General features: G+C 51.6%; 439 protein-coding genes, 2 tRNA genes, 1 other RNA gene, 5 pseudogenes and 1 other annotated feature (1 of these 448 cut by a window edge). Of the genes and pseudogenes, 219 read left to right on the top strand and 228 right to left on the bottom strand.

What is annotated here, in order from left to right; translation table 11 throughout:
* Positions 1 to 216 precede the first annotated feature (216 nt).
* Positions 217 to 405, top strand: a complete 189-nt coding sequence (locus HVZ39_RS15115; RefSeq protein ID WP_071600303.1) for a cold-shock protein — start codon at positions 217 to 219, stop codon at positions 403 to 405.
* 342 nt (positions 406 to 747) lie between these two features.
* Entirely contained in the window at positions 748 to 918 is a 171-nt protein-coding gene (locus HVZ39_RS15110; protein WP_223307937.1) for a hypothetical protein, read from the top strand.
* Between the two features lie 203 nt (positions 919 to 1,121).
* Here HVZ39_RS15110 and HVZ39_RS15105 read toward each other — a convergent pair whose 3' ends face one another.
* Complete coding sequence (locus HVZ39_RS15105) at positions 1,122 to 2,207, bottom strand: FUSC family protein (RefSeq protein WP_181632630.1); 1,086 nt, start codon at positions 2,205 to 2,207, stop codon at positions 1,122 to 1,124.
* A 777-nt stretch (positions 2,208 to 2,984) separates the two neighbouring features.
* Here HVZ39_RS15105 and HVZ39_RS26840 point away from each other — a divergent pair.
* The 7 genes from HVZ39_RS26840 (at position 2,985) to HVZ39_RS15080 (ending at position 14,242) form a co-directional block, all read left to right on the top strand.
* Positions 2,985 to 3,263 carry a DUF2514 family protein gene (locus HVZ39_RS26840; protein ID WP_220137874.1) on the top strand — a complete coding sequence of 93 codons (279 nt, stop codon included), beginning with the start codon at positions 2,985 to 2,987 and terminating at the stop codon, positions 3,261 to 3,263.
* A 283-nt stretch (positions 3,264 to 3,546) separates the two neighbouring features.
* Positions 3,547 to 3,759, top strand: coding sequence for a cold shock protein CspG (gene cspG / locus HVZ39_RS15100; protein ID WP_003841958.1), 213 nt, complete (start codon positions 3,547 to 3,549; stop codon positions 3,757 to 3,759).
* A gap of 10 nt (positions 3,760 to 3,769) precedes the next feature.
* Complete coding sequence (locus HVZ39_RS15095; protein ID WP_103766489.1) at positions 3,770 to 3,958, top strand: cold-shock protein; 189 nt, start codon at positions 3,770 to 3,772, stop codon at positions 3,956 to 3,958.
* Between the two features lie 73 nt (positions 3,959 to 4,031).
* On the top strand, positions 4,032 to 4,262 hold the full coding sequence (locus tag HVZ39_RS15090; protein WP_019076503.1) for a hypothetical protein: 231 nt from the start codon (positions 4,032 to 4,034) through the stop codon (positions 4,260 to 4,262).
* 206 nt (positions 4,263 to 4,468) lie between these two features.
* Positions 4,469 to 4,642 (top strand): addiction module toxin, GnsA/GnsB family, encoded by a 174-nt coding sequence (locus HVZ39_RS15085; protein WP_016152691.1) that lies wholly within the window; start codon positions 4,469 to 4,471, stop codon positions 4,640 to 4,642.
* Positions 4,643 to 5,338: 696 nt separating this feature from the next.
* Entirely contained in the window at positions 5,339 to 5,503 is a 165-nt protein-coding gene (locus tag HVZ39_RS26450; RefSeq protein ID WP_220137857.1) for a YnfU family zinc-binding protein, read from the top strand.
* A gap of 156 nt (positions 5,504 to 5,659) precedes the next feature.
* On the top strand, positions 5,660 to 14,242 hold the full coding sequence (locus tag HVZ39_RS15080) for a glucoamylase family protein (RefSeq protein WP_181632629.1): 8,583 nt from the start codon (positions 5,660 to 5,662) through the stop codon (positions 14,240 to 14,242).
* A 19-nt stretch (positions 14,243 to 14,261) separates the two neighbouring features.
* Here the strand turns inward: HVZ39_RS15080 and HVZ39_RS15075 are convergent, their stop codons facing one another.
* From HVZ39_RS15075 to potA, 3 genes are all read right to left on the bottom strand, one after another.
* Positions 14,262 to 14,495, bottom strand: coding sequence for a hypothetical protein (locus tag HVZ39_RS15075; RefSeq protein ID WP_029139493.1), 234 nt, complete (start codon positions 14,493 to 14,495; stop codon positions 14,262 to 14,264).
* Positions 14,496 to 15,327: 832 nt separating this feature from the next.
* Positions 15,328 to 16,191 carry a spermidine/putrescine ABC transporter permease PotB gene (gene potB, locus HVZ39_RS15070; protein ID WP_016150058.1) on the bottom strand — a complete coding sequence of 288 codons (864 nt, stop codon included), beginning with the start codon at positions 16,189 to 16,191 and terminating at the stop codon, positions 15,328 to 15,330.
* The gene (gene potA / locus HVZ39_RS15065; protein WP_016152695.1) at positions 16,175 to 17,311 is read right to left on the bottom strand and encodes a spermidine/putrescine ABC transporter ATP-binding protein PotA; all 1,137 of its coding nucleotides are present in this window, start codon (positions 17,309 to 17,311) and stop codon (positions 16,175 to 16,177) included. Before potA ends, potB begins: the two co-directional genes overlap by 17 nt.
* Before the next feature lie 250 nt (positions 17,312 to 17,561).
* Here potA and pepT point away from each other — a divergent pair, with 250 nt between their 5' ends.
* On the top strand, positions 17,562 to 18,788 hold the full coding sequence (gene pepT, locus HVZ39_RS15060) for a peptidase T (protein ID WP_019076507.1): 1,227 nt from the start codon (positions 17,562 to 17,564) through the stop codon (positions 18,786 to 18,788).
* A gap of 104 nt (positions 18,789 to 18,892) precedes the next feature.
* On the opposite strand, the gene roxA is transcribed toward pepT, so the two are convergent.
* The 5 genes from roxA to znuC form a co-directional block, all read right to left on the bottom strand.
* Positions 18,893 to 20,014 (bottom strand): [50S ribosomal protein L16]-arginine 3-hydroxylase, encoded by a 1,122-nt coding sequence (roxA, locus tag HVZ39_RS15055; RefSeq protein ID WP_016152697.1) that lies wholly within the window; start codon positions 20,012 to 20,014, stop codon positions 18,893 to 18,895.
* Between the two features lie 92 nt (positions 20,015 to 20,106).
* On the bottom strand, positions 20,107 to 21,570 hold the full coding sequence (gene phoQ, locus HVZ39_RS15050; RefSeq protein WP_101699933.1) for a two-component system sensor histidine kinase PhoQ: 1,464 nt from the start codon (positions 21,568 to 21,570) through the stop codon (positions 20,107 to 20,109).
* Positions 21,570 to 22,241: a two-component system response regulator PhoP gene (phoP, locus tag HVZ39_RS15045; protein WP_046274776.1), complete on the bottom strand. Its 672-nt coding sequence runs from the start codon at positions 22,239 to 22,241 to the stop codon at positions 21,570 to 21,572. The genes phoQ and phoP overlap by 1 nt, the downstream gene beginning before the upstream one ends.
* A 153-nt stretch (positions 22,242 to 22,394) precedes the next feature.
* Positions 22,395 to 23,180: a zinc ABC transporter permease subunit ZnuB gene (znuB, locus tag HVZ39_RS15040; protein WP_181632628.1), complete on the bottom strand. Its 786-nt coding sequence runs from the start codon at positions 23,178 to 23,180 to the stop codon at positions 22,395 to 22,397.
* On the bottom strand, positions 23,177 to 23,932 hold the full coding sequence (gene znuC / locus HVZ39_RS15035) for a zinc ABC transporter ATP-binding protein ZnuC (RefSeq protein ID WP_016152761.1): 756 nt from the start codon (positions 23,930 to 23,932) through the stop codon (positions 23,177 to 23,179). Before znuC ends, znuB begins: the two co-directional genes overlap by 4 nt.
* 78 nt (positions 23,933 to 24,010) lie before the next feature.
* Here znuC and znuA point away from each other — a divergent pair, with 78 nt between their 5' ends.
* The 3 genes from znuA to lpxM all read left to right on the top strand — a co-directional run bounded on the left by znuA (position 24,011) and on the right by lpxM (position 27,381).
* Positions 24,011 to 24,955, top strand: a complete 945-nt coding sequence (znuA, locus tag HVZ39_RS15030) for a zinc ABC transporter substrate-binding protein ZnuA (RefSeq protein ID WP_019076521.1) — start codon at positions 24,011 to 24,013, stop codon at positions 24,953 to 24,955.
* 15 nt (positions 24,956 to 24,970) lie between these two features.
* Positions 24,971 to 26,290, top strand: a complete 1,320-nt coding sequence (mepM, locus tag HVZ39_RS15025) for a murein DD-endopeptidase MepM (protein WP_047359311.1) — start codon at positions 24,971 to 24,973, stop codon at positions 26,288 to 26,290.
* A gap of 119 nt (positions 26,291 to 26,409) precedes the next feature.
* The gene (gene lpxM, locus HVZ39_RS15020) at positions 26,410 to 27,381 is read left to right on the top strand and encodes a lauroyl-Kdo(2)-lipid IV(A) myristoyltransferase (protein ID WP_181632627.1); all 972 of its coding nucleotides are present in this window, start codon (positions 26,410 to 26,412) and stop codon (positions 27,379 to 27,381) included.
* A 45-nt stretch (positions 27,382 to 27,426) separates the two neighbouring features.
* Here lpxM and pyk read toward each other — a convergent pair whose 3' ends face one another.
* Both pyk and HVZ39_RS15010 read right to left on the bottom strand, forming a co-directional pair.
* Positions 27,427 to 28,869 carry a pyruvate kinase gene (gene pyk, locus HVZ39_RS15015; protein WP_016152765.1) on the bottom strand — a complete coding sequence of 481 codons (1,443 nt, stop codon included), beginning with the start codon at positions 28,867 to 28,869 and terminating at the stop codon, positions 27,427 to 27,429.
* A gap of 118 nt (positions 28,870 to 28,987) precedes the next feature.
* Entirely contained in the window at positions 28,988 to 29,857 is an 870-nt protein-coding gene (locus tag HVZ39_RS15010; protein ID WP_019076523.1) for a MurR/RpiR family transcriptional regulator, read from the bottom strand.
* A 368-nt stretch (positions 29,858 to 30,225) separates the two neighbouring features.
* On the opposite strand from HVZ39_RS15010, the gene zwf reads away from it, so the two are divergent.
* The 3 genes from zwf to kdgA all read left to right on the top strand — a co-directional run bounded on the left by zwf (position 30,226) and on the right by kdgA (position 34,421).
* A complete protein-coding gene (gene zwf / locus HVZ39_RS15005; RefSeq protein WP_003034896.1) occupies positions 30,226 to 31,701 on the top strand; it encodes a glucose-6-phosphate dehydrogenase in 1,476 nt (491 codons plus the stop codon).
* Positions 31,702 to 31,933: 232 nt separating this feature from the next.
* Entirely contained in the window at positions 31,934 to 33,745 is a 1,812-nt protein-coding gene (edd, locus tag HVZ39_RS15000; protein WP_181632626.1) for a phosphogluconate dehydratase, read from the top strand.
* A gap of 34 nt (positions 33,746 to 33,779) precedes the next feature.
* Complete coding sequence (kdgA, locus tag HVZ39_RS14995; protein ID WP_016152768.1) at positions 33,780 to 34,421, top strand: bifunctional 4-hydroxy-2-oxoglutarate aldolase/2-dehydro-3-deoxy-phosphogluconate aldolase; 642 nt, start codon at positions 33,780 to 33,782, stop codon at positions 34,419 to 34,421.
* Between the two features lie 66 nt (positions 34,422 to 34,487).
* On the opposite strand, the gene purT is transcribed toward kdgA, so the two are convergent.
* Complete coding sequence (purT, locus tag HVZ39_RS14990; RefSeq protein ID WP_047501996.1) at positions 34,488 to 35,666, bottom strand: formate-dependent phosphoribosylglycinamide formyltransferase; 1,179 nt, start codon at positions 35,664 to 35,666, stop codon at positions 34,488 to 34,490.
* 132 nt (positions 35,667 to 35,798) lie between these two features.
* On the opposite strand from purT, the gene yebG reads away from it, so the two are divergent.
* The 4 genes from yebG to ptrB all read left to right on the top strand — a co-directional run bounded on the left by yebG (position 35,799) and on the right by ptrB (position 39,487).
* The gene (gene yebG / locus HVZ39_RS14985; protein ID WP_003833810.1) at positions 35,799 to 36,089 is read left to right on the top strand and encodes a DNA damage-inducible protein YebG; all 291 of its coding nucleotides are present in this window, start codon (positions 35,799 to 35,801) and stop codon (positions 36,087 to 36,089) included.
* Positions 36,090 to 36,210: 121 nt separating this feature from the next.
* Positions 36,211 to 36,564, top strand: a complete 354-nt coding sequence (gene yebF, locus HVZ39_RS14980) for a protein YebF (protein WP_181632625.1) — start codon at positions 36,211 to 36,213, stop codon at positions 36,562 to 36,564.
* Between the two features lie 101 nt (positions 36,565 to 36,665).
* On the top strand, positions 36,666 to 37,325 hold the full coding sequence (locus HVZ39_RS14975; RefSeq protein WP_016156220.1) for a tellurite resistance TerB family protein: 660 nt from the start codon (positions 36,666 to 36,668) through the stop codon (positions 37,323 to 37,325).
* An 86-nt stretch (positions 37,326 to 37,411) separates the two neighbouring features.
* Positions 37,412 to 39,487, top strand: coding sequence for an oligopeptidase B (ptrB, locus tag HVZ39_RS14970; RefSeq protein WP_181012487.1), 2,076 nt, complete (start codon positions 37,412 to 37,414; stop codon positions 39,485 to 39,487).
* Here ptrB and exoX read toward each other — a convergent pair.
* The 3 genes from exoX to HVZ39_RS14955 form a co-directional block, all read right to left on the bottom strand.
* Entirely contained in the window at positions 39,469 to 40,131 is a 663-nt protein-coding gene (exoX, locus tag HVZ39_RS14965) for an exodeoxyribonuclease X (RefSeq protein WP_016152773.1), read from the bottom strand. The two genes, ptrB and exoX, sit on opposite strands and share 19 nt — an antisense overlap.
* A gap of 23 nt (positions 40,132 to 40,154) precedes the next feature.
* Positions 40,155 to 40,811, bottom strand: a complete 657-nt coding sequence (locus HVZ39_RS14960; protein WP_047415371.1) for a carbon-nitrogen hydrolase family protein — start codon at positions 40,809 to 40,811, stop codon at positions 40,155 to 40,157.
* Positions 40,812 to 40,917: 106 nt separating this feature from the next.
* On the bottom strand, positions 40,918 to 41,148 hold the full coding sequence (locus tag HVZ39_RS14955; RefSeq protein ID WP_003034925.1) for a DNA polymerase III subunit theta: 231 nt from the start codon (positions 41,146 to 41,148) through the stop codon (positions 40,918 to 40,920).
* Positions 41,149 to 41,291: 143 nt separating this feature from the next.
* On the opposite strand from HVZ39_RS14955, the gene yobA reads away from it, so the two are divergent.
* The 5 genes from yobA (at position 41,292) to pphA (ending at position 45,482) form a co-directional block, all read left to right on the top strand.
* A complete protein-coding gene (gene yobA, locus HVZ39_RS14950; RefSeq protein WP_181632624.1) occupies positions 41,292 to 41,666 on the top strand; it encodes a CopC domain-containing protein YobA in 375 nt (124 codons plus the stop codon).
* 3 nt (positions 41,667 to 41,669) lie between these two features.
* Complete coding sequence (gene copD, locus HVZ39_RS14945) at positions 41,670 to 42,542, top strand: copper homeostasis membrane protein CopD (RefSeq protein ID WP_049271209.1); 873 nt, start codon at positions 41,670 to 41,672, stop codon at positions 42,540 to 42,542.
* A 20-nt stretch (positions 42,543 to 42,562) separates the two neighbouring features.
* The gene (locus HVZ39_RS14940) at positions 42,563 to 42,901 is read left to right on the top strand and encodes a YebY family protein (RefSeq protein ID WP_181632623.1); all 339 of its coding nucleotides are present in this window, start codon (positions 42,563 to 42,565) and stop codon (positions 42,899 to 42,901) included.
* Positions 42,902 to 43,482: 581 nt separating this feature from the next.
* The gene (locus tag HVZ39_RS14935) at positions 43,483 to 44,763 is read left to right on the top strand and encodes a hypothetical protein (RefSeq protein ID WP_181632622.1); all 1,281 of its coding nucleotides are present in this window, start codon (positions 43,483 to 43,485) and stop codon (positions 44,761 to 44,763) included.
* A 77-nt stretch (positions 44,764 to 44,840) separates the two neighbouring features.
* Positions 44,841 to 45,482, top strand: coding sequence for a protein-serine/threonine phosphatase (gene pphA / locus HVZ39_RS14930; protein ID WP_181632621.1), 642 nt, complete (start codon positions 44,841 to 44,843; stop codon positions 45,480 to 45,482).
* On the opposite strand, the gene HVZ39_RS14925 is transcribed toward pphA, so the two are convergent.
* The 5 genes from HVZ39_RS14925 to yebS all read right to left on the bottom strand — a co-directional run bounded on the left by HVZ39_RS14925 (position 45,483) and on the right by yebS (position 51,504).
* Complete coding sequence (locus tag HVZ39_RS14925; protein ID WP_016152779.1) at positions 45,483 to 45,674, bottom strand: YebW family protein; 192 nt, start codon at positions 45,672 to 45,674, stop codon at positions 45,483 to 45,485.
* Between the two features lie 102 nt (positions 45,675 to 45,776).
* A complete protein-coding gene (locus HVZ39_RS14920; RefSeq protein WP_029139506.1) occupies positions 45,777 to 46,013 on the bottom strand; it encodes a YebV family protein in 237 nt (78 codons plus the stop codon).
* Positions 46,014 to 46,113: 100 nt separating this feature from the next.
* Positions 46,114 to 47,502 (bottom strand): 16S rRNA (cytosine(1407)-C(5))-methyltransferase RsmF, encoded by a 1,389-nt coding sequence (gene rsmF, locus HVZ39_RS14915; protein ID WP_249419355.1) that lies wholly within the window; start codon positions 47,500 to 47,502, stop codon positions 46,114 to 46,116.
* Positions 47,503 to 47,618: 116 nt separating this feature from the next.
* Positions 47,619 to 50,252 carry a PqiB family protein gene (locus tag HVZ39_RS14910; RefSeq protein ID WP_019076590.1) on the bottom strand — a complete coding sequence of 878 codons (2,634 nt, stop codon included), beginning with the start codon at positions 50,250 to 50,252 and terminating at the stop codon, positions 47,619 to 47,621.
* On the bottom strand, positions 50,221 to 51,504 hold the full coding sequence (gene yebS, locus HVZ39_RS14905; RefSeq protein WP_181632620.1) for a membrane integrity lipid transport subunit YebS: 1,284 nt from the start codon (positions 51,502 to 51,504) through the stop codon (positions 50,221 to 50,223). The genes HVZ39_RS14910 and yebS overlap by 32 nt, the downstream gene beginning before the upstream one ends.
* A 128-nt stretch (positions 51,505 to 51,632) precedes the next feature.
* Between yebS and HVZ39_RS14900 the strand changes: the two genes are divergently transcribed.
* The 4 genes from HVZ39_RS14900 to htpX all read left to right on the top strand — a co-directional run bounded on the left by HVZ39_RS14900 (position 51,633) and on the right by htpX (position 56,055).
* Positions 51,633 to 52,130: a GAF domain-containing protein gene (locus HVZ39_RS14900; protein ID WP_016152783.1), complete on the top strand. Its 498-nt coding sequence runs from the start codon at positions 51,633 to 51,635 to the stop codon at positions 52,128 to 52,130.
* Between the two features lie 96 nt (positions 52,131 to 52,226).
* Complete coding sequence (gene proQ, locus HVZ39_RS14895) at positions 52,227 to 52,913, top strand: RNA chaperone ProQ (RefSeq protein ID WP_003833781.1); 687 nt, start codon at positions 52,227 to 52,229, stop codon at positions 52,911 to 52,913.
* A 19-nt stretch (positions 52,914 to 52,932) separates the two neighbouring features.
* Positions 52,933 to 54,981, top strand: a complete 2,049-nt coding sequence (prc, locus tag HVZ39_RS14890) for a carboxy terminal-processing peptidase (protein WP_046276431.1) — start codon at positions 52,933 to 52,935, stop codon at positions 54,979 to 54,981.
* A gap of 192 nt (positions 54,982 to 55,173) precedes the next feature.
* Positions 55,174 to 56,055 (top strand): protease HtpX, encoded by an 882-nt coding sequence (gene htpX / locus HVZ39_RS14885; protein WP_003034964.1) that lies wholly within the window; start codon positions 55,174 to 55,176, stop codon positions 56,053 to 56,055.
* Positions 56,056 to 56,339: 284 nt separating this feature from the next.
* On the opposite strand, the gene HVZ39_RS14880 is transcribed toward htpX, so the two are convergent.
* Positions 56,340 to 58,427 (bottom strand): TonB-dependent receptor, encoded by a 2,088-nt coding sequence (locus tag HVZ39_RS14880; protein ID WP_181632619.1) that lies wholly within the window; start codon positions 58,425 to 58,427, stop codon positions 56,340 to 56,342.
* A gap of 432 nt (positions 58,428 to 58,859) precedes the next feature.
* Here HVZ39_RS14880 and HVZ39_RS14875 point away from each other — a divergent pair, with 432 nt between their 5' ends.
* The 10 genes from HVZ39_RS14875 to HVZ39_RS14830 all read left to right on the top strand — a co-directional run bounded on the left by HVZ39_RS14875 (position 58,860) and on the right by HVZ39_RS14830 (position 66,684).
* Entirely contained in the window at positions 58,860 to 60,446 is a 1,587-nt protein-coding gene (locus tag HVZ39_RS14875; RefSeq protein WP_181632618.1) for an ABC transporter substrate-binding protein, read from the top strand.
* A complete protein-coding gene (locus HVZ39_RS14870; protein ID WP_016156289.1) occupies positions 60,446 to 61,420 on the top strand; it encodes an ABC transporter permease in 975 nt (324 codons plus the stop codon). The genes HVZ39_RS14875 and HVZ39_RS14870 overlap by 1 nt, the downstream gene beginning before the upstream one ends.
* Positions 61,410 to 62,222 (top strand): ABC transporter permease, encoded by an 813-nt coding sequence (locus HVZ39_RS14865; RefSeq protein WP_181632617.1) that lies wholly within the window; start codon positions 61,410 to 61,412, stop codon positions 62,220 to 62,222. The genes HVZ39_RS14870 and HVZ39_RS14865 overlap by 11 nt, the downstream gene beginning before the upstream one ends.
* A complete protein-coding gene (locus HVZ39_RS14860; RefSeq protein WP_131348377.1) occupies positions 62,216 to 63,010 on the top strand; it encodes an ATP-binding cassette domain-containing protein in 795 nt (264 codons plus the stop codon). Before HVZ39_RS14865 ends, HVZ39_RS14860 begins: the two co-directional genes overlap by 7 nt.
* Positions 62,994 to 63,584, top strand: a complete 591-nt coding sequence (locus HVZ39_RS14855; RefSeq protein WP_029139511.1) for an ATP-binding cassette domain-containing protein — start codon at positions 62,994 to 62,996, stop codon at positions 63,582 to 63,584. Before HVZ39_RS14860 ends, HVZ39_RS14855 begins: the two co-directional genes overlap by 17 nt.
* Positions 63,585 to 63,708: 124 nt before the next feature.
* Positions 63,709 to 64,320 (top strand): metal-binding protein ZinT, encoded by a 612-nt coding sequence (gene zinT / locus HVZ39_RS14850; RefSeq protein WP_230330239.1) that lies wholly within the window; start codon positions 63,709 to 63,711, stop codon positions 64,318 to 64,320.
* Positions 64,321 to 64,460: 140 nt separating this feature from the next.
* A complete protein-coding gene (gene leuE, locus HVZ39_RS14845) occupies positions 64,461 to 65,099 on the top strand; it encodes a leucine efflux protein LeuE (protein WP_016152793.1) in 639 nt (212 codons plus the stop codon).
* A gap of 173 nt (positions 65,100 to 65,272) precedes the next feature.
* Positions 65,273 to 65,635, top strand: a complete 363-nt coding sequence (gene yeaR, locus HVZ39_RS14840) for a DUF1971 domain-containing protein YeaR (protein WP_005120376.1) — start codon at positions 65,273 to 65,275, stop codon at positions 65,633 to 65,635.
* Positions 65,636 to 65,638: 3 nt separating this feature from the next.
* Positions 65,639 to 65,821: a DUF1869 domain-containing protein gene (locus HVZ39_RS14835; RefSeq protein WP_003832433.1), complete on the top strand. Its 183-nt coding sequence runs from the start codon at positions 65,639 to 65,641 to the stop codon at positions 65,819 to 65,821.
* 215 nt (positions 65,822 to 66,036) lie between these two features.
* Positions 66,037 to 66,684, top strand: a complete 648-nt coding sequence (locus HVZ39_RS14830; protein WP_016156293.1) for a hypothetical protein — start codon at positions 66,037 to 66,039, stop codon at positions 66,682 to 66,684.
* A gap of 49 nt (positions 66,685 to 66,733) precedes the next feature.
* Here HVZ39_RS14830 and fdhF read toward each other — a convergent pair whose 3' ends face one another.
* A complete protein-coding gene (gene fdhF / locus HVZ39_RS14825; protein ID WP_075847295.1) occupies positions 66,734 to 68,881 on the bottom strand; it encodes a formate dehydrogenase subunit alpha in 2,148 nt (715 codons plus the stop codon).
* Between the two features lie 359 nt (positions 68,882 to 69,240).
* Between fdhF and HVZ39_RS14820 the strand changes: the two genes are divergently transcribed.
* The gene (locus tag HVZ39_RS14820) at positions 69,241 to 69,489 is read left to right on the top strand and encodes a GlsB/YeaQ/YmgE family stress response membrane protein (RefSeq protein WP_047498947.1); all 249 of its coding nucleotides are present in this window, start codon (positions 69,241 to 69,243) and stop codon (positions 69,487 to 69,489) included.
* A 49-nt stretch (positions 69,490 to 69,538) separates the two neighbouring features.
* Here HVZ39_RS14820 and yoaJ read toward each other — a convergent pair whose 3' ends face one another.
* Genes yoaJ through HVZ39_RS14805 form a run of 3 tightly spaced genes read right to left on the bottom strand, consistent with a single transcriptional unit; the run spans position 69,539 to position 70,787 of the window.
* The gene (gene yoaJ, locus HVZ39_RS14815; protein ID WP_101700011.1) at positions 69,539 to 69,613 is read right to left on the bottom strand and encodes a protein YoaJ; all 75 of its coding nucleotides are present in this window, start codon (positions 69,611 to 69,613) and stop codon (positions 69,539 to 69,541) included.
* 2 nt (positions 69,614 to 69,615) lie between these two features.
* Positions 69,616 to 69,714, bottom strand: coding sequence for a YoaK family small membrane protein (locus tag HVZ39_RS14810; protein ID WP_032941789.1), 99 nt, complete (start codon positions 69,712 to 69,714; stop codon positions 69,616 to 69,618).
* Between the two features lie 47 nt (positions 69,715 to 69,761).
* Positions 69,762 to 70,787, bottom strand: a complete 1,026-nt coding sequence (locus HVZ39_RS14805) for a sensor domain-containing diguanylate cyclase (protein WP_131381123.1) — start codon at positions 70,785 to 70,787, stop codon at positions 69,762 to 69,764.
* 186 nt (positions 70,788 to 70,973) lie between these two features.
* Between HVZ39_RS14805 and HVZ39_RS14800 the strand changes: the two genes are divergently transcribed.
* Complete coding sequence (locus HVZ39_RS14800) at positions 70,974 to 71,222, top strand: DUF333 domain-containing protein (protein ID WP_016152798.1); 249 nt, start codon at positions 70,974 to 70,976, stop codon at positions 71,220 to 71,222.
* 7 nt (positions 71,223 to 71,229) lie between these two features.
* Here HVZ39_RS14800 and HVZ39_RS14795 read toward each other — a convergent pair whose 3' ends face one another.
* Positions 71,230 to 71,577, bottom strand: coding sequence for a DUF488 domain-containing protein (locus HVZ39_RS14795; protein WP_016152799.1), 348 nt, complete (start codon positions 71,575 to 71,577; stop codon positions 71,230 to 71,232).
* A gap of 198 nt (positions 71,578 to 71,775) precedes the next feature.
* Between HVZ39_RS14795 and HVZ39_RS14790 the strand changes: the two genes are divergently transcribed.
* Positions 71,776 to 72,483, top strand: a complete 708-nt coding sequence (locus HVZ39_RS14790) for a CTP synthase (RefSeq protein WP_103766196.1) — start codon at positions 71,776 to 71,778, stop codon at positions 72,481 to 72,483.
* A 37-nt stretch (positions 72,484 to 72,520) separates the two neighbouring features.
* Here HVZ39_RS14790 and HVZ39_RS14785 read toward each other — a convergent pair whose 3' ends face one another.
* Positions 72,521 to 73,708, bottom strand: a complete 1,188-nt coding sequence (locus HVZ39_RS14785) for a CynX/NimT family MFS transporter (protein WP_046275925.1) — start codon at positions 73,706 to 73,708, stop codon at positions 72,521 to 72,523.
* A 99-nt stretch (positions 73,709 to 73,807) separates the two neighbouring features.
* Between HVZ39_RS14785 and HVZ39_RS14780 the strand changes: the two genes are divergently transcribed.
* Complete coding sequence (locus HVZ39_RS14780) at positions 73,808 to 74,626, top strand: helix-turn-helix transcriptional regulator (protein WP_181632616.1); 819 nt, start codon at positions 73,808 to 73,810, stop codon at positions 74,624 to 74,626.
* Here the strand turns inward: HVZ39_RS14780 and HVZ39_RS14775 are convergent.
* The 3 genes from HVZ39_RS14775 to dgcJ form a co-directional block, all read right to left on the bottom strand.
* Entirely contained in the window at positions 74,583 to 75,029 is a 447-nt protein-coding gene (locus HVZ39_RS14775) for a DUF441 domain-containing protein (protein WP_016152803.1), read from the bottom strand. The two genes, HVZ39_RS14780 and HVZ39_RS14775, sit on opposite strands and share 44 nt — an antisense overlap.
* A 138-nt stretch (positions 75,030 to 75,167) precedes the next feature.
* The gene (locus HVZ39_RS14770; protein WP_016152804.1) at positions 75,168 to 75,671 is read right to left on the bottom strand and encodes a YbaK/prolyl-tRNA synthetase associated domain-containing protein; all 504 of its coding nucleotides are present in this window, start codon (positions 75,669 to 75,671) and stop codon (positions 75,168 to 75,170) included.
* A 44-nt stretch (positions 75,672 to 75,715) separates the two neighbouring features.
* Positions 75,716 to 77,206 carry a diguanylate cyclase DgcJ gene (gene dgcJ, locus HVZ39_RS14765; RefSeq protein WP_181632615.1) on the bottom strand — a complete coding sequence of 497 codons (1,491 nt, stop codon included), beginning with the start codon at positions 77,204 to 77,206 and terminating at the stop codon, positions 75,716 to 75,718.
* A gap of 165 nt (positions 77,207 to 77,371) precedes the next feature.
* Here dgcJ and HVZ39_RS14760 point away from each other — a divergent pair, with 165 nt between their 5' ends.
* Genes HVZ39_RS14760 through HVZ39_RS14750 form a run of 3 tightly spaced genes read left to right on the top strand, consistent with a single transcriptional unit; the run spans position 77,372 to position 79,240 of the window.
* Complete coding sequence (locus HVZ39_RS14760) at positions 77,372 to 78,142, top strand: class I SAM-dependent methyltransferase (RefSeq protein WP_016156303.1); 771 nt, start codon at positions 77,372 to 77,374, stop codon at positions 78,140 to 78,142.
* Between the two features lie 13 nt (positions 78,143 to 78,155).
* Positions 78,156 to 78,566 carry a hemerythrin domain-containing protein gene (locus HVZ39_RS14755; protein ID WP_104652121.1) on the top strand — a complete coding sequence of 137 codons (411 nt, stop codon included), beginning with the start codon at positions 78,156 to 78,158 and terminating at the stop codon, positions 78,564 to 78,566.
* Between the two features lie 35 nt (positions 78,567 to 78,601).
* The gene (locus HVZ39_RS14750; RefSeq protein WP_181632614.1) at positions 78,602 to 79,240 is read left to right on the top strand and encodes a CatB-related O-acetyltransferase; all 639 of its coding nucleotides are present in this window, start codon (positions 78,602 to 78,604) and stop codon (positions 79,238 to 79,240) included.
* 75 nt (positions 79,241 to 79,315) lie between these two features.
* Here HVZ39_RS14750 and HVZ39_RS14745 read toward each other — a convergent pair whose 3' ends face one another.
* Positions 79,316 to 80,599 (bottom strand): YeaH/YhbH family protein, encoded by a 1,284-nt coding sequence (locus HVZ39_RS14745; protein ID WP_016152809.1) that lies wholly within the window; start codon positions 80,597 to 80,599, stop codon positions 79,316 to 79,318.
* Positions 80,600 to 80,722: 123 nt separating this feature from the next.
* A complete protein-coding gene (gene yeaG / locus HVZ39_RS14740) occupies positions 80,723 to 82,657 on the bottom strand; it encodes a protein kinase YeaG (RefSeq protein ID WP_016152810.1) in 1,935 nt (644 codons plus the stop codon).
* A gap of 434 nt (positions 82,658 to 83,091) precedes the next feature.
* Here yeaG and HVZ39_RS14735 point away from each other — a divergent pair, with 434 nt between their 5' ends.
* The 4 genes from HVZ39_RS14735 to HVZ39_RS14720 all read left to right on the top strand — a co-directional run bounded on the left by HVZ39_RS14735 (position 83,092) and on the right by HVZ39_RS14720 (position 86,056).
* Entirely contained in the window at positions 83,092 to 83,838 is a 747-nt protein-coding gene (locus HVZ39_RS14735) for a MipA/OmpV family protein (protein ID WP_016152811.1), read from the top strand.
* A gap of 578 nt (positions 83,839 to 84,416) precedes the next feature.
* The gene (locus HVZ39_RS14730; RefSeq protein ID WP_181633724.1) at positions 84,417 to 84,659 is read left to right on the top strand and encodes a hypothetical protein; all 243 of its coding nucleotides are present in this window, start codon (positions 84,417 to 84,419) and stop codon (positions 84,657 to 84,659) included.
* A gap of 10 nt (positions 84,660 to 84,669) precedes the next feature.
* Positions 84,670 to 85,023, top strand: a complete 354-nt coding sequence (locus HVZ39_RS14725) for a hypothetical protein (RefSeq protein WP_181632613.1) — start codon at positions 84,670 to 84,672, stop codon at positions 85,021 to 85,023.
* 178 nt (positions 85,024 to 85,201) lie between these two features.
* Complete coding sequence (locus tag HVZ39_RS14720) at positions 85,202 to 86,056, top strand: aldo/keto reductase (RefSeq protein WP_047498916.1); 855 nt, start codon at positions 85,202 to 85,204, stop codon at positions 86,054 to 86,056.
* A gap of 95 nt (positions 86,057 to 86,151) precedes the next feature.
* On the opposite strand, the gene HVZ39_RS14715 is transcribed toward HVZ39_RS14720, so the two are convergent.
* Together HVZ39_RS14715 and gapA are read right to left on the bottom strand one after the other, a co-directional pair.
* Complete coding sequence (locus HVZ39_RS14715; protein ID WP_181632612.1) at positions 86,152 to 87,036, bottom strand: D-hexose-6-phosphate mutarotase; 885 nt, start codon at positions 87,034 to 87,036, stop codon at positions 86,152 to 86,154.
* Between the two features lie 199 nt (positions 87,037 to 87,235).
* A complete protein-coding gene (gene gapA, locus HVZ39_RS14710; protein ID WP_003030697.1) occupies positions 87,236 to 88,231 on the bottom strand; it encodes a glyceraldehyde-3-phosphate dehydrogenase in 996 nt (331 codons plus the stop codon).
* A gap of 341 nt (positions 88,232 to 88,572) precedes the next feature.
* Between gapA and msrB the strand changes: the two genes are divergently transcribed.
* Both msrB and HVZ39_RS14700 read left to right on the top strand, forming a co-directional pair.
* Complete coding sequence (msrB, locus tag HVZ39_RS14705) at positions 88,573 to 88,986, top strand: peptide-methionine (R)-S-oxide reductase MsrB (RefSeq protein WP_016152816.1); 414 nt, start codon at positions 88,573 to 88,575, stop codon at positions 88,984 to 88,986.
* Positions 88,987 to 89,028: 42 nt separating this feature from the next.
* On the top strand, positions 89,029 to 89,304 hold the full coding sequence (locus tag HVZ39_RS14700) for a YeaC family protein (protein WP_016152817.1): 276 nt from the start codon (positions 89,029 to 89,031) through the stop codon (positions 89,302 to 89,304).
* A 44-nt stretch (positions 89,305 to 89,348) separates the two neighbouring features.
* Here the strand turns inward: HVZ39_RS14700 and yajD are convergent, their stop codons facing one another.
* The 5 genes from yajD to sppA all read right to left on the bottom strand — a co-directional run bounded on the left by yajD (position 89,349) and on the right by sppA (position 94,882).
* Positions 89,349 to 89,693, bottom strand: coding sequence for an HNH nuclease YajD (gene yajD, locus HVZ39_RS14695; RefSeq protein ID WP_003832478.1), 345 nt, complete (start codon positions 89,691 to 89,693; stop codon positions 89,349 to 89,351).
* Between the two features lie 93 nt (positions 89,694 to 89,786).
* A complete protein-coding gene (locus tag HVZ39_RS14690) occupies positions 89,787 to 91,040 on the bottom strand; it encodes a glycoside hydrolase family 18 protein (RefSeq protein ID WP_149380975.1) in 1,254 nt (417 codons plus the stop codon).
* Between the two features lie 260 nt (positions 91,041 to 91,300).
* Positions 91,301 to 91,945 (bottom strand): bifunctional nicotinamidase/pyrazinamidase, encoded by a 645-nt coding sequence (pncA, locus tag HVZ39_RS14685; RefSeq protein ID WP_094761837.1) that lies wholly within the window; start codon positions 91,943 to 91,945, stop codon positions 91,301 to 91,303.
* Positions 91,946 to 91,953: 8 nt separating this feature from the next.
* The gene (gene ansA, locus HVZ39_RS14680; RefSeq protein WP_016156311.1) at positions 91,954 to 92,970 is read right to left on the bottom strand and encodes an asparaginase; all 1,017 of its coding nucleotides are present in this window, start codon (positions 92,968 to 92,970) and stop codon (positions 91,954 to 91,956) included.
* Between the two features lie 55 nt (positions 92,971 to 93,025).
* Positions 93,026 to 94,882 carry a signal peptide peptidase SppA gene (gene sppA, locus HVZ39_RS14675; RefSeq protein WP_016156312.1) on the bottom strand — a complete coding sequence of 619 codons (1,857 nt, stop codon included), beginning with the start codon at positions 94,880 to 94,882 and terminating at the stop codon, positions 93,026 to 93,028.
* Between the two features lie 175 nt (positions 94,883 to 95,057).
* On the opposite strand from sppA, the gene HVZ39_RS14670 reads away from it, so the two are divergent.
* The 3 genes from HVZ39_RS14670 (at position 95,058) to topB (ending at position 98,720) form a co-directional block, all read left to right on the top strand.
* Positions 95,058 to 95,609: an NAD(P)H nitroreductase gene (locus tag HVZ39_RS14670; protein WP_181632611.1), complete on the top strand. Its 552-nt coding sequence runs from the start codon at positions 95,058 to 95,060 to the stop codon at positions 95,607 to 95,609.
* 116 nt (positions 95,610 to 95,725) lie between these two features.
* On the top strand, positions 95,726 to 96,769 hold the full coding sequence (gene selD, locus HVZ39_RS14665; protein ID WP_016152831.1) for a selenide, water dikinase SelD: 1,044 nt from the start codon (positions 95,726 to 95,728) through the stop codon (positions 96,767 to 96,769).
* 4 nt (positions 96,770 to 96,773) lie between these two features.
* On the top strand, positions 96,774 to 98,720 hold the full coding sequence (gene topB / locus HVZ39_RS14660; protein ID WP_181633700.1) for a DNA topoisomerase III: 1,947 nt from the start codon (positions 96,774 to 96,776) through the stop codon (positions 98,718 to 98,720).
* 63 nt (positions 98,721 to 98,783) lie between these two features.
* Here topB and gdhA read toward each other — a convergent pair whose 3' ends face one another.
* A complete protein-coding gene (gene gdhA, locus HVZ39_RS14655; RefSeq protein ID WP_016152833.1) occupies positions 98,784 to 100,127 on the bottom strand; it encodes an NADP-specific glutamate dehydrogenase in 1,344 nt (447 codons plus the stop codon).
* Positions 100,128 to 100,379: 252 nt separating this feature from the next.
* On the opposite strand from gdhA, the gene HVZ39_RS14650 reads away from it, so the two are divergent.
* Positions 100,380 to 100,640, top strand: coding sequence for a YnjH family protein (locus HVZ39_RS14650; protein WP_170973731.1), 261 nt, complete (start codon positions 100,380 to 100,382; stop codon positions 100,638 to 100,640).
* Here HVZ39_RS14650 and HVZ39_RS14645 read toward each other — a convergent pair.
* Positions 100,600 to 101,013, bottom strand: a complete 414-nt coding sequence (locus HVZ39_RS14645) for a pyrimidine (deoxy)nucleoside triphosphate diphosphatase (RefSeq protein WP_032947020.1) — start codon at positions 101,011 to 101,013, stop codon at positions 100,600 to 100,602. The two genes, HVZ39_RS14650 and HVZ39_RS14645, sit on opposite strands and share 41 nt — an antisense overlap.
* Positions 101,014 to 101,092: 79 nt before the next feature.
* Here HVZ39_RS14645 and HVZ39_RS14640 point away from each other — a divergent pair, with 79 nt between their 5' ends.
* Both HVZ39_RS14640 and HVZ39_RS14635 read left to right on the top strand, forming a co-directional pair.
* A complete protein-coding gene (locus HVZ39_RS14640; protein WP_047417903.1) occupies positions 101,093 to 101,662 on the top strand; it encodes a carboxymuconolactone decarboxylase family protein in 570 nt (189 codons plus the stop codon).
* A complete protein-coding gene (locus HVZ39_RS14635; protein WP_047358607.1) occupies positions 101,655 to 102,278 on the top strand; it encodes a CDP-alcohol phosphatidyltransferase family protein in 624 nt (207 codons plus the stop codon). Before HVZ39_RS14640 ends, HVZ39_RS14635 begins: the two co-directional genes overlap by 8 nt.
* 100 nt (positions 102,279 to 102,378) lie before the next feature.
* Here HVZ39_RS14635 and HVZ39_RS14630 read toward each other — a convergent pair whose 3' ends face one another.
* From HVZ39_RS14630 to xthA, 7 genes are all read right to left on the bottom strand, one after another.
* The gene (locus HVZ39_RS14630) at positions 102,379 to 103,686 is read right to left on the bottom strand and encodes a sulfurtransferase (protein WP_181632610.1); all 1,308 of its coding nucleotides are present in this window, start codon (positions 103,684 to 103,686) and stop codon (positions 102,379 to 102,381) included.
* Between the two features lie 86 nt (positions 103,687 to 103,772).
* Positions 103,773 to 104,405 (bottom strand): ATP-binding cassette domain-containing protein, encoded by a 633-nt coding sequence (locus tag HVZ39_RS14625; protein WP_047498882.1) that lies wholly within the window; start codon positions 104,403 to 104,405, stop codon positions 103,773 to 103,775.
* Positions 104,405 to 105,940, bottom strand: a complete 1,536-nt coding sequence (locus HVZ39_RS14620; RefSeq protein WP_181632609.1) for a thiamine ABC transporter permease — start codon at positions 105,938 to 105,940, stop codon at positions 104,405 to 104,407. The genes HVZ39_RS14625 and HVZ39_RS14620 overlap by 1 nt, the downstream gene beginning before the upstream one ends.
* Positions 105,913 to 107,082, bottom strand: a complete 1,170-nt coding sequence (locus HVZ39_RS14615) for an ABC transporter substrate-binding protein (RefSeq protein WP_181632608.1) — start codon at positions 107,080 to 107,082, stop codon at positions 105,913 to 105,915. The genes HVZ39_RS14620 and HVZ39_RS14615 overlap by 28 nt, the downstream gene beginning before the upstream one ends.
* 33 nt (positions 107,083 to 107,115) lie before the next feature.
* Entirely contained in the window at positions 107,116 to 107,826 is a 711-nt protein-coding gene (locus HVZ39_RS14610) for a TVP38/TMEM64 family protein (RefSeq protein WP_181632607.1), read from the bottom strand.
* Positions 107,823 to 108,479 (bottom strand): TVP38/TMEM64 family protein, encoded by a 657-nt coding sequence (locus tag HVZ39_RS14605; RefSeq protein WP_181632606.1) that lies wholly within the window; start codon positions 108,477 to 108,479, stop codon positions 107,823 to 107,825. Before HVZ39_RS14605 ends, HVZ39_RS14610 begins: the two co-directional genes overlap by 4 nt.
* A gap of 223 nt (positions 108,480 to 108,702) precedes the next feature.
* Complete coding sequence (xthA, locus tag HVZ39_RS14600; RefSeq protein WP_016156323.1) at positions 108,703 to 109,509, bottom strand: exodeoxyribonuclease III; 807 nt, start codon at positions 109,507 to 109,509, stop codon at positions 108,703 to 108,705.
* A 444-nt stretch (positions 109,510 to 109,953) separates the two neighbouring features.
* Here xthA and HVZ39_RS14595 point away from each other — a divergent pair, with 444 nt between their 5' ends.
* The 7 genes from HVZ39_RS14595 to ves all read left to right on the top strand — a co-directional run bounded on the left by HVZ39_RS14595 (position 109,954) and on the right by ves (position 117,740).
* Positions 109,954 to 111,174 carry an aspartate aminotransferase family protein gene (locus HVZ39_RS14595; RefSeq protein WP_181632605.1) on the top strand — a complete coding sequence of 407 codons (1,221 nt, stop codon included), beginning with the start codon at positions 109,954 to 109,956 and terminating at the stop codon, positions 111,172 to 111,174.
* Positions 111,171 to 112,205 (top strand): arginine N-succinyltransferase, encoded by a 1,035-nt coding sequence (astA, locus tag HVZ39_RS14590; RefSeq protein ID WP_016152846.1) that lies wholly within the window; start codon positions 111,171 to 111,173, stop codon positions 112,203 to 112,205. The genes HVZ39_RS14595 and astA overlap by 4 nt, the downstream gene beginning before the upstream one ends.
* Positions 112,202 to 113,680 (top strand): succinylglutamate-semialdehyde dehydrogenase, encoded by a 1,479-nt coding sequence (gene astD / locus HVZ39_RS14585; protein ID WP_181632604.1) that lies wholly within the window; start codon positions 112,202 to 112,204, stop codon positions 113,678 to 113,680. Before astA ends, astD begins: the two co-directional genes overlap by 4 nt.
* Positions 113,677 to 115,020: an N-succinylarginine dihydrolase gene (gene astB, locus HVZ39_RS14580; RefSeq protein ID WP_181632603.1), complete on the top strand. Its 1,344-nt coding sequence runs from the start codon at positions 113,677 to 113,679 to the stop codon at positions 115,018 to 115,020. Before astD ends, astB begins: the two co-directional genes overlap by 4 nt.
* Positions 115,013 to 115,978 (top strand): succinylglutamate desuccinylase, encoded by a 966-nt coding sequence (gene astE / locus HVZ39_RS14575; RefSeq protein WP_049040430.1) that lies wholly within the window; start codon positions 115,013 to 115,015, stop codon positions 115,976 to 115,978. The genes astB and astE overlap by 8 nt, the downstream gene beginning before the upstream one ends.
* A 349-nt stretch (positions 115,979 to 116,327) precedes the next feature.
* On the top strand, positions 116,328 to 116,813 hold the full coding sequence (gene spy / locus HVZ39_RS14570) for an ATP-independent periplasmic protein-refolding chaperone Spy (RefSeq protein ID WP_181632602.1): 486 nt from the start codon (positions 116,328 to 116,330) through the stop codon (positions 116,811 to 116,813).
* Positions 116,814 to 117,164: 351 nt separating this feature from the next.
* Complete coding sequence (gene ves, locus HVZ39_RS14565) at positions 117,165 to 117,740, top strand: environmental stress-induced protein Ves (RefSeq protein ID WP_016152850.1); 576 nt, start codon at positions 117,165 to 117,167, stop codon at positions 117,738 to 117,740.
* Here ves and cho read toward each other — a convergent pair.
* Positions 117,700 to 118,587, bottom strand: a complete 888-nt coding sequence (gene cho / locus HVZ39_RS14560) for an excinuclease Cho (protein WP_016152851.1) — start codon at positions 118,585 to 118,587, stop codon at positions 117,700 to 117,702. The genes ves and cho overlap by 41 nt on opposite strands.
* Before the next feature lie 133 nt (positions 118,588 to 118,720).
* Positions 118,721 to 119,551: an ammonia-dependent NAD(+) synthetase gene (gene nadE / locus HVZ39_RS14555; protein WP_181632601.1), complete on the bottom strand. Its 831-nt coding sequence runs from the start codon at positions 119,549 to 119,551 to the stop codon at positions 118,721 to 118,723.
* A 210-nt stretch (positions 119,552 to 119,761) separates the two neighbouring features.
* Between nadE and osmE the strand changes: the two genes are divergently transcribed.
* The 7 genes from osmE to chbG all read left to right on the top strand — a co-directional run bounded on the left by osmE (position 119,762) and on the right by chbG (position 125,673).
* Positions 119,762 to 120,103 carry an osmotically-inducible lipoprotein OsmE gene (gene osmE / locus HVZ39_RS14550; RefSeq protein ID WP_003030621.1) on the top strand — a complete coding sequence of 114 codons (342 nt, stop codon included), beginning with the start codon at positions 119,762 to 119,764 and terminating at the stop codon, positions 120,101 to 120,103.
* A gap of 297 nt (positions 120,104 to 120,400) precedes the next feature.
* Positions 120,401 to 120,721 carry a PTS N,N'-diacetylchitobiose transporter subunit IIB gene (gene chbB / locus HVZ39_RS14545; protein WP_003832547.1) on the top strand — a complete coding sequence of 107 codons (321 nt, stop codon included), beginning with the start codon at positions 120,401 to 120,403 and terminating at the stop codon, positions 120,719 to 120,721.
* An 87-nt stretch (positions 120,722 to 120,808) separates the two neighbouring features.
* Complete coding sequence (gene chbC / locus HVZ39_RS14540; RefSeq protein WP_003030619.1) at positions 120,809 to 122,167, top strand: PTS N,N'-diacetylchitobiose transporter subunit IIC; 1,359 nt, start codon at positions 120,809 to 120,811, stop codon at positions 122,165 to 122,167.
* Between the two features lie 54 nt (positions 122,168 to 122,221).
* Entirely contained in the window at positions 122,222 to 122,569 is a 348-nt protein-coding gene (gene chbA, locus HVZ39_RS14535) for a PTS N,N'-diacetylchitobiose transporter subunit IIA (RefSeq protein WP_003030618.1), read from the top strand.
* Positions 122,570 to 122,579: 10 nt separating this feature from the next.
* Positions 122,580 to 123,422, top strand: coding sequence for a transcriptional regulator ChbR (gene chbR / locus HVZ39_RS14530; protein WP_085951046.1), 843 nt, complete (start codon positions 122,580 to 122,582; stop codon positions 123,420 to 123,422).
* Between the two features lie 124 nt (positions 123,423 to 123,546).
* The gene (locus tag HVZ39_RS14525; protein WP_016152854.1) at positions 123,547 to 124,902 is read left to right on the top strand and encodes a 6-phospho-beta-glucosidase; all 1,356 of its coding nucleotides are present in this window, start codon (positions 123,547 to 123,549) and stop codon (positions 124,900 to 124,902) included.
* Between the two features lie 12 nt (positions 124,903 to 124,914).
* Positions 124,915 to 125,673: a chitin disaccharide deacetylase gene (gene chbG, locus HVZ39_RS14520; protein WP_065554665.1), complete on the top strand. Its 759-nt coding sequence runs from the start codon at positions 124,915 to 124,917 to the stop codon at positions 125,671 to 125,673.
* A 36-nt stretch (positions 125,674 to 125,709) separates the two neighbouring features.
* Here the strand turns inward: chbG and katE are convergent, their stop codons facing one another.
* Complete coding sequence (katE, locus tag HVZ39_RS14515; protein ID WP_181632600.1) at positions 125,710 to 127,968, bottom strand: catalase HPII; 2,259 nt, start codon at positions 127,966 to 127,968, stop codon at positions 125,710 to 125,712.
* A 212-nt stretch (positions 127,969 to 128,180) separates the two neighbouring features.
* Here katE and cedA point away from each other — a divergent pair, with 212 nt between their 5' ends.
* A complete protein-coding gene (gene cedA / locus HVZ39_RS14510) occupies positions 128,181 to 128,423 on the top strand; it encodes a cell division activator CedA (protein WP_029139771.1) in 243 nt (80 codons plus the stop codon).
* Between the two features lie 66 nt (positions 128,424 to 128,489).
* On the opposite strand, the gene tcyP is transcribed toward cedA, so the two are convergent.
* From tcyP to hxpB, 4 genes and pseudogenes are all read right to left on the bottom strand, one after another.
* Entirely contained in the window at positions 128,490 to 129,881 is a 1,392-nt protein-coding gene (gene tcyP, locus HVZ39_RS14505) for a cystine/sulfocysteine:cation symporter (protein ID WP_019078417.1), read from the bottom strand.
* 135 nt (positions 129,882 to 130,016) lie between these two features.
* A complete protein-coding gene (locus tag HVZ39_RS14500) occupies positions 130,017 to 130,616 on the bottom strand; it encodes a metal-dependent hydrolase (protein WP_087121839.1) in 600 nt (199 codons plus the stop codon).
* Between the two features lie 83 nt (positions 130,617 to 130,699).
* Positions 130,700 to 130,822, bottom strand: a pseudogene (locus HVZ39_RS14495) (SDR family oxidoreductase); the annotation flags it as partial.
* A 30-nt stretch (positions 130,823 to 130,852) separates the two neighbouring features.
* Positions 130,853 to 131,521 carry a hexitol phosphatase HxpB gene (gene hxpB / locus HVZ39_RS14490; protein WP_181632599.1) on the bottom strand — a complete coding sequence of 223 codons (669 nt, stop codon included), beginning with the start codon at positions 131,519 to 131,521 and terminating at the stop codon, positions 130,853 to 130,855.
* A 168-nt stretch (positions 131,522 to 131,689) separates the two neighbouring features.
* Between hxpB and HVZ39_RS14485 the strand changes: the two genes are divergently transcribed.
* On the top strand, positions 131,690 to 132,226 hold the full coding sequence (locus tag HVZ39_RS14485) for a YniB family protein (RefSeq protein ID WP_019076635.1): 537 nt from the start codon (positions 131,690 to 131,692) through the stop codon (positions 132,224 to 132,226).
* 64 nt (positions 132,227 to 132,290) lie between these two features.
* Here HVZ39_RS14485 and HVZ39_RS14480 read toward each other — a convergent pair whose 3' ends face one another.
* Together HVZ39_RS14480 and pfkB are read right to left on the bottom strand one after the other, a co-directional pair.
* Complete coding sequence (locus tag HVZ39_RS14480; protein WP_016152861.1) at positions 132,291 to 133,151, bottom strand: fructosamine kinase family protein; 861 nt, start codon at positions 133,149 to 133,151, stop codon at positions 132,291 to 132,293.
* Between the two features lie 269 nt (positions 133,152 to 133,420).
* Positions 133,421 to 134,350 carry a 6-phosphofructokinase II gene (gene pfkB / locus HVZ39_RS14475; protein WP_016156336.1) on the bottom strand — a complete coding sequence of 310 codons (930 nt, stop codon included), beginning with the start codon at positions 134,348 to 134,350 and terminating at the stop codon, positions 133,421 to 133,423.
* Between the two features lie 287 nt (positions 134,351 to 134,637).
* Between pfkB and HVZ39_RS14470 the strand changes: the two genes are divergently transcribed.
* Positions 134,638 to 135,396 (top strand): YdiY family protein, encoded by a 759-nt coding sequence (locus HVZ39_RS14470; protein WP_016152863.1) that lies wholly within the window; start codon positions 134,638 to 134,640, stop codon positions 135,394 to 135,396.
* Positions 135,397 to 135,563: 167 nt separating this feature from the next.
* On the opposite strand, the gene yniD is transcribed toward HVZ39_RS14470, so the two are convergent.
* Positions 135,564 to 135,671: a small membrane protein YniD gene (gene yniD, locus HVZ39_RS14465; RefSeq protein ID WP_003030590.1), complete on the bottom strand. Its 108-nt coding sequence runs from the start codon at positions 135,669 to 135,671 to the stop codon at positions 135,564 to 135,566.
* A 304-nt stretch (positions 135,672 to 135,975) separates the two neighbouring features.
* Between yniD and thrS the strand changes: the two genes are divergently transcribed.
* From thrS to ihfA, 8 genes are all read left to right on the top strand, one after another.
* Complete coding sequence (gene thrS, locus HVZ39_RS14460; RefSeq protein ID WP_016152864.1) at positions 135,976 to 137,904, top strand: threonine--tRNA ligase; 1,929 nt, start codon at positions 135,976 to 135,978, stop codon at positions 137,902 to 137,904.
* A 3-nt stretch (positions 137,905 to 137,907) separates the two neighbouring features.
* The gene (infC, locus tag HVZ39_RS14455; protein WP_048997935.1) at positions 137,908 to 138,450 is read left to right on the top strand and encodes a translation initiation factor IF-3; all 543 of its coding nucleotides are present in this window, start codon (positions 137,908 to 137,910) and stop codon (positions 138,448 to 138,450) included.
* A 96-nt stretch (positions 138,451 to 138,546) separates the two neighbouring features.
* Entirely contained in the window at positions 138,547 to 138,744 is a 198-nt protein-coding gene (gene rpmI, locus HVZ39_RS14450; RefSeq protein ID WP_003030583.1) for a 50S ribosomal protein L35, read from the top strand.
* Positions 138,745 to 138,799: 55 nt separating this feature from the next.
* The gene (gene rplT / locus HVZ39_RS14445) at positions 138,800 to 139,156 is read left to right on the top strand and encodes a 50S ribosomal protein L20 (protein ID WP_003030578.1); all 357 of its coding nucleotides are present in this window, start codon (positions 138,800 to 138,802) and stop codon (positions 139,154 to 139,156) included.
* A gap of 120 nt (positions 139,157 to 139,276) precedes the next feature.
* Positions 139,277 to 139,401: a sequence feature (Phe leader region), on the top strand.
* Positions 139,282 to 139,326: a pheST operon leader peptide PheM gene (pheM, locus tag HVZ39_RS26440; RefSeq protein WP_001386830.1), complete on the top strand. Its 45-nt coding sequence runs from the start codon at positions 139,282 to 139,284 to the stop codon at positions 139,324 to 139,326. Its footprint overlaps the feature before it by 45 nt.
* Positions 139,402 to 139,560: 159 nt before the next feature.
* Positions 139,561 to 140,544: a phenylalanine--tRNA ligase subunit alpha gene (gene pheS / locus HVZ39_RS14435; RefSeq protein ID WP_016152865.1), complete on the top strand. Its 984-nt coding sequence runs from the start codon at positions 139,561 to 139,563 to the stop codon at positions 140,542 to 140,544.
* 15 nt (positions 140,545 to 140,559) lie between these two features.
* On the top strand, positions 140,560 to 142,947 hold the full coding sequence (pheT, locus tag HVZ39_RS14430) for a phenylalanine--tRNA ligase subunit beta (protein WP_181632598.1): 2,388 nt from the start codon (positions 140,560 to 140,562) through the stop codon (positions 142,945 to 142,947).
* Positions 142,948 to 142,951: 4 nt separating this feature from the next.
* Positions 142,952 to 143,251 carry an integration host factor subunit alpha gene (gene ihfA, locus HVZ39_RS14425; protein WP_003030571.1) on the top strand — a complete coding sequence of 100 codons (300 nt, stop codon included), beginning with the start codon at positions 142,952 to 142,954 and terminating at the stop codon, positions 143,249 to 143,251.
* A 40-nt stretch (positions 143,252 to 143,291) separates the two neighbouring features.
* Here ihfA and HVZ39_RS14420 read toward each other — a convergent pair whose 3' ends face one another.
* The 5 genes from HVZ39_RS14420 to HVZ39_RS14400 all read right to left on the bottom strand — a co-directional run bounded on the left by HVZ39_RS14420 (position 143,292) and on the right by HVZ39_RS14400 (position 147,725).
* Positions 143,292 to 144,521 carry a NupC/NupG family nucleoside CNT transporter gene (locus tag HVZ39_RS14420; protein ID WP_047358884.1) on the bottom strand — a complete coding sequence of 410 codons (1,230 nt, stop codon included), beginning with the start codon at positions 144,519 to 144,521 and terminating at the stop codon, positions 143,292 to 143,294.
* Between the two features lie 3 nt (positions 144,522 to 144,524).
* Positions 144,525 to 145,487 carry a nucleoside hydrolase gene (locus HVZ39_RS14415; RefSeq protein ID WP_181632597.1) on the bottom strand — a complete coding sequence of 321 codons (963 nt, stop codon included), beginning with the start codon at positions 145,485 to 145,487 and terminating at the stop codon, positions 144,525 to 144,527.
* 17 nt (positions 145,488 to 145,504) lie between these two features.
* Positions 145,505 to 146,239 (bottom strand): outer membrane protein OmpK, encoded by a 735-nt coding sequence (locus tag HVZ39_RS14410; RefSeq protein WP_016152869.1) that lies wholly within the window; start codon positions 146,237 to 146,239, stop codon positions 145,505 to 145,507.
* Positions 146,240 to 146,270: 31 nt separating this feature from the next.
* Complete coding sequence (locus HVZ39_RS14405) at positions 146,271 to 147,485, bottom strand: PfkB family carbohydrate kinase (protein WP_181632596.1); 1,215 nt, start codon at positions 147,483 to 147,485, stop codon at positions 146,271 to 146,273.
* 81 nt (positions 147,486 to 147,566) lie between these two features.
* On the bottom strand, positions 147,567 to 147,725 hold the full coding sequence (locus HVZ39_RS14400; protein WP_181632595.1) for a DUF1427 family protein: 159 nt from the start codon (positions 147,723 to 147,725) through the stop codon (positions 147,567 to 147,569).
* Positions 147,726 to 148,029: 304 nt separating this feature from the next.
* Between HVZ39_RS14400 and btuC the strand changes: the two genes are divergently transcribed.
* The 6 genes from btuC to selO all read left to right on the top strand — a co-directional run bounded on the left by btuC (position 148,030) and on the right by selO (position 153,449).
* Positions 148,030 to 149,010 (top strand): vitamin B12 ABC transporter permease BtuC, encoded by a 981-nt coding sequence (gene btuC, locus HVZ39_RS14395; protein ID WP_032931198.1) that lies wholly within the window; start codon positions 148,030 to 148,032, stop codon positions 149,008 to 149,010.
* Between the two features lie 60 nt (positions 149,011 to 149,070).
* Positions 149,071 to 149,622 (top strand): glutathione peroxidase, encoded by a 552-nt coding sequence (locus tag HVZ39_RS14390; protein ID WP_016156341.1) that lies wholly within the window; start codon positions 149,071 to 149,073, stop codon positions 149,620 to 149,622.
* Positions 149,622 to 150,371: a vitamin B12 ABC transporter ATP-binding protein BtuD gene (gene btuD, locus HVZ39_RS14385; protein ID WP_181632594.1), complete on the top strand. Its 750-nt coding sequence runs from the start codon at positions 149,622 to 149,624 to the stop codon at positions 150,369 to 150,371. The genes HVZ39_RS14390 and btuD overlap by 1 nt, the downstream gene beginning before the upstream one ends.
* Positions 150,372 to 150,448: 77 nt before the next feature.
* Positions 150,449 to 150,913: an NlpC/P60 family protein gene (locus HVZ39_RS14380; protein WP_003832591.1), complete on the top strand. Its 465-nt coding sequence runs from the start codon at positions 150,449 to 150,451 to the stop codon at positions 150,911 to 150,913.
* A 318-nt stretch (positions 150,914 to 151,231) separates the two neighbouring features.
* Positions 151,232 to 151,945, top strand: a complete 714-nt coding sequence (locus HVZ39_RS14375; protein WP_016152875.1) for an EAL domain-containing protein — start codon at positions 151,232 to 151,234, stop codon at positions 151,943 to 151,945.
* A 61-nt stretch (positions 151,946 to 152,006) separates the two neighbouring features.
* On the top strand, positions 152,007 to 153,449 hold the full coding sequence (gene selO / locus HVZ39_RS14370) for a protein adenylyltransferase SelO (RefSeq protein ID WP_181632593.1): 1,443 nt from the start codon (positions 152,007 to 152,009) through the stop codon (positions 153,447 to 153,449).
* On the opposite strand, the gene HVZ39_RS14365 is transcribed toward selO, so the two are convergent.
* The 8 genes from HVZ39_RS14365 to ppsR form a co-directional block, all read right to left on the bottom strand.
* Complete coding sequence (locus tag HVZ39_RS14365; protein ID WP_181220500.1) at positions 153,446 to 154,225, bottom strand: heme ABC transporter ATP-binding protein; 780 nt, start codon at positions 154,223 to 154,225, stop codon at positions 153,446 to 153,448. The genes selO and HVZ39_RS14365 overlap by 4 nt on opposite strands.
* Positions 154,218 to 155,210, bottom strand: coding sequence for an iron ABC transporter permease (locus HVZ39_RS14360; protein WP_032947022.1), 993 nt, complete (start codon positions 155,208 to 155,210; stop codon positions 154,218 to 154,220). Before HVZ39_RS14360 ends, HVZ39_RS14365 begins: the two co-directional genes overlap by 8 nt.
* Positions 155,210 to 156,031 (bottom strand): hemin ABC transporter substrate-binding protein, encoded by an 822-nt coding sequence (locus HVZ39_RS14355; RefSeq protein WP_181632592.1) that lies wholly within the window; start codon positions 156,029 to 156,031, stop codon positions 155,210 to 155,212. The genes HVZ39_RS14360 and HVZ39_RS14355 overlap by 1 nt, the downstream gene beginning before the upstream one ends.
* A complete protein-coding gene (chuS, locus tag HVZ39_RS14350; protein WP_181632591.1) occupies positions 156,028 to 157,059 on the bottom strand; it encodes a hematinate-forming heme oxygenase ChuS in 1,032 nt (343 codons plus the stop codon). Before chuS ends, HVZ39_RS14355 begins: the two co-directional genes overlap by 4 nt.
* 47 nt (positions 157,060 to 157,106) lie before the next feature.
* On the bottom strand, positions 157,107 to 159,092 hold the full coding sequence (locus HVZ39_RS14345) for a TonB-dependent hemoglobin/transferrin/lactoferrin family receptor (protein WP_181632590.1): 1,986 nt from the start codon (positions 159,090 to 159,092) through the stop codon (positions 157,107 to 157,109).
* 74 nt (positions 159,093 to 159,166) lie between these two features.
* On the bottom strand, positions 159,167 to 159,343 hold the full coding sequence (hemP, locus tag HVZ39_RS14340; protein WP_137367684.1) for a hemin uptake protein HemP: 177 nt from the start codon (positions 159,341 to 159,343) through the stop codon (positions 159,167 to 159,169).
* Between the two features lie 177 nt (positions 159,344 to 159,520).
* On the bottom strand, positions 159,521 to 160,567 hold the full coding sequence (aroH, locus tag HVZ39_RS14335) for a 3-deoxy-7-phosphoheptulonate synthase AroH (RefSeq protein ID WP_016152883.1): 1,047 nt from the start codon (positions 160,565 to 160,567) through the stop codon (positions 159,521 to 159,523).
* A gap of 126 nt (positions 160,568 to 160,693) precedes the next feature.
* The gene (ppsR, locus tag HVZ39_RS14330) at positions 160,694 to 161,527 is read right to left on the bottom strand and encodes a posphoenolpyruvate synthetase regulatory kinase/phosphorylase PpsR (protein ID WP_016152884.1); all 834 of its coding nucleotides are present in this window, start codon (positions 161,525 to 161,527) and stop codon (positions 160,694 to 160,696) included.
* A 327-nt stretch (positions 161,528 to 161,854) separates the two neighbouring features.
* On the opposite strand from ppsR, the gene ppsA reads away from it, so the two are divergent.
* On the top strand, positions 161,855 to 164,233 hold the full coding sequence (gene ppsA, locus HVZ39_RS14325) for a phosphoenolpyruvate synthase (protein WP_019076667.1): 2,379 nt from the start codon (positions 161,855 to 161,857) through the stop codon (positions 164,231 to 164,233).
* Positions 164,234 to 164,328: 95 nt separating this feature from the next.
* Here the strand turns inward: ppsA and fadK are convergent, their stop codons facing one another.
* The 5 genes from fadK to HVZ39_RS14300 all read right to left on the bottom strand — a co-directional run bounded on the left by fadK (position 164,329) and on the right by HVZ39_RS14300 (position 169,412).
* Complete coding sequence (gene fadK, locus HVZ39_RS14320; RefSeq protein ID WP_181632589.1) at positions 164,329 to 165,975, bottom strand: medium-chain fatty-acid--CoA ligase; 1,647 nt, start codon at positions 165,973 to 165,975, stop codon at positions 164,329 to 164,331.
* Between the two features lie 82 nt (positions 165,976 to 166,057).
* Positions 166,058 to 166,351: a ferredoxin gene (locus HVZ39_RS14315; RefSeq protein ID WP_016152887.1), complete on the bottom strand. Its 294-nt coding sequence runs from the start codon at positions 166,349 to 166,351 to the stop codon at positions 166,058 to 166,060.
* The gene (locus HVZ39_RS14310; RefSeq protein ID WP_181632588.1) at positions 166,348 to 167,637 is read right to left on the bottom strand and encodes an FAD-dependent oxidoreductase; all 1,290 of its coding nucleotides are present in this window, start codon (positions 167,635 to 167,637) and stop codon (positions 166,348 to 166,350) included. The genes HVZ39_RS14315 and HVZ39_RS14310 overlap by 4 nt, the downstream gene beginning before the upstream one ends.
* 53 nt (positions 167,638 to 167,690) lie before the next feature.
* On the bottom strand, positions 167,691 to 168,626 hold the full coding sequence (locus HVZ39_RS14305) for an electron transfer flavoprotein subunit alpha (protein WP_181632587.1): 936 nt from the start codon (positions 168,624 to 168,626) through the stop codon (positions 167,691 to 167,693).
* 21 nt (positions 168,627 to 168,647) lie between these two features.
* Positions 168,648 to 169,412, bottom strand: coding sequence for an electron transfer flavoprotein (locus HVZ39_RS14300; protein WP_016152890.1), 765 nt, complete (start codon positions 169,410 to 169,412; stop codon positions 168,648 to 168,650).
* A 505-nt stretch (positions 169,413 to 169,917) separates the two neighbouring features.
* On the opposite strand from HVZ39_RS14300, the gene HVZ39_RS14295 reads away from it, so the two are divergent.
* Entirely contained in the window at positions 169,918 to 170,808 is an 891-nt protein-coding gene (locus tag HVZ39_RS14295) for an AraC family transcriptional regulator (protein WP_016152891.1), read from the top strand.
* Between the two features lie 54 nt (positions 170,809 to 170,862).
* On the opposite strand, the gene HVZ39_RS14290 is transcribed toward HVZ39_RS14295, so the two are convergent.
* From HVZ39_RS14290 to ydiK, 9 genes are all read right to left on the bottom strand, one after another.
* Positions 170,863 to 172,014: an acyl-CoA dehydrogenase gene (locus HVZ39_RS14290; RefSeq protein WP_003836610.1), complete on the bottom strand. Its 1,152-nt coding sequence runs from the start codon at positions 172,012 to 172,014 to the stop codon at positions 170,863 to 170,865.
* A gap of 13 nt (positions 172,015 to 172,027) precedes the next feature.
* A complete protein-coding gene (locus HVZ39_RS14285; protein ID WP_181632586.1) occupies positions 172,028 to 173,623 on the bottom strand; it encodes an acyl CoA:acetate/3-ketoacid CoA transferase in 1,596 nt (531 codons plus the stop codon).
* A 156-nt stretch (positions 173,624 to 173,779) separates the two neighbouring features.
* The gene (gene aroD / locus HVZ39_RS14280) at positions 173,780 to 174,538 is read right to left on the bottom strand and encodes a type I 3-dehydroquinate dehydratase (RefSeq protein ID WP_065554677.1); all 759 of its coding nucleotides are present in this window, start codon (positions 174,536 to 174,538) and stop codon (positions 173,780 to 173,782) included.
* A 36-nt stretch (positions 174,539 to 174,574) separates the two neighbouring features.
* Positions 174,575 to 175,441 carry a quinate/shikimate dehydrogenase gene (gene ydiB / locus HVZ39_RS14275; protein WP_016156358.1) on the bottom strand — a complete coding sequence of 289 codons (867 nt, stop codon included), beginning with the start codon at positions 175,439 to 175,441 and terminating at the stop codon, positions 174,575 to 174,577.
* A 21-nt stretch (positions 175,442 to 175,462) separates the two neighbouring features.
* Positions 175,463 to 176,698, bottom strand: a complete 1,236-nt coding sequence (locus tag HVZ39_RS14270) for an MFS transporter (RefSeq protein ID WP_181632585.1) — start codon at positions 176,696 to 176,698, stop codon at positions 175,463 to 175,465.
* A gap of 240 nt (positions 176,699 to 176,938) precedes the next feature.
* Positions 176,939 to 178,159: an MFS transporter gene (locus tag HVZ39_RS14265; protein ID WP_049040475.1), complete on the bottom strand. Its 1,221-nt coding sequence runs from the start codon at positions 178,157 to 178,159 to the stop codon at positions 176,939 to 176,941.
* A gap of 48 nt (positions 178,160 to 178,207) precedes the next feature.
* Positions 178,208 to 178,564, bottom strand: a complete 357-nt coding sequence (locus HVZ39_RS14260) for a YdiL family protein (protein WP_181632584.1) — start codon at positions 178,562 to 178,564, stop codon at positions 178,208 to 178,210.
* Positions 178,565 to 178,722: 158 nt separating this feature from the next.
* An RNA gene (rprA, locus tag HVZ39_RS14255) (antisense sRNA RprA) lies at positions 178,723 to 178,830 on the bottom strand.
* Between the two features lie 184 nt (positions 178,831 to 179,014).
* The gene (gene ydiK, locus HVZ39_RS14250) at positions 179,015 to 180,124 is read right to left on the bottom strand and encodes an AI-2E family transporter YdiK (protein ID WP_016156362.1); all 1,110 of its coding nucleotides are present in this window, start codon (positions 180,122 to 180,124) and stop codon (positions 179,015 to 179,017) included.
* Between the two features lie 213 nt (positions 180,125 to 180,337).
* On the opposite strand from ydiK, the gene HVZ39_RS14245 reads away from it, so the two are divergent.
* The 3 genes from HVZ39_RS14245 to HVZ39_RS14235 all read left to right on the top strand — a co-directional run bounded on the left by HVZ39_RS14245 (position 180,338) and on the right by HVZ39_RS14235 (position 184,067).
* Positions 180,338 to 183,394: an FAD-binding and (Fe-S)-binding domain-containing protein gene (locus HVZ39_RS14245; RefSeq protein ID WP_181632583.1), complete on the top strand. Its 3,057-nt coding sequence runs from the start codon at positions 180,338 to 180,340 to the stop codon at positions 183,392 to 183,394.
* On the top strand, positions 183,391 to 183,801 hold the full coding sequence (gene menI / locus HVZ39_RS14240; RefSeq protein WP_016152900.1) for a 1,4-dihydroxy-2-naphthoyl-CoA hydrolase: 411 nt from the start codon (positions 183,391 to 183,393) through the stop codon (positions 183,799 to 183,801). Before HVZ39_RS14245 ends, menI begins: the two co-directional genes overlap by 4 nt.
* Positions 183,802 to 183,878: 77 nt before the next feature.
* A complete protein-coding gene (locus HVZ39_RS14235; RefSeq protein WP_029139522.1) occupies positions 183,879 to 184,067 on the top strand; it encodes a YdiH family protein in 189 nt (62 codons plus the stop codon).
* 67 nt (positions 184,068 to 184,134) lie between these two features.
* Here HVZ39_RS14235 and HVZ39_RS14230 read toward each other — a convergent pair whose 3' ends face one another.
* Positions 184,135 to 184,986: a Vmh family MBL fold metallo-hydrolase gene (locus tag HVZ39_RS14230; protein ID WP_101700835.1), complete on the bottom strand. Its 852-nt coding sequence runs from the start codon at positions 184,984 to 184,986 to the stop codon at positions 184,135 to 184,137.
* A gap of 122 nt (positions 184,987 to 185,108) precedes the next feature.
* On the opposite strand from HVZ39_RS14230, the gene HVZ39_RS14225 reads away from it, so the two are divergent.
* From HVZ39_RS14225 to HVZ39_RS14190, 8 genes are all read left to right on the top strand, one after another.
* Positions 185,109 to 185,996, top strand: a complete 888-nt coding sequence (locus HVZ39_RS14225) for a LysR family transcriptional regulator (protein WP_181632582.1) — start codon at positions 185,109 to 185,111, stop codon at positions 185,994 to 185,996.
* A 769-nt stretch (positions 185,997 to 186,765) separates the two neighbouring features.
* The gene (sufA, locus tag HVZ39_RS14220; protein ID WP_016152905.1) at positions 186,766 to 187,134 is read left to right on the top strand and encodes a Fe-S cluster assembly scaffold SufA; all 369 of its coding nucleotides are present in this window, start codon (positions 186,766 to 186,768) and stop codon (positions 187,132 to 187,134) included.
* An 8-nt stretch (positions 187,135 to 187,142) separates the two neighbouring features.
* Entirely contained in the window at positions 187,143 to 188,630 is a 1,488-nt protein-coding gene (gene sufB / locus HVZ39_RS14215) for a Fe-S cluster assembly protein SufB (RefSeq protein ID WP_016152906.1), read from the top strand.
* Between the two features lie 16 nt (positions 188,631 to 188,646).
* A complete protein-coding gene (gene sufC / locus HVZ39_RS14210) occupies positions 188,647 to 189,393 on the top strand; it encodes a Fe-S cluster assembly ATPase SufC (RefSeq protein WP_016152907.1) in 747 nt (248 codons plus the stop codon).
* Positions 189,368 to 190,639: a Fe-S cluster assembly protein SufD gene (gene sufD / locus HVZ39_RS14205; RefSeq protein ID WP_181632581.1), complete on the top strand. Its 1,272-nt coding sequence runs from the start codon at positions 189,368 to 189,370 to the stop codon at positions 190,637 to 190,639. The genes sufC and sufD overlap by 26 nt, the downstream gene beginning before the upstream one ends.
* Complete coding sequence (sufS, locus tag HVZ39_RS14200) at positions 190,636 to 191,856, top strand: cysteine desulfurase SufS (protein WP_181632580.1); 1,221 nt, start codon at positions 190,636 to 190,638, stop codon at positions 191,854 to 191,856. Before sufD ends, sufS begins: the two co-directional genes overlap by 4 nt.
* A 12-nt stretch (positions 191,857 to 191,868) precedes the next feature.
* Entirely contained in the window at positions 191,869 to 192,285 is a 417-nt protein-coding gene (gene sufE, locus HVZ39_RS14195; protein WP_016152910.1) for a cysteine desulfuration protein SufE, read from the top strand.
* A 117-nt stretch (positions 192,286 to 192,402) separates the two neighbouring features.
* The gene (locus HVZ39_RS14190; RefSeq protein ID WP_016152911.1) at positions 192,403 to 193,407 is read left to right on the top strand and encodes a L,D-transpeptidase family protein; all 1,005 of its coding nucleotides are present in this window, start codon (positions 192,403 to 192,405) and stop codon (positions 193,405 to 193,407) included.
* A gap of 68 nt (positions 193,408 to 193,475) precedes the next feature.
* Here HVZ39_RS14190 and lpp read toward each other — a convergent pair whose 3' ends face one another.
* The 3 genes from lpp to HVZ39_RS26640 form a co-directional block, all read right to left on the bottom strand.
* On the bottom strand, positions 193,476 to 193,712 hold the full coding sequence (gene lpp, locus HVZ39_RS14185; RefSeq protein ID WP_003029373.1) for a murein lipoprotein Lpp: 237 nt from the start codon (positions 193,710 to 193,712) through the stop codon (positions 193,476 to 193,478).
* 309 nt (positions 193,713 to 194,021) lie between these two features.
* Positions 194,022 to 195,434 carry a pyruvate kinase PykF gene (gene pykF / locus HVZ39_RS14180; protein ID WP_016152912.1) on the bottom strand — a complete coding sequence of 471 codons (1,413 nt, stop codon included), beginning with the start codon at positions 195,432 to 195,434 and terminating at the stop codon, positions 194,022 to 194,024.
* A 7-nt stretch (positions 195,435 to 195,441) separates the two neighbouring features.
* Positions 195,442 to 195,636 carry a hypothetical protein gene (locus HVZ39_RS26640; protein ID WP_242637968.1) on the bottom strand — a complete coding sequence of 65 codons (195 nt, stop codon included), beginning with the start codon at positions 195,634 to 195,636 and terminating at the stop codon, positions 195,442 to 195,444.
* Positions 195,637 to 196,010: 374 nt separating this feature from the next.
* On the opposite strand from HVZ39_RS26640, the gene HVZ39_RS14175 reads away from it, so the two are divergent.
* From HVZ39_RS14175 to HVZ39_RS14165, 3 genes are read left to right on the top strand one after another with little or no spacing between them, the layout of a single operon-like run.
* Entirely contained in the window at positions 196,011 to 197,033 is a 1,023-nt protein-coding gene (locus tag HVZ39_RS14175) for an ATP-binding cassette domain-containing protein (RefSeq protein ID WP_181632579.1), read from the top strand.
* Entirely contained in the window at positions 197,026 to 197,694 is a 669-nt protein-coding gene (locus tag HVZ39_RS14170) for a methionine ABC transporter permease (RefSeq protein WP_016152914.1), read from the top strand. Before HVZ39_RS14175 ends, HVZ39_RS14170 begins: the two co-directional genes overlap by 8 nt.
* Before the next feature lie 21 nt (positions 197,695 to 197,715).
* On the top strand, positions 197,716 to 198,528 hold the full coding sequence (locus tag HVZ39_RS14165; protein WP_003029358.1) for a MetQ/NlpA family ABC transporter substrate-binding protein: 813 nt from the start codon (positions 197,716 to 197,718) through the stop codon (positions 198,526 to 198,528).
* Positions 198,529 to 198,602: 74 nt separating this feature from the next.
* Here the strand turns inward: HVZ39_RS14165 and ttrA are convergent, their stop codons facing one another.
* Genes ttrA through ttrB form a run of 3 tightly spaced genes read right to left on the bottom strand, consistent with a single transcriptional unit; the run spans position 198,603 to position 203,424 of the window.
* The gene (ttrA, locus tag HVZ39_RS14160; RefSeq protein WP_181632578.1) at positions 198,603 to 201,674 is read right to left on the bottom strand and encodes a tetrathionate reductase subunit TtrA; all 3,072 of its coding nucleotides are present in this window, start codon (positions 201,672 to 201,674) and stop codon (positions 198,603 to 198,605) included.
* Positions 201,667 to 202,689, bottom strand: coding sequence for a tetrathionate reductase subunit TtrC (gene ttrC, locus HVZ39_RS14155; protein ID WP_047417786.1), 1,023 nt, complete (start codon positions 202,687 to 202,689; stop codon positions 201,667 to 201,669). The genes ttrA and ttrC overlap by 8 nt, the downstream gene beginning before the upstream one ends.
* A complete protein-coding gene (gene ttrB / locus HVZ39_RS14150; RefSeq protein ID WP_019076686.1) occupies positions 202,690 to 203,424 on the bottom strand; it encodes a tetrathionate reductase subunit TtrB in 735 nt (244 codons plus the stop codon).
* A gap of 227 nt (positions 203,425 to 203,651) precedes the next feature.
* Between ttrB and ttrS the strand changes: the two genes are divergently transcribed.
* From ttrS to ydhT, 9 genes are all read left to right on the top strand, one after another.
* Positions 203,652 to 205,385 carry a tetrathionate respiration histidine kinase TtrS gene (ttrS, locus tag HVZ39_RS14145; protein WP_249419353.1) on the top strand — a complete coding sequence of 578 codons (1,734 nt, stop codon included), beginning with the start codon at positions 203,652 to 203,654 and terminating at the stop codon, positions 205,383 to 205,385.
* Entirely contained in the window at positions 205,360 to 205,944 is a 585-nt protein-coding gene (ttrR, locus tag HVZ39_RS14140; RefSeq protein ID WP_181632577.1) for a tetrathionate respiration response regulator TtrR, read from the top strand. The genes ttrS and ttrR overlap by 26 nt, the downstream gene beginning before the upstream one ends.
* A 92-nt stretch (positions 205,945 to 206,036) precedes the next feature.
* Positions 206,037 to 206,246, top strand: coding sequence for a fumarate hydratase FumD (gene fumD / locus HVZ39_RS14135; RefSeq protein WP_003029345.1), 210 nt, complete (start codon positions 206,037 to 206,039; stop codon positions 206,244 to 206,246).
* 482 nt (positions 206,247 to 206,728) lie between these two features.
* Positions 206,729 to 207,355, top strand: a complete 627-nt coding sequence (locus HVZ39_RS14130) for a ferredoxin-like protein (RefSeq protein WP_016152920.1) — start codon at positions 206,729 to 206,731, stop codon at positions 207,353 to 207,355.
* 118 nt (positions 207,356 to 207,473) lie between these two features.
* On the top strand, positions 207,474 to 209,576 hold the full coding sequence (locus HVZ39_RS14125) for an aldehyde ferredoxin oxidoreductase (protein WP_046274686.1): 2,103 nt from the start codon (positions 207,474 to 207,476) through the stop codon (positions 209,574 to 209,576).
* 10 nt (positions 209,577 to 209,586) lie between these two features.
* Entirely contained in the window at positions 209,587 to 210,252 is a 666-nt protein-coding gene (locus HVZ39_RS14120; protein ID WP_181632576.1) for a YdhW family putative oxidoreductase system protein, read from the top strand.
* A gap of 64 nt (positions 210,253 to 210,316) precedes the next feature.
* Positions 210,317 to 210,985, top strand: coding sequence for a 4Fe-4S dicluster domain-containing protein (locus tag HVZ39_RS14115; protein WP_016152923.1), 669 nt, complete (start codon positions 210,317 to 210,319; stop codon positions 210,983 to 210,985).
* The gene (phsC, locus tag HVZ39_RS14110) at positions 210,982 to 211,767 is read left to right on the top strand and encodes a thiosulfate reductase cytochrome B subunit (protein ID WP_103766243.1); all 786 of its coding nucleotides are present in this window, start codon (positions 210,982 to 210,984) and stop codon (positions 211,765 to 211,767) included. Before HVZ39_RS14115 ends, phsC begins: the two co-directional genes overlap by 4 nt.
* Before the next feature lie 3 nt (positions 211,768 to 211,770).
* Complete coding sequence (gene ydhT / locus HVZ39_RS14105) at positions 211,771 to 212,583, top strand: protein YdhT (RefSeq protein ID WP_181632575.1); 813 nt, start codon at positions 211,771 to 211,773, stop codon at positions 212,581 to 212,583.
* A 9-nt stretch (positions 212,584 to 212,592) separates the two neighbouring features.
* Here ydhT and HVZ39_RS14100 read toward each other — a convergent pair whose 3' ends face one another.
* The 5 genes from HVZ39_RS14100 to HVZ39_RS14080 form a co-directional block, all read right to left on the bottom strand.
* Positions 212,593 to 213,270, bottom strand: coding sequence for an ABC transporter permease subunit (locus HVZ39_RS14100; RefSeq protein ID WP_019076692.1), 678 nt, complete (start codon positions 213,268 to 213,270; stop codon positions 212,593 to 212,595).
* Positions 213,260 to 214,045, bottom strand: coding sequence for an amino acid ABC transporter permease (locus HVZ39_RS14095; RefSeq protein ID WP_181632574.1), 786 nt, complete (start codon positions 214,043 to 214,045; stop codon positions 213,260 to 213,262). The genes HVZ39_RS14100 and HVZ39_RS14095 overlap by 11 nt, the downstream gene beginning before the upstream one ends.
* Positions 214,045 to 214,863: an amino acid ABC transporter ATP-binding protein gene (locus HVZ39_RS14090; RefSeq protein ID WP_016156382.1), complete on the bottom strand. Its 819-nt coding sequence runs from the start codon at positions 214,861 to 214,863 to the stop codon at positions 214,045 to 214,047. The genes HVZ39_RS14095 and HVZ39_RS14090 overlap by 1 nt, the downstream gene beginning before the upstream one ends.
* 1 nt (position 214,864) lies before the next feature.
* On the bottom strand, positions 214,865 to 215,695 hold the full coding sequence (locus HVZ39_RS14085) for an ABC transporter substrate-binding protein (protein WP_181632573.1): 831 nt from the start codon (positions 215,693 to 215,695) through the stop codon (positions 214,865 to 214,867).
* Between the two features lie 207 nt (positions 215,696 to 215,902).
* On the bottom strand, positions 215,903 to 216,043 hold the full coding sequence (locus tag HVZ39_RS14080) for a hypothetical protein (protein ID WP_016152930.1): 141 nt from the start codon (positions 216,041 to 216,043) through the stop codon (positions 215,903 to 215,905).
* 331 nt (positions 216,044 to 216,374) lie between these two features.
* On the opposite strand from HVZ39_RS14080, the gene HVZ39_RS14075 reads away from it, so the two are divergent.
* Positions 216,375 to 217,856 (top strand): APC family permease, encoded by a 1,482-nt coding sequence (locus HVZ39_RS14075; protein ID WP_016152931.1) that lies wholly within the window; start codon positions 216,375 to 216,377, stop codon positions 217,854 to 217,856.
* A gap of 21 nt (positions 217,857 to 217,877) precedes the next feature.
* Here HVZ39_RS14075 and HVZ39_RS14070 read toward each other — a convergent pair whose 3' ends face one another.
* Together HVZ39_RS14070 and HVZ39_RS14065 are read right to left on the bottom strand one after the other, a co-directional pair.
* On the bottom strand, positions 217,878 to 218,576 hold the full coding sequence (locus tag HVZ39_RS14070) for a cache domain-containing protein (protein ID WP_049040490.1): 699 nt from the start codon (positions 218,574 to 218,576) through the stop codon (positions 217,878 to 217,880).
* Positions 218,577 to 218,600: 24 nt separating this feature from the next.
* Positions 218,601 to 219,326: a GntR family transcriptional regulator gene (locus tag HVZ39_RS14065; RefSeq protein ID WP_016156385.1), complete on the bottom strand. Its 726-nt coding sequence runs from the start codon at positions 219,324 to 219,326 to the stop codon at positions 218,601 to 218,603.
* Between the two features lie 314 nt (positions 219,327 to 219,640).
* On the opposite strand from HVZ39_RS14065, the gene HVZ39_RS14060 reads away from it, so the two are divergent.
* The 4 genes from HVZ39_RS14060 to HVZ39_RS14045 all read left to right on the top strand — a co-directional run bounded on the left by HVZ39_RS14060 (position 219,641) and on the right by HVZ39_RS14045 (position 224,746).
* The gene (locus HVZ39_RS14060) at positions 219,641 to 221,068 is read left to right on the top strand and encodes an aminobutyraldehyde dehydrogenase (protein ID WP_101700846.1); all 1,428 of its coding nucleotides are present in this window, start codon (positions 219,641 to 219,643) and stop codon (positions 221,066 to 221,068) included.
* Positions 221,069 to 221,079: 11 nt separating this feature from the next.
* Positions 221,080 to 221,553 carry an ester cyclase gene (locus HVZ39_RS14055; RefSeq protein WP_016152935.1) on the top strand — a complete coding sequence of 158 codons (474 nt, stop codon included), beginning with the start codon at positions 221,080 to 221,082 and terminating at the stop codon, positions 221,551 to 221,553.
* Positions 221,554 to 221,641: 88 nt separating this feature from the next.
* Positions 221,642 to 223,534, top strand: coding sequence for an NAD(P)/FAD-dependent oxidoreductase (locus HVZ39_RS14050; RefSeq protein WP_016156387.1), 1,893 nt, complete (start codon positions 221,642 to 221,644; stop codon positions 223,532 to 223,534).
* Between the two features lie 3 nt (positions 223,535 to 223,537).
* Entirely contained in the window at positions 223,538 to 224,746 is a 1,209-nt protein-coding gene (locus HVZ39_RS14045) for a cytochrome c (RefSeq protein ID WP_181632572.1), read from the top strand.
* A gap of 47 nt (positions 224,747 to 224,793) precedes the next feature.
* On the opposite strand, the gene HVZ39_RS14040 is transcribed toward HVZ39_RS14045, so the two are convergent.
* Positions 224,794 to 226,269, bottom strand: a complete 1,476-nt coding sequence (locus HVZ39_RS14040) for a PLP-dependent aminotransferase family protein (protein ID WP_181632571.1) — start codon at positions 226,267 to 226,269, stop codon at positions 224,794 to 224,796.
* 106 nt (positions 226,270 to 226,375) lie between these two features.
* Here HVZ39_RS14040 and puuE point away from each other — a divergent pair, with 106 nt between their 5' ends.
* From puuE to HVZ39_RS14020, 4 genes are all read left to right on the top strand, one after another.
* Complete coding sequence (gene puuE, locus HVZ39_RS14035) at positions 226,376 to 227,638, top strand: 4-aminobutyrate transaminase (RefSeq protein ID WP_016152939.1); 1,263 nt, start codon at positions 226,376 to 226,378, stop codon at positions 227,636 to 227,638.
* Between the two features lie 175 nt (positions 227,639 to 227,813).
* Entirely contained in the window at positions 227,814 to 228,869 is a 1,056-nt protein-coding gene (locus HVZ39_RS14030; RefSeq protein WP_181632570.1) for an ABC transporter substrate-binding protein, read from the top strand.
* Positions 228,856 to 229,860: an iron ABC transporter permease gene (locus tag HVZ39_RS14025; RefSeq protein ID WP_181632569.1), complete on the top strand. Its 1,005-nt coding sequence runs from the start codon at positions 228,856 to 228,858 to the stop codon at positions 229,858 to 229,860. Before HVZ39_RS14030 ends, HVZ39_RS14025 begins: the two co-directional genes overlap by 14 nt.
* Entirely contained in the window at positions 229,857 to 230,609 is a 753-nt protein-coding gene (locus HVZ39_RS14020; RefSeq protein ID WP_181632568.1) for an ABC transporter ATP-binding protein, read from the top strand. The genes HVZ39_RS14025 and HVZ39_RS14020 overlap by 4 nt, the downstream gene beginning before the upstream one ends.
* Here HVZ39_RS14020 and HVZ39_RS14015 read toward each other — a convergent pair.
* The 6 genes from HVZ39_RS14015 to HVZ39_RS13990 all read right to left on the bottom strand — a co-directional run bounded on the left by HVZ39_RS14015 (position 230,578) and on the right by HVZ39_RS13990 (position 234,693).
* The gene (locus tag HVZ39_RS14015; protein ID WP_181633699.1) at positions 230,578 to 231,318 is read right to left on the bottom strand and encodes a substrate-binding domain-containing protein; all 741 of its coding nucleotides are present in this window, start codon (positions 231,316 to 231,318) and stop codon (positions 230,578 to 230,580) included. The genes HVZ39_RS14020 and HVZ39_RS14015 overlap by 32 nt on opposite strands.
* Before the next feature lie 198 nt (positions 231,319 to 231,516).
* Positions 231,517 to 231,593 (bottom strand) — tRNA-Val (locus HVZ39_RS14010).
* 4 nt (positions 231,594 to 231,597) lie between these two features.
* A tRNA-Val gene (locus HVZ39_RS14005) sits at positions 231,598 to 231,674 on the bottom strand.
* A 199-nt stretch (positions 231,675 to 231,873) separates the two neighbouring features.
* Positions 231,874 to 232,356, bottom strand: a complete 483-nt coding sequence (locus HVZ39_RS14000; protein WP_181632567.1) for a glutathione peroxidase — start codon at positions 232,354 to 232,356, stop codon at positions 231,874 to 231,876.
* 267 nt (positions 232,357 to 232,623) lie between these two features.
* Positions 232,624 to 233,634, bottom strand: a complete 1,011-nt coding sequence (gene gap / locus HVZ39_RS13995; protein WP_181632566.1) for a type I glyceraldehyde-3-phosphate dehydrogenase — start codon at positions 233,632 to 233,634, stop codon at positions 232,624 to 232,626.
* Positions 233,635 to 233,712: 78 nt separating this feature from the next.
* Entirely contained in the window at positions 233,713 to 234,693 is a 981-nt protein-coding gene (locus HVZ39_RS13990; RefSeq protein WP_049281863.1) for a helix-turn-helix domain-containing protein, read from the bottom strand.
* Between the two features lie 248 nt (positions 234,694 to 234,941).
* Between HVZ39_RS13990 and HVZ39_RS13985 the strand changes: the two genes are divergently transcribed.
* Positions 234,942 to 235,412: a GNAT family N-acetyltransferase gene (locus HVZ39_RS13985; RefSeq protein ID WP_181632565.1), complete on the top strand. Its 471-nt coding sequence runs from the start codon at positions 234,942 to 234,944 to the stop codon at positions 235,410 to 235,412.
* A gap of 98 nt (positions 235,413 to 235,510) precedes the next feature.
* Here HVZ39_RS13985 and HVZ39_RS13980 read toward each other — a convergent pair whose 3' ends face one another.
* Positions 235,511 to 236,704: an MFS transporter gene (locus HVZ39_RS13980; protein WP_047358850.1), complete on the bottom strand. Its 1,194-nt coding sequence runs from the start codon at positions 236,702 to 236,704 to the stop codon at positions 235,511 to 235,513.
* A gap of 141 nt (positions 236,705 to 236,845) precedes the next feature.
* Entirely contained in the window at positions 236,846 to 237,982 is a 1,137-nt protein-coding gene (locus HVZ39_RS13975) for an alpha/beta hydrolase (protein ID WP_053389358.1), read from the bottom strand.
* A gap of 172 nt (positions 237,983 to 238,154) precedes the next feature.
* Between HVZ39_RS13975 and HVZ39_RS13970 the strand changes: the two genes are divergently transcribed.
* A complete protein-coding gene (locus HVZ39_RS13970; protein ID WP_181632564.1) occupies positions 238,155 to 239,045 on the top strand; it encodes a LysR family transcriptional regulator in 891 nt (296 codons plus the stop codon).
* 51 nt (positions 239,046 to 239,096) lie between these two features.
* Here HVZ39_RS13970 and HVZ39_RS13965 read toward each other — a convergent pair whose 3' ends face one another.
* The 6 genes from HVZ39_RS13965 to HVZ39_RS13940 all read right to left on the bottom strand — a co-directional run bounded on the left by HVZ39_RS13965 (position 239,097) and on the right by HVZ39_RS13940 (position 244,155).
* Positions 239,097 to 239,609 carry a GNAT family N-acetyltransferase gene (locus HVZ39_RS13965; protein ID WP_047358847.1) on the bottom strand — a complete coding sequence of 171 codons (513 nt, stop codon included), beginning with the start codon at positions 239,607 to 239,609 and terminating at the stop codon, positions 239,097 to 239,099.
* A gap of 258 nt (positions 239,610 to 239,867) precedes the next feature.
* On the bottom strand, positions 239,868 to 241,037 hold the full coding sequence (gene brnQ / locus HVZ39_RS13960) for a branched-chain amino acid transport system II carrier protein (RefSeq protein ID WP_181632563.1): 1,170 nt from the start codon (positions 241,035 to 241,037) through the stop codon (positions 239,868 to 239,870).
* Positions 241,038 to 241,122: 85 nt separating this feature from the next.
* Positions 241,123 to 241,929, bottom strand: coding sequence for a PhzF family phenazine biosynthesis protein (locus tag HVZ39_RS13955; protein WP_049268686.1), 807 nt, complete (start codon positions 241,927 to 241,929; stop codon positions 241,123 to 241,125).
* The gene (locus HVZ39_RS13950) at positions 241,916 to 242,572 is read right to left on the bottom strand and encodes a PAS domain-containing protein (RefSeq protein WP_181632562.1); all 657 of its coding nucleotides are present in this window, start codon (positions 242,570 to 242,572) and stop codon (positions 241,916 to 241,918) included. Before HVZ39_RS13950 ends, HVZ39_RS13955 begins: the two co-directional genes overlap by 14 nt.
* A gap of 13 nt (positions 242,573 to 242,585) precedes the next feature.
* A complete protein-coding gene (locus HVZ39_RS13945; protein WP_032947028.1) occupies positions 242,586 to 242,948 on the bottom strand; it encodes a RidA family protein in 363 nt (120 codons plus the stop codon).
* Positions 242,949 to 243,237: 289 nt separating this feature from the next.
* The gene (locus HVZ39_RS13940) at positions 243,238 to 244,155 is read right to left on the bottom strand and encodes a LysR family transcriptional regulator (RefSeq protein ID WP_181632561.1); all 918 of its coding nucleotides are present in this window, start codon (positions 244,153 to 244,155) and stop codon (positions 243,238 to 243,240) included.
* 104 nt (positions 244,156 to 244,259) lie between these two features.
* On the opposite strand from HVZ39_RS13940, the gene HVZ39_RS13935 reads away from it, so the two are divergent.
* Entirely contained in the window at positions 244,260 to 245,468 is a 1,209-nt protein-coding gene (locus tag HVZ39_RS13935) for an MFS transporter (RefSeq protein WP_181632560.1), read from the top strand.
* Positions 245,469 to 245,607: 139 nt separating this feature from the next.
* Here HVZ39_RS13935 and panB read toward each other — a convergent pair whose 3' ends face one another.
* Genes panB through HVZ39_RS13920 form a run of 3 tightly spaced genes read right to left on the bottom strand, consistent with a single transcriptional unit; the run spans position 245,608 to position 247,419 of the window.
* The gene (gene panB, locus HVZ39_RS13930; protein WP_181632559.1) at positions 245,608 to 246,408 is read right to left on the bottom strand and encodes a 3-methyl-2-oxobutanoate hydroxymethyltransferase; all 801 of its coding nucleotides are present in this window, start codon (positions 246,406 to 246,408) and stop codon (positions 245,608 to 245,610) included.
* An 11-nt stretch (positions 246,409 to 246,419) separates the two neighbouring features.
* Positions 246,420 to 246,755, bottom strand: coding sequence for a branched-chain amino acid transport system II carrier protein (locus tag HVZ39_RS13925; RefSeq protein ID WP_131345568.1), 336 nt, complete (start codon positions 246,753 to 246,755; stop codon positions 246,420 to 246,422).
* Between the two features lie 49 nt (positions 246,756 to 246,804).
* On the bottom strand, positions 246,805 to 247,419 hold the full coding sequence (locus HVZ39_RS13920; protein ID WP_131345571.1) for a LysE family translocator: 615 nt from the start codon (positions 247,417 to 247,419) through the stop codon (positions 246,805 to 246,807).
* Positions 247,420 to 247,599: 180 nt separating this feature from the next.
* On the opposite strand from HVZ39_RS13920, the gene HVZ39_RS13915 reads away from it, so the two are divergent.
* Positions 247,600 to 248,052 (top strand): Lrp/AsnC family transcriptional regulator, encoded by a 453-nt coding sequence (locus HVZ39_RS13915; RefSeq protein ID WP_181632558.1) that lies wholly within the window; start codon positions 247,600 to 247,602, stop codon positions 248,050 to 248,052.
* 134 nt (positions 248,053 to 248,186) lie between these two features.
* On the opposite strand, the pseudogene HVZ39_RS13910 reads toward HVZ39_RS13915, so the two are convergent.
* The 8 genes and pseudogenes from HVZ39_RS13910 to HVZ39_RS13875 all read right to left on the bottom strand — a co-directional run bounded on the left by HVZ39_RS13910 (position 248,187) and on the right by HVZ39_RS13875 (position 257,154).
* Positions 248,187 to 248,674, bottom strand: a pseudogene (locus tag HVZ39_RS13910) (integrase).
* Positions 248,675 to 249,448: 774 nt separating this feature from the next.
* Positions 249,449 to 250,504, bottom strand: coding sequence for an AbrB family transcriptional regulator (locus tag HVZ39_RS13905; RefSeq protein ID WP_016152957.1), 1,056 nt, complete (start codon positions 250,502 to 250,504; stop codon positions 249,449 to 249,451).
* 35 nt (positions 250,505 to 250,539) lie between these two features.
* Positions 250,540 to 251,772, bottom strand: coding sequence for an ATP-grasp domain-containing protein (locus HVZ39_RS13900; protein ID WP_016156403.1), 1,233 nt, complete (start codon positions 251,770 to 251,772; stop codon positions 250,540 to 250,542).
* A gap of 8 nt (positions 251,773 to 251,780) precedes the next feature.
* On the bottom strand, positions 251,781 to 252,410 hold the full coding sequence (locus tag HVZ39_RS13895) for a 2OG-Fe dioxygenase family protein (protein WP_016156404.1): 630 nt from the start codon (positions 252,408 to 252,410) through the stop codon (positions 251,781 to 251,783).
* A gap of 146 nt (positions 252,411 to 252,556) precedes the next feature.
* Positions 252,557 to 252,760: a 4-oxalocrotonate tautomerase family protein gene (locus HVZ39_RS13890; RefSeq protein WP_016152960.1), complete on the bottom strand. Its 204-nt coding sequence runs from the start codon at positions 252,758 to 252,760 to the stop codon at positions 252,557 to 252,559.
* Between the two features lie 14 nt (positions 252,761 to 252,774).
* A complete protein-coding gene (locus HVZ39_RS13885; RefSeq protein WP_047417697.1) occupies positions 252,775 to 254,115 on the bottom strand; it encodes a hypothetical protein in 1,341 nt (446 codons plus the stop codon).
* Complete coding sequence (locus HVZ39_RS13880; protein WP_049040505.1) at positions 254,105 to 255,967, bottom strand: FAD/NAD(P)-binding domain-containing protein; 1,863 nt, start codon at positions 255,965 to 255,967, stop codon at positions 254,105 to 254,107. Before HVZ39_RS13880 ends, HVZ39_RS13885 begins: the two co-directional genes overlap by 11 nt.
* Entirely contained in the window at positions 255,964 to 257,154 is a 1,191-nt protein-coding gene (locus HVZ39_RS13875; protein WP_181632557.1) for an MFS transporter, read from the bottom strand. Before HVZ39_RS13875 ends, HVZ39_RS13880 begins: the two co-directional genes overlap by 4 nt.
* A gap of 108 nt (positions 257,155 to 257,262) precedes the next feature.
* Here HVZ39_RS13875 and HVZ39_RS13870 point away from each other — a divergent pair, with 108 nt between their 5' ends.
* On the top strand, positions 257,263 to 258,135 hold the full coding sequence (locus HVZ39_RS13870; RefSeq protein ID WP_016152964.1) for a LysR family transcriptional regulator: 873 nt from the start codon (positions 257,263 to 257,265) through the stop codon (positions 258,133 to 258,135).
* 249 nt (positions 258,136 to 258,384) lie between these two features.
* Here the strand turns inward: HVZ39_RS13870 and HVZ39_RS13865 are convergent, their stop codons facing one another.
* The gene (locus HVZ39_RS13865; RefSeq protein ID WP_079497767.1) at positions 258,385 to 258,987 is read right to left on the bottom strand and encodes a site-specific integrase; all 603 of its coding nucleotides are present in this window, start codon (positions 258,985 to 258,987) and stop codon (positions 258,385 to 258,387) included.
* Positions 258,988 to 259,333: 346 nt separating this feature from the next.
* Between HVZ39_RS13865 and HVZ39_RS13860 the strand changes: the two genes are divergently transcribed.
* Positions 259,334 to 260,104 carry a DUF5677 domain-containing protein gene (locus tag HVZ39_RS13860; RefSeq protein WP_181632556.1) on the top strand — a complete coding sequence of 257 codons (771 nt, stop codon included), beginning with the start codon at positions 259,334 to 259,336 and terminating at the stop codon, positions 260,102 to 260,104.
* Between the two features lie 279 nt (positions 260,105 to 260,383).
* Here the strand turns inward: HVZ39_RS13860 and HVZ39_RS13855 are convergent, their stop codons facing one another.
* From HVZ39_RS13855 to HVZ39_RS13830, 6 genes are all read right to left on the bottom strand, one after another.
* Positions 260,384 to 260,944: a hypothetical protein gene (locus HVZ39_RS13855; protein ID WP_181632555.1), complete on the bottom strand. Its 561-nt coding sequence runs from the start codon at positions 260,942 to 260,944 to the stop codon at positions 260,384 to 260,386.
* A gap of 287 nt (positions 260,945 to 261,231) precedes the next feature.
* Complete coding sequence (locus HVZ39_RS13850) at positions 261,232 to 261,975, bottom strand: SDR family oxidoreductase (RefSeq protein WP_181632554.1); 744 nt, start codon at positions 261,973 to 261,975, stop codon at positions 261,232 to 261,234.
* 289 nt (positions 261,976 to 262,264) lie between these two features.
* Entirely contained in the window at positions 262,265 to 262,426 is a 162-nt protein-coding gene (locus tag HVZ39_RS13845) for a hypothetical protein (RefSeq protein WP_016152967.1), read from the bottom strand.
* A 349-nt stretch (positions 262,427 to 262,775) separates the two neighbouring features.
* Positions 262,776 to 263,780: a tryptophan--tRNA ligase gene (gene trpS, locus HVZ39_RS13840; RefSeq protein WP_016156413.1), complete on the bottom strand. Its 1,005-nt coding sequence runs from the start codon at positions 263,778 to 263,780 to the stop codon at positions 262,776 to 262,778.
* Between the two features lie 218 nt (positions 263,781 to 263,998).
* On the bottom strand, positions 263,999 to 265,783 hold the full coding sequence (locus HVZ39_RS13835; RefSeq protein WP_181632553.1) for a diguanylate cyclase: 1,785 nt from the start codon (positions 265,781 to 265,783) through the stop codon (positions 263,999 to 264,001).
* A gap of 119 nt (positions 265,784 to 265,902) precedes the next feature.
* Complete coding sequence (locus tag HVZ39_RS13830) at positions 265,903 to 267,012, bottom strand: AI-2E family transporter (protein WP_016156415.1); 1,110 nt, start codon at positions 267,010 to 267,012, stop codon at positions 265,903 to 265,905.
* 203 nt (positions 267,013 to 267,215) lie between these two features.
* Between HVZ39_RS13830 and HVZ39_RS13825 the strand changes: the two genes are divergently transcribed.
* Positions 267,216 to 268,175 carry a DUF523 and DUF1722 domain-containing protein gene (locus tag HVZ39_RS13825; protein WP_046276352.1) on the top strand — a complete coding sequence of 320 codons (960 nt, stop codon included), beginning with the start codon at positions 267,216 to 267,218 and terminating at the stop codon, positions 268,173 to 268,175.
* A gap of 155 nt (positions 268,176 to 268,330) precedes the next feature.
* On the opposite strand, the gene HVZ39_RS13820 is transcribed toward HVZ39_RS13825, so the two are convergent.
* The 7 genes from HVZ39_RS13820 to HVZ39_RS13790 form a co-directional block, all read right to left on the bottom strand.
* Positions 268,331 to 270,259, bottom strand: coding sequence for a bifunctional diguanylate cyclase/phosphodiesterase (locus tag HVZ39_RS13820; protein ID WP_181632552.1), 1,929 nt, complete (start codon positions 270,257 to 270,259; stop codon positions 268,331 to 268,333).
* A gap of 17 nt (positions 270,260 to 270,276) precedes the next feature.
* Positions 270,277 to 270,771: a molybdopterin-dependent oxidoreductase gene (locus HVZ39_RS13815; protein ID WP_016152974.1), complete on the bottom strand. Its 495-nt coding sequence runs from the start codon at positions 270,769 to 270,771 to the stop codon at positions 270,277 to 270,279.
* Between the two features lie 541 nt (positions 270,772 to 271,312).
* The gene (locus tag HVZ39_RS13810; protein WP_016152975.1) at positions 271,313 to 271,954 is read right to left on the bottom strand and encodes a PAS domain-containing protein; all 642 of its coding nucleotides are present in this window, start codon (positions 271,952 to 271,954) and stop codon (positions 271,313 to 271,315) included.
* 124 nt (positions 271,955 to 272,078) lie between these two features.
* Positions 272,079 to 273,047, bottom strand: coding sequence for a threo-3-hydroxy-L-aspartate ammonia-lyase (locus tag HVZ39_RS13805; protein WP_181632551.1), 969 nt, complete (start codon positions 273,045 to 273,047; stop codon positions 272,079 to 272,081).
* 27 nt (positions 273,048 to 273,074) lie between these two features.
* Positions 273,075 to 273,470 carry a RidA family protein gene (locus tag HVZ39_RS13800; RefSeq protein WP_181632550.1) on the bottom strand — a complete coding sequence of 132 codons (396 nt, stop codon included), beginning with the start codon at positions 273,468 to 273,470 and terminating at the stop codon, positions 273,075 to 273,077.
* A gap of 245 nt (positions 273,471 to 273,715) precedes the next feature.
* Positions 273,716 to 274,024, bottom strand: a complete 309-nt coding sequence (locus HVZ39_RS13795) for a monooxygenase (RefSeq protein ID WP_016152978.1) — start codon at positions 274,022 to 274,024, stop codon at positions 273,716 to 273,718.
* A 36-nt stretch (positions 274,025 to 274,060) separates the two neighbouring features.
* A complete protein-coding gene (locus tag HVZ39_RS13790; RefSeq protein ID WP_080858748.1) occupies positions 274,061 to 274,852 on the bottom strand; it encodes a PhzF family phenazine biosynthesis protein in 792 nt (263 codons plus the stop codon).
* Positions 274,853 to 274,985: 133 nt separating this feature from the next.
* Between HVZ39_RS13790 and HVZ39_RS13785 the strand changes: the two genes are divergently transcribed.
* Entirely contained in the window at positions 274,986 to 275,684 is a 699-nt protein-coding gene (locus tag HVZ39_RS13785) for an RluA family pseudouridine synthase (protein ID WP_103928182.1), read from the top strand.
* A 38-nt stretch (positions 275,685 to 275,722) separates the two neighbouring features.
* Here HVZ39_RS13785 and mdtK read toward each other — a convergent pair whose 3' ends face one another.
* Positions 275,723 to 277,096 carry a multidrug efflux MATE transporter MdtK gene (gene mdtK / locus HVZ39_RS13780; protein WP_181632549.1) on the bottom strand — a complete coding sequence of 458 codons (1,374 nt, stop codon included), beginning with the start codon at positions 277,094 to 277,096 and terminating at the stop codon, positions 275,723 to 275,725.
* A gap of 217 nt (positions 277,097 to 277,313) precedes the next feature.
* Between mdtK and HVZ39_RS13775 the strand changes: the two genes are divergently transcribed.
* Positions 277,314 to 277,961 carry a riboflavin synthase gene (locus tag HVZ39_RS13775; protein WP_016152982.1) on the top strand — a complete coding sequence of 216 codons (648 nt, stop codon included), beginning with the start codon at positions 277,314 to 277,316 and terminating at the stop codon, positions 277,959 to 277,961.
* A 41-nt stretch (positions 277,962 to 278,002) separates the two neighbouring features.
* Here the strand turns inward: HVZ39_RS13775 and cfa are convergent, their stop codons facing one another.
* Complete coding sequence (gene cfa, locus HVZ39_RS13770; protein WP_016152983.1) at positions 278,003 to 279,151, bottom strand: cyclopropane fatty acyl phospholipid synthase; 1,149 nt, start codon at positions 279,149 to 279,151, stop codon at positions 278,003 to 278,005.
* A 290-nt stretch (positions 279,152 to 279,441) separates the two neighbouring features.
* Entirely contained in the window at positions 279,442 to 280,647 is a 1,206-nt protein-coding gene (punC, locus tag HVZ39_RS13765; protein ID WP_016156423.1) for a purine nucleoside transporter PunC, read from the bottom strand.
* A gap of 113 nt (positions 280,648 to 280,760) precedes the next feature.
* Between punC and punR the strand changes: the two genes are divergently transcribed.
* Complete coding sequence (gene punR / locus HVZ39_RS13760) at positions 280,761 to 281,693, top strand: DNA-binding transcriptional activator PunR (protein WP_181632548.1); 933 nt, start codon at positions 280,761 to 280,763, stop codon at positions 281,691 to 281,693.
* Here punR and purR read toward each other — a convergent pair.
* Complete coding sequence (gene purR, locus HVZ39_RS13755; protein ID WP_003832757.1) at positions 281,690 to 282,715, bottom strand: HTH-type transcriptional repressor PurR; 1,026 nt, start codon at positions 282,713 to 282,715, stop codon at positions 281,690 to 281,692. The two genes, punR and purR, sit on opposite strands and share 4 nt — an antisense overlap.
* A gap of 297 nt (positions 282,716 to 283,012) precedes the next feature.
* Between purR and cydH the strand changes: the two genes are divergently transcribed.
* Both cydH and HVZ39_RS13745 read left to right on the top strand, forming a co-directional pair.
* On the top strand, positions 283,013 to 283,102 hold the full coding sequence (cydH, locus tag HVZ39_RS13750; RefSeq protein WP_003029209.1) for a cytochrome bd-I accessory subunit CydH: 90 nt from the start codon (positions 283,013 to 283,015) through the stop codon (positions 283,100 to 283,102).
* 176 nt (positions 283,103 to 283,278) lie between these two features.
* Positions 283,279 to 284,448 carry an MFS transporter gene (locus tag HVZ39_RS13745; RefSeq protein ID WP_046276347.1) on the top strand — a complete coding sequence of 390 codons (1,170 nt, stop codon included), beginning with the start codon at positions 283,279 to 283,281 and terminating at the stop codon, positions 284,446 to 284,448.
* Positions 284,449 to 284,488: 40 nt separating this feature from the next.
* On the opposite strand, the gene sodB is transcribed toward HVZ39_RS13745, so the two are convergent.
* Both sodB and HVZ39_RS13735 read right to left on the bottom strand, forming a co-directional pair.
* Positions 284,489 to 285,070 (bottom strand): superoxide dismutase [Fe], encoded by a 582-nt coding sequence (gene sodB / locus HVZ39_RS13740; protein ID WP_016152988.1) that lies wholly within the window; start codon positions 285,068 to 285,070, stop codon positions 284,489 to 284,491.
* A 127-nt stretch (positions 285,071 to 285,197) separates the two neighbouring features.
* A complete protein-coding gene (locus HVZ39_RS13735; protein ID WP_019076728.1) occupies positions 285,198 to 286,028 on the bottom strand; it encodes a C40 family peptidase in 831 nt (276 codons plus the stop codon).
* 333 nt (positions 286,029 to 286,361) lie between these two features.
* On the opposite strand from HVZ39_RS13735, the gene grxD reads away from it, so the two are divergent.
* The gene (grxD, locus tag HVZ39_RS13730) at positions 286,362 to 286,709 is read left to right on the top strand and encodes a monothiol glutaredoxin 4 (protein WP_003832760.1); all 348 of its coding nucleotides are present in this window, start codon (positions 286,362 to 286,364) and stop codon (positions 286,707 to 286,709) included.
* Between the two features lie 54 nt (positions 286,710 to 286,763).
* On the opposite strand, the gene rnt is transcribed toward grxD, so the two are convergent.
* From rnt to HVZ39_RS13710, 4 genes are all read right to left on the bottom strand, one after another.
* Positions 286,764 to 287,411, bottom strand: a complete 648-nt coding sequence (gene rnt, locus HVZ39_RS13725) for a ribonuclease T (RefSeq protein ID WP_016152990.1) — start codon at positions 287,409 to 287,411, stop codon at positions 286,764 to 286,766.
* 94 nt (positions 287,412 to 287,505) lie between these two features.
* Complete coding sequence (gene gloA / locus HVZ39_RS13720; protein WP_003029198.1) at positions 287,506 to 287,913, bottom strand: lactoylglutathione lyase; 408 nt, start codon at positions 287,911 to 287,913, stop codon at positions 287,506 to 287,508.
* A 97-nt stretch (positions 287,914 to 288,010) separates the two neighbouring features.
* Positions 288,011 to 289,108 (bottom strand): alkene reductase, encoded by a 1,098-nt coding sequence (locus tag HVZ39_RS13715; RefSeq protein WP_003029197.1) that lies wholly within the window; start codon positions 289,106 to 289,108, stop codon positions 288,011 to 288,013.
* 54 nt (positions 289,109 to 289,162) lie between these two features.
* Complete coding sequence (locus tag HVZ39_RS13710) at positions 289,163 to 289,762, bottom strand: TetR/AcrR family transcriptional regulator (protein ID WP_016152991.1); 600 nt, start codon at positions 289,760 to 289,762, stop codon at positions 289,163 to 289,165.
* Between the two features lie 101 nt (positions 289,763 to 289,863).
* Between HVZ39_RS13710 and HVZ39_RS13705 the strand changes: the two genes are divergently transcribed.
* The 3 genes from HVZ39_RS13705 to sodC all read left to right on the top strand — a co-directional run bounded on the left by HVZ39_RS13705 (position 289,864) and on the right by sodC (position 291,655).
* Complete coding sequence (locus HVZ39_RS13705; protein WP_016156428.1) at positions 289,864 to 290,103, top strand: DUF1289 domain-containing protein; 240 nt, start codon at positions 289,864 to 289,866, stop codon at positions 290,101 to 290,103.
* A 49-nt stretch (positions 290,104 to 290,152) separates the two neighbouring features.
* Positions 290,153 to 291,049, top strand: coding sequence for an aldo/keto reductase family oxidoreductase (locus HVZ39_RS13700; RefSeq protein ID WP_181632547.1), 897 nt, complete (start codon positions 290,153 to 290,155; stop codon positions 291,047 to 291,049).
* An 81-nt stretch (positions 291,050 to 291,130) separates the two neighbouring features.
* Entirely contained in the window at positions 291,131 to 291,655 is a 525-nt protein-coding gene (gene sodC, locus HVZ39_RS13695) for a superoxide dismutase [Cu-Zn] SodC (RefSeq protein ID WP_181632546.1), read from the top strand.
* Here sodC and HVZ39_RS13690 read toward each other — a convergent pair.
* From HVZ39_RS13690 to HVZ39_RS13680, 3 genes and pseudogenes are all read right to left on the bottom strand, one after another.
* Positions 291,631 to 293,671 (bottom strand): annotated as a pseudogene (locus tag HVZ39_RS13690) (FUSC family protein). The gene sodC and the pseudogene HVZ39_RS13690 sit on opposite strands and share 25 nt — an antisense overlap.
* Positions 293,668 to 294,531: an HlyD family secretion protein gene (locus HVZ39_RS13685; protein ID WP_016152996.1), complete on the bottom strand. Its 864-nt coding sequence runs from the start codon at positions 294,529 to 294,531 to the stop codon at positions 293,668 to 293,670. Before HVZ39_RS13685 ends, HVZ39_RS13690 begins: the two are co-directional and overlap by 4 nt.
* 2 nt (positions 294,532 to 294,533) lie before the next feature.
* The gene (locus HVZ39_RS13680; protein WP_016156432.1) at positions 294,534 to 294,770 is read right to left on the bottom strand and encodes a DUF1656 domain-containing protein; all 237 of its coding nucleotides are present in this window, start codon (positions 294,768 to 294,770) and stop codon (positions 294,534 to 294,536) included.
* A 192-nt stretch (positions 294,771 to 294,962) separates the two neighbouring features.
* On the opposite strand from HVZ39_RS13680, the gene slyA reads away from it, so the two are divergent.
* Positions 294,963 to 295,403 (top strand): transcriptional regulator SlyA, encoded by a 441-nt coding sequence (slyA, locus tag HVZ39_RS13675; RefSeq protein ID WP_019076732.1) that lies wholly within the window; start codon positions 294,963 to 294,965, stop codon positions 295,401 to 295,403.
* A gap of 47 nt (positions 295,404 to 295,450) precedes the next feature.
* Here the strand turns inward: slyA and slyB are convergent, their stop codons facing one another.
* On the bottom strand, positions 295,451 to 295,918 hold the full coding sequence (gene slyB / locus HVZ39_RS13670) for an outer membrane lipoprotein SlyB (RefSeq protein ID WP_016152998.1): 468 nt from the start codon (positions 295,916 to 295,918) through the stop codon (positions 295,451 to 295,453).
* A gap of 274 nt (positions 295,919 to 296,192) precedes the next feature.
* Here slyB and anmK point away from each other — a divergent pair, with 274 nt between their 5' ends.
* The 5 genes from anmK (at position 296,193) to pdxY (ending at position 300,772) form a co-directional block, all read left to right on the top strand.
* Positions 296,193 to 297,314, top strand: a complete 1,122-nt coding sequence (gene anmK, locus HVZ39_RS13665) for an anhydro-N-acetylmuramic acid kinase (RefSeq protein ID WP_016156434.1) — start codon at positions 296,193 to 296,195, stop codon at positions 297,312 to 297,314.
* A gap of 87 nt (positions 297,315 to 297,401) precedes the next feature.
* Positions 297,402 to 297,731: a C-type lysozyme inhibitor gene (mliC, locus tag HVZ39_RS13660; RefSeq protein WP_153647258.1), complete on the top strand. Its 330-nt coding sequence runs from the start codon at positions 297,402 to 297,404 to the stop codon at positions 297,729 to 297,731.
* Between the two features lie 58 nt (positions 297,732 to 297,789).
* The gene (gene pdxH / locus HVZ39_RS13655; protein WP_003029169.1) at positions 297,790 to 298,446 is read left to right on the top strand and encodes a pyridoxamine 5'-phosphate oxidase; all 657 of its coding nucleotides are present in this window, start codon (positions 297,790 to 297,792) and stop codon (positions 298,444 to 298,446) included.
* Between the two features lie 126 nt (positions 298,447 to 298,572).
* The gene (tyrS, locus tag HVZ39_RS13650) at positions 298,573 to 299,847 is read left to right on the top strand and encodes a tyrosine--tRNA ligase (protein WP_047500530.1); all 1,275 of its coding nucleotides are present in this window, start codon (positions 298,573 to 298,575) and stop codon (positions 299,845 to 299,847) included.
* A 64-nt stretch (positions 299,848 to 299,911) separates the two neighbouring features.
* Positions 299,912 to 300,772, top strand: a complete 861-nt coding sequence (pdxY, locus tag HVZ39_RS13645; protein ID WP_181632545.1) for a pyridoxal kinase PdxY — start codon at positions 299,912 to 299,914, stop codon at positions 300,770 to 300,772.
* A gap of 83 nt (positions 300,773 to 300,855) precedes the next feature.
* Here pdxY and gstA read toward each other — a convergent pair whose 3' ends face one another.
* From gstA to blr, 12 genes are all read right to left on the bottom strand, one after another.
* Complete coding sequence (gstA, locus tag HVZ39_RS13640) at positions 300,856 to 301,461, bottom strand: glutathione transferase GstA (RefSeq protein WP_016153002.1); 606 nt, start codon at positions 301,459 to 301,461, stop codon at positions 300,856 to 300,858.
* Between the two features lie 104 nt (positions 301,462 to 301,565).
* Positions 301,566 to 303,071 (bottom strand): dipeptide/tripeptide permease DtpA, encoded by a 1,506-nt coding sequence (dtpA, locus tag HVZ39_RS13635; protein ID WP_181632544.1) that lies wholly within the window; start codon positions 303,069 to 303,071, stop codon positions 301,566 to 301,568.
* Between the two features lie 613 nt (positions 303,072 to 303,684).
* Positions 303,685 to 304,320: an endonuclease III gene (nth, locus tag HVZ39_RS13630; protein ID WP_016153004.1), complete on the bottom strand. Its 636-nt coding sequence runs from the start codon at positions 304,318 to 304,320 to the stop codon at positions 303,685 to 303,687.
* Entirely contained in the window at positions 304,320 to 305,012 is a 693-nt protein-coding gene (locus tag HVZ39_RS13625; RefSeq protein WP_016153005.1) for an electron transport complex subunit E, read from the bottom strand. The genes nth and HVZ39_RS13625 overlap by 1 nt, the downstream gene beginning before the upstream one ends.
* A gap of 3 nt (positions 305,013 to 305,015) precedes the next feature.
* The gene (gene rsxG, locus HVZ39_RS13620) at positions 305,016 to 305,636 is read right to left on the bottom strand and encodes an electron transport complex subunit RsxG (protein ID WP_016153006.1); all 621 of its coding nucleotides are present in this window, start codon (positions 305,634 to 305,636) and stop codon (positions 305,016 to 305,018) included.
* A gap of 9 nt (positions 305,637 to 305,645) precedes the next feature.
* Positions 305,646 to 306,698 carry an electron transport complex subunit RsxD gene (gene rsxD / locus HVZ39_RS13615; RefSeq protein ID WP_016156437.1) on the bottom strand — a complete coding sequence of 351 codons (1,053 nt, stop codon included), beginning with the start codon at positions 306,696 to 306,698 and terminating at the stop codon, positions 305,646 to 305,648.
* On the bottom strand, positions 306,699 to 308,816 hold the full coding sequence (rsxC, locus tag HVZ39_RS13610) for an electron transport complex subunit RsxC (RefSeq protein ID WP_181632543.1): 2,118 nt from the start codon (positions 308,814 to 308,816) through the stop codon (positions 306,699 to 306,701).
* Positions 308,809 to 309,387, bottom strand: a complete 579-nt coding sequence (rsxB, locus tag HVZ39_RS13605; RefSeq protein WP_006684670.1) for an electron transport complex subunit RsxB — start codon at positions 309,385 to 309,387, stop codon at positions 308,809 to 308,811. Before rsxB ends, rsxC begins: the two co-directional genes overlap by 8 nt.
* Positions 309,387 to 309,968 carry an electron transport complex subunit RsxA gene (gene rsxA, locus HVZ39_RS13600; RefSeq protein WP_003029144.1) on the bottom strand — a complete coding sequence of 194 codons (582 nt, stop codon included), beginning with the start codon at positions 309,966 to 309,968 and terminating at the stop codon, positions 309,387 to 309,389. The genes rsxB and rsxA overlap by 1 nt, the downstream gene beginning before the upstream one ends.
* Before the next feature lie 76 nt (positions 309,969 to 310,044).
* Entirely contained in the window at positions 310,045 to 310,485 is a 441-nt protein-coding gene (locus HVZ39_RS13595; RefSeq protein ID WP_016153009.1) for a DUF2569 domain-containing protein, read from the bottom strand.
* Between the two features lie 91 nt (positions 310,486 to 310,576).
* The gene (gene ydgT, locus HVZ39_RS13590) at positions 310,577 to 310,792 is read right to left on the bottom strand and encodes a transcription modulator YdgT (protein WP_003832804.1); all 216 of its coding nucleotides are present in this window, start codon (positions 310,790 to 310,792) and stop codon (positions 310,577 to 310,579) included.
* 293 nt (positions 310,793 to 311,085) lie between these two features.
* Positions 311,086 to 311,211, bottom strand: a complete 126-nt coding sequence (blr, locus tag HVZ39_RS13585) for a division septum protein Blr (protein ID WP_019076739.1) — start codon at positions 311,209 to 311,211, stop codon at positions 311,086 to 311,088.
* 241 nt (positions 311,212 to 311,452) lie between these two features.
* Between blr and HVZ39_RS13580 the strand changes: the two genes are divergently transcribed.
* On the top strand, positions 311,453 to 312,493 hold the full coding sequence (locus tag HVZ39_RS13580) for an oxidoreductase (protein WP_016153010.1): 1,041 nt from the start codon (positions 311,453 to 311,455) through the stop codon (positions 312,491 to 312,493).
* 52 nt (positions 312,494 to 312,545) lie between these two features.
* Here the strand turns inward: HVZ39_RS13580 and add are convergent, their stop codons facing one another.
* From add to malX, 3 genes are all read right to left on the bottom strand, one after another.
* Positions 312,546 to 313,547 (bottom strand): adenosine deaminase, encoded by a 1,002-nt coding sequence (gene add, locus HVZ39_RS13575; protein WP_181632542.1) that lies wholly within the window; start codon positions 313,545 to 313,547, stop codon positions 312,546 to 312,548.
* A 100-nt stretch (positions 313,548 to 313,647) separates the two neighbouring features.
* On the bottom strand, positions 313,648 to 314,820 hold the full coding sequence (locus HVZ39_RS13570) for a MalY/PatB family protein (protein WP_047358427.1): 1,173 nt from the start codon (positions 314,818 to 314,820) through the stop codon (positions 313,648 to 313,650).
* 10 nt (positions 314,821 to 314,830) lie between these two features.
* Positions 314,831 to 316,423, bottom strand: coding sequence for a maltose/glucose-specific PTS transporter subunit IIBC (gene malX / locus HVZ39_RS13565; RefSeq protein ID WP_075848264.1), 1,593 nt, complete (start codon positions 316,421 to 316,423; stop codon positions 314,831 to 314,833).
* 169 nt (positions 316,424 to 316,592) lie between these two features.
* Here malX and HVZ39_RS13560 point away from each other — a divergent pair, with 169 nt between their 5' ends.
* Complete coding sequence (locus HVZ39_RS13560) at positions 316,593 to 317,621, top strand: Mal regulon transcriptional regulator MalI (RefSeq protein WP_016153014.1); 1,029 nt, start codon at positions 316,593 to 316,595, stop codon at positions 317,619 to 317,621.
* A gap of 45 nt (positions 317,622 to 317,666) precedes the next feature.
* On the opposite strand, the gene HVZ39_RS13555 is transcribed toward HVZ39_RS13560, so the two are convergent.
* Together HVZ39_RS13555 and manA are read right to left on the bottom strand one after the other, a co-directional pair.
* Entirely contained in the window at positions 317,667 to 319,175 is a 1,509-nt protein-coding gene (locus tag HVZ39_RS13555; protein WP_181632541.1) for a YdgA family protein, read from the bottom strand.
* A gap of 106 nt (positions 319,176 to 319,281) precedes the next feature.
* The gene (manA, locus tag HVZ39_RS13550; protein ID WP_019076743.1) at positions 319,282 to 320,457 is read right to left on the bottom strand and encodes a mannose-6-phosphate isomerase; all 1,176 of its coding nucleotides are present in this window, start codon (positions 320,455 to 320,457) and stop codon (positions 319,282 to 319,284) included.
* A gap of 262 nt (positions 320,458 to 320,719) precedes the next feature.
* Between manA and fumB the strand changes: the two genes are divergently transcribed.
* Both fumB and fumC read left to right on the top strand, forming a co-directional pair.
* Entirely contained in the window at positions 320,720 to 322,366 is a 1,647-nt protein-coding gene (gene fumB / locus HVZ39_RS13545) for a class I fumarate hydratase (protein WP_181632540.1), read from the top strand.
* Positions 322,367 to 322,507: 141 nt separating this feature from the next.
* Entirely contained in the window at positions 322,508 to 323,911 is a 1,404-nt protein-coding gene (fumC, locus tag HVZ39_RS13540) for a class II fumarate hydratase (RefSeq protein ID WP_181220461.1), read from the top strand.
* On the opposite strand, the gene tus is transcribed toward fumC, so the two are convergent.
* Both tus and rstB read right to left on the bottom strand, forming a co-directional pair.
* On the bottom strand, positions 323,908 to 324,840 hold the full coding sequence (gene tus / locus HVZ39_RS13535) for a DNA replication terminus site-binding protein (protein WP_181632539.1): 933 nt from the start codon (positions 324,838 to 324,840) through the stop codon (positions 323,908 to 323,910). The genes fumC and tus overlap by 4 nt on opposite strands.
* A gap of 73 nt (positions 324,841 to 324,913) precedes the next feature.
* Entirely contained in the window at positions 324,914 to 326,215 is a 1,302-nt protein-coding gene (gene rstB, locus HVZ39_RS13530; RefSeq protein ID WP_131405897.1) for a two-component system sensor histidine kinase RstB, read from the bottom strand.
* 65 nt (positions 326,216 to 326,280) lie between these two features.
* Here rstB and HVZ39_RS13525 point away from each other — a divergent pair, with 65 nt between their 5' ends.
* Entirely contained in the window at positions 326,281 to 326,625 is a 345-nt protein-coding gene (locus HVZ39_RS13525; RefSeq protein ID WP_049041453.1) for a DUF1294 domain-containing protein, read from the top strand.
* Positions 326,626 to 326,647: 22 nt separating this feature from the next.
* On the opposite strand, the gene HVZ39_RS13520 is transcribed toward HVZ39_RS13525, so the two are convergent.
* Positions 326,648 to 327,439 (bottom strand): MBL fold hydrolase, encoded by a 792-nt coding sequence (locus tag HVZ39_RS13520; RefSeq protein ID WP_019076747.1) that lies wholly within the window; start codon positions 327,437 to 327,439, stop codon positions 326,648 to 326,650.
* A gap of 192 nt (positions 327,440 to 327,631) precedes the next feature.
* Here HVZ39_RS13520 and HVZ39_RS13515 point away from each other — a divergent pair, with 192 nt between their 5' ends.
* Both HVZ39_RS13515 and HVZ39_RS13510 read left to right on the top strand, forming a co-directional pair.
* On the top strand, positions 327,632 to 328,471 hold the full coding sequence (locus tag HVZ39_RS13515) for an aminoglycoside phosphotransferase family protein (RefSeq protein ID WP_181632538.1): 840 nt from the start codon (positions 327,632 to 327,634) through the stop codon (positions 328,469 to 328,471).
* A gap of 119 nt (positions 328,472 to 328,590) precedes the next feature.
* Positions 328,591 to 329,619, top strand: a complete 1,029-nt coding sequence (locus HVZ39_RS13510) for a HoxN/HupN/NixA family nickel/cobalt transporter (RefSeq protein ID WP_181632537.1) — start codon at positions 328,591 to 328,593, stop codon at positions 329,617 to 329,619.
* 148 nt (positions 329,620 to 329,767) lie between these two features.
* Here the strand turns inward: HVZ39_RS13510 and rstA are convergent, their stop codons facing one another.
* Entirely contained in the window at positions 329,768 to 330,511 is a 744-nt protein-coding gene (gene rstA, locus HVZ39_RS13505) for a two-component system response regulator RstA (protein ID WP_016153025.1), read from the bottom strand.
* 117 nt (positions 330,512 to 330,628) lie between these two features.
* On the opposite strand from rstA, the gene HVZ39_RS13500 reads away from it, so the two are divergent.
* Positions 330,629 to 330,964, top strand: a complete 336-nt coding sequence (locus HVZ39_RS13500) for a GlpM family protein (protein WP_016153026.1) — start codon at positions 330,629 to 330,631, stop codon at positions 330,962 to 330,964.
* On the opposite strand, the gene folM is transcribed toward HVZ39_RS13500, so the two are convergent.
* The 3 genes from folM to ydgH all read right to left on the bottom strand — a co-directional run bounded on the left by folM (position 330,961) and on the right by ydgH (position 334,291).
* Complete coding sequence (folM, locus tag HVZ39_RS13495) at positions 330,961 to 331,683, bottom strand: dihydromonapterin reductase (RefSeq protein WP_181632536.1); 723 nt, start codon at positions 331,681 to 331,683, stop codon at positions 330,961 to 330,963. The genes HVZ39_RS13500 and folM overlap by 4 nt on opposite strands.
* 36 nt (positions 331,684 to 331,719) lie before the next feature.
* Positions 331,720 to 333,102: an amino acid permease gene (locus HVZ39_RS13490; RefSeq protein WP_016153028.1), complete on the bottom strand. Its 1,383-nt coding sequence runs from the start codon at positions 333,100 to 333,102 to the stop codon at positions 331,720 to 331,722.
* 244 nt (positions 333,103 to 333,346) lie between these two features.
* Positions 333,347 to 334,291 carry a DUF1471 family protein YdgH gene (ydgH, locus tag HVZ39_RS13485; protein ID WP_016156455.1) on the bottom strand — a complete coding sequence of 315 codons (945 nt, stop codon included), beginning with the start codon at positions 334,289 to 334,291 and terminating at the stop codon, positions 333,347 to 333,349.
* Positions 334,292 to 334,816: 525 nt separating this feature from the next.
* Here ydgH and pntA point away from each other — a divergent pair.
* The 3 genes from pntA to HVZ39_RS13470 all read left to right on the top strand — a co-directional run bounded on the left by pntA (position 334,817) and on the right by HVZ39_RS13470 (position 339,101).
* On the top strand, positions 334,817 to 336,346 hold the full coding sequence (gene pntA / locus HVZ39_RS13480; protein WP_029139532.1) for a Re/Si-specific NAD(P)(+) transhydrogenase subunit alpha: 1,530 nt from the start codon (positions 334,817 to 334,819) through the stop codon (positions 336,344 to 336,346).
* Positions 336,347 to 336,356: 10 nt separating this feature from the next.
* The gene (pntB, locus tag HVZ39_RS13475) at positions 336,357 to 337,745 is read left to right on the top strand and encodes a Re/Si-specific NAD(P)(+) transhydrogenase subunit beta (RefSeq protein ID WP_016153031.1); all 1,389 of its coding nucleotides are present in this window, start codon (positions 336,357 to 336,359) and stop codon (positions 337,743 to 337,745) included.
* Positions 337,746 to 337,904: 159 nt separating this feature from the next.
* On the top strand, positions 337,905 to 339,101 hold the full coding sequence (locus tag HVZ39_RS13470) for a multidrug effflux MFS transporter (RefSeq protein WP_181632535.1): 1,197 nt from the start codon (positions 337,905 to 337,907) through the stop codon (positions 339,099 to 339,101).
* 25 nt (positions 339,102 to 339,126) lie between these two features.
* On the opposite strand, the gene HVZ39_RS13465 is transcribed toward HVZ39_RS13470, so the two are convergent.
* Positions 339,127 to 340,161 (bottom strand): AI-2E family transporter, encoded by a 1,035-nt coding sequence (locus HVZ39_RS13465; RefSeq protein ID WP_181632534.1) that lies wholly within the window; start codon positions 340,159 to 340,161, stop codon positions 339,127 to 339,129.
* A 416-nt stretch (positions 340,162 to 340,577) separates the two neighbouring features.
* On the opposite strand from HVZ39_RS13465, the gene mdtJ reads away from it, so the two are divergent.
* The gene (gene mdtJ, locus HVZ39_RS13460; protein WP_161623250.1) at positions 340,578 to 340,943 is read left to right on the top strand and encodes a multidrug/spermidine efflux SMR transporter subunit MdtJ; all 366 of its coding nucleotides are present in this window, start codon (positions 340,578 to 340,580) and stop codon (positions 340,941 to 340,943) included.
* The gene (gene mdtI / locus HVZ39_RS13455) at positions 340,930 to 341,259 is read left to right on the top strand and encodes a multidrug/spermidine efflux SMR transporter subunit MdtI (protein ID WP_065554463.1); all 330 of its coding nucleotides are present in this window, start codon (positions 340,930 to 340,932) and stop codon (positions 341,257 to 341,259) included. Before mdtJ ends, mdtI begins: the two co-directional genes overlap by 14 nt.
* A 34-nt stretch (positions 341,260 to 341,293) precedes the next feature.
* Here the strand turns inward: mdtI and HVZ39_RS13450 are convergent, their stop codons facing one another.
* The 5 genes from HVZ39_RS13450 to msrP all read right to left on the bottom strand — a co-directional run bounded on the left by HVZ39_RS13450 (position 341,294) and on the right by msrP (position 346,084).
* A complete protein-coding gene (locus HVZ39_RS13450; RefSeq protein ID WP_016153036.1) occupies positions 341,294 to 342,115 on the bottom strand; it encodes a serine protease in 822 nt (273 codons plus the stop codon).
* 270 nt (positions 342,116 to 342,385) lie between these two features.
* Entirely contained in the window at positions 342,386 to 342,781 is a 396-nt protein-coding gene (asr, locus tag HVZ39_RS13445) for an acid resistance repetitive basic protein Asr (RefSeq protein WP_003028934.1), read from the bottom strand.
* 137 nt (positions 342,782 to 342,918) lie between these two features.
* Entirely contained in the window at positions 342,919 to 344,406 is a 1,488-nt protein-coding gene (locus HVZ39_RS13440; protein WP_181632533.1) for a carboxypeptidase M32, read from the bottom strand.
* 46 nt (positions 344,407 to 344,452) lie between these two features.
* Positions 344,453 to 345,079 (bottom strand): protein-methionine-sulfoxide reductase heme-binding subunit MsrQ, encoded by a 627-nt coding sequence (gene msrQ, locus HVZ39_RS13435; RefSeq protein WP_181632532.1) that lies wholly within the window; start codon positions 345,077 to 345,079, stop codon positions 344,453 to 344,455.
* Positions 345,080 to 346,084 carry a protein-methionine-sulfoxide reductase catalytic subunit MsrP gene (gene msrP / locus HVZ39_RS13430; protein ID WP_016156462.1) on the bottom strand — a complete coding sequence of 335 codons (1,005 nt, stop codon included), beginning with the start codon at positions 346,082 to 346,084 and terminating at the stop codon, positions 345,080 to 345,082.
* Positions 346,085 to 346,273: 189 nt separating this feature from the next.
* Here msrP and HVZ39_RS13425 point away from each other — a divergent pair, with 189 nt between their 5' ends.
* From HVZ39_RS13425 to HVZ39_RS13415, 3 genes are all read left to right on the top strand, one after another.
* Positions 346,274 to 346,996 (top strand): response regulator transcription factor, encoded by a 723-nt coding sequence (locus HVZ39_RS13425; RefSeq protein WP_016153040.1) that lies wholly within the window; start codon positions 346,274 to 346,276, stop codon positions 346,994 to 346,996.
* A complete protein-coding gene (locus HVZ39_RS13420) occupies positions 346,993 to 348,483 on the top strand; it encodes an ATP-binding protein (protein ID WP_181632531.1) in 1,491 nt (496 codons plus the stop codon). The genes HVZ39_RS13425 and HVZ39_RS13420 overlap by 4 nt, the downstream gene beginning before the upstream one ends.
* A 152-nt stretch (positions 348,484 to 348,635) precedes the next feature.
* Positions 348,636 to 349,322, top strand: coding sequence for a CPBP family intramembrane glutamic endopeptidase (locus HVZ39_RS13415; RefSeq protein ID WP_181632530.1), 687 nt, complete (start codon positions 348,636 to 348,638; stop codon positions 349,320 to 349,322).
* A gap of 33 nt (positions 349,323 to 349,355) precedes the next feature.
* On the opposite strand, the gene HVZ39_RS13410 is transcribed toward HVZ39_RS13415, so the two are convergent.
* Entirely contained in the window at positions 349,356 to 350,609 is a 1,254-nt protein-coding gene (locus tag HVZ39_RS13410) for an MFS transporter (RefSeq protein WP_181632529.1), read from the bottom strand.
* A gap of 107 nt (positions 350,610 to 350,716) precedes the next feature.
* Between HVZ39_RS13410 and HVZ39_RS13405 the strand changes: the two genes are divergently transcribed.
* From HVZ39_RS13405 to bioD, 3 genes are all read left to right on the top strand, one after another.
* On the top strand, positions 350,717 to 351,625 hold the full coding sequence (locus HVZ39_RS13405; protein WP_047358410.1) for a LysR family transcriptional regulator: 909 nt from the start codon (positions 350,717 to 350,719) through the stop codon (positions 351,623 to 351,625).
* Positions 351,626 to 351,743: 118 nt separating this feature from the next.
* Positions 351,744 to 352,964, top strand: a complete 1,221-nt coding sequence (gene mlc, locus HVZ39_RS13400) for a sugar metabolism global transcriptional regulator Mlc (RefSeq protein WP_181632528.1) — start codon at positions 351,744 to 351,746, stop codon at positions 352,962 to 352,964.
* Between the two features lie 125 nt (positions 352,965 to 353,089).
* A complete protein-coding gene (bioD, locus tag HVZ39_RS13395) occupies positions 353,090 to 353,785 on the top strand; it encodes a dethiobiotin synthase (protein WP_016153046.1) in 696 nt (231 codons plus the stop codon).
* Here bioD and clcB read toward each other — a convergent pair.
* From clcB to HVZ39_RS13365, 6 genes are all read right to left on the bottom strand, one after another.
* Entirely contained in the window at positions 353,741 to 355,030 is a 1,290-nt protein-coding gene (gene clcB / locus HVZ39_RS13390; protein ID WP_181632527.1) for a voltage-gated ClC-type chloride channel ClcB, read from the bottom strand. The genes bioD and clcB overlap by 45 nt on opposite strands.
* 119 nt (positions 355,031 to 355,149) lie before the next feature.
* Positions 355,150 to 355,764 (bottom strand): Tat proofreading chaperone DmsD, encoded by a 615-nt coding sequence (gene dmsD / locus HVZ39_RS13385; RefSeq protein ID WP_016153048.1) that lies wholly within the window; start codon positions 355,762 to 355,764, stop codon positions 355,150 to 355,152.
* A 42-nt stretch (positions 355,765 to 355,806) separates the two neighbouring features.
* Positions 355,807 to 356,661: a dimethyl sulfoxide reductase anchor subunit family protein gene (locus HVZ39_RS13380; RefSeq protein ID WP_181632526.1), complete on the bottom strand. Its 855-nt coding sequence runs from the start codon at positions 356,659 to 356,661 to the stop codon at positions 355,807 to 355,809.
* A 1-nt stretch (position 356,662) separates the two neighbouring features.
* Positions 356,663 to 357,280, bottom strand: a complete 618-nt coding sequence (locus HVZ39_RS13375) for a DMSO/selenate family reductase complex B subunit (protein WP_049281795.1) — start codon at positions 357,278 to 357,280, stop codon at positions 356,663 to 356,665.
* A 10-nt stretch (positions 357,281 to 357,290) separates the two neighbouring features.
* Positions 357,291 to 359,717: a selenate/tellurate reductase subunit YnfF gene (gene ynfF / locus HVZ39_RS13370; RefSeq protein ID WP_181628648.1), complete on the bottom strand. Its 2,427-nt coding sequence runs from the start codon at positions 359,715 to 359,717 to the stop codon at positions 357,291 to 357,293.
* Between the two features lie 148 nt (positions 359,718 to 359,865).
* On the bottom strand, positions 359,866 to 360,174 hold the full coding sequence (locus HVZ39_RS13365) for a DUF1161 domain-containing protein (RefSeq protein ID WP_085951053.1): 309 nt from the start codon (positions 360,172 to 360,174) through the stop codon (positions 359,866 to 359,868).
* Positions 360,175 to 360,276: 102 nt separating this feature from the next.
* Here HVZ39_RS13365 and HVZ39_RS13360 point away from each other — a divergent pair, with 102 nt between their 5' ends.
* Positions 360,277 to 360,987: a YnfC family lipoprotein gene (locus HVZ39_RS13360; protein ID WP_181628646.1), complete on the top strand. Its 711-nt coding sequence runs from the start codon at positions 360,277 to 360,279 to the stop codon at positions 360,985 to 360,987.
* A 7-nt stretch (positions 360,988 to 360,994) separates the two neighbouring features.
* Here the strand turns inward: HVZ39_RS13360 and speG are convergent, their stop codons facing one another.
* Both speG and HVZ39_RS13350 read right to left on the bottom strand, forming a co-directional pair.
* Entirely contained in the window at positions 360,995 to 361,555 is a 561-nt protein-coding gene (gene speG / locus HVZ39_RS13355; protein WP_006684613.1) for a spermidine N1-acetyltransferase, read from the bottom strand.
* A 35-nt stretch (positions 361,556 to 361,590) separates the two neighbouring features.
* Positions 361,591 to 361,932 carry a DUF1283 family protein gene (locus HVZ39_RS13350; protein WP_016153054.1) on the bottom strand — a complete coding sequence of 114 codons (342 nt, stop codon included), beginning with the start codon at positions 361,930 to 361,932 and terminating at the stop codon, positions 361,591 to 361,593.
* Between the two features lie 153 nt (positions 361,933 to 362,085).
* Between HVZ39_RS13350 and HVZ39_RS13345 the strand changes: the two genes are divergently transcribed.
* The 5 genes from HVZ39_RS13345 (at position 362,086) to HVZ39_RS13325 (ending at position 367,832) form a co-directional block, all read left to right on the top strand.
* Positions 362,086 to 362,412, top strand: coding sequence for a YnfA family protein (locus HVZ39_RS13345; RefSeq protein WP_016153055.1), 327 nt, complete (start codon positions 362,086 to 362,088; stop codon positions 362,410 to 362,412).
* Positions 362,413 to 362,519: 107 nt separating this feature from the next.
* Positions 362,520 to 363,734: a starvation-sensing protein RspA gene (gene rspA / locus HVZ39_RS13340; protein ID WP_016153056.1), complete on the top strand. Its 1,215-nt coding sequence runs from the start codon at positions 362,520 to 362,522 to the stop codon at positions 363,732 to 363,734.
* A gap of 13 nt (positions 363,735 to 363,747) precedes the next feature.
* Positions 363,748 to 364,767, top strand: coding sequence for a Zn-dependent oxidoreductase (locus HVZ39_RS13335; RefSeq protein WP_181632525.1), 1,020 nt, complete (start codon positions 363,748 to 363,750; stop codon positions 364,765 to 364,767).
* A 53-nt stretch (positions 364,768 to 364,820) separates the two neighbouring features.
* Complete coding sequence (locus tag HVZ39_RS13330; protein WP_181632524.1) at positions 364,821 to 366,200, top strand: MFS transporter; 1,380 nt, start codon at positions 364,821 to 364,823, stop codon at positions 366,198 to 366,200.
* Positions 366,201 to 366,365: 165 nt separating this feature from the next.
* Entirely contained in the window at positions 366,366 to 367,832 is a 1,467-nt protein-coding gene (locus tag HVZ39_RS13325; protein WP_016156476.1) for a mannitol dehydrogenase family protein, read from the top strand.
* Between the two features lie 74 nt (positions 367,833 to 367,906).
* On the opposite strand, the gene ydfZ is transcribed toward HVZ39_RS13325, so the two are convergent.
* From ydfZ to ydfG, 3 genes are all read right to left on the bottom strand, one after another.
* Positions 367,907 to 368,110 carry a putative selenium delivery protein YdfZ gene (gene ydfZ, locus HVZ39_RS13320; protein ID WP_003032393.1) on the bottom strand — a complete coding sequence of 68 codons (204 nt, stop codon included), beginning with the start codon at positions 368,108 to 368,110 and terminating at the stop codon, positions 367,907 to 367,909.
* Between the two features lie 178 nt (positions 368,111 to 368,288).
* Positions 368,289 to 368,975, bottom strand: coding sequence for a GntR family transcriptional regulator (locus HVZ39_RS13315; RefSeq protein ID WP_016153060.1), 687 nt, complete (start codon positions 368,973 to 368,975; stop codon positions 368,289 to 368,291).
* Positions 368,976 to 369,061: 86 nt separating this feature from the next.
* Positions 369,062 to 369,808, bottom strand: coding sequence for a bifunctional NADP-dependent 3-hydroxy acid dehydrogenase/3-hydroxypropionate dehydrogenase YdfG (gene ydfG, locus HVZ39_RS13310; protein ID WP_016153061.1), 747 nt, complete (start codon positions 369,806 to 369,808; stop codon positions 369,062 to 369,064).
* 137 nt (positions 369,809 to 369,945) lie between these two features.
* Here ydfG and dcp point away from each other — a divergent pair, with 137 nt between their 5' ends.
* Positions 369,946 to 371,991 carry a peptidyl-dipeptidase Dcp gene (dcp, locus tag HVZ39_RS13305; RefSeq protein ID WP_181632523.1) on the top strand — a complete coding sequence of 682 codons (2,046 nt, stop codon included), beginning with the start codon at positions 369,946 to 369,948 and terminating at the stop codon, positions 371,989 to 371,991.
* A 739-nt stretch (positions 371,992 to 372,730) separates the two neighbouring features.
* On the opposite strand, the gene mgtS is transcribed toward dcp, so the two are convergent.
* A complete protein-coding gene (gene mgtS / locus HVZ39_RS13300; RefSeq protein WP_003032406.1) occupies positions 372,731 to 372,826 on the bottom strand; it encodes a protein MgtS in 96 nt (31 codons plus the stop codon).
* A 486-nt stretch (positions 372,827 to 373,312) separates the two neighbouring features.
* Between mgtS and urtA the strand changes: the two genes are divergently transcribed.
* From urtA to urtE, 5 genes are read left to right on the top strand one after another with little or no spacing between them, the layout of a single operon-like run.
* On the top strand, positions 373,313 to 374,584 hold the full coding sequence (urtA, locus tag HVZ39_RS13295) for an urea ABC transporter substrate-binding protein (protein WP_016156478.1): 1,272 nt from the start codon (positions 373,313 to 373,315) through the stop codon (positions 374,582 to 374,584).
* Between the two features lie 43 nt (positions 374,585 to 374,627).
* Positions 374,628 to 376,202, top strand: coding sequence for an urea ABC transporter permease subunit UrtB (urtB, locus tag HVZ39_RS13290; protein ID WP_181632522.1), 1,575 nt, complete (start codon positions 374,628 to 374,630; stop codon positions 376,200 to 376,202).
* Positions 376,202 to 377,275 (top strand): urea ABC transporter permease subunit UrtC, encoded by a 1,074-nt coding sequence (gene urtC, locus HVZ39_RS13285; protein WP_046276388.1) that lies wholly within the window; start codon positions 376,202 to 376,204, stop codon positions 377,273 to 377,275. Before urtB ends, urtC begins: the two co-directional genes overlap by 1 nt.
* Positions 377,275 to 378,072, top strand: a complete 798-nt coding sequence (gene urtD, locus HVZ39_RS13280; RefSeq protein WP_016153067.1) for an urea ABC transporter ATP-binding protein UrtD — start codon at positions 377,275 to 377,277, stop codon at positions 378,070 to 378,072. The genes urtC and urtD overlap by 1 nt, the downstream gene beginning before the upstream one ends.
* A 9-nt stretch (positions 378,073 to 378,081) precedes the next feature.
* A complete protein-coding gene (gene urtE / locus HVZ39_RS13275) occupies positions 378,082 to 378,780 on the top strand; it encodes an urea ABC transporter ATP-binding subunit UrtE (protein WP_181632521.1) in 699 nt (232 codons plus the stop codon).
* A 40-nt stretch (positions 378,781 to 378,820) separates the two neighbouring features.
* On the opposite strand, the gene ydeE is transcribed toward urtE, so the two are convergent.
* The gene (ydeE, locus tag HVZ39_RS13270; protein WP_047359042.1) at positions 378,821 to 380,008 is read right to left on the bottom strand and encodes an efflux MFS transporter YdeE; all 1,188 of its coding nucleotides are present in this window, start codon (positions 380,006 to 380,008) and stop codon (positions 378,821 to 378,823) included.
* Between the two features lie 198 nt (positions 380,009 to 380,206).
* Between ydeE and eamA the strand changes: the two genes are divergently transcribed.
* Positions 380,207 to 381,106, top strand: coding sequence for an O-acetylserine/cysteine exporter (gene eamA, locus HVZ39_RS13265; RefSeq protein WP_131350748.1), 900 nt, complete (start codon positions 380,207 to 380,209; stop codon positions 381,104 to 381,106).
* 31 nt (positions 381,107 to 381,137) lie between these two features.
* Here eamA and marB read toward each other — a convergent pair whose 3' ends face one another.
* The 3 genes from marB to marR are packed head-to-tail and all read right to left on the bottom strand — an operon-like array spanning position 381,138 to position 382,223.
* Positions 381,138 to 381,356, bottom strand: coding sequence for a multiple antibiotic resistance protein MarB (gene marB, locus HVZ39_RS13260; protein ID WP_016153071.1), 219 nt, complete (start codon positions 381,354 to 381,356; stop codon positions 381,138 to 381,140).
* Between the two features lie 30 nt (positions 381,357 to 381,386).
* Positions 381,387 to 381,770: an MDR efflux pump AcrAB transcriptional activator MarA gene (marA, locus tag HVZ39_RS13255; protein WP_003032424.1), complete on the bottom strand. Its 384-nt coding sequence runs from the start codon at positions 381,768 to 381,770 to the stop codon at positions 381,387 to 381,389.
* An 18-nt stretch (positions 381,771 to 381,788) separates the two neighbouring features.
* Positions 381,789 to 382,223 carry a multiple antibiotic resistance transcriptional regulator MarR gene (gene marR / locus HVZ39_RS13250; RefSeq protein WP_016156485.1) on the bottom strand — a complete coding sequence of 145 codons (435 nt, stop codon included), beginning with the start codon at positions 382,221 to 382,223 and terminating at the stop codon, positions 381,789 to 381,791.
* Positions 382,224 to 382,480: 257 nt separating this feature from the next.
* Between marR and HVZ39_RS13245 the strand changes: the two genes are divergently transcribed.
* Complete coding sequence (locus tag HVZ39_RS13245) at positions 382,481 to 383,146, top strand: MarC family NAAT transporter (protein WP_016153073.1); 666 nt, start codon at positions 382,481 to 382,483, stop codon at positions 383,144 to 383,146.
* Between the two features lie 35 nt (positions 383,147 to 383,181).
* Here HVZ39_RS13245 and HVZ39_RS13240 read toward each other — a convergent pair whose 3' ends face one another.
* Both HVZ39_RS13240 and HVZ39_RS13235 read right to left on the bottom strand, forming a co-directional pair.
* Positions 383,182 to 384,378: a sugar transporter gene (locus HVZ39_RS13240; RefSeq protein WP_019076778.1), complete on the bottom strand. Its 1,197-nt coding sequence runs from the start codon at positions 384,376 to 384,378 to the stop codon at positions 383,182 to 383,184.
* 221 nt (positions 384,379 to 384,599) lie between these two features.
* Positions 384,600 to 385,475, bottom strand: a complete 876-nt coding sequence (locus HVZ39_RS13235) for a LysR family transcriptional regulator (RefSeq protein ID WP_065554453.1) — start codon at positions 385,473 to 385,475, stop codon at positions 384,600 to 384,602.
* Positions 385,476 to 385,577: 102 nt separating this feature from the next.
* Here HVZ39_RS13235 and sad point away from each other — a divergent pair, with 102 nt between their 5' ends.
* From sad to HVZ39_RS13205, 6 genes are all read left to right on the top strand, one after another.
* The gene (sad, locus tag HVZ39_RS13230) at positions 385,578 to 386,966 is read left to right on the top strand and encodes a succinate-semialdehyde dehydrogenase (protein ID WP_181632520.1); all 1,389 of its coding nucleotides are present in this window, start codon (positions 385,578 to 385,580) and stop codon (positions 386,964 to 386,966) included.
* A 175-nt stretch (positions 386,967 to 387,141) separates the two neighbouring features.
* A complete protein-coding gene (gene glsB, locus HVZ39_RS13225) occupies positions 387,142 to 388,068 on the top strand; it encodes a glutaminase B (protein ID WP_016153077.1) in 927 nt (308 codons plus the stop codon).
* Complete coding sequence (locus HVZ39_RS13220) at positions 388,068 to 388,427, top strand: DUF4186 domain-containing protein (protein WP_016153078.1); 360 nt, start codon at positions 388,068 to 388,070, stop codon at positions 388,425 to 388,427. The genes glsB and HVZ39_RS13220 overlap by 1 nt, the downstream gene beginning before the upstream one ends.
* Positions 388,428 to 388,508: 81 nt before the next feature.
* Positions 388,509 to 389,036: a GNAT family N-acetyltransferase gene (locus HVZ39_RS13215; RefSeq protein ID WP_181632519.1), complete on the top strand. Its 528-nt coding sequence runs from the start codon at positions 388,509 to 388,511 to the stop codon at positions 389,034 to 389,036.
* Positions 389,037 to 389,142: 106 nt separating this feature from the next.
* A complete protein-coding gene (locus HVZ39_RS13210) occupies positions 389,143 to 390,594 on the top strand; it encodes a tagaturonate reductase (protein WP_046276380.1) in 1,452 nt (483 codons plus the stop codon).
* A 208-nt stretch (positions 390,595 to 390,802) separates the two neighbouring features.
* Positions 390,803 to 391,717 carry a bestrophin family protein gene (locus HVZ39_RS13205; RefSeq protein ID WP_181632518.1) on the top strand — a complete coding sequence of 305 codons (915 nt, stop codon included), beginning with the start codon at positions 390,803 to 390,805 and terminating at the stop codon, positions 391,715 to 391,717.
* On the opposite strand, the gene HVZ39_RS13200 is transcribed toward HVZ39_RS13205, so the two are convergent.
* From HVZ39_RS13200 to HVZ39_RS13190, 3 genes are all read right to left on the bottom strand, one after another.
* Positions 391,714 to 392,091, bottom strand: a complete 378-nt coding sequence (locus tag HVZ39_RS13200) for a GFA family protein (protein WP_016153082.1) — start codon at positions 392,089 to 392,091, stop codon at positions 391,714 to 391,716. The genes HVZ39_RS13205 and HVZ39_RS13200 overlap by 4 nt on opposite strands.
* 131 nt (positions 392,092 to 392,222) lie before the next feature.
* Positions 392,223 to 392,981, bottom strand: a complete 759-nt coding sequence (gene tam / locus HVZ39_RS13195) for a trans-aconitate 2-methyltransferase (RefSeq protein WP_016157955.1) — start codon at positions 392,979 to 392,981, stop codon at positions 392,223 to 392,225.
* Positions 392,982 to 393,748: 767 nt separating this feature from the next.
* Positions 393,749 to 394,465 (bottom strand): YebC/PmpR family DNA-binding transcriptional regulator, encoded by a 717-nt coding sequence (locus tag HVZ39_RS13190; protein ID WP_016156532.1) that lies wholly within the window; start codon positions 394,463 to 394,465, stop codon positions 393,749 to 393,751.
* Positions 394,466 to 394,920: 455 nt separating this feature from the next.
* Between HVZ39_RS13190 and HVZ39_RS13185 the strand changes: the two genes are divergently transcribed.
* Both HVZ39_RS13185 and HVZ39_RS13180 read left to right on the top strand, forming a co-directional pair.
* Positions 394,921 to 395,208, top strand: a complete 288-nt coding sequence (locus HVZ39_RS13185) for a VF530 family protein (protein WP_016153085.1) — start codon at positions 394,921 to 394,923, stop codon at positions 395,206 to 395,208.
* 12 nt (positions 395,209 to 395,220) lie between these two features.
* Positions 395,221 to 396,588, top strand: coding sequence for a glycoside hydrolase family 10 protein (locus HVZ39_RS13180; protein ID WP_075848218.1), 1,368 nt, complete (start codon positions 395,221 to 395,223; stop codon positions 396,586 to 396,588).
* 65 nt (positions 396,589 to 396,653) lie between these two features.
* Here HVZ39_RS13180 and HVZ39_RS13175 read toward each other — a convergent pair whose 3' ends face one another.
* Both HVZ39_RS13175 and hdeB read right to left on the bottom strand, forming a co-directional pair.
* A complete protein-coding gene (locus HVZ39_RS13175) occupies positions 396,654 to 398,597 on the bottom strand; it encodes a methyl-accepting chemotaxis protein (protein ID WP_181632517.1) in 1,944 nt (647 codons plus the stop codon).
* Between the two features lie 155 nt (positions 398,598 to 398,752).
* Positions 398,753 to 399,082 (bottom strand): acid-activated periplasmic chaperone HdeB, encoded by a 330-nt coding sequence (hdeB, locus tag HVZ39_RS13170; RefSeq protein ID WP_003019999.1) that lies wholly within the window; start codon positions 399,080 to 399,082, stop codon positions 398,753 to 398,755.
* 400 nt (positions 399,083 to 399,482) lie between these two features.
* On the opposite strand from hdeB, the gene HVZ39_RS13165 reads away from it, so the two are divergent.
* The 7 genes from HVZ39_RS13165 to HVZ39_RS13135 are packed head-to-tail and all read left to right on the top strand — an operon-like array spanning position 399,483 to position 406,400.
* Entirely contained in the window at positions 399,483 to 400,349 is an 867-nt protein-coding gene (locus HVZ39_RS13165) for a MurR/RpiR family transcriptional regulator (RefSeq protein WP_016156533.1), read from the top strand.
* A gap of 14 nt (positions 400,350 to 400,363) precedes the next feature.
* Entirely contained in the window at positions 400,364 to 400,951 is a 588-nt protein-coding gene (gene ddpX / locus HVZ39_RS13160; protein WP_181632516.1) for a D-alanyl-D-alanine dipeptidase, read from the top strand.
* A 15-nt stretch (positions 400,952 to 400,966) separates the two neighbouring features.
* Positions 400,967 to 402,529 carry an ABC transporter substrate-binding protein gene (locus HVZ39_RS13155; protein ID WP_181632515.1) on the top strand — a complete coding sequence of 521 codons (1,563 nt, stop codon included), beginning with the start codon at positions 400,967 to 400,969 and terminating at the stop codon, positions 402,527 to 402,529.
* Positions 402,530 to 402,573: 44 nt separating this feature from the next.
* Positions 402,574 to 403,596: an ABC transporter permease gene (locus HVZ39_RS13150; RefSeq protein WP_181632514.1), complete on the top strand. Its 1,023-nt coding sequence runs from the start codon at positions 402,574 to 402,576 to the stop codon at positions 403,594 to 403,596.
* Positions 403,593 to 404,489 (top strand): D,D-dipeptide ABC transporter permease, encoded by an 897-nt coding sequence (gene ddpC / locus HVZ39_RS13145; protein ID WP_049281776.1) that lies wholly within the window; start codon positions 403,593 to 403,595, stop codon positions 404,487 to 404,489. The genes HVZ39_RS13150 and ddpC overlap by 4 nt, the downstream gene beginning before the upstream one ends.
* Entirely contained in the window at positions 404,486 to 405,472 is a 987-nt protein-coding gene (locus HVZ39_RS13140) for an ABC transporter ATP-binding protein (RefSeq protein ID WP_016156537.1), read from the top strand. Before ddpC ends, HVZ39_RS13140 begins: the two co-directional genes overlap by 4 nt.
* Positions 405,465 to 406,400 carry an ABC transporter ATP-binding protein gene (locus HVZ39_RS13135; protein WP_049271546.1) on the top strand — a complete coding sequence of 312 codons (936 nt, stop codon included), beginning with the start codon at positions 405,465 to 405,467 and terminating at the stop codon, positions 406,398 to 406,400. Before HVZ39_RS13140 ends, HVZ39_RS13135 begins: the two co-directional genes overlap by 8 nt.
* Positions 406,401 to 406,428: 28 nt before the next feature.
* Here the strand turns inward: HVZ39_RS13135 and HVZ39_RS13130 are convergent, their stop codons facing one another.
* Positions 406,429 to 407,319 carry a LysR family transcriptional regulator gene (locus HVZ39_RS13130; protein ID WP_016153095.1) on the bottom strand — a complete coding sequence of 297 codons (891 nt, stop codon included), beginning with the start codon at positions 407,317 to 407,319 and terminating at the stop codon, positions 406,429 to 406,431.
* 142 nt (positions 407,320 to 407,461) lie between these two features.
* Between HVZ39_RS13130 and HVZ39_RS13125 the strand changes: the two genes are divergently transcribed.
* The 6 genes from HVZ39_RS13125 to HVZ39_RS13100 are packed head-to-tail and all read left to right on the top strand — an operon-like array spanning position 407,462 to position 413,177.
* Positions 407,462 to 408,169: a CoA transferase subunit A gene (locus HVZ39_RS13125; protein WP_016153096.1), complete on the top strand. Its 708-nt coding sequence runs from the start codon at positions 407,462 to 407,464 to the stop codon at positions 408,167 to 408,169.
* Positions 408,170 to 408,171: 2 nt separating this feature from the next.
* Complete coding sequence (locus HVZ39_RS13120; RefSeq protein WP_103847926.1) at positions 408,172 to 408,828, top strand: CoA transferase subunit B; 657 nt, start codon at positions 408,172 to 408,174, stop codon at positions 408,826 to 408,828.
* A gap of 10 nt (positions 408,829 to 408,838) precedes the next feature.
* Positions 408,839 to 410,044, top strand: a complete 1,206-nt coding sequence (locus HVZ39_RS13115; protein WP_181632513.1) for an acetyl-CoA C-acetyltransferase — start codon at positions 408,839 to 408,841, stop codon at positions 410,042 to 410,044.
* Positions 410,034 to 410,957, top strand: coding sequence for a 3-hydroxyacyl-CoA dehydrogenase family protein (locus tag HVZ39_RS13110; protein ID WP_181632512.1), 924 nt, complete (start codon positions 410,034 to 410,036; stop codon positions 410,955 to 410,957). Before HVZ39_RS13115 ends, HVZ39_RS13110 begins: the two co-directional genes overlap by 11 nt.
* A gap of 43 nt (positions 410,958 to 411,000) precedes the next feature.
* Entirely contained in the window at positions 411,001 to 412,395 is a 1,395-nt protein-coding gene (locus tag HVZ39_RS13105; protein WP_200012206.1) for a GntP family permease, read from the top strand.
* 11 nt (positions 412,396 to 412,406) lie between these two features.
* A complete protein-coding gene (locus HVZ39_RS13100; protein WP_181632511.1) occupies positions 412,407 to 413,177 on the top strand; it encodes a 3-hydroxybutyrate dehydrogenase in 771 nt (256 codons plus the stop codon).
* Between the two features lie 47 nt (positions 413,178 to 413,224).
* Here HVZ39_RS13100 and HVZ39_RS13095 read toward each other — a convergent pair whose 3' ends face one another.
* Complete coding sequence (locus tag HVZ39_RS13095; RefSeq protein ID WP_047359112.1) at positions 413,225 to 413,656, bottom strand: OsmC family protein; 432 nt, start codon at positions 413,654 to 413,656, stop codon at positions 413,225 to 413,227.
* A 227-nt stretch (positions 413,657 to 413,883) separates the two neighbouring features.
* On the opposite strand from HVZ39_RS13095, the gene sra reads away from it, so the two are divergent.
* From sra to HVZ39_RS13080, 3 genes are all read left to right on the top strand, one after another.
* Positions 413,884 to 414,024 carry a stationary-phase-induced ribosome-associated protein gene (gene sra, locus HVZ39_RS13090; protein WP_006684530.1) on the top strand — a complete coding sequence of 47 codons (141 nt, stop codon included), beginning with the start codon at positions 413,884 to 413,886 and terminating at the stop codon, positions 414,022 to 414,024.
* Positions 414,025 to 414,203: 179 nt separating this feature from the next.
* Complete coding sequence (gene maeA / locus HVZ39_RS13085; protein WP_181632510.1) at positions 414,204 to 415,901, top strand: malate dehydrogenase; 1,698 nt, start codon at positions 414,204 to 414,206, stop codon at positions 415,899 to 415,901.
* Positions 415,902 to 416,210: 309 nt separating this feature from the next.
* Positions 416,211 to 417,926: an ABC-F family ATP-binding cassette domain-containing protein gene (locus HVZ39_RS13080; protein WP_181632509.1), complete on the top strand. Its 1,716-nt coding sequence runs from the start codon at positions 416,211 to 416,213 to the stop codon at positions 417,924 to 417,926.
* A 418-nt stretch (positions 417,927 to 418,344) separates the two neighbouring features.
* Here the strand turns inward: HVZ39_RS13080 and fdnI are convergent, their stop codons facing one another.
* Genes fdnI through fdnG form a run of 3 tightly spaced genes read right to left on the bottom strand, consistent with a single transcriptional unit; the run spans position 418,345 to position 422,939 of the window.
* The gene (gene fdnI, locus HVZ39_RS13075; protein WP_016153106.1) at positions 418,345 to 419,001 is read right to left on the bottom strand and encodes a formate dehydrogenase-N subunit gamma; all 657 of its coding nucleotides are present in this window, start codon (positions 418,999 to 419,001) and stop codon (positions 418,345 to 418,347) included.
* Positions 418,994 to 419,878: a formate dehydrogenase N subunit beta gene (gene fdnH / locus HVZ39_RS13070; RefSeq protein ID WP_181632508.1), complete on the bottom strand. Its 885-nt coding sequence runs from the start codon at positions 419,876 to 419,878 to the stop codon at positions 418,994 to 418,996. Before fdnH ends, fdnI begins: the two co-directional genes overlap by 8 nt.
* Positions 419,879 to 419,891: 13 nt before the next feature.
* The gene (gene fdnG, locus HVZ39_RS13065; RefSeq protein WP_181632507.1) at positions 419,892 to 422,939 is read right to left on the bottom strand and encodes a formate dehydrogenase-N subunit alpha; all 3,048 of its coding nucleotides are present in this window, start codon (positions 422,937 to 422,939) and stop codon (positions 419,892 to 419,894) included.
* Positions 422,940 to 423,226: 287 nt separating this feature from the next.
* Here fdnG and yddG point away from each other — a divergent pair, with 287 nt between their 5' ends.
* The 3 genes from yddG to HVZ39_RS13050 all read left to right on the top strand — a co-directional run bounded on the left by yddG (position 423,227) and on the right by HVZ39_RS13050 (position 426,186).
* Complete coding sequence (gene yddG, locus HVZ39_RS13060) at positions 423,227 to 424,108, top strand: aromatic amino acid efflux DMT transporter YddG (protein ID WP_016156546.1); 882 nt, start codon at positions 423,227 to 423,229, stop codon at positions 424,106 to 424,108.
* A 459-nt stretch (positions 424,109 to 424,567) separates the two neighbouring features.
* The gene (gene ompD, locus HVZ39_RS13055) at positions 424,568 to 425,662 is read left to right on the top strand and encodes a porin OmpD (RefSeq protein WP_131345781.1); all 1,095 of its coding nucleotides are present in this window, start codon (positions 424,568 to 424,570) and stop codon (positions 425,660 to 425,662) included.
* Positions 425,663 to 425,805: 143 nt separating this feature from the next.
* A complete protein-coding gene (locus HVZ39_RS13050; protein ID WP_087121860.1) occupies positions 425,806 to 426,186 on the top strand; it encodes a GFA family protein in 381 nt (126 codons plus the stop codon).
* Here HVZ39_RS13050 and HVZ39_RS13045 read toward each other — a convergent pair whose 3' ends face one another.
* Positions 426,187 to 427,674, bottom strand: coding sequence for an MFS transporter (locus HVZ39_RS13045; protein WP_047417428.1), 1,488 nt, complete (start codon positions 427,672 to 427,674; stop codon positions 426,187 to 426,189).
* Positions 427,675 to 427,791: 117 nt separating this feature from the next.
* Here HVZ39_RS13045 and HVZ39_RS13040 point away from each other — a divergent pair, with 117 nt between their 5' ends.
* The 7 genes from HVZ39_RS13040 (at position 427,792) to HVZ39_RS13010 (ending at position 437,764) form a co-directional block, all read left to right on the top strand.
* Positions 427,792 to 428,370 (top strand): TetR family transcriptional regulator, encoded by a 579-nt coding sequence (locus HVZ39_RS13040; protein WP_016153113.1) that lies wholly within the window; start codon positions 427,792 to 427,794, stop codon positions 428,368 to 428,370.
* A gap of 212 nt (positions 428,371 to 428,582) precedes the next feature.
* Complete coding sequence (locus HVZ39_RS13035; RefSeq protein WP_047358146.1) at positions 428,583 to 429,968, top strand: NarK family nitrate/nitrite MFS transporter; 1,386 nt, start codon at positions 428,583 to 428,585, stop codon at positions 429,966 to 429,968.
* Between the two features lie 113 nt (positions 429,969 to 430,081).
* Positions 430,082 to 433,822 (top strand): nitrate reductase subunit alpha, encoded by a 3,741-nt coding sequence (locus tag HVZ39_RS13030; protein ID WP_095715979.1) that lies wholly within the window; start codon positions 430,082 to 430,084, stop codon positions 433,820 to 433,822.
* Positions 433,819 to 435,363, top strand: coding sequence for a nitrate reductase subunit beta (gene narH, locus HVZ39_RS13025; RefSeq protein WP_016156550.1), 1,545 nt, complete (start codon positions 433,819 to 433,821; stop codon positions 435,361 to 435,363). Before HVZ39_RS13030 ends, narH begins: the two co-directional genes overlap by 4 nt.
* Positions 435,363 to 436,058, top strand: coding sequence for a nitrate reductase molybdenum cofactor assembly chaperone (gene narW / locus HVZ39_RS13020; protein ID WP_016153117.1), 696 nt, complete (start codon positions 435,363 to 435,365; stop codon positions 436,056 to 436,058). Before narH ends, narW begins: the two co-directional genes overlap by 1 nt.
* Positions 436,055 to 436,735 (top strand): respiratory nitrate reductase subunit gamma, encoded by a 681-nt coding sequence (narI, locus tag HVZ39_RS13015; protein ID WP_003833047.1) that lies wholly within the window; start codon positions 436,055 to 436,057, stop codon positions 436,733 to 436,735. The genes narW and narI overlap by 4 nt, the downstream gene beginning before the upstream one ends.
* Before the next feature lie 135 nt (positions 436,736 to 436,870).
* Positions 436,871 to 437,764 carry a PhzF family isomerase gene (locus HVZ39_RS13010; RefSeq protein WP_016156551.1) on the top strand — a complete coding sequence of 298 codons (894 nt, stop codon included), beginning with the start codon at positions 436,871 to 436,873 and terminating at the stop codon, positions 437,762 to 437,764.
* A 57-nt stretch (positions 437,765 to 437,821) separates the two neighbouring features.
* On the opposite strand, the gene nhoA is transcribed toward HVZ39_RS13010, so the two are convergent.
* A complete protein-coding gene (nhoA, locus tag HVZ39_RS13005) occupies positions 437,822 to 438,667 on the bottom strand; it encodes an N-hydroxyarylamine O-acetyltransferase (RefSeq protein WP_016156552.1) in 846 nt (281 codons plus the stop codon).
* Between the two features lie 157 nt (positions 438,668 to 438,824).
* Here nhoA and HVZ39_RS13000 point away from each other — a divergent pair, with 157 nt between their 5' ends.
* Entirely contained in the window at positions 438,825 to 439,397 is a 573-nt protein-coding gene (locus HVZ39_RS13000; protein ID WP_016156553.1) for a flavin reductase family protein, read from the top strand.
* A gap of 39 nt (positions 439,398 to 439,436) precedes the next feature.
* Here HVZ39_RS13000 and pptA read toward each other — a convergent pair whose 3' ends face one another.
* On the bottom strand, positions 439,437 to 439,664 hold the full coding sequence (pptA, locus tag HVZ39_RS12995) for a tautomerase PptA (RefSeq protein ID WP_016156554.1): 228 nt from the start codon (positions 439,662 to 439,664) through the stop codon (positions 439,437 to 439,439).
* 34 nt (positions 439,665 to 439,698) lie between these two features.
* The gene (locus HVZ39_RS12990; protein ID WP_032931559.1) at positions 439,699 to 440,703 is read right to left on the bottom strand and encodes a LacI family DNA-binding transcriptional regulator; all 1,005 of its coding nucleotides are present in this window, start codon (positions 440,701 to 440,703) and stop codon (positions 439,699 to 439,701) included.
* Positions 440,704 to 441,022: 319 nt separating this feature from the next.
* On the opposite strand from HVZ39_RS12990, the gene HVZ39_RS12985 reads away from it, so the two are divergent.
* Positions 441,023 to 442,219, top strand: a complete 1,197-nt coding sequence (locus HVZ39_RS12985; RefSeq protein ID WP_016156556.1) for an L-talarate/galactarate dehydratase — start codon at positions 441,023 to 441,025, stop codon at positions 442,217 to 442,219.
* 73 nt (positions 442,220 to 442,292) lie between these two features.
* Positions 442,293 to 443,603 carry an MFS transporter gene (locus HVZ39_RS12980; RefSeq protein WP_016156557.1) on the top strand — a complete coding sequence of 437 codons (1,311 nt, stop codon included), beginning with the start codon at positions 442,293 to 442,295 and terminating at the stop codon, positions 443,601 to 443,603.
* 69 nt (positions 443,604 to 443,672) lie between these two features.
* Here the strand turns inward: HVZ39_RS12980 and HVZ39_RS12975 are convergent, their stop codons facing one another.
* The 7 genes and pseudogenes from HVZ39_RS12975 to HVZ39_RS12940 form a co-directional block, all read right to left on the bottom strand.
* Complete coding sequence (locus HVZ39_RS12975) at positions 443,673 to 444,290, bottom strand: glutathione S-transferase family protein (protein WP_016153128.1); 618 nt, start codon at positions 444,288 to 444,290, stop codon at positions 443,673 to 443,675.
* 82 nt (positions 444,291 to 444,372) lie between these two features.
* Complete coding sequence (locus HVZ39_RS12970) at positions 444,373 to 445,146, bottom strand: amino acid ABC transporter ATP-binding protein (RefSeq protein ID WP_016153129.1); 774 nt, start codon at positions 445,144 to 445,146, stop codon at positions 444,373 to 444,375.
* Positions 445,130 to 446,056, bottom strand: coding sequence for an amino acid ABC transporter permease (locus HVZ39_RS12965; RefSeq protein WP_016153130.1), 927 nt, complete (start codon positions 446,054 to 446,056; stop codon positions 445,130 to 445,132). Before HVZ39_RS12965 ends, HVZ39_RS12970 begins: the two co-directional genes overlap by 17 nt.
* A 9-nt stretch (positions 446,057 to 446,065) precedes the next feature.
* Positions 446,066 to 446,575, bottom strand: a complete 510-nt coding sequence (locus tag HVZ39_RS12960) for a GNAT family N-acetyltransferase (protein WP_016153131.1) — start codon at positions 446,573 to 446,575, stop codon at positions 446,066 to 446,068.
* Between the two features lie 10 nt (positions 446,576 to 446,585).
* Positions 446,586 to 448,844 (bottom strand): annotated as a pseudogene (locus HVZ39_RS26635) (NtaA/DmoA family FMN-dependent monooxygenase).
* A 25-nt stretch (positions 448,845 to 448,869) separates the two neighbouring features.
* Positions 448,870 to 449,991, bottom strand: a complete 1,122-nt coding sequence (locus HVZ39_RS12945; RefSeq protein WP_016153134.1) for an amidohydrolase — start codon at positions 449,989 to 449,991, stop codon at positions 448,870 to 448,872.
* Entirely contained in the window at positions 449,991 to 450,989 is a 999-nt protein-coding gene (locus tag HVZ39_RS12940) for an MsnO8 family LLM class oxidoreductase (protein WP_181632506.1), read from the bottom strand. Before HVZ39_RS12940 ends, HVZ39_RS12945 begins: the two co-directional genes overlap by 1 nt.
* Positions 450,990 to 451,505: 516 nt before the next feature.
* On the opposite strand from HVZ39_RS12940, the gene HVZ39_RS12935 reads away from it, so the two are divergent.
* Entirely contained in the window at positions 451,506 to 453,047 is a 1,542-nt protein-coding gene (locus tag HVZ39_RS12935; protein WP_181632505.1) for a PAS domain-containing methyl-accepting chemotaxis protein, read from the top strand.
* 93 nt (positions 453,048 to 453,140) lie between these two features.
* Here the strand turns inward: HVZ39_RS12935 and HVZ39_RS12930 are convergent, their stop codons facing one another.
* From HVZ39_RS12930 to HVZ39_RS12920, 3 genes are all read right to left on the bottom strand, one after another.
* Entirely contained in the window at positions 453,141 to 453,374 is a 234-nt protein-coding gene (locus HVZ39_RS12930; RefSeq protein WP_016156562.1) for a hypothetical protein, read from the bottom strand.
* A 29-nt stretch (positions 453,375 to 453,403) separates the two neighbouring features.
* Positions 453,404 to 453,883 (bottom strand): type VI secretion system tube protein TssD, encoded by a 480-nt coding sequence (gene tssD / locus HVZ39_RS12925; protein ID WP_016156563.1) that lies wholly within the window; start codon positions 453,881 to 453,883, stop codon positions 453,404 to 453,406.
* A 239-nt stretch (positions 453,884 to 454,122) separates the two neighbouring features.
* Positions 454,123 to 454,815, bottom strand: coding sequence for a hypothetical protein (locus HVZ39_RS12920; protein WP_019076815.1), 693 nt, complete (start codon positions 454,813 to 454,815; stop codon positions 454,123 to 454,125).
* Between the two features lie 69 nt (positions 454,816 to 454,884).
* Between HVZ39_RS12920 and HVZ39_RS12915 the strand changes: the two are divergent.
* Both HVZ39_RS12915 and ansP read left to right on the top strand, forming a co-directional pair.
* Positions 454,885 to 455,506 (top strand): annotated as a pseudogene (locus HVZ39_RS12915) (Tn3 family transposase); the annotation flags it as partial.
* Between the two features lie 224 nt (positions 455,507 to 455,730).
* A complete protein-coding gene (ansP, locus tag HVZ39_RS12910) occupies positions 455,731 to 457,173 on the top strand; it encodes an L-asparagine permease (protein WP_003833088.1) in 1,443 nt (480 codons plus the stop codon).
* Between the two features lie 41 nt (positions 457,174 to 457,214).
* Here the strand turns inward: ansP and HVZ39_RS12905 are convergent, their stop codons facing one another.
* Both HVZ39_RS12905 and HVZ39_RS12900 read right to left on the bottom strand, forming a co-directional pair.
* Positions 457,215 to 457,436, bottom strand: coding sequence for a YgdI/YgdR family lipoprotein (locus tag HVZ39_RS12905; RefSeq protein WP_003020157.1), 222 nt, complete (start codon positions 457,434 to 457,436; stop codon positions 457,215 to 457,217).
* A 136-nt stretch (positions 457,437 to 457,572) separates the two neighbouring features.
* Positions 457,573 to 458,634 (bottom strand): YncE family protein, encoded by a 1,062-nt coding sequence (locus tag HVZ39_RS12900; RefSeq protein WP_181632504.1) that lies wholly within the window; start codon positions 458,632 to 458,634, stop codon positions 457,573 to 457,575.
* A 260-nt stretch (positions 458,635 to 458,894) separates the two neighbouring features.
* Here HVZ39_RS12900 and pqqU point away from each other — a divergent pair, with 260 nt between their 5' ends.
* Positions 458,895 to 459,686 carry the start of a TonB-dependent receptor PqqU gene (gene pqqU / locus HVZ39_RS12895; RefSeq protein WP_181632503.1) on the top strand. 1,329 nt of this gene lie beyond the right edge of the window, so only the first 792 of its 2,121 coding nucleotides appear in the window; the start codon lies at positions 458,895 to 458,897; its stop codon lies off the right edge, out of view.

Genomic DNA, 459,686 nt, shown 5'->3' with positions numbered 1-459,686 from the left:
AAAGCTAACAACATCCCAAAAATCGCTGGTGCTATAATATAAAGAAAATTATATTATTTTAGATTCCTCATGTGAACTGATAAGAAATATTTATTTTTTATTGCTTTTAATAGTGAGTTGTAACCTGATACTGAAAACCAAGAGAAACTATTAGTTAAATAGATCTTTTGGATATCACTGCGGTAGTGAGTGTTGTAGCAAATAAAGGCTAACATCATGACCGACCATATTTATTTTAAGTGCCCTTGTTGTCATGGGTCACAGTACAGAACTTCCCATTTTGATGTGACTGAGAAAAATCCCTTTGGTGCAAAGTGTATTTTTTGTAAATCATCAATGATCACACCTGATAACTATGCGCCATATACTTCCAGTAAATCAAATGAACAGGTGTTGCGAAAGTAACATTTGGCTCTGACCTTCCAGTTAAGGCGGCAAGGTTCATTATCATTGCCAGGCACTGGTTTAAGTCCAACAAGGGCCGTCAGTCTGCTACTACCTCATCGAATTGAGCGGGCGACTTTTGAATTTGCAGGAGACGAGGGTTTGATCCTCTATGGTTCCACCATGAATAAAAACCTCGTTCTAACGGGGTTTTGTCATTTCAGGGTTATCTGTGCAACATACAAGTAAGTTGGGCAAAGAATTGTATTTTTTGTTTTGCTATTAACATCATGTCTGATGTGTAACGGTATTACTAATAACCATATAAAGGGCAACGCATTGAGAATCATACAAAACCATATTATGGCCCAGGAAATTGGTGAAACAGTTATCCAGCTACTTGAAAATGGCAAAAGGGTTACGACAGGGAATATCATTGATTTGATCGAACGGAAAAGTCATGCCTTGCACGGTCAAAAGGCCGATGAGATAAGAGAAATATTGATATTTATCAGGAAAAAATCTGTTCTGTAAACGAGTTATAAATCACCTACGGTGCTCACGGATTATGGTTTCTCAATCAAAGACCTACTGAGAGGCATCCAGCCTGGTAGTGCAAAACTCTTCTTTTCTGGCCCACACAATAGAATGGGCCTTTTTCATTACTAAAAGATAGGTTGTGATATCTGGACGGTGTGAGGCAATAATAATTACATATTTGTCGGTTGACATTGAAATCAATTATTTTCTGTAAGCGCTTTTGTGATTAGGGTTGATAGTGCTTCAAGTTGAATAGCAAGCTGAATGCTCAACCAGACATATCCGTGAACGGCGCTTTCAATGATTTCCTCGCCCTCATTGGCGAGTAAAAGACAATGCAACTCTTTAGTAATTTCGAGAAGATGCTCGCTATTTGATGCTATCGGCGTTGGATTTCCTTCATGCAAGGCATGTGCGAGGTTGTTGAGGGTGCTACGGGTCATTTGTTCCATATCTGACAGCGTATGAGTATTCAATATGAGAAATCGACTGCCACGAGATGCCCAGTGGGCATTTATCTGAAATTTTTGCGCCGCTATCATATCGCGGGTTATCGATTGAATATCTTCAAGTAGACTCTTCGCAATCTTTGTTTCTTTATTTACTGGTGTAATAAGGCTGCGCATTTTTACTACATTATTCAGCGCTCGCGTTTGAAGTTTGGCCATTCTCGGGGGCGCAAGAACGTTTCGGGAGACTCCCGCAGTTGTTATTTTTAGATAATCAGAAAGAAAGTCAGCAAGTTGTATACGCCAGTTAATGAATGCTCTTTGGGGAAAAATGCTGGTAAACAACATCGCCAGAATGCATCCTATAATAATGTTGGTGCTTCGCCACAATGCTGTTTGTAAGTCTCCTGCAGGAGCGCTGCTGACAACCGCCAGCGTGATACCAATCAATAATGCGGCATAGGGACGTTTACTCATGGCCAGAAAACCACAAAGGAAAGCTGCGCATCCACACCACAGCATCATCATAGTGAGAGAGTACATTTCAATGTGTAATGCGATGATCCCCAAAATCGCACCCCCTACAGTTCCCGCCATACGTTCAAGTGCCCTGGGTATCACATTGCCCATGTAACTAATTGGTCCCATGACCACAACCAGTGTAATCAGGGGCCAGGAGTGGTCTGGTAAATTCAACATTCTTATCAGTAAGAAAGTTATAACAAATGCTAAAGCAATACGGATCCCATGAACTACACGATAGTTGCGGTAAATCTTAAGTTCTAAAGGACTTATCGGTTTATTCCGTTCAATGGAAAAAATATTGTTTTTCATTGGTTAAAATCTTTAACATAGACAGAATTATAGAGGATGTTCAGATATACACTGAAAAAATAATCTCGTCTTACTTTTTTAACTTATAAAAAAGGAGGGCGATACCTGATATAGGTTATTGTTAATCAATTGCTAATGCAGTAGCGAAAGAAGACGTAATTTTTAATACCCACATTATCTTTGGATTTGCCATTATGGTGGTAAGCGGTTCTACTCATATTGAGTGGCCCCCTGACTTAAATTCAATATGTTGACTTTGACAGATATTAAAACGTTGTGGACTTCCAAAATACTGGTTAGCATGTTTAAAACATTTTTTTTACAGGTTGTTATAAGGCTAAGCAAAACAGGTTAGATGGTGTCTGTGCACGGCTTTATATCAGCAACGGTATCATTATATTTATAACATATGCACTTTGATGAGCTAAGGCCCGGACCAAAGCTCATGAGATATAAGTTCTGGCTACATTAGATGGAAGCAGTACACAACCTATTCATGTGTTATCGAAAAGCAACTACGTAAACAGAAAGTGCAAGTGCGAGAAATATCCAGTATTGAGAATGGTAATGGAAAAGTTTGAGCATAAATATCCTCCACAGATTCGTTTCCTAATTAATGGCAGATTTAAATGTCAACAACAAACAAAAAAGCATGGGCATTGATTGTTTGATTGTTTCATATTGTTTCAGTGATGCGCTATGACGGTGCGTTTGCACCAACAATAGGATTTTTGCATTGTTATGGTGAGCTTAGTGTCAGCCGGGCATTAAGACGCGATCAATCTACTGATAAATATAACCAGGCAGCCATATGCGGCTTTTTCTATCCTGTCTGTTACTCTTTGCCAGCCGCACACCGATACCACAAATCTTGCCCGCCGCCTGAATGCCGCAAAGCACACCGGAAATCTTGCCGTTCCTGCCAAAAGCAAAACAGCCGGAGCTGACGTTGTAATCCTCTCTGACATGCTCGGAAATTTCGTAGTAGAAGCTAAATATTATGCTGAGATGGAGGAAATACGACTCTTCCGTGAGTCAAAATCCCTGAAAACTTAGGGTGATAGATAAAGGTCTTAAGCAGCATGACATAATTTTCGATTTAAGCTATTTAAATTCATTTTTATGATAAGAATCATGTGCGATTTCCCTATAAAACTAAATCTTGCTATGTTTGGTTAATCATGCGTTAATGAATTCTTGGTTTGTAACGAATTTATCTAAAGCAAGTGCTGTAATAATTTTATTTCTTGTTCCTGTTGAGACTTCCTTGCTGGCTTTTCTCTCTGATGATTTTTTCGGACCATTCTGCCCAAGGGCTTACTCAAGAAAGGTAATAATTATGTCTAATAAAATGACTGGCTTAGTTAAATGGTTCAATCCTGAAAAAGGTTTTGGGTTTATCACCCCTAAAGATGGCAGTAAAGATGTGTTTGTACACTTTTCTGCTATCCAGAGTAATGATTTCAAGACGCTGAATGAGAATCAGGAAGTTGAGTTTAGTGTTGAACAGGGACCTAAAGGCCCCTCAGCAGTTAATGTCGTGGCTGTATAAGGTAACTGTTATTACACATCATATTCACTTCAGATGCCCGTGTTGCCACGGATCTCAGTACAGAACGTCGAGCTTTGATGTTACTGAAAAAAATCCTTTCGGAGCAAAATGTATTTTTTGCAAATCGGTAATGATTACATTTGACAATGTTGCGCTATACATTCGTTCTGGTCAGACTTCGTTAGATTTTAGAAAATAAAGTTCAGGTTCCTTATGGAGCCTTTTTTGTATGCTAAACCGTTCATCTTTGTACGAACAATCACGGTATCATTATGAAAAAAGTAATCGTTTTTTTTAACTCAGAACCGGCAGTTGTTGTATCCGTAATGAAGGGAATTACTTCGATAATGCGTGAGTTTCCCAATGGGGAAAAAGCACATCTGTCCGTGATGTCAGCAGGATTTCCATCTCTGACAGGAGACCATAAAATAGTTTATGTTGCCTCTGATCGCGATGTCAGTTCCGAAGAGATTCTCGAGGCAGCATCGAAGCTTTTGAAGTGACATCTGATTGTTTCTTTACCGACCGAGATAGTAGTCCAGTGGTTTGCAGATATTTTGCGCTTTTCTTGTATGAAGATTGTACTGCAACCTCTTGATTATTGAGTCTTTCCATTCTATCTTTTAAACATGTCAGCGCTGTTATAAGTGCTCCACGGGGAATGTTACATACTTGGCGTTGATACGTTAGAGATCAAGAGAGGTAAATAATGAACGTCGAAGAGTTAAAAACAAAAACTGAAGCGGATATTTCTGAATTCATTACAAAAAAAATTGTTGAACTCAAAAAAAAGACAGGCAAAGAAGTTTCCGACATCCAGTTTACTGCTCGTGAAAAAATGACTGGGCTTGAAAGCTATGATATTAAAATTACATTGATCTAATTGTTAAAAGACCCAGCTTGAATGAAAAGCATTATCTTAAAAGGTAATGCTTTTTATTACTGTCAAAAAATTTTGATGTTGTCAAAACCTTCATTTTTAACCATAGAGACAAGGCCTGACTTTTTAATGGGGCCTTTCCGATGCCAGCCCGCGCTATCGGGCTACTGCTGGCTGAGGGCAGGGAATGCACTTGTCGAATATTTCGTGGTCAGTGGGTATCACATCGAGGGGAGTGGGATGACGTAGTAGCCTGCGAATGGGTTAATTATCATTTCGGTCGGGATTGTTAGATAACCCAACTCCTACTTTTACCGCAGCAAACAACATAATGCACAGAGCGGTAATGACGGTAAATACCAATGAAAGGCTGGTAATCATAAATTTTCTTCATTTCAGATGGATTTGATTATTAGACTAAGGCATAAAGGAAAAGTTCAGGGTAAATATCATAGTATTTCCCGGAAAAAATATCGAAGCGGGTGATTGTATACCAGAGCGGGCTGCAGGGAGCCATATCCAAGAGTGGCGGATCAACGGTCTCAACGGCCCCTGTGGCTGCAAATATCTATCTTGGCAAACGTCGTCATCTACCCTGTGATATCCCCCTTTTGGATAAAAAATAGGAAGATAAATTAAATGGTTAAATTTTATCCAAACGTGGTACAGTGAATCTCATTCATCGAAAGGGTAATCATCATGTCTCTCATCGATTACGCAATGAAGTACCTCGGTGGCGTATCGACGACTACTGTCATCTGCCCGGCCTGCGGCTTACGTTCATCCCAATCTGTTTCTAAAATTCGCCTTAAGCAGACAATGCTGTGCCCTGGCTGTAAAACACTGTTTGTTTCACCACGATAACCCTGACACTTAGTTGCACCTAAACCCGGTGTTCTATACTTAAGTCAAATCCCGGCAGCTGTTAAATCCCTGATGCCTTACGCCCATCCTGAGAGAACGTTTCTGAACTGATTTCGCAACTGCTCCTGCATGCTAACTCTGCATCAGAGCAATGCTATGAAAATGAATCCCAGGGCGTGGTTTAACCGCTCCCATATTCCGATGAATGCTACCGAAAGCGTAACGTTTTCGGCGAACGATCCTGCCGGTGAAAGCACTCTGCAGTCAGAACTCTTTTCGACCGCCCAGATGGAACGCTACGGTCAGAAGCTCGCACGGACCCATAAATTATCGCCGGATAAACATCCTTATTATCTTCTAAAAAGACTCGGCGAGAATGAGGCCATCATTACCCAAAGCTGTTATGAGCTTAACGCGGGTAAAAAGACCAGCATCATGCCTGCCGGGGAGTGGTTGCTGGACAATTATTATCTGATTGAGGAACAAATCCGCACTGTCCGCCAGCACTTGCCGAAAAGCTTTGGTAAAGGTCTCCCGTCGCTGATGTCGCCGCTGAATTGCCCACGAATTTACAATATTGCATCAGAGGCCATTGCTCACGGTGACGGGCGCTGGGATGCTGCCAGCCTGACCAGCTATCTCACCGCCTATCAACAGGTGACCCCGCTGACATTAGGTGAAGTCTGGGCGTTACCGGGAATGCTGCGCCTGGCGCTGATTGAAAATCTTCGTCGTATCAGTATCGAAGTGATCAAAGCGCAGCAGGACAGAACGCTGGCTGATATGTGGATAACAAAGATTTTCGGATGTGCAGAGAATGCCCCTGGCGATTTAATCATGGTTGTTGCCGATATGGCACGCTCCCGACCTACGTTAACCAGTGCGTTTGTCGCAGAGCTGGTGCGGCGCCTGCAGGGGCATGGCAATGCGCTGTCGTTACCTCTGACCTGGGTTGATCAGTGCCTTCGGGAACAGGGGATCACCACCGACGTTCTCATACATAATTTCAATCAACAGCTTGCCGCCAGCCAGCTATCTGTCAGTAACAGCATCGCGGGTCTGCGATTACTGAGTGAAACGGATTGGGCTGATTTTGCCGAAACGATAAGTGTCGTCGAACAAGCATTACGCAATGATCCTGCCGGTATCTATCCTCGGATGCACTTCAATACCCGGGATCATTATCGGCACGTTGTTGAGGTCCTGGCCAGAGACAGTGGTCTCAGCGAGCCTGAAGTTGCTGGCAGGGTGCTGACGCTTTCAGGAAACAGTGCTCCCGATACACTGGAATATCATGTTGGTTATTATCTCGCAGGCGAAGGTCGGCAGGCGCTGGAAATTCATCTGTTAGCAGACACCTCAAGGCTCATGCGCTTGCGGCACAGTTTCAACAGAATAACCCTGCTGTCATGGCTTGGAAGCCTGGCGTTGTTGACAACCGCAACGACCGCAGCGATTTTGCACGAAACAGCCATGCAGGGCGCAGGCTGGCTGTTGATCGCGGTGATATTCCCTCTGATTATCGCTGTAACTCAGTTGATGAGCGATTTACTCAGTGACGCCACCACCCGTTTTCGCGTTCCTCGCCCCTTGCCGCGGATGGATTTCTCAACCGGCATTCCCCCTGACAGCGCCACTCTGTTAGTCATCCCCTGCATGCTGACCAGCCACGAAAGTTTCAGCCAACTCCTCACCAGTCTTGAAGTCTGCTGGCTGGGGAATGAAAACGAAAATCTCAGGTTTGCGCTGCTCACTGATTTCGCTGATTCTGCAAATGAACCCTCGCCGGAAAGCCAGATGCTGCTCAGACAGGCGATCGCTGATACGCAGGCGCTGAATCGCCGCTATCCCTCCAGTCGCCCACGTTTTTACCTGCTACACCGCCAGCCTGAATGGAACCCCGCTGAAGGAACGTGGATGGGCTATGAACGCAAGCGGGGAAAGCTGGCGTTACTGAACAGTTGGTTGCGCCATCCAGGGACACAATTCGTCAGCGTTGCAGACATGCCTGCTAACCTTTTACCGGGCCAAATTAAATACGTCATTACCCTGGACAGTGATACGGTGCTGCCGCGCGATACGGCGCACAAACTGGTCGCGACAATGGCGCATCCGCTGAATACGCCAGAGTATGATCCGGTACGCCAGAGGGTTATCAAAGGATTTGGCATTTTACAACCCGGCCTTGCGGAGGAGATACCACGCAACGGTCAGGGACGTTACGCCGCCATGCGCAGCAGCATACCGGGCAATAATCCCTATTCGATGATGTCTTCGGATATCTATCAGGACCTTTTTGGGGAAGGATCGTTCGTGGGCAAAGGGATTTACGATGTTGACATTTTTATGCAGGCCACTGCCAACACCTGCCCGGAAAACCTGGTTCTCAGCCATGATCTACTCGAAGGATGCTATGCACGTTCGGGTCTGCTCAGTGAGGTGTTACTCTATGAACAGTACCCGAATAATTATCTGTCGGATGTTGCACGTCGTTCACGCTGGATCCGGGGTGACTGGCAACTGCTTAACTGGCTGAAACCACGTGTCAGAAGAGCCGATGGAACCCGGGCCAGGAATCCGCTGACCGCGCTTTCTTACTGGAAATTACTCGATAATCTGCGTCGCAGTCTGGTCGCCCCCTCATTACTGGTATTGCTGTTCTTCACCCTGCTAGGGGTACCTAATCCGGTTTACTGGCTGGGCGTACTGTCGCTGATATGGCTGTTGCCAACCATCCTCTGCATCACCCATGACTTTCTGCATAAACCTCTGCGTCGCCGCCTGAAGCCGCATCTGTTACTGGTAGGGGCGGGCGCGCTGAAGCGTTTGTCAGGTATCGGCCTTAATTTTGCGATACTGCCGCACGAAGCCGGATATTCGCTAAAAGCGATCGCCGTGACGTTATGGCGATTGGGGTTCAGCAGGCGTCACCTCAGCCAGTGGGTCAGCCACAGCCAGGACAGCAATCAGGCCGGACCCACTGTCGCGCGTTTTTATCAGGCGATGTGGCTGAATGTTGCATGTGGTGTGATGCTGATAATTCTGACCGGACAATTTGCTCCACAACTGCTGGGGATTGCGTTGCCGATCGGTTTGTTATGGTGTGTGGCACCGCTGCTGATGAGCTGGCTGAGTCGCCAGCCTGCGCGTAAGGTGTTTTCGCCCAATCCGGAACAAAAACAGCTGTTGCGCCAGACAAGCCGTGAAATCTGGGCGTTTTTTGAAACCTTTGCCACAGAAAAGGAGAACTGGCTTCCGCCTGATAATTACCAGGAAATACCGCAGCCGACGGTGGCCCATCGAACTTCTCCTACCAATATTGGCCTTTCCCTCATGGCTAACCTGACGGCATGGGACTTTGGCTACCTGCCCGGCGGGGAAGTGCTCCGGCGCGTATCGCTCACGCTCGACATAATGGATAAAATGGAGCACTACCGGGGCCATCTCTACAACTGGTATGACACTCGTACGCTGGCCCCCCTCAGCCCACGCTATATCTCAAGCGTTGACAGCGGCAACATGGCAGGGCATTTGTTGACACTGCGTGCAGGGCTGTCCGCCATGCGTCATCAGCCAGTTTTAAACCGCCAACAGATACTGGCAGGGCTGAACGATACGCTGGATATTCTGGAAAAACAGTGGGGTCAGAACCCGCCTGACAGCTTGCGGTTGTTGCGAAAACACTGCCTGAGCGCGGTGTCGCTCTCTCCGCAGACATTTTTCAGCGAGCTGAAAAATATGCGCACCCAGTGCAATCACCTGAACACGCTATGCCATCAGGGATCTCCTCTTCAGATGCGTTGGGCAGGACATCTGGAGCATCAACTGGTTCAGCTTTGCCATGAGTGGTCGCTGCTGCTTGGTTGGTTACCTGCATCCTGGAACGAACAGACGCTGCCGACTTTGTGCGAGCTTGCCCGCGCAACATTTACTGGTGTAGGAACCCCCCCGGCGTCAGCGACGGAGCAGGCCCGGATGCGACTCAATATTATCACTGAACTTGAACAACGGCTGGATGAGCATGCCCGGATGGATTTCGCCTTTCTGTACAGCGAAGCAACCAGTCTGCTCAGTGTTGGCTATAACTGTGACACGAATATGCCTGACAAGAGCCACTACGATCTTCTGCCGTCTGAAATCCGCCTGACCAGCTTTCTTGCCATTGCCACTAATCAACTGCCTCTTAAAAGCTGGTACGCGCTGGGGCGACTGTTCACCACCATTGACAATGAAACCGCCCTGATGTCATGGAGCGGGTCAATGTTTGAATACCTGATGCCGAATCTGGTAATGCCCACCTGGCCTGGCAGCCTGCTTGATGAAATGAGTCAGTCGGCGGTTATGCGCCAGATTCATTGGGGGAAAGAACGCGGAGTACCGTGGGGCGTTTCAGAGTCTGGTTATCATGCTTTTGATGTTCAGCATAATTATCAATATCAGGCATTTGGTGTGCCGGGTCTCGGCCTGCGCAGGGGGCTTGCTGATGACATGGTTGTCGCCCCTTACGCCACACTGCTGGCGTTAATGGTCTCGCCACAGAAAGCCTGTGAGAACCTGATCAGGCTGCAAAAAAATGGCGCACATGGTGAATACGGTTTTTATGAAGCGCTGGACTATACTCCCTCACGCCTCGCAACCGGTCAGCTCTATGCGGTGGTTCAGTCCTGGATGGCGCATCACCAGGGCATGGCATTTCAGGCGCTGGCTCATGTGCTACTTGACGCCCCGATGACTGAACGCTTCATGTCCAGTACGGTCTTCCGCTCAGCGAGCCTGCTGTTACAGGAACGCGTGCCGGATGCGGTCGATCTGTACAGTCCGCGCCGTCATTTTGAATCTCATGAGGGCAGGGTCAAACCCGTTCGCTATGAACCCCGTATTTTCTATGGCGTGGACACGCCGGCCCCGGATATTCAACTGCTGTCCAACAACCATTATCATCTGATGTTGACCACGGGCGGCGGCGGCTATAGTCGCTGGAATAATATTGCGCTCACGCGCTGGCGCAGTGATACCACCCGCGATAACTGGGGAGCATTCTGCTATATCCGCGATATACAGACGGGGAATGTGTCGAGCAATACCTGGCAACCGACAGCCCACACCAGCGGGCATGACGAGGAAGTGATATTCACCGATGCGAGTGCTGAATTCAGACGCACTTTCGATGGGCTCAGCGTCAAAACTCAGGTTGTGATCTCCCCGGAGGATGATATTGAGTTGCGACGGCTCACACTGATTCATCGTGGTCGCCAGCCTCGCTCTCTGGAACTGACAACCTATGCCGAAGTAGTACTGGCGCCTGAAGCCAGCGATCTGGCACACCCGGCATTTAGCAATCTGTTTATTCAGACGGAACTGGATCCTGAGCGTGACGCTATTCTTTGCCACCGGCGCCCGCGTTCTCCGGGTGAAGCGAGTCCCTGCCTGTTTCACATGATGGTGGTGCATGGCGATAACCGTCATAACGTTTCGTTTGAAACAGACAGGGCAAAATTTCTTGGTCGTGGCAGAAACCCTGCGGATGCCCAGGCAATAAAGGCAGGCGGGGCGCTCAGCAACACGTCGGGGTCAGTGCTGGATCCGATCCTGGCAATACGCCACACCATCACTCTGCAGCCGGGGCAGCCGGTCACGATTGATATCATTTATGGCATCAGCGAGACCCGCCAGCAGAGCCTGGCGTTGCTGGAAAAATACCGCGATTACCCTATCGCTGATCGCGTCTTTGAACTGGCCTGGTCTCACAGTCTGGTGGTATTACGCCAGATGAACGCCAGTGAAGATGATGCCACTTTGTTTAATCGTCTTGCCAGCGCGGTGCTTTACCCTGTCCAGGAGCTGCGCGCCGAAGGCCAGGCGATCAGCCGCAACCGGCGTGGTCAGTCCGGTCTGTGGGGCTGGGCAATTTCAGGCGATCTGCCGATAGTGTTGCTCAGTATTACCAGCGAGGAAAGTATTGCCTCAGTGACCACACTGATTCAGGCACACCGTTACTGGAGACAGAAAGGACTGGATGTTGATTTGGTTATCCTGAATAACAGTCCCGGCGGCTACCAGCAGGGCTTACAAAATCAGATTATGGACTTAATTTATGCCGGGTCTGAAGCCAGTCTGCTGGACAAAACGGGCGGTATTTTTGTTCGTAATGGCGAGCATCTCTCTGCTGAGGATAAGTTGCTTTTGATGAGCGTGGCCTGTCTTTATCTTGATGACCGCACAGGCAGTATCAATGAGCAGCTTAATCAGCGTACTCACACCCTTAAACCTCAGGCCAGAGCACTCATTCCACGAGCTGTACGCGAGCGTAATCAACATACGGACTGGAGTCCCGATATCAGTCAGTTATGCCATTTCAATGGGTACGGTGGATTTTCTCAGGATGGTCGGGAATATCAGATTGTTCTGCGGGAAGATGCGCAGACACCGGCACCCTGGTCAAATGTACTGGCAAATGCCCGTTTTGGCACTGTGATTTCAGAGGCGGGACAGGCCTACTCCTGGTACGAGAATGCACATGAATACCGGTTGACACCGTGGGAGAACGATCCGGTGAGCGATCGCAGCGGCGAGGCGTTTTATCTGCGCGATGAAGAGAGCGGTGAGTGTTGGTCACCGACGGCTTTACCTGTTCGCGGACATGGTGATTACCTGACCCGCCATGGTTTCGGTTACAGCGTGTTTGCCCATCGAGAGAATGGTATAGACAGCGAGCTGACGGTCCTGGTTGCCGAAGAGGCACCAGTTAAGCTAGCGCTCCTGACGCTCAGTAACTCTTCGGGGCGGACACGCAAACTTTCCGTCACCGGCTATGTGGAGTGGACGCTCGGAGGAACACGAACTCGCTCAGCCCCTCACATTGTGACACATGCGGCCAGACCGCCTGGCGGCTGCGGAGTGCTGGCGAACAACTTTTATGGTGATAACGGTAGCGGTCGTACTGCCTTTTTTGCCGTCAGCGGTAATGACTGTTCGTTGACCGGGGACCGCCGGGAATTTATCGGTCGTAATGGTTCTCTGCACGCCCCGTCGGTCATGAAGCTACGCAGGCTTTCAGGTAAAACGGGCGCCGGTCTGGATCCCTGCGGGGCAGTACAATCGGCGGTTACATTAATTGATGGCGATCAGAGGACGTTTATTTTTATCCTCGGCGCAGAGGAGAATCATATTCGAGCTCAGGAGACGCTTGCCCGTTATATGAATGAGGAGACGGTCCGCCAGGAGCTGAACCGGGTTCACAACCACTGGCACAATGTGCTCGATAAAATCGTGGTTAACACCCCCGACATATCGGTAAATTTACTGGTGAATGGCTGGCTATTGTACCAGACGGTAGCCTGCCGCCTGATGGCTCGCAGCGGTTACTACCAGTCCGGCGGCGCATTTGGTTTTCGCGATCAACTGCAGGATACGCTGGCGCTGAGTCATGCTGATCCGAACCGGATGCGAGAACAGATAATCCTGTGTGCATCACGGCAATTTATTGAGGGTGATGTACAGCACTGGTGGCACCCGCCACACGGCAACGGGGTGCGCACGCGCTGTTCCGATGACTATCTGTGGCTTCCGCTTGCCGTTTGCCACTATGTTGAAACGACGGGGGATATGGATGTACTGGAAACACGTATTCCTTATCTGGAGGGACGTCCGCTTCAGCCTGGTGAAGAGTCTGCCTATGATACGCCGGTGATCAGCGGTACCGAAGAGACACTCTGGTTACACTGCGTCAAAGCCATTAAGTATGGACAACAGTTCGGGGAGCATGGTCTGCCGCTGATGGGAGCGGGTGACTGGAATGACGGCATGAACCGGGTGGGGATCGAAGGCAAGGGTGAAAGCGTCTGGCTGGGCTTCTTTCTGTTCGACATTTTGCAGCGGTTTGCGGCGCTGGCTGATCGCAGGCTGGATGAAAGTGTCGCCTCAATGTGCCGTTCACAGGCTGTGCGCCTGCAAAGTAATCTCGAAGCCCACGCCTGGGATGGTGAATGGTACCGGCGTGGATATTTTGACGATGGTACTCCCCTGGGGTCGAAAGCCTCACAGGACTGCCGGATTGATGCGATTGCCCAGAGCTGGTCAGTATTGTCCGGGGCCGCTAGCCCGGGACGGTGCGCAAAGGCCATGCAGGCGCTGGATAAGCACCTTGTGGATAGCGAGGGGGGACTGATAAAACTATTAACGCCGCCTTTCGATGGGCACGGTCCAAATCCGGGTTACATACAGGGCTACCTGCCTGGTGTGCGGGAAAACGGAGGGCAGTATACACATGGCGCTATCTGGGCTGTAATGGCATTTGCCCGAATGGGGAATGCCGAACGTGCCTGGCAACTCTGGTCCATGCTCAGCCCGATAAATCATACTCTGAATGCGAACTCAGTCGGGATTTATAAAGCCGAGCCTTATGTCATGAGCGCTGATGTTTACAGCGTCGCTCCCCATATCGGACGTGCCGGATGGAGCTGGTATACCGGTTCATCAGGCTGGGCCTGGCGTTTACTTACCGAGGAATTACTGGGGATAAAACGTTCCGGTGCTGACCTGACGGTTCATGCCCGGTTGCCGGATGGGTGGCCGTCTTTTTCTATGACTTATCAATATGGCGAAAGCCATTATCAGATTAGTGTCTCACGCGGCGATGCAGAATATCGCGTTACACTGGATGGTGTTCTCCTCCCTGATGACAGAATACCGCTGCGGGATGATGGACAAAACCATACGGTTGAGATTATTCAGAACTGACACTGAGTCCGGACGCGCATTAACGTCTGCCGTTAATGCGCTGATTATCCCTGAGAACCTCAATCGCTGTCTGCATGGCGATTTTGTCATCTCGTTTTTTTTGCTTGTCCTGCATGACCTGAAGGTATTCCAGCAAAGTTCGGGTATTAATAGGTCGGCCCTGTTTGCCCACTGCCAGCACGGCTTCGCCAAGAATAATTTTCACTGGTGGCAACTGGGCCGGGTACCAGTCAAGGGTGTCTTCTGATTTCATGATAAATTTCTCACGGAAGGGTATTATATCATAAATCAGACGTTTAATTTTCAATATCTGATATCCTGATTTAATCATAAATTAACATAACTTAAGCCAGTTATTTTTATATTAAGGCGTATAATAATTACTGTGTTCCTCAGAGAATTATTTATGTCTTATACAAAAGGACTCAGGCACTTTAAAGAAAGACCGGTGCATGTTGCCTGCCCGGTATGCGCATACAGAGCCGATCAGAAAGCAGGTAAACTAAGAAAGGATGCGGTTCTGGAGTGCCCTGCCTGCGGGCTGTTGTTCAGACCATCAGAATGCTGGTGTATCGGCGGCTGATCGGCTTCTGCCACCTAACGTGAGTGATGTTGGGAAATGACAATATTGCTCCTGTACTGCAGTTTGAGAGGATATGATGATGAAATCTAAAAAATCTATTTTTATTGAAGGACATATCCTTTCGAACAGCTGTCATGGGCAGGTTGGTCAATCTTTCTGTATCCACAGGGCCAGGTTTAATAATGGTAAATATGCGATTATCCGGGAAGCATCCGGAATATGTTTCAAGCCTGGCGAAATTATTCAACGAAACGATTGCGAGTGGTTTTATAACCTTACCAAAATTCGCCTTCTCTCATTTGAGTACCTTGAAGATGATGAATCCAGAAGACAATTTCTTGAATATCGATAATAAATTCATGCGTATCATGACGGCATAATTTTGCGGGTTTACAATTCCTTTCTGATTTTACAAATCTTATCCCCGTCCATGACCTGGCATGCAGTTTACTTGAGGGTAAAAAGCATGCCATGATCATTTTAACTTATTGAGTAATAGCGGTTAACTATCAATGTCGCTAACTTTCTTGTTCAGCAAGCGGGAGGCGCGCCAGTAGATCAGCAGCATCAGACCCATGACGATGGTCAGCGTAATGCTGGTGGCAGCACCGAACGGCCAGTCGCGGATGTTCAGGAACTGAACTTTAATCACGTTGCCAATCAGCAGGTTTTTCGCCCCGCCCATTAAGTCGGAAACGTAAAACAGCCCCATTGCGGGCAGCATAACCAGCAGGCATCCGGCGATAATTCCCGGCATCGTTAACGGAATAATGATGCGGGTGAAGGTCTGAAGTTTACTGGCGCCCAAATCGCGCGCGGCTTCCAGCAGCGGTTTATCGAGCTTTTCAATGCTGGAATAGAGCGGCATCACCATAAACGGCAGCAGGATGTACACCAGGCCGATAATCACCGCGCTGGGGGTAAACATGATGCGAATGGGGGTATCGATAACGCCGAGCCACAACAGAAATTCGTTGAGGTAGCCCTTGGTACTGAGGAATATTTTGAGTCCGTAGATGCGAATAAGCGAGTTGGTCCAGAACGGAACAATCAGCAGGAACAGCAGCAATGGACGCACTTTTTCCGGCAGTTTCACCAAAAACCAGGCAAACGGATAGCCGAGCACCAGACAGGCGAGCGTGGCAATCAGCGCCATATTGAGGGAGTGAACCAATACCTCAAAATAGAGCGGATCGAGCAGGCGTGTATAGTTTTCCAGCGTAAAGACCATTTTGACGAAATTGGCGTCGTCGCGGGTCAAAAAGCTGGTGCCGATGATCATCAGGTTGGGCAGAAAGACAAATAACACAAGCCAACCGACAATGGTGACGATCACCACACTCTGGAATTTACTTGTGTTCTTCATCAGCCAGTACGACCTCCCAGCTTTCTACCCAGTTAATCGCCATTTTCTGGTCGAGAGAGTGGTCAAAGTCAGGATCGTCTTCGTTGAAGAATTCACTGACCATCACCATCTTGCCATTTTCCAGTTCCACAACCGACTCCAGCGTCATGCCCTTGTAGTTGCGTTCACGCACGTAGCCGATCAGGCCTTCGATATGATTGTCGTCGTTGATTTCATCAACGCGCAGATCTTCAGGGCGTAACAGGACGTGCAGCTTCTGCCCGGGAATCACCGCGAAGTTGACATAAATATTGCACTCGCGACCTTCAACGTTAGCACGAACGCGCTGTTCGTCCAGGCGTTCTATCACCGTCGCGTTAAACATGTTGATCTCACCGATAAACCCGGCGACGAACAGATTTTTCGGCTCTTCGTAGATTTCGCGCGGCGTACCGTCCTGCTCAATCTTGCCATCGCGCATCACCACGATACGGTCTGACATGGTCAGCGCCTCTTCCTGATCGTGAGTGACAAAGACAAAGGTGATACCAAGCTTACGTTGCAGCGCTTTCAGTTCGTTCTGCATCTGCTTGCGTAGTTTGTAGTCCAGCGCAGAGAGAGATTCGTCTAACAGGAGTAAACGGGGTTTATTGACCACCGCTCGGGCAATCGCTACGCGCTGCTGCTGTCCACCGGAGAGTTGATGCGGTTTTCGCTGGGCGAACTCTTCCAGTTGCACCATGCGCAGAGCTTCGGTAACGCGGGGAGGAATGTCGGCTGCGGGCGTTTTTTGCATGCGTAAGCCAAAGGCCACATTCTCAAAAACGGTCATGTGGGGAAATAACGCATAGCTTTGGAAGACGGTGTTCACGTAGCGGTTTTCCGCAGGAACGTGAGTGATGTCCTGGTTGTCCAACATGATATGACCGGAATCAACCGTTTCCAGACCGGCAATCAGGCGAAGAACGGTTGTTTTACCGCAGCCAGAGGGGCCAAGCAGCGTGAGAAACTCGCCATTATTGATGGTCAAATCCAGGCTGGAAATCACCTCTTTGCCATCGAAACTTTTGCGAATTCCCGCTAATTGCACCAGTGGAGAAAGCGAACGCGGTTGTTTATTCAATTTTTTACTCTGTCCCATGTAAACGCAACGGATGGCTGACCGCTGCGGGGTTCGTGGTTAACCACCTTGATGACTCTTAATGAGGGCCGTTATTCTACGGCAAACCATGGTAATCGCCAATCCTTGTTGCGAATTACTGACTTAGCCCTATAGTCAGAGGGGATGTCAGGGCGAAATATTCTCACTTGCGGGGATAAAAGTGACCTGACGCAATATTTGTCTTTTGTTGCTTATTGATAATGTTGTCACAAAAAGTGAGGGTGACTGCATGGATAAACTACTTGAGCGTTTTTTACACTACGTGTCGCTGGACACCCAATCAAAATCGGGCGTGCGGCAGGTACCCAGCACCGAAGGACAGTGGAAGTTATTACAACTGCTCAAACAACAGCTCGAAGAGATGGGGCTGGTTAACATTTCACTGAGCGAAAAGGGGACGCTGATGGCCACGTTGCCCGCTAACGTTGCTGGCAATATTCCCGCGATCGGCTTTATTTCCCATGTGGATACCTCACCGGATTTCAGCGGTAAAAACGTTAATCCGCAAATCGTTGAAAACTATCGCGGCGGCGATATTGCGTTAGGCATTGGTGATGAAGTTCTGTCGCCGGTGATGTTCCCGGTGCTGCATCAACTTCTGGGTCAGACGCTGATCACCACAGACGGTAAAACGCTGCTGGGCGCGGATGATAAAGCTGGCGTGGCGGAAATCATGACCGCGCTGGCGGTGCTCATCCAAAAAGATATTCCGCACGGTGATATCCGCGTGGCCTTTACGCCGGACGAAGAGGTTGGTAAAGGGGCGAAGCATTTTGACGTTGCGGCATTTGATGCGCAGTGGGCCTATACCGTTGACGGCGGTGGCGTGGGAGAGCTGGAATTTGAAAACTTCAACGCCGCGTCGGTTAATATCAAAATTGTCGGCAACAATGTCCATCCCGGTACCGCAAAAGGGGTGATGGTGAATGCGCTGTCGCTGGCTGCTCGTATTCATGCTGAGGTTCCGGCAGACGAAAGCCCGGAAACGACGGAAGGCTACGAAGGCTTTTATCATCTGGCGAGCATGAAAGGGACGGTCGATCGGGCGGATATGCACTACATCATCCGTGATTTTGACCGCAAGCAGTTTGAAGCGCGCAAACGCAAGATCATGGAGATCGCCAAAAAGGTCGGCAAAGGGTTACACCCGGATTGCTATATCGAACTGGTGATTGAAGACAGCTACTACAATATGCGCGAAAAAGTGATTGAGCATCCGCACGTGCTGGATATCGCTCAGAAGGCGATGCGCGATTGCGATATTGAGCCGGTGCTGAAACCTATTCGTGGCGGCACCGACGGCGCGCAGCTGTCGTTTATGGGGTTACCGTGTCCGAATCTGTTTACCGGAGGCTACAACTATCATGGTAAACATGAGTTTGTAACTCTGGAAGGAATGGAAAAAGCGGTGCGGGTGATTGTACGTATTGCGGAATTAACCGCAAAGCAGCTGTAAATTTATCGATAGATGCCGGATAGCGCGTTGCTTATCCGGCCTACAGTATTTCACTCCAAAAGGCCTGATAGGACGCGCTAGCGTCGCATCAGGCACCGTTCGTATTATCCTTCGAAGAACCAGTATCCGCTGTTAACCAGTGCGGCAAGCATGGCAAGGAAAGACGGATCTTCCAGCGCATCCTCAAAGTTCTCGGCCGTAAGAACAATATGGCTGGCAAGCGCTTCCAGGGCAGGGCGATGCGGGGAATCAATTTTCTCACCGTTGGCGTAGACGTCATCGCCGATGCGCAATACGCGCAATCCGCCCAGACGCACTAACACATCCCCTTGCTTCAGGGCATCGTAAATTTCGTCTGGCTGATACGGCGGCTCCGGTGGAGCAATATCCAGCTCATGACGAGACTGAGATATAAACTCGCCAAACCACTGCTGGAAATGTTCCGGCTGATTAATCAGTCCGAGCATCATTTCACGCAGCTTGTCCATTTCCTGCGGCAGAACGTCAGCCGGATGATCGCGCGGCGGCAGGTCAGGATCGCTGTAATACGTGCTGCCCAGCTCACGTTGCAAAACGTAATCGGCGAAGCCACTGATCAGTTCGCGAGTATTCGGCGCGCGGAAACCGACCGAATAGTTCATGGCGTTTTCCAGCGCATAGCCTTCGTGCGGGAATCCTGGTGGGATGTACAGGATATCGCCGGGTTCCAGCTCTTCATCGATGATGGCTTCAAACGGGGCGACCTGCAGCAGGTCCGGGTGAGGGCAGTGCTGCTTCAACTGCAGTTTTTCGCCCACGCGCCAGCGACGTCGCCCGGTTCCCTGAATGATAAACACATCGTACTGATCAAGATGTGGGCCAACGCCGCCGCCGGGGACAGAGAAGGAGATCATCAGATCGTCAATCCGCCAGTCCGGCAGTTCGCGAAACGGGCGCATCAGCGCGGCGGTTGGCTCATGCCAGTGATTGACCGCCTGTACCAGCAGCGACCAGTTGTTCTCGCCGAGATGATCATAGCTTTCGAACGGACCGTGGCTAACCTGCCATTTACCGTCCTGGTGGCTGACGAGTCGGCTGTCGACTTCGCTTTCCATTGCCAGTCCAGCCAGTTCGTCAGGAGAGAGTGGATCAATAAAGTTGTTAAACCCGCGTTTTAAGACCACCGGGCGTTTCTGCCAGTGGCGTTCAAGAAAATCGGGCCAGTTAAGTGTGAGTTGGTATTCCATAATGAGCATCCCGCAGGCTGGTATCTGCAACCGATTATAACGGATACTTAACCGCAAGCGGGAAATCAGTACATATTTATTACATGCGGCGATTACTCGTCTTTTTGCCCCGGCTGCTGGCGGCCAAAAATAACTTCCATGCGCGCGCCACCCAGCAGGCTATCGCCTGCAATAATCTGCCCGTCATACTGTTCGGTGATTTCTCGCGCCACCGCCAGTCCAACGCCTTGCCCTGGTCGTAACGTATCGACACGTTGTCCACGGTCAAACACCACTTCCCGTTTGCTTTGCGGAATACCTGGACCATCATCTTCAACCAGAATGTGTAGCTGATCTTCGGACAGATGCGCTGAAATCTCGACAAACTCCAGACAATATTTACATGCGTTATCCAGCACGTTGCCCATCACTTCAACAAAATCGTTCTGTTCGCCCACAAAACTGATTTCGGGTGAGATATCGAGATTTATGTTCACGCCTTTACGCTGATACACCTTATTTAGCGCCGAGGTGAGTTTATCCAGCAACGGCGCGACCGGATGCAGTTCGCGGCTAAGCAGCACGCTGCTGCCACGCATGCTGGCGCGATGCAGGTAATAGCCAATCTGCTGGGAAATACGGCTGATTTGTTCCAGCATGATGGGTTCCGCGTCGCTTACGTTCATTTTTTCATTACGCATCGAGCGGAGCGTACTCTGTAATACCGCCAGCGGTGTTTTCAGGCTATGGGTGAGGTCTGTTAACGTCGTACGGTATTTGTCGTAGCGCTCGCGTTCGCTTTTTAAAAGTCGATTAAGATTGCGGACCAGGCTGGTCAGTTCGCGCGTGGTGGCGGGGTTTAGCATCTCTCGATGATGTTCCTCAAGCTCACGGACTTCACGCGCCAGCGATTCGATAGGCCGCAGACTCCACCAGGCGGCTACCCATAACAGCGGAATGACCAGCAACAGATTGGCGACCAGCACATAAATAAACCAACTCCAGACCATATACGAGCGCTTTAGCTCAATAGGAATGGTATCGACAACCACTATGGTCAACAGTGGCATTCTGGCAGTGGCGGGGTAGACGTTCACGGCGACCGAGTGGGTCATTTCGGCATCGTCGTCATCTTCTCTGACTTCTTTTAGCTGCTGCTGAGCGGAATGATCTTCGCCCAGTAAGGTGCTGGTGGCATCTACATTGGCTTCAATCTCATGAAAACCGTTCGCTTTTAGCCATTCCGGTTGGATACTGTGCGTCAGCCAGGGAACATTGCGCTGCGCCCACAACAACTCACCGTCTTCGTTATAGATCAGCGACATTGTTGGGCTTTGCATATCGAGATTCTCGGGCAGCTCGACGTTTATCTTACCGTTCTCCCATTTTGCCAGGGTATAGAACAGGTTACTTTCACCCCGCAGCAGGCGGAACGTTGTTTTATCAAAGCTGACGCTGTAACCCACCAGGGCAACCATGCCGTAGGCCAGCGAAAGCACCAATACCACGCCCGCGGTTGCCAGTAAAAAGCGCAACCGCAGTGATAACGGGAAAAAATGACGCAATAATTTATTCATTAGCGCAGTTCAAAAAGATATCCCTGGCCACGCACGGTGGTGATGACATCATTCGGGTATTGCGCCTGTATTTTTTTACGCAGACGCCCCATCAGAACATCAATGGTGTGGCTTTCACGCAGCTCGGCATCCGGGTAAAGCTGTAACATGAGCGAATCTTTACTGACCACTTTGCCGTTATTACGGATAAGTGTTTCCATAATGGTGTATTCGAACGCCGTGAGCTTGATAACTTCATCATTGACGGATAACTCGCGTCGAGAGAGGTCCACCTGGAAAGGAGGAAGAGAGATAATCTGCGATGCCAGACCGCTGTTGCGACGCATAAGTGCCTGCATGCGCGCTGCCACCTCTTCGATATGAAACGGTTTTGTGACGTAATCGTCGGCTCCGGCGCTGAGTACTTCCACCTTGTCCTGCCAGCCTTCACGCGCGGTTAACACCAGAATCGGCAACGAAACCTCATTGCTGCGCCAACGGCGGATCAATGACAAACCGTCTTCATCGGGGAGTCCTAAATCAACGATCGCGATATCCGGCAGATGTTCATTCAGATAATAGTCCGCTTCCTTCGCATCTTCTGCATCATCCACCTGATGCCCTAAATCCTGTAACTGAACCTTGAGGTGGTGGCGTAATAAAGCATTATCCTCGACAACCAGTACGCGCATCATCGTTTCTCCCTAAAATAACGGTATAAATAGTTTAACGCTGATTATGTGGCTGTGGGGATAAACATTTAATAAACCGCGGGAAGGGAAGCATTTCGCTCATGAAATAAAAAGCCGGATAAGGCGATAGCCTCCATCCGGCTAAAATACGCATTAGCTCGCCTGTTTTTTCATCATGCTGAAGATAAACAGCAGCGCAGCACACAGCACCACGGAAGGACCTGCCGGGGTGTCATAGAAGGCCGAGAAGGTCAGCCCGCCTGTAACCGCTATCATTCCCACACCAACGGCAACCCCTGCCATCTGTTCTGGCGTACGGGCAAAGCGACGGGCGGTTGCCGCAGGGATAATAAGCAGCGAGGTGATAATTAACGCCCCGACAAATTTCATCGCCACGCCAATAGTTAATGCTGTGACCAGCATCAGCAGAAGCTTAACGCGTTGCAGTTTCACGCCATCCACAAATGCCAGATCCGGACTGATGGTCATCGACAGCAGGTTGCGCCACTGCCAGAACAAAATCGCCAGAACGATAACCACCCCAATGGCGATGGAAATAAGATCTTCCGGCGTCACGGCGAGCAAATCACCAAACAGGTAGGCCATCAGATCCACACGGATGTTAGACATCAGGCTGACGACAACCAGCCCTAATGACAGTGCACTGTGGGCCATAATGCCCAATAAAGTATCGATCGCGAGGTGGGGGCGTTTTTCCAGCCATACCAGACCGCCTGCCAGCATCAAGGTGACGACGATGACCGCATAGAAAGGGTTTACATCCAGCAGCAGGCCAAAGGCGACCCCCAGTAGCGAAACGTGGGCCAGCGTATCACCGAAATAAGACATTCGACGCCAGACCACAAACGAGCCGAGTGGGCCAGCGGCACAGGCCAGCATGATCCCGGCTAACCAACCGGGTAATAACAATTCAATCATGAGTGACCATTTCCCCGGCGTAAGACGATACGACCCTGTAAATCGTGGCGGTGATTATGATTATGACGGTAAATTCCGAGTTGTTCGGCACCGCGTTGTCCGAACATTGAGATGAATTCCGGGTGCATGGAAACCACTTCCGGCGCACCAGAACAACAAATATGATGGTTCAGGCACAGTACCTCATCGGTTTTTGCCATCACCAGATGCAGGTCATGAGAAACCATCAGTACGGCGCAATCCAGTTCACGTCGCAACTGATCGATAAGATCGTACAGCGCGACTTGCCCATTGACATCCACGCCCTGGGTTGGCTCATCAAGCACCAGTAGCTGAGGTTTATTCAATAAAGCACGGGCCAACAGGACGCGTTGTGTCTCCCCGCCAGAGAGTTTTTGCATCGGCGCATTCATCAGATGTCCGGCCTGAACACGCTTCAGTGCCGGAAGGATATCTTCTTTTTTGGTGCCGGGACGCAGGCGCATAAACCGACTTACCGTCAGCGGAAGCGTCGTATCGAGGTACAGTTTTTGCGGCACATAGCCAATCCGCAATCGACCATTACGCTTGATAACTCCCTCATCAGCCTCTACCAGCCCTAATACAACGCGCACCAGCGTAGATTTCCCGGCACCATTTGGGCCGAGAAGCGTCAATATTTTACCGGGTCGAAGTTCAAGCGATACGTCAGAGAGGACGCGGCGTTGACCATAAGAGACCGAGACATTTTCCAGTGAAACCAAAGTCGTCATATCAATTTTAGTCTTGCAGAAGTTATAGAATGTTATAATATCACAATTCTCACATTCATTACGATGATTGGTCGCATTATGTTACATAAAAATACGCTTCTTTTCGCAGCATTATCCGCTGCTCTTTGGGGTAGTGCAACACAGTCGGCAAATGCCGCTGTCGTGGCTTCTCTTAAGCCGCTGGGGTTTATCGCTTCAGCCATAGCTGACGGGGTTACTGACACCCAAGTTCTGTTGCCTGACGGGGCTTCCGAACACGATTACTCATTGCGTCCTTCAGACGTAAAACGCTTACAGGGCGCGGACTTAGTCGTTTGGATTGGACCTGAGATGGAAGCGTTTATGGAAAAATCAGTCAAGAATATTCCTAACGCAAAACAGGTAACGATTGCGCAGCTCAATGACGTGAAGCCGTTACTCATGAAAGGTGCTGACGACGATGATGACGATCATGGACATAATGATGCCGGCAGTGAAAAAAGTGACGAGCATCACCATCACGGCGATTACAACATGCATCTTTGGCTTTCCCCAGAGATAGCACGGGCCTCAGCGGTTGCAATCCATGAAAAATTAGTGGAACTTATGCCGCAAAGTCGAGCCAAACTTGACGCCAACCTGAAGGATTTTGAGGCACAATTAGCCGCAACCGATAAGCAGGTAGGTAACGAGCTCGCGCCGCTCAAGGGAAAAGGTTACTTCGTTTTTCATGACGCCTATGGCTACTACGAAAAACACTACGGACTAACACCGCTTGGTCACTTTACCGTGAACCCTGAGATTCAACCTGGTGCGCAGCGTTTACATGAAATAAGAACACAGTTGGTTGAGCAAAAAGCAACCTGCGTTTTTGCTGAGCCACAGTTCAGGCCAGCGGTCGTTGAAGCCGTCGCGAGAGGGACATCCGTTCGAATGGGAACGTTGGATCCGCTCGGAACGAATATCAAACTGGGTAAAACAAGCTATTCAGCGTTTTTGAACCAATTAGCCAACCAGTATGCGAGCTGCCTGAAAGGAGATTAATGAGGAAGTGATTACGTGCAACAGATAGCCCGCTCTGTCGCTCTGGCATTTAATAATCTGCCGCGGCCCCATCGCGTTATGCTGGGGTCGCTTACCGTACTGACATTGGCCGTCGCTGTCTGGCGGCCCTATGTTTACCATCCTGATTCTGCACCCATCGTCAAAACTATCGAGCTGGAAAAAAGCGAGATTCGTTCACTATTGCCTGAGGCCAGTGAACCTATCGATCAGGCCGCTCAGGAAGACGAAGCCATCCCACAGGACGAACTGGATGACAAAACGTCTGGTGAAGCCGGCGTGCATGAGTATGTTGTCTCCACGGGCGATACGCTGAGCAGTATTCTGAATCAGTACGGCATCGATATGGGTGACATCAGCCAGCTCGCTGCTTCCGACAAACAACTGCGTAACCTGAAAATTGGTCAGCAACTTTCCTGGACGCTAGGCGCGGAAGGTGACTTGCAGCGCCTGACCTGGGAAGTCTCCCGTCGTGAAACCCGTACTTACGATCGCACCGCGACGGGTTTTAAAATGAGCAGCGAAATGCAGCAGGGCGATTGGATTAACAGCCGAATCAAAGGCACCGTGGGCGGAAGTTTTGTCGCCAGTGCCAAAGATGCCGGACTGACCAGCTCTGAAATCAGCGCAGTGATTAAGGCCATGCAGTGGCAGATGGATTTCCGCAAACTGAAAAAAGGCGATGAGTTCTCGGTACTGATGTCTCGCGAAATGCTGGACGGTAAACGTGAGCAAAGCCAACTGCTGGGCGTACGCTTGCGTTCTGAAGGCAAAGATTATTACGCAATCCGTGCTGAAGACGGTAAGTTCTATGACCGCAACGGTACCGGACTGGCGAAAGGCTTTATGCGTTTCCCGACGGCTAAGCAGTTCCGCATCTCTTCCAACTTTAACCCGCGTCGTCTGAACCCGGTGACCGGACGCGTTGCGCCGCACAAAGGTGTCGACTTTGCGATGCCGCAGGGGACGCCGGTGCTGTCGGTGGGTGATGGCGAAGTGGTTGTAGCCAAGCGCAGCGGCGCAGCCGGATACTATGTTGCGGTTCGTCATGGTCGCACCTATACCACGCGTTATATGCACCTGCGTAAGTTGTTGGTCAAACCAGGACAAAAAGTGAAACGTGGCGATCGTATCGCGCTGTCTGGCAATACCGGGCGTTCAACGGGTCCGCATCTGCACTACGAAGTCTGGATCAACCAGCAGGCAGTGAATCCTCTGACGGCGAAACTGCCGCGCACAGAAGGTCTGACCGGGTCGGATCGCACCGATTACCTGGCACAGGTGAAAGAGGTTGTTCCTCAGTTGCGTTTCGATTAATTAACACGCTGACAGAGCCGGTACGCTATGCGTGCCGGCTTTTTTATTTTGTACGGCGCATCGCGCGCCGCTACACTATCAGCAGATCTACTTTTCGCCGCACCAGACACTGGAAGAGCATGGAAACGAAAAAAAAGAATATTGAATATATCCCTGAGTTTCACAAATCATTTCGCCATCCGCGCTACTGGGGGGCATGGCTTGGTGTGGCGGCGATAGCAGGTATTTCGTTAACGCCAGCATCATTTCGCGATCCAATTCTGGCAAAGCTCGGAAGAATGGCCGGGCGGCTGGGAAAAAGCTCGCGTCGCAGAGCACTGATCAATTTATCCCTCTGCTTTCCTGAGCGCAGCGAAGCTGAGCGTGAAGCTATTGTCGATGAGATGTTTGCGATTGCGCCTCAGGCGATGGTTATGATGTCGGAACTCGCCATACGCGGCCCGGAAAAAATTCAGCATCGGGTTGACTGGCAGGGGCTGGAAATCATCGAAGAGATGCGTCGCAACGATGAAAAAGTGATTTTTCTGGTTCCTCATGGTTGGGGCGTAGATATCCCAGCGATGCTGATGGCTTCCCAGGGACAGAAAATGGCTGCGATGTTCCACAATCAGGGAAACCCGGTATTCGATTATGTCTGGAACACGGTACGCCGTCGTTTCGGTGGTCGTTTGCATGCGCGTAATGATGGCATCAAACCGTTTATTCAGTCTGTACGTCAGGGATATTGGGGATACTACCTGCCGGATCAGGACCATGGCCCTGAGCACAGCGAGTTTGTGGATTTTTTTGCTACCTATAAAGCCACGTTACCGGCGATTGGCCGCCTGATGAAGGTGTGTCACGCCCGTGTGGTGCCGCTGTTCCCGGTATACAATGGGAAAACGCATCGCTTAACGATTCAGGTTCGTCCTCCGATGGATGACATCCTGACGGCGGATGACCACACCATTGCCAGACGAATGAACGAAGAAGTGGAAATCTTTGTGGCGCCGCATCTCGAGCAATACACCTGGATTCTAAAACTGCTTAAGACGCGTAAACCGGGTGAAATTGAGCCTTATAAACGTAAAGATCTTTATCCGAAGAAATAAAAAAAAGCCTCTCAAACGAGAGGCTTTTTTACGTCAAACGGGGCGTTACTCGACGGTCAGAATACGCGTGGTATTCGTTGAGCCAATGGTGCTCATGACATCGCCTTGCGTCACAATGACCAGATCGCCGGAAACCAGATAGCCTTTATCGCGCAGCAGGTTCACTGCTTCACTGGCGGCAACGACGCCGTCTGTTTCGCTGTCAAAGTGAACCGGGGTGACGCCGCGATACAGGGAAGTCAGATTCAGCGTACGTTCATGACGAGACATGGCGAAAATCGGCAGACCAGAACTGATACGTGAAGTCATCAGCGCAGTACGACCGGATTCCGTCATTGTGATGATAGCGGTGACCCCTTTCAGGTGGTTAGCGGCATACATCGCTGACATGGCAATCGCTTCTTCAACGTTATCAAACTGGACGTCAAGGCGGTGTTTAGAGACGTTGATGCTCGGGATCTTCTCAGCACCCAAACAGACGCGTGCCATAGCCGCGACGGTTTCAGCCGGGTACTGACCTGCTGCAGTTTCTGCAGAGAGCATAACGGCATCGGTACCGTCGAGGACGGCGTTAGCCACGTCCATCACTTCCGCACGGGTCGGCATTGGGTTGGTGATCATCGACTCCATCATCTGCGTGGCGGTAATGACCGCACGGTTCAGCTGACGTGCGCGGCGAATCAACGCTTTCTGAATACCTACCAGCTCAGGATCGCCAATTTCAACGCCCAGGTCGCCACGCGCCACCATCACCACGTCGGAGGCAAGGATGATGTCATCCATCGCATTCTGGTCGCAGACGGCTTCTGCACGTTCTACCTTGGCGACAATTTTCGCATCGCAGCCAGCGTCGCGCGCCAGACGGCGGGCATAGTTCAGATCTTCGCCGCAGCGTGGGAAGGAGACGGCCAGATAGTCAACGCTGATTTGCGCGGCGGTGACGATGTCGGCTTTGTCTTTTTCGGTCAGGGCTTCAGCAGAGAGACCGCCGCCCAGTTTGTTAATGCCCTTGTTGTTGGACAGCGGGCCACCGACGGTAACTTCGGTGAAGACTTTCATGCCCTGAACTTCCAGCACTTTAAGCTGCACGCGACCGTCGTCGAGCAGCAGGATATCGCCCGGGACGACGTCAGCAGGTAGTCCTTTATAATCAATACCGACTTTTTCTTTGTCGCCTTCGCCTTTGCCGAGGTTGGCGTCTAACAGGAACTTGTCGCCAACGTTAAGAAATACTTTACCTTCTTTAAAGGTTGATACGCGGATTTTAGGTCCCTGCAGGTCACCCAAAATAGCTACATGACGTCCCAGTTTTGCGGCAATTTCACGGACTTTATCCGCCCGCAGTTTGTGATCTTCTGGAGAGCCGTGAGAAAAGTTCATACGTACGACGTTCGCACCTGCGGCGATAATCTTTTCAAGGTTATTATCGCGGTCAGTTGCCGGGCCTAACGTGGTAACGATTTTGGTTCTGCGAAGCCTTCTGGACATGTAATACTCCGTTGACTGAAACAACTTGGTGTTGCGTGAACATTAATCCGGTCGTTCTCAAATATTAACGGTAAATGAACGACCCGGATGATAAAAGGGTAGAACATTGTTATTGCTTTTAGCGGTCATCACTCTTGATGAGTAATTCTTTATCAAAACGCGATTCCTTGAGCGCTTCCTTGACACGCTTCAAGTTATCTCTAAATTTTGCCCCACGGCGCAAAGTAAATCCTGTAGCCAGCACATCTATCACGGTCAGTTGAGCAAGTCGAGAGACCATGGGCATATAAATGTCAGTATCTTCCGGTACATCGAGAGTAATTGCCAGCGTTGCTTCACGCGCCAGTGGCGTGCCGGGAGAGGTGAGGGCGATAACCATGGCGTCATTTTCCCGCGCCAACTGCGCCAGTTCCACCAGACTTTTGGTTCTTCCGGTATGAGAAATAAGCACAATGACGTCATCGTCGCTACAATTCATGCAACTCATGCGTTGCAGAACAATATCGTCGGAATAGATTACCGGTACGTTAAACCGGAAAAATTTATTCATTGCGTCATGCGCCACTGCGGCAGAAGAACCGAGGCCAAAGAAGGCAATTTTTTTCGCCTGAGTTAATAAATCTACTGCCCGGTTTACCGCTGCGTTATCCAGAGACTGGCGGACGTGGTCGAGGCTTGCCATCGCTGACTCGAAGATTTTCCCCGTGTAAGATTCTACGCTGTCATCCTCATCCACATTACGATTAACATATGGGGTGCCATTTGCCAGACTTTGCGCCAGATGCAGTTTAAAATCAGGGAAGCCGCGGGTATCCATGCTGCGACAGAAACGGTTCACCGTCGGTTCGCTGACATTGGCTTCCACAGCAAGTGTGGCGATGCTTGAATGGATTGCCCGCTCGGGAGAGGCAAGAATAATGTCGGCGACTTTACGCTCTGACTTGCTCAACTGTTCCAGTTTTAACTGGATTTTTTCCAGCATATTCATGATGTAGGTAGACTCATGGGTCATGGGCAAAAACGATTTCAATGATACGGAGAAATCGGGGCATAATTTCGTGTATAGATATTACCCCTGCTAATGCAGCAACGGGGCAAAATGGACAGAATAGTTGTTGTTTTTTTTCATTACATGATCGGAGTCGGGTTTTCTTACGTCTTCAGGGGTACGAAAAAAGACGACTTTTTTGTCCAATTTGCGACGGCAAACGCCCATAAAGCGACTGTTCGCGGTAACAGCACGGCTGGATAAGCGTTTACGGTTTCCGGATTCACGTAAAAGCAGTACAGTGCACTGTAATAAAATTACAACCAGTGTCTGGCAAAAGCACCAGGCACTTAATTGAGGAGAATGACATGGCGGTAACGCAAACAGCCCAGGCATGTGATCTGGTCATTTTCGGCGCGAAGGGCGACCTGGCGCGGCGGAAATTGCTGCCTTCCCTGTATCAACTGGAAAAGGCCGGCCAGATTAACCCGGAAACCCGTATCATTGGGGTAGGGCGTGCCGACTGGGACAAAGCAGCCTATACCAAGGTTGTGCGTGAAGCGCTCGAAACCTTCATGAAAGAAAAAATCGACGAAGGTTTGTGGGAGACTCTCAGCGGTCGTCTGGAGTTTTGTAATCTGGACGTCAATGACACCGCCGCGTTTAGCCGTCTGGGCGAAATGCTGGATCAAAAATCACGTACCACCATTAACTATTTCGCGATGCCGCCGAGCACCTTTGGCGCGATCTGCAAAGGCCTGGGTGAAGCAAAGCTGAATGCTAAACCAGCCCGTGTTGTGATGGAAAAACCGCTGGGTACGTCGCTGGCAACATCCCGTGAAATCAACGATCAGGTCGGCGAGTATTTCGAAGAGTGTCAGGTTTATCGTATCGACCACTATCTTGGCAAAGAGACGGTCCTGAATCTGCTGGCACTGCGTTTTGCCAACTCCCTGTTTGTGAACAACTGGGATAACCGCACTATCGATCACGTAGAAATTACCGTGGCGGAAGAAGTGGGTATTGAAGGCCGCTGGGGCTATTTTGACCAGGCAGGTCAAATGCGCGACATGATTCAGAACCACCTGCTGCAGATCCTGTGCATGATTGCGATGTCTCCGCCGTCCGATCTGAGCGCCGACAGCATTCGTGATGAAAAAGTGAAGGTACTGAAATCGCTGCGTCGTATCGATCGTTCGAACGTACGTGAAAAAACGGTTCGCGGTCAGTACACCGCGGGTTTTGCCCAGGGCAAAAAAGTGCCGGGGTATCTGGAAGAAGAAGGCGCGAACAAGAGCAGCAACACGGAAACGTTTGTGGCGATCCGTGTGGATATCGATAACTGGCGCTGGGCAGGAGTTCCGTTCTACCTGCGTACCGGTAAACGTTTACCGACGAAGTGCTCTGAAGTGGTGGTTTACTTCAAAACGCCTGAGCTGAATCTGTTCAGAGAATCCTGGCAGGATCTGCCACAGAACAAGTTGACCATCCGTTTGCAGCCTGATGAAGGTGTCGATATCCAGGTACTGAACAAAGTGCCGGGTCTGGATCACAAGCATAATCTGCAAATTACCAAGCTTGATCTGAGCTATTCCGAAACCTTCAACCAGACGCACCTTGCCGACGCCTATGAGCGCCTGCTGCTCGAAACAATGCGCGGAATTCAGGCGCTGTTCGTGCGTCGTGATGAAGTTGAAGAAGCATGGAAGTGGGTCGACTCAATTACCGAAGCCTGGGCGATGGACAACGACGCGCCGAAGCCGTATCAGGCAGGGACCTGGGGCCCGGTTGCTTCTGTGGCGATGATTACCCGAGATGGTCGTTCCTGGAACGAATTCGAGTAAAATATCATCTAGCCCATAGGTGTTATTTTACCGGTAACATGATCTAACACAGATTGTAGAATAATTTTTGCACTTTTAAGCTCCGCGTGGATTCACCCGCGGGGCTTTTTTTATTACACTGCCTGAAACGATTTTGCCCCTGAGCTACGGCCAGCAAGCGATTCAGCTATTTTTACCCAACTGAAACACATTGTTGATCCAACGCTCTGACAGATAAATTTTAGGAGCCTCTATGAATCCGAATTTGTTACGCGTAACACAACGTATCGTCGAACGTTCTCGTGACACACGTTCCGCCTACCTCGCCCGTATTGAACAAGCGAAATCAACTACCGTTCATCGCTCGCAACTGGCATGCGGTAACCTGGCGCATGGTTTTGCTGCGTGTCAGCCGGACGATAAGGCCTCGCTGAAAAGCATGCTGCGTAACAATATCGCGATCATTACCTCCTATAACGACATGCTTTCCGCGCATCAGCCGTATGAACACTATCCGGCCATCATTCGTAAAGCACTCCATGAAGCCAATGCAGTAGGCCAGGTTGCTGGCGGTGTACCTGCAATGTGCGACGGTGTGACCCAGGGGCAGGATGGGATGGAGCTTTCGCTGCTCAGTCGTGAAGTGATTGCGATGTCTGCTGCAGTGGGCCTTTCCCACAACATGTTCGACGGCGCGTTGTTCCTCGGCGTGTGCGACAAAATTGTCCCGGGCCTGGTAATGGCTGCGCTGTCATTTGGTCATCTGCCGTCAATCTTTATTCCTTCCGGTCCGATGGCGAGCGGTCTGGCGAACAAAGAAAAAGTGCGTATCCGTCAGCTGTATGCTGAAGGTAAAGTCGATCGCATGGCGCTTCTTGAATCCGAAGCGGCGTCTTATCACGCTCCGGGTACCTGTACGTTCTACGGCACGGCGAACACTAACCAGATGGTGGTGGAGTTTATGGGTATGCAACTGCCTGGCTCCTCATTTGTACATCCTGATGCGCCGCTGCGTGAAGCGCTGACCGCGGCTGCAGCCCGTCAGGTAACACGCCTGACCGGCAACGGCAATGAATGGATGCCGATCGGTAAAATGATCGATGAAAAAGTGGTTGTGAACGGTATTGTGGCGCTGCTGGCGACCGGGGGCTCTACCAACCATACGATGCACCTGGTGGCTATGGCGCGTGCGGCCGGGATTCTGATTAACTGGGATGATTTCTCCGATCTGTCCGATATCGTGCCGCTGATTGCGCGTCTGTACCCGAATGGTCCGGCAGATATTAACCACTTCCAGGCGGCGGGTGGCGTGCCGGTGTTAATGCGTGAACTGCTCAATGCGGGTCTGCTACATGAAGATGTGAACACCGTTGCCGGATTCGGTTTATCCCGCTACACCATGGAACCGTGGCTTAACGAGGGTGAACTGGACTGGCGCGAAGGGGCAGCGAAGTCTCTGGACAGCAACGTGATCGCCACCTTTGACCAACCATTCTCCCACCACGGCGGCACCAAAGTGCTGAGCGGTAACCTCGGGCGTGCGGTGATGAAAACGTCGGCGGTACCGGTAGAAAACCAGATTATTGAAGCACCGGCAGTCGTCTTTGAAAGTCAGCATGATGTCTTACCCGCGTTCGATGCGGGTCTGCTTGACCGGGATTGCGTGGTGGTTGTGCGCCATCAGGGACCAAAAGCGAACGGAATGCCAGAATTACATAAACTCATGCCGCCACTTGGTGTATTATTGGACCGTTGTTTCAAAATTGCGTTAGTTACCGATGGACGACTTTCAGGTGCTTCAGGTAAAGTGCCTTCAGCAATCCATGTAACCCCGGAAGCCTATGATGGCGGGCTGCTGGCAAAAGTACGCGATGGCGACATCATTCGTGTGAATGGACAGACAGGTGAATTGACGCTGCTGGTGGATGAAGAGGAACTTGCCTCCCGTCAGCCACACATTCCTGATCTCAGCGCATCGCGCGTGGGTACGGGACGTGAAATGTTCAGCGCGTTGCGTGAAAAGCTGTCCGGTGCGGAGCAGGGCGCAACCTGTATCACTTTTTAAGACTTATTTTGTAATCAGGCGAGAGAAAACTCTGATGAAAAACTGGAAGACAAGTGCAGAAGCAATCCTGACCACTGGCCCGGTTGTACCGGTTATCGTGGTTAATAAACTGGAACACGCGGTGCCAATGGCAAAAGCGCTGGTTGCAGGGGGCGTGCGCGTTCTGGAAGTGACCTTACGTACCGCATGTGCGATGGATGCCATTCGCGCGATCGCAAAAGAAGTTCCCGACGCTATCGTGGGTGCGGGTACCGTACTGAATCCACAGCAGCTGGCTGAAGTCACTGAAGCGGGTGCGCAGTTTGCTATCAGCCCGGGCCTGACCGAGCCGCTGCTGAAAGCTGCAACTGAAGGCACTATTCCGCTGATCCCAGGCATCAGCACCGTTTCTGAACTGATGCTGGGTATGGACTACGGTTTGAAAGAGTTCAAATTCTTCCCGGCGGAAGCAAACGGCGGTACTAAAGCGCTGCAGGCAATTGCGGGTCCGTTCTCTCAGGTCCGTTTCTGCCCAACCGGCGGTATCTCTCCGGCGAACTACCGTGATTACCTGGCACTGAAAAGCGTGCTGTGCATCGGTGGTTCCTGGCTGGTTCCGGCAGATGCCCTGGAAGCTGGCGATTACGCACGCATTACCAAGCTGGCTCGTGAAGCAGTCGAAGGCGCGAAGCTGTAATTGCGTAAAATGCCCGGTAATCATTACCGGGCCTGCGAGTCTGAAACGGGCCATCTGGCCCGTTTTTTATCCTGCGACTTTCACCTGTGCCGCCGCGTCTTTCGCGCGTGTCACCGCGTCTTCAATACTCTGCGCTGTGGCCAGCACAACGCCCATACGACGGCTTCCGTCGATGTCCGGCTTGCCGAAGAATCTGACTTGCATACCTGTGCCCACAGCGGCCTGTACGTTATCAAACGTGACATTCTGGCTGGTAAGCTGCGGCAGAATAACGGCGGAAGCAGAAGGCCCATACTGACGGATTGCGCCAACCGGCAGACCGAGAAATGCGCGTACATGCAGGGCAAACTCAGACAGATCCTGCGAAATCAAGGTCACCATACCCGTGTCGTGAGGGCGAGGGGAAACTTCGCTGAAAATGACCTCATCACCGCAGACAAATAGCTCTACCCCAAACAGACCGTGGCCGCCCAGCGCCAGCACCACCTTACGGGCAATCTCCTGCGCTCGAGCCAGCGCCAGTTCACTCATCTGCTGCGGCTGCCAGGATTCGCGATAATCGCCATCTTCCTGACGATGTCCTACCGGTGCGCAGAAATGCACGCCATCAACGGCGCTGACGGTAAGCAGGGTGATTTCAAAATCAAAATTCACTACGCCTTCGACGATAACGCGTCCGGCACCTGCTCGGCCGCCTTGTTGAGCATAATTCCAGGCTTCAGTGAGTCGATCGGCGGAACGAATAAAGCTCTGTCCCTTACCGGAGGAACTCATTACCGGCTTCACGATGCAGGGATAGCCGATTTCGGCGACGGCCTCGCGAAAGCGGGCTTCGCTGTCAGCAAAGCGGTAAGAAGAGGTCGGTAGAGATAATTCTTCGGCGGCGAGACGACGGATTCCTTCGCGGTTCATGGTCAACTGCGTCGCCCGGGCGCACGGCACGATGTTTTGACCGTCTTGTTCCAGTTTTACCAGCATATCCGTGGCAATCGCCTCTATTTCCGGCACGATATAATGTGGTTTTTCACGCTCGACGAGCTGGCGTAAAGCGTCGCCATCCAGCATGTTGATTACGTAGGAGCGATGGGCAACGTGCATGGCTGGCGCGTCGGGGTAACGATCCACGGCAATGACTTCCACACCCAGGCGTTGGCATTCAATCGCTACCTCTTTACCCAGTTCACCTGAACCTAATAACATCACTCGCGTTGCTGCGGGACGCAGCGCTGTGCCTAATAACGTCATAAATTAATCCCCTGTTTTATCTGGGCGCAGTATATACGAAAACGTTTGCGTCTGTCTTTATTACCAGGTTGATTTCAAGGCGCAAAAAGAATATACTGTACATAAATACAGGTAATTTAAGAGGCTGCAAAAATGGCGGTTGAAGTTAAATACGTAGTCATTCGGGAAGGTGAGGAAAAAATGTCGTTTACCAGCAAAAAGGAAGCCGATGCGTATGACAAAATGCTTGATACAGCAGATTTGCTCGACACATGGCTGGAGCAATCGCCGGTAGCGCTGGAAGACGAGCAGCGCGAAGCGCTTTCCCTGTGGCTGGCTGAGCAGAAAGATGTGCTGAGCGCCATTCTGAAAAACGGCAAGCTGCCCTCTCCGCAGGCGGTCGAAAACGATGCGCACGCTGAGGATGATACTCAGGCTGCCTGAAACGACTTGCGCTCCTGACGTTTTGTACCATGCTTTTCCCTGAATCATTGTGCAATCCCTGACGTCTTTTCACGTTGCAACAGGCAACCTGAAGGACGAAGGGGAGATTAAGGAGAAAAGAATGTATAAAAAAAGAGCGTTGTTGAGCCTGCTGTTGTTATCTGCCAGCGTATCTGTATTTGCGGCAAATATGGAAAGCAAGAATGTTCAGTTCCCCAAGTGCGAAGGACTGAATACTGACGGTATCGCGGCGAGCGTGAAACGTGATTATCAGCAAAATCGCATCGCGCGCTGGGCTGACGATCAAAAACGCGTCGGGCAAGCCGATCCTGTCGCCTGGGTCAACACGCCCGATATTACGGGCAAAGATGGGAAATGGTCAGTTCCCCTCACGGTTCGCGGTAAAAGCGCGGATATTCACTACCAGGTAAAAGTCGACTGCAAAGCCGGAACGGCGGAGTATCAGTCGCAGTAACGAAGGTAGAATGTATTTGCACTTCTTTTGATGACCTGAACACTTCCTGACATCCCCTCGGGTACGCTTTGATGATTATTCGTCTGTACTTGAGGGGCAACATGGCTAACTGGCTGAATCAACTTCAATCTCTTCTTGGGCAAAAAGGATCTTCCGCGTCATCTTCTGGTGAGCAAGGGCTGAGTAAACTTCTGGTTCCCGGCGCGTTAGGCGGTCTGGCAGGATTACTGGTTGCCAACAAATCTTCACGTAAATTACTGAGTAAATATGGCACCAGCGCGCTTCTGGTGGGCGGCGGTGCGGTTGCCGGTACCGTGTTATGGAACAAATACAAGGATAAGGTTCGCGCGGCGCATCAGGGTGAGCCGCAGTTCGGTGCACAAAGCTCGCCGCTGGATGAGCGAACCGAACGACTGATCCTGGCGCTGGTTTTTGCGGCGAAAAGCGATGGTCATATTGATGCCAAAGAACGTACCGCCATTGAGCAGCAGCTCCGTGAAGCAGGCGTGGAAGAGCAGGGCCGTGTTCTGATCGAACGCGCCATTGAACAACCGTTAGATCCTCAGCGCCTGGCACAAGGGATCCGCAACGAAGAAGAGGCGCTGGAAATTTACTTCCTGAGCTGTGCGGCGATTGATATCGACCACTTTATGGAGCGTAGCTATCTGAACGCGCTGGGCGATGCGTTGAAGATCCCGCAGGATGTTCGTGAAGGCATTGAACAGGATCTCAAGGAACAAAAACAGGCTTTACCAGGTTAATTACTTGCCGTTAAGGCGCATGTTTCGCTTGCATCATTGCTGTCTTTTGCCACCCTTATAGGATGTTTAAGCAAAAGAACAATGACATGCTACCAAAAGCTTCTCGTATTCCCCACGCCATGACGAATCATGGCGATACCCGCGTTGATAATTATTACTGGCTGCGAGATGACACCCGCTCGCAGCCAGAAGTGCTGGATTATCTGCAACAAGAAAATGCGTATGGCCGCCAGATTATGGCCTCGCAGCAGGCATTGCAGGATCGCGTCCTGAAAGAGATTATCGACCGTATCCCGCCTCAGGATGCTTCCGCCCCCTATGTGAAGAATGGTTATCGCTACCGGCATATTTATGAACCGGGATGCGAATATGCCATTTATCAGCGTCAGTCTGCCTTCAGTGAAGAGTGGGATGAATGGGACACCTTGCTGGATGGTAACCAGCGCGCGGCCCACAGTGAGTTTTATACGCTGGGGGGACTGGCGATATCTCCGGATAACACCATCATGGCGTTGGCCGAAGATTATCTCTCTCGTCGGCAATATGGCGTGCGTTTTCGCAATCTGCAAAGTGGCAACTGGTATCCGGAAGTGCTGGAAAACGTTGAAGCGGATCTGGTCTGGGCGAATGACTCGCAAACCTTCTATTACGTGCGCAAACACGCAACGACGCTGCTCCCGTATCAAGTGTGGCGGCATACCGTCGGCTCGCCGTCATCACTGGATGAGCTGGTGTATGAAGAAGCCGATGACATGTTTTATGTCAGTCTGCATAAAACGACCTCGTTACATTATGTGGTTATTCATATCGCCAGCGCGACCACCAGTGAGGTTTTGCTGCTTGACGCAGAACTGGCGGATGCCGAGCCGTTAGTCTTTTTAGCGCGACGCAAAGATCACGAGTACAGTCTCGATCACTATCAGCATACGTTTTATCTGCGTTCCAACCGTCAGGGTAAAAATTTCGGCCTGTACCGTACCCGTGTGCGTGATGAACAAGCCTGGGAGACGCTGATCCCGCCGCGCGACAGCGTCATGTTGGAGGGCTTTACGCTGTTCACAGACTGGCTGGTGGTGGAAGAGCGTCAGCGGGGCTTAACCAGCCTGCGACAGATTAACCGTAAAACGCGCGAAGTGGTCGGTATCGCTTTTGATGATCCGGCGTATGTGACATGGCTTGCCTATAATCCAGAACCTGAGACATCGCGCCTGCGTTATGGCTATTCCTCCATGACCACACCGGACACGCTGTTTGAACTGGATATGGACACCGGAGAGCGTCGCGTACTCAAACAGACGGAGGTCCCAGGATTTGATGCGGCGAACTACCGTAGCGAACACGTCTGGATCACCGCGCGTGATGGCACCGAGGTTCCGGTTTCGCTGGTTTACCATCAAAAGTATTTCCTGAAAGGGAAAAACCCTTTACTGGTCTACGGCTATGGTTCGTATGGCGCCAGCATGGACGCCGATTTCAGCAGCAGCCGCTTGAGCTTACTGGATCGCGGCTTTGTTTATGCCATTGCTCATGTGCGTGGCGGCGGCGAGTTAGGACAGCAGTGGTACGAAGACGGTAAGTTTCTGCTCAAGAAAAATACCTTCAATGACTACCTTGACGTCTGCGACGCGCTGCTAAAAATGGGTTATGGCGCGCCTTCGCTGTGTTACGGCATGGGGGGAAGCGCCGGAGGAATGTTAATGGGTGTTGCCATTAATGAGCGCCCGGAACTCTTCCATGGCGTCATTGCGCAAGTGCCTTTTGTCGATGTGGTGACCACGATGCTGGATGAGTCCATTCCCCTGACGACCGGTGAGTTTGAAGAGTGGGGGAATCCGCAGGACGAAGAGTATTACACCTACATGAAAAGCTACAGCCCGTATGACAATGTTACAGCGCAAGATTATCCTCATCTGCTGGTTACGACGGGATTACACGACTCCCAGGTGCAATACTGGGAACCGGCAAAATGGGTGGCAAAACTGCGCGAGCTGAAAACGGACGATCGTCTGCTGTTACTCTGCACGGATATGGATTCCGGGCATGGCGGAAAATCCGGGCGTTTTAAATCATACGAAGGCGTGGCCCTGGAATACGCGTTTTTGATCGGACTGGCGCAGGGGACTCTGCCTGGGCAGGCGTCTGCTCAGGCGTTATCCAGATAGTGCTTTAGCGTTAAGCGCAGCTCCGGGCTCATACTGTCGAGGTTATTAAACAACCAGCGCAGATAGCCCGGATCGCGTTCAGCCACTTCTGATACAGGTTTTCCGCGGTACTTGCCGAAAGTGAAAGTAGTGAGTAACGCAGGACGGCCAGTAATATCGACCATCTGTTCTGCTGACCAGCCTGACGTTTGTATGATGTCGATCAGCAGTGCCGCGGTGATGTAGCAGTCGTACAGGGCACGGTGATGATGCAGGCCAGCTGGCGTCTGCACGCTCAGTTTGCGCGATTTATACAGCGCCATGTTGCTGTATTTGATTCCTGGCCACAAACGACGGGAGAGTTTCATGGTGCAAATCCACTCCCCGGGCATGTCGGGTAATACGCGGCGATCAAAACTTGCATTGTGCGCCACGTACCATTCGCTGCCGTAATATTGGGGGATGACATCTTCAATCCACGGCTTATCGGCCACCATCGCTTCCGTAATGCGATGAATTGCCATCGCCTGAGGGCTGATGGGGCGGTCAGGACGCACCAGGTGGCTCATGGGATTGACTATTTTTCCGTCAACCACATCGACAGAAGCAATCTCAACAATGCCTCCCTGCAGACCACAGGTTTCTGTATCTATTATGCGCAACATGCCATGCTCCTGACCCAAAACGATTAGCGTAAAGGAATGATATCACCTTGCCAACCCCGTGGCGTGCGTTGACCGGTTAAGAGTAAGGAACCGCTGTCTGCGCGAACAATCAATCGACCTTGCTCATCCCATAACGCGCTGCTGCCACGCGCATTGGCCATTAATACCGCGATGGCAAATTTATGCGAGAAACTCTGTAGACGAGATGTGGAGGAGAGCAATTCGGGCTCACTGACAGACTGACTGCTGGTGAATAGCGAGTACGCCGGGTCGATATCGATACCTTCCGGCTGGCTATCCACAACGCTGATGGCATTTTGCTGTCTGGCGATACAGGCCCCGTGGCTCTGATGAAACATTAAGGGGGAGGTCATCCAGGGAGAGAAAAGCGCGATACCTTTTACGAACCGATTGTTATGTTCTACCGATAGCCCCGCAATAATCGTCATGCGATAAGTCACGGCTGCATGCGCGAGAGGTTCTAACAACGCTTCATCGGGTGGGGCAGGGAGCGCGTCATTCTCATCAACACAACCCAACAGGGAAAGGGAGGGGAAAACCAGCAATTCACATTGGCATTGAGCGGCTGCCTGAATGAATTGCAGGTGATGCGCGACATGTTCGGTAACTGAGGTTTGAAGAGGTTCGTACTGTGCTGCTGCGATTTTCCAGTGTGACATAATGATTTCCTTTTCATAGTGTCTACAACCATCTTTAAAGTATAGATTAAGAATATACTTATACTGTAGCAGGCATCATGTAAGGAATCGTAACGTAATATAAGTTTTATTTAACTTTAGGCTCGTAGGGTAAACGTGAAAGGGAAACGGATGCCAGACGGTGCGCGATCAGTCTTTCCCGAAACCAGTCGCGTAAATGTTCGGGCTGTTCACGCTCAACGACTTCGGCAACAACCGGCATGTTGTATCGCTCCTTAAATGCGACACCCGCCGCGGCCAGGTCAACATTGACCTTATCCATTTCAGCTTGCTCAAGTTTGGCCAGATTGATGTTCATGGGCTTCTCCTTTTCTCTGTCTTTCGGCGCGCAAAGTTACTAAGAGTGTGCATTAATGGCAAGACCGAAATGATGATTCTCGACTCGATCATTGTAGAAGGTTATTCTCTATAGATTAGACATAACAAAAAGGAATAGTTGAAATGGCTTCATCTGCATCTATGCTTCGCAACGCTCTCATCGTACTCGCCAGCTTTTTGGCAACTCCCGCCGCCCTGGCTCATGCTCACCTGACAAAACAAAGCCCGGCGGCTAATGCCGATGTTGCGGTATCTCCTCAGGCGTTGACGCTGAATTTCTCAGAAGGTGTCGAGCCGGGATTCAGCGGCGCAACGCTGACAGGCCCAAACAAAGAACAGATCAAAACGGGCAAGGCTTCACGCAGTGAACAGGACAAAACACAACTGATTATTCCGCTTGCTCAAACGCTTGAGGCCGGAAAATATACTGTCGACTGGCACGTCGTCTCCGTGGATGGCCATAAGACAAAGGGGCAATATACCTTTAGCGTGAAATAACCGATGCTGGAATTTACCTGGGTTGCACTACGGTTTATCCATTTTACCACGTTGATGCTGGTGTTTGGCTGTGCGCTCTACGGCGCATGGCTGGCTCCCGTTTCGGTTCGTCGTTTAATGATGCGTCGTTTTTTGCGTCTGCAACGACATGCCGCAGCGTGGAGCTTTATTAGCGCGACGCTGATGCTGGCGATCCAGGGTGGTTTAATGGGCTCAGGCTGGCGGGATGTTATTTCTAGTGACATATGGGGCGCCGTGTTGCAAACGCAGTTTGGCGGCGTGTGGTTATGGCAGATTATCCTCGCACTGGTCACGCTGGTGGTGGTAATTATAGTACCGCGCAGCATGCCGCGACGGCTGTTAATGCTGACGATTGCGCAGTTTATTTTGCTGGCTGGCGTCGGACACGCGACGCTGCATAGCGGTATCGCAGGGGCAATCCAGCAAGTTAACCACGCCTTGCATTTGGTATGCGCTGCCGCCTGGTTCGGCGGTTTGCTGCCCGTACTTTACTGTATGCAAATGGCGCAAGGCCGCTGGCGGGAACAGGCCATCAATACTATGATGCGTTTCTCCCGCTACGGGCATCTTTTCGTTATCGGAGTTTTACTTACCGGTATCATGAATGCGCTGTTTATTGTTGGTTTTTCTGTTCCCTGGCACATGGCTTACGGGCAACTGCTTTTGTTAAAAGGTGCTCTGGTGATGCTAATGGTGGCGATTGCGCTGGTGAATCGGTATGTTCTGGTACCACGTATGCGGCAGGATAACCGCAGTATGACACTCTATTTTGTTTGGATGACTAAGCTGGAATGGGGAATTGGGGCCGTTGTGCTGGCGATTGTCAGCCTGTTTGCAACCCTCGAACCTTTCTGATTGATGGATTGGCGAAACGCATGAAAAAAATCATTATCTCGTTATTACTACTGGCAAGTTCAGGGGCCGCGCTGGCTGCGCCACAGGTCATCACCGTCAGCCGTTTTGAGGTTGGCAAGGATAAGTGGGCGTTTAATCGGGAAGAGGTGATGCTGACCTGCCGTCCTGGTAACGCGCTGTATGTCATCAATCCCAGTACGCTGGTGCAATACCCATTGAATGATGTTGCCAGACAGCAGGTAGAGAGTGGGAAAACTACGGCGAATCCGATCGAGATTATCCAGATTGACGATCCGGCGAAACCGGGCGAAAAAATGAGCCTCGCACCGTTTGTGGAGCGTGCAGAAAAGCTCTGCTAATTGTCAGATGTAGCGTTCTGATTTCCAATAAAAAACCGCAAGGCTCGCTCAGGAGAACTTGCGGTTTTTACGTTTGGATGTGTGACAATCGTCCTTTTTTTCAGGCCACTTTAGTCGCGGACTGGAAAACCTGGCGCTGTCATCTATTCTTAAATGGCAGGGTAACTTAGCCTGCATTAATGCCAACTTTTAGCGCACGGCTCTCTCCCAAGAGCCATTTCCCTGGACCGAATACAGGAATCGTATTCGGTCTCTTTTTATGTGGATTTTATTTCAATCACTTAGGACATCATGTCCGAAAGTTTCCGAAATTTGTCCGCATATCACAATTCGGGATTTCTTCGTTATACCACACTGCTTTTAACATTTACACTTCATTTGCGCAGAACAAGATCAGATCGTGATGCCCATTTTTTCCTGTTCTCCAGGCGTATGGTCGGCTTATGCGCCAGCATTTCAGTTGTCACTAGTGCCGAGAGGTTTAGACTCACTTGTATCAATAGCGGTATAATTATCCATCAATTGATGCCGTTCTGGCCACTGATACATGGACTTAGTTTCTCAATAACGAGATATAAGAAATGGAAAAGTTAAAAGAAAGACTCGTGATGGAGATTGGTAATGCTGAAGATCTCTCTGCAGCATTAAAACTATACACCAGTTTCTATCTATTAATCCCAGAGTATAAATTTGTCTTTTCATCGCCTAAAGGGCCATATCCGGGGTTTCAAACTAACAAGAAATTCAAGCATGGGGCGTCTATACGCTCTTTATTCAATGATGAAAATGTTTTCGTTATGGATCCTCAAACCATAGAGGAAATGTTCAGTGATAAAGGGCACTCCATATTTAAAATAGATTACTCAATATCTCTTGATAGCCAGGCATTAAGTTATCTCAGACCATATATCAATGGTAAAGGTTCTGGTCTGGATGATGACATCGAAGAAATATTTAAATTTATTTCTCATCAGAATACACAAGTAGACTCTGTGTTATATGAGCTGGAGAACCTTAAAAATCTGGATGAGAAAGAGAATCACCATAAAATATTCGATAAGTTGATGGGTTACGAATTTATAAAAGATGTTGATCTCGTTAAGTCAGGAACCAGCGGGATATTGACCTCAAAAATATCGCAAGGTGAGCTTTTTCTTAATACCGACAGACATTTTAGCTCACTGCTCACTAAAAACAAAGACTCTGAGTTCAGGCGTGCGTTAAGAGACAGGCACGATAGTATTTACGCTTATGTTCTTATGATGAGTATCATCCAAATCAAATCGCCTGCCAGATCGCTCAAAAATAAATTGATCGATCTATTAAGTTTTGCTCACACCAAAGTATGCTTTTTGGCGGCAAGAGAGTTAACTCTAGCGAGTGAGTTTTTTATACGAGGGACAGAATTTAGGTTTTTTAACAAAATACATAAAAAGTCGAAAAATATGTGGTCGGCATTACATGGTATGGCCTGGGATCTGACTCATTGTCGATATTTAGAGCAAGCACTTACCTTCAATACAGGAAATGATGAGCGATATTTTTTCCCTGGAATATTGACTTGTGACAAAGGTTTTATTGAGGCGATGGAGCTCACGCCGCTTAAGGCCGTTGCATTTGATACCAAAGGTGGGCCGCCGTTGCTGTTTTATCATGAACATGATGTGATAAAAATTACCGGGGATATCCCTGCGGTTAATGATTTCTATCAGGAATTGTGTTGTAAACAGAAAAGAGAAGAAAGAGCTCGTGCGCGTAATGCACCCACTTATGACCTGCAATCTATAGTAGCTGAACTGGAAGCAGAACTGGAAGCTGTTGCGTTAGTACCTCGTCGACGCGCGGATAGCGTAGGACCGTGATGTATGATTCGGTCGCTCTGTTTTTTACTGCTATGGTTTAATTTAGAACAGGGCAATATTTGTGTACAGGAGGTCAAATGGGACTGCCTGACAATGCTTATCAAAGAGTGGAAGCGACGCGCTGGCGACATGTTTGGGTGGTCGGGGATATCCACGGTTGCTTCTCATTATTGATGGCGAAATTGCGCCAGTGTCGTTTTGATCCGTGGCAGGACCTGCTGGTTTCAGTGGGGGATGTTATCGACCGCGGACCAGACAGTCTGCGTTGCCTGAAACTACTGCGTAAACGCTGGATTATCGCGGTCAGAGGGAATCATGAACAGATGGGGCTGGACGCGCTGGCAACCGGGGAGCAATTCCTGTGGTTTATGAATGGCGGTTCGTGGTTTGCGCAGGCGGAGCAGCCAGCGGCGACAGCCGCTCTTGAAACGTGTCGGCAATTACCCTGGATTCTGGAGCTGCGTTGCCAGAACGGCATACACGTTATTGCTCACGCAGATTACCCTGATGATAATTATCAGTGGCAAAAAGAGGTCGATTTACAGCGGGTACTGTGGGATCGCACAAGGCTGATGAATAAAGGCAACGGCATTCGCGGCGCGGATCACTTTTGGTTTGGCCATACGCCTCTGCGTCAGCGGCTGGATCACGAGAATCTGCACTATATTGATACCGGTGCGGTGTTTGGTGGCGAGTTGACGCTGGTGCAACTGCAATAATCAAAAATCGCTGTATTCCTGGGCCGGACGCCAGAAGCTGTCGATGTAGTCATCCGCGGGTAAACATCCGCCGTTACGAATACGCTGATCGTCCATCGATATCAGGCACTGCTGCTCAGTTTTGTAGACATCAACAACGATATCTTCACAACCGCCACCCAGGTAGCACACAAAAAGAACCAGCGTGAACATTCCATCCTCAAATGGTAAAGCCATACCTGTAGTGTAGAAGATGTTGATAGATGAGGGAAATTAACCAAGAAATAACCCGTCTGGCGACGGGTTCTTTTTGAATCAGGCAAGGCGCATGATCCAGGCATCTGACTTACGATCGTAGTGCTCGCGAAATAGAACTGAATGTTCTCCGTTAAGAAGAGCCGGGACGCTGGTGTCGGCATCCCAGGCATCAAGTTGCATGCATAAATCCGGATCGGATTTACACGGAATGGTTAACGTTCGGTCCCCTGGCGATTCGCCATGTAACTCGGCGTCGTCGATTTCAAAAGCGCCAATGCGCACACTGGTTTTCATCATCGTGCTCTCCGTTTATTTGCTGGTTGTGGTACGACCAGTTAGGCCGTCCATTTTTCAGCGTAGTCAACGTTAGCAAAAGCGCCAGTAAAAACGTGCGTTATCCTGTAAAGAGTTTGCCATCCCGGACAAGATCGCGCGGGTAGCTATTCTTTAATCGCGATCCAATACGTTTCGCCAGGCCAATCGGCTGATGCTGGAACGTAACCAGCACATCGTCTGTGGTCGGTGCGGTCTGCGGGTAGACATCTCGTCCGCGGTACCACTCTTCGGCTTCGGCAAGGGTCAGTTCAAACGCATGGCTGTGATTTGTGCTGGCGAGAGCAATGACGGCTTCATGCTGCCAGCGGTACCCTTTATTGTGCGTTTCAGCGAGTTTGATGCCGAGTCGGGAAAAGCGGACTTTGCCGATCAGGGGTTCAATCTCGGTTGGGAATAGCCAAATCTCTTTATCACGCTGCCACAGGCGCAGAGTGTCTTCCCACTGCAATCCACAGGCGTTAGCGGCCTGAGTGACAAGCGCGGATTCACGTCCTTTAAGCGGGCTGAACGGGAAGTTACCGACTTTGTATTTTGGCGTCGGTAGTGCAGGGATCGCGGCAGTTTTGCGCAGACGCGCGACGAAAAAACCTTCACAATCGTAGATCTGCGGGAACACATGCAGGAATCCTTCCGGGGTCAGGGCGCGTTCAGCCTGCGGGAATAAATCGCCCAGTGGTAAAAACTCGACGGCGTCCGGGTAGGTCTCAATCAACCACTGCATAATGTCTTCATTTTCGTCACGGTTCAACGTGCAGGTCGAGTAAACCAACGTGCCGCCGGGACGCAAGGCATGAAAGGCGCTGTCGAGAAGTTCGCGCTGGGTTGCGGCAATTTCCAGATTACTTTCTGGCGACCAGTTTTTTAGTGCATCGGGATCTTTACGCACCACGCCTTCACCGGAACACGGTGCGTCCAGCAAAATGGCATCGAATGCTTCTGGCAACGCTGCGCCAAATACCCGCCCGTCAAAATGGGTTAGCGCGACATTGGCTATCCCGCATCGGCTGATATTGGCATGCAGGACTTTGACGCGACTGGCGGAAAACTCATTTGCCAGAATCGCGCCCTGATTTTTCATTTTTGCGGCAATTTGCGTGGTTTTGGAGCCGGGGGCTGCCGCGACATCCATCACGCGATCCGGAGTGTTACCATCGGCAAACAGCGCGGCGACCGGCAGCATTGAGCTGGCTTCCTGAATATAAAACAGGCCGCTTAAATGTTCCGCGGTACTGCCGAGCGGTACTGACTTTTCATCATCGCGTTCGATCCAGAAACCTTCAGCGCACCAGGGTATCGGAATGAGCGACCAGTTGTAAGGTGCTGTCAGAGTGAGGAAGTCGGCAACGGAGATTTTCAGCGTATTGACGCGGATGCTGCGACGCAGCGGACGCTGGCAGGCAGCGAGAAAATCATCAAATGAGAGCGTGGAAGGCATTGCTTCACGCATTTGGTTTAGAAAGGCGTCGGGAAAATAAGCCACTTGGTACCACCGGCAAAAAAACAGGTGCGCAGTGTAGCATAAGTGCTCCGGCGCGAGTATGTACGCCGGAGCAAGGGGAGAGATTAACGTGGCAGGGCGGTTCCCCATTCACGCCACTCTTTTGGTTCGCTTTCGAGCAGCAGGAAGTGTTTACCTGCCTGCGCTTTCGGGGCCAGCGGCGTACCCGGTGGCGTAGCGAAGGCGATTCCGCCGCGAATGAACTGATTGAAGGTACCGGTCTTCACGACGCCGCCGGTCAAACCAAAGTCGAGATTGTATCCGGATGCCAGCCAGAACACGGAGTTGTTCCGCACCAGATGCTGATAGCGCTGGCTAATGCGCATCGCCACCATCACGCGGTCAGAAAGCGAGCCCAGCGTCAGCCCGGTGACGGTCCCCACTTCAATGCCTCTGAACAGGACTGGCGTACCGATATTCAGCGAACCTGCTTCCGGCGCTTCTACCACAATACTCAGACCATCAAGGTAACGAGAGTCGGTAATGGTGGCTTCCTGCAGTTCAAAATCACGGCGCGGGTTACCGCGTCCTGGTTCAACGTTAATATACGGCTGTAAGATCGTATCCAGATGCTCGACGCCTGCCGCTGAAATTTGCGGTGTGATCACGGAGAAGCGGGTACCGCTACGGGCAAAAGTTTGCACGTATTCCGGATACAGAACCGCTTTTGCCTGAACTTCGTTACGGGCGGTGATCAGCTCAAGCGTCTGGATCTGGCCGATATCGATCCCCAGGTAGCGAATTGGCATGCCGGCCGCGAGTTTACCGGCATCGAACGCGTGCAGGGTTATCTGGCCACCCACCGCACGTGCAGCGGTTTCGGAAGCATACAGAATACGCTTGTCGCCTTTGCGTTGGCTGGCGCTGGCGCCGCTTAGGTTATCGAAGCTAATCGCCCCTTTGAGCGCTCGCGACAGGGGAGATGCCTGTACGGTCAATCCGCTACCGTTAAGCTGAACCTTTGCCCCGCCTTCGGCCCAGAATACGCTGTTGCTGGTCAGCAGGTTGCGATATTCCGGTTTGATATGCAGATCGATATCAAACGCATCGGCGCGTGGGCGAACGCTAATCACTTCACCGACCTCGAATTTGCGGTATAAGACCACCGAACCGGCCTGCACATCAGGCAGCGTTTCGGCGCTCAGGCTGAGCGTGGTAGTTGGCAGATCGCTCAGGCTGTTTTCAATCGCTTTTTCCAGGTTGGCATACAGCGGGTAGCTTTTTTTCATTTCACCCTTGGTACCGGGCAAAATACGAATGCCGCCGCTGAGCCATTCGCTGGCGCTGGCGCCAAGGAATTCCACGCCATCAAGCCCGACCTTGACGTCAACGCGGCTGTTGACCACAAACTTACTGTCACCTTGCACCAGGGCGCGATGCTGTGGTTCGATGGCAACGGTAAATGAAACACCTTTGCCAGAGAGCGTGCGATCAATCACCTGACCGACCTGTACGCCGTGAAGAATCAGTGGCTGACCGGCATCAATACCGTAACTCTCCGGCGCGGTCAGCGTAAGCGTCATGACGCCCGGATCGTGTAACAACGACTTCTCAGCAGGAATAACCGCAAACTGGTTACGCGGCTCGCCCTCGCCAGGTACCAGCTCGAAAGTTTTGCCCGTCAGTAGCGAACTGATATTGGCATCGTTTAACGATAATTTAGGGCTGTGTAATTCAATCCGCGTATTGTCGCGCAGCAGCGTTACGACGCTGGGATCGACCGTCATTTCGCCGGTCACTTTACCGCCTGGATTTAAATCCAGTTTGGTCAGTTGCCCGACTTCTAATCCTTGATACATCAGCGACGTTGAGCCGGCCTTGAGTCCATCGCCGCTGGGTAAATCAAGCTTGACGATCACTCCCCGCTGGCTGTGCGCGAGATCCTGATACAAACCAAACGTGTCATCGGCCACCGCGGGTTTAGAGTCTTCGGGCGAATCAAAAGCAATGGCGCCATTGACTAGCGCCGCCAGACTCTCCAGCTTGATCTTCGCTCCGCTGAGGCTGACATCCGCATTCACACCGGACACGTTCCAGAAACGGCTGCCTTTTTTCACCAGGTTGGTAAAGCGACGTTCGATCAGCACGTCGATGGTTACGCCCTGATGATTTGGGTTGATGGTGTAGTCATATACCCGGCCCACCGGAATCTTGCGGAAATAAACCAGCGAACCGCTATTGAGCGACCCGAGGTCAGGGGCGCGCAGGTGCAGCATCAAATCACCATTATCCAGACGATATTTTGGCTGCGTATCGAGGGCGACGAAATGATCTTCCGGCTCGCCGGTTCCGGGCATCATGCCGATATAGTTGCCGCCAACCAACGCATCCAGGCCAGAAACCCCCGCCAGCGACGCTTTCGGCGTGACCAACCAGAACTGGGTATCTTTGCGCAGAGCATCTTTCATGGTCGATTTGATGCTGACGCGTACTTCAATTTTGCGTAGATCTTCGCTGAGGTTGATATCCTGCACGGTGCCCACTTCAACGCCCTGATAGCGAACGGGAGTACGGCCCGGCACAATGCCGTCAGCAGACATAAAGTCAATGGTTACGGTATTGCCGCGATCTTCATAGCTTCCCCAGATAAGCCATCCTGCAATCATCAGCGCGATGAAAGGCAGCAGCCAGAACGGAGAGATACGGCGTTTAGTTTTAATCTGCGCTTCAGTCTGCGAAGCGGGCGTTTCCTGACTCATGTGCATCCCAAAGTAAGCGGCTGTCCAGCCATTCCACAGCAAGAATAGTCAATATTACCGCTGCGCCGAAATAAAACGCAGCTGGCCCCATAGTAAAAGCAAGTATCTGATCGCGATTAATCAGCGACATGGTTAAAGCGATAACAAAGAGATCCAGCATCGACCAGCGACCAATCCAGGTCACCATACGCAGCAGTTTGATGCGGGTACGCAATCCTTGCTCACATCTAAAATGGATGCTGATGAGCAACGTAAACATCACAATCACTTTGGTGAATGGCACCAGAATACTGGCGATAAAAACAATCGCCGCCACGCCGACGTTGCTGTTCGCCAGGGACATTATGCCTGACAGGATCGTGTCTTCCTGGCGGCCGCCATTGACATAAATTACCGAGATGGGCAGCAGATTAGCAGGCAAAAGCAGGACGATCGAGGCCAGCAGAGCAGCCCAACACTTTTGGATACTTTGATTCCTGCGCCAGCGTAACGGGATATGACAGCGAGGGCAGCGACCTCGGGCGTCCGGATAACCTGTAAAGTGGCAGCCGAGGCAGATGCGGAGTTTTTCATCGGGCCGACGGGCTGGTCTTTGCGGGTAGAAACGGTCCCAAAGCTGCTCAACGTTAAGGTGCGACAGCGTCAAAACACTGAGGATCACCAGCGCAATAAAAGCAAACAGACCTACACCGGGTTGCAAAAAAGCATAGTCCTGAACTTTGATTGATGCGACGCCAATGCCCACCAGATAGATATCAAGCATCACCCACTCTTTGAGCCTTTCCAGCATCAGCAGCACTGGGCGCAGGTTCATCCCAAGAATATTGCCAAACCACAGATAAGCGATTGAGGTCACGAGAATGATGGGCGCGCCGGCAACGCAAAAGAGTACAAAGGATGCGGTGAGTGGGTCGCCTTGTCGGGTCATTTGCCAGATGCCTTGCAGCACATTGGCGTCAATGCGCACACCTAATAAATAGATGTGCAGGAGCGGTTCTCCCCAGGCAAAGGGCATCAGCAGCAGCATGGTGAAAGCCATAGCCGCCAGTCGTGTTAATGACCAGTCGCGTCCGTCACGAATTTTTGCCTGACAGCGTGGGCAAAATGCACTTTGGTGCGAACGCATTTTAGGCAAGCTAAAGATCAGGTCACATTCAGGGCAACGATGGTAATGCGCACGAGGGAGGGCATCACCAATGGACCTGATGGCTATTTTTTTAGTCGGCGTGATGCGTGGTGTCGTTAAGGCCATGTATCGCGAATCAAATTGTTGAAGTAATGTTATCTTAACTCATGACGGGAATGATCTTGAGCATTAACGCATTTAATGTTTATTTTAGTAGGCTGCAGCTTTAAGTAAGACAACTAAGTGATTACATAATGAACAAAACAGAGCTATACACGGATCTGAACCGTGACTTTCAGGCATTAATGGCAGGTGAAACCAGTTTTCTGGCAACGCTGGCAAATACCAGCGCGTTGTTGTACGAACGTCTTGCAGAAGTAAACTGGGCCGGTTTTTATCTGCTCGAAAACGATACGCTGGTGCTGGGACCTTTCCAGGGAAAAATCGCCTGCGTGCGGATCCCGGTAGGACGCGGGGTGTGTGGGACCGCAGTAGCGCAGAACCAGGTTCAGCGCATTGAGGACGTTCATGCTTTTGACGGACACATCGCATGTGATGCCGCCAGCAACGCTGAAATCGTCCTGCCAATCACCGTCGAAAATCAGATAATCGGCGTGCTGGATATCGATAGCACGGCGTTTGGCCGCTTTACTGACGAGGATGAACAGGGGCTGCGAACGCTGGTGGCACAGCTTGAAACCGTGCTTGCAACGACGGATTACAAAAAATTCTTTGCGCGCGTCGCAGGATAATCAACGGATAACGTAGCAATTACTGATGACGTCATTATAATGTCGCCTGTTCATGCCTGCGCTTGTTGGCTACGTCCGTTGTAATCAGGAAATTTCATGGAAAATCAACCTAAGTTGAATAGCAGTAAAGAAGTCATCGCGTTTCTGGCCGAACGCTTCCCGCAGTGTTTTAGTGCGGAAGGCGAAGCGCGCCCACTGAAAATTGGCATTTTTCAGGATCTGGTAGAGCGTGTTGAGGGCGAAATGAACCTCAGCAAGACGCAGCTCCGCTCTGCCTTACGTCTCTATACTTCAAGCTGGCGCTATCTGTATGGCGTTAAATTGGGCGCAACGCGTGTTGATCTCGACGGCAACCCTTGTGGTGAGCTGGATGAGCAGCATGTTGAACATGCTCGCAAACAGCTGGAAGAAGCTAAAGCCCGCGTTCAGGCGCAACGTGCAGAGCAACAGGCGAAAAAACGCGAAGCAGCCGCTGCTGCCGGTGAAAAAGAAGACGCACCGCGTCGCGAGCGTAAGCCGCGTCCTGCACCGCGTCGTAAAGAAGGCGCTGAGCGTAAACCTCGCGCTGAGAAACCAGCAGCAAAAGCACCGCGTGCTCCTCGTGAAGAACAGCATACCCCGGTATCTGATATTTCAGTACTGACGGTAGGGCAGTCTCTGAAGGTGAAAGCAGGTAATAATGCGATGGATGCCACCGTATTAGAAATCACCAAAGATGGCGTCCGTGTACAGCTGAATTCGGGTATGTCTTTGATTGTACGCGCAGAACACCTGGTGTTCTGAAACGGAGGCCAGGCCTGGCATGAACACTTTTTTTAGGCTTACTGCGTTAGCTGGTCTGCTTGCATTAGCAGGCCAGGCACTTGCTGTGGAAGATATCACGCGTGCCGATCAAATCCCCGTTTTAAAGGAAGAAACCCAGCATGCGACGGTAAGTGAACGTGTGACATCGCGTTTTACGCGTTCGCACTATCGCCAGTTCGATCTGGATCAGGCGTTTTCGGCAAAAATTTTTGACCGCTATTTGAATCTGCTCGACTACAGCCACAACGTGCTGTTGGCGAGCGATATCGAACAGTATGCAAAAAAGAAAACGGTCCTTGGCGATGAACTGCGTACCGGCAAGCTGGATGTCTTTTACGATCTCTATAATCTGGCGCAAAAACGCCGATTTGAACGTTATCAGTACGCTTTAAGCGTACTGGCACGTCCAATGGATTTCACCGGTACCGACACCTTTAACCTCGACCGGAGCAAAGCGCCATGGCCGAAGAGCGAAGCAGAGCTTAACGCGCTGTGGGACGGCAAGGTTAAATTTGACGAACTCAGCCTGAAGCTGACCGGCAAAACCGATGCGGAAATTCGTGAAACGCTGACGCGTCGCTACAAGTTTGCGATTCGCCGTCTGGCGCAGACCAACAGCGAAGATGTGTTCTCTCTGGCGATGACGGCTTTCGCCCGTGAGATCGACCCGCATACTAACTATCTCTCTCCACGCAATACCGAACAGTTCAATACTGAAATGAGCCTGTCTCTGGAAGGTATTGGCGCGGTTTTGCAAATGGATGATGACTACACCGTCATTAACTCCATGGTGGCGGGCGGCCCGGCAGCCAAGAGCAAAGCAATAAGCGTTGGCGACCGTATTGTCGGCGTGGGTCAGACCGGTAAGGGAATGGTCGACGTGATTGGCTGGCGTCTGGATGACGTTGTTGCGCTGATCAAAGGACCCAAAGGCAGCAAAGTTCGCCTTGAAATCCTGCCTGCCGGTAAAGGTACTAAGACGCGTACCGTCACGTTAACGCGTGAACGTATTCGTCTCGAAGACCGCGCCGTGAAAATGTCCGTGAAAACCGTTGGTAAAGAAAAAGTCGGCGTACTGGATATCCCTGGCTTCTATGTTGGCCTGACGGATGATGTCAAAGTTCAGTTGCAGAAGCTGGAAAAACAGAACGTCAGCAGCGTCATTATCGATCTGCGCACTAACGGTGGCGGCGCGTTGACCGAAGCCGTTTCGCTCTCCGGTCTGTTCATTCCTTCCGGCCCGGTGGTTCAGGTTCGTGACAATAACGGTAAAGTGCGTGAAGACAGCGATACCGACGGCGTTGTGTACTACAAAGGCCCGCTGGTAGTGTTAGTCGATCGCTTCAGTGCTTCGGCATCAGAGATTTTTGCTGCGGCAATGCAGGATTATGGTCGTGCGCTGATCGTTGGTGAACCGACTTTCGGGAAAGGCACTGTACAGCAGTATCGCTCTCTGAACCGTATTTATGATCAGATGCTGCGTCCGGAATGGCCGGCGCTGGGTTCTGTTCAGTATACGATCCAGAAATTCTACCGTGTAAACGGTGGCAGTACACAGCGTAAGGGCGTTACGCCGGACATCATCATGCCGACAGGTAATGAAGAAACGGAAACCGGTGAGAAGTTTGAAGATAACGCGCTGCCATGGGATAGCATTGATGCTGCGACTTACACCAAATCAGAGAATCTGACGCCGTTCGGACCTGAATTGTTAAAAGAGCACAATGCACGTATTGCCAACGATCCTGAGTTCCAGTACATCATGAAGGATATTGCGCGTTTCAATGCGATGAAGGATAAACGTAACATCGCTTCTCTCAATTACGCTCAGCGTGAGAAAGAGAATAACGAAGATGACGCAATGCGTCTGGCGCGTATCAACGATCGGTTTAAGCGAGAAGGTAAGCCGCCGCTGAAAAAACTGGACGATTTACCGAAGGATTACCAGGAACCAGATCCCTACCTGGATGAAACGGTAAAAATTGCGCTTGACCTGGCGCATCTTGAAAAAGAAAAGCCAGCGGAACAGCCAGCAACCAGTAAATAACCTCCAACAGGCACAAGAAATTGTGCCTGTTTTTTTAACAAACGCATGAAGACGTCAGTGTGATACGATAAAATGTAAAGTTGTGTCTTTCTGGTGACTTAGCACCTATGGATGCTTGAAAATAGCCATAAGACCCATACGATATGGGTAATCGCATAGTGCGTTTTGTTAAATTGAGGTTAAAAGAAAATTATGATGCGAATCGCGCTCTTCCTGCTGACGAACCTGGCTGTGATGGTCGTTTTCGGGCTGGTATTGAGCCTGACAGGGATTCAGTCAAGCAGCGTTCAAGGCTTGTTGATCATGGCACTGCTGTTTGGTTTTGGTGGTTCCTTCATTTCGCTGCTGATGTCCAAATGGATGGCGTTAAAATCCGTTGGTGGGGAAGTGATCGAACAGCCTCGCAATGAAAGAGAACGCTGGCTGATGAATACGGTAGCGAATCAGGCTCGCCAGGCTGGGATCGCTATGCCGCAGGTTGCAATCTACCATGCGCCAGATATTAACGCGTTTGCTACCGGTGCGCGCCGGGATGCTTCGCTGGTGGCTGTGAGTACAGGCCTGTTGCAAAACATGAGCCCGGACGAAGCCGAAGCCGTTATCGCGCATGAAATCAGCCACATTGCTAATGGCGATATGGTTACCATGACGCTCATTCAGGGTGTGGTGAACACCTTCGTTATCTTTATCTCACGTATTCTGGCGCAAATTGCCGCTGGCTTTATGGGCGGAAACCGCGATGAGGGTGAGGGCAGTAACGGCAACCCATTGATCTACTTCGCAGTGGCGACGGTGCTGGAACTGGTGTTTGGTATTCTGGCGAGCATTATTACCATGTGGTTCTCACGTCATCGTGAATTCCATGCGGATGCCGGTTCAGCAAAACTGGTGGGGCGTGAGAAAATGATCGCCGCGCTGCAACGTCTGAAAACCAGCTATGAGCCGCAGGAAGCGACCAGCATGATGGCGTTCTGCATCAACGGTAAATCCAAGTCGTTGAGTGAGCTGTTTATGACTCACCCGCCGTTGGATAAACGTATTGAAGCGCTGCGCAGCGGAGAGTATTTGAAGTAAGTTAATGACTGTCACGGGGCACTCGTTGCTCCGTGACTCATAAAACATAATGGCTATTTAAAGCTATCGATTAAAGCCTCGCCCAGACTATTCTGTCCCAGTTCAGCTTTACCTCTCATTCCGTCATTTTTCTCTGCCGGGAACGAAAATATTCCTTGTCGCTTTATCTCTGGTAAAAACATTGGAGCCCCGCTGGCTGGCAAAAAGAACAGTGCCGGGCATTTGGTGAAACCCAGTGGTCGACGGGCTATCATTGACAGCCCGTCTGGTAGGAAAAAACTAAATCAGAACTGGTAGTTTAACGATACCCAATAGTTACGGCCCGGGTTTACATATCCGGTAGTGGATTGTGCAGTCTGATAGTAATCTCCTGCGTAGGTGCTATTACGGCCCACCTGGTAAAGTTTAACCTCGCTAAAGTCTTTATCCAGCACGTTATTGACCGCCGTATTCAGCGTCAGATCTTTGGTCAGCTTATAAGACATCCCCATGTCGAGAACGGTCCAGGCTTTTAAATCAGCGCCTTTATCGTCATAGACGGCCTTTTGTACTGCGCTGAGGTTGTTGTAATTTTCGGTAAAGCGTGGGGCTTTACCGCGATAACGTGCGCTCAGCCAGGCATTCATATCTTCCGTTGCCTGCCAGTTCAGGCGAGCGTTAGCCATATGTTTTGGCGTGTAGCTTAACGGCGCGCCTTTATTGTCACCATCTTTTTGCTTGCTCTGGGTGTAGGTGTAGTTGAGGGATAAAGTCAGCACATCCGACCACAGAGGGAAGGTGCTGGCAAATTCAACGCCATCGGTCCTTGCCTTGCCGCTGTTGGTATAGCTGTTGGTATTATCATCGATAGAATACGAGACAATTTTATTTTTGTATTCGGTATAGAAGCCGGTAATGTTGGCGTTCAGCCCGGTGTCGTTCTCGTAATACAGCCCGGTTTCGTAGCTGATACTTTCCTCAGGTTTTAGGTCCGGATTACCGACCGTATTCACGGTTCCTTGCGCGGTTACGCCGCTGATCCCGTTATGTAACTGGCTCAGTGATGGCGCTTTATAACCTGTCGTCACGCCACCTTTGAGCGTCCATTCGTCGGATACGTCCCAAACCATATACGCTCGTGGGCTGAGATGGCCGCCAAAGACATCGTTATGCTCGTAGCGTGTCCCTGCGGTTAAGGCCAACGAGTCGAGAATATGCCATTCATCTTCTACATAGGCTGCCCACGTTTTTTGATGGAACGTTTCGCCGGTATTGGCCAGCACCACACCGTCTTTCATGCGCGCATCCCAATATTCCCCGCCGAGGGTTAAGAGGTGCGAATCACCTAATGGTGTCAGCAGTACTGAGTCCAGAATGACGTTGGTGTTCTTCAGTTCACGTGCGTCACCGGCCCGGCCTGCGTTCTCTGGCGTGAGTGCGGAGGAGACCAGTTGTCGTCCTTTGTTCTCAGTTTCATTCCAGCCGAGGGAGGATTTCCATGTGCCGAACGTTAAGGCGGTATCGTGGCCGAGGGTGACTTTGTTACGCTCATAGCGCAGCGTTTTATCGTAACCCCCCGTCAGGTTACCCAACTGACCGTCATCGTTATCATAGCGCTGTCTGGCGGAGTCGAGATCTAACCATAGCGTATTGCTTTCATTCGTCTTCCAGTCGAGTCGCGTGCCGATGTTATAGTTTTCTGACTCGGTAGGATAAGGTACGCGAGTGGAGGAGGTATCGCTCAGGGAGGTAACGCTGGAACCCTGACGTTGGGTGGTGCTACCCCGAACCTGCATATCCAGTACGCCAGCGATTAACGGGCCGCTTGACCAGAAGTTGGCGACCGTGCTGTTACCCCATTTATTACTCTCTTGCAGGTTAACGCCGGTATTGATGGAGGTGCTCCATTTATCGGTGCTTTTTTTGGTGATGATATTCACCACGCCACCGATTGCGTCGGAGCCATAAAGCGTCGACATCGGGCCGCGGATCACCTCAATATGATCGATTGCCGCCAGTGGAGGCATAAAGCTGGTATTCATAGCTGAGAAGCCGTTTGGCGTCACATCGCTGCTGCCGTTTTGACGAATACCGTCAATCAGGATCAGGGTATAACTGGCGGGCATGCCACGGATGCTGATCTCCAGGCCACCGGTTTTACCAGTGCTGCTTTCAACATCCACCCCTTCAACAGAACGCAGGGCTTCGCCTAAATCATTATATTTATTGGTTTGTAACTCTTGCTGTGAAATAACGGAGATGCTGGCGGCAGCGTTGGTGATTTTCTTTTCGTAACCGGAAGCGGTTACCACCATAACATCTTCAGCGAAGGCCAGGGGACTGGAAAATCCTAAACAGGACAGAACAACAGAAGCAACAGGTTTTAAGCGCATAGTCAAACTTCCTTTGTTAAAAATTCAAAGGAAGTAAGATAATTGATGGGAATGATAATAAAAATAATTATCATTATATGTTTACATAACTTATCACTTCTGGTGTTTTTCTTGAATAAATATACATAAATTGTCATTAGTTTTAGCTAAGTAAATAGCGGAAATGACCAATAATTAGTATTTGTAATCATTAGGTTGTAATTAATTTGCCATTAATTGAATGGCTAACATTTAATCTATTTTCTGTGATTCAGAGGGTACTCAATTAGGAGTATCAGAAAAAAGTATGATAATTTTAGAGAATCGTCATACTTTTCTGCGCCGCATCATTTTTTTCGTCATTTCAGTCCGCCATAATCCCTTCCCCAGGAGACCGTTTAACGGCAATGAATCGTTGAGCGGCATAAAAATAACGCAAATCTGGATAACATAATGATTAAAGGCAAGCTGGCACTGCTTACGTGCGCATTGACTCTCGCATTAACCTCACTACTTCTCGCCGCGCAAAATGTGAGCGAGGGGCAGACGTTGAAGCTGGCAATTGGACCTGAGCCAACGGAAGGGTTTGACCCGATGCTGGGCTGGAGTCATGGCAGCTATTTGCTTTTGCATGCACCATTATTAAAACAAAACGCAGATATGAGCTGGGGTAACCTGCTGACGGAAAAAGTTGAAACCAGTGCTGACGGCAAAACCTGGACGTTGACGTTAAAACCCGACCTTAAATTCTCCGATGGTTCCCCGCTAACCGCTGAAGATGTGGTGTTCACCTATAATAAAGCTGCAAAGAGCGGCGGCAAAATCGACATGGGAAACTTTACTCATGCCAGCCTGAAAGATAACCGCACGGTAGAAATCACGCTGCGCAGCCCGCAGAGCACCTTTGTGAACGTGCTGGGCTCTTTGGGTATTGTTCCCGAAAAACGGTATGACGAAAAAACATTCGCCAAAAATCCGATTGGCGCGGGCCCTTATCGGTTGGTGAGTTTTCAGCCGGGGCAGCAGCTGATCGTGGAGGCGAACCCCTGGTATGCCGGTAAGAAAAATGATTTCAGTAAGCTGGTGTTTGTCTTCCTTGATGAAGATAACGCTTATGCCGCAGCGCGCAGTGGTCAACTGGGACTCGTGCGTATTGCGCCTTCGATGGCGGTCGCCCCTCAACAGCAGAATTTGAAGCTTTGGGTACGCGACAGCGTGGAAAACCGTGGCATTGTGTTCCCGATGGTTCCTGCGGGTAAAAAAGACGCCAATGGTTATCCGATCGGTAACGATATCACGGCTGATATCGCCATCAGACGCGCCATCAACTACGCCATCGATCGTAAACAACTTGCCGATCAGGTCATGGAAGGTCATGCGATTCCGGCGTATAGCGCGGTTCAGGGCCTGCCATGGCAGGGACAGTCAGTTGCGTTCAAAGATGGCGACAGCGAAAAAGCACGGACGATTCTGGAAGAAGCCGGCTGGAAGGTGGGGAAAGATGGCGTACGTGTGAAAGACGGTAAAGAGGCTCGCCTGACTCTGTGGTACGCCAGCGGTGATAGTACGCGCCGGGATTTAGCCGAGGCCGTACGTGCGATGCTGGAGCCCGTGGGTATTCAGGTCTCGCTGCAATCCGGAAGCTGGGAAACCGTTCAGCGGCATATGCATTCGAATCCGACGCTGTTTGGCTGGGGAAGCCTGGATCCGATGGAGCTTTTCCATCACTACAGCAATCAGGCCGCGGGCGTGGAATACTACAATCCAGGCTATTACAGCAATCCCGTCGTTGAACAACATCTTAAACAGGCCATTGATGCTCCGGACTGGCAAAAAGCGTTGCCTTTCTGGCAACAGGTGGAGTGGGATGGAAAGCAAGGGGCTGGGGTGCAGGGCGATGCCGCCTGGGCATGGCTGCTGAACATTCAGCACACTTATCTGGCAAATCCGTGTATTGACTTAGGCAAAGGCGCGCCGGAGATCCACGGTAGCTGGTCCCTGCTCAATAATCTGGATGAATGGACCTGGACCTGCCGTTGATGAAGTCTGTTGTAGGCCATTTTCTACGGCTGATAGTGTTATTAGTGCTGGTTGCGGCTGGCACTTTTATGCTGCTCAGCTTTTCTCCTGTCGATCCGATTCGCGCCTATATCGGAAACGATCTCCTGCACGTGCCGCCGGAACAATATGCGCGTATCGCTGCTCGCTGGGGATTAGACCAGCCGTTATGGGAGCGTTTTGGTCACTGGTTTATACGTGTATTGCAGGGCGATCTCGGCTACTCAATGTTGTTTAATGCACCGGTTGCCAGCGTAATCAAGGAGCGCTTTGCGACTTCGTTTGCCTTGCTTGGCGGCGCGTGGCTGCTCTCCGGCATACTGGGAACGGCAATGGGGTTTGTCGCGGGTCGTTATCTGAATCGCTGGCCGGATAAAGCAATCTGTCGACTCAGCTATCTGCTTTCGTCGTTGCCGACCTTCTGGATTGGCATGCTGCTGCTGGCGTTATTTGCCGTGCGCTGGCCGGTATTTCCGGTCTGCTGCGCGTGGGAGCCGGGCAACAGTGGTGATATGGCCACGCTGGCTGAGCGTCTGCGCCATTTAGTGCTGCCCGTTTGCGCGCTAAGTTTATTGGGACTTGGCCAAATTACACTTCATACGCGGGAAAGTATCGCCAGCGTGATGAAAAGCGATTTTGTCCGTTTTGCGCGTTCTCAGGGAGATAAAGGCTGGTCGCTGTTGCGTCATCAGGTTCTGCGCCACGCTATCACGCCCGCGCTGTGCCTGCAGTTCGCCTCGCTGGGAGAACTGCTGGGCGGCGCACTGCTAGCGGAAAAAGTTTTTGCTTATCCGGGACTGGGACAGGCCACTATTGATGCCGGATTACGCGGCGATCTGCCGTTACTGATGGGAATTGTGTTGTTCAGTACCGTGTTAGTGTTCATTGGCAACTCGCTGTCTACCTGGCTTGTCCATGTGTTGAACCGTGCTCTGGAGCGACCTGATGCTCTATAATCCGACGCCGACGCTGATTCGTCTTCTGCTCTCTTTTAGCTGCCTGCTAGGCATTGCGGTGTATGGCGCAGCGACGCTAGATAACCCATTGAGCGTTAATCTGCTTGTCCGTCATTTACCGCCTGATGCGCTGTATTGGTTTGGCACCGATAACCTCGGTCGCGATCTGTGGATTCGTTGCTTTCAGGGCGCGTTAACCAGTCTGCAAATTGGTATTGGCGCGGCGTTGTGCAGCGGCTTCATCGCATTAATGATGGCGGCGGTTTCACGTATACATCCGCGTCTGGATGTACTAATGCGTCTGATTACCGATGCCCTGCTGTCAATGCCGCATCTGCTGTTGCTCATATTGATCTGTTTCACGCTGGGCGGCGGAAAAAATGGGGTGATTATGGCGGTTGCGTTGACCCACTGGCCGCGTCTGGCGTTAATCCTGCGTGCCGAAGCACAGCGCGTGGCCCACAGTGACTATCTGACGTTAACCTGGCGTCTGGGACACGGACATTTTTACTGCTGGCGGCATCACTATCTCCCGGCATTGTTACCCCAGTGGTTAACGGGAACCTTGCTGATGTTTCCCCACGCGGTGTTGCACAGCGCGGCGTTGAGCTTCCTCGGTTTTGGGCTGGCGCCGCATGAACCATCGCTGGGCCTGTTGCTGGCTGATGCGCTGAGGTTTATCAGTCATGGCGACTGGTGGTTAGTGCTGTTTCCCGGGCTGATGCTATTCAGTCTGGTTATGTTATTCGATCAGCTCGCAAGGGCAGTGCATCGTTTATGGTTACGAGGTGACGCATGTTGAGTTTAAGACAGGTCTCGCTGGACGTGGCGCGTTATCGCTGGTACGGCGCGAGAAACTGGTCTTCGCTGTTGCAGGATATCTCTTTCGACGTAGCGCCTGGTCAGATGGTGGCGTTAGTCGGGGGAAGTGGGGAAGGTAAAAGCCTGTTGCTGCAATGTCTGCTTGATCTCTTACCGGACAATTTGCGCTTCAACGGCTCCATCACCCTGGAGGGGAAAACGCTGGACAGTGATGATATTCGCAAATGTCGTGGTAATGCTTTCAGCTATGTCCCGCAAGGCGTTCAGGCGCTTAACCCGCTGCTCTCGATTGAAAAGCATCTGCGCAGGGCAAGTCAGCTCTCCGGCCAGGCCTGGAATGCCGGAAAAATTGAACGATTGCTCCAGCGTAGCCAACTGGAAAGTCGCGTATTAGATGCCTTCCCACGCCAGCTGTCAGGGGGGATGGCGAAACGTGTTCTGGCCTGTCACGCGTCGCTGAGTCAGGCCCGCTATATTCTGGCGGATGAAATTACCGCCTGGCTTGATGCACCGCTGGCTAATCAACTGCTTGAACAGCTACGTGAGCAATGTGAGCAAGGGGCTGGCGTTTTATGGGTAACGCACGACCTTACGCTGGCCGCTCGCCATGCGGACCGCATTGTCGCGCTGCACCAGGGAAGGGTGTCGGATAACGTCAGCCGGGAACAGCTGTTACGCGGAGAGATCAGCGAGCATCTGCAACGCCAATGGCGTGCGCTGCCTGAAAGAAATCAACTTTTTGGAGAGCGCGATGCTGTGCTGTCGTGAGGTGACGATTTGTCAGGGAGGAAAGGTGCTATGGCAAAATCTGACCTTCTCTCTGCGCCCCGGAGAACGCATTGGGGTTTGCGCACCCAGCGGAACCGGCAAAACAACGTTGGGGCGCGTACTGGCGGGCTGGCAAAAACCGACCTCGGGTGACATTCTGGTTGATGACCAACCGCTGCCAATGCACCAGTATTGCCCGGTGCAACTGGTGCCACAGCATCCGGAATTAACCTTTAACCCGCGGCGTAGCACCGGCGATGCGGTTCATGATGCCTGGCGACCTGATGCTGAACTGCTTACCCGTCTTCACATCAACCCTGAGTGGTTAACTCGCCGTCCCGGACAGCTTTCTGGCGGTGAACTGGCGCGAATTGCTTTACTTCGCGCGCTGGATCCGCGGACACGTTTTCTTATTGCCGATGAAATTACCGCCCAGCTCGATCCTTCCATTCAAAAAGATATCTGGGTATTGCTGCTTGAAGAGTGCCAGCGTCGGCCATTAGGTATGCTCATTATCAGCCATCAGCAGGCTCTGCTTGAGCAGATTTGCTCCAGAAAACTCATTGAAGCGTGAGGCAATAACGTGCAGTAATGTCTATTGATTAAATTGTTACGTTATATTATAACAATTCACTCGCAAACGATTTGAGGGTGAAATTTTGGCTATTCGTTTTAACAAACTGACAATCGCTCTGGGGATGCTTTTAGTCAGTGGGCAGGTGTTGGCGCATGGTCATCATTCCCATGGTGCGCCGATGAGTGAAGCAGAACAAAAGGCGTCGGAAGGGGTATTTGATGATAACCAGGTGCAGAACCGGGCGCTGTCCGACTGGGATGGCATGTGGCAATCTGTCTATCCGTATCTGGTCAGTGGCGAACTTGATCCGGTTTTCAAAAAGAAAGCGGAGAAAGATAAAAGCAAAACGGCAGAACAAATTAAAGCTTATTACCGTACAGGCTATGCAACCAATGTAGACACCATCGGCATCGAAGATGGCGTGATGGAATTTCACACCGGTAATCAGGTCGCATCGTGCAAATACGATTATGCCGGGTATAAAATCTTGCACTATAAATCAGGCAAGAAAGGTGTACGGTATCTGTTTGAGTGTAAAGCCGCTGACAGCAAAGCGCCTAAATACGTGCAATTCAGCGATCATATTATCGCGCCGCGTAAATCGAGCCACTTCCATATCTTTATGGGAAATACCTCGCAGGCTGCCTTGCTTGAGGAGATGGAAAACTGGCCTACCTACTACCCTTATCAGTTGAAGGGCGAAGAAGTAGTGGATGAGATGCTGCACCATTAATCTGGGCTAACCTTATCTGTACACACCCGCCACCAGTGGCGGGTTTTTTTAATTAATAACCTGCTCTTTCCATCACCTGTCGCATTCGTTAGCATATTGTATCGCAGCAAGTGCATGTGTTTTTTCAGGAAGAGGTTAACGTGTTCGCAGAGTATGGAGTTCTGAATTACTGGACGTATCTGGTGGGGGCTATTTTTATCGTGCTGGTACCGGGGCCAAATACGATATTTGTGCTGAAAAACAGCGTCGGTAGGGGAGTAAAGGGGGGGTATCTCGCCGCCAGCGGTGTGTTTATTGGTGATGCCGTGTTGATGTTTTTGGCCTATGCCGGTGTTGCCGCATTGATTAAAACAACGCCCGTTTTGTTCAATATCGTTCGTTATCTTGGCGCTTTCTATTTACTGTATCTTGGCGCGAAGATCCTGTATGCAACACTGAAATCGAAAGCAAGCGACGCCGCGCCCGAGGAAGTCCCATTTGGCGCTATTTTTAAGCGCGCATTAATCCTGAGCCTGACCAATCCCAAAGCTATTCTGTTTTATGTGTCGTTCTTCGTGCAGTTTATTGATGTCAATGCGCCGCATTCAGGGCTGTCATTCTTTATTCTGGCTATTACGCTTGAGATAGTGAGCTTTTTCTATTTGAGCTTCCTTATTTTCTCCGGCGCGTTTGTGACGCAATATATCCGTACGAAGAAGAAACTGGCCAAAGTGGGGAATTCCCTTATCGGCCTGATTTTCGTTGGTTTTGCCGCCCGTCTGGCCACGCTTCAATCGTGATGCCATCGGCCCGCTGATTGCGGCGGGCCTTTAATATTGCGCTCTGCTTTTCATTTATAATCGTACGGTTATAACCAATAAATGGTATTTTAAATATATATTTTGAGGCGTACCCTGTGTACAGCAGCGGTTCAATATGACTCGCTGGTTGTCGACTGGAAAAGGGAAGAAAAATGCTTCAAATTCCACAGAATCATATCCATACACGCTCTACGCCATTCTGGAACAAAGAAACGGCGCCTGCCGGAATTTTCGAACGCCACCTTGATAAAGGGACCCGAGCCGGGGTTTATCCTCGACTTTCGGTTATGCAGGGGGCGGTCAAATATCTCGGATACGCAGACGAACACAGTCCGGAGCCAGTAGAGGTAATGATTATTGAAGCCGGTCAGTTTGGCGTTTTTCCACCGGAAAAATGGCATAACATCGAAGTGATGACCGACGATACTTACTTTAATATCGATTTTTTCGTCGCCCCGGAAGTTCTGATGGAGAGTGCAAATCAACGAAAAGTCGTGCGCACCGGCAAGGAGTAAATCATGGGTAAAGCAACCTATACCGTAACCGTGACCAATAACAGCAACGGTGTTTCTGTTGATTATGAAACAGAGGCGCCAATGACATTACTGGTGCCGGATGTGGCAGCTGAAGTGGTCAAAGATCTGGTCAATACCGTGCGTTCGTACGATACCGAAAATGAGCACGAAGTCTGCGGGTGGTAGGCATTAGTCACTGCTACTGATTGAATATATTAATTTTTAATCTAAAAACCGCACTGCGCTTTGACGGCGCAGTGCGTTTTTTTTGTGGGCGAAACAGGGAAATATCCAGAAAGGATTCCTTAAGAATACCTTAAGAGATTCGCATTGATTGCTAATAGTTGATCATTCACAGGGGTTATGATCGCGAAACAGATATAAAACAGAACATCGCGCTTATGAAACTCAATACCCGACTTACATTACCCACAATCATTCTCGGATTAGCCATCGTGGCGATCCCGTTCGCCGCGAACTGGCATCTCCCGCTACTCAACGGTACTGTCGTCAGCTGGATTGAAAATGGCCAGGCGCTATGGCTGCTGTTTGGTGCCATATTTACACTCAGCTACATCAGGCCCTTATCACGTCCCGAAGGCGAGAAGCAATTTTGGCTTTGGGCGGCAGCGTGGTGGCTGGTATTACTGGGCCGAAGCACAAGTTGGGGCCGTGATTATTTTCCTGAGCATCCTAAACTCCTGTTCCGGGCTATCTCAGTGGTATTGATTGCCATGATTATTCTGCCAGTGCTGATTTCGAAGCGCTTACGCCAGGATATTGCCCGTCGCTTTCGCAATGAACCGCTACCTCTGTGGCTGTTAGCGATCACCACCTGTGCATTTTTGATCTCCGATACGGTAGAGCATCATCGTCTGCTGGCTCCCATCTTTCTGCACAATGCTCAGTATGGCGATCTGATTGAAGAACTGTACGAACTACCGTTTATGGCGGGATTGTTTCTGATGAACCTCGGCTTTATGCGGCGGGATAAGCAGGAGGAAGCTGCATCCATCCGCTTCAGTGAACCACAGCTGGCGAAGTCATGAGATAAGGCCTGAGTCTGGAAAGCCAGACTCAGGCGATGATGGCGGTGACTTACGCAATAGCCTCACATAGACGTGACTTCATATCGCTATACGTTTGTGCGGCATATTTTTCTGCCCACCCCTGATCGGTAATGTGTTCAATATTTACGGCGCAATATTTGGTTTCCGGCGTTTTCGAAATAGGATCGAGATTGTCCTGGGTTAACTCGTTACACGCGCCAATCCACCATTGATAGGTCATATAGACTGTTCCGACATTGATGCGCTCGGAGACATCCGCGCGGCTGATAACCTTACCGCGGCGCGAGCTGACCCATACCAGATCGCGATGACGAATACCCATTTTTTCAGCATCATGGGTATTGATTTGCACATACCCAGGCTCGTCTGCCAGTGCTTGCAACGCTGCGCAGTTGCCGGTCATCGAACGGCAGGAGTAGTGCCCAACCTCACGCACGGTACACAGCACCAGCGGATATTGTTCATCAGGAACTTCTGCAGGCGCTCGCCACGGTGCGGCAAACAGTTTGCCTTTGCCATTGGCGGTATCAAACTGGCTGTGCGCGTAAAGGTAGGGTGTACCAGGACTATCGAGATCGGGACATGGCCACTGAACATGACCCATCTCACCCATTTTCTCATAGGTCACGCCGTAGAACAGTGGACACAGCTCGCGCATCTCATCCCAGATTTGCTGGTTATTTTGATACTGCATTGGATAGCCCATTTCGCTGGCCAGCAGGCTGATAATCTCCCAGTCACGCTTTACATCACCGGTGGGTTCAATCGCTTTCTCAAAACGCTGGAAACCGCGATCGGCGCAGGTAAAGACGCCACCGTGTTCACCCCATGAGGTGGCAGGCAGGAGGACATCGGCCATTTCCGCCGTCTTGGTCATGAAGATATCCTGCACGACGATAAAATCGAGCGCGTTAAATCCTTCGCGGACCAGACCCAAATCGGCCTCGGTTTGCAGCGGATCTTCTCCCATGATGTAGTAGGCTTTGATTTTGCCTTCGATAGCCAGATGCGGAACTTCGGTGATGCGGGTCCCAACCTTGTCATCCATCTGATTAACGTCAATGCCCCATGCGGTGGCAAATTTCTCCCTGACGGCGAAATCGGTTACGTCCTGATACCCTGGAAACTGGTTAGGCAGCACCCCCATATCGCACGCGCCCTGCACGTTATTTTGCCCGCGCACCGGGCCAACACCGACGTTAGGGCGTCCCAGATTTCCGGTCAGCAAGGCCAGGCTCGACAAACCACGAACCACGTCAACGGCCTGACCAAACTGGGTGACGCCCATCCCCCACATCACGGTGGCCGATGGCGCCGCAGCAAATGTACGCATCGCCTGACGAACCTGCTGTGCAGGAACACCGGTTAAATGTTCAACGTCTTCAGGCGCATACTCCTTAACGGTTTCCCAGTATGTTTCCAGTCCTTCCGCATGCTTTTGTACATACTCGCGATCGTAGAGTTGCTCCTCGATGAGAACATGGCCAAACGCGTTGACCAGCGCCATATTGCAACCGTTTTTCAACTGCAAATGTTGGTCAGCGATACGGGCAGTTTCAATACGGCGTGGGTCGCAAACAATGATTTTTGCGCCGTTCTGGCGAGCTTTAATTACCCGGCGGGCCACAATTGGGTGTGAATCGGCACAGTTATAACCAAAGATCAGCAGGCATTTTGAGTTTTCAATGTCGCTGATGGAATTGCTCATGGCGCCATTGCCTAACGTTTCCTGTAACCCGGCCACGGAAGGGCCGTGACAGACGCGGGCACAGCAATCGACATTGTTGGTATGGAGCACGCCACGTGCGAATTTTTGCATCACGTAGTTGGTCTCATTCCCAGTTCCACGGGAAGATCCGGTGGTCATGATGGCACGAGGGCCATAGGTATTTTTGATTTCAGTTAAGCGTTTTGCGGTGTAACGAATGGCTTCATCCCAGCTAACGGGAGTGAATTTTCCACCTTTTTCATAACGGATCATCGGGCGAGTCAGACGGGGAGTCAGAAGGCGTGTGTCGTTAAGAAAGTCCCAACCATAATAGCCTTTCAGGCATAACTGATTCTGGTTCGTTACACCCTCTGCGGCCTCAGCGCGGATGATTTTGTTATTCTCAACAACAAGCTTGAGCTTGCACCCGGCCCCACAGTATGGGCATACACTGGTGATTTTTTTCATCAATAACAGACCTGTTAAATGCTGAAATAGCGCGAATTGTAGACGCAGTCACGCGATACGCATCGCGGACTACGATGTGTCGTAGTGACGGGCTGTTTAAGCATAAAGTGTGCCAGAAGTGAAAACCCAGCAATAGCAGGGGCTGACGGCCAAAGCGTTAAGCAGAATGACTGACGATTCGACATTAATGACGAGGCGCGACAAAATTAGTCTGCCGGTCAGCGGTGTAACCTTATGAAACATCGGAAAAAGATGAAAAACAGAAGTGATAGCGATCACAAATTTTAATTTTTCAGCGCTATGCTATGCTTTTATACGACGAGTGAATCGTTAATTTAAAAACATAAGTGAGGGAAATTATGGGCATTATTTCATGGGTGGTTTTCGGTCTTATTGCTGGGATTTTGGCAAAATGGATTATGCCGGGTAAAGATGGCGGCGGATTCTTTATGACCATTATCTTAGGGGTTGTCGGTGCAGTAGTGGGTGGCTGGATCAGCACCTTATTTGGTTTTGGTAAAGTCGATGGTTTCAACTTCGGTAGTTTCGCCGTGGCGGTGATCGGTGCGATTGTAGTGTTGTTTATCTACAGAAAAATCAAAAGCTAAGTAAACATACAGACAATAGAGGCCACTAATATGTGGCCTTTTTCTTAGGTCACCACCAGCCGAATTCTGTTCCCAGAACGACGATGATAGCCACGCCAATCATAATAAGCGTTGTTTTTTTCATCGTTATGCTCCCGGCGCAGCGTAGCCGCCAATAAAAAACCAGGATAAGAAAACGACAGCGGAAATGAAAATGATGACGGGGAAAATAATACCGAGTCGCATACGATTATCTGCCAGAGTTATTTAAAGACGGGTTAGCATAGCAGGGCTTAATGTACGACAAAAGTGGTTTTATCCTGACGCTTTTTATCCTTGTACATTGCGCTGTCTGCGAGGTGAAGCGCGCAGTTTACATCAGTCTCCAACGGATTAATTTCCACCACGCCCAGACTGGCGCCAGGATAAAATAGATGAATGTCACCCAGGTGGTAGTCACCACAAATTTGCTGTTGTAGCTGATTTTTCACCTGCTGCAGGCGGTCCCGCGGATCCCTGTCATCTTCCGGTGACAGGCTCACGACTAAAAATTCGTCACCACCCAGTCGGCCAAGGATATCGTTGTCACCGCATTCGCGAAGCAGACGCTGACCAATCTGGATCAGAAACTGGTCGCCAACCTCGTGGCCAAAGCGGTCATTGATCAATTTGAAATCATCCAAATCAATATAGGCAAAAATAATCTTCTGCCTGAGATGTCGGGCAAGGGAAAAAAGAGTCTCAACATTTTCAAAAATGGCGCGCCGATTCGGTAATCCGGTCAGGGCATCGGTGTAAGAGTGCGCAATCAGCGCGGCATTCGCTTCGCGTAACTGAGCAACCAGCGACTCTTTTTGAATTGACTGGGCGATCAGGCCCGCAAACAGATGTAACACCTGTTCGCCACGTTGGCTTAATGCGTGCTGGTGGCGACTGGTGGCGCAGAGCGTACCGTAAAACGTTCCGTCGGGAAGATGAACCGGCGTGCTCAGGAAAGTGGTTATCTCCAGCGCGCGGGCGGCGGTACACTCCGGCCAGCGAGCGGGGACGTTGTCGCTGTACAGACAGTTTTCGTCTATGGCGCGTTTGCATAGCGTCTCATCCCAGGGTACGGACAGCCCTTCAGGGATCTGCATCTGCTTGCTATTGCGCGCATACAAAATATGCTGCAGGCGGGCATCTAAATCGACCTTGGTTAAATAGGTGGATTCCATCTCAGTCACAACTTCCAGCATCTCCAGAAGTTGCCGAACCAGGCTCTCAACTGACTGCTCCGTGGCTAAGGATTGTGAGACTCTGGCAAGGATCATGTCCGACATGAGGTGTAAATGCTCCTGAGTAATGACTGGGCTGACGTGGCCCGCATGATAGAACATCAAGATGAAAGATGAAACACGCCATCCCGCTCAAAACTTAAACATTAAATTGAAAGCTGGCAGTAAAACATGGAGATAGATGGAAAGTCGGGGTAACCTGCCGGGATAAGGTTTTTAACAGGAGTCGATATGAAACTGGCCTCTATAATTTTGCCCGGCTTGTTGGTGCTAGCGGGATGTACCACTCAGCCCGAAGCCCCCAAACCGCCGAAGATTGGTCTGGCGAATCCGGCATCGGTATATTGCGAACAAAAGGGCGGCTCGCTGATTGCGGTGCAGACCCCGCAAGGCGTAAGGTCGGACTGCAAATTACCGGGCGGGGAAGTGATTGATGAATGGGCGCTCTGGCGCAGAGATCATCCGACAACGGGCAAATGAAATCCGGTTAGCATTGACGTATCCATTCAGCCAGCACCAGCGCGTGGTTTTGCTGGGTGTTTTTCGCCGCATACAGTAGCGTTAAGGTTTGCTGTCGGGCAATCTCTGCGAGACGCTTTCCTTCCTGCTGCTGTAGGGCGAGTTCAGCGCGATATTGCTCGGAAAAGTGTGTGAAATCAATCAATTCTGCGTGGAACGCCTTGCGTAAATCAGATGACGGCGTAAGCGCTTTATTCCATTCGTTAAAAATAAGGTCGGTCTTTTTTACCCCGCGAGGCCACAACCTGTCGACCAGTACGCGATAACCATCATTTTTTTCTGCTGGGTCATATACGCGTTTACATTGAATTTTCATCTTTTCATCCGCTCCATTAATCCACTGCTTTGATATATTTCGACACCTTTATTACGGTTAAATAAGATCGTAAAACGTGACAATTGTAACATTCTGCCCGTCCTGACTCCCAATTTAAGGGATTGTGATACCAACAAAAAATCGGTAGGCTGAGGCTCCTTATATTGTCCCTCATTGTCTGGACATAAGGAAAGCTTAATGGAAATTTCCCCGTTTAAAGATACGCTTCGCATTGCGCTGGTGGGTGATTACAGCCCTGATATTGTGGCGCATCAGGCCATTCCTCTTGCTATCGATGATGCCGCTGCCGTTCTGGAATTAGTGGCTGATTATGACTGGCTAACCACCTCTGATATTAGCAGCAGTGAAGATCTGATTGGCTATGATGCTATTTGGGTCGTTCCTGGCAGTCCATATCGGCACCTGGAAGGCGCACTGATCGCGATACGCTACGCGCGTGAAAACAGCATCCCATTCCTCGGGACCTGTGGCGGTTTTCAACATGCGATTCTGGAGTATGCCCGCAACGTGCTGGGCTGGAGTGATGCTGCCCATGCGGAAACGGATACCACGGGGCGGATGGTCATCGCACCGTTGACCTGCTCGCTGGTAGAAAAAACGGATGATATTGAACTGAGGGCCAATACGCTGATTGCCAAAGCCTACGGACGGGGTGTTATCTCCGAGGGGTATCACTGCAACTATGGCGTATCGGAAGATTTTGCCGCCGAGCTTGAGAGCGGTGATCTTCGTGTGACTGGCTGGGATGAGGCTGGTGATATCCGTGCCGTTGAGCTGGTGACGCATCCTTTTTTTGTCGGCACACTCTTTCAGCATGAACGTGGAGCGCTGGCGGGAAAACCCGTGCCGTTAGTTCAGGCAATGCTGCGCGCTGCGCGAGGATAAAAAAACGGGCAGGTTGTATCCAAACCTGCCCGCTGCATTATGCGCTTGCGATCTCCCGATTACGCCCTGCGCACAGACCAAACACTGCCATCAGTATCGCTAACACGGCGACCCCAGCTAATGGAATCAGCCAGCTACCATTGAGGTCGTGAATCTTACCCATCAGCGGTGGCCCACAGGCAGCCAGTAAATACCCGACGGATTGTGCCATGCCGGACAGGGCCGCGGCCTGATGCGCTGAGCTTGCGCGCAGGCCAATAAAGGTCAAACCAAGGATCATTGTGGCGCCTGAGCCAAAGCCAAACAGTATGGTCCACAGCAAAGCCTGCCCGGGCATTACCGCGAATCCCGCTGCGCCGACGGCGCACATTAACGAAACCAGTGCGGCGATGGCGCGCTGATCCTTAAATCTGTTCAGGACGAGAGGGATCAATAACCCCGGCGCGGCGGTTGCCAGTTGCAGTAAACCATGCAACGAACCGGCCTGCGCTTCGCTGTAGCCGTGGCTGATTAAAATGGCGGGTAGCCAGCCAATGATCACGTAGTAGATAAGTGAATTGATCCCGAGAAACAGCGTCACCTGCCAGGCAAGGCTCGAACGCCAGATCGCGCGGGAATGCAACGCGCGCGAGTTGCTCAAACTGGCATTGGCTGTCTGGCGACATTGGGGTAACCAGATAATCAGCGCCAGCAGCGGAAAGACCATCAGTACCATCAGCGCACCGCGCCAGCCAAACCCGTTCAGCGCCAGCGGAACCACAATAGCTGAACCCAGTGCCGCCGCTGCGCCCATAGTCAGCGAGTATGCGCCAGTGAGTTTTGCCACATGCTGAGCAAAATCACGCTTAATCAGCCCAGGTAACAGCACATTTCCCAGCGCGATTCCGCAACCAATGATAGCGGTACCGCTAAACAGGAAACCTGGCGTGGGCAGCGAACGTATCGCAATACCTACGCAAATCAGTAGCATTGCGGCAAACAGGCTGCGTTCGATACCCCAACGGCGTGCAACGGCGGCGGCCAGAGGCGATACCAGTGCGAAGGCCAGCAGCGGCAGGGTGGTCAGAAGTCCCGTCTGGGCGGTACTCAGGCCGTAGTCGGTGCGAATTGCATCCAGCAGCGGGGCGGCTCCGGTAAAGGTGACGCGCAGCGTGGTGGCAATCATCAGGATCCCCGCGATCAGCCAGGCTGCGTTTTTGCCGCGGGAGGAAGGCATATTTGTCATTTTTTTCTCATATCGTCAGGCGAGGCGATACTTTAGCGTTTTTACTCAATGGATGAATCAAGCTAAAATGACAGTTTATCGCTAAAAACGGACATTTTTATGTTAGGACTGAGGCTGGATGGGTATGAGCCCGACCTTTACCACGATGCGGCGGTGGCGTTTTGTATACAGGCCCGGGAAGATGAACTCTTCAGTCCGCTGCATCAGCACCGTAAGGGGCAGTTGATTCTGGCCTTGCATGGCGCGATCACCTGTGAGGTTGAAAATGCTATGTGGATGGTGCCTCCACAATATGCGGTATGGATCCCCGGTGCAATTCCACACAGCAACCACGTTACCGTTGGGGCGCAACTGTGCTTTTTGTTTATTGAGCCGCAGGCAGTCGTGATGCCTGAACGCTGCTGCACCCTGAAAATCGCCCCATTATGTCGGGAGCTCATTCTGGCGCTGGCGTCCAAAACGGATGATCAACGGCTGGAGCCGTCTACCCAGCGGCTGACGCAAGTGCTATTTGATGAACTCCCGCAGCAGCCGCAGGAGCAAATGCAGTTGCCGGTTTCCGATCACCCGAAAATCCGCAGAATGGTCGCGACGATGGCGCGGGAGCCCGCGCAGTGGCAGACGCTGGGACAGTGGGCCAGCGTATTTGCGATGAGTGAGCGGAACCTCGCCCGTCTGGTCGTTAAAGAAACGGGGTTGAGTTTTCGCCGCTGGCGTCACCAGCTTCAATTAATTCTGGCGCTGCAGGCGCTGATAGATGGCCATAACGTGCAACAGGTTGCGCAAATGCTCGGTTACGATTCGACCACGGCATTTATCACCATGTTCAAAAAAGGCCTGGGACAGACGCCAGGCCGTTATCTGGCTGGACTGGCTACTGCTTCCCAACAATCAATGACACCAGACCTGCCGCAATGAGCGGTCCCACCGGCACACCGCGAAATAGCGCCACGCCCAGTACCGTACCCACCAGTAAACCGGCCACAAGCTGAGGCTGGCTACCCATGAGCGTGACACCGCGCCCGCCAAGCCAGGAGACGAATACCCCGATGGCAATAGCGACCAGTGATTTCCAGTTCACAAAGGAGTGGATGAGCGTGGAGGGGGGGAGCGTTCCGCTGGCGATCGGCGCCATGACGCCAATGGTTAGAATTATAATCCCGACGGTCAGGCCCTGTTTTTCTATCCATGGAAAGAAAGTATTCAGAGGGGTAACACGAACAATGATCAGCACCAGAATTGAAACAGCGACAGTGGTGTTGTGGCTGACAAAGCCCAGAGCTGCCAGTCCGAGCAGGATCAGCAGAGTGACATCAAACATCGTAGTTTCCTTGCCAAAAGAAAAAATAAGCCTGCTTACTGTACGCGTAAATGCGTGACGGAACAGGCTTTTTTTAATGATTATGATTTTTTTTGGGCTAATGCACGATGCTACGTTTTTTACACCTGACTCGGGCGGCTATTGTACGCGGCGGAACGGGAGTAATTCCGGTTGCGCGATACGCAGGTAATCTGCGGTATCCATGATCACGGATTTTTCCAGCACTCCGGCATTGAACGCAATTTCGTTAAAACGCTCAAACAATAGCGGATCGGCGACCAGCTTAAGATTTGGATGGAAGCTAAACGGTGGAATAGCGCCGAATACGCAGCCTGTCAGCGCATCGACTTCCGCCGGGCTGGCAAGTGATGCTCTTAACCCGCCGATATGACTGGCTAACAGGCTCAGGTCGGCCTGCTGGTCGGCAGAAAGAATCGCCAGGACATGCTGATTAACGCCGTTGCCTTTGACCTTACAAACCAGCGCTTTTGCTCCCTGGCCCAGTGCGGTACCGCGAATTTCAGAAACCGCTTCACATTTGCCGACCGCTTCATGGCTTACCACGCGATACGTCGCGCCTTGTTCTGACAACAGCGAAATTAAACGCTGATGCGTTGCGTTACCTTTGTTCACTTCCGTCATGACTTACTCCTGGTACAACAATGAAAATCCTGTCAGAAAAATGATTACGCATCCGCGCGTTTTTTCTGTTTGTTCAGGTAGAGCTGTGCATCGGATGCTTTGTAGGCATCATCAATGGTGTCGTTTGGCTGCATATTATAAATCCCTGCGGAGAAGCTGATTGCTCTATCTTGCGCAATAATTTGTAAGTTATAGCGAATCCTCTCCAGCAGACGTGGCGTTAATTCAGCGGGGTAATCGATGAGGATAATGCAAAACTCATCCCCACCGAGGCGGATGGCATAGTCGTTTTTGCGAATCGAGGTTTGAATGGCTCTAGCCAGAATGGTGATAATGCGATCGCCTTCCTTATGCCCCAGCGTATCATTAATGACTTTTAGTTTATCGCAATCAATGGCGATAAAGGTCACGAGGGTGCCCGCGTTTACTAACTGCTGTAAACGCTGTTCGAGCGTCGGCGTTAAAATTTTGCGGTTGTAGAGCCCGGTCATCGCGTCACTGATATTTTCACGCGTGACGTTGTGATACAGCCGAAAATGCGTTCTGACCATATTCAGCAACAGTATTGTCGCTAGCAGATAGAAGGCGAATACTTTCCAGGAGGAGACAATAAAGTACATAAAATCAAGCGATAAGGTGATGCGTATACCGCCGGGCATGTCCTCCTGGTAGTGAACATAGCTAAACAGATTGTTCTCACTTTGGTGAACGAGTATCTCTTTACCTGAGTTGATGTCCGAAAGCGTCACGTTAAGATAGCGCCAGACGAGAGGGCGGTCGCTGGTATAGAAAATATTCTTTAAATTCTCTTTGTTAATATCCACCATCACCACGCCTTTTAACTTACCGGCATAGTAGACCGGTGTTAAAAAGCTCATCACTTTTTTCTCGGTCAGGTTATCTTCATAAATACGGGAGATTACCGTGCGGCCAGTGAAAATACCGTCAATATCATTCTGGTTGATACCCAGGTTTCCTTTTTGCAAAAACGACCAGTTGTGTATCGCAAATTTCCGCGAATCGACCAGATCAAAGAAATAGACGTAGTTATTTTTGAGATCGACGTAATATCGAAATTTATACTCCTGCATACCTAAACCATGACCGTAATCTTTCTGCTCACGATTAACGTTTACCGCCCGGTCAAAAGAGGGCAGTAGAAATACGTCTTCAAGTTTCTCGCTACATTTTGTGGTGGGGGTTTGCAACGTACCGTGTAATGGTAGGTAGTTATGCTGGGTGAGGTTGAGCCCATGAGTGCCGTTAACGCTGTTGAAAGCGTTGCAAAGTGCTTTTTGTTGCTCGATAGAAGCGGGTACCTGGGGGGATGAAAATGTGCGCATCAGATGGGCTGCAATACTTTGATTAGTATACTTATCATAGAGAAACGATGAGTCGGCTTTCTCATTGATATAGCGCATGTACGCATTCATTGCTTTATCGCTGGCAATGAGCTCATAAACCAAAAAAGAAAATGTCAAAACAACTACGCTGACGGAGATAAAGAGCCTGAGCGCTTTATGATGCAATTGCATAATGATGTACAGCCCTGTAAGTCTGATACTTCAGTCTATCACACGGCATACATCCGCTCTAACGCTACTGGGAAGGGCATTTTGTAATAAAAATCATTCGCGTGCTTCACCTTTAACTCTTATTGTTGTATTTATAATGCAACTTATAAGAAAGGAGACAAGCAGATGAGCGCGACTGATAAAGCGGGCCATACGTTCTTAGCCAGCCTGGGCAAAACCCGTCTGCGTCCGGGGGGCGTTGAAGCAACAGAGTGGTTGTTCAGCCAGTCACAGCTGACGCCCGACAGCCAGGTGCTGGAAGTGGCGTGTAACATGGCCACGACGGCGATAGAGTTAGTTCAACGTTTTGGTTGTACGGTATACGCCATTGATATGGATAAAACCGCACTGGCAAATGCCAGAAATAACGTGGCGGCAAATGGTCTGGAAAATCACATTCACGTTATGGCAGCTAACGCTAACACCCTTCCATTTGCGGATAACAGTTTCGACGTTGTGATCAACGAAGCCATGCTGACAATGTATGCCGATAAAGCGAAGGCGAAGTTAATTGCCGAGTATTATCGCGTATTGAAGCCCGGCGGGCGTCTGTTAACTCACGACATTATGTTCACCGCACAAAAACTGGGCGCGGGCGAGCAGGGCCAGCTTGTAGAGGTAGTGAAATCAAACGTTAGCCCGATGACCAGACAAGGCTGGCGCGATTTATTTCTGAACGGTGGGTTTGCACAGGTCTTGCAGCAGAATGGCGATATGTCGCTGATGTCGCCGCGAGGATTAATTCGTGATGAAGGGCTGACTGGGGCGGTTAAAATTGTGTTTAACGGCTTACGCACACGCGAAAATCGTCGCCGGTTCCTGAAAATGTTTCGCTTCTTCCGTTCGCAACGTCACCAGCTAAACTACATTGCCTGCTGCTCCGTAAAGGGAAAATAAAAAGGATAAACGGATGAATATTGATAAAATGAAAAATCAGCATGTTGAAATTCTGGAAAAAATATCATTTCTACGTACGTTGAGCCATGCAGGCGTATCATCCAATGCCCAGGAAATTGCAACTGCGATCGTTAGCATGAGTGCCATTATAAAAACACATTTGTCTGCTGAAGATCAGTTCCTTTATCCACATATTGAGCAGGATGGAAATAGTACGCTCAGACAGGTTAGCTCAAAATTTCAACGTGAAATGACGGATATCGTCAGCGAATATGAAGTTTTCTCTCGGCGCTGGAATATTGCCAGTAAATTAAAAGGTAATGATGAGGCATTCAGACGTGATGCCAACAATGTTCTACGCAAAGTGTATGTGCGTATGCAAAAAGAAAATAAAGACTTCTATCCGCTGGTGGAAAGGATGTAGGGTGTTTTAAAACACAATGATAAAAGGATGGCGAAGTGTCAGAAAAACACTGGTCGAGAATGGAGTACCTTCATCAGACAGTGACCAACCCTAATATAGTTATTAAGGGTACGCATAGCTATTACAGTGACTGCTGGGATCATGGATTCGAACGTTCGGTGGTGCGGTATTTACTCGGTGATGAGATCAGCCGGGACTGGGAACCGCTTGGGCATTTGGATAAGTTGATTATTGGGAATTTCGTCTGCATTGGCGCTGAGAGCGTTATTCTGATGGGGGGAAATAGTACGCACCGGCTTGACTGGATCAGTCTTTATCCCTTTATGGCGTCGATCAAAGATGCCTACGAGTTTCGGGGTGACACGGTGTTGCATGATGGTTGCTGGTTAGGCATGCGCGCCATGATCATGCCAGGCGTTACGCTCGGGGAAGGCGCTGTTGTCGCAGCAGGTGCGGTGGTGACTAAAGATGTGCCACCGTATGCGGTAGTCGGCGGCAATCCGGCAAAAATAATAAAATATCGCCTGCCGGTGAGGGATATTGAACGAATACTGGCCCTTAATTTGTATCAACTTCCGGAAGAGTCGCTCGTGAAAATGCAACCGCTGTTGTCTTCTGGCGATATTTCCTCGCTCGAAGTGGAAGTGGCTAGCCTGAGACAAAATGCTAAATGACATAACATGTAGTCGAAACGCGAAGTCATAAAAATCAACCAGAGGAGATAACCTCTGGCTGATTTATGTATGTGGTTAGCTATTGCTGGTTGTACTTTGCTTATGAAACAGTTCGCGAAAGACCGGATAAATATCATCCTGGTCGCGGATATGCTGCATCGCAAAGTTTTCAAACGTTGATTGCAGATGTTCGTATTCACGCCACAAGGTCTGGTGCGCGCGGCGGGTGATTTCGATATAGCTATAATATCGCACCATCGGCAGCAGTTTTTTCGCCAGAATCTCATGACACAACGGGGAATCATCCGCCCAGTTATCACCGTCCGAGGCCTGTGCGGCATAGATGTTCCACTGAGCCGGGTCGTAACGGTCTTTTACCACTTCATCCATTAACTTCAGCGCGCTGGAGACAATGGTTCCCCCGGTTTCCTGAGAGTAGAAGAACTCGTGCTCATCCACCTCTTTCGCCTGGGTATGGTGGCGAATATAAACCACTTCCACGTTTTTGTAGGTCCGACTCAAGAACAGATACAGCAAGATATAAAAACGCTTGGCCATATCTTTGGTCGACTGATCCATTGAACCGGAGACGTCCATCAGGCAGAACATCACTGCCTGGCTGGAAGGATCGGGCCGTTTTTCATAATTCTTGTAGCGTAAATCAAAGGTGTCGATAAACGGCACGCGTTCGATTTTTGCCCGTAGTTCGGCAATCTCTTTGCGTAACCGTTCCTCTTCCAGCAACTGCGCTGGTTCACTTTTTGCGATGGTCTCCAGATCCGCTTCGAGCGCGTGCAATTCGCGACGCTTACCAGCCGTCATCGCTGTGCGGCGCGCCAGTGAGTTTTGCAGGGAGCGCACCACGCTGATGTTGGCAGGCACGCCGTTAGAGGTGAAACCTGCCCGGTGCGTTTTGTACTCCGTTAACTGACGCTGCTGATTCTGCTTCAGGTTAGGAAGTGCTAAATCTTCGAACAACAGATCGAGATATTCATCTTTAGAGATCTGGAAGACGAATTCATCCTGACCCTCGCCATCCTGGCTGGCCTGGCCTTGTCCGCTTCCTGAACCACCGCCGCCGCCCTGCGGGCGTTCAATGCGGTCGTTCTGCACAAAATGGTCGTTACCAGGATGCACGCGATGGCGCAAGCCGCCACGCCCCTGATGGAACATCGGTTCGCTAATATCATCAGTTGGAATAGAGACAGATTCGCCGCTATCCACATCAGTCACCGAACGCTTGTTAATGGCCTCGGAGATCGACTGTTTAATTTGCGATTTATAACGGCGTAAGAAGCGCTGGCGGTTTACCGTGCTCTTGTTTTTGCCGTTAAGACGCCGGTCAATAAACCAGGTCATAAGCCCCCCGTACTGCATTTGCCAACTTTATGCTACATCAGTAACGCCGGATGCGCTGAGCATATCCGGCCTACGGATGTGTATTGTAGGCCCGGCAAGCGTACGCGCCTCCGGGCACTTTTTTTAAGACGATTTACGTACGCGCAAATACCATTCGCACAGTAAACGTACCTGCTTACGCGTGTAGCCTTTTTCCATCATCCGGTCGACAAAATCGTCGTGTTTTTTCTGCTCGTCAGTTGAGGTTTTGGCGTTGAACGAAATGACCGGCAGCAGCTCCTCGGTATTGGAGAACATTTTCTTCTCAATGACCGTGCGCAGTTTTTCGTAACTGGTCCAGTTTGGATTGCGACCGCTGTTATTCGCTCTGGCACGCAGAACAAAGTTGACGATCTCGTTACGGAAATCTTTGGGGTTACTGATACCCGCCGGTTTCTCAATTTTCTCCAGTTCTGAGTTCAACGACTCGCGGTCAAACAGCTGACCGGTATCCGGGTCGCGATACTCCTGATCCTGAATCCAGAAATCCGCATAAGTGACATAACGGTCGAAAATGTTTTGTCCATATTCGGAATAGGATTCGAGATAAGCCGTCTGGATCTCTTTGCCGATGAACTCAGCATATTTCGGGATCAGATAGCCTTTCAGGAACTCAAGGTAACGTTCTGCCAGCTCCTGCGGGAACTGTTCGCGCTCGATTTGCTGCTCCAGTACGTAGAACAGATGCACCGGGTTAGCTGCCACTTCGGCGTGGTCAAAGTTAAAGACGCGTGAGAGGATCTTAAACGCGAAACGCGTGGAAAGACCGTTCATTCCCTCATCGACCCCGGCGTAATCCCGATACTCTTGATAGGACTTCGCTTTTGGATCGGTATCTTTCAGGCTTTCCCCATCGTAAACGCGCATCTTCGAGTAAATGCTCGAGTTCTCAGGCTCTTTCAGGCGAGAAAGAATGGTAAAGCGAGAGAGCGTTTCCAGCGTGCCCGGTGCGCAAGGCGCATGGGTCAGCTCACTGTGGTTAAGCAGTTTTTCGTAAATTTTGATCTCTTCGGAGATCCGCAGGCAATAAGGCACTTTGACGATGTAAACACGGTCAAGGAACGCCTCATTGTTTTTATTATTACGGAACGTCACCCATTCGGACTCGTTCGAGTGGGCAAGAATAATTCCGTTAAACGGCAGGGCAGAGATACCTTCTGTCCCGTTGTAGTTTCCTTCCTGGGTTGCGGTCAGCAGAGGATGCAGCACTTTAATTGGTGCTTTAAACATCTCAACGAACTCCATAATCCCCTGGTTTGAGCGGCACAGTGCGCCCGAATAACCGTAGGCATCAGGATCGTTCTGGGCGTGGTGTTCGAGTTTACGAATATCCACTTTCCCGACCAGCGCAGAGATATCCTGGTTGTTTTCATCACCAGGCTCCGTTTTGGCAATAGCGATCTGCTCCAGAATAGACGGCCAGACTTTGACAACGCGGAATTTTGTAATGTCCCCGCCAAAATCATGCAGACGTTTTGCAGCCCAGGGCGACATGATCGTACCGAGATAACGACGTGGGATCCCATACTCTTTTTCCAGGATCTGGGCGTCTTCCTGCGGGTTAAACAGGCATAACGGATGATCGTTTACCGGGCTACGCTCGCCGTTGGCGCTCAGGACATAAATCGGTACTCGCTGCATCAGCGACTTCAGCCGCTCAGCAAGAGATGATTTCCCCCCTCCCACAGGCCCCAGCAGATACAGAATCTGCTTCTTCTCTTCCAGACCCTGAGCCGCATGCTTCAAATAAGAAACAATCTGCTCAATGGCCTCTTCCATGCCATAAAACTCTTCAAAAGCAGGGTATCGTGCAATCACCCGATTCGAAAAGAGTCGAGAAAGACGAGGTTCGTGGGCAGTGTCGACCATGACAGGCTCACCAATAGCCATTAATAGCCGCTCTGCCGCATTGGCATAAGCGCTGCGATCTTGCCGACAAGTGGTAAGAAACTCCTGCAGCGTGAACTCTTCGTCCTTGGCAGCTTCATAACGCTGGCGATAGTGATCGAATATATTCATGGTATGCCGTCCTTTCGTTTTTTTAGCACATGTTAAGAGCCGTTCATATGAATAGTAGAGGCCCCTGAAGAGGTAAACTGAACGACGTCGCTGCTGAAGAAATAAGCAACTCTCATGCCATTGTGGTGGTCAGGAGATCAACGTATTCGGTGATACACCTTCTAAAATTAAGCGTAGATGGCATTTGCAAAACTTGCCTGTGTGCGCAAATGAATTTCAATGGCATATCAATAACTCATCAGCAAAAAAAGCATATCTTTTGTAAATATATGGGGCAGGATTCATGCGGTGTTCACTGTCCTGCAAGCAAAATGTCATCACTCGCTGAGAAATTAGGGGGTTACATTCTGGGGCGAATCCGTAAAATAGTTGGGCTGAAGCGTATTGACGGTTAAACTTTGACCGCTACACATTTAAATAAGGAATTATTGACTGTGACCAAACTCAAACTTCTGGCACTTAGCGTGCTTATTGCCACTTCCGCTAACGTCGCACAGGCAGAGAGCAACCTGACGCTGGGCGCAGGCGTTGGTGTGGTTGAGCACCCTTACAAAGATTACGATAGTGACGTTTACCCGGTCCCGGTTGTGACTTATGAAAGCGATAACTTCTGGTTCCGTGGTCTGGGCGGTGGTTACTACCTGTGGAATGACGATACCGATAAGCTGTCGGTGATGGCCTATTGGTCGCCAATGTACTTCAAACCGGGTGACAGCGACGACAACCGTCTGCGTAGTCTGGATAAACGTAAGAGCACCATGATGGCTGGCCTTTCTTACATTCACAACACGCAATACGGTTTCCTGCGTACCAGCCTTGCAGGCGATACGCTGGATAACAGCAATGGTATTGTATGGGATCTGGCGTGGTTATACCGCTATACCAATGGCGGTCTGACGTTGACTCCGGGGATTGGTGTCGAGTGGAACAGTGAAAACCAGAATGAATACTATTATGGTGTTTCACGCCATGAATCTGCCCGTAGCGGCTTGCGTAGCTACGATCCTGAAAGCTCCTGGAACCCGTATCTGGAGCTCAGCGCAAACTATAACTTCCTGGGCAACTGGAGCGTATACGGTACTGCGCGTTATACCCGCCTGTCTGATGAAGTGACAGACAGCCCGATGGTGGACAAATCCTGGACGGGTCTGATTTCAACGGGTGTTACCTACAAGTTCTGATACCACTGTGTGTCAAACAGTCGCCCGCAGAGATGCGGGCTTTTTGTGCATATCAGAGATGAATATTGATCCAAAACATGTGATTTGATTTTTTGTGCTGTTTTGGCATTACATCGGCCGCAACAAATAGTTAACGTATTTTTCCTGCCGCAATTACCAAAATTAAACCTGTTGTTTGATGAGACTGAAATCTATTCGTTTGTGAATGGAGGAGTATCTGTACAGTTTCACGAATCATTGTTCTGGGAGAGTGATTTCTGGTTTCGCAATATATTGATAATATTCTATTTTATAATCACGGTATAATTTTATCGTGAAACTCTCGCCACTAAAAATAGCAAGATAACTATTTTATTATTTTTGTGTGACGATGAAAGTTAACTTTCATTTGAAAAAAATAAAATCATTAAGTTAATTTTTATTTTACATCTTTTAGGTATTTATCTGAAAAAATTAAAATTGACATTAAATAAGCGATTGCAGATATTACTCCAACTTAATAAGTAAAGACAGTAACGCTGCATGGCTCAGATATTAAATGTCATGTGGTTTTCTTGCGAATAAACTTGGTAGAGATAATGAAAAAGTTAATCATGATAGCAGTGATGGGTGGGATTCTGACGGGATGTTCCACCGAGGCTTCACGCATGAGTGCTTGCGAAAGCAAGGGCGTGAGCCGCGATGCCTGCTATATCGCTGAGCAAAACCGTCAGGCGACAATCAATGCCGTAGCTGAAAAACAAGCTATGGAGAACGCGCAAAACGTATATAACTTAAATGATACTAATTCCAGTCATCACCACAAACACAATAATTATTAAGGTGTAACTTATGAAGAAATTAATAATTATCGCTGTACTGGTCGCAACATCTGCGGCTGCACCAGCCTATGCCATCAGCGAGGCTTACCGTCAGCAGTTACAGCATGAACATAAAACGATGGTCAGCGATGTTAATGCTCCGGTGCACGCCAGTAAAATCACACCCGTGCATGTGAATAAACTGGGCGTAGACTTTAAACGTGGCGCTGATGGTATTGCTTATATTAATGGCAAAGCGGCGGCAAATGATGAGAACAATGCAGACGCTCAGTCTTATAGCGCGGGCTTGATTTCCGTCATTGTCTATAAAAACGGGAAAATTAACGCGATGAAAGAGGGGAAATATTTAGGTCGCTTAAAATAACCGCAGTGCAGTTAAGATGTTCTGTCATTCGGCCCGGGAGCATTGTTTGTTCCCGGGTTTTTTATTGCCGTTGCCATAGCGGTCAACTTCCAATCTTAGAGGGTGCAATTTGTGCACCCTAACAGGACACATGCCAGTTGTTTTGCTTTACTGTGGTGCATTAACACAGGAGGGTGCGATGACAGCGAAACAGGTGATGTTTACAAAGCAGGTATCGCTGCCTGCTATTGGGCAGGGAACATGGTACATGGGCGAGGATCCTGGCCGACGTCGGGAAGAGGTTTCAGCGCTGCGGGCTGGTCTGGATCTCGGTCTGCGGTTGATCGATACCGCCGAAATGTATGCAGATGGTGCAGCGGAAGAGGTAGTGGGTGAAGCATTAACCGGGCGTCGTGATAGCGCTTTTTTAGTCTCGAAAGTATATCCCTGGAATGCCGGTGGTCAGAAAGCCATTGCCGCCTGTGAAGCGAGCCTGCGTCGACTAAAAACCGATTATCTGGATCTCTATTTGCTCCACTGGACGGGCAGTTTTTCATTTGCTGAGACCGTTGATGCCATGGAAGCACTCATTGCGCAGGGGAAAATCCGCCGCTGGGGCGTCTCTAATCTCGATTACGATGACATGCAGGCGTTATGGCAAGTCACGGGTGGGCGGGAATGTGCCACTAACCAGGTGCTTTATCATTTAGCATCGCGCGGTATTGAATATGATTTACTGCCGTGGTGCCAGCAGCAGCAGATGCCGGTCATGGCTTACAGTCCGCTGGCTCAGGCGGGGCGATTGCGCGGTGACTTGCTTTCTCACTCTGTGGTGAACGACATCGCGCACGCGCACAATGTTAGTGCTGCGCAGATTTTGCTGGCATGGGTGATCCGTCTGCCGGGCGTGATGGCGATTCCGAAAGCGGCAAGCGTAGCGCATGTCGAACAAAATGCCGCCGCGCTGGAGATAACGCTCTCTGTTGATGAGCTGAAGCAGTTAGATAAGGCATATCCAGCGCCAAAGGGTAAAACGGCGCTGGATATGGCCTGATTTGCCGAATGGCGATGCTCACGCTTCTTATCCGGCCAGCGCAATGTTTGGTAGGCCGGATAAGGCGTAAGCTCCGTCAGGCTACAGACACAATTTTAGCGTTTAGCAACGCGGATAGTTTGTGCCAGGCGTGATGGTTTTTCTTCGCGGGTTTTCTGCGGCGCGGTTGCGTAAGCCGTCTCTACGCAAACAAAGGTTTTATAGCCGTCATCCGGCATGTCGCCCATGCTAACGGACAGCGCCGGACCCGGGTTCCAGCCCACGACATTCAGATGGTGATGATGGACGACGTCGATATTGCGGTTGAGCGCATCATCATGGATAACGCTGCACGCTTGCGGATTCAGATAGACACGATCGGTGCGGTCCGGGAAGGTCTGGATACCATCAGCCAGCACATCTTCTTTAGCATCATTCACTTTGTCGATCAGGCGATCGCCAAGTCCACTGACTTTTACTGCCGCAATGTCACCGACGTTGAAATAGGTATGCAGCGCAGAGGTGGTTTCAAATTCACCGTGGGCTTCCAGTTCCATTTCACAGGTGGCACCTACTTTGAAACGGGCCAGCAGGCAGAACTCGTGCGGCCATAGCTGACGCGTTTCAGCGCTGCTTTGCAATTCAAACGTTAGCGCCACGCCATTGTCGTCTTCATTGTGCGCTTTCAGCGTCCATGGCAGGTTGCGGGCAAAACCATGAGAAGGCAGGCCCTGCTGAGCAGCCGGACCAAACCACGGCCAGCAAATTGGTACGCCGCCACGCAGCGCTACGCCGGTTTTAAACGGGGTATTGTTACTTAGCCACAGGACTTCCTCTTCGCCGTTGGGTTTCCAGGAAAGAAGATGTGCGCCCTGCAGTGCGAAAGATGCTTTAACCTGTGGATGATCGACCACAAGAATCTCAAGTTCATCAAGCTGGCGGCGGGAGAGGACCGGGGTAATTTGTTCGATTACCGGAAGTGCAAAAATTTTATTAATCATTATGCAATCCTTTTTTTTACCCTAAATAATTCGAGTTGCAGGACGGCGGCAAGTGAACGATCCCGATGAGCTTACAGAAGTAAGTGATTCGGGTGAGAGAGCATTGCCAACACACCGGTAACTTGAAGTAAGACGGGTATCTTCAGGCAAAAAAAAGAGCGACCTGAGTCGCTCTTACAGATTACTGTTTCATCTCAACTTATTTGGAGATGTGAGCAATCAGATCCAGAACTTTGTTGGAGTAGCCGGTTTCGTTGTCGTACCAGGATACCAGTTTCACGAAGTTGTCGTTCAGTGCGATACCAGCTTTAGCATCGAACACGGAAGTGCAAACTTCACCGTTGAAATCGGTAGATACTACGTCGTCTTCGGTGTAACCCAGAACGCCTTTCATCGGGCCTTCGGAAGCAGCTTTGATTGCTTTCTTAATTTCTTCGTAAGAAGCAGCTTTTTCCAGACGAACGGTCAGGTCAACAACAGATACGTTCGGGGTAGGAACGCGGAACGCCATACCAGTCAGTTTGCCGTTCAGTTCTGGCAGTACTTTACCTACAGCTTTAGCAGCACCGGTAGAGGACGGGATGATGTTCTGGGATGCGCCGCGGCCGCCGCGCCAGTCTTTGTGAGACGGGCCATCAACGGTTTTCTGAGTAGCGGTGGTCGCGTGAACAGTAGTCATCAGACCTTCGATGATGCCGAAGTTGTCGTTGATAACTTTAGCCAGCGGAGCCAGGCAGTTAGTGGTGCAGGAAGCGTTAGAAACGATGTCCTGACCTTCGTATTTGTCAAAGTTAGCGCCTTTAACAAACATCGGAGTGTTATCTTTGGACGGACCAGTCAGAACCACTTTTTTCGCGCCAGCAGTGATGTGCTTACGAGCGGTTTCATCTGTCAGGAACAGGCCAGTAGCTTCAGCTACTACGTCAACACCAACTTCGTCCCATTTCAGGTTAGCCGGATCACGTTCAGCGGTAACACGGATTTTTTTACCGTTTACGATCAGATGACCGTCTTTCACTTCAACGGTACCGTTGAAACGGCCGTGAGTGGAGTCATATTTCAGCATGTAAGCCATGTAGTCAGCGTCTAACAGGTCGTTGATTGCAACGATCTCGATGTCAGAGCGTTCTTGAGCAGCACGGAAAACAATGCGACCGATACGGCCAAAACCGTTGATACCTACTTTGATAGTCATATATTCCACCAGCTATTTGTTAGTGAATAAAAGGTTGCCTGTAAAATTACAAAAACCTTACGCAGCGTCAAGCGGAATCGTGTCAATCATTGCGACAAATCAATCTGCTGCTTAAGCTTTGCGCAACTGACTCGCCTCACTCTTCCTTTGGGCTTGAAACCACATGGGGTCGGCGGCCCGAATTTTAAAGGGCAATCAAGATAAAAACGTGATTGTGATCACGAATTGCAGGCTGCCATTTCGCACGGATCAAGTTTAGAACAAAAGTTCGCACTCTGGTGTTAATGTTTTGTTAGAATCTGTCTCGCGATGTGAGTTTAGATAAAGCGAGATGTGAGCAAATGGCTAATCAACCTTCTCCAGAAGAACTAAAAAAAAATTTAACCGAAATGCAGTTCTACGTGACGCAGAATCACGGGACAGAACCGCCATTTACCGGGCGTTTGCTGCACAACAAGCGTGACGGCATCTACCACTGTTTGGTCTGCGACAAACCGCTATTTCGTTCCGAGACAAAATATGACTCTGGCTGCGGCTGGCCCAGCTTTTACGAGCCTGTCAGCGCAGAGGCTATCCGTTACATTAAAGATACTTCACACGGTATGCAGCGCATTGAAATCCGCTGTGGTAACTGTGATGCGCACCTGGGGCATGTCTTCCCGGATGGTCCGCAACCTACCGGTGAACGTTACTGCGTTAACTCAGCCTCTTTGAACTTCACCGATGGTGAAAACGGTGAGCAGACCAAAGGCTGAAGAAACGATTCAGCAAATTATTCTACGGAGAGTGGATTTAACATGAATCTTGATGAGATGATCAACAGCATGACGCCGGAAGTTTATCAGCGCTTATCAACTGCCGTTGAACTCGGAAAATGGCCGGATGGCGTGGCGCTAACGGCAGAACAAAAAGAGAACTGCTTACAGCTGGTGATGTTATGGCAGGCGCGAAACAATATTGACGCGCAGCATATGACGATTGATACCAACGGTGAGATGGTGATGAAGAGTAAGCAGCAGTTGAAAGTGGAGTTTGGTATTACTCCCGAACCCATTGCGACGTTTAAATCCTGATTACTCAGGCCCGGCAAACATCTATGTCGGGCCCGCAGTTGAAGTTATTTCTTGTTCATCATCGCCTTCAGATCGGCGAACGGATTATATTTCGCTTCGCCCACCGCTTTCTGCGCATCTTCGCCTGCAACCACCGTTGAACCATACTGGTCCGCTTCCGTATATTTGGAATGTTCGTGATCGTGGCAGTACAGGCACAACATTTCCCAGTTGCTACCATCTTCCGGGTTATTGGAGTGATCGTGATCGATATGGTGTACCGTCAATTCGCGCAAATTTGAGTACACGAACTCACGGGAACAACGTCCGCAGACCCAGGGGAAGAGTTTAAGCGCCTTTTCCCGGTAACCGACTTCCAGACGGGCGTAATTTTTAGGGATAAAAGCCATAAAGCTCATGCCTCCAGTAGAAAATGAAAAGCTGCGCCAAAAGCTGGCGCAGCAGAATGCGATAATCATAACCTATTGTGTCAGGCGTTGGGATCAGTGTTTGATGCCTAACGAATCGGCTAACTGCTTCGCCAATTGGTTTTGGTCATCCGCACCGTATTCCCAGAACATGGCGCCTCCCAGCCCCTTGCTCTTGATGTAGTCAGCCTTGATCGCTACCGAGCGCGGGTTTTCATAGGAGAGGGCAAAGAGCGCTTTTCCCTCCACAGACTGCACTGACAGCCACGGCACTTTTGCTTCATCATCCCAATGCTGGCTAAAGCGCTTTTGCGGATCGTTGATCAATTTCGCCACGATATCGTTGTACTTCACATAGGTATCTTTGCTCAGATCGACGCCCAGTGATTTGAACAATTCAATTTGCGCGGGCTCGAAATAGGGCTGGGTAACAGGATTTTTCTGTGCGTCAGGTTTGCTCCAGTCAATGCCAGGCTCAACAGCGCGTTTCGGTACGCGACCATAAAAACCAATGCCCAGGTTCATCTGACTCGCTTTTAGACCGGCAGCAAGATAGTTGTTGACCACAAAATCAGCGCTGTACTTATCCGCCGCGGCGACTGTCGGCCATTGTGTCGAATCGTACAGGTTCGAGTTGAAATACTGCGTACCGTAAGCCATGTCATAGGTCATCAGGTTTATGTAGTCGAGCGACGGCGCAATGGCTTTCACATCCACCCAGCTTTTCGGGCTTTCCGCATTTGCGCCCACGGCGATAGTCAGTAGTTTTTTATGCCCCAATGCGGCGCGGAGCTCTTTTAACAGCGCGGTAAAGTTAGCTCGGTCGGCCGGTTGACTTTCGACCAGTCCCCAGGCGCCGTTGACCGGGTATTCCCAGTCGAGGTCGATGCCATCCAGTCCATATTTCGCAATTATCTCCTGAGCAGACTGAATAAACACCGCGCGCGATTCTTTCGTTGCTGCCGCGCCGGAGAATCCACGAGCCCCCCAACCACCGACGGAAAGCAATACTTTCAGGTTCGGATTCTGTTTACGCAGCTGTGGAATTTTCAGTAAATCATCCTGCACTTTCGGTGAAAGCCAAATCTGATGCAGCTTGCCGGCGTCTTTTAAGGCGTCATTGGTCTCGTCTTTTTCGTTGTTGTAGACAAGGCCAAACGAATAGTTGAGATGGGTTATCTGACGAACATCCAGTTTATTGATGTCACCACCAGGACCGGCAGTGACGTCGCCGCCACCATTGAAGTAGCCAACTGACATCAGTGAACTGGCGGAAACAACGCTGGCGCAAAGCAGGGGTAATGCTGCCAACAAAGGCAATAGTTTCATCGGTGTTCCTCTTTGACATTTAAACAAGCAAACACGCCACGGAAATGGCGTGGCGAAAAAAACAGCATCTGCAGGTTAACAGTTTCATAACAGGAAAAATGCGAAGAGGTTCACGTCATGTCGGCGAAGCGGCAAACCATTTCTGGTAGGTTGTATCGGTTGGGGCAAACATTACTGAGTGTTGACGCAAGTCCCTTTTCTGGCCTACAGATTTGCATACATGCGCAAATTCAATAGGCCGGATAAGGCGTTTTAAAGTATTAGCGCTGGGTTTCCAGCCAGTCATCAAGCGTATACAGCGTTGCGCCCGCCGCCGCCATTTCCATAAACGCCTCTGCACTGTCCTGGGGTTGAATATTGACGCCACGGCAGCCGTCGGTAATAACGCTGACGGTATAACCAAGATCGAGCGCATCCAGAACGGTGAATTTAACGCAATAGTCGCTAGCCAGACCCATGATAATAAGCTCAGCAATACGGTGTTCGAGCAGCCAGGCGTTCAGCGCGGTTGCCTGACGACGACCGTTATCAAAAAACGCACTGTAACTGTCGACCAGCGGGTTCTCGCCCTTGGTGAAGGTTTTCGCTATCGCACGCTGGTTCAGCAGCGGATGCAGGGCCGCCCCTTCGCTGTTTTGCACGCAATGATCGGGCCAGAACGTTTGCGCCAGACCATCCAGTTGTCCCTGACTGTAGGGGGCGACCTGATGCTGGCTGGCAAAACTACCGTGATTAGCCGGATGCCAGTCCAGACTGGCAACAACCGTGTCGCCGCGTAGGGCGCACCAGTCAATCAGACGGTTGGCAATCTCGATTGTGCTATCGCCTTGCGGAACAGCGAGAGCGCCGCCGGCACAAAAGTCATTTTGTAAATCGACCAACAGTAAGGCTCGGGCCATGGGCATAGACTCCTTTATTCGTCGGGGGTGAGCTCGCCGCGCAGATTTTGCGTCATTGCTTCACGAATGCTCTGCACATCCAGTCCCTGACTGAGTAAATAATGCAATTTGGTGAGCGTGGCTTCGACGGTCATATCCGCGCCGCCAATCACGCCAGCGTGGGCGAGGGCATTACCCGTCGCGTAGCCACCCATGTTTACCTTGCCGGACATACACTGGGTCAGGTTCACCACCACAATGCCACGTGAGCTCGCATCTTCAAGTTCTTGCAGAAACTCTTTATTTTGCGGTGCATTGCCCACGCCGTAGGAGCGCAAAATTAACGCTTTCACCGGCTGGCGCAGGAAGTTACGCACCACATCAGCGGAGATACCTGGATAAATGGTGACCACGCCAATCGGTTGTGGAGTAATAGGATGAACAATCAGTTCTCCTGCGCCGTGCGGTGCTGGCGGTGTTCCCAGTCGACGGATGTGGATCCCAGCTTCCAGTAGCGGCGCAAGGTTGGGTGAGGCAAAGGCGTCAAAGCCATCGGCGTGCGCTTTAGTGGTACGGTTGCCGCGAAACAGTCGATTGTTGAAAAACAGGGTGACTTCATTGATCGGGTAATTTGCCGCAACGTACAGCGCATTGAGCAGATTGATTTGCCCGTCTGAACGTAGCTCTGCCAGCGGAATTTGTGACCCTGTCACAATTACCGGTTTACCCAGGTTCTCCAACATAAAAGAGAGCGCTGAAGCCGTAAACGCCATGGTGTCGGTGCCGTGCAGAATGACAAAACCATCGTAATCGTCGTAGTGTGCTTTAATGTCTTCCGCAATATGCTGCCAGTCTTCCGGCGTCATGTCGGAGGAATCCATCAACGGGACGTATTCGTGGATGGTGAAGTCTGGCATCTCCGGGCGGTGGAATTCAGGCATCAATGCCAGTTGACGCTGGAGATGACCAGAAACAGGAATATAACCCTGTTCTGAGCGCTGCATACCGATGGTACCGCCGGTATAGGCAACGTAAATCGATTTCTTTTGCATGACTTTTCTTCTGTCTCAATGAAAACCCCTCTTCATCCCGAAGAGGGGGCAATTGTTAGCGAACGTTGGCGCAGGTCAGGCAAAACGCATATCGGTTTTGCGGATCGTTAAACGCGGCCAGCTTATCGCTTTCCGCTTTAACTGCACTGGCCGCAGAAGCAAGCGGTGCCGGGAGCATGGCCTGAATAGCTTCGGGCAGCATGGCGCGAACGGAGCCTGACATGCTGTCCATTACCATATCGACGAATGTCGGTTCATCCTGATAATACGCAATGTGCCACTGTTTCAGCTTGGCAAGCTCAGCCGCTTTCGCGATGGCGTCGTCAAAATCACCGAGGCTGTCTACCAGTCCGTTGGCTTTCGCATCCTGACCGGTCCAGACGTGACCCTGCGCGATTTTGTCAATCTGCTCAGGGGTTGTCTTACGTGCATCCGCGACCAGCGTGATAAAGCGCTTATAGCCATTTTCAATGCTCAATTGCATCATTTGCTGCACTTCAGGCGGTAACGCTTTGGTGATGGAGATATCCGCTAGCGGGGAAGTGGCCACGCCATCGGTATGTACACCAATGGAATCCAGGCTGTTTTCTACGGTGTTGATCACACCAAAGATCCCGATTGAACCGGTTAACGTGCTGGGGTTTGCCACAATGTAACTGGCTGGGGTGGAGATCCAGTAGCCACCGGAGGCCGCCATGCCGCCCATAGACACGACAACCGGTTTACCCGCCGCTTTTGCCGCAGCCAGCTCAGCACGAATGACTTCCGAGGCGCTGACGCTGCCGCCAGGACTGTTCACGCGCAGAACAATAGCTTTCACTTTCGGATCGAGACGCGCTTCGCGGATTTGTGCGGCAGTGGTGTCGCCCCCCACATTTCCTGGGGTTTCTTCACCGTCCATAATCGCGCCGTTTGCGAAGATAACGCCAATGCTGTCTCCGGTATCCGCCGGCGTTTTCAGCGAATAATCGTAATAGCTGACGGCGCGATAGTTTTTATCCGCTTTGCTCCAGCCAAACTGTTTGGTCAGCATTTTTTCGACTTCGGCGCTGGAGGCGAGTGCATCCACCAGTTTGTTGTCGAGCGCATATTTCGCCGTATCTCCATCGACCTTCGTCAAACCGTCCAGCATCGCCTGTGCGCCAGGGAACACCTGCTGAGCTGGGATCTGGCGGTTGGCGGCGACCGTGTCGAGATAGTTCTGCCACAGCTCGCCGATCCAGCGACTGTCGGCTTCACGCGCGGCAGGAGACATATCATCGCGGATAAACGGTTCTACGGCAGACTTATAGGTCCCGACGCGGAACACGTGCGTGGAAACTTTCAGCTTATCGAGCAGGGACTTGTAGTACAGACCGTTGGTGGCAAAGCCGTGCAGATCAACGGAACCCTGCGGAGAGAGGTAAATTTTGTTAGCAAAACTGGCGAGGTAATACTGCCCCTGGCTGAAGTTATCGCCCACGGCAAAGACCGGTTTACCGCTGTCGCGGAATTCCCGCAGTGCTTTGCCGATATACTGCATGGAAGGCTGGTCTGCCCCGGCAAAATTTTTCAGATCCATCACGATGCCGGTGATGTTGCGATCATCTTTTGCCTGGCGAATAGTATTCACGATATCGAACAGGGAGTTTTCCTGCAGACGATCGGAACTGGCGCCAAACAGCTGACGGCCAATAACGCTTAAACGACTGGTGCTCGAAGGCTTATCGACAATCACCCCAGAGATATCGAGCAGCAACGCGCCTCGCTCAGCGTGTTCGCTGGTGTTGCTGCTGCTGACCTGCATCCAGATGCCCACGCCAACCAGCACCAAAAAGATGAAGAACAGGTTAAGCACAAATTCACGGACGAAATTGAGTAATCGCCATGTCCATTTAAAAAATCCGGCAATAAATCGCCACAGGGTTCGCATGTATTCTCCCTACCAATTAACAACACGCCACCCCGAAATCCCGGAGAAAGGCGATAAGATGAGGCTATCGTAATGACCCGACAGGCACTTGTCAGCAGGAATCACCGCCTGTGCTGTAACAAAATCCGCTCACGTGTTAATTTTGTGAACAAATTTCATTGTTGGAGTTAAGCAAATGGATGCACTCGAATTACTTATGACCCGTCGTAGCGCCTCTCGTCTCGTCGAACCGGCCCCGGCAGGAGAACAACTGCAAAATATTCTGCGTGCGGGAATGCGCGCGCCGGACCACAAAACGCTGCAACCGTGGCAATTCTTTGTCATTGAGGGCGAAGGGCGTGAACGCTTTGCCGCCGTGCTTGAAAAAGGCGCTATTGCATCTGGCAGCGATGAGAAGGCCCAGGAAAAAGCGCGCAGCGCGCCGTTTCGCGCACCGCTGATTATTACCGTGGTGGCGAAATGTGAAGCAAACGACAAGGTTCCGCTATGGGAACAGGAAATGTCTGCCGGTTGTGCGGTGATGGTCATGCAGATGGCTGCCATTGCCCAGGGCTTTGGCGGTATCTGGCGCAGTGGCGCATTAACCGAAAGTGAGGTCGTCCGCGAAGCGTTTGACTGTCGCCCACAAGATAAAATCGTCGGTTTTCTCTATCTGGGCACACCACAGTTGAAAGCATCCACGACGATTACCCTTGCCGATCCGAGCGCATTCGTCCGTTATTTCTGATATCAACGGCAAAACTGTCTGGATTATGAGCAAAGGCACCCGAATTCAGACAGTCACTCTTACCACATCATGGAATGAGCGCTACCATATCCGGATTGCAATGACAGGAGATGTCCATGAGCGAGCAAGCTATTCGTTTAACGCAATACAGCCACGGAGCCGGTTGCGGTTGTAAAATTTCCCCAAAAGTGCTGGAAACCATCCTGCACAGCGAGCAGGCGAAGTTTGTTGATCCAAACTTACTGGTGGGTAATGAAACCCGCGACGACGCGGCTGTATACGATCTGGGAAACGGCACCAGCGTAATCAGCACCACCGATTTCTTTATGCCGATTGTCGATAATCCGTTTGATTTTGGCCGCATCGCCGCAACCAACGCCATCAGCGATATTTTCGCCATGGGCGGCAAACCGATTATGGCAATTGCTATCCTGGGCTGGCCGCTTGATAAGCTGGCGCCGGAAATCGCCCGCGAAGTAACCGAAGGCGGACGCTTTGCCTGCCGTCAGGCGGGTATCGCGCTGGCGGGGGGGCACTCTATTGATGCCCCTGAGCCTATCTTTGGTCTTGCGGTAACCGGCGTTGTTCCAACTGAACGCGTGAAGAAAAACAGCACCGCCGAGGCGGGATGCAAGCTGTTTTTGACCAAGCCTCTGGGTATTGGTGTCCTGACCACCGCAGAAAAAAAATCGCTGCTGAAGGACGAGCACAAAGGGCTGGCGACGGAAGTGATGTGCCGGATGAACATTGCCGGGGCGGCATTTGCCGATATCGACGGCGTGAAAGCCATGACCGACGTTACCGGTTTTGGGCTGCTGGGGCATCTGAGCGAGATGTGTCAGGGGGCCGGCGTTCAGGCGCAGATCGTCTACCAGGCAATTCCTAAGCTGCCAGGTGTTGAAGAATACATCGCGCAGGGCGCGGTGCCGGGCGGTACCCAGCGTAACTTTGCCAGCTACGGACACCTGATGGGTGAAATGCCGCAGTCGGTTCGCGATTTGCTCTGCGATCCGCAAACTTCCGGTGGTCTGCTGTTAGCGGTAACGCCGGAAGCTGAAGCTGAAGTTAAAGCGGCAGCGGCGCAGTTTGGCATCGACCTCACTGCGATTGGTGAGTTAGTGGAAGCTCGTGGCGGTCGCGCCATGGTTGAGATCCGTTAACTCGATGCGGTTGTTTATTGCCGAAAAACCGAGTCTGGCGCGCGCTATCGCCGATGTGCTGCCGAAGCCGCATCGCAAAGGTGACGGTTTTATCGAGTGCGGAAACGGGCAAGTGGTGACCTGGTGTATTGGTCACCTGCTTGAGCAGGCGCAGCCAGATGCCTACGACAGTCGTTATGCTCGCTGGAGTCTGGTTGATCTGCCGATTGTCCCGGAAAAGTGGCAACTGCAGCCGCGTCCCTCGGTGACCAAACAGCTCAACGTTATTAAGCGATTTTTGCATGAGGCCAGTGAAGTCATTCACGCAGGTGACCCCGATCGTGAAGGACAGCTGCTGGTGGATGAAGTGCTGGATTACCTGCAACTGGCCCCTGAAAAGCGCCAGCAGGTGCAACGCTGCCTGATTAACGACCTCAACCCGCAGGCCGTCGAGCGGGCGATTGAGCGTCTGCGCGCCAACAGTGAGTTCATCCCCCTGTGCGTGTCGGCACTGGCGCGAGCGCGGGCGGACTGGCTGTACGGTATCAACATGACGCGCGCTTATACCATTCTGGGGCGTAACGCGGGCTATCAGGGCGTACTTTCGGTCGGGCGCGTGCAGACGCCGGTGCTCGGACTGGTTGTGCGTCGCGATGAAGAGATTGAAAACTTCGTTGCCAAAGACTTCTTCGAGGTAAAGGCGCATATCGTGACGCCCGCCGATGAGCGGTTTACCGCTATCTGGCAGCCGAGCGAAGCGTGTGAGCCGTATCAGGATGAAGAAGGGCGCTTGCTAAACCGCACGCTGGCTGAACACGTGGTAAACCGCATTAACGGTCAACCGGCGATCGTCACCAGCTATAACGATAAACGGGAATCAGAATCCGCGCCGCTGCCGTTTTCGCTGTCGGCGTTGCAGATTGAAGCGGCGAAACGCTTTGGCTTAAGTGCGCAAAACGTTCTGGATATCTGCCAGAAGCTGTATGAAACCCATAAACTGATCACCTATCCGCGTTCGGATAGCCGCTATCTGCCGGAAGAACACTTTGCCGGACGTCACGCGGTGCTGAACGCGATTAGCGTCCATGCGCCGGATCTGCTTCCGCAACCGGCGGTCAATCCCGATACGCGAAACCGCTGTTGGGATGATAAAAAAGTGGATGCCCACCACGCCATCATTCCAACCGCGCGCAGTTCGTCCATCAACCTGAACGATAATGAAGCGAAGATATACAATCTGATTGCCCGTCAATATCTGATGCAGTTTTGCGCGGATGCGTTATTCAGGAAGTGCGTTATTGAGCTGGACATCGCGAAAGGTAAGTTTGTCGCCAAAGCCCGTTTTCTGGCAGAGGCCGGATGGCGTACGCTGCTTGGCAACAAAGAGCGCGACGAAGATAACGACGGGACGCCGCTGCCGGTGGTGGCAAAAGACGACGAACTGCTGTGCGAAAAAGGCGAAGTGGTTGAACGACAGACCCAGCCTCCGCGGCACTTTACCGATGCCACGCTACTGTCAGCGATGACCGGAATCGCGCGCTTTGTGCAGGATAAAGATCTGAAAAAGATCCTGCGCGCAACGGACGGACTGGGAACGGAAGCGACGCGCGCCGGGATTATCGAGCTGCTGTTTAAGCGTGGTTTCCTGGTGAAGAAGGGGCGCTATATCCATTCTACCGATGCCGGAAAAGCGCTGTTTCATTCGCTGCCTGAAATGGCGACGCGCCCGGATATGACCGCGCACTGGGAATCTATCCTGACCCAAATCAGCGAAAAACAGTGTCGATATCAGGATTTCATGCAGCCGCTGGTGGGGACGCTGTATCAGCTAATCGATCAGGCGCGCAGCACGCCGGTACGACGCTTCCGTGGTATTGCCGCACCGGGTAGTAGTGGTGGTGACAAGAAAAAGAGCGCGCCGCGGAAACGCACGGCGAAAAAAAGCCCGCCATCTGAAGAGGCGGGCCTGTAATGCGCTCTTAGGCTGGATAAGGCATGTGTGCCGCATCAAGCCTACGGGAACAACAGATCTGAATTAAATCACACCCTGGCCCAACATCGCGTCGGCAACTTTCACGAATCCCGCGATGTTGGCGCCACGTACGTAGTTGGTTTGCTTGCTTTCGCCGCCGTACTCGACGCAGGCATGGTGAATATCCAGCATGATGTGGTGCAGGCGCGCATCCACTTTCTCCGCTTTCCAGCCCAGACGTGCGGCGTTCTGCGCCATTTCCAGACCGGATGTCGCTACGCCTCCCGCGTTGGCCGCTTTACCCGGCGCGAACAATACACCGGCTTCCAGGAACAGATCGGTGGCCTCGATGGTGGTAGGCATGTTTGCCCCTTCGGCGACAGCCTTCACGCCGTTGGCGATCAGCACGCGTGCCGCATCGACATCAAGTTCGTTCTGGGTGGCGCACGGCAGGGCGATATCAACCGGAACCGACCACGGCTGTTGGCCTTCCAGATAGGTCAGGCCAAATTCGCGGGCGTAATCCGCCACGCGGCCGTCGCGGCTGTCTTTGATCGCGCACAGACGCGCCAGTTTTTCTTTGGTAAATCCGCTTTCGTCGACCACGGTACCGCTGGAATCGGAGGCGGTGACTACTCGCGCGCCAAACTCCATGGCTTTCTCAATGGCGAATTGCGCCACGTTACCGGAACCAGAGACGGCCACGCGCATGCCTTCAAAGCCCAGGCCATGGCGTTTGAGCATCGCTTCGGTAAAGTACACCAGACCGTAGCCAGTAGCTTCCGGGCGAATCAGGCTGCCGCCGAAAGAGAGACCTTTACCGGTAAAGACGCAGGCGCTGTTGTTGGACAGTTTTTTCATCATCCCGGCCATAAAGCCGACTTCACGACCGCCCACGCCGATATCGCCCGCCGGAACATCGGTATCGGGCCCTAAATGGCGGAACAGTTCGGTCATCAGCGCCTGGCAGAAACGCATGATTTCGCCTTCGCTTTTACCTTTCGGATCGAAATCGCTCCCGCCTTTACCCCCGCCCATTGGCAGCGTGGTGAGGGCGTTTTTAAATGTTTGCTCGAAGCCAAGGAATTTCAGGATCGACAGGTTCACGGAAGGGTGGAAACGCATCCCGCCTTTGTATGGGCCAATGGCGGAGCTAAACTGCACGCGCCACGCGCGGTTGACCTGCACCTGATTGCGATCGTCCAGCCAGACGACGCGGAACTGGATCACGCGCTCCGGTTCAACCAGACGTTCCAGCAACGACATCTGACGATAACGCGGGTTTTGCTCGAGGAAGGGCCACAGTGTCGTCATTACCTCACGAACGGCTTGCGCGAACTCGGTCTGATTCGGGTCGCGCTTTTGCACATGGTTAAGGAATGACTCCAGAGAACGTGTCTGATCCATAGATATAAGTACCTCTTATGTATTGATATGGTTATATTTTTGATTTTTGTGTTAAGTGTTTTGCAGTTTTTGACTATAACATCAGCAGTGTGACGGGACGCAAGAAAAAATTAACCGCGCTAAGTAAATTAATATTGCGGCGTGGGTCATAACCAAAAGCGATGATGGCAAGGGCTAAAGTTTCTGCCGGTTTATACCGTTATACTGAGCATAACTGTCAGTCAAAAAGGAAAGAATATGCGCCGTATAATCATGGCAGGAGCGTTGGCACTGGTGTCCAGCGCGACGCTGGCAAATCAGCTCTATCGCCCGGACGTGCAGGTGAATGTCCCGCCGGAAGTGTTCAGTTCCAGCGGTCAGCGGGCGCAACCCTGTAGTCAGTGCTGTATTTATCAGGATCAAAACTACTCAGAAGGGGCGGTGATTAAAGCGGATGGCGTTTTGCTTCAGTGCCAGCGCGATGATAAAACGATCAGCACGAATCCGCTGGTCTGGCGTCGCGTAAAAGGATAAACGCTTCTAATAGCGGGATATCGGCAGGCGCCAGCGGATAACGCAGCGCCTCTTCGGGTGAACACCAGACGATATCCTGATGTTCATACACTTTCAGCTCCCCCTGATATGACGGTACATGCCAGGCATGTAAGTGAATGAGTCGGCCTGAAACCTCGCGTTGATGGCTGGCAATGTAGCGCCCAACGACCGCCTCGATGCCCAACTCTTCACGCAGTTCACGGACCAGCGCCTCTGGCTGACTTTCCCCCGGCTCAACCTTACCGCCAGCAAACTCCCACATACCTGACTGATCCGCATGCTGCGGGCGTTGAGCCAGTAAAATTTTGCCATCACGTTCAATGATAGCGGCGACCACGTCGAGGGTTTTCATTATATTCATCAAGATCTAACGGCAGAAAATGACATACTATCGTTATCTTTGTTTTATCTAAAGTATTCAGGAGCCACCGTTGAACGATCCTCAGTCGTGGGTAAAACCGTTAACGCGTATCCCTTCCAGTTTGCAACCGCTCGTTGCTACGCAGAAAAAACATTATGGTGATGTGCTGCATCCCACGCGCTGGTGGGGGCGGATGCCGTTCCTGTTCTGGCTGGTGGCGCTGTTTGTCGGGTATCTGGAGCGTAAAAAGGCGCGCCTGTCGCCGGTGATGCGCGCGCTGTTGATGACCCGCGTTTCTCAGGTGTGCCACTGCGCTTTCTGCGTTGACGCCAACAGTTTACGGCTGGCTGAACGCTGCGGCGCGCTGGATAAAGTCTTACAGGTTGCCAACTGGCAAGAATCAACGCTATTTAGCGCAGAAGAACGTGTAGGGCTGGCCTATGCTGATGCGGTCACCGCAACGCCACCACAGGTTGACGATGCGCTGAAAGCGCAGATGAAGCAGTATTTTACCGATGACGCCATTACTGAAATGACCGCGCTGATTGCGTTTCAAAATCTCTCGGCGCGTTTTAATGCCGCTCTCGATATTCCCTCCCAGGGACTGTGCGACAGTTTTAAAGGACGCCCGCATGCTTGACCGCCATCTTCATCCGCGATTAAAACCGCTTTTGCATCGCTGCGTGGGCATCATTGATCAACCGGCGATTACCCCGGACGGACTTACGCTGGTCGGTTTTGCTATTGGCGTGCTGGCGTTGCCATTTCTGGCGTTAGGCTGGTATATGGCGGCGCTGGTGGCTATTGTGCTCAATCGGCTGTTTGACGGGCTGGATGGGGCGCTGGCACGGCGCAGAGGGCTAACGGACGCGGGAGGATTTCTCGATATCTCGCTCGATTTTCTGTTTTACGCCTTAGTGCCGTTTGGTTTTATTCTTGCTGCGCCGGCGCAAAATGCGCTGGCAGGCGGTTGGCTGTTGTTCGCGTTTATTGGCACCGGCAGCAGCTTTCTGGCCTTCGCCGCGCTGGCGGCAAAGCATCAGATTGATAACCCCGGTTATGCGCATAAATCGTTTTATTATCTGGGCGGACTGACTGAAGGAACCGAGACGATTTTGCTGTTTGTGTTGGGATGTCTGTTCCCGGAATATTTTGCCGTAATGGCGTGGGTCTTTGGCGCGCTGTGCTGGATGACGACGTTCACCCGGATCTGGAGCGGATATCTGACGCTGAAAGCGGTCCAGCGTCAGGCGTAACGTAGTGCGTTGCCGGATGCGCTTCGCTTATTCGGCCTACAACGATGGTTTATGTAGGCTGGGTAAAGCGTTCTCGCTGCATCCGGCAACAATGACAATCTTACTTGCTGGCGTCCGGACCCCGTTCACCGCTGGTGACCGGGTTTTTCGGAGAGCTGCTCCACTCATACCAGCCGCCGTCGTAGACGGAGACGTTTTTCCAGCCCATTGCGCGGGCATACATAAACGTTTCCGAAGCACGCCAGCCGGTACCACAATAGAATGAGACCTGCTGCTGTGGCAGGATATTCCATTGCTTCCACATGGCGGCGATGTCATCGGCGCTGCGCATGGTGCCATCCGGATTATGGAAATCTTCCATGTGGGTGGAGTCGCTGCCTGCATGGCCCCAACGCGCCCCTGCGATCTCACCTTTTGGCTTAATGTAGCTATAGCCGCTGGTCGTACCGATAAATTCCGGCCATGAACGAATGCTCACCAAAGACGCATCCTGGCGATGCAGCAGACCGCGAGCCTGTTCCATATCCAGCATCAGTTGCGGTTGGGCAGGGATCGTCACGCCGAAATCAGGTTCAGGCTTCACCGTTGGTGCCGTACCGCGTTCGACCGGTAAACCTGAATCAGACCAGGTCTGCCAGCCGCCGTCGAGCAGACGAACATCTTTCACACCTGCATACAGCATAATTTGTGCCACGCGCGCGGCGGCGTAGACATCGCGGCCGTATAAAATCACCGTGGTGTCGTGGCGGATGCCGTGTTTCGCCAGCATCGCTTTGAGCTGCGCGTCGGACACTTTATTCCACAGCGGTTCGCTTTCGACTTCGTTGGTATCAATGTAGCCCGCGCCAGGGATATGGCTGAGCAGATACAACTTCGGCGCGCCCCAGGCGGCTTCAATCACTTTCCAGTCACCGGCCGGTTTGGCGGTCACCTCTTTACCCTGCTGAAGGTCGTGCAGCCACTGCGGGTAAACCAACTGTTCGAAGTGCGGCAGACGTTGCAGGCGGGCAGGGTCCGTAAGCGCATCGCTGAGGGTTGAGATAGCGTTAAAGCCGACTTTCTGCAGGCGGGATTTGACGGCCTGCATGTCAGTATCGCTGCCATACAATGCCACCGGCGCGTCGGTTTTCAGGTGATGTGCCTTAACCCAGGCGCTGAGTTGTTCATCATTCATCTTGTCGAGCCAGGCGGCAGACAGGTTCAGTGCGGAAGGCTCGTGTCCTGAAGGACCATTAAGCGATTGCGGCCAGCCGTTATAAAAAGCGCTCTGACGGGTATCGATCGCCGCGCCTTGCTTTTGCTGTAACTGGTTGAGGGTGAGCGTCTGTGCTGTTTCAGCAGCCCAGGAAAAAGCGCAAGCGAGCCCTAAAGCCAGTGCCAGCGCGGTCATTTGAGAAACACGTTTCATCGAATAGCCCGACGTTGAAAAAGAGGACGACATTCTGTGCCGCCAGTTAAGTAAAAACCTTGCGTTAACGCAGCATATCGCCACATTCACGCCCAGTTTTCCATCTGTAATACGCGACCTGCTGGCGGAACGTCCTGCGCATCGTGGGTAACCTGGACCACCGGAATACCCAGTTTACGTACTTCGGTGAAGACCCACTGGCGAAAGGTATCGCGCAGCGACGCATCCAGCCTGCTAAAGGGTTCATCGAGTAACAGCGCCTGAGGTTGCGCCAGCAGCGCGCGAAGCAGGGCGACACGTGAGCGTTGCCCGCCGGAGAGCGAAGCCGGATCGCGTGAATAAAATCCTGCCAAGCCCGCGCGTGCGAGGGCGCTTTCCACCTCATGGCGTCTGGCGGGACCTTGCACGCTGGCGGGTAAGGCCAGCAGTAAATTCTGCCCAACGCTGAAATGGTCAAACAGCAGCGCATCCTGAAACAGAATGCCAATCTGGCGCTGCGCGGTAGGCAGTGTGTCTACGCGCTGTTCGTTGAGCCACAGTTCGCCTGACGCCTGAAACTGAGGAGACAACGCCCCGATCATCCACGAAAATAGCGAAGACTTACCGCTGCCGGAAGGTCCCATAATGGTGACAATGTCACTTTTATTCACCTGGAAATTAACGTCCTTCAGTAGCGCTGTCGTACCCTGGTACAACGAAACGCCTTGTACAGTGAGCATTAGCGGAGTCCTTGTCGAAAGCGGCCAATCCACGCAGCGAGAAACGCCGCCAGTGCGAAAATTATAAGCGGTAACAGAAGCTGCCATAGCGCCTGGGTTGCCAGAATGGCGGTGCTACCGCCGCTGCTTAATGCCACCGCTTCGGTGGTCAGCGTGGGATAGCGCCCGGCGCCTAACCACTGCGTCGGCATATACTGGGCGATACTGACTGAGAACCCTACCGCGAAGGCAACCAGCGCCGGGCGCGCCAGCTGCGGACATTTTACTTGCCAGAATATGCGCCCCCGGGTCCAACCCAGCGTTTGCGCAATCAAAATCAATCGTGGGTCAATGCGTTGCCACGCCGGTTTGAGCACAAACAGCATCCATGGCATCACCCACAGCAGGTGTCCCCAGACAATGGTTATCATCAGCCCATCCTGTCCGGCATATAACGCCAACAGATACTGTCCAGTCACCAGCGGCAGCGCAGGCAAAATGAGCGGTAGCCAGACCCAACGGTGTCCGGTTTGTGGACCCCATTCCAGCCAGGCAAAAAGTATCAGCAGCGCCAGCACGCTGGAGAGAAGCCCCAGTTGCAGGCTAGTGCTGAGCGCCTCGCTATTTAGCGACGAATAGCTGGCGATCAGCGCCAGAACCAGCGCGCACACCACACCGCCAAAGGGCAAAAGTTGTACCAGCGAACGTCCGATTGTACAGGATGAAAAACGCAGGCGTTCCCCGTTTACTGCGGGAATAGTGCGTTGCCAGGCGCGCCAGAGCAGATACCCCGCCAGCGCGATGATGAGTAGCAGCAGTACCAGCAGCAGGCTGGCGAGTGCTCCTTTAGCCTGTTGCTCGGCATCGCCCTGACTGAGCCATTGCCAGCTCAACACGGCAAGCGTTGGTGGGTTTCCTGGACCAAGGACGATTGCTACATCCACTACCGAGAGCGACCAGGCGACAATCGCCAGCATGGCTTTGCCTAACGCGGGGGCGAGAGAGGGCAGAACCAGCCAGTTCAGGCATTGCAGTCGGCTGTAACCCAGCGAATCCAGGACGATAACCTGCTGCGAAAGCTGTTTTTCACTCAGCAGAGCTGAGAGGATCCATAACAAAAAGGCACTCTCTTTTACCGCCAGCGTCACGCCAAGCCCAATGCCGTAGCGGTCAGGCTGGGGGCTGAGGAACGGGAGCCATTGCCAGAGCATGCCGCCTTCGGCAAAAACCAACAGCACGCTGGTGGCGAAGGCAACGTGCGGAATCGCCAGCAGCCACGGAAGACGCGTGCACAGACGCGCCCAGCCTGCGCCGGGCCATAAGGCGAGGATCGCCAGCAGGGCGATGATCAGCGCGCCACCAGCCGCGAGGCTTACGGAAACCAGCGTTGCCAGTAACGCCTGCGGGAGTTGAGGATCGCTAAATAGCGCCAGCCAGTGTCTGGTGCTCAGCGCCGGCGTTATCAGAGAAAAAGCCGCTGGCGCCAGCGGCAGATAAACGCCCGCCATGATGGCCCAGAGTAGCAGAATTAATGTGTACCGTAGCGGCGTAGCCATTCTTGTTCCAGAGCGTTTACCCATGCAGCATGCGGTTCTGGCAGTACGGCAGGGAGCCCTTGTGGGATCCGCGCCAGCAGCGCATTACGCTGGTCGACAGGCAATTTTTGTGGATCAAGCACCGAAGGATCTCCCCAGACTGACGGGTCGGCTTTACGCAGTTGCGCTTCGGGTGAAAGCAGGAAATTTGCCACGACTTTCGCTCCGGCGCTGGCCCGCGCATTCGCTGGAATGGTGACAAAATGCACGTTGCCGAGCATGCCCTGTGAGAAACCAAAACTATAGCTGCTTTTGGGTAATTCACCGCTGGCCACTTTTTGCTGCGCGTGGGCAGGATTAAAGGTCATTGATAAACGCAGGGTGCCACCGTTGAGCAGCGCATCCATTCGTGCGGGCGTGGGCGGAAAATCTTTACCTTCGCGCCACAGGGCAGGATGCAAAGCATCAAGGTAATGCCACAATGGAGCGGTAACGTCGGCGAATGTGGACGCATCTGGCGCTATTTTCAGCGCCTGCGGCTTGTTGGTGAGCGAAATTAACAACTGCTCAAGAAAAGCCGTTCCGGTAAAGTCTGGCGGACGCGGATAGGTCACCGTGCCAGGGTGCGCCTGGGCAAACTCAAGCAGTGCCTGCGGGGATTGCGGCGGCTGCGCGGTGAGATCGTGCCTGGCAATAAATGTAAGCTGTGCGCCGCCCCACGGTGATTCAGCCCCCTCCGTTGGAATGGAAAAGTCTTCATTCACCGGTTTTTGGGTATCAACATAGCGCCAGTTAGGCAGCGTTTGCGCCCACTGGGTCTGTAGCAGCCCGGCTTCTTTCAGCGTGCGGAAATTTTCGCCGTTCACCCACAGTAAATCGACCGAGCCACCGGTTTTTCGCCCGGATGCCGCTTCCGTCTGGATACGTTTTACGGCGTCGGCGGCATCCGCCAGGCGTACGATTTTCAGGTTAATGGCATAGTGCGTTTTCATCTCGCCGCTAACCCAGTCGAGATACTGGTTAACTGCGTTGTCGCCACCCCAGGCGTTGAACCACACCGTCTGACCGCGGGCGTCATTTTTGATTTGCTGCCAACTGGTGTCCTCGGCGAAAGCCGCCAGCGGAGAGAGCAGCAAACTCAGGCACAATAAGCAGTAACGCATAATATCTCCATTGCTAAAAATGGGGGGAAAGACTCAGGTCTTTTTCCGTTGATGCTCAAGATAAAGGCTTCTGGCCACGGCAATCACCACGCTCAGAGCGAACAGGATGAACAGGCCGGTAACAAACCAAAATGTGCCGCCGGTTAACAGGCTACCAGCCCATGAATAAACGATAGTGGCCGGTAACTGACCGATGCCGGTGGCGATGAAGAAATGGCGAAAACGAATAGAGGTCAGGCCTGCTGCGTAGCTTACCGGGTCGAACGGCACAAAAGGTAACAGGCGACAGACAAGAATTGTGTGCTTGCCATAGCGCTCGAAAAAAGTGTCCATGTTGTTCAGCACCGTTTTTCCGGTCAGTTTTTCCACCGCGCTGCGACCTAAAACGCGGGCAATAAAAAAGCACAGCGCCGCACCTGCCATCGCGCTGCTCCAGGACAGTACGCCGCCCCAAAATGCGCCAAACAGCGAGGCGTTGGCAAAGGTGATCACAAAGGCGGGAAGCGGCGCGACGATGGCCTGTAAGATCATCAGGAAGAACGACACGACCGCCGCCTGGGTTCCGTAAGAACGAATGAAGTTCTCAAGAGTATGCTGATCGAGCGTGGTAAATGCCGCCAGGCTGGCGTGAAGAAAATCACTCACGCCAGGTATCCACGCCCACGCCATCAGTGCGAGCAGCAGCAGGGCAAGCAAGCTTATACGGTAATAGCGTGTCCGCCGCGCTTTATTCATCTTGATCATTTACCCGCGTACTCGTGACCGGGCGCCGGATCGACATGTTTATGTCGCGCCCAGGCTTTGGCTGCCTGAACGAAGACGAATAGCGCCAGCCCCGCAACGCTGAGCTTACCGATAAATGCCCAGCTAATCCCTTCGCTGGCCAGTTCGTGCGACATCAGCGTATAGATAAAGATGCCGGGCAAGGTGGTTAGCGCAGATATCACGGTAAATGACCAGAACGGAATGGCCGTCAGCCCATAGGCATAGTTTTGAATGTTATAGGGGAACAGTGGCACGAGCCGGGTCAGGATCAGAAAGTCTACTCCACTATGGGCAATGCCTGTTTCGATAGCCTGAAACGTTGCCGTATGGCCAACGTATTTCAGCAGCAATTCCCGGCCAAGCCAGCGAGCCAACATAAATGACAGCGCCGAAGCCATGGTTGCCGCCACTAACGAGATAAGCGTCCCTGTCACCGGGCCAAACAGCACACCGCCGACGATCACCAGAATGCTGCCAGGGATCAGACACAGCGCGGCAACTATAAACAGCAGGATATAAAGGGTATAGCCGAACAGGCCGCTTTGGCGGATGACATCTTGTAAATGATGGAAATTGGTGATCAGATCGGTCAGACCGTAATGATTGAAAACTCCCGCCAGAACGCAGAACAATACCGCAACAATTAGCAGCCGGTATTCTGCGTTATGCGAACTTCTTTTTCATGGGGGTTCTCCTGTAAAACCGAATGAAATGTAGCGTTTTCGTCAGCGAAAAGTGCGCGCGAAGATATAATAAATTTCCGGCCGCAACAATGTATTACCGTGGCTTTATTGATTTTGCACAGAATAAACAGACTCTCCAGGCCAGGCCCGGAGAGTGAAAATACGCAGACGATCAGACGCGGAATTTAGCCCATACAGGCGCATGGTCGGACGGCTTTTCCATGCTGCGGATTTCATAGTCGATGCCGGTTTCTTCGCAGCGCTCCGCCAGCGGTTTGCTCGCCAGCAGCAAATCGATACGCAGGCCACGGTTATCGTCAAAGCCTTTTGAGCGGTAATCAAACCACGAGAACTGGTCGTTCTTTTCAGGCCAGGCGTGACGGTAGGTATCTACCAGGCCCCAGCCCAGCAGACGCTCCATCCACTCGCGCTCTTCTGGCAGGAAGGAACATTTGCCGGTACGCAGCCAGCGTTTACGGTTCTCTTCGCCAATACCGATATCGAGGTCGGTTGGGCTGATATTCATATCACCCATGATCAATACCGGATTGTCGCGCTTCAGTTCAGTCTCCAGGTAGTTTTGTAGGTTCTGATAAAATGCGGCTTTGGCCGGGAACTTGGTTTCATGGTCACGGCTTTCGCCCTGCGGGAAATAGCCGTTGATCACCGTGATGCTGCCCAGAGGCGACGGAATTTCCGCCATGATGATACGACGCTGCGCTTCTTCGCCATCACCCGGGAAGCCACGACGCACCGCAATCGGCGTTTCTTTCGTTAATAGTGCTACGCCGTAGTGGCCTTTCTGACCGTGATAAAAGACGTTATAACCCAGCTTTGCTACCTCTTCGAGAGGGAACATATCGTCGTGGACTTTTGTCTCCTGTAAGCCAATAACATCCGGTTGGTGTTTTTCGACAATGGCTGCCAGTTGATGGGGACGGGCACGCAGGCCGTTGATATTAAAAGAGACAAATTTCATAGTCGCTGCCACTTTGCAAGATGAATAGTGCAAGGATGGTAGCAGAATTTCTGCAGGCTGACTGCTTCTTGTCACCTGATTCCAACAATGATTGCTAATGGTGTTAACGATGGAGCAAAAACTGCACCGTTTTGGCGCGTAGCGCGTCGGAATAGAGCAATAATTTCCGATAAATTTCGTATACGATCACAATTCCAGAATTATATTTGGCGACTGAATAAAATTGCGTTTTTTCCTCTGTTTAGTCATCTGGTACGCAAACATATTCACTTTATATGCACATACAGTGAATATCGTCAGGTTGTAACTCGTTGATATTCCGTCACCGCCCTCCGTTTATGCACTTTTTTCGCTGGCTGGCACGAAGCCTGCAATCTACATTTACACCGCAAACACTATATTTGTTAACATATAAATAACCTTTTATTTACCGTTGAGGTCGCTATGTCTCTGTCAATTACGCGTGAAAATTTTGATGAATGGATGATGCCCGTATACGCTCCGGCCCCTTTTATTCCGGTGCGTGGCGAAGGTTCACGTCTGTGGGATCAGCAGGGTAAAGAGTATATCGATTTCGCGGGAGGCATTGCGGTTAACGCGCTGGGTCATGCACATCCGGCATTGCGCGAGGCATTAAACGACCAGGCGAGCAAATTCTGGCATACGGGAAATGGCTACACCAACGAGCCGGTGCTGCGCCTGGCGAAAAAGCTGATTGATGCCACTTTTGCCGAGCGTATTTTCTTCTGTAACTCTGGCGCAGAAGCTAACGAAGCGGCATTAAAACTGGCACGTAAATATGCCCACGATCGTTTTGGTAGCCAGAAGAGCGGCATTGTGGCGTTTAAAAATGCTTTCCATGGTCGCACGCTGTTTACCGTCAGCGCCGGAGGACAGCCCGCCTATTCACAGGACTTCGCGCCGCTGCCGCCGGATATCCGCCATGCCGTGTATAACGATCTCGACTCTGCCGGTCAACTGATTGATGACAACACCTGTGCAGTTATTGTGGAGCCGGTGCAGGGGGAAGGCGGCGTAGTGCCGGCAACAAACGCCTTTTTGCAGGGGCTGCGTGAATTATGCGATCGCCATAATGCGCTGTTGATTTTTGATGAAGTTCAGACCGGGGTTGGCCGTACCGGCGAACTGTATGCCTACATGCACTACGGCGTTACGCCGGACCTGCTGACGACAGCAAAAGCGCTGGGCGGCGGTTTCCCCATCGGCGCACTGCTGGCGACAGAGCGTTGCGCCAGTGTGATGACGGTCGGTACGCACGGTACAACCTATGGCGGAAACCCGCTGGCCACTGCGGTGGCGGGAAAACTGCTGGAAATTGTTAACACGCCGGAAGTGCTTAACGGAGTGAAACAGCGCCACGACTGGTTTGTGGAGCGTATTAACGCCATTAACGAACGTTTTGGGCTGTTTAGTGAAATTCGTGGACTCGGACTGCTGATTGGCTGTGTGCTGAACACGGAATTTGCCGGGAAAGCAAAACTCATCTCGCAAGAAGCGGCGGTTGCCGGAGTGATGGTGCTGATTGCTGGCGCTAATGTGGTGCGGTTTGCGCCAGCGTTAAACGTCAGCGAAGAAGAAATCGCCACCGGACTGGATCGCTTTGCGCTGGCCTGCGAACGCATTAAAGCAGGAGGTTCATCATGATGGTGATTCGTCCCATTGAACGCGCTGATATCACGGCGCTGATGCAGCTTGCCAGTAAGACCGGCGGTGGGTTGACCTCGCTACCGGCGAATGAAGCTACGCTGATGGCGCGTATCGAACGTTCGCTACAAACCTGGCGCGGTGAGTTGCCCAAAAGTGAGCAGGGATATGTGTTTGTGCTTGAAGACAGCGCCAGCGGAACCGTGGCAGGGATTTGCGCCATTGAGGTGGCGGTGGGGCTTAACGATCCCTGGTACAACTACCGGGTCGGTACTCTGGTGCACGCCTCGAAAGAGCTGAACGTGTATAACGCGCTGCCGACGCTGTTTCTGAGTAACGATCACACGGGCAGTAGCGAACTTTGTTCTCTGTTTCTCGATCCGGACTGGCGTAAAGAAGGCAACGGCTATTTGTTGTCGAAGTCGCGCTTTATGTTTATGGCGGCCTTTCGTGATCGATTCAATGAGAAGGTCGTGGCCGAGATGCGCGGCGTGATCGATGAACACGGCTACTCTCCGTTTTGGCAAAGCCTCGGCAAACGTTTTTTCTCAATGGAGTTTAGCCGGGCGGATTTTCTCTGCGGAACCGGGCAAAAAGCCTTTATTGCTGAACTGATGCCTAAGCATCCGATTTATACCCATTTCCTGTCTGACGAAGCGCAGAGCGTGATTGGTCAGGTGCATCCGCAAACGGCTCCTGCGCGGGCTGTGCTGGAGAAAGAAGGATTTCGCTACCGCAACTACGTCGATATTTTCGACGGCGGACCGACCCTGGAATGCGATATTGACCGGGTACGGGCTATCCGTAAAAGCAGGCTGGTGGAGGTGGCTGAAGGGCAGCCTGCGCCGGGCGACTATCCTGCTTGTCTGGTTGCCAATGAAAATTATCAAAATTTCCGCGTCATGTTGGTTCGTGCCGACCCGGATACTCAGCGTCTGGTGCTGACGGCGGCGCAACTGGACGCCCTGAAATGTCACGCGGGCGACCATGTACGTTTTGTGCGTCTTTGTGCAGAGGAGAAAACAGCATGACATTATGGATAAACGGCGACTGGGTGACGGGGCTGGGCGAGCGTCGGGTGAAAACCAATCCCGTAAGCGGTGATGTACTGTGGCAGGGCAATGATGCCGATGCAACCCAGGTAGCGCAGGCGTGCAGGGCCGCGCGCGCAGCCTTTGCCAGTTGGGCTAAACAGCCCTTTGGCGCACGCCAGGCCATTGTTGAAAAATTTGCCTCATTGCTGGAAAGCAATAAAGCCGAACTCACACAGATTATCGCCCGGGAAACCGGCAAACCCCGTTGGGAAGCCGCTACAGAACTGACGGCGATGATCAATAAAATTGCCATCTCAGTGAAAGCCTGGCATGCGCGTACCGGAGAGCAGCACAGCGAATTACCGGATGGCGCAGCGACGTTGCGCCATCGCCCGCACGGCGTGCTGGCGGTTTTTGGCCCGTATAACTTCCCTGGCCATTTACCCAATGGTCATATTGTTCCGGCACTGCTGGCAGGCAACACATTGATTTTCAAACCCAGCGAGCTGACGCCGTGGACCGGTGAAGCCGTGACAAAGCTGTGGGAGCAGGCGGGATTGCCGCCGGGCGTGCTGAACCTGGTGCAGGGCGGTCGCGATACGGGACAGGCGCTGAGCGCGCAGGACGATCTCGATGGCCTGCTGTTTACCGGCAGTGCCAATACTGGTTATCAACTGCATCGACAGCTATCCGGCCAGCCGGAAAAAATCCTCGCTCTGGAGATGGGGGGCAACAACCCGCTGATTATTGAGAACCCGGAAGATATTGATGCCGCAGTGCATCTGACTATTCAATCCGCGTTTGTCACCGCCGGACAGCGTTGTACCTGCGCCCGTCGCCTGTTAGTTAAAAAAGGCGCGCAGGGGGATGCGTTCCTGACGCGCCTGGTGGACGTCAGCCAGCGTTTAATGCCCGGCAACTGGGACGCAGAACCGCAGCCATTTATTGGCGGGCTGATTTCCGAACAGGCCGCGCGGCATGTCTATGATGCCTGGCAGCGTCTGGAATCGTTAGGGGGCCGGACGCTGTTAGCGCCACGTCTGGTGCAAGCCGGAACGTCACTGCTCACCCCAGGGATCATCGAACTGACCGGGGCAGCGAACGTACCCGATGAAGAGGTCTTTGGACCGCTGCTTGGCGTCTGGCGTTATGACAGCTTTGATGACGCAATTCGTATGGCGAACAACACCCGCTTTGGATTGTCGTGTGGGTTGGTTTCCCCCGAACGCAGCCAGTTTGATCAACTGCTGCTCGAGGCGCGGGCCGGGATCGTCAACTGGAATAAGCCGTTAACCGGCGCGGCGAGTACAGCGCCGTTTGGCGGCGTTGGCGCTTCCGGGAACCATCGCGCCAGCGCGTGGTATGCCGCAGATTATTGCGCCTGGCCGATGGCAAGTCTGGAATCACCGGCCTTAACGCTGCCAACGACGCTTAGCCCCGGCCTGGATTTTTCTCGCGAGGATAAGCTATGAAAGCCCGTGAGGTAAATTTTGATGGTCTGGTGGGGCTGACCCACCACTATGCGGGGCTGTCATTTGGTAATGAGGCCTCAACCAAACATCGTTTTCAGCTATCGAACCCGCGTCTGGCGGCGAAGCAGGGTCTGCTAAAGATGAAATCGCTGGCGGATGCGGGATTTCCCCAGGCGGTGATCCCGCCTCATGAGCGGCCGTATATTCCGGTGCTGCGTCAGTTGGGCTTTACCGGCCGCGACGAACAGATACTGGAGAACGTGGCGCGTCAGGCGCCTCACTGGCTCTCCAGCGCCAGCTCCGCATCGTCTATGTGGGTGGCGAATGCGGCAACGGTCTGCCCTTCAGCCGATGCGCTGGACGGGAAAGTGCATCTGACGGTGGCGAATCTGAATAATAAGTTTCACCGTTCGCTGGAAGCGCCGACCACCGAAGCGTTGCTACGGGCGATTTTCCGTGATGAGAATAGTTTTACGGTCCACGGCGCGTTACCCCAGGTTGCGCTATTCGGTGATGAAGGTGCGGCAAACCATAACCGCCTCAGCGGGGATTACGGCGACCCTGGCGTACAGCTGTTTGTTTACGGTCGTGAAGAAGGGAATGTGTCCCATCCGAAGCGCTATCCGGCGAGGCAATCCCGTGAGGCCAGCGAGGCGGTCGCCCGACTGAATCAGGTTAACCCGCATCAGCGCATTTTTGCCCAGCAAAACCCGGACGTTATCGATCTTGGCGTGTTTCATAACGATGTGATTGCGGTGTCGAATCGCCAGGTACTGTTTTGTCATCAGCTGGCGTTTGTCAGACAGCAGGCGTTGTTCGAGCAGTTACGCAGTCAGGTGGCAGGTTTTACCCCGCTGGAAGTCCCGGCTGCGGAAGTGTCGGTGCAGGATGCGGTGACTACCTATCTGTTTAACAGCCAGTTACTGAGCCGTGATGACGGTTCGATGATGCTGGTCCTGCCGCAGGAGTGTCGGGAGCATGCGGGCGTGTGGCGGTATTTGAACCGTCTGCTCGAGGAAGACAATCCGATCGATGACCTGCAGGTATTCGATCTGCGTGAAAGTATGTCCAACGGCGGCGGTCCGGCATGTCTGCGCCTGAGAGTGGTGCTTACGCCACAGGAGCTGCAGGCCGTAAATCCGGCGGTTATCATGAACGATACGCTGTTTAACACGCTGAATAATTGGGTCGACCGTTACTATCGCGATCGTCTTACTGCCGCCGACCTTGCCGACCCGCAGCTGTTACGTGAGGGGCGTGAAGCGCTGGATACGTTGACGCAATTGCTCAACCTCGGCTCTGTGTATCCCTTCCAGCAGGAGAGGACCCGCCATGGATAATTTTCTGGCCCAGACGCTGGCAGGGATAACCCCCGAGACAACCGAGGGCACAGCTCGCGGCTTTTCCTGGCAGTGGATTGGTCACGGAATTCTGGAGCTGACGCCGGACACTCCGGCGGAATATTCGCTGGTGCTGTCTGCGGGGATCCACGGTAATGAAACGGCCCCGGTAGAGATACTTGATTCAATTCTCTCCAGGCTGTTTAGCGGTGAACTAACGCTGACATGGCGGCTGCTGGTGATTCTGGGGAACCCGCAGGCGCTGGCGGCGGGACAACGTTATTGTCATAGCGACCTGAACCGTATGTTTGGCGGCCGTTGGCAGATTTTTGCCGCGAGTGAAGAAACGCACCGAGCCCATCAGCTTGAGCTGTGTCTGGAGGATTTTTATTCTCGGGCGAAAGAGCCAGTACGCTGGCATCTGGATCTGCACACCGCGATTCGCGGCTCGCAGCATCTGCGCTTTGGCGTGTTGCCACAACGCAACGTTGCCTGGGACGAAGATTTTTTGGGATGGCTGGGAGAGGCAGGGCTGGAGGCGCTGGTTTTCCATCAGACACCTGGCGGCACGTTCACCCATTTTAGCGCTGAACATTTTGGCGCGCTGGCCTGCACGCTGGAACTGGGTAAAGCGCTGCCGTTTGGACAAAACGATCTGACTCAGTTTGCGCAGACGGCAGATGCGCTGGCGAAGCTGCTAAAGGGCGAGCGAATGTCACCGGGAGAAACATCTCCGCTGCGTTACCGCGTGGTGTCGCAAATCACGCGGCGTAGCGACGATTTCATTCTTCACATGGATAACCAGACGCTCAACTTTACCCCTTTTACAGAGGGCACCTTGCTGGCGCAGGACGGTGATGAACGTTTTACCGTCACCCATGATGTTGAATACGTTCTCTTTCCAAATCCAAACGTGGCCTGTGGTTTACGTGCCGGATTGATGCTCGAAAAATTGTGACAAATATATATGCCCTTTTGGTTTATCCCTAAGGGCTTATTTTTACGTGCTGTTTTTATTTATTACGGATTATTCCTGGTGAATTGCTTTCTTAATAATCAGGGATGAGGTATAGTTCTTCATAATCCCTTTAAAATCATCCTGTTGTAATTTTTTATTGCAACTCTGCGCAATTTATTCTTTTTTTCTCCATAATTGATGAAAGTTTGTTTTTTACACTTTCATTGTTTTACCGTTGCTCTGATTAATTGACGCTTAAGCCGGTAAAGTTAATCTCGTCAACACGACATCACATTGCATAAGAGTCGCATGAGTGTCGTAAAAATAACTGAAAGAAAGGATAGAAATTATGCGTAAACTGACTGCTCTGTTTGTTGCCTCTACCCTGGCGCTGGGCGCTGCTAACCTGGCCCACGCCGCTGACACGACAACAGCTGCGCCAGCTGATGCCAAACCAATGATGCACCACAACGGTAAGTTTGCCCCGCATCATGACATGATGCTTAAAGACCTGAACCTGACCGATGCGCAGAAACAGCAGATTCGCGAGATCATGAAAGGTCAGCGTGATCAGATGAAACGTCCGCCGCTGGAAGAGCGCCGCGCAATGCACGACATCATCGCCAGCGATAGCTTTGATAAAGCGAAAGCGGAAGCGCAGATTGCGAAGATGGAAGAACAGCGCAAAGCCAACATGCTGGCGCATATGGAAACCCAGAACAAGATTTACAACATTCTGACCCCGGAACAGAAAAAGCAGTTTAATGCCAATTTTGAGAAGCGTCTGACAGAACGTGCCGCGCAGAAGGGTAAAATGCCGCAAGCTGCTGAGTAATCGTTCAGCGTCTACACTATATCATTCACGCTGTGTGTGCTGATTGCCGCACAGTGTGAAACCAAACTCAAGACCGCCGCTCTTGTCCACAACACGTTTAACGAGGTGGGCAGGATCGGCGGTTTTTTCTTTGCTGCCTCTTGCACCGCGCTTGTGACACGTTATTCTCCTGAAGCCCGCGAAAATTCCATCTGGAGGGCGCGTTGTTCTTTTTTGCAAAACACCGGGTTCATCGCTAAGGCAAATCAACTCTGCTGCCGATAACAATAATCTGCAGGGTGAACATAACAATGATGATTTATGGCTGCCTGTTTACGGTGGGCTGCCGTGCTGCGCCTTTCTGGAGGGATGATGGAATACTTTGATATCCGCAAAATGCCGGTCAATCTGTGGCGAAATGGTGCGGGAGAAACGCGTGAGATTTGCTGTTTTCCGCCAGCAACACGAGATTTTCACTGGCGGGCGAGTATCGCCTCCATCGCAGCGAATGGGGAGTTTTCTCTTTTTCCCGGCGTAGAACGCGTGATTACCCTGCTGGAAGGCGGAGAAGTGACGCTGGAAGAGCCGAACACCTTCACGCATACCCTGAAACAGCATCAGCCTTTTACCTTTGCCGGTGACAAGGTGGTAAAAGCGAAGCTGACGGAAGGGCAGATGTCGATGGATTTTAATATCATGACCCGACGGGATGTCTGCCAGGCAAAAGTCAGAGTTGCCGATCGCACCTTTACGACCTTTGGTTCGCGCGGCGGCGTGGTGTTTGTTATCAGCGGAGCCTGGCAACTGGGTGATAAGTTGTTGACCGTCGATCAGGGTGCAAGCTGGCACGACGGTAAACACACGTTACGACTGCTGGAGCGCGAGGGGAAACTGCTGTTCAGCGAGATTAACTGGATGCCGGGGCATTCTCCGGACTCAGTTCAATAATGTCATATTGACCAGACAGAATAGGCCGGCAGAGAATTTTGTAGCCATCTTGATCAAAGCCGGCCGGCATTCGCGCCAGTGTAGCTGCCTCATCCAGCGTTGAAACGGCTCCCAGCCACAGCCAGTTATTGATGATATGGTACTGCGTCATTTCAGCGCGGGTTTCCTGCAGCGCAATGGCATTGCTCCACGGCCAGCAGATTACGCGCACTCTTTCCAGGGCTTCTACCAGACGCAAATAATGTGCTTCAGGGCTTTCTTTCCCACAGCAGGCTCCGGCGCAGCGTTTAAGCGCGGAGCGAAAACAGGCGCGCCCGTGGCTGAGGGGTTCCAGCCCCAACAGGCCGTAGCACAGCTGTTGTTCATCGGCGAGGCTTTGCAGCGTCTGTAGCGCTGCGCGGCGGTTGGCAAACAGGCCAAACAGATTGGGGGCGTGGGAGAAATCAATATCTCGTGCGTAAACCACCTGAACCGTTCGATCGGTAAGCTGCAAGGCACACAGCTGGCGATTGCGTCGCAGCCGTTTGTTAAACAGGGGCTGCTGTTCTTTGATAAGCCGCGCTTCCAGCAGCAGGGCGCCAATTTCTCCGGCCGTACAAATCCAGCTAATGCGCCTGGCCTGACGCAGCATACTCGCTTCGTCTGCGGTACGCAGATGCGCCAGCACACGGCTGCGAATATTGACACTTTTACCAATATAAAGCGGCATGGTGTCGCTATCACTGTGAAACAGATAGACGCCTGGCGCGGTGGGAAGCGCACTCAAAAACGGGCGCAGGTGCTCGGGATATTCATAGATTGCCGCTGCCTCAAATGTCAGACGAGGGGCTGATTGACGCTGTACCACTGTTGACTCCAGATGCTGGTTATTCATCCAGTGTAGCAGTTTGAGGGCGATTAAAAAAGCGGCATGAGATTCAGCAGGCTAATGCCAGATAGTGCCAATCCTGGCGCTACCCGGCATTTTGAAGGGAAAAGGATTACTCTTTTTTCCAGAAATCATCAAACACGGTGATTGGTGTGCGACGTTTATGCTCAGTTTTCACGTACCAGCCTTCAATTTTTTTTGCGACGTCGGCATCCAGCGTTTTTCCTTCCAGATAGTCGTCGATGTTGTCGTAAGTGACGCCGAGTGCGGCTTCATCCGGCAGAGAAGGGCGATCGTCCTCGAGGTCGGCAGTTGGTGCTTTCTTATATAAGTGCTCCGGGCACCCCAGCGCGGCGAGCAGTTGTTTGCCCTGGCGCTTGTTCAGACGAAATAGTGGGTTAATGTCGGTACCGCCATCGCCGTACTTAGTGAAAAATCCGGTGATGGCTTCTGCAGCATGATCGGTACCCACGACAACGCCGCTGGTCATGCCGGCGATACTGTATTGTGCCTTCATACGTTCACGGGCTTTTTCATTGCCACGCACAAAATCGCTCAGTTCGATACCCGCTTCACGCAGGGCCTGCTCGCTGGCCAGCACCGCGCCCTTAATATTGACGGTCAGTACGCGGTCCGGTTGAATAAAGGCGATGGCATCCTGGCAGTCTTGCTCATCGGCCTGAACGCCATACGGTAGGCGTACGGCAATAAACTGCAGTGCGTCATTACCCGTTTCTTTTCGCAGCTCGGTGATCGCCATCTGGCACAGTTTTCCCGCGAGCGTTGAGTCTTGTCCGCCGCTAATTCCCAACACCAGTGATTTCAGAAAGGGGTAGGTCTGCAGATACGATTTCAGGAAATCCACGCTGCGGCGAATTTCTTCTTCTGCATCGATGTGCGGTTTTGCGCCAAGCGCCTGGATTATCTCTTGCTGCAGAGTCATTTAACCCCCTCCGAAAAATAAAATGATCAAAAAAATGATGTGTTAAAGCTAACGCGTTGAGGCCCAAACGACAAGGGATGCGAGCCTGATATAGCATCATTTTGTTTTAATAGAATTTTCCGAAACCACCTAAGTATCCTCTGATTGCTTGAAAAATGCGTTGTTGTGCTCCAGGCTTATATAACACGCTGAAATACAAGAGGACGGAATATGAACAAGAATCTAACAGGAATTCTGAGCGCAGCGGCTGTTTTGACTATGCTGGCAGGGTGTACGGCCTACGATCGTACGAAAGACCAATTTGTTCAGCCCGTGGTGAAAGATGTGAAGAAAGGGATGAGCCGGGCGCAGGTAGCGCAGATTGCCGGTAAACCGTCTTCCGAAGTCAGTATGATCCATGCGCGTGGGACGTGTCAGACCTACATCCTGGGTCAACGAGATGGTAAAGCTGAGACCTATTTTGTTGCTTTAGATGACACCGGACACGTGATTAACTCTGGCTACCAGACCTGCGCAGAGTACGACACCGACCCGCAGGCAGCGAAGAAGTAACAACTGTTTATTGCCTGAGCACTCGGGAAAACCGGCCACTGCGCCGGTTTTTTTATGTCACACGATCTTAATTATTGACGCGAATTATTTGCCTGAAGTGTGAGGGTGGTCATAACGCCAGGTCAAGGAGAGACAATTTAGTTGGTCAAGGAAATACCATCCGCCGGTGCAATCCCGTATACTCATTTCAGCCACCTAAAAAAGTAATTTAGCTGACGCAAGTTACCCAGAGCATGGATGCAGGTTAGGGCTTGCGGAGTGTCTGGTGACAGATAATCGCACATGAGGATCGTTTTAATGGAAAAGAAACACATTTATCTGTTTTGTTCTGCGGGCATGTCGACTTCATTGTTGGTTTCGAAGATGCGTGCTCAGGCCGAAAAATACGAAGTACCGGTTATTATTGAAGCGTTTCCTGAAACGCTGGCCGGAGAAAAAGGTCCAGTGGCCGATGTTGTATTATTAGGTCCACAAATTGCTTATATGTTGCCCGAAATTCAACGTTTGTTACCTAACAAGCCTGTGGAAGTGATTGACTCGCTGCTGTATGGCAAAGTCGATGGTTTAGGCGTGCTTAAGGCTGCGGTTGCAGCAATTAAAAAAGCCGCAGCAAATTAATTATTTTATTTTAATTTTTCCCGTCAAAGAGTTATTTCATTAACATTCACCGCAATTATTAATTGCGGTATTTAAGGGTATTTTTCTATGAGTAACGCTATTGCTTCACTTGAAAAGGTACTCCTTCCTTTTGCTGTAAAAATTGGAAAGCAGCCACACGTTAATGCAATCAAAAACGGTTTTATTCGTTTAATGCCGTTAACCCTCGCAGGGGCCATGTTTGTATTAATCAATAACGTTTTCCTGAGCTTTGGGGAGGGGTCGTTTTTTTATTCAATGGGCATTCGACTTGATGCTTCAACTATTGAAACGCTGAATAGTTTGAAAGGCATTGGTGGAAACGTCTATAACGGTACGCTGGGTATCATGTCATTGATGGCGCCGTTCTTTATCGGTATGGCGCTGGCAGAAGAACGCAAAGTCGACTCTCTGGCTGCCGGGCTGTTATCCGTCGCCGCGTTTATGACCGTAACGCCATATAGCGTGGGTGAAGCCTATGCCGTTGGCGCGAACTGGCTCGGCGGTGCCAATATTATTTCCGGTATTATTATCGGCCTCGCGGTCGCGGAAATGTTCACCTTTGTGGTCCGTCGCAATTGGGTAATTAAATTACCTGATAGCGTACCGACATCCGTGTCGCGCTCTTTCTCTGCGCTGATTCCTGGCTTCCTTATCCTCTCCATTATGGGGATCATCGCCTGGGCATTGAACACCTGGGGTACGAACTTCCACCAGATCATCATGGATTCCATTTCAACTCCGCTGGCATCGCTGGGCAGCGTGGTGGGCTGGGCCTACGTGATTTTTGTTCCGCTGCTGTGGTTCTTCGGTATTCACGGTTCACTGGCGCTGACCGCGCTGGACAGCGGTATCATGACGCCATGGGCGCTGGAAAACATCTCCATTTACCAACAGTTTGGTTCCGTAGACGCCGCGCTGGAAGCCGGAAAGACCTTCCACGTCTGGGCGAAACCGATGCTCGACTCCTATATTTTCCTCGGGGGTAGCGGGGCTACGCTGGGTCTGATTATCGCTATCTTCCTGGCATCGCGTCGTCCGGATTATCGTCAGGTTGCTAAACTGGCACTGCCGTCAGGCCTGTTCCAGATTAACGAACCTATCCTGTTCGGTCTGCCGATCATCATGAACCCGGTGATGTTTATCCCGTTCATTCTGGTGCAGCCGATTCTGGCGGCGATTACGCTGGCGGCTTATTACTCCGGCATTATTCCACCGATTACCAACATCGCACCGTGGACCATGCCAACCGGTTTGGGCGCGTTCTTTAATACCAACGGTAGCGTCGCTGCTCTGCTGGTCGCGCTGTTCAACCTCGGTATCGCCACGCTGGTTTACCTGCCGTTCGTGGTGGTAGCCAACAAAGCGCAGAACGTTATTGATCAAGAAGAAAGCGAAGAAGATATCGCTAACGCATTGAAATTCTAAATTTAATCCGGCATGGCTTCACGGTCATGCCGGACTGAACCAGAGGAAAAAAGTATGTTGGATATCGAGAATATCGTCGACACGCAGTCAGAAGCAGAAGAACTTGAAGAAGTGGTGATGGGTCTGATCATCAACTCCGGTCAGGCGCGTAGCCTGGCGTACGGCGCGCTCAAAATGGCCAAGCAAGGCGATTTCGAGTCAGCTAAGGCTATGATGGACCAGTCTCGCCTGGCGCTGAACGAAGCGCACCTCGTGCAAACGAAACTGATTGAAGGCGATCAGGGCGAAGGTAAAATGAAAGTTAGCCTGGTGCTGGTTCATGCTCAGGACCACCTGATGACATCAATGCTGGCGCGTGAGCTGGTGACTGAACTGATTGAGCTTCACGAAAAGCTGAAATAGCGAGGAGTGCATAATGCAGCTACAGATTAACGCACCGGAAATCAAAACCGTCTATGAACAGCAGCTGTTTAATGGCAAAAATTTCCATGTGTTCATCTACAACAAAACTGAGAGCATCAGCGGGCTGCATCAGCATGACTACTACGAATTTACCCTGGTTTTAACCGGGCGCTATTATCAGGAAATCAACGGTAAACGCGTATTGCTCGAACGCGGGGACTTTGTTTTTATTCCATTGGGATCGCACCACCAGAGTTTTTATGATTTTGGGGCGACAAGGATCCTGAACGTCGGTATCAGTAAACGCTTTTTTGAACAGCACTACCACCCGCTGCTGCCATTTTGTTTCGTTGCATCGCAGGTCTATCGGGCGAATAATTCGTTTCTCACTTACATTGAAACGGTTATTGCATCATTGAACTTTCGCGAGAGTGGACTGGATGAATTTGTAGAAGTGGTCACCTTCTATATTATTAACCGGTTGCGCCATCATCGCGAAGAGCAGGTGCTGGATGATATTCCGCAGTGGCTTAAAACCACCGTGGAGACCATGCATGACAAACGGCAGTTTAGCGAGAATGCGCTGGAAAACATGGTACACCTGTCCGCGAAATCCCAGGAGTATCTGACCCGCGCAACCCAGCGTTATTACAGCAAAACGCCGATGCAGATCATTAATGAAATCCGCATTAACTTTGCTAAAAAACAGCTGGAAATGACTAACTATTCTGTAACGGATATTGCTTACGAGTCTGGTTACAGTAGTCCAAGTCTGTTTATTAAAACGTTTAAAAAGCTGACGTCATTTACACCTAATAGCTATCGTAAGAAATTAACTGAATTTAATCAGTAGATATTATTAGCCAATAACCCATTTTTTATAGCTTGCCCAAAATAGCGTCGGGACAGCCACGCTATACCTGACAAACGGGTTGAGCATAATACACGTCAGTGTTTTGACACTGAAGGGAGAAAGTATGAGCCAGAAATTAAAAGTCGTCACTATCGGTGGCGGGAGCAGCTACACCCCTGAGTTACTTGAAGGCTTTATTAAGCGCTATCATGAATTACCGGTTTCTGAATTGTGGCTGGTTGATGTCGACGATGGAAAAGAGAAGCTGGACATTATTTTTGACCTTTGCCAGCGCATGATCGATAAAGCTGGCGTGCCGATGAAGTTGTTTAAAACGCTGGACCGCCGTGAAGCGCTGAAAGATGCTGATTTCGTTACCACCCAGCTGCGCGTAGGGCAACTGAAAGCCCGCGAAAAGGATGAACGCATTCCGCTGAGCCACGGGTATCTGGGGCAGGAAACTAACGGCGCTGGTGGGCTGTTCAAAGGTCTGCGTACTATTCCGGTTATCTTTGATATTGTCAAAGATGTGGAAGAACTGTGCCCGAATGCGTGGGTGATTAACTTTACTAACCCGGCCGGGATGGTGACGGAAGCGGTCTATCGCCATACGAATTTTAAGAAATTCATCGGTGTATGTAATATCCCCGTCGGCATGAAAATGTTCATTAGCGATGTGCTGGCGCTGAAAGAGAGCGATGACTTATCCATCGATCTGTTCGGTCTGAACCATATGGTCTTTATTAAAGACGTACTGGTGAATGGTAAATCACGCTTTGATGAACTGTTGGATGGCGTGGCTTCAGGTCAACTGAAAGCCTCCACCGTGAAGAACATCTTCGATCTGCCGTTCAGTGAAGGGTTGATTCGCTCGCTGAAGCTGCTGCCGTGCTCATATTTGCTCTATTACTTCAAGCCAAAAGAGATGCTGGCGATTGAAATGGGTGAATACTATAAGGGCGGCGCTCGCGCTCAGGTGGTACAGAAAGTGGAGAAACAACTGTTTGATCTCTACAAAAACCCGGATTTGAACGTGAAACCGAAAGAGCTGGAACAGCGCGGTGGAGCCTATTACTCCGATGCGGCCTGTGAAGTGATCAACGCCATCTACAACGACAAACAGACCGAGCACTATGTCAACGTTCCACATCATGGGCATGTTGACAATATCCCGGCGGACTGGGCGGTTGAGATGACCTGTACACTGGGACGCAACGGCGCCACGCCGCACCCACGTATTACCCATTTTGATGAGAAAGTGCTGGGCCTTATCTATACCATAAAAGGCTTTGAAGTCGCGGCGAGCAATGCGGCACTGAGCGGTGAGCTGAATGATGTGCTGCTGGCGTTGAACCTGAGTCCGCTGGTGCATTCTGACAGCGATGCCGAGATTCTGGCGCGTGAGCTGATTCTGGCGCATGAAAAATGGCTGCCAAACTTCGCCGGGTGTATCGAGAAACTCAAAAGCGAACAACACTAACTGAGGTCAGCTATGGAACGCGTACTGATTGTAAATGCGGATGATTTTGGCCTGAGTAAAGGACAAAACTACGGCATTGTTGAAGCCTGTCGCAATGGCGTGGTCACCTCGACAACCGCACTGGTTAATGGCGCAGCCATTGACCATGCGGTACAGCTGAGTCGCGACATTCCTGAACTTGCCGTTGGGATGCATTTTGTTCTGACGCTGGGCAGGCCGTTGACGGCAATGCCAGGCCTTACTCGTGACGGGTTACTGGGAAAATGGATCTGGCAGATGGCTGAAGAAGACACCTTGCCGTTGGATGAAATTTCTCAGGAACTGGCCGCGCAGTATCAGCGTTTTATTGACCTGTTCGGGCGGGAGCCAACGCATCTGGATAGCCATCACCATGTGCATATGTTCCCGCAGATTTTCCCTATCGTGGCCGGGTTTGCTGCCCAACGGGGGATTGCGTTACGGATCGATCGTCAGGCGGTATTCCAGGCGTCTGACTTTCCGCAGACGTTACGGACTTCCCAGGGATTCAGCAGCGAGTTTTATGGCGAAGCGATTTCTGAAGCCCTGTTTTTGCAAACGCTTGACGCGTCAGCAGACCGGGGAGAGTCCTCGCTGGAAGTGATGTGTCATCCGGCCTTTATCGATGACATTATTCGTCAAAGTGCCTACTGTTACCCCCGCTTAACTGAGCTCGACGTGCTGACGTCTCCGTCACTGAAATATGCTATTGCGGAACGCGGTTATCGTCTTGGCAGTTTTCTGAACATCTAACTCCTGAGTTTGCGGCGCATAATGCGCCGCATTTTTTTAGGCAGGGATCGTGTCGATTTTTCCGGCGCGTGACCAGACGCGGTGCGCAGTCATTAGCGTCAGCAGGGTATCCATAAACTGTGCGTCTGCACTGTCTGCCTCCACCACGCCTTCTTCTCCTTCAGTTTTGATATCCAACGTTGCTTTAAACTGACGCGCATCGCCAGCCAGTGCGATAGGTTTTAAGTGCTTATACGCTTCGAGTAAGTAATATCGGGCATCACCGTTCATAGCGATATCTGCGATATTGCCACACGGAACGATAACCGCATCGACGGTCAGCGATGGTGAACCCGCAAAGGTACCGGCGATTGTCAGGACAGAACCATCATCGGCAACCACATTACCCATTCGGGAATAGAGCAGTTTGGCGTGAACGCCTTTGGCTTGTAAGGCTTGCATGATGGCAAGCAGGTCGCCCGATTTCACCTGGTCATTAAGTAGAATGGCGACCACGCGGCCCTTAATCTCACCTTGCGCACCCGCATATAAACTGAGTGACGGCGCACTTTTCAAACCATTCACGTTAGCCGGTGGGGCGATTTTGGCCTGTTCCTCGGTTAGCTCAAAACCGAGATTATCGGCAACCGCCTCGGCGAGGGCTGTATCAATATGGGCTAACTGTTCAACCACTCTTTCCCGAATATAGGGGCGCGTAACTTTGCTGAGTTCGAAGCTGAATCCGCCGATAATATGCTGCTGTTCAATTGGCGTCTGACTTAGCCAGAACAGGCGAGGGTGCGCATAGTATTCGCCAAAAGAGGGGCTACGTTCGCGGATTTTGTTTCCTTCAATCCGTTCCTGATACGACTCAAATCCACCGCGTTTTGGCCCCGGCGGCGTTTCACGCGGCCAGTTATCATTGATGGAATTAGGTTCATAGTTGGCAGGGTTGGTATCGATGTCCATACGATGCATGCCATCACGCTGGAAATTATGGTACGGGCAGGTCGGGCGATTAATCGGGATTTCATGGAAGTTGGGCCCGCCCAGGCGGCTGATTTGGGTATCGGTATACGAAAACAAGCGGCCTTGCAGCAAGGGATCGTTGGTAAAATCGATTCCAGGGACGATGTGTCCGGGATGAAAAGCGACTTGTTCATTTTCGGCGAAGAAATTATCCGGATTACGATTCAGCACCATTTTACCGACGCGTTGCACCGGAACCAGCTCTTCTGGGATCAGCTTGGTCGGGTCGAGCAGGTCAAAATCGAACTTGAATTCGTCTTCTTCAGGAATGAGCTGCAGCCCCAGTTCGTATTCCGGATAATCGCCTGCTTCAATAGCTTCCCACAGATCGCGGCGATGAAAATCGGGATCACGACCGGTAAGTTTTTGCGCTTCATCCCATACCAGCGAAGCTTTGCCCGCCAGCGGTTTCCAGTGAAAACGGACAAAGGTGGCTTTCCCTTGCGCATTTATCAACCGGAACGTGTGAATGCCAAAGCCTTCCATCGTGCGATAGCTGCGTGGAATACCCCGGTCGGACATCGCCCATATAACGTTGTGCAACGTTTCTGGCTGTAACGAGACATAATCCCAAAAGGTATCGTGGGCGCTTTGACCCTGTGGGATAGCCCAATGCGGCTCCGGTTTTACCGCATGGACGAAATCCGGGAATTTATGGGCATCCTGAATGAAGAAGACTGGTGTGTTGTTTCCCACCAGATCGAAAATGCCCTCCTCAGTATAAAATTTGGTCGCAAATCCTCGAATATCTCTGACTGTATCCGCTGAGCCTGCGCCGCCCTGAACCGTAGAGAAACGGACAAAAACCGGGGTGATTTTATTTTCATCACTCAGAAAGTCCGCTTTCGTTGTCGCGCTGAGACTGGCATAGGGCTGAAAGTAACCATGAGCGGCCGAACCTCGGGCATGTACGATCCGCTCCGGGATGCGTTCGTGATCAAAATGGGTGATTTTTTCCCGCAGGATAAAGTCTTCCAGCAGCGTTGGCCCACGGTTTCCTGCGCGCAGAGAGTTTTGATCGTCCGCGATGCGCACTCCCTGATTGGTTGTCAGAGCAAAATCTTCGCTGCCTTTACGAAAACCTTCCAGCGCGTTGAGTTTGTCACTTTTGGTGTCAGGCGCTTTTAAGCTGCCGGACGTAGTGGGCTGCATGCCAGGTGGTGTGGGTTCAGGTGTTGGCCGATGTGAACCGTCTGCTGGCGCCAGTGAGTCAAGTCCTGGCTGGGATTCGCTGGCATCATGAACCGGCGCTGAGTGATGGAGTGGGTGCTTATCATTCTGTGACATTAAACTCGTCTCCTGTTTTCATCGCTTAAAGGTCGTTGTTGCCGTCAAAAGCTTTAACTATAGACCACTTGCTCAGTGGTGCAGGAACTGACCGAGGGCGTAAAGCGCGATGAACCAGGCAAACAGCGCACGCAAGGCAGGACGTCAGGAGGCAAAATCGGCTAAGATAGCCGTTTTCTGATTTTTAGAATTAGTCTTTAGTGAAGCAACTGATTATGAAACCTCTTCGCCAACAGAATCGTCCGGTAATTAGCTATGTTCCTCGCGTGGAGCCAGCCCCACCAGAGCATGCAGTTAAAATGGATGCGTTTCGTGACGTATGGATACTGCGCGGAAAATATGTCGCTTTTGTCTTAATAGGGGAGGCGTTTCAGCGTTCACCTGCATTTACGGTCCCGGAATCAGCGCAACGCTGGGCTAATCAGGTTCGCCAGGAAAATGAACTGAGCGATTAATGGATATAAAAAAACCGCCGGAGCATGACACTCCGGCGGTTTTTTTTGTTTTTCAGTCTAACAGACTTAGCGATGCGCCAGTTCGGCGTTATCGTCGCTGTCCAGAATTGTTTTATCGGTCTGTTTCAGCCATTGGCTGGTCAGCGTACCGGCTGTCATAGAACCGCTCACGTTCAGCGCGGTACGACCCATATCGATCAGCGGCTCAACGGAAATCAGCAGCGCAACCAGCGTGACCGGCAGACCCATAGCTGGCAGGACGATCAGCGCGGCAAACGTTGCACCGCCACCCACACCCGCAACCCCTGCGGAACTGACGGTTACGATACCAACCAGCGTGGCAATCCACATCGGGTCCAGCGGGTTGATCCCGACGGTCGGGGCGACCATTACTGCCAGCATTGCCGGGTACAGCCCTGCACAACCGTTCTGGCCAATGGTGGCGCCAAAGGAGGCGGCAAAAGAGGCGATGGATTCAGGCACGCCCAGACGACGGGTTTGCGCTTCAACGTTCAGCGGAATTGAGGCTGCGCTGGAACGGCTGGTGAAGGCGAAAGTCAGCACCGGCCACACCTTGCGGAAGTATTTCAGCGGGCTAACGCCGTTAACACCCAACAGGATCCCGTGTACCACAAACATAATGCCCAGACCGAGATAAGAGGCCACGACGAAGCTACCCAGCTTGATGATGTCCTGCAGGTTGGAGCCCGCAACCACTTTGGTCATCAGCGCCAGAACACCGTACGGTGTCAACTGCATCACCAAACGAACCAGCTTCATCACCCAGCTTTGCAGGGTATCGATAGCGACCAGCACGCGCTCGCCTTTCGGCGCATCATCTTTCAGCAGCTTCAGTGCGGCAACACCGAGGAATGCCGCGAAGATAACCACGCTGATAATCGACGTCGGGTTAGCTCCGGTCAGATCGGCAAACGGGTTTTTCGGGATAAACGACAACACCAGCTGTGGAACGCTGAGGTCAGCTACTTTGCCAACATAGTTGGTTTCAATCGCGTTCAGACGAGCGGTTTCAGCCCCACCTTGCACCAGACCTTCTGCGGTCAGGCCGAACAGGTTGGTCACCAGAACCCCTACCAGCGCGGCAATCAGCGTAGTAAACAGCAGCGTGCCGATGGTCAGAAAGCTGATCTTACCTAACTGAGAGGCGTTGTGCAGACGCGCAACGGCGCTGAGAATAGACGCAAACACCAGCGGCATGACAATCATCTGCAGCAGTTGGACGTAACCGTTGCCGACAATGTTGAACCACTGTACGGAATCTTTAAGAACCTGGCTGTCGGAACCATAAATGGTGTGCAGGGCGAGGCCAAACACCACACCCATGACCAGACCGACCAGTACTTTTTTTGCCAGACTCCACTGCTTGTGACGGGCTTGCGCCAGCACGAACAGCAGCACTACGAACACGATAATGTTCGCGATTAATGGATAGTTCATCCCCGTTCTCCTGATCTTATTATGCGTATCACCGTGTGACGGTGATTCTGTTGGCGCAAGATTAGCAGAACTGTGACTTGCCTCTTATATTCAAATGGAATTGTTTATGCCAAAAATAACTTTTTGGCTGATTTATTAGTCAACCTGGTGCGTTATAAAACGATTAAACTGCATTTGCAGCGTATTTATCATTTGTGATGACCAGCGCACCGCACTGTTCTCTTGTACGGTCTGCGGCATCCAGATTGCCCACGCGAACAGCGCCATGCATAGAAACCGCTCCAGTTGGTTGCCTTTTTGCGGCACGAGGATAGGCAGACGAAAACGCCAGCGGCAGGGCCAAAGCAGGGGGACGCCCGCCGGTGTCAACATGTCGGCCAGAATGTGGCTGAGATAACCGAGAACCATACCTTGTAAGGCATCAGCCGGAATTATCCAGGTATCAGGGACTTTCAGGTAAAACGTGGCCAGCAGGGCAAAAACCGCCAGCAGGCTATGCGTAAACCCGCGATGACCAAATGCCCTGGCAATGGGCTTTGATACCCACTTCAGACGCTGCCCCAGCAGGGATTTGGGATGATCGATATCCGGCAGTAAGCACGTCAAAATGGCTGAAGGAACAATATGCCACCAGTCACCCTGCGCAAGAACGGGCGTTAGCTCGGCATTCTTGGCAAATACCGCACAGGCAATAGAAAAAAGAAGGTGACCTTCCGCCGTCATGATAAAACCCAATAAACTGTCGATTCATACAGTATAGGGGTTTTATACAGTAGGCGGAAGAGGTGACGTTGTAACCCTTTGTCACAAGTACGCCTTTACCGCGCCAGCCAACCGCCATCCACGACCAGCGTATAGCCATGTATATAGTCCGAGGCAGCACTTGCGAGGAACACGACCGGGCCTTTCAGATCATCAGGCGTGCCCCAGCGTCCGGCAGGCGGGCAATGCGATCATTGCCCGTCGCAGGATTAGCCGCGCAGGTGAGCGGCAGTGAGTTCAGTGAGCGAGGCCAGTTTGACGTCGGCCAGAACGAAGCGAGGATCGTCCTGATTTTCATGCGCAGGTACTACGATGGAACGCATACGGGCGGCTTTCGAAGCAATCATGCCGTTCACCGAGTCTTCCAGTGCTACGCAGTTTATAGGGTCAATGCCCAGTTTTGCCGCGCAATCGAGATAAACCTGCGGATGCGGTTTGCTGTAGGGCAGTTTTTCCGCAGAAGCCAGTGCATCGAAGCTGCTGCGCAGATCAAACATGGTTAGCACTTTTTCCAGCATATGCAGCGGCGAGGCGGATGCCAGTCCTACTTTCAACCCCTGAGATTTGCACAATGCCACGGCCTCACGCACGCCCGGCAGCAGTGGTTTTGTTTCTTCAACTAACGCAATTGCCCGGTTAATGATGCGCTCGGTTACTTCCTGACGTGAGGGACCGTTCCACGGTTGCTGTGCAAACCACAAATCAACCACCATGTCGATGCGTAAGCCAAGTGTATCGGGAAGTTCATGGCGGCGGGAGATATCAACGCCTAAACTTGCTATCACATCCAGTTCGGCCTGATCCCAAAGCGGTTCAGAATCGACCAGTAATCCATCCATATCGAAAATTGCAGCAAGAATTTGACGCGGGGTTGACATCACAACCTCTCCTTTACGGGTGATAAAAGGGATTAAGAGCCAGCCTGGACGGGCTCTGAGCGTTCATTATGGCTAATTCAGCAGTATACCGCCTTTAAAGATCAGGCGAAAACGATAATCAACGGGTAAACTTAGGCCAAAATGACACGTCTTAATCAAGGGGAACTCATGACGTATCAACAAGCTGGACGCATTGCCATCTTGAAAAGGCTGGTGGGATGGGTGATTTTCATTCCCGCGCTGATTTCAACCCTGGTTTCAGTACTGAAGTTTATGTATGCGCACAGCGAAAAGCAGGAAGGGATTAACGCGGTCATGCTCGATTTTGCACACGTGATGATCGACATGATGCGCGTGAACACACCTTTTCTTAACGTGTTTTGGTATAACTCGCCGACGCCCGATTTTCAAAGTGGACTGAATCTCGTTTTTTGGCTGATTTTCATTCTGATTTTTATCGGTCTGGCGTTGCAGGATTCAGGCGCCAGAATGAGCCGTCAGGCGCGTTATTTACGCGAGGGCGTTGAGGATCAGTTGATTCTGGAACAGGCAAAGGGCAGTGAAGGGTTATCACGCGAGCAACTTGAGTCGCGTATTGTGGTACCGCACCATACGATCTTTTTACAAATTTTCCCGCTTTATATTTTGCCGGTGATCGTTATCGTGATTGGCTACTTCTTCTTTTCATTACTGGGCTTTTTGTAACTGCTGCACTATCAGGCCTGACGCGTTGCGAAACGCCAGGCCAGATAAGCAACGTGCGACTTTGCTAAGCCGCCAGTAACCTGTCCAGCGCTTTCTGCGCCACGACCAGATGCTGTCCCCCGAACAGAATAGCCCTGTTCAGCAGCGTATAGAGCTGGTAGACAGGCTGTCTGTCGAGAAAATCCAATGGGAGCGGAGAAACAGACTGATAACCGTCATAGAGTTGCGGCGGCTGATCGGTATGTAACGGCAGCATTGCCAGGTCACACTCTCTGTCCCCCCAGTAGCAGGCAGGATCAAAGATGTACGGGCCGTTCGGGCCGAGGGCGCAGTTCCCGGACCACAAATCACCATGCAGAAGAGATGGCTGCGGCTGATGAGAAGAGAGACGCTGCTGAACATGCTCGACAATGGCGTCGATATTGCCAAACGCGATGCCTTTTTCAGCGGCGAGTTCCAGCTGCCAGCCAATACGCTGCTCGGCAAAAAAGGTTGACCAGCGACGTTGCCAGGTGTTGGGCTGCGGCGTGGTAGAGAGCGCATTATCGAAGTCGAGCCCAAACTGCGGCTGATCGCTCCATTCATGCAAATGCGCCAACTGCTGGCCGAGGATAAACGCGTTGTGCGCATCAAGCGGACGGGGAGGGAGGAAATCCATCACCAGAAAGCTGTAATCTCTGTCTGCGCCTACCGCCCAGACTTTCGGTACAGATACGGTTTGACTGCGAGAAAGTAGCTCCAGCTGATCGGCTTCCGCCGTAAAGCCGGTTAACAGCTCTCTTTCATCGCATTTGACGAAAAAATCGCGCCCCGCATAGCGTAAATGCCATGCGGCGTGGATCTCTCCGCCGGGCAGTTCGTTACGCAGTTCGATTTCGCCTTCACCTAATTGCTCGCTTAAAAGACGACTGATAGCCTGCCACATGATGTCTCTCCCCATGTTGTCTGCCAGATCATAAGGTTAGCGCAAGAATGCGGTTAAAAAACACGAACTGACGCACACCACGGACGCGTCATCGCTGGAAAGGCACTTAATGTGTGTCGTTCTTCTTCACCTCGCATAGTTGTGAAGACGCCCGGTTGCACATGATTCACTTCTTTGTAATCACGTGATTTTTTATCATAGACGTATAACACCCATGCCGACAGTTTTACGGGGAAATCCCCTTGTATCTAGACAAGGGGAAGCCGTCATTACTGAGCCAGATACGCGTATATTTTTTGCGTATCGTCTAAAGCGCACAGACGCGTACCCTGATTCAGGGTGGCGGCGCTACCTGCGGCGACACCGTAACGAACAATATCTGCAAAAGGTGCGCTCTCCGCCAGTTTAAGCGTCATGGCCCCGACCATACTGTCGCCCGCGCCTACGGTACTTTGACTCTTCACCGGTGGCGGAACCACCTGGACACAAGTTTCACGATCAACGCCCAGCGCTCCTTGTGGTCCAAGCGAGACTACTACGCGATGCGCTTTTCCGCTTTGCACGATTTCTTGTGCGGCGTTGCGCACATCATCGGGCTGCGTGAGTTCGCGATTCACCAGCGCGCTCAGTTCTTTGAGGTTGGGTTTGACCAGTTCGATATTGCCGATGGTTAATGCTGCCGCCAGCGCTTCGCCAGAACTATCGACGATACAGCGAATCCCTTGTTTTTGTGCTGTGGTAATGAGCCGGGTCAGCTTCTCAAGCTGTACGCCAGGCGGCAAACTGCCGCTGATAACCAGCAGTGCGCCAGACTCAATTTCCAGCACCTGATCCTGAAGTTGGTAGAACTCATCATCGGTGAGCGCAGCGCCTGGCATGACGAAGCGATACTGTTCGCCGCTGGACTCAACGTGCACATGGAGATTTTGTCGGGTCCAGTCTTTAGCTTCGACGGTGGATACGGGAACATTTTCGTCGGCGAGCAAAGCAACAAGATGCTCTCCAGTGGCGCCACCCGCAGGGAAGATGGCCGTAGCGGTGCCGCCAAGATGGGCAATTGCGCGAGCGACGTTGATACCGCCGCCGCCGGGTTCAAAAACCGGCGAGGTACAGCGAAGCTTACCTTCCGGGTAGATTTGCGGCGTGATTGTTGCGCTATCGAGAGAGGGCGCAAGTGTTAACGTATAGATACGTACCATCTTTACCTCCTGTTAGGCTGTCCTCAGTCTGGCACTTAACCCCCCGAAAGTGAAGTAATTAACAACATGATTTTTCATATCTTTATTTAAAATAATCGCGTTAAAGATATATAAATAAAAAAACGGTTTAGGAACGCTCTTATTCAAAAAATGAAATAAGAATTTATTGCTATGTTATTCGAGTCTTTTTATAATTTGTTACCTTTCAAGGGTCTTTTGTCATTGATCCATATGAAAGTTTCCGAGACCGTTATGGTCTCTTTTTTTGTTGTACGGACTCTTAATAAATGAAGCTTTTGAAGACAGTGCCCGCAGCGTTACTGCTGACGGGTGGCCTGCTTGCGTCAATGCAGGCTGCCGCCGATGATTCCGTTTTTACTGTCATGGATGACCCTTCCAGCGCGAAAAAACCCTTTGAAGGTAACCTGAACGCGGGATATCTCGCCCAGTCAGGCAACACAAAAAGTTCTTCTTTAACTGCAGACACCACCATGACCTGGTACGGTCAAACTACGGCGTGGTCTTTGTGGGGAAATGCCAGCAATACCTCCTCAAATGATGAGCGTTCATCAGAGAAATATGCCGTAGGTGGCCGTAGTCGTTACAACATGACCGACTATGATTATCTTTTTGGGCAGGCAAGCTGGCTGACCGACCGTTACAACGGCTATCGCGAGCGTGACGTGCTGACCGCAGGTTATGGTCGTCAGTTCCTCAACGGACCGGTGCACAGCTTCCGTTTTGAATTCGGTCCTGGTGTGCGCTATGACGAGCACACGGATGGCACCACAGAAACACAGCCGCTGGGCTATGCGTCCGGGGCCTATGCGTGGCAGATGACGGACAATACTAAGTTTACGCAAGGTGTGTCGGTATTTGGTGCTGACGATACAACGCTCAATTCTGAAACGGCCTTGAACGTTGCTATCAACGAACACTTTGGGTTAAAGGTGGCTTACAACGTTACCTGGAACTCTGAACCACCGGCAACAGCGCCGGAGCATACCGATCGTCGTACTACTGTGTCACTCGGCTATCGTATGTAATGACAAGCCGGGTCAAATAATTGGCCCGGCTTTTCTCAATTAACGTTAAATTTATTTAATATTAAATCTGTGTTTTATTTTTAATACTTATCAATAACGCGCTATTTTCAGACGAATTCGATTTAATTGATAAATACAACGGAACCGGAACAGCGTGTGCCAGTATTTTAACCCCAGATCATCGCAGCCCAACGTAGCATCAGCATTGCCGCACAAATAACGAGCAGTATCACAACCATCTTCCAGTGTTTCTTCGCAAAGCGATTTGTTGGCATTGTCCTTTTCCTGCTCAGGTTAGATGACTTTATACAAGTGTAACAAAAACGTCAGGGTGTCAGTGAATTGATTTACATCATAGAGTGCGCGTTGATTGTTGCTTTGATCGGCTCGTAATGCCGTGTACACTGTCAAACGGTGTTATCAAAAAGCGGGTGTAGGTCCAGTGTAGCCATTAAGGCGACCAGTGACATATTTCGCAGAGTGAAGCGGGAATCAGCCCACACCTTTTTGATGATTTTAAATATTGAATCTTTGTATGTGATCTTACGTGTGGGTCACCACTGCAAATAAGGATATAACATGCCTGTTATTACTCTTCCTGATGGCAGCCAACGCCATTACGACCACGCTGTAAGCCCCATGGATGTTGCGCTGGACATCGGTCCAGGTCTTGCGAAAGCCACTATTGCTGGCCGTGTTGACGGTGAGCTGGTAGATGCTTCCGATCTGATTGAGCATGATGCGAAGCTCTCCATCATCACCGCGAAGGATGAAGAAGGTCTGGAGATCATTCGTCACTCCTGTGCGCACCTGTTAGGGCACGCGATCAAACAACTCTGGCCGCACACCAAAATGGCGATCGGACCGGTTGTTGATAACGGTTTTTACTACGATATCGATCTTGACCGTACGCTAACCCAGGAAGATGTCGACGCGCTCGAGAAGCGGATGCACGAGCTCGCTGAGAAAAACTACGATGTCATTAAGAAGAAAGTCAGCTGGTACGAAGCGCGTGAAACCTTCGTGAAGCGTGGCGAGACCTATAAAGTCTCCATTCTTGATGAAAACATTGCCCATGATGACAAGCCTGGCTTGTACCATCATGAAGAATATGTCGATATGTGCCGTGGCCCGCACGTGCCGAACATGCGTTTCTGTCATCACTTCAAACTGATGAAGACCGCAGGGGCATACTGGCGTGGCGACAGCAATAACAAGATGCTGCAGCGTATTTATGGTACTGCATGGGCCGATAAAAAAGCCCTGAGTGCCTACCTGCAACGTCTGGAAGAAGCGGCCAAACGCGACCACCGTAAAATCGGTAAGCAGCTTGACCTGTATCATATGCAGGAAGAAGCGCCGGGTATGGTGTTCTGGCACAATGATGGCTGGACAATCTTCCGTGAACTGGAAGTCTTTGTTCGCTCAAAACTGAAAGAATACCAGTATCAGGAAGTTAAAGGTCCGTTCATGATGGACCGCGTGCTGTGGGAAAAAACAGGTCACTGGGATAACTACAAAGATGCGATGTTCACGACCTCCTCTGAGAACCGTGAATACTGCATTAAGCCCATGAACTGCCCGGGCCACGTGCAGATCTTCAATCAGGGTCTGAAATCCTATCGTGATCTGCCGTTGCGTATGGCCGAGTTTGGTAGCTGCCACCGTAATGAGCCGTCAGGCGCGCTGCATGGCCTGATGCGTGTTCGTGGCTTCACTCAGGATGATGCACATATCTTCTGTACAGAAGAGCAGATCCGTGATGAAGTTAACGCTTGCATTCGTATGGTCTACGATATGTATAGCACCTTTGGCTTCGAGAAAATCGTCGTCAAACTGTCCACTCGCCCCGAAAAACGTATCGGTAGCGATGAAATGTGGGACCGTGCTGAAGCTGACCTGGCCGTTGCGCTGGAAGAAAACAACATCCCGTTTGAGTACCAACTGGGTGAGGGCGCATTCTACGGTCCGAAAATTGAATTTACCCTGTATGACTGCCTCGATCGTGCATGGCAGTGCGGTACTGTACAGCTGGACTTCTCTCTGCCGTCCCGTTTAAGCGCCTCTTATGTTGGCGAAAACAACGAGCGTCAGGTGCCGGTTATGATTCACCGCGCAATTCTTGGGTCGATGGAACGTTTCATCGGTATCCTGACCGAAGAGTTCGCTGGCTTCTTCCCGACCTGGCTTGCGCCAGTTCAGGTTGTCGTCATGAACATCACCGATTCACAGTCTGAATACGTCAACGAATTAACGCAGAAACTACAAAATGCGGGTATTCGTGTAAAAGCAGACTTGAGAAATGAGAAGATTGGCTTTAAAATCCGCGAGCACACTTTACGTCGTGTCCCTTACATGTTGGTCTGTGGCGACAAAGAGGTAGAAGCAGGCAAAGTTGCCGTGCGCACCCGTCGTGGCAAAGACTTGGGCAGCCTGGACGTAAATGAAGTGATTGAGAAGCTGCAACAAGAGATTCGCAGCCGCAGTCTTCAACAACTGGAGGAATAAGGTATTAAAGGCGGAAAACGAGTTCAAACGGCACGTCCGAATCGTATCAATGGCGAGATTCGCGCCCTGGAAGTTCGCTTAACAGGTCTGGAAGGCGAAGCTTTGGGTATTGTGAGTCTGAGAGAAGCGATCGAAAAAGCTGAAGAAGCTGGAGTAGATTTAGTTGAAATCAGCCCTAACGCCGAACCGCCAGTTTGTCGTATTATGGACTACGGCAAGTTCCTTTATGAAAAGAGTAAGTCTTCTAAGGAACAGAAGAAAAAGCAAAAAGTTATCCAGGTTAAGGAAATTAAATTCCGTCCTGGCACCGACGATGGCGATTACCAGGTAAAACTCCGCAGCCTGGTACGCTTTCTGGAAGATGGCGATAAGGCTAAGATCACGCTGCGTTTTCGCGGTCGTGAGATGGCCCACCAACAGATCGGTATGGAAGTGCTCAACCGCGTCCGTGACGATCTGAGTGAACTGGCAGTAGTCGAATCCTTCCCTACGAAGATCGAAGGCCGCCAGATGATCATGGTGCTCGCTCCTAAGAAGAAACAGTAAGGCCTTCAAGTAGCAATGTCTGTGGAGCCTGCGGGTTCCACAGCCGTTGTTCGCCTACGTTTCGTTTATTAACAATGCGAAGTGGAAGTTATTAAAATGCCAAAAATTAAGACCGTACGCGGTGCTGCTAAGCGCTTCAAAAAAACCGGTGGTGGTGGATTTAAGCGTAAGCACGCAAACCTGCGTCATATTCTGACCAAAAAATCTACTAAGCGTAAACGTCACCTGCGTCCAAAAGGCCTGGTTTCTAAAGGCGATCTGGGTCTGGTTATCGCGTGCCTGCCGTACGCATAAGCCGTTAACGTTTAATTAATTTTTTTACTAAGAATATAGATACAGGAGAGCACATATGGCTCGCGTAAAACGTGGTGTAGTTGCCCGTGCACGTCACAAGAAAATTTTGAAACAAGCTAAAGGCTACTACGGTGCGCGTTCTCGCGTATACCGCGTTGCCTTCCAGGCTGTTATCAAAGCTGGTCAGTACGCTTATCGTGACCGTCGTCAGAAAAAGCGTCAGTTCCGTCAACTGTGGATTGCGCGTATCAACGCAGCAGCACGTCAGAACGGTATTTCTTACAGCAAATTCATCAACGGCCTGAAAAAAGCCTCTGTTGAAATCGACCGTAAGATCCTGGCTGACATCGCAGTATTCGACAAAGTAGCGTTCACCGCTCTGGTCGAAAAAGCGAAAGCAGCTCTGGCATAAGCCGGTGAAAAGAGGGAGCCTGGCTCCCTCTCTTTTATTTGTAGTGCAATCAATTGGTTGACAATTTATCCGTAAGCCTTTTCAATAAAGGTTGTCCGGTTTTTACCACACAAGGTAACGCAAGCATGAATGCTGCTATTTTCCGCTTCTTCTTTTACTTTAGCACCTGAACTCAGGAGGCTTGCGCGTGAAAGAAGAAACGGAAAACAGCGCCTAAAAGCCTCCCTGGTGGAGGCTTTTTTTATACACGTTATCCTTCAGGCTGCCTCTGCGTTGGCTGCAGTCGCTTACCCCAGTCACATATTTGTCTGAGGATTAGCGCTCTACTGCTGTCTTGACTCAGCCAGAATGATTTTGTGTATATACGAGCGACTAGTGAATATCGCAACATAACGAGGAAAACCATGTCACATCTCGCAGAGCTGGTTGCCAGTGCAACGGCCGCCATTAACCAGGCTTCAGATGTTGCCGCGTTAGACAATGTCCGCGTCGAATATTTGGGCAAGAAAGGGCACCTGACCCTTCAGATGACTACCCTGCGTGAACTGCCGGCAGAAGAGCGCCCGGCAGCAGGTGCGGTGATAAACGAAGCCAAAGAGCAGGTTCAGCAAGCGCTGAACGCGCGTAAAGCCGAATTAGAAAATGCCGCGCTGAATGCTCGTCTGGCTGAAGAAACGATCGATATCTCCTTGCCTGGGCGTCGTATCGAAAACGGCGGTTTGCATCCGGTAACGCGGACTATCGATCGCATTGAAAGTTTCTTTGGTGAGCTGGGCTTTACCGTGGCAACCGGTCCGGAAATCGAAGATGACTATCATAACTTCGATGCGCTGAACATTCCTGGCCATCACCCGGCGCGCGCTGACCACGACACTTTCTGGTTTGATGCGACGCGTCTGCTGCGTACGCAGACTTCCGGCGTGCAGATCCGCACTATGAAAGAAAAACAGCCGCCGATCCGTATTATCGCTCCGGGCCGCGTATATCGTAACGACTACGATCAGACGCACACCCCAATGTTCCATCAGATGGAAGGGCTGATTGTTGATACCAACATCAACTTCACCAACCTGAAAGGCACGCTGCATGATTTCCTGCGCAACTTCTTTGAAGAAGACCTGCAGGTTCGTTTCCGTCCTTCCTACTTCCCGTTCACCGAACCTTCTGCGGAAGTCGATGTGATGGGTAAAAATGGCAAATGGCTGGAAGTATTGGGATGCGGAATGGTTCACCCGAACGTGCTGCGTAACGTCGGTATCGATCCGGAAATCTACTCTGGCTTTGCATTCGGTATGGGTATGGAGCGTCTGACCATGCTGCGTTACGGCGTAACCGATCTGCGTTCTTTCTTCGAAAACGATCTGCGTTTCCTCAAACAGTTTAAATAAAGGCAGGATAAAACAATGAAATTCAGTGAACTGTGGTTACGCGAATGGGTAAACCCGGCGATTGATAGCGATGCGTTGTCAAACCAAATCACGATGGCGGGTCTGGAAGTTGACGGTGTGGATCCTGTTTCTGGCGCGTTCAACGGCGTTGTAGTGGGCGAAGTGGTTGAGTGCGCTCAGCATCCTAACGCTGACAAACTGCGCGTCACCAAGGTGAATGTCGGCGGCGACCGCCTGCTGGATATCGTCTGTGGTGCGCCAAACTGCCGTCAAGGGCTGAAAGTGGCTGTAGCAACCGTTGGAGCCGTTCTGCCGGGCGATTTCAAAATCAAAGCCGCGAAACTGCGCGGTGAGCCGTCTGAAGGCATGCTGTGCTCGTTCTCCGAGCTGGGCATTTCCGACGATCACAACGGTATTATCGAACTGCCTGTCGATGCACCAATTGGTACCGATATCCGTGAATACCTGAAGCTTGACGATAATACTATCGAAATCAGCGTCACTCCGAACCGCGCCGACTGCTTAGGCATTATCGGTGTGGCACGTGACGTTGCTGTACTGAACAAAGCCCCTCTGGTTGAGCCGGAAATAACGCCAGTAGCTGCAACTATTAGCGACGTCCTGCCGATTCAGGTCGACGCGGTGGAAGCCTGCCCACGCTATCTGGGCCGCGTGGTGAAAGGCATTAACGTTAAAGCGCCAACCCCGCTGTGGATGAAAGAAAAACTGCGTCGTTGCGGCATCCGCTCGATCGATGCCGTGGTTGACGTGACTAACTATGTGCTGCTCGAATTAGGCCAGCCGATGCACGCATTCGACAAAGACCGCATTGAAGGCGGGATTGTTGTCCGCATGGCAAAAGAAGGTGAAACCCTGGTATTGCTGGACGGCAGTGAAGCGAAGCTGAATGCGGATACGCTGGTGATTGCGGACCATAACAAAGCGCTGGCAATGGGCGGCATCTTTGGTGGCGAGCACTCCGGTGTGAATGATGAAACGCAAAACGTCCTGCTGGAATGCGCGTTCTTCAGCCCGCTGTCTATTACCGGTCGCGCACGTCGTCACGGTCTGCACACCGATGCCTCTCACCGCTATGAGCGTGGTGTCGATCCGGCGCTGCAACATAAAGCCATGGAACGTGCTACGCGCCTGCTGATCGATATCTGCGGCGGCGAAGCGGGTCCAATCATTGACGTGACGAACGAAGCCTCGCTGCCAAAACGCGCAACCATTACGCTGCGCCGTAGCAAACTGGATCGTCTGATCGGACACCATATTGCAGATGAGCAGGTGAGCGATATTCTGCGCCGTCTGGGTTGTGATGTCACGGAAGGGCAAGATGAGTGGAAAGCGGTAGCACCGAGCTGGCGTTTCGATATGGAGATCGAAGAAGACCTGGTCGAAGAAGTCGCCCGCGTATACGGTTATGACAATATCCCGAATACGCCAATTCAGGCGGGTCTTATCATGGGTACGCATCGTGAAGCGGATTTGTCGCTAAAACGCGTAAAAACCATGCTGAATGACAAAGGCTACCAGGAAGTTATTACCTACAGCTTTGTCGACCCGAAAGTCCAGTCGCTGCTGCACCCGGGTGAAGAATCGCTGCTACTGCCAAGCCCAATCTCTATTGATATGTCGGCAATGCGTTTATCCCTGTGGACCGGCTTGCTGTCTACGGTAGTGTACAACCAGAATCGTCAGCAAAACCGCGTGCGTATTTTCGAAACGGGTTTACGTTTCGTACCGGACACGCAGGCCAATCTCGGGATCCGTCAGGATCTGATGCTGGCGGGCGCGATCTGCGGTAACCGTCATGATGAACACTGGAATCTGGCAAAAGAGACTGTTGATTTCTATGATCTGAAAGGCGATCTGGAAGCGGTTCTCGACCTGACCGGCAAGCTGGCGGATATTCAGTTCAAAGCTGAAGCGAATCCAGCACTGCATCCGGGGCAGTCTGCGGCGATTTATCTGAAAGGTGAACGCATTGGTTTCATTGGGGTTGTTCATCCTGAACTGGAACGTAAACTGGATCTGAACGGTCGCACTCTGGTGTTTGAACTGGAGTGGAACAAGCTCGCAGACCGCGTGGTGCCTCAGGCGCGTGAAGTTTCTCGCTTCCCGGCGAACCGTCGTGACATCGCGGTCGTTGTGGCTGAAAACGTTCCCGCTGCGGATATTTTATCCGAATGTAAGAAAGTTGGCGTAAATCAGGTAGTTGGCGTAAACTTGTTTGACGTGTACCGCGGTAAGGGTGTTGCGGAGGGTTATAAGAGCCTCGCTATCAGCCTGATCCTTCAGGATACCAGCCGTACACTTGAAGAAGAGGAGATTGCCGCTACCGTCGCCAAATGTGTAGAGGCATTAAAAGAGCGATTCCAGGCATCATTGAGGGATTGAACCTATGGCGCTTACAAAAGCTGAAATGTCAGAATATCTGTTTGATAAGCTTGGGCTTAGCAAGCGGGATGCCAAAGAACTGGTCGAGCTGTTTTTCGAAGAGATCCGTCGTGCTCTGGAAAATGGTGAGCAGGTAAAACTCTCTGGTTTTGGTAACTTCGATCTGCGTGATAAGAATCAACGTCCGGGCCGTAATCCGAAAACGGGCGAAGATATTCCCATTACAGCACGGCGCGTGGTGACCTTCAGACCCGGACAGAAGTTAAAAAGCCGGGTTGAAAACGCAACGCCGAAAGAAGAGTAATCTGAACTAACTAAAAAGGCCGCGAATGCGGCCTTTTTTCTTAGTGGGCCAGAAGGAAAAACAGCCCGGTCAGTGCTGCGCTCAGCAGGTTAGACAACGTGCCCGCCAGGATCACTTTAAGCCCCATTTTAGCAATGAAACTTTTTTTCCCCGGCACAATCCCCCCCAGTACGCCAATCAATGCAGCAGGAGAGGACAAATTGGCAAACCCAGCCAGCGCCATGATCGTTATTATCTGCGAATATTCCGACAGTTGGTCTTTCATTGGAATAAAGCTGGTATACGCGACGAACTCATTCAACACCAATTTTTGACCTAACAGGCTACCAATTTGCAAGACTTCGTTAGCGGGAATGCCCAACAGCCAGGCAACCGGAGCAAAGAGGTAACTAAAGATAAATTGTAGCGTGACGTTACCATAGCCGAAAAAGCCACAAAACCAGCCCAACAAGCCGTTCACCATAGCAATTAATGCAATCAGTGCCAGAAGCATTGCCCCCACGTTAGCGGCGAGCTTCAGCCCGATAGTCGCGCCATTTGTAGCCGCTTCAACGATGTTGATAGGCTTTTCATCTTGACCAAGCATATCGCCTGACACGTCGGCAGTGTTTTCGGGTTCCGTTTCTGGAAACAGCATTTTCGCCATTAACAGACCGCCTGGCGCTGACATAAAAGAGGCGGCTACCAGATAGCGAATTTCGATCCCCATACTGGCATAGCCAACCAGCACTGAGCCTGCGATAGAGGCCACACCACCTGTCATGAGGGCAAACAGTTCTGAGCGCGTCATGCGTGGCGCATAAGGCTTCATCAGGACGAAGACGTCAGTATTGCCCGCAAAAATATTGGCCGTTGCAGCCATGGATTCTGCCGGGCTGGTGCGCAGCAGTTTATGGATACCCGTACCGATGAGGCGGATAATCCACTGCATGATGCCCAGGTAGTACAGCACGGAGAACAATGCTGACATAAAAATGATAATCGGCAGAACATGCACGGCAAATACAAACCCCATTTTGAACTGTCCGAGATTACCGAAGAGAAAGTTAATCCCTTCCGACGAATAGTTCAGCATGCCTGACAGACTGTTTGATATGGCGAGTAAGATTTTTTCCCCTAAGGGGACATACAGGATAAATGCAGCAAAAAGAGCCTGGATTGCAAAGGCGCCGCCAACAGTGCGAAACCGGATAGCTTTGCGATTTTCTGAACATAGCCAGGCAACGAGTAACAGGACAACAATGCCAAGTATGACGATGAGTATCTGCATGGTTTATCCCTCATCGGCATCAATGATGCTACGGAAAAGATCTTTAAAGAGAGCATCCCGCTCAATAAATTTTGCGACCTGAATGACGTGACGGCGGTTATCAAAACTCCAGCTCAGATTGTCATTGATCAAAGGGGATGTACGGTATTCACAGGTGAACCAGTCAGGATTCAGGACATAGCCAACCGTAGTGATATCCCAAATGACTTTGCGGGATGCAAAACCAATCCAGGGGCATCGCGGGGCAATTTCAGCAAAGTAGCTACCAATGCGGCTGGTCTCTGCAAAATAGTACTGCATCTCTGGGACCGATGAGGCCATAGTGTTAGCCACGCCAAAGCAGGGGATTTGGGTGAGCGCTACGCCACTATCAAAAAGTACCCGACTCGCCGCAATGTCCTGCATCAGGTTGAATTCATGATTATCTTTCCAGGCATAACTGTTACCCCCAAGCCAGATGACATGAATCTTTGTGACGATGTCCGGCGCGAGGAGCAGTGCGTTAGCGATATTGGTCGGCGCGGCGATTGCGAGTACATGTAATGTTTGCTCAGCCGTTCTTGCCCGGTTAATCAAATCCTGTACTGCTGCTGACATCTCCGGCTGGTTGCTATCTTTCAGATAGCGTGTTGAACCCTGGAATATTTGCGGTATGTTTTCGCGGCGGGGGAGTTTGTTAAATACGCGATAGATCTCATCGACGCTCAGTTGCATTCCTACTGCGGGATCGTCAACATATGTGTGCGAGCCCTCTTTACCAAAATAGTGGTTGGTAAACGGAGCGGCGTAAACAGCTTGCAGATCGAGGCGCTCCGGGTGTAAGAATGCCCAGGCAATGGCCATCTGATCGTCAATTTCATTGTAGGTATCGCTGTCAATAACGATAGGCACTTTGCCATACTTAGGTGGCGTAATTAAGGTAATACGCTGCGCTGAAGTTAATTCAGGCCAGTGGATACTTAACATCGTTAATGTTCCTTAAGTTAGAAGTCGTAGGCCAGTCGATAAATGAGAATATCGCCATATCCATCCGCACCAAGTTTGTTATAAAAGTACCGATACATTAATGTGGTGGATATATGAGGCATGATTTTCCAGGTAATATTCAGGCCGCCGTTTAAACCATTGCTACCATGATTGTTAGCGGTATAGTCATCATTACGGTCAAGTTCTATTTCATTCCAATTGGACAGTAAGAAGTCCTGGTTGAGAAGATTGAAAGCATAACCAGCGTTCCATCCAATTGAGAAACCATTGAGTCCATTAATATCATAAGCTGGGCCAAAATTACTGTGCGCGGTAATGTACTGACGAGCAATCCAGGGTTTAAACCACCATCCATCGCCTTTCAGGTCGGTATAGCCAAGCCCAATAAATTGATTCGTCTCTTTAAAATTGGGGCTTTGCGAATTATAGACTTTTGTAAATAAGCTGGCACCTGTTTTCCAGAGGTAGGTATGGATTTCACCATTCGCAGTCTGCCCCTGATTTCCCTCGTCATCTAGAATATTTTCAAAATCATAAAAACCGTACATTTCACCCCAATCAAAACCAATACCTCCCTCAATACCAATTAAGGCTTGTTCATATTCGAGGTCTTTAACACCGGCATCCCAGGATTGATAGTCAAAATGTATATTCCCCCAACCGTATTGTTGTTCAGCTAATGAGGAAAAAGCTACGCACGATAATAAAGCCCCGAAGGCGATTTTTTTCATTTTATATCCCTATTTTGGTGGTGGGTAAATATCAGTATTTAGTACAAGATAATCGTTTTAATACGAGTTCATGGGATGGCATATTGGCTGCGCCTTCACGCTCTACGGCCAGTGCTGCAAATACACAGGCGTAATGAATTGCGTTGGCAATATTTTCTCCACAGGCAAGTCGAGCAGCGAGTGCACCATTAAATGCATCACCGGCGCCGGATGTATCAATATTAACTGCGGGATATGCCGGGAACTGTTGGTGAGTAGAACCATCAAATAACCAGCACCCATCTTTGCCTAACGTAATTAGAATATATTGTGGTCCCATTTGGTGCATGGTTTCGGCGGCCTGACGAATATCGTCTGGCGTACGAATAGCCTTGCCAATTATCGCCTCTGCTTCTGTGAGGTTTGGGGTCAGGATGTGTGTCCAGCGGAGAAGGTCTGTCACCTCCTTGCGCCATGGCGCTGGATTCAGGATTGTCATCACCCTGGCGGCATGTGCGAACTTAATAGCTTGAGCTGTAGCGTCAGGATTGTTTTCCATCTGCGTCAAAAAAACATTGGCGGTGCCTATCTCGTCATAACAGGATATAATTTCTTCACTCGTTATTTCCTGATTAGCCCCTGGATTAATAACGATTACATTATCGCCAGCCTCTTCGGATATCATCACTACGGCACTGCCGGTTGGTGCATCATTTTTGGTAAAGATGGTTAGTTTTTCTAATCCTACGCCATTTAAAAAATGCTGGGCTTTGGTTGAAAACTCATCTTCACCTAATTTGACTGTAAAATAAGTGCGAGCATTGGCTTGTGCGGATGCTATCGCCTGGTTGCTGCCTTTCCCTCCGGGTAAACAACAGGAAAAAAGCGCGCGCGTGGTTTCTCCTGAAATAGGAAAGCGGTGAAGCCGATATACTAAGTCGGTATTAAATGAACCCAGAATGTAAACTTTCCCATTGTTTTCGTTCATTGATATTTCTCGTTCGAACTTTGATTGGTTAATGATGATGTTTTGGTGCAAATAAAGAGAGTTGTTCTCATATAATGGGAATGCATTGTCGTGATTATATACAGCACCTCCATAGCATGAGCGGACATGTCCTGTTTTTACAAGGTCATTGATGTCGCGGCGGAGTGTTCTTTCCGTAACATCAAGTACCTTAACAAGAGATGATATTTTTACACTTCCTTGTTTTTTGAGTAGTGTTAAAATATAGCGAAGACGCTGTTTTTTGTAACGACAGGGCATCTAATCCTCACTTTTCATGAATGTGATGAGAGGTCCATGTAATAAGTTTATTTTGTCTATGTGTTAATTTTTTTGGTGAATTTATTTATTGAATAAATAGTTAAAGATCTGATTACCACTAAGTACACCGATGATACCAAATACACCAGGCCAGACAGTAGGGGCTGGAATGGGTAGTTTTATTAATGTAAATATGAAACCAATAATTGCACAGGCAATAAGTGAAAGAATTATATCCATAAGATAATTCCTGAGGGTGTTATGATGATACGAAGACTACACAATATATTTACGTATTGATGAGAAGACAATCACACAAAACTTCTGCAACCGGACATCTTGTCCGGTTGTGGTTATTTATTTAATCTCAGAAACGATATTAATAATGACAGCTACTACCTGGTATTGCTGCCAGCATTGCATTAGGCAAAAGTCTAAGGTTCATGCTGTTTTGGGCCATTGCCTCATTTGCGGTAGAGCTTCCTTCCATGTTTTTTGCTTTCATCGTAAAATTAATGAGATAACCCATAAAAAAAGTATAAACATGCAACCTTTTGCACAATTACAACGTCGGCGAGACCGATACTGGTTAGGCACTTTATCGCTGTTGCTATTGGTCATGCTCGTGATTAGCTTATGCGCAGGAGAACAGTGGATCGCCCCCGGCGACTGGTTCAGCGCCCGCGGCGATCTGTTCGTCTGGCAAATCCGATTTCCCCGTACCCTCGCCGTTTTGCTGGTTGGTGCTGCGTTGGCCTTATCTGGCGCAGTGATGCAAGCTCTCTTTGAAAACCCGCTCGCAGAGCCTGGATTACTGGGCGTGTCGAATGGCGCGGGAGTCGGGCTCATCGCGGCGGTGCTGCTGGGGCAGGGGCAGCTCCCTGGCTGGGCGTTGGGTTTATGCGCCATCGCAGGGGCGCTGATTATCACGCTTATTCTGCTCCGTTTTGCCCGCCGTCATTTGTCTACCAGCCGTCTGCTGTTGGCGGGGGTGGCGCTGGGCATTATCTGTAGCGCGCTGATGACATGGGCCATCTACTTCTCCACTTCTTTTGATTTGCGACAGCTAATGTACTGGATGATGGGGGGCTTTGGCGGCGTTGACTGGCATCAGGCCTGGCTCATGGTGGCGTTGATTCCGGTGCTGGTGTGGATCTGCTGTCAGTCGCAGCCGATGAATATGCTGGCGCTGGGGGAGACTTCTGCACGTCAGTTGGGATTGCCGTTATGGTTCTGGCGCAACCTGCTGGTGGTCGCCACGGGCTGGATGGTTGGCGTAAGCGTGGCTCTGGCGGGAGCGATTGGCTTTATTGGGCTTGTGATCCCACATATTCTGCGGCTGTGCGGCTTAACCGATCATCGCGTGTTACTGCCGGGCTGCGCGTTGGCTGGCGCTATCGTGTTACTGTTGGCTGATGTTGTCGCGCGTCTGGTGCTGGCCTCGGCTGAGCTGCCAATTGGCGTGGTGACGGCCACCATGGGCGCACCGGTATTTATCTGGCTATTGTTAAAAGCCGCGCGCTAGAACGCGTTGATTCGGTCTATGATTAAAAACTGAAAATCCACCTGTTGTTCTGGAGATGCTATGCAAAACACTATCCTCGATACAGACGTGACGACCATCGACGGCGAGGTGACCTCACTGCAGCCATATGCTGGAAATGTGCTGTTAATCGTTAATGTTGCTTCAAAATGCGGGCTAACGCCGCAATATGAGCAACTGGAGAATCTGCAGAAAGCCTGGCATCAGCAGGGCTTTACCGTTCTTGGGTTCCCCTGCAACCAGTTTCTGGGCCAGGAGCCGGGCAGTGAAGAGGAAATAAAAACGTACTGCAGTACCACCTGGGGCGTTACCTTCCCGATGTTCAGCAAAATTGAGGTCAACGGCGAGGGACGCCATCCGCTGTATCAGAAACTGATTGATGCCGCGCCAACCGCCGTTGCGCCTGCGGATAGTGGATTCTATGAGCGTATGGCGAGTAAAGGTCGGGCGCCGCTCTACCCGGACGATATTCTGTGGAATTTCGAGAAGTTTTTAGTGGGTCGGGATGGTCAGGTACTGCAACGATTTTCACCCGATATGACGCCTGAGGATCCTGTTCTGGTGCAATCCATCAAGACGGCGCTGGCAAACTAATGTCACGATTGATGCAGCTACAGGACGTAGCAGAATCGACCCGACTCGGCCCGCTTTCTGGTGAGATAAAAGCAGGGGAGATCCTGCATTTAGTGGGACCTAACGGCGCAGGAAAGAGCACGCTGTTGGCGCGAATGGCGGGGCTGACGACCGGCAAGGGCAGCATCACCTTTGGTGATGTGTCATTGGATGAATGGCCGGCAGCAAAGCTGGCGCAATATCGCGCTTATCTTGCGCAACAGCAAAACCCACCGTTTGCGATGCCGGTCTGGCATTTTCTGACGCTGCATCAACCCGATAAAGCACGCACCGATCTGTTACAGGAAGTCGCCGATGCGCTTGGGCTTGGGGATAAGCTGGGACGCAGCGTGAATCAGCTCTCTGGCGGTGAGTGGCAGCGCGTGCGCCTGGCTGCGGTTATCCTGCAGATTTGCCCACAAGCGAATCCATTCGGCCAGCTTTTGCTGCTGGATGAGCCGATGAACAGCCTGGACGTGGCGCAACAAAATGCACTGGACCGGATGCTGGGTCAGTTGTGTTTGCAGGGCATCGCGATTGTAATGAGCAGCCATGACCTTAATCACACCTTACGTCATGCGCACAAGGCCTGGCTCCTCAAACGCGGGAAGCTGCTTGCCAGTGGTGCTCGTGATGCGGTACTAACGCCGGCCAATCTGTCTGCGGCTTATGGTGTGAACTTCCGTCGTTTGGATATTGAAGGCCACAGAATGCTCATATCAACCACTTAAGTTAAATGGGTTCTTGAAAATCATATAATTTCCACGCTAAATTGACATAAAAATATAATTCAGAGGATTCGTCCTGAATGCGCTTTTGGCTTCTTTTCATCACAGCATTGTTTTTGGCGGGCTGCAGCAGCCATCGTGCTCCTGCGCCAAATGCCCGCTTGTCGGATTCTATCGCCGTTATCGCCGGGCTTAATGACCAGCTACAAACCTGGCATGGCACACCCTATCGTTATGGCGGCATGAGCCGTAGCGGAGTGGATTGTTCTGGATTTGTATTGATGACAATGCGCGATAAATTCGATCTGCAACTCCCGCGTGATACGCGCACGCAATCAAAGATTGGTACCGAAATTGATAAAGATGATTTGCTGCCCGGCGATCTGGTGTTCTTTAAAACCGGGTCTGGGGAAAGCGGTCTGCATGTCGGAATTTACGATACCAATAATCAATTTATTCATGCCTCAACCAGCCGTGGTGTGATGCGCTCGTCACTGGACAACGTTTACTGGCGCAAAAACTTTTGGCAGGCGCGACGTATTTAATCCTCATCAGTCACGAGGCTGCCTACGGCTGAGCAGCCTCGACATTTCCATTTGTTAGTAACTTCTTATTTCTGCCGCCAGCCGGACAATACCCCTGAACATTAAGAGCGTATCTTGCTAAAAATATGATTTATTCCGAGATATTAAAAAGTGCAAAGCTGGATATTCGCTTATAATCAGGATAAGCTAAAAAAAAGGATTCGATTTACTGGCTATAAAGGGAAAAATGAAAGGGCCTCTACTTGCATCAGCAATAACGTATTTCTCCATCCTTTGCTACAGGATGCCGGATAACACCTATGCAGAGGGGCTGGCACGATGATTGTTTCAATGGATACTCTTTACCATTCAGAGTTCTCTTTTCTCCCTGCGAGAAACGAAAAAGGCGATCTTGAATACGTAGATATCATTACCAGTTTTGCCAGTGCGCAGGGGGATGTGCGTATACCCACCGAGCTGGTCCTACCTCGGATGTCGGACGAAGAGCAATGTCGCTTATTTACCGAAAAGCTTGAATTAATCGAAACGTGCCAACATTTTTTTATTCAACGAAAGGTTTCTGCCTGGATTAATTTAACGCCGGCAATTGCTAATACTTTATTATCAGATACTAAATTTGCTTCACAAGTTGAACGATTGTCATTTCTGGAACTGGCTATTAATGAAAACTATCCAGAGTTAAATAATGGAAAAGCGAATCCAACGCTGGCAGCACTGGCGGCGCGATTTCCATTAGTACTGACAAACTATGGTGCTGGCGGCATATCAAATCGGGCAATTTTTGATGGGCTGTTCAAACGCGTCGTGCTCGATAAAAACTTTGTTCAACAAAGGATTACACATATTTCGTTTGAGCCATTTATGCGGGCTATCCTGGCACAGCTATTTCCCAGCAGTGAGTCAATTATCATTAGCGGTATTGATACACCCGAGATGTTAGCGCGCGTACTGCCTCTGGGATTCAGCGCCATGCAGGGCGCGCTGTGGCCTGCTGTGCCCCCCGCGCAGATAATTTCGCTCGCGAAGATATAACCCTCATATTTGCTGGTGTTTAACAGGCTTTTAACAGTCTACACTAGAGACAGGAGGCCCTATGACCCTGTCTTTTACCACCCGCTGGCGTGATGAATTACCAGCAACCTATACAGCACTTTCACCCACTCCCCTGAAAAACGCGCGCCTGATCTGGCATAACGATGCGCTGGCGGAGCAATTAGCTATTCCAGAGACGCTATTTGATATTCCGACCGGAGCCGGTGTTTGGGGCGGTGAATCGTTTCTTCCCGGGATGTCGCCTTTAGCGCAAGTTTATAGCGGACATCAGTTTGGCGTCTGGGCGGGCCAGCTTGGCGATGGACGCGGGATCCTGTTGGGCGAACAACAGCTCGCTGACGGCTCAACGTGTGACTGGCACCTGAAAGGCGCCGGACTTACGCCTTATTCCCGTATGGGGGATGGTCGCGCCGTACTGCGCTCGACAATTCGCGAAAGCCTGGCCAGCGAAGCGATGCATTACCTGGGAATACCGACCACGCGGGCATTGTCGATTGTTACCAGCGACACGCCGGTGTATCGCGAAACGGTAGAATCAGGGGCGATGCTCATTCGCGTGGCGCAAAGCCATATGCGCTTTGGCCATTTTGAGCATTTTTACTATCGCCGCGAGCCGGAAAAAGTGCGCCAGTTGGCTAACTTTGCGATTCGCTATTATTGGCCGCAATGGCAGGAAGAAGCCGATAAGTATCAGCTGTGGTTTAACGATGTTGTCACGCGTACTGCGACGTTAATCGCGGACTGGCAGGCGGTAGGATTTGCGCATGGTGTCATGAACACCGACAACATGTCGATTCTGGGACTGACGATGGATTACGGCCCATTCGGTTTCCTTGATGACTACGTGCCCGATTTTATCTGCAACCACTCAGACAACCAGGGGCGATACAGTTTCGATAATCAACCGGCTGCGGCGCTTTGGAACCTGCAACGTCTGGCGCAAACTCTGTCGCCATTTATCCCGGTCGAGGCGCTTAATGATGCGCTGGACAGTTATCAACTGGCGCTGTTAACACGCTACGGTCAGCGGATGCGACAAAAGCTTGGCTTCTTTAGCGAGCAAAAAAACGATAACGAACTGCTTAGTGAACTGTTTAACCTGATGGCGCGGGAAAGAAGCGACTATACCCGAACGTTTCGCATGCTCAGTCAGACGGAACAACACAGCGCGCAATCCCCGCTGCGCTATGAGTTTATCGACCGCGCAGCGTTTGACGACTGGTTCACGCGGTATCGCTCACGCCTGCAGCAAGACAACATTGCCGACGCAGACAGACAAACGCAGATGAAGGCGGCTAATCCGGCGATGGTATTGCGTAACTGGTTGGCGCAACGGGCGATTAATCAGGCAGAGCAGGGGGATTACGCCGAGCTGCATCGGTTACACGAGGCGTTGCGTACCCCATTTGTCGATCGTGATGATGACTATGTCAGCCGTCCACCTGACTGGGGCAAACGGCTGGAAGTGAGCTGTTCAAGCTAAGGGGCCAGAAACACCTGTGGGGATCCGTTGGCCGGATGCTGGCCAACGTGTACCTGCGCGCCATACCAGCGTTTCAGGTCATCGGCCTGTAACACGGCCTCAGGCGTTCCCTGCGACACCAGCCTGCCGTTGTGCAGCAACACTATTCTGTCTGCCCACAGTGCGGCGAGATTCAGATCGTGAAGCACAATGCACACATGCAGCTCTTGTGAAGCGGTAAGCGTCTTCAGCAAGCGCAACAGATGCTGCTGGTGGTAAAGATCCAGCGCAGAGGTCGGTTCATCAAGGAATAACCAGCCGCGAGGCGCGCCGTCGCACCAAAGTTGCGCCAGTGCACGGGCTAACTGTACTCGCTGTTGTTCGCCGCCGGAAAGCGCGGCGTATTGCCGGCCCGCCAGCGGTGTACATCCGGTCATTTCCATCACCTGAGCGATAAGTCGAGGTTCCGACCGCGAGGTCCAGGGCGCACGCCCCATCGCGATGACGGCCTCTACCGGCCAGTCAAATCCCAGTTGTGTTTGCTGGCGCATCACCGCCCGATGCCGCGACAGTGTCTGGGTATGCCATTCATCCAGCGGTTTACCCGCCAGCACGCAACGCCCTGTAGCCGGTTTCAGAAAACCGGTCAGCAGGCGCAGCAGGGTGGATTTCCCCGCACCGTTTGGGCCGATGAGCGCCACCAGTTCACCTTTTTCGAGAGCAAGAGAGACGTCGTCAATCACCGCTCTGCCCGCGACGCGATAGTGAAGCCCTTCAGCGATGAAATGTTCAGCCATGCGGTCCTCGCTGACGAAAAATAAGCCATAAAAACCACGGTGCGCCCAGAAGACTGGTTAGCAAACCGACCGGCATTTCCGCAGGCGCAACCGCCGTACGGGCCAGCGTGTCGGCTATCAGCAATAAAAATGCGCCCGCCAGCACGGAACCTGGGATAACGGCCCGATGGTCTGAGCCGAGCCACATGCGCATCAGATGCGGGATAACCAGCCCGATAAAGCCAATTACGCCGCTTACCGCCACGGCTGCGGCAACCAGCAATGCGCTACAAAGTAGCAAAACACGCTGAACGGTACGCACATCTACGCCGAGGTAATGCGCCTCTTCCTCACCTAACTGCAGCAGGTTCAGCGCCGGTGCCAGACGCCAAATGATCAGCACCGTCGGGACAGTCAATGAAGTGACAGCCAGCAGCGTGGACCATTGCGCGGCCCCCAGACTGCCCATCCCCCATAGCGACAGCTGGCGCAGTTGCGCGTCATTACTGACCCACGACAGAACGCCAACCGCCGCCCCGCACAGCGCGTTGATGGCAATACCGACCAACAGCAGACGTGAGAGTGAAGCGTCGCGCTGTTGGCTAAGGATAAAAATAACCACCGTAGCTGCCAGCGCACCGAGAAAAGCGGCCAGCATGGGGGCGTACAGCATCAACAGCGCGGGCAAAGAGACCGGCAGCACTACCCACAGGGCGACGGCGCAGGCGGCTCCGCTGCTTATTCCCAGTAATCCCGGATCGGCAAGCGGGTTGCGAAACAGGCCCTGCATCACGCAGCCCGCGAGCGCCAGAGAACCGCCAATCACCAGCGCCAGCAGGACGCGGGGCAGGCGAATGGTGAGCCAGATTTGACGCAGTGCCTCATCGCCATCACGCCACAGCAGACTTACCGGCAGGCGCAACGCGCCAAAACCGGTGGCCATGATTGTCATCACGACCAACATGAGTGCGAGTGTCCATAAAGAACAACGGATACGTCGCGACATCAGGGCAATTGCTCAGCTTTAGCGCGAAGCTGCAAAATGGCCTGCGGGGTGCGTACGCTAAAGCCGAGCAGCGCCATATCGTCAACCTGCAATACCTGTTTATTTCGTCCGGCAGGCGTCTGCGCCAGGCCCGGCAGCGCCCACAGGTTATCTTCGCCCCCCATCGCCTTAACGCCGTCCTGTGAAATCACCACCAGATCGGGCTGGCTGGCAATGACACCTTCCTGCGACAGCGGCTGATAGCGGTTAACACCCTGCATTGCGTTGCGCAAACCGGCGGCACGAATAGCCGCATCGGCTGCGGTTTGCTGGCCCGCCGCCATCGCGGTCATCCCGCCATGATTGAGAATAAACAGCACGCGTTTGTTGAGTTCAGATGACGGCAGCGCCGCCAGTTCCTGACGGAAGCGGGTGCGCAGCGTTTCGCCATCGGCCTCCCTATGGGTGGCTTCGGCGATGACGCGAATTTTTTCATCAATCACGTTAAGCTCGTTGCTTGCCGGGATCGTCACAACCCTGACGTTGCTCTGTTCGAGCTGTTTTAGCGCCAGAGAGGGCTGCGCCTGCGCGCTGGCAAGGACCAGCGTAGGACGGGTGGCAAGGATCCCTTCGGCGTTGAGTTGGCGCAAATAACCGACATCAGGTAGGGCGTTTGCTGCTTCAGGCCACTGGCTGGTGCTGTCTCGCGCCACAAGGGAAGACTGTGCTCCCAGTGCGTATACAATCTCGGTGACATCGCCACCGAGAGCAACAACCCGTTCCCTGGACGCAGCCAGCGCTACGATGGGCAGTAGCGCAATCAGGACCAGCAGTTTTTTCATGCGGCCAGCCCTTTCGGCGTCAGTGCGTCAATTTGCGCGCGCCATTGCGTCTGCTCCGGTTCGCCTTCCGTTCGTTGACCATACAACTGGGCGATTTGCGTGCCGTCGGCAGCAAACAGTTCCAGGCTGGTGACGTGGCCATCGGCGGTCGGTTTGCGCGTTACCCATGTTTCTGCCACGCTCTCTTCCAGCAGGTGTAAGGTAAATGTCGGGTTGAATATGTTCAGCCAGCCTTTCATCGGCACCAGTTTTTCTATCGCACCGGTGAAAATCTGTACGCAGCCACGATTACCCACAAAGACCATAATTTCATTGCCATCCTGGCGCGCGGTGTCGAGTAACTGCGCCAGAGCGCTATTTGCGACTTTACAGGCCAGATCGTCGCCCACCAGGTTAAACGCCTGTTGGCGGGTGAGATCGTGGCGTTTCAGCAGACCGAAGAACTGGTGTACATCGGTCATGGCTCGCCACTCTTGATCAACAGTCTGCGCATCGACCGTGACGGTGGCTGGAGCAGAAGGGGTGGCGGGTTGCAGCGCCAGAGGCGGGTTTTCAGCGAAGATGAAACGGGTCAGCAACGCAGCCCATTCCTCAATGAGGGTATTCTGTGTGGCATAGACCTTCAGCAGCGCATCCCCCTGATGGTCAAAGAACTGAATGCTCTGACGTTCGCCGTGGGCGGTTGTTTCGCTGATATGGAACACGCTTGCCCACTGATTGAGGAACAGGCGCAGGTCGAGAGCGCGCGGATTGAGTACCAGTCCGGCATGACCGTTCAGGTGCTGATTGGTAAACGCACCAACCTGCTCATGCACCGCATATTCGTTGCGGCATATACATTTGGTTTCGCCGACGGCTTCCAGTGCGCCGAGGATTTCACGCACTTCGCCCCGTAAGCGCCAGGCGTCATGACCGACGCGCGCGAAGGTCAGTTCGGCTTCGCTAATATTCATCAATCCCGCAATATCACGTGCGTATTTGCCCGGATTTTCTTTCTTCAGTTCCAGCCAGCGAGTGTAATGATTCATTGTCTCTTCCTTCCAGATTGCTGCCCCGGCGAACCGGGGAAAAGTGATTACCACTGATAACTCACGAAAATTTTGCCATTACGACCATCCTGCGGAATGCCCTGCGGCGACCAGTACTCTTTGTCGAAGGCGTTGCCCAGTACCAGCGTGGTGGTCATGCCTTTCAGCGCTTGTTGGCCCTGATAGCTCACGTAGAAATCGTTTACCGCATAACCGGGCTGTTTCGTGTAGCTGCTGCTGATATGTGTTGAACGGTCAGCAAAGGTACCTATCCAGCCAACGGAGAAACCGCTGTGCGCAACCGGTACGTTCAGTTTGCTGGTGACGGTATCCGGGTTAATGCTGGAAATATATTCGCCGGTGTCTGTATCTTTGCCGCGCGTACGGTTATAGGCCATGTCGAGGCTGAACAGATCGGCGGAATATTTCGCCATCACGTCCCAGCCCCAGATTTTGGCGTTGGGTACGTTATAGGACATGGTTGTCGCGGCGGCGAAGTCGACGCTGGTGGAGATGTAATCTTTCGCTTTGGTGTCGAAATAGCTGGCTTTAAATTCGAGCGCATCGCTCGCCATCAACAGATCGTCAAAGCGCAGGCCAAATCCGTATTCCTGGGTTTCGTTGGTTTCCGGGCGTAGGTTAGGGTTTGGCACCCAGTAGTTGGTGTAAAAACGGCCAATCGAGAAGTGTTTCGCATCGTTATACATCTCGCCCATGGTCGGCGCACGGAAGGCTTGAGCGTATGAACCGAACAGCATCAGCCAGTCGGTTGGCGCAACGGTGAGCCCGGCGCGGGACGACCATTTATCGGCATCGACATCTTCATAGCCGTCGCTGCTGCCGCGATAAGAGTCATAACGGGTACCGCCCAGCAGCGTAACCGGCAGGTCGCGCAGGGTGATTTCATCTTGCAGCCAACCGGAGCTGAAATCGATTTTTGCCTCCGGGAAACCGGTGGTTGCGCCGCCTGGCTGTTGTTCCTGACGATAGTATTCCCCGCCGTAGGTCAGCAAATGAGATGCAAAAGAGTCGGTAAACAGACGGCTGCGGTTGTCGATTTTGCCGCCTTTGGTGGTTTGTTTGCGAAACTCGCCGGTGTTATCCGTGTTTTGCGCATTAATGCGTGCTTCGGACCAGTAGACGCGGGCATCCGCGTTCAACCAGTTATTGTCGGCTGGAGCAATCGAGTAGGTCAGTTGCGCGTCGCGCTGGATGGTTGAGCGATCGGTCATCGGGTTGCTGGTGGCATCCGCCGCGCTGGTTTGCGGGTTTTTAGGTTCACGGGCGTCATTGTTGTAGTAACGCAGCGAGCCGGCCAGCGTCTGGGCGCTGTCAATTTTCCAGCTGCCTTTCGCCAGCATATTGTTAATCGCTTCGTCGTTTGGTGCCGTAGTACCGTTGCTCTGGCGCAAATCACCGCGATCGCGACTGGACCAGGCAAGCAGTCCGTCCAGCGTATCGGTGCGACCAAACGCGCTGGCACCCATACCGAGGCTGTGATCGCCGGTTGCCGCGGTACCGAACACGCGATAACCGCTGTTTTGTCCGGCTTCCAGCAGATCTTTGGCATCCGCTGTGTCATAGGCGATCACACCACCTAACGCGCCGCTACCGTACAGCAGTGCAGAAGGGCCACGGACGACCTCGATGCGTTTGATCAGCGCCGGATCGAGGAAGGTACTGTTCAGGTGTCCGGTGTCGGTTCCCTGACGAACGCCATCAACCAGCACCAGAACGCCACGTCGATCGTAGCCGCGCAGATTCACGTCCTGGCCGTTAGTGCGACCGGTGCCGTCAAGGGTCAGGCCCGGAACCGTACGCAACAGGTCGGCTGCCGAGCTGGCGGTCTGGTTTTCCGGCGCGGTGGCATCAATCACGCTGACCATCATCGGCGCTTCAAAAGCACTACGGGCATTGCCGGTAGCGGTGACGGTCATATCTTCTACCGCCGCATACGCGACGGCGGGCAGGTTACTGATAATCGCCAGCGCCAAGAGCGAAGGGCGCAGGGATGCAGTGTGCAGGTGTGGCATAGCAACTCTCCATTAGGAAATCGAAAAGCGCTGGCTGCCTGGGTACTACCTGGGTGGCTGGCGAAAAGTGGTGTTTATTTGGTCAGAATGAGTTTTCCGGCTTGTGTCTGGCGCAGCAGATAGAGCTGACCATCGTGTTCTATGATCACACGCCCCTCTTTGCCCAGCAGACTTTTACTGTCAATTCGGCGCTCGTTTGGCGCGACGGCAGGCGGTGTTTTTTCTTTTGCGGGCGTTGTTGTGTTATCCATACGTGAATAGTGTTTAAAAATAACAATCAATTTAACAATGATAATCATTATCATCAAACTGCAAAATTGCGGCAAGCCTTTTTGTGAAATAATTGTGACGAGAATAGATTTTGTACAATAAGGAGGGGAAAACAAAGGATTAGCACCGGGCAACGTGATGTTACCCGGCGAACAGCATTAAAAACGGCTATCAACCGCAGAGGCGAGTTTTTCAACCAGTAGTTCAGTATCTTCCCAGTTCAGGCACGGGTCGGTAATGGACTGGCCGTAAACCAGCGGCTGGCCGCTAACGATTTTTTGCGTACCTTCACGCAGGAAACTCTCCGCCATAATCCCGGCAATCGCCGTCGAACCATTGCGAATTTGCTGGCACACATCATCACAAACGTCTAACTGACGACGATGCTGCTTCTGGCAATTGCCATGGCTAAAATCGACCACCAGATGTTCAGGCAGGGAAAATTCGTGCAGGGTATCGCAGGCGGCGGCAATATCTTCAGCATAATAATTCGGCTTTTTACCGCCGCGCATGATGATATGCCCGTAAGGATTACCGCTGGTCTGATAAATGGTCATCTGGCCGGTTTTATCCGGAGAGAGGAACATATGGCTGGCACGGGAGGCGCGAATCGCATCGACGGCAATACGCGTATTGCCATCCGTACCGTTTTTAAAGCCGACCGGGCAGGAAAGCGCAGAGGCCATTTCACGGTGGATCTGGCTTTCGGTGGTGCGTGCGCCAATGGCTCCCCAACTGATTAAATCGGCAATAAACTGACCGGTCACCATGTCGAGGAATTCTGTTGCCGTGGGTACGCCCAGTTCATTGACCTGCAACAGCAGTTTGCGTGCCAGTTCAATGCCGTGGTTCACGCGGTAGCTGCCGTTTAAATCTGGGTCGGAAATTAAGCCTTTCCAGCCCACTACGGTGCGCGGTTTTTCAAAATAAGTGCGCATCACGATTTCCAGACGCGCCTGATGTTTTTCGCGCAGCGCCTGTAAACGCGTCGCGTATTCCATGGCGGCATCAAGATCGTGAATCGAGCAGGGACCTACGATCACCAGTAAACGAGCGTCTTCACCATTTAATATTTTTTCTATCCGGCGTCGGGAGTCCGTAACATGACGGGCGACGGAGGACGAAACAGGATGCCGTTGCGCAAGCTCTGCTGGAGTGACCAGGTTGTCAATACGCGCAGTACGGAGTTCATCGGTTCTGTTCATTACTTGTCTCAGAAATTTGTTGCTTCAACGGCAGGACTACCGGGAAGTGATGTATATCACAATATCATACTCATCCTGCCTGGTGGCGAGCATAATAACAAAAAATCGAACCAATGCACTAGCATTCTAGTACATGCGGCGATTCAGCCCCATGATGTCGAGGATCTTGGTAGCAATCTCTTCTACCGAATAATTGGTACTGTTCAGCCATGGGATCTGGTTTTTCCGGTACAGCGCTTCCACCTCAGCAACCTCCATCCGGCACTGGCGCATTGAGGCGTAACGGCTGTTTTCCCGGCGCTCTTCGCGGATGGCCGCCAGGCGCTCAGGGTCAATGGTCAGGCCGAACAATTTATGCTGTAACGGCTTCAGGGACGCTGGCAGCACCAGATTATCCATATCATCGGCAATAAAGGGGTAGTTGGCCGCGCGAATGCCAAACTGCATGGCCAGATACAAACTGGTCGGGGTTTTACCGCAACGGGAAACGCCAAGCAGGATCACCTGCGCCTGATCGAGGTTGCGCAACGAAATACCGTCGTCATGGGCGAGGGTGTAATCAATGGCGGCAATGCGCGCGTCGTACTTGTTAAGGTTGCCGGGGTTCAGGCCGTGGGTACGATGGGCGATCGGCGTAGGGTCGAGCTTCATCTCTTGCTGCAGTGGGGCAACCAACGCCTGCACGATATCCTGACAAAATCCTTCGCTTTGCAAAATGATCGAGCGAATTTCCGGCAAAACGATTGAGTAAAACACCAGAGGGCGCACGCCAGTTTGTTGATAGATCGCGTCAATCTGGTCTTTAACCGCTCGCGCACGACTCTCATTTTCCACAAACGGCAGCGTAATGCTGCTGATCGTAACCGGAAATTGCGACATTACCGCGTGGCCCAATACCTCGGCGGTGATGGCCGTACCATCAGAAATATAAAATACGTGACGATCAACAGCATTATCCATTTTGCTCATCCTGGGGCTGACATAATTCTCTGAAAGCATAAATTAAAATTCGCCAGAAGCGAATATTGCTGCATCTATTTTGTAAAATGAAACGGTATTTTTATATTTACTGAAAAGTACATTTCATTTTCGGAACAAATGTTTATACCGGTAGTTTTTGTGGTGATCCCCTGTGGCTCGCGGGTTTGCGCAAATGCGGAAACAATCTGAAAAAATAAAAAATAAAGTTGCTTGAACGATTCACCGTTTTTTTCGCTGAAGTAAATATGCAAAGATAATTACGCAAAATTGAGTTTCCTAACCTCGTTCATATATAAGGATTGTTCGATGTCCAACAATGGCTCGTCACCGCTGGTGCTTTGGTATAACCAACTCGGCATGAATGATGTAGACAGAGTTGGGGGCAAAAATGCCTCCCTGGGTGAAATGATTACTAACCTTTCCGGTATGGGTGTTTCCGTACCGAATGGTTTTGCAACGACCGCCGATGCGTTTAACCAGTTTCTGGACCAGAGCGGTGTAAACCAGCGCATTTATGAGCTGCTGGATAAAACGGATATTGACGATGTCACCGAGCTTGCGAAAGCCGGCGCACAGATCCGCCAGTGGATTATCGACACTCCTTTCCAGCCGGAGCTGGAAAATGCCGTCCGCGATGCCTACGCGCAGCTGTCAGCAGACGATGCCCATGCCTCTTTTGCCGTGCGCTCTTCCGCCACCGCAGAAGATATGCCAGATGCGTCATTTGCTGGTCAGCAGGAAACCTTCCTCAACGTCCAGGGATTTGATGCCGTACTGGTTGCTATCAAACACGTCTTTGCCTCGCTGTTTAACGACCGAGCAATCTCTTATCGCGTTCACCAGGGTTATGACCATCGTGGCGTGGCGCTCTCTGCTGGCGTTCAGCGGATGGTGCGCTCAGACCTCGCGTCTTCCGGCGTAATGTTCTCCATCGATACCGAATCCGGTTTCGATCAGGTGGTGTTCATCACTTCCGCATGGGGCCTGGGCGAGATGGTCGTGCAGGGTGCCGTTAACCCGGATGAATTCTACGTGCACAAACCGACTCTGGCGGCAAACCGTCCGGCGATCGTCCGTCGCACAATGGGTTCGAAAAAAATCCGCATGGTCTACGCGCCAACCCAGGAACATGGCAAGCAGGTGACGATTGAAGATGTACCGCAGGAGCAGCGCGACATTTTCTCCCTGACCAACGAAGAAGTGCAGGAGCTGGCGAAGCAGGCGGTACAGATCGAGAAGCACTACGGTCGTCCGATGGACATCGAATGGGCGAAAGACGGTCATACCGGCAAGCTGTTCATTGTGCAGGCGCGTCCGGAAACCGTGCGCTCGCGCGGCCAGGTGATGGAGCGTTATACGCTGCATGCTCAGGGTAAAATTATTGCTGAAGGTCGTGCTATCGGTCACCGCATTGGCGCGGGTCCGGTCAAAGTCATTCAGGACATCAGCGAAATGAACCGTATCGAACCTGGCGACGTCCTGGTTACCGACATGACCGACCCGGACTGGGAACCGATCATGAAGAAAGCGGCGGCGATTGTCACCAACCGTGGCGGTCGTACCTGTCACGCGGCGATCATTGCCCGTGAACTGGGGATCCCGGCCGTGGTTGGCTGTGGTGATGCCACCGAGCGTATGAAGGATGGTGAGAAAGTCACAGTCTCCTGCGCCGAGGGTGATACCGGTTATGTTTATGCTGAGATGCTCGACTTCAGCGTGAAGAGTTCCAGCGTGGAAACCATGCCGGATCTGCCGTTGAAGGTGATGATGAACGTGGGTAACCCGGACCGGGCTTTCGACTTCGCCTGTCTGCCAAACGAAGGTGTCGGCCTGGCGCGTCTGGAATTTATCATCAACCGCATGATTGGCGTACACCCGCGTGCGTTGCTGGAGTTCGATGACCAGACGCCTGAGCTGCAAAACGAAATCCGCGGCATGATGAAAGGTTTTGATTCCCCGCGTGAATTCTACGTTGGTCGTCTGACGGAAGGGATCGCCACGCTGGGCGCGGCGTTCTATCCAAAACGCGTTATCGTGCGTATGTCAGACTTTAAGTCCAACGAATATGCCAACCTCGTCGGCGGTGAGCGTTATGAGCCGCATGAAGAGAACCCGATGCTGGGCTTCCGCGGGGCGGGCCGTTACATTGCTGATAGCTTCCGCGACTGTTTCGCGCTGGAATGTGACGCAGTGAAACGTGTCCGTAACGATATGGGCCTGACTAACGTTGAAGTGATGGTACCGTTTGTACGTACCGTTGCCCAGGCGAAAGCGGTAGTGGAAGAGCTGGCGCGTCAGGGGCTGAAACGCGGTGAGAACGGACTGAAGATCATCATGATGTGCGAGATCCCGTCTAACGCCTTGCTGGCCGAACAGTTCCTTGAGTACTTTGACGGTTTCTCCATCGGTTCAAACGACATGACGCAGCTGGCGTTGGGACTGGACCGTGACTCTGGTGTGGTTTCTGAACTGTTTGACGAGCGTAACGACGCGGTGAAAGCGCTGCTGTCGATGGCGATTCGTGCAGCCAAGAAACAGGGCAAATACGTGGGTATTTGCGGTCAGGGTCCATCCGATCACGAAGACTTCGCTGCCTGGCTGATGGAAGAGGGGATCGACAGTCTGTCGCTGAACCCGGACACCGTCGTGCAGACCTGGCTGAGCCTGGCTGAACTGAAGAAGTAACATCATGCCGGATGGTGGCGTAAATGCCTTATCCGGCCTACGGTTAGTATGCAACGTAGGCCGGATTAGAGGTGTTAGCATCGCCATCCGGTACTTTACCCTTCAACGCTTTCCACACTCTCCACGCTCAAACGCTGAATGATATCCTGACGCAACTGGTATTTTTGTACCTTGCCGGACGCCGTGCGCGGTAACGTTTCGACAATGACGATGTGTTCCGGATATTTATACTTTGCCACCCGTTTGCGACTAAAAAAGGCCACCACTGATTCCAGCGACAGCGAATGATGCGGCGGTTTCAGCACCACATAAGCGCACGATCGTTCACCTAACCGATCGTCTGGCATCGCGACAACGCAGGCATCATGAATGCGCGGATGCTGTAATAAAATATCTTCCACTTCGCGGCTGCTGATGTTTTCCCCACCGCGCACAATAATATCTTTTTTACGCCCGGTAATTTTGATGTATCCCGCTTCGTCCATGCGGCATAAGTCGCCACTGTAATACCAGCCATCTTTATCCAGCGCGCGGGCGGTTAGTTCAGGCTCATCGAGGTAGCCCATAAAAACATTGGGACCACGCGAGGCCTCTTCACCTTCGATCCCTGCAGGCAACGTATTGCGCGCTTCATCGACGACTTTAATTTCCACGCCTGCGGCGGCATATCCATCGGTGTTCATCATGCGTGAAAGTGAATCGTCGAGATTGACCAGCGCATGCGGCGAGCTCTCCGTCGAACCATAGATGCTTAACAATTTAATGCCGCGCTGTTGGCAGTCACGGGCAATCTTTTGCGGAATGGTGGTGCCACCGCATAAGAAAAAACGTAGTGATGTGAGATCACAGGGCCGTTTTTCCAGACTACACAACATGTCGTAGACGAAGGGGGTTGCACCGAGCACGCAGGTACAGCGTTGTTGCTCGAGCAGTTCAAGACAGGCGGTTGGGGTGAATATATCCAACAATACGCTGCGTGCGCCGATTAAAAACGGCGCGGTAACGCCATGCAAAAAACCGGTAGCGTGTCCCAGTGGGGCGGGCATCAAAAACACATCCTGCCAGGTGAGATTGAGACGGGCACAGTAGGCGCGTTCGCTGGCAAGGATATTGTTGTGGGTTAACATTACGCCTTTCGGCATTCCCTCGGTCCCGGAGGTAAACAGCACGGCAGCCAGTTCATCGGCGTGAACGTTAATAACCTGGGTTAATGGCGGAGCCTGAAGCAGTTGGCTGAACGCCAGCGAGGCGGTGGCCGGTGCCAGTTTATCTACGGCGACAATCTGTTGCAGATGCGGCAACTGGTTTTGCAAGGGGAGGATCAGATCAACCGGTCGGGTCTGTTTAAACAACGTCGGTGCGAAAAAAATCTTCGCTTTGCATTTGTTCAGTACCCACACCAGTTCCGCTTCGCGCCAGGCAGGCAGCAGTGGTACGGAAACGGCCCCGGTTTTCAGGCAGGCCAGGTAGATAATGGTGAACTCGCACCAGCCAGGCAACTGAAAGGCAATGCGATCGCCGGGTTGGATCCCGCAGGCTACAAACCAGGTTGCCAGACTGCTGGCAGCATCGTCGAGTGCAGCGTAGGTATATGAAGCGCCATGATTATCAACCACGGCGATTTTATCCGGCATGGCTCTGGCGGTTTGGTGCCAGTAATCGCCAAGCGAAGCATCTCCCCATAAACCCAGTTGTCGCCAGGCCTGGCGACGTTCGGCGTTAAACGTAAGTGTGATACTCATGAAGTTATTCCCAGGATTATTTCGGCATACATCTGACCGGATGGCCGGCGCGGCCAATCCGGCGTACAACATGCAAAATCCATTAGCCGTAGCGGAAATCAACGCCAAATGTTCCGAGCGGGTATTCCCATTGTGTGAGGATCGTGTCACCGCACAGCACCCGGCAGGTGCCGCACTCCAGGCAGCCTGCGGAATCAAAATGAATATTTCCACTCTCATCCTGTTTATACAGTCCGGCGGGGCAGGCTTTCAGCAACTTGCGAAATTCATTAAGGTCGGGATGTTCAGCCAGAATGATGTGCGGGTGGCCTTCATCAACATTAAATTTATTGACGCCCAGTTTGACGTCGACGTTAACGTTAGTGTCCTGATTCATAGTGCGGTGGCCCCCTTGATGCCGTCTTTCAGTAAGTTCATCAGCCCAATTTGCCTGGCATGGGACATGATCATCTTGCGAACGGGCTGATTTGGGCTTCCGTCAACGGTAAACATATCGTTCATGATATCGGCCACCATGCGGGGATACTGGGTGAACAGGCGCGGGTTTTCCATCAGCGCCGGGATCTTGCGAAAATGCTGTAAATCACGCATCACACAGCCCTGTTCGAGGGCGCGTTTGTAATCTATCAGGCTACTGGCCGAGTAATCCTGGCGCTCTTTTGCTGCAATGGCTGTTTGGGCGGCGGCTTCTGCGGAAGCTATCGCCAAATCCATGCCGCGCACGGTATAACCCAGATTCAGACAGAAACCAGCGGCATCGCCGACGATCATTACCCCGTCATCAACCAGTTTCGGAACCATTGCCAGACCGCCTTCCGGTACCATATGTGCGGAATACTCCAGCAGTTCACCGCCGGCAATCAGCGGACGAATAGTCGGGTGTCGCTTAAAGTCTTCCAGCATTTGCGGAATGCTTTTCGTGGCATGGGCAATATCCCCCAGACCACACACCAGGCCCAGAGAGATGGAATCCTGGTTGGTATACAGAAATCCGCCTCCCATCAGTCCATCAGACGGTGAGCCTGCGAACAGCCAGGCTGCACCTTCGTTGCCTGACAGATTGAACCGATCCGCAATCACCGCCGACGGTAAGCCGATCAGCTCTTTTACGCCAACGGCATAGTGCTGCGCAGAAGAGGGGGGAACCATCCCCAGCGACCGTCCCAGCATAGAATTAACGCCATCGGCAAGGATGACAATATTGGCTTCGAGGATATCGTCCCCGGCTTGCACTCCGGTGACCTTATTGCCTTCGCGAATTAGCGCGTCGACGCGCACGCCGGGGATGAACTGCACGCCAGCCTGTTCCGCTTTTTCCATTAGCCATGGGTCAAGCCGGTTGCGCAAAACGGTGTAAGAGTCCTGCGCTGGCGCGTTGTCTTTTTCACGATGGAAGTCGAGGGTAACGGCGCTCTCTTCGGTCAGGAAGGAGATTTTTTCGCGGGTGACTTTACGTTCGAGAGGCGCTTCCTGCGCGAATCCGGGCATGATGCGCTCAAGGCTATGCGCGTAGAGTCTCCCGCCGGTCATATTTTTACTGCCCGCACTGTTGCCGCGCTCAATGACCAGTACGTCCAGTCCGGCCCGGGCCATAACGTAACCTGCCATTGTACCCGCTACACCAGCACCGACCACAATGGCATCAAATTTTTCATCTGACATGCTTTATGCTCCTTTCCCGCCGCGAGGGCAGCGGGAGATGTGCGTTAACGGGATTAGCGGCTGAGATGGTCGATTAGGGCCGGAACCACTTTGTAGATGTCGCCCACCAGACCGTAATCGGCGTAATTGAAAATAGGGGCTTTTTTATCTTTGTTGATGGCGACAATGACTTTCGCGCCGTTACCGCCGACCATATGCTGAATTTGTCCTGAGATGCCCAGCGTGAGATACAGGTCTGATTTCAATAACACGCCAGAAACGCCAATGTAGCGTTCGCGTTCCATCCAGTTTTCGCCTTCGGCAATCGGTCGTGAACAACCCACTTCAGCACCCAGCACCGATGCCAGTTGGCGCACCATTTCCAGATCGTTTTGCGCCACCAGGCCGCGACCCACACCCACCACGCGCTTGGCTTTGCTGAGATCCACGCTGCTCACGGATTTGGCGCGACGCTCCAGGCACATCACTTCATAGTGCGGCGCGATGTACGTTGCTGAGACAACCGGGCAGTTGTGTGAGGCGTTTTCCGCGACCGGTTCAAGCTGGCCTGGGGCAAGCGTGATAATCGCCAGCGTACTTTTGATTTTTTCTTTGCCAAATGCCAGACCACCATACATCCGGTGTTCGGCGAACAGTGTGCCTGCATCCAGCGTTACCGATGTGGCGTCGTTCACCATCGCTGCGTTGAGCTGAATGCTTAAGCGTGCGCCAAGAGATTTGGCTCGTTTAGTCGCGGACATCAGCAGCAGCCCGGCGTGTTCCTGCATCAGGGCGGCGATGGTCTCAGCGTAATTTTCAACACGCTGTAAACCGGAGGTTGCGTCGAGCACGACTATCTTATCGGCGCCCAGGGCTTGCAACTGATTGGCCTGGTCGCTGCCTTGTACGATAAGGTGTACCTGCTCACCCCACAGGCGAGCGCCGGCCATTAATTCTGCATAGCGTTCTACGTTATCGCTGAACACCCAGACGTTGGCTAATTTACTCATGATGATTTCTCTCCGTTGGGCTTAGTTCAGGGCTTTTTTCAGGTGTTCAGCCAGTTCGGCAATGGCTTCTGCTGAGTCATTTTCCAGAATGATGTGCTGACGTTCTGTTTGCGGCGGCACGGTAAGGCTCACCAGTTCCGCTAACGGTGACGCAGGTATCCAACCAATATCGCTGGCTTGCCACGGGGTGACCGGTTTTTTACCCGCGCCCAGAATCGCCTTCATCGAGGGAATACGCGGTGTGTTGATATCCGACGTCACGCACAGTACAGCGGGGAGCGGCAGATCAATTACTTCGACTTCATCTTCAAGCGTGCGCTCAACCACAAGGCGATCGCCGTTACGTTGGATGCTGCTGACGGCATTAATCACCGGGAGCTGTAATAGTTCGCCAACCAGTAAGCCGACCTGCTGCGCGTAGATATCCCCCGATCCTTCACCGAACAGCATCAGGTCGAAATCCATATTTTTGGCCGCACAAGCCAGCGCCTGAGCGGTATCCCGGGGTAATGAATGCTCCAGTTGTGGATCCTGCACCATATACAAACTGTCCGGCCCGCGGGACAGCACGTCTTTACGCACTTTGGAGTTTTGTAGTAGCGACCCGCCCACCGTTAAGGCGACGATTTCATCACCCTCTGCGCTAAGCTGCGCTGCGGCCTCTATCGCATTTAAGTCAAACTGGCTGATTTTGGCATCGGCCCGGTCAAAGTTAAGCGAGCGCTGTGGGGTAACAACAATGTCCTGTTCTTCAGGCACCAACTTAAAGCAGGTTATTATTTTCATGGCATCTCCAGTGATTCTCGTGTGGATGATGACGTGGTGCGTCATTATCGACAGTAGGGAAAATTGACTGAAAATAGTGTGCGACAGAGGGAGGGCTGTTTTCGACGGGGAAATCTGTTTTCATTGCCAACAATCTTGCAAAAAAAATGTCCCGGGAATGCCTGGTTTATCAGCAATAATCAGACGGTGCGTCCCAGAGGAAAAAACGGGAACACAAGGACAGTGAAAATAATTGCGAAATGCATCATGTTTTTAATCGCCTCTGCGCTGAATTTGTTTCTTATATGTAAATTATTAATGCAGACTTAATAACATTTATTCTTTTTGATTATTATAAAACGCAAATAATCAATGGCAGCAATGTACCAAAGCAAAAGGTGTCATCTTGCAGACGGCGCAAATAATTTTGTTTCGCCGGGAAGGAATAACGTTGTATAACGTCATTATCATTTTTATTTTCCGATATTAATAATCCCAAAATTGCTGCCTTTAGGTGGAGGTTGTCATGTATCAACGCTGCTTTGATAATGCCGTGGAGACCCTTTTTGAACAGGGGAAAACCCCGAGATTCTCGCGATTCGTCATCAGTGATGACCCTAACTGGGAGTCGGGTCATCACGTTCACGATAATGAAACAGAGCTTATTTATGTCAAAAAAGGGGTCGCAAGATTAATTATCGATTCGTCGCTGTATGTCGCGCATGCCGGGGATATCGTGGTGATAGAGCAAGGGCGACTCCATGCGGTTGCTTCGGATAGTAGCGCGCCTGCAACGACTTACACCTGCGCGCTCTACGGTTTTCGTTTCAACGGCTGGCAGGATAATCAGCTATTGCAGATGCACTCGTGTCCGGTGATTAGCGTTACTCAGGGGAAGGAGGTTATTAAGAGTATCTTTAATGAGTTGGGAGTTATGCTCCCCCAGAGCAAAAATAACCTGACATCTTCAGCCTACGACGCTTTTGCTTATGCTTTAACCGTTTTATTTTACGAAAACTTTAAAAATGCCTATCGTTCTGAGCAAGGTTATATTAAAAAAGATGTCTTAATTAAAGATGTGCTGGTTTATTTAAATAATAACTTCCGTGAAAAAATTACTCTCGATCAGTTATCCAAAAAATTCCGGGCCAGCGTGAGTTATATCTGCCATGAATTTACTAAGGAGTATCGAATTTCGCCGATCAATTATGTGATTCAGCGACGAATGACCGAGGCGAAATTTGCCCTGACTAATACGGAAGCTTCGTTAGCGGAAATCTCCTGGCGGGTAGGGTATGAAAATGTCGATCACTTTGCCAAACTCTTTCAGCGGCATGTGGGTTGTACCCCCAGTGATTACCGCAAGCAGTTTAAAAATAATCTGGTTGAGCAGGAATGCTTGATGCCAGAGGTCTGATTATCCTGGCTCGTGCCGGAAAACGCTTGTGCGCTATCCGGCACGAATTACCGCTTACTTATTCTGGTAATCTTTCAGGATTTGGCGTCCGGCGACGTAAATCATAATTTCGTCGGTGCCGCCGCCAATGCGCTCGCAGCGAACATCGCGCCAGAATCGGGAAACGCGCGCTTCATCGGTGTAACCCAGCCCGCCCATGATCTGAATGGCGTCATCAATCACTTCCATTGCCGTGCGGGCGCAATACAGTTTTGCCAACGCCGCGCTGGTCCGCAGCGACTGTTCCTGATCGGCCTGCCAGGCCACTTTCAACACCATATTGCGCATGTTTTCAATTTTAATCGCCATCAGCGCCAGTTTTTCCTGGATCATCTGGTTATGGCCAATCGGTTTACCAAATGCGATGCGCTGGTTAGCGTAACGGGCGGCATCTTCGAAGGCGCACTCGGCGAAACCGGTACTACGCGCGGCGTTGATCAACCGTTCCATCTCAAAGTTGTACATGACGTTGAGGAAGCCCATGCCTTCTTCGCCGACCATATCGCTTTCGTCTACTTCAACATCATCAAGATAGACTTCGCAGGTGCTGAGCATGTGCCAGCCGATTTTATGCAGAGGATTAACCTTAATGCCGGGTTTCTTCGAATCCACCCACCACAGCGTAAAGGCTTTCTTCGGATCTTTCGGCTCCGGATCGCGAGCCAGTACCAGCATATAAGGATACTCTTTAGCGCCGGTGATAAAGGTTTTTTGCCCGTTGAGATATACCTTGCCGTTTTTGCGGGTGTAGCTGGTGGTGGCGCTGTTATTGTCTGAACCTGCTCCCGGTTCGGTTAATGCCAGCGCATAAGCCGGATCGCCCGTTTCCATGGTGCTTTCTGCTGTTTTACGTAACTGCTCGGCGGAGCCAAAACGACGCATACTGTGAATACACTGACCGTTCGTGATTAAAAAAGCGGGTGCGCCGCATTTGGAAACTTCCATCAGTGCCAGCATCTGCGTGACGTAATCTGCCGGGATACCGCCGAATTCTTCCGGAACGCCCAGCATTGAAATACCGTTGTCCGCAAGGGCGCGCATAAACTCTTTCGGATAGGTAGCCGTCTGATCGCAGGTACGGAAATATTCCTCCGGGAAATTGCTGGTAATCAGTTCGCGAATGCTGGCAAGCAGCAGTTCTTGTTCTTCAGTTAATGAAAAATCCATCAGGGTACTCCTTTTAATTGGCGGCATCGGGCAATATAAAACCCATCGAAGCATCGATAAATAATCTTTCGTCCATCAGTTTCAGTTCCGGAGAAATAACCGGAGGGAAATCCATTTTGTCCAGAATGTCTTCCTGCAAAGAGACTCCTGGCGCAATTTCGACTAAATGAAGGCCATCTTCTTTTAACGTAAATACAGCACGCTCGGTGATGTAACGCACATCCAGTCCGCGCTCGAGTGCAATTTTTCCGCTGAAAGTGACTTCAGGTAATTCGTTGACGAATTTTTTCACCCGGCCTTCCTGCACGATATTTAATTTGCCATTGGCAACTTCCGTTTTCAGGCTTCCGGCAGTTAACGTGCCGCAAAATATTATTTTCTTCGAGGTGGCGCTAATATCGATAAAACCGCCGGTTCCCATAATTTTGCCATTGAATTTATGTACGCCGACGTTGCCGTGGCGATCCACTTCGGCGAAGCTTAAATAGCATACATCCAGCCCACCGCCGTGGTAGAAGTCAAACTGGGAGGTCATATCCAGAATCGCGCGGGTGTTGACGTTGGCGCCAAAAGCGATGCCCTGGGAGGTAATTCCGCCAATCGGGCCGGTCTCGACCGTCAGAATAAAGTCGTCAGCGCAGCCTTCTTCGCGTGCAACGAGACCAATACCATCGGCGATACCCACGCCAACGTTGCCGACCGCGCCTTTACGCATTTCGAACAGGGCGCGTCGGGCCACCAGTTTACGCTGATTGAGCTGCAGGGCAGTCTGCTGGCTGTCATCAAGGACAAAATCGCCCGAGATAAAGCGGTTAACCGGCGCACCGCCGTACAATTGAGTTTGATCGGGATCGATGACCACAATATCGACCAGATAGCCCGGAATACGCACGGCTTTTGGGTGCAGTGTGGCTTTCTTCACCATTTTTTGCACCTGCATCATGACGATACCGCCGTTGTTGTGAACGGCCTGAGCAATCACCAGCGCGTCGAGATACATAACTTCATCTTCAAACGTGGCGTAACCTTCGCTGTCGCAGGTGGTGGCGCGAATAAAGGCGATGTTTGGCGCAATGGCTTTGTAGTAGAGGTACTCTTTGTTATCAATTTCCACCAGCTTGATCAGATCTTCGGTGGTCACTTCATTCAGCTTTCCGCCCTGTTGGCGGGGATCGACAAATGTTCCGATACCGATCTCACTCAGAATACCCGGCTGGTGGGCTGCCGAGGCACGCAGGGTCTGGGTTAATACGCCCTGAGGATAGTTATAGGCGGCAATTTTATTCTGCTCAGCGAGGTCAGAAATTCGTGGTGATTGTCCCCAGTGGCCGCATAATGCCCATTTGACTAAACCTTCCTGTGCTAACGGGCTAATTCCACGGTCAGCACGGTCACCTAATCCCGTTGGGCTAATCAATGATAAGTTTCGGGGTGAGTGTGCATTTTTATATTTTTCAGCCAGCGCGTTAATTAATGTTGTTGCTTCGAGAATACCGCCGCCTGCGCCTAATACACAGAGCGTTGCCTCATCAGGAATATAATTAATGGCATCCGCTGCGGATAATACGGGGACCCGACCATCAATGCGTTTTGGTCTTGATAATTTCATGTGAACTCCAGATTATATGCGTGCGACTACCTGTCGCTATATTCGACAATAATAATGTGAGTTATTTAATAATGTCCGGCCATCTGCCCGATATTCGGGATTAAGCGAATATCTGGGGCAGGGCATTACTGATATTAATATGGATAAACAGTACTATTACGCCTGATGCAATATGGTCAAAACGGTACGTAGGTCGGTGACCGAAATTTGCCCAGGGGCAGAGGCTTTTTTCACCGCGCCAAAGGTTGCCGCTGAACCGAAAACCTCACCGGACAGACGTGAAATCACCCCTGTTTTAGCCATCGACATGGTAATGATCGGGCGATCGGCATAGCGTTCCTGCATTTCCAGCGTGGCGCCAAGCAGGGTCAATACATCCGTCTTGTTTTGCGGCATCAGGGCGATTTTCGGGATATCAGCGCCAAGCTCCTGCATTTTACGCAGGCGCAGGACAATCTCTTGTGCCGCTGGCGTCTTATGGAAATCATGATTCGACATAATGACGGCGATATTTTTTGCATGTGCATATTCGACGGTGGCTTTAATCAATTCGTCACCGGTGAAAAGCTCCAGGTCAATCATATCGACCAGACCGCTATCTACCGCCGCACGGTTTAGCGCAATATAGTTTTCGACAGCCAGCGCCTGTTCACCACCTTCTTTGGCACTACGGAAGGTGAACAGCAGCGGTTTGTCAGCCATCACCTCGCGGATGACGCGTGCAGCTTCCAGTACGGCATCAACGGAGGACACCTCGGTGAAATGGTCAACGCGCCATTCCAGAATGTCGAAATCCGCCTCGCGATAGGCCAGCGCTTCGCTTTTTACCGTTGCGATGTCTTTACCCATCAGTGAGACAATGATCTTCGGCGCACCCTCGCCAATGACGAGGTTTTTTACGGTTACGGTTTTCATCGATTACCCTTTAAATATTTTACAAATGCTTGCCCATCAGGCTGCAAAACCCATAACCTGTTTCACATACTCAAGAGGGAAATCTTTCCCGGTCCAGAGTTTAAACTGTTCAGCCCCTTGCCATAACAACATGCCGTAACCATCAATCGTTTTGCAACCGGCAAGTTGTGCCTGTTGCAATAATTTGGTCATATGCGGGTTGTAGACGCATTCAGTCACCAGCAGATCCGGGCGTAGCAGGGAAACGTCGGTCACCAGAGATTCGTTCTCCAGCGGCTTCATTCCCACTTTCGTACCGTTGGTCAGAATATCCGCGCTTGCCAGTGCGTCCGCAAAAGCCTGTCGATCGTCGAGATCGATAACGGTGACCACGCAATCGGTATTTTCATTAACACGTTTGGCGAATTCCTGCGCTTTGGCAAAGAACTCATCTTGACGGTTAAAGAGTTTGATTTCTTTGATGCCTTCAATCGCCGCCTGGGCGCCAATGGCCGTTGACGCGCCGCCTGCGCCCAACAGTACCATGGTTTTACCCCTGATATCGAAACCGCTTTCCTTGATGGCGCGAATATGCCCCGTGCCATCAGTATTGTAGCCGCGCAGGTAACCATCATCATTGACGATAGTATTAATCGCGCCGACCAGTTTGGCTGCAGGCGTTAATTCATCAACATATTCACATGCCAGTTGCTTGTTGGGCATTGAGACTCCGGTACCGCGCATTTTTAAGGCCTTCAGCCCGGCAATCGCATTAGCAAACGTGGAGTTATCGACTTCAAATGCCATGTAGGTAAAAGGTAATCCCGCTTTTTCTAATGCCTTATTTTGCATTTCAGGCGACAAGCTGTGTCTGATAGGGTAGGCCATCAGACCAATCAGTTCATATTTTGCAGTTACGTCCATTTGATACTCCTTCTAAGCAATTTATTGAAAATAACGTTCGCCCAACCGCACATCATTTTTGGGAATATCAAATACGCGGTAGTAACGAATAAAGACGATGATGGCGGTGATGAAGGCCAGCAAAGCAAATGCGAGGTCCAGCAAAATGATGTACTGCAGGCCAATGTTTGAAAGGTATCCGGTGATTAATGGGATAATAAAGTTGGCTACGCCCCCCATCATCATATAAATACTGGTGACCTTGGCTTTGCTCCTGGGGAAAAACTCTGACATCACCGAAACGCCGAGCTGTAAAATACCGCCTGCGGCAGAAAACCCGATAAGAAATGAACCGGCGTTACACACCAATGGGGATGGATATAAATAGATAACCGCTGCGGTGAGGGTTGCCAGCCCGGCGTTAAACACATTCGCCCAAATGGGTCGAACCATTTTCTTGAGCAGTGCAGCAAAAATAAACACGCAGACCAGCGAACCCATACTGTAGTAAGAGATGGTTTTCAGCGCGTCGGCTTCTGCCATGCCGGCAAATGCCATCGCGTATTTCGGCATCCAGACTACGATGACGTAAAAGGTCGAGAATGCGGCCACCCCAAACATAACGGAGGCTACGCCTTCCAGCCAGACCAGCGGTTTACTGTTCATCTGCGGTAGCTCTTTTGCAATGCCCGCATCCACCATCTGGCTAGGGAAGCGGCTTTTGAGCAGCATCAACGTTATGACGACGAACAGTGCCCCCGGGATAATGACCGCATAGCCGTACCAGATATGGTTGAGCAGCATGGTGCTGACGACGATGGGGTAGATCATCTGCCCGAATGAGACCATCGCTTTAACCAGGATAACCGCTGACCCAGACGCCTTAGGGAAGCATTCCATCAAAGCCGGATAGCCACCTGTATCCAGGGCCGAGTTAGCGACGCCGACACAAACAGCGAGAATAAAAGCAATCATCAGATTCGGGCTGGCGGGAATGCCGAAGAAAAACAGCATGTATAGAATTGCCCCTAACAGAATGATAGCCCGTCTACCAAATTTATCTGAGAGCACGCCAAAGAATAAAATACTCACCAGGCGACCAAGACCAATGCCGGAAATTAAATAGGCTATCCCAGCATTGTCGGTGGAGAATTTTTCTGCAAGAGAACTCATGTTTTGCGCCAGTGTAATGACGCTAATGCCGTGTAAAAAATAACTTAAATAAATACAGATTATCGCCAAAAGAAATGGCGTATTAAAGGTCTTATTTTGAGACATGTTCACAACTCCTTGCGGATTTTAAAATTGTTCTGTGCTCGTCGATTTTGTTTAAATTGCGGCGACCTTGTGATTAATATACCGAGGCGCTGATATTGTGCCTACATAGCATGGCGTTTAAGTTACCAGGTATGTTGCATGCTCAACTGTGAAACTTAATTCTTTCAACCAACATTTTGCTGAAGTTTTAAAACCGCGACCAATTATTTTGCAACGGGGGAGAACAATATTGCATCCGCGTTATTTTACGACCGTCGCCATGTTTAGTTGCTGCTTTGTCGCGATACGGCTGCGATAGCCAATAAACAATGCTAACAGGAAGCCTACCGCGGCTATGCCGGTATCAAACCACATGATGTGAGCAATGCTGGTCTGCGAGAGTCTTGCCGTTATCAGTGGGATGGTGAAGGTCGCAATGCTGCCCGCACTGTAGTAAATCCCGGTGGCTTTGCCCTTCGCATCGGGAAAGCGTGCGGCCATCAGCGTTAAACCGATTTGTACAACGCCTCCGGCTGAAGAGAAACCGATGACAAACGCGAAGACGATCACCATGTAGATCGACGGATGCAGGCAGACCATCAGCAATGCGATAAATGAGATAAAGGTGTACAGCATTAACAGAGAGGTTGCGCGCCCCGTCTTTCGTGCCAGTGGCGCGGTGATCAACACACACAGTAGAGAACCGCAGGTGTAAATGCTTAACAGCTTGATCGATAAGGTGTAGGACATCCCGGCGACAAACTGTCCGTACTGTGCCAACCACTGGCTTATCAGATAAAATGTCGCCATGGCGATGTAGCCGTACAGAGTGTAACTGGCGAGATCGAGAAGAGAACAACGATGTTCAGATTGTATGCTTTTCTGTTCAACAGGTAATGCCTTGAGGGGGGCTTGATGCCCAGGATGGGCCGGGAATCGACAGCGAAACAAAAATACGCCATTGATTAGCATCACCGCGGCCGCCACAAGGAAGGACCAGCCAAACCAAAGTTCTGCCCACACCAGCAGACTGATAATCATCGGCAGCAGAAACTGACCGATGGAAACAAACGCTTTAATTAAGATATTAGCCGTGCCGGGAGAGCGGGGAAACGCCTCCATCAGGCTGGGGTAGGTTCCGGCGTCAAGAAAACTGTTTGCCATTCCGGCTAAAAATCCAAAAGCATAGGCAATATAAATGCTGTGAGTATTGATGATGCCTACAAAGAACAGCAGGTAGCAGACCATACCGAAAATAATAAACGGTCTGCGGCCATAGCGATCGGAAAGCATGCCCGCCACCAATAACACGCTTAAACGGCCAATGCCGAGTGAGGAAATAACAATTGAGACGCCTGCGGCATCGGTGTGCCACTGTTGTTCCAGTGAAGACATATTGAGGCTCATCAGAATGACCCCCATGCCGTGTACCAGGTAATTAAAGTACAGCCCTATCGCAGTGGAGAAATAGGTGTTTTTCATAATATGTTACTCAGCGAAGAGGCTAAATGAGTGTGGCGCTGCGGTCTCTTAACACAAACGCTCAAGGTCGTGGGCATACAGTTCAACAGCGGCCGATTGATAGATTTTCCAGTCGAGAAAATCATCGTGCTGATAAACCGCCTGAAAAGAGATCAGATCGGGAAAGAAACGCATGGTGTTATTACCGATACGGTTATTTATTTTTTCGATAATTGCGTTAATTCTTAACTTTCGTCTGGCTTTCATTTCTGCACAAATGCGCGTGATGTCTTCCGGGATTTCCTTTTCGCCATTCTCCCATTGTTGCCAGGCGGCAACATTGTGATCCCGCGAGATATACATAGCGCTTTCTTCTACCGTCATAGCAAAAATATGGCGGATAGCCTGGAGTTCTAATGCGTTCATTATTTGATCACCTCATAAAAGACGGTGGAATAGTAATAACATTGCTGTGGATATTTCGGCTTGAAGAGAGTCACAGTATCTTGTGCAATATTATTTGTTTATCAACGGGGAAGAGCGGAGCTGTGGTGCGGTAAGGCTGGTGGCGAGGCGCGCGAAGGACAAAAAAAAGCCCATCGTGGGAGATGGGCAAAGACTACACACAGCAATTCGTTGTTTCACTCAGGGGATTTCCATGCTTATAAATCAATGTGTTGATCTAAAGCCATGGGCTAATAGTAGGCATACTGATTTTTTACGTCGATCAGATTCATCTCAATAGTTTAAAAACTGTAAATAATTTGCGAAGCAAATGAGTATTTAAAGAAGGATAACGTTGGGTCTTATTCAGTAAGTGGGTGGAATTGATTAGTAATGTTAAACAATCAGGCGGCGGTGCCGCCTGACGTGGGATTACTTATTGCGTTCGATTTCAGCAATTTCTTCGAGGATTTCGTCGGGATCGCTACCTGGCGCAGGGGCTTCGTTTACCCAGGCGGAGAACAGACGCCAGGACACGGCCAGTACCACCGGGCCGATAAACAGACCAATCATGCCGAAGGCAATCAGTCCGCCGATGACCCCTGAGAGAATCAGGATCAGCGGCAAATCGGCCCCCATGCGAATCAGCATCGGGCGAATAACGTTATCCAGCGTTCCGACCACGCCGCTCCACACCAGCAGCACCGTGCCCCAGGTTGAATCGCCCGTCCAGTACAGCCAGATAATGGCCGGGACCAGCACCGGCAATGGTCCCAGTTGCACCAGACAAGACAGGATCATCAATACCGCCAGCAGCGTGGCGTACGGCACGCCGGTTACCGCCAGACCAATACCACCGAGCACTGCCTGCACCAGCGCGGTGACCACAACGCCTAATGCGACGGCGCGAATGGCTTGTGCTGCCAGCAGAATGGCGGCATCGCCACGTTTGGATGCCAGGCGACAAGCGAAGTGGCGAATACCTAACGCCACCTGTTCACCGCGCCAGTACAACAGGGCGCTGAACAGCAGCATCAGACCACAGTGCATCATAAAGCGGCCAAGATGTGCAGCCTGGCCAACAAACCAGGTCGTCGTCGTGCCGATATAAGGACGAACCTTGGCCATGATGGCCGCGCCGCCCATATCCAGCAGACTGTGCCACGCGGCATACAATTTTGCGCCGACCAACGGAATACTGTTCAGCCACGCCAGATCCGGCAGGGTCATATCGCCTGCGGTTACGGCATGGATCAATGGCCCGCTGCCATCAACAATGCTATTGACCAGTAGCGCGATAGGAATGATGAACAACAGCACCAGCAGCAGGGTCATCACCAGCACGGCCAGCGAGCGACGGCCCCAGAGCAATTTTTGTAAGCGTAGCAGGATCGGCCAGGTCGCAATGACCACCGTCCCCGCCCATGCAAAACCGAGGATAAAGGGCTGAACAATCCAAAGACAGGCCACAATCATGACGGCTAAAAACAGCGCCGATAGCAGCACTTGTGCAATATCCTTGGGCTGGCGGAAATTTACCATAAATACTTTTCACCTTTGTCTTTGCGCCAGAACGTTGACGCGACGTGAACACTTAAATGACACCCTGTAATGATGAGCAATTTCAGCGGTTTTTAACAGGCGGATTCTGCCTGTAAATCTGCTGAGCGTATTAGAAAAAAATGTGATACAACAAACAAAGCAACACGCAAACGATTAAATTCACAACACAGACCGCAGGAAAGGGTCACTATAATGATTCCACAAATTTCTCAGGCGCCAGGTGTCGTTCAACTGGTGCTCAATTTTTTGCAGGCACTGGAGCAGCAAGGATTTACGGGCGATACGGCAACGAGCTATGCCGATCGTCTGACAATGTCGACGGATAACAGTATTTATCAGCTGCTTCCTGATGCTGTCGTATTCCCTCGTTCAACCGCAGATGTGGCGCTTATCGCTCGTCTGGCGGCGGAACCTCTTTTCTCTTCGTTGATTTTTACCCCACGCGGCGGCGGCACCGGGACCAACGGTCAGGCGCTGAATCAGGGCATTATTGTTGATATGTCCCGCTATATGAGCCGCATCATTGAAATCAATGCGCAGGAAGGTTGGGTGCGGGTCGAAGCCGGGGTGATAAAAGACCAGCTCAACCAGTTTCTGAAGCCTTACGGCTATTTCTTTGCCCCCGAGTTATCCACCAGTAACCGGGCAACGCTGGGTGGGATGATCAATACCGACGCATCCGGACAAGGCTCGTTGGTTTACGGTAAAACCTCCGATCACGTGCTGGGTATCCGCGCGGTGTTAATGGGCGGCGATATTCTTGATACCCAGCCAATGCCGGTCGAACTTGCCCAAACGCTGGGTAATAGCAACACCACTATTGGCCGCATCTACAAGACGGTTTATGAGCGTTGCCGCGACAACCGACAGCTGATCATTGATAAATTCCCGAAACTTAATCGCTTCCTGACCGGTTACGATCTGCGGCACGTCTTTAACGATGAGATGACCGAATTTGATTTAACCCGCATTCTTACTGGCTCTGAAGGTACGCTGGCGTTTATCACCGAAGCCCGTCTGGATATCACGCCACTACCCAAAGTCAGACAACTGGTTAACGTTAAGTACGACTCTTTCGACTCGGCATTGCGAAATGCCCCGGTGATGGTGGAAGCGCGCGCGCTGTCGGTAGAAACCGTCGACTCCAAAGTGCTTAACCTGGCACGGGAAGATATTGTCTGGCACTCGGTAAGTGAATTGATTACCGATGTGGCGGATAAAGAGATGCTGGGTCTGAATATTGTGGAGTTTGCCGGTGACGATGAAGCATTGATTGATTCGCAAGTCAGCGCACTGTGCGAACGGCTGGATGGCTTAATCGCGCGTCAGGAAGCGGGCGTTATAGGCTGGCAGCTATGTACCGAGCTGGCAGGCGTCGAACGCATTTACGCGATGCGTAAAAAAGCCGTCGGTCTGCTGGGGAATGCGAAAGGGGCCGCGAAGCCGATTCCGTTTGCTGAAGATACCTGCGTTCCACCGGAACATCTGGCTGACTATATTGCCGAGTTCCGTGCGCTGCTCGATAGCCACGGCCTGAGTTACGGCATGTTTGGTCACGTGGATGCAGGTGTGCTGCACGTCAGACCGGCGCTGGATATGTGCGACCCGCGGCAGGAAGTGCTGATGAAACGCATTTCTGACGATGTTGTCGCGCTGACGGCAAAATATGGCGGTCTGCTGTGGGGCGAGCACGGGAAAGGTTTTCGTGCAGAATATAGCCCAGCGTTCTTCGGTGAGGAACTGTATCGCGAACTGCGTAAAGTGAAATCGGTGTTTGATCCGCAAAACCGGCTCAATCCTGGCAAAATCTGTCCACCGGAAGATGTTGATGCGCCGATGATGAAAGTGGACGCGGTGAAGCGCGGAACGTATGACCGTCAGATCCCGCTGGCCGTCCGCCAGGAGTGGCGTGGGGCGATGGAGTGTAACGGCAACGGGTTATGCTTTAACTTTGATGCGAAAAGCCCGATGTGTCCGTCGATGAAAATCAGCCTCAACCGCATCCATTCACCGAAAGGGCGAGCTACGCTGGTGCGTGAATGGCTGCGTCTGTTGGCAGATCGCGGGATTGACCCGCTACAGCTGGAAAAAGAGCTACCGGAAAAACGTGCCAGTTTACGTACACTGATTGCCCGTACCCGCAACAGCTGGCATGCGCGCAAAGGCGAATACGATTTCTCGCACGAAGTGAAAGAGGCAATGTCGGGTTGTCTGGCGTGTAAAGCCTGTTCCACACAGTGTCCGATTAAAATCGATGTGCCGGAGTTCCGCTCACGCTTCCTGCAGTTGTATCACACGCGTTATCTGCGGCCGTTGCGCGATCACATGGTGGCGACCGTTGAGAGCTATGCGCCGTTAATGGCGCGGGCGCCCAACACGTTTAACTTCTTCATCAACCAGCCGCTGGTGCGTAATCTGGCTAAAAAGCACATCGGCATGGTCGACTTACCGCTGCTGTCTGCGCCGTCGCTTCAACGTCAGTTAGTTGGCCATCGTTCCGCCAATATGACACTGGAACAGCTCGAATTACTCAGCCTTGAGCAAAAAGCCCGTACGGTGCTGGTGGTGCAGGATCCGTTCACCAGCTATTACGATGCACAGGTGGTGGCTGATTTTATACGTCTGGTTGAAAAGCTGGGTTTGCAGCCGGTACTGTTGCCGTTCTCGCCAAACGGCAAGGCCCAGCATATTAAGGGCTTTTTAAACCGTTTTGCTAAAACCGCAAAGAAAACATCTGAGTTTCTTAATCGGGTGGCGAAGCTGAATATTCCGATGGTGGGTGTCGATCCGGCGCTGGTGCTTTGCTATCGCGATGAATACAAACTGGCGCTCGGGGAACAGCGGGGCGATTTCCATGTGTTACTCGCCAACGAATGGTTATCGACAGTTGTGGAGTCACAGCCGCCAGTCGCTGTGGGCGGTGAACCGTGGTACTTCTTTGGACACTGTACCGAAGTGACGGCCCTGCCGGGCGCGCCTGCTCAGTGGGCGGCTATTTTTGCCCGCTTTGGCGCAAAGCTGGAGAACATCAGCGTAGGGTGCTGTGGCATGGCGGGCACCTATGGCCACGAAGTGAAGAATCATCAGAACTCACTGGGGATCTATGAGCTGTCATGGCACCAGGCAATGCAACGATTGCCGCGTAACCGTTGTCTGGCTACCGGATACTCCTGTCGCAGTCAGGTTAAACGCGTTGAAGGCACGGGCGTTCGCCATCCATTACAGGCACTGCTGGAGATTATAGGATGATCTGGAAACGTGAAGTCACACTCGAAGCGCTCAACGCCATGGGTGAAGGAAATATGGTTGGGCTGCTCGATATTCGTTTTGTGCACATTGGCGATGACACGCTGGAAGCCACAATGCCGGTAGACCACCGTACTAAACAACCTTTTGGTTTGCTGCACGGCGGCGCGTCCGTAGTGCTGGCTGAGAGCATTGGTTCGGTGGCTGGCTACCTGTGTACGCAGGGTGAGCAGAAAGTGGTGGGCCTGGAGGTCAACGCCAACCATATTCGCTCGGCGCGGGAAGGGCGCGTCAGAGGGGTATGTCGCGCGGTGCATACCGGCTCTCGTCATCAGGTATGGCAAATCGAAATCTTCGATGAGCAGGGACGATTGTGCTGCACGTCGCGTCTGACGACAGCAATTTTGTGATGCATATTGCTTTTGGTTATTATCTGCACAGGGAATGGTGTTATACTGTGCAGGTTTTGAACACAAGCGAGGATGATATGTCTACCCAATTAGACCCGGCCCAACTGGCAATAGAGTTTTTACGTCGTGATAAAACCGATCTTTCACCAGCTCAGTACCTGAAAAGACTGAAACAGTTAGAGCTAGAGTTCGCGGATTTATTGACGCTTTCTTCGACTGAACTAAAAGAAGAGATCTATTTTGCCTGGCGCATGGGCGTTCATTGATTCCGGTATGCTTATCGTAATGAAACCCCGACACGCGTTCGGGGTTATTTTTTGCGTTAAATCTCAATCACCACTTCATCTCACCAGTATTAACCTTTGCACTTAGCTCCAGAGAACTTGCGTCTGCAAGACCTGGCCATGCCGCGGTGATGGTTTTAATCACATAATCCGAACCTTTCTTCGCCCCTAACGCCTGCTCAAACGATTGCAGATAGTCCTGTGTGAAGCGAATCGCTTTATCGCCCGCAGGGCGTTCGCCGATGTAATGCCCCGGGACCACCTGGGTGGGTTGTAACTTCTGCATTTCGCTCAGTACGCTACGCCACGCGCTACGCTGTTCTGCAGATTGCGTATCCGCCGTCCAGACGTGTATACCAGACGCCACTCCGGTACCGCCAATAATGGCACGGTTCGCCGGGATCCAGACGTAGGCTGCATAATCATTAGGGTGGCGCAGTTCCAGCGTTTCACCATCAACTGTGAAATGCGTTTGCGTTGTCGCTTGCGGAACGGTGAGCGATGTTGGTGCGCCGTCCTTCATTTGCGGACCCCAGAATTGCAGTTTGGCCTCTTTGGTGGCACGGATATGGTCTACTACGTGCGGTGTTGCCAGGACTTTTACCTGTGGGAAGGCTTTGACGATAGGCTGCAGTCCGAAATAGAAATCCGGATCGCCGGAGGTGATCACGATGGCCTTTAGCGTTTTACCGCTGGCGCGAATCATCTGCACCAGCTGTTCACCATCTTTAGTACTGAACTGTGCGTCAAACAATATTGCTTCTTTCGGTCCTGAAACCAGCGTTGAAGAGACCGGGAAAATAGCCTTGTCCTGTGGATTGTAGACGTCCAGCTGTAGCGTCGCGGCAAAGGCTGAAGAGGCGAACAGAGGTAACAGCAGGGCCAGCGTTTTAACTTTCATGTCAGGTATCCTTGTGCAGGAAATTGTCTTTTGATAGTTCCTGTATTTTAAGGAAATTCGGATCTGTTAGAATTCCCTTATTAGGACATGCTGAGTTTCATAAAACGATCGGATGGGATGCAATGGACAGAGTGATGGCGGCAACGGTATTCAACCATATCTGTGATTTGGGCAGTCTGAGCGCCGCCGCGCGTGCGCTGGGGCTTTCCCGTCCGATGGTCAGTCGTTACCTCGACGAGATGGAGAAATGGGCGGGTGCAAGGCTTATCCATCGCTCGTCGCGCCGTCTGACAATCACGCCAGCGGGTGAAGATGCATTGGTGAAAACGCGTTCTCTGGCGCAGCTTTCGCTGGATATTGGTGCCGCCAGCGCCGCGCAAACTCCCTCTGGCACGCTACGTGTGGCCTGTGCGCATTTTACAGCTATGCATATTTTAGCGCCGGTACTGCCCGCGTTTCTGACGAAGTATCCGCAACTGCGTATTGAGGTGGAGATCAATAATCAACCGGTAAGCCTCGTGGGAGAACGCATTGATGTGGCGATCCGTATAACGGAAAACCCTGAACCTGGAACTATCGCCCGTCGCCTTGGCGACTGTAAATCGGTACTGTGCGCGTCTGTAGAGTACCTGCATCAACATGGCACTCCTGAGACTATCGACGACCTTACGCAGCATAATTGTCTCTACTACAGCGGGTTTGCCGGAAAATCCTGGCACTTTCTGGATGCCCAGGGGCGGGCTGCCGCTGTTGCGATTAAAGGCAATTTGAGCGCCGGGATCTCTTCGTTGCTTTGTGAGTCGGCGTTGGCGGGAACGGGCATTGCGCTGGTGCCGGAACTGGAGGCGCGGGAAGGGCTGGCACAGGGAAAGCTGGTTAGACTCTTGCCCGAGCTTCAACCAAAAAGCCTGCCAATTTATGGTTTATATCTTTCGCGGGAGCATCAGCCTGCAGGACTGCGCCTGTTGCTGGACGCGCTCAGTGAAAAACAGCGCCTAATAATTGATTGAATACGCTTATAAAATAGTCAAATCGCAATTTGTGTTAAACAAAACATATCCGGAAGTGAGATTATTCTTATCGCCCCTTCAAGAGCTAAGCCATCGTGAGTGCCGGAGATAAGCGCCGGATGGGGCCGGAACCCTTAAGCCTGCCAGCAAGCAGCCTTAAGGGTTTTTTGTTGTCTTCACGTAGTGCCCGAACGGGATTGTACCTACTTGCCGTGAGTCTGCAGACCGGTGTTGTCAAAAAATAGCCGTGGTGACATTTAAGTTTAAAGAATCAAAACCGCTTTATATCGCACAGAGAATGCAGAACAGACCCTTTGGTAAATCATTACTGTGTGCGCTGTTCTGGTCACCGTATCAGCTTGAAAATAATATAACCCCTGCCTACGGGCGAGTGAAAAATGGCAATGGGTGGTTAGCCAGCCGTTAACTTTTGTCCGTTCACCGCTCTGCGAATCTCATCTCTGATAACTCCCTGGTTAGGTATAGCCTGACAGAGGAAGTTACCCCTTCTATCACAGAAATAGTCATTTTCTATACATCTTTTGATTATCGACCTGTCTCGCCGATTGAAATTACTTAATCCATTATTAATCAATGCATTGAACAAAAAAATCCATCCCTGTTAACCCACGCAGCAGGGTCTATGCTTAATAAAAGGGGGCAAAAAGGGCGATTAACCCGAATGCCCCTGCTGTTGAGGGGTTGAAGTGATAATCATTATCACTAACATGTTGTTATAGCTTGAAAGCTAGTGACTCGAGGTAACCCTATGGAATTGCATTCAGGAACATTTAACCCGGACGATTTTGCCTGGCGTGGTCTGACGTTAACGCCAGCGGCTGCGGCGCACATCCGCGAGCTGGTGGCAAAGCAACCCGACATGTTAGGCGTGCGTTTAGGCGTGAAGCAAACGGGATGCGCGGGATTTGGCTACGTGCTGGACACCGTTCGCCAGGCGGAAAAAGACGATCTGCTGTTTGAAACGGAGGGGGCCAGACTTTATGTACCGTTACAGGCGATGCCGTTTATCGACGGCACAGAAGTTGATTTCGTGCGCGAAGGATTAAATCAGCTATTTAAATTTCATAACCCGAAAGCCCAGAACGAATGCGGCTGTGGCGAAAGTTTTGGGGTATAGGCGGTACTATGTCTCGTAATACTGAAGCAACTGACGATGTCAACACCTGGGCTGGCGGGCACCTTAATTACAAAGAGGGCTTCTTCACCCATCTACAAACCGATGAGCTGGCGAAAGGGATCAACGAAGATGTCGTGCGCGCGATTTCGGCAAAACGTAATGAACCCGACTGGATGCTGGAATTTCGCCTGAATGCCTTTAAAGCGTGGCTGACCATGGAAGAGCCGCACTGGCTAAAAGCGCATTACGATAAGCTGAACTACCAGGAGTACAGTTATTACTCCGCGCCGTCCTGCGGTAATTGCGATGAAACCTGCGCGTCTGAGCCGGGCGCGGTGCAGCAAACGGGGGCGAATGCGTTTTTAAGTAAAGAAGTTGAGGACGCATTCGAGCAGCTTGGCGTGCCGGTCCGCGAAGGCAAAGAGGTGGCGGTTGATGCCATTTTTGACTCGGTGTCGGTGGCGACAACTTATCGCGATAAACTGGCGGAACAGGGCATTATTTTCTGTTCGTTTGGTGAGGCGATTCACGATCACCCTGAGCTGGTAAAACAATATCTGGGTACGGTTGTCCCGGGTAATGACAATTTCTTTGCGGCGCTAAATGCGGCGGTGGCCTCCGACGGCACGTTTATTTATGTCCCGAAAGGTGTACGTTGCCCAATGGAACTGTCGACCTATTTCCGTATAAATGCGGAAAAAACCGGTCAGTTTGAACGCACCATTCTGGTTGCGGATGAGGGCAGTTACGTCAGCTATATCGAAGGCTGTTCAGCCCCGGTACGCGATAGCTACCAACTGCATGCCGCAGTGGTGGAAGTCATCATCCACAAAGATGCCGAAGTGAAATACTCGACGGTACAAAACTGGTTCCCTGGTGATGGTAACACCGGCGGCATTTTGAACTTCGTCACCAAGCGCGCTCTGTGCGAAGGCGAAAACAGCAAAATGTCGTGGACGCAGTCGGAAACCGGCTCGGCCATTACCTGGAAATACCCAAGCTGTATTCTGCGCGGCGACAACTCTATCGGCGAATTCTACTCCGTCGCGCTGACCAGTGGTTATCAGCAGGCCGATACCGGCACCAAGATGATCCACATCGGCAAGAACACCAAATCGACCATTATCTCGAAAGGGATCTCCGCGGGACACAGTCAAAACAGCTATCGCGGCTTAGTGAAGATCATGCCGACCGCAACCAACGCCCGCAACTATACCCAATGCGACTCGATGCTGATTGGCGCGGATTGTGGAGCGCACACCTTCCCGTATGTGGAGTGTCGTAACAACAGCGCCCAGCTTGAGCATGAAGCCACGACCTCGCGCATTGGTGAAGACCAACTGTTTTACTGTTTGCAGCGCGGCATCAGCGAAGAGGATGCCATTTCGATGATCGTTAATGGTTTCTGTAAAGACGTGTTCTCTGAACTGCCGCTGGAATTTGCCGTTGAAGCGCAAAAACTTCTCGCCATAAGTCTTGAACACAGCGTCGGTTAAAATTTAAGGAAAGCACATGTTAAGCATTAAAAATTTACAGGTCAGTGTGGAAGATAAGGCGATCCTGCGTGGGCTGAGCCTGGATATTGGCCCCGGAGAGGTACACGCCATTATGGGGCCGAACGGTTCCGGGAAAAGTACGCTTTCCGCAACGCTCGCCGGGCGCGATGACTACGAAGTCACCGGCGGGACGGTAGAATTCAACGGTAAGGATTTACTGGAACTGTCACCCGAAGACCGGGCCGGTGAAGGGATCTTTATGGCATTTCAGTATCCGGTAGAAATCCCCGGCGTCAGTAATCAGTTTTTCCTGCAAACGGCACTGAATGCGGTGCGCAGCTACCGTGGCGAAGAGTCGCTGGACAGGTTTGACTTCCAGGATCTGATGGAAGAGAAAATCGCGTTATTGAAGATGCCGGAAGATTTGCTAACGCGTTCGGTCAACGTTGGTTTCTCTGGTGGTGAGAAAAAGCGTAATGACATTTTGCAAATGGCGGTGCTGGAACCTCAGCTGTGCATTCTTGATGAGTCGGACTCCGGGCTGGATATCGACGCGCTGAAAGTCGTTGCGGATGGCGTGAACTCGCTGCGCGACGGGCAACGTTCATTCATTATCGTCACCCACTATCAGCGCATCCTGGATTACATCAAACCCGATTATGTGCACGTTCTCTACCAGGGGCGAATTGTGAAATCCGGCGATTTCACGCTGGTCAAACAACTGGAGGAGCAAGGTTATGGCTGGCTTAGCGAACAGCAGTAACGTGCTGCAACAGTGGCATCATCTGTTTGAAACGCAAGGGGAGACGCGCTCGCACCACGCCCAACAGCACCTGCAGCAGATGCTGCGTCTGGGACTGCCAACGCGTAAGCATGAGGACTGGAAATACACACCGCTGGAAGGATTAACCAACAGCCAGTTTGTCAGTCATGTCACTGAGATAACGTCCGCCCAGTGTGAAGCGTTAGCGCCAGCTATTGATGCTGTCCGCCTGGTGTTTGTTGACGGGCAATTCTGTCCAACGCTCAGCGACAGCGCAGAAGGTAGCGGGTTTAACATTACCGTTGATGATGTGCGCCAGTCGCTACCGGCGGCTATCCAACCGGAAGTCTTTCTGCACCTGACCGAAAGCCTCTCCCGCAGCGTAACGCACATTCAGGTGAGGCGTAACCAGCGACCGGCAAAACCGTTGCTGCTGCTGCACATTACCCAGGGGCTGGCGGGTGATGAGGTGAACACGGCGCACTATCGCCACCATCTGGACCTGGCAGAAGGCGCAGAAGCCACCGTCATTGAACAGTATGTCAGCCTCAGCGAATATCGCCATTTTACCGGTGCACGATTAACGATGAACGTCGCGGCAAACGCACACTTGCGCCACATCAAACTGGCGTTTGAGAATCCGCTCAGCCACCACTTCGCGCATAATGATATTCAGTTGGGCGCTGATGCCACGGCCGCCAGCCACAGCTTTTTACTCGGTGATGCGGTGTTGCGCCATAACACCAGCACCCAGCTTAACGGCGAAAACACCACGCTTCGGCTTAACAGTTTGGCGATGCCGGTGAAAAATGAAGTCTGCGATACCCGCACCTGGCTTGCGCACAACAAGGGATATTGCAACAGTCGACAACTGCATAAAACGATTGTCAGCGATAAGGGGCGCGCGGTATTCAATGGCCTGATCAACGTCGCTCAGCACGCCATTAAAACCGACGGTCAGATGACCAACAATAATTTGCTGCTCGGAAAACTGGCGGAAGTGGATACCAAACCGCAGCTTGAAATTTATGCCGACGACGTGAAATGCAGCCACGGGGCGACGGTAGGGCGGATCGACGACGAGCAGATGTTCTATCTGCGTTCGCGCGGGATCGGTCAGCAGGATGCCCAACAAATGATTCTCTATGCGTTTGCCGCTGAGCTGACGGAAGCCTTGGGCGAGGAAACGCTGAAACAACAGGTCCTGGCACGGATCGCCCAACGCTTGCCGGGAGGCGTAGCATGACATTTCCCATTGAAAAAGTGCGGGCTGATTTTCCGGTCCTGACGCGTGAAGTGAACGGTTTACCGTTGGCGTATCTGGATAGCGCCGCCAGCGCGCAAAAGCCCAACCAGGTGATTGATGCCGAAGCCGAGTTTTACCGTCACGGCTATGCCGCGGTCCACCGCGGGATCCATACGTTGAGCGCGCAGGCCACGGAAAAAATGGAGAATGTGCGCAAGCTCGCCTCGCTGTTTATCAACGCCCGTTCAGCTGAAGAACTGGTGTTTGTTCGCGGCACAACGGAAGGTATTAACCTGGTAGCTAACAGCTGGGGCGGCAGCAATGTGCGGGCGGGCGATAACATTATCATCAGCGAAATGGAGCACCACGCCAATATTGTGCCCTGGCAGATGTTGTGCGCCCGCGTAGGTGCAGAACTGCGCGTTATTCCGCTCAATACAGAGGGGACGTTGCAACTGGAAACGTTGCCGACGCTGTTTGACGATCGCACGAAACTGCTGGCGATTACCCATGTGTCTAACGTGCTGGGCACGGAAAACCCATTGGTTGAGATGATTGAGCTGGCGCATCAATACGGCGCGAAAGTGCTGGTGGATGGCGCACAGGCAGTTATGCATCATCAGGTTGATGTGCAGGCGCTGGATTGCGACTTCTATGTTTTCTCTGGGCACAAGCTCTACGGGCCAACCGGTATTGGCGTTCTGTATGCCAGAGAGTCGTTGCTGCAGGAGATGCCGCCGTGGGAAGGCGGTGGATCGATGATTGCGACGGTGAGTCTGAGCCTGGGGACGACGTGGGCCAAAGCCCCCTGGCGGTTTGAAGCCGGAACGCCAAACACCGGGGGGATTATTGGACTCGGCGCGGCTATTGAATATGTTTCCGCGCTGGGGCTTACTGAAATCAGCGAATATGAACAATTCCTGATGCGCTATGCGCTGGAACAGCTGGCGGATGTGCCGGATTTAACGCTCTACGGGCCGGATAATCGTCTGGGGGTGATTGCGTTTAACCTCGGCAAACATCACGCCTATGACGTCGGGAGTTTTCTTGATAACTATGGCATCGCCGTGCGGACAGGGCATCACTGCGCCATGCCGCTGATGGCCTACTATAACGTTCCTGCGATGTGCCGGGCGTCGATTGCCATGTACAACACCCATGAAGAAGTGGATCGCCTGGTAACGGGCCTCAAGCGTATTCATCACTTACTGGGATAACAGGGAGGCGTTATGGCTGCGCTACCGGATAAAGAAAAGTTGTTGCGTAATTTTCTGCGTTGCGCTAATTGGGAAGAGAAATACCTGTACATTATTGAACTGGGTCAGCGTTTGCCGGAATTAAACGACGACGATCGTAATACGGAAAATAGCATCCAGGGCTGTCAAAGTCAGGTATGGATTGTCATGCGTCAGAATGCTGAAGGAATTATTGAATTACAGGGCGACAGCGATGCGGCAATTGTGAAAGGGCTTATCGCGGTCGTATTCATTTTATATGACCGCATGACCGCCCAGGATATTGTGAATTTTGATGTGCGTCCGTGGTTTGAAAAAATGGCGCTCGCACAGCATCTCACACCGTCTCGTTCACAAGGGCTGGAGGCGATGATTCGGGCTATTCGCACCAAAGCCGCAACTCTTAGCTAAACTGATAAAACACGTCAATTTCAGCTCGACGTGAAAGAGTGAGGTAGTGCAACGCAGTGACTCGTAGGCCGGATCGGGCGCTCGACGCCGTCCGGCAGGAACGCCAGGGGGGTGAGTATGAAACGCGCGTCTGTTATTACGTTAATGCTAATCGGCGCTTACAGCGCTATTCAGGCCGCATGGGCGGTCGATTATCCTTTGCCTCAGGCGAACAGCCGTCTTGTTGGGCAAAATCAAACTTACACCGTGCAGGAAGGCGATAAAAACCTACAGGCGATTGCCCGTAAGTTTGATACCGCCGCAATGCTGATCCTTGAAGCCAATAATACTATTGCCCCCGTACCTAAACCCGGAACGCTGATTACTATTCCCTCGCAATTACTGCTACCGGATGCACCACGAGAAGGCATTATTGTGAATCTGGCGGAACTGCGTCTGTATTACTTCCCGCCGGGAGAGAATATTGTTCAGGTTTTCCCAATTGGTATCGGTTTGCAGGGGCTGGAAACGCCGGTAATGGAAACCCGGGTTGGGCAGAAAATCCCGAATCCGACCTGGACCCCTACAGCAGGCATCCGTAAACGCTCTTTGGAGCGCGGCATAACATTACCGCCGGTAGTACCTGCCGGGCCAAATAACCCGTTAGGACGCTTTGCACTGCGTCTGGCGCATGGAAACGGTGAATATCTGATCCATGGCACCAGTGCGCCGGACAGCGTGGGACTGCGCGTAAGTTCTGGGTGTATTCGCATGAACGCGCCGGACATCAAAGCACTGTTTGCTCAGGTCCGGACAGGAACGCCGGTTCGGGTGATTAATGAGCCGATAAAATATTCGATAGAGCCGAACGGAATGCGCTATGTCGAGGTGCATCGACCGCTGTCGCCGGAAGAGGAGCAAAACGTCCAGACCATGCCGTATGTGCTGCCAGCCGGTTTTACCCAGTTTAAAGACAATAAAGCCGTGGATAATAGTTTGGTGGAAAGAGCCTTGTATCGTCGTGCGGGCTATCCGGTCACCGTAACGGCCGGGCAAGCGTCGGTCGTAAGCAATGGCGCGGAAGTGAAGTCTGCACAAAATGGCGTGCCGGGAGAGGATGCAGAGGTGCGCGCTACGCAATAACAGGGAAGGGAAATTCAGAGCAAAAAAAATGGCGCACAATGTGCGCCATTTTTATTACACAGATACTATTACTTGCGGTATTTAGTAGCTGCGTTGTCCAGACGCTGGTTAGCGCGAGCTGCGTCATCTTTAGCAGCCTGAACGTCGGAACGCATTGCGTTCACGTCGTTGCTCAGCTGGTCAACTTTAGCGTTCAGAGTCTGAACGTCAGAAGACAGCTGATCGATTTTAGCGTTGCTGGAGCAACCTGCCAGCAGAGTAGAACCCAGGATTACCGCGCCCAGTACCAGTTTAGTACGATTCATTATTAATACCCTCTAGATTGAGTTAATCTCCATGTAGCGTTACAAGTATTACACAAAGTTTTTTATGTTGAGAATATTTTTTTGATGGGAATGCACTTATTTTTGATCGTTCGCTCAAAGAAGCATCGAATTGTGCAAAAACGGCTAAAAACCCGAGTGAAAACAGAAAGCTTCCATCGGATTCATCTTAGATAATCACGGATTAGATAGTGAAATCCGATTTGATTTTTTATTAATTGTAGCTATCGATAAAATAAAAAAAGCGCCACCAGGGCGCTTTTTTAAGCAAATTAATTCGCGTTGGAATTATTACAGTACGTGAACGGATGCCGTGTTGGTCGTGCCGCTCGGAACCAGTGCACCGGAAACCATCACCACAACGTCACCTTTCTGAGCCAGACCGCTTTCCAGAGCGACTTCTTTACCCAGACGATAGAAATCATCGGTAGAGCTGATTTCTTTAACCACCTGTGCAACAACGCCTTTGCTCAGCACCAGCTGACGCGCGGTAGTTTCGTTGGTGGTCAGCGCCAGGATGGTGGCATCCGGGAAGTATTTACGTACTGCGCGAGCAGATTTACCGCCCTGGGTTGCTACAACGATCAGCGGAGCATCCAGTTTTTCTGCAGTTTCAACCGCGCCACGGCAAACGGCTTCGGTGATGCGCAGTTTGCGGCTGTCGTTGTTGAAGTCCAGACGGCTGGTCATCACGCGGTCGGTACGCTCACAGATGGTTGCCATGATGGTGACGGCTTCCAGCGGGTATTTACCTTTTGCAGACTCGCCAGACAGCATTACTGCATCGGTACCGTCGAGGATGGCGTTCGCTACGTCACCGGCTTCAGCGCGGGTCGGACGCGGGTTTTTGATCATGGAGTCCAGCATCTGGGTCGCAGTGATAACGACTTTACGTGCACGGATACATTTTTCGATGATCATCTTCTGCGCGAAGATAACTTCTTCAACCGGGATCTCAACGCCCATGTCGCCACGAGCAACCATGATGCCGTCAGATGCTTCGAGGATTTCGTCGAAGTTGTTCAGGCCTTCCTGGTTTTCGATTTTGGAGATGATCTGGATGTTTTCGCCGCCGTGCGCTTTCAGGTGCTCACGGATTTCAACGACGTCAGAACGTTTACGGATAAAGGATGCTGCAACGAAGTCAACGCCTTGCTCGCAACCGAAGATCAGGTCCTGTTTGTCTTTTTCAGCCAGTGCTGGCAGCGCGATGGAAACGCCCGGCAGGTTAACGCCTTTGTTTTCGCCCAGATCGCCGTTGTTCAGCACTTTACAGATAACTTTGTTACCTTCGATAGCGGTAACTTCCATGCCGATCAGACCATCGTCAACCAGAACGGTATTGCCGACGGACAGATCTTTAGTGAAGCCTTCATAAGTAACAGCAACGATTTCGTTGTTGCCGACAACGGATTTGTCGGTGGTGAAGGTGAAGGTTTGGCCCGCTTTCAGGGAAACGTCGTTACCGCCTTCCAGTTTGATGGTACGGATTTCCGGACCTTTGGTGTCGAGCAGGATTGCGGCTTTCTTGCCGGTTTTGCTCATGACGTTGCGCAAATTCTTGATGCGCTGACCGTGTTCTTCATAGTCCCCGTGGGAGAAGTTCAGACGCATGACGTTCATGCCCGCGTCCAGCATTTTGGTTAACATCTCTTCGGATTCGGTTTTCGGACCGATGGTGCAAACAATTTTCGTCTTTTTCATGACAGTCTTAGTCTTTAAGTTGAGAAGGATATGGAAATCTGGCTCCCGCCGCGCACGGACGGGAAGCTAAACCTGAGTTACGAAAGTTGTGATGCCTCGCTCTAAGGATAGGTGACATCGAAAGAGCGTGCAGAGGAATGTGTGCTTGTGTTTCAGCCCAACGTGATGGTGAGTTTTGTAGTCGTTGAGTTTTACAGGTCAATGTGCTGAAACCATTCAAGAGACAATTGGCGCGCATTATACGCTGAAAATTATCAAAAAGGAAAATGGAAACAGCGTTTCAAAACACTTCTGTGCAGTTTTACAGAAAATATTCATTAATTTGTTTCCAGGTATGGATAAAGAGGTTATTCGCAGCAGCATTTGTTGCGCAACAAGGTGTAATTGTCATCCCAATCCCTGACTTTTTGTGTATAACGCCGACCAAACCGACATATTTCTAAAAGTTATATCAAATGCGTTTTAATTCATTTTAAAAGCCAATCTCACTGATTACACTCGTTTGGACATCCATACTGCTAAATAGCCAAAGGCGCTAGCAGCAGAACAATAAGCAGCAGCGGATACCTAAACGACATGATTGTCCTGAAAAATATTTCGAAAGTGTTTACGCCAGGCAGGCTTGCCATTACCGCTGTCGATAACGTCAACCTGACGGTTGAACAGGGACAGATTTACGGAATTATTGGTTACAGCGGGGCGGGGAAAAGCACCTTAATACGCTTACTTAATGGTCTGGAAAAACCGACTTCAGGCAGCGTAACGATTAACGGCCACGATATCTCTGCCGCCCGTGGGGAAGCGTTACGTCAGGCGCGACTGAAAATCAGCATGGTGTTTCAACACTTCAATTTGCTGTGGTCACGAACGGTTAGTGAAAATATTGCGTTCTCTATGCAAATTGCTGGAGCGCCAAAAGCATCAATTAAAGCGCGAGTTGCTGAACTGATTTCGCTGGTGGGGCTGAGCGGTCGTGAAAATGCGTATCCGTCCCAGCTTAGCGGTGGGCAAAAACAGCGGGTAGGAATTGCCCGTGCGTTGGCGAACAATCCTGACGTTCTGCTGTGTGATGAAGCCACTTCGGCGCTGGATCCGCAAACTACCGATCAAATCCTCGATTTGCTGCTCGATATTAATCGCCGCTTCAAATTAACCATTGTGCTGATCACGCATGAAATGCACGTGGTACGCAAAATCTGCGATCGCGTCGCGGTAATGGAAAACGGCAGGGTCGTTGAGGAAGGCGACGTGCTCAACGTCTTTACCCATCCCCAACTGCCGATCACCCGACAGTTTGTTCGTCAGGTGAGTCAGTACACCGAGGAAGACGAGTTTAACCCACAGTTGGCCAGCGAGCTGGGCGGTGTGGTGATCAAGCTAACGTTTACCGGGCAACGTACGCATCGGCCTGTGGTTGGCGAATTGACCCTGCGCTATGGCCTGCCGTTTAACATTTTACACGGCAAGATGACGCAAACCGCGCACGGCGTGTTTGGTCAGCTTTGGGTGCACGTTGTGGCTTCTGAGGAACAATTGAACAATATTTTGGCCGATCTGCGCCAGAGCGACATTGAAGGCGAGGTAATCAACCATGGCTGAAGAACTGTTTCCTCATCTGAAGTGGGAGCAACTGCTGGCAGCAACCCAGGAAACGCTCTACATGACGGTCCTTTCTGGCGCGGCGACCTTTGTCCTGGGCGTTGCACTTGGTCTGGCGCTGTTCCTGACCGCACGCGGCGGACTGTTTCACAATCGCGCGGTGTATAGCGTTATTTCGCTGGTGGTGAATATCTTTCGTTCCATCCCGTTCATCATTCTGATCGTGCTGCTGATCCCGTTTACCAAAGCGATGGTTGGCACCATTCTCGGCGCTAATGCCGCGTTGCCTGCGCTGATCGTAGGGGCCGCACCGTTTTATGCGCGTCTGGTCGAAATAGCCCTGCGTGAAGTCGACAAAGGCGTTATTGAAGCGACGCGTTCGATGGGCGCACGGCTAAGCACGCTTATTTTTCGGGTTTTACTGCCGGAATCCTCTCCTGCTCTGGTGTCCGGGATCACCGTGACGCTGATTGCGCTGGTCAGCTACAGCGCGATGGCAGGGGTGATTGGTGCCGGTGGTTTAGGGAATTTGGCCTATCTGGAAGGATTCCAGCGCAACCACAGCGACGTCACGCTGGTGGCGACGGTGACGATTTTGCTCATTGTCTTCATCATCCAGCTTTGCGGCGATGTGATCACCTCTCTGTTAGATAAACGCTAATAAAATACGGAAACCATTATCATGAAAAAATCACTGACGTTACTCGCCGCAGCAACCTTAAGCGCCCTGAGCTTTGCCTCCTGGGCAGATACTCTGACCGTTGGCGCCTCAAACGTGCCGCACGCGGAGATCCTTGAGCAGGCTAAGCCTATTCTGGCGAAGCAAGGGATCGATTTAGAGATTAAACCGTTCCAGGATTACATTCTGCCCAACACCGCGCTGGCTGGCCGTGAGATTGACGCTAACTACTTCCAGCATATTCCGTACCTGAACAGCGTGATTAAAGATCATGCGGGCGATAAAACCTATGATTTCGTCAGTGCCGGAGCGATTCACATCGAGCCAATTGGGATCTATTCGAAAAAAGTGAAATCGCTTAAAGATCTGCCGGAAGGCGGCAAGGTCATCATGCGCGATGCGGTATCTGAGGAAGGCCGTATTCTGTCGATTTTCGAAAAAGAGGGCGTAATCAAGCTGAAGCCGGGCGTGGATAAAGTCACCGCGCGCATTAGCGATATCGTCGAGAACCCGAAAAAACTGAAGTTTCTGCCTAACGTGGAAGCCGCGCTGTTACCGCAGATGTATAACAACGACGAAGGCGATGCGGTGGTGATTAACGCCAACTACGCCATCGACGCCGGGCTGGATCCGGTGAAAGATCCTATCGCCGTCGAAAGTGGTGAAAACAACCCGTATGCCAACATCATTACCGTGCATCGTGGCGACGAGAAGAAAAAAGATATCGTGGCGCTGGTTGATGTCCTGCACTCAAAAGAAATCCAGGACTGGATCCGCACCAAATATAAAGGTGCGGTGATCCCGGTAAATAACTGATCCGCGGGCGTTGCCTTATCCGGCCTACGACGTTCTGTAGGCCGGATAAAACGCGTTGGCGTGGCCATCCGGCGCTAGAGTTTCACTCGCTCAATCCTCGCTGGTAAACCCTGGCGCACCGCTGCACCTGACACCCAGTCAAGCCAGGTATTGGCTACCTGCCGGGTAGGATCCGCAAAGCCCAAATCGTTGAGATTAATCCCCGACCTTATTTGTGCGTCAAACGCCATCGGCTTGCCGTCGAGCGTATGCTGCGCCGCGCCCATTTCTTTATGCCCATAACCGTGTTCAATGGCGATCACGCCCGGCATCACGCCATTAAGCAGGCTTATCTGCGCCTTCGCCTGACCGCCAGGCGTGGTGATACGCACCATATCGCCGTGCGCTAAACCATATCGTTGACCATCCTGCGGATTAAGCGCCACCAGATTAACCGGCTTCAGATGATGCAGACGTGGGATCACCGCCGTGGCGCTGGACATGGTATTGGATTTAAAAGAAATCAGTTTCAGCGGCCACTCTTGTTCCGGGAACAACTCCTCGACCGCACGCCCATCTGACAGGCGTGAAGGATACCAGGCCGGGCAGCCGCTGTAGCGCTCGCCGGTAATTGCATGGCGGTGCGCGGCGACGTCCGCATTCCAGATTTGTAGCGGTTTTTCCCACGCATTGCCTATCCGATTCTCAACCCGCCCGCTGTTGTCTGGCGCAAAACGCCCGCCGCGGGAGTAGATAAACGCCACCCGGCTGATTTCATCGGCTTTCAGCGTTTGGGTCATCACCGGCACGATCCGCTGTACCCCAGTCAACGCCAGGTCTTCCGGTTGCGCTTCAGCGACCGGCGCTTTGCCCATAAACGCAATATTGGCGGCGAGTCGCAGGTAGTAATCTTCCGCACGATTCAACGGATAGTGATTGCCCTGCGGATCGGTAATCGCATTGTCACCAAATCCGGGGAGCCCGATACGTTTTGCCACTGCGATACAGAAAGATTCCATCGAGGCGGGTTGACCATCAGCGGTACTGCTGGTTGCCGCTGTCACTACCGGCCAACGCGCGGTGGTGGCTTTACTGGCAACGCCGGCCCACGGGGCGCTGAATCCCCAACTTTCGAAGTTGTGTGTATCCGGCACGATGTAATCGGCCAGCGCCGTGGTTTCGTTCATAAAGGCGTCAATAGCGATAAACAGCGGCAGACGCGCAGGATCCTTGAGCTTTTCTTCCGCCACGCCGCGCAACCCTGCGATGCCGTAGAACGGGTTAGTCATGTTGGAGATCCAGGCTTTCAGCGGATAAGGGTAGCCTTCCAGCGCCGAGACGAGGAGTTCGGTAAGCTGGCCTGCGACAAACGGATACCACGGGGCTTTGGCCGGGAAGGGCGATTGTCCGGCGGCCACCTTATTGCGATACTCTTCGGAAGACTCATAAGCAGTTTTACTGCGCGCGATGCTTAATCCTTTTGGTTTTACCTTCCCGGCGAAGCTGTCCATGTTGTAGCGCGGACCGTCGGTGGCGCCATTGAACTTGCCGCCGCCGACAAATACGCCGCCTTCAAGACTGAGATTGCCAATCAGCGCATTGAGCATCATCACCGACCAGGCGTTATAAAATCCATTGCCTGCCATCATTCCACCGTGCGTAATCACCGCTGCCTGGCGGCCATGGCGGGTAAACGCGTCGGCCAGGGCGCCAATGTCAGCTTCAGACACGCCGCATTGCTGGCTGTACTGCGTCAGCGTTAGTTTCCCGGCGGACTCTTTCAGACACTGGAAGCTGCTTTTTACCGTCACCGTCTGACCGTCTGCCAGCGTGACCTGGCGGGTGACGAACAGCTGCGCGCGTGGGCAACTGCTGGCGGCGACAATTTCGCCGGCCTCGTTAATGACCACCGGATCCTGGGCGGCGTTTGCACTCAGGTGCGCGAGGGTTAAATGCTGTCCGGCAAGGGTTGGAAGCTCATCGGTAATCACCAGATGTGTGGCGTTAGTCCAGCTTTTTTCCCCGGCCTGCTGCATGGCCTGTACGCCGGGAATGGTGAGATAATCGGCGTTATAACGCTGTTTTTCGATAATCCAACGGATCATCCCCATCGCCAGCGCGGAGTCACTTCCCGGTCGTACAGGCTGCCAGTGGCCGCGATTGTCAGCCTGCACCGTGGTCAATGGCAGGGCCGGTGCCACCACCACGTAACGGAAGTCGTCGCGTAAACGGGCGCTGGCCAGTTGGCGAGCCTGGCGCTTAAACGGGTTACCGGATTGCGCCGGAGACGTTCCCATAAATAGCGCGAATTTGACATTGTCCCAGTCGGGCTTCACATGGGTATTTTTATCCAGATCGCCCATTAACGCACCGGAACCGGCCCGGTATGCCAGACCACAGTAAGCGCCATGAGCGCCGAAGTTTTTACTGCCAAAACTATTTAATGCAAAGCGGCGCAAAAATGTATCACGTCCTTCATCGCTGGTATTAGTGACCAGCAGTTGATTGGATTTAGGGCCATAGCCGGGATGTCTGGCATCAAGCGGTGTGTTGGTGTCATGGATTGCCCGCAAGCCGTCAACGTGGCCTTCACCAAACAAGTCGCCGCCTTCCACCACCTCTTTGATCAGCTGTTCGAAGCTGATGCGCTGCCATTTTCCCTCACCGCGTTTGCCGACACGTTTCATGGGCTGGAGAATGCGTAACGGGCTGTATAAACCTTCAAGTAAGGTTGCGCCACGGGCGCAGGCCGTGGAACGCGCGTCAAGACCCGTTTCGCCCGCCAGTTGTTCCATTGCGGTGGCAAAGGGGACGGAGGCGTCAATATGGTGCTCGTGAGACAATGGGTGATAGGGGTTGCCCGCAATGCGCAACACCTTGCCTTGTTCGCTGTCAACGCGCACCCGCACGCCACACTGCGTCCAGCAGCCGAAGCACTGTGTCATGGAGATAACCTGCTGCGGGTTCTGCTGCCAGCGCGGCTGGGCATTGGCTTCGGGGATGAGGGCGTTACCAAAGATGCGGTCTCGGGTAATTTTGCCCGAGGAGCCGTCCAGCAAACCGTCTATCGCGCGCTTTGCCACATCCCGATAACTTAGGCCAAAAGTCACCATGCCACCTACGGCAAGGCCTACTTTAAGCCACTGACGACGGGTTAAATTAGCCATGTTGCATTCTCCTTGCGATCGCGTTCAGGGCTTCACGAACAATAATGATCAGTGCTATCCACAGGCCGAAGGTGCCCACAATGGCCAGCCAGCCATCGGTACCACCGGGCAGGGTATAAGGATTAAACAGCGCGTTAAATTTCGGTACGGTCTGCACCTGGATAAGTAACGTCCAGCGCATCAGCCAGCACAGCGCCATCGCGCTAAATGCAAGTAATATGCGCAGCGGCAGTGATAAGGGGTTACGGAGCACCAGCCCGCACAGGACAAGCGAAACAAGCCATAGCGCAACCCAACCGATGGCGTAGTGTCGTGCTAACGGGGCAACGTTCAGCCATTGGCGAATAGCCGAACCGGAAAGCGTATTGCCGCTCACCCATATCACCACGACCAAAGCCAGTACCATCAGGGTGACTGTCTGCCCCCACGCCAGTTTGCGAGTCAATGTTCCCTCGCGTTTTGTCGCGGCGATGAGCAGGGCGAGAAACGTTTGCAGCGCGCTGAGGAACATCGCAACCGGAAAGGCGTAGCTGAACCAGACGGGACGCGCCTGCACTACCGACACTTCGCGGCCGGTGTATACCAGCAACCCGATGGCTGACAAGGCGCTACCTATCGCCAACCACTTAGTGACACTGTAACTTTTAAGTGTTAACCGTTTAACATGCTGCGCCAGAAACCACAGACCTAAGAAGCCGGTAAATAGAGGTAAAAACAGCGCGCCCCAGGGCATCCAGGACCACGGCGTCGGCCAGGCGTAGAAATGCCAGACGCGGGCGGTTTGGTGTAAGTCAGCGGTCAGCGCCAGCGGCGCGGTAATCGCGCAGGTCAGGGCGATTAACAGCGTCAGGTTTTCCAGTTCCGGCATCTCTTGTTTACGCCAGTGAAGTACGCAGGCGAACAGCGCGGCGCAGGCGGCAATGCCGATGAAAAAGAAATATTGTACGGCCCAGGGTAACCAGCTTACGTCTTGGGGATGGGCCAAAACCTCTTCAATAACCAGTGAATGGTTCATTTAAACCTCCTGCCAGAGAGCGGGTTGAGCACGTCCCATCAACGGGGTTACAAACGCTTCGTCCAGACCCAGATAGAACACGTGCGGTGATGTCCCGTTTTCCGGTTTCAGGACTTTGATGGCGTCATGGTGTTCACGCAGCATTTGAGAAATCCGGCTGTGCGGATCTTTGATATCGCCTATGATGCGCGCGCCGCCGACGCAGGATTCCACGCAGGCCGGGAGCAGGCCAGCTTCGAGGCGATGAACGCAAAAGGTACATTTATCGGCGGTTTGTGTTTCATGGTTGATGAACCGCGCATCATAAGGGCAGGCCTGCACGCAGTAGGCGCAGCCCACGCAGCGCGTGTTGTCGACCACCACAATGCCGTCTTCGCGTTGGAAGGTAGCCTGTACCGGGCAAACGGGCACGCAGGGAGGATTATCACAATGGTTGCACAGCCGCGGCAGCAGGACGTTGGTGACGCTCTGCTGACCTTCAATCTGCACCTGGTACTGGTTAACGAGGGTGCGAAATTCACCCTGCGGCGTCTGGTTTTCAATGGCGCAACTGACAGTACAGGCCTGGCAGCCGATACAGCGTCGCAGGTCAACCAGCATGGCGTAGCGATGCTGAAGTGAGCCTTCATGGCGTTCAGGCGAGAAGGGAAATTGCGCCTGAGCCAAGGGTACCAGTGATGCGCCAGCGGTCAGGACGCCCAGTTGCTGGAGAAACTGCCGTTTACTGCTGTCCATATTTTCTCCCGTCACGATGCAACAACGAAACATTGGTCACGCCGTTGGTTTGCGTGTGATGAATAAAGAATCTTGATGATTTACAGTGTAAAAATCGTGACGGGGGGTACTCTATTGTGGTTAACCACATACCCGGCTTGTTGTTGATCTAAAACAACATAATTGACAGGGATAATTGAGTGGGACGCAACGTAGCAAAATGTCTGACGGTGCTGGTGTCGCTATGGATGCTAAGCGGTGTGGTCAGGGCTCAGACATGGAACATTGGCGTTTTGGCGATGCGTGGGGAGGTCTCCACGCGTAATCACTGGCAGCCGCTGGAAACCCTGTTGAATCAGCAAATTCCCGGCGAACAGTTTCATATTCAACCGCTGGACCTGCGGCAGATGCAGGAGGCGGTGAATCGTGGAACGGTACAATTTGTGGTCACTAATCCGGCGCAATTTGTTCAACTAAACAGCCGCGCTGCGCTACGCTGGCTGGCGTCACTCCGTTCTACTCGCGGGGGGAAAGCCACCAGTAATGTGATTGGCAGCGCGATCCTCGTCAGGCGCGATAGCGGGATAACCTCCGCACACGATCTGATCGGCAAAACGGTGGGTGCCATTGATGCTCAGGCATTTGGCGGCTATTTGCTGGGATATAAAGCGCTCAGCGATGCCGGGCTGCGCCCGGAGCGCGATTTGCGCCTGACGTTTACCGGATTTCCCGCCGATGCCTTACTCTATTTATTACGCGAAAAAGCCGTGCAGGCAGTGATTGTGCCGGTGTGCCTGTTGGAAAAAATGGACGAAGAAGGGCTTATTCGTAAAACAGATTTTACGGCCGTGCTTAACCATCCAACGTCGATTCCCTGTTTAACCAGTACGCCGCTCTATCCTGACTGGTCATTTGCGGCACTGCCTGCGGTAAGCGACGAGCTGGCCGATCGCGTCACGCGGGCCCTGTTCAATGCGCCGCAGAACGCGACGTTTCGCTGGGGGGCGCCCGCCTCGACCCGCGAGGTGGAAGCGTTGCTGCGCGATGTCCGCCAGCATCCGCAGCAGCGCCAGCTGTGGCTGGATGTCAAAAGCTGGTTTATTCAACATCGGCTGGCGATGGGGGCCGCGGCTCTTGTCTTGTTGTTGTTGACGCTCAATTACATCTGGGTGATGTTGCTGGTCCGCCGACGCGGCAGGCAGTTGGAGCAAAACAACGTATTGTTGCGCAAACAGGAACAGGAGCTGGAAACCGCTCGCCAAATGAGCGTGCTTGGCGAGATGACGTCGGGTTTTGCCCACGAGCTCAATCAGCCGCTATCGGCTATCCGTCATTATGCGCAGGGCTGTCTGATCCGCCTGCGTAATCAGGATCAACAGCATCCGCTGCTGCCCGCGCTGGAGCACATTGATACCCAGGCGCAGCGGGGGGCTGATACGCTGCACAATCTTCGCCAGTGGGTCAGCCAGGCACAGGGCAATCCGGTGATGACCGATGACTGGCAAGTTGTTAACGTTCACGATGCTATCCATCACGTCTGGCAATTATTACGCATGCCCCAGCAATTTCCGGCGGTAGCGCTGCAAACGCAGATCGGTAAGGCGTTAACATTAACGTTGCCGAGTGTTCTCCTCGAACAGGTACTGGCTAATGTGGTTCTCAACGCCGCCCAGGCGGGGGCAACCACCGTGTGGTTTAGCGCTCAGCGTGAGGATGGTGATATGAGTATTCAGGTGCAGGATAACGCCGGAGGTATTGATGAGGTGCAGCTGTACCAGGCTTTTCAGCCGTTTATGACCACCCGTAAAGAGGGCATGGGGCTGGGGCTAGCCATTTGCCAGCGGCTGGTGCGCTACGCAAACGGAGACATTGAGATCAAAAATCATCAGGCTCCAGATGAAAAAGCGGGCGTGGTGGTGACATTACATTTTAAGCAAAACCCGGAGGGAGGCCGTCGTGGCAATCATTCATCTGCTGGATGACGATATTGCCGTCACCCAGGCTTGCGCGTTTTTACTGGAAAGTCTGGGATATGAGGTGTGTTGCTGGGAGCAAGGCGAAACATTCCTCGTTGAGGCAAATCTGCACCAGGTGGGCGTACTTTTGCTGGATATGCGTATGCCTGTACTGGATGGGCATGCTGTGCATGAAGCCATGCGCCAGCGTGAGAGTACGCTGGCGGTGGTATTTCTCACCGGGCATGGCGATGTGCCGATGGCGGTTGAACAAATGAAACGCGGTGCGGTCGATTTTTTGCAAAAGCCGGTTTCCGCCGCGCCTCTGCAAGCGGCGTTAGAGCATGCAGTGCAGATTTCTCACGCCGCCTTTTCGCGACAAGAGATCGTGGTTTGCTATCAGCAGCTTACGCCAAAGGAGCGAGAGCTGGCGCAACTGGTAGCAAAAGGGTTAATGAATCGGGAAATTGCTGATGCCATGAATATTGCCGTGCGCACGGTTGAGGTTCATCGGGCGCGGGTGATGGAAAAAATGCAGGCGGGGAGTCTTGCTGAACTGGTTAATCGACTGCAGAGGATTCAGTAAATTTATGACATTTATTTGATTTTCATTGAATTTTGTCTAATCCGTCAGACTGATATATGCTGTTGGTTTGAGTTAATGACGAGCGGGAAAAAATGGGAAATCAGACCAAAGACGATGAGTTGTACCGTGAAATGTGCAGAGTAGTCGGTAAAGTAGTGCTGGAAATGCGCGATCTGGGACAAGAGCCTAAGCATATCGTCATTGCGGGAGTACTGAGAACCACCCTCGCCAACCAGCGTGTGAAGCGCAGCGAGTTAGAAAAACAGGCTATTGAGACCGTCATTAAAGCATTAGCCGGTTAATCCACAAAAAGAGGATGGTGGTCTCGTTCGCCGTCCTTTTATTCTCGTCACGTTAATTTATCAATATATATAATTTAGTGCTGCAATTAGAAGAGTAACCTTCGCTGTATATTTAGTTATATTCCGAATGATATACTAAAATATATATGCGAGTAGAGTCACAAATATTTGCAAAGCATGTGAAATATTATTTCAACTTATCTTAATGATAATAAATCTCACTCCGCATTTATTATTTCCCTTCCGTTTTTTAATTGATGACGATCAAAACTATGAGCGCTGAATAACCACATTATCGTTACGCCTAACCCTAAAGGATTAGATTCATTCAGTTTAACCACCGTCATTTTACGCGATCAGGTTAGGGCAAAAATTTACGTGTTGTTGGCAACATTAACCGCCCGAAATGGCTTGAGTTGCACGGGTTTAATTTAGCCTGGAGGTGTTGCTAACACAGCGTTTGCGAAGAGGATGCGAAATAAATGAATCAGGTTGATCGTCCATTTTTAGATTGTGGTTTAACGCGGCTTGAATTTCTGCGGATATCAGGAAAAGGTTTGGCAGGATTAACCATCGCCCCTGCACTGTTATCACTTTTTGGCTGTAAGCAGGAAGATATCGACAGCGGTACCGTGGGGCTTATCAATACGCCGAAAGGGGTGCTGGTGACCCAGCGAGCGCGCTGTACTGGCTGCCACCGCTGTGAAATTTCCTGTACCAATTATAACGATGGTGCCGTGGGGACTTTCTTTTCCCGTATAAAAATCCATCGCAACTTCTTCTTTGGCGATGATGGCGTCGGGTCCGGTGGCGGACTTTATGGCGATTTAAACTATACCGCTGATACCTGCCGTCAGTGCAAAGATCCGCAATGCATGAAGGTCTGCCCCATTGGCGCTATTACCTGGAAACAGGAAGACGGCTGTATTGCGGTGGATCATAAACGTTGTATTGGCTGCAGCGCTTGTACCACCGCCTGCCCGTGGATGATGGCGACCGTGAATACCGAAACAAAAAAATCCTCAAAATGTGTGTTATGTGGGGAGTGCGCCAATGCTTGTCCGACTGGGGCATTAAAAATTATCGAGTGGAAAGATATTACTGTTTGATAGATAGCAGGCATACCTGATACGCGTCATTAATTGCCAAAAATATCGCAGTTTTGCAAAAAAACTGCCTGAAGGATGGCGGGTATATCTATTAAACCTTCTTGCAAAGGAAAACATGATGGCTAATGGTTGGACAGGTAATATTTTACGGGTCAATCTCACCACGGGGAATATCACCCTTGAAGATTCCAGTAAATTTAAAAAATTTGTCGGCGGGATGGGCTTTGGTTATAAAATTATGTACGACGAAGTCCCGCCAGGCACCATGCCTTTCGATGAAGGGAATAAACTGGTTTTCGCCACCGGGCCATTAACGGGCTCTGGTGCCCCTTGTAGCTCCCGCGTCAATATCACCTCCTTATCGACTTTTACCAAAGGCAATTTAGTGGTGGATGCTCATATGGGCGGCTTCTTTGCTGCGCAAATGAAATTCGCCGGTTACGACGCCATTATTATCGAAGGCAAGTCCGCGACGCCTGTCTGGATCAACATTAAAGACGAAAAGGTCAGCATCGAAAAAGCCGATTTCCTGTGGGGTAAGGGAACGCGCGCCACAACCGAAGAGATTTGCCGCATTACCAGCCCGGAAACCTGCGTCGCCGCTATTGGTCAGGCGGGTGAAAATCTGGTGCCGCTCTCCTGCATGATCAACAGTCGCAACCACAGCGGAGGCGCCGGTACTGGCGCGGTAATGGGGTCGAAAAACCTGAAGGCTATTGCGGTAGAAGGGACCAAAGGGGTCAATATTGCCGATCGCAAAGAGATGAAGCGGCTCAATGATTACATGATGACCGAGCTCATCGGTGCCAACAACAACCACGTTGTGCCAAGCACCCCGCAGGCCTGGGCAGAATACTCTTCGCCAAACTCGCGCTGGACGGCCCGTAAGGGACTGTTCTGGGGCGCGGCAGAAGGGGGACCAATCGAAACCGGGGAAATCCCGCCGGGTAACCAGAATACCGTGGGTTTCCGTACCTATAAATCCGTGTTCGATCTGGGGCCAGCCGCTGAGAAATACACGGTCAAAATGAGCGGCTGCCATTCATGCCCCATTCGCTGTATGTCGCAGCTCAATGTCCCGCGGGTGAAAGATTTTGGCGTGCCAAGTACCGGCGGTAACACCTGCGTGGCGAACTTTGTCCACACCACCATTTTCCCCAATGGCCCGAAAGATTTCGACGATAAAGACGATGGGCGCGTGGTGGGAAATCTGATTGGCCTGAACCTGTTTGACGATTATGGCATCTGGTGTAACTACGGGCAGTTGCACCGTGATTTTACTTACTGCTATTCGAAAGGCGTCTTTAAGCGCGTACTGCCAGCTGAAGAGTATGCGGAGATCCGCTGGGATCAGCTGGAAGCGGGCGATCCTCATTTTATTAAGGATTTTTACTACCGGTTGGCGCATCGCGTGGGGGAACTCAGCCATCTTGCGGACGGATCGTATGCCATTGCTGAACGCTGGGATTTGGGCGAAGAGTACTGGGGTTATGCCAAAAATAAACTGTGGTCGCCGTTTGGTTTTCCTGTCCACCATGCAAACGAGGCCTCTGCACAGGTGGGGGCTATCACCAACTGTATGTTTAACCGTGACTGTATGGCGCACACCCATATCAACTTCATCGGTTCCGGTTTACCGCTGAAATTACAGCGCGAAGTGGCGGGCGAGCTATTTGGTTCGCAGGATGCATACGACGAAACCAAAAACTACACCCCGATCAATGCCGCCAAGATCAAATACGCCAAATGGACGCTGCTGAAAGTCTGCCTGCATAACGCGGTTACGCTTTGCAACTGGGTGTGGCCGATGACGGTTTCACCACTCAAGAGCCGTAACTATCGCGGCGATTTGGATCTGGAAGCAAAATTCTTCCAGGCGGTCACCGGCGATGAAACCACGCAGGAGAGTCTGGACCTGGCCGCTGAACGCATCTTTACCCTGCACCGTGCCTATACGGTCAAATTGATGCAAACCAAAGATATGCGCAATGAGCACGATCTCATCTGCTCCTGGGTGTTTGATAAAGATCCGAAGATCCCGGTCTTCACTGAAGGGACCGACAAGATGGACCGGGAAGATATGCGTCAGTCGCTGACGATGTTCTATCAGGAAATGGGCTGGGATCCAGAGCTGGGTTGCCCAACGCGTGAAACCCTGAACCGACTCGGACTTGAAGATGTAGCCGCTGATTTGGCTGCACAAGATCTGTTGCCGGCGTAAGGAATGCGAGATGACTAACGTGAGCGACGTTCTGACCCCCGTTGAGGCGTTTCCTGACGAAGTGGATAGCCGAAAGAGACAGTGGCTGCAGGCGTTTCACCCGCCTGTAGAACAGATGAATGCGCCCCAGGTTCAGGAACCTGCCAGCCCGGAGTCGATTGTGGCAGATTTTATCCGTCAGCATTCAGCATCGGGGCAACTGGTGGCGCGCAGTGTCTTTTTGCTGCCGCCTTATTCGGTTCCTGAAACCGATCTTTCCGCGCTGCTGGATGTGCTGGGCCAGGACGCGAATGGTGCGGATATCACCTGTGTGCAGGGTGCGGAAGAAGCATATTTCTATTCGACGCAAACCATGACGGCAAATTACGCCGACATGTGTGTGCAGGTGGTGGAAAACGACATCTGCCGTGCGATTGCCGAGGCGGTACGCTTCGACTGTCGAACGTATCCTCGCCCTTATAAGGTCGCCATGTTGACGCAACCGCCGTATCGCTTTGAGTCTCAACAGATTGCCGCTGCGCTCACGGCCATGGAAACGCATCCTGATTATGCAGATATACGGACTGTGGAATCGTCAAATGCGGAGCCTTATTTGTTCAGCGAACATTTTATGAGTTATGGCAAAGCGTACGGCCTGTGCGAATGGCTTGAGGTTGAGCAGTATCAGAACCCCTGAATTATTCAGGTTGATGTCATGGAACGTGTGGACGACCACTGTCACAGTATTAGAGGATAACCCGATGTCCTTCACCCGACGAAAATTTGTCATTGGCATGGGGACGGTGATTTTTTTCACTGGCCCAGGCCAAAATCTGTTAGCGAGTACCAGGAGTTCTAAAGACGTACATTACGTCATGATTCACGATGAATCACTGTGTAACGGATGTAATATCTGCGCCCGCGCATGCAGGAAAACCAACCATGTTCCTGCGCAGGGTAGCCGTTTGTCGATAGCTCATATTCCGGTTTCGGACAACGACAACGAAACGCTGTATCACTACTTCCGTCAGTCCTGCCAGCACTGTGATGATGCCCCCTGTATTGAGGTGTGTCCGACCGGCGCCTCATGGCGAGATGACAACGGCATTGTGCGGGTAGACACGTCTTCCTGTATCGGCTGTAGTTACTGTATTGGCGCGTGTCCTTATCAGGTGCGCTATCTCAACCCGCAGACCAAAGTGGCGGATAAATGCGACTTCTGCGCTGAATCTCGTCTGGCGAAAGGTTTCCCGCCGATTTGTGTTAACGCCTGCCCGGAACATGCGCTGATTTTTGGTCGCGAAGATAGCCCGGAAATACAGACCTGGTTGAGAGAAAATAAGTATTACGAGCATCAACTTGCAGGCGCCGGGAAACCCCATCTGTATCGTCGGTTCGGTCAACATTTGATTAAAAAGGAAAATGTATGAACGCGTCGCAGAATGCCGAACAGTTTCACGCCCAGCTTGCGCAGTTTGTTCCCCTGTTTTCACCGGACTACTGGCCTGTGTGGTTGGTCATCGCCGGGTTAATGCTGGTGGGGATGTGGCTGGTGCTGGCGCTACACGCCATGCTGCGCTTTCGGGCCGCACATAAAGCGTCGGCAGGGCACGGTGAGAAAGTCTATTTATACTCGAAGGCCGTTCGTTTGTGGCACTGGTCGAATGCGCTGCTATTTCTGCTACTTCTGGTCAGTGGCCTGGTCAATCACTTCTCCGTCGTCAGTGCGTCGGTGATGAAAAGCCTGCTTACCGTGCATGAGGTCTGCGGCTTTTTGCTGCTTGCCTGCTGGATTGGCTTTGTCCTGATCAATCTGATTGGCGGCAACGGGCATCACTATATTATTCAACGTCAGGGCTGGATCGGACGAGCGCAAAGACAAACGCGTTTTTACCTGTTTGGCATTATGCAGGGCGAGTCACACCCATTCCCGGCATCAAAGCGTTGTAAATTCAACCCGCTACAGCAGGCGGCCTATGTTGGCGTGATGTACGGCTTACTGCCACTGCTGCTGATCTCAGGGTTGTTATCGCTCTATCCGACGGTTGTCGGTGACCTGTTCCCCGGCGTGCGTTACTGGTTGCTCCAGGCGCACTTCGCGCTGGCAATAATCAGTCTGTTTTTCATTTTTGGGCATCTTTATCTCTGCACGACAGGTCGTACGCCGGGCGAAACCTTCAAGTGTATGGTGGATGGCTATCACCGGCATTAAGCGATGATGATTACGCGAAGTGACTTACGGGCCTGGCGCGTTGGGCCCGTAATGTATCGCTGGTTTCTACGCGCGTTTCCAACTGGCGGAAGCTATGCTGATGTCCATCGTGCGCTCCAGCGGGATGGGTATACAGACTGGGCAAATAGCCTGGTGGAATACGGCTGGTCAAAATGGCGGGAAGAGGCGAGTTTTGCCCAGCAGGATATTCGCGCGATGGGGAATATTTCCCGTGTACAAACGGCGGGGGAAATCAGCCATCCGCTGGCGAGTGCGGAAGATAACGCCCGATTCAGTTGTGCAGGCGATAACGTTAAAATCACCAGCGCCGGGTATGCCGCACAGATCGCCAGCGCAGGTTACAGCGCACGTATTGGTAGCGTAGGCTATAACGCGCATATCGGCAGTTCAGGCGATCGTGGGCGAATTGCGGTTGCGGGAAATTCGGCACGTATCAGTAGCGTGGGTGACGGGACGCGTATCGCCAGTACCGGCATGCGCGTACGCATCAGTTCGCTCGGCGACAGAAATCGGATTGCCTGCGGTGGTGATTTAACTCAGTTGGCCTGTTTTGGCGCAGAATCGAAAATCGCCAACTGCGCCGACAACATCCACATTATTGCCAGCGGAGAGAACGCCGTTGTTGCCAGTACCGGTGTTGTCGATTCGATAATACTCGGTCCCGGCGGCTGCGCGGCGCTGGCCTATCACGATGGCGAGAGAATGCGTTTTGCGCTTGCCGTTGAGGGGGAAAATAACATCCGGGCGGGCGTGAAATATCGGCTCAACGAAGACCACCAGTTTGTGGAATGTTGAGCCGTGATCTCATTTTAACGCGAAGCGGCGTTGGGTGATTTTCTCCAGGCTCAGGCACAGCAGGTAATAGACCAGTCCGGTAAAGATAAAAATGGCTGCCGGATAGATTTGTACCCGGCTGTTAACCTGACCCGCAACCGTTGTGAGTTCCGGCACGTTAACGATAAACGCCAACGACGTGTCCTTCAGTAATCCAATAAAAATCCCCGTCAGCGATGGCAGTACGTTACGCAGCACCTGCGGCAATAAGATAAGCCACAGAGCCTGATACGGGCGAAAACCCTGAACCACGGCAGCATCATATTGCCCGCCAGGCAGCGCGCTAATTCCTGCATACACTGAGTGCATGACCGAGGCAGCGGTGAACCATGCCAGCGCCAGCGTCACGGTAACGGCTCCGGGGAGATCGCTTCCGGTCAGCATGGGTAGCAAATACCACATCCAGAAAATCACAAAGATTAGCGGAATGCCGCGAATAAACTCCGCCCAGATAAACAACCCGTTGCGAACCGTGCCTGGAAAACGCCAGGCGCAGCAGGCAAGAACTATCCCACCAGGCAAGGCCAGCAGCGCCGCGCCGAGAGCCATCAACAACGTGAGCAGAACGCCGCCGGGTTGTCCATCCGCCACCCGTCCCCACAGGAGATAATCAAGATTGTCGGTAATGACCGAAATGTTAGCGATCATGCAGTATGCTCCTGACGCTGAAGATACGCGTTTTAACCTTGGACGATTTACCCGATGCAGGCCGTGGGCCAAGACGCGTAAGCAGCATACCCAGAACGATGCCGGTGAACAGATAGAGCGCAGTGCCAACAGCAAAGGCTTCCAGCGCGTGCGCGTTGTAGCTCTCAATTTGCCGCACCTGGTAGGTTAGCTCAGCAAATCCAATACCACTGGCAAGCGAGGAAAGTTTCATCAGGTTAAGGTATTGCCCAACAATGGGTTGCCAGGCGTTCGCCAGTCCCTGAGGGAGCAGAATGTGACGAAACGTCGCCCAGGATGAAAAACCCTGCGCCACGGCAGCCTCACGTTGTCCGGCAGAAACCGCCTGTAAACCAGAGGCGATCTCCTCGACCAAAAATGCCGAGGTAAATACGCCCAGCCCCCATGCTGAACAGATAAACTCTGGTGTTAACCACCAGACATCGCCTGGCAGAATAGACCAGGGATGCTCTGCATTGATGAAAGTAATGACGTTGCGGGGCAGCCAGTTCCATGCGGCAAAATACCAGAACATCAGTTGCACCAGTAAAGGCGTGTTGCGAAACACCGAAACCCATACACTGACCACCGCTTTGTTGAAGCGATGGCCCGTCAGACGCAAGCCGAGTAGGAAGATGGCAATGAGCGTGGCGAGTACGACACCTGCCAGTGTCACCCAGAGCGTGGTGAAAAAACCGGAAATTATCCATTGCAGAGGTTGCCCGCTCAGCACTCCCTGCCAGTCCATTGCAAGCATTATAGCGATGACTCCTGGTGTAACGGGTCGAGCACTTTTTTCAGGAAACGCTGGGTTCTCGGGTGCTGTGGTCGGGTGAAAAAATCCTCCGGCGCGGCCACTTCAAGAATTTCTCCGCCATCGATGAATACCACGCGATCGGCAATCTCACGGGCAAAATGCATTTCATGGGTCACGACGATCATGGTGATACCGCTGTGGGCCAGGTTTTTCATCACCTGTAATACTTCGCCGATCATTTCCGGATCCAGCGCGGAGGTGGGCTCATCAAACAGAAGGATTTGTGGCGATGAGGCCAGCGCGCGGGCGATGGCCACGCGCTGTTGCTGCCCACCGGACAACTGTGCGGCATAAGCGCTCGCTTTTTCTGCCAGTCCCACCTGATCCAGCAATTCAAGTGCCCGACGCGCCGCTGCCGCCTTGTTCCAGCCGTGAACATATTCCAGCGCCAGCGAGATGTTCTGATGCGCTGTCAGATGCGAATAGAGATTGAATTGCTGAAAAACGAAACCGATACGGCTGCGTAACTGGCGTAATGCTGCCCCGCGCAACTGACTAATTGGTTTGTCATCAATGAAAATCTCGCCACCGCTGAGCGACTCAAGCTGATTGATAAGGCGTATAAGCGTGGATTTTCCCGAGCCAGAAGGGCCCAGAATAGTTACCACTTCACCGGGTTCAACTGACAGGCTGACGCCGTTAAGTACGGTGTGAGTGTCAAACTGTTTGATGACATTGCGCAGTTCGACGCTTGCCTGGCGCAAATGGTTAAAATCCGCCGCGGAAACTGCACAACGATGAAACAGGGCTGAGAGCATATTACTTCGCTTCTATTTTAAAGGCGCGGGGTTGCGGGTTTTTGGTTTCAGGGCCAAACCAGACATCATAAATTTTTGCCGCCTGCCCGGTAGATTCCAGCCTCAAAAGTTCATCATTGACGGCTTTTAACAGCGCTGGCTCACCTTTTTTCACTCCCACGCCAATCTCTTCTTTGCTCAACAGGTCAGGCAGAATTTTGAAATCTGCTTTATCCGGCGCACCGCTTAATAGACCGGCCAGAATCGTACTGTCCTGGGTGATGGCCTGAACATTGCCATTGCGTAGCGCGGTTAACGCCAGTGGAATATCGTCGTAGGCCAGCACACGTGACTGCGGGAAGCGCTGATGGAGCGCCTGCTCACCGGTAGTGCCTTTCACCGCACCGATTCGCGCTTTGCTGTATGCATCGAGCTGATCCGGGGATTTGGCCGGTACCAGGAACTGCTGCCCGGTAACAAAATAGGGGATGGAGAAGTCAATGACCTGCGCCCGCTCAGGCGTAATCGTGATATCCGCCACGATTAAATCGGCTTTACCGGATTGTAATAACGGAATGCGGTTTGCCGGATTAGTCGCTACCAGTTCCAGTTTTACGCCGAGGGATTTTGCCAGCGCTTCAGCAAAATCAACGTCATAGCCGACAATCTTATGCGTTTTTGCATCGATGGAGCCAAACGGCGGATTCGCGTCGAATGTCGCAACTTTTACTATGCCTGCGGCTTTGATATCGGCCAGTTGGTCAGCCTGAGCCTGCGAGGCGGCAATGCCGGTGGCCAGCAGCACGCCGAGTGCCAGCAGTGTTTTTTTAGCGCGGTAAGTTTTCGTTGCCATAATGATGTAAATCCCTGTCGTTTTTGGTTTGTGCTTTTTACGCTCCCATAACTTACGTTCAGGACAAAATAAGAAAAAATTCTTATCTATTTACAAAATGTTATTAGTGAAAGCGGTGTTAACAATGGGTAAACGCGATGGGATATGTAGATAAGAGGAGGGGCATAGTCTGGCGGTAAAAAAACCGGCATTGCGCCGGTTTGGAAATCAGATTTTACAGGCGTCGCCGCAGTCATTATCAGCAATAATGTCCTGCGCTTTCTTGTCTGCATCTTCCAGACGTTCAGCATTACGCTCTTGCGCTTCTTCCAGTCCATCAAAGACCAGATTATCGAGATCAATTTCCATCATTCACCTGCTCAGGTTCAGCGTTTAACATCACATTATTATATTGCAAAAATGTTGCTTAACAGCAGCGATTCTTGCTACTTAGCGTCGAACTCAATTCGGGGTGCCTGTTTACCCGCCAATTGGCCAACAATTCGCAATTGCTAAAGAACCGTGAAGCGTAAATACCGAAAAATGCTTGTGCCCTCGACTGTTCTACTCCCACCTTTTCATTAACGTGATACGCGATCATTTTTAACAAATTAGCGACAAAATCACTATACATATAACTTAATATCTTTTATACATTAATTGTTCAACCCTGCGACTATTCCACAAAAGAGAAAGCTATATGGAACAGACACCTGATAAGAAAAACGATAATTTTCAAAAAGATGGCAAAGAACAGTTCAATCGCTCGATCGGTCTTATTTCAAACTTTGCGTTGGGTTTTACCTACCTTTCGCCGCTTACCGCCGTCTATTCGCTGTTTGCACTGGCCGTAACGCTGGCGGGGCCGCCCGCAGTCTGGTGGATTTTAATCGTCGCATGTGGACAACTTTTAGTGGCGTTGGTGTTTGGTGAGGTGGCTTCCCAGTATCCGATAACCGGCGGGCTTTATCCGTGGGCCAGAAGGTTATGGGGCAAGAAATATGCGTGGATCGCTGCCTGGATTTACCTGTGGGCACTGGTGGTCACCATTACGTCAATCGCGGAATATACTTCAACATTTGTTGAGTCGCTCTTCCACTATGGTCAGACGCCAGCCACTATGTTGGCGACTTCCGTCCTGCTGCTGCTTTTGATGATGGCTGTTAATATGTCCGGGACTAAAAATCTGGCTCGGGTCGCAAAAATTGGCTTCTGGTGTGAAATCGTTAGCGTGATTGCGCTGGGAATTTATCTGCTGATATTCCACCGTTCGCAGCCATTCTCCGTAATTTTTGATTCGATGGGCGTGCTGGCGCATGACGGCAGCTATTCCACCGCATTTATGTCTGCCGCGCTGATGGGGCTGTTTATGTTCTTTGGCTTTGAGGCCTGCGGTAACGTTGCGGAAGAGGTACAGAATCCAAGTAAAAAGATCCCGGTTGCGATGATTTTGAGCATCGTATTTGGTGCGATTTCGGCGATTATTTCCGTCATGGGATACCTCCTGGCTTCACCAAATCTGGTCAGTATCGTGAATGGCAAAACATCTGACCCGATTCCGGCCATCCTTAATGAAGCTCTTGGTGAAACTGGTGCAACTATCTTTATCATCGTCGCGATTGTGGCGATGCTGTCGTGCATTTTGTCTCTGCAGGCTGCGTTAAGCCGCCTTATCTTTTCTTTCTCCCGTGACAGAATGCTGCCGGGAAGTGAGTGGATGTCAAAGATCTCTAAAAATGGCGTTCCGGATAATGCCATGGTTGTTAGCTGTCTGCTGCCAGTCATCATCTGCGTTTGGGTCTATTTCCAGCCAGACAACCTGTCGCGTATTACCGCGTTTGCCGTCATCGGTATTTATATCTCGTTCCAGATGGTTGTGCTTGCCGCACTGCGCCAGCGCCTGAAAGGCTGGAAACCGGCTGGGGAGTGGACCATTGGCGGTTGGGGCGTGATTGTGAACGTGCTGGCGCTAGCCTATGGATTGTGTGGGATCTGGTTGTTGGCGCAACCGGCAGACAGCAGCGATTTCATCGACCGTTGGACGGTACTGTTCGGCCTGGCGATTGTCGTTGGCTCCGGGCTTATCTATATGTTCCTGACCCGACCGTTTGGTCGCTCTGCTGCGCCGGAAAACGACGCCATTGCCTACGCTAACAAGCTGAATATGGGGCAGGATAACTAAAAACTAAGGGCCTTCGGGCCCTTAGTTTTGATAGTGATAAAGGATAAAGTAGTCGCTCTGATAAACAACGGTACTGTTTGCGGGAGAGAGTAATTCACCCACGCGAAAACGTGGCCAACTGGAAAAGATAATTCTGTTTTCCAGATTGGTCAGAATGACATAGTCAGGATGAGCGCAGGAAAGCAGTTCGGCCTCAATCTGACTGACCAGCAGATCGACGGCGGCAACGCCAAGAAACTGATCGTTGTAGTAGACCGGCACTGCCGAGGTCAGGGTGTAGGAAATATTGCAGATATAGTCGACGTAGGGACCGTGGATATAGGCTTTTCCTGCCGGAGGTGAGTGCTTAAACCACTCGAAGGTTCTGAAATCCAGACGTTGCTGGGTGGCCTGATCTAAATCGAGGTGCGCCTGACTCAAACCATTATCTTTCTTATACCACCATTCCAGCAGCCAATACTCTTTTGTGGTTGCAGTGCTCTCAATATGGCTGGCGAACCCGGCCCCTGAACAGTAATGATTGTTACTGAGGGTGCGCTTGATGTGTTGCTGAACGGTAGATCTCACCGATGGATCGAGGACAACTTCTGCTGAGGCCTTTTGCACCCCGGAAATCGCCTCATGGATGCTCCTCGCCAGCGCAACGGTAGAATCTACGGTAGAGGCGGTAATATCATCAATCTTACGAATTAATGCGCTTAAGGATGTCGAAGAGCTCATTGTCTGTCCTGCCTTCACTGATTGTCAGTTCGAGTTATATTTCAGCTTTTTTTCAATAAGGTAATAGGTAAACGTGTCGATGATCCGTGTGGCAAGCTGCACGGATTCTGCCTCGTTGTGAGCTGCCAGCGCATCGGCCAGTGCCGAGTAAAGCGCAATAATTTCGGCATGAATGTTGTCTGCGCGATAAAGTATCGCCACCAGCGATGCCCATTCAGCCTGGACCTGCAGCTCCTGATTGGCCAGTCGCGCCGAATGTGAACTGGCAGCTATCGCCAGTAGACAGCGCATATCGGCCTGGGTCATCAGCTCTGGTGAGTTTGCCTTGCTGAGCACCTCAACAAACTCGCGAAATTTGGCGATATCCGCGCCGGTCATCCGTCTGGAAGCCAGCCTTGCGCTATGGCTGATAATGGCGCAATGCATTTCACCCAGGTCAGAAAGATAATCCGTACTGATCGCTTTGAACGGATGCAGGGCGCTGTTTTTGCCATCAATATTTTCGCAAACGAAGCTCCCGCCATTTCGACCACGAACCGTATGGATAAGATTATTAGCCCGAAGCGTGTTTAGCGCTTCTCTGATAGTGATATGTGAGACACCCATCATCTTTGCCAAATCAGTTTCGTTGGGGAGCTGTTCTTTTGGCTCCAGCAACCCCGTGATAATGGCGTTTGACAGGCGCTGCACTATCTGGTCTGAACGACTGACCTGCCCGATAGGCGCAAATATGACCGCGTGAGTAATCATAATCTTTTCTGCACTCAATTCCCTGAAACAACGACCATTTTTAACACATGCCCGTCAGGCAAGGAAGGTAAGAATGGCCGAGTTATTTTACATGCCTATGCGCAACGTCACTGCACAAGCGGATGTGTGTCCCGATAACTTCATGATGAGCTGAGCAAACGCGTTGGCTCACGATGAAAAGCCTCATCTCGAAAATGTAAAAATTAAGTTAAAAATGCGAGGCTTATCATAGTGTCAATGTTGCGCATTTGAAAATATTTTACAATATATATATTACATAAGATTCTTTATGTATTAACGGACAGGAGAAAGACATGAAAACCCTGAAGCATTTTATCAATGGGCAATATGTAGCAGGTCGTAGCGAAGATACCTTCGAACTGGTGAGTCCGGTCGACGGCGAAACGTACGCATTATCACCCAACGCCAATGCGGAAGAGGTGGAGCAGGCCTACTCGGCGGCGGAGGCGGCGTTTAGCATCTGGCGAAAATCGACGCCGGCACAGCGGCAAAAGGCGTTATTGCAGCTGGCAGATGAGATTGAACGAAACGTTGAGCGGCTGGTGAACGCGCAGAGTCAGGAGACCGGTCAGCTTCGCCATTTTATTGAGAAGGAAGAGATCGCGGCATCCTGCGATGCCATCCGCTTTTTTGCCGGTGCGGCGCGCTGTCTTGAAGGGAAAGCGGCAGGGGAATATTCCGCCGGGTTTACCTCGACTATCCGCCGTGAACCGCTGGGTATTGTTGGACAAGTCACGCCATGGAACTACCCGTTCATGATGGCGGTATGGAAGATTGCGCCAGCGCTGGCGGCAGGCAATACGGTCGTATTAAAACCCAGCGACACCACGCCGGTCAGCACGCTGCTGTTGGCTGAACTGGCCGCGCCGTTGTTCCCAAGAGGGGCGTTTAACGTCGTATTAGGTAAAGCCAGCACCGGTTCGCTGGTGGTTTCAAACCCGAAGGCCTCACTGGTTTCGATTACCGGTTCGGTCCGCGCGGGTCTACAGGTTGCGGCTTCGGCAGCGGCGAACCTGACCAAGGCGCATCTGGAATTGGGCGGGAAAGCGCCTGCTGTGGTGTTTGCTGATGCAGATATGGACAAGGCGATCGCGACGATCACCACGGCAGGCTTCTTCAATGCTGGCCAGGATTGCACGGCGGCTACGCGTATTCTGGTCGAACAATCCATCTACGCTGAATTCCTGGAAAAGCTGGTTCAGAAAACGAAGAGTATTAAATTTGGACCGCCAGCGGATCAGGCTGCGCTATATGGCGCATTGAACAGTAAAAACCAACTGGAGCAGGTGAAAGGCTTTATTGCGCGTTTACCGGCACATGCAAAAATTGAAACGGGTGGGCGTACCGGGCCAGGTCCGGGCTTCTATTTTGAGCCGACGATCGTCTCCGGATTGCATCAACATGACGAAGCTATTCAGCATGAAGTATTTGGACCGGTAATGACTATTCAGCCGTTTTCGACTGATGAAGAGGGTTTACACAAAGCGAATGATGTGGAATATGGTCTGGCGGCCAGCGTCTGGACCAGTAACCATGGTCGCGCACAGCGCTTCAGCATTGACCTCGATTTTGGCACCGTGTGGATTAACAATCACATTCCTCTGTGTGCCGAAATGCCGCACGGCGGGTTCAAAAAATCGGGTTATGGCAAAGATCTCTCATCCTACTCGCTCGAAGAATATACCCGGGTGAAACATATCATGTGTGACATTTCTGAATAGAGAGGATGTCGATGAAAACATTAAACATAGCGGTGCTTTCATTCGTGATGTTCTCGGGCTATAGCCTGGCAGAAAGCACATCGCTGAATACCGTTAAAGAGTACATGGCAGCCTGGAATGCACACGATGCTTCGCGAGCCGCGCAATATCTTGCTGATGACGCAGTCTATTATGATGCCGCCGCTGGCGAACCGATAAATGGCAGAGAAAAAGCTGAAAAAGAGGTTATCGGTGCCTTTATTAAGGCGGTGCCAGATCTGAGCTGGAAAATGGTCGGCAAACCCGTTTACGACGAAGATACCGTGGCGTTTCGTTGGGAATTTTCAGGCAAAAATAGTGGTGAATGGGCAGGGAGTCCGCCGACAAATAATCCGATAAAATTTGAAGGTGTCAGCTATATTCATGTTAAAGCAGGTAAAATCACCTGGCAGGGTGATTATTATGATTCTAAAAAACTGGATGAAGAGTTAAAGCCAGGGAAATAGTCGGCTGTACCCCTTTATTACTATGAAGGGGGACATCTCTTATTTGTGTCGTATTTAGGGCAGTGTGTAGCAATAAGGAAAAAAGTTAATGGCAATTACCAGACGTGATTTTCTCAACGGCGTCGCGGTGACTATTGCGGCGGGGCTTACCCCGCTGGAATGGGTCAGGGCGGCAGGAAAGGGAAACGCATTTATAGATGGAAATTATTATCCGCCAGGGCTGACGGGGCTGCGGGGTAATCATCCTGGATCGTTTGAAATGGCGCATGCAGTAGGCCGCGAGCATAAACATTTTGATTTAAACGCTCTGCCCGTTGAGGAAGAGTACGATCTGGTGATTGTGGGCGGCGGTATTAGCGGGCTGGCTGCCGGTTGTTTCTGGCGCCAGCTTGCCGGTCAAAATAGCCGGATCCTGATCCTCGATAACCATGACGATTTTGGCGGGCACGCCAAACGTAACGAATTTACGAGCTCAGGTAAGAAATTACTCGGCTATGGCGGTAGCGAAGCATTCCAGTCGCCCGCGCACAATTTCAGCCCTGAGGTGCAAAAACTGATGGAAACCGTGGGCGTCAGCGTCACGCGGTTAAAAGAGAGTTTTGACGTAAACTTCTACCCCGACTGGCAGCTCAGTCGCGGTGTTTTCTTCGACAAAAAGAATTTTGGCGAGACAAAAATCGTCAGCGGCGATCCGGGGCGCGCGGTATCTGATGATATCCCGCCGAACAGGCTCAATGGCCGTAAAATTGAAGACTTTATCAATGATTTTCCGCTAAGTGAGCACGACCGAAAGGCGTTGATCGACCTGCACGTCCATCCTGGCGATTATCTTCCGGGCATGACGGTCGATGAGAAAATGGAATGGCTGGATACCCACAGCTACAGTGAATTTTTGGCCACAAAAGTTGGTTTGAGCAAAATGGCGCTGCTCTATTTTCAGCAGCGTTCTAATGACTTCTTTGCCATCGGCATTGAAGGCATTTCCTGTAGCGATGCCAGGGCGTGCGCATTACCCGGCATGGAGGCGCTGGGAATACCGCCGTTGGACGGCGAGTCGCTGGCCGACCTCGAAGAGCCGTATGTTTACCATTTCCCTGACGGTAACGCCGGGCTGGCCCGACTGTTAGTCAGGTATATGCTGCCGGATGCGCTACCGGGTAACACGATGGAAGACTCTGTCCTTGCCAGACTGCATTACGAAAAGCTGGATCTGCCGGAAAACACCACGCGCTTGCGTCTGAATAGCACGGTGATTAATGCGGCCAACACAAAGGATGGCGTGGTGGTGACCTATCTGCGTGACGGCAAAATGCATCGCGTGCGCGGTAAAAACACCATCATGGCGGGCTATAACATGATGATCCCGTATCTGGTGCCTGAGATGCCGGAACAGCAGCAGGCGGATCTCAAACTGAACGTGAAGGCACCGCTGGTGTACACCAACGTGGTGGTCAAAAACTGGCAGGCGTTCAAACAGCTTGGCGTGCATGAATTTTACTCTCCGGCCGCACCTTACAGCCGGATTAAGCTCGACTATCCGGTCAGCATCGGCGGGTATCAACACCCAGCCTCACCGGACGATCCGATGGTCATTCACATGGTCTATGTGCCTACTTATCCGGGCAGTAATTTGTCGGCCAGAGAACAGTTCCGTCTGGGGCGAGCGTATTTACTGGGGACCACATTTGCGACGCATGAGGAGATGATTCGCTCCCAGTTGCAGGAAATGTTTGGCTCAACGGGCTTTGATAATCAACGCGATATCTCCGCCATTACGGTTAACCGCTGGGCGCATGGCTATGCGTATTACGCCAACGCGTTGTTCGATGATATGGATAAAATGCCAGAAATTATCGAGCGGGCGCGTCAGCCAGTTGGTCGCATTGCCATCGCTAATTCCGATTCTGACTGGGGCGCTTATGCCCATACGGCCATCGACCAGGCATGGCGTGCGGTTAATGAACTCAAGGATATGGGGTGATCTATGCGTAATGTAACCGTTCTTGCCGCCTGTTTGTTTACCGCCTCTGTGAGTGCAGCGGAATCTAATGGCGAATATATCGCCCGTATCTCTGACTGTGTGGCCTGTCATACCACCGAAGGGGGAGCGGCGATGGCGGGTGGCAAAAAGTTTCCTACTCCGGTAGGGGATATTTATTCGACCAACATTACCCCAGACAAGACCCAGGGTATTGGTAATTACTCATACGAGGATTTTGACAAGGCCGTACGTCAGGGAATTGCCAAAGATGGTCATCTGCTCTATCCGGCCATGCCTTATCCCTCTTACGCGAAACTTTCTGATGACGATGTACAGGCGTTGTATCGCTATTTTATGCATGATGTCACCCCCTCTGCGCAGCCCAATAAAGAGAATGCCATTCCGTGGCTACTCTCCGCCCGCTGGCCGCTGCATATCTGGAACTGGCTATTTACCGACGCGCCAGCGACGGCTGTAGAACGTGCAAAAACGGATGACAACGCTGCGTTAGTAAAACGGGGCGCTTATCTGGTGGAAGGTCCCGGACACTGCGGTTCTTGCCATACCCCGAGAGGCATGGCGATGAACGAAAAAGCGTATACCAATGCTGATGCCGAGTACCTGAGCGGCGCGATGATCGACGGCTGGTATGCACCTTCGCTGCGCGGCACGGGAATGTCTGAGCAGGAATTAAAATCGCTGTTGCTGACCGGTAAAAGCAAGCATGCCGCGGTTTCAGGTTCGATGGCTGAAGTCGTCACGCAGAGTACACAGTATCTGACCGATGACGATGCCACGGCGATCGCGCAATATCTGCTGAGCCTGAAAAGCGTGAAGCCTGAAACGGTGCGCGCAGCGGCAACTACGGTGTCCTGGTCGAATTCACCCGAGGCGGGCAAAGTGACCTATAACCGCTACTGCTCCACCTGTCACGGTCTGGAGGGGAAAGGTACGGATGATAACGTCCCTTCTTTGATCAACAACCCGCTGGTGATGGTTGATGACCCGACGCCGCTGTTCAGAGTGATTGCCCACGGCGCAGAAACACCGACAACGCGTGGCAGCGTCTCCTTTAAGATGCCGGCTTACGGTGGCATGTTAAGCGACAACGAAATGCGCGACGTGATTAATTACGTGCGTAAAAGTTGGGGAGAAGGGAATGGCGAAGTAAGCCAGGAGGACCTGGCAGGGATTAAAAAAGCGTCACATTAAACAGCATGTCGGATGGACAAGGTGCTTGCAGCGCCATCCGGCAGTGCTTAAACGGCGTTTACTCTGATAATACCCACCAGTCGGGTAAACGCCGCCGCCATTTCATGCTCTTCGATACTGGCAAATCCCAGCAGCAGGCCGCTGCGTTTCTCTTCATTCACGTAATAGCGAGACAGCGGGCGCACCAGCAACCCTTGCGCATTTGCCTGTTGGGCAATGACAACGTCATCGCTCCCGACGGGCAACTGTAGAATCATATGTAACCCGGCGTTGCTGCTGAAGGAGCCAAGATACTGCTCGCCCAACTGGCGACTGATAAGCTCTACCAACGTCTGGCGGCGACGACTGTACAACTGGCGCATTTTACGAATGTGCGCCGCGTAGTAACCCTCGCGGATAAACTCCGCCAGCGCTGCCTGAATCAGCAAATGTCCACCACGATAGAGGTCGTTATGAACCTTCTTCAGCGGCGCGGCGAGCGGTTTGGGCAGTACCACATACCCGAGCCGCAGTGCGGGATAGAGTGTTTTACTGAATGTCCCGATATAGATGACCGGCGTCTCTTCTTCCAGTCCCTGCAATGATGGAATTGGCTGGCCGGAAAAGCGAAATTCGCTGTCGTAGTCATCTTCCACTATCCAGCTTCGCGTTTCACGTGCGCGAAAGAGAAGTGCCCGACGGCGGTTGAGGCTCATTACCGAACCGAGCGGATATTGATGTGACGGTGTCACAAAAATCAGCTTTGGCGCAGATTCGCCAGCCTCCGGCGGCACCATACCTTGTTCATCAACCGGGATCGCCGAAAAGTTAACCGCATTGATGCGCAGAATATTTTTGATTCCCCAGTAGCCCGGCTCCTCAATCCAGGCGTTATCCCCCGGGTTGCATAGCGTCCGGGTCACCAGATCCAGCGCCTGGTGAATACCTTCAGTAATCAGTATTTGCTCCGGTGAACACCGCACCCCGCGTGCGGTGCGCAGATAGTCTGCCAGCGCTTCTTTCAGCTCAGTCATGCCGCCTGCGGCATCGTACGTGAGAAACTCCGGGCGTAACCGTCTCGCCAGCCGATCCTGAATTTTTTTGAGCACCCGGTGAGGGAAATGCTCCACATCAGGCACGCCTGGAATAAATGCGCCCCATTGACGGGGGCTGGCGCTGGCATGGCCCAGCAGCTCAAGGCAGCGGGCAGATAAGCGGGTGTGATCCTCCAGTGCGGCGGCAACGGGCTCTTTGTGGGGACGCAGGTCGAGATTGTCCAGCACGCTGTCGGTGACAAATGTGCCGCTGCTGGTGCGCGCGGAAATATAACCTTCGGCCTGCAATTGCTCGTAAACCCGTAGGACGGTATTGCGCGATAGCGTCAGTTCGCCTGCCAGGTCACGCGACGGAGGCATTCGGGTCGCCGGTTTCAGGCTACCTTCGAGGATGCAACTGCAGATGGCGGCATACAGGCGGCGATGCAGCTTTTCATCGGTCTGCTGGCTAAATGCCTGCTTGATCACATCTCCGGCAAGTGAACGCATTTGGATCCTTAAAATAAAACGATTTGGCTCTCGATTAAAGTACCAGATGGCGTCTAAATTTAAAGGGTAATTCAACCTAAATGTATTAATGGACAAGGTGTAGAGAATGAACAATAAAAACCTGCAACAACGTCGTCTGGATGCCACCCCGCGTGGCGTGGGTGTAATGTGTGATTTTTATGCCCAGTCAGCAGAAAACAGCACAATTACCGATATCGAAGGCAATCAGTACATTGATTTTGCCGCCGGGATTGCCGTGCTGAACACCGGACACCGTCATCCTCGCCTGGTGCAGGCAGTCGAAGCGCAACTGCAGGCTTTTACCCATACGGCTTATCAGATTGTCCCGTACGAAAGCTATGTGTCTTTGGCTGAGAAAATCAACGCCGTTGCGCCAATCGACGGCAAGCGCAAAACCACATTCTTCACCACCGGGGCTGAAGCGGTCGAAAATGCGGTGAAAATTGCGCGCGCACATACCGGCCGTCCTGGCGTTATTGCTTTTGGCGGCGGTTTTCATGGGCGTACCTACATGACGATGGCGTTAACCGGCAAGGTGGCGCCGTATAAAAAAGGTTTCGGCCCGTTCCCTGGCTCCGTCTACCACGCGCCATATCCTTGCGAGTTGCAGGGGATTTCTACGGCGGACTCCATCAAAGCGATTGAACGCCTGTTTAAAGCCGATATCGATCCCACCCAGGTCGCGGCGATCATTTTCGAACCCGTCCAGGGTGAAGGGGGCTTCGTGGTGGCGCCGCCGGAGTTTGTGGCTGCCATCCGCCGTATTTGCGACGAGCATGGCATCGTGATGATCGCCGATGAGGTGCAAAGCGGGTTTGCCCGTACGGGCCAGTTGTTTGCGATGGACCACTACGCTGACAAAGCTGACCTGATGACTATGGCAAAAAGCCTTGCGGGCGGCATGCCGCTATCTGGGGTCGTGGGCAAAGCTGAAATTATGGATGCGCCTGCGCCGGGTGGTCTGGGCGGAACCTACGCCGGAAACCCGCTGTCAATTGCGGCAGCTCATGCGGTGCTGGATATTATTCGTGATGAACAGCTGTGCCAGCGTGCGGCAGCTCTTGGCGAACAACTGCGCGCCACTCTGACTGACGCGCAAACCGGGTGTCCTGAACTGGCCGAAGTGCGCGGCTTAGGCTCTATGATCGCCGCTGAATTCTGTGATGCAGCGACGGGAGAACCCAACGCAGCCGCCGCACAACGCGTGCAGAAGAAAGCCCTTGAGCAAGGATTACTGCTGCTGACCTGCGGTCAGTATGGCAACGTTATTCGCTTCCTTTATCCGCTGACGATCCCGCAGGACCAGTTCGCCAAAGCGCTCGATATCATTAAAGCGGCAACCAAATAATCTGTTAGTCATAGTGTTACCCACAGCCGACGGTGGTCATCACCGTCGGCTTTTTTGTCGGCATAAATTGATCTTCCTCGTGTGTCGTGCGGTATTTATCGCGAATGGGTTGCCTGTTATATCGTTATATAATTTAATGCACATCGTTTTTACTCCGCTATCCAGATGGTATCCCATGTTAACTTTCCGCTCTTTTGTGCTGGTATGCGCCAGCATGTTGTTTGCGTTTTCTGGCCAGGCCGACCGTACGATCACCGACCAGCTTGGTCGTCAGATCACGATTCCGGACCACGTCGACAAAGTGGTCGTGCTGCAACACCAGACGCTGAATATTCTGGTCCAGCTTAATGCTCAGCAGGACATTATTGGCGTGATGTCGAGCTGGAAAAAACAGCTCGGGCCTGAGTTTGCGCGCTTTATGCCGACAATTGCCACATTGCCGACGCCGGGCGATCTCACCAGCGTGAATATTGAAAGCCTACTGGCGATTCATCCACAGGTGGTTTTTGTCGCCAACTATGCGCCTGCGGAGATGATCCAGCAGATTCAGAACGCCGGTATTCCGGTCGTGGCAATCTCATTGCGCAAGGATGCAGCCGGGCAACAGAATAAAATGAACCCGACCATGGCCGATGAAGAGCAGGTCTACAACGAAGGGTTAAAGCAGGGGATTCGCCTGATTGCGGACGTCGTGGGGCGCAAACCGCAAGCTGAGACGTTGATCGACTACGTATTTGCGGCGCGGGCAAAATTCAATGCGCCGGTCGCAAAAATCCCGGATGCGCAAAAAGTCCGTATTTATATGGCTAACCCCGACCTGATGACTTACGGCTCCGGGAAGTACACGGGACTCATGATGCAGCACGCGGGTGGGCTAAACGTGGCGGCTGCCAGTGTAAAAGGCGCCCGTCAGGTTGCGCTGGAACAGGTATTGGCGTGGAACCCGCAGGTAATTTTTGTTCAGGATCGCTACCCGCAGGTGGTAACGGAGATCCAAAACGATCCTAACTGGCAGGGGATCGATGCGGTAAAAAATCATCGCGTCTGGTTGATGCCTGAGTACGCCAAAGCCTGGGGCTATCCGATGCCTGAAGCGTTGGCGATTGGTGAGCTGTGGATGGCCAAAAAACTGTACCCGGACGCCTACAAAGACGTGGATGTTGATGCGCAGGCGCAAGACTACTATCAGCGTTTTTATGGTGTGAACTGGCAGCCTGATGCAGTTAAGTAACCACATTTTACCCCAGCAACCACTCTTAATCGCGACGGTCCTGTTGCTGGGCCTTGGTTCGTTGTGCCTCGGACAATATCCGCTGTCATTAAGCGAAGTCTTTTATCACCTGATGCACTATAGCGACGCTGAAGGGATTGCCGGTCAGGTTATCTGGACGGTCAGGCTACCGCGAATTCTGATGGCGCTGCTGGCGGGTGGTGCGTTGGGGTTATGTGGCGCGACGCTGCAAGGGGTATTTCATAATCCGCTGGTCGACCCGCATATTATTGGCGTGACGTCCGGGGCCGCTTTTGGCGGAACGCTGGCTATTCTGCTCGGCCTGTCGCCGTGGTTGATGATGGGTTCAACGTTTTTCTTCGGTCTGACGGCGCTGATCCTGGTGTATGCCATTGCTGCGCTGCAGGGGCTGGAGAATACGCTGGTGCTGATCTTGTCGGGTATCATTTTGAGTGGTTTTTTTGCCGCGCTGGTGAGCCTGATTCAGTATCAGGCTGATACCGAAGAAACGTTACCCAATATCGTGTTCTGGCTGCTCGGCAGCTTTGCGACGGCTAACTGGCATAAAGTTCTGCTGTTGGCGATTCCAGTCGGTATCGCTGCGACAGTTTTGTACCAGCTACGCTGGCGGATAAACCTGTTATCACTCAATGATAAAGATGCCCGATCGCTAGGCGTCGCAGTGGTTCCTCTGCGACGCAGCGTTTTGCTGTGCTGCGCTTTTTTAGTCGCCGCTCAGGTAGCGGTCAGCGGCAGTATCGCCTGGGTTGGGTTGGTTATTCCGCATCTGGCGCGTTTGCTGGTGGGGGTTGATCATCGTCGTCTACTGCCGTGCGCCTTCTGGATGGGAGGCGGTTTTATGATTGTGGTGGATGATATTGCCCGTACCCTGATGCACGCGGAGATACCGCTTGGGATCATCACCGCATTATTCGGCGCGCCGCTGTTTGCTTTTTTACTCATCCGCTCCAGCCGCCGGGGGACATCATGAAACCTGCCGCATTGCGTGTAAATACGCTTACCTATGGATATAGCACGCCGCTATTTGAGCCGCTTACATTCAGTTGTCAGAAAGGTGAGATCTGGGCTGTGCTGGGACGTAACGGCCTGGGTAAAAGTACGCTGCTCGATACGCTAACCGGCACGCTACCAGCTTTGGACGGCAGCATTGAAAATGACGGCGGGATAGGGATTGTGGCGCAGCATTGCCACCTGCCATTTCCTTATACGGTGAGCGACGTGGTGCTGATGGGGCGGGCACAGCACGTGAAGCTTTTTGCGCAACCCAGCCAGCAGGATCAACAAAGAGCGACCCAGGCGCTGGAGCAGTTAAATATTGCCCAGCTTGCTTCCCACTCGTTTAGCTCACTTTCCGGGGGTCAACAGCAACTGGTGATGATAGCCCGGGCGCTGGTGACGGAGTGTCAAACGCTGCTGCTTGATGAACCGTGCTCCGCGCTGGATCTCGCCAATCAGCAGGTGGTGCTTCAGCTCATCAGCGATCTGGCCCATCTACAGGGATGCAGCATTCTTTTTTCGACCCACGATCCGCTGCATGCGTTACAAATAGCCACCCATACTTTGCTGCTGTTCCCCGAAGGAAAATGGCGGGCAGGGACAACTGAAAGCATTGTGACGGAAGAGAATCTGTTCCAGGCCTATGGCTTACCGCTGCGAAAACTCAGTGTAGAGAACCACCCGACGCCGTTTATCGCACCGCTGTTTTCTGTTCGTCGTTAAGAGGTAAAAACCCGGCGGCGGTAAGAAACGCCTGACCGCCGTTGGAGAGCATGAATTTAACCAGCGCCATCACCTCGTTGGATGCGTCGAGCACCGCCAGTTGGTATTCGCAGCGAATATTGTGCTCATCAGGGATAGCTACATAATGCACGTCGGGTTGGGCGTGCAGCGTATTCGCGTAATGCGCGTAGCCGATAAACAGATCGGCCAGTCCCTGGCGAAGGATCCAGGCGCTCGCCAGTTCACCAGACGGGATTTTCACCGTATCACGCCCACCAACCAGCGGGATGGCGCGCGCCCGAAGCTGTTGTCCGAGTCCTGGCTCCAGTACATCCATATTGTCGAAAAATGCCCAGGTATAGTCTCCGGAAGGGTCGCAGCCGGGCGTGGATGTACCTATTCGTAGCGTTGGGTCGCGGAGCAAATCCAGCCAGGCTCCGTTTCGGTTGCTGACCAGACTCAGTTGATTCCAGCTAAAGGTTTGCGTGAGGACAGCTTTTTGCAAAGCCAGCAGGCGTTGCGGGTGCTCCCGATTGGCTGAGGCAAAGAGCGCACACGGTTCACCGGCTTCAATACGCTCGCGTAATAAACCGGCCGGACCATATTCCACTTTCACGTCTATTCCACTATGGCGCGAGAACTGGCTTATCAAAGGGGCAAATGCCAGGCGTAAACTGCCCGCGGCAAACAGAATAATGGAAGAGGGCATGGTATCCGATCTCTGGCGAAAAAGGTTTGCGAAGAGGATAAATGATACGCGCTGAGCATAGCGTTTAGAAGGCTTTGGCGCATCGCTTTGTGCCAGCATCATACGGAGTAATGATTAAGCTTAAGGTTACGAACAGGGGAATAAAAAGAAATTATGAGGAGTAACGAAGGGAAATAGCACCAAATCATAGAAATAATTTGGTGCGTCCGAGTGGACTCGAACCACCGACCCCCACCATGTCAAGGTGGTGCTCTAACCAACTGAGCTACGGACGCAAGATGGTGCGTTCAATTGGACTCGAACCAACGACCCCCACCATGTCAAGGTGGTGCTCTAACCAACTGAGCTATGAACGCAATGTTGTAGGTGACAACGGGGACGAATATTAGCGGCACAGACCGAATGAGGCAAGAGGGAAATAGCATTTTTCTTCCTGAACTCACGCGATTGCAGAGTAATTAAGCAAGTTGATTATATTTTGTTGATTTTGCAGCGTGTTTTTTATTCAGACAGTGCGCTGGGGCATAATGGGGACGGTTTGAATGACAGGTGCGCTCAGACTTTAAGCGCAGCAAGGATCGCGGTTTCTATTTTCTCAGGGGTAGTGAACGGCGCAAAACGCTTGAGCGGTTTGCCGTCACGCCCGATCAGGAACTTAGTGAAATTCCACTTGATACGCCCACCCAGCACGCCGGGTAATTCGTTTTTCAGGTAACGAAACACCGGATGCGTAGCCGCACCGTTGACTTCCACTTTCTCAAATATCGGGAAGCTCACACCGTAGTTGATGTGACAGGTTTGCGAGATTTCGTCGGCCCCGCCGGGCTCCTGATTACCGAACTGGTTGCAGGGGAAACCAAGCACCACCAGACCCTGCGCGGCGTACTTCTTGTAAAGCGCTTCGAGGCCTGCATATTGCGGCGTGAAGGCACAATGGCTGGCAGTATTGACCACCAGAACCAGTTTGCCAGCATAGTCGGCCATAGAGACGGGCTCACCATGCAGACGGGTGGCTGTAAGTTGATAAAAGGTGGTCATGCCGGAATCCTCAAATAAGATCGCATTACTCATTTTATTATGGTCGCAACTGTCTGATTAATAAACTGACCGTTAAAGTGATGCCGATTTATTATTTTGTCGGGTTATCGCTAATTTTTTTAAACGCGTCACCCCAGCAGCATCGTTAGGTGACGACTAAAAATGGGGGACGTGACGTTGTGGGCGATTGTCACTGGGACAAACACGTAACAGATATAAAAAAATCCACGCCTGGCGTGGATTTAGAGAGAGTGTGAGAGCAGGGGATTAACGTTCGTGCTTTGCCATTAGCAGTGCCAGGTCGACGAGGCGATTAGAGAATCCCCATTCGTTGTCGTACCACGCCAGAATTTTGACCATATTGCCGCCAATCACCAGCGTTGACAGGCCGTCGATGATGGATGAGCGCGGATCACCCTGGTAATCGCTTGAGACAAGCGGTTCATCGCTATAGCCGAGGATCCCTTTCAGTGGCCCTGTCGCGGCTGCATCACGAAACGCATTATTGACCTCCTCTGCTGTTACATCCCGCTCAAGCGTTACGGTCAGGTCGACAATGGAGACCACCGGAACCGGTACGCGCAGCGAGTAACCGGTTAAGCGACCATCCAGCTCCGGGATGACTTTGCCAAGCGCCTTCGCGGCACCGCTGGAGTAGGGGACAATCGACAATGCAGCGGCGCGGGCACCACGAAGATCTTTTTCCGGCTGGTCGTGCAGCGCCTGGCTGTTGGTATAGGCGTGGGTGGTATTCATCAAACCATGCTTAATGCCGAAATGTTGGTGCAAAACCCGTGCGGCAGGTGCCAGACCGTTAGTGGTGCAGCTACCGTTGCTGACGACAAAGTGTTTATCCGCGGAGAAGAGGTGATCGTTAACGCCCATCACGATGGTTAAATCATCGTTCTTACCAGGGGCGGAGATAATCACTCGTTTTGCGCCACCGCTGTGGATATGCACCGCCGCCTTGTCACGTTCAGTGAAGAAGCCGGTTGCTTCAATGACAATATCGACTTCACGCTCACGCCATGGGATGTTGGCTGGGTCGCGTTCGCTGAACACGGTAATGGATTTACCGTTAACCACCAACTGCCCTTCACCGGCGGTGACATCGGCGTCGAGTTTACCGAGCAGCGAGTCGTATTTCAGCAGATGCGCCAGCGTTTTACTGTCTGTCAGATCGTTGATTGCCACGATCTGGATCTCCGGGTTACCCAGTGCAGCACGCAGTACGTTACGTCCGATACGGCCAAAACCGTTAATACCGACCTTTACCATGATGAACTCCTTATCTGTTGTCTCTGGAGTAAATTTAGGCTGGTCACGTGTTGGCGTAAATGACAAAAAAGGATCACTTTACGCCATTTTACGACAGTGAAAGCGCTGGCGATATTCACCAGGCGTCAGGTGAAGCTGTTTTTCAAACAGCCTTCGCAGGTTAATGCTGCTACCAAATCCTGTTTGTTCGGCGATACGCTCCAGCGTCTCGTTGGTCTGCTCCAGACGCTGTCGGGCAGCGGCCAGACGGGCTTCGGCCACGTAGCGTGCCGGTGATGCGCCCGTTTCTCGGGTAAACACGCGGGTGAAATTACGCGGACTCATGGCGACTTTTTCCGCCAGTTTATCCACACTGAGATCGGCGGTGAGGTTCTCAAGCAGCCAGGCGAGCAGATCGTTAATCGGGCCCAGGGTGCTGGTCTGCTGAAGGTTGTAGCGGCTAAACTGGAGTTGTCCCCCGGGACGGCGCAGGTACATGACGAAATCCTGAGCTACGTCGCGCGCCAGACTGAAGCCGTAATCCTCTTCAACTAACGCTAACGTCAGGTCAAAGCCGGAACTGACGCCACCTGATGTCCAGATGTGTTCGTCCTGGATATAGAGCGGACCGCTTTCGACGCGCACCTTTGGGAATTCTGCCTGCATGGTTTCCAGTAGCTTCCAGTGGGTGGTGGCTCGTCGGCCGTCCAGCAGCCCGGTTTCTGCCAGCAGCATCGCGCCGCCGCAAATGGATGCAATGCGGCGGGCGTGGGGAGCGGCAAGGCGTAGCCAGTCAACCACCGCAATCCCTTCCTGCGGGTTTTGACCTCTGCCAGTGATGATGATGGTATCGAGAGGTTCGCGAGGATCTATCTCATGCAGGCGGTGATCTGCCAGTAGATTTAGGCCGGACTGACCATGGATCACCTGATGCGGTTGCGTTGTCGCTAACTGAACCTGGTAACACGTCTCCGTAGCGCCTTTGGGATGCAGGCGATTGGCCTGCATCAGAATGTCGGCAATACCGGCGGACTCAAACAGCATACCGCCATCGGGAACAATAATGAGTATCTTCTTCATGTCCTGAAAAGTAATCTTTTTACACAATAAGTCAATATTACATACTCAACTGGAAAAAGCCTTACCCGTGGCGCAGCGACATTACCGCCACTGGTCGATGGTTTGATGTTGACTCAACGGCGTTGCCTACTCAATTCACTTGATTAAGAATAGCGTTGCATTGACCCATTAAACTCACCGCGAGGAGCTGACGCTCCGCTGCACCAAAAATGGACTTGTTCTACAAGTCACTCTCCTGACGAGGTCTTATGAAAATCAGAAGGTTTAGTAATGGAGATGAAATTTCGTTATTCAGCGTCTTTTTATCTTCTGTACATACCCTCGCATCACATTACTACACACAGGAACAAATAGATGCGTGGGCCCCAACGGATATCGACCCGGAACAATGGGCCAATCATATGAAGGAATTACGCCCCTTTGTTGTTGAAGTGGATGGTGAAATAGCTGGATATGCAGATGTTCAGCCAAATGGGTACATTGACCATTTCTTTGTCTCGGGAACCTACGCGAGACAGGGAGTAGGGACACTACTGATGAATCGCATTCATGAAGAAGCCAGACAACGTGGAATTGGCGAACTGACTTCAAATGTCAGTAAGGCTGCGGAGGCGTTCTTTCTACGACACGGCTTTCATGTTGTGGAACGTGGGTTTCCTGCCTGTCGCGGAGTGACATTACAAAATGCACTGATGCGAAAATATTTGGTGAAAAAATAGAAGATAACTGGGCTAAAGGTCCGCGATCAGCGAGGGCGGACACTCGGCTCTCTGCCGTATGCCATGACAGAGAGCACGCCAGAAATAAATGGATAGTTCTAGTTCGCTTTGCTGTTTTGACGGGATGTGACAATCGTCATTGCTGCCGCCGCCAGAAGTAAGAAACCACTCAAGCCAAAAGTACTGCGCCATCCCAGAGTGTCGAATACCAACCCACCTGCCGTTGAACCCAGGGCAATTGATAGCTGGATCACCGCAACCATTAAGCCACCACCCGCCTCTGCATCTTCGGGTAGTGCCCGCGCTATCCATGTCCACCATCCCGTTGGCGCAGCCGTTGCTAGTAGTCCCCACAGGCTGAGCAATACGGCAACAGCCCAGATGCTGTGTCCAACCAGTAGTAACGCCCCGGCAGTTGCTGCCATAAGCAGGGGGATCATGATTAAAGTCTGATAAAAACTTGTGTTCAGGAATATTGATACGGCCAGTGTGCCGACAAAACCAGCCACGCCTATTGCGAGCAAAATCAGAGAGAGACCAGAAGGGCCTACGCGGGTTACGGTCTCAAGAAAGGGGCGCACGTAGGTAAATAAGGCAAATTGCCCCATGAAGAAGAATCCGCAGGCCAGAAGTCCCGCAGGGACAATGGTGATGCGGAACAGACGATGCATAGATCTCTGGGATTTTTGTTTTTTATCGCTTTCCATCGATGGCAGGCTGACCCACTGCCAGATGAATGCGGCTATAGCCAGGGGAACGAGGCATAAAAAAGCCCCTCGCCAGCCCACGGTCGTCCCCAGATAGCTGCCAAGCGGTGCCGCTACAACGGTAGCCAGCGCGTTCCCACCGTTAAAAATCGCCAGCGCGCGGGGAACCTGATGCTGCGGAACGAGCCGAATGGCGGTTGCAGCAGACATGGACCAGAATCCACCAATGACCACCCCAAGCAGGGCCCTCCCCAGGATATAAACCGGGTAGCTGGGTGCCAGGGCGACGACTATCCCCGATATGGCCATTAAAACCGTCAGCCCCTGCAGGAGATGTTTTCGGTTCAGATCTCCGGCAATATGGGAGATAGTCAGGCTGGTAATGACCGCCAGCGCGCCAGAGATTGCAATTCCCTGGCCAGCTAGGCCTTCGGTAATGTGTAAATCACTGGCAATAAGCGTAAGCAGGCTGACCGGCATAAACTCGGAAGCGATCACCACAAACACGCACAGCGTCATGGCAAACACGCCCCCCCAATGCGCATGCTTTTTTTCGTAATGCGGTTTTAGTCTTACTGTGGACATTATCAGATCTCTTAATATCGAATCGGCCAGGTTCAGGCGCAGTCCGGACAGACGTCATTCAGGAAATCACGTCAAAACATGGATGAAAATGATCTGCAGGCGATTTACAGCCGCCTGCAAATATCAGGCGGCTTGGGGCGGTTATCTTAGGTTGGTATTGAAAAACTGCTCAAATTTAGCAAACGGAATCTTACCCGCAACGTTGTCGTACAGATCAACATGATTTGCCCCCGGGACAATCACCAGCTCTTTCTTATTGCTGCCGATCGCCCTAAAGGCATCTTCAGCAAAATAGCGTGAATGGGCTTTTTCGCCGGTCACGATAAGCGTGGGGATAGTGACTTCATTGGCGTAGCTCAGCAGCGGCATATTCATAAATGACAGCGGCATCGTCGCATTCCAGGCCCCAGTTGAGTTGACCGAACGCGCATGGAAACCACGCGGCATGCGATAATAATCAAAGAATTCTTTCAGAACCGGATTGGGATTTGCGGGTAACGTTTCTGGCAGAATACGTTTCGACGTACTGACGTTCCCCTTTTCATCAACATAAATGTCATGCCCGCCGGGCGCGAAAGCTCCGTTCTTCGCATCTTCCCAGCGCTGTGCGTTCAGATACTGTAATACGGCGCGACGATCCGCAGTGGTATAACGGTCTTTACCATCACCTACGCCATGCCCCATCGCACGGCTCATGTCATACATCACGCTGGTCGCCACCGCTTTCACGCGGGTATCCATCGCGGCGTCGTTTAAGGCCATCCCGCCCCATCCGCAGATACCCAGTAATCCGATACGATTTCGATCAACCTCATTTTGCAGGCCAAGGAAATCAACAGCCGCGCTGAAATCCTCGGTGTTGATATCCGGAGAGGCAACGTTACGTGGATAGCCACCGCTTTCCCCCGTATATGAAGGGTCAAAAGCCAGGGTAACAAATCCCTGCTCAGCCAACGTCTGCGCATACAGACCGCTGGACTGCTCTTTTACCGCGCCGAAAGGCCCGCTGATGGCAATGGCCGCCAGTTTGCGCTCGCCGCGATCCTTTGGAATGTAGAGATCACCGACCAGGGTGATCCCGAAGCGGTTCTGAAAGGTCACTTTACGGTGATTGATTTTCGTACTTTTAGCGAAGGTTTTATCCCATGTCTCGACCAGTGAAACTGGCGCGTTCGGATTGGTTGTATTGGCATAACTCATCGTTGTAACTCCACTTAATGATGCGCAGAGCAGCATGGCTGGTATCGCGGCTGTCAGTTTTTTGGTGAAGGCAGTCATCAAAATCCCCTCATAAAACGTGATAGATACAGGTTTCATACGGACAACACTGCTGTGCTTTGTTGCAATGCGAGCATTATAGTGAGCAGTAATAGTGCTTATTAGAGGGGTAAAATTGCTAGAATTAATACCATATTGTTCTAAATAGTGATGCGATAGCGAGGGAAACGTGATGGCGAAACGGGAAAACTATAATGATTTATACCTGTTCATGCAGGTGGTGCGGGAAGGGAGTTTTACCGCTGCGGCGCAACGACTCGGCCTGGCACAATCAGGTATAAGCCGTTCCGTACGCGAACTTGAAGAAAGACTGGGCGTTCAGCTTCTGGCTCGCACTACGCGTAGGCTATCGCTCACCCATGCCGGCGAACAACTCTACCGGACTATTGAGTCAGGATTCGACGCTTTAGATATGGGGCTTGCCACGCTGGCCCATTATCGCCAGTCCCCGTCAGGTACGGTACGGATTAATGCCAGTCAGCACGCTATTGATAAACTGCTCCTGCCAAAGCTTGCGGTGTTTAAGCAACGCTATCCTGACATCCGGCTGGAACTCATCAGCGAAAGTCGGTTTGTCGATATTATTTCGGAAAGATTCGATGCCGGTGTACGTCTCGGACCGGAAGTTGGCGGTGGCATGATAGCGGTCCGTATTTCCCCCGACATGGAGATGGCCATTGTTGGTACGCCAGAACACTTTCGCCGCTATGGCTTTCCACAAGTCCCGGCAGATTTGGCGGTTCATCCCTGCATCGCTTATCAATTTGGCGATGGAAGCCTCTATACATGGGAGCTTCAACAGGATGGTAAAAAAATAACTCATCAGCCGCAGGGACAATGGGCTTTTGCTGACAGTTATATGGAAGCCAAAGCCGCCAGACTGGGGCTGGGGCTGGCTTATGTTCCGGAAGAACTGGTGTCCGATGATTTAGAAGAGGGTTCGCTCATCAGAGTTTTACAACGCTACAGTCAACGCCTGGAAGGCTCATTTCTCTATTATCCGCACCGCAATGTGTCTCCCGCTCTGCGAGCAGTTATCGATACACTGAGAATTTATAAATGAAGGCCAGGCTGCACACGTGTCAGGGTAACGGGTCTGAGCGAGGAGCGGGCCTTATATACACATCCCCATTAACTTGAGTATGCTCCTCTGTGAATTTGTTTCGAAAATGATGTCGCTGATGTGTTTCATTCCCTGCTTTTTATAGAATTTTTGAGCACGTTCATTTTGTTCAAGAACCTCCAGCCATAAATATTTTTTCCCCTGACTTCGGGCAAGATCTATGACTTTATTAAACATTAGTTGACCGTAATGCTGATTCGTTTTGGTTGGGGCAAGGTAGAGTTTATTAAGTAAAACACCGCTGATGTCTGTATTCGGGATAGTTGCTTGCCATGTCAGCTTCACAAAACCAATCGGCTGCTCGATTTCAACTATATACCAGCTAATGTTTTTATCATTAATACTCTGCTCAATAACGGGAAGTGAATATTCACCCTCCAAATAATTATCAAATTCTGATTCTGACTTCCACATATGCTTAAAGTGCGCAGTATAGAAGCGGTAGCCAAGCTCATTTAGTAATCCCGAATCGGCTGATGTTGCTTGTCGTATGATTAAAGACATGGGAGAGGCCCTTACTTTATGAGAGAAAAATGATCTTAAATTTGTAATATATACGGCCTGTTAAGTCTACATGTCCGTTGTGACTGTCTTACCCTCAAACTTTGAATACGCAATCTAAGGTCTGAAGTTGGTGGAGCTCGACCATTAAGTTATTTTTTATCGATGTTAGCTTCTGGCTCGAAGCAGACAGGCCAACTGATTGCCTGGTCTGCTTTGAGCGAAAATGAAAAGACAACTTCCTAACTCGCGGCTGTTCATTCAGGATTTTACAAACAAGCTCATTATTCCCACTGCCAGGGCGCTATAGAAAAGCAACTGATACAGATTCGTCGGCACGTCTGTCCATTTTCTAACGATGCCCAGCGCGACCACGACCAGCGCAGCCGGGTAAATGGCGCACAGCACGGGAACCGCCATTGCGGTGAGGGAATTCAGTCCCAGCACGGCAAGTGCTGCTGACGCCATCAGGGAGAGCGTCACCAGCAGCCCATAAGACGCACCGGTCGTCTGGTTGAAATAGCGCGCCGTTCCGGTCGTCAGACCAATGGCCGTGACCAGACAGGCGAGGGTAATGATCGCCGCCAACAACACCCGGCCATAAACGCCAAAAACAGTCTCGACATAGGCGCTCATCACCTGCATACCGTTCGTTGCGCCCCGCACCGGGCTGTGGGACCCCATCGACAGATAGCAGATATAAATCACGGCCAGACCTGCAGCGGCAATAAAGGCTGCGGCAGTGGAATGGGTGAAGATGCCCCGCGGATGGTGGATCCCGCGCTGCTTAAGCGTGTGGGTGATAATGGCGCCAAAGCACAGCGCACTGATCACATCCAGGGTCTGATAACCGTTGACGAACCCTGTATCGAACGCGCGAGTTTGATACGCGGTTGTGGCGGTCGTGAGCTCACCAATCGGATGTAACCAGGCACACACGCCGATAAAAATCAGGGCACTAATTTTAATGGGCGAAAGGAAGAAACCGACGATTTCCAGCAGTTTTCCGGGCTTAGCCAGCGTCGCGCCAGCAAGGCCAAAGAACGCGGCGGAAAATATAATCTTCTGCATCAGGGAACTAGCTGCGCCATCGGTGATGACTTCGTAGCTAATCGTCGCGGTGCGTGGCGTACCAAATAAAACCCCCAGCGTTAAAAAGCAAATGCCAATAAAAATCAGGCTCGGCCATTTGCCTAAGGGTTTCGTTAATTCCGCGATATCACCGCCATTAATGGCAAGGGAAATAATCGCCAGCGCCGGGAACAGAACCGCTGTGATGATAAAGCCAAAGCCTGCATTAAAGGCGTTTGCGCCAGCCTGCATGCCGACCAGCGGCGGGAATATAATATTGCCTGCACCCAAAAAAAGCGCAAGTGTCATCCCGCCAAGAGCCATTGTCTCTGGCAATGAAAGTCTGGTGTTTGCTGTCATTATTAACTCTTATTTTATATAAACATCATGCTTTGGAAGGCGTGGTCATTATATGCCTGGTTACCGTTCCGGTCATACATCGTCATTACAACTGGAATATTCCTTCGATGGTCATACGAGCGAAGCCATGCAATTCCACGCGCCCGTCATCCCGAACTACACAGCGCAACGCCCCTTTACGCTTCCCGCCTTGTTGAGCGGTCAGGACATTTTTACCCGTACGCGCCGCCCAGAACGGGGCGAGGAAAGTGTGTGCCGACCCGGTGACGGGATCTTCGTTCACGCCGACCTGCGGGCCGAACCAACGGGACACAAAATCAAACTGGTTATCAGCGGCCGTCACGATCACGCCGCGGGTGTCGAATACCGCCAGCTTGTTGAAGTCAGGATTAAGCCCGTCGATGATGGTTTTGTCATCGACCAGTACAATCAGATCGTCCGATTTCCACACCCCGATAACACCGTCGGTAATGCCGAGGGCTGCCAGCAGCCCATCAGGAGTATCAATCTTTATGGCCGATTTAGCCGGGAAGTCCATGCAGAGTTCGTCCCCGTTCTTACTCACCGTCAACAGGCCGCTGCGGGTGTGGAAGCTGATAGTTTCTTGTTGGTAGCCAAGCTTGTTGAACAGCACCCAGGATGCAGCGAGAGTGGCATGACCGCACAAATCCACTTCAACCGCAGGCGTACACCAGCGCAGTTGATAACCCTCCTCGAACGGCACAAAAAACGCGGTTTCAGAAAGATTATTCTCCGTGGCGATGGCTTGCAGAACAGCGTCAGGCAGCCACTCAGTTAACGGACAAACGCCCGCCGGGTTGCCGCCAAAAGGTTGAGAGGTGAAAGCATCAACCTGATAAAAAGGAATTACTGTGGTGTCAGACTTTGTCATTTAATTTATCCAGATAGTTGTAAACGGTGTATCGGGTGACGCCCAACGCTTTAGCGACATGATTAACGCTGCCTTTAATCTTGAAAAAGCCCTGAGCATGTATTTCAGAAATAACCCGTTTTCTGAAATCAATTTTATTTTCTGAACCCGTGGGTCTGAATTTCGAAATAACGTCATCCAGAGATTTATCCTGAATATCACCTAGCGGATTTTCCGGCGTTTCAACCGCGGCGGCCGGATGGAGTAAATAGTCCAGGTCGCGTTTGAGTTTTGATACCACATCCATATCGACGTTAATGCAAAAAGCCACTAGCGGCACGCCGTCCTTGCTGTAATAAATCGTCGATGCGCTATTCAACGTGGTGCCAGAGAGAGTGGTGGTGGTATATCCACTGAATATCTGACTGGGAACACGCTGCGAAGCATCCAGTAAACCTAAAAATCCCGTGTCATTTTCCGGGCCGGACAACAGCGCATCACCGACTTTCCTGCCGCTGACGTGTCCATTAATGATGTTTATCACGGACGATTCGGGGCGGGTAAGGTCATGCAGAACCGCTTCTGTGTTTAAGGGAAGCGTGGTTCTCAATGCCTCAAGCGAAGCCGTCAAAATAGTGATTAAATGTTCACGTTCGTCTTTCATTTTGCTCTCTCCATTAGACAACGGCCTGGACTTCTATTTCGACGTCTAAATCAAATGCAAGGTGACTGGTGACGACGCTCCTTGCGGGGAAACCTTCCGGGAAGAACGCGCTGTAAGCAACATTGAATTCGCTAAAGTGCTCCATGCTGCTTAACCAAACCTGGACTTTCACAATGTGGTTCAGCGTCGTATGCGCCCGCGCCAGAGTTTCCCGGATGGCGTGCATGATATGCCGGGTCTGCTGGGTGACAGATCCATACAACGGTTCACCTTCGGGGCTCATGGCGACATGGCCTGAAAGAAAAACAAACCCGTTCACCTGCACGGCGTCTGAAAAGGGAAAAGGCTTGGTCGTGGGGTAGCGTACGATAGACATGTGTCAGATTTGCCCTAAAGAAAGTGTAGTAGCACGGTAGCATGACTTTATTTTAAATTAAACAAAATTATTATTTTAAACATTTGTTGATTTTGTGGTTTTCCTGCATCTCCACTAGCTGAGCATCGACAGATACTTTGTTGACGGGATGGGACATGCTCTGAACCGCGTTTAAGTTCTGTAAGGACAAGCTCGTCTGTTTCTGGTACTGATCGGATAAGCTAACTGAGCGAATGTCCGTTGTGGGCGAGGAGCGACCGCTGATACGTTGTGGCTCTTCAATGCGGACTTACGTTACCAGGGGTAGATGGCTCAACTCCTGATGTATAAAATCAATAAGTGCTCTTGTTTTCGCGGGCAAGTAGCGTCGATTGGAATAAAGTGCAAACAAGTGCAATGGGGCAGCCGACTGTTCAAACTCAATCTCGATGAGTCGCCCATCGTTGATATAGGGTTGGCAGGCTTGTTTCGAGAGAATAGCAAAACCAAGACCTGCTACCGCTGCTCGCCCGGCCATCTCTCCACTGTTTACCCGATAATGCCCTTTAACTGCAATTGTCTCGAACCTTCCTTTTGCACTGACGAATTGCCAGGGTGCCCCTTTCAGTGCGCTCACTGTTGTAATGCAAGGTAATTCTTCAAATTGCTGGATATGAGAAGGGATACCACAACGCTGAATGACGGAGGGAGCTGCAACAATGGTGCAAGGGATCGTAACCAGGTGACGGGCAATATAGTCACTGTCATCCAGCTGACCACGGCTCACAATGATTGCTAAATCAAGATCCTCTCGTAGAGATTCGAGGCCTGACAAATTTGTGACACAGCTGATCTCCACATCTGGGTGCTGACAGGCGAAATCGGCAATAACAGAACCCAGCAATGCTGGGCCTATTTCATTGGGAATACAGATACGTAATGGACCTTTGAGTTGGGCCTGTCCTTGCGTTAATTCAGACTCCGTTTGTTCAAGTGCTTCAAGCAGTGGTCTTGCTCGCGTATAGAGCAGTTGCCCCGCCTGGGTGAGTTTCATATGGCGTGTGCTACGCTCGATAAGCTGAAGGTTCAATTTTTCTTCTAACTGAGAAATACAACGACTTACGTTTGATGTCGGCATTTCAAGGACTTTGGCTGCGCCAACGAAACTTTCCCTTTCAACCACGGCAATGAACACTTTCAGGGTAATAAAGTCGAGAGCCGGACGCATAGTAAATCCCATATTTGATAATAATACATACCACTTTTACCATCTTATGCTCATTATTGATAGCAGATAAACTTTTGGTATCCTTCTCTTATTGGTTGCTTGTTATGCCACAGGTTACTCAGATTTTTAATCATAAAACCCTAATGCGGATAGCCATCATCATTGCCTTTATCCAGTTTACTAATGCATTGGAGTACATGGCGTTAACACCTGTTTTTTCTTTTATGGCAGAGGCGTTTTCGGTTCCGGTTTCATTTTCTGGATATGTCTCCGGCATGTACACATTAGGCTCGGTTCTTTCCGGTGTTGCAGCTTTTTATTGGGTAGACCGATTTGATAAAAAGCGATTCTTAATCCAGAACATGCTGCTGCTGGGAACGCTAACGCTTGTGTCTACATTTACAACAAATTTTGACGCGCTATTGGCTCTGCGATTTTGTGCAGGATTAGTTGGTGGTACAACGATGGGGGTGGGGACGAGTATCTTGATAAACTATTCTCCTGTTAACATGCGCGGGAAAATGTTAGCAACAGTAATTGCATCATTTTCAATGGTAAGTATCGTTGGTATGCCAGCGATATTATATTTTTGTACACACTATGGTTGGCATATTTCTCTGTGGTCAATCAGTTTTCTGTGTCTGCTCTCTTTACCACTTATAGCCCATTTTATTCCCAAGGATTCAGCTCAATCACGCGCTAAGAACAAGCTATCTATTGATGCTCAAACCCTGCTTTTCGCCTCTTGTAATGCACTGGTACAGTTTAGTCCAATGCTGATCATTCCCATTTTGACCCCATTGATGACCCATTATTTGGGAGCACAACAAAACCAACTGCCTTTGCTGTTCTTAAGCGGAGGGATTGCAGGTTATCTGTCTACAAAAATAACAGGTGTTCTGACATCGCGTTTTTCCGCTCTGATGCTGTCAATAATCTCAACACTACTTTTTGTCCTAAGTTTACTGATCCCTGCAGCCGGTTATCATAACGCAGTTCTCTTTATTACTTTATTTCTTGGTGCTTCGTATAGTCGGCTGGTTTCATCATCTTCGGTTACAATCCAGTATCCAGCGGATGAACAACGTGCCAGTTTTTCTTCATTACAGACTGCGATAATGTCCCTGATAACAACTTTTGCATTCTTTTTGTCGTCCTTATTACTACCCGACCACGGCATAACAACACAGAACTTAGACCGATTGCTGGCAGTATGCGCATTAGCTGCGACTGGGTTTCCCCTGATGGTCATGGCATTGCAAAAGAAACTGGCTAAACGTACTCACCAGCCCGACTACGTTGTTAGTGATTAGCATAACGTCCGCTGTTGGCACTGATCGGATAAGCTAACTGAGCGAATGTCCGTGGTGGGCGAAGAGCGGACGTTGGTGATCCGTAGCTTTAGCCAAATTACAGGTATGAGCCGCTAATATAAGCGGCTGTATCTATAAATTATTCTGAGTAGCAGTGCTCGGGCGCCGGGAAACTGCCGTCTTTAACTGCTGAAATGTAGTTTTTTACCGCGCCCTGGATGTCATCCTGTCCTTTCATAAAGTTTTTTACGAATTTTGGGGACCTGCCGGTGATGCTCAGGCCAAGCATGTCATGCAGCACCAGTACCTGTCCGTCAGTGTCCGGGCCGGCGCCGATGCCGATGACCGGTACGGACACCGTCTCACTCAGCGCTCTGCCCAGTGAGGCGGGGACGGCTTCAACCAGCACCATCGCCGCGCCGGCTTCTTCAAGCTTTTTCGCGGTATCGATGAGGGCGGCTGCCTGCTGGCTGTCTCTCCCCTGCACCTTAAAGCCGCCAAAGACATTAACCGACTGCGGGGTGAGCCCGATATGTGCGCAGACCGGTATACCGTTGCGTGTCAGTTGGCGCACCGTGTCGCACAGCCACTCTCCGCCCTCAATCTTGACCATCTGAGCACCGGCCTGCATCAGCTGCGCCGAGCTGTGCAGGGCCTGCTCAGGCGAAGAGGAGGTCATGAAAGAAAGGTCGGCGATAATGAAGCCGCCGTTATTTCCGCGCTTTACGCAGGCCGTGTGATATACCATATCTTCCAGTCTGACCGGCAGGGTGCTGTCATGGCCCTGCAGGATCATCCCCAGCGTATCGCCGATGAGGAGCATCTCCACGCCCGCCGTGCTCAGCTCGTGCGCAAACGTGGCGTCGTAGCAGGTGAGCATGGTGATCTTCTCGCCGTGCTGCTTGAGGTTTTTCAGGTGTGTCAGAGTGATTGATGGCATGGTGTTCTCAGCTAAATCGTTGCGTTAATAAAGGATATTGCGGGTGCGCGAATACCGGATCCCGGCAACGCTTGATCATATTTTTCAATCCGCCAGAGGCCTTCGAGTCCTGGCGTGCCGCAGCGCAGATAAAACGCACCGCTTTTTATCCGGAGTTCCGGCTGCGTCAGTGGGGTGTGACATATTTCCCTGACGGCGGCAGGCGCAAGCGCGGTGCTTTTCATGCCCAGCATGAACAGGTTCAGGTATACCTGCGCCAGACCCACACCGGCAATGATTTCCGCCCTGATGGTATAGCGTGTAACGTGTGCCTGAGACGTCATGTCCCTGGCACTGAGTGTATTCATAGAGTACCTGCTGCATGATGTATTATTGATTAGCCCCTGTGGCCGCGCGTCAGAGAAACTGCTCTGCCAGCAGCAGGGCCGCAACAATGATCATCAGGCCGCCTGAGATCCGGCTGATATTCAGCGCAGCGCGCGGGCGCGTCCGGAGCACCGTGCCGGAGCCATACCCCACCAGCAAGTAGACCACACCGCAGCTGATCACATGTACCAGCCCCAGCGCGGTCATCTGCAGCGGAAGCGGCCAGGGGGCGTGGACGTCGGTGAACTGAGGCAGCAGGGCTAAAAACAACAGAAAGACCTTTGGATTAAGACCGCTGATGCAAAAACCCTTAAGCGCCCACTTCAGCCGCGAACCGGCATCTTCATTCTGCTCCGCCACCGGCGCTGACGGGTGGCGCAGCATGCCAATGCCAAGCCAGAGAAGATAGCCAGCGCCGGCAACGGTCAGAGCGGTCAGTACGCCCGGTGTGCCCGCAATGACCGAGCCAACGCCCGCTGCCACTATAAGCGTTGCAACAAGATGACCGCTCAGCATGCCAGCTACTGCTGGCATAACCCGGCGTCCCCGAATGCCGGCTGAAATGGCGTAGGCCCAGTCGGCACCCGGCGTGATGACGAAAAGCACGGAAACAGCCCAGAACGCGGCGAACATACTCATTGACATGCGCCGTTATCCTCATAGGTCCCATTTCTGACCGGCCCTTTATCAGTGTCTGAAAACTGCATATATTGAACCCCTTTCCTGACTGATACGTTTAAAAGAGAAGAAAGATTATCGCTTTTTATGCGGAATGTGCTTTCATTTAAAGCATGAAAACGTATGCAATCCGGGAGGTTATTAGGAATGGACAGAACAGACTGCAATATTCTTGCAGAGCTTCAGCAGGACGGACGACTTTCGCTAACTGACCTGGCGGAACGGGTGGGGATCAGCTTATCATCCTGCCAGCGTCGGGTCAGAGCACTTGAACAGGAAGGTGTTATCAGCGGCTACCGGGCGTATCTCGACCCGGCCAGATTCGGGCTGAACTTTTCAGCCATAGTCTTCGTCACCCTGCGCGAGGGAGACCGGCAGGCGGTCAGCACCTTCGAGGCGGCATTAAAAGAGATACCGCAAATTATTCAGGCGCAACGATTGTTTGGCGATCCGGATTATCTACTACACGTTATCACCCGGGACCTGCCGGCTTTTCAGCAGCTGTATGATGAAAAACTCTCCGGTATGCCAGGGGTGCAGCGGCTAACCTCAACGCTGGTTATGAAAACGGTTGTGAAAGACCGTGCCCTGCCTGTCTGACGCTTGAGCAGTACCTCAGCCAATCAATATTTTACAGGAAGTTTTTTGGCACTGAGAGAATGTTGTGCTCAGGATCGTTATAAAAGTCGAACGTCCCCTGTTGGCACAGGGTTGCGGTTGCAGCCCTGACTACTTTAGACTTTAATCGATTCAGAGATCTCTAAAGCATCATCTACTTCAATGCCCAGATAACGGACCGTGCTTTCCAGTTTCTTATGGCCCACCCATGAAAGATTCGGTTGTATAGTCGGGTTGATATGTGCCGGTTAGTTCCGACCCGAGACCGGAACAAGAAGTCTTTACTGTGCAAATTGCCAAGCTTTATCAATGCAGCAACAGCTTCTTTTGTCCCTTTGGTTATCTCAAATTGCACAGGGCTGCCGGTTTTCTGTTGCAACACCGTTGCTCTGCTTGAAACCGAACTACCATATGCCACATCAGATACTTTGAGTTTGACCAGATCACAGCCTCGAAGTTTACTGTCCAGGGCCATATTGAACAGAGCTAAATCGTGCGTTTTACCTTCCAGTTCAAGCCGGATTCGGATCCCTCAGATATGAGATATCTGAAGTGGTCTTTTTTGGCCGATGATACGGTCTTTGTTCCACGGTGACGTGTTCATACTCAAATCTCCTGCAATGTGGGAGATTTGAGTATGGTTGTCCCTTATGAGCGAACAGCGGACATTGGACCTTCCAAACTTACAAGGTAATCTAATTTGCAAGGCTATGGCGGGATAAATGGACAGAATTGGCAGATTTTGCAGAAGTTATGCATCAAGGAATAATTTTCATGTGCCGTAGGCAATACCGCGCTTTGAGCCGGTTTTGAAATTCAGTTGTACTCTCGACCTTCAGTAAGTATTTCCGCTTCTAAGCCAAATGGAGACTTTAATTTATCTTGATAAACCCCGCCAGTTAGTTTGAAAATGGTGCAATTTCTCAACACAGGGTTTACCCAGATGGCTATGTCACCACTTCCTATTTTTGAAGGCAACGACTATTACAGCGTCTCTGAAGAATTTTTTAGCAAATTACCAGCTGATCTAAGAGCGCCTTTTGAACAAATAATGAAGAAAGGGGCGGAGATTATTAGCGGTTGCGATAAAGAGATTGAAAGTCTGATTAGACTTATAAAGGTAATACCTACTACAACAAGCCTTAGTTACATTTATCGTCGGCTTCGTACGACCAAGTTTGAAATCACTACTGAATCGATGATGGAACAGGAGATGTTAACAACCGCTTTTGTGGTCAGCTACGCACGTTTGTTCGCCAAAAGCAATGGCACTTGCGTTCTCCAGCGGAATGATCTCCCTGTCCACCTACGGGCTGTTCATGATGAGCTGTATAAAATTCGCAACGAACGTTATGCTCATAACGGAGGTCATAACCCCCTACAGCGGCCTCGTCGGCTTACTGGTTTTAGCGCTATTACCTTCTATAACCTCTCTTTTGCGGTAGATAACTATTGCAGGGATCGTTTGGATGAGCAACATGCGTATAATATGGCTTGCCATCACAAAACTCGCATTCGCGTTAAGCGCCAGTGCCGCAAAGGACATTGATTCCACGCTCCCCGGAACCCAGGAGAGCATCAATACATAAAATGGATAATCCAGAAGATGCGCCGCTGTAAATGCCATCATGACCGTCACACCCAGTCCAATAGCAATGAGCTGTATTGAAGACCAAAGATGACGCAAAAATGCAGTCAACGTAAACGCAATAAAATGATGCCCCAGTAATATGCCCATCAGGATCATACTGAACTGATTGAAAATATCGGGAAAAAACACAGTCTGAGATGACAAAGGGTGCAGGAGTGCTGCACAAAGCAACGACGTGATCATAAAGGGCGCAGGAAAGTGGAAGCGTTCAAGGCATTTGCCCAACACATAGCCCGCAAAGACAATACCCAATAGCCAGAGCACATTAGTCGTTGCAAACAATACAGGCGGCATGGCCATATGGGTTTGCGCACCGCCGGTAATATATCCGGCAAATAAGGTCAATGTGATGAGCCGTAGCGAGTGCGAAATGATAATTTTTTGCGGCGGCGTTTTAACATGGGACGCTAGCGCTAATACCGCTGCCATTGCCCCCGGAACGGCGCCCAATAACGCCTCTTCCTTACTCCAGCGTAATCGGTGAATACACCACAAGTAGCATGCGGTGAATTGCAGGGATAAGCATACTAATAACAACACCAGTAAAAATGCGATATTTCCTTGCGCCCCAAAAGAAAAATCGCGAAATAAAAGACCAATTGACGTACCAAGAGAGAGTTGAATCACCGTCAGGCTGCCCGGCAGTACTGGCACAGAAAGACCGGTACGTTTTAACACCAGCACGGTAATAAGGGGGCCAAACATCATACCTAACGGAACGTTGCAATAGGTAAAACCCAACCCAGCCAGGATACAAAGAGCAAAACCTAACAATAATTTCATACACCTTTCTCCTGGCTACCGGGAGTGTTAAATACTCAGTGAACGGTTTCGTTAACCCAAAGGGTATTTTCAGCAACCCATTGGGTCAATGCATCAAGACGTTCGTGTATTTCCCGGCTGGACTCCGCTTGAACAATAGCACTCACGATCTCGCCATTTGTTAATTTCATCGCGTCATATTGGCGGCCGACGACACCTGTTGCCCGATATTTAACCACAAAAGGCAATGGACATTTTTCCGCAATAGAGAGGAGCGTGCCCTGTGCAGGCGGCACATTTAATTGGCCAACCCGTAAAACGGGTTGTCTTTGCGATAAATCCTGCGGATAGATTTCGCATAAACTGGCTTTAAGCCAGGTCATTCGAGGATCAAGACCAAAAGCGGCCCCTAATTCTTCATTGACAAAGCAGCCACCTAATCGGCAAGCAAGCTCGCCAAAAATAATGTTGTTATCTTTATCAACAAAAACTTCAAGGTGAAGCAATGCGTTTTCTTCCGTTGGAAAAACCTCTTCAGCAAGATATTTGGTGTAGGCAATCAGTTTACGATGCAGCGGCGTGTCATCTTCCATAACCAGACCTAATGTTTTCCCGGATAGAAAATCCAGGCAGGAGACGGTTGCACGAGATGCAGAAACAAATATCGCCTTTCCTTTTAAATACAACGCATTAATTTGATAAGCTTCGCCTTCGATAAATTTTTCAATGAGCAGATTGTGATACTCTGGCGGCTTAACCTGCGCCAGATATTTATAAAGCTGGCCTTCATTTTTAAGAACCACCACGCCCTGTGATCCACGCCCATCATTAGGTTTGATGACGCAGGGATATCCCTGTTCGGCAATGAATCGCGCCATCGCAGTCGCACTGTCGACGCGTGCCATAGCAGGAACCGGTAACTGATGAGACTGAACAAGCGATTTCATCATAAATTTATCACGGAAGAACATGGCCTTTTTTTCACGGTCGTGTGTCAAACCCAGACGATCGCTGATTCGCGCGGCCCTCAGAACATCGATTTCGGCGAGGTAAAAGATACCCGTTGCTTTATTGTCCTGGGCGTAGTGGTAAATATCCATTTCCACGAAGGGATTATCATTAAAGTTTTCATAAAAAAGGAAAGAAAAACCTGCCCCCATATGATCAAGAATATTATCGATCTGGCTTGCGCACGTTGCAATCAGAACCGGGGCCACTGATTGCAATGACTGCCACTCTTCACGTGAGTGCTGAAAAATAATTTTTGGTGGACACAGCAAGATATTCATTGTTTTTCTCATTCAATATCAAATGTAATGACAAATACATCCCGATAACCTTTTCCTGGCAACAAAGGAACCACTGCCGCGGTATAATGCTGATAATTCACATCATTGAATATTACTGCATCGCCCGCATGCAGTTTGAACGTAGAGGCATCATTGCCCCCATCATGATTAGGAATAAGCGTGGTTTCTCCACCAGTCACATTCTCAATTTCGCTGCAATAGATTGCAATGTACTTAAAACCATCTTTATGAATACCCTCTGGAGCGGGATATCCAGGCCTTCGGTCATCTGTCGTTATTCTTATTTGATGAATGCCAATATTGTAAGTCGTGTCTGGAAGCAATGGCAAAAGCTTACGAAACACCAGATTCATCACTTCTTCAGCAACGTCTTGTTTTATTTCTGGGTATTTTCTTGCAATACCGCCAGCGTAATTGTTCAGTTTTTCCGCTTGAAAAAACTCACCCACTGCGCACAGATCAAAATACTTTTCACGTCCGGCCCTGGCCTGCATGTAACTTCTGAACCGAAAAATACCATCTTCAGCCTTAAGCCATGGATCGGGTAGTAATTCATCAAAACTATTTTTGACTTTCGCTGAAGTCTTCCCCAGTCGGATATGATGATAGGCGTGCATAGATAACGTCCTTAATACGGTAGTTTGAGCAGTCTACTTATAAGATATGAAATGCATATCCAACAATAAATAATATTGCAGACTCTTTTATACTGATAATCTATGGGCAAAAGTAAGGAGGCAGGCTCCTTACTTTTTAAATAACTCTACTTGCTTTTTTTACGTAACTCCGTCACTGGCACGCCACCAATTCCCCAGTTATCAGTCTCCACTTCATCAATGACCACGATGGTTGTGCTGGGGTTTTTATTCAGGACATCAACCAATAGTTGTGTCACTCCCTCCATTAATTTTTTCTTTTGCTGATCGGTAGCACCTTCATTAGTAATTTTAATATTTACGTAGGGCATATGAACTCCTTTTATTAGATAATTTTTGACATTGCACCAAGATAAACAAGTGCAAAGAGATTAAACGATAGAACATAACCGTAGTGCATTTTAAAACTGGTGTTACTGGGTGATACATTCAGACTGTTTGCGGCGAAAATAGCATTGATCGACACGGGAGAAATAAGCTGAGTTGCAATAAATAAGCAAATCCATATCTGATAATCAACCATCCCCCCCGTAAGATAATCAGAAAATATCGACCATGCGATACTAAAGATAATCAGTGGATGGATACCTAATAAACCAAAAAGCGGTACGATGAACAAAATAATCGCGTAGATCTGCAACGTTGTCAGCCCGCCAACATAAGCAGTGATACCCTCAGGTACATGGGAAAAAAGCAGCCAACAAACTGAGGTCAACACACTACAGCTTAAAAGCAACAATACCTCACCGGATATATTCTGTGCTGATTCAGTTAATTGCTCAGCCCAGGGTTTATCCTTTTTAACCAGATGATCGACAACAAAGAGCACGACTGCTGTAAAGGCAATACTTTGCAGTGAATTAAGATTCAGTACCGTTAATGAAAAAATGAATACTCCCCAGAACAGACCTACACATAGCAGGATATACCGCATCCCATCACGGCTGGGTGTCACCGTCTCGTTTTCAGCGATTACCGTCACTTTTGCACTTTGGTTGAACAAGATACTGAATAAAAAGAGAGGGATACCCACCAGCATCGCCTTAAGATGCGGTACGTCAGGCATTGCCGCCCAAACGGCAGCAGCGCCGATGGTGGTTGGCATCAGTACCATCGTAATGCATACGGTGCGCGTAATAATCTTTGCCAGGTTGAATCTTGGCCCAATAACTGACTTGAGGCCATCGAGCAGCAATGATATTGCCCCCAGACTCATTGGCCATGTTAAGAACGCCGTCAATAACGTAACCCCAAAAGTCATGTTCGATGTTTTTCTACGCGAAAAATATCCTCCCAGAACAGCTGTAAAATTAAGAGAGGCCATGACTTGTCGTAATAAGGCAATACCAACAAGCAGTAAAATTACATCAAAATATCGCGAAAAAATTGCAGGGAGCACAATGCCTTTCAGGTTGTTTGTAGCAAGAAGAAACATCATCGAGCAGAGAAAAATAATCACACCACTTCTGGCGGATGATTTTTTTGACCAGAAAGCAAATGTCGATGCGAAGTAGAGCACGGCGGTAACTCCCGCAATAGCCGACATCGCCGCATGTTTATCCGTCAACGCACAAGCGAACAGAAATACCAGCAATGATGTTATCGCTAACGCAGGTTGCAATGATTGCCACGCCTTGCCACGGGCCTGGATTTGCTCAGTCTGCATTTATCGCTACCTCTGGCTGAGCCTGCCGCACCATCATTTGATGATACATATCTGCGACACAACGGCCTGCATCAACCAGGAATCTTGAATTAACCAGCGGACGTGGCAGGACGTAGGTGTAAAAATTCGCGCCTTCCGCAGGATTGCCCAGCACCCAAAAAGCCGTCTGCGCTTCCCCCATGCGATTAATAGGATGCTGGCATTGATCGATATCCAGCCCACCCGGGTGATACCCCTCATTCATAAATGGACGAACAATACCATTGGCTGTCATATTTCTGATTAACGGTGAAGCGTCATGTAGTGGCGAAAAACTGGCAATTTTCGCCTTGATTAAAACATCAGCCTGAATCTCAGTACTCTCTTCTTTAAAAGGTGAGTGAACTTCGAATTTTCCTTCGCAGTCGTTCAATACTAACCTTGAATCTTTACCACCGGCCAGACTCACCACATTCGCTTCCATTAATGCTAATAGTTGTTCATTTCTTAACTTCGGCGGGCCAACGGCAATGCGGTTAAAAATAGGATTAAAATGCTCAAGGAAATACTGATGTGACCGCGATTCAAGCCCTGAATTATCAATCGCTTCTCGTAAAATATCCCTGACATCACGAATAATGTCTGTCGCCGCTTTGATCGGGCCATGGACATTGCCCTCCTCAGACTCCTGGAGATCTTTACGCAGGAAATACATAAACCATTGAGTATAATCCTTTAAACTCAGATGTTCCTGCGATTGATGTGGATAAAGCACACTGTCAATTACCGCGATGTCTTCAGCGCTCGGTTCATAAGAGCCAGCATCTAACCACTGCCCATTTAGGGTTGAACGATAGGCATAACACATTTCTTTATGCAGTAAGGGGAAAACTTGTTCAAGAAAATCGATTTTTGAAGATCCTTTCTCAAACACATTTTTCAACCGCAATTCTCTGATAGCCATTGCCGTTAAGAAGCGTGGGGAGTACTGCCCAGAAACGCCTTTTTGATTCGCGCCGCGACTGCTAAAAGGTAGAGCCTTACGTGAATAGATAAAAATACCCGGTTCTTTTCCGGAAGGATGATAGCGAAGCTCACCATCTTCCCGGCTAAATTTTCCACCCCTGCCGATAGTGAGTTGCGAAATGACATCATAGGCAGTCAGACCAATACCCTGAACAATCACATTTGATTCCGCTGTTATTTTATTCAAATTATTTATTGGATAAGGAGTCGAATAGTAGTCCAGGCGTTCATTTTTCTTATAATTATTGGCAATAAATCGTTCAACAAGATGATCGTCAAACGTTTTGGCGTTGTCGCTGTGACCAGTGGTTAAATAGACGTAATCGGCCACCACACGCTGACTGTCTTCCAAGACAATAATAGACTTCGCATCGTCCTGAATCAGAATGTTGTTGGCCTGCTGATTTATCTGTGTAACCGAGATATTGTCAGGCAAACTTTTGATAATTTCGTGATAAAACCAATTTAAGTATTCACCTAATAATCGACGAGGTAAATAATCGTTGGCGTCAATTGGTTTGCCAGCCACGTCTTTTAAATAACGGCCATCAACATTTTTATAGCCTTGCTCATTAGCCCACTGATGAAAACATGGCCCTGAACGGAAAGATCCGGCATTTTTTACCGTCGCATCACCAAATAATGTTATCTGGCAAGCAACGGTGTTAACCAATAAATGGTCGGGCTGCGATAAACTGTGCGCACCTACACCCATCGCATTTTTATCAACGATAACAATATTAATATGTTCATTCTGTTTACGTTGTGCATGCTGAGCACAAATCCTTTCCAGAATACTAAGCCCCCGAGGCCCCATTCCTATAATAGCAACGGTTGTCTTTTTCATTCTTTGCTCCAACTTTGAGAGTATTTAACTTTGCTGTGTTGAACATAGCTAATCCCTGCTGCGATAAATAACGCACAAGCGCCAGATAATATTGAAATAGTCATCCCGTTTTTATTGTTCTGAAACGCACTCACGATTAATGGTCCGGCAATTTGCCCAATGCCATATGTTAACGTCACCAGACCCAGAAGATTAATTTTCTGTGGTGCAGAAATCTTTTTCGCGAGTGGCATAACGAGAGAACTGGTTCCCATGAAAGTTGCACCAAAGCCAATACAACTCAAGGTCAATAAAAGCGGGGAATGGATAAACGAGGCCATCACAACGCAGCTCGCCTGCACAATTAAGTTAACACTCAGGCAGGACAATATGCTCCACTTGCGTGCAGCCCATAACCAACCATAGCATCCTGGGATAACGGCAAGGCCAACAATAGACCAGATATGGTTGGCCAGAAATTCATTACCCACTCCCCGGGCCATTAAAGGGAGATAAGTAGCTACAATGATATAACCGAAGCCTGCCAGTCCATATAACAATGCTAAATTCCACCACTGGATGTTCGGCTCGGATGACGAAGCTTTTTTCTGAGGAGGTAGAACATGTTTATTTGCAGGCAGCAAGATAATCAGCGCGATGAAGAGTACAGCTGAAATGATTGACGCGCCGATCCATAGTAGCTTTGAATTTAATGCATATGCGATACCGGCTATAACATATTCATTGCCTATAAAAATACCCACCCCGACGCCGGCAAACAAAGAAGCAATGACAAACGGATTATGGGTATGCTGTAGCATAAGCATCGACCCGAATATCATCATGCCTGCGCTGGCAACACCGGCGAAAAATCGAATAACAATTACTATATCAGGGTGCGTGACTACTGCCATCGCAAAAATAAGTAGGCCGGTGACTAATGCAGCACAAATTAACATCGTTTTGATATTCTTCAGGCCACCAAAAATACCAAACGAGAACAGGAGGCTGCCAACCAGGTATCCGGCGTAATTCGCGCTTGCGATTAACGATAATTGCGAAAAATTAAAAATGCCTTCAAGCAACATGACCGGCAGCATCGGAGTATATAAAAACCGACCAATTCCCATCCCCAGCGTTAAAACAATCATACCGAAGACAGCCGTGCTCAACTGGCGATGGCCAATAACATTGTGATCAAGATCCATTTTTCAGGCTCAATATGTCAATCAGATTTGATTGTTATGTTACATAAAGAAATGATAATAAAAAGTTAATAAAAATGACGAAAACCTTCACTTTGAGTGACAGACACGATGAACAGTACCTCATTAAATTTGTTTAAAACCGTCGCGGAAACCGGCTCTATCACCGCAGCAGCCCGTAATCTGCACTGCGTTTCTTCAAACGTCACGACGCGGCTCAAGCAACTGGAGTCCAGCCTGGATGTTTCGTTGTTTGTTCGCGAGAAGAATCGTCTTCACATCACCCCTGAAGGTGAACTGCTTCTGCGTTACGCTAACAAAATCCTCGCGCTTTTAGACGAAGCCGAGTTGTCTATGCAGGGAACGAAAGCGGCTGGCCCTCTGCGCATTGGCGCAATGGAAACCACTGCCGCCGTCCGACTTCCTGCTTTGCTGGCAAACTTCCACCGTGAAATGCCCTCCGTAGAATTAAACTTAAAAACGTCACCGACAGATGTGTTAGTTCGTCAGATCCAGAATAGTGAACTTGAAATTGCCTTCGTCGCTGACCACAAGGCGTTGCACGTAGACAATTCAAGGCTACAAACGCAGGTGCTGTGTCAGGAAACCCTGGTTCTGGTTACGGCCGCAGAGCATGGTGATGTCGTGACGGGAGCCGATCTGGAGGTGACAAGGCCGCTCGTCTTTGTGAAAGGATGTAATTATCGTTCCCGGCTTGGGCAATGGTTACGGCTACAAAATGTCGATTATGACGACCCGCTGGAGTTTGGTTCTTTTCAGGCAATACTTGGTTGCGTAAGTGCCGGAATGGGCATTGCATTATTGCCTGAGAGCGTCGTCAAACAGTATGAAACGAGCTTCCCCATACGGTGCCACTCTATTACTCCTCACATTGGTAATGTCAATACTATGATGATATGGCTTAAAAATCGTGAGGTTAGCCGGGTATTGAATTGCTTTGTTTCCTTTGTTTCATCCCACTGAGGTATTCCACAACCATATTGTGCCGTTAGGGCTTTTGGGCTGGTAAATACTCCATATGGATCTATTATCGATGCAGGCTTTCAGTTTCAGGATTGACTAATGCAATTTAATAGAGTTGCTGAAGATTTCTTTCCTGGGATTGGTCAAGAAATTTGACCACTGTTTTGTAGTAAGAACGGCATCTGCTCTCTGATTCGTTCGTTGCCAGTCTGCCATTGCCACAGAGCTGCTGTTGCAGCCCTGACAACCTTAGACTTCAATCGATTCAGAGATCTCTAACGCATCATCGACTTCAATGCCCAGATAACGGACTGTGCTTTCCAGTTTCCTATGGCCCAACAGAAGTTGGATCACCCGAAGATTCTTGGTTTTCTTGTAGATCAGGTAAGGTTTTGTTCTTCTCATGGAGTGTGTGCTGTAAAGCGAAGCTTCGAGACCAAGCTTTTCTACCCACCCATGAAAAATTCGGCTGTATTGCCGGGTTGATATGTGCCGGTTAGTTCCGATCCGAGACCGAAACAAGAAGTCTTTACTGTGCAAATTGCCAAGCTTTATCAATGCAGCAACAGCTTCTCTTGTCCCTTTGGTTATCTCAAATTGCACAGGGCTACCGGTTTTCTGTTGCAGCACCGTAGCTCTGCTTGAAACCGAGCTACCATATGCAACATCAGATACTTTGAGGTTCACCAGATCACAGCCTCGTAGCTTACTGTCTAAGGCCATGTTGAACAGAGCTAAATCACGCGTTTTACCTTCCAGTTCAAGCCGGATTCGGATCCCCCAGATATGAGATATCTGAAGTGGTCTTTTTTGGCCTATGATACGGTCTTTGTTCCACGGTGACATGTTCATACTCAAATCTCCTGCAATGTTGGAGATTTGAGTATGGTTGTCCCTTATGAGCGAGAAGCGGACGTTCGAGTGGTTTAGCAAGCAGGTGGGGGGTTGCTAACGTGGTCGCGTATCAATAACAAAGGGCAGGTCACATTGGGCTACAGTGAACACCAAAAGTGGTTGGTTTAATTAAGCGGGATAATTACAGCATCGGTGGGTTTATACTTATCGCTGGGAGAAGATCCTAGTGATTGGTGCCCCTCTCTTCAGCATAATACCTTGCTATCAAAAGAACAGATCAAGAAGCTGGCAAAAGCTGGAATGATTACTTGTTGAGACACATTATCCTGTAAGGAAACACAGCATGTTTAAAGAACTTATAGAGCAGACCCTAAACGAGGCAAAAGCCGCCAGAGCTGCACTGAACAAGGTTAACGGCGTAGTTGTCGGAAAGATGCATAATCCTGATCAGGGGTTGTATCTCGCTAACTATGCCAATTTGCTAATGAACAGGCAGATAGATATCTTTGATGATGCGCTTCTCCTCCTCGAAAACGAACGATACCAAACCGCTTGTGTCGTTAGCCGGGGGATGATTGAAACACATGCTTTCTCACGACTCTTAAACAAGAAAGTGGAGAAGATCCTGACGAACCAAAGCGGCCGCGAAAGTGTAGGTAAAGCTCTCGATGTCATCCTGGGCTTTACGAACAGTTCCCGATTTAAAAAGTCAGAGCAAGAAAAGATTCAGAAAGGAGTATTTGACCCTAACGACTACATGTTTACTGAAGAGACTAAGCATCGTTTTGAAAACCTACTTGCTGTCAGTCAGCATGTGATGAATGCTTTACGCGATCTCTATGAAGATGAGATGAAACAGACTAAGGGGAGAGAAAGCGATTTTGAACTGACGTATGACATACTTAGCGAATATGTTCATCCTTCACAAACGAGCATCTACCATTACTACACACCTGAAACCCACTTAGCTCCTACTTCAGTTGGTAATATCCATGCTTATGAGTCTGCTCAGATACACTGCGCGAGAGCGCTACACTTCATATTAGACGCGAAGAATCAACATTATTGGTCTTCACAGTTAGCAGATGAGATGACTAAACGTGGTAAACAGTAAAAACTACAGCCCCTGTAGAGGGGCTTTTTATTTGAAAGTCTTTTAATTTCTTCTTTATATACTGCAAATGATCTGCGCCCCATAGAACAATTTATATTGATGTTAGCAATGCCCGCTTCTGGCACAAAGCGGCTATTCAGTCTGCTTAACTTTGTTTCCAGGTTCAAAGGGGTAACGATGAGGTTTTGGCAGAATATGCTTAAGTTAAATGCGAAAAGGAATTCAAATTGGATGGAGTTTTTCACACATGAAAGACATCTTTCAGGATGCAGGTAAAAATTACCGAACAAGCAGATTCTGCCAATCTGGATTCTCAATTTTATGGGAATAGGTCAGCATCGCACGATTAATCAGATCAAAGAATTCTGACTCCACCATCCTTACCGCTTTGCTTGTACCTGGCCCTTCCCATTCATCAAAGAGACGCCAGTAAAGCGATTTCAGCATATCGACCGCAGCCTCGAAAATCTTTACGTCAGGTTCAAACCAATGACACACCAGAAAATACATTTTTTGTTCTGCATCATGAATGGATGTGCACTGGGAAAGTTGACTCATAAATAGCTTTATCCAGACCAATGCTGCTGTTTTTAGCGGTGGCAGTACAATCCGCTGCTCTATCATGTATCGTGACAGATATAATTCAACCTCAGTCCGTTCAGGTTGATTATCAAGACCCAGTGAAGCGAGAATTAAGAGAGTCACCGAATCATTTCCTTCGGTAATTTTATCTTCAGCCCATGCAATGATCAGGCAGTCCAGATTATCGTAGAGAAAGTGATATTTCCTTGAAAAAAAAAGCAGTCCGAGCAGGTCATTGAGTGAGTATATACATGGCATCTGATGTTCTCTTTCGTGTATCGTTTACATGAACCTTGGCAATGCTCCTGTCTAAGGCCATCATTCATTTAACGGGTGGGGCTACGTATTCGAATGAAATGCCAGTTAACCTTAATTTTATCTTAACTATTGATATAAATACTATAAAGTGTAGTGACATACAGATTTTGAGCACATAAGCCGAAGTGTGAGAAGTCCGCTTCTGGCACGGAGCAGTCTGGCTGGCGACCTTCAAGAGCCGCTATGTCAAGAACGGACGTTGAGCACGTTGTTCAACGTCACCAAATTCAGCCCCTGGCACTCAGTTTCTCGCGAGTTGGACCTTGAAAGTAGATACTACCTATATGGCAACTACGCGGTTGAGCGAGCACAAAACGAATTGTTTCCCAGACTGAGCGTCCATTTAATAAACGTTCCCCCATTTTGGATTGACTATCGACAAACGTATCTAACCCTGTAAGTTCGAAATCCGGTGGATACAACCCGGTCATACGTATATTTTCTTCGGACAACTGGTGTGACAGTTTAGATGTGAATCCGCTAAGCCCGTGTTTGCTGGCAAAAAAAGCGGGATGCGCAATTGAATCCGTAAAATTCGGAATCCCACATGAAGATATTATTGAGACGACATCCGCGCTTTCTGAACGTCTTAACCCAGGCAACAATGCATGAGTCAATAAAATCGCACCTGTCAGGCCTGAACTGACGGTATTGATAATTTCTGCGTCTGGTTGATCGTCTAACGTTCCTGACAGCCACTGGGCGGCATTAAGGATTAAAATGTCGATGGGCTTGTCTGAAGTTAACAACTGTGAAGAAAACTGCGAAAGGGATTCAGGCTGGGTTAAATCACAGATATATCCTTTTGCAATCCCGCCTTCAGCCGCGATGATACTGCAAGTTTTTTGAATATCCTCAGCACGCCGCGCGCAAAAATCCACCTCGACGCCTTCTCGCGCCAGCCACACGCACAGCGCCTGACCAAATCCTCCGCCTCCACCCGTAATTACAGCTCTTTTACCTCTTAGCATCTTCATCCATCCTTTCTTTATGACTATGTGTGGATATAGATATACATGAGGAAGTGGATTGGCATCTTTCAATTAGTGCCATTTTTACATGAGGAATAGGGATAGGGGACTTGCAAAGCCAGCATCTGGCGCGGAGCGGACTGAGCGTTAGGTTATTATATTCTCTGCAAGGATATGTATGCGCTATACACCAATTTTAATTGTGCTATTTAGTCAGTAAATTTGCTTAAAATACCATTCCTCTTCTGTTTATAAAGACAAGAAGAGGGATGTATTAATCATTTAGATATCAGTAGCCTGCAGCCCTGTTGGCTTCTTTGATGCGATTGTTTCTTGCGTCTTTATCATGTTGGTCTTTTGCCTGCATTATCCCACTTGCAGCATCCACCCAATCATTTGCGGTACAACCTGATAATACCATACTCAACATTAATGCAAACGCATACTTCATTTTAACTCCATCATTCATTATTGTATAAATAGCGTCTGTGTAATGCTCAATGTATTTAACGCTAATGCGGTTAATTTAACAAATAATCATATCTCAGGCAAGGTGAGGATTTCGAACCCGTACATGTAATGGGTAATTCATAATGATTAGCTGAAATAATTGAAGGGGCCGGGTAGAAATTACACTGCATAAAAAACGACATATCGTATTGCGCGGATTATTAAACAGTGAATTAATTAGCCTCTGTGACAGAGGTTATCTTTACGCGTCAACGCATGGCTGCGCTACTCCCGGCGATTGTCATTCGTCGGGAGCTAACTTTATTTATCGAACCTGTAGTGCTTCGAGTTCAGAACACCGGCAAACCCAGCCCTTGCTTTACTTCTTTTAATGTCTGCTGCGTGACCTCGTGCGCCTCTTCGCTTCCTTTTTTGAGCATCGCCATCAGCATACCTTTATCCTGGATGTAGGTTGCCCGCCGCTCGCGCATCGGGGCGATAAGCTCCTGCAAGCACATCTCCAGCTCGTTTTTGCATGTCCGGTCACCCAGCCCGCCGCGCTGATAATGCGCTTTCATCTCCGCCACTTTTGCTTTATCCGGATGAAAAGCATCGAGGTAAGTAAATACCATATTGCCGTCAATCTGCCCCGGATCGGACACTTTTAGATGATTGGGATCGGTGTACATTGCGCTGACCGCATGATGAATAGCCTCTTCGCTGGCGGACAGAAGTAGTGTGTTGCCGAGCGATTTTGACATTTTGGCATTACCGTCGATCCCTGGAAGACGGCTGGTCTCACTCAGTAGCGCTTTACAATGCGACAAGACAGAGGTCGGTAACAGACTATTCATCTTATGCACGATCTCATTGGTCTGTTCGATCATGGGCAACTGATCGTCGCCGACGGGAACCACCTCGGCTTTGAAGGCGGTAATATCTGCCGCCTGGCTGATGGGATAAACCAGAAAGCCAACCGGTAACGAGCGGGCAAATCCTTTCTGCGCAATTTCGTTTTTGACCGTAGGATTTCGCTCCACGCGAGCCACGGTAACAATGTTCATATAAAGCGCGGTCAGCTCAGCGAGGGCGGGTAGGGCCGACTGCAGACAAATGGTGGTGAGTGACGGGTCGATTCCTGCGGCGAGGTAATCAGCCAGCACTTCGGGAATATTGTTGCGGATCTTTTGTGGTGTGCTGCCGTTATCGGTTAGCCCTTGCAGGTCAGCAACCAATATAAACTGCTGATAATCATGTTGCAGCGTGGCGCGCTGGCGCAGAGAGCCAACATAGTGGCCGAGATGCAGCGGGCCAGTGGGACGATCGCCAGTGAGGATGATAGTTTTGTTGTTCATGTAAGACTCCTTAATCAAAAAACCGAAAGGGGTCTTTAAATGCAAATAACCGCCTTTCGGCGGTTATTTAAAATGGGGAAAACACATTCTGACCGCCTTTAAGAAGGCAGCCACCACAGGTTGTGATTAAACGCGGTGATATCGTGTTTTGTGTTCATCCAGTCAACATATCACCGCCTGGCGCAGAGGTAAAGCAATGCACGGCGTACTGACGTATCTTAGCTCGCTTCCAGCATGCCAAAGCTCACGATGCGCGAACGGCCTAACTCTTTCGCGCGATACAGCGCCACGTCTGCGGCGCGCAGAAGATTGTCGCTCTGGGCGTGCTGCGGATAGCTGGCAACGCCGATAGAGACATCAACGTGACCAATCTCTGAGAGTCCAAAGCGCAGCGACAGTTCGCGTACACCATTATAAATATCTGTCGCAAAGCGGTTGGCGGCCTGCTCATCCGTATTGGCCAGCAACACCAGAAACTCTTCACCGCCGTAGCGGAAGGCCATGCCGCTGTCATGTACAACGCGCTGAATAGTGGTGGCGATACTTTTTATCACGCTATCGCCCGCCTCATGGCCAAAACGGTCGTTAATATTTTTGAAATGATCGATATCGATCATCAGGCAACTGATTGGCTCTTTGTTACGCACTGCCTGGCTCATCTGGGTGCGCAGCGTATCTTCCAGATGGTGACGGTTGCGCAGGCCGGTTAGCGGGTCGTAGAGCGCTTTCTCCAGCAGCGCATCACGCAGGCGCTGGTTGGCTAACGCCAGACCGAGTGCTTCCGCCATCAGTTCCAGATACGCGCGAGAGGGAGCAGAATCATTGCTGAGGTTCTGGAATGAGAGCAGGCCGATGGCTTCACCCTGGGCAATCAGTGGCACGCACAGGGTATGCTGCTGGCATGATTCCGGTAGATGGTAGCAGGCGATATCGGGTTCGCCTTGCACCGGTGGATGGCTCTGACCGCGGCGCACTGCCCAGCACTCGTCCGGGTGGAAAGCATCCGCTTTGCCCTGCGGTGAAAGCCATTGCGCAACGCAGCGCATTTGCCAGGGCTCTCGATCCAGTATGTAAAGCCGCCCGGCAATACCGGGAGCAACATTCGGCGCAAACAGCTCTGCCACATTAATGACATCGGCAAAATTCTCGCAGCCTTGCAAACGTTGAGTCATACGTGCGAGCAGCTCGCGGATTGACCAGTCGGCGTCTCGTTCTTTCTCCAGTCGCTGACGTGCCAGGCCGTTCTCGCGAAAAATGCGGATCGCCTGTGCCATATCGCCGATTTCGTCGATCTGATTAAAGCTGGGTGTCTCAACGGCGTAATCCTGCGATGCCAGACGGTTAACCACATCGCTCAAACGCACCACGGGACGCAGTACGCGGCGTTTTAAAATAAAGCCGAGAACGAACAAAAATAGCAGCGCCGTCAGCCCGACCATCACTTCCGAAGCCGTACGTAGCGTGCGCGATGTCTGAGTGGCATCTTCAATGGTGTTGCGTACGCGGCTGTCGAGTAACTGACGGAAATGATCTATCCGGTCCTGGGCTCGCTCCAGTTCCTGTTCATAGGATTTGCCATACAGCAGGGCGATGGCCTGCGACTCTTCTCCGCGCGCGACGCTGGCAAGCGCCGTAGCTTGCTCATCCTGCAGGGCATCAACAATCTGCAGCCCTTCATGCAATAGCGCCAGCTCTTCATCCGTCGCCCCAATGTCTTTTAGTTTCGACAGCCGCTGTTCAACGGCTTTCAGCGACGCTTCTTTCTGGCTGTAGGCGTTAAGCGCTTCAGGGTCTTTTGCAATAACATATTCGCGTGCCAGACTGGACAGCGACCAGGCATCGAGCTCGACTTCTTCGGTCAGTTGATCGAATTGATAACGTTGCTCCACCACCTGGCGTTCGGTGTTATCGGCGCTGGAGGCCATCAACATGACAACGCCGGAGGCAATGGTCAGACACACCGTCGCGCTGTAGGCCCAGTTGGTGATTGTGGCAATTCGCACTGATTAGTTCCTTCTGCGACGATTAATGAATAAGCATGATTGAAATTATAGGAAACGTATGATTTTGCGTGAAAATAAAAAAGGCGGTCTCAGGACCGCCTTCTGTTATCGTCCTGCCATCATAAATCTGGAGGATTTTTTCCTTCTTCCATAAAGGCTTCGTCGATTCCTTCCACGTTACCTTCATGATCGCGCCCGGAAAATAGGTTCCAGCAGGTAATGAACAGTGCGGCAATCAGGGGGCCAATCACAAAGCCGTTAATGCCGTAGATCTCCATTCCGCCGAGAGTGGAAATCAGAATCAGATAATCCGGCATTTTGGTGTCTTTACCCACCAGCAGCGGGCGCAGGATATTGTCCACCAGCCCGACGATAATCACGAAGAAGCCAACGATAAACAGCCCTTGCCACAGCTGGTGCGTGGCGAAGAGGAAGATTGCCGCAGGTACCCAGACGATCGCTGAGCCGACCGCGGGTACGAGGGAGAGAAACGCCATCAGCGCGCCCCACAGGACGCTGCCGTCGATGTCGACAATTGCAAACGCGATGCCGCCAAGAATACCCTGAACCAACGCCACGACCGCTGTGCCCTTGACCGTTGCCCGCGTCACGCCGACGAATTTGGCAAACAGGTGCTGTTTGGCAAAATCAGAAAGCGGTAATGAGTCCAGAATCTGGCGCACCAGGTACGGCCCGTCCTTCAGTAAGAAAAACAGCAGATACAGCATGATGCCAAAGCTAATAGCAAAGCCGAATGTCCCCTTACCAATCAGGAACGCGCTGCCGGCGAGGTACTGTCCACCCTGCAGTACAACGTCGGACAGTTTTTTCTGGATCTGCGCGACGTTATCCAGATTATGTTCTGCGAGGAATCCTCTGGCCCAGTCAGGAAGATACGAAATAATGGCGGTGACCACTTCCGGGAACTGAGTGTCGTTTTGTTGTAATTTGGCATACACCACGTTCAGCTCAATAGCCAACGAGGAAAAGATCACCATCAGTGGGATAAAAACAATCAGACAGATGATGCCGATGGTGAGCAGTGACGCCAGCCCGTTACGTTCGCCAAGCGCGCTGCGCAGTCTGTTTTTCACCGGGTTAAAGATGGTGGTTAAGATTGCGGCCCACAAAATGGCAGAGAAATAGGGAGACAACACATCGAAGAACGCCCAGGTCACGAGGGCAAGTATGAAAATGAAGAAACCTTTAGTCAGTCCGTTAAATCGCATTAGTGAACCCTGTAATGAGAAGCAGTCCCGACTATAGAACCGTTCAGGGGAATTACCAACTTTCGCTGCGCATATTTACTTAAATTGGTTAACCTGTTTTTCGTAGGGAGCCTGCGACAGATAAATAACGTACGCTATGATTTATTAGTGAAACAGTCATACTTTTCTTCCCGAAAAAGGGCGTCAAAAAAAGAGGGGGCGTTATGAACACTCAACCTGTCATCGGGATTAGTGGATGTTTAACCGGCTCAGCCGTGCGATTCGACGGCGGGCATAAACGGATGGGGTTTGTGATGGACGAGCTGGCTCAGTGGGTGACTTTTAAACCTGTCTGCCCGGAGATGTCCATCGGTTTGCCTGTACCACGCCCCGCGTTGCGTTTGGTTCAAACCGCCCAGGGGAATATCCGCATGTGTTTTAGCCATGCGCCTGGTGAGGATGTAACCGATAAAATGTCCGATTTCACCGCTTCATATATCAATGGGCTTGGCGGTCTGTCGGGTTTTATCGTCTGTGCTAAATCACCGAGCTGCGGAATGGAGAGAGTGAGGCTGTATGACGAAAAGGGAAATCGTGGGCGAAAAGAGGGAACCGGTCTGTTTACCGGCACCTTAATGGAAACCTACCCGTGGTTGCCGGTCGAAGAAGATGGCCGCTTGCACGATCCGGTGCTAAGGGAGAACTTTGTCGAGCGAGTGTTCGCGTTACATGAGCTTAATATACTGCGAGCCTCTGGTCTTACTCGCCACGGTTTACTCAACTTCCACAGCCGCTATAAGCTCCAGCTTTTGGCTCATCACCAGGCGGGTTACCGGGATATTGGCCCTTTCGTGGCCTCGCTCCATCAGTGGGATGATTTGGACGCTTTTTTCGTGGTATATCGCGAAAAGCTAATGGCGATCCTCAAAAAGCCCGCCTCACGGAAAAATCATACCAACGTACTGATGCATATTCAGGGCTACTTCCGCGATCGGTTGAACACCCGCCAGCGCGGAGAGTTGCGTGACGTTATCCTCAACTATAGCGGCGGACTGCTGCCAATATTGGCGCCACTGACTCTGCTCAAGCACTACCTTGCTGAATACCCAGACAGCTATTTACTTACCCAGAACTATTTTGATCCTTATCCGAAGGATTTAGCCCTACGGTTAATGATTAATTAGCCTGATAGCGAGTAAATCTGGGGCAGAAATATCCGTTGTTCGCGAAGGTTATCCCTGCCGTTTTCTGATGCGTTTAAGCAGGGATAACTTTCACGGTGTGTAATCGATGATAAAAATGCGGCCCTGCACCCACGGGCAAATGTGCCGACCGCGATTTAACCGTTTCTGATTTCTTCATCGATACAAGGCTGAGGTTTGCCAAACAGATATCCTTGCGCGAAATCGCAGCCCAGAGCCTGAAGTCTTGTCAGTTGCTCCTGCGTTTCAACACCTTCTGCAACAGCTTTCATATTGAGAGATTTCGCCATGCCCGTGATCAGTTTGATGATAGTCAGGGCGTCTTCCTGCGTAGATATCGAATGCACAAAGGACTTGTCTATTTTGATTTTATCGAAGGCCAGTCTGCTGAGGCGCGAAAGAGAAGAGTATCCGGTACCAAAATCATCGATGGAGATTTTTACCCCCAGGGCCCGGAGCTTATTAAGCGTATTTATCGGCGTAGCACTCTCGGTAAAGAGAGAGGATTCAGTCACTTCCAGTTCGAGGCGGTCAGGTGGAAGTCCAGTTTCTTTCAGAATGGTTAACACGATTCCTGCAAAGGCCTTGCTGCTTAGCTGGACAGGGGAGACATTGACTGAAATTTTAGCCGGAACCGCCCAACCCGCGGCTTCCCTGCAGGCAATTTCGAGCACCGCTTTCCCCATCTCATTAATCATCCCTGTTTTTTCAGCAACAGGAATAAAGCTATCCGGCGACAGGAGGCCCTTGAGAGGATGGACCCAACGAATAAGCGCCTCATAGCTGTATATTTTCTGACTGAAAGAATCGACAATAGGCTGGTAATACACCACGAACTCTTTGTTCACTATTGCTAATGCCATATCATGCTCAAGCGTTCTGCTTTCTTGCAATTTTTCTAACATTCGTTGCCGGAAGACTTTTATTTTGCCAGAGCCTTCATTTTTGGCTTCATAAAGGGCCAGATCGGCAAATTTATAAAGATAGTCGGAGCGGCGCTCATTTTCAGAGATAACAATGCCAACACAGGTGGTTATGTTGATAATTGTGTTGTAAATGGTGTAGGGCTGGCTGATAAACTCACATATTTTCTGGGCTCGCGAAACGGCCCGACTTTCTGTCAGGCCACTTGAGAGAAACGCAAACTCATCCCCGCCTAAGCGATACAGCGTATCCGACGTAAGGCTTGTCGAAATCAGACGATCCGATATCTGGCGCAGTAACATATCACCGGCATCATGACCATACGTATCATTGACCTCTTTGAATCGATCTAAATCAAACAACATCACCGTCACAGCATCGTTATTTTTCTCTGCCATTTCGATTGTTTTATTTAAATCGCTCCAGAATAGCTGGCGGTTATTCATCTCGGTGAGTGAGTCATGGTAGACGTCATATTCCAGCTTGGCATTCTGAATTTGTAGCTTTTCCTTCGATTTCTGCAGTTCTTCGGCAAGACTCTTGACCTGAAGGTGCCCCCGCAGAATATTTCTGTTTTGATAAAAAATGAGCACACCCAGAATCGCACTCAGTATTATTAGCAGTACAGATGTCGTTGAGTAAATATAGTACAGCGTTTGAATTTTTTGGTTGGCGTTATTAATCGAGTTAACATCTTTGTTTAATGCGCCGGATGAAAGACGGCCAAGTTGTGCATCCAGGGTATGCATCTTTTTCAGATATGCCTGGAGTGCTGGACGGTTCATTTTCTCGAGATTATCATCCAGATAACTAAGGGTATTTTCAAGTGTTACCGCTAGCTCACGGTGGGCAATGTTGCTTTCTATGTAGCGCCCCAAATCACCTTCTTTTATCAAATCACTCTGGCTGAGCATAATGTCGAGACGCATGCGTACATCATCAAGATTCATCGTATCATCGATAGTGTAAAGACCAAGCAACGATTCAAATCGGTAATATTGAGATACCAACTGAGCGGCAGACCAGGAATCGGTGTAGTGAGTCAGTTTCTGTAGCTCTTGTTGCCGTTCATGCACGAGGAAAGAGATATATCCGGTCGATATAAAAAGAAAAAAGATGATGCCAGCCAGTATTCTGTTCATGATGTTCCTCTGAACGCTTACTCAATATCCATGCTACTGACCTGCCATGCAGACCTTGAATAATAAATCTGATTATTTAGTTCCGGCATGCTGTCATAGGGGTACACAATGAATAATGGGCCTTTATCACGGATGCGCATATATTTTCCGTTGATTTTTAAAGCAAGGATGGCATTGTATTTTTTGAAATCACTGAGAGGGATAACGGTGGTGTAGTCATTAAGCGCAGTAACCTTTACAACGGAGCCGCTCGCTCCAACATAATCCATGAGTTTTTGTAGTGGAATACCCGTAAAGGTCGTGCGTCCATTATACCAGGGGGAGGTGGTCTGAAAACTTACCATGCCCAGCTTCTCAAGACTGGCGGTATCAAAAACCGCTTTCCCGTCTTCATTTGTATTTTCAATATTACCGGATAACGTTAAAAGAACTTTACCGGTGGGCCTGGAAAGTTCACCCGCCCAAAGCTGGGTGGAGAGCACAACGCTTACCAACATGACTATTAACCGCATTCTAACCTCACCAATCAGCCGGATGTAAAAGAATTATAATTTAGATATCACGCTATTTATATATTCCGCCTGTCTATTATTGATGATGTGAAGTTATTTGCATTTTAATTCATTTAAATCAATGGGTTGCCATGCTTAATGGTTATGAATATTTATTAAATCAGGCGAAGTCTGTTATTAACGGATAGTGATTTTTGTTGTGTCTGTACAAAAAATACTCGCTCTGTGGTTGTTAAAAAAACACACGATCATAAAGGTTTATTTTTTTGTGCAGCGACAGGGAATCGTTGTTTTATCGGCGGGTAACCTTGTTGAATAAATCAAACTTTTGCCTATTCCCGGGATTAGATGACACAGGCGTAGCAGACGTTCAAAAATAGTCAATTATCAGGAATTCAAAATATGCAAAATCACCTACGGGATCGTCAGCAACTTAATGAACTTATCAGTGGCTGGATGCACCGCGATTGGGGGAATATGCCGCGCTGGCTTGCTGCCTGAGCCAGGCGGATATACCTTGCTGAGCGCCGCATAACCTGGTTTATTCGCCAGCCTGAGCCGACTGGCGGGCATACAGATACGCGGTCGCTCTGGAGACGCCCAGATGCTGCGCCACTGTGTCCATAGATTTTCGTACGTTCAGCAAACCGTCTTTGCGTAATTGTTGAATCAGTCGTTTACGGTCTTCAGGTTTCAGGGCGCGGGCCGTCGTTGCGCATTTAGCGGCAAAGTCATCGATACGCTGGCGGATGACTTCGTTACTGCCGGGATCGATATGTTCCTTAATGGGAGAGTCAGCGGTTTCAGTAAAACGCGCAAGGGCACTCTGCATGCCACGAAACAGCGTCATATCCACGTTCAGACAGAGTGCTGCTACGTATTTGCCTTCATCATCCTTGATGCCGATGGAGGTACTTTTCACCGGGCGGCCATCGGCAAACTGGTTGCTGTAGTTGGCTATAATGCTGGGGAATTCAGGCGATGCGATTCGCGCCAGACCCAGTTCTGTTGCCGGTTGGCCGGGTTCTCGCCCGGACAGGTTATTATGGATGGATAAAATGGCATGTTCAGGATTTTTGAGATCATGAACCACCACTTCGCAAAACGGCGAGAAGGTCTCGCTCAAGCCCCTGGCGATAGTGTCAATTTGGCTGAGAAGTGAGTTGTTATCGGTTTTTGGCATGCCAGTCTCCTGCGGTGATGCCTGTTGCCATGATTGCGGGCAGTTTACAGTGAGCAGGGTTCGCTTTTCCAGACACGAGTGTTCAGACGGTAATAAGGTATCCGCATGGCAGATACCTTCTTGATTACCCGGCAAGGAATTCACTGTAGCGGCTGATATCCACGTTCCCACCGCTGATGATAATGCCGATTTTCTTGCCGCGAAGTTCAGCTTTGTGCGCTCTGGCGGCGGCAAAACCCAGACAGCCAGTCGGCTCCACGACAATTTTCATTCGCTCAGCGATAAATTTCATCGAGGCGACTAATTCATCGTCTGAGACAGTCAGAATATCGTGCACATTTCGCTGGATAATCGGAAACGTAATATTCCCGAGATGTTGGGTCTGAGCTCCGTCAGCAATGGTTTTCGGCGTATCGATATGAACAATCTTTCCGCTGCGAAACGATTGTTGACCATCGTTTCCTGCCTCCGGCTCGACACCATAGATGATGCAGTCAGGTGACAGATGTCTGGCTGCCAGTGAGGAGCCCGAAAGCAGGCCGCCACCGCCCAGACACACGAAAAGAACGTCTAGCTGACCCACTTCTTCAATCAGCTCTTTTGTGGCGGTGCCCTGGCCCGCAATCACGTGCGGATGGTCGTATGGCGGGATCAGCGTCAATCCTTGTTTCTCTGCCAGCTCCCGTCCGATTTTTTCACGATCTTCGGTATAGCGATCGTAAGTCACCACATTTCCACCATAGCCTTTTGTGGCTGCAACTTTAGCCGCCGGGGCATCATGCGGCATGATAATCGTCGCCGGGATCCCCAACAATTTTGCCGACAGGGCAATGGCCTGCGCATGGTTGCCGGACGAAAAGGTGACGACGCCCGCAGCGCGTTGTTCTGGCGTGAACTGGCGTAACGCATTCATGGCTCCGCGAAATTTAAACGCGCCCATTCTCTGGAAGTTTTCGCACTTGAAGAAAACTTCAGCACCAAATTCGTCATTAACCGTTCGGGAGGTCATCACCGGCGTTTTGTTGGCATAGTCGGCGATGCGCTCTGCCGCGGCGGCAACATCGTTATAATCAGGCAGTGTCATTTCAGTCATTGTTGTTCACCTGTATGTCGTTAAACGTCATGCTTGTGGGGCCAGGGCAATAGCTTCAACTTCCAGCGCGAAACCATAATGAAGCTCTGCAACGCCCGCTACCGCGCGGGAGGGCCGGAAATCACCGATCCACTCCCCATAGATTTTGTTAAACGTTGGCCATTGGTTGATATCTGTCACATAGACGCGTACTGACACCAGGTGCTGTCGAGAAACCCCAGCGCCAGCCAGGCAGGCATCAATATTCTGCAGTACCAGCCGCGTCTGCTCTTCAAAAGATGCCTCGGTTTTTTTTTCGCCATCACTTGTGACCGGCAACTGACCAGAAATGAAGACGAATCCGCCAGCCGTTGTACTGTGCGAGTAATGACCTGCAGGCGGAAAACCTCCTGCAGATGAGTTCAATGTAATGTCCAAGGACATAAGAGAATCTCCTGTAGTTAGTGGTAATTCATTTTGTATAAAATAATACTGTTTGTATTATTTTATACGCTTTCAAACCGCGTTCGGCTAGTGATAGTTTTCACAGATGATGATTTTGTGAACTATGGCAAACGTGACCCACGTTATATAGCTATCCTGGCGCGGTGAAAGAGGGGGAACGCTTTTGATGAGGGTAAAGCTGGGGAGTGAAGAAGCGCCCCGGGGCGGGGCGTTAAAGCCAAAAATTAGCCGATATGGCCGTGGTTAATCTTACTTAACGGCTCATTGATATCGAAGATTTTGCACGTCACGTCTTCCACACCCAAGTGCTTCAGGCGGGCCGTGTGTTTTTTGATATAGGCCAGAGCGCTGTCTTCATCCTGAAACAGGTAGATGCCACCCGCTTCGTGGTTTGCTGCGTTCTCGGTCCAGATTTTCCAGATGAAACCCGGTTCCTGGTTGATGGATTCGGCCAGTTCAACAAGCTGATGTGACATCTCAGCGCCAAACGGACCAGGAAAATCAAAGTGTATCTGCACGAGTTTGTTTGCCATAAATCCTCCATGGATTGGTTAATTCGGGTAAGGCTGCTAGCGTAACAGCACTTTACCCGTCAGATAAGTTACTGCTTGTCCACCAATATAAACACGCGTTCCTGTCAGCTGGCAGCGTAAATCGCCGCCGCGTTCAGAGACCTGGCGCGCCAGCATCTGCGTTTTATTCAGTTTTGCAGCCCAGTAAGGAATCAGCATGCTATGCGTCGAACCGGTGACCGGGTCTTCTGCGACCGCTTCACCCGGGCAGAAGAAACGGCTGACGAAATCGTATTCTCCGTCACCCGGCGCGGTGATACATACCATTTTCCCTAGGGGAATCATGGCGTGGATATTCGGGCGCACAGCCTCAACCTGCTGTTGATTCTCCATCACGACCATGTAATCGCGCGCGACGCGCACTTCTTTATATTCGGTGATGCCTAATGTTTCCAGCAGTAAGGCGGGCGGTTCGGCAGGTTCGCTTTGCCAGGCAGGAAAATCAAGCGTCAGCCAATCACCGCTGCGCGTGACCGTCAGTGGACCCACAAAACGGGTGGCAAAATGAATGGTCGCTTCCGGGTAATCCAGATGTTCAAAGATGACATGTGCGGCGGCAAGCGTGGCATGCCCACACAGATTAATTTCGCCTTGCGTGGTAAACCAACGCAGCTCGAAGCCATTCTCACTAGCGACAAAAAAAGCGGTTTCCGACTGGTTATGCTGCTGCGACATTTTTAATAATATTTCATCGGGCAACCAGTCATCGAGCGGGCATACTGCTGCGGCATTACCGCCAAACGTCGTAGTGGTAAAGGCATCTACCATGTAGAAATCGATTTGTTGCACGGTGTAACCCTCTCATCGCACTCAGGATATCCCACACTCTATCATGCAATGATTGTCATTGGTTAAGCACCCTGATTCGCCTGAGTGGTAAAAATTCGCTATCATCCGTTTCCACACTTCATCCTGGCCGCTCATGTCTACGATCCTTGATACCTTTATTGCCCCGCCTTGTCATGAGGAGATAGCGATCCTCTATCAGGACGAGCATCTGGTGCTTATCAATAAACCCACCGGACTGCTTAGTTTGTCGGGGAAAAATCCGCAGAATCTCGATTCAGTACATCACCGGCTGGTACAGATTTACCCCGGCTGTACGCTGGTACATCGGCTTGATTTTGGGACGTCAGGGCTGATGGTGATTGCCCGTAACAAGGCTATCAACGCCGCGCTTTGCCAGCAGTTCAGTCAGCGCGCGGTAAGCAAGGTGTATAGTGCGTTGTTGTGCGGGCATCTGAAAAACGATGAAGGCGTTATAGATGCAGCGATTGCCAAAGACCCGGCGCTGTTTCCACTGATGTCGATTTGCGCCATTAACGGTAAACCCGCGCGCTCGCGCTATCAGGTTATTGAACGTTTTCATCATCGCCAGCAAGATGGGGCGTTACTCGCTTTGACGCGGGTACGGCTGACACCTGAAACCGGGCGTACCCACCAGTTGCGGATCCACTGTCAGCAGTTGGGGCATCCCATTTTGGGGTGCGATTTATATGGTGGGCGTCTGCTGCCAGGCACCGAACGGACGTCGAGACTGATGCTGCATGCCAGTGAACTGCATTTCAGGCATCCGGTCAGTCAGGAATGGATGACGGCCCAAAACGCCAGCCCGTTTTGAGGATATAAAAAAGCCGCCAGATGGCGGCTATTTGGGGATTATCGTGCGGCGCGTTGTAAAATAACCGCTGACGGCTGGCGCTGCAGAAAACGCATCCGCAGCATCATCAACACTGCCGCAGAGGTCAGGCCGATAATAAAGCCCATCCAGAATCCTGCCGGTCCCATCCGGTCAACCACCAGATCGGTCAGCGCCAGAATATAACCGCTCGGCAGACCCAGTACCCAGTATGCCGTAAAGGTAATAAAGAAAATGGAACGCGTATCTTTATAACCACGTAGGATACCGCTGCCAATAACCTGGATAGAGTCCGATATTTGATACACCGCGGCCAGTAACATGAGCTGCGCTGCCAGAGCGACAACTTCCGGGTTATTGTTGTAGAGCAGGGCAATGTGCTCACGGAATGTCACGGTGAAAATCGCCGTCACAACCGCCATGCAGACACCGACGCCCAGACCTGTTCTGGCTGCGGTTTGCGCATCCAGCGTGGAACCCTGGCCCAGACGATAACCGACTCGAATGGTGACGGCTGCAGCCAGAGACATCGGCAGGACGAACATTAACGAGCTGAAGTTGAGCGCGATCTGGTGTCCGGCCACGTCGACAATCCCCAGCGGGGAAACCAGCAGCGCCACCACAGCAAACAGCGTCACTTCGAAAAATAACGCCAGCGCGATAGGTAAACCCAGCTGTACCAGGCGCTTCATTACGGCGGTGTCCGGTTTCTGGAAACCACGCTTATTACGGATATCACGCATCGAGCGTGCGCGTTTAACGTATGACAGCATGGCGATAAACATCACCCAGTAAACCGCCGCCGTTGCCACGCCGCAGCCCACGCCGCCAAGTTCCGGCATGCCAAAATGCCCATAAATGAAAACATAGTTAACAGGAATGTTCACCAGCAGGCCGAGAAATCCCATCACCATCGCCGGTTTGGTTTTGGCCAGACCTTCACACTGGTTACGGGCTACCTGGAAGAACAAATACCCCGGCGCGCCCCACAGCAACGCGCGCAGGTAGCCGACGGCTTTATCTGCCAGCGCCGGGTCGATGTTATGCATGGAGCGAATAATGTATCCCGCGTTCCAGAGCACGATCATAATCAGAATGGAGACGCTGCCCGCCAGCCAGAAACCCTGGCGTATTTGATGGGCAATGCGATCGCGGCGCCCGGAACCATTGAGTTGCGCAATCACTGGCGTCAAGGCCAGCAGCAGTCCGTGACCAAACAGAATGGCCGGCAGCCAGATAGATGTGCCAATGGCGACGGCCGCCATGTCCGTGGCGCTGTATCCGCCCGCCATGACGGTATCAACGAATCCCATTGCGGTTTGAGCGATTTGCGCAAGAATCACCGGAATTGCCAGAGCTAATAACTGACGCGCTTCACTTACATACTTTTGCACGTGTACACCACTATATTGTTGTTATTTGAGAGACTAAAAAAGCCGCCTTATATGGCAGCAAGGAGAAAAAGCAGGGGAAATTTCAGTCTATTGTAGCGAGGAATACGTAATTCTCCAGTGAAAAAACAGGCAGTAGCGGCGCATTGCTGGCAACCTGAATTTCCACCTGCTATTGTGCTGTGCAGAGATGTCTTAATTCAGTTCAGGAGTTAGAAGTATGTTTACGGGTATTGTGCAGGGCACCGCGAAATTGGTGTCCATTGATGAAAAACCAAATTTTCGTACGCATGTTGTGGAGTTACCTGAATATATGTTGGATGCGCTGGAGACCGGCGCATCGGTTGCCCACAATGGGTGCTGCCTGACGGTAACCGAAATCAACGGTAACCAGATAAGCTTTGATCTGATGAAAGAAACGCTGCGTATCACCAATCTGGGTGACCTGAAGGTTGGGGATTTGGTCAACGTTGAGCGTGCGGCAAAATTCAGTGATGAAATTGGCGGACATTTAATGTCGGGCCATATTATGACGACCGCCGAAGTGTCGAAAATTCTGACCTCGGAGAACAACCGCCAGGTGTGGTTTAAAGTTCAGGATCCGTCGCTGATGAAATACATCTTGTACAAAGGATTTATCGGAATTGATGGCATCAGTCTGACGGTCGGCGAGGTGACACCGACGCGTTTCTGTGTGCATTTGATCCCGGAAACGCTGGAACGTACGACTCTGGGTAAGAAAAAGTTAGGCGCGCGGGTCAATATCGAAATCGATCCTCAAACCCAGGCGGTGGTTGATACCGTTGAGCGCGTACTGGCGGCGCGTGAAAGCGCCATCAGTAACGTAACGGGTGAGGCGGGAGCCTAAGCCAGAGTGTAAAACCCCCGTTGGCACGGGGGTGATAACGATTAGCGGGGAACGCGCAGGCCGTGTTCAACGCCGCGGGAAAAAACCACCTGCCACAGCTGAATGTCGCGAGCACGAAACGCACCGGCGCAGGCGTTCAGGTAATAGCTGAACATCCGTTTAAAGCGTTCGGTATAGTTATCGGCGATTTCAGGCCAGGATCTCATGAAACGCTCGTGCCAGGCCATCAACGTTGTATCGTAATCCGCGCCAAAATTATGCCAGTCTTCCATCACAAAATGCGGCTCGCTGGCGTTGGCAATCTGGCGAACTGACGGTAAACAGCCGTTCGGGAAGATATATTTATTGATCCACGGATCAACGTTATTGTCGGTCTTTTTGGAACCGATGCTATGCAGCAAAAAGAGACCGTCGGGTTTTAAATTACGATCAACCACTTCAAAATAAGTCGCGTAGTTCTTCGGCCCCACATGCTCAAACATGCCGACGGAGACAATGCGATCAAATTTGTCGTTCAGGTCGCGATAATCCTGCAGCAAAATTGTGACATCCAGCCCCGCACAACGCGCCTGCGCCATTTTCTGCTGTTCTGCCGAAACGGTCACGCCCACAACGCTAACGCCATATTGTGACGCCATAAACTGGGATAAGCCGCCCCAGCCGCAGCCAATATCGAGCACCCGCATGCCTGGCTTCAACTGCAGTTTTTCGGCAATCATTTTTAGCTTCGCCTGTTGGGCAGATTCCAGGGTATCGGCATCTTTCCAGTAGGCGCAGGAATACTGCATATAAGGGTCCAGCATGCGGGTAAAGAGATCGTTGCCCAAATCGTAGTGTTCTTTGCCGACGACCCACGCACGTTTTTTGGTCTGTAAATTGAACAGGCGAGCCGTGGCGATACGTAGCGTGTCTTTAAAGTGGCGGGGGAGTTGGTTTTCAAGACCGGCGCGCAGGACCTTACAAAAAAACATGTCCAGCCGGTCGCATTCCCACCAGCCATCCATATAACTTTCGCCCAACCCTAACGATCCTTCCTGCAGTACGCGTTTGAAAAAATCGGGGTTCGTTACGCGAATATCTGCCGGTGCCGGACCATTAATGGTAATACCTGCACGGCTTAATAATTCATTGGTGATGCGGTACCAGTCATCATCCGGTACGCTGACGTCTTCTATACACGATGAACTCATAGCTTCTCCATCACTGGTCGGTGATCAGAACCTTAAAATAGCGTAGACGCTTTTTTGGGCTTTGTGAGAACTCTCACGGAATTAATCCGCGAATCTATAATCCGACGTAGAACAGAGGAAGGGAGGAACCCTTGCCGAAAAGACCATCCATGGGAAAACGGGAACGTTCTTGTCCCCGTTAACACATAACAATTATCGTTTTTTTAACAACCGGAAATCAGTATAGGCCTGAATTTTTGATGATTCAACCAATAAACATTAGCAGGCTAATTAATTATCAAAGATGATTACTAGTGAGACTCACCGTGGGCAATTTGCGCCCGATCATCTGTGTGCGGGGCGTTAGCCTTCTGCGACTGCATTTTGTAACCCGCGGCCGCCAGCAGCACCGTTGTCAGCATCACGCTGGTGGTGGTGAGCAGCGGGGTGGCGATCAACCAGGAAACCACAAGGCTTGCCAGGAAGCATAAACCCAGTTGCAGTGTGTTCTGCAATGCTGCTGCGCGTCCCGTAGCTTGTGGGAAAGGACGTAACGCCTGAGCCACAACAATAGGGTAGATTGCTCCATTGGCAATCGCCATAACGCAGAATGGGATGAGGATTTCAGCCAGCGCAACATGGTGAATAAAGCCGGTTGCCCAGGTGGCCACTACGCTAAAGGCATACAGAATGAGTAACCAGGGCAGCAACTGACGGCCCTGCCATTTTTGCAGCGCAGCGCGGCAGCCGTAACCACCAATTAAGAAAGCGATGGTTTGTGGAACATAGCTCAGGCCAATCACCGCCGGACTGTAGCCCATTTCGCTGAGGATGAACGGGGAACCCGTCAGCCACGCGAAGAAGCTCGCGGAGCAGGCGGCATAAATCAGCACGTTTCCGCGGTAAACTTTTGAGCGCAACAGGGTAGCGAAAGTCAGTTTATCCTGGCTGTCGTCGCGTGCTTTAGCTGTTGGTTTTAAGCGCAGAGCCGGAAGCATCAGGATTAGAGTAATGGCAAACAGGGTGGCGAAAATGGCCTGCCAGGAAAAATGTACTAGGATCCAACTGCCTAATAACGGCGCTAATGCCGGGGATAACCCGACCAATGGCATAATGGTGGCAAAGATGCGGTTTACTTTTTGTGAAGGATAATAATCGGTGACCAGCGCCTGCCAGATAACCGATGCCGCACAAACGCCAACGGCCTGAACAAAGCGCAGTACCAGCAGACCGGTGGCATTTTCAACCCACAGCATGCCCAAACTGCCCAGCGCGAAGATGGATAAACCCAGCAGCAAAACAGGCTTGCGACCATAATGGTCAGAGAGCGGCCCCCACAGAAGTTGCGCGACGGCAAAACCCGCTAAGAATAAGCTAAGGCTGGCGCTGACGGCAGATGCAGGCGTCTGCAGATCGGACTGAATTGCGGCAAAGGCGGGCAGATACATATCCGTTGCCAGAAAGCCGAGTACGCTAAGACCCGCCAGCCAGACTAAAAATCCTTTCCCAGGTTGCATCATCATTTCTCTTTTTTTAGCAGTAGTACAATGCCGCTGAGTGTAGTGAGTGTAATTCTTGCTGTGAAACGCTAATATTTGCTTACTGATTTCAAATTTTTTGTAGGCAGAATATGTGGTCGGAATATTCACTTGAAGTTGTGGATGCGGTTGCGCGTAACGGTAGCTTTAGTTCGGCCGCGCAGGAGTTGCACCGCGTACCCTCGGCGGTAAGCTACACCGTGCGTCAACTGGAAGAGTGGCTGGCGGTGCCGCTTTTTGAGCGACGCCATCGGGACGTGGAATTGACGCCTGCCGGTGCATGGTTTCTCAAGGAAGGCCGCTCTGTTATCAAAAAAATGCAGATCACCCGCCAGCAATGTCAGCAAATTGCCAACGGCTGGCGCGGGCAGTTGGCGATCGCGGTAGATAACATTGTCCGCCCGGATCGTACCCGACAGATGATCGTGGATTTCTATCGTCATTTTGATGATGTGGAGCTGCTGGTTTTCCAGGAGGTGTTTAACGGTGTCTGGGATGCGCTGTCCGATGGGCGCGTTGAGCTGGCAATCGGCGCCACGCAGGCGATTCCGGTGGGGGGGCGCTATACCTTCCGCGACATGGGAATGCTGAGCTGGAGCTGCGTGGTGGCAAGCCATCATCCGTTGGCGTCAATGCCCGGACCGCTAAGCGACGACACGTTGCGCAACTGGCCGTCGCTGGTGCGTGAAGACACGTCGCGTACGCTTCCCAAGCGTATTACCTGGCTGCTGGATAACCAAAAGCGCGTCGTGGTGCCTGACTGGGAATCTTCTGCTACCTGTTTATCTGCAGGTCTGTGCGTGGGCATGGTACCGACGCATTTTGCCAAACCGTGGATTGATAGCGGCAAATGGGTCGCGCTAAAGCTGGAGAATCCATTTCCTGATGCCGCATGCTGCCTGACCTGGCAACAGAACGATACGTCGCCGGCATTGAGCTGGCTGCTGGACTATTTAGGGGATAGTGAAACACTGAATAAGGAGTGGTTGCGGGAGCCCGATGAGGCTCCCGCACAACAGTCTTAACGACGGTAATCGCGGAACGGGCCGTCGGCAACGGAGCGGCGTTCTACCAGGCGCGGATGAACCTCGATAGACTGCGACTCTTCACGTTTATTCACGATACGGTCTAACAGCATGTTGAAGGCCGTTTCCCCCAGTGAATCTTTAGGCTGGTGAATGGTCGTCAGAGCCGGCGTGAAGAAGCGGGCGTTGCGCACGTTGTCGTAACCGATGAGCGAAACATCCTGCGGTACGCGCAGTCCCATCTCGTCAGCGGCGCACAGCGCACCCATCGCCATGATATCGCCACCGCAGAAGACGGCAGTCGGACGATGCGACTGTGACAGAATTTGCTGCATGGCGCGATAGCCGGATTCAGGCTCAAAATCGCCCTGCACAATCCAGTTTTCAGGAACTTTAATCAGCGCTTCTTCCATCGCTTTCATAAAGCCTGCCAGACGCCCGGCTCCGGTATTACGCTCCATTGGTCCTGGGATCACGCCAATCTCACGATGACCGCGTTCTACCAGATACCGACCCGCCATGTAACCGCCTTCGAAGGCGTTATCAATGACCGTATCGGTAAAGTCGGCTTTAGCTTCGCCCCAGTCCATGACGACCATCGGAATATGGCGGTACTCTTCGAGCATCGAAAGCAGCGACTCCGGATATTCAGAACACATCACCAGCAGACCATCAACGCGCTTTTGCGCCATCATTGACAGATAAGCCTGCTGTTTTTCGAGACTGTTCCATGCGTTACCCAGAATCAGGGTATAGCCTTTCTGGAAACAGTTTTTCTCAACGGCTTCGATAATTTCAGCGAAATAGGCCGCTTCGCTGCTGGTGGCCAGCAAGCCAATAGACTTGGTGTGATTCACCTTCAGGCTGCGCGCCACGGCGCTCGGAGAATAGTGCAGCTCTTTGATCGCCGCCCAGACAGCATTACGCGTTTCTTCCGCGACAAAGCGCGTCTTGTTAATTACGTGTGATACGGTTGTAGTGGAAACGTTTGCTCGCTTCGCTACATCTTTAATTGTTGCCATTACATCTCACTCCAGACCATATCCTAAGCTCCTGAGAATACTCCAGGTAAACGTTTGCCTTAACACACCCTTAGCGCAACGTAAGGGTTGCGGCACGCCGGGAAAACGACACGGAACGTCAGGAAGGGGTCAATGGCCGGTACGCTAATCAAGTAAGCGTGGAATTTTGTCTGATCTTAACGAAAAGGGGAAGAGTTAAAAGCAGTTATCAATATAAATCGTGAGAGATTTTTGCTTTCAAGTGTGTAAAAATGCGCAATATCACTTTTTGTGTGGGAATAAAAAGGAGAAAACTTGATGAGCACCGATCTGAAATTTTCGTTAGTGACTACCATTATTGTTCTGGGTTTGATCGTCGCGGGTGGCCTGACCGCAGCGCTGCATTGATTTCCCCCGAGGGAGTTCGCTCTCCCTCATCCTTTCCGCTTGCCTTTCCCGTCGATTGTTTGCGAATAAGCAAAAGTCTTTTGCAATTTTGTTAACTTTATTAATTTTGCGATCAATGTCATGCTTTTGACTCTTATTTTATGTCGCGCCCCGGCTCGACGTTACGGAGTCGAAATATGAAACTCAATTATCCTTTACTGGCGCTGGCGATCGGCGCGTTTGGCATTGGCACCACTGAATTTTCGCCAATGGGATTATTGCCCGTCATTGCCAAAGGTGTGGATGTCTCGATTCCCGCGGCCGGAATGTTAATCAGCGCGTATGCGGTTGGGGTGATGGTGGGTGCTCCGCTGATGACATTACTGCTGTCCCATCGTGCGCGACGTAATGCGTTGATATTCCTGATGGCGATTTTCACGCTGGGCAACGTGCTTTCGGCTATCTCGCCGGATTACACCACCCTGATGTTATCGCGTATTTTGACCAGTCTGAACCATGGGGCATTTTTCGGTCTTGGCTCCGTTGTCGCTGCAAGCGTAGTACCCAAACATAAGCAGGCCAGCGCCGTGGCAACCATGTTTATGGGGCTGACCATTGCCAATATTGGCGGCGTTCCTGCGGCGACCTGGCTTGGTGAAACCATCGGCTGGCGTATGTCGTTTATGGCAACGGCGGGTCTGGGCGTTATCGCCATGGTCAGCCTGTTCTTCTCATTACCCAAAGGTGGGGCGGGAGAGCGCCCGGATGTCCGTAGCGAATTGGCGGTACTTATGCGTCCGCAGGTGCTGTCGGCGCTGCTGACGACCGTTCTGGGAGCGGGGGCGATGTTCACGCTTTATACCTATATCTCACCAGTGTTACATACAATCACCCATGCCACACCGGCGTTTGTGACCGGTATGCTGGTGCTGATTGGCGTTGGCTTCTCAATCGGTAACTATCTTGGTGGCAAACTGGCTGACCGTTCCGTCAACGGTACGCTGAAAGGCTTTTTACTGCTGCTGATGGTTATTATGCTGGCCATTCCTTTCCTGGCGCGTAATGAGCTGGGTGCGGCAGTTAGTATGGTGGTCTGGGGGGCAGCGACGTTTGCGGTCGTTCCGCCGTTGCAGATGCGCGTGATGCGTGTTGCCAGCGAAGCGCCTGGATTATCATCGTCAGTCAACATTGGCGCGTTTAATCTGGGGAATGCTCTGGGTGCCGCAGCCGGTGGGGCGGTGATTTCCGGTGGGTTGGGCTATAGCTTTGTTCCGGTGATGGGGGCAATTGTGGCAGGACTTGCGCTGTTGCTGGTCTTTATCTCGGCGCGCAAACAGCCTGAAGAGGCGTTCACTACCGCGAATTAATGCTAAAACGCAGAAGGGTTCTCCTTCTGCGTCATCTTTTTTATGCTGCGAAGTTCTTCGCAACAAATTCCCAGTTCACCAGCGCCCAGAAGTTTTCCAGGTAGCCAGGACGGGCATTGCGATAATCGATGTAGTAGGCGTGTTCCCATACGTCAACGGTCATCAGCGGCGTCGCGTCGGTGGTCAGCGGTGTACCTGCATTGGAGGTGGAAACGATAGCCAGTTTGCCATCCGTTCCTTTTACCAGCCAGGTCCAGCCAGAACCGAAGTTTTTAATAGCGGCATCGGTGAACTGCGCTTTGAAATCCGCAAAGCTGCCAAAGGAGGCGGCAATTGCTTCGGCCAGTTTACCGGTAGGTTCGCCACCTGCGTTCGGTGCCAGGCAGTTCCAGTAGAACGTGTGGTTCCATACCTGTGCTGCGTTATTGAATACACCGCCTTCAGAGCTACGTACGATCTCTTCCAGTGATTTGCCTTCAAACGCCGTGCCTTTAATCAGGTTGTTCAGATTAGTCACGTAAGTTTGATGGTGTTTGCCATAGTGATATTCCAGCGTTTCGGCAGAAATGTGCGGTGCCAGAGCATCTTTGGCATACGGTAATGCAGGTAATTCAAACGACATTGCTTCTCTCCTTATTATTTGTATTGAGTACACACAATAGCCTCATTGTGAGTAAGGATAGGGTAGCAAATTGAAAGGTTATGCAAAAGAAGAACTTACCCTACAGCATGTACTGTAGGGTAAGTTTTTAACGAATTGTTTTTGGCGTCATTACCCGACGAGCGCCCACATAGTGGCGCTGCCAGTAATCTTCACTCAGAGAGGTGATTTGAATTTCCTGGCCGCTGCGCGGTGACTGAATAAACTTACCGTTGCCAACATAAACGCCAACGTGATCGGCAGTTCCACGCCCCTGGGTACGGAAAAATACCAGATCGCCATTTTTCAGTTCGCCACGTTCAATCGGCGCAGCATCGCGCAGATGATACATTTCGTTCGCTGTACGTGGAATGCGGAATTTCACCAGATCTTTATAGGCGTAATAGACCAGACCGCTGCAGTCAAACCCGGTTCTTGGTGAGGTGCCGCCCCAGCGATAAGGCTTGCCGATTTGGTTCATCAGCGTGGACATGGCGGTTTTAGTGGCTTTCTGCACTTTCACTTTATGCGCGTCAGCCAGCGTCGTTGGTGCGGTGGTTTTCACTTTTACACAGCGCGGCTTATGACCTTTGCGCGGCGTGCATTTTTCAGTCCAGGTAACGGCAGCGGTTTGTGCTGCGGTGTTTTTACCACGACGGTTTGCTGTTTTGGTCGACTTTGCCGGAGCGGCAGTGCGATGTTTAGAAGAGGAAGCGGTTTTGGTGCTGGTTTTGCTGGTGGTTTTTGTCGCCGTTTTCTTGCTGGTTTTTGTTGTTTTTTGGCTGGTTGTTGCGCTTTTCTTTTTATCTACCGTTTTGATGGTGTGGGAATGGGTAGGTGTCGTCCTGGCCTGCTTGGAAGCATGAGCCATGGGCGTAAAGGGCAGTGTAGTAAAAAGTAAAGCACAGAGCGTGATCGAGATTCGGTTTATCCGCGCCACTGAGCAATCCTCTGGTAAGGCAGGTCTATCATGCCTGCGTGTGATTTTCAAAACTTGATGATTCTAATCTATAGAAAGAGGGAAAGTTAATAGCTTTTTTGTTTAAAACTACGTTTCGTAACCGACCGCAAAAAAAATCAGCAATTAAAGTTGGCGTTGGTGAACGAATAATCAAATCCACAGGCTTTAAAGGGATAAGTGAGATTGTGAATGCAACTTTTGGCGTCAGGGGATAAAATAATAACGCGTAATGAAAATGTTATTTTCCGTTGCCTGTCTGACCCGCTACAATGTCAGACTACTGCCGTAAAAGAAGTTTAAGGAAGCAAGATAATGAGCACCACTATCGAAAAAATCCAGCGCCAGATCGCTGAAAACCCGATTCTCCTGTACATGAAAGGTTCCCCTAAACTGCCAAGCTGCGGTTTCTCCGCTCAGGCTGTGCAGGCGCTGTCCGCCTGTGGTGAACGCTTTGCTTATGTTGATATTCTGCAGAACCCGGATATTCGCGCCGAGCTGCCGAAATACGCAAACTGGCCAACCTTCCCGCAGCTGTGGGTTGATGGTGAGCTGGTTGGCGGCTGTGACATTTTGATCGAAATGTACCAGCGCGGTGAGTTGCAGCAGCTGATTAAAGAAACAGCGGCGAAATACAAAACCGAAGAGCCGGACGCTGAATAATATCAGCGTAAATAAAAAAGCGACCTCGTGATGGTCGCTTTTTTTATCGGTCCGTTATGCCTCTTCAGGCACGGGAAGAGGCCAGCCGCCGAGACGTTTCCAGCGGTTAACAATTTCGCAAAACAGCACGGCCGTCCGTTCGGTGTCATACAGCGCCGAGTGCGCCTGAGTCCCGTCAAATTCCATTCCTGCCGCCAGGCACGCTTTCGATAACACAGTTTGCCCCAGAGACAGGCCGCTTAAGGCCGCAGTATCAAAGGTGACGAACGGATGAAATGGATTACGTTTGAGCGAGGCGCGTTCTGCTGCGGCCATCATAAAACTGTGGTCGAACGTAGCGTTATGCGCCACCATGATCGCCCGATTGCAGCCGCTGTCTTTAATGCCTTTACGCACCATTTTAAAGATGGCATGCAGAGCGTCATATTCGCTGACCGCGCCGCGTAGCGGATTGTTAGGGTCAATTCCGTTAAAGGCGAGGGCTTCCGGCTGCAAATTCGCGCCTTCAAATGGCTCTACGTGGAAATGTAACGTCGTGTCCGGCATCAGCCAGCCTTGTTCATCCATTTTCAGTGTGATGGCTGCGATCTCAAGCAGCGCATCGGTTTTGGCATTGAACCCTGCGGTTTCGACATCAATGACGACAGGATAAAAACCACGAAAACGGTCACACAGACCGGAAAGTTGAGCGTTATCGGACATCTGGGTCTCTTAATACGGGAAAATTGCAGCGCGTATTATGGCAAAATGATGAGTATAAAACTACGGGCACAGACGATCTGCGCCCGTGGGGAGGTTAGTCGCCCAGGCCGCGCCCGGCGTCTTTCTCTTCGATCAGTTCAATTTTGTAACCGTCTGGATCTTCAACGAACGCAATTACGGTGGTGCCGCCTTTTACCGGACCGGCTTCACGCGTGACGTTACCGCCATTCTGACGAATACGTTCACAGGCTTCGGCTGCGTTGTCTACGCTCAGGGCGATATGGCCGTAGGCAGTGCCCAGCTCATACTTGTCGACACCCCAGTTATAGGTCAGTTCGATCACGGCTTCGCTGGTTTCAGGGCCGTAGCCGACAAAGGCCAGGGAGTATTTGTATTCAGGGTTTTCGCTGGTACGCAGCAGCTTCATGCCCAGCACGTTGGTATAAAACTCGATGGAACGCTGCAGGTCACCCACGCGCAGCATGGTATGAAGTAAACGCATCTTTTTCCCCTTCGAAAATGGTTAATACATTCAAAATGTTGTTTTAGTATAGCGGCGTTGTTACGCCGCTATCAATGGCAGAACGGAGTTTGTGACGTTAGAGGGTAGGATAATCGGTGTAACCTTCCGCGCCGCCGCCGTAGAAGCTTTCGGCACGTTGCGGATTCAGCTCCGCTTTACGCTGCAGGCGCGCAACCAGATCCGGGTTAGCGATATAGGCGCGACCAAAAGCAACGGCGTCGATCAGGCCTTTCTCGATCAGTGCTTCTGCTTTTTCAGGTGTGTAGGCACCCGCACCAATGATCGGACCGTGGAAACGCGCACGAACTTTTTCGCGAAACGCATCGGAATACGGCTCGCCGCCAGCCCAGTCCGGCTCAGACATATGCAGGTAAGCGATTCCGCGCTTGCCCAGTTGTTCAATCAGATACAGCGCATCGGCTTCTTCGTTCGGCCCGTTGTCAACGTTCTGGAATGAGCCAATCGGAGATACGCGAATACCAATGCGATCGGCACCCCATTCTTTAATACCGGCATCGACAACTTCCAGCACCAGACGTGCACGATTTTCGACGCTGCCGCCGTACTGATCGGTACGCTGGTTAGACGTTGGCGACAGGAACTGGTGCAGCAGATAGCCGTGAGCGGAGTGCAGTTCAACCATGTCGAAACCCGCTTCGCGCGCGTTGGCAATCGCCTGACGGAAGTCATTAACGATGCCGGGAATTTCTTCCGTTTCCAGCGCACGCGGCATTGAGGTATCCGCACGCGTTGCCAGACCATTTTCATCACGAAGCGAGGTCCGGGTTCCGGCGCTAATCGCGGAAGGTGCGACCGGTGCCTGACCGTTGGGCTGCAGACTGGCGTGAGAGATGCGCCCGGTATGCCACAACTGGACCGCAATATGACCTTGCTCCGCATGTACGGCAGCGGTGATTTTTTTCCATGCGGCAATTTGCGCTTCGCTGTGTAAGCCGGGTGCCCCCGCATAGCCTTTCGCCTGCGCGGAAATCTGTGTAGCTTCACTGATGATAAGACCCGCGCTGGCGCGTTGACGGTAATACTCGGCCATCAGCGGAGTAGGGATGTCGCCAGGCTCAATGCTGCGCAGACGCGTCAGTGGCGCCATGAATACGCGGTTTGCTGCCGTAATAGCACCCACTTTCAGTGGGGAAAAAAGTTTTTCAGATGACATATGGCACTCCTGAATAGACCGGTCGTCTAGTAATAAAAGAAATAAAAACGCCTGTTAAACGGCAGGCGTAGTAATGATGGTTTTAACGTGCGCCAGCGCATTTTCCAGCGGGGTGGCGCTACGAGAAATCTTGGCCTGCAGGTTGGCGCCCAGCCACAGCGCATACAATACCTGCGCCTGCTGTAACGGCTCGCCAACAAAGGACAGACAATGGTTTGCCTGACCTTTCTCCAGCGCCTGCGCTAACAGCGCAATAATGTGCCGCGCGCCTTTATCCATCGCCGTGCGCATATCTTCTGACAGATCGCACACTTCGGCGGACAGTTTTACGGTTAAACAACCGCTGATAATGCCGTGCTGGCTAAACTGGTTCAGTGTTTCCTGATAGTAGGCCAGAATGCGGTCGCGATAGTTTCCTGCCCCCGTATCAAAGTGCGTAGCCAGTCGCTGATGATAGGCCGCATAGTGGCGTTCCAGCATCGCAACACCGAACGCTTCTTTAGAGCGAAAATAGTGATAAAACGAACCTTTGGGGACTTCAGCGGTTTTCAGTAGTTCGCTTAAGCCCATACCGGTGAAACCGCGCTGCATACACAGCAGTTCGCCAGTCGCCAGCAGATGTTCGCGTGTATCGTGTTCAGTGATTTTGTTCATGGAAAGGAGTGTAATAGACCAGTCGGTCTAATGCAATAGCGCTTGCGAGAAATTCAGTTAACGTCTTCAATAGGTATATCAATCTTACGAAAGGAGGGGATGTGGCCGAACAGCTGGAGTTTTTCCCCGTCCAGAGCCCATGCCGTGGAATATGTCAGTCTGACGAGCGCGGTTTTTGCCGCGGCTGTTTTCGCAGTCGGGATGAGCGTTTTAACTGGCAAAAGATGAGCGATGCCGAAAAGCAGGAAGTGCTACGGCTTTGTCGTCAGCGCCTGATGCGTAAATTACGAGCAAACAAAGCCAACCCTTCGGAAGAACCGCAACAACCTTCACTCTTTTAAAAGCGTAATTGCGTATACTCGATGCACATTCACTTATAAGGAAGCTGCTATGGTTCAGCGTATTACTATTGCGCCGCAAGGTCCGGAATTTTCTCGCTTTGTAATGGGGTATTGGCGCCTGATGGACTGGAATATGTCCGCGCGCCAGCTAGTCAGCTTTATTGAAGAACATCTGGATCTGGGCGTTACCACCGTCGATCACGCCGATATTTACGGCGGATACCAGTGTGAAGCGGCGTTTGGTGAGGCACTGAAGCTGGCCCCGCATCTGCGTGAAACAATGCAGATTGTTACCAAGTGCGGGATCGCCACGACGGCGCGCACGGAAAATGCGTTGGGTCATTACATCACCGACAGCGCGCATATCATTGCCAGTGCGGAAGCATCGTTGAAGTTACTGGCGACCGATCATATTGATTTGCTGCTCATCCATCGTCCCGATCCGCTCATGGATGCGGACGACGTAGCCGACGCGTTCAAAAAATTGCACCATAGCGGAAAAGTGCGTCACTTTGGCGTATCTAACTTCACCCCGGCACAGTTCTCACTGCTGCAATCGCGTCTGCCGTTCACGCTGGCGACTAACCAGGTTGAGATCTCACCGGTACATCAGCCGCTCCTGCTGGATGGTACTTTAGATCAACTGCAACAACTGCGCATTCGTCCGATGGCCTGGTCCTGCCTCGGCGGTGGTCGTCTGTTTAATGACGATGCGTTCCAGCCATTACGTAATGAACTTGCCACAATCGCAGAAGAGTTAAACGCGCAGTCCATTGAGCAGGTGGTGTACGCCTGGATTTTACGTCTGCCGTCTCAGCCGCTGCCGATTATTGGCTCAGGGAAGATAGAGCGCGTACGCGCTGCCGTTGAGTCTGAGTCATTGAACATGTCTCGCCAGCAGTGGTTCCGTATTCGCAAAGCCGCGCTGGGTTACGACGTACCGTAATCGCGTTTTTGACGCTTCTCCGTTCAAATTTGTGTCACTGGTTTACACTTATCAATCAGACACCTTTTGGACGGAGGTCTTATGAAGCGTTTGAGTTTGGCCATTATTACTCTACTTGCCTGTGCAGGTGCGCAGGCTGCCAGTGAAGAAAAAGTGACAATGAATCTGGTAACGTCGCAAGGCGTCGGCCAGGCGATTGGTACGGTCACTATTGCTGAAACCGGGAAAGGGCTGGAGTTTACGCCCGATCTGAAAGCGCTGCCGCCGGGTGAACATGGCTTCCATGTGCATGCGAATGGCAGTTGCCAACCGGCGATTAAAGAAGGAAAAGCCTCAGCCGCGGAATCGGCTGGAGGCCATTATGATCCGCACCAAACCGGCAAGCACGAAGGTCCGGAAGGCGCAGGCCACATGGGCGACCTGCCGCTGCTGGTGGTGAATAACGACGGTAACGCCACAACACCGGTCATTGCGCCGCGGCTGAAAACGCTCGATGAGGTTAAAGGCAAAGCGCTGATGATCCATGTCGGTGGCGATAATATGTCCGATCAACCAAAACTGCTTGGCGGTGGTGGAGCGCGCTACGCCTGTGGCGTTATCAAATAATCAATTGCCTAGCGTACCCGGCGGAGGCGCCTGTTCGAGCTGAGAAAGCGAGCAGTGTAGTCGCCAGATAAGCGCCGACAGTTCTTGCGCCGCAGGTTGATGATGGTGGGCGAGCGTGTCGCAAATACGCTGTAGCTCACTCAGCGTGGCATTCAGCGGTCGTTGCTGAACGCCGCGCTCACTCATTACGTCGCGAAGCAACGAAATACACACGTCTCTGACACGAGCCAGAGGATCTGAACGCACCTCCCAGGTGCGCAGTTGCCACACCACGTGCGAGCAGTTCAGCAAGACAACCCCCCAACGCAATAGCCAGCGTCGCGCCAGTGCATCCTGACTGTTGCTGAGCTGGCTGACGTGGTGATAGGTCAGCGACTCAAATTCGTTTTCACTGAGCGAGGGATGTCGGCTGAGCTGATCGACAAAATCCCGGCGCAGGGCGCGAATATGGCGGCGACCTTTCCGCGCATCCGATCCGGGCCGCAGAATGGCGAATGCCAGCCACGATAGCGCCACGCCGGTGATTTTCGCCATATTGTCATTCAGGAAATCAGCAAAATCATAAACCGGTGGATTAGTCACCGCGATAAACGATCCCATAAACACGATTAGCTGCCCCCAAAGACCCGCCAGCGCGGGCATTTGCAGCTTCAGGAGTTGCATGGTAGCGAGCAGCGGGAAGAGAAACAGAATGAATTGCCAGAGGTCAGAGATTTGCACCATCAGGCCAAACTTAACCACAAAGCTAAACAGCGACAGCAGAACCAGCGTGCGCATCAGCAAAGAAAGTGACTTGAACGGCGTGGCTACGGCAGAATACAGCACGCTGCTGATGGCCGCGAGCGTTAGTGCGCCAGAGCCTGATTCCCATTGCGCGCCAATGCTCCATGCGCCGATAAGCATCAGGGTACAGAACGTACGCAATCCGCTCCAGAGGGCTTCCGCATTATCGGTATGACGGGCAAGTCCTGGCGTGCGGGCGATAGTAATACGCTCGGCGGTAACGCCATTTTCCAGTAAATGCAGATAATGACTGCTGCGTAAGTACAGCCGACAAAAATAACGCAGTCGTTGCCAGAAGGCGACGTGCCGATAGTCGCGCGCATCGAGAGGACGCAGGGGGGCGATAATACGCGCGACGGTGTAGGTGTCGGTATTGGATTTGACCAGCTCGCTGAGCAGTTGTTCGATGATTTCCCGGGTATTAGCCGGGGGAGTGGGCCAGTTCAGGAGCATCCTGCGCAGACTGGAGATCACGCTGGTCATACGTAACTGCTGATGCAACAGCGAATTGAGCAACGCATTTTGACGGCGAAAACGGTAGTGACTCCAGAACGCCTGAATACGCAGCAGGTTCATGGTCAGAATCTGACCGATAACACCTTCATGAGCTGTTCGAATCGCATCCGTTGTCTCCGGTTGCCAGAGTAAGCTGGCATGCTCCAGTAAACGCGAATGCATGTTTTTCAGCGCGGTAAGCAATGTGGTGCCATCGGAGGTGCTGGGGAGGATCATCATCATCATGCCGCCGCACAGGATACCGACGATGACCTCGCATACGCGGGCCTGAGCGATATCCCACAACTGCGTAATCTCTATGGTATTGACCATGGGAAAAGCAATGATCGCCGCCGTATAACCGGCCAGTTGAAAGGCGTAGGCGACGTTATTGGTGAAGTGCGCGCAGGCCCAGGTACAAAAACCGATCCACACTGACATGCTCAGCAAAAACAACCACGGCTCATTGAGGGTATGACCGGCAATAATCAACGCGGCGGTGGCACCCAGCAAGCTACCCGCAACACGACCCAGACTTTTGCTTATAACCCCGCCGACGGTGGGAAAGCTGACCACTGCCGCCGAGGTCATCGCCCAGTAGGGCTCATCCAGATTCAGGTAATAGGCGAACGTTAACGCCAGACACATCGCAATGGTATTTCGCAACGCATAACGCCACTGCGCTACCGTGGCTTTAAACCACGGCCAATGGCCTGGCATCAGGTGGGACAGTTTCATTTACGCTGGCCGATAGACACGCTGCAGGTCGTACCAGAAACCAGGGTGACATCCTGCGGCAGAGCGTCGAATTCGATGCGGACCGGAACGCGTTGGGCCAGACGCACCCACGGCACATTGGGTTTGATGTCGGGAATCAGGCCGGAATCGCTTTCCACACTTTGGTCGTAGATGGCGCGACCAATACTGGATACGTGACCCTGTAACTTTATGTTGCCGCTGTAGAGCGTGATAACCGCAGGTGCACCTTCACGAATGTGGCGCAACTTGGTTTCTTCAAAATACCCCATCACATAGAAAGAGTGGCTGTCGACAAGGGCAAACAGGGGCTTACCGGTTGAGGCGTAGTCTCCAGTACGAGTTGAAAGGTTGGTGACCCAGCCCGCTACGGGCGCTTTGACCACCGTCTGCGTCAGTTGCCACTGTGCCTGGCGCAGACTGGCCTCGGCTGCTTCAACGCTGGCCTGCATGGCTTTCACGTTGAGGTTAGCAGTATCCAGATCTTCGGCTGAGATATAATTTTGCGATAAATGACGGCGGCGGTTGGCTTCGTTATTGGCTTTCGCCAGATCGGACTGTGCCTTCGCCAGCTGCGCTTGCGCATTTAGTTCTGCAATGTGAAACGGCGTCTTATCGATGATAAAAAGGACATCGCCTTTGTTCACAAACTGGTTATCTTTTATATTGAGTTCGCTAATGCTGCCTGAGACCTGCGGCGTGATGCTGACCTGCTCAGCACGCACTTTGCCATCACGTGTCCAGGGCGATTGCATATAGTAATTCCACATCCACCATCCGGCGAAAACTGCGATGGCAGCGACTATAATGGTGGAGAAGTATTTAATGGTTTTAAGCGACATAATCACCACACAATCAGCATTACAAAGGCCAGACATACGCAAAGCGTAAAGAGTGACAGATCCATTAACAGGGGATGCCAGATTTCGCCGGAGTAAATCCAGTCGCGTAGCAGGCGATGAACAACCAGCCAGAGAATAAATCCTGCTACAAACGCCTTGAAAACAGGAGGGAAGTAGACAGATGCTCCGATCATTAAATCTTGTAGGGGCAATCCTGTTGCATTAAACATAAACTTCACGGGCAAAATCCTTGGCGGAAGAGAGCATTGCTATAGGTTTAGCAAAAAAGAGACAATGAGTCTCTGTAACGCATAATGTCTGAAAAAATGTCAGCCGGTAAGCAAATTTGGCAATACATTTGTTTTGGGAATACAAATGCTGCACACTATTCTAAAATCAGCATAATAACTTAGCAAGCTAATTATAAGGAGATGAAATTGGAATCGCCATTAGGTTCTGATCTGGCACGGTTGGTGCGCATTTGGCGTGCTCTGATTGACCATCGCCTGAAACCTCTGGAGTTGACGCAGACGCATTGGGTTACGCTGCACAACATTCATCAATTGCCGCCTGATCAATCGCAGATTCAGTTGGCTAAAGCGATTGGCATCGAGCAGCCTTCGTTGGTACGCACGCTTGACCAGCTGGAAGAAAAGGGACTCATTTCACGACAGACTTGCGCCAGCGATCGTCGGGCAAAGAGAATTAAACTGACAGAAAAAGCAGAGCCGCTGATTGCAGATATGGAAGCGGTTATCAACAAGACGCGTGGAGAAATTTTGGAAGGGATTTCAGCTGAGGAAATTGATCTGCTGATTAAACTGGTCGCCAGACTGGAACACAATATTATTGAACTGCAGTCACAGGGCTGAAACGATAAGATGACGTGTGGCCAGAGCCTGACCACACGTGAATTCGATTAACGTGGAGACACGGTAACCTGGCTGCCGTTGTTAGCCATAACAACGCGCTGGCCAGCTGAGAACTTGGTCGCACCCTGTTTCTGAACCACCATGATAGTATTACCGTCGTCCTTACGGATTTCCAGTTCTACACCCTGGGTTTTATTCATCGCACCTTGTACGCCTTGACCCGCTACGCCACCGGCAACTGCGCCAGCCGCCGTGGCTAATGAACGACCCGTACCGCCGCCGACGGTGTTACCCAGGAACCCGCCGAGTACCGCACCACCAATGGCGCCAATCACGTTTGCGTCATCACCACCCTGGATTTGCACCGGACGAACATGAACAATTGTACCGTAGGTAACGTTCTGAACTTGTTTCGCTTCGGATGCGGTGTATACGTCGCCTGAAAGGCTATCATTGTTAACGCAGCCCGCCAAAGATACACCCATTAATGCAACAGTCAGCACACGTTTAATCATTTACAAATCTCCTTTAACACCACGAAACGCTAATAAAGCACCCTTCATGGCTAAATTATATGGCACTTGTGAGCCTAAGGTCACATGTTCTACTGGAACAATATGAAAATCTTAACCGAAATCGGATATACCGAGTATAAACGAATCATTCATATAATTGATGTAATAAAGCGTCCATTGTAATGATTAGCCCTCAAAAATCATTAAGGAAGCATGGCATTAGTCGGCACTTTATGGTTGAGTGTCAAGGCTAATTTGCTTAAAAGGATGACATATGAAATCGGGCCGTTTTATCGGTGTAATGTCTGGAACCAGCCTTGATGGTGTCGATGTTGTGCTGGCGACGATAGATGAAACGATGGTTGCGCAACAGGCGAGTCTGACCTGGCCTATTCCTCTCCATATAAAGCAGGCGATCCTGGATATCTGCCAGGGGCAGCAGCTTACGTTATCGCAGTTTGGCCAACTTGACGCACAGCTCGGTTATCTGTTTGCCGAGGCGGTGAATGCGCTGTTGGCACAGGAAAAATTGAAACCGCATGAGATCGTTGCGATTGGCTGTCATGGGCAAACCGTGTGGCATGAACCGACGGGAATCGCGCCGCACACGCTGCAAATTGGCGACAACAATCAAATCGTCGCGCGTACCGGGATAACGGTGATCGGCGATTTTCGTCGCCGCGATATCGCTCTCGGCGGGCAGGGCGCGCCGTTGGTTCCCGCTTTTCATCAGGCGCTGTTGGCTCATCCAACGGAGCGGCGGATGGTGTTAAACATCGGCGGAATTGCCAATCTGTCTCTGCTTATCCCACAGCAACCCGTTCGCGGTTACGACACCGGGCCGGGCAATATGCTGATGGATGCCTGGATCTGGCGGCAATGCGGCCAACCCTACGACAAAGATGCGCAGTGGGCCACATCGGGAACGGTGATCCTGCCTTTACTGCAAAATATGCTTAACGATCCTTATTTTTCTGCGCCTGCGCCGAAAAGCACTGGCCGCGAGTATTTCAATTATGGCTGGATAGAACGTCATATGGCGCAGTTCCCGGGAATAAGCCCGCGGGATGTGCAGGCGACGCTTGCCGAACTGACGGCCGTGACCATTTCCGAGCAGGTCTTGCTAAGCGGAGGCTGTGAACGGCTAATGGTATGCGGCGGCGGCAGCCGTAATCCGCTGCTGATGATGCGTCTGGCGGCATTATTGCCAGGGACAGAGGTCACTTCAACCGATGAGGCTGGGATCAGCGGCGATGATATGGAGGCCCTGGCTTTTGCCTGGCTGGCGTGGCGAACGCTGGCGGGATTACCGGGAAATCTGCCTTCTGTGACCGGCGCATCAGAACCGAGCGTTTTAGGGGCGATTTATCCTGCTAACCCACGAACTCAGAGTTAACTGAAATTATTCAGCGCCATATGTCGATAAACTAGGGATATTAGGGAGGGTGCCATTACCCTCCAGGACCAGGAAAGTCTTCAGGATATGGCTATGAAAAAACTGTTGTTAGTGTGTCTGCCGGTACTGCTTAGCGGGTGCAGCGTGTACGACCAATTTGTCGAGCGTATGCAAACGGATACGCTTGAATACCGCTGTGACGAAAAACCGCTTACCGTGAAGCTGAACAATACCCGTCAGATGGCGAGTTTTGTTTATGATAATCAGCTATTGAACCTCAAACAGGGCGTGTCGGCATCAGGTGCTCGCTATACCGATGGTATTTACGTCTTCTGGTCTAAAGGCGACGAGGCAACGGTCTATAAACGAGACAGAATTGTGCTAAATAACTGTCAGTTACAGAACCCGAAGCGTTGAGATTTTCACCTGGGCGGCGCACAATAGCGTCACCCACTGACAATCCGTAGCCAACATCATGTCTGATAACGACGAATTGCAGCAAATCGCGCATTTGCGCCGTGAATACACGAAAGGCGGTCTCCGCCGCCGCGATCTTCCCGCCGAGCCCCTTGCGCTGTTCGAGCGCTGGCTGGGGCAAGCCTGTGACGCCAAACTGGCCGATCCCACTGCGATGGTCGTTGCTACCGTCGATGAAAACGGTCAGCCTTATCAGCGTATCGTGTTGCTCAAACATTATGATGACAAAGGGCTGGTTTTCTATACCAACCTCGGTAGCCGTAAGGCACATCAGATTGAGAAAAACCCACGCATCAGCCTCCTGTTTCCCTGGCACACGCTGGAACGGCAGGTGATGGTGATCGGCAAGGCTGAGCGCCTTTCCACGCTGGAAGTGGTGAAATACTTCCACAGTCGCCCACGTGATAGCCAGATTGGCGCCTGGGTCTCTAAGCAATCCAGTCGGATCTCCGCGCGCGGTATTCTGGAAAGCAAATTTCTCGAACTGAAGCAGAAGTTTCAGCAAGGTGAAGTTCCACTGCCCAGTTTCTGGGGAGGCTTTCGCGTGAGTATTGAGCAGATGGAGTTCTGGCAGGGTGGCGAAAACCGTCTGCACGATCGTTTTTTATACCAACGCGAAGATAACGCGTGGAAAATTGATCGCCTGGCCCCCTAAAGATGCAAAATTCTTGTTTTAAGCGCTGGTGCTGAACAATCCGGCGCTTTATTCTATGTTTCTTTCGCATCAGGCGAAAAGTCGTGTACCGGCTAAGGTGCAGTCGTTTTATACATGGAGATTTTGATGGCAAGCAGTAACTTGATTAAACAATTGCAAGAGCGGGGGCTGGTGGCCCAGGTGACGGACGAGGAAGCGTTAGCAGAGCGACTGGCGCAAGGCCCGATCGCGCTCTATTGCGGCTTCGATCCTACCGCTGACAGCTTGCATTTGGGGCATCTGGTTCCATTGTTATGCCTGAAACGCTTCCAGCAGGCAGGCCATAAACCTGTCGCACTGGTGGGTGGCGCAACCGGTCTGATTGGTGACCCGAGCTTTAAAGCCGCCGAGCGTAAACTGAATACCGAAGACACCGTGCAGCAGTGGGTGGATAAAATCCGCAAACAGGTTGCGCCGTTCCTCGATTTCGACTGTGGCGACAACTCGGCGATTGCTGCGAACAACTATGACTGGTTTGGCAGTATGAATGTACTGACTTTCCTGCGTGATATCGGCAAACACTTCTCCGTTAACCAGATGATCAACAAAGAAGCGGTGAAGCAGCGTCTGAACCGTGACGATCAGGGGATCTCGTTTACCGAGTTTTCTTACAACCTGCTGCAGGGTTATGACTTTGCCTGCCTGAACAAACTGCACGGTGTTGCGCTGCAGATTGGCGGTTCTGACCAGTGGGGCAACATTACTTCGGGTATCGATTTGACCCGTCGCCTGCACCAGAACCAGGTGTTTGGTCTGACCGTTCCGTTGATCACTAAAGCTGACGGTACGAAATTCGGTAAGACGGAAGGCGGTGCTGTGTGGCTGGATCCGAAGAAAACCAGTCCGTACAAATTCTACCAGTTCTGGATCAACACCGCCGATGCGGATGTTTATCGCTTCCTGAAATTCTTCACCTTCATGGACATTGAAGAGATCAATGCGCTGGAAGAAGAAGATAAAAATAGCGGTAAAGCGCCGCGCGCCCAGTATGTTCTGGCTGAGCAAGTAACGCGTCTGGTTCACGGCGAAGAAGGGCTGGTAGCGGCAAAACGTATTACCGAAAGCTTGTTCAACGGTAATCTGAGCGATTTGAGCGAAGCGGATTTCGAACAGCTGGCGCAAGATGGCGTGCCGATGATCGAGATGGACAAGGGTGCCGATCTGATGCAGGCGCTGGTGGACTCCGAGCTGCAACCTTCTCGCGGCCAGGCACGTAAGACTATCGCGTCTAATGCGGTGACCATTAACGGTGAGAAGCAATCCGATCCGGAATATTTCTTCCAGGAGAGTGATATCCTGTTCGGGCGCTACACCTTACTGCGCCGTGGCAAGAAGAACTATTGTCTGATTTGCTGGAAGTAAGATTTAGTTAGCAGGGGCGTGGGAAACTACGCCCCTTTATTTTTTCAGGGTTGTGGTAAGTAAAATGAAGAATATCCTCGCCATCCAGTCCCACGTTGTTTTTGGTCATGCGGGCAACAGTGCAGCAGAATTTCCAATGCGTCGTCTTGGCGCAAATGTCTGGCCGCTGAATACCGTTCAGTTTTCTAACCACACACAGTACGGCAAATGGACCGGTTGCGTTATGCCGCCGAGTCATCTGACTGACGTTGTCCAGGGCATTGCCGATATCGATAAACTCCAGTCTTGTGACGCAGTACTGAGCGGCTATCTTGGCTCGGCTGAACAGGGCGAGCATATTCTGGGTATTGTACGCAAAGTAAAAGCGGCCAATCCGCAGGCGAAATATTTTTGTGACCCGGTGATGGGCCATCCGGAAAAAGGGTGTATCGTCGCGCCGGGCGTAGCGGAGTTTCATGTACGCCATGCGCTTCCGGCCAGCGATATTATCGCCCCGAATTTAGTTGAGCTCGAAATTCTGTGCGAGCATGCGGTGAACAATGTCAATGAGGCCGTGGCGGCAGCGCGTGAGCTCATCGCTCAGGGACCAGAAATTGTGCTGGTGAAGCATCTGGCTCGCGCGGGTATCAGCGCAGATCGTTTCGAGATGCTGTTAGTTACTGCTGAACAGGCGTGGCATATCAGCCGACCGTTAGTCGATTTTGGCGCTCGTCAACCGGTTGGCGTGGGTGATATCACCAGCGGCTTGTTGTTGGTTAAACTGCTGCAGGGCGCGTCTTTACAGCAGGCGCTGGAGCACGTGACGGCGGCGGTGTACGAAGTGATGATTGCTACCAAAAAAATGCACGAGTATGAGCTGCAGGTTGTGGCTGCGCAGGATTGTATCGCGAAGCCTGAACACTACTTCAGCGCGACGCAGCTGTAAGCAATGCCCGATGGCGCTCACGCTTATCGGGCCTGCGTTTGGCTGAAAGCCGGGTAAGCGCAAGCGCTTCCCGGCAACAACAATTAATTTAACCCTTCTGCTTTCAACGCCGCGGCAACCGCCGGACGTTCAGCCATACGCGCCATATACGCATCGATATTACTTAACCCTGCCATATTCAGCTTAACCGCATACGCCCAACGCAGCACAGTGAACAGATAGGCGTCCGCAATGCTGAAGCGCGAACCGCAGATCCATTGGTTATCTTGCAGCGCGTCGTTCACATACTGCATTTTTTTCTCCAGCAGCGCGCGAACGGTTGGCTTGAAGTCTTCCGGCGTATCGGGACGGAACAGTGGGGTAAAGCCTTTATGCAGTTCTGTCGCAATGTAGTTAAGCCATTCAATGGTTTTGTAACGGGAGAGGCTGCTGGTCGGGGCAAGGAGTTGACGGTCTGGAACGGTGTCCGCCAGGTATTGCATGATGGCGACGCCTTCGGTCAGTAGCGTACCGTCATCCAGCAGCAGCGCGGGAACTTGCCCTTTTGGGTTTACCGCGAAAAAATCATCGCCGTTTTCCAGACGCTTCTTCATCAGATCAACACCATCCAGCGTGAAATCTTTACCGCTCTCACGAAGTGTGATGTGGGAAGCAAGAGAACAAGCGCCCGGTTTGTAGAACAGTTTCATCGGTAACTCCTTTTGGCTGAGGTATATCGTATGGTAGTGCTAGCTCAGGCAAAAAAAAAGCCGCTAACACCAGTTAGCGGCCTGAAAAAGAGTTTCCCTGAGAATTACGCTGTCGCGGCCTTAGAGGCTTTCTCATTGACGTCATCGTCCTGAGTCATACGATTCAGTTTCGGTGCCGTCAGCAGCATCAGAACAGCGATAACAGCCGTAGCAACACCAATCTGCAGGAACACACGACCGTAGACTTCAAGGGACATCAGCGGGTCAGTGACGTTCTCTGGTACAGCCATCATGTTGGCTACGTAACCACCGATGATGTTTGCACCGGCAGTGGTCAGGAACCAGCTACCCATGATGAAGCCCATCAGGCGTTGCGGAACCAACTGAGCCACCATTGCCAGACCCAGACCGGAGATCATCAGTTCCCCGATACTTTGCAGACCGTAGCAGATGATCAGCCAGTTAACGGAAACGATGCCCGCATCGGTAGCGAATTTAGCACCCAGAGGCAGGATCAGGAACGCACCGGAACACAGCACCATACCAATCGCAAACTTGGTTGGCATCGGCAGGGTATCGCCCATCTTGTTATAGATAGCGGCGAGGATTGGGCTACCAATGATGATCCAGAACGGGTTCAGTGCCTGGTACTGCTCAGGTTCGAAAGCAATGCCAAGAATAGAGTGCTCAACGTTACGAATTGCGAAGAAGTTCAGTGAGGTCGGCATCTGGCTGTACAGCACGAAGAAGATAATCGCTTCCAGCATCAGAATGAAGGCGACGATCATTTTACGACGCGCAGCACCGTGCATGGTGAATGCTTCTTTACCGAAGATAAACACGATACCCAGAGCAATGACGCCCAGAACCATACGAGCGATCTGCTGGTTGTGCAGCAACCAGGTTGCAATCGCGATCAGTATCACGACGCCAACAATAGTCAGCAACAGGTTACGGAAGTTGATCGGCTCAAAGTCAGGTTTAGAACCGTACTGTTTAACCCAGCGCTGACAGAATGCGAAGTTAACAACGGTAATCAGCATACCCACGACGCTCAGAGCGAACGCGGTGCTCCAGCCGTAATGCGCAGCCAACCACGGTGTTGCCAGCATAGAGAAGAATGAACCGATGTTGACGGACATGTAGTACATGGTAAATGCACCATCAAGACGCGGGTCATCTTTGGCATAGCAGGTAGAGAGCAGGGATGATGGGTTTGCTTTAAACAGGCCGTTACCGACCGCGATGGCCGCCATGCCCATATAAACGATACCCGCATCGTGACCAGACCACGCTACCAACGCATAACCGATGGCCAGGACAACGGCACCCAGCATAATGACACGTTTTGTACCCAGAACTTTATCACCTAACCAGCCGCCAATGGCAACCAGACCGTACACCAGGGCGCTAAAGGACGAGAAAAGGGTGATGGAATCCGCTTCTGACATACCCAGTTGTTTAACCAGGTAGACGGCCATAATTCCTTGCAGGCCGTAATAACCAAAACGCTCCCACAGCTCAATAGAGAAAATGAGATAGAACGCTTTTGGTTGTTTGAAGGCGTTTAAACTCACGCTTTCTGTTGGTTTATTGTTTGCAGTAGACACTTTTACCTCTTTTTTTACATCCCATATCAACGGGGGTGTTCAGGCACGTGATGAGTCAAGTTCATCCGTCCGATTGTTATAGTGGGAGGGGAAACGGCAAGTAATGTTCACTATCTTGACCATTCAGACAAGTGGTTTGTAATAATCTGTTACATATATCATGACTGGTGAAATCGTCGGGACTGTGAAATGTTATCTAGCGTTAAATTTCTTCATTTGAAAAATGGCAGATTTTTACACTGTTTAATCAGGGTAAAAACCGCAATGTGGCGATATGTTCTGCTATTTGCGCTTGAATCCAGTGATATAGGCCATTATCTGAAAAATAGCCAGTGTAATGTTTTGTTTAGAAACTGTTCAGTTAGGTCATCTGATTGTCACTTTAACTAAAAAATAAATATTTTTTAACATTATGTTATCTGGATGATCTGGATCACGTATAGATAGAAATTTCTTTTACTAAAAAAACGATTAACCTGCTCAGGTGTTAATTAACAAGAATATTGCATTAGATATGCGCGGTTGAACGGCATCATTGTCGGGAAAATAAACTCAGGGGAGTGCATAACTAATCGTTATGTTAGCGAGGGGCAAGCAGTATGCCCCGGCAGCATCAGATATCGACTTTCTCTTTGAATTCGCAAAGATCTTCGATAATGCAGGAACCGCAGCGCGGCTTTCTGGCTATGCAGGTGTAGCGGCCATGAAGAATTAACCAGTGATGGCAATCGACTTTAAATTCACTGGGTACGACTTTCAGCAGCTTCTCTTCAACCTGCTCGACGTTTTTACCCGGGGCGAACTGGGTACGATTACAAACGCGAAAAATATGGGTATCTACGGCAATAGTGGGCCAGCCAAAGGCGGTATTTAACACCACATTAGCCGTCTTTCGCCCAACCCCGGGCAGGGCTTCTAATGCGGCCCGGTCTTCAGGCACTTCACCATTATGTTGCTCCAGCAGAATGCGGCAGGTTTTAATCACGTTCTCCGCTTTGCTGTTAAACAAACCGATTGTCTTGATGTAGGACTTAACCCCTTCAACGCCAAGCTCCAGCATCGCGGCTGGCGTATTGGCGATGGGGTAGAGCTTAGCCGTCGCTTTATTGACGCTGACATCGGTGGCCTGCGCGGAGAGCAAGACTGAAATCAGCAGTTCGAACGGCGATGTAAAATTAAGTTCGGTTGTCGGATGCGGATTGTTCTCACGCAGGCGCGTCAGTATTTCCAGCCGTTTTGCTTTGTTCATTACACATTCCCTGTTTCACCAGCCGGACTGTCCGTGACAGCCGCCTCGGCACGACGTTTCTTCATTTTCTCATCAATCAGATACTTCACTGCCAGCATCAGACCCAGGCCAATAAACGCGCCTGGTGGCAGCATGGCCAGCAGAAACGGCGTATCGGTATGAAAGATCTCAACGCGCAATACTTTGGCCCAGCTACCCAACAAACCGTCTGCGCCATCAAAGAGTGTACCGTTACCAATTATTTCACGTAGCGAGCCCAGAACAAACATGGCGCCAGTTGCGCCCATGCCGATGGAAAAACCATCGAGTGCGGATAGCGCAGGGCCTTTTTTGGCTGCGAAGGCTTCAGCGCGGCCAACAACAATACAGTTGGTCACAATCAGCGGGATAAAAATGCCCAGAGACTGATACAGGCCAAAAGCGTAGGCATTGATCAACATTTGCACCGCGCTCACCACGGAGGCGATGATCATGACATAAATCGGAATACGAATTTCAGGCGGTGTCCAGCGACGAAGGGCAGAAATCGTCAGATTCGTCAGCGTCAGGACGAGCGTAGTCGCGAGTCCCAGGCCCAGCGCGTTAGTGGCAGTCGAGGTGACGGCCAACAGCGGACACATCCCGAGTAACTGCACAAGCGCGGAGTTATTTTTCCATAACCCTTGGACAATAACGTCTTTAATTTCGCTCATGGTTTATTCTCCACAGGCGCTAAGTTGAGGAAGTTGCGCGGGCAGCGTCTGCGCATACAAACCGGCGCGTTTTACTGCATTAACTACCGCACGCGGCGTAATGGTTGCGCCAGTAAACTGGTCAAAGTCGCCGCCGTCTTTTTTCACCGCCCAGTGAGCGTCGTTACCCGCAGCGATCGTTTTGCCGCTAAAGTGGGTGATCCAGTCGGACAGTCGCAGTTCGATTTTATCACCCAGCCCTGGCGTTTCATGATGTTCGGTCACCCGCGTACCCAACACGGTACCCGAAAAATCGACACCAACCAGCAGTTGAATAGCCCCGGAATAACCATCTGGCGCCGTAGCTTCAAGAATTGCTGCAACAGGACGATCGTCCTGGCGGGCAATATACACTCGGTGAGTGCCTTTGCCCAACGCCTGCGCATCGACCAGATAACAACTTTCGGACAAGTTATTATTGTAGCGATCGCCTGGCAGAACCTGATCGAACAGCGTTTTTTGCTGCAGCGCGGCTTGTTCATCAATGGTGGACTTGGTTAATTGATTGATTGCCGCGGTTAACCCCGTCGAGCCCGCTGCAAACAGCGCCAGAGTAATACCGTGTTTACGAATCGTTTTCAGCATAGGGAGTCCTTAGCGATGTCCGTACACGCGAGGGCGGGTGTAATAATCAATCAGGGGAACCGTGATATTTGCCAGCAATACGGCAAAAGCCACGCCATCAGGATAACCGCCAAAACTGCGAATCAACCACACTAACAGGCCCGCAAGTGCGCCAAAAATCAGGCGACCACGGTTAGTAGTTGATGCTGTAACGGGATCGGTAAGAATAAAGAATGCACCCAGCATGGTCGCGCCGGAAAGTAGGTGCAACTGGGGCGATGCCAGCGAATCTGGCGAGAAAATCCAGCCTAAAGTGGCACAAACGGCGAGCGACAGCAGGAAGCTAACCGGGATATGCCAGCGAATCGCTTTCTGCCATAGCAACACGACGCCGCCCACCAGCCAGGCAAGGTTAACCCACTGCCAGCCAGCGCCTGCAAGCATGCCGCTGTAGATTGGGTATTGCATCACCTGCTCAACAGTACGTCCTGCATGCAGCGAAGTCTTAAAGGTATCGAGAGGTGTTGCCTGACTGATACCATCAATACCCATACGCAGCGTGTTCATATCCCCGCCGCTGGCGGTATGTCCGCTAAAGATAACGTTCAGGGCGTCAAAAAAACCAGGCACAGTCGCCGCAATTTCATGCGGCGGCAGCCAGCTTGTCATCTGTACCGGGAATGAGATAAGCAGCACCACGTAACCAATCATGGCGGGGTTAAACGGGTTCTGACCGAGGCCGCCATACAGCTGTTTAGCAATGATAACGGCGAATACCGTGCCTAAAACTACCATCCACCAGGGGGCGAGCGGGGGAATACTCACGGCCAGCAGTAACCCGGTGAGCAATGCGGAGTTGTCTTTTAAAATCGCGACAATGGGTTGTTTGCGCAGTTTAAGCACGCCCGCTTCGGCGGCGATAGCGCTGATGGCGGCCAGAACTATCTGGAACAACGTACCCCAGCCAAAGAACCACAGCTGAGCGGCGATCCCCGGCAATGCAGCCAGTAACACCAGCATCATGATACGCGATGTCTGGCGCTGGTTATGGGTATAAGGGGAGCTTGCTATTCTGAATACCATTTATTCCTCGTTTACAACCTGCTGCTGGGCGGCTTTCTTTGCCTGAGCGCGTGCAATAGCGGCCGCGACGGCGGCTTTACGCGGATCCACCGGTTCGACTGTTTCCGTAACCGTCTGCTGCTCGAGCTTGCGAGCTTTGGCGCGGGCGATAGCCGCTTCCACGGCGGCTTTACGCGGTTCCACCGGTTCGACCGTTTCCGTAACCGCCTGCTGCTCGAGCTTGCGGGCTTTGGCGCGGGCGATAGCCGCTTCCACGGCGGCTTTACGCGGATCCACCGGTTCGGCTGTTTCCGTTACGGTTTCCTGTTCAAGCTTGCGGGCTTTGGCACGAGCGATTGCCGCTTCCACGGCGGCTTTACGCGGATCCACCGGTTCGGCTGTTTCCGTTACGGTTTCCTGTTCAAGCTTGCGGGCTTTGGCACGAGCGATTGCCGCTTCCACGGCAGCTTTACGCGGGTCGACCTCTGTGCTGCTGCCTCCTGTTTGAGGAGGGTTTTCCATCCGGGTTGCGCGAGCTTGCGCCTTACGCGCCTCGCGTGCGGCAATCACGGCACTATTGTCAGGTTTTTCGCCAGCCTGAATGACTACCGGCTGCATTGCCTGAGCCTGCTTTTCTTTTACGCGAGCCAGCGCGGCGGCAATGGCATCATGATCTTTAGCCGCAGGCTGAACGGCAGCGCTTTTGTGACGTTCAAGACGTGCTGCTTTTTCACGTTCGAGTCGCGCCTGTCGGGCTTCAAATCGCGCTTTCGCTTCAGCGGCACGTTTTTCTTCCTGACTAATGGCATAAATCTCGGCTTTTTCCTGACGGAAATACTGCACCAGTGGAATATTGCTTGGGCATACCCAGGCGCAGGCACCGCATTCAATGCAGTCCGCGATATTGTGCGCCGTTGCTTTGTCGTGCTGCTGCCCTTTACTGAACCAATAAAGCTGTTGCGGCAGGAGATCGGCCGGACAGGCATCGGCGCAGGCGCTACAGCGAATGCAGCCTTTCTCTTCCGGCGTTTCTCCCATTTCACTGGCAGAGGGCGCCAGAAGACAGTTGGTTATCTTCACCACCGGTACATCCAGCCACGGCAGCGTAAAGCCCATCAGCGGCCCGCCCATAATCACCATCTGGTCGGCGGAAGGGCAGAAGCCCGCGTCGTTGAGCAGATGACGAACCGGCGTGCCTAAACGCGCCCAGACGTTGCCCGGACGGCTGACGGCTTCGCCGGTCAGCGTCACGACACGTTCGGTAATCGGTTCTCCGTCAATCACCGCACGTTTAATCGCGTAGGCGGTTCCAACGTTTTGCATCAGCACGCCGATATCTGAAGAGCGTCCCCCGTGCGGAACCTGCTTGCCGGTCAGGATTTGCGTTAACTGTTTGGCCCCGCCTGACGGGTACTTGGTGGGGATCACGCGTAAGCTGATATCGTGTGAATCAGCCAGCACCGCGCGCAGCATGGAAATTGCCTGTGGCTTGTTATCTTCAATGCCCAGTAGAATTTCGCGTGGCTGAAGAATATGCGCCAGGATGCGGATACCTTCGACGACCTGCGCCGCGCAGTCCTGCATCAGGCGGTCATCAGCCGTAATGTACGGCTCGCATTCAGCAGCGTTAATGATCAGCGTTTCAATTTTATCTCCGCCGCCCTGCAGCTTAACGCCGGTGGGAAAACCTGCGCCACCCAGTCCGGCGACGCCGAACTGGTGAATACGTGCGATCAGCTCTTCCCGGCTGCGGGAACGGTAATCGGCCCAGCCGTCTCGCTCAATCCAGCGATCTTCGCCATCGGCATCAATAATAACGCTCAGCTCAGCTAATGCCGATGGATGTGCAGTAGAATGCGGCGCAATAGCAACAACGGTGCCTGACGTTGGCGCATGTACCGGAAGCATTTTACCACGCCCAAGGGTTAACGCCTGACCACGCAGCACGGTGTCGCCTACGTTTACGCACAGCTCACCCTCCGCGCCAATATGTTGTTTCAGCGGAATAACAAAGCGTGGCGCCAGCGGAACCTGTCGCAGCGGCGTACCGTTCGACTGGGTCTTCATTTCTGGTGGATGAATGCCGCCATCAAAGTCCCAGATTTTGTTTTTTCTGAATGCAGAGAATAACTTAAACATGTTGTTCCACGGGAATGATGCGCACAGGGATGGTGTTTAAATCCCATTTCCAGCTATCAGGTGTCTCGGCCACCGGGCGTAATTCGATACATTGCGTCGGGCACGGATCAACGCACAGGTTGCACCCGGTGCAGAGATCGCTCATCACCGTGTGCATGGCGCGGGTCGCGCCCACGATCGCATCAACCGGGCAGGCCTGAATGCACTTTGTACAACCGATACAGTTATTTTCATCAATGACCGCCAGCATACGCACGGGGGTAACATCGTGTTCATCACCATCAATCGGCTGCGGGTCGACGTTCAGCAGGGCGGCAATTTTTAACATCACCGCTTCGCCTCCGGGTGCGCAACGGTTGATTTTTTCGCCCTGAGAGCCGATCGCTTCAGCGTAAGGATGACAGCCCGGATAGCCGCATTGTCCACACTGGCTTTGCGGGAGAATTTCATCAATTTTCTCCACGACAGGATCATCTTCGACGGCAAAACGTCGTGAGGCGTAACCCAAAATAGCGCCGAACGCCAGACCCAGTAGACTCACTGCGGCAACGGCAATCCAGATAGCATTCATTACAACTTCACCAAACCACTAAAGCCCATAAAGGCCAATGACATTAAACCAGCGGTAATCAGCGCAATCGCATTACCGCGAAACGGAGCAGGCACGTCCGCCACGGCGAGGCGTTCGCGGATCGCGGCGAACAGTACCATCACCAGCGAGAAGCCGACGGCGGCGGAAAAACCGTATAGCGCCGACTGTAAAAAGTTATGACCGAGATTGATATTCAGTAACGCCACGCCTAATACCGCGCAGTTAGTGGTGATCAGCGGTAGGAAGATCCCCAGCAGGCGGTAAAGTGCAGGGCTGGTTTTGCGTACAACCATCTCGGTAAATTGCACGACGACGGCGATGACCAGAATAAAAGCCAGCGTACGCAGATAGATGAGATTGAGTGGAATGAGGATCCAGGTATCAATCAGCCATGCGCAGATGGATGCCAGTGTCATGACAAACGTCGTGGCAAGGCCCATACCCATTGCGGTTTCCAGTTTTTTGGAAACGCCCATAAACGGGCAGAGCCCCAGAAACTTGACCAGTACAAAGTTATTGACCAGTACAGTTCCGACAAACAGCAGCAGGTAATCAGTCATTTTTCGGCCTGAAATAAAAAAGCCGCCTATTATCTGACAATCTACAACAGGCGACAACAGGTTAACTGTAGGGTTATTACGGATTCACAAACGTCGATTTAACGCGTTGCGAGCGTTTGAAATAGGGCACCAGCAGTGCTGCAGCCAGCAATGGGAACAGCAGTTGGCGCACGGCAAAGGCGTCAGGAACCGGTGAAAACGCAAACGCTTTAATCGCCAGTAACACGGAGATCAGCAGCCATAGAATATAATGCTTAGGCACACAGGCTCTGCGTTTGAAAAACGCAATCGTCAGCCACAGCGTGTAATACCACATGGCAATCGCGGTAATAAAAGAGACGCCCCATAACAGCAAATTTGCCGTACTTTGCGCACCCAGCGTTTGGAAGGTTTGCGGTGTAGCCAGCGCAGTGACATAAAGTAATAACGCCAGCGAAGCGCTCAACAATGCGACTAACAGCCAGGCCAGTGGCCCAAGTAGCCAGCCCCCGATACGTTGTGCCGGTGTGGTAGTCATCTCTTCTCCAGGTTTACGCGCGCAATCAAACATGCCATTCATTTTGGGGCAATTATTATAAAGCTTTTAACGTTGAGCGCTACTTTCTTCTTTATTGCACGTAATGCCAGACTGATTTGGGTACCTGACCAACATCAAACAGACGACCTCCTGAGATAAGCTCCGCACGGCGATGGTCTGCAGCGCGATACATATTGATAATGTCGCTATCGTCGGTGAGCGTGTAGTTAAGATGGTCGAACAGTTTTTCCAGACTTTCGAGTGAACTGATTTTGCGGAATTTTAATAAGTAATCCTGAACAGTCATAAATGGAAATCCATATTAATAAAATAATACCAACGGAGTAGTAAATATAAATAATAAACAACATGCACAGGTAAAAGCGGATTGACGCGCAAATGTGAGAAGAGTGTTCATACCTGTGGAAAAGCAGGCGCTATGCGCACCTGCGGTAAGGGTAACGCGCTTCGCTACAGCAGGCAATATGCACCGGAGTGGGATGCGGCATTATTCTCTTTTTTTGACAAAATTCGATCTTTTGCAGCCAAACCCTGCCGTTACTCGATGTTAATTGCCGGGTTATAAGGGACTGCAGATGCTTATTTCTTCTGCACAGCAGCAACGGGCTCCGGTGGCTGGTAATTGTCAATATGATTGGCAACACCCAGCAGGATCACAGAGACGGTGAGAACAATCCAACCTGCTAATTCAATAAGACGATTCATTACTGATGACATTTGCTTTGATTTATCCATAAACACAGGCTGCAAATGTTACTAATCTCTCAATAATACAGCAAGATAATTGGGAACGATTTCTCCCTCTTTTTCGCTGCAAGTTAAGCATAAGTGGCATATGTTTGACTTAAGTTAATAAACAACCTTTGTAGCGCAATGGTTATTAAACTATTGAGACGTTGCAGGGTATGGTGTGAAATAGGTTAGTCCTGAATTGAGAGGCTATAACATGAGTGACAACATCCGCGTTGGGCTAATTGGCTATGGTTACGCCAGTAAAACCTTCCATGCCCCCCTGATTGTGGGCACACCGGGCCTCGAACTGGCTGCGGTTTCCAGTAGTGATGAAGCAAAAGTGAAGGCAGACTGGCCAACGGTGGCGGTTGTTGCTGAGCCTAAACACCTTTTTAACGATCCGAATATCGACTTGATTGTGATCCCCACGCCTAACGACACTCACTTCCCGTTAGCGAAGGCTGCGCTGGAAGCGGGCAAACATGTGGTTGTTGATAAGCCTTTCACCGTGACACTGTCACAAGCACGCGAACTGGATGCGTTGGCGCGTAGCCTTGGCCGTGTGCTGTCCGTTTTCCATAACCGCCGCTGGGACAGTGATTTTCTGACGTTGAAAGCCCTGCTGGCGGATGGCGTTTTGGGGGAGGTGGCGTATTTCGAATCCCATTTCGATCGATTCCGCCCGCAGGTTCGTGATCGCTGGCGTGAACAGGGTGGTCCAGGAAGCGGCATCTGGTATGATTTAGCACCGCATCTTCTGGATCAGGCGATTAACCTGTTTGGTTTGCCCGTCAGCATGACGGTAGACCTGGCTCAGCTCCGCCCAGGTGCGCAAGCGACGGATTACTTCCATGCCATCCTGACTTATCCGCAGCGTCGTGTGATTCTGCACGGTACCATGCTCGCTGCCGCTGAGTCGGCCCGTTATATCGTGCACGGATCGCGTGGCAGCTATGTGAAGTATGGTCTTGACCCGCAGGAAGAGCGCCTGAAAAATGGCGAGCGACTTCCTCAGGAAGACTGGGGTTACGACATGCGCGATGGCGTGTTGACGCGAATAGAAGGCGAAGAGCAGGTTGAAGAGACCTGGCTGACTGTACCGGGTAATTACCCGGCGTACTATGCTGGCATTCGTGATGCGCTAAATGGTCACGGTGAAAACCCGGTACCGGCGAGACAAGCTATTCAAATCATGGAGCTGATTGAGCTGGGTCTTGAATCGGCGAAACATCGCTCGACGCTGTGCCTTGCCTGATTAGGCAAATGCCGGATGGCGATGCTCAGCATCTCATCCGGCACTTTAACCGTCACGTTGCGGCGACTTTCTCGCGCAGGGCACGTTTTTCTTCGTTACTCAGAAATGCCATTTCCAGGCCGTTGATTTGCGCCTGACGGATCTGTTCGCGCGTGAGTCCTGCTGCTGGCGCGGCAATGGTGTACTCGTGAATAATATCCACACCCTGTACCGCCGGATCGTCCGTATTCAAGCTGGCTAAAACGCCATGCTCAAGGAATGTTTTCAGCGGGTGGGTTGCCAGAGAGGCGACGGTGCTGGTCTGAATGTTCGATGTCAGGCAGGATTCGATGCCGATACGGTGTTCGGCGAGGTAATCCATCAACGCACGATCTTCAACGGCTTTTACGCCGTGACCAATACGTTCTGCGCCCAGCTCTTTAATAGCCTGCCAGATACTTTCTGGTCCCGCGGCTTCGCCCGCATGCACAGTAATACGCCAGCCGGCGTCGCGCGCCTGATTGAAATGCGACAGGAACAGACTGCCCGGGAAACCCAGTTCGTCACCAGCAAGATCCAGTGCCGTAATATGGTCTCGGTGGGCTAACAGCGCATCCAGTTCCTGCAGGCAGGCGGCTTCGCCGAAGGTACGGCTCATAATGCCAATTAAGCGAGCTTCGACGCCAAAGGTCTTGCAGCCCTCGCGTACGCCGGCAATGACGGCTTCAACCACGCCCGCAACCGGGAGCTGATGCGCCATCGCCATATAGCCGGGTGAAAAACGTAATTCTACATAGTGCAGGCCGTTACGTGCTGCATCCTCAATATTCTCAAATGCCACGCGGCGACACGCATCCAGCGAGGCCAGTACCTTCACGCCCCAGTCGAGCTTGGATAAAAAGCTCACTAAATCCGGCTCAGTTGATGTGACTTGCACATGAGGGATCAGCGTTTCCAGCGTTTGTGCCGGAAGCGTTAAATTGAACTGACGACCCAGATCCAGGATCGTTTGGGCACGGATGTTACCATCAAGGTGGCGATGGACGTCGGTCAGGGGGAGGGAAGTATCAATCATGGTCGCACTCGTGTATTTAGGTAAAGTGCGTCGTATTATATGAAAAAATCGAGATAAAAAGCTATGTTGCGCAATGAATAATTTCATTGCGCAAACTTAATTAGCGTACAGAACGGATGGCGTTAATCAGCCCCTGAACGCCTTTTTCAAGCTTGGATCTTGGGCATCCGGCATTGAGGCGTACAAAACCGCGACCTTCTTCTCCGTAGGTGTATCCCGGCATGATAGCCACTTTCTGCTGGTGGATGAGAACATCCTGCAAGGCATGGTCATCAATATTGAGCGGACGCAGGTCAATCCATGCCAGATAGGTGGATTGCGGAATCTGCCAGTTGAGTTCGGGGAATGCGGCATTAAGCTCACGCGCAACGTAATGCAGATTGCTGGCAAGATAATCGCGCAGCGCATCAAGCCAACTTGCACCCTGTTGATAAGCGGCAATATGTGCGCTAAGCGCCAGCACCGCAGGCGAGGAAAGACCATCGCGGCCTTTTAACGCGCTGAGGTAATCGTTGCGGCTTTGAGCATCTTCAATGAGTCCGTAAGCCCCGGTTAATGCCGGAATATTAAAACTCTTTGAGCCGGAAGTGAGCAGTGCCCAACTGCCACGCGCGACGTTACTCCACGGGATGTGCGGCCGGTCTGACCATACCATATCCATATGAATCTCATCGGAGATGACTTTTACACCATGGCGCTGACACAGTTCTGCCATGGTTTCCAGCTCGTCGCGCGTCCACACTTTGCCCGTTGGGTTTTGTGGGCTGCAAAGCAGAAGAATTTTGCTTTCAGGTCGAGACAGGGCTTTCTCCAGCGCAACCATGTCGCAAAACCAGCCGTCGGCGCGTTTTTCCAGTCCGACTGCGTGTACCTGGCGCTGATTACCTTCAATCGCTTTGTAAAACGCATCGTAAGCCGGAGTATGGATAACCACCGCATCGCCCACGGATGACCACTGGCGGATCAACTCCGACACCATATAGATGACCGAGGGGCCATATACCAGCGACTGAGGATCTATTTGAGTGTTATGTCGCGAAAGAAACCAATGGCTTATCGCCGCCAGAAACTCATCGTTTTTCCAGCGGCTGTAACCCAACACGCCATGTGACAGGCGCTGAGTCAGCGCCTCCAGAATGCAAGGTGCGGTGGCAAAATCCATATCGGAGATGGTGAATGGCAGCAGGTCGGCTGAACCAAAACGGTCGGCAACGTAATCCCACTGAGTACACCAGGTACCGTGCCTGTCCACAACCTTTGAAAAATCAAACATATTGTTGTCCTTAAGCCTGTACGGTGTTCATCAGAACCGCGATCTCGTCTTTCACTGACTGGACCTGCGGACCGATAACGACCTGAAGGTTATGCTGATTGAGTTGTACTACGCCAATGGCACGATTGTCCTTCAGAGCCTGTACGTTAACAAGCGACATATCTTTCACTGACAAGCGCAGACGGGTGATGCAATTATCCAGGCTGACAATGTTTTCTGCGCCGCCCAGCGCCGCCAGAATAGCAGGGACGTTGTAACCTGATTTACCAGGGGCTCCGGCCATTACTTTTTCGATATTGCTGGCAATTTCGACTTCACGGCCCGGCGTCTTCAAATTGAAACGCGTGATGGCGAAGCGGAAGATCACGTAGTACACCGCAAACCAGATAGCCGCGACAACAGGGACCAGGTACCACTTGGTGGACAATCCGTGCAGGATGCCGAACACCACGAAGTCAATCAGGTTACCGTCAGTGTTACCGATAGTGACGCCAAGCACTGCCATCACGGTGAAGCCAAGACCGGTTAGCAGGGCGTGGATTACATACAGAACCGGAGCGACGAACAGGAATAAGAACTCGAGTGGTTCAGTTGTACCGCCGATGACACAGGCAATCAGACCAGAAATTAATAACCCTTTAATTTTATGACGATTTTCAGGGCGTGCGCAGTGGTACATGGCTAATGCTGCACCCGGTAAACCGCCGAGGAACGCCGGCATTTTACCCTGGGACAGGAAGCGTGTTGCGCTTTCAGAGAAACCTTGCGTTGTCGGGCAGCTCAGTTGAGCCTGGAAAATAGTCAGTGCACCGCTCACGCTATGGCCGCAGACTTCCTGTGTGCCGCCAGCTTCGGTGAAGCGAATGAGTGCCACCAGAATATGGTGCAGGCCAAAAGGCAGCAACAGACGCTCACCGGTACCAAACAGCATAGGACCAAATTCCCCCGCGCTATTGATGATGTGACCGAGTCCGGTAATGCCCATGGCGAAAACTGGCCAAATCAGGGGAATGACCAGCCCGACCAATCCCATCACCACCGAGGAGATGATAGGCACAAAGCGCGTACCACCGAAAAACGCCAGCGCATCCGGCAGACGAATGTTGTGGAAGCGTTCATGCAGCATCCAGACAATGATCCCGGCAATAACGGCACCGAGGATCCCGGTGTCGATCGACTGGATCCCCAGAATGTTTTGCACGTTGTTGGCTTTCAGGATCGCCGCATCTGTGGTGGGTAAGATACCTTTGGCGGTTAACCAGAAATTGACGGCGAGGTTCATGACCGCATAACCGACAAAACCGGCAAACGCCGCAACGCCTTTGTTCTCGCGTGCCAGGCCCAGAGGAATGGCAATACAGAACATGACTGGCAGGAAGCTAAACGCAAATGAGCCAACTTTACTCATCCAGGTAAAGATGGCCTGCAGCAGCGGATTCCCCAACGCCGGGATCAGCGTTAAGACATCATGGCTGCTCAACGAGCTGCCGATCCCCAACATGATCCCGCAAAATGAGAGCAGCGCTACAGGCAGCATAAAGGTTTTGCCCAACTGCTGGAAAAATTCCCATAACGTTATTTTTGGTGTGGTTCTCGCCGTCATCAAACGACTCCTTGTAAAGGCTAGCTGACTAATGATGGCGAGAAGATAAAACGTTTTACCTAATTTTAGTGCGGTATAAATCACATTATCGAACGATAATAGGGGGTATAAATATAAGTGATTGATAAAACGTTTTATCCGTCACGTTATCAGGGAGTTTTCTGTTTTTATGGCTATAGCCAAAAAAATAACCATCCATGATGTTGCGCTGGCTGCGGGGGTTTCGGTCAGCACCGTCTCATTGGTGCTCAGTGGAAAAGGGCGAATTTCATCAGCGACTGGGGAGCGGGTGAATGCTGCTATTGAGCAACTGGGGTTTGTGCGTAACCGCCAGGCATCAGCGCTGCGCGGTGGGCAGAGCGGAGTAGTTGGTTTGATTGTACGCGATCTTTCAACGCCGTTTTACGCCGAGCTGACGGCGGGTCTGACGGAGGCGTTAGAAGCGCAGGGGCGCATGGTCTTCTTACTGCACGGCGGTAAAGATGGGGAGCAGCTGGCGCAGCGTTTCGCGATGTTACTCAACCAGGGGGTGGATGGCGTGGTCATTGCCGGGGCCGCTGGCAGCAGTGATGCGCTGCAACAGTTGGCCGCTGATAAAGGGATCCCGGTGGTATTTGCATCACGCGCCAGCTACATGGATGACGCAGACACCGTCAGGCCCGATAACATGCAGGCTGCACAGTTACTGGTTGAACATCTTATCCGCCACGGACACCAGCGTATTGCCTGGCTGGGCGGGCAGAGTTCTTCATTGACTCGTGCTGAGCGCGTCGGCGGCTATTGTGCAACTTTACTAAAATATGGTTTACCGTTTCATAGCGACTGGGTGCTGGAGTGCTCATCCAGCCAGAAGCAGGCCGCAGAAGAGGTAACGGCGCTGTTACGCCGCAATCCCACGATCAGCGCGGTGGTGTGCTACAACGAAATAATCGCCATAGGCGCCTGGTTTGGCCTGATGAGAGCAGGACGTCAGAGTGGTGAAATTGGTGTCGATCGCTATTTCGAACAGCAAATATCGTTGGCCGGATTCGCTGATGTGGCGGAAAACGCGTTGGACGATATCCCGATTACCTGGGCCTGTTCGCCTGCGCGTGAAATGGGATACACCCTTGCTGAACGTATGCTACAACGCATTGCCCACGATGAAGGTCATTCACGCAATCTGACGCTTTCCGCTCGTCTGGTGGCGGCGAAATAAAAAAGCCCGATAAACACTGTTATCGGGCCTGTCACTGACGAGTGATTATTGTTGCGGGATGGCAGGGGCATCCGGCTGTGTAAGAGAAGGCATACCGAACATACCCACAAACTCATCCAGCGGCATTTTTTGTCCGTTCAGCGTCACCTGGCCGTTTGCGTATTGCAGGCTGGTGCCGATAACGTTGTCCTGCAAAGTCGTAATGCGGAACATCTGCCCCATCGCCGCCAGGCCATTAACCTGTTGCTTCGCCAGACCAGCCGCTTCTTCCTGCTGATATCCTTCCAGTTTGGCAATTTGCGTCATGAACTCAGTCGCCATATCGACAGGGATGGTCAGTTTCGCATCCAGCGATTTGACGGAACGATCCACTTCCTGGGCCAGCGTTTGCGGCTCCACCGTGTTTGCGGTCGGATCTTTTAGCAGCAGTGACAGATTAAATGTGGTTTCACCTTTTGCATTCTTCCAGCTCAGTGGAGCAATGGTGACAACCGGTTCGCCTTTCATCAGAATCGGTAGCGCATTAAAGAAGGCTTCGGTGACTTTCTGCTGATAAAGCTCAGGATTTTGCACCACATCAATCTGCGCCATCAGCGCTTTGGTTTGGGCGCTGTACTGCTGGCTGAACTGGTGCAGTGCTTCACCGTCAATCTGGCCAACTTTTAACGTCAGCTTACCGCTCCCCATATCCTGGCCCTGCAATTTCAGGCTGTTCAGGGTGTAATCCAACTGGCTGTTGACGGTTTTGCCATCGTTAATCAGATCGGATTTGCCATCGATACCCATGCCTTCCAGCACCGCCAGCTCTTTGCCCTCGACTGAAATCGACAGTTTTTCGAGGGACAATTTCTGATCGCCGATGCGCTCACCAAAGCTTGCGATACTGCTGGAACCTTCAGTTTTCAGGTTATTGAAAGTAACTTGTACTTTCTGATCATACTCATTGACGGCATTGACCAGGCCACTTTGCGCCTCGCCAGTCAGCGACACTGCATTACCATCCTTATCTGCCGTAAACTGGAACTCCCCGCCACTAAAGGCCACTTTTTCGTCGACTTTCTCGTAGTTCAGCGGTTTGAGGGAGAGATCGGAACGGGTATCCCCACTGTAGCCAATACGGGAATTAATGATGAATGGCGTCTCACCTTTGGCAATATCAAACAGCGGTTTCGTCACGTCGTTATTGACCAGCGTCGTTTTCACGGAGGCCATTGCCGGAACAAGATTCAGTGATTTCAGCTGAGCCAGCGGGAAAGGACCGTGATCAACGGTTTCATTCAGGACGATGCTTTGTCCCGGTTTCAGCCAGGAATCTGCCTGCCCGGCAACAGGTTTCACCACCAACTGCAGTTGGCTATTGAACACGCCGCGCTGGTAGTTTTGATAACTCAGTTCAATGCCCGCCTCTGGGGAGTAGCGTTTTAACTGATCGTTTGCCTGCGTCACCATCTCGGCGAGATGCGTTTCGAGTTTCTTTCCTGTGTACCAGGCGCCGCCCGTCCAGACGATACCCAGTGCAACCACCACACCCGCAGCTACCAGCGATTTTTTCATTTTGATATCCATAAAATAAAACCAGGCGTTTGAAGACGCCTGGAGGAGTGACATGTCTTTAACTCACTACAGCTTAGCAAGAGTTGTTAAAAATATCAGTATCTTGCTACAGCTTGTTATAAACCCGAGCTAAACGGCCCGTGCCGCTGACGTTTACCGGCGATTCATTCGCGCTAATAAAGGCCGACTCACCCGGCTGCAGCACCAGACGCTGCTCGCCCTTGCTCAGCACAGCTTCACCTTCGATGCAGAACAAAATGGCCGCACTTTGCTGGCTGATATCTGCGCCATTGGCGGTCAGTTCATGCAAGGAGAACGCGAAATCGTCGACCGGAATGGGGAAGTCCAGTTCGCTGTCAGTCTTAACTGGCGTGGTCAGCAGTTGATTGGCTGGCTTGGCGACAAACTTAACGTTGGCGACCAGCTCCGGGATATCAATGTATTTTGGCGTCAGTCCAGCGCGCAGCACGTTGTCCGAGTTAGCCATTACCTCCAGCGCCACACCTTGCAGGTAGGCGTGTGGGGTTTCGGCAAATAAGAACATCGCTTCGCCAGGATTGAGCTTCACCACATTGAGCAGCAGCGGGGAGAAGAGCCCGCTGTCATTCGGATAGAAATCGGCGATCAGGCGAATGGTTTGCCACGGTTCACCCTGCTGGCTGTTCAGCGCCGATTTCAGGATCGCCAGCGCATGGGATTTCTCCTCATCCTGCATATTCAGCAAGCTGGCGAAAAGATAGCTCAGACGTTCCGCGCTCGGTTCCTGCAGGAAATGCGCAATAGCCGGATGCGCGGCGGAAACCGGTTGTAACAATGCGACAATGTCAGAGAACTCGCGGAATGCGTTCATCGCCAGGAACGGTGTCAAAGCAAAAACCAGTTCCGGTTTGTGGTTAGGATCTTTGTAATTGCGCTCTGCGGCATCCATCGGGATCCCCGCCGCGTTTTCTTTGGCAAATCCGATTTCAGAGTTGTGCTTGTTAGGATGAACCTGAATCGAAAGAGGTTGCGCGGCGCACAGCACTTTAAACAGGAAAGGCAGTTCACCAAAGCGTTTCGCAACAGCATCGCCTAACAGTGCGGATTTATCGTGTTCGATGACATCACGCAGAGCGACCGTCTGGCCGTCAGCGTTCAGAACCTGCGAACTGCTTTTCGGATGCGCGCCCATCCACAGCTCAGCCATCGGTTGCTGAGTGGGGTTGGCAATCCCATAAAGTTCCGTTAACGCAGTTTTACTTCCCCAGGCGTAGTTCTGCACTGAGTTGATGAGTTTTTGCATTCTCAAGCCCTGTTTCAATGTGGAATTTTCTTCGGCTATTAAACCAAGAAACCCTTAGCGAAGTAACCTGCACATGTAAAAAGTCGTACTTGTCTCAGTTTTTGTTAAAAAATTGTGTAGGATATGGTGACTCGCTTTTAATACCCTGAGTAATTCCGGTTGCAGAAAGCCTTTCCTTCTACAACCCGACCTGCGGCAGGGAAGCAGGGCAATGGAACATCTGCCCAGAGAATAACCAGACCGAGCAGTAAGTGAGAACACAATGTCAAACAAACCCTTTCATTATCAGCATCCTTTCCCCCTCAAAAAGGATGATACCGAATACTATCTGCTGACCAGCGACCATGTCTCCGTTGCCGAATTTGAAGGGCAGGAGATTGTTAAAGTCGCGCCGCAAGCCTTAACGCTGCTGGCTCGTCAGGCCTTCCATGATGCATCGTTTATGCTGCGTCCTGCGCATCAGCAGCAGGTGGCCGACATTCTGCGTGACCCGGAGGCCAGCGAAAACGACAAATATGTGGCCCTGCAATTCCTGCGGAACTCTGATATTGCGGCAAAAGGTATTTTGCCGACCTGTCAGGACACCGGCACCGCGATTATCGTGGGTAAAAAAGGTCAGCGCGTCTGGACCGGCTGCGGGGATGAAGCTGCGCTGGCGCGCGGTGTGTATAACACCTACATCGAAGACAACCTGCGCTATTCACAAAACGCCGCGCTGGATATGTATAAAGAGGTGAACACCGGTACCAACCTGCCGGCACAGATAGATTTGTATACCGTCGATGGCGATGAATACAAATTCCTGTGTATTGCCAAAGGCGGTGGTTCGGCGAACAAAACCTATCTGTACCAGGAGACCAAAGCGCTGCTCACGCCGGGCAAATTAAAAAATTACCTGGTTGAGAAGATGCGAACGCTGGGAACAGCGGCCTGTCCGCCGTATCACATTGCGTTTGTGATCGGTGGAACGTCAGCGGAAGCCACGCTGAAAACGGTGAAACTGGCGTCGGCTAAATATTACGATGAGCTGCCGACCGAAGGTAACGAACATGGTCAGGCTTTCCGCGATGTGGAGCTGGAAAAAGAGCTGCTGATTGAGGCACAGAATTTGGGGCTGGGCGCGCAGTTCGGCGGGAAGTATTTCGCTCATGATATCCGCGTGATCCGCCTGCCGCGTCACGGTGCGTCGTGTCCGGTTGGTATGGGCGTTTCTTGCTCAGCCGATCGAAATATCAAAGCTAAGATCAACCGTGAAGGTATCTGGATCGAAAAACTGGAGCATAATCCAGGCAAATATATACCAGAAGAGTTGCGCCAGGCGGGAGAAGGCGAAGCGGTACGCGTTGACCTCAATCGTCCGATGAAAGAGATCCTGGCTCAGCTGTCGCAGTACCCGGTTTCTACACGTCTGTCGCTTAACGGTACCATTATTGTTGGCCGTGATATTGCGCATGCGAAACTGAAAGAACGGCTGGATAACGGCGAAAGTTTGCCGCAGTATGTTAAAGATCATCCGATCTATTACGCTGGCCCGGCAAAAACGCCGGAAGGCTATGCCTCTGGTTCGCTTGGACCAACCACGGCAGGGCGTATGGATTCGTATGTTGACCAGCTTCAGTCCGCAGGTGGCAGTATGATCATGCTGGCGAAAGGCAACCGCAGCCAGCAGGTGACCGATGCCTGTCATAAGCATGGCGGCTTCTACTTAGGCAGTATCGGCGGCCCGGCAGCGGTGCTGGCCCAGGGCAGTATCAAAAGTCTGGAGTGTGTGGAATACCCTGAACTGGGGATGGAAGCCATCTGGAAAATCGAAGTGGAAGATTTCCCGGCGTTTATCCTGGTGGATGACAAAGGCAACGATTTCTTCAAGCAGATTCAGACGTCGCAGTGCGCACGCTGCGTTAAGTAACGTCAGCCGCCCTTCGGGGCGGTTTTTTTTACCGCACGAACCACCAAACGACAGATTAATCCTCGTTAATACTCATAAGACCAATGCAAATGGGCAATGTCGAAACATAACCTAATCAATTGTTAATGTAAGGAGCAGGTAATGGTAACGGTACGCCGCGAGAATGATTCAATGGGGGAGATTGATGTTCCAGCCGATAAGCTTTGGGGCGCGCAAACCCAACGTTCGCTGGAGCATTTTCGTATCTCTACGGAGAAAATGCCGGTCTCGCTGATCCATGCGCTGGCGCTGACGAAACGCGCCGCAGCAAAGGTTAACCAGGATCTCGGGCTGCTGGCGGAGGATAAAGCCAGGGCTATTATGCAGGCCGCAGATGAGGTGTTGGCGGATAAACACCGCGATGAGTTTCCGCTGGCCATCTGGCAAACCGGGTCAGGTACACAAAGCAATATGAACATGAACGAGGTGCTGGCAAACCGGGCCAGCGAGTTGCTGGGCGGCGTGCGGGGGATGGAACGGAAAGTTCACCCCAACGATGATGTTAATAAAAGCCAAAGCTCGAATGATGTGTTCCCGACCGCAATGCACGTTGCCGCGCTGCTGGCGCTGCGTAACTCACTGATCCCGCAGTTAAATGTCTTAACCAAAACGCTCAGTGATAAATCACACGCTTTCGCGGATATCGTCAAAATTGGTCGTACACATCTGCAAGATGCAACCCCGCTTACGCTTGGCCAGGAGATTTCCGGCTGGGTGGCAATGCTTGAACATAACCTCAGACACATTGAAAACAGCTTACCCCACGTGGCGGAACTGGCGCTGGGGGGAACCGCGGTAGGGACCGGACTGAACACGCATCCGGAATATGCCCGTCGGGTCGCGGATGAATTGCGGGACATTACCTGTGCGCCGTTCGTTACCGCACCGAATAAATTTGAAGCGCTAGCCACCTGCGATGCTCTGGTTCACGCCCACGGCGCGCTAAAAGGGCTGGCGGCGTCGCTGATGAAAATCGCCAACGATGTGCGCTGGCTGGCATCCGGTCCGCGTTGCGGGATTGGTGAAATTTCGATTCCAGAAAATGAACCGGGCAGCTCCATTATGCCGGGTAAGGTCAATCCTACCCAGTGTGAAGCGCTGACCATGCTTTGCTGTCAGGTAATGGGCAACGATGTCGCCATCAACATGGGCGGAGCGTCAGGTAATTTTGAGCTCAACGTTTACCGTCCGATGGTCATCCACAATTTCCTGCAGTCGGTGCGTCTGCTGGCTGACGGTATGGAAAGCTTTAACGAGCACTGCGCGACAGGAATCGAGCCTAATCGTGAACGAATCGATCAACTGCTCAACGAGTCGCTAATGCTGGTGACCGCGCTCAATACCCATATCGGTTATGATAAAGCCGCTGAAATTGCCAAAAAGGCGCACAAAGAGGGGCTGACGTTAAAAGCCTCCGCCCTGGCGCTGGGGTATCTAACCGAAGCGGAGTTTGACAGCTGGGTACGCCCGGAACTGATGGTTGGCAGTATGCGGCCAGGCAGTTAATCCGCAACGTAGTACAGGTGCAGCCGGGGAATAATCAATCTCAACGGCTGCGCCTGAGGTTTATAACGATGCTGAACATTGTCGGCATCATAATTCAGTAACTCGCCGATATCTGGTACGGTCATGCCGTTTTCATTGTTGAGCAACGCGATCAAGGGCGTCGGGCAGGCATATTGCACCTGCTTTTGTTCTCCTTTGTACCAGACGCGGGCGATGGGCTGCACTTTTACCGGCCGTTTAATCTTCAGGCGCGCCTGCTGGCCCAGGGCGGCGACATCCTGATATTCCCGTTCAAGTTTCGCCTGCCACTCTTCCCGCGTCCAGGGATGTACGCTGCGCGGCGACGTCAGGCTTTTTTCCAGTTGTTGCAGTACTTCATCGCGTTTCAGATTTTTAATAATGTGCTTGTTGGCCCAGCCAAATCGCAGGGTGGCAGGTTCTCTGACAAGGGTGAGCGTACGATAGGCATTCAGCGTAATCAGTCCCGGCAGGTGGCGATGCACCCATTCAAAACGCGCTGCCGGTGCCAGCCCTGATTCAACCGTGACAATGCGCTCGAAGGTGGTTTTTAGCTGGTTAATACGCTGTATTTGCTCTTCCAGAGCGCGCTGAGCTGCGTTATCTACCTGATAACACAGTACGCCTGGCAGGCGGACGGCCGCTTTGCTGCTACGATTCTCGGACTGTTGCTGGATAAACAGATGACGATAGTGGCGTAGCGCCAGCGTTTCAGCCTCTTTACCTAAATGCTGCTTAACATCAATGTTCTGCAGTGGAGCATGCTCTGCCTCTTTGACCACTTCCGGTAACGAGAAGACGCGCGCAATCAGCAGCGTCTGCTGCAACAGATTGTCGTTCAGAAGCGCCAGCTCTTGCTCCATCTGGCGGAAGGTGCCGTTCAGGCGGTCGACGAGATCGTAACGGGCCATAGATTTACCATTTTAGTTACAACATACTTTTTTATAGCACAACCTCCACCATTTGACCACCGAGCCGAATGGGTCAGGCAGCTGAAATTTCAGGAATGTTATGCCAGACGGACCAACTGAAACAAAAGCGGGCGCCGCCGAGTTCACTTTCATCACAGACGACTGTACCGCCCATAGCCAATGCGATCGAGTGAACAATGGCTAGCCCAAGCCCGCAACCACCGGTCGCCCGGTCACGGCTGGGGTCAAGGCGTACAAACGGTTCAAAAACCTGTTCGCGGGCGTCTGGAGCAATACCGGGACCGTCATCTTCCACAACCAGCGTCGCCTGATTGCCATTCAATAACAGACTCGCTTGCACCGTAGACTGGCAATAGCGCAGGGCGTTATTCAGTAGATTATCCAGTACGCGCTCCATCAGGCGCATATCCAGCGCGCCGTAGTCGCCAATATTAAGATGGCGTAAGCGCACCGCACGCTCAGGGTTTACGCTTTGCACATCCTCCAGATGGGTTGTCAGCCAAACGGCCAGGTCTGGTACGCTGAGCTTCAGTTCATTTTGCGGGCGGTCCAGCCGGGCATAGGTCAGTAATTCTTCGATTAACCCTTCCAGTTGGCCAATATCGCGATTTAGCGCCTGGGATTCCTGCGCGGTGAGGTTATCACTCATTTCCAGCCGGTAACGTAAGCGTACCAGTGGGGTACGAAGCTCATGGGCAATGCCATCGATAAGTTGTTTCTTACTGGCGATTAGCGCATTGATATTGTCTGCCATCTGGTTAAACGCGATACCCAATCGCTCAAAGCTGGAACCGCTGTCAAAATGGAGGCGTTCGCCCAGATGTCCTTCCCCAAAACGCTGTGCAGCAGCTTCCAGTCGCAGCATTTCCTGCCAGTGCGGACGCATCCAGATAAGTACCGGAAAGGCCAGCGAGATGGCAATAAATGCCATCAACGCGATGTCCAGCAAGCGCATTTGATGAAGAAAATAGAGATAAGGAAGTGGGCCGACGGCCAGCACGTAATGGCTGCGTGGGATCCGTTGAATAAATGTGTATTGATCGTCAAGCGCCACGATATCGCCTTCGCGCAAACGTTGCATTGTTTGAACGTCCAGCGTGTACTTATTTAGCGGTTCAACGCGCAGGTCAAAGGAGAGGTTCAAATCCATCTCCTTCAGCGTTTTACCCCAGTCACGTGGCGGGATCTCGCGAAGCTCGCTGCGCATCAGGTATAACGAGCTTTTCATTAAATCGTCAAGCGATTGTCTGCCTGCGCGCTCTGCGGTGAATTTATAGACCAGGCCGACCAGCAGGGTCATCACCAGAAAGCAGACAAACAGCAGGAGATAAAACTGTACAAACAGCTTCTTCATAAAAAATCACCGAATACATAATATAATGCTCACCGATACTCTCAAAATTGCTGTGATATAAAAATATGAATTTCAATCGCTGTTGTTATTTACTACTTATTTTCGCAGCGTTAGGCTGCATTTTCACCTCGCATCCCTTTGTTATATGGTTTTTGCTCGCCAACATACTGACGTTGGCAATGTACGGTGCGGATAAAATGGCAGCGCGCAGGGCCTGGCGCCGAGTACCAGAGTCCACTTTGCTGCTGTTTGGCGTTGTTGGCGGGTGGGGGGGCGCGATAGCCGCTCAACAACTCTTTCGCCATAAAACACAAAAACAGCCATTCAAAACCTACTTCATTATCAGTGTGATAGTGAATGTGTCTGTCATCGGAGCGGCCTATCATTTCTATCCCATTTCATCCTGGTGAACGTCAGTGACAGGCAGCCTGCTTACTTGAGACAGGAAACGTACTTTTCACCTGAGCGCTGCACGATGTCATCGGCATTTTTCGTTATGTCTTTCCCTTCAAACGCGCCATAGAGTTGCTTAAATTTCACCGTACTCAGGCGGTGGGTAATGTCGCTGACCGTTGCGGCTGGCAGTGGCAACATATTGGGGTAGCTCCACATAAAAGAGACGGCATGCGCCCCAGGGGTGACCTGAACGATATCGCCGGAAAGCACCACGCCTTCATCTCGCGCCCAGTGCAGAACGCAGCCGCCAGCAAAGTGTCCGCCAAGGCGTATCACACTGACGTCGCGTGTCAGTTCCAGGGTGTCGCCATCCCAAAATTTAATCCACGGGCTGTCGCGCATTACCCACTTGCGGTCGTTGGCATGGAGATAAATGGGAGCGTTAAATTCGTCAGCCCAGTCTTGCATGGTGGTGTAGTAATGAGGATGCGAAATCGCGATGGCCTTAAGCCCGCCCAGGGACGTTATTAGCATTTTTGTGGCGTCGTCGAGCGTGGCAATGCAGTCCCATAAAATATTGCCTTCCGGAGTACGCAGAATAAACGCCCGTTGATCAATTGCAAAACCAGGAACGGTGCGGATGCTGAGGAGGGTGCTGTCATGTTGCCGCCACTTATTTGTGTGCGAAGCACAAAGTGCGGCAAAATCGACCCATTCCTGTCCGGTCGCGGGGACATACTGACGTTCGTCCTGGCAGATATCGCAATGTTCAGGAAGGGCGTCTGCCACCTCATAGGATGTTCCACAGGCTTTGCATAACGTGATCATCGTGTCTTCCTCTATTGAAAAAACACAGTCAGCATGGCACACCGATACGCAAGGGTGTGCCCTTTAGTGCTCTACACGATAAGCCAGGAATGGTGGGCGTGGGTCGTTGTGGCCCAACCAGCAGAAAGCAGGAATAATGTCTACACCGTCCCTGTCGAGGGGCATTTACGGCGAAAAAAATGAGGATAATGTTTGGAAAATAGTCTGTTCAACACATGGCTCAGCCGTTGGGGACTTACTCCTGATGGCCAACCGCTTGAGACGCACACATCACAGCTTTTGCCCGTGGTGACCAAAGATGGTCAGAAAGCCATACTCAAACTCACCGACGATGACAGTGAACGAAACGGCTGCGAACTAATGGTCTGGTGGAACGGGAATGGTGCTGCGAAAGTGCTTGCTCATGCAGCAGGGGCGATTCTGTTAGAACGTGCAACAGGGGCGGGGTCTTTAGCGGACATGTCCTGGTCCGGCAATGATGCGCAGGCCTGTCGCATTATTTGCCATGCAGCCAGTCGACTCCATCTCCCCCGGAATGCTTCAACGCCTGCGTTAACACCGCTACTTTATTGGTTTCGCGATCTGGCTCCTGCCGCAAAAAAGCATGGCGGCATCCTGACGCATTGTGCAGAGGTGGCAAACGTATTGCTCTCCTCTCCCCAGAATGAAGTCGTATTGCACGGTGACTTACACCACGGCAATATTCTTGATTTCGGAACGAAAGGATGGCTGGCTATCGATCCTAAAGGGCTGGTGGGCGAGCGTGGCTTTGATTACGCCAATATTTTTACTAATCCCGATCTTGCCGACCCCACCAAACCTGTCGCCATTGAGCCAGAAAAATTCACACAACGGGTAAATATTGTGTCTGAAATCGCGAGGATTGAACGGCAGCGTTTGCTGATGTGGATTATTGCCTGGTGTGGGTTGTCGTCTGCCTGGTTTCTGCAAGAAGGGGACTGCGCCACGATCCCCCTGCGCATCGCAGAGTTAGCGAGCGCGGAACTCGCTTTTGGGGGTAATCAATTTTGATCTACGACACTGGGCTGGTAATTCTTTAGAGTTATCATTAGCCTGGTAAATGTTTATTAATCAATCATTGAACGGCGGTGTGGTGTGTTGTCTAGCGCAAATTTGACAGGCTGGGAGCAATGAACGCATTGTTTTTTTTATTAAAAAAACGCCCGAACATTATTTTGTTGATGGTCTTACTCATCGGGGCAAACATCGTGGCGTGGCTGTGGGCTTACAGCGCGTTTAGCAACAACACGTCGTTACTGGCGCTTAGTTTGATCGCGTGGTGCTATGGTTTGCGCCATGCTGTTGATGCCGATCATATCGCCGCGATAGATAGCGCTACGCGTAAACTCATGCAGCAGAAAAAACGTGCCCTGACGACGGGAGCCTGGTTTTCTCTGGGGCATTCTACCATTGTGGTACTGGCAAGCATTGGCATTGCGTTGACCACCAGCGTGTTTAAGCAACACATGGCATGGTTTCAGAATGTCGGCGGTCTGATAGGTACCACGGTCTCTGCCGTATTTCTGCTGATTCTGGCTACCATTAATCTCGTTATTTTCTGCCATGTCTGGAAGGCTTTTCGTCAACTAAAACGCACCGGTACTTACGATGGCACCACAGAGGAAATGACAGTTTCAGGCCCGCTGAACTGGCTTTTCCGCTCGGCGTTTCGGCTGGTAGGCAAAGACTGGCATATGTATTTTGTCGGCTTTTTGTTTGGACTGGGTTTTGATACCGCTACTGAAATTTCTCTGCTCGGAATTTCTGCTTCAAGCGCATCCAGTGGCATGTCGGTGTGGTCAATTCTCGTGTTCCCGGCGCTGTTTACCTGCGGCATGGCGCTGATTGACTGCCTTGACAGTATCCTGATGGTTGAGGCCTACGGATGGGCATTCAATAAGCCGCAGCGTAAGCTCTATTACAATATGACCATCACCGGGACCTCGGTAATTGTTGCGCTTTTTATTGGCGGGCTGGAGGCGCTGGGGCTTCTCTCTGACGCATTTTCGCTTCAGGGTGGTTTGTGGGATACCGTCAGCGAGTTGAGTGACCATATGGGGAATGTCGGGTTTGCGATTATTGGCGTCTTTATCGGCTGCTGGATTATTTCTGCAATAAATTACCGTTGGAAAAAATACGACGGGCTGACGTTTAGTTGACACAAAAGAAAGCCTTCCGTGAAAGGGAAGGCTTGGATCTTACTTGAGGGCTGACTAATTCGCGGTGATGATACTCACCATCTTCATCACCCAAATCTGGATGATATTATAAGTGACGGTGTAACGTATAATGGTCGGCCCGGTGGGATTACATTTGAGGTTCATCGTCCCAGGCGTGCGGTGCGAACAGATAACCTTTGTTGCGCACCGTTTTGATTCGATAGGGTTCAGTCGCGTTATCGAGCAGTTTTTTGCGTAACCGGGAAATTGCGACATCAACGCTGCGATCCATGCCGTCATAACTTACGCCGCGCAGGTTCTTCAGCAGCGCATCGCGGTCCATAATTTGCCCGGCATGGGTTGCCAGCTCCCACAGTAATTCAAAATCTGCGGTGGAAAGAGAGACTTGCTCGCCGCCGAGCAGCACGGAACGATTGGTTGGGTCGATAGTGAGTGTGCCAAAGCGCAGCGTTGTGTGCGGCGTGATGGTTGCCGCCTGAATGCCTTTAGACTGGACTGAGTGTTCATTCTGGCGCAGATGCAGACGCAGGCGAGCAAGCAGCACTGCTGGCGGCGTTGTCTTCAGAATATAGTCACAGGCACCCATTTCCAGCGCCAGAATATGGTTCATATCGCTGTCCAGCGAGGTGAGCAGGACAATAGGACCCTGCCAGCGTCCACGCAAATCGCGGCAGATAGTCATCCCATCTTTGCCCGGCAGCATGATATCTAATAACACCAAATCGGGTTGAACTTGCAGGATTTTCTCCTCGGCCAAATCACCTCGAGGCTCAACGATAACCTCAATATCATGCCGGGCCAGATAGGCTGCAATCAGCGAGCCAACTTCGGGATCATCTTCAACAAATACGATGGTGTTCATATCATTCATTTTGAATATAAAACGCCAACATACACCGCCCCGGTTTTTCCTTCCATTAATCTTTTCTAAACAAGAACGCTTCCGTTATGCTAGAGGCTGATGTTATTGATGTGTTAAGGCAGAGTGATGGGACTCGTTATAAAAGCGGCGCTCGGTGCGCTGGTGGTGGTGTTAATTGGTGTGCTGGCGAAAACAAAGAACTACTATATTGCCGGATTAATTCCGTTGTTCCCGACCTTTGCGTTGATTGCCCACTATATCGTGGCCAGTGAACGTGGGATCGAAGCGTTGCGTACAACCATTGTCTTCAGCATGTGGTCGATTATTCCCTATTTTGTCTACCTCGTTTCGCTGTGGTATTTCACCGGATTTATGCGCTTACCCGTTGCGCTCGGCGGTTCAGTGGTGTGCTGGGGCCTGAGCGCATGGTTGCTTATTTTTTGTTGGATTAAATTGCACTAACGCAGATGACGCCCGCCATCAAGGGCAAAACTACGCCCGGTGACAAAACAGCTGGTCAACAGATAGTCAATTAAATCAATGACCTCTTTTTCACCCGGCGCTGTTTTCATCAGTGATTTGTTCAATGCCTGCTGACGATACTCTGCATCGTCACCCTCGTTAAACAGGATTAGCGAGGGGGCAATCGCGTTCACTTTCACTTCTGGTGCCAGTTTGCGCGCGAACGAGCGGGTCATGTTGTCCAGCGCCGCTTTGCTGGCTGCATAAGCGATGTGCTTATCGCTGCCACGCTCCACAACATAATCTGTAAAATGGATAATATCGCTGGCCGCGTGTCCATGCCCGCGCAGCAAACCTTCCAGCGCGTGGTTGAGCAGGTAGGGGGTATTGACGTGAATCTGCATCATGGTTGACAGCACTTCGGTTAACGGCGCACCGGGCTTTTCTGCAAGCCAGGCACTGGCATTATGCACAATACCGCGCAGGCCATCCGTCTTTGCTTTGACCTCATCCGCAAAGGCCAGTACGCCTTCATCGGTGGAAAAATCAGCCTGGATACACAGCGCGCCCGCATCTCGCAGGCCATCAATAGCCGGATAATGCGTGCGGTAGCTAACGATAACTGGCTGTTTTTGATTAATAAAGTGCCATGCGACGGCGAGGCCGATACGTCGACCTCCTCCGGTGATAAGAATTGGCAAAGGGGGTTTTTTACCCATCGTAATCTCCATGTGTCGCGAACGATGGGGACAATGTTACCCCATCAACATCCAGGTCGCCGGAACAGCAGCAACAAGCAGCAGGCCGATCAGCGCCATTTCCTGGCGTTTTAATACGTTTTCATGCGCGTGTGTTTTACGGGCATAAAGGAAAACCAGCAGCCCTGGCGCATACAGCACCACAGACAGCAGCAGGTGCATCGGACCTGACGCATACAATAACCATATGCCATAAATACTCGCTCCGATACCGACAGCCTTATGAATTGGACGAGTGGCAATTTTCAGCAGAAATGCGCCGACCAGTAAATAGGGCACCAGAATCATTTCTGAGGCGATGGTTAATAACGTATTGTAGTCGGAACCTGTGAGCCAGATCAGCACCAGGCAAATCTGTACGCAGATGTTGGTCAGCCATAGCGACGCCGATGGCGCGCCTTGCGCGTTCTGCCGCGCAAAAATGCGTGGAAACGCTTTGTGCGTGGAGGCGAGGAACGGCACTTCCGCCGCCATAATCGTCCAGCTTAAATAAGCACCGCACACGGAGACAATCAGGCCTGCGGCAATAATAATTTCACCCCATGGCCCCATCATTTTCACCATCAGACCGGCCATTGACGGGTTGCGGATCTCCGCCAGTTCGGGACGCGCGACAACGCCCAGAGACAGCAGGGTGACAAGCAGATAAACGCCCAGCGCGGCGAGTACCGCCAGCAGCGTAGCGCGTCCGACATCGCGTTTGTTTCTGGCACGAGCTGAAACCACCACCGCGCCTTCCACACCGATGAAAACCCACAGGGTGATGAGCATGGTGTTTTTTACCTGCTCCCAGACGGGAACGCCCAACGCTACGCCGGTAAAATCGAGGGTAAAGGTGTCGAGCTTAAACAGCATAAACGCCAGCACGATAAACAGACCAAGCGGCAGTAATTTCGCCAGCGTCGCCACCAGGTTAATACTGGCTGCCGTTTGCACACCACGCAGCACCAGAAAATGGACCACCCACAACAGCACCGATGCGCCAACAATCGACTGCCAGGTATTACCGTCGCCAAACAGACGTAACTCCGGCGTGTCGGTAAAGAAGCTGAGCGCAGAGAAAACAATCACCAGATACGAAACGTTAGCGATAACAGCACACAGCCAGTATCCCCACGCGGAGCAAAAGCCAATCAGTTCACCGAAACCTTCACGTGCATAGGTAAAAATGCCGCCATCCAGTTCAGGACGGATACGCGTCAGAATCAGCATGGCAAAGGCGAGCAAAAGGATACCCGCACCGGTAATCGCCCAACCAATCAGTAATGCAGCCGGGCTTGCTACCGCCGCCATATTTTGTGGCAGGCTGAAAACACCAGCGCCGAGCATTGAGCTTAAAACCAGCGCGGTGAGTGCGCTCAGACCCAATTTCTTTTCCATTTGTATCCAATGACAAAAACGAGAGTGAGAGAATAATTATTTTGGCAAACCGCATAAAAATGGTGAAAGCCACTAAGGCGCGGGATTTTACGGAGAGAAGAGAACGCATGCAATGGGGATAGAGAGATTTGTGACTAATAGTGTGAAAAGTAGTCTTAATACTGCTGTTTTTGTTTCGCCAGAGGGGAGGATGGCGGGAAATTATCAGGTCTACAAGGCTGTAGACCTGATAAGGTACTGAGTATTACTTATACAGGTCAGCGCTGATGGTCATGTTATTACCACGTTCAGACCACTGGCGGGTGATGTGATAATACTTAGCGCCTTTCTTCGCTGCGCGTTTGGCAACCTGGTAAGAGATTTCAGTCATGTTGCCATAGTTACCGGTGAACTTGATGCTGTCGAACGGCACCATCATAGCGGCGGTTGCTTTGTTCAGTTCTTCAACTTTGGTTCCATCCGGTAGCGTGACAGTGTAACGCCCACCTTTGGTGGATTGCGTTTCGAAGAAACGACCGACTTCAGCGCTCGGAGACGCGGTAGTCGCAACGCCTGGGATCTCAACTTTCTTCGCGGCTTCGCCACCGGCAGCTAATGCGGCACGTCCGGCATCTGAATCTGCTGGGATCGCATCAGGGCTTTGTACTACGCGTTTTTTCGCATCAGCTTTATAGATGAATGCGGTAATACGCTGGTTGCCGCCCTGGTTGGCATCGACCTGGCGCACGATGTAGAAGGAGTAAGCGCCTTTCTCTTTCGCTGCTTTGGTGATGGCATCGTTCACTTCAGGCTGGCTGCGGTAGAAGCCCTGCACCGTAACGGTATCGAATGGTTCTATCAGAACGGCCTGATCTTTTGGTAATTCCATAACGCCGTTAATGACACGGTTTTTGGACGCTTCCGCTTTTTCAGCATCGGCTTTATAGATGTCGGCTACAACGCGCCAGTTACCGCCGCTGCCAAAATCTGAGGTATCAACAACATAAAAGGAGGCTGCACCGTCTTTATCTGCACGGCGTGATACGGCGGTCACCGCGTCACCGATAGCATTAAAACGACCGGTAACCACAATGCGGTCATAGGGTTTCAGGGCAGCCGCTTGCTCCGGCGTCAATTCTGTCGCTGCATTTACAGAAAAAGCAGTCGCAGAAATAAGTGCGGACGCCAGGAGAGTGTTCTTAAGCTTCATAAAAATAATCCTTCGCCTTGCGCAAACCAGGTACTGGTATTGTTATTGACTAGAAACGTCGCTGATTATTGCATTTAAATTGTGTCAGTGTCTGCGTCAATTTTCACTCATCGTGCCACGTGACGTAACAACACAGATAACATTTTGTGATATGTCGAAAATTTCGGCGTTTGGCGACCAAAACTGATAAAGCAGTTGAATTTCATAAGTTAATTTAATGTTAATCAATTGTTTTTGGCAGGCACGTAATCATGTTTTGCCGCTTCGCTTGAGCGAATTATCGGCCTTTGTGGGCTATTTTTAGGGTATTTTATCTGCCAGCGGTCCGATTCCTCTCTATTTCGCGAATTTCATAATAAATACTGTTTTTTGGCGCTAGATCACAGGCGTCATTTTCAGTAGGTTATACAGAGTTTGTTACTGTTTTATTTTATTGGGGTAACACTGACCTCTTTCGAGAGTGCGCGCATGCCTCGTGCGAACATTGATAAACCATCATCACAAATACAGATGGAAGGGAACATTATGCGAATTGGCATACCAAGAGAACGGTTAACCAATGAAACCCGCGTCGCAGCTACGCCGAAGACGGTTGAGCAGCTGCTTAAGTTGGGTTTCAGCGTCGCGGTTGAAAGCGGTGCAGGTCAACTGGCAAGTTTTGACGATAAGGCGTTTGTACAAGCAGGCGCAGAAATTGTTGACGGAAATGCCGTCTGGCAGTCAGAGATCATCCTGAAGGTCAACGCGCCGGAAGAGGCGGAAATCCCGTTGCTCAACCCGGGCACGACGCTGGTGAGTTTTCTTTGGCCCGCGCAAAACCCTGAGCTATTGCAAAAGCTGGCAGAGCGCAACGTGACGGTTATGGCGATGGACTCCGTGCCGCGTATTTCGCGCGCGCAGTCGCTTGATGCCTTAAGCTCGATGGCGAATATCGCCGGGTATCGTGCCATTGTTGAAGCCGCTCATGAATTTGGCCGCTTCTTCACCGGGCAGATCACCGCCGCGGGCAAGGTTCCACCTGCCAAGGTCATGGTGATTGGTGCGGGTGTGGCAGGTCTGGCAGCTATCGGTGCGGCAAACAGCCTGGGCGCTATCGTTCGTGCTTTTGACACCCGTCCGGAAGTGAAAGAGCAAGTTCAGAGTATGGGCGCTGAATTCCTCGAACTGGACTTTAAAGAAGAGGCCGGCAGCGGCGACGGTTACGCCAAGGTGATGTCCGAAGCGTTCATCAAAGCCGAAATGGCGCTCTTCGCCGCGCAGGCGAAAGACGTTGATATTATCGTTACCACCGCGTTGATTCCGGGCAAACCGGCACCGAAACTGATCACCCGCGAAATGGTCGATTCGATGAAGGCGGGCAGCGTGATTGTCGATCTCGCCGCGCAAAACGGCGGTAACTGCGAATATACCGTGCCCAACCAGGTGACCACCACCGAGAACGGGGTGAAGGTTATCGGTTATACCGACCTGCCAGGCCGACTGCCGACGCAGTCTTCCCAGCTTTATGGCACGAACCTCGTTAACCTGCTCAAGCTGTTGTGCAAAGAGAAAGACGGCAATATCACCGTCGATTTTGACGACGTGGTCGTACGTGGCGTTACGGTAGTTCGCGAGGGTGAAATCACCTGGCCTGCGCCGCCGATCCAGGTTTCTGCTCAGCCGCAGGCTGCGCCAAAAGCCGCGCCCGCGCCGAAAGAAGAGAAAAAACCGGCCTCACCGTGGCGCAAATATGCGTTGATGGCGCTGGTCGTCATACTGTTTGGCTGGCTCGCTGATGTCGCGCCGAAAGAGTTCCTGGGTCACTTTACGGTGTTCGCGCTTTCCTGTGTAGTGGGTTACTACGTGGTCTGGAATGTGTCGCACGCGCTACACACTCCGCTGATGTCCGTGACAAACGCTATCTCCGGGATCATCGTTGTCGGGGCGTTATTGCAAATTGGCCAGGGTGGCTGGGTGAGTTTCCTGAGCTTTATCGCGGTGCTTATTGCCAGCATTAATATTTTCGGTGGCTTCACCGTGACTCAGCGCATGCTGAAAATGTTCCGGAAAAACTAAGGGGTAACATATGTCTGGAGGATTAGTTACAGCTGCATACATTGTTGCCGCGATCCTGTTTATTTTCAGCCTGGCGGGGCTTTCGAAACACGAAACCTCTCAACAGGGTAACAACTACGGTATCGCCGGGATGGCGATTGCGCTGATTGCCACGATTTTTGGCCCGGAGACCGGCAACGTTGCGTGGATCCTGGTGGCGATGATCATCGGCGGCGCGATTGGTATTCGTCTGGCGAAGAAAGTCGAGATGACCGAGATGCCGGAGCTGGTGGCGATTCTGCACAGCTTCGTCGGTCTGGCGGCTGTACTGGTGGGTTTCAACAGCTACCTGTATCACGACACGGGCCTGGAACCGATTCTGGTGAACATTCACCTGACGGAAGTGTTCCTTGGTATCTTCATCGGTGCGGTGACCTTTACCGGTTCCGTGGTGGCGTTTGGCAAACTGCGCGGTAAGATCTCCTCTAAACCACTGATGCTGCCGAATCGTCACAAAATGAACCTGGCGGCGCTGGTTGTTTCTTTCCTGCTGCTGGTGGTGTTTGTTCGTACCGAAAGCGTGGGTCTGCAGGTTCTGGCGCTGCTGGTGATGACCATTATTGCGTTAGCCTTTGGCTGGCATCTGGTGGCGTCCATCGGCGGTGCGGATATGCCGGTCGTCGTTTCAATGCTTAACTCCTATTCAGGATGGGCGGCGGCGGCGGCGGGCTTTATGCTCAGCAACGATCTGCTGATAGTCACCGGTGCGCTGGTCGGTTCTTCCGGTGCGATCCTGTCTTACATCATGTGTAAGGCGATGAACCGTTCGTTTATCAGCGTGATTGCCGGTGGCTTTGGTTCTGATGGTTCTTCTACGGGGTCTGATGAAGAAGTCGGTGAGCATCGTGAGATTAATGCGGAAGACACGGCAGAAATGCTGAAGAACTCGCACTCCGTGATAATCACCCCGGGCTATGGCATGGCCGTGGCACAGGCGCAATATCCGGTCGCTGAAATCACCGAGAAACTGCGCGCCCGCGGCATCAAGGTACGCTTTGGTATTCACCCGGTAGCAGGGCGCTTACCAGGTCATATGAACGTACTGCTGGCGGAAGCCAAAGTACCCTATGACATCGTGCTGGAAATGGATGAAATCAATGATGATTTCGCCGATACCGATACCGTGCTGGTGATTGGCGCCAACGATACGGTAAACCCGGCGGCGCAGGACGATCCGCGTAGCCCAATCGCCGGTATGCCGGTGCTGGAAGTATGGAAAGCGCAGAACGTTATCGTGTTCAAACGCTCTATGAACACCGGCTATGCTGGCGTGCAGAACCCGCTGTTCTTTAAAGAAAACACCCATATGCTGTTTGGCGATGCCAAAGCCAGCGTGGATGCGATCCTGAAAGCGCTGTAACCGTCAGCGCAAACCAAGACGGCCTCTGCGGAGGCCGTCTTTTTAATACTCCGCTATTCATGATTACCACTCATAAACCCATACGGTTTTAACCGTCTAATCACCGTAAAACGCCGTGTATATACTGCTTCCTGACTTTTTAGAACATAACAGGGCGCTATGCGTACACGTAAACATGCCTCGTCGGCGGCTATAGCAAGCCAGATTGGTCTTACTTTTATTCTGATCCTCAGTGGCCTGATGGCCTTTGCCTCGCTTTCCACCGACATTTATCTTCCGGCAATGCCGACAATGGCAGAGGATTTACATGGCAATGTAGAACTGACGATCACCGGTTTTTTGGTAGGTTTCGCCATTGCGCAATTGATTTGGGGGCCGATAAGCGATCATCTGGGACGGCGTAAACCGCTGTTAATTGGCATGGTGCTTTTTATCATCGGCTCCGCAGGATGTGCGATGTCCACGAGTATTACGCAAATTGTTTTCTGGCGAGTTTTTCAGGCGCTTGGAGCCTGTACCGGACCTATGCTGGCGCGGGCGATGATCCGCGATCTCTTTGCACGTACTCGCGCGGCGCAAATGCTTTCAACTCTGGTGCTGGTCATGGCGATTGCGCCAATAGCAGGACCGTTGATTGGCGGACAAATTATTCGCCTGAGCACCTGGCACTCTGTTTTTTGGCTGCTGGCGGTGATAGGGGCGCTGATGTTTATCTCCTTAAACTGGCTGCCGGAAACATTGCCGGAAGAGAAACGGGTGAAAGCTTCTTTAGCTGGCGCATTTCGTAATTACCGTTCGTTATTCACCAATGGACGTTTTATGCGCTACACCCTGAGCCTGACGTGTTATTACGTTGCCGCGTATGCGTTTATTACCGGTTCGCCGTTTGTTTATATTAGCTATTATCATGTTGAACCACAGCATTACGGCTGGCTGTTTGCGCTCAATATTGTCGGAGTCATGGTCATGAGCGTAGTAAACCGTCGTCTGGTGCAACTGCATTCTCTGGAGCAACTGCTAAAGTATGCGACGATGCTGGCGGCGCTGGCTGCAGTGGCGCTTGCGGTGCTGGTTAAGCTGGAGTCAGGTGGCGTTGAAGCCATTATCATCACCGTTTTTCTGTTTTTCTCAATGAATGGCATTATTGCTGCTACTTCAACCGCTGCTGCGCTGGACGCAGTACCGAGCATCGCCGGTTCAGCATCCGCGCTGATTGGCGCGTTACAATACGGTAGCGGCATTATCTCGTCATTGCTGCTGGCCGCCTTCAGCGACGGAACACCATGGACTATGGCCTGGATAATTGCGTTATTTACGTTGTGTAGCGCCGTTCTGGCGCTACGCGCTAAACGATAAAAATGCCCGCAATGGCGGGGCGAATTCACTCTTTATTGAGATCGCTCAGCAACACGGCAATGCTTTGACCGCCGTTGGTTTGCTCAAGCGCGATTTTCACGATGATGGTCAGCGGTACAGAAAGCAGCATCCCGACAGGCCCCAGTAACCAGCCCCAGAAGATTAACGACAGAAACACCACCAGCGTAGACAACCCAAGTCCACGTCCCATGATCCGCGGTTCGAGGATATTCCCGAACACCATGTTAATGACCAGATAACCTGCGAAAACCACCAGGGCGTCATAAAGGCCGCTAAATACCAGCACCTGAGCAATAGGGGGAATGGCGGCCAGCACCGAACCGATATTAGGAATATAGTTGAGCGCAAAGGCCAGCAGTCCCCAGACAAAAGCGAAACGCACGTCGAGTGCGGCAAGCATGCCCCAGGCCACCAACCCGGTCACAATGCTGATCGCCGTTTTGAGCACCAGATAGTGGGAAACGCTGTCGATGGCGCGTTGAATCGCCGCCATTCCCTCAATGGGACGACTCATCATTTGTTTGAGTTTGTTGGGTAACTGCGGTACTTCCAGCAGCATAAAAACCACCGTCAACAGCAATAAAAATATCGATGACATGGCATTAGACAACTGCGCCAGTAAATTGGTCACCAGCGTCATTGCCGCGTTCGGGTCGATATATTTGACGAGTTCATCCACGGAAACGCCGATCCCTACGCGCTGTAACCACGGCTCAAGGTTTTTGAGTGGGATAACCAGTGAAGAGCGATACTGCGGCAGCGTTCGCGCAAGCTCATTTAAGGATGTACCTAAATACGCTAATAGCAACACCATTAGCATCACAATAATAACAATGAGCAATGATACCGCTATTACGCGCGGTATGCGAAGTTTGACCATCCGCTGCACCACGGGGTTTAGCACGACGGCAATAAATAACGCCAGAATAAATGGGACGATGATATCTGCGGCAACACGGATGCCGCTCAGAATGATAACCAGCATGCCCAGCATAATGACTATTTTTAGGCCGTTAAGCGTGATGATCGGTTTCGCCATGTGTATTCCTGCATTTTTCATTTTTGAATCTGAATAATAATGTGATTTGCGTCGAGCCGTTATAACAAAAATCAAATGGGGCAGGTAAAGAAGTGAAAAGACTTTGAGTTCGCATTGAAGCTATGGTACAAATCATCTGTGTTTAACTACCGAGGACAATTATCATCCGCGATGATGAGAAGCAACACTGCGGATAATTGTAATATTATGGACAATATGTTCAGGATGTTTTTGCGTTTACCTTCACTTCTTCGTACCTCCTCCACTTTCTTGCTTGCGGGTGAGCAACACTGGCGCAACGCGCTTTAGTCCCTTCTTCTGCCTGAGCTGGCGCTGTGCGCTGAGCTAACTAATTTTATTTTTTGGTTTACTGCATGCAGTAGGCCCAAAGGACTATATTCTCAAGCAGGAGAAGCATTATGTTTTACTGGATATTATTAGGTCTGGCCATCGCGGCTGAAATTACTGGTACGCTGTCAATGAAATGGGCAAGCGTCGGCCATGGTAATTCGGGCTTTATTTTAATGCTGGTAATGATTGCCTTATCGTATATTTTTCTCAGTTTTGCCGTTAAAAAAATTGCCCTTGGTGTGGCCTATGCCTTATGGGAAGGTATCGGTATTTTATTTATTACGCTGTTCAGCGTGCTGTTATTTGACGAAACCTTGTCCACGATGAAGGTGGCTGGACTGGTCTCGCTGGTGTTAGGTATTGTGCTGATTAAATCCGGTACACGAAAACCGACAAAGGCGGGCAGAGAGGTGAGCCATGCAGCAGTTTGAGTGGGTTCACGGCGCATGGCTTGGCATAGCCATTGTGCTCGAAATCGTCGCTAACGTCTTTTTGAAATTTTCAGATGGGTTTCGCCGCAAGACTTATGGCGTGCTGTCGCTGGTAGCCGTGTTAGCGGCCTTTAGCGCGCTGTCCCAGGCGGTAAAAGGTATCGACCTTTCTGTTGCCTACGCCTTGTGGGGCGGCTTCGGGATTGCCGCGACGTTAGCGGCAGGTTGGGTATTGTTTGGTCAGCGCCTGAATCATAAAGGCTGGATCGGTGTGGCGCTGCTGCTTGCCGGAATGGTGATGATTAAACTTGCCTGATCTCAGTGCTGCCCGTTACTACGGGCAGCATAAGTTATTCCTTCGCCAACTCATCCAGCTTATCGCGAAAACCGGTCACGGATATGGCGCGATTATCGGCCCGCCAGCGATCTTTCGCCGCCGGAGCGGAGCTTTGTACACCAATCAACTGCCAGCCAGTATCTGTCTTCAACATCAATGGTGAACCGCTGTCGCCCGGGAGTGTGTCGCACTGGTGCGACAAAACGGTATTCTGCGCCCAACCGGTCACCACGCAATCCTGATGCGTGTACAAGTCATCGAGATGATCTTCCGGGTAACCCGACTGCGTAACTTTACGATCTGCGGTTTTCAGCGCCGCGGTTAATGCCGCTTTATCACCTTCAAATAATGGCAGCGGTGTGATGCCAGAAGGTGGGTAACGCAGCACCACCAGACCAAAATCCCACGGGGCCGCGGAAGGCGGCACAATCCAGCCATCGCCATCGGCTTTTAAACGTTTTCCGAGCGAGGGATCTACCCGTCCTTCAATGCCGTGGATCTCGTAGCGCCAGACACCCTTTTTCGACACGAAGCGTAATGCCACGGCTTTATCCGGCTTGCCTTTCGGGGGGGTGAGTAAGCAGTGTCCGGCAGTCAGTGCCAGACGTGGTGATATGAGCGTGGCGGTACACAGGTTACCGCTGGCGGTTTCCAGTTGCCCGATAGCGTCCCAAGGAGATTGCGTTGGGTCAGTCACTTTTATGCGATCGTCATGACCAAAAAACAGCGTTTTTACGTTTTCTGCTTCAGCGCTAGCCGTTGCAGGCTGGTCCGCATGCGCAACGACAGGAAGTAAACAAATTGAACCCAGTAACACAGCAATGGTTTTATGCATATCACACTCTGGTGGGGAATTATGATTTTTAACAGCAAACCCTCAGTTAATACTATAGACGGGACGGCGGGAAAGTGGGAGTAAAATCAGATAACTACACTCAGGAAAGATAAAAATGCATGGCAATGAGGGCGCAAATTATCAGGGTAATAAGAATGAACTCAAAGCGGTAATGTGACACCATTTTACCCTCCAAAAGGCGGCGCTAAATCAGGTCGATTTAGCGCCGTATGCTATGGCGTGGGGGACGCCATAGTAACTACAAATGTGTTATGCAGCTGGTTGAGCAGCGGGTTTAGCGGTGTCGTGTTTTACGGCTTTTTTGGTGTGTTTTTTTGCTGCCTGAGCTTTCTGCTCTGGTGCTTTTTGTTCTGCAGCGGGTTTGGTCGCTGCTTTTTTGGTGTGTTTCTTAGCTGCCTGAGCTTTCTGCTCTGGCGCTTTCTGTTCTACAGCCGGTTTTGTGGTGGATTTTTTAGCGTGTTTCTTGGCAGCCTGCGCTTTCTGCGGCGCTGCTTTGTGCTGTTTTTTATGATGAGTGGTTTTTGCCGGAGCTGCTTTGGTGGTTGCAGCAGCAGCCGGAGCGGTGGTAGCAGTTGTTTCAGCAGCAAATGCAGCAGAAGACAGACCCATAGCAGCGGCAACAACCAGAGCTAATACTTTTTTCATTCTCATACCCTCGATTTGGTTTTTCATTCAACCCCACTGCGGGGCCGTTGAAATAACTATATCGCTGTAATCACAGGGCTTCCGTGAGTCATTGGTTTCGGCGTGTAACGATATGTACAATGACTCACGGTATGAGATTACAAATAGCGGGCTTCCAGGTGAGCGCGGAAATAACGGCTGCTGAGCGGCTCTCCGGTGGCCTGGGTAATAAGTTGTTCAGTGGTGAAACGGCTGCCATGCTGCCAGATATTCTGACGTAACCAGTCAAACAGGGCACCAAACTCACCTTGCGCAATAGACTGCTCTAAATCAGGCAATGCGCGCTTAGCGGCACTGAATAACTGCGCCGCATACATGGCGCCTAAAGTATAGGAAGGGAAGTAGCCAAAGCCGCCATCGGTCCAGTGAATATCCTGCATACAACCGTTACGATAGTTGCCGATGGTTGACAGCCCCAGCCAGGACTGCATTTTCTCATTCCACAATGCCGGGATATCATCCACTTCAATATCGCCATTAATGAGCGCGCGTTCGATTTCATAACGCAGGATAACGTGAGTAGGATAGCTCACCTCGTCGGCATCAACACGGATAAAACCGGGTTTAACCTGCTGGTTCCAGGCGATGAAATTGCTTTCTTCAAACGCAGCCTGATCGCCAAAGTGGCGCGTCACAGCAGGAATTAACCGCGTCAGAAATGCTTTACTGCGCCCCAGTTGCATCTCAAAGAACAGACTCTGGGACTCATGAATAGCGGTTGAGCGTGCCAGGGCGATAGGTTGCCCTGACCAACTGTGCGGCAGATTTTGCTCATAGCGGGCGTGACCGGTTTCATGGATCACACCAAACAGCGCGCTAAGTAATTCGTTTTCATCATAGCGGGTGGTGATACGCACATCTTCAGGTACGCCACCACAGAAGGGGTGCGCACTGATATCCAGTCGACCAGCCGTAAAATCGAATCCCAACTGTGCCATCGTTTCAAGGCCCAACTCTCGCTGGATTGCGGTTGGGAAAGGACCAACCGGGGCGATGAGCGACTGCTGAGACTGCTTTGCCACCACCTTGTTGAGCAGATCCGGTAGCCAGCTTTTAACGTCTGCAAACAGGACATCCAATTGGGCACTGGTCATCCCTGGTTCGAATATGTCCAGTAGCGCGTCATACGGCGAACAGCCTGTGGCTTCGGCACGCAGCCGGGCTTCTTCACGACTGTGCTTCACGACCTCTTTCAGGTTTTCGGAAAATCCCTCCCAGTCATTCGCTGGTCGCTGGCTGCGCCAGGCATGCTCGCAGCGGCTACCCGCGAGTGATTTCGCTTCTACCAACGATTCAGGTAGTAAGGATGCCTGATGATGCAGTCGCGACATTTCGCGCAGGTTGGCCTGCTCAACATCGTTAAGGTCCTCCTGTTGGGCTGCGGCGATCCACGTTGCTACCTTCGGGTCGGTTAACAACTGGTGCTCAAGCACACTCAGCTCGGCCAGCGCTTCGCCGCGAGCTTTGCTGCCGCCAGATGGCATCATGGTAAACATGTCCCAACTGGCGATTGCCGAGAGGTGGGAGAAGCGAGAGAGCCGCTGGAACGTGCGGGTGAGCTGATGGTAATTATCATTGTTACTCATTTTTTGTTCTCGTTCTGTTTAGGTGTGATGAGAAGTTTACCGTGATTCATTCACTTTTCATAAACACACCTTTGTACCCGACTTTGCGTAACAGCTTTTTATAGCGAAAAGCCAGTAGCACGAGAAAACAGAGGGCATAAAAAATGGGGAGCGGTGATAACACTTTTACCGACCACAGATAATGTAGCGGAAGCAAAATGGCCGCCAGGTAGACGTAGTTGTGCAACGTTTGCCAGCGTTTGCCCATTTTACGTTGCGCGGTTTGCGTGGAGGTCAGCGTCAGCAGGAATAAGATTATCCAACCAGTCATGCCCAACGTTAGCCATGGGCGTGAAACCAGTTCACGTCCCAATAATCCCAGATTTTGTATACCCAGCTCCAGCAGCGCATAGCTGGTCATATGCAGCGTGGCCCATGCAAAACACCATAACCCTAATAATCGACGGGTGCGATACAACAACGGCTGCTTTGCGTAGCGCGCAAGCGGTGACACCAGCAGGGTAGCAAGCAGAAACTTCAGCGCGGTGATGCCCGTAAAGTGTTGGATATCTTTACCCGGGTCGGCCCCCAACTCACCACGCTGTGCGGCCCAGAAGAGCCATAGCAGGGGTAATAAACCGGCGAGATGCAGCAGTACTTTCAGACCGGTTATCTGTTTTGCGGTTAACCTCACTTAAAAATACTCCCGTAGATCCATGCCCTGATATAAAGAAGCCACTTCATCGGCATAACCATTAAAAGGCAACGTGGGCTGTCGCTGCACATCGAGAATGCCACCCGAACCGATAAAACGTTCCGTGGCCTGAGACCAGCGGGGGTGATCGACTTGCGGATTTACGTTGGCGTAAAAACCGTATTCGTTAGGTGCCGACATATTCCAGGTCGTCGGCGGCTGTTCACGCGTCAGCTTAATACTGACTATCGATTTAATGCCCTTGAAGCCGTACTTCCAGGGTACGGTCAGGCGTATTGGCGCTCCGTTTTGCGGCGGCAACGCTTTGCCATACACGCCAACGGTCAGAAGGGTTAGCGGGTGCATGGCCTCGTCCAGACGTAAACCTTCAACATAGGGATACTTTAACCCGCCACCAATGAAGCGATCTTTCTGGCCGGGCATTTCATCAGGCGCGTAGCGTGTTTCAAAGGCGACGTATTTGGCGTGGCTGGTGGGTTCAACCAGCGCCAATAATTTATGCAAAGGAAAGCCGACCCACGGTACAACCATCGACCACGCCTCAACGCAACGCATCCGGTAAATACGCTCTTCTAATGGAAAACGAGTCGTCAGCGCATCATGATCCAACGTTAAAGGTTTGTTCACTTCACCGCTGATGGTTAATGTCCAGGGATCGGTTTTCAGGCTACCGGCATTCGCGGCAGGATCGGCTTTATCCAGACCAAATTCGTAGAAATTGTTGTAGCCCGTTACCTTGTCTTCCGGCGTCAAGGGCAGATTGTTTTGCCAGATCTCGGGTTTTGTGAACTCGAGCGGTTTGCCCGCCGGTGCAGACGGACGATCGTTGCCTTTAAACCAATTCAACAGACCGGCCTGTGTCGGGGAAGAGAGCGAAGCCGCCGCCGCGCCTATCCCAAGAGCTTTGAGGATCTGTCGTCGTTGCATAAAAAAAACGGACTCGGCGGTAACATCAGCTTCCCGAAGTGGATGTTTTTTCTGCATAACTTTTCCTTTTTATTTTCATGTTAAGGAAAACAAATCGACGTTTCCCTGTTGATGCCTGACCTATCTATAACGACATACTGGACGCATGCGTATCCCTGATTCCTCACGAAAAGTTAAAAATTTTGTGATAACTTCCGCCCCTTGCCTGAGGTAAGCTTTCAGCATGACGAGAGGGGGATGACACTGATGGCAGGCGCGAAAAAGATATTTTTGGTGGAAGATGACAGCGATATCGCCTCACTTTTGCAACTTAGCCTGAAGGATGAGGGGTACGAAATTATTCATGAGGCTGATGGGGCACGTGCGGTCGAGCTACTGGAGAAGCATGTCTGGGATGCCGTTATCCTCGATTTAATGCTGCCGGGCGTGGACGGCCTGGAGATATGTCGTCGCATTCGGCAAATGAGTTTCTATCTACCTGTCATTATTATCAGCGCTCGCACCAGTGAAACTCACCGCGTACTGGGGCTGGAAATGGGCGCCGATGATTATTTAGCCAAACCTTTCTCGGTGCTGGAATTGATGGCCCGGGTGAAGGCGTTGTTTCGCCGTCAGGAGGCGATGAGTCAGAACCTGCGTATGGAGGCGGGGATTATCACCGTCCATGGTGTGGAGATTGATCCATTAGCCCGGGAAGTCCGCCTGCAGGGTAAATCCCTCGATTTAACGCCGCGTGAATTCGATCTGCTCTATTTTTTCGCCCGCCATCCCGGGGAGGTCTTTTCGCGTCAGGCGTTGTTAGACCAGGTGTGGGGCTACCAGCACGAAGGATATGAGCATACGGTGAACAGTCATATTAATCGCCTGCGCACCAAAATTGAAAAAGATGCTGCGGAGCCGGAAATTATTCTTACCGTGTGGGGACGAGGCTATAAGCTTGCTGCGGTTAACGCGGAGCATCAACCATGATTTATCGATTGTCGCTGAGCCAGCGTCTGACCCTAGTCTTTACCGCTATTATGTTGATTTGCGCGGTTGCGGTCAGCGTTGTCCAGATCCGCAGCAGTAAACAGTATGGCGACGCCATGGTGCAAAGGCTCTCGCTGGAATTGGCAAGCAAAATTGTCAAAAGTGAGTCGCTTATTGATGCCAGCGGGCAGGTTAATCGGCAGACCTTAAAAGGACTGTTCAATCACCTGATGACGCTAAACCCAAGCGTGGAGCTGTATCTGGTTTCACCGTCAGGCGAGATACTTGCTGATGCCGCTCCGCCTGGGCATATACAGCGCCAGAACATTAGCGTACAGCCGATTCAGGTTTTCCTTAATTCGGACGAGTTGCCCGTCTATGGCAATGATCCGCGCAGCAGCCTGCAAAAGGTATTCAGCGCCGCGCCAGTTTTATTTAACGGCAAGCTGCATGGCTATTTATACATTATTCTCCAGGGCGAAGATCTCAATATATTGGCGAATGCCGCCTGGCAAAAAACGCTTTGGAACACCGTGACCGGGACGTTAATACTGGTTTTATTAGCCGGTGCAATCGCGGGGTACCTGGTGTGGAGATGGGTGACGAATCCGGTGAAAAGGCTGACCGGTCAGGTGGTTAATCTGGAGCAGGACAGCATTAGCGTCATCAAACAGTTGGCGCAGAAAAAGCCCGATTTAGCTCCGGCGAATGAAATTGCGTTGCTGAACAATGCATTTATTGAGTTAGCACAGAAAATTGCCCACCAATGGGATTTATTAGCTGACAGCGATCGTCAGCGCAGAGAGTTTATCGCCAATATTTCGCACGATTTACGTACGCCGCTCACTTCACTGCTGGGGTATCTGGAAATGCTGTCGCTGAAAGCCGATACGATGACGCCGGAGGAAAACCGGCATTATCTAAGCATTGCACTGCGCCAGGGGCATAAGGTTCGCCATCTGTCACAACAGCTTTTTGAGCTGGCGAGACTTGAGCATGGCGGCATAAAACCACAGCGTGAACGTTTTGCTATTGGCGAGCTGATCCAGGATGTGGCACAGAAATTTGATCTACCTGTTGCCACGCGTCATTTGCAGTTGCACCTAGACGTAATTGGTCCGTTACCGCTGGTGAATGCCGATTTATCGATGATGGAAAGAATCGTCACGAATTTGCTGGATAACGCTATTCGTCATACGCCTGACGGGGGCGAAGTGTGGCTAAAAGTCTGGCGTGAGGAAGACCGCTTGTTAGCAGAAGTGCAGGACAGCGGGCCTGGCGTCGAAGAGGCTGTTCGCGAAGTATTATTTCAGCGCCCGACGGCGTTACTACCCCGTGAGCAGCGGGCTGAGCGTGGTGGTCTGGGCTTACTGATCGTGCGCAGAATGCTCGAACTGCATGGGGGAGATATCCGCCTGATTAATTCAACGGCAGGGGCCTGTTTCCGTTTTTCGTTGCCGCTGGCGGAATCCCCACTGAGTAGCTGATGAGAATGTTCCGCTGAAAAGAGTCTGTAACGCTATACGCGTTGTAAACCGTGGGCATTGCGTAAAAGTTGGTAGGTTGTCAGTGATAATGAGAATTTTTATCATATATTGATAATTCATCAAGTTATCTTTGATTAGCGCAAGGAGATCGTATGTCACAGGATGCCGACAACCTGTATATCGTCAGGACCAAAGCGGTTGCTGGCTGTTTTACCATGTTTTTGCTGATGTTTGGCCTCACGTTTATTCCGTTGTTTTTCCCCGCCAGCCAGGTTCTGCTTGCCAAAGGGCTACTTTTTCCGCTGCTGTTTGCGCTGGAATTTGTCGTGCTGGTCCCGCTGTATTACTTCTTCTTCAGAAAAAGAGAGGGGCTGGGAAAGGGAATTTTCAACGCCAGATGGTTTGTCATTTTGTTCGTGGCGCTGCTGTTTATTCAGCTTATCCTGCCATGGTTTCTGGGCCTCAGACAAACCGAAGCGTGGGTGACCAGCCAGATATCCCTAAACAGCTACGCGCTGTGGTTATCCACTCTGACCCTGATATTTATTGCGCCAGTGTATGAAGAGATTGTTTTCAGGGGCTGTTTATTCAACGCATTCCAGTATTGGTTCAATAATAAAACCTGGCTGTCGTCGGTGGTGGTATCGGTCATTTTTGCCATCATGCATACCCAGTATGTGGATCTGCGCACGTTGCTGATGCTGTTTCTTGTGTCGCAGGTTTTGATCATCGCCAGACTGAAAAGCAACGGCCTGCTGATGCCGGTTATGCTGCATATAGCGATGAACGGGACGGTTATTGCCCTGCAAATGGGTGCTCAGACGTTACAGCCTGGTTGATGAAGGCGATGCCCGGAACCCGGGCATCGTGGATTATACGTGCAGACGATGGTGCAGACGTGCACCGACCAGCAACGCCAGCACCAGCATCAGGGCGATAAATCCGCCCACGCCGTTCCAGCCGTAGCTGTGCCAGAATACGCCACCCAGCGTACCGGCAATACTGGAACCCAGATAATAGCTGAACAGATACAGGGAAGATGCCTGGCCTTTAGCGCGTTTTGCCCGTGGTCCAATCCAACTGCTTGCCACAGAGTGCGCAGCAAAGAACCCGGCTGAAAAGAGCAGCATCCCGGCGAAGATCAGCCACAGTGATGTGAACAGGGTCATCAACAGTCCAACCAGCATCACGCCGGTTGAAAAGAGCATTACCGGACCACGTCCATAGCGGGTGGTCATCGACCCCGCTTTCGGTGAGCTCCAGGTCCCGGTCAGATAGGCCACGGACAACAGACCGACAACCGCCTGGCTGAGTTCCCACGGCGAGAGCATCAGACGGTAGCCGATGTAATTAAACAGCGTGACAAACGACCCCATCAGTAAAAAACCTTCCGCAAACAGCAGCGGCAACCCTCTGTCGCGCCAGTGCAAACGAAAGTTGATAAACAACGTTTTCGGTCGTAGCGACGTTGGTCTGAAATGACGAGATTCCGGCAAGATTTTCCAGAACATCAGCGCGGAGGCGAGGGCAAAACAACCGATCGCCGCCAGCGCGATACGCCAGTTAAAAAAGTCGGTAAACACGCCGCTTATCAAACGGCCACTCATACCACCAATCGAGTTACCGCTGATATATAAGCCCATTGAGAAGGCGACGAAGCTGGGATGTATTTCCTCGCTCAGATAGGTCATTCCCACTGCCGCCACGCCGCTGAGCGAAAGACCTATCAGCGCACGCATGATTAAAATACCGTGCCAGCTGGTCATCATCGTCGAAAGCAACGTACAGCAGGACGCGAGCAGCAGGGCGGTAACCATCACCGGCTTACGGCCTATCGCATCGGAAAGTGGACCGGTAATCAGTAAACCGATCGCGAGCATCGCCGTTGAGATGGAAAGCGAAATACTGCTGCTGGCGGGAGAGACCCCAAACTCGTGCGAGAGCACTGGCAGTATGGGTTGCACACAATAGAGGAGAGCAAATGTCGCCAGTCCGGCAGAAAACAGCGCCAGCGTGACGCGCATAAATGGGGATGTTCCGCGTTTGATAAAACTATCCGGCGGGGTAACTCTCGGTTCATCAACATCGCTTGTCGGCGCAGTATCGACAGTGGTTGTACGGCTCACTTGAAATCCTTGCTCAATCAATTACCTCTACATGACTAGCTTTAAGAGTATGAAAATCGCATTATTCTGTCTAATATATTAATAATCTCAAATGATATCTTAAAAATATGAATATCGAGCTGCGTCATCTACGTTACTTTGTTGCGGTTGCCGAAGAATTGCATTTTGGCCGGGCGGCGGCACGGCTGAATATTTCGCAACCGCCGCTGAGCCAGCAAATCCAGATCCTCGAGCAGCAGGTCGGCGCCCGACTTCTGGCGCGCACTAACCGCAGCGTGGCGCTGACCTCTGCCGGAAAGCAGTTTCTGGCAGACAGTCGGCAGATCCTGGGGCTGGTTAATGAGGCCGCTGCCAGGGCTGAGCGCCTGCATCTGGGAGAAGCGGGGGAATTGCGTATTGGCTTTACGTCATCGGCACCGTTTATCAAAGCGGTTTCAGATACGTTATCCCTCTTTCGCCAGAGCTACCCCGCTGTACATATGCAAACCCGTGAAATGAACACGCGCGAGCAAATTGCCCCGCTCAATGAAGGAACGCTGGATTTGGGACTTCTGCGCAACACGCAGCTTCCGGAAACGCTGGAGCGTGAAATCATTCTGCATGAGCCGCTGATGGCGATGATCCCGCGCGCGCATCCGCTGGCGCAAAAGCCGGTGGTCACATTGGCGGAGTTGGCCAATGAGCCATTTGTCTTTTTTGATCCGCATGTGGGGACGGGGTTGTATGACGATATTCTTGGCCTCATGCGTCGCTATGGACTGAAGCCGACTATCACTCAGGAGGTTGGTGAGGCGATGACTATCATCGGGCTGGTGGCCGCAGGATTAGGCGTTTCCATTCTTCCCGCTTCCTTTAAACGGGTGCAATTGTATGAAATGTGTTGGATCCCGATAGCGGAAGACGATGCCGTTTCGGAAATGTGGCTAGTGTGGCCAAAACATCATGAGCAAAGTCACGCCGCGCAACGCTTTCGCGAGCAACTGCTGGCGGCCGTTCAGGCGATTAATTTAGTTTAAAAATGGGCGAAAATGTGCAGTAAATCACAAGGCTAAGTAAAAAGTTGACGGAAGCCATTGAAGTGCTTCACCATAGCCCGCAGATTATTTCGGAGCGCGAAAATAAAGGGAGTAAGTGGTGGTTGCTGATAGTCAGCCTGGGCATATCGATCAAATTAAGCAGACCAATGCGGGCGCGGTTTATCGCCTGATTGATCAGCTGGGTCCGGTATCGCGTATTGATCTCTCTCGCCTGGCACAATTGGCGCCTGCCAGTATTACTAAAATTGTCCGCGAAATGCTCGAAGCGCACCTGGTGCAAGAGTTGGAAATCAAGGAAGCGGGCAGTCGTGGACGTCCGGCCGTTGGGCTGGTTGTGGAAACGGAAGCCTGGCACTATTTATCCATTCGTATCAGTCGCGGCGAGATCTTTCTGGCGCTGCGCGATTTGAGCAGCAAACTGGTGGTTGAAGATTGTCTTGAAATGCCGCTGGTCAGTGAAACACCATTGCTGGAACGCGTTATTAACCAGGTCGATCAGTTTTTCATCCGCCACCAGCAAAAGCTGGAACGCTTAACCTCCATCGCCATTACCTTACCCGGCATTATTGATACTGAAAACGGTATCGTTCATCGCATGCCATTCTACGACGATGTCAAAGAGATGCCGCTGGGTGAAGCGCTTGAAAATCATACCGGCGTGCCGGTCTATATTCAGCATGATATCAGCGCATGGACTATGGCCGAGGCGCTTTTTGGCGCATCGCGCGGCGCGCGCGACGTCATTCAGGTGGTGATCGATCATAACGTGGGGGCCGGAGTAATCACCGACGGTCATCTACTGCATGCCGGCAGCAGTAGCCTGGTGGAAATTGGTCATACCCAGGTGGACCCCTACGGCAAACGCTGCTATTGCGGCAACCATGGTTGCCTGGAAACGATCGCCAGCGTCGACAGCGTGCTCGAACTGGCACAGGTACGCTTGAAGCAGTCAATGAGTTCTTCTCTACACGGGCAACCGTTAACGGTAGACGCGCTGTGTCTGGCGGCGATGCAGGGGGATTTATTGGCGAAAGATATCATTAGCGGCGTCGGGACCCATGTCGGACGCATTCTGGCCATCATGGTGAATTTGTTCAACCCGCAAAAGATATTGATTGGTTCTCCGCTCAGTAAAGCGGCGGATATTTTGTTTCCCACTATTGCTGACAGCATTCGTCAGCAAGCGCTCCCGGCCTACAGTCAGCATATTGTCGTCGAAAGTACGCAGTTCACCAATCAAGGGACGATGGCAGGGGCGGCGCTCGTGAAGGACGCGATGTATAACGGTTCTTTGTTGATTCGTCTATTACAGGGTTAACATTTTTTAACTGTTGTACGAAAAATTGCGCTATCTCAAGCCGATTCTCGTCGTCATACCTTAGACTTTCTCCACTGTATTATTTTCCTGACTTATATTTTCAAAGCATAACGGTGGAGTTAGTGATGCTGAAGCGTTTCTTTATTACAGGTACAGACACTTCTGTTGGGAAGACCGTGGTTTCCCGCGCATTACTACAAGCGTTAGCGTCAGGGGGTAAAAGCGTTGCGGGTTACAAACCCGTGGCCAAAGGAAGCAAAGAGACACCTGAAGGTCTGCGCAACAAAGATGCGCTGGTGCTGCAAAGCGTGTCCACTATCGAACTGCCCTACGAGGCGGTCAACCCGATTGCGTTGAGTGAGGATGAAAGCAGCGTAGCGCATAGTGGTCCGGTCAATTACACCCTGTTATCCAACGGCCTCGCAAGCCTCAGCGAAAAAGTGGATCACGTTGTCGTGGAAGGCACCGGAGGCTGGCGGAGCCTGATGAACGATCTGCGTCCGTTATCTGAATGGGTGGTGCAGGAACAACTGCCGGTGCTGATGGTGGTGGGTATCCAGGAAGGCTGTATTAATCATGCCATCCTCACCGCACAGGCGATTGCCAGCGACGGACTGCCTTTGATTGGCTGGGTCGCGAACCGAATCAACCCGGGGCTAGCGCATTATGCGGAAATCATTGATGTGCTGGGCAAAAAATTACCCGCACCGCTGATTGGTGAACTGCCTTATCTGCCTCGCGCAGAGCAGCGCGAGCTGTCTCAGTACATCCGTCTGTCAATGCTCGGCAGCGTGTTGTCGGTAGATAGAGTCCTGGCGTAACGTTCGCGACAGCACAGACGCCACCACACAGGCAATCAGCAACCCGGGGAGCAGACGATACTCCCCGGTCATTTCACAAACCATCAGTGTCGACATTATTGGCGCATGCGTGGTCGCTGCCAGCAGCGTGGCCATCCCCGTTAATCCCAGCAGAATGGCAATCTCATCCGGACCCGGAAGCCATAATCCCCACACTCGTCCCAGCAGCATACCCACCGAAAGACCGACAAACAGCGTTGGCGTAAACACACCGCCAGGCGCACCGGAACCACTGCTGGCAAGCACCGCCAGTAATTTGCAGATGAAGATCCCGCTCACCACGGCCAGCAGCGGTGGGGAGAGTAAATATGACTGCACCACGCTGTAGCCGTTACCCCAGACCGCAGGCGTGAGCAATGACAGCAGGCCAACGATCAGCCCGCCAAGCGTCAGTTGCCACGGGGGCGAGAGTTTTAAGCGCAAAAACCCATTATGGCTGGCGGTCATCAGCCACATGAATAGCGGTCCGCAAACGCCGGCAGCCAGACCGATGCTGATGATCATGACGTATTCCAGCGCATGCAGTTCCCGTGTGAAGTGCACGGCATACAGCAGCGCATTGCTGTCGCTCAGCATATTGGTGGTGAGCAAGGCGACGACGGCGGATACCACCACCGGTCCCAGTGACGCGAGGATCAACGTGCCAAACAACACTTCAGCAATAAATAGACTGCCCGCCAGTGGGGCATGATACGCTCCGGCCATACCCGCAGCGGCTCCGCAGGCAATCCATAACTTCCATTCTGTGCGCGGGGTGAAGCGTTGAGCAAAGCTGGAGGCTGCCAGCGCTGCCAGTAAAATCATGGCACCTTCGCGCCCGATGGCACTCCCGCTGGAGACGACCAGTAACGAGGCCAGCGATTTCACCAGGCTTGCACTGACATCAAATTGTCCGTTAGTTTGCAAGGCTTCCATGTAATCAGTGGGAGCCTGCGGGCGTAACCGGTTGAACGTTTGCCATCCCCAAAGCAGCAAACCCGCCGCCAGCCCTCCTAACGCAGGTGTCAGCATGCGTCTTACAGGGGAAAGGTTTGTTGCCGCGTTGACCAGACTCCCTGTGTCATTGCTCAGGAACAACCATTCAAGAAGGAGCATGGCGTGGCGAAATCCTGCGACGGCCAACGCAGCAAGGATACCAATCAGCGCAGCAATCAGCAGGCGGCGGAACATGGCGCGCAGGTCAGGATAAGCATGTAAATGATGCATGAGTGGCCAGACAGGAAATTTCAGACGCTTTATTTTGCGGCTATTTGGCAACAGAAGCAAAAGCTCGGCGTGCGCAACAGGATGCTACACAGGCAGGACACATCCTGCCTGTGGTGAAACTAACGAAAAAGTGGCTTATCGGCTATCGGGATCAGTAACTGCGACTGCCATTGCGCCAGCGTCAGACGGGCCAGCTCCCCCAGCGCCTGGTAAAACGGATGATCAGCTTTTTCGATAAACACATCAAGGAAGCGGGATGACCACGGGAACAGATGCCAGGCCAGCAGTTGTTCGCACTCGGTGTGGCGTTCATTTTCAGCAAGCCAGGCCGTCAGCAACAGCAGTGAACCAAAGTGATCTTCTGGCTCATTTTGCTGCATGGCAAACTGGATGCCGTTGTCCCGCATCCACTGACGGAGTGCCAGTGTAGAGTCGCCAAACAACACGTTTTCGCGATCCAGCCAGACAGATCCCCAGGGCGGAGAGGGTAGCGCATATGGACCGACAAACAGGCGTTGCCAGGCCTGCGGGAGAGGCTCATCGACCTCGGCTTGTAGCCGTGCAGCCAGCGGGAAAAGCATTGCCTGATCGAGCGGCCACTGCGCCTGCCAGCCATCGGCTCTTAACGCGCTGACTAAGGCAGAGGCTTCCGCGCTATCTGGCGCATAGTAAAACAGTGCGCCGAGTACGCGCGCCGCGGTAGAAAAGTTGTCACCTTGCGAAAAATGGGTCATGCAAACAATCCTGAACAGTGCGGGGTGCCCCGCACCCGAAAGTTAACCTGCAACAGCCATTCCGACTGTCATATGTAAACCGTAAAACAATCCGCGGCCAATGATTTCACCGGCGAGGACTAACACTAAGCCCAGCGCCAGGCCGCCGACGGATGGTGCTTTACGACGGATCAGCGGGCATATCCAGCAGCACAGACCGGCGGCCAGCAGAATGATGCGCCAGACCTGCAAGCTTCCGTAGTCGGGAACCAGCGCGCTGGCGGATTGTACCGAACTGTGGATCCCGCCGAGCGACAGTCCCTGCAGAACAATAACCGCCACGATCACCAGTAGGGCCAAAACGCTCACGTAGGCGAATCTGGCGGTGCCAGAGGAAACACCCGCAGCACGCAGTAGCAGGGCCGCAAACAGCGGTCCGCTCAGCAACATCGTCATAAAAAATGCCACCGTAGTGTAGCCGTTATACCAGGTCGGGACAGTGTCTATCTGGTAGACGCTGGTCATCGCCAGCACAAATACCAGACCCAGCAGCATGCCCACCAGCAGCCAGATTTTACCTAACACTGCGGGCATTTTACCGAGAAACGCCACCAGCCACCACAGGCCACCGACGGCGAAAAACAGTGAACCACTGGCGATTTCGTTACTCAGCGCAGATGCGCCAACTCTGTTCAGCGAGTTAAAGGCGCGCAGTGGCGAACCCAGGTGCATTACCGAGGCGAGAAAGGCGATGCCCATCACCAGCCACAGAAAAAACATGCTGCGCACGATACGTTGTTTTGCCACCTCGTCTTTAGCGGTCAGCCAGCCATAGCCACTCACTATCAGCGCTCCGGCCACGCACTGGCCCAGCACCGTAAACAGGACCAGCGGCCATTCATGCCATCCATTGCCCATGTTACACCTCCTGCGGATTCGCCAGATAACCCGTGATATCCCCGGTCGGGCGGCTATTGGCGTTGGGTTTGATCACAATGCTCGGTTTGGTGAAGTGCGCACCTGGCAGCGGAGCGACCGCCGCCAGTTCACCGTGCTTTTTGCGCAGCTCATCAATTGGACCAAAGTCCAGCGCGCGCAGCGGACAGGACTCGACGCAGATGGGCTTTTTGCCGTCGGCCACGCGGTCATGACAGCCATCGCACTTGGTCATATGACCTTTGGCGGCATTGTACTGCGGTGCGCCGTACGGGCAGGCCATGTGGCAGTAGCGACAGCCTATGCATATGTCTTCATCCACCACCACAAAACCATCTTCACGCTTATGCATAGCGCCGCTGGGGCAAACCTTGGTGCAGGCCGGATCTTCGCAGTGGTTACAGGCAATGGAGAGGTAATAGGCGAAGACATTCTGTTGCCAGACGCCGTTATCTTCCAGCCAGTCGCCTCCAGCGTATTCGTAAATACGCCGGAAACTGACGTCGGGAGTGAGATCCTTGTAATCTTTGCAGGCCAGCTCGCAGGTTTTACACCCCGTGCAACGGCTGGAATCAATAAAAAATCCATACTGAGTTGTCATGGGTTAGTCCTTATGCCTTTTCAACCTGAACGAGATTACTGTGGGATGGATTCCCCTTCGCTAATGGAGAAGGTCGATGCGACGTGAGAATATTTATGGAACCACCATGATCGATCTGGTCGCCGAACATATCGGCATTGAGCCAGGCTCCTTGTCCGATGGCAGTGACGCCGGGCAAAATACGCGGTGTGACTTTCGCGCTGATCAGCATCTGGCCGATATTATTAAACACCCTAACTGTGTCGCCATTACGGATGCCGCGCGTCCTGGCATCGACGGGGTTTATCCAGATCTCCTGCGGGCAAGCCTGCTGTAAAACATCGATATTGCCGTAGCTGGAGTGGGTTCTCGCCTTATAGTGGAAACCCGTGAGCTGCAATGGATACGTTTTGCGCTTAGGATCGTCCCAACCGTCAAAGCCTGGTGCATAAGCTGGAAGAGGATGAACAATCTCATCGTCTTTGAGTTCCCATGTTTCTGCAATGGTTGCTAGCCGTTCAGAGTAAATCTCAATTTTCCCTGATGGCGTTTTCAATGGGTTAGCCCCAGGATCTTCTCTGAAAGAACGGAAAGCAACATAGTGTTCTTCGGGGCATTTTTTCTTGAAAATACCTGTCGTTTTCATTTCGTCGTAATCCGGCATTTCCGGGTTACGCTCTTTGGTCTTGGCATGCAGGTATTTCACCCATTCATGCTGCGTACGACCCTCGGTGAATTTTTGATATACATCCGGACCTAGACGTTTGGCGACTTCACTTAACATCCAGTAAATGGGTTTACGTTCAAATTTTGGCGATGTCGCAGGTTGACCAAGGATGACATAGCCCATGTTCCCGGCAGACTCGTGTGAGATGAGATCTTCTTGTTCAGTTGGCATCAGGTCAGGTAGCAGAATGTCGCAGTATTTTGCGGAGGCAGTCATAAAATGCTCAATACCGACGATCATTTCGCACTTGCTGTCATCCTGTAAGACATCATGGGTATGCGCGATATTGCCATGCTGGTTGATGAGCGTATTGCTGGCATAACACCAGATAAACTTGATAGGCACGTCCAGCTTATCTTTACCGCGAACACCGTCCTTGGTCGCGGTCATCTCTGCACCATGATCAATAGCATCCGTCCAGGTAAAGACTGATATCTGCGTTTTAACCGGGTTTTCTAGCATGGAGAACCATTCCACGCCCAGATCCCAGGTCCCTTCGCGCATCCCTGAATTACCACCGTTTATCCCCACATTGCCGGTTAAAACGGAGAGCATCGCAATCGCGCGAGCGGTTTGTTCACCGTTGGAGTGACGCTGCGGTCCCCAACCCTGGCAGATATAAGCGGGTTTCGCTGCGCCGATTTCACGCGCTAACTGGATAATTTTCTCAGCCGGAATGCTGGTAATGTGGGAAGCCCAGTCCGGTGTTTTGGCTATCCCGTCTGGTCCATCGCCTAAAATATAGGCTTTATAGTGTGCATTCCGCGGTGCACTGGCGGGAAGAGTGGTTTCATCGAAGCCGACACAGTATTTATCAAGAAAAGGTTTATCAATCAGATCTTCGGTGATCAGTACCCAGGCGATCGCCGCAGCCAATGCAGCGTCAGTTCCTGGTCGGATAGGCAGCCATTCATCTTCACGACCAGCGGCAGTATCGTTATATCGAGGATCGATAACGATCATTCGTGCGTTAGAACGTTCGCGGGCTTGCTCAACATACCAGGTTACACCGCCGCCGCTCATACGGGTTTCGGCAGGGTTATTGCCAAACATGACGACCAGTTTTGTATTGGCGATGTCGTCAGGACTGTTGCCGTCGTTAGCACCAAACATATAACCCATTGCGGCGCTGATTTGCGCGGTACTATAACTACCGTAGCGGCTCAAATAGCCGCCGCAAGAATTCATCAGGCGGTAGGGGACGTTGGAGTTAGTAATATTCCCACCATCTACACCTGTACCGTACAGCACGTGAACCGCTTCGTTACCGTAATCCTGCAGGATCCGCTTCAAATTACCACTAATGGTGTCCAGTGCTTCATCCCAAGTGATCCTTTCAAATTTTCCTTCTCCACGCTTGCCTACACGTTTCATTGGATATTTTAGGCGGTCAGGGTGATTCATACGGCGACGGATCGATCGGCCACGCAAGCAGGCACGTACCTGATGATTACCGTAGGTATCATCGCCCGTTGTGTCCGACTCTACCCAATAGACGGAGTCATCCTTAACGTGCAGACGTAAAAGACAACGACTACCACAGTTAACGGTACAAGAACTCCAGACAACCTTCTCTTCAACGGGTTGTATCGCCTGCTGTACCGCTGCGGCGGCAGTGCGCATTCCGAAAGGTAACGACAGCCCACCCGCGGCAAGCGCCAGCGAACCGATTGCCGAGGATTTCACTAACGTCCTGCGGCTAATGCCTCCATATTGCTCAGTTTTTGACATTACTCACCCCATTATAGTTATCGCTATATATTAATTTCTATAACGAAATTAATAGCATGCTAATAATGGTTTGAGTTTACCCACTTATGGGTATGTCATCTTAATGCATATCAAACTGGAGTGACCCTCCGCGCACGGAGGGCGTGATTTATTGCGGTTCGGCGACGTGCCCGTCCTGGGCAGGGGTGCTATTGGCAGGGGCGTTGCCACTGTTGGTTCGGGTATAGAGAATTTTGTGCGTATCGTTTGCACAATGTCCCACGACCAGTGAATCAGGCTGATCGGCCTGATCGTTGGGAACAATGTTCAGCGTAAAGCTGGATTCAGCAACGCCATTATTAATGATCCGCTGTTCGATATCGCTTTTCACGCGTTCACATGACGCCGGTGCCGCCAAAACCTGCGGGGACGCGACGGCCAGTAAGAGCGCGGCAATTCCTGTTATGTATTTCATCATCAGCTCCTTTATGATCGACCTGGACTAAGATTAGCATTTCTGGTGTAAATAACTGTATTTGCTAATATGATTGAGAATTATCTTCTTATCCCGGTGAAAAATGTGAAGAAAAAGATCTTGTTAGGTTTCCTGTGCGTCGTGTTGGCCGGGTGTGATAACGCCAAAGGCCTGGATTCCTTTACGCCGGAAATGGCCAGTTTTTCCAATGAATTTGATTTCGATCCGCTGCGCGGGCCGGTAAAAGATTTCAGCCAGACGCTGCTTAATGACAAAGGTGAAGTCACCAAGCGCGTTGTCGGTACGCTCTCACAGGAAGGGTGCTTCGATACGCTTGAATTGCATGATATTGAAAGCAATACCGGCATGGCGCTGGTCCTGGATGCTAACTATTACCGGGACGCCAAAACGCTGGAAAAACGGATCCGCTTACAGGGTAAATGTCAGTTAGCAGAACTGCCTGCGGCGGGCGTGGTATGGGATACCGACGATAACGGTTTTGTCGTTTCCGCCACGGGAAAAGAGATGAAGGTGCAATATCGCTATGATGCGGAAGGCTACCCGCTGGGTAAAACCACCATCAATAAGGACAATACCTTGCAGGTTGATGCCAAACCGTCGGTTGACCCGTTGAAGAAGCTGGATTACACCGCGGTAAGCCTGCTCAATAACCATCCGTTAGGTAATGTAAAACAAACGTGCAAGTATGATGACTATGCTAATCCGGTCAACTGCCAGCTTGTTATCGTTGACGAGAGCGTGAAGCCGGCAGTTGAACACCATTACTCGATTGAAAACACCATCGATTACTATTAGTCAGTCTTTACTGAGCGGTAGGTTGCAGCAGGTTAGGACCTGACGTTTTATGTTCTGCCAGATACTGCTGCTGGAAGATACACATGCGGATTGTGTTGCGGTATTGGCCGTTGATAAAGAATTCATGAATCAGTTCGCCTTCGACCATAAAGCCGAGTTTACGGTAGATGTGGATGGCTTTTTCGTTCTCTTTATCAACGATCAGATACAGCTTATATAAGTTAAGTACGGTAAAGCCGTAATCCATCGCCAGCTTAGCAGCCCGGGAAGCCAAACCTTTGCCCTGATATTCCGGCGAAATAATGATCTGGAATTCTGCCCGGCGGTGCACATGGTTAATTTCAACCAGCTCCACCAGTCCGGCTTTTTCACCGTCGCATTCCACAACAAAGCGACGTTCGCTTTGGTCGTGGATATGCTTGTCATACAGATCTGACAGCTCAACAAATGCTTCGTAAGGTTCTTCAAACCAGTAACGCATTACGCTGGCGTTGTTATCAAGCTGATGGACAAATCGTAAATCTTCACGCTCCAGCGGGCGCAGCTTAACACTGAGGGCGCTAGTCATATCGTATCCTTTCAATATCTTTCAAAGTGCAATCATTATGGGGCAACGGTGCGGCCAGTGCGTCGGTCGAGGCAGCGCAGGGTGTTGGGCTCCCAGTACGCATTAATATTAGCGCTCTGTTCGCATTTATCACGGCTATCGAAAGCAGCGTCGGTTTTGTCCCACTCTTTCTCTGCACGCTTGTTGACCTTCTGGCGTAGCTGACGCGTATCGTTCCATTGTTCCTTTTCCATTGCTGCCTGTTGACGACTTTGCGCACTGTCCCCGGATTCAATGATCAGTTTACTGGTTTCAGCAAATGCGGAAGAGGTGTACACAGCCGCAGCCAGCGTCAGCATAGCCGTCAGGCACAGGCGTTTGGTCAGTGTAATATTCATGGTGAATTCCTTTTATGGGAAAGGGAAAAAACAATAAAACAGGGCTAAATTCTACACTATTCTGGCTTGCGGGCATACCCACTCAGCGGAGATGGATACGCTAACGACATTCTGTCGTATCATGGTTAAACCAAAGGTAACTGAATAACATCAATGCTTAAGACCACATTCCTTTTTTTCATCACCGCGTTATGCGAAATCATTGGCTGCTTTTTACCCTGGCTCTGGCTTAAGCGAGGGGCTACGGCCTGGCTGCTGATACCCGCCGGGATGTCACTGGCCTTATTCGTCTGGTTACTGACGCTGCATCCGGCAGCAAGCGGGCGTGTGTACGCGGCCTATGGTGGAGTTTACGTGGTGACAGCGCTGCTATGGCTACGCATTGTTGACGGCGTAAAACTTAGCCTGTACGACTGGTCAGGCGCGCTGGTGGCATTGTGCGGCATGCTGATTATTGTGGCTGGGTGGGGGCGCGCATAGCGCCTTTTTTGTGATCAATCAGCGTTTTTTTGATCTTCATACTTGTATGGTAGTAGCTCAGTTGGGTAAATTTCCTGCATCACAAGAACAAATGCAAGGAATAAGAGATGAAGATTGTTGGGGCTGAAGTGTTTGTCACCTGTCCGGGGCGTAATTTTGTCACGTTGAAAATTACGACAGACGATGGGATCACTGGGCTGGGAGATGCCACGTTAAACGGACGCGAGTTATCCGTAGCGTCGTATCTGAAAGATCATGTTTGTCCGCAGCTGATTGGTCGCGATGCGCACCGAATTGAGGATATCTGGCAGTTTTTCTACAAAGGCGCGTACTGGCGTCGTGGTCCGGTCACCATGTCGGCGATTTCCGCGGTGGATATGGCATTGTGGGACATCAAAGCGAAAGCGGCGAATATGCCGTTGTACCAGCTGCTCGGCGGTGCATCTCGTGAAGGCGTTATGGTTTACTGTCACACCACAGGCCATACCGTTGATGACGTACTCGAAGATTATGCGCGCCATAAAGAGATGGGCTTTAAAGCAATTCGCGTGCAGTGCGGCGTGCCGGGTATGAAAACCACTTACGGTATGTCTAAAGGCAAAGGACTGGCCTACGAACCCGCCACCAAAGGGCAGTGGCCAGAAGAGCAGTTATGGTCAACGGAGAAGTACCTCGATTTTACACCAACACTGTTTGAAGCCGTGCGCGACAAGTTTGGTTTCAACGAACATCTTCTGCACGATATGCACCACCGTCTGACGCCAATTGAAGCGGCCCGTTTCGGCAAAAGCATCGAGCAATACCGTCTGTTCTGGATGGAAGACCCAACCCCGGCTGAAAACCAGGAATGCTTCCGCCTGATCCGCCAGCATACGGTCACGCCGATTGCGGTAGGGGAAGTTTTCAACAGCATCTGGGACTGCAAACAGCTTATCGAAGAGCAATTGATCGACTATATCCGCACCACCATCACCCATGCGGGCGGTATCACTGGCATGCGTCGAATTGCCGATTTCGCGTCGCTGTATCAGGTACGTACCGGTTCGCATGGACCTTCCGATCTGTCTCCAGTATGCATGGCCGCCGCGTTGCACTTTGATCTGTGGGTGCCGAACTTCGGCGTACAGGAATATATGGGGTATTCCGAGCAAATGTTGGAAGTGTTCCCGCACAACTGGACCTTTGATAACGGCTATATGCATCCTGGAGACAAACCAGGTCTTGGGATCGAGTTTGATGAAAAGCTGGCGGCGAAATATCCGTATGACCCTGCATATCTGCCTGTTGCTCGTCTGGAAGATGGCACGTTGTGGAACTGGTAAGGAGTGATTTGCTATGAAAAGTATTGTGATTGAAAAACCGAATACGCTGAATATTGCCGAGCTACCGGTACCAGAACCCTCTGCAGGCGAAGTCAGGGTTAGGGTGAAACTGGCGGGAATTTGTGGTTCTGACAGCCATATTTATCGCGGACACAATCCATTTGCAAAATACCCACGTGTGATTGGTCGCGAGTTTTTTGGCGTGATTGATGCGGTAGGTGAAGGTGTTGACCGTTCGCGAATGGGCGAGCGAGTATCCGTTGATCCGGTTATCAGTTGCGGACATTGTTATCCCTGTTCAATTGGTAAACCTAACGTTTGCACATCGCTGGTGGTGCTGGGCGTGCATCGCGATGGCGGTTTTAGCGAGTACGCTGTCGTGCCAGAGAAAAATGCCTGGACGATCCCCGACGCCGTGCCTGATGAGCATGCCGTTATGGTTGAGCCTTTTACCATCGCCGCAAACGTAACCGGGCAAATAAATCCAACAGAAAACGATATTGCGCTGATTTATGGCGCGGGTCCTATGGGGCTGACCACCGTACAGGCGCTTAAACGTGTCTATAAAGTAAAAACCGTGGTGATTGCTGACAGAATCGATGAACGCCTTAGCATGGCGAAGCAGTGCGGTGCAGACTGGGCAGTCAATAATAGTCAGCAATCGTTGCAAGATTTCCTGACGGAAAAAGGGCTAAAACCGACCATCATTGTGGATGCAGCTTGTCATCCATCTATTTTACAGGAGGCTATCACGCTGGCATCGCCAGCCGCGCGGATTGTTCTGATGGGCTTCTCCAGCGATCCTTGTCAGATTGTTCAACAAGGCATTACCGGGAAAGAACTTTCAATTTATTCCTCAAGATTAAATGCGAACAAATTCCCGGTTGTTATTGATTGGTTAGTCAACGGACTTATCGATCCTAACCAACTTATTACCCATACTTTTGACTATCACCACGTTACCGACGCAATTGAATTGTTTGAGAAAGATCAGCAGCACTGCTGCAAAGTTTTACTCACATTCACTGAATAATATAAATAACTGCGAGTAAGTGGTACGCATCTTACCTCTTAGAGATAGCCAATATGAATCAAGAAAAACACGAAAGATCAACGAAGGATCTGGTCAGAGCCGCCGTATCCGGATGGTTAGGTACTGCGCTCGAGTTTATGGATTTCCAATTATATTCTCTGGGTGCCGCGCTGGTATTCCATGAGATATTTTTCCCGGAACAGTCTGCAGCGATGGCGCTCATTTTAGCAATGGGTACCTATGGTGCAGGATATATTGCTCGTATCGTCGGAGCATTTATATTTGGCAAAATGGGAGATAGCATTGGGCGTAAAAAGGTGCTGTTTATTACCATCACCATGATGGGGATCTGCACAACATTAATCGGCGTACTGCCAACGTATGCGCAAATCGGTATCTTTGCTCCCGTATTGCTGGTGACGCTGCGTATCGTACAAGGGCTTGGCGCGGGGGCTGAAATCTCGGGCGCAGGGACTATGCTTGCTGAGTATGCGCCAAAAGGCAAACGCGGCATCATTTCCTCGCTTGTCGCCATGGGGACAAACTGTGGAACCCTTAGTGCAACTGCTATCTGGGCGGTGATGTTCTTTGCTCTTGACCGGGAAGAACTGTTAGCCTGGGGCTGGCGAATTCCGTTCCTGGCAAGTGTCGTGGTAATGATTTTTGCCATCTGGTTACGTATGAACCTCAAAGAAAGTCCGGTATTTGAGAAAGTTAATGATGAGGAAAATTCTCCAGCATTAAATAATTCGTCGGAAAATACACTAGGGGCGATGTTTACCAGTAAATCCTTCTGGCTGGCAACCGGTTTACGGTTTGGACAGGCGGGTAACTCTGGGTTAATCCAAACCTTCCTTGCTGGGTATTTAGTGCAGACGTTGTTATTTGATAAATCAATACCCACCGATGCTTTAATGATTAGTTCGGTACTAGGATTTATTACGATACCGCTTCTCGGCTGGTTGTCTGATAAATTTGGTCGCCGGTTGCCTTATATTATTCTGAATATTTCGGCAATTATTCTGGCTTACCCAATGCTCTCAATCGTCGTGGATAAAACGTATAGTCCGGGCGTTATTATGACGGCACTGATTGTTATTCATAACTTTGCCGTATTGGGATTATTTGCTCTCGAAAATATTACCATGGCGGAAATGTTCGGCGCCCGTAACCGATTCACACGCATGGCGATTTCAAAAGAGGCGGGTGGGCTGGTTGCCGTTGGTTTTGGTCCGGTTCTGGCTGGCATCTTCTGCAACATGACTAACTCCTGGTGGCCAATTCTGGTGATGGTCATCGCCTACTCACTGATCGGTTTGGTTTCCGCGCTGCTGATGCCAGAAGTGAAAGACCGCGATCTGAGTGCGCTTGAGGATGCTGCCGAGGTGAGTAAAGCCGATAAGGTGCGTTGTTCAGCGACCCAGGCAAGCTAATCCACAGCAGCAGCATGAACGGAGGCGCTCGTTCTCCGTTTATGCTGGTACACAGCTTTAAGTGATGTCATACCAATCATAAAAAGCTTAATGCAAATCAAAACATACAACCATACAGGCGTTACTCTGAATCAATCCTGATTTCATTGATAAGTAGGTCATACCATGCAAAACAAGCTCTTAACGGCAAAGGCTGCACTTCCCGACTACGATCGTACAAAACTGGTCCCGCGTATTGTTCATCTGGGGTTTGGCGCATTTCACCGCGCACATCAGGGGGTTTACGCTGACATTCTCGCTGCGGATCACGGCAGTGACTGGGGCTATTGCGAAGTGAACCTGATTGGCGGCGAGCAGCAAATTGCCGATCTGAAACAGCAAGATAACCTGTATACCGTTGCAGAAATGTCTGCGGATGCTTGGACTGCAAGAGTCGTGGGCGTGGTGAAAAATGCGCTGCATGCGCAGGTTGATGGTCTGGAAAGCGTACTGGCTGCGATGAGTGAACCGCAGGTTGCGATTGTTTCCCTGACCATTACCGAGAAAGGGTATTGCCATTCTCCGGCGACCGGTCAATTGATGTTAGACAACCCGATGATTGCCGCCGATCTACAAAACCCAAAACAGCCAAAAACTGCGCCAGGCGTTGTGGTTGAGGCGCTTGCACGTCGCAAAGCTGCGGGTTTAGCCGCTTTTACCGTGATGTCCTGCGACAACATGCCGGAAAACGGTCATGTGATGCGCAATGTTGTCACCGCGTATGCCCGGGCGGTGGATGCGGAACTGGCTGCGTGGATCGAACAACATGTCACATTCCCGTCGACAATGGTTGACCGCATTGTCCCTGCAGTTACCCAGGATACGCTGGACAAAATTGAACACATTACCGGCGTACGCGATCCGGCAGGCGTGGCATGTGAACCGTTCCGTCAGTGGGTTATTGAAGATAACTTTGTCGCTGGCCGCCCTGAATGGGAGAAGGCGGGAGCGGAGCTGGTTGCTGATGTCATTCCGTTTGAAGAGATGAAACTGCGTATGCTCAACGGCAGCCACTCTTTCCTTGCTTATCTGGGATATCTGGCGGGATATCAGCACATTAACGATTGCATGGGCGATGAAAATTATCGCCTCGCCGCGCGCGCGCTAATGTTGCAGGAACAAGCGCCCACGTTAAAAGTGAAAGGAGTGGATCTTCCGCACTATGCCGATCTGTTAATTGAGCGCTACAGCAACCCGGCACTGCGTCATCGCACCTGGCAGATCGCGATGGACGGCAGTCAAAAACTGCCGCAGCGTATGCTGGACTCCGTTCGCTGGCACATTGTGCACGGTAGCCATTTTGAACTGCTGGCGCTGGGCGTGGCTGGCTGGATGCGTTACGTCGGCGGTGTCGATGATCAGGGCCAGGCGATTGAAATCAGCGATCCGCTGTTACCGGTGATCCAGAAAGCGGTGCATAGCAGTAACGAGGGCGAAGATCGTGTCCAGGCGCTGCTGGCGATCGATGCTATTTTTGGTCGTGAACTGCCGCAGGTAGAATTGTTCAAGAATCAGGTCACACAAGCCTATCTTGCTTTACTGGCTGAAGGGGCGAAAGCAACCGTTGCGAAGTATGCAGCAAAACTGAAGTAACGAGAACATCATTTAAGTCGCCATCTGGCTATAAACGGGCCAGATGGCGCATTGTTTTCTGGCATTCACACCAATTAGTTCATGCCCAAACGAATCAGTTCGAGGGGGGCATATTTACCTTCACACCCTTCGATTTCCACTGTTTTCCCGCGGCGAATTTGCTCAGCGGTCAGGCCATCGGTATCTATCGCTGTAATGCGGCCTGTAAGTCCGGTGTCGCTAATCATGACGCGGCTGCCAGTGGTGATTGCGTTACGGTTACGATCGTATGTTTTCATGGTGTTTTCTCCTTTCCAACTTACCGTCAAAGCCCGTGGGCTCTAGTCCCACGTAACGGGCGCAATATAAATACGCTTCTCGTTAATGATTTTTTTTGTTTTCGATCAAAATCACAGCTTTTTTTATGCAGATGTGCGGGAGAGGAGAAACTCACCTCGGTGTGAGGTGAGCGTAATATTAATCTTCGCTGAACCAGTCACTATTTTCCTGACGGATTAGCTGAACGGACTCACCAATTTCCTGGAGATGCAGCATCATTGCGCGCTCTACGGCATCGCCATCATGTTTCTCAAGTGCGGTAAAAATATCGTGATGCTGACGCAGCAGCATTTCAGGCGGAGAGATATGATCCAGGCTCATATAACGAACGCGGTCAATCGTGGCCTTAATATTCTCAACGGTGTCCCAGGCGAGTTGGCACTCGGCGATTAAAGCCAGTTTCTGATGAAATTCGTCATCTAGCTGGAAGAAATCATTGATTTGTTTTCGATCAATCGCGATGCGTTGCTGATGCAGATTTTGTTCGAGCTGATAGCACTGTTTATCAGTGATCAGTGATGCGGCGCGGCGGACCACGGCACATTCAATTGCCTGGCGAACAAAACAGCCGTTTTGCACCTGCGACAGCGAAATTTTATTTACGTAGCTGCCACGCTGCGGGCGGATCTGAATCAGACCGTTCTCTGCCAGTTTGATGAATGCTTCTCGTACCGGCTGGCGTGACACATTAAAGCGTACGGAAACCTCTTTCTCCGACAGCGGCGTACCGGGTGCAATCAGACAGTGCACGATATCACGACGAAGAATACGGTAAATCTGTTGATTTACCGGTTGTGTAGGGTTGAGCTGCGTTTCTACGGTCATTCATTCTTACTTTTTAGAGAGTTAACCCGGAGATTTTATCACTTATTTCAGGCTATCTATACCCGGCGCAAGGCCGGGCAGAGAAATTAGCTCCGATGAATACTCAGTCCGGCAAAAGACTGTGTGACAGGCATCATTTCAAGGGTGTTAATGTTGACATGAGCGGGTAAAGACGCCACCCACCATACCGCTTCTGTAACATCTTGCGGGGTCAGCGCAGTGGTATTTTCGTAGGCTTTTTCAGCTTTAGCATCATCGCCTTTGAAACGTACGTTAGAGAATTCCGTACCGCCAACCAGACCCGGTTCAATGTCGGTAACGCGAATCGCAGTGCCGTGTAAGTCAGTACGTAAATTCAGGCTAAACTGGCGAACAAACGCTTTGGTCGCACCGTAGACGTTCCCACCAGCGTATGGCCAACTGCCCGCGGTAGAACCGATATTGATAATATGACCGCGGTTGCGCTCAACCATGCCTGGCAGAACGGCACGGGTCATATAAACCAGGCCTTTGTTGTTGGTGTCGATCATATTTTCCCAGTCTTCAACGCTGGCCTTGTGGGCTGGCTCAAGGCCCAGCGCCAGACCCGCATTGTTGACCAGAACATCAATATCGCGCCATTCAGCGGGTAAGGCGTTCAGCATCTCTTCAATTGATGCACGATTACGTACGTCCAGTTGCGCGGTATAGAGGCGGTCACCCAGCTCATCTTTGAGTTCCTGCAGGCGCTCCTGGCGGCGTCCGGTGGCAATAACTTTATGCCCATTCTCAATAAAACGACGCGTAATGCACTCACCAAAACCTGCGGTTGCTCCGGTTACTAAAACGATCATCTCACTGTTCCTCAACGCTTTTTATGTAGTACTACCATAGCACGTCATTTCCGTTCAGAGCTATTCCTGCTTAACGCGATTGCGGTCGATTCCCGGGAAGTCTACTCTGGTAAACAAATCGTTTTCAGGAGTGAAAGATGTCGTTAACGAATCCATTTTTACACCACAGCACATTGCCGTATCAGGCGCCGCAGTTTGATCAGATCGACGTGCAACATTATCGTCCAGCGTTTGATGAAGGCGTGCGGCAAAAACGCGCCGAGATCGACGCTATTGTGCAAAACTCACAGGTTCCTGATTTTGCTAATACGTTGTTGGCGCTTGAACAAAGCGGGGTGCTGCTCACGCGCGTGACCAGCGTTTTCTTCGCGATGACGGCGGCGCACACCAACGATGAACTACAGCGCCTTGACGAAGAGTTTTCCGCAGAGCTGGCGAACCTTGCCAATGATATTTATCTCAATGGCGCGCTTTTCGCCCGTGTCGAAGCTGTCTGGCAACGGCGTGGTACGTTAAGTCTGGATAGCGAATCAATACGTCTGCTGGAGGTTGTGTATCAGCGTTTTGTACTGGCCGGCGCCCGTCTGAACGAGACCGATAAAGCCAAACTTAAAGCGCTCAATACGGAGTCAGCCACGCTGACCAGCCAGTTCAATCAACGGTTGCTGGCAGCAAACACGTCAGGTGCTATGGTGGTGGATGATATCCGGCATCTGGAGGGGCTGAGCACAGAAGAAATTGCCGTTGCTGCCGAAGCTGCAAGGGCGAAAGGGCTTGAAGCGCGTTGGGTTATCCCGCTATTAAACACAACACAGCAACCGGCGCTTGCGGTTTTACGCGATCGTCAGACCCGCGAAAAACTGTTCACCCGCGCATGGACGCGGGCTGAAAATGATGATGGCAACGACACGCGAGCTATTATTCAGCGACTGGTAGCAATCCGGATGCAGCAGGCGCAACTGCTTGGTTTTGCCAATTACGCAGCCTGGAAAATTGCCGACCAGATGGCAAAAACGCCGGAAGCGGCACTGACATTTATGCGATCTATTGTTCCAGCCGCGCGGGCGAGGGCGTTGGATGAGCAGGCTGAAATCCAGAACGTTATCTTTCAAGAACACGAGTCGTTTAGCGCCGAGGCCTGGGACTGGTCGTTTTATGCCGAGCAGGTCCGTCGTGAGAAATATGACCTTGATGAGGCACAGCTCAAACCTTACTTTGCCCTGGATTCGGTGCTGAACGAGGGCGTTTTCTGGACGGCCAATCAACTCTTTGGCATCAAATTCGTTGAGCGATTCGACATTCCGGTTTATCACCCGGATGTTCGGGTATGGGAAATATTCGATCATGATGGCGTAGGGTTGGCGCTATTTTACGGTGATTTCTTTGCCCGGGAATCAAAAAGCGGCGGAGCCTGGATGGGCAATTTTGTCGAGCAATCGCTGCTTAACGAAACCAGACCGGTTATTTACAACGTCTGTAATTATCAAAAACCTGCGCAGGATCAGCCTGCATTGCTGCTGTGGGATGATGTTATTACGCTATTTCATGAATTTGGACATACATTGCACGGTCTGTTCGCCACTCAGCGTTATGCCACGCTTTCTGGAACCAACACTCCGCGTGATTTTGTCGAGTTTCCTTCACAGATCAACGAACACTGGGCGAGCCATCCTCAGGTCTTTGCCCGTTTTGCCCGACATGTTGATACCGGGGAGCAAATGCCGCAGGCATTGCGGGATAAAATGCAGCGGGCCAGTCTGTTTAACAAAGGTTACGACATGACCGAACTGCTCAGCGCTGCATTGCTGGATATGCGCTGGCACTCTCTGGAGTTGAGCGAGTCATCTCATCCGGTCGATCAATTTGAACAGCAGGCGCTGGCGGCGGAAGGTTTGGATCTCAAGGCTGTGCCGCCGCGTTATCGCAGCAGTTATTTTGCCCATATCTTCGGTGGCGGTTATGCCGCAGGTTATTATGCCTATCTGTGGACGCAAATGCTGGCCGATGACGGCTATCAGTGGTTCGTAGAGCAGGGCGGATTAACCCGTGAAAACGGACAGAAATTCCGCGAAGCAATTTTGTCCCGCGGAAACAGCACTGATTTAACTGAACTTTATCGCCAGTGGAGCGGGCGTGAACCGCGCATGGAACCCATGCTGGAACATCGTGGCTTGAGCGCTTAAGACAGGTCAGCCAGAAAATTGAACCGGGCGTGGTGCCCGGTTGTTAGCTGGATTTTTTCTTCAGCAAAATGAATCGTTGTTGGGTATTGATGCCTTGCATCTCATAGAGACGCTCGGGTAGGGAGTGCTGCTGGTGAAAGGTCGGCATTGTTTTCCTGTTCTTACGTTACTTGACTGGTTTGCTTTGGGAAGGAAGGTAGGTATTGCCGCAGTTGGGGCAGACTAACGTTATGTTGTTTTTTATTCTCGACAGGCTGTGCATTGACTGGCGGCAGCAGTGAGGACAGGTACTTTTCACTGGTCGTAAAGTACGCATCTTAATATCTTTGAGTATCGACATATTGATTGTCCTTGTGATGGGGTGCTTACCATACACTATGAAGCAATAAATAGCTCATTTTATAACCATTGCGATGACATGGATTACTGTACGGTTTGCAAGAATCTTATGAGCGGCCAACATGTCTTATAGAAGGTAGTTACGTTTCGTTTAACGTTCATTGGGGTTGTCGATGATAGATTAGCCAACTATCCGTTATCTTCGCAGGGAATTGCCAGGTAGCGTATAAAAGCAAAACACAAATCTATCCATGCAAGCATTTACCGCTGGTTTATCCGGCGGTTTTTTTTATCTGTACATCAGGGAAAAGGTGCCGGGAGGGGGAATTCAGGTAAAAAAATGGCCCCTTGTGCAGCTACGCAGCAAGGGGCCGGGTCGGTTCAGGACTATCTCCGTTCATCAATCATCCCATCTGTGGCTAAAATACGCGGCCAGGAAACCGGAAAATAAAATAATTCCCAGAACAGCCATAAAAATATTCATATTACCCAGCATAGTAAATGCTCCTTTATTTGTGAGTTTCCTCTCTTACCTTAAGTTCACCTCGCTTATGACTATAGTAGCAATTCAATCTTAAACAAAGGCTGAACTGTGTGATTATTTCGGCGGAAAAGTAAAATTTTGACGTGATTACGTCGGGAAAAATAAATAATAGTGACAAGGCTCGGTTATCTGCGAACAAATAACCATGTTTTTATACCGGGGCGCGCCGTTATGACCGTGTGTGACAGACACACATTGTTGCACGTTTATAATGCAGAGTTGTCTCATTGTGGTTCAATCTTTCACGCGATTAATCCTTCTAGCGGCAAAAATTAATACTGATTTTTGTGTCTAAAATTCTAATTCATTGATTTTATATGATGTTTTAATATCTGGCATCGTTTTTGCCTTATCACTTCTGAATACCCTTAATTTGCACCGTTTTGTCTGCCCGGCTGCACCGGAGCTTTCAACAAGACTAATTTCAGGAGTGAAACTATGCAGCGTCGTACATTTTTAAAAGCTTTTGCGCTTTCCGCCTCTGTTGTCGCAATGGGAATGAGTTTTAGTGTTCAGGCGGCCGACACTATTAAGGTTGGCATCATGCATTCGTTATCCGGCACCATGGCTATTTCCGAAACGCCGCTGAAAGATGTGGCGTTGATGACTATTAATGAAATCAATGCGCAGGGCGGTGTATTGGGCAAAAAGCTGGAACCGGTGGTGGTTGACCCGGCTTCGAACTGGCCGTTATTTGCTGAAAAAGCACGTCAGTTACTGAGCCAGGACAAGGTAGCGGCGGTTTTCGGCTGCTGGACATCGGTTTCGCGTAAATCGGTTTTACCGGTATTTGAAGAATTGAACGGTCTGCTGTTTTACCCGGTGCAATATGAAGGAGAGGAGATGTCGCCTAACGTCTTCTATACCGGCGCTGCGCCTAACCAGCAGGCGATCCCGGCGGTTGAGTATCTGATGAGTGAGGACGGCGGCAGCGCTAAGCGCTTCTACCTGCTGGGTACGGACTATGTCTATCCGCGTACGACTAACAAAATTTTACGCGCCTTTTTGCATTCGAAAGGCGTGGCCGATAAAGACATCGAAGAGGTGTATACCCCATTCGGACACAGTGATTACCAGACCATTGTTGCCAGTATTAAAAAATTCGCCGCAGGGGGAAAAACGGCGGTGGTATCGACCATCAACGGGGATTCTAACGTTCCATTCTATAAAGAGTTAGCGAACCAGGGCCTGAAAGCCACGGATGTACCTGTGGTGGCATTCTCTGTGGGTGAGGAGGAGTTGCGCGGTATCGATACTAAACCGCTGGTGGGCAACCTGGCTGCGTGGAACTACTTTGAGTCCGTAGATAATGCGGCCAACAAGAAGTTCGTCGCGGATTACCGGGCGTATGCCAAAGCGCATAAGCTACCGAATGCTGATTCGGTGGTGACCAACGACCCTATGGAAGCCACTTATGTTGGCCTGCATATGTGGGCGCAGGCAGTAGAAAAAGCCGGAACTACCGATGTGGATAAAGTCCGGGCGGCTATGGCAGGACAATCATTCGCGGCACCATCAGGATTTACCCTGACCATGGATGCGACCAACCATCACCTGCATAAACCCGTCATGATTGGCGAGATTGAAGGCAACGGCCAGTTTAACGTGGTGTGGCAAACCGAAGCGCCGGTTCGCGCCCAGCCGTGGAGTCCATATATCGCCGGTAATGATAAAAAATCTGAACAGCCCGTTAAAACCGCCAGCAACTGATCTTACGCCCTCCTGCGGGAGGGCTACGCTTTGGAGAATGCTCATGAAAGCCATGCGCTTTATTCGTGGTGTGTTGTTGCTGACGTGGCTTTTGCCGTGGATAGCGCAGGCCGCAGATGCCGATACCTTTACCGCCGCCAACCGGACTCAGCAGGCCGCCTTGCTAGAACAATGGTCGGTAAAACCCGACGTTCAACGCTTGCCGGTGCTCAAAGCGCTGAGTGACGAGAACCTGCTGACAGATAACGCGAAAAACGCGTTCATCATGAACGGCTCGCACGTACAACCGCTAGGAATGGCGGCAGGTCCGAACGGCGAGCTAAAAAAAATCCGCCTGACTAACCGCCTGCGTAATCTGGTTGCCGGAACCTTGGCCGTCCACCAGCTATTAAGTGACGGTGTCACGCAAAGGAGCGGGGCAGCGCGTACATTACAGCGTGAGGCCCAGCCGGGGATGCTGCCGTTTCTGCAGCAACGACTGGCCCAGGAGCCCGATGCTGACGTGAAATCCTTACTGGCTATTGCACTGGCAAACCTGCAACTGACCAGCACCTCGCCTGAGATCAGACGTCAGGCAATCGAACTGCTAGGGGCGTCGAACGATCCTGAAACCCAGGCGCGCCTGCAGCCATTCACCCATGCTGAACATGAACCTGATGCCCGCGTTCGTGCTGCCGCTGACGAAAGCCTGAATGCCATCGCGCATCGCATGAAGGTTGGCGATCTTCTTGGACAGGCATTTATGGGATTGTCGCTGGGCTCCATTTTGCTGCTGGCGGCATTGGGTCTGGCGATAACCTACGGCTTACTTGGCGTCATTAATATGGCGCATGGTGAGATGTTAATGCTCGGCGCTTACGGTACCTGGATGGTGCAACAGCTGATGGGCCAGTTTTTCCCGCAATGGTTGGCCTGGTATCCGGTTATTGCGCTTCCGGTCGCCTTTTTGCTTACCGCTGGGGTTGGAATGCTACTCGAGCGCGGAGTGATCCGCCATTTATACGGGCGTCCGCTCGAAACCCTGCTGGCAACGTGGGGGATCAGTCTGATGCTTATCCAGTTGGTGCGTATGTCCTTCGGCGCGCAAAACCTTGAAGTTGCTAATCCGGAATGGCTTTCCGGGGGCATTCAGGTTTATGCCAATCTGATTTTGCCGTGGAACCGAATTGTGGTGCTTGGCTTTGCCATTCTGGTGCTGTTCTTCACCTGGCTGTTGTTGAATAAAACCCGTCTCGGACTGCGCGTACGTGCGGTGACGCAAAATCGCAATATGGCGGCTTGCTGCGGCGTACCTACCGGACGTGTGGATATGTTGGCCTTTGGTCTTGGTTCAGGGATTGCCGGACTGGGGGGCGTAGCGCTCTCGCAGTTAGGCAACGTAGGACCGGAGCTAGGGCAAAGCTACATTATCGATTCGTTTCTGGTGGTGGTGCTGGGCGGCGTGGGACAACTCGCGGGGAGTGTAGCCGCTGCGTTTGGGCTTGGGATTTTCAACAAAATTCTTGAGCCTCAGGTGGGAGCGGTTCTCGGTAAGATTATGATTCTGGTGCTGATTATTTTGTTTATTCAGAAACGTCCTCAGGGGCTGTTCGCGTTGAAAGGGAGGGTTATTGACTGATGACGATGCCAATGACATTAACGCTGGCGCGTAAAGCGCCGCGCGCGACACGCATCCTGGGGCTGGGTTTACTGCTGGCGCTGATTATTCTGCCGTTTCTGGCGCTGTTACCTGCGGATCATCCGCTGGCCATATCGGTGTGGACATTGACTCTGGCCGGGAAAATTCTCTGCTATGCCATTGTGGCGGTGGCACTGGATCTGGTGTGGGGCTATGCGGGAATGCTCTCGCTGGGCCACGGTATTTTCTTTGCGCTGGGGGGATATGCGATGGGAATGTATCTGATGCGCCAGGCTTCCGGCGAAGGATTACCGGCCTTTATGTCGTTTCTGTCGTGGACCGAGCTGCCCTGGTTTTGGTGGGGAACGCAACATTTTATCTGGGCGATGTTGTTGGTTGTGCTGGTGCCGGGCCTGCTGGCGCTGGTATTTGGCTGGTTTGCCTTCCGTTCAAAAATCAAAGGGGTCTATTTCTCCATCATGACTCAGGCCCTGACTTTCGCCGGAATGTTACTGTTTTTCCGCAACGAAACCGGTTTTGGGGGAAATAACGGTTTTACCGGTTTTACCACCATTCTGGGATTTCCGGTGACCGCGACCTCAACCCGTATCGCACTGTTTCTGGCGACGGTCATGCTGCTGGTGCTGGCAATATGGCTGGGACTGGCGCTGGCCCGCAGTAAGTTTGGTCGAATTCTCACTGCCGTGCGCGACGCCGAGAACCGTCTGATGTTCTGTGGTTACGATCCGAAAGGTTTCAAGCTGCTGGTGTGGACGCTTTCCGCCGTGCTGTGCGGCCTGGCGGGGGCGTTGTATGTTCCGCAGGTGGGAATCATTAACCCCAGCGAAATGTCGCCGACCAACTCGATAGAAGCGGCGATTTGGGTTGCCCTCGGCGGGCGTGGAACCCTGATTGGCCCGGTATTTGGTGCCGTACTGGTGAACGGCGCTAAAAGCCTGTTTACCGTCATTATGCCGGAATACTGGCAACTGTTTCTTGGCCTGATCTTTATTGGCGTTACGTTGTTTTTACCTCGTGGTGTGATGGGTCTGTTTCGCAAGGGAGACAAATAATGCAGCCAGATGAAGGGCTTTTTACTCGCCAGATGCCAGGCGATCGGTTTCGCAACCAAACGGACCCGGTGCTCCAGTTGGAAAAAATTAACGTTAACTTCGATGGCTTCCAGGCGTTAACGGATCTCACGCTCAATATTGGCGTTGGGGAGCTGCGTTGCATCATTGGTCCCAACGGTGCCGGAAAAACGACGCTAATGGATGTTATTACTGGCAAAACCAGGCCGCAAAGTGGTCGGGCGATATACGATCAGTCGACCGATTTAACAACGCTGGATCCCATCGCCATTGCACGTCAGGGAATTGGGCGGAAGTTTCAGAAACCCACGGTATTTGAAGCGTTAACGGTAGAGGAGAATCTGGAGCTGGCGCTGAAAAGCGATAAATCTGTCTGGGGTTCTTTACGGGCGCGCCTCACCGGCGAACAACGGGATCGTATAGATGAAATACTGGCGCTGTTGCGGCTGGGCAACGAGCGGGCCCGCCGCGCCGGGCTGCTTTCTCACGGGCAAAAACAGTTTCTCGAAATTGGCATGCTGTTGGTACAGGAGCCGCATTTACTGCTGCTGGATGAACCCGCGGCGGGCATGACGGATGCGGAGACGGAATACACTGCGGAACTGTTTCGTAAGCTTGCCGGGAAGCACTCGCTGATGGTTGTTGAGCACGATATGGGATTTGTAGAAACCATTGCCGATCGCGTCACGGTCTTACACCAGGGACGCGTTCTGGCTCAGGGAAGTCTGCGCGAAGTGCAGGCCAACGAGCAGGTTATTGAAGTTTATCTCGGGCGTTAAGGAGCACAGATGCTGCAGGTGAAAGAACTGAATCAATATTATGGTGGCAGCCATATTCTGCGAGGTGTGAACTTTGAGGCGCATATCGGCGAGGTGACATGTCTGCTGGGGCGTAACGGCGTGGGGAAAACGACGCTTCTGAAGTGCCTGATGGGGCTTATTCCTGCCCGCAGCGGGAGTGTGCTCTGGCAGGAGAAAAATGTCACTCTCTGGAAGCCGCATCAGCGGGTCAGGGCCGGTGTGGCGTATGTACCACAGGGTCGCGATATTTTCCCGCGTCTGACGGTAGAAGAGAACCTGCTGCTCGGCCTTTCCCGTTTTTCAGCACAGGAGGCCAGACGTGTGCCGGATGATATCTATGCGCTTTTTCCAGTGCTACAGGAGATGAAACATCGGCGGGGCGGAGATTTGTCCGGCGGGCAACAGCAGCAACTGGCGATTGGACGAGCGCTGGCCAGTCGCCCGCAGTTGTTGATCCTCGATGAGCCCACGGAGGGGATCCAGCCGTCAGTGATTAAAGAAATTGGGCAGGTGATTTCTCAACTGGCGCACCGGGGTGACATGGCCATTTTGCTGGTGGAGCAGTTCTATGATTTTGCGCAGCAACTGGCCGACAAATACTTACTCATGTCGCGAGGCAGCATTATTCAAAGCGGTGACGGTAAAAATATGGAGTCCGACGGCGTTCGAGGGCTGGTCGCCATTTGAGATTCGCGACAGAGCAGCTTTGGCTCTGTCGCGATCATCATTAGCAGACCGCCGTCTGGCCCCAGGGTTTGGCGCGCATGCCTTTTATCATTAGCGCCCAGGCAAGAACGATCGCCACCATCAGCGCCACAAACAGCGACCACGGCGGCAATGTGGTTAAAATGACGCCGCTGACTAATGGGTTTACCGCTGCGCCCAACCAGCCTAACGACTGGGCGGAAAAATAGCTGGCTTTCATTCCTGCAGGCGCGATGTTGTCGATGAGCATGTATTCACCCGGTGCGTAAATGACTTCGCCGATAGTGAAAAAGGCCGCAGAAATGCCCCATAACACCAGGTTGTTGCCGGAGAAGGTAAAGCCAACCAGACCGACCACAAAGAACAGAGTGCCCACAGTCATTAGCGGGCGGATATTGGTGGCGGTGAGCCTGCGCCCGAGGGCATATTGCAGTGATACCACAATGGCGGCGTTAACAGGCAGGACGACTGCCACCACTTTCTCGGCAAAATCACCGTCTGCAACCACCATAACGTATTGCGAAATACAGGATGCGAAGGCACCACCAACGAATGACGCCAAAAATGCTGACAGCGTAAACCAGAATAATGCTCTGTCGCGTAGCAGTACCGAGGGGGACCAAACTGCGGCGTTCAAACCTTCTGATGCTGCTGGTGAACGTTTTACCCAGGTCTGGATAAACACCAGAGGGAGTGCTGAACATGCAGCAGCGAGCCAGAACGGCAGGTTAATGCTTTGCATCACCAGTAGCGTGCCCAGCGGTGGGCCTACGGTCCAGCCGATGTTCAGCACGGTATAGTTAAGCGAGAAAATTTTAGTCTTGTTGGTCGCCGAGAGATTATCGGCAAACCAGGCTTTCAGCACCGTGGCGAAGACGGAGTAGGCGCAGTTGATCAGGGCAAAGAGCAAAACCACTACCACTACGTTATGCACCAGTGGAATAGCAATAAAGCCAGAGGCAAAGCCGCAGATAGCCAGCAGCATATAGCGTTTTTTATCAAACTTGTCGGCCAGAATACCAAAGCCAAGGCTGAACACGACGCCAATGGTCAGTGCGACCGTCATCGCATAACCGATCAGGTCGACGCTCAGATTGTACTGTCGGCTGAGGTAGATCGTCATAAAGGGCAGCGTGGCGCCACGCCCAATCGTTAATAACAATGATGACGCGAGTAACGCGAGAGTGGACCTTCTCAGAGAGATATTCATTTTCCTGCCCGACAATGCATGTTGTTATGTTTTTTTTAGATATCAGAAACAAATAGCATGCTAAAAGTGTGATGTACACTCAATAAGTTGTCCGAAAATGCCCTGTGTGGCCTACCTGAATTAATGATCTGTTACGGCACAACGATTTCCGTTACTTTAATTTGTTTACAAAAATTTAATATTCGCAGGGGCGGTGGTATGTCGCGTAAAGACGGGTTATTAGCGTTACTGGTCGTTGTGGTTTGGGGGCTGAACTTTGTCGTCATCAAAGTGGGGCTACACAATATGCCACCCTTAATGCTGGCTGGGTTGCGTTTTTTACTGGTGGCATTTCCGGCGATTTTCTTTGTTGCCCGGCCGAAAATTCCGCTTTCACTGCTGCTCGGCTATGGGCTGACCATCAGTTTTGGGCAGTTCGCGTTTCTCTTTAGCGCCATCAAATTCGGTATGCCTGCCGGGTTAGCTTCTTTGGTATTACAGGCTCAGGCGTTTTTCACCATCATTCTGGGGGCATTCGCCTTTGGTGAACGTTTGCAAGGTAAACAACGGGTAGGAATTGCGCTGGCCATATTTGGCGTGCTGGTGCTGATTGAGGCCAGTCTGAACGGACAGCATGTCGGCATGCTCGGTTTTATGCTGACGCTGGCGGCGGCGCTAAGCTGGGCCAGCGGTAATATCTTTAATAAAAAAATCATGCAGCATACGTCACGCCCGGCGGTGATGTCGTTGGTGGTATGGAGTGCGTTGATTCCTGTTGTCCCATTCTTCCTCGCCTCAATACTTCTCGATGGCCCAACGCAAATCATCCAAAGTCTGGTGGCGATAGATATGACCACCATTCTGTCACTGGTTTATCTGGCGTTTGTGGCGACCATTGTGGGTTATGGCATCTGGGGATCTTTACTCGGGCGTTATGAAACCTGGCGTGTCGCGCCGTTGTCGCTGTTGGTGCCGGTTGTTGGACTGGCGAGCGCGGCCGTGCTGCTGGATGAAACGCTTACCGGATTACAACTGCTCGGTGCGCTGCTGATCATGGCAGGATTGTACATTAATGTGTTTGGCTTTCGGTTGCGTAAGACTGCGCAGGCGAGAGGGTAAAAAAAAGCCCCGCAGTGACGGGGCAAAAAAATTACAGGTTGCGCATATTGTAATAAGGCACACCTAATTCGTCGGATTTGTCGCTGCCTGCACCCATATGATTAAAATCGAACGGGGACCGATCGTGCGCAGGCGGCATAATCATCGCGTCACGACTGTTTTGTGTGGCAGGTTGCGCGGTCTGTTCCGCCATGCTCTGGCCCGAAACAACATACAGCAGGGCCAGCATCGCATAAGACAGAAGTTTCATGATTTCCTCGGTTACGTCGTTAACTGGCGATTAGCAATTACATTGATTGAGTGGCAGCAAATAGCGTGATTCGCCGTGCATATTCGTCATACGGTATTTATGCGGCGGAACATCAAAATAGTTTTTGAATGTCCGGGTCAGCGTTTGCTGGGACTCAAAGCCGTAACGCTCCGCCAGATAAAGGATCGGCTCGTTACTCTCTTTTAATTTTTGCGCTATTTCAGTCATTTTACGGCTACGGATGTATTGACCCAGTGAATGACCGGTTTCTTTTTTAAACATCCGTTGCAGGTGCCATTTGGAGTAACCTGAACGCTCTGACACCTTTTCCAGCGAGAGCGGCGATTCAAGGTTATTTTCGATCCAGTCCAAAATGCTATGAATAGTGATTGTGTCAGTATTGCGTCTGGACATCGTCATACCTCTTTCTGTTTACGGCAGGATTTTCTTAAGCAAATGCTCAAGCGTGGTCACTTCATCCGCCGTTAAGTTTTTTGTTAGTTCCTGGTGCAGGTCTTGCCCTACTAATTGATGACACTGCTCGCAAATTGCCGCGCCATGCTCGGTGAGTTTCACCAGCACGCCTCGCTTGTCATGTGGATTCGGAAGCCTTTCTATCCAGCCTTTACAGGCCAGCCTGTCCAGCATCCGCGTCAGGGCGCCGAGATCGACAGACAGCACTTTTTTCAATTCGACAGGGGTAATACACACCGCGCAACGGATGGAGCAGAGCACCTTGAACTGTGATGCCGTGATATCCAGCGGTGACAGATAGTCGTTTAGCAAACGATCTTTTTTCTGATTAACCATGTAGATCAAACGACCCAGTGGGATGATTTCGTTAAACAGATCACTGGTGCTTTTCACAATGGTTGCCCTGGCAAGTAGTTAGTCACGGCTGATATTATTGCTTAGGCAAATATAAGTCAAATGAATGGGTCAGCAAATGCCACGTTTTGCTAAATCATCAGACTCAATTTCTGGCGAGTGGAATTTTAACGGTTTGAAAATTATGGCTTATACGTGCGGATGAAAAATGAATCCTTACACCGCGAAAATGGCTTATCTCCCGGATTTCACCGTATACTTGCCGTTGACGATTAACGCACAGGAAAGATGACATTATGATGGACTTGTTTAAAGCAATAGGACTGGGGCTGGTAGTCCTGTTACCGTTGGCAAACCCGTTAACCACCGTGGCGTTGTTCCTCGGCCTTGCCGGCAACATGAACAGCGCAGAGCGTAACCGTCAGTCACTCATGGCGTCCGTTTACGTGTTTGCCATCATGATGGTGGCGTATTATGCCGGACAACTGGTGATGAATACCTTCGGGATTTCGATTCCCGGGTTACGTATCGCGGGTGGGTTAATCGTTGCGTTTATCGGCTTTCGAATGTTGTTTCCACAGCAGAAGGCACATGACTCTCCGGAAGCGAGAAGCAAATCAGAAGAACTGGAAGATGAACCGACGGCCAATATTGCATTTGTTCCGCTGGCCATGCCAAGCACCGCGGGTCCGGGTACGATTGCAATGATCATCAGCTCGGCGTCCACCGTGCGTCATGGGGCTGAGTTTCCGGACTGGGTGATAATGGTCGCACCGCCGATTATTTTTGCCGTGGTCGGGGTTATCTTGTGGGGCTGTTTGCGCAGTTCAGGCGGGATCATGCGCCTGGTCGGCAAAGGCGGTATTGAGGCGATCTCCCGTCTGATGGGCTTCCTGCTGGTATGTATGGGCGTGCAGTTTATTATTAACGGCGTGCTGGAAATCATTAAAACTTACGCTTAAAACAACGTGCCCGGTATTGTCTACCGGGCACGCTTTTATGAATGCTGAGGCTGCTCTTCCAGTGATACTGGCCATTTACGGAAGATAATCACCGACCATATGAACGCCACAACCGCAGGCACTGCACCTACGTAACCAATCGTAGACATTGACCAGTGCAGACTCACCTGATTTCCCACCAGCGCGCCAGCGCCTATCCCGATATTAAAGATACCTGAGAAAAGGGCCATTGCGACGTCGGTGGCATCCGGGGCCAGCGCCAGCACTTTCACCTGCATACCCAGGCCTATCAACATAATGGCGATGCCCCAGAATATACTCAGGACGGCCAGATGCATTTCGCTGTCCGCTGCGGGCAGTAACAGCACCAGGCACACCGTCAGCAGGGCAATGGCGCTACTAATCAATACGGAAGCATGTTGATTACCCAGCTTGCCAAAAATGACGCTACCGACAATACCCGCGCCACCCAGAACCAGCAGCAGCACGGTGGCAAAGTTTGCGCTCAGCCCGGCGACAGTCTGTACAAACGGTTCGATATAGCTGTAGGCCGTGTAATGCGCGGTGACCACAATCACCGTCAGCAGATACAGGCTCATCAATGCCGGACGGCGGAATAAAACCGGCAGGCTTTTTAATGAACCGGAATGCTCACTGGGTAATTTTGGCAGGAGCTTAATCAAGCAAAGTAGGGTGACTAACGCCCCCATACCGATGGCGAAGAAGGTAGTACGCCAGCCAAAATACTGACCAACGATGCGCCCGATAGGCAGACCCAACACCATCGCCAGCGCGGTGCCGGTCGCAATCAGGCTGAGAGCCTGCGCGCGTTTCCCGGCTGGAGCCAGGCGAATCGCCAGCGATGCGGTGATCGACCAGAAAATAGCGTGGGCAAAAGCAATACCGATACGACTGATCACCAGCACGGTAAAATTCCATGCCAGGAAAGAGAGAACGTGGCTGGCGATAAAAACGACAAACAGGCAGATCAGAAGTTTGCGGCGTTCTACCTGGCTGGTAAGCAGCATGAAAGGCAGCGACATCAGGGCGACAACCCAGGCGTAGATCGTCAGCATGATCCCGACCTGAGCGGTCTGCATATTAAAACTTTGTGCGATGTCGGATAACAAACCGACAGGGACAAACTCAGTGGTATTGAAAATAAAACCGGCAATGGCAAGCGTAACTACCCGAAGCCACGCGACCTTGCGGGAAACAGTGTCTGTTGTCATATCAATTAGGTGGATTAGCTGCGAAAAGGTAAGGCCACGATCTTAAAACTTTTGCTGGCTAAAATACAATCATTTCGTGATACAGATCTCATTTCATTGACTGGGTGGCAAAATTGACTGCCGAACATTTCGCGTAATTTTAACTGTTTCATTATTAATGAAATTCCGGGCGTGAGAATTCACCCGGAACGCTATTTATGGCGTTGTTTGAGAATCGCGAATTATTCCGTGCTTTTCGACAACTGAGGGTTCAATACCTCAATAAACGCTTCCAGTTGCCTCGTCATTGCGCCTCTGCGCCAGACCAGCCACGTATTCAGCCAGCGCCAGTTTTCGCTTAGCGGCCAGGCGTGGACCTGATGGTGTCCTGGCATGCTCTCCAGCATCGAACGCGGGATCAGCGCGATACCCGCACCGGCAATGACGCAAGCCAGCATGCCGTGATACGACTCCATTTCATGAATGGTGCCAGGCATTGCGCGATCGGCATGAAACCAGCTTTCAAAATGGCGACGATAGGAACAGTTGGCGCGAAAGGCGTAAATGCTGCAACCGTTAACGTCGCTGGCCCGCTGGATAGGGGGATGACCGTGCGGAGTGACTATCATCATCTCTTCACGGTAGACCGGCATTCCGTCAAGACCTGGATGAGTAATTGGGCCGTCGACAAAGGCGGCGTTCAGCGTCCCGTCGAGCACGCCGTCCAGCATCGTGCCTGAAGGACCTGTCGCCAGCGCAAACTGAATTTTGGGGTAACGCTGATTGTATTCAGCCAGCGTGGCAGGGATCCGCACAGCGGCAGTACTCTCGAGCGAGCCAAGAGAGAACAACCCCTGCGGTTCATCGCCGGCGACGACCATTCTCGCCTCGTCAACCAGGGCGAGGATCCGCTGGCTGTAGCGTAAAAAATTGTGCCCGGACGGGGAAAGCCGCAAACGCTGATTTTCACGAATAAACAGATCGACGCCAAGGTCGGCTTCAAGCTGGCGAATACGGGTGGTGAGATTGGATGGCACTCGATGCACCTTCGCGGCGGCCTGCGTAATACTGCCTGTCTCCGCGACGGCGTTAAACATTTCCAGTTGCGTCAGATCCATAATGTTCTCTGTTCGTGAATGGTGTGGTTAATATTATTCATTTTTCAGAAAGAGTAAATATGCGCATGATATGACCATACCCTGCGATAAAGAGAGGCACTTATGACTATCACAGCAGCAACACATGCGATTTCCGTTAACCCTACCAACGGTGAAAGGTTGGCGGCAATGCCGTGGGCCAGTACTGAAGAGATTGCACATGCGCTGAGCCTTGCCGCGAATGGCTACCGCGAATGGAAACACACTGCCGTTGAGCACCGTGCGCAAACGCTGCGTCATATCGGGCAGGCTCTGCGTCATCGCGCGGAAGAGATGGCGCAGTGTATCTCACGTGAAATGGGGAAACCCATCAAGCAGGCGCGTGGTGAAGTTGCTAAATCAGCCGCATTGTGTGACTGGTACGCCGAACATGGACCGGCGATGCTCAACCCGGAACCTACGCTGGTGGAGAACAACCAGGCGGTGATTGAGTATCGCCCCGTTGGAACTATTCTGGCGATCATGCCGTGGAACTTCCCGCTCTGGCAGGTACTTCGCGGCGCCATTCCAATTCTGCTGGCCGGAAATGGCTATCTGTTAAAGCATGCGCCAAACATAACCGGCTGTGCTGCGATTATCGCGCAGGTTTTTGCTGATGCCGGCATTCCCGCGGGTGTTTATGGTTGGGTGAATGCCGATAACGCCGGGGTAAGTCAGATGATCAATGACCCGCGTATCGCGGCGGTAACGGTGACGGGCAGCGTTCGAGCTGGTGCGGCGATTGGTGCTCAGGCGGGGGCGGCGCTGAAAAAATGCGTGCTTGAACTGGGGGGTTCCGATCCGTTTATTGTCCTTAATGATGCTGACCTCGATCTGGCCGTTAAGGCGGCGGTCGCCGGTCGTTATCAGAACACCGGACAGGTTTGTGCGGCAGCAAAGCGCTTTATTATCGAAGAAGGAATTGCGGCAGAATTTACGGCTCGTTTTGTGGCGGCCGCGAGCGCGATCAAAATGGGCGACCCGCTGAACGAAGAAAACGATCTGGGTCCGATGGCAAGATTTGATCTGCGCGATGAGCTGCATCAGCAGGTCGAAGCCTCCCTTGCCGAAGGCGCGCGGTTACTTCTCGGCGGGGAAAAAATCGCGGGTCAGGGCAATTACTATGCCGTGACGGTTCTGGGTGATGTCACCCCGGAGATGACGGCTTTTCGTCAGGAGCTGTTTGGCCCGGTTGCAGCGATTACCGTTGCAAAGAATGCGGAACATGCTTTAGCGCTGGCTAATGACAGTGATTTCGGCTTATCAGCCACGGTGTTCACCGCAGATGAAGCTCTGGCGCAGAAGATGGCGTCACGCCTGGAGTGTGGGGGCGTATTTATCAATGGTTACAGCGCCAGCGATGCCCGCGTTGCTTTTGGCGGCGTGAAGAAAAGTGGTTTTGGCCGCGAGCTTTCACACTTTGGTCTGCATGAGTTTTGTAATGTACAGACCGTCTGGAAAAACCGCCTCTGATGGTTTGGGTGCCTCCGACGGGGGCACCGGCCTTAATTCTGCAATGTTTCTGTCTACGGCATGAATCTCACCCGCTCATGCAGACCGTGGCCAGATTCCGCCTTCCGGCCTGACGCTGCGTATTCAGCTCTGTTATACTCGCAGGCCTTTCATACCTGCGAGCAAGGAGCATGTTGTGGCCAGGGCCATGGACAATTCAATTTTAGAGACCATTGTGCAGCAGGTTCGTCCGCTGATTGGTCAGGGTAAAGTCGCTGATTACATTCCTGCCTTAGCTTCTGTCGACGGTTCAAAACTGGGTATTGCTATTTGCACCGTCGATGGACAGCACTATCAGGCGGGGGATGCGCAAGAGCGCTTTTCTATTCAGTCAATTTCAAAGGTGCTCAGTCTGGTCGTGGCGATGCGTCACTATCAGGAAGATGAGATCTGGCAACGCGTCGGCAAGGATCCTTCCGGTCATCCTTTTAACTCCCTGGTGCAGCTGGAAATGGAGCAAGGGATCCCACGCAATCCCTTTATCAACGCCGGGGCGCTGGTGGTTTGCGATATGCTGCAAGGACGTCTGAGCGCACCGCGTCAACGGATGCTGGAAGTGGTACGGGCGCTAAGCGGCGTTTCGGATATCGCCTATGATGCGACGGTGGCGCGTTCTGAGTTTGAGCACTCGGCGCGTAACGCGGCTATTGCCTGGCTAATGAAGTCCTTTGGCAATTTTCACCATGACGTGACCACCGTTTTGCAAAATTACTTTCACTACTGCGCACTGAAAATGAGCTGTGTGGAGCTGGCGCGCACGTTCGTCTTTCTGGCGAATCAGGGACATGCTTTTCATCTTGCTGAGCCGGTGGTGACACCCATGCAGGCCCGACAGATCAACGCGCTGATGGCGACCAGTGGCATGTATCAGAACGCAGGGGAATTTGCCTGGCGAGTGGGCTTACCGGCGAAATCTGGTGTGGGGGGCGGTATCGTGGCTATCGTGCCTCACGAGATGGCGATTGCCGTCTGGAGTCCGGAACTGGATGCGGCGGGAAATTCGCTGGCGGGTATCGCCGTGCTGGAGCAATTAACGCAACAACTGGGGCGCTCGGTTTACTGATGAACACGCTCGATCCTCTTTTTGCCCGGCTGGCGAAATCAACGTTTCGCTCGCGATTTCGCCTTGGCCAGAAAGAAAGGCAGTATTGTCTGGATAAAGGCGCGCCGGTTATCGAACAACACGCCACGGATTTTATTGCCAAACGGCTGGCGCCCGCGTTTCCTGCCAATGACGGTAAGCAGACACCCATGCGCGGGCATCCGGTATTTATCGCTCAACATGCTACGGCGACCTGTTGTCGGGGATGTCTGGCGAAATGGCATGATATCCCTCAGGGTGTGGCGTTAAACGATGAACAGCAGCGTTACGTTGTCACGGTTATCTATCACTGGCTAGTGATCCAGATGAACAAGCCATAGATAACATAATCCTATGATATGACTCCTTGTGTTGTGCAATTGTTAAAAGCAGTATGAAGGGGTCATTCTAAGGAGAAAAAAATGGCTTCCTGTAAACCCTGCTTTGTGCTGAGCGCGGCCCAGATTCTGTCGAGAATCGATGAATTCAGCGACATCCTTGAAACATGCGTCAATGATGGCGCCTCTGTCAGCTTTATGCTCCCTTTTAGTGGTGATAAATCACGGCCTTTCTGGATAAGTGTCGCGCAAAGCGTTGACCGTGGAGAAAGGATTGTTCTGGGTACGCAGAACGCACAGGGGGTGCTGGTCGGTACCGTCCAGCTCATTATCGATCAACCCGAAAACCAACCTCATCGTGCTGATGTCGCCAAGCTGCTGGTTCACCCCTCAGCGCGGCGCGGTGGTGTTGCCCGGACGTTGATGAACGAACTCGAAAACTGCGCGCGTCAGCAAGGAAAAACGCTGCTGGTGCTTGATACAGCGACGGGCAGCAGCGCTGAGTTGTTCTACCACAATTCTGGATGGCAAAAAGTAGGGGTGATACCGGACTATGCAAAAATGCCTGACGGGAAGCTGACCGGGACCACACTTTTCTACAAAACTCTCTAATTTGTCGCCGGGGATTGATCAAAACAGGGTTTCAATGTATTAAAGTTTGCTAACCTATTGGACCAATTCAATCAGGTTGTATGACTAATTAAAAAGGGAACCCATTGTGCAAACACTAAATCGTCGCGATTTCCCCGGTGCTCAGTATCCTGAACGCATTATTCAGTTTGGTGAAGGAAACTTCCTGCGCGCCTTTGTTGACTGGCAAGTCGATTTGCTGAACGAACATACCGATCTGAACGCTGGTGTAGTCATTGTTCGTCCCATCGAAAGTACCTTCCCGCCATCGCTGAGTACGCAGGATGGTCTCTATACCACCATCATTCGTGGTTTGAATGAGAAGGGCGAGGCCGTAAGCGATGCCCGTTTGATCCGTTCGGTTAACCGCGAAATCAGCGTCTATAGCGAATACGATGAGTTCCTGAAGTTGGCGCATAATCCAGATATGCGTTTTGTGTTCTCCAACACGACTGAAGCGGGCATCAGCTACCACGCGGGCGATAAGTTTGAGGATGCACCGGCCGTGAGTTATCCGGCTAAACTGACCCGACTGTTGTTCGAACGCTTCAGCCATTTTAACGGCGCGTCGGATAAAGGCTGGATTATCATTCCTTGCGAACTGATTGATTACAATGGTGATGCGCTGCGTGAACTGGTCCTGCGCTATGCTCAGGAGTGGGCGCTGCCGGAGGCATTTATTCAGTGGCTGGATCAGGCCAACGCATTTTGCTCCACGCTGGTGGACCGCATTGTTACCGGTTATCCGCGTGACGAAGTGGAGAAACTGGAAGCTGAGTTGGGCTATCACGATGCCTTCCTCGACACTGCAGAACACTTCTATCTGTTCGTTATTCAGGGACCGAAGTCATTAGCTGCAGAGCTGCGTCTGGATAAATATCCGCTTAATGTCCTGATTGTTGATGACATCAAACCGTACAAAGAACGAAAAGTGGCGATTCTCAACGGCGCACACACCGCACTGGTTCCCGTTGCCTGGCAGGCAGGGCTGGACACCGTGGGCGAGGCGATGAATGACGCAGAGATTTGCGCCTTCGTTGAAAAAGCGATTTATGAAGAGATCATTCCGGTACTGGATTTACCCCGCGATGAGCTGGCGTCTTTCGCCAGCGCGGTGACCGGTCGATTCTGCAATCCGTACATCAAGCATCAGTTGCTGTCTATTGCCCTGAACGGCATGACTAAATTCCGTACCCGTATTTTGCCGCAGCTGCTGGCAGGGCAACAGGCCAGCGGCAAACTGCCGGCGCGCCTGACGTTTGCGCTTGCCGCGCTGATTGCTTTCTATCGTGGAGAGCGTAACGGTGAGGCTTATCCGGTCCAGGATGATGCGCACTGGGTGGCACGTTTTCAACAGCTGTGGTCCCAGCATCATGACCGCCAGATAAGCACCGACGAGTTAGTCAAATCGGTACTGGGCGTTAAAGAACACTGGGAACAGGATCTGACTCAGGTTTCCGGACTCGTGGAGCAGGTTTCAGCCGATCTGGATACCATTCTGGCCAAAGGCATGCGTGAAGCCGTTAAGCCATTGTGCTAAGAAGACAACCCGGCTCAGGCCGGGTTTTTTATAGAACATTCATTAGTTACAACATACTATTGTTTATTAATAACTACACCGTTCTGTAACTCCGGTGCGCGGTGGTTCTGGCAGCGCAAAAGTTGTTTAGTTAATGTTGCGATTAACTTGCAACATTGATCATGATCGCGTCTAATGTGATGGATTTCACATTTTCCCGAAGAAAACCATGATCGTTCGCCCCCAACAACACTGGCTACGCCTGATATTCGTTTGGCATGGGTCAGTATTATCCAAAATCTTTTCACGACTGCTGCTAAACTTCCTGCTCTCCATCGCCGTTATTATCATGCTTCCGTGGTATACGATGCTGGGAATCAAATTCACCTTGGCGCCATTCAGCATTCTCGGCGTGGCGATTGCAATCTTTTTAGGTTTTCGCAATAACGCCTGTTATTCACGTTACGTTGAGGCCCGACACCTGTGGGGGCAGTTGATGATTGCTTCCCGATCGCTACTGCGTGAGGTAAAAACCACCTTACCGGACGACGCCGAATTAGGGGAGTTTGTTCGTCTGCAAATCGCGTTTGCCCACTGTTTACGCATGACTTTACGTCGAAAGCCGCAGGCAGAGCCGTTGGCGAAGTACCTCAGCGAGAAAGATCTGCAGACGGTATTTGCCTCACAATCTCCAGCAAACCGCATTTTGTTGTTGATGGGAGAGTGGTTGGCCGTGCGCAGGCGTAATGGTCAACTGTCAGACATATTATTTCATAGTTTAAACAATAGGTTAAACGATATGTCTGCGGTACTGGCTGGTTGTGAGCGGATTGCGAATACGCCGGTCCCGTTTGCTTATACTTTGATCCTTCATCGCACGGTATACCTGTTTTGTATCATGCTGCCATTCGCGTTAGTGGTGGATCTGCACTACATGACACCGTTTATCTCTGTGCTTATTTCCTATACATTTATCTCGCTCGACACGCTTGCAGAAGAGCTTGAAGATCCGTTTGGCACAGAGAACAATGACCTGCCGCTGGATGCGATTTGCAATGCGATCGAAATTGATTTGCTGCAGATGAACGATGAAACAAATGTGCCAGCAAAACACATGCCTGATAGGCATTACCAACTAACTTAGTTACGTTCGTTTTGCCACCAGGCTGGCTGCATATCGGAAAACGAATGAAACTCAGGTGCCAGGTCTTCATCGTTAGGATCATCAAAAGCCCCGGCTAAAAGTGCAATTACCGGGGCGTCATCAATAGCGCCCACGGAACTGCCGCACTGAGGGCAAAAGGCTCGACAACTCGTTTCTGACGAGCGCCAGGTTGTCGGTTTTCCGGCTTTTCCCGTCCATTCTACATTTTCTGCATCAAACTCAATCCAGACGACGGTCGGTGCGCCCGTATGTTTCCGGCATATATCGCAGGAGCAGGTATGGGAATTATTAGGACTGCTGGCCGTGAAGCGGATCGAACCACAAAGACACCCACCAATGTAGACTTTAGACATAATAACTCCCGTCAGAAACACGTGGCAAGACACTAGCAGATGCCTCGCATTGTCACTAGATCCTTATGTTAAAAAGGCGAGGGCGCTCATAGGCGATCCTCTATTCCTGTGATCTATCTGATGATAAATGCTTAATTATTGCGGCGCGCAACAATAAACAATCGGGGAAATGCCAGTAAAATTTTGCCATTTTCCTGCAGTGGATATTGCTCCTGAAGTAGTTCGTGGTAGCGCGCCAGATACTGACGTTGCTCGCTTTCTCTCAAATCCTGTAACCAGGGGCGCAGGCCTGTAGAACTTACCCAGTCGATAATTGCTTGATGAGAATCCATAATGTGATAATACGTGGTGCGCCAGATATCCACCTCACAGCCAGTTTCGGTCAAAATATCATAGTAGGCATGTACGCCAGGCAGTGGCGCACGGCCCCGGTCCGGGAAACCCTGTTCATAAGCCACTTCGCGCATCAGAACATGCGTGGGTTCCAGCCAGTTATCCGGCATTTGTACGGCCAGAACGCCGTTGCGACCCAGCAGCGATACCAGGTTCGGCAATAGTTCATAGTGATCGGGTACCCATTGTAAAGACGCATTTGCGTAAAGCAGATCCACAGGATGCTCGGGCTGGAACTGACTGATATCCGCTTCAATAAAATGGCATTGCGGTAATGCGTTGCGCGCTTCATTCAGCATGGCGGGTGAGGAATCAACCCCGGTTATTACAGCCGAAGGCCAGCGCTGATGCAGTAATGCCGTGCTGTTTCCCGGACCACAGCCAAGATCAACAACTGAACGAACACTCTCTAACGCCACTCTGTTGAGTAATTCCGCTGCGGGTCTTGAACGTTCAGTTTCATATTGCAGATAAAGCGAAGGGTTCCAGTCAGCCATGAATGAATCTCCAGTATGAGAGAAAAAGGCAGAAAGGGCCGCATAAGTCCTTGCCGGTGAGCCATTTCATTTAGAAGATTATATGATAATGAAGGATAAGGGCAGAAATATGCCAGGAAGACAGATTGGCATGTCTGTGGTTTGCCTGCGTGAACTACAGTTATCAGTTTTGATGTTCAGTGAGTGATGTGGCACAGGTCGAAAATGGTTAGCGCTGGTAACGGCATTTGAAAAGAGGTTTGACCATCATTATCGAGCAGCACAAGGATTACCATAAAGCATCAGATTCTACCTTACTCAACACTAGTGCGCATAATGTATATTATGTTAAATACAATTTAGTATTTGATGAATGCTTAGTTCATACCCCTTAGCTGACGCCGTTCCATCAAATCCTTACCCTTCCCTTATCTGCTACGGTAAAAAGTTTTCGTCAGATGACCCCGAATGCAGATCCCTCTTTAGCCATTCTCAGTTTGGCGGTTCCGGTTGGTACACAGTGATGAAAAACGATAAGGTCAGAGCTGTTGTCGCCTTCGAGTCAGGAAGCCAGGAAGCGGTTTTTTCATTCCTGGAAAAGCTCCCCCTGCTAATCCTGACTGAAAACTGCTGGACATGACTGTCTGCCTTGAGCAAAAGCAGACAGTCACTTTGATTTTCTACCGTAAATTTTTTCTTTTTTTATAATCAATGTATCGGGCTAGATATTTTTGTAACAACTTTATAAGTTAAAGATCTGCCGCAATAACAGATTCCTTTATTTATAATTAGAGGTTTGCAACGTTGTGATAGACTTTTTGAACATCATCGTCATCTTCAAGGGCATCAACGAGTCCTGCAAAGATTTCTAAATCTTCTGGCGAAAGTTCAACTTCTGATTGAGCAATCATTTCTAATTCTGTTGTTGAGAATTCAGTAATCCCAGCGGCTTTCAGGGCTGCAATTCCTTTATGAAGGTCTGTAGATTCAGTATAAATAACGATGTTTCCCTCTTCTTCGGTTACATCGCGAACATCTACATCAGCATTAAGCAAAATTTCAAAAATATGGTCAGGATCTGTTCCTTCAAATACAATCACCCCGGTATTGTCAAACATATAGCTGACAGCACCTGCCGCTCCGATATTCCCGCCTTTTTTATTGAAAATTGAGCGGACATTAGCAATCGTACGGTTAACATTTGACGTCAACGTTTCAGCGATAATCAGTGAACCACTTGGACCAAATCCTTCATAGCGCCCTTGCACGAACGTTTCATCGCTGCCGCCTTTGGCTTTATCAATTGCTTTATCAATAACGTGTTTAGGAACCTGTGCTTGTTTCGCACGTTCAATAACGAATTTTAAAGCTGAGTTTGATTCTGGGTCTGGTTCACCTTGTTTGGCAGCGGCATAGATTTCTACACCGAATTTTGCATATATATTAGACGTTGCACCGTCTTTAGCAGTTTTTTTAGCAACAATATTTGCCCATTTACGTCCCACTGGAATAGTCTCCTCAGAAATTCATTTACATTACATGCAGATTAATAGCCTGCAAATTTTTCCGCAATATTATATCATGATATGTAAACTCTCGTCCATGAAAAACAAAATATCCATGTTTTACTAAATTTTACTTTAATTTTATCAATAGTTAACATTATGGATATGTTATTTTCGGTTTTATTTGGATCTTTTGTTTTTTAATTTAAATAGTCGAATGACAGCGATAATACATAAATAAAGAGAAACTGAAGTAACAATCCAGGTATAAATACCCACTTAAGATTAATGAACGCATCGAATCCAGATCTTTTCTTCAGCAATTTCTGGCTGGTGTTTACTTCTTAATCATGAAAGCCTGAGGAACAGATGCCATTGCTGGTCGCCCCGCTTTCTTGTAACCTTCTTCCCGTTGCACTACTAACAGAATCTGGAACCACTGAACTGGACTTCATATGAATGCTCATATTTCTAAAGACCCTTTACATGGCGTAACGCTTGAAATGCAGGTCAATGCACTGGTTGATCGTTATGGTTGGGCTGAGCTGGCGCAACGCATTAATATCAACTGCTTTAAAAATGAGCCGAGCGTTAAATCCAGTTTGAAGTTTCTGCGCCGCACGCCCTGGGCGCGGGCAGAAGTTGAAGCGCTGTACCTGGATTCTCTGCATGACCTTGCCTCAAATAACACCACCGAACCGGCGTTCGATCCCTGGGCTAACAGCCGCAACAAGAAGAATTAAGAGCAAAATCTGATGTCAGCATCCGGTTTTATTTCAGCAAATTATCAGAAAAAACTGGCGAATATTCTCGCCCGTTCCCGAGCCTGGCTGCCGCGAACCAACATGAAATGGTTCGCGCTGCTCGTAGGCAGTATGTTGCTACTTGGCAGTTGTTCTTCACAGCCGCCCGGTTCAAAAATCACCCCACTGCCCCCGGTGGGCAATCCACAGCAGAGCAAGGAGCCGGTACGCGGTATATGGCTGGCAACGGTTTCGCGTCTTGACTGGCCGCCGATTTCATCCGTCAACATCAGCTCGCCTGCCGTTCGTATCAGCCAGCAGCAAAAGGCGCTGACTGACAAGCTGGATAACCTGAAACGTCTTGGTATTAACACCGTTTTTTTCCAGGTGAAGCCCGATGCCACTGCGTTGTGGCATTCTACAATCTTGCCGTGGTCAGATACCCTGACCGGTAAGATTGGTCAGGATCCGGGTTACGATCCGTTACGGTTTATGCTCGATGAAGCGCATAAACGCGGAATGAAAGTCCATGCCTGGTTTAACCCCTACCGCGTGTCCGTTAACACTAAACCTGCGACGGTTACCGAATTAAACAACACGCTGTCACAGACGCCTTCCAGCGTTTATGTCCTGCATCGGGACTGGATCCGTACCTCGGGCGAGCGTTTTGTGTTAGATCCCGGTATTCCCGAAGTGCGTGACTGGATAACCAGTATCGTGGCTGAAGTGGTTGAGAATTACCCGGTTGACGGCGTGCAATTCGATGATTACTTCTATACCGAGTCTCCCGGCTCTGCGCTCAACGACAGCCAGACCTTCAGAAGATACGGCCAGGGATTTGTCTCCAAAGCTGACTGGCGGCGCGATAACACGCAACGCCTGATCGCGCAGGTTTCACGAACTATCAAGAAACTCAAACCTGAAGTTGAATTTGGCGTCAGCCCTGCGGGCGTGTGGCGCAACCGTTCGCACGATCCGGCTGGCTCCGACACGCGCGGCGCGGCAGCCTATGATGAATCGTATGCGGACACCCGCCGCTGGGTGCAACAAGGCTTGCTGGACTACATCGCCCCGCAGCTGTACTGGCCTTTTGCCCGCGACGCGGCGCGTTACGATGTGTTGGCGAAATGGTGGGCAGATGTCGTCAAATCAACCAACACCCGCCTGTATATTGGGGTGGCGTTGTACAAAGTCGGTGAGCCGTCGCGAAAAGAACCTGACTGGACGGTTAAAGGCGGCGTGCCGGAGCTAAAAAAACAGCTCGATCTGAACGAGTCTGAACCGCACATTAACGGCACAATTTTGTTTCGCGAAGATTACCTTAATCAGCCGCAAACGCAGGAAGCCGTGACCTATATTCGCAGTCGTTGGGGGCGTTAATGGTCGTCCGTAGTTGATTTATAACGCAAGAGCGTCCGGTAATATGGACGCTCTTAACCGATCCATCAGGCAACTGAAGGCTCAGGCAATCTGAATGATGAGACCAGCATCGCCAGCTGTTCCGCCTCCTCTTTCAGCGCCTGCGTTCGCGCGGCGGCATCATCTATTAACGAGGCGTTTTGCTGAACGGTGCTGTCCATTTCGGTAACAGCCAGCGTAACTTCGGAAACGCCCTTGCGTTGTTCTTCACCCGCAACGCGTATTTCCCCCATCAACTGACGTACCTGACGTACATTACTGACCAGTTCTCCCAGACGTTCGCCCGCATTGTGAATTTGCTGACTTCCGCTACCTACATGAGAAACGGATTCATCAATCAACGCCTTTATTTCCTGCGCGGCAGTGGCGCTGCGCTGGGCCAGCGTGCGTACTTCGGAGGCCACAACGGCAAACCCTCTCCCGGCATCACCTGCTCTGGCGGCTTCAACCGCGGCATTCAGGGCGAGAATATTGGTCTGGAACGCAATGCTGTCGATAACCGCGACAATTTCCACCATTCTGCCGGATGAGGCACTGACGTTATCCATTGTAGAGATAACACCCTGCATAACATCGCCGCAGCGGTTGGCCGTTTGCGCGGTGCTATCAGAGAGTTCATCCGCCAGTTGTGTATTACTGGCATTTTGATGAACGGTCGCATTTAACTGTTCCATCGCCGCTGAACTCTCTTCCAGCGCAGCGGCCTGTTGCGTCACGCGAGATGAAAGTTCCATATTACTGTCTGCCAGGCTGACAGCGTTATTCGCCACCACTACGCTACTGCTTCTGACAGTGATCAGAATGGCTGAGATTTTATCGACGAACAGGTTAAACGCTTCGGCGATAGCGGAAATCTCATCTTTGCCACGCACATCCAGGCGACGGGTAAGATCGCCTTCTCCCTGCGCAATGTCATCCAGAGCCTGACGGGTATCATCGAGACGTGAAATCAGTCGGCGAACCACCAGCCAGGATCCCACCAGCAACAGGGTCATGATCGGGATCAACACTTCCAGCACGTCCTGCATCATCACTTTGGCAAGGCCGACGATACGCGATTCAGGCGTCGCAAGACCAACAACCCAACCGGTATCCGCCATCGGGAACAGCATCACCCGTGAAGCCGAATTCAGGACGTTATCATTTGCAAGCGTAATCGTTTTCACCCCGTCCGCTGGGCGCAGAGATTTCAGACCGTTTTCCACCGGGATAAGCCATTGCGCGCTTTGCGCCAGATCGTTAACGGTTTTATATTTCGCCAGATCGGCCTGCGGGAAATAGAGGATTTGTCCCTGCTTGTCCACCACAAACGCGTAACCACCGGTGCTGTTTCCCTGCTGCTGCATGAAAGTGGCGACGTTATCCAGGCGAATATCGGTGGTGGCGACACCGGCAAACTTGCCCGCCAGTTGATAAGGTACGCTGCACGTCACCATGTTGACGCCTGAACTGGCGTCCTGGTAGACATCAGACCATAAGCAACTGTTTTGTGAATGTCCTTTAGCATGCTGATACCAGTTTTCATTGTGGTATCCGCTTGACCCTTCGACGTTATAGTCGTTGGAATACACCAGTTTACCTTCAGCATTACGCGCCCAGAAAAAGCTTCTTTTCTCCACACCTGCGGTGAAAGCGTCTGGTTCTGGCCAGATGCCGCCGCCGGTAATAATCGAATCTTTATCTTCACCAATCAGATGCGGAACGACGCTTTGATAAAGAGATTCATCATTTGGCAGCACCTCAGCCAGTCGTGACAAGCTAACGGTCTCACCTTCAATTCGGGACAATACGGTACTCAACTGGCGGGTTAAACCTTGCCCTGTTTCTTCGATCAGGGCGGTGTTGATTTCAACGACGCGCGGTTGGCCACGCCAGAGCATAATCACCACAATAACAAGGGTTGTGACTGCAAGCAGCAGAATGCCGCCGATGGTTAAACGCGTTGAAATACGAGTAGGATACCAGGCCATACAAACTCCTTCTGCAAAAGGCTAACTTTTATCCAGTATCGGCACAGGCGTTTATATCTTTATAAAGTTTTCTTAAGTATCACAAAATAAATAGGTGACATTGTCACAAATAGCAAAACCCAGCACTTTGGCTGGGTTTTAATAATGACTTAATCTTATTTGGATAATTCTTTTTTGATTTCGTCTTTTATTTTGCTTAATTCGCTCTGCGGATGTTTTTTACAAAGTTCAACGGTCAGAGGAACTGCAGTAGTCACGGTTTCGTTATAGTCTACGTAATCGCCACCCTTGAAATCTTCGTCTTCATTGAGCACCCAGAAAGCCACTGGGGCCATAGTTTGCGGGTTCAAATCAATAAACTCCTGGCAATTCATGCCTTTTGGAGTCACTTCAGTTTTAGCGTTATCAGTTGCTGCATTGACGCTGACACTGGTTAACAGCGCTGCGACCAGAATACCTGCTGTAGAAAGGGAGAATTTATTCATTGTAGTACTCCATTTATAATATAAATAATATCTACACTTGCGCTTCAAACCGTTAATGTAGTTCGCAAAAAATAATACCCCTAACGTCATAAGAATAAAGATTGCCACCATTGATATGGCTGAAATTTATATTTCACATTACTGATTCTGATGTCTGGGCGTAAAACGTGGCCACAATGTGATCGTTCCGACGAAATCAGCAGATTCATACCCCTCTTCCCCTGTCGCTGCACCAAAACTGAACTACGCTGCACAAATGTTGATCATTAGTTAACGGGTATGGGCTGATTTTTAACAAAAATGGTCGGCGTGCCGCTGTTACCAACATGGCACGCGTCCTGCATTGTTAATTTGCTAACAGTGAACCGTACTCTGACAAACAATTAACAGCGAGAAGGTAATGACAGCGAAACCGGAGTTATTTACCCGCATAGAGCAGACCTTTAGCCAACTGACGCCCAGCGAAAAGCGCGTGGCCGGGTGGCTGTTAGCCCATGCTGTGCAGATCCCTTTTGAAACCGCGGATGGTATTGCTAAAGCGACCGGAACCAGCGGCATTACCGTTGGACGCTATCTGCGTAAACTGGGCTTTCGCAATCTGGAAGATGCAAAAGCCAGCCTGCGGGAGCTACCCGTCGTCGCCTATCAACCCTGGGGGATGAACGAGCGGTTGGACTCCTGGCACCAGCAACAAAGCCTGCCAGATCGCGCGCAGCAGTCGCTGTTACTGGAAATCGACGCCATTACCTATGTCTATCAACTCGCGCAAGGCGAAACGTTTTTACGCATAGCGCAGCGGCTGGCACATGCGGAAGCCGTGTATATCCTTGGGATCCAGTCCACCCGCGGGATCGCTAACGCCTTTTTCAGTCACCTGGAATACCTGCGGCCTAAAGTCAGCTACTCCGAAGGTCTTTCCGGCAGTTGGGTCGAGTCGCTGAATTCAGGATTCACCCAGCCTTACGTGGTGATCACCGATATGCGCGCCTATTCCGCAATCTCGCGACAATATTGCCGCGTTGCCACAGAACGCTGCATTCCGCTGGCGTTAATCACCGATGTGTGGTGCCCGTGGGCCAGAGACTATTCCATTGACTTACTTCAGGTGAAAACTGACACCGGACATTTCTGGGACTCACTGGCTCCGGTGAGCTGTCTGTTCAACTTATTACTCTCTGCGGTGGTGGCACAACTGGGTGACTCCCTCGCAGAACGCCTGCAAACCAATCGCCAGTTACAACAACAATTTGGTCAATTCGAACAATAAACAGGAAACGTGCTATGTCAGAAACCCCAGAACTGGTCGATCTGTCGGTGATATTCCCGTCGCTACATATCGATCTTAAATACGCTACGGCAGACAACATTACCGGCGCCCCTATCTACCGGGAAGCTCGTTGCCTGTTGCACACCGAGGCGGTCACTGCGCTGGCGAAAAGCATCAGTATTGCGCAACTGGCGGGCCTGAAACTTGTGGTATACGACGCGTATCGCCCGCAGCAGGCGCAGGCGGTGCTGTGGTATGCGTGTCCGGATCCTCAGTATGTTGTCGATGTGGCGATAGGATCCAATCACAGCCGCGGGACGGCCATTGACGTTACGCTAATGGACGATCGTGGCAATCTTCTCGATATGGGCGCCGGCTTTGATGAGATGCACGACCGTTCCCATGCCTGGCACCCTTCTGTTCCTCCGGCTGCGCAGCGCAACCGCCTGCTGCTCAATGCCATTATGTTCGGCGGCGGTTTTGTCGGTATCACCAGCGAGTGGTGGCATTTTGAATTACCTGATGCCGCCCGCTATCCGCTGCTTGACGATCAGATAGATTGTTACACTGTCACACCCATAACAACACAACATTCCCTTTAATTCTGGAGCCTGGTTATGAAGACTACACTTGCGTTAAACGCGTTTTTTCGCCCCGCTCTGATAGCCGTTGCGCTGGCGTTTGCCCTGCCCGCTGCGCAGGCCGCCGTTCCCAAAGATATGCTGGTGATCGGCAAAGCTGCCGATCCGCAGACGCTCGATCCCGCCGTGACCATCGATAACAACGACTGGACGGTCACCTATCCCTCTTATCAGCGGCTGGTTCAGTACAAAACGGATGGCGGTAAAGGCTCCACGGAAGTTGAAGGCGATTTGGCCAGCGGCTGGAAGGCCTCTGACGACCAGAAAGAGTGGACGTTTATCCTGAAAAACGATGCCAAATTCGCCGACGGAACGCCGGTGACGGCTGATGCGGTAAAGCAATCTTTTGAACGCTTGCTCAAAATCGGCCAGGGACCTGCAGAAGCGTTCCCGAAAGATCTGAAGGTCGAGGCTATCGATAACAATACGGTGAAGTTTACCCTCAGCCAGCCATTTGCGCCGTTCCTGTATACGCTGGCCAATGACGGGGCCTCAATTATTAACCCGGCCGTCTTAAAAGAGCATGCCGCAGACGATGCCCGCGGATTCCTGGCGCAGAACACGGCAGGCTCCGGTCCCTTCATGCTCAAAAGCTGGCAAAAGGGACAGCAGTTGGTGCTGGTTCCTAACCCATATTATGCCGGTGCAAAACCGGCGTTTAAGCGGGTTTCGGTAAAAATCATCGGTGAAAGCGCCTCTCGCCGTCTGCAATTGTCGCGGGGTGATATCGACATTGCTGATGCGCTTCCGGTTGACCAGCTTGCCGCCTTAAAACAGGAAGGCAAAGTTAACGTGGCGGATTATCCCTCGTTGCGCGTGACCTATCTGTATCTGAATAACAGTAAAGCGCCGCTCAATCAGGTGGATTTACGCCGCGCTATCTCGTGGGCCACCGATTATAAAGGCATGGTAAACGGGATCCTGAGCGGCAACGGTAAGCAAATGCGGGGTCCGATCCCTGAAGGCATGTGGGGTTTTGACGACAAGGCCATGCAGTACAGTTTCGATGAAGCCAAAGCAAAAGCGGCGTGGGACAACGTTGCCACCAAACCTGACAGCCTGAGCTTCCTGTACTCGGATAATGACCCTAACTGGGAACCTATCGCGCTCGCGACCCAGGCAAGCCTTGGCAAACTGGGCATTAAGGTGAAGCTGGAAAAACTGGCGAACGCCACCATGCGTGACCGCGTGGGCAAAGGAGATTACGACATTGCCATTGGCAACTGGAGCCCTGATTTCGCCGATCCGTACATGTTTATGAACTACTGGTTTGAGTCAGATAAAAAAGGCTTGCCGGGTAACCGTTCGTTCTATGAAAACGGTGAGGTCGATAAGCTGCTGCGTAGCGCGCTGGCCACGACCGATCAGATTGCCAGAACCAATGACTACCAGCAGGCGCAAACTATCGTGATTGATGAAGCCGCCTACGTCTATTTATTCCAGAAAAACTATCAGTTGGCGATGAACAAAGACGTCAAAGGATTTGTATTCAACCCCATGCTGGAACAGGTCTTCAATATCTCCACCATGAGTAAATAAGCCACGTTAATGCGGAGCCGCTCTGGCTCCGCAAGGGGAAGCTAATGACGTTCTGGAGCATTTTACGCCAGCGATGCTGGGGACTTATTCTGGTGGTTATCGGTGTTTGCGTAATCACTTTTATTATTTCGCACCTGATACCTGGCGACCCCGCGCGGCTATTGGCGGGCGATCGCGCCAGTGATGAAATTGTCGAAAATATTCGCCAACAGTTGGGGCTGAACCAGCCGCTGTATATCCAGTTTTTTCGCTATGTCAGCGACATTTTTCACGGCGATTTAGGCACCTCTATTCGCACCGGACGTCCGGTGCTGGATGAGCTGCGCATCTTCTTCCCCGCCACCCTTGAGCTGGCTTTCTGCTCCTTGTTGCTGGCGCTGGTTATCGGTATTCCTTTGGGCATTTTATCTGCGGTCTGGCGCAACCGCTGGCTAGATCACCTCGTTCGTCTGATGGCAATCACCGGTATCTCCACGCCAGCATTCTGGCTGGGGCTGGGGGTGATTGTGCTGTTTTATGGTCATCTGCAAATTTTACCCGGCGGTGGACGTTTAGACGACTGGCTGGATCCGCCAACTCACGTCACCGGGTTCTATCTGATTGATGCACTGCTGGAAGGCAATGGCGACGTCTTTTTCAATGCGCTTCAGCATCTGATCCTGCCATCACTGACGCTGGCCTTTGTGCACCTGGGGATCGTTGCCCGTCAGATTCGCTCCGCCATGCTGGAGCAACTGAGTGAAGATTACATTCGCACCGCTCGCGCCAGCGGGTTGCCGGGCTGGTACATCGTGCTGTGTTACGCGTTGCCAAATGCGCTTATCCCCTCGATAACCGTTCTCGGCCTGGCATTGGGCGATCTGCTCTACGGTGCGGTGCTGACTGAAACGGTCTTCGCCTGGCCGGGAATGGGTGCCTGGGTGGTGACGTCGATTCAGGCGCTCGACTTCCCGGCGGTAATGGGATTTGCCGTGGTGGTCTCTTTCGCCTATGTGCTGGTTAACCTGGTGGTGGATTTACTCTACTTGTGGATCGATCCACGAATTGGACGCGGAGACGCACAATGATGCTCACACAAGAAACGCCAGCCGCGCCTCAGACAGCACGCCGTCGCACGGACTGGGCTAAACTGTTCTGGATGATGAAAAGCAGCCCGCTGACGCTGGTTGGCGGGGTCATCATTGTGTTGATACTGCTGCTGATGGTGCTGTCGCCGTGGATAACCCCTCACGACCCTAATGCCATCAATTTGAGTGCACGCCTGCTGCCCCCGTCAGCCGCTCACTGGTTTGGTACCGATGAAGTCGGCCGCGATCTGTTCAGCCGCGTTCTGGTGGGTAGCCAACAATCGGTCGTTGCGGGTCTGGTCGTGGTGGGTATCGCCGGGGGATTGGGTTCGCTGCTGGGCTGTTTGTCTGGCGTCATGGGCGGACGCGCCGATGCAATTATTATGCGAATAATGGACATTATGCTGTCCATTCCCTCGCTGGTGCTGACGATGGCGCTGGCCGCCGCGTTGGGTCCAAGCCTGTTTAACGCCATGCTGGCGATTGCTATCGTACGTATTCCGTTTTATGTGCGCCTCGCACGCGGTCAAACGTTAGTAGTGCGCCAGTTTACCTATGTGCAGGCGGCGCGGACCTACGGCGCATCACGCTGGCATCTGATTAGCTGGCACATTTTACGTAACTCTCTGCCCCCGCTAATTGTGCAAGCGTCGCTGGATATCGGCAGTGCGATCCTGATGGCCGCCACGCTCGGATTTATCGGTCTGGGCGCACAGCAACCCAGCGCTGAATGGGGAGCGATGGTCGCAATAGGCCGTAACTATGTGCTTGATCAGTGGTGGTATTGCGCTTTCCCCGGCGCCGCCATTCTGATTACCGCCGTGGGCTTTAATCTCTTTGGCGATGGTATTCGCGATCTGCTTGACCCGAAAGCCGGAGGAAAACAGTCATGACACAACCCGTGCTGGAAATCGAAGATTTGCATTTGAGTTTTCCCGGCTATAAAGCTGACGTGCATGCGCTTAACCATGTATCGCTGCATATCAACCGCGGAGAAATCGTTGGCGTGGTTGGTGAGTCCGGTTCCGGTAAGTCCGTGACGGCCATGCTCACCATGCGTCTGCTGCCGGAAGGCAGTTATCATATCCACCAGGGACGCGTTTCGCTGCTGGGGGAAGATGTGCTCAATGCCAGCGAGAAGCAAATGCGCCAATGGCGCGGCGCACGCGTAGCGATGATCTTTCAGGAACCCATGACGGCGCTGAATCCGACCCGACGCATCGGTCAGCAAATGGTGGAGGTTATCCGCCATCATCAGGCGTTAAGCCGCACGGATGCCCGTCAGAAAGCCATCGCTTTACTCCAGGAGATGCAAATCCCGGACGCGGCGGAAGTCATGAAGCGTTTCCCGTTTGAGCTTTCCGGCGGGATGCGCCAGCGCGTAATGATAGCGCTGGCCTTTTCGTGTGAACCGGAGCTTATCATTGCCGATGAACCGACCACCGCTCTGGACGTCACGGTGCAACTGCAGGTGCTGCGTTTGCTGAAGTTAAAAGCGCGAGCCAGCGGGACAGCCGTGTTATTTATCAGCCATGATATGGCAGTGGTTTCACAGTTATGCGACCGGTTGTACGTCATGTATGCCGGAAGCGTGATTGAGAGTGGCCCAACGCAAACCGTTATTCAACGCCCGACGCATCCCTATTCCATTGGTCTGCTGAAATGCGCGCCGGAACACGGCGAGCCGCGCGCATTGCTGCCCGCCATTCCCGGCACCGTGCCGAACTTAACCTGCTTACCGACGGGATGCGCGTTTCGCGAGCGCTGCTTTGCCGCTGGCCCCCGTTGTGAAGAAACACCTGCGTTACGCAGTCAGGGAGGCGGGGATCAACAATCTGCCTGCTGGTATCCGCAACTGGAGACAACACATGTCTGATTTTTTACTGGCGCTGCAGAATGTTCATGTCAACTTCCCTGCGCGTAAAAACTGGCTCGGCAAGGTAACGGAACGGGTGCATGCCCTCAATGGTCTGGATTTACAGATCCGTCAGGGGGAAACGCTGGGGATTGTTGGCGAGTCCGGTTGTGGAAAGAGTACGCTGGCGCAACTGCTGATGGGGATGCTGAAACCCAGTCAGGGCAACTATACGCGCCGTGGTGACAAGCAGCATACCGGTATGCAAATGGTCTTTCAGGATCCCCTTTCATCGCTGGATCCGCGCTTACCGGTATGGCGGATTATCACCGAACCGGTGTGGATCCAAAAACGTCCTGCAGAACGTGAGCGCCGTATGCTTGCTGAAGATTTGGCGCGACAAGTGGGAATTCGTCCTGAATATCTCGACCGCCTGCCGCATGCGTTTTCCGGTGGACAGCGCCAGCGTATTGCCATCGCCCGGGCGTTGTCATCAGAGCCGGACGTGATTGTGCTTGATGAACCTACTTCGGCGCTGGATATCTCCGTGCAGGCGCAAATTCTCAATCTGCTGGTGTCATTGCAGGCGCGCAAAAACCTGACCTACGTGCTGATCTCGCACAACGTGTCGGTGGTTCGCCATATGAGCGACCGCGTGGCGGTGATGTACCTCGGGCAAATTGTTGAGCTGGGCGATGCGCAGCAGGTACTCACGCAGCCCGCCCATCCCTACACGCGATTATTGCTGGATTCGGTCCCTAAAACGGGAGCACCGCTGGCGGAGGATTTGGTGTTACGGAAAACCGAACTACCGGGGAACCGAACGCTGCCCCAGGGGTGTTTTTTCCGTGACAGATGCCCACTGGCGACCAGCGGCTGTGAGAAGAAACAGGCATTGCTGAAAAGTGATAGCGGTGGTGAAGTTCGCTGCTGGCGGGCGGTTGCATGAGCTGAACGGTTGGCGTATTGCGTGAGAGTCAGGTGCAATACGCCTTTTTCAGGGAATCCACCAGCACTTCAGAAGCGGTAGATAACTTATGATGCGCCGAACGCAAAACGCCGATCCGACGCTGGATCACCGGCGTATCCAGATCGATACAGGTTGCACCCAGCTCTGTCATTTGCGTGCGGCACAATGCGGGCACGGCGCTGCCGCCCAGTCCGCTCGCCACCAGGCGACCAACCGTCACCAGTTGATGGCTCTCCAGCGCCACCTCCAGCGTATGCCCACTTTGCACCAGCTGTTCTTCCAGCATCAGGCGCACGGCGGAAGGACGTTGCAGGGTGATAAAATCCAGCGTCAGTAATTCGCGCCACGCAATACGATCCCGGCCCGCCAGTTTGCATGTCGGCGGAACAATCGCGATAAAACGATCCACGCCGAGCGGGGTGAAATGCAGATGCCCTGAAGAGTCCGGCTCAAAGGCAATGCCCATCTCCACCCGCCCTTCACTGACCATCTCAATCACTTGTTCGTTAATGACGTCATGTACCGTTACGTTGATTCCGGAGTAGGAATCACGAAACGTTTTCAGTACCGATGGCAGGACGTTAGCGGCGAATGAGGGCATGGCGGCAATAGAGATTTTTCCGCGCTGCAGCGTAAAGCGCTGACGCATTGCCTCTTCCGTATTCTCCCAGTCCGCTAGCAGCTGTCGCCCCATGTTGAGCAGCGTTTCGCCCTCCTGCGTCAGGGTCACTTTGCGGGTGGTTCTCAACAGTAACGCCCCGCCCAGTGAATCCTCCAGTCCTTTAATCGCCAGGCTTAAAGCGGGTTGCGACATATTCAGTCTTTCACTGGCATGAGCAAAATTCAGAGTGTGAGCTACCGCTAAAAATGCGCGTAACTGTTTGATGCTCATTCCCATTTCGCATCCCTTTAACTTGTTGAATACCTTTAATTAACATTAAATTGATAAAAAAACCCAATGAGTGAGTCACAAATTTAAAATTAACAAATCATTTTTCACCCCCAATGATGTCGGCAAGGACAACAGGAGGGGCAAGTGTATGGCTGGACTGGATAAACGGGTTGCCACCTATCAAGAGGCGCTGGAAGGACTGACCGATAACATGACGCTACTGGCGGGCGGTTTTGGCTTATGTGGGATCCCCGAGAACCTGATTGCCGAAGTACGCCGTCGGGAGGTTCAGGGGCTTACGGTTGTGTCAAACAACTGCGGCGTGGATGGTTTTGGCCTTGGCGTTCTGCTGGAAACGCGCCAGGTACGCAAAGTGGTCGCATCTTATGTAGGTGAAAACGCCCTGTTTGAGCAGCAGGTTCTCAGCGGTGAACTGGAAGCTATCCTGACGCCGCAAGGCACGCTGGCTGAGCAGTTGCGCGCGGGCGGCGCTGGGATCCCGGCATTCTTTACCGCGACCGGATACGGAACCCCGGTCGCGCAAGGGAAAGAGGTTCGCGAGTTTGCCGGACGCCCTTACATCTTAGAGCAGGCGATAACCGGTGATTTTGCGTTGGTTAAAGGCTGGAAAGCCGACTGGTACGGCAACGTTATTTATCGCCACACCGCACAAAATTTTAATCCGCTGATGGCTGCCGCTGGGCGTATTACCGTCGTGGAAGTTGAAGAAATTGTCCCTCCCGGAGAGCTGGACCCCGCCGCAATTCACACCCCCGGAATTTACGTTAACCGCATTATCCAGGGCCAGTTTGAAAAACGTATTGAACAACGCACCCTGCGCCAGAAAGGAGCCTGACCATGTTAACGCGTGAACAAATGGCGATGCGTGTCGCCCGCGAGCTGCGAGACGGTTATTACGTCAACCTCGGGATTGGTATTCCTACTCTGGTGGCGAACTACATTCCTGAAGGCATGGACGTAATGCTGCAATCGGAAAACGGCTTGCTGGGTATGGGCCCGTTTCCCACGGAAGACGAAATTGATGCTGACATGATCAACGCCGGGAAACAGACCGTGACGGCGCGCAAAGGCGCGGCAATCTTCGACTCGGCGCAATCCTTCGCCATGATCCGCGGCGGTCACGTCGACCTGACGGTGCTCGGCGCGTTTGAAGTGGATGTTAACGGCAATATCGCCTCATGGATGATCCCCGGAAAAATGGTGAAAGGCATGGGCGGCGCGATGGATTTGGTTGCCGGAGCCGACAACATCATCGTGGTGATGACGCATGCCTCTAAAAGCGGCGAGTCGAAACTGCTTCCCGCCTGCACCCTGCCGCTGACCGGCGTGGCCTGTATTAAACGTGTGCTTACCGATCTGGCGCTGCTGGAGATTGCCGATGGGGCGTTCATTCTGCGCGAGCGAGCGCCGGGTATCAGCGTGGATGAGATTGTCTCCAGAACCGCCGGCAAGCTGATCGTTCCCGAAAATGTCCCCGAAATGCACTTTAGCTGAGGAGCTGACCATGCAGGATGTTGTTATTGTCGCGGCGACGCGCACCCCAATTGGCAGTTTTCATGGCGCGCTGGCGCCGCTTTCCGCGGTTGAACTAGGTTCAGTGGTGATCCGTGCGCTGCTGGAAAAAACCGCCGTGGCACCTGAGCAAATTGATGAAGTGATCTTCGGCCAGGTTCTGACGGCAGGCTGCGGCCAGAACCCTGCCAGGCAAACGGCGTTACGCGCAGGACTGCCGGTCACCACGCCCGCGTTAACCCTGAATCTGGTGTGCGGCTCGGGCATGAAGGCGGTGCATCAGGCGGTCCAGGCGATTCGCTGCGGCGATGCGCAAATTGTGATTGCCGGTGGGCAGGAGAGCATGAGCAATGCGCCCTATTTCCTCGACGGCGCCCGGGCGGGACTGCGGCTCGGTCATGCCAGCATGAAAGACAGCGTGGTGCATGACGGTCTGTGGGATGCGTTTAACGACTATCACATGGGGATTACCGCGGAAAATCTGGCGGATAAGTTCGTGATCGGTCGCGAGCAGCAGGACGCCTTTGCCCTGCGCTCACAGCAAAAAGCGGCCGCCGCCATTGAAGCCGGTCGTTTTAGCGCGGAAATCACGCCAGTCAGCGTCCCACAGGGCAAAAAACCGCCGCGTGTCGTGGATCGTGACGAACAGCCTCGTCCGGATACGCAGGCTGAAAAGCTGGCGCAGCTCAAACCAGCGTTTCGCCTAGGTAACGGCACGGTGACCGCCGGGAATGCCTCTTCAATCAACGATGGCGCCGCCGCGGTGATGTTGATGAGCGCCGCCAAAGCAGCAGAACTCAATCTGCCGGTTCTTGCCAGAGTGGCGGGCTACGCCGTCTCCGGCGTCGACCCTGCGATTATGGGCATTGGGCCGGTAGAGGCATCACTTCAGTGCCTGAAGCGAGCTGGCTGGACGTTGAATGATGTCGATCTCATTGAAGCCAACGAAGCCTTTGCCGCGCAAGCGCTGGCGGTTGGCGAATCCCTGAACTGGGACAGCAATCGGGTGAACGTAAACGGCGGCGCGATTGCGCTGGGCCATCCCATTGGGGCGTCAGGTTGCCGAATTCTGGTGACTTTGCTGCACGAAATGGCCCGCCGTAACGCCGCCAAAGGGCTGGCTACGCTGTGCGTAGGCGGCGGTCAGGGTGTGGCGCTGGCGGTTGAGCGCCCGCAGGAGGTATCTCATGAAAAGTAAGCATATCTGCGTACTGGGCGCGGGGTTAATGGGTGTCGGTATTGCCACCCACTTCGTCCGTTATGGTCACGATGTCTGGCTGTACGACACCGATAGCAACCGTATTGCAGACATTGGCGCAGTTGCCAGCGGTATTCTGGATGAACTGATTGCCACCGAACAGTTTCCTGCAGACGACAAAGCACAGGCTGTGAGTCGTCTGCATGGTACTACCTCGCTGCACGATATTGCCGCGTGCGGGTTACTGATCGAAGCCATCCCGGAGCGACTCGAACTCAAGCACGCGTTGTATGCACAACTGGAAGCACTGATCGCGCCAGAGGCCGTCATTGCCAGTAACACCAGCGGCCTGCCGCCGGATGCGCTGGCAGAGAAGCTCGCCCATCCTGAGCGGTTGTTAATCGCCCATTTCTGGCACCCGCCGCATTTTATTCCACTGGTTGAGATTGTACCCGGCACGGCCACGAAGCCGGAATATCTGCAGGAGCTGCAACAACTGCTGCTTTCGATGCAGCTGGAAGCCGTCGTGCTCGACCGCGCCGCGCCGGGGTTTGTCGGTAATCGCCTGCAGTTTGCTCTGCTGCGTGAAGCGTTGCATATCGTAAAAAGCGGGATCGCCAGCGCAGAGGTGGTGGATCAGGTAATGCGCGCCTCGCTCGGTCGTCGCTATGCGATGGTCGGTCCGCTGGAGGCGGCGGATATGACCGGACTTTCTACGGTACAGGACATTTGTCGGCATCTGCTACCGGAGCTGGCGACCGGGAGCGACATGATGTCTCTGGTCGCTGACAAGGTTGCTAACGGTGATACCGGTTTGCGCAGCGGTCAGGGATTTTATCGCTGGGATGATTCGCGCAAGGAATATATCCAGCAACGCAGAGAGCATCAGCTGCGCTTTGCCCTGAAACCGTAACTTCTCTTTCTGTACCCCACTATAACAATGATATTGAGGAGTCATGATGAGTGTATTAATCGCCCTGGCAGCGTTGGGCCTGCTGATGCTGGCAGCCTATCGCGGATATAGCGTCATCCTGTTTGCCCCCATCGCGGCATTAGGTGCTGTATTGCTCACCGAACCCAGCGCCGTCGGCCCTGCCTTCACCGGCCTGTTTATGGAAAAAATGGTCGGTTTTGTGAAGCTTTACTTCCCGGTGTTCTTACTGGGCGCTGTGTTTGGCAAGTTAATCGAGTTATCGGGTTTTTCTCGCTCCATCGTTGCCGCCGCCATCAACATTCTCGGGCGTCGTCACGCCATCCCTGTGATTGTGCTGGTGTGTGCACTGTTGACCTACGGCGGCGTATCGCTGTTCGTGGTGGCATTTGCGGTGTATCCGTTTGCGGCGGAGCTGTTCCGTCAGAGTAATATTCCGAAGCGCCTGATCCCAGCCACCGTTGCGCTGGGCGCGTTTTCCTTCACCATGGACGCTCTGCCAGGCACGCCGCAGATCCAGAACATTATTCCGACCAGCTTCTTTGGAACTAATGCCTGGGCCGCGCCCTGGCTGGGTTTGATCGGCTCTCTGTTTATCATCGTTGTCGGTCTGGTTTATCTCGAGCGCCAGCGTCGTAAAGCGCAGGCAAAGAATGAAGGGTACGGCACTGAACTGTTAAACGAGCCGGAAACGCCGGATAACATTAACCTGCCGAACCCGATAATTGCTATCTCTCCGCTGATCCTGGTTGGCGTTTTTAACCTACTATTTACCCACTGGATCCCGCAATGGTATGGCGCTACGCATCAACTGGAACTTCCGGGCCTTGTCAAACCGATTACCACCGAAGTCGGTAAAATCACCGCTATCTGGGCGGTAGAAGCGGCGCTGATTTCTGGGATCCTGCTGGTGGTGCTCTTCGGCTATCGCAACATTAAAGGTCGCCTGGCGGAAGGGAGCCGAACGGCGGTTGGCGGCGCGATCCTCGCGGCCATGAACACCGCATCAGAATACGGTTTTGGCGCAGTGATCGCCGCCCTGCCAGGTTTCCTTGTGCTGTCAAAAGCGCTGGCGGCCATTCCCGACCCGCTGCTCAATGAGGCTATCAGTATCACTACGCTTGCCGGGATCACCGGTTCAGCGTCTGGCGGGATGAGTATTGCCCTCGCCGCCATGTCTGACACTTTTATTGCCGCCGCCCATGCCGCCAATATTCCCCTCGAGGTCTTCCACCGCGTGGCGTCAATGGCCAGTGGTGGTATGGATACCCTGCCACATAACGGTGCGGTCATTACCCTGCTGGCCATAACCGGTCTTAGCCATCGTCAGGCGTACGGCGGGATATTCGCCATTACCGTAATTAAAAGTCTGGCCGTGCTGTTTGTTATCGGCGTCTTCTACACCACCGGAATTGTTTAAGGAGAATCATCATGAACTTAACGGGAAAAACCGCTCTGGTTACCGGCTCTACCAGCGGTATTGGATTAGGTATCGCACAGGTGCTGGCGCAAGCGGGCGCTACCCTGATCCTTAACGGATTTGGTGATGTGGAAGCCGCCAAAGATGCCATTGCACAATATGGCAAAACGCCAGGCTATCATGGCGCGGACCTGAGCGATGAAGCGCAAATTGCCGACATGATGCGCTATGCCGATAGCGAATTTGGCGGTGTGGATATTCTGGTCAACAATGCCGGGATCCAGCATGTTTCACCGGTGGAGACCTTCCCGGTTGATAAATGGAACGCGATTATCGCCATTAACCTCTCTTCTGTCTTTCACACCGCGCGCCTGGCGCTTCCCGGCATGCGTAAGCGTAACTGGGGGCGCATCATCAATATCGCTTCTGTTCATGGCCTGGTGGCCTCAAAAGAGAAATCCGCCTATGTGGCGGCGAAGCACGGCGTGGTTGGATTAACCAAAACCATTGCGCTGGAGACCGCGCAGACGGGTATTACCTGCAATGCGCTGTGCCCCGGTTGGGTGCTTACGCCGTTGGTCCAGCAGCAAATCGATAAACGTATTTCCGAAGGCGCTGAGCCTGACGCTGCGCGTGACGCCCTGCTGGCGGAAAAACAGCCGTCGCGCGAATTCGTCACGCCGCAACAGTTGGGTGAGCTTGCGCTATTTTTGTGCTCAGACGGGGCGTCGCAGGTGCGTGGTGTGGCGTGGAATATGGATGGCGGCTGGGTGGCGCAATAAAGATATCTGGTGCCGGATAAGACCCCGTCGCATCCGGCACACCTTCTTTACGATGTTAACTGATAATCCAGCGTAATTTCCGCGTTCAGTACCTGTGATACCGGGCAGCCGGCTTTTGCTTTCTGGATGATGCCGTCAAACGTGGCGGCATCTATCCCCGGGACGCTCACCTGACTGTGTAGCGCGACTTTGGTGATAGCAAATCCGGCATCCACTTTATCCAGAGAAACATCGGCAGTGGTATCAATGGCATCTGGGGTAAAACCCGCTTCGCCCAGCATGAGCGAAAGCGCCATTGAGAAGCAGGCTGCATGCGCCGCGCCAATCAACTCTTCAGGATTGGTGCCTTTCGCCCCTTCAAATCGGGTATTAAACCCATACGGTTGCTGATTCAACACCCCACTTTCGGTCGACACGGTACCTTTACCGCGCTTAATATCGCCTTCCCAGTGTGCCTGACCTTTCTTATGGATAGTCATTACCGCTCTCCTGTGTTGTCGTTGGAGTTACAAGTATAGGACGGCTGAGAAAAAGCATGGCACATACGGGATAGTTCTCATTTGCCGCTTAAGCATTGACCTTTCAGCTGAAATGACCGACCATCCAGAAAGCCGCTATTTTTAACATCGGCTTTCTATCAGGTTGTATTTCGTCCGTTCTCATACGGACTCGCCCTTGAAACCAGTAACAGGATTAAGGAGTTAGAATGAAATCGAACCGTCAGGCCCGTCATATTCTCGGACTGGACCACAAAATCTCAAACCAACGTAAAGTCGTGACCGAAGGTGACAAAACCAACGTGGTCAATAATCCTACCGGAAGAAAGCGCCGCGCTGACGGCAAATAGCCTTTCGCACGTCTGACTGAATAACGAGATAAACACCATTGCAACCGCAGTGGTGTTTTTGCTTATAAAACCCCTTAACCCATTCACAATGCTTTATACTTCGGCCGTTTCCCTGGCGGACAGGCCACATACGATCATAAAGAGTGCCAGGGACGGTTATTCAAAAAAGAGTGAGTGACATGGAAAACGAAACTAAAAAACTGCGTTCCCTTTACATCCCCTACGCTGGCCCGGTTCTGCTGGAATTCCCTTTACTGAATAAAGGGAGTGCTTTCAGTGCGGAAGAACGCCGTAACTTCAACCTGCTGGGGTTACTGCCGGAAGTGGTCGAGACGATTGAAGAACAGGCTGAACGCGCCTGGATCCAATATCAGGGATTTAAAACCGAAATCGATAAACATATTTACCTGCGCAACATCCAGGACACCAACGAAACCCTGTTTTACCGGCTGGTGCATAATCACCTTGATGAGATGATGCCGGTTATCTATACCCCAACGGTTGGCGCGGCCTGTGAGCGTTTCTCCGAGATTTATCGTCGCGCGCGCGGCGTGTTTATCTCTTATCAGAACCGCCACAATATGGACGATATCCTGCAAAACGTTCCTAACCACAATATCAAGGTCATCGTTGTCACCGATGGGGAACGTATTTTGGGTCTTGGCGATCAGGGGATCGGCGGGATGGGTATTCCAATCGGTAAACTTTCGCTTTATACCGCGTGTGGTGGGATCAGCCCGGCCTACACCCTGCCGGTGGTACTGGACGTCGGAACCAACAACCAGCAACTGCTCAACGATCCGCTGTATATGGGCTGGCGTAATCCGCGTATCACCGATGATGAATACTACGAATTTGTCGATGAATTCATCCAGGCCGTGAAGCATCGCTGGCCGGACGTGCTGTTGCAGTTTGAAGACTTCGCACAGAAAAACGCCATGCCGCTGTTGACCCGCTATCGCGATGAAATTTGCTCGTTTAACGACGATATTCAGGGTACCGCTGCGGTAACCGTTGGCACGCTGATTGCGGCCAGCCGTGCGGCCGGTAGCCAGTTAAGCGAACAGAACATTGTCTTCCTCGGGGCAGGTTCCGCCGGTTGCGGAATTGCCGAGCAGATCATCGCGCAAATCCAGCGTGAAGGTTTAAGCGAAGAAGCGGCGCGTCAACGCGTGTTTATGGTCGATCGCTTCGGCCTGTTAACCGATAAGATGCCGAACCTGCTCTCTTTCCAGACCAAACTGGTGCAAAAACGCGAAAATCTGCAGCACTGGGATACGCAAGAAGATGTGCTGTCGTTACTCGATGTGGTACGCAACGGTAAGCCGGACATCCTGATTGGTGTTTCCGGACAGACCGGCCTGTTTACCGAAGAGATCATTCGCGAAATGCATAAGCATTGCCCGCGTCCGATCGTCATGCCGCTGTCTAACCCGACTTCCCGCGTAGAAGCCACGCCACAGGATATTATCGCCTGGACCGAGGGTAACGCGCTGGTTGCGACCGGTAGCCCGTTCGCACCGGTACTGTGGAAAGAGAAAATCTATCCCATTGCCCAATGTAACAACGCCTATATCTTCCCGGGTATTGGTCTGGGGGTAATTGCTTCTGGCGCATCGCGTATCACCGATGAAATGCTGATGTCAGCCAGTGAAACGCTGGCGCAGTATTCACCGCTGGTGCTCAACGGCGAAGGACTGGTGTTACCTGAGCTGAAAGATATTCAGACCGTTTCCCGCGCCATCGCGTTTGCCGTCGGTAAAATGGCCCAGCAGCAAGGCGTGGCGGTGAAAACCTCCGCCGAAGCGCTGCAACAGGCGATTGACGATAATTTCTGGCAGGCAGAATACCGCGACTACCGTCGTACCTCTATCTGACGGTTTGCCCGGCGGCACGTTGCTGCCGGGCGCTCAGAACTTGCGCGACTGCGTGACTTACGATTACACTTTCACCATCGATTAACATTTGGAAAATAATAAGGAGGATACTTATGCTGTACTGTGAACGTTTTATCGTTTCACATGCTTTTGGCGATCGCCAGTGCTCAAGCGTTATCGGTATCGTGCTGCGATAACTTCTGCTTGAGCGAAGCTAACTTCTAAATCCCCTTCTCTCGGGCTTACCGGGTTATCGTCAGCGATGTTTGACGAGGCGTTTTTACGCCTGTAACTCTTGAGTAAGCAACAATGAGCACATTACTAACCGCACAATCCTTACACGTTGATACGGCATTCGGCACGCTATTCGACGATCTTTCCTTTACCCTGAAAAAAGGCGACCGCATCGGGCTTATCGGCTACAACGGCTGCGGCAAAAGCACGCTGTTAAAACTGCTCGACGGCACAATTTCGCCGACCAGTGGGGTTATCGCGCAGGCAAATCACTGCCATCTCGCCCGTGTAGAACAACATCTGCCTGACGAAATATTGCCACTCACGCTGCAGGAAGCCGTTCTGGCTCAACTGCCCGAGCATGAACGCGCAGGTCAGCAGTGGCGAGTTGAAGCACTGCTCGCCGAAATGGGGTTCACGCCGGAGAATTTATCTCTGACAGCACACACGCTGAGCGGCGGCCAACACACGCGTCTGTTATTGGCGCGGGCGCTGATGCGAAACCCTGACCTGCTGCTGCTGGATGAGCCGGGTAACCACCTGGATCTGCCAACATTACTGTGGCTGGAACAGTTCTTACAAAACTGGTCTGGCAGTTTTGTGGTGGTTTCCCACGACCCGCAGCTGTTAGACGCGGTGACTCACGGAACCTGGATCCTGCGCGATCGAACTCTCCATGCCTTCGATCTGCCCTGTAGCGCGGCGCGTCAGGCTCTGGCAGAAAGAGACATCAGCGATGCTCTGCGCCATAAGGCTGAGCAAAAGGAGATAGACCGGGTGACCGCCAGCGCCAAACGGCTGGCTACCTGGGGGCGGGTCTACGACAACGAAGATCTTTCCCGCAAGGCCAAGCAGATGGAAAAGCAGGTACAGCGCCTGAAAGAGGTACAGACTGAAGTGACGTCAGGAAGTCAGTGGACACTAACATTGCAGGGAGATGCCCTGCGTGCGGATCGTTTGCTGGAGATGACTAATCTGTCCGTAGCCCCTGCTCCCGACGCCGATACGCTGTTTTCCATTGCCGGTCTCCGGTTAAAAAGCGGCGATCGCGTGGCGATTGTCGGGCGCAACGGTTGCGGGAAATCATCGTTGTTAAGGCTTATCTGGCAACAGTTTCACTCACAACTGGCATCACCTTCACTGGTGTTGCACCCGCGCGTTACGTTGGGGTATTACGACCAGACGCTGCACCAACTCGCAGATAACGATTCGTTATTTGACGCGCTGGAGCCGTTTGCTCCGCAGCCTGATATCCGCAAAATGGCGCTGATTAGCGCGGGTTTTCCGTGGGTTCGTCACGCGCAGCGGATCAGTTCCCTAAGCGGCGGTGAGCGCTCCCGGCTGCTGTTTGTTGGGCTAACGCTTGCGCGCTACAGCCTGCTGATGCTCGATGAACCGACCAACCATCTGGATCTGGAAGGTAAAGAGGCGTTGGCAGAAACGCTGCAAAGCTATAACGGCGGCGTGTTGTTGGTCAGTCACGACCGTCAGCTGATCAGCCAAAGCTGCAACCGGTTTTGGTTGATCGACAAGGGCGAACTCAGTGAATGGCACGATCTGGACGCGGTCAATGCGCGTATTCGGCAAACATCCTCGGAGATAACCGTTCCAAAAACGGTGGTCGATGCGAGAGCCGAAATAAGCGGTGACAGCGATGGATTGCTGGAACAACTTCTTGAGCTGGAGCAGCGTCTGGCTGACGATCTTGCCCGCAAGCCGAAACATCAAAAGCCGCTGTTACAGGCGCAATGGCGTGAGGAGATTGAGCGCCTGAACTCACAACTGGAGTAAAAACTGATTTGCTGTTCAGATATATTCCAATAAAAGCGCAGGTGGTCAGGTGTGGGCTGGTCCGGCTGAAAATTGCCGACGTGTTTCCGTAAGGCCGGGAGAACCCGCAGGGATGCGGGTTCAGGGCGCGTTTTGCAGGGACGCTACCTCGCGCCCGGCCCGGTAGCCTGGAGGAATAAACGGAGGGGACCACGAAGTGGCAATTTTCCCGCCGGGAGCCGGGATTGTTAAGGGTACAGCGATAGTACCCTTAACACGTTCACAGGTCGTATTGCCTCAGAGAAGTGACATACATAAGGTGAACGGAGCAATATACAGGAGGCAACATATTTATTACCTCCGTGTGTGCTACTCATCCTCGTTAACTGACAAGCATTACTACTGGTGTAGCGCCATTACGATCAGGGCACGTCAGGAGTTAGTTAACCCCTTCCTCGCTCTCTTTTTTCGCTTCTTGTCGTTCAACTTCGCGATACCAGCGTGGGTGATGTTTCTTCGCCCAGCGACGGCTCACTTTCCCTTCGACCATGCCTTTAATCGATCCTTTCACCCAGAATGCCATATACATGTGGATGAGGATGGCGTGCATCAGGATAATCCCCGCAGCCGCATGGATAAGCAGGCTATAGCGCACGACCTGCATCGGGAAGAACTGCGCAAAGTACGGACGCCAGATAATGATGCCGGTAATCAGCAGCACGAAAATCATGCTCATGATCGACCAGAACATCATTTTCTGTCCGGCATTGTACTTACCCACGTCCGCCACTTTGTGTTCATTGCCTTTCAGCACTTCCACAATGTTTTTCAGCCACGGGATATCTTTTTTATCCGGGATGTTGTGGTGAACAAAGCGTACAAACATGAACATCAGCGCCACGAAGATCAGCAGTCCGAAGAACGGGTGCAAAATGCGCCCCATCTGCGGCGTACCGAAGGTCTGCGTCAGCCATTGCAGAGTCGGGAAGAAAAACGAAATCCCCGACAACGCCACCAGGAAGAAGCAGATCACCACCGTCCAGTGACAGGCGCGGTCGATAAACTTCGTGCGCACAATCATTTTCGACTTACTCATGATGATCCTCCTCGTCGTCGTCCACTTCCTTATTCGGACCGATACCAATGTAGTGGTAAATCAGTCCGGCGAAGGTGGCGATAAATCCGGCAGCGGCCAGCGGTTTCAGCGCCCCATTCCACAGATTGATAGAGGTATCGATCTGCGGTTCTTTCGGCAGGCCGTGATACAGCTCCGGCTGGTTGGCATGATGCAGAACGTACATCACGTGCGTGCCACCCACACCTTCCGGGTTGTAGACACCGGCATGTTCATAACCACGTGCTTTCAGTTTTGCCACTCGCTGTTCGCCCATTTCCAGCATTTCCTGCTTGGTACCGAAATGGATTGCCCCGGTCGGACAGGTCTTCACGCAGGCAGGTTCCTGCCCGACGCTGACGCGGTCCACACACAGCGTACATTTATACACGCGGTTATCCTCTTTATTGAGGCGCGGAATATTAAATGGACACCCGGCAATACAGTAGCCGCAGCCAATGCAGTGCTCTGACTGAAAATCAACAATCCCGTTGGCGTACTGGATGATAGCCCCGGCAGACGGGCATGCCTTCAGGCAGCCCGGATCTTCACAGTGCATACAGCCGTCTTTACGAATCAACCACTCGAGCTTGCCGTTCTGTTCGGTTTCGGTAAACCGCATCACCGTCCAGGACTTGGCGCTAAGATCGGCAGGGTTGTCATACACCCCGACGCAGTGGCCGACTTCATCGCGGATATCATTCCACTCTGAGCATGCCACCTGACAGGCCTTACAGCCTATGCAGGTGGAAACGTCGATCAGCTTTGCGACCTCTGCTTTGTAATCACGGGCCTGAGGCGGCGGCGTGATGGCGTTTGTTGCGGACCGTTTGATGATGTCCTGCGTTTCCATAGACATATGTTCGCCTCCCTTACGCCTTCTCGATGTTAACTAAAAACGCTTTGTATTCCGGCGTTTGCGAGTTTGCATCACCGACATTCGGCGTCAGGGTGTTGGCGATATAGCCTTTACGCGCGACTCCTTCAAAGCCCCAGTGGATCGGGATCCCAACCGTTTCAACCTGCTGACCGTTGACGTGCAGAGTACGCAGACGACGGGTAACCACGGCAACTGCGCGAATAAATCCACGCTTGCTGCTAACTTTGACGTGATCGCCGTTGGAGATCCCCTTCGCTGCCGCCAGCGTTTCGCTGATTTCCACAAACTGCTCTGGCTGGGCAATCGCATTCAGCAATGCGTGCTTGGTCCAGGTATGGAAATGTTCGGTCAGACGATAGGTCGTCCCGACGTACGGGAAGTCCTGTTTCGTGCCCATGCGTAACTTATCCGCTTCGTACAGACGCGCTGCCGGGTTGGAGATCACGTTCGGATGCAGCGGGTTTGTGCCCAGCGGCGTTTCCATTGGCTCGTAGTGTTCCGGGAACGGACCTTCCGCCATCTTATCGATAGCGAACAGACGACCCAGCCCTTCCGGCTGCATAATAAACGGATTGGTGCCACTGCCCGGTGCTGCGGTGTTGAAGTCCGGGATATCGTTCCCCGTCCACTTCGTGCCGTTCCACTGGATCAGCATGCGTTTTGGATCCCATGGCTTACCTTGCGGGTCCGCCGAAGCGCGGTTATACAGCACGCGACGGTTTAACGGCCATGCCCAGGCCCAGCCCAGCGTATTACCGAGACCTGACGGGTCGGCGTTATCGCGATTGGCCATCTGGTTGCCCTGCTCGGTCCAGCTACCGGTATAAATCCAGCAGGACGATGACGTAGAACCATCATCGCGCAGAAGCGCAAAGCTGCTGAGTAACTGGCCTTTCTTCGCAACCAGCACACCGTTGGCATCATAGAGGTCTTCCAGCGCATAGCCGTTGTTCTCTTTTGCCACTTCCTCGGAGTGCGGTTCGTCCGGCTGCTTATAGTTCCAGCTCATTTTCAGCACGGGTTCTACGGCTTTACCGCCTTCAGTGCGATACATGTCGCGCAGACGGTGATAAATACCGGCCAGAATTTCGCCGTCGTTGCGGGCTTCACCCGGGGCATCCTGACCTTTCCAGTGCCATTGCAGCCAGCGACCGGAGTTGGCGATGGAGCCGTCCTCTTCCGCAAAGCAGGTGGATGGCAAACGGAAGACTTCGGTCTGAATAGAAGCCGGATCAACGTCGTTTGATTCGCCGTGGTTCTGCCAGAACGTAGAGGTTTCGGTCACCAGCGGATCGATAATCACCAGATACTTCAGTTTGCTCAGGCACTGCACCACTTTGTTTTTGTCCGGGAAGGACGCGACCGGGTTAAAGCCCTGACAGATGTAGCCGGTGACTTTCCCGCTATCCATCATGTTGAAGTATTTGATGACGTCGTAGGACTGATCCCAGTTCGGCAGCCACTCAAAGCCCCAGTTGTTTTCTTTCTGCGCCGCATTGCCGTAGAAAGATTTCATCAGGCTGACGAAGAATTTCGGGTAGTTGCCCCAGTAGTTCACCTGATCGGCCAACGTCGCTTTTGGCGTGTTAGCGGCCAGATAGGTTTGCAGATCGGCCTGTTTCTCTGACGGCAGCGTCAGGTAGCCTGGCAGACTGGTAGAGAGCAGCCCTAAGTCGGTTAAACCCTGAATGTTGGAGTGACCGCGTAAAGCGTTGACCCCGCCACCTGCCATCCCCATGTTGCCGAGCAGCAACTGGATCATCGCCATGGTACGGATGTTCTGCGCCCCGACGGTATGCTGTGTCCAGCCCAGCGCATACAGGAACGTGGTGGTGCGATCCGCTGCGCTGGTGGAAGCCAGCACTTCGCAGACTTTCAGGAAGTCTTCTTTTGGCGTACCGCAGATGTTTTCCACCACATCCGGCGTGTAGCGGGAAACGTGCTGTTTTAGCAGATTCCAGACACAGCGGGGATGGCTTAACGTTTCATCGCGTTTCGCGTAGCCGTTTTCATCGAACTGGTAGTTCCAGGACGATTTATCGTATTGGCGTTTTTTCGCGTCGTAACCGCTGAACAGGCCGTCTTCAAAAGCAAAATCATCCCGCACCAGCAGGCTGGCGTTGGTGTAATGCTTAACGTATTCAGCGTTGATTTTGTTGTTTTCAATCAGATACAGCAAAACGCCGGACAGGAACGTAATGTCCGTGCCGGAACGAATTGGCGCGTAAATATCCGCTACCGAGGCTGTACGTGTAAAACGGGGGTCAACAACAATTAGCGTGGCATCATTGTTGTTTTTAGCTTCCATCGCCCAGCGGAATCCCACCGGATGTGCTTCAGCGGCGTTACCGCCCATCACCATCACGACGTTGGCGTTTTTAATATCAACCCAGTGGTTGGTCATCGCACCGCGACCAAATGTTGGAGCAAGACTTGCTACCGTTGGTCCGTGTCAGACGCGCGCCTGGTTGTCTACTGCCAGCATGCCGAGTGAGCGCACAAATTTTTGCGTCAGCATGCCGGTTTCATTACTTGCCGCAGATGCACACAGCATCCCGGTAGAAAGCCAGCGGTTTACCGTTACGCCCTGCTCATTCTTCTCAATAAAGTTGGCGTCGCGGTCAGTTTTCATCAGCTTCGCGATACGGGTGAAAGCCTCATCCCAGCTGATACGCTGCCATTTGTCGGAGCCTGGAGCGCGATATTCCGGGTAACGCAGACGGTTTTCACTGTGCACGTAATCCAGTAATCCTGCGCCCTTAGGGCATAATGCCCCACGGCTCACCGGATGATCCGGATCCCCTTCAATATGGTAAATCGACTCTTTGGCGTTTTTTGCTCCATCTCCCAGGCTATACATTAATAGCCCGCAACCTACGGAACAGTATGTGCAGGTGTTTCGGATCTCTTTGGCGCGCAACAGCTTATAGTTTCGCGCCTGAGCCAGTGCCATTTTGGGTGCAAAACCCAGAGCGGCTACTGTTGTTCCCGCCATACCGCCCGCGCAGATTTTAAAAAATTGTCTGCGGCTGACGTCCATTGCTTTCCTCTTTTTTGCAGGGATTCGTACAGGAAATCTCTCAAATTGCGCCAGCGCGGCATGATTGAAAGATGACATGTACAACTTCGCGACGAAACTATCAGCTATATCCATATTTTTTTTGCGTCAAATCAATAACGAAACGGTTCCGCTACTAAATAGTGCACTTCGCTTAACCTTTGTACCCATAAGGGAGTAGACAAAAGGGAATTAATTAGCGCGCTACGGTGTAAAGGTGCTATACATTTCAGCTTAATTTTTGCCAGTACCATGGACAGACAATCAGCATGACAAAACAAAAAGCAACGTTAATTGGGCTTATTGCCATCGTGCTCTGGAGCACGATGGTCGGGCTTATTCGTGGGGTAAGCGAAGGACTTGGGCCGGCAGGCGGCGCGGCGATGATTTTTACATTAAGCGGCCTGTTGCTGATATTTACCGTCGGATTCCCAAATATCAGAAAAATTCCTGTGCGATATTTAATCGCCGGTAGCGTGCTTTTTGTTAGCTATGAAATATGCTTAGCGCTGGCCCTGGGCTATGCCGCTACTCGTCACCAGGCTATTGAAGTGGGTATGGTCAATTATCTCTGGCCAAGTCTGACAATATTATTCGCCATCTTATTTAATGGCCAAAAAACAACCTGGTTGGTGATTCCCGGATTAATCATCGCATTGACCGGGGTTTGTTGGGTGTTGGGGGGCGAAAACGGCCTCAATCCTGGAGAAATTATCAGTAATGTTGCCAGCAGCCCGCTTAGCTATTTCCTCGCCTTTCTCGGCGCTTTTATCTGGGCAACGTATTGCACGGTGACTAATAAATATGCAAAAGGTTTTAACGGCATCACCGTGTTCGTTTTACTAACGGCGGCAAGTTTGTGGGTTTACTATTTTATTACGCCTCAACCGGAAATGGTTTTCAGCACTTCGGTGACGATTAAAATGTTCACTGCAGCATTAACGTTAGGATTTGCCTATGCGGCGTGGAATATTGGTATTTTGCATGGCAACGTGACCGTTATGGCCGTCGGGTCTTATTTTACTCCAGTGCTCTCCTCTGCGCTGGCGGCGGTGTTGCTCAGCGCCCCGCTGTCACTATCCTTCTGGCAAGGAGCGCTGATGGTCTGCGCGGGGTCTCTGCTTTGCTGGCTGGCAACGCGCCGTGCCTGAAAAAAAGTCGGGTTTTATCACAAACAAATAAAATCCGGCTATACTTTAGACAATTTAATGAATAATAATTGTTCATTCCACTGCGGTTTATGTTTATATTTTTTTAATTAAATGTTAAATATATGGGGATTAATTAACACCCGAAAGTATTACTCGGTCATCTATATTTCTTCACATGTATATATTACACCTGCGAAACTAACGCCATTTAAATCATAGCCTGCACAATAGTTCCCCATGCAAATATACCCATTCCGATCTGTCACATATTAAGATTAATACAATCAGCTATATTATGTAGATCTGGATCACACAACTTCAAATATTTCGCAATATTATGAAACTTATTATTGAACTTATACCACTGCGTCATTTAAAAATGGTTTGCCATTGACGAACTCCTTCGTTTAGCAATGGTTTAGGAAACACACCAAGAAATAATTATAAGGATTATTTAGAATGAAACTTAAATTAGTTGCAGTGGCAGTGACTAGCCTGTTGGCGGCAGGTGCGGTAAACGCAGCTGAGGTATATAACAAAGACGCAAACAAACTTGACCTGTACGGTAAAGTTCACGCTCAACACTACTTCTCTAACGATACCAGCAGCGATGGCGACAAAACTTACGCGCGTCTGGGCTTCAAAGGCGAAACTCAGATCAACGACCAATTGGTTGGTTTCGGTCAGTGGGAATATGAATTCAAAGGCAACCGTTCTGAAGATCAGGGTTCCGACAAAGATAAAACCCGTCTGGCATTCGCTGGCCTGAAATTCGCTGAATACGGTTCTTTCGACTACGGTCGTAACTACGGCGTAGCTTACGACATCGGCGCATGGACCGACGTTCTGCCAGAGTTCGGTGGCGATACCTGGACCCAGACTGACGTCTTCATGACTGGTCGTACTACTGGCGTTGCAACCTACCGTAACACCGACTTCTTCGGTCTGGTTGAAGGTCTGAACTTTGCCCTGCAGTACCAGGGTAAAAACGATCGTAGCGCCGACAAAGAAGCTAATGGCGACGGCTTCGGTCTGTCAACTACCTATGAGTACGATGGCTTCGGTGTAGGTGCAACCTATGCGAAATCTGACCGTACTGACTCCCAGAACAACCACAGCGGTCAGTTCAAAGCTGACGGTAAGAACGCTGAAATTTGGGCTGCTGGCCTGAAATATGATGCGAACAACATCTACCTGGCAACCACCTACTCCGAAACCCGTAACATGACTACCTTTGGTGGTACTGTTAAAGGTACTGAGATCATCGGTATTGCAAATAAAGCACAGAACTTTGAAGCTGTTGCTCAGTACCAGTTCGACTTCGGTCTGCGTCCGTCCGTTGCTTACCTGAAGTCTAAAGGTAAAGACATCAACGGTTACGGCGACCAGGATCTGGTTGAATACGTAGATCTGGGCGCGACCTACTACTTCAACAAAAACATGTCCACCTTCGTTGATTACAAAATCAACCTGCTGGATGCCAACAACTTCACAAGAGCTGCCGGTGTAAGCACTGACAACATCGTTGCTGTTGGTCTGAACTACCAGTTCTAATTTTGTTGTAGTCTGAATACAAAGCCAGTCCTTCCAGGGCTGGCTTTTTCTCTTAATGTAGACTCGGTCATAAGGAGTATGCCGTGCAGACATTCACTGGTCGTTGTCTTTGCGGGCAGAGTCATTTTACCGTCGACGTCGAAATGCTGGATGTCTATGCCTGTCATTGTACGCTGTGCCAGAAGTGGTCAGGTGGCATCGCTATGTATCTGGAAGCCAGCGCTCAGCCGCTGATGTCGCCGGATTCAGCAGAACCTTCGCACTTCCCATCTTCAAATCGTGGTGAACGTTTTTTCTGTTCCGGTTGCGGGTGCCCGCTGTGGTTTACACTAACGGGCAGCGATCGTTATTTTGTGCCGTGGACGCTGCTGGAGCTGAATGAGGTGGATCGCCGCCGCCTGGTTTTAGCGGCAGAGATCTATACGGAAACACAGCCTGCGTTCTGGAGGCTGACGGGGCAATACGCTCGACTGAGTGGAAAAGAAGTCGAAGAGATGGATTACCCCTGTCATTTAGCCCATTAGTTATTGACGCTGTACCTTTGCCAGACTGAACCACATTCCTACCGCTAATACGATAAGCATGCTGCCGGCGCTGCTTAAGGCCACGCTGTGCGACCAGGTAAAGGCTTCTTTAGCAGCCGACAGCAACGCCTCACTCAGCGACGACGGGAGCGAGTGCGCCAGTTGCACCGCCTCCCCCATTGACGATGAGGCTCGTTCTATCTCCTGTGGATTAAGTCCGACAGGCGGCAGAATCGAGGCTGAAAAGCTGCGGCTCAACAACAAACCAAAGATAGCGATCCCAAGCCCGGCCCCCAGTTCATAAGCCATTGTCTCGATGGCGCCCGCGGCTGCGGCTTTTTCTGCCGGGGCTGCCGCCATGATAGCCGCCGTCGAGGCCAGCAGCGCACTGGCGGCGCTGAAACCGAGCAAAGCCATTAATATCCAGGCTTGAATCTGCTGAGTACTGAAATCTGTCATCGCCAGGCCGTAAAAACTGACGGCGCTAAGCGCCATACCCGCCGTTGCCACACAACGTAATCCCAGGCGTGACACCAGCATACCGGCAATGGGGCCGCTGAAGCCGCTTGCCAGCATCACCGGCAGCATAAACAGTCCCGCCTGATACGGTGTTAAACCATGAACAAACTGTAGCTCCTGAGCCATCAGTAACTCGAAACCCACCAGAGTTATCATCGCGGTCATCGCCATCACAACGCCGCTTAAGATGATGCGATGCGTGAACAGCCGCATATCTATCATCGGGCGGGAAGCGGCAAGCTGGATGCGGACAAACTGCCACAACAGTAACGCGCCGGTTAACAGCGTCAACGCAATGGCAGCGGTCGCCGTATGCCCTTTCAGCGCGGTTTTAGCGCTGTAAACCAGCAGCAGAATGGCGACAATCAACATTACCGCATGACCGAAATTTAACGACTGATCGCGACGTCCGGCCTGGCGCGGCACTAAGCGTGCGGTTAAGGCCATTACCACCAGGACAATCGGCACATTAATTAAGAACACGGATCCCCAGTAGAAGTGCTCCAGCAGCATTCCACCAACCAGTGGGCCAAATGCCGCACCGCCGGAACCCACGGCCGCCCAGACACCGAGCGCCATATTGCGATGCCGTTGCTCAGCGAATGTGGCGCGAATACCCGCAAGCGTTGCCGGAACAATCATCGCCGCCCCAATCGCCAATACGGCCCGAGTGGCAATCAGCCAACCCGCGCTGTGGGCAAAGGCAGCGGCCAGCGATGCGAGGCCAAATAATCCGCCCCCTAACAGCAGCAAACGTTTAAAGCCGATACGATCGCCCAGCGCGCCCATTGGCAATACCATTCCGGCCATTACCAGAGAATAAATATCAATGATCCACAGCAGCTCGTTACCACTGGCACCCAGCGTCATACTCAGCGTGGGCGCGGCAACGTGCAGCACCGTTGCATCAATCGCAACAGGGATGTAGACCAGTACAATAATGACTAACGTTAACCACTGACGAAACATAAAACTCCCTAACGAAACTGAAACTGGACACGTGTCCAGCTTTAGCGATCCTACGGAAATTTGAACGTATGTCCAACTTTTTGTTAGACTGCGTGCTATACGGGTACAGGAGGAAAGATGAGCTATCTGAATCGGGACGAACGTCGGGAAGTCATTTTGCAAGCGGCCATGCGTGTCGCGCTTGAGGAAGGATTTACTGCGATGACGGTGCGGCGTATTGCCACGGAAGCTCAGGTGTCCACCGGGCAGGTACACCATCACTTTACCTCTGCGGGTGAGTTAAAATCCCTCGCGTTTGTGCAACTGATACGGACCCTTCTGGATGCCGAACAGGTCAGTGATAACGCCAGCTTCCGCGAACGACTGCATGCTATGTTGGGCAGCGAAGATGGCGGGTTCGAACCCTACATTAAACTGTGGCGCGAAGCGCAGGTCCTGGCGGATAAAGATCCGGAAATCAAAAGCGCCTACCTGCTAACCATGCGGATGTGGCATGAAGAAACCGCCGCTATCATCACTCAAGGACAGAGTGCAGGTGAATTCTCAGCAATACCGGATGCGGCCGAGGTGGCCTGGCGCTTAATCGCATTGGTTTGCGGCCTGGATGGCATCTATGTCTTAGGCATTGAGGAAATGGCCGACCCTGCATTCGAACGCCATTTGGATCGTATGATTACGTTAGAGTTAGTTAATTGATGTTATAGATGAATTAATAATACATCTTTTATTTTTACAATTGGTAACACTTAAGCAACATGTAATTCCCTCATCACGCCGCGTTATTGCGCTTTTTTATCTATTCTTTCAGTCAATATTCCCAAAACTTTTCAATAGTTTCTAAAAAGAACTCGCGCGGCGCTGTATGCGTTTATTTCTTTTTCATGAACGGCATGGGCATGGAGAATAATATGTCAGCATCAAATGAGAAAAATAATCGTTATCTTTTAACTGACTGGAAACCGGAGAACCCCGCCTTTTGGGAAAACAAAGGTAAGCATATTGCACGCAGAAACCTCTGGATATCAGTAAGTTGTCTGTTGCTGGCGTTCTGCGTCTGGATGTTGTTTAGCGCCGTGGCCGTCAATCTGAATAAAATTGGTTTTAATTTCACCACTGACCAACTGTTTTTATTAACGGCATTGCCTTCTCTTTCTGGCGCAATATTGCGCGTTCCCTACTCCTTTATGGTACCTATATTTGGTGGGCGCCGGTGGACCATTTTTAGCACGATTATTCTGGTTATTCCCTGCGTCTGGCTCGGTTTTGCCGTGCAAAATAACGCTACTCCGTTTGGCGTATTTATTATCATTGCGCTGATGTGTGGTTTTGCTGGCGCAAACTTTGCCTCCAGCATGGGTAATATCAGCTTTTTCTTCCCCAAAGCTAAACAAGGCAGCGCATTAGGCGTTAACGGTGGTCTCGGCAACCTTGGCGTCAGCGTGATGCAGTTGATCGCGCCGCTAGTGATCTTTCTGCCTATCTTTACCTTTTTGGGCGTACAGGGCGTACCGCAAGCCGACGGCTCGTTATTGTCGCTGGCCAATGCCGCATGGATTTGGGTTCCGTTACTGCTGATAGCCACCTTAGCAGCAGGCATGGGAATGAACGATATTGCCAGTTCGAAGGCCTCAATTGCTTCCCAGTTGCCGGTCCTCAAGCGTTTTCATCTGTGGTTATTAAGCCTGCTGTATCTCGCCACCTTCGGTTCATTTATCGGCTTTTCGGCAGGCTTTGCCATGCTGGCGAAAACTCAGTTCCCGGACGTGAATATCCTGCAACTGGCGTTCTTCGGCCCCTTCATCGGCGCTCTTGCGCGATCGGCAGGCGGCGTGATCTCTGACAAATTCGGCGGTGTGCGCGTCACGTTAATTAACTTCATCTTTATGGCGTTGTTTAGCGCCCTGCTGTTCCTCACCCTGCCTGGGTCAGGCGAAGGAAACTTTGTCGCCTTCTACCTGGTGTTTATGGGCTTGTTCCTGACTGCGGGTCTGGGAAGCGGCTCAACCTTCCAGATGATCGCGGTGATCTTTCGCAAAATCACCATATACCGGGTGAAGCTGCACGGTGGTACTGAAGAACAGGCCCAACGTGAGGCGGTAACCGATACCGCTGCCGCCCTGGGATTCATCTCTGCTATTGGCGCTGTGGGGGGCTTTTTCATCCCCAAAGCGTTTGGTTCATCGCTGGCGCTGACCGGCTCTCCGGTGGGCGCAATGAAAATATTCCTCGTGTTTTACATCGTCTGCGTGCTGGTGACCTGGCTGGTCTATGGCCGTAAATCACAAAAAAAATAACAAAATGGATACCGCAGGATTGGACAGTTTGATAGGCCGGATAAGGCGTTAACCGCCATCCGGCCTACCGTTCGATTCACCGTCGGCAATATTCTCAAAGCAGGAGTTATGTCATGAGTAAACTGTTCGATCGCTTTCGCTACTTTAAACAAAAGGGCGATACGTTTGCCGATGGGCACGGGCAAGTGATGCACACCAACCGGGACTGGGAAGACAGCTATCGTCAGCGCTGGCAGTTCGACAAAATTGTGCGTTCTACCCACGGCGTTAACTGTACCGGCTCATGCAGTTGGAAAATCTACGTCAAAAACGGACTGGTGACCTGGGAAACGCAGCAAACCGACTACCCGCGTACCCGCCCTGATCTGCCAAATCATGAACCCCGTGGCTGCCCGCGCGGTGCCAGCTACTCCTGGTATCTTTACAGCGCCAACCGTCTGAAATATCCCCTGGTGCGTAAACGTCTGATCGAACTGTGGCGCGACGCCCTGTCCCGCCAGCCCGATCCGGTGCTGGCCTGGGAATCCATTATGAACGACCCGCAAAAATGCCAGAGCTACAAGCAGGTACGCGGGCGCGGTGGTTTTATCCGTTCCAACTGGAAAGAGCTTAATCAGCTCATTGCTGCCGCCAACGTCTGGACGGTGAAAACCTATGGGCCGGATCGCGTGGCCGGTTTCTCCCCGATCCCTGCTATGTCGATGGTCTCCTATGCCGCAGGCACACGTTATCTTTCGCTACTGGGCGGAACCTGCCTGAGCTTCTATGACTGGTACTGCGACTTACCGCCTGCATCACCGATGACCTGGGGCGAACAGACCGATGTTCCAGAATCCGCCGACTGGTATAACTCCAGCTACATCATCGCCTGGGGGTCAAACGTGCCGCAGACCCGTACCCCGGATGCGCACTTTTTTACTGAAGTACGCTACAAAGGCACCAAGACGATTGCCATTACGCCGGATTACTCGGAAGTCGCCAAACTGTGCGACCAGTGGCTGGCCCCCAAGCAAGGGACAGACAGCGCCCTGGCGATGGCGATGGGCCACGTCATTCTGAAAGAATTCCACCTCGACAATCCCAGCGATTACTTCATCAATTACTGTCGTCGCTATACCGATATGCCGATGCTGGTTTTGCTGGATGCCCGGGAAGATGGCAGCTACGTGCCAGGGCGCATGATGCGCGCCTCAGACCTTGTCGATGGTCTGGGCGAAAGTAACAATCCGGAGTGGAAAACCGTGGCCTTTAACACTGCTGGCGAACTGGTGGTCCCGAACGGGTCTATCGGTTTTCGCTGGGGCGAGAAAGGTAAATGGAACCTGGAGCCACTGGCGGCTGGCGCTGAAACAGAACTTTCCCTCTCGTTGCTTGGTCAGCATGATGAAGTGACTGGCGTGGCATTCCCCTACTTCGGCGGCAACGAAAACCCACATTTTCGCAGCGTGAAACAGGAACCCGTGCTGATTCGTCAACTGCCGGTAAAACATCTTACCCTCGCCGACGGCAGCCGTTGCCCGGTGGTAAGCGTCTATGATCTGGTGCTGGCGAATTACGGCCTCGACCGCGGTCTGGATGACGCTCATAGCGCGCAAGATTACAGCGAAGTGAAAGCCTACACCCCGGCCTGGGGAGAGCAAATTACCGGTGTCCCTCGTCGTCATATCGAACAAATCGCCCGTGAGTTTGCCGATACGGCGCACAAAACCCATGGCCGTTCGATGATTATCCTCGGGGCTGGCGTCAACCACTGGTATCACATGGATATGAACTACCGTGGAATGATTAACATCCTCGTGTTCTGCGGTTGTGTGGGACAAAGCGGCGGCGGCTGGGCGCACTATGTGGGTCAGGAGAAACTGCGTCCGCAAACCGGTTGGTTGCCGCTGGCCTTTGCGCTGGACTGGAACCGCCCGCCGCGTCAGATGAACAGCACCTCGTTTTTCTACAATCACTCCAGCCAGTGGCGTTATGAAAAACTCACCGCTCAGGAACTCCTCTCTCCGCTGGCTGACGCGTCGAAGTTTAGCGGACATTTGATCGACTTTAACGTACGTGCAGAAAGAATGGGCTGGCTGCCGTCCGCGCCGCAGCTCAACCTCAACCCTCTGACCGTCAAAGCAAAGGCAGAACAAGCGGGAGTGTCGCCTGCGCAATACACTGCACAGGCGCTGAAATCGGGTGAAATTCGTTTTGCCTGCGAGCAGCCGGATAGTGGTAACAACCATCCGCGTAATCTCTTCGTCTGGCGCTCTAACCTGCTCGGCTCCTCCGGTAAAGGGCATGAATACATGCTCAAGTATCTACTGGGTACCGAAAGCGGGATCCAGGGGGAAGCGCTCGGTTCAAGCGAAGGTATTAAACCTGAAGAGGTGGAATGGCAGTCCGCGGCGATAGAGGGCAAGCTTGATCTGCTGGTAACGCTCGATTTCCGTATGTCGAGTACCTGCCTGTTCTCCGATGTCGTTTTGCCGACCGCCACCTGGTATGAAAAAGACGATATGAACACCTCGGATATGCATCCGTTTATTCACCCGCTGTCGGCGGCGGTCGATCCTGCGTGGGAATCGAAGAGCGACTGGGAAATTTATAAAGGCATCGCCAAAGTCTTCTCTGAGGTTTGCGTCGGGCACCTTGGGCAAGAAACGGATGTGGTATTACAACCGCTGCAACACGACTCCCCGGCAGAGCTGGCGCAGCCGTTTGACATTCAGGACTGGCGTAAAGGCGAATGCGATCTCCTCCCGGGGAAAACGGCGCCCAATATTGCCATCGTGGAACGTGACTATCCCGCCACCTACGAACGCTTCACTTCGCTCGGTCCCCTAATGGACAAGCTCGGTAACGGCGGGAAAGGTATTACGTGGAATACCCAGACGGAGGTCGATTTCCTCGGCAAGCTGAACTACACCAAACGCGAAGGTCCGGCGAAAGGCCGACCACTGATAGACACCGCGCTGGATGCGTCTGAGGTGATCCTCGCCCTCGCACCGGAAACGAACGGTCAGGTGGCGGTGAAAGCCTGGGAAGCGCTGGGAGCGATGACCGGACGCGACCATACGCATCTGGCGTTGAACAAAGAAGACGAGAAAATCCGTTTTCGCGATATTCAGGCGCAGCCGCGCAAAATCATCTCCAGCCCCACCTGGTCCGGGCTGGAAAGTGAACATGTCTCCTATAACGCAGGCTATACCAACGTCCACGAGCTGATCCCGTGGCGAACCCTGTCCGGTCGCCAACAGTTGTACCAGGATCACGCGTGGATGCGAGCGTTTGGTGAAAGTCTGGTGGCATATCGTCCGCCTATCGATACCCGTAGCGTCAGCAATATGCGCGAAGTTCCGCCTAACGGCTTCCCGGAAAAAGCGCTCAACTTCCTGACTCCGCATCAGAAATGGGGGATCCACTCTACCTACAGCGAAAACCTGCTGATGCTGACGCTGTCGCGCGGCGGCCCCATTGTCTGGATCAGTGAGACCGATGCTAAAGAGCTGGGCATTGAGGATAACGACTGGATTGAAGCCTTTAACGCCAACGGCGCGCTCACCGCGCGTGCTGTGGTGAGTCAACGCGTGCCGCCGGGAATGACCATGATGTATCACGCTCAGGAGCGAATCATGAATATCCCTGGCTCGGAAGTCACCGGTATGCGCGGCGGGATCCATAACTCAGTCACCCGCGTCTGCCCGAAACCCACGCACATGATCGGCGGCTATGCGCAACTGGCATACAGCTTCAACTATTACGGCACGGTCGGCTCTAACCGCGATGAGTTCATCATGATTAGAAAAATGAAAAATATTAACTGGCTGGATGATGAAGGTCGCGATCAGGTACAGGAGGCGAAAAAATGAAAATACGCTCACAGGTAGGCATGGTTCTTAATCTGGATAAGTGCATCGGCTGCCACACCTGCTCCGTCACCTGTAAAAACGTCTGGACCGGACGTGAAGGGATGGAATATGCGTGGTTTAACAACGTCGAGACCAAGCCTGGCATTGGTTACCCGAAAAACTGGGAAGATCAGGAAGAGTGGCAAGGCGGCTGGGTTCGCGATGTTAACGGGAAGATAAGGCCGCGCCTGGGCGGCAAGATGGGCGTTATCACCAAAATTTTTGCTAACCCGGTGATCCCGCAAATCGATGATTATTACGAACCCTTTACCTACGATTATCAGCATCTGCATAGCGCGCCGGAAAGCAAGAATCAGCCCACTGCACGTCCGCGTTCGCTGATAGATGGCAAGCGGATGGACAAGATTATCTGGGGTCCTAACTGGGAAGAGTTGCTCGGCGGTGAGTTCTCAAAACGTGCCCGCGACCGTAACTTTGAGAAAATGCAAAAGGAGATGTACGGGCAATTCGAAAACACCTTCATGATGTATTTACCGCGCTTGTGCGAACACTGCCTGAACCCTAGCTGTGTCGCCACCTGCCCGAGCGGTGCCATCTATAAGCGTGAAGAAGACGGTATCGTGTTGATCGACCAGGATAAATGTCGTGGCTGGCGCTTGTGCATCAGCGGTTGTCCGTACAAAAAAATCTACTTTAACTGGAAGAGCGGTAAATCAGAGAAGTGCATTTTCTGCTACCCGCGTATTGAGTCCGGCCAGCCGACGGTATGTTCGGAAACCTGCGTGGGACGCATCCGCTATCTTGGCGTACTGCTGTATGACGCCGACCGCATTGAAGAAGCAGCCAGCACCGAGCATGAGACCGATCTCTACGAGCGTCAGTGCGATGTGTTCCTCAATCCACACGACCCGGCGGTCATTGAAGAGGCGTTAAAACAAGGTATTCCGCACAACGTCATCGAAGCGGCCCAACGTTCGCCCGTTTACAAGATGGCGATGGACTGGAAGCTGGCGCTGCCGCTGCACCCGGAATACCGCACCCTGCCGATGGTCTGGTATGTACCGCCGTTGTCGCCGATTCAGTCGGTCGCTGACGCGGGGGGACTGCCGCACAATGGCAACATTCTGCCAGCGGTTGAATCACTGCGAATTCCGGTTCAGTACCTTGCCAACATGCTTAGCGCGGGCGATACCGGTCCGGTACTGCGCGCGCTAAAACGAATGATGGCCATGCGCCATTATATGCGTTCGCAAACCGTAGAAGGCGTTACGGACACCCGCGCGATTGAGGAAGTGGGTCTGACCGTTGAGCAGGTTGAAGAGATGTATCGCTATCTGGCCATCGCCAACTATGAAGACCGCTTCGTGATCCCGACCAGCCACCGTGAAATGGCGCGTGATGCGTTCCCGGAGAAAAACGGTTGCGGATTTACCTTTGGCGACGGCTGCCATGGCTCAGATACCAAATTCAACCTGTTTAACAGCAGTCGCATTGACGCCATCGACATCACCGAAGTGCGCGATAAAGCGGAGGGTGAATAATGCAAATCCTGAAGGTTATCGGCCTGCTGATGGAATATCCCGACGAGTTGCTGTGGGAGTGTAAAGACGAGGCGCTGGCGCTTGTGGCCAGCGATGCCCCAATGCTTACCGAATTTAGCCAGGGGCTGCTCAATGCGCCATTACTGGATAAACAAGCCGAATGGTGTGAGATATTTGACCGGGGCCGGGCCACCTCTCTGCTGCTGTTTGAGCACGTGCACGCCGAGTCTCGCGATCGGGGCCAGGCGATGGTTGATCTGTTGGCGCAGTACGAAAAGGTCGGACTGCAGCTCGACTGCCGCGAACTGCCGGATCATCTGCCGCTGTATCTGGAGTACTTAAGCGTGTTGCCGGAAGCGGAGGCCAAAGAAGGATTGCAGAACGTCGCACCGATTCTGGCGCTGCTGGGGGGGCGTTTGAAACAGCGTGATACGCCGTGGTATCAACTGTTTGACGCCCTGCTACTGCTTGCCGGAAGCCCTCTTTCAAGTGACAGTGTCACTAAACAGGTTGGCACGGAAACCCGCGACGATACCCGACAAGCGCTGGATGCCGTCTGGGAAGAGGAACAGGTGAAGTTTATCGAGGATAACGCCACCGCCTGTGACAGTTCACCGTTACAAAACTATCAACGACGCTTTAGCCAGGACGTGGCACCTCAGTATGTCGACGTCAGCGCGGGAGGCCCGAAATGATACAGTACCTGAACGTCTTTTTTTACGATATCTACCCGTACCTCTGTGGCACGGTGTTTATCCTCGGCAGTTGGCTACGCTATGACTACGGGCAATACACCTGGCGGGCCTCTTCCAGCCAGATGCTGGACAAACGCGGCATGGTGTTATGGTCAAACCTGTTCCACATCGGCATTCTGGGGATCTTTTTCGGGCACCTGTTTGGCATGTTAACCCCGCACTGGATGTATGCCTGGTTCCTGCCGATTGCAGTGAAGCAGCAGATGGCGATGATCGCCGGTGGGCTCTGTGGCGTGCTGACGCTGGTCGGTGGCGCTGGCTTGCTGGTACGTCGTTTGACCAATCCGCGCATTCGTGCAACCTCCTCCACTGCCGATATCCTGATCCTCTGCGTTCTGCTGATTCAGTGTATCCTCGGCTTAACCACCATCCCATTCTCTGCGCAGCATCCTGACGGCAGTGAAATGCTGAAACTGGTAGGTTGGGCGCAGTCGGTGGTGACCTTCCAGGGCGGCGCGTCTGCGCATCTGGATGGCGTGGCGTTGATTTTCCGTGTGCATCTGGTTTTGGGGATGACTATCTTCCTGCTGTTCCCGTTCACGCGCCTGGTTCACGTGTGGAGCGCGCCGTTTGAGTACTTTACCCGCCGCTATCAAATAGTGCGTTCACGCCGATAAATTCGCATTGAAATGTCGGGTGACGACACGCCTTATCCGGCCTACAACCAGGCACCGTAGGCCGGATAAGATAGCGATCATCGCCATCCGGCATTTTGCACGTTATGATGCTTCTCCATTCCAGGGAGAACGTTAATGAAACCACAGGTTTACCACGTCGATGCCTTTACCTCGGTACCCTTTCGCGGCAATTCAGCAGGTGTGGTTTTGCATGCTGACGGACTGAGCGAAGCGCAGATGCAACTCATTGCTCGCGAGCTGCGTCATTCGGAAACCGCTTTCCTGCTGACCAGCGACGACAGCGATGTTCGCATCCGCTATTTCACGCCGACGGTCGAAGTTCCTATCTGTGGGCATGCTACCGTCGCTGCACATTATGTGCGGGCAAACGTGCTTGGCTTGGGCAACAGTACAATCTGGCAAACCTCGCTGGCTGGTCGTCATCGGGTGGATATCGAAGCTACCGGGAATGACTATCGTATTAGCCTTGAACAAGGCGTACCCGGATTTGAACCTCCGCTGGAAGGGGCTGTTCGTAGTGCGATTATCGAGGCCCTACTCCTGAGCGAAGACGATATGCTGGCAGGCTTGCCGATTCAGGTTGCTACCACCGGGCATTCGAAAGTGATGATTCCGCTCAAGCCCGAGGTGGACCTCGACGCCCTTTCCCCTGATTTGCAGGCTCTGACAGCCATCAGCCAACAAATTGGCTGTAACGGCTTCTTTCCTTTTCAAATCCGCCCGGGCGAAAACGCCACCGATGGCCGCATGTTTTCGCCTGCAATTGGGATTGTGGAAGACCCGGTTACCGGCAATGCCAACGGTCCAATGGGCGCGTGGTTGGTTCACCATGGGCTGATGGCGCATGATGGGAAAACGTTACGTGTTCAGGGACATCAGGGCCGTGCGCTCGGGCGCGACGGTATTGTTGATGTGACGGTGACTATCCGTGATAACCAGCCAGAAAAAGTCACCATTACCGGTTCGGCGGTGATCCTGTTTCACGCAGAATGGGCGATAGATTTTTAATTGTTCCCGTAGGCCGGATAAGGCGATTACGCCAATCCGGCACTAATCCCGATGCCCCTATTTCCCCGCGTCCGGATGCGTATCAAACGCCGCCATTACCGTCGCCAGCTCATCCTGGGTAAACCCATGCTTCACGTCATCCACGCCCAGGCCAAACCGCTCCTGCAACAAGGCATACAGACTGGGAACGTCAGGCAGATTAATCTGTTCTACCGCGTGTCCATCCTGATAATGGGTGAAATGAAAATTGGTTAACGTTAATTTCCCGCCGTCGGGCAGATGACGACACATCAGCAAATGATGGCGAAAATGTGATTGCGGCCAGTGAGCGGACCAGAAGTTGCCTATCAGATAATCGCTCTGATGCTGTACGACCAGGTCGAAACGGTACATTGATTGCCAGTGTTCGTGATGACAGAACTGTAGGATCCAGTCTTCACCTTCCTGAATCAGCCGATATTCGCCGTGTGGTGTCTTCTGCTCAATGTTCGCCTGCAGACGAATCGGCGCCGTCAGCGTTTGCCCGCCGAAGCCAACGTCGGCGATCCACTGCTCTCCCTGCAACTCAACCAGCAACAGACGATGCGTGCGTGGTGGCAGGCTTGACGGGTTCGCCAGTACCACACGTCCGAGCAGACTGCGTACGGTAAAACCGATTTCGCGTAGCGCCCGCTCAAATACTCCGTTCTGTTCAAAACAATAGCCGCCGCGACGCGCCGTCACCAGCTTCTCCTCCAAAGACAAATCGTCAAGCTGCATCTCTCTTGGAAGCAATACATCCAGGTTTTCAAAAGGTATGGCGGCGTTGTGCAGTAAATGCAGCGCCCGTAAGGTTTCAATGTTGACCCTGGCCAAATCTGACCAGCCAATACGGGCAAAATAAGCGGTTAAAAAAGGCGTCATACGGAGTTCCTGTTCAATTAATGCAGTACTTATAGCGCATTTTTAATTTTGCGCCGTCGATTTTGTGCGTTGTTCCTCCAGACGAGGCGACAAAATCGCTAATACCGTTAATATCTATGTTTATTGTGGTGTGTTATCTCTCAGCCAAGGAGCATCCATGAGCCATTTTCGTCCGATCGAATTAAAACATGCCAGTCGGTTGCTAAATCACGGCCCAACGATATTAATCACCAGCCGGGATGAGCATACCGAGCGGCGAAATGTGATGGCTGCCGCGTGGTCAATGCCCGTGGAGTTTGAACCACCGCGGATCGCGATTGTTGTCGACAAGACCGCCTGGTCACGTGAGCTCATTGAACGTAGCGGCAAATTCGGCATCGTTATTCCGGGCGTTGCCGCCGCCAACTGGACCTGGGCCGTAGGCAGCGTTTCCGGTCGTGTGGAAGATAAATTCAACTGCTACGGCATTCCCGTGGTGCAGGGACCGGTACTGGGTTTACCGCTGATTGAAGCAAAATGTCTGGCCTGGATGGAGTGTCGCCTGTTGCCTGCCACTGCGGCACAGGAAAAATATGACACGCTGTTTGGTGAAGTGGTCTCGGCTGCCGCTGATGAGCGAGCCTTCGTGGAAGGACGCTGGCAGTTTGATGATGGCAAGCTCAATACCCTGCATCACCTTGGGGCCGGAACGTTTGTCTCCAGCGGAAAACTCATAACAGCAGCTGAATAATGGCACGACAAAACGGGCGGAAAATCCGCCCGTTTTTTCTTACATGCTGTAGCCGGGTTTTTTAATCAACCTGGCCATCTGCGGCGCAATCTCCGCATCCCACACGCCCTGCCACGCCTCGGGCTCAATTTCATTAAGCGCCACACTCACTGAACTGTCTTTGCTTTGCAAATGACGAATAATGACGTCGGTAATATCCGCCGCCAGCGCGGATTTTTGTTCGTCGTTAAGATCGCGAGGAAAACATTTGATATCGACGTGCGGCATAGCAGATTCCTTATTGTTTTGGGATGCAGGTAACTTATGCGGATTCTCGTTCTACCAGGTGAAATCCAACATCAATAATATCGTCTTCACGCGGAATTTGTTCGATACGATCGGCAAGCAGAGAGGCGGCGCGTTGTCCAATAGCCCGTCTGTCGACGCTGACGGTGGTGATGGCAGGTCGGTTACTGGCGGCAAAGTCGAGATCGCCAAAACCGATTACCGCTAATTCCTGCGGCACGCGTAGACCACGGCTTTCAGCTTCCATGATCGCCCCCTGGGCTAACGTATCTGAGCTACAGACGATGACATCAAACGCGCGTTCAGCCAATAGCTGTGCCAACCCGCTACGCCCCAATGCCAGAGAGGCAGGAAGCGGGACATCCACCTGTGCACCAGCCGCAATACCATGACGGCTCAGCGCATCGCACAGTCCTTGTTTACGCTGGCCTGCCCGGCGATCGGCGGTCCATAGCAAACCAGGACGGCGATACCCTTTTTCCTGCAAATAGTCTGCTACCGCCTGCCCGACTTTTTCATGCGAAAACCCCACCAGCATATCGATGGGCGTTGGCGTTAAATCCCATATTTCCACGACCGGGATGGCCGCATTTAGAATCACCTTTTTCAGCTCGGCGGTATGATGGATACCGGTGAGCACTACACCATCCGGGCGACGAGAAAGCAGCGTCGCCACCAGCTCAGCCTCTGTTTGCGGCGTATAACCCGACACGCAGAGCAAGATGTGGTATCCGCGTTCAGCCAGTTCATCGCTTAATGACTGGATGGTATCGACAAACATATTGTTGTTAATTTGTGGGACAACCACAGCAATAAGCTTACTGCGACGCGACGCCAGCCCCCCGGCCAGTGCGTTGGGAATATAGCCAGTGGCGCGTACCGCCTGCATCACTTTTTCTACTGTTCTCGGACGCACCAGTTGCGGGGTATTCAACGCCCTGCTCACCGTCATGGGCGACAATCCCGCGGTACGGGCAACATCTTCCAGCGTGGGTGCGCGCGGAGGTCTGGGATTTTTCACTGTCGATGCCCTTGTCAAAAATCGCTGATTTATCCTGGCATTATTCATCATGATTTCGGCTATTGCCAGCGCCCCTCTACGATAACGCTGAGAAAACAGCAGCTTAGTTAATTAGCGTCATCTGAAATGATAGCGCCATCATAATGACTTGTGCATTTACCCATAAAGTATTGGAATGTGATGCTGTTTACAAGTTACTGCCCTTTTGTCTCAGTATTTGTGAGCGATTGTTCAAAACGCATTCAATTCGCTGGCGCAATGATTGCCCTAACACTAAAAATGTTAGCGCAATCATTTGTTATCACCAGGAGAGATTAAAATGTCATTAAGTGCGAATTCCGATGCCGTAACGTATGCCAAATCAGCCAATGCAAAAACCGCGGCTGAAACCGGCGACCGTATCGAGTGGGTTAAGCTGTCCCTGGCTTTCCTTCCCCTGGCAACACCCGTGAGCGATGCCAAAGTGCTGACCGGTCGCCAGAAACCCCTAACCGAAGTCGCCATTATTATCGCGGAGATCCGCAGTCGCGACGGGTTTGAAGGCGTTGGATTTAGTTACTCCAAACGGGCTGGCGGCCAGGGAATCTATGCTCATGCCAAAGAAATTGCCGATAACCTGTTAGGCGAAGATCCAAACGATATCGACAAGATCTACACCAAGCTACTGTGGGCTGGAGCTTCCGTAGGGCGCAGCGGCATGGCGGTTCAGGCTATCTCCCCTATCGATATCGCCTTGTGGGATATGAAGGCCAAGCGTGCAGGGTTGCCGCTGGCAAAACTATTGGGTGCACACCGGGACTCCGTGCAGTGTTACAACACCTCCGGCGGATTCCTGCATACGCCGCTGGATCAGGTGCTCAAAAACGTCGTTATTTCCCGTGAAAACGGCATTGGCGGCATCAAACTCAAGGTTGGTCAGCCAAACTGCGCCGAGGATATTCGCCGCTTAACCGCGGTGCGTGAAGCGCTGGGCGATGACTTCCCGCTGATGGTCGATGCCAATCAGCAGTGGGATCGAGAAACCGCCATTCGTATGGGACGAAAAATGGAGCAGTTCAATCTGATCTGGATTGAAGAGCCGCTGGATGCCTACGATGTGGAAGGCCACGCCCAACTGGCCACCGCGCTTGATACCCCGATTGCTACCGGTGAAATGCTGACCAGTTTCCGCGAACATGAACAGCTGATCCTCGGTAATGCCAGTGATTTTGTGCAGCCCGATGCACCGCGTGTGGGGGGAATTTCACCGTTTCTGAAAATTATGGACCTGGCGGCGAAACACGGTCGCAAACTGGCTCCGCACTTTGCCATGGAAGTTCACCTGCATCTGTCCGCCGCTTACCCGCTTGAGCCATGGTTGGAACATTTCGAATGGCTGAACCCGTTATTTAATGAACAGCTTGAGCTGCGCGATGGGCGGATGTGGGTTTCCGACCGTCACGGCCTGGGGTTCAGCATCAGCGAGCAGACACGCCGCTGGACGCAATTAACCTGCGAGTTTGGTAAACGTCCTTAATTTATTTGGCGGGTAAGTAATACCCGCCCTCTTCCCTACAGAAACGCTCTCAACCTTATGAAAGGAGTGGGTGATGAACACAATAATAAAGCGCACAAAAGTGCGTTACGGTATTTTGATATTTCTATTTCTTGCCACCGTATTTAATTACGCCGATCGCGCGACGTTATCTGTCGTAGCTCCGATTATGAGCAAAGAATTAGGTTTTGATCCTGAAGCAATGGGGCTGGCCTTTTCTGCCTTCGGTATTTCTTATGTCATTATGCAATTGCCTGGAGGCTGGCTACTTGATCGCTACGGTTCTCGTCTGGTATACGGCTGCGCCCTGATTGGCTGGTCACTGGTGACCATGTTTCAGGGCACCATTTATTTGTACGCCAGTCCACTTGTGGTATTGATTATCTTACGTTTACTGATGGGTGCCATTGAGGCTCCGGCCTTTCCTGCCAACAGCCGATTAAGCGTACAGTGGTTTCCTAATAATGAACGAGGCTTTGTCACCTCAGTTTACCAGGCCGCGCAATATATCTCGTTAGGGGTAATTACACCGTTAATGACGATTATTTTGCATAATCTCAGCTGGCACTTTGTTTTTTATTATATCGGGGCGATTGGCGTTATTCTTGGCATCTTCTGGCTGGTAAAAGTCAGAGATCCTATGCATCATCCGAAGGTAAACCAGCAGGAAATTGACTATATCCGGGAAGGCGGTGGCGAACCGTCGCTGGGAAATAAAAAAGAGCCACAGAAGATTACCTTTGCGCAAATAAAAAGCGTCTGCGTCAACCGCATGATGATTGGCGTTTACATCGGGCAGTTCTGCGTGACGTCAATCACCTGGTTCTTCCTGACCTGGTTTCCTACCTATCTGTATCAGGCTAAAGGAATGTCGATCCTTAAAGTGGGGTTTGTCGCCAGTATTCCTGCCATTGCCGGGTTTATCGGTGGATTGTTAGGGGGCGTTTTTTCAGACTGGCTATTAAAGCGCGGCTACAGCCTGACGGTTGCTCGTAAGCTACCCGTTATCTGCGGAATGTTACTTTCCTGTGTCATCGTTATCGCTAACTACACCTCGTCAGAATTTGTGGTTATCGCGGCGATGAGTCTGGCATTTTTCGCTAAAGGCTTTGGCAATCTGGGATGGTGCGTACTTAGCGATACTTCCCCAAAAGAAGTGCTCGGCATTGCTGGCGGCGTATTCAATATGTGCGGCAATATGGCGAGTATTATCACGCCGCTGGTGATCGGCGTCATTCTGGCGAATACCCAGTCATTCGATTACGCCATTCTGTACGTCGGTTCGATGGGGCTGATTGGCCTGATTTCTTATCTGTTTATCGTGGGGCCGCTGGATCGTATTACGCTGAGCCCGTCCGTCGCGTAATGTAAGCTTATGGCGATAGTTCGCCCGCTGTTCCGGGATTTGCACTCCTGCGGAACAGCGTTTTTTTATTCAAATAATCTTATTATTTTTCAGTACAGTACGCAGTCGCGGGTGCTGGCAAACCGCGTCAGCGATAGCGCTGATATTGGGCGTGTTGTCCTGAAACCAGTCATGCCCCGGCCCCCAGGTGCGCATAACGGCAATATAAACGTCCAGCAGTGTTAGCTGATCGCCGAACGCGTACGGCTCAGCGCTTAGCTGGTCGTTCAGCCACATATAAAGCGATTTGCGGTACTCAATACAGTTCTTTTTCAACTGCGCCGCGGCGTCTGGTACCCAGCGTTGTGGATAATCGGCATAGGTAAACGTTGGATAGACATTTGCCACCAGCCATATCAACAGACGCTGAAACTGCTGGCGCTCAGCGTGCCCAACGGGTGGCGCAAGTTCAGGACAACGATCGAGGATCATCAGGGCGATGGCCGCCGTTTCCGTCATCACGTTACCATTTTCCAGTATCAGTGTGGGCACCTGGCACAGCGGATTCATTTTTTTAAGCAACTCCCGCGAAGGCCCGTCGCGGTCAAAACCATCAACATCAATAAAGCTGTAAGGGATCTCCGCCAGTGTGAGCATCACTTCACTGATGGCCGATCCCCAGCCCGGCACCCCATAGACCTTAATCATGCTGCAACCCCCAAAGTTAAAACCCTAAGTGTAGAGCAGCATTCGTCAGTCTATGCAGACCAGCCTATCTTTCCCTTGAAGTTCACAGCACTTTCGACAAGAACTGCTGGGTGCGCGTGTGGCGTGGATGATTCAGCACCTGCTCGCTGCTGCCCTGTTCGACAATTTTGCCATCGACCATAAACACCACCTGATCCGCCACTTCCCGGGCGAACCCAATCTCGTGCGTGACCACAACCAGCGTGGTTCCCGACTGCGCCAGTGCTTTGATGACATCCAGAACTTCGCCTACCAGTTCAGGATCCAGCGCTGAAGTGGGTTCATCAAACAGCATAACGCGTGGATTTAGCGCCAGCGCACGGGCAATAGCGATACGCTGCTGCTGACCGCCGGAGAGATGACGCGACCAGGCATCGGCTTTATTACGCAGGCCAACGGCATCAAGCAGAGTTAATGCCCGCTCGGTGGCGGCTTTACGCGATGCCAGACCGTGCGCAATGGGCGCTTCAATCAAATTCTCCAGCACTGTTAAGTGCGGAAACAGATTAAAATTCTGGAACACATAGCCGACGTTAACGCGCTGGCGCAAAATTTCCGCCTCTTTCAACTCATACAGCTTGTCTCCCTGCCGACGATAACCAATGTAATCGCCATCGATTTGAATAAACCCTTCATCGACGCGCTCCAGATGGTTGATCGTCCGCAAGAGTGTGGATTTTCCTGAACCGGACGGGCCAAGAATAACCGTTACCGTTCCGGGAGGGATCTCTAGCGACACATTATCCAGCGCTTTGTGGCGACCGAAGTATTTGCTGACGCCGGTAATGGAAATATGGCCTTCAGGCGAGTGGGACATGGACGGCCTCCTGCTGCGGACGTTGACGGTTGCGTTTTTCTGCACGACTCACCCGGGCGGTATTGATTGCTGAACGTCGCTCGCTGCGGGCCAGCGCGCGTTCCACCAGGTGCTGAATTAACGACAGGACGCTGGTGATCACCAGATACCACACCGCACCCACCATCAACAGCGGGATCACTTCCTGCGTGCGGTTGTAGATCATCTGGATGGTGTAGAACAGCTCTGGCATTGCCAGCACGTATACCATCGCCGTCCCTTTCGCCAGACTGATGATTTCATTGAAGCCAGCAGGCAAAATGGTGCGCAGCGCCTGCGGCAGAATAATTCGCAGCGTACGTCGCCATGCGGGTAAGCCCAGCGCTGCCGCTGCCTCGTACTGGCCGTGGTCAACCCCTAAAAATCCACCACGAATAATTTCAGCGGTATAGGCGCTTTGCACCAGCGTCAGGCCAACCACCGCGGTGGAAAACTGGCCGAGCACATTGATGGTCTCAAAACTGCCCCATTGAATGGGAGTAAACGGAATACCAATCGCCAGCGTGTCGTACAAATAGGAGAAGTTGTACAAAACGATGAGCACCACAATCAGCGGTAACGAACGAAACAGCCAGATGTATCCCCATGCCAGACCGTTCAGTAGCCAGGAAGATGAAAGCCGTGCCAGCGCCAGCAGACCACCGATGATAATACTTAACAGCGTACCGATAAGCGTCAGTAGCAGAGTTTGCCCAAGGCCGGACAAGATAACTGGATCAAAGAACCAACGGGCAAACACGCCCCATTCCCAGCGCGGATTAAACGCCACGGACTGGATAATCACCGCCAGGACAAACAAGGCAATGACTGCTCCTGCGGTGCGCATCGGATAGCGCGCCGGTACGACTTTAATACTCTCCGTCGTTTTCATCTTCTCTCCTCAGGCTATTCTGGCCTGACCGGCGATGGTCAACAGTTTGGTAAAGCGCAGCCGGCCATCAAACGGTGGCAGGCTGTACTCTTCGGGATCGCGCGCTGTATCAAATTGCGGATCGTAGCCTTGGCTTAAATAAAGTCGCACGGCCTCCGGCTGGCGAAATCCCGTGGTCAGATAAATCCGGCTGTAGCCCGCCAGCAGCGCCCTGCGTTCCAGCTCCTGCACCACGCGCGCCGCCAGCCCCTGCTGGCGCAGGCTGCTTTTCGTCCAGATGCGCTTAATCTCGGCGGTGTCTTTGTCGTAAGGTTTGTAGGCCCCGGTGGCGATAATCTCGCCGCTGCGCTCCAGTACCACGAAAAGTCCCTGCGGTGCCAGATACCATTCGGTCAGCTCCACTTCAGCGTCGCGAGAAAAATAATCGCCATAGCGGGCGGCATATTCACCGAACAGACCGTTCAAAATTGGCTGCAGCTCGCTGGCTTCAGGTGAGACCACGCGAAATTGATCGCTCACGATGACCTCCTTAGTCGCCTAAACCGGCCGGGTTGATTTCAGATTGCGGAATACGCTCCACCCCTTCTCCCCAGCGGTTCAGCACCTTGTCATAGTCGCCGTTGCCAATTACGCCGTTGAGGGCGGTTTGTACCGGCAGAACCAGACCGCTGTCCTTTTTCAGCGTCACAGCGATGTGTGCCGCTTTTGGCCAACCGCCATCAACGCTGCCCACCCGTTGCGTTTTACCGTTGAGTGCAGCTTTCCACGCGCCGATAACGTTAGGACCGAAGTAAGCATCGGCGCGGCCTGACTGCAGAGCCAGGGTTTGCGCGGCATCATCTTTGGTATACACCGGCGTAAACGGCTGCAACCCTTTCTTCACGTTCTCATCGTTCCAGGCGAGCAGGATGGCTTCCTGATTTGTCCCCGAACCGACGATGATGCGCAGACCGGCGATATCTTCTGCCTGCTCGATTTTCTTCAGCTTACTGCCGGTTTTGACATAGAAGCCAAGGGAGTCCCTACGATACGTCGCGAAATCGAATTTCTCTTTGCGGGCTTTGGTGACGGTAATATTGCTGATCGCGGCATCATATTTGCCGGACGTGACGCCCAGCGGCCAGTCTTCCCATGACGTGGGCACGACGTTGAGTTCCAGCCCCAGACTGTCAGCCACCAGACGAGCGATGTCCGCCTCGCTGCCGATCAGTGTCTTATTGTCATCGGCAAAGACGGTCAGCGGCGGCTGGCTTAACCCGGCAATCGCCACGGTGAATTTACCCGGTACGGCCAGGTGCAGATTCGCGGGCAACTGCGCAATCGCCTGCGGATTTTTTGCCGTATTGATTGGCGTTTTATTGGCTTCCAGGCTTACGCCCGTACCGTTAATAGTCACATCATTTGCCCAGACGTTAGCGCTGAAAGCCAGTGACAGCGCGAGGAAGACTGATTTTTTCTGCATAGCGTTTTTCTCTTATTGTGTGAATTGGTTTGCAGGTGTCGCGAGTCCCAGGCTTGCGCGCAGGGTCGTACCGGGATATTCATGGCGGAACAGGCCACGCGCCTGAAGCACGGGGACAACCTGTTCGACAAAACGCGGGAAGGTATCTGGCGTTCCCCCCTGGATGATAAAACCATCTGCGGCTTTTTCGTCGAACCACTGCTGAAGACCATCGGCAACCTGTTGCGGCGTACCGCTGAAACGTGGGCGTGGACTGGCCGCTTCCAGAGCAACCTGGCGTAGCGTTAAGCCACGCTCACGCGCGTTGCGTTTGATCTCATCAGTCGTACTGCGAAAGCTGTTTTGTCCAAGGGAACCCAAATCCGGGAACGGTGCGTCCAGTGGATATTGGGCGAAATCATGATGTTCAAAATAGCGGCCCAGGTAGTTCAGCGCGTCGGTAATAGAGACCAGCGCAGCGGTAGTCTGATACTGCTGCTCAACATCCTCTGCGCTGTCGCCAACAATCACGCTGACGCCCTGGAATATATGCAGTTGTTCGGGATGTCGCCCGGCGTAGGCCAACTGGCTTTTTACATCCTGATAGAACTCTTTGGCCTCCGCCAGCGACTCCTGATGGGTAAAAATAGCATCGGCATGCTGCGCCGCTAATTTCTTACCATCCTGTGAAGCGCCCGCCTGGAATATAATCGGACGGCCTTGTGGCGTGCGCCCAATATTTAACGGCCCTGCGACCTGAAAATAATCTCCATGATGGTTAAGCGTGTGCAGTTTTTGCGGATTAAAAAATTCTCCGCTTGCCTTATTACGGGTAAAAGCATCATCTTCCCAGGAATCCCACAGTCCTTTCACCACCTGTAAATATTCATCGGCGATACGATAACGCAAGGCATGTTCTGGATGCTGGGCACGGGAATAGTTTTTTGCCGAACCCTCCAGAGGTGATGTGACCACGTTCCATCCGGCTCGCCCCTGGCTGAGATGATCAAGGCTGGCGAACTGCCGTGCGGTAGTAAACGGCTCGCTGTATGACGTGGATACCGTGCCAACCAATCCCAGATTTTGGGTAATGCTGGCCAAAGCAGATAATACCGTCAGCGGCTCAAAGCGATTTAAAAAGTGTGGAATTGATTTTTCATTAATATACAGACCATCGGCGACAAAAATAAAATCCAGCTTCCCTTTTTCCGCAATAAGCGCCGTCTCTTTGACAAAATCAAAATTAATACTGGCATCGGCCTGTGCCGCCGGATGACGCCATGCGGACATATTTCCCGCTGCGCCATGCAGAATAGTGCCGAGCCGTAGTTGCCGATTTTCAGCCATAATAACCCCTACCCAACAGGTAAACTTAAAGATGTGCGAATGCCGTTTTTGCTAGTTGTGCAAAGTAATGCGCGGCAGGTTCAATTAAACGTTCGTCCGGATTAAAGCCCGGGTGATGTAATCCGTATTCACTGGCGCTGCCAATACTGACAAATGCGCCAGGCGTATTTTGCAGATAGACGGCAAAATCCTCGCCGCCCATATGCAGGTCGGCATGATGGGTGGTGTAGCCTGATTGTTTCGCCACGGCGGTGGCGATATCGGCCCAACGTGCATCGTTTACCAACGCGGTCGGCCCTGCATGCCAGATAACGTCGATTTGTGCGCCAAAGGCGTGGGCAAAACCGGCGGCGATGTCATTAACCCGTGCTTTAACCTGCTGTTGCACCGAAGTCCGGTGCGTTCTGAGCGTCCCTTCCAGCTCAACGGATTCTGGCAACACATTCCATGTATTTCCTCCCTGAATACGGGTCACGCTAAGCACCACTGAATCCAGTGTGTTAACGTCTCGACTGGCAACGCTTTGCAACACCGTGACCAGTTGGCTGGCGAGCAGGATGGCATCTCTGCCTTCATGCGGACGCGCCGCATGTGCGCCCTTGCCATTAATACGCAGCACGAAGCGATCGACGTTGGCATAGAACGCGCCGCCGCGTGTGGCAAATTCCCCCACTGGTAAACCTGGCTCATTGTGCATGCCAAAAATAGCCGCAACGTTGTGCAGCGCACCGGCGCGGATCAGCGTTTTTGCGCCACCGAAACTCTCTTCAGCGGGCTGAAACAAAATACGTACTCGCCCCGGTAAGTGTGTTTCCTGTTGTTTAAGCAGCAGCGCGGCGCCCAGCATGACGCTGGTGTGAACGTCATGTCCGCAGGCATGCATCACTCCCGGTGTGAGGGAGCGAAACGGCACATCGGCGCTTTCTTCTATCGGTAGCGCATCGATATCCGCTCGCAGCGCGATGACATCTTCTCCCTGCCCGATTTCCGCGACCAGACCGGTTTTCAGGTCGAACGGCAAAATCTCGACGTCCGCTGCGTGCAGCCAGGCGTGAATGCGCGCCGTCGTTGCCGACTCTTGCAGGGAAAGCTCCGGGTGCTGGTGTAATTCACGACGCCAGTTGATAAGCGTTGAGGCCAGAGTCATCAGAGCACCTCCACGGCGTTATGGGCTTGCGCCAACAACCGCAGCGATGTCAGACGCGCGTGACCTTCCGCGACTGGCGTGTCGATAATGAACTCCTCAATGCCAAATTGCGTATGCAGGGCATTCAGCTTTGCCATCACCTCCTGAGCCGTGCCGTGTAACAACGCCTGCTCACGACGCGCGATTTTGCGTGGCGGACTGCCGGCCTGCGCGGCGAATGCCAGCGCCTGCTCTTCACTGGCTACCGTGACACGTTGACCATTCTCCAGCTCCACGCCCCAGATTTGCACGTTTTCCGCAAGCTGCGCGGCGGTATCGTTACTGTCAGCCACAATCACCTGGACGGCAACTATCGTCGGACGTGCGCTGTGGGTCTGCCAGAAGGACAAAACGTCACGCAATAACGCGCGGTCACCGTTGAGGTGTGCCGCAAAGATAAAATGCCAATTGAATTGCGCTGCTAACTGTGCGCTTTGCACACTGGCTCCCAGGACAAATCCTTCCGGCGGTAACGGTGGGATTGGCGTCGGAAATACCGTTTCCCCGCTTTCCGTGCCGCTCAGCGTCAGCCAGTCGTTAAGCTGGGAAAGTTGGTCGGCAAAACTGCCTTTTTCATCCTGATGCACTCCTTGCTGTAGTGCCTGAGTCGACAGTGGTAAACCGCCAGGGGCTTTCCCTACGCCGAGATCGACACGCCCGGGTGCCAGCGAGGCCAGAAGATTGAAGTTTTCCGCCACTTTGTACGGGCTGTAATGTTGCAGCATCACGCCACCGGAGCCTACACGAATACGCTGGGTTTGCCCGAGGATCCAGGCAATCACCAGCTCCGGTGATGGGCTGGCCAGCTGTGGCGTATTATGGTGTTCCGCGATCCAGAAACGATGGTATCCCCACTCTTCTGCCTGCTGCGCCAGACGTAACGTCCGGGCAAGCGCCATCGCGGCGGTTTCACCTTCCCCGAGGGGGCTTTTATCCAGAATACTCAGGCGATATGACATGTTACGGGCCTATGCTTGTTAACATGTCATTATTATTAAATTATCAGATAACCATGCAGAAACATTTAATTCACATTTGCTCAGCTAAAAAGTAGATAACCAGCCCTGACGCTGTCAGGGTTAAAATTCGGATCGCCTTGTACTGGTCGGAACACGAAACTGAAAACACGCGGAATGTATGGCCTACAAAATATAATAGGGTCGTTGGTCTCACGGGAATAACATCCAAATCATTTCATGCCAGTTTTCTTTTTGCGAAAACGTTTTTTAACGCGATTTACGTTAAGTCAGGTTAAATGACTTAAAACGTTATGCGGTTGTATAAAATGTTTCAGTTTTATGACCCTGAATGAATATTCCACAGAGATTTTTTAATTTAAATACTTCCACAGAAATGATGATTAGTAGAGAATGCAGCGTTTCTTATTAAAACGGTTTAAAACGGCTTTTTAATATTCATCCCGATTTTATTACGGGAATTTTTGTATGGATTATACATATCATTATGGGGCCTCTATGAAAAGTAACATGCCCGTTACACAAATTGAGCACGCACTTAACGACAAAGCGACGCTGCTTTCAACGACGGATAAAGAAAGTCATATTACCTACGCTAACTCTGCTTTTATCGATGCCAGCGGATTTAACGAAGATCAATTAATGGGCGAAGCGCATAATATTATTCGCCATCCTGACATGCCTCCCGCTGCATTCGCCGATATGTGGTACACGCTACAGCAGGGAGACAGCTGGACGGGTATGGTGAAAAACCGCCGCCAAAATGGTGACCATTACTGGGTTCGCGCCAACGTTACGCCGGTCTGGCACAATGAAAAACTCACCGGTTACATCTCAGTGCGTACCGTTCCTTCGCGTGATGAAATAACTCACAGCGAAAGTTTATACCAAAAAATGAATAGTCAGCAGTTTAAAGGCTTTCGACTTTTTAAAGGGATTATCATTCGTCGCGGCTTATTGGCATGGACCTCCATGTTTAAATGGCTGAATATCAGCCAGCGCGTCAATTATTCTTTAGGGGTGACGGCCCTGCTCGCTTTGCTATTTATCTTCGCCCCGTTTAATCCCTTTATTCAGTCGGGTGGCTTGCTGGTGTTATTTCTGGCGCTGGCTATTTACCTTAAGTATCAAATTTGTCAGCCAGTTAATACGCTCCTGACGCAAATGAAGAAAGTGGTGTCCGGACGTAAACCTGATAACTGTCATTTAAATCGGGTGGATGAGATCGGAATGCTAATGCGACTGGTTAATCAGTCTGGGCTTAATCTGAATTCTCTGGTCGATGACGTCAGTACGCAAATTTCCGGTATTCGCGCTATCAGTCAGCGGGTATCAAAAGAAGGTACGGCGCTGCATAAGCGTTCAGAAGAAACCTCTGCCGACCTGCAACAAACCGCTGCGGCCATTGAAGAAATTGGTAGCGCGGTACAACAAACCGCTGAGACGGCGGCACATACCATGACCATGGCCGATAAAACCAGCGCCAACGCTGCAGAAGGCGGCGATATCATGAAACAAACTATCGCCATGATGCAGGCGATATCGCGTGACAACGGGCAGATCGTTGACATCATTGGCGTGATCGACAGCATCGCCTTTCAGACCAATATTCTGGCGCTCAATGCCGCGGTTGAAGCCGCGCGAGCCGGGGAATCCGGGCGTGGCTTCGCCGTTGTCGCGGCAGAAGTCCGCAATCTGGCCCAACACTCGGCGTCTGCGGCAAAAGAGATCAAACAGCTTATTGAGAAGAACGTCGCCAATGTTAATAGCGGCGTCAAAATGGTGGAGCAAACAGAAACGCATCTCACCGGGATGATTGGGGATGTACTGCAGATGTCGATGATGATCAAAGACATTAGTCTGGCCACGCGTGAGCAAACCCAGGCTTTGGATCTGATTAACGATTCAATTTCACGCGTTGGCACCATGACACACAATAATGCCGAGATGGTGGAGCGCGTCACCGACGCCACCGCCGATCTGACCCAGCGTTCATCACGCTTACAGCAGGCCGTTCAGGTCTTTGGCGTATCGGCATAACGTTACGGCGCTTATTGGGTGAATGTCTCGATAAGCGCACTCCTCTACATGGGGCTCTACGCCGGAACCGCCGAAATTTCCGGTCCGTTGCTTTTAGTGATCTTTCGGTACCTCAATGACTCCATCAGCAATGCCCTGAGCCAGCCTTTCGATCCATTTTGCAAAGCGAAATATCCAGGGTATTGCAGGCATCTGGACTTTTGAAGCGCTGTCCATCACCCGTTTAAAGGCATCCATATAGTCATAACAGCCCTGCAATAATTGAGCATCACCATTATCATGAACTATCTTCGCTAACTGCTGTTGTTCAGCAGTTAAGTCGACCATTTTCTTTCCTCCTTTGGTGCCCCTCGTCATCAGGCACAGCAACGATCGTTCCATGAGTCTCGATAGATAATATTACCCTCCATATACTTCCAGGTAATCGCCTCATAACGCAACTCGAGCGTTTCAAGGTGAGTACTACTCATACCGTTAGGTGACAGGTATGGCGCAACCGTTGTGAACTTGACGTTTTCCAGAATGATATTGAAATACTCCGCCTCGATGCCCGATTCCAGGATACGGTACATCTTGATTGTCGCCTTCTTCATGGTTCGGCCTTCACAGACAGCGCGGTACAGGAGCGGTGTTGTCTGATCAAATTCCTTCACTATCGTGATCGGGCTATGAACGCGCGTCCCTGTAAGTTTGCCCCAATTGGGGTCTACTGGAATGGTTACGCCGTGCGAAAATGATTTTAATTCGATGGAACCCAAACGCAGGGGCATTAAACAACTGCCAACAATCGGCGATCCATTTTCATCTTCAAGCCATAAATGAGCGGGAGTAGACATATAATTTCCTTATCAGTGATGATTTAAGTAACTGTGATATTAACGCTGTCACCATTTACAGTAACGCGTGAAAATAACAATCATAACTATGGCGAATACGCCTGTAGGCCAGACAGGGCTGTCAGGGAAAAAATATCCCTGGAGCAATGCGAAAATAATCGTAAAAATGACAGGTCCGTACAGCGATGATAAAAACCTGAGCTGCCACAGTAGAAATTTCTTTAGTGATCGAATCATGGTTATCTGATCATCCGGGTGATGATATGTGCTATACCGGAATCAGATGACCATTGCGCTTCAATTGCGCCCGCGCGCTCAAATACCGGTTCAATCAGGAAATACATCATATCCAGTTGTTGCATGTAAAGTGCAGAGTAATAAGCTGGATACTGGACGTGTAGACGACGAGCACTATCCGCCGCTTTCTGAACCAAGCCGTACGTGGCCACAACCCCCGCAGTCGTACCCGCTGCACGTCCCGTAAGAGCACTGAGTTGCATACTTAGATGCAATCCGATACGGACGCTGGTAGCGACCGCTAAAGCGTACCCCGCACCGGTAAGGGTGCTGGCCGCGATATGAACATTTACAGCCATAAGTGCTTTTTTTATATGCTCTAATTGGGCATTAGTTTTGTATTTGAATACTTCTTCAAAGTAGACACGAAGCATTTCATAGACAACGTCACCATGCTGGATAATGCGAATAACAGCATTCCTGAAGCGCAGATCCTCCGTTTTTTGCTGCTGGCAAACATCATTATATTCATCGGTAAAGCAGGACGTGTAATACAGCAGACGGGTAGCGCCCTTTCCCAAGGTTTCAACTTGATTTGTAACCTGCTGACCGACGGCAGAAACTGCATGATCGAGCTTTAATGCAAGGATCCTGTTAGCCTGTAGGTAACTGATGACTTCATTGTTGTTGTACATAACCGCTCCATGCTAATTTCATTACATCCAGTTTTTCATTACTTTTCTCGGGAAAGCGTCCGATAAAAGGATTCGTCAGCATATAAAAAATGCCTGATCCAGCCTGCGGGCAGATTGTTCTGGACCTTATCACACGCGAAAAAAGCAATCTTGATCGCATCGTCGCCACGCCGGGGCTGAAGGAAATGACGCAGGGAACGCTGTTCCGCAAGTTATGTACATATACAACGGCCAACCCGACAAGACAGGCGATATTTGAATACGATCGGCTGGTTCGCAGTATTTACACGCTGAAGTATCTGCGTGACCCGCAGTTGGAACGCAATATCCGTCGCTCCCAGAATCGCGTTTAATCTTATCACCAGTTACCCAAAGTCGGCGGTAAGAAAGAGTTAACAGGGAAAAATGATACTGAAACGGACATCAGTACCCAGTGTGGGCGATTGATCTCCAATGCGATCATTTATTACAACTCCGTGTTCCTGTCACGTTTGCTGGAGAGACTGGAAGCCGAAGATAATACCAAAGGCGTCGAGGCGCTGACCCGGATATCACAGATGGCCTGCAGCACATTTTACTGAACGGGCATTACACCTTCCAGAGCAGCAATGAACTTATCGATCTGGATACTCTTGTTGCCGGACTTAAACTGGGTTTCGGCGGTTCCGACGTAGAACCTCTACAGGTATAAACGCCCTTCTCCTTTATTGGCTGAATCGAGGCCACACCGCGCCAGTACCGGCTGCATAAAAATGCTGAATTCTTGTTACCGGGGCTTTGCGGAACCAATCAATTGAATGTAGGATGCTCGGCCGGCAGTTTTCCCCCGTAACACAATGAAGGGTAAGGCTGTTTTCGCCGCAGCAGGTGCGGCAAAAAGGATGTTGTATTTTTGTCAGGTCAACAGGAATCGTAATGAACACAAACAACACGCAAGCCGCGGAACAACATGCGGCGAAACGACGCTGGTTGAATGCTCACGAAGAGGGGTATCACAAAGCGATGGGCAATCGACAGGTACAAATGATCGCCATTGGCGGCGCAATTGGTACCGGGTTGTTTTTAGGGGCAGGCGCACGCCTGCAGATGGCCGGCCCGGCTTTGGCGCTGGTCTATCTGGTATGCGGTATTTTTTCGTTCTTTATACTGCGCGCGCTCGGCGAACTGGTTTTACATCGCCCTTCCAGCGGTAGCTTCGTTTCCTACGCCCGTGAATTTTTAGGTGAGAAAGCCGCCTATGTGGCTGGCTGGATGTACTTCATCAACTGGGCGATGACCGGCATTGTCGATATCACCGCGGTGGCGTTGTATATGCACTACTGGGGCGCGTTTGGCGACGTGCCGCAGTGGGTGTTCGCCCTCGGCGCGCTGGCTATTGTCGGTACCATGAACATGATCGGCGTGAAATGGTTCGCGGAGATGGAGTTTTGGTTTGCGCTGGTTAAGGTACTGGCAATTGTGATTTTCCTGGTGGTAGGTACCGTTTTTTTAGGTACCGGAAAGCCGCTGGATGGTAACGCCACGGGTTTTCACCTGATTACCGACAACGGCGGCTTCTTCCCGCATGGCCTGCTGCCTGCGCTGGTACTGGTACAGGGTGTGGTTTTCGCCTTTGCCTCTATTGAACTGGTGGGTACCGCCGCCGGTGAGTGCAAAGATCCGCAAACGATGGTGCCGAAAGCAATCAATAGCGTTATCTGGCGTATTGGTCTGTTTTATGTGGGTTCTGTCGTGCTGCTGGTTCTGCTACTGCCCTGGAACGCCTATCAGGCGGGGCAAAGCCCGTTTGTGACCTTCTTTTCCAAACTGGGCGTGCCGTACATTGGCAGTATCATGAATATTGTGGTGCTCACCGCGGCGCTTTCCAGCCTTAACTCAGGGTTGTACTGCACCGGGCGTATTTTACGCTCCATGTCGATGGGCGGTTCGGCACCGAAATTCATGGCTAAAATGAGCCGTCAACAGGTGCCATGGGCCGGGATCCTCGCCACGCTGGTCGTGTATGTCGTCGGGGTATTCCTGAACTATCTGGTGCCGTCACAGGTGTTTGAGATCGTGTTGAACTTCGCGTCACTGGGCATTATTGCGTCGTGGGGGTTTATCATGGTCTGTCAGATGCGTCTGCGCCGGGCCATAAAAGAAGGTAAAACGGCAGACGTCAGCTTTAAACTGCCGGGCGCACCGTTTACCTCGTGGTTAACGCTGCTGTTCCTGCTAAGCGTACTGGTATTGATGGCGTTTGACTATCCAAATGGCACCTATACCATCGCGTCATTACCGCTGATTGCCATCCTGCTGGTCGCGGGCTGGTTCGGCGTGCGTAAACGCGTTGCAGAGATCCACCGCACCGCGCCATAACGGCAGAAGGCCTGACAGGTTAATCCTTCAGGCCTTCTTTTTTAGTTCGCTTCAATCAACTGCGCTACGTCGTTGCTGTTAATTTCCCGCGCATTCCCATCCTGATCGGTATAGCTGGTCATTCCCGTGTCTTTATCCAGTTTTGGCTTACCCTGGGTGGTGATGGTTTGTCCGCTTTTGGTCGTCATGACGTAATCGGTGGTGCATCCTGCCAATGTAAACAGCATTACGCCTGCACAAAGACAGATAAATGGCTTTTTCATGGTATTCCCGTGTTATTCAGTTAGCCGTTGAGGGCGTAGTGTAAGTCCCTGAAGTAGGTCAGGCTACTGGCGGGGTGTAACGAGGCGTATCGGGGGATTTAGAGAAGTGACAGGAGGGGTTTCCCCCTCCGGTTAATTACAGCGCAATACGAATAACATCGTCCGGCTGGGTGGCTTCCTGCTCGCGGGTGGACTTCTGTTTCACGCTCACGTACAGGGTTTCACCGTCGGCGGAGAGCGCCAGGCTATTCGGGAATGTTGGGGTCTCGAACGTTTTAACGACTTTATAGCTTTTCGCGTCGATCACGCTCACTTTGCCGGCCTGACGATGGGTCACGTAGGCCTCGTTACGCGCCGGGTTAAACAGCACGGCCAGGGATTCCGGCGCGGCGACTTTTGCCAGGACGTTGCCATTACGGGTGTCGATTACCAGCACTTCCGCCGCTTTAGAGTCGGTGACAAAGGCGCGGTTGCCCGCCGTGTCCAGACTCAGGTTGATGAAGAAATGCTCTTTTCCATCATCCAGCAGCTTTTTACGGCTGAGAATTTTGTTGGTGGTGGTATCGATAGTGATGAATTCACCGTCCGCATTGGCGGTGTACAGGCGTTTAGCCTTGCTGTCGACAGCCAGAGCGGTGCTCATTTTGCCGGTATTTTGAATGGTGTCCTTCAATTTAATGGCATCACCGTCCACCACCCAAATCACGCTCTCTTTACCAATACCGCTAATGTATACCGTGTTGGTGGCGTCATCGGCGACCAGCTCACGCGGCTGCAGTGGGCGAACGTCTTCAGAACGCTTACGCGCATCCAGCACCAGACGTCCTTTCACCGCGCCCGTTTTAGCATCCATTGCCGTCACCGCGCTGTTTACCGTGTTGCCGAACCACAGCGTTTGCGTGGCGTTGTTGATGGTGGCGCCAAACGGTTTGAGATCGTTATGAATAACCTGAGTCACTTCGAGGGTGACCGGGTCAAGACGGTAAACCACCCCGCCGGTATCCAGTTTGCGGCTCTGCGAGGTCGCCAGCCACAGCGCGTTCTCTTGCTGACTGTATGCCATTTCATAGGCGCCTTTGCCCACGGCTTTGCGCAGCAGTTCTTCTGCAGCCTGCGTAGTAAAAGATGATGCAACGAGCAGTGAACCTAACAGTAAAGAACCACGCAGACGCGGCGAAAACAGATGACGTAAAGACATGACGACTCCCTTTGATAAATTCGTTTGTTACTGCTTCACATAGCTTCAATGAGCAAAATCATGGTTTTGCCTTTTTCAAGAATGAGAATAGTAATCATTATTCATCTCAAAGTGGAGCACTTCTTCACATATTGACTACAATCGTTGTCATTGCCCGAAAAATTAGCGCAATTCAGCAGCGCTAAAATTCATCTTTTATAAAAAAATTCACGCGCTTATCGCCGGTTTTACGGCGTAAGCATCATTAACTGGCCTTGTTCATGACGATTTTTGCATCCCGCTACACTGCACTTCCTGTTTCTTTACTGCCTGTCTTCCTCTCGCCTTATGCCGTGGCAGAAAGTGAGATAAACGATCAAACGCTGATCGTTAGCGCGACACCACAGTCCGTTTCTGAACTGGACACCCCTGCCGCCGTCAGCGTCGTTGACGGAGAAGATATGCGTCTGGCAACGCCGCGAATTAACCTGTCTGAATCCCTGACCAGCGTCCCTGGGCTGCAGGTGCAAAATCGGCAAAACTACGCCCAGGATCTCCAGTTGTCGATTCGCGGATTTGGTTCGCGAACCACTTATGGCATCCGCGGCATTCGTTTGTATGTCGACGGGATCCCGGCAACCATGCCGGATGGGCAGGGTCAAACATCCAATATTGATATCAGCAGCGTACAAAATATTGAGGTTTTACGCGGCCCCTTCTCTGCTCTGTATGGCAATGCGTCTGGTGGAGTGATGAATGTCAGCACTGAAACGGGACATGAGCCGCCAACCATTGAAGCCAGCAGTTATTACGGCAGTTTTGGTAGTTGGCGCTACGGGTTAAAAGCAACGGGCGCACTGGGCGATGGTACACAGCGAGGGGATGTGGATTACACCGTTTCAACAACCCGGTTTACTACCCATGGTTATCGCGATCGCAGCAGCGCACAAAAAAATCTGGCCAATGCCAAACTGGGCGTGCGCATGGACGATACGAGCAAACTAACCCTGATTTTCAATAGCGTAGAGAGTAAAGCTGACGATCCTGGTGGTCTTACCGAGTCGGAGTGGCAG

Origin of the sequence: Citrobacter sp. RHB35-C21, from assembly GCF_013816515.1 — a bacterium.
Lineage (GTDB): Bacteria > Pseudomonadota > Gammaproteobacteria > Enterobacterales > Enterobacteriaceae > Citrobacter > Citrobacter braakii.
The sequence above is the reverse complement of the archived record's forward strand: the minus strand, read 5'-3'. Positions and strand labels throughout refer to the sequence as shown.

Excerpts from the sequence above, each read along its gene's own strand:
- HVZ39_RS14700 (WP_016152817.1), top strand. The coding sequence starts at position 89,029 with ATGAATCTTGATGAGATGATCAACAGCATGACGCCGGAAGTTTATCAG.
- marA (WP_003032424.1), bottom strand. The coding sequence starts at position 381,770 with ATGTCCAGACGCAATACTGACACAATCACTATTCATAGCATTTTGGAC.
- nth (WP_016153004.1), bottom strand. The coding sequence starts at position 304,320 with ATGAACAAAGCAAAACGGCTGGAAATACTGACGCGCCTGCGTGAGAAC.
- phoP (WP_046274776.1), bottom strand. The coding sequence starts at position 22,241 with ATGCGCGTACTGGTTGTCGAGGATAATGCTTTATTACGCCACCACCTC.
- ansP (WP_003833088.1), top strand. The coding sequence starts at position 455,731 with ATGAACACAAACAACACGCAAGCCGCGGAACAACATGCGGCGAAACGA.
- HVZ39_RS13795 (WP_016152978.1), bottom strand. The coding sequence starts at position 274,024 with ATGGCAAACAAACTCGTGCAGATACACTTTGATTTTCCTGGTCCGTTT.
- pheS (WP_016152865.1), top strand. The coding sequence starts at position 139,561 with ATGTCACATCTCGCAGAGCTGGTTGCCAGTGCAACGGCCGCCATTAAC.
- HVZ39_RS14690 (WP_149380975.1), bottom strand. The coding sequence starts at position 91,040 with ATGAAACTATTGCCTTTGTTGGCAGCATTACCCCTGCTTTGCGCCAGC.
- HVZ39_RS14260 (WP_181632584.1), bottom strand. The coding sequence starts at position 178,564 with ATGAACGCATTAGAACTCCAGGCTATCCGCCATATTTTTGCTATGACG.
- HVZ39_RS13925 (WP_131345568.1), bottom strand. The coding sequence starts at position 246,755 with ATGAATACACTCAGTGCCAGGGACATGACGTCTCAGGCACACGTTACA.
- folM (WP_181632536.1), bottom strand. The coding sequence starts at position 331,683 with ATGGGTAAAAAACCCCCTTTGCCAATTCTTATCACCGGAGGAGGTCGA.
- HVZ39_RS12975 (WP_016153128.1), bottom strand. The coding sequence starts at position 444,290 with ATGATTAAGGTCTATGGGGTGCCGGGCTGGGGATCGGCCATCAGTGAA.
- fdnI (WP_016153106.1), bottom strand. The coding sequence starts at position 419,001 with ATGAGTAAGTCGAAAATGATTGTGCGCACGAAGTTTATCGACCGCGCC.
- HVZ39_RS14345 (WP_181632590.1), bottom strand. The coding sequence starts at position 159,092 with ATGCCACACCTGCACACTGCATCCCTGCGCCCTTCGCTCTTGGCGCTG.
- sodB (WP_016152988.1), bottom strand. The coding sequence starts at position 285,070 with ATGTCGTTTGAATTACCTGCATTACCGTATGCCAAAGATGCTCTGGCA.
- HVZ39_RS13325 (WP_016156476.1), top strand. The coding sequence starts at position 366,366 with ATGCAAAACAAGCTCTTAACGGCAAAGGCTGCACTTCCCGACTACGAT.
- HVZ39_RS13940 (WP_181632561.1), bottom strand. The coding sequence starts at position 244,155 with ATGCGTCCGGCTCTCGACTTTATTACCCTGAAAGTGTTCATTGCCGTG.
- ttrB (WP_019076686.1), bottom strand. The coding sequence starts at position 203,424 with ATGGACAGCAGTAAACGGCAGTTTCTCCAGCAACTGGGCGTCCTGACC.
- znuC (WP_016152761.1), bottom strand. The coding sequence starts at position 23,932 with ATGACGACTTTGGTTTCACTGGAAAATGTCTCGGTCTCTTATGGTCAA.
- yobA (WP_181632624.1), top strand. The coding sequence starts at position 41,292 with ATGGCTTCATCTGCATCTATGCTTCGCAACGCTCTCATCGTACTCGCC.
- cydH (WP_003029209.1), top strand. The coding sequence starts at position 283,013 with ATGAGCACCGATCTGAAATTTTCGTTAGTGACTACCATTATTGTTCTG.
- HVZ39_RS13865 (WP_079497767.1), bottom strand. The coding sequence starts at position 258,987 with ATGAACATGTCACCGTGGAACAAAGACCGTATCATAGGCCAAAAAAGA.
- narI (WP_003833047.1), top strand. The coding sequence starts at position 436,055 with ATGATACAGTACCTGAACGTCTTTTTTTACGATATCTACCCGTACCTC.
- HVZ39_RS13700 (WP_181632547.1), top strand. The coding sequence starts at position 290,153 with ATGGTTCAGCGTATTACTATTGCGCCGCAAGGTCCGGAATTTTCTCGC.
- HVZ39_RS13625 (WP_016153005.1), bottom strand. The coding sequence starts at position 305,012 with ATGAGCGAAATTAAAGACGTTATTGTCCAAGGGTTATGGAAAAATAAC.
- HVZ39_RS13465 (WP_181632534.1), bottom strand. The coding sequence starts at position 340,161 with ATGGCGAAACCGATCATCACGCTTAACGGCCTAAAAATAGTCATTATG.
- HVZ39_RS14800 (WP_016152798.1), top strand. The coding sequence starts at position 70,974 with ATGAAACTGGCCTCTATAATTTTGCCCGGCTTGTTGGTGCTAGCGGGA.
- fumD (WP_003029345.1), top strand. The coding sequence starts at position 206,037 with ATGGGAAATCAGACCAAAGACGATGAGTTGTACCGTGAAATGTGCAGA.
- HVZ39_RS14900 (WP_016152783.1), top strand. The coding sequence starts at position 51,633 with ATGAACAAAACAGAGCTATACACGGATCTGAACCGTGACTTTCAGGCA.
- yniD (WP_003030590.1), bottom strand. The coding sequence starts at position 135,671 with ATGCCAACAAATCGCTTTGCGAAGAAACACTGGAAGATGGTTGTGATA.
- HVZ39_RS13900 (WP_016156403.1), bottom strand. The coding sequence starts at position 251,772 with ATGAATATCTTGCTGTGTCCACCAAAAATTATTTTTCAGCACTCACGT.
- manA (WP_019076743.1), bottom strand. The coding sequence starts at position 320,457 with ATGCAAAAACTCATCAACTCAGTGCAGAACTACGCCTGGGGAAGTAAA.
- HVZ39_RS14305 (WP_181632587.1), bottom strand. The coding sequence starts at position 168,626 with ATGAGTAAATTAGCCAACGTCTGGGTGTTCAGCGATAACGTAGAACGC.
- phsC (WP_103766243.1), top strand. The coding sequence starts at position 210,982 with ATGAACGCGTCGCAGAATGCCGAACAGTTTCACGCCCAGCTTGCGCAG.
- phoQ (WP_101699933.1), bottom strand. The coding sequence starts at position 21,570 with ATGAATAAATTATTGCGTCATTTTTTCCCGTTATCACTGCGGTTGCGC.
- mgtS (WP_003032406.1), bottom strand. The coding sequence starts at position 372,826 with ATGCTGGGTAATATGAATATTTTTATGGCTGTTCTGGGAATTATTTTA.
- HVZ39_RS14925 (WP_016152779.1), bottom strand. The coding sequence starts at position 45,674 with ATGTTCACGCTGGTTCTTTTTGTGTGCTACCTGGGTGGCGGTTGTGAA.
- pykF (WP_016152912.1), bottom strand. The coding sequence starts at position 195,434 with ATGAAAAAGACGAAAATTGTTTGCACCATCGGTCCGAAAACCGAATCC.
- HVZ39_RS14645 (WP_032947020.1), bottom strand. The coding sequence starts at position 101,013 with ATGAAAACCCTCGACGTGGTCGCCGCTATCATTGAACGTGATGGCAAA.
- tyrS (WP_047500530.1), top strand. The coding sequence starts at position 298,573 with ATGGCAAGCAGTAACTTGATTAAACAATTGCAAGAGCGGGGGCTGGTG.
- HVZ39_RS14920 (WP_029139506.1), bottom strand. The coding sequence starts at position 46,013 with ATGAAAACCAGTGTGCGCATTGGCGCTTTTGAAATCGACGACGCCGAG.
- HVZ39_RS15110 (WP_223307937.1), top strand. The coding sequence starts at position 748 with ATGGCCCAGGAAATTGGTGAAACAGTTATCCAGCTACTTGAAAATGGC.
- HVZ39_RS13990 (WP_049281863.1), bottom strand. The coding sequence starts at position 234,693 with ATGAAGAAGATACTCATTATTGTTCCCGATGGCGGTATGCTGTTTGAG.
- pptA (WP_016156554.1), bottom strand. The coding sequence starts at position 439,664 with ATGCCGCACGTCGATATCAAATGTTTTCCTCGCGATCTTAACGACGAA.
- lpp (WP_003029373.1), bottom strand. The coding sequence starts at position 193,712 with ATGAATCGTACTAAACTGGTACTGGGCGCGGTAATCCTGGGTTCTACT.
- HVZ39_RS13715 (WP_003029197.1), bottom strand. The coding sequence starts at position 289,108 with ATGTCATCTGAAAAACTTTTTTCCCCACTGAAAGTGGGTGCTATTACG.
- selD (WP_016152831.1), top strand. The coding sequence starts at position 95,726 with ATGAGCGAGCAAGCTATTCGTTTAACGCAATACAGCCACGGAGCCGGT.
- pheT (WP_181632598.1), top strand. The coding sequence starts at position 140,560 with ATGAAATTCAGTGAACTGTGGTTACGCGAATGGGTAAACCCGGCGATT.
- rstB (WP_131405897.1), bottom strand. The coding sequence starts at position 326,215 with ATGAAGAAGCTGTTTGTACAGTTTTATCTCCTGCTGTTTGTCTGCTTT.
- rsxC (WP_181632543.1), bottom strand. The coding sequence starts at position 308,816 with ATGTTTAAGTTATTCTCTGCATTCAGAAAAAACAAAATCTGGGACTTT.
- ves (WP_016152850.1), top strand. The coding sequence starts at position 117,165 with ATGGAATACTTTGATATCCGCAAAATGCCGGTCAATCTGTGGCGAAAT.
- HVZ39_RS13685 (WP_016152996.1), bottom strand. The coding sequence starts at position 294,531 with ATGTCGCTTAAAACCATTAAATACTTCTCCACCATTATAGTCGCTGCC.
- roxA (WP_016152697.1), bottom strand. The coding sequence starts at position 20,014 with ATGGAATACCAACTCACACTTAACTGGCCCGATTTTCTTGAACGCCAC.
- HVZ39_RS14075 (WP_016152931.1), top strand. The coding sequence starts at position 216,375 with ATGGAACAGACACCTGATAAGAAAAACGATAATTTTCAAAAAGATGGC.
- astD (WP_181632604.1), top strand. The coding sequence starts at position 112,202 with ATGACATTATGGATAAACGGCGACTGGGTGACGGGGCTGGGCGAGCGT.
- cfa (WP_016152983.1), bottom strand. The coding sequence starts at position 279,151 with ATGAGTTCATCGTGTATAGAAGACGTCAGCGTACCGGATGATGACTGG.
- ttrA (WP_181632578.1), bottom strand. The coding sequence starts at position 201,674 with ATGGCTAATTTAACCCGTCGTCAGTGGCTTAAAGTAGGCCTTGCCGTA.
- HVZ39_RS13490 (WP_016153028.1), bottom strand. The coding sequence starts at position 333,102 with ATGGAAAAGAAATTGGGTCTGAGCGCACTCACCGCGCTGGTTTTAAGC.
- urtD (WP_016153067.1), top strand. The coding sequence starts at position 377,275 with ATGCAGCCAGATGAAGGGCTTTTTACTCGCCAGATGCCAGGCGATCGG.
- HVZ39_RS13470 (WP_181632535.1), top strand. The coding sequence starts at position 337,905 with ATGCGTACACGTAAACATGCCTCGTCGGCGGCTATAGCAAGCCAGATT.
- ptrB (WP_181012487.1), top strand. The coding sequence starts at position 37,412 with ATGCTACCAAAAGCTTCTCGTATTCCCCACGCCATGACGAATCATGGC.
- HVZ39_RS14910 (WP_019076590.1), bottom strand. The coding sequence starts at position 50,252 with ATGAGTCAGGAAACGCCCGCTTCGCAGACTGAAGCGCAGATTAAAACT.
- nadE (WP_181632601.1), bottom strand. The coding sequence starts at position 119,551 with ATGACTCTGCAGCAAGAGATAATCCAGGCGCTTGGCGCAAAACCGCAC.
- HVZ39_RS13895 (WP_016156404.1), bottom strand. The coding sequence starts at position 252,410 with ATGCACGCCTATCATCATATCCGACTGGGGAAGACTTCAGCGAAAGTC.
- slyA (WP_019076732.1), top strand. The coding sequence starts at position 294,963 with ATGAAATTGGAATCGCCATTAGGTTCTGATCTGGCACGGTTGGTGCGC.
- HVZ39_RS13350 (WP_016153054.1), bottom strand. The coding sequence starts at position 361,932 with ATGAATATTACACTGACCAAACGCCTGTGCCTGACGGCTATGCTGACG.
- HVZ39_RS14635 (WP_047358607.1), top strand. The coding sequence starts at position 101,655 with ATGCTTGACCGCCATCTTCATCCGCGATTAAAACCGCTTTTGCATCGC.
- asr (WP_003028934.1), bottom strand. The coding sequence starts at position 342,781 with ATGAAAAAAGTATTAGCTCTGGTTGTTGCCGCTGCTATGGGTCTGTCT.
- nhoA (WP_016156552.1), bottom strand. The coding sequence starts at position 438,667 with ATGACGCCTTTTTTAACCGCTTATTTTGCCCGTATTGGCTGGTCAGAT.
- dmsD (WP_016153048.1), bottom strand. The coding sequence starts at position 355,764 with ATGACCCATTTTTCGCAAGGTGACAACTTTTCTACCGCGGCGCGCGTA.
- HVZ39_RS14630 (WP_181632610.1), bottom strand. The coding sequence starts at position 103,686 with ATGAAACGTGTTTCTCAAATGACCGCGCTGGCACTGGCTTTAGGGCTC.
- pncA (WP_094761837.1), bottom strand. The coding sequence starts at position 91,945 with ATGCCCATGGCCCGAGCCTTACTGTTGGTCGATTTACAAAATGACTTT.
- HVZ39_RS14410 (WP_016152869.1), bottom strand. The coding sequence starts at position 146,239 with ATGAAAAAAATCGCCTTCGGGGCTTTATTATCGTGCGTAGCTTTTTCC.
- ppsR (WP_016152884.1), bottom strand. The coding sequence starts at position 161,527 with ATGGATAATGCTGTTGATCGTCACGTATTTTATATTTCTGATGGTACG.
- HVZ39_RS12905 (WP_003020157.1), bottom strand. The coding sequence starts at position 457,436 with ATGAAAAAGCCATTTATCTGTCTTTGTGCAGGCGTAATGCTGTTTACA.
- fumC (WP_181220461.1), top strand. The coding sequence starts at position 322,508 with ATGGTAACGGTACGCCGCGAGAATGATTCAATGGGGGAGATTGATGTT.
- ydgH (WP_016156455.1), bottom strand. The coding sequence starts at position 334,291 with ATGAAGCTTAAGAACACTCTCCTGGCGTCCGCACTTATTTCTGCGACT.
- HVZ39_RS13315 (WP_016153060.1), bottom strand. The coding sequence starts at position 368,975 with ATGACCGTAGAAACGCAGCTCAACCCTACACAACCGGTAAATCAACAG.
- HVZ39_RS13525 (WP_049041453.1), top strand. The coding sequence starts at position 326,281 with ATGAATTTCAATCGCTGTTGTTATTTACTACTTATTTTCGCAGCGTTA.
- tus (WP_181632539.1), bottom strand. The coding sequence starts at position 324,840 with ATGGCCCGTTACGATCTCGTCGACCGCCTGAACGGCACCTTCCGCCAG.
- HVZ39_RS14050 (WP_016156387.1), top strand. The coding sequence starts at position 221,642 with ATGGCAATTACCAGACGTGATTTTCTCAACGGCGTCGCGGTGACTATT.
- HVZ39_RS13130 (WP_016153095.1), bottom strand. The coding sequence starts at position 407,319 with ATGGGAATGAGCATCAAACAGTTACGCGCATTTTTAGCGGTAGCTCAC.
- rstA (WP_016153025.1), bottom strand. The coding sequence starts at position 330,511 with ATGAATGATATGAACACCATCGTATTTGTTGAAGATGATCCCGAAGTT.
- potB (WP_016150058.1), bottom strand. The coding sequence starts at position 16,191 with ATGAAGAACACAAGTAAATTCCAGAGTGTGGTGATCGTCACCATTGTC.
- HVZ39_RS14170 (WP_016152914.1), top strand. The coding sequence starts at position 197,026 with ATGGCTGAAGAACTGTTTCCTCATCTGAAGTGGGAGCAACTGCTGGCA.
- HVZ39_RS14960 (WP_047415371.1), bottom strand. The coding sequence starts at position 40,811 with ATGTCACACTGGAAAATCGCAGCAGCACAGTACGAACCTCTTCAAACC.
- ppsA (WP_019076667.1), top strand. The coding sequence starts at position 161,855 with ATGTCCAACAATGGCTCGTCACCGCTGGTGCTTTGGTATAACCAACTC.
- menI (WP_016152900.1), top strand. The coding sequence starts at position 183,391 with ATGATCTGGAAACGTGAAGTCACACTCGAAGCGCTCAACGCCATGGGT.
- HVZ39_RS15010 (WP_019076523.1), bottom strand. The coding sequence starts at position 29,857 with ATGAATATGCTGGAAAAAATCCAGTTAAAACTGGAACAGTTGAGCAAG.
- yajD (WP_003832478.1), bottom strand. The coding sequence starts at position 89,693 with ATGGCTTTTATCCCTAAAAATTACGCCCGTCTGGAAGTCGGTTACCGG.
- HVZ39_RS13855 (WP_181632555.1), bottom strand. The coding sequence starts at position 260,944 with ATGCCATGTATATACTCACTCAATGACCTGCTCGGACTGCTTTTTTTT.
- punC (WP_016156423.1), bottom strand. The coding sequence starts at position 280,647 with ATGCAACCTGGGAAAGGATTTTTAGTCTGGCTGGCGGGTCTTAGCGTA.
- ttrC (WP_047417786.1), bottom strand. The coding sequence starts at position 202,689 with ATGAACCATTCACTGGTTATTGAAGAGGTTTTGGCCCATCCCCAAGAC.
- HVZ39_RS14165 (WP_003029358.1), top strand. The coding sequence starts at position 197,716 with ATGAAAAAATCACTGACGTTACTCGCCGCAGCAACCTTAAGCGCCCTG.
- selO (WP_181632593.1), top strand. The coding sequence starts at position 152,007 with ATGACCCTGTCTTTTACCACCCGCTGGCGTGATGAATTACCAGCAACC.
- HVZ39_RS13155 (WP_181632515.1), top strand. The coding sequence starts at position 400,967 with ATGAAGACTACACTTGCGTTAAACGCGTTTTTTCGCCCCGCTCTGATA.
- HVZ39_RS14315 (WP_016152887.1), bottom strand. The coding sequence starts at position 166,351 with ATGAATCAGGACACTAACGTTAACGTCGACGTCAAACTGGGCGTCAAT.
- HVZ39_RS14670 (WP_181632611.1), top strand. The coding sequence starts at position 95,058 with ATGGATGCACTCGAATTACTTATGACCCGTCGTAGCGCCTCTCGTCTC.
- HVZ39_RS13215 (WP_181632519.1), top strand. The coding sequence starts at position 388,509 with ATGGCTTCCTGTAAACCCTGCTTTGTGCTGAGCGCGGCCCAGATTCTG.
- HVZ39_RS13420 (WP_181632531.1), top strand. The coding sequence starts at position 346,993 with ATGATTTATCGATTGTCGCTGAGCCAGCGTCTGACCCTAGTCTTTACC.
- HVZ39_RS14770 (WP_016152804.1), bottom strand. The coding sequence starts at position 75,671 with ATGACGGAAGTGAACAAAGGTAACGCAACGCATCAGCGTTTAATTTCG.
- potA (WP_016152695.1), bottom strand. The coding sequence starts at position 17,311 with ATGGGACAGAGTAAAAAATTGAATAAACAACCGCGTTCGCTTTCTCCA.
- rsmF (WP_249419355.1), bottom strand. The coding sequence starts at position 47,502 with ATGCGTGAAGCAATGCCTTCCACGCTCTCATTTGATGATTTTCTCGCT.
- HVZ39_RS13380 (WP_181632526.1), bottom strand. The coding sequence starts at position 356,661 with ATGGGCAATGGATGGCATGAATGGCCGCTGGTCCTGTTTACGGTGCTG.
- HVZ39_RS13200 (WP_016153082.1), bottom strand. The coding sequence starts at position 392,091 with ATGTCTAAAGTCTACATTGGTGGGTGTCTTTGTGGTTCGATCCGCTTC.
- HVZ39_RS14190 (WP_016152911.1), top strand. The coding sequence starts at position 192,403 with ATGAAACGCGCGTCTGTTATTACGTTAATGCTAATCGGCGCTTACAGC.
- ttrS (WP_249419353.1), top strand. The coding sequence starts at position 203,652 with ATGCTAAGCGGTGTGGTCAGGGCTCAGACATGGAACATTGGCGTTTTG.
- HVZ39_RS14625 (WP_047498882.1), bottom strand. The coding sequence starts at position 104,405 with ATGCTCACTGTACAAGGCGTTTCGTTGTACCAGGGTACGACAGCGCTA.
- ydiB (WP_016156358.1), bottom strand. The coding sequence starts at position 175,441 with ATGGACGTAACTGCAAAATATGAACTGATTGGTCTGATGGCCTACCCT.
- blr (WP_019076739.1), bottom strand. The coding sequence starts at position 311,211 with ATGAATCGTCTTATTGAATTAGCAGGTTGGATTGTTCTCACCGTCTCT.
- rsxG (WP_016153006.1), bottom strand. The coding sequence starts at position 305,636 with ATGCTGAAAACGATTCGTAAACACGGTATTACTCTGGCGCTGTTTGCA.
- purT (WP_047501996.1), bottom strand. The coding sequence starts at position 35,666 with ATGACGTTATTAGGCACAGCGCTGCGTCCCGCAGCAACGCGAGTGATG.
- yddG (WP_016156546.1), top strand. The coding sequence starts at position 423,227 with ATGACAAAACAAAAAGCAACGTTAATTGGGCTTATTGCCATCGTGCTC.
- znuB (WP_181632628.1), bottom strand. The coding sequence starts at position 23,180 with ATGATTGAATTGTTATTACCCGGTTGGTTAGCCGGGATCATGCTGGCC.
- HVZ39_RS14820 (WP_047498947.1), top strand. The coding sequence starts at position 69,241 with ATGGGCATTATTTCATGGGTGGTTTTCGGTCTTATTGCTGGGATTTTG.
- HVZ39_RS14130 (WP_016152920.1), top strand. The coding sequence starts at position 206,729 with ATGAATCAGGTTGATCGTCCATTTTTAGATTGTGGTTTAACGCGGCTT.
- astB (WP_181632603.1), top strand. The coding sequence starts at position 113,677 with ATGAAAGCCCGTGAGGTAAATTTTGATGGTCTGGTGGGGCTGACCCAC.
- HVZ39_RS13150 (WP_181632514.1), top strand. The coding sequence starts at position 402,574 with ATGACGTTCTGGAGCATTTTACGCCAGCGATGCTGGGGACTTATTCTG.
- HVZ39_RS13965 (WP_047358847.1), bottom strand. The coding sequence starts at position 239,609 with ATGTCTTTAATCATACGACAAGCAACATCAGCCGATTCGGGATTACTA.
- yebS (WP_181632620.1), bottom strand. The coding sequence starts at position 51,504 with ATGGCCTTAACGACACCACGCATCACGCCGACTAAAAAAATAGCCATC.
- osmE (WP_003030621.1), top strand. The coding sequence starts at position 119,762 with ATGAACAAGAATCTAACAGGAATTCTGAGCGCAGCGGCTGTTTTGACT.
- malX (WP_075848264.1), bottom strand. The coding sequence starts at position 316,423 with ATGACGGCGAGAACCACACCAAAAATAACGTTATGGGAATTTTTCCAG.
- HVZ39_RS14060 (WP_101700846.1), top strand. The coding sequence starts at position 219,641 with ATGAAAACCCTGAAGCATTTTATCAATGGGCAATATGTAGCAGGTCGT.
- dgcJ (WP_181632615.1), bottom strand. The coding sequence starts at position 77,206 with ATGCAATTGCATCATAAAGCGCTCAGGCTCTTTATCTCCGTCAGCGTA.
- pyk (WP_016152765.1), bottom strand. The coding sequence starts at position 28,869 with ATGTCCAGAAGGCTTCGCAGAACCAAAATCGTTACCACGTTAGGCCCG.
- tssD (WP_016156563.1), bottom strand. The coding sequence starts at position 453,883 with ATGTCTACTCCCGCTCATTTATGGCTTGAAGATGAAAATGGATCGCCG.
- ompD (WP_131345781.1), top strand. The coding sequence starts at position 424,568 with ATGAAACTTAAATTAGTTGCAGTGGCAGTGACTAGCCTGTTGGCGGCA.
- HVZ39_RS14730 (WP_181633724.1), top strand. The coding sequence starts at position 84,417 with ATGAAAAAGTTAATCATGATAGCAGTGATGGGTGGGATTCTGACGGGA.
- lpxM (WP_181632627.1), top strand. The coding sequence starts at position 26,410 with ATGGAAACGAAAAAAAAGAATATTGAATATATCCCTGAGTTTCACAAA.
- chbC (WP_003030619.1), top strand. The coding sequence starts at position 120,809 with ATGAGTAACGCTATTGCTTCACTTGAAAAGGTACTCCTTCCTTTTGCT.
- HVZ39_RS13415 (WP_181632530.1), top strand. The coding sequence starts at position 348,636 with ATGTCACAGGATGCCGACAACCTGTATATCGTCAGGACCAAAGCGGTT.
- pdxH (WP_003029169.1), top strand. The coding sequence starts at position 297,790 with ATGTCTGATAACGACGAATTGCAGCAAATCGCGCATTTGCGCCGTGAA.
- htpX (WP_003034964.1), top strand. The coding sequence starts at position 55,174 with ATGATGCGAATCGCGCTCTTCCTGCTGACGAACCTGGCTGTGATGGTC.
- pntA (WP_029139532.1), top strand. The coding sequence starts at position 334,817 with ATGCGAATTGGCATACCAAGAGAACGGTTAACCAATGAAACCCGCGTC.
- HVZ39_RS14030 (WP_181632570.1), top strand. The coding sequence starts at position 227,814 with ATGTTAACTTTCCGCTCTTTTGTGCTGGTATGCGCCAGCATGTTGTTT.
- HVZ39_RS14265 (WP_049040475.1), bottom strand. The coding sequence starts at position 178,159 with ATGAAAAACACCTATTTCTCCACTGCGATAGGGCTGTACTTTAATTAC.
- HVZ39_RS13240 (WP_019076778.1), bottom strand. The coding sequence starts at position 384,378 with ATGACAACAGACACTGTTTCCCGCAAGGTCGCGTGGCTTCGGGTAGTT.
- HVZ39_RS14725 (WP_181632613.1), top strand. The coding sequence starts at position 84,670 with ATGAAGAAATTAATAATTATCGCTGTACTGGTCGCAACATCTGCGGCT.
- HVZ39_RS14375 (WP_016152875.1), top strand. The coding sequence starts at position 151,232 with ATGATTGTTTCAATGGATACTCTTTACCATTCAGAGTTCTCTTTTCTC.
- HVZ39_RS13000 (WP_016156553.1), top strand. The coding sequence starts at position 438,825 with ATGAGCCATTTTCGTCCGATCGAATTAAAACATGCCAGTCGGTTGCTA.
- HVZ39_RS13945 (WP_032947028.1), bottom strand. The coding sequence starts at position 242,948 with ATGTCTATCGTACGCTACCCCACGACCAAGCCTTTTCCCTTTTCAGAC.
- HVZ39_RS12980 (WP_016156557.1), top strand. The coding sequence starts at position 442,293 with ATGAACACAATAATAAAGCGCACAAAAGTGCGTTACGGTATTTTGATA.
- anmK (WP_016156434.1), top strand. The coding sequence starts at position 296,193 with ATGAAATCGGGCCGTTTTATCGGTGTAATGTCTGGAACCAGCCTTGAT.
- HVZ39_RS13080 (WP_181632509.1), top strand. The coding sequence starts at position 416,211 with ATGAGCACATTACTAACCGCACAATCCTTACACGTTGATACGGCATTC.
- HVZ39_RS13165 (WP_016156533.1), top strand. The coding sequence starts at position 399,483 with ATGACAGCGAAACCGGAGTTATTTACCCGCATAGAGCAGACCTTTAGC.
- HVZ39_RS14855 (WP_029139511.1), top strand. The coding sequence starts at position 62,994 with ATGCTGTGCTGTCGTGAGGTGACGATTTGTCAGGGAGGAAAGGTGCTA.
- gloA (WP_003029198.1), bottom strand. The coding sequence starts at position 287,913 with ATGCGTTTACTTCATACCATGCTGCGCGTGGGTGACCTGCAGCGTTCC.
- HVZ39_RS14870 (WP_016156289.1), top strand. The coding sequence starts at position 60,446 with ATGAAGTCTGTTGTAGGCCATTTTCTACGGCTGATAGTGTTATTAGTG.
- aroH (WP_016152883.1), bottom strand. The coding sequence starts at position 160,567 with ATGAACAGAACCGATGAACTCCGTACTGCGCGTATTGACAACCTGGTC.
- HVZ39_RS14975 (WP_016156220.1), top strand. The coding sequence starts at position 36,666 with ATGGCTAACTGGCTGAATCAACTTCAATCTCTTCTTGGGCAAAAAGGA.
- HVZ39_RS15115 (WP_071600303.1), top strand. The coding sequence starts at position 217 with ATGACCGACCATATTTATTTTAAGTGCCCTTGTTGTCATGGGTCACAG.
- HVZ39_RS13425 (WP_016153040.1), top strand. The coding sequence starts at position 346,274 with ATGGCAGGCGCGAAAAAGATATTTTTGGTGGAAGATGACAGCGATATC.
- gstA (WP_016153002.1), bottom strand. The coding sequence starts at position 301,461 with ATGAAACTGTTCTACAAACCGGGCGCTTGTTCTCTTGCTTCCCACATC.
- cspG (WP_003841958.1), top strand. The coding sequence starts at position 3,547 with ATGTCTAATAAAATGACTGGCTTAGTTAAATGGTTCAATCCTGAAAAA.
- ydgT (WP_003832804.1), bottom strand. The coding sequence starts at position 310,792 with ATGACTGTTCAGGATTACTTATTAAAATTCCGCAAAATCAGTTCACTC.
- rsxA (WP_003029144.1), bottom strand. The coding sequence starts at position 309,968 with ATGACTGATTACCTGCTGCTGTTTGTCGGAACTGTACTGGTCAATAAC.
- HVZ39_RS13520 (WP_019076747.1), bottom strand. The coding sequence starts at position 327,439 with ATGATCACGTTATGCAAAGCCTGTGGAACATCCTATGAGGTGGCAGAC.
- HVZ39_RS13845 (WP_016152967.1), bottom strand. The coding sequence starts at position 262,426 with ATGAAGTATGCGTTTGCATTAATGTTGAGTATGGTATTATCAGGTTGT.
- HVZ39_RS14090 (WP_016156382.1), bottom strand. The coding sequence starts at position 214,863 with ATGCTCTCAGCCCTGTTTCATCGTTGTGCAGTTTCCGCGGCGGATTTT.
- HVZ39_RS13100 (WP_181632511.1), top strand. The coding sequence starts at position 412,407 with ATGAACTTAACGGGAAAAACCGCTCTGGTTACCGGCTCTACCAGCGGT.
- HVZ39_RS13030 (WP_095715979.1), top strand. The coding sequence starts at position 430,082 with ATGAGTAAACTGTTCGATCGCTTTCGCTACTTTAAACAAAAGGGCGAT.
- sufD (WP_181632581.1), top strand. The coding sequence starts at position 189,368 with ATGGCTGGCTTAGCGAACAGCAGTAACGTGCTGCAACAGTGGCATCAT.
- narH (WP_016156550.1), top strand. The coding sequence starts at position 433,819 with ATGAAAATACGCTCACAGGTAGGCATGGTTCTTAATCTGGATAAGTGC.
- HVZ39_RS13905 (WP_016152957.1), bottom strand. The coding sequence starts at position 250,504 with ATGAAATTATTGTTAGGTTTTGCTCTTTGTATCCTGGCTGGGTTGGGT.
- HVZ39_RS14055 (WP_016152935.1), top strand. The coding sequence starts at position 221,080 with ATGAAAACATTAAACATAGCGGTGCTTTCATTCGTGATGTTCTCGGGC.
- urtB (WP_181632522.1), top strand. The coding sequence starts at position 374,628 with ATGAAAGCCATGCGCTTTATTCGTGGTGTGTTGTTGCTGACGTGGCTT.
- HVZ39_RS12900 (WP_181632504.1), bottom strand. The coding sequence starts at position 458,634 with ATGTCTTTACGTCATCTGTTTTCGCCGCGTCTGCGTGGTTCTTTACTG.
- HVZ39_RS14650 (WP_170973731.1), top strand. The coding sequence starts at position 100,380 with ATGGCAGGAGCGTTGGCACTGGTGTCCAGCGCGACGCTGGCAAATCAG.
- fdnH (WP_181632508.1), bottom strand. The coding sequence starts at position 419,878 with ATGTCTATGGAAACGCAGGACATCATCAAACGGTCCGCAACAAACGCC.
- HVZ39_RS14620 (WP_181632609.1), bottom strand. The coding sequence starts at position 105,940 with ATGGCTACGCCGCTACGGTACACATTAATTCTGCTACTCTGGGCCATC.
- HVZ39_RS13955 (WP_049268686.1), bottom strand. The coding sequence starts at position 241,929 with ATGACAAAGTCTGACACCACAGTAATTCCTTTTTATCAGGTTGATGCT.
- sufE (WP_016152910.1), top strand. The coding sequence starts at position 191,869 with ATGGCTGCGCTACCGGATAAAGAAAAGTTGTTGCGTAATTTTCTGCGT.
- pphA (WP_181632621.1), top strand. The coding sequence starts at position 44,841 with ATGGGACTGCCTGACAATGCTTATCAAAGAGTGGAAGCGACGCGCTGG.
- mdtI (WP_065554463.1), top strand. The coding sequence starts at position 340,930 with ATGCAGCAGTTTGAGTGGGTTCACGGCGCATGGCTTGGCATAGCCATT.
- HVZ39_RS13595 (WP_016153009.1), bottom strand. The coding sequence starts at position 310,485 with ATGACTACCACACCGGCACAACGTATCGGGGGCTGGCTACTTGGGCCA.
- HVZ39_RS13040 (WP_016153113.1), top strand. The coding sequence starts at position 427,792 with ATGAGCTATCTGAATCGGGACGAACGTCGGGAAGTCATTTTGCAAGCG.
- HVZ39_RS14295 (WP_016152891.1), top strand. The coding sequence starts at position 169,918 with ATGTATCAACGCTGCTTTGATAATGCCGTGGAGACCCTTTTTGAACAG.
- HVZ39_RS13205 (WP_181632518.1), top strand. The coding sequence starts at position 390,803 with ATGATCGTTCGCCCCCAACAACACTGGCTACGCCTGATATTCGTTTGG.
- fadK (WP_181632589.1), bottom strand. The coding sequence starts at position 165,975 with ATGAGTATCACACTTACGTTTAACGCCGAACGTCGCCAGGCCTGGCGA.
- gap (WP_181632566.1), bottom strand. The coding sequence starts at position 233,634 with ATGGTAAAGGTCGGTATTAACGGTTTTGGCCGTATCGGACGTAACGTA.
- chuS (WP_181632591.1), bottom strand. The coding sequence starts at position 157,059 with ATGAATCATTACACTCGCTGGCTGGAACTGAAGAAAGAAAATCCGGGC.
- HVZ39_RS14285 (WP_181632586.1), bottom strand. The coding sequence starts at position 173,623 with ATGAAATTATCAAGACCAAAACGCATTGATGGTCGGGTCCCCGTATTA.
- HVZ39_RS13365 (WP_085951053.1), bottom strand. The coding sequence starts at position 360,174 with ATGATGAAATACATAACAGGAATTGCCGCGCTCTTACTGGCCGTCGCG.
- rspA (WP_016153056.1), top strand. The coding sequence starts at position 362,520 with ATGAAGATTGTTGGGGCTGAAGTGTTTGTCACCTGTCCGGGGCGTAAT.
- HVZ39_RS14085 (WP_181632573.1), bottom strand. The coding sequence starts at position 215,695 with ATGGCAACGAAAACTTACCGCGCTAAAAAAACACTGCTGGCACTCGGC.
- rpmI (WP_003030583.1), top strand. The coding sequence starts at position 138,547 with ATGCCAAAAATTAAGACCGTACGCGGTGCTGCTAAGCGCTTCAAAAAA.
- HVZ39_RS13500 (WP_016153026.1), top strand. The coding sequence starts at position 330,629 with ATGGGACTCGTTATAAAAGCGGCGCTCGGTGCGCTGGTGGTGGTGTTA.
- HVZ39_RS14310 (WP_181632588.1), bottom strand. The coding sequence starts at position 167,637 with ATGTCAGATGAAAAATTTGATGCCATTGTGGTCGGTGCTGGTGTAGCG.
- HVZ39_RS13110 (WP_181632512.1), top strand. The coding sequence starts at position 410,034 with ATGAAAAGTAAGCATATCTGCGTACTGGGCGCGGGGTTAATGGGTGTC.
- yebG (WP_003833810.1), top strand. The coding sequence starts at position 35,799 with ATGGCGGTTGAAGTTAAATACGTAGTCATTCGGGAAGGTGAGGAAAAA.
- HVZ39_RS12970 (WP_016153129.1), bottom strand. The coding sequence starts at position 445,146 with ATGTCCCACTCGCCTGAAGGCCATATTTCCATTACCGGCGTCAGCAAA.
- HVZ39_RS14230 (WP_101700835.1), bottom strand. The coding sequence starts at position 184,986 with ATGAAAGTTAAAACGCTGGCCCTGCTGTTACCTCTGTTCGCCTCTTCA.
- HVZ39_RS14755 (WP_104652121.1), top strand. The coding sequence starts at position 78,156 with ATGAATATTGATAAAATGAAAAATCAGCATGTTGAAATTCTGGAAAAA.
- HVZ39_RS13950 (WP_181632562.1), bottom strand. The coding sequence starts at position 242,572 with ATGAAAGACGAACGTGAACATTTAATCACTATTTTGACGGCTTCGCTT.
- HVZ39_RS13745 (WP_046276347.1), top strand. The coding sequence starts at position 283,279 with ATGAAACTCAATTATCCTTTACTGGCGCTGGCGATCGGCGCGTTTGGC.
- HVZ39_RS13120 (WP_103847926.1), top strand. The coding sequence starts at position 408,172 with ATGTTAACGCGTGAACAAATGGCGATGCGTGTCGCCCGCGAGCTGCGA.
- chbA (WP_003030618.1), top strand. The coding sequence starts at position 122,222 with ATGTTGGATATCGAGAATATCGTCGACACGCAGTCAGAAGCAGAAGAA.
- HVZ39_RS14415 (WP_181632597.1), bottom strand. The coding sequence starts at position 145,487 with ATGTTAAGTATCCACTGGCCTGAATTAACTTCAGCGCAGCGTATTACC.
- katE (WP_181632600.1), bottom strand. The coding sequence starts at position 127,968 with ATGTCACAGAATGATAAGCACCCACTCCATCACTCAGCGCCGGTTCAT.
- HVZ39_RS13570 (WP_047358427.1), bottom strand. The coding sequence starts at position 314,820 with ATGTTTGATTTTTCAAAGGTTGTGGACAGGCACGGTACCTGGTGTACT.
- HVZ39_RS13185 (WP_016153085.1), top strand. The coding sequence starts at position 394,921 with ATGAATGCTCATATTTCTAAAGACCCTTTACATGGCGTAACGCTTGAA.
- pepT (WP_019076507.1), top strand. The coding sequence starts at position 17,562 with ATGGATAAACTACTTGAGCGTTTTTTACACTACGTGTCGCTGGACACC.
- speG (WP_006684613.1), bottom strand. The coding sequence starts at position 361,555 with ATGACTAGCGCCCTCAGTGTTAAGCTGCGCCCGCTGGAGCGTGAAGAT.
- fdhF (WP_075847295.1), bottom strand. The coding sequence starts at position 68,881 with ATGAAAAAAATCACCAGTGTATGCCCATACTGTGGGGCCGGGTGCAAG.
- thrS (WP_016152864.1), top strand. The coding sequence starts at position 135,976 with ATGCCTGTTATTACTCTTCCTGATGGCAGCCAACGCCATTACGACCAC.
- HVZ39_RS13135 (WP_049271546.1), top strand. The coding sequence starts at position 405,465 with ATGTCTGATTTTTTACTGGCGCTGCAGAATGTTCATGTCAACTTCCCT.
- copD (WP_049271209.1), top strand. The coding sequence starts at position 41,670 with ATGCTGGAATTTACCTGGGTTGCACTACGGTTTATCCATTTTACCACG.
- HVZ39_RS15085 (WP_016152691.1), top strand. The coding sequence starts at position 4,469 with ATGAACGTCGAAGAGTTAAAAACAAAAACTGAAGCGGATATTTCTGAA.
- sad (WP_181632520.1), top strand. The coding sequence starts at position 385,578 with ATGACTATCACAGCAGCAACACATGCGATTTCCGTTAACCCTACCAAC.
- maeA (WP_181632510.1), top strand. The coding sequence starts at position 414,204 with ATGGAAAACGAAACTAAAAAACTGCGTTCCCTTTACATCCCCTACGCT.
- HVZ39_RS14785 (WP_046275925.1), bottom strand. The coding sequence starts at position 73,708 with ATGACAAATATGCCTTCCTCCCGCGGCAAAAACGCAGCCTGGCTGATC.
- btuD (WP_181632594.1), top strand. The coding sequence starts at position 149,622 with ATGTCACGATTGATGCAGCTACAGGACGTAGCAGAATCGACCCGACTC.
- astA (WP_016152846.1), top strand. The coding sequence starts at position 111,171 with ATGATGGTGATTCGTCCCATTGAACGCGCTGATATCACGGCGCTGATG.
- HVZ39_RS14805 (WP_131381123.1), bottom strand. The coding sequence starts at position 70,787 with ATGTCGGACATGATCCTTGCCAGAGTCTCACAATCCTTAGCCACGGAG.
- eamA (WP_131350748.1), top strand. The coding sequence starts at position 380,207 with ATGTCGCGTAAAGACGGGTTATTAGCGTTACTGGTCGTTGTGGTTTGG.
- HVZ39_RS13830 (WP_016156415.1), bottom strand. The coding sequence starts at position 267,012 with ATGCGATTTAACGGACTGACTAAAGGTTTCTTCATTTTCATACTTGCC.
- exoX (WP_016152773.1), bottom strand. The coding sequence starts at position 40,131 with ATGTTGCGCATAATAGATACAGAAACCTGTGGTCTGCAGGGAGGCATT.
- urtE (WP_181632521.1), top strand. The coding sequence starts at position 378,082 with ATGCTGCAGGTGAAAGAACTGAATCAATATTATGGTGGCAGCCATATT.
- ddpC (WP_049281776.1), top strand. The coding sequence starts at position 403,593 with ATGATGCTCACACAAGAAACGCCAGCCGCGCCTCAGACAGCACGCCGT.
- HVZ39_RS14615 (WP_181632608.1), bottom strand. The coding sequence starts at position 107,082 with ATGCGTTACTGCTTATTGTGCCTGAGTTTGCTGCTCTCTCCGCTGGCG.
- edd (WP_181632626.1), top strand. The coding sequence starts at position 31,934 with ATGAATCCGAATTTGTTACGCGTAACACAACGTATCGTCGAACGTTCT.
- proQ (WP_003833781.1), top strand. The coding sequence starts at position 52,227 with ATGGAAAATCAACCTAAGTTGAATAGCAGTAAAGAAGTCATCGCGTTT.
- HVZ39_RS13050 (WP_087121860.1), top strand. The coding sequence starts at position 425,806 with ATGCTGGATGTCTATGCCTGTCATTGTACGCTGTGCCAGAAGTGGTCA.
- HVZ39_RS14595 (WP_181632605.1), top strand. The coding sequence starts at position 109,954 with ATGTCTCTGTCAATTACGCGTGAAAATTTTGATGAATGGATGATGCCC.
- HVZ39_RS13915 (WP_181632558.1), top strand. The coding sequence starts at position 247,600 with ATGGACAGAACAGACTGCAATATTCTTGCAGAGCTTCAGCAGGACGGA.
- HVZ39_RS13920 (WP_131345571.1), bottom strand. The coding sequence starts at position 247,419 with ATGTCAATGAGTATGTTCGCCGCGTTCTGGGCTGTTTCCGTGCTTTTC.
- trpS (WP_016156413.1), bottom strand. The coding sequence starts at position 263,780 with ATGAACAACAAAACTATCATCCTCACTGGCGATCGTCCCACTGGCCCG.
- HVZ39_RS13820 (WP_181632552.1), bottom strand. The coding sequence starts at position 270,259 with ATGAACAGAATACTGGCTGGCATCATCTTTTTTCTTTTTATATCGACC.
- purR (WP_003832757.1), bottom strand. The coding sequence starts at position 282,715 with ATGGCAACAATTAAAGATGTAGCGAAGCGAGCAAACGTTTCCACTACA.
- HVZ39_RS13980 (WP_047358850.1), bottom strand. The coding sequence starts at position 236,704 with ATGTCCACAGTAAGACTAAAACCGCATTACGAAAAAAAGCATGCGCAT.
- pdxY (WP_181632545.1), top strand. The coding sequence starts at position 299,912 with ATGAAGAATATCCTCGCCATCCAGTCCCACGTTGTTTTTGGTCATGCG.
- yebF (WP_181632625.1), top strand. The coding sequence starts at position 36,211 with ATGTATAAAAAAAGAGCGTTGTTGAGCCTGCTGTTGTTATCTGCCAGC.
- HVZ39_RS13125 (WP_016153096.1), top strand. The coding sequence starts at position 407,462 with ATGGCTGGACTGGATAAACGGGTTGCCACCTATCAAGAGGCGCTGGAA.
- ynfF (WP_181628648.1), bottom strand. The coding sequence starts at position 359,717 with ATGTCAAAAACTGAGCAATATGGAGGCATTAGCCGCAGGACGTTAGTG.
- HVZ39_RS14400 (WP_181632595.1), bottom strand. The coding sequence starts at position 147,725 with ATGGATATAATTCTTTCACTTATTGCCTGTGCAATTATTGGTTTCATA.
- HVZ39_RS13825 (WP_046276352.1), top strand. The coding sequence starts at position 267,216 with ATGAACACTCAACCTGTCATCGGGATTAGTGGATGTTTAACCGGCTCA.
- yeaR (WP_005120376.1), top strand. The coding sequence starts at position 65,273 with ATGCTTCAAATTCCACAGAATCATATCCATACACGCTCTACGCCATTC.
- aroD (WP_065554677.1), bottom strand. The coding sequence starts at position 174,538 with ATGAAAACCGTAACCGTAAAAAACCTCGTCATTGGCGAGGGTGCGCCG.
- HVZ39_RS14245 (WP_181632583.1), top strand. The coding sequence starts at position 180,338 with ATGATTCCACAAATTTCTCAGGCGCCAGGTGTCGTTCAACTGGTGCTC.
- zwf (WP_003034896.1), top strand. The coding sequence starts at position 30,226 with ATGGCGGTAACGCAAACAGCCCAGGCATGTGATCTGGTCATTTTCGGC.
- dcp (WP_181632523.1), top strand. The coding sequence starts at position 369,946 with ATGTCGTTAACGAATCCATTTTTACACCACAGCACATTGCCGTATCAG.
- astE (WP_049040430.1), top strand. The coding sequence starts at position 115,013 with ATGGATAATTTTCTGGCCCAGACGCTGGCAGGGATAACCCCCGAGACA.
- HVZ39_RS14015 (WP_181633699.1), bottom strand. The coding sequence starts at position 231,318 with ATGCCCTCTTCCATTATTCTGTTTGCCGCGGGCAGTTTACGCCTGGCA.
- panB (WP_181632559.1), bottom strand. The coding sequence starts at position 246,408 with ATGCCATCAATCACTCTGACACACCTGAAAAACCTCAAGCAGCACGGC.
- spy (WP_181632602.1), top strand. The coding sequence starts at position 116,328 with ATGCGTAAACTGACTGCTCTGTTTGTTGCCTCTACCCTGGCGCTGGGC.
- HVZ39_RS14100 (WP_019076692.1), bottom strand. The coding sequence starts at position 213,270 with ATGATCGCTAACATTTCGGTCATTACCGACAATCTTGATTATCTCCTG.
- gdhA (WP_016152833.1), bottom strand. The coding sequence starts at position 100,127 with ATGGATCAGACACGTTCTCTGGAGTCATTCCTTAACCATGTGCAAAAG.
- HVZ39_RS13045 (WP_047417428.1), bottom strand. The coding sequence starts at position 427,674 with ATGTTTCGTCAGTGGTTAACGTTAGTCATTATTGTACTGGTCTACATC.
- HVZ39_RS13335 (WP_181632525.1), top strand. The coding sequence starts at position 363,748 with ATGAAAAGTATTGTGATTGAAAAACCGAATACGCTGAATATTGCCGAG.
- tcyP (WP_019078417.1), bottom strand. The coding sequence starts at position 129,881 with ATGAACTATCCATTAATCGCGAACATTATCGTGTTCGTAGTGCTGCTG.
- HVZ39_RS12935 (WP_181632505.1), top strand. The coding sequence starts at position 451,506 with ATGAAAAGTAACATGCCCGTTACACAAATTGAGCACGCACTTAACGAC.
- mliC (WP_153647258.1), top strand. The coding sequence starts at position 297,402 with ATGGCTATGAAAAAACTGTTGTTAGTGTGTCTGCCGGTACTGCTTAGC.
- HVZ39_RS14790 (WP_103766196.1), top strand. The coding sequence starts at position 71,776 with ATGGAAATTTCCCCGTTTAAAGATACGCTTCGCATTGCGCTGGTGGGT.
- HVZ39_RS13860 (WP_181632556.1), top strand. The coding sequence starts at position 259,334 with ATGTTTAAAGAACTTATAGAGCAGACCCTAAACGAGGCAAAAGCCGCC.
- marB (WP_016153071.1), bottom strand. The coding sequence starts at position 381,356 with ATGAAACTTCTGTCTTATGCGATGCTGGCCCTGCTGTATGTTGTTTCG.
- HVZ39_RS14225 (WP_181632582.1), top strand. The coding sequence starts at position 185,109 with ATGGACAGAGTGATGGCGGCAACGGTATTCAACCATATCTGTGATTTG.
- HVZ39_RS13140 (WP_016156537.1), top strand. The coding sequence starts at position 404,486 with ATGACACAACCCGTGCTGGAAATCGAAGATTTGCATTTGAGTTTTCCC.
- pntB (WP_016153031.1), top strand. The coding sequence starts at position 336,357 with ATGTCTGGAGGATTAGTTACAGCTGCATACATTGTTGCCGCGATCCTG.
- gapA (WP_003030697.1), bottom strand. The coding sequence starts at position 88,231 with ATGACTATCAAAGTAGGTATCAACGGTTTTGGCCGTATCGGTCGCATT.
- HVZ39_RS14760 (WP_016156303.1), top strand. The coding sequence starts at position 77,372 with ATGAGCGCGACTGATAAAGCGGGCCATACGTTCTTAGCCAGCCTGGGC.
- HVZ39_RS14040 (WP_181632571.1), bottom strand. The coding sequence starts at position 226,269 with ATGCGTTCACTTGCCGGAGATGTGATCAAGCAGGCATTTAGCCAGCAG.
- ydhT (WP_181632575.1), top strand. The coding sequence starts at position 211,771 with ATGATGATTACGCGAAGTGACTTACGGGCCTGGCGCGTTGGGCCCGTA.
- sodC (WP_181632546.1), top strand. The coding sequence starts at position 291,131 with ATGAAGCGTTTGAGTTTGGCCATTATTACTCTACTTGCCTGTGCAGGT.
- narW (WP_016153117.1), top strand. The coding sequence starts at position 435,363 with ATGCAAATCCTGAAGGTTATCGGCCTGCTGATGGAATATCCCGACGAG.
- rnt (WP_016152990.1), bottom strand. The coding sequence starts at position 287,411 with ATGTCCGATAACGCTCAACTTTCCGGTCTGTGTGACCGTTTTCGTGGT.
- HVZ39_RS14795 (WP_016152799.1), bottom strand. The coding sequence starts at position 71,577 with ATGAAAATTCAATGTAAACGCGTATATGACCCAGCAGAAAAAAATGAT.
- HVZ39_RS13235 (WP_065554453.1), bottom strand. The coding sequence starts at position 385,475 with ATGGATCTGACGCAACTGGAAATGTTTAACGCCGTCGCGGAGACAGGC.
- HVZ39_RS13815 (WP_016152974.1), bottom strand. The coding sequence starts at position 270,771 with ATGCGGTTAATAGTCATGTTGGTAAGCGTTGTGCTCTCCACCCAGCTT.
- HVZ39_RS14355 (WP_181632592.1), bottom strand. The coding sequence starts at position 156,031 with ATGAAAAAACTGCTGGTCCTGATTGCGCTACTGCCCATCGTAGCGCTG.
- HVZ39_RS12920 (WP_019076815.1), bottom strand. The coding sequence starts at position 454,815 with ATGTACAACAACAATGAAGTCATCAGTTACCTACAGGCTAACAGGATC.
- ydfZ (WP_003032393.1), bottom strand. The coding sequence starts at position 368,110 with ATGAAAACATACGATCGTAACCGTAACGCAATCACCACTGGCAGCCGC.
- HVZ39_RS13330 (WP_181632524.1), top strand. The coding sequence starts at position 364,821 with ATGAATCAAGAAAAACACGAAAGATCAACGAAGGATCTGGTCAGAGCC.
- ddpX (WP_181632516.1), top strand. The coding sequence starts at position 400,364 with ATGTCAGAAACCCCAGAACTGGTCGATCTGTCGGTGATATTCCCGTCG.
- ihfA (WP_003030571.1), top strand. The coding sequence starts at position 142,952 with ATGGCGCTTACAAAAGCTGAAATGTCAGAATATCTGTTTGATAAGCTT.
- brnQ (WP_181632563.1), bottom strand. The coding sequence starts at position 241,037 with ATGACAGCAAACACCAGACTTTCATTGCCAGAGACAATGGCTCTTGGC.
- HVZ39_RS14485 (WP_019076635.1), top strand. The coding sequence starts at position 131,690 with ATGACGTATCAACAAGCTGGACGCATTGCCATCTTGAAAAGGCTGGTG.
- urtC (WP_046276388.1), top strand. The coding sequence starts at position 376,202 with ATGACGATGCCAATGACATTAACGCTGGCGCGTAAAGCGCCGCGCGCG.
- HVZ39_RS14405 (WP_181632596.1), bottom strand. The coding sequence starts at position 147,485 with ATGCCCTGTCGTTACAAAAAACAGCGTCTTCGCTATATTTTAACACTA.
- HVZ39_RS13175 (WP_181632517.1), bottom strand. The coding sequence starts at position 398,597 with ATGGCCTGGTATCCTACTCGTATTTCAACGCGTTTAACCATCGGCGGC.
- HVZ39_RS13935 (WP_181632560.1), top strand. The coding sequence starts at position 244,260 with ATGCCACAGGTTACTCAGATTTTTAATCATAAAACCCTAATGCGGATA.
- HVZ39_RS13510 (WP_181632537.1), top strand. The coding sequence starts at position 328,591 with ATGAACGCATTGTTTTTTTTATTAAAAAAACGCCCGAACATTATTTTG.
- urtA (WP_016156478.1), top strand. The coding sequence starts at position 373,313 with ATGCAGCGTCGTACATTTTTAAAAGCTTTTGCGCTTTCCGCCTCTGTT.
- HVZ39_RS14875 (WP_181632618.1), top strand. The coding sequence starts at position 58,860 with ATGATTAAAGGCAAGCTGGCACTGCTTACGTGCGCATTGACTCTCGCA.
- sppA (WP_016156312.1), bottom strand. The coding sequence starts at position 94,882 with ATGCGAACCCTGTGGCGATTTATTGCCGGATTTTTTAAATGGACATGG.
- HVZ39_RS14235 (WP_029139522.1), top strand. The coding sequence starts at position 183,879 with ATGTCTACCCAATTAGACCCGGCCCAACTGGCAATAGAGTTTTTACGT.
- HVZ39_RS14290 (WP_003836610.1), bottom strand. The coding sequence starts at position 172,014 with ATGGATTTTTCATTAACTGAAGAACAAGAACTGCTGCTTGCCAGCATT.
- HVZ39_RS13010 (WP_016156551.1), top strand. The coding sequence starts at position 436,871 with ATGAAACCACAGGTTTACCACGTCGATGCCTTTACCTCGGTACCCTTT.
- bioD (WP_016153046.1), top strand. The coding sequence starts at position 353,090 with ATGCTGAAGCGTTTCTTTATTACAGGTACAGACACTTCTGTTGGGAAG.
- HVZ39_RS14835 (WP_003832433.1), top strand. The coding sequence starts at position 65,639 with ATGGGTAAAGCAACCTATACCGTAACCGTGACCAATAACAGCAACGGT.
- prc (WP_046276431.1), top strand. The coding sequence starts at position 52,933 with ATGAACACTTTTTTTAGGCTTACTGCGTTAGCTGGTCTGCTTGCATTA.
- HVZ39_RS14120 (WP_181632576.1), top strand. The coding sequence starts at position 209,587 with ATGACTAACGTGAGCGACGTTCTGACCCCCGTTGAGGCGTTTCCTGAC.
- HVZ39_RS14525 (WP_016152854.1), top strand. The coding sequence starts at position 123,547 with ATGAGCCAGAAATTAAAAGTCGTCACTATCGGTGGCGGGAGCAGCTAC.
- HVZ39_RS13345 (WP_016153055.1), top strand. The coding sequence starts at position 362,086 with ATGCTTAAGACCACATTCCTTTTTTTCATCACCGCGTTATGCGAAATC.
- HVZ39_RS13710 (WP_016152991.1), bottom strand. The coding sequence starts at position 289,762 with ATGAACAAAATCACTGAACACGATACACGCGAACATCTGCTGGCGACT.
- HVZ39_RS14470 (WP_016152863.1), top strand. The coding sequence starts at position 134,638 with ATGAAGCTTTTGAAGACAGTGCCCGCAGCGTTACTGCTGACGGGTGGC.
- topB (WP_181633700.1), top strand. The coding sequence starts at position 96,774 with ATGCGGTTGTTTATTGCCGAAAAACCGAGTCTGGCGCGCGCTATCGCC.
- HVZ39_RS14745 (WP_016152809.1), bottom strand. The coding sequence starts at position 80,599 with ATGACCTGGTTTATTGACCGGCGTCTTAACGGCAAAAACAAGAGCACG.
- HVZ39_RS14270 (WP_181632585.1), bottom strand. The coding sequence starts at position 176,698 with ATGTCTCAAAATAAGACCTTTAATACGCCATTTCTTTTGGCGATAATC.
- HVZ39_RS14955 (WP_003034925.1), bottom strand. The coding sequence starts at position 41,148 with ATGAACATCAATCTGGCCAAACTTGAGCAAGCTGAAATGGATAAGGTC.
- ydfG (WP_016153061.1), bottom strand. The coding sequence starts at position 369,808 with ATGATCGTTTTAGTAACCGGAGCAACCGCAGGTTTTGGTGAGTGCATT.
- HVZ39_RS14775 (WP_016152803.1), bottom strand. The coding sequence starts at position 75,029 with ATGTTTGATGTCACTCTGCTGATCCTGCTCGGACTGGCAGCTCTGGGC.
- HVZ39_RS13985 (WP_181632565.1), top strand. The coding sequence starts at position 234,942 with ATGAAAATCAGAAGGTTTAGTAATGGAGATGAAATTTCGTTATTCAGC.
- HVZ39_RS14045 (WP_181632572.1), top strand. The coding sequence starts at position 223,538 with ATGCGTAATGTAACCGTTCTTGCCGCCTGTTTGTTTACCGCCTCTGTG.
- HVZ39_RS13245 (WP_016153073.1), top strand. The coding sequence starts at position 382,481 with ATGATGGACTTGTTTAAAGCAATAGGACTGGGGCTGGTAGTCCTGTTA.
- HVZ39_RS13115 (WP_181632513.1), top strand. The coding sequence starts at position 408,839 with ATGCAGGATGTTGTTATTGTCGCGGCGACGCGCACCCCAATTGGCAGT.
- yeaG (WP_016152810.1), bottom strand. The coding sequence starts at position 82,657 with ATGAATATATTCGATCACTATCGCCAGCGTTATGAAGCTGCCAAGGAC.
- slyB (WP_016152998.1), bottom strand. The coding sequence starts at position 295,918 with ATGATTAAACGTGTGCTGACTGTTGCATTAATGGGTGTATCTTTGGCG.
- HVZ39_RS12930 (WP_016156562.1), bottom strand. The coding sequence starts at position 453,374 with ATGGTCGACTTAACTGCTGAACAACAGCAGTTAGCGAAGATAGTTCAT.
- hdeB (WP_003019999.1), bottom strand. The coding sequence starts at position 399,082 with ATGAATAAATTCTCCCTTTCTACAGCAGGTATTCTGGTCGCAGCGCTG.
- HVZ39_RS14125 (WP_046274686.1), top strand. The coding sequence starts at position 207,474 with ATGGCTAATGGTTGGACAGGTAATATTTTACGGGTCAATCTCACCACG.
- HVZ39_RS14720 (WP_047498916.1), top strand. The coding sequence starts at position 85,202 with ATGACAGCGAAACAGGTGATGTTTACAAAGCAGGTATCGCTGCCTGCT.
- rsxB (WP_006684670.1), bottom strand. The coding sequence starts at position 309,387 with ATGAATGCTATCTGGATTGCCGTTGCCGCAGTGAGTCTACTGGGTCTG.
- zinT (WP_230330239.1), top strand. The coding sequence starts at position 63,709 with ATGCTTTTAGTCAGTGGGCAGGTGTTGGCGCATGGTCATCATTCCCAT.
- tam (WP_016157955.1), bottom strand. The coding sequence starts at position 392,981 with ATGGCTGACTGGAACCCTTCGCTTTATCTGCAATATGAAACTGAACGT.
- HVZ39_RS14365 (WP_181220500.1), bottom strand. The coding sequence starts at position 154,225 with ATGGCTGAACATTTCATCGCTGAAGGGCTTCACTATCGCGTCGCGGGC.
- HVZ39_RS14000 (WP_181632567.1), bottom strand. The coding sequence starts at position 232,356 with ATGACCACCTTTTATCAACTTACAGCCACCCGTCTGCATGGTGAGCCC.
- hxpB (WP_181632599.1), bottom strand. The coding sequence starts at position 131,521 with ATGTCAACCCCGCGTCAAATTCTTGCTGCAATTTTCGATATGGATGGA.
- HVZ39_RS13105 (WP_200012206.1), top strand. The coding sequence starts at position 411,001 with ATGATGAGTGTATTAATCGCCCTGGCAGCGTTGGGCCTGCTGATGCTG.
- HVZ39_RS14715 (WP_181632612.1), bottom strand. The coding sequence starts at position 87,036 with ATGATTAATAAAATTTTTGCACTTCCGGTAATCGAACAAATTACCCCG.
- sufC (WP_016152907.1), top strand. The coding sequence starts at position 188,647 with ATGTTAAGCATTAAAAATTTACAGGTCAGTGTGGAAGATAAGGCGATC.
- HVZ39_RS15090 (WP_019076503.1), top strand. The coding sequence starts at position 4,032 with ATGAAAAAAGTAATCGTTTTTTTTAACTCAGAACCGGCAGTTGTTGTA.
- xthA (WP_016156323.1), bottom strand. The coding sequence starts at position 109,509 with ATGAAATTTGTCTCTTTTAATATCAACGGCCTGCGTGCCCGTCCCCAT.
- HVZ39_RS13555 (WP_181632541.1), bottom strand. The coding sequence starts at position 319,175 with ATGAAAAAATCGCTGGTAGCTGCGGGTGTGGTGGTTGCACTGGGTATC.
- HVZ39_RS14830 (WP_016156293.1), top strand. The coding sequence starts at position 66,037 with ATGAAACTCAATACCCGACTTACATTACCCACAATCATTCTCGGATTA.
- HVZ39_RS12945 (WP_016153134.1), bottom strand. The coding sequence starts at position 449,991 with ATGACTCTGGCCTCAACGCTTATCAACTGGCGTCGTGAATTACACCAG.
- fumB (WP_181632540.1), top strand. The coding sequence starts at position 320,720 with ATGTCAAACAAACCCTTTCATTATCAGCATCCTTTCCCCCTCAAAAAG.
- HVZ39_RS14080 (WP_016152930.1), bottom strand. The coding sequence starts at position 216,043 with ATGGAAATTGATCTCGATAATCTGGTCTTTGATGGACTGGAAGAAGCG.
- HVZ39_RS13880 (WP_049040505.1), bottom strand. The coding sequence starts at position 255,967 with ATGAAAAAGACAACCGTTGCTATTATAGGAATGGGGCCTCGGGGGCTT.
- HVZ39_RS13180 (WP_075848218.1), top strand. The coding sequence starts at position 395,221 with ATGTCAGCATCCGGTTTTATTTCAGCAAATTATCAGAAAAAACTGGCG.
- HVZ39_RS13975 (WP_053389358.1), bottom strand. The coding sequence starts at position 237,982 with ATGACTGCCTTCACCAAAAAACTGACAGCCGCGATACCAGCCATGCTG.
- rsxD (WP_016156437.1), bottom strand. The coding sequence starts at position 306,698 with ATGGTATTCAGAATAGCAAGCTCCCCTTATACCCATAACCAGCGCCAG.
- HVZ39_RS13450 (WP_016153036.1), bottom strand. The coding sequence starts at position 342,115 with ATGCATAAAACCATTGCTGTGTTACTGGGTTCAATTTGTTTACTTCCT.
- msrP (WP_016156462.1), bottom strand. The coding sequence starts at position 346,084 with ATGCAGAAAAAACATCCACTTCGGGAAGCTGATGTTACCGCCGAGTCC.
- HVZ39_RS14610 (WP_181632607.1), bottom strand. The coding sequence starts at position 107,826 with ATGATCAAGATGAATAAAGCGCGGCGGACACGCTATTACCGTATAAGC.
- rplT (WP_003030578.1), top strand. The coding sequence starts at position 138,800 with ATGGCTCGCGTAAAACGTGGTGTAGTTGCCCGTGCACGTCACAAGAAA.
- sra (WP_006684530.1), top strand. The coding sequence starts at position 413,884 with ATGAAATCGAACCGTCAGGCCCGTCATATTCTCGGACTGGACCACAAA.
- HVZ39_RS14865 (WP_181632617.1), top strand. The coding sequence starts at position 61,410 with ATGCTCTATAATCCGACGCCGACGCTGATTCGTCTTCTGCTCTCTTTT.
- HVZ39_RS13875 (WP_181632557.1), bottom strand. The coding sequence starts at position 257,154 with ATGGATCTTGATCACAATGTTATTGGCCATCGCCAGTTGAGCACGGCT.
- HVZ39_RS14360 (WP_032947022.1), bottom strand. The coding sequence starts at position 155,210 with ATGTCGCGACGTATCCGTTGTTCTTTATGGACACTCGCACTCATGTTG.
- HVZ39_RS14070 (WP_049040490.1), bottom strand. The coding sequence starts at position 218,576 with ATGAGCTCTTCGACATCCTTAAGCGCATTAATTCGTAAGATTGATGAT.
- HVZ39_RS15105 (WP_181632630.1), bottom strand. The coding sequence starts at position 2,207 with ATGAAAAACAATATTTTTTCCATTGAACGGAATAAACCGATAAGTCCT.
- HVZ39_RS13560 (WP_016153014.1), top strand. The coding sequence starts at position 316,593 with ATGGCTATAGCCAAAAAAATAACCATCCATGATGTTGCGCTGGCTGCG.
- HVZ39_RS13890 (WP_016152960.1), bottom strand. The coding sequence starts at position 252,760 with ATGCCCTACGTAAATATTAAAATTACTAATGAAGGTGCTACCGATCAG.
- HVZ39_RS13885 (WP_047417697.1), bottom strand. The coding sequence starts at position 254,115 with ATGCAGACTGAGCAAATCCAGGCCCGTGGCAAGGCGTGGCAATCATTG.
- sufB (WP_016152906.1), top strand. The coding sequence starts at position 187,143 with ATGTCTCGTAATACTGAAGCAACTGACGATGTCAACACCTGGGCTGGC.
- clcB (WP_181632527.1), bottom strand. The coding sequence starts at position 355,030 with ATGCATCATTTACATGCTTATCCTGACCTGCGCGCCATGTTCCGCCGC.
- HVZ39_RS14480 (WP_016152861.1), bottom strand. The coding sequence starts at position 133,151 with ATGTGGCAGGCTATCAGTCGTCTTTTAAGCGAGCAATTAGGTGAAGGC.
- HVZ39_RS13375 (WP_049281795.1), bottom strand. The coding sequence starts at position 357,280 with ATGACAACTCAGTATGGATTTTTTATTGATTCCAGCCGTTGCACGGGG.
- puuE (WP_016152939.1), top strand. The coding sequence starts at position 226,376 with ATGAACAATAAAAACCTGCAACAACGTCGTCTGGATGCCACCCCGCGT.
- HVZ39_RS13580 (WP_016153010.1), top strand. The coding sequence starts at position 311,453 with ATGAGTGACAACATCCGCGTTGGGCTAATTGGCTATGGTTACGCCAGT.
- HVZ39_RS14300 (WP_016152890.1), bottom strand. The coding sequence starts at position 169,412 with ATGAAAATAATAACCTGCTTTAAGTTGGTGCCTGAAGAACAGGACATT.
- HVZ39_RS13800 (WP_181632550.1), bottom strand. The coding sequence starts at position 273,470 with ATGTCCTTGGACATTACATTGAACTCATCTGCAGGAGGTTTTCCGCCT.
- add (WP_181632542.1), bottom strand. The coding sequence starts at position 313,547 with ATGATTGATACTTCCCTCCCCCTGACCGACGTCCATCGCCACCTTGAT.
- HVZ39_RS14390 (WP_016156341.1), top strand. The coding sequence starts at position 149,071 with ATGCAAAACACTATCCTCGATACAGACGTGACGACCATCGACGGCGAG.
- HVZ39_RS15080 (WP_181632629.1), top strand. The coding sequence starts at position 5,660 with ATGAAAATGAATCCCAGGGCGTGGTTTAACCGCTCCCATATTCCGATG.
- ansA (WP_016156311.1), bottom strand. The coding sequence starts at position 92,970 with ATGCAAAAGAAATCGATTTACGTTGCCTATACCGGCGGTACCATCGGT.
- HVZ39_RS14935 (WP_181632622.1), top strand. The coding sequence starts at position 43,483 with ATGGAAAAGTTAAAAGAAAGACTCGTGATGGAGATTGGTAATGCTGAA.
- punR (WP_181632548.1), top strand. The coding sequence starts at position 280,761 with ATGTGGTCGGAATATTCACTTGAAGTTGTGGATGCGGTTGCGCGTAAC.
- znuA (WP_019076521.1), top strand. The coding sequence starts at position 24,011 with ATGTTACATAAAAATACGCTTCTTTTCGCAGCATTATCCGCTGCTCTT.
- HVZ39_RS13035 (WP_047358146.1), top strand. The coding sequence starts at position 428,583 with ATGTCAGCATCAAATGAGAAAAATAATCGTTATCTTTTAACTGACTGG.
- HVZ39_RS14025 (WP_181632569.1), top strand. The coding sequence starts at position 228,856 with ATGCAGTTAAGTAACCACATTTTACCCCAGCAACCACTCTTAATCGCG.
- pfkB (WP_016156336.1), bottom strand. The coding sequence starts at position 134,350 with ATGGTACGTATCTATACGTTAACACTTGCGCCCTCTCTCGATAGCGCA.
- HVZ39_RS14020 (WP_181632568.1), top strand. The coding sequence starts at position 229,857 with ATGAAACCTGCCGCATTGCGTGTAAATACGCTTACCTATGGATATAGC.
- HVZ39_RS14940 (WP_181632623.1), top strand. The coding sequence starts at position 42,563 with ATGAAAAAAATCATTATCTCGTTATTACTACTGGCAAGTTCAGGGGCC.
- hemP (WP_137367684.1), bottom strand. The coding sequence starts at position 159,343 with ATGGATAACACAACAACGCCCGCAAAAGAAAAAACACCGCCTGCCGTC.
- HVZ39_RS14860 (WP_131348377.1), top strand. The coding sequence starts at position 62,216 with ATGTTGAGTTTAAGACAGGTCTCGCTGGACGTGGCGCGTTATCGCTGG.
- chbG (WP_065554665.1), top strand. The coding sequence starts at position 124,915 with ATGGAACGCGTACTGATTGTAAATGCGGATGATTTTGGCCTGAGTAAA.
- HVZ39_RS12940 (WP_181632506.1), bottom strand. The coding sequence starts at position 450,989 with ATGTCATATCGCCTGAGTATTCTGGATAAAAGCCCCCTCGGGGAAGGT.
- HVZ39_RS14175 (WP_181632579.1), top strand. The coding sequence starts at position 196,011 with ATGATTGTCCTGAAAAATATTTCGAAAGTGTTTACGCCAGGCAGGCTT.
- HVZ39_RS14065 (WP_016156385.1), bottom strand. The coding sequence starts at position 219,326 with ATGATTACTCACGCGGTCATATTTGCGCCTATCGGGCAGGTCAGTCGT.
- HVZ39_RS14810 (WP_032941789.1), bottom strand. The coding sequence starts at position 69,714 with ATGCGACTCGGTATTATTTTCCCCGTCATCATTTTCATTTCCGCTGTC.
- sufA (WP_016152905.1), top strand. The coding sequence starts at position 186,766 with ATGGAATTGCATTCAGGAACATTTAACCCGGACGATTTTGCCTGGCGT.
- HVZ39_RS12965 (WP_016153130.1), bottom strand. The coding sequence starts at position 446,056 with ATGAAAACGACGGAGAGTATTAAAGTCGTACCGGCGCGCTATCCGATG.
- HVZ39_RS13220 (WP_016153078.1), top strand. The coding sequence starts at position 388,068 with ATGAACACGCTCGATCCTCTTTTTGCCCGGCTGGCGAAATCAACGTTT.
- HVZ39_RS14095 (WP_181632574.1), bottom strand. The coding sequence starts at position 214,045 with ATGCTTGCAATGGACTGGCAGGGAGTGCTGAGCGGGCAACCTCTGCAA.
- HVZ39_RS13775 (WP_016152982.1), top strand. The coding sequence starts at position 277,314 with ATGTTTACGGGTATTGTGCAGGGCACCGCGAAATTGGTGTCCATTGAT.
- HVZ39_RS13805 (WP_181632551.1), bottom strand. The coding sequence starts at position 273,047 with ATGACTGAAATGACACTGCCTGATTATAACGATGTTGCCGCCGCGGCA.
- ydeE (WP_047359042.1), bottom strand. The coding sequence starts at position 380,008 with ATGAATATCTCTCTGAGAAGGTCCACTCTCGCGTTACTCGCGTCATCA.
- ydiK (WP_016156362.1), bottom strand. The coding sequence starts at position 180,124 with ATGGTAAATTTCCGCCAGCCCAAGGATATTGCACAAGTGCTGCTATCG.
- kdgA (WP_016152768.1), top strand. The coding sequence starts at position 33,780 with ATGAAAAACTGGAAGACAAGTGCAGAAGCAATCCTGACCACTGGCCCG.
- HVZ39_RS13405 (WP_047358410.1), top strand. The coding sequence starts at position 350,717 with ATGAATATCGAGCTGCGTCATCTACGTTACTTTGTTGCGGTTGCCGAA.
- HVZ39_RS13095 (WP_047359112.1), bottom strand. The coding sequence starts at position 413,656 with ATGACTATCCATAAGAAAGGTCAGGCACACTGGGAAGGCGATATTAAG.
- HVZ39_RS15075 (WP_029139493.1), bottom strand. The coding sequence starts at position 14,495 with ATGAAATCAGAAGACACCCTTGACTGGTACCCGGCCCAGTTGCCACCA.
- grxD (WP_003832760.1), top strand. The coding sequence starts at position 286,362 with ATGAGCACCACTATCGAAAAAATCCAGCGCCAGATCGCTGAAAACCCG.
- chbB (WP_003832547.1), top strand. The coding sequence starts at position 120,401 with ATGGAAAAGAAACACATTTATCTGTTTTGTTCTGCGGGCATGTCGACT.
- HVZ39_RS14420 (WP_047358884.1), bottom strand. The coding sequence starts at position 144,521 with ATGCAGATACTCATCGTCATACTTGGCATTGTTGTCCTGTTACTCGTT.
- HVZ39_RS13440 (WP_181632533.1), bottom strand. The coding sequence starts at position 344,406 with ATGAGTAACAATGATAATTACCATCAGCTCACCCGCACGTTCCAGCGG.
- btuC (WP_032931198.1), top strand. The coding sequence starts at position 148,030 with ATGCAACCTTTTGCACAATTACAACGTCGGCGAGACCGATACTGGTTA.
- HVZ39_RS14880 (WP_181632619.1), bottom strand. The coding sequence starts at position 58,427 with ATGCGCTTAAAACCTGTTGCTTCTGTTGTTCTGTCCTGTTTAGGATTT.
- HVZ39_RS14115 (WP_016152923.1), top strand. The coding sequence starts at position 210,317 with ATGTCCTTCACCCGACGAAAATTTGTCATTGGCATGGGGACGGTGATT.
- HVZ39_RS13870 (WP_016152964.1), top strand. The coding sequence starts at position 257,263 with ATGAACAGTACCTCATTAAATTTGTTTAAAACCGTCGCGGAAACCGGC.
- sufS (WP_181632580.1), top strand. The coding sequence starts at position 190,636 with ATGACATTTCCCATTGAAAAAGTGCGGGCTGATTTTCCGGTCCTGACG.
- HVZ39_RS13970 (WP_181632564.1), top strand. The coding sequence starts at position 238,155 with ATGGCGAAACGGGAAAACTATAATGATTTATACCTGTTCATGCAGGTG.
- HVZ39_RS26450 (WP_220137857.1), top strand. The coding sequence starts at position 5,339 with ATGTCTCTCATCGATTACGCAATGAAGTACCTCGGTGGCGTATCGACG.
- HVZ39_RS13850 (WP_181632554.1), bottom strand. The coding sequence starts at position 261,975 with ATGCTAAGAGGTAAAAGAGCTGTAATTACGGGTGGAGGCGGAGGATTT.
- msrB (WP_016152816.1), top strand. The coding sequence starts at position 88,573 with ATGGCTAATCAACCTTCTCCAGAAGAACTAAAAAAAAATTTAACCGAA.
- HVZ39_RS14780 (WP_181632616.1), top strand. The coding sequence starts at position 73,808 with ATGTTAGGACTGAGGCTGGATGGGTATGAGCCCGACCTTTACCACGAT.
- HVZ39_RS12985 (WP_016156556.1), top strand. The coding sequence starts at position 441,023 with ATGTCATTAAGTGCGAATTCCGATGCCGTAACGTATGCCAAATCAGCC.
- HVZ39_RS13810 (WP_016152975.1), bottom strand. The coding sequence starts at position 271,954 with ATGCCAAAAACCGATAACAACTCACTTCTCAGCCAAATTGACACTATC.
- HVZ39_RS13785 (WP_103928182.1), top strand. The coding sequence starts at position 274,986 with ATGTCTACGATCCTTGATACCTTTATTGCCCCGCCTTGTCATGAGGAG.
- HVZ39_RS14380 (WP_003832591.1), top strand. The coding sequence starts at position 150,449 with ATGCGCTTTTGGCTTCTTTTCATCACAGCATTGTTTTTGGCGGGCTGC.